Origin of the sequence: Kribbella qitaiheensis (genome assembly GCF_014217565.1) — a bacterium.
Taxonomy (GTDB): Bacteria; Actinomycetota; Actinomycetes; order Propionibacteriales; family Kribbellaceae; genus Kribbella; species Kribbella qitaiheensis_A.
Map to the genome: position 1 here is coordinate 6851090 of NZ_CP043661.1, position 461373 is coordinate 7312462.

General features: G+C 67.6%; 413 protein-coding genes, 3 tRNA genes, 1 other RNA gene, 13 pseudogenes and 2 riboswitches (2 of these 432 only partly in view). Of the genes and pseudogenes, 250 read left to right on the plus strand and 180 right to left on the minus strand.

The window, feature by feature from the left end; translation table 11 throughout:
- Positions 1-444, minus strand: the 5' portion of a protein-coding gene (locus F1D05_RS32590; protein ID WP_185444181.1) for a winged helix-turn-helix domain-containing protein. 168 nt of this gene lie to the left of the window's left edge; the window shows 444 of its 612 coding nt (coding positions 1-444); the start codon lies at positions 442-444; the stop codon falls past the left edge of the window.
- Between the two features lie 114 nt (positions 445-558).
- Here F1D05_RS32590 and F1D05_RS32595 point away from each other — a divergent pair, with 114 nt between their 5' ends.
- Positions 559-1164, plus strand: coding sequence for a dihydrofolate reductase family protein (locus F1D05_RS32595; protein ID WP_281388998.1), 606 nt, complete (start codon positions 559-561; stop codon positions 1162-1164).
- Here F1D05_RS32595 and F1D05_RS32600 read toward each other — a convergent pair.
- Positions 1153-3630 (minus strand): DUF6185 family protein, encoded by a 2478-nt coding sequence (locus F1D05_RS32600; RefSeq protein ID WP_185444183.1) that lies wholly within the window; start codon positions 3628-3630, stop codon positions 1153-1155. The genes F1D05_RS32595 and F1D05_RS32600 overlap by 12 nt on opposite strands.
- Before the next feature lie 158 nt (positions 3631-3788).
- Here F1D05_RS32600 and F1D05_RS32605 point away from each other — a divergent pair, with 158 nt between their 5' ends.
- The 4 genes and pseudogenes from F1D05_RS32605 to F1D05_RS32620 all read left to right on the plus strand — a co-directional run bounded on the left by F1D05_RS32605 (position 3789) and on the right by F1D05_RS32620 (position 9424).
- The gene (locus tag F1D05_RS32605) at positions 3789-5021 is read left to right on the plus strand and encodes a deoxyguanosinetriphosphate triphosphohydrolase (RefSeq protein WP_185444184.1); all 1233 of its coding nucleotides are present in this window, start codon (positions 3789-3791) and stop codon (positions 5019-5021) included.
- A 162-nt stretch (positions 5022-5183) separates the two neighbouring features.
- Positions 5184-6422 (plus strand): NAD(P)/FAD-dependent oxidoreductase, encoded by a 1239-nt coding sequence (locus F1D05_RS32610; protein ID WP_185444185.1) that lies wholly within the window; start codon positions 5184-5186, stop codon positions 6420-6422.
- Positions 6423-6514: 92 nt separating this feature from the next.
- Positions 6515-8423 (plus strand): annotated as a pseudogene (dnaG, locus tag F1D05_RS43280) (DNA primase).
- 119 nt (positions 8424-8542) lie between these two features.
- Positions 8543-9424 (plus strand): sigma-70 family RNA polymerase sigma factor, encoded by an 882-nt coding sequence (locus F1D05_RS32620; protein ID WP_185444186.1) that lies wholly within the window; start codon positions 8543-8545, stop codon positions 9422-9424.
- A gap of 87 nt (positions 9425-9511) precedes the next feature.
- Here F1D05_RS32620 and F1D05_RS41375 read toward each other — a convergent pair.
- Positions 9512-9682, minus strand: a pseudogene (locus tag F1D05_RS41375) (LuxR C-terminal-related transcriptional regulator); the annotation flags it as partial.
- 50 nt (positions 9683-9732) lie between these two features.
- Positions 9733-10344, minus strand: a complete 612-nt coding sequence (locus F1D05_RS32630; RefSeq protein ID WP_185444187.1) for a sensor histidine kinase — start codon at positions 10342-10344, stop codon at positions 9733-9735.
- 337 nt (positions 10345-10681) lie between these two features.
- Here F1D05_RS32630 and F1D05_RS41380 point away from each other — a divergent pair.
- Positions 10682-10987 (plus strand): annotated as a pseudogene (locus F1D05_RS41380) (RHS repeat-associated core domain-containing protein); the annotation flags it as partial.
- 1 nt (position 10988) lies between these two features.
- Here the strand turns inward: F1D05_RS41380 and F1D05_RS32640 are convergent.
- Positions 10989-12187 (minus strand): IS3 family transposase gene (locus F1D05_RS32640; protein WP_185449045.1). Its coding sequence is split into 2 segments (ribosomal slippage): positions 10989-11923 and positions 11923-12187, totalling 1200 coding nucleotides; the frame shifts between segments, so codons are not numbered across the junction.
- A 106-nt stretch (positions 12188-12293) separates the two neighbouring features.
- Between F1D05_RS32640 and F1D05_RS32645 the strand changes: the two genes are divergently transcribed.
- The 6 genes from F1D05_RS32645 to F1D05_RS32670 all read left to right on the plus strand — a co-directional run bounded on the left by F1D05_RS32645 (position 12294) and on the right by F1D05_RS32670 (position 16092).
- Complete coding sequence (locus F1D05_RS32645) at positions 12294-12599, plus strand: hypothetical protein (protein WP_185444188.1); 306 nt, start codon at positions 12294-12296, stop codon at positions 12597-12599.
- Positions 12600-13076: 477 nt separating this feature from the next.
- Positions 13077-13427, plus strand: a complete 351-nt coding sequence (locus F1D05_RS32650) for a hypothetical protein (protein ID WP_185444189.1) — start codon at positions 13077-13079, stop codon at positions 13425-13427.
- A gap of 52 nt (positions 13428-13479) precedes the next feature.
- Positions 13480-13992 carry a hypothetical protein gene (locus F1D05_RS32655; RefSeq protein WP_185444190.1) on the plus strand — a complete coding sequence of 171 codons (513 nt, stop codon included), beginning with the start codon at positions 13480-13482 and terminating at the stop codon, positions 13990-13992.
- Positions 13993-14150: 158 nt separating this feature from the next.
- Positions 14151-15239 (plus strand): RHS repeat-associated core domain-containing protein, encoded by a 1089-nt coding sequence (locus tag F1D05_RS41385; RefSeq protein ID WP_246486158.1) that lies wholly within the window; start codon positions 14151-14153, stop codon positions 15237-15239.
- Positions 15240-15243: 4 nt separating this feature from the next.
- Positions 15244-15735 (plus strand): hypothetical protein, encoded by a 492-nt coding sequence (locus F1D05_RS32665; protein ID WP_185444191.1) that lies wholly within the window; start codon positions 15244-15246, stop codon positions 15733-15735.
- Between the two features lie 27 nt (positions 15736-15762).
- Entirely contained in the window at positions 15763-16092 is a 330-nt protein-coding gene (locus F1D05_RS32670; RefSeq protein ID WP_185444192.1) for a DUF7674 family protein, read from the plus strand.
- A 702-nt stretch (positions 16093-16794) separates the two neighbouring features.
- Here the strand turns inward: F1D05_RS32670 and F1D05_RS32675 are convergent.
- Positions 16795-17993, minus strand: a protein-coding gene (locus F1D05_RS32675; RefSeq protein WP_185449045.1) for an IS3 family transposase whose coding sequence is annotated in 2 segments (ribosomal slippage) — positions 16795-17729 and positions 17729-17993 — 1200 coding nt in all. Because the reading frame shifts where the segments join, the coding sequence is not laid out codon by codon here.
- Positions 17994-18066: 73 nt separating this feature from the next.
- On the opposite strand from F1D05_RS32675, the gene F1D05_RS32680 reads away from it, so the two are divergent.
- The 4 genes from F1D05_RS32680 (at position 18067) to F1D05_RS32695 (ending at position 20161) form a co-directional block, all read left to right on the plus strand.
- A complete protein-coding gene (locus F1D05_RS32680) occupies positions 18067-18378 on the plus strand; it encodes a hypothetical protein (protein ID WP_185444193.1) in 312 nt (103 codons plus the stop codon).
- Between the two features lie 92 nt (positions 18379-18470).
- Positions 18471-18647, plus strand: a complete 177-nt coding sequence (locus tag F1D05_RS32685) for a hypothetical protein (RefSeq protein WP_185444194.1) — start codon at positions 18471-18473, stop codon at positions 18645-18647.
- Between the two features lie 96 nt (positions 18648-18743).
- Positions 18744-19688: a hypothetical protein gene (locus F1D05_RS32690; protein ID WP_185444195.1), complete on the plus strand. Its 945-nt coding sequence runs from the start codon at positions 18744-18746 to the stop codon at positions 19686-19688.
- Positions 19685-20161: a YcxB family protein gene (locus F1D05_RS32695; protein ID WP_185444196.1), complete on the plus strand. Its 477-nt coding sequence runs from the start codon at positions 19685-19687 to the stop codon at positions 20159-20161. The genes F1D05_RS32690 and F1D05_RS32695 overlap by 4 nt, the downstream gene beginning before the upstream one ends.
- Positions 20162-20300: 139 nt before the next feature.
- Here F1D05_RS32695 and F1D05_RS32700 read toward each other — a convergent pair whose 3' ends face one another.
- Positions 20301-20867: a hypothetical protein gene (locus F1D05_RS32700; protein ID WP_185444197.1), complete on the minus strand. Its 567-nt coding sequence runs from the start codon at positions 20865-20867 to the stop codon at positions 20301-20303.
- 221 nt (positions 20868-21088) lie between these two features.
- Between F1D05_RS32700 and F1D05_RS32705 the strand changes: the two genes are divergently transcribed.
- Positions 21089-21451 carry a hypothetical protein gene (locus tag F1D05_RS32705; protein WP_206685923.1) on the plus strand — a complete coding sequence of 121 codons (363 nt, stop codon included), beginning with the start codon at positions 21089-21091 and terminating at the stop codon, positions 21449-21451.
- Positions 21452-21463: 12 nt separating this feature from the next.
- Here F1D05_RS32705 and F1D05_RS32710 read toward each other — a convergent pair whose 3' ends face one another.
- A complete protein-coding gene (locus tag F1D05_RS32710; protein ID WP_185444198.1) occupies positions 21464-21814 on the minus strand; it encodes a DMT family transporter in 351 nt (116 codons plus the stop codon).
- Positions 21811-22134: a DMT family transporter gene (locus tag F1D05_RS32715; protein ID WP_185444199.1), complete on the minus strand. Its 324-nt coding sequence runs from the start codon at positions 22132-22134 to the stop codon at positions 21811-21813. Before F1D05_RS32715 ends, F1D05_RS32710 begins: the two co-directional genes overlap by 4 nt.
- Positions 22135-22246: 112 nt before the next feature.
- On the opposite strand from F1D05_RS32715, the gene F1D05_RS32720 reads away from it, so the two are divergent.
- Positions 22247-22606, plus strand: a complete 360-nt coding sequence (locus F1D05_RS32720) for a MerR family transcriptional regulator (protein WP_185444200.1) — start codon at positions 22247-22249, stop codon at positions 22604-22606.
- 38 nt (positions 22607-22644) lie between these two features.
- Here the strand turns inward: F1D05_RS32720 and F1D05_RS39215 are convergent, their stop codons facing one another.
- Positions 22645-22911, minus strand: coding sequence for a MarR family winged helix-turn-helix transcriptional regulator (locus F1D05_RS39215; RefSeq protein WP_206685924.1), 267 nt, complete (start codon positions 22909-22911; stop codon positions 22645-22647).
- Between F1D05_RS39215 and F1D05_RS39220 the strand changes: the two genes are divergently transcribed.
- The gene (locus F1D05_RS39220) at positions 22904-23161 is read left to right on the plus strand and encodes a hypothetical protein (RefSeq protein WP_206685925.1); all 258 of its coding nucleotides are present in this window, start codon (positions 22904-22906) and stop codon (positions 23159-23161) included. The genes F1D05_RS39215 and F1D05_RS39220 overlap by 8 nt on opposite strands.
- A 49-nt stretch (positions 23162-23210) precedes the next feature.
- Positions 23211-24077 carry an NAD(P)H-binding protein gene (locus F1D05_RS32730; RefSeq protein WP_185444201.1) on the plus strand — a complete coding sequence of 289 codons (867 nt, stop codon included), beginning with the start codon at positions 23211-23213 and terminating at the stop codon, positions 24075-24077.
- Between the two features lie 70 nt (positions 24078-24147).
- Here the strand turns inward: F1D05_RS32730 and F1D05_RS32735 are convergent.
- Positions 24148-24224, minus strand: a tRNA-Ile gene (locus F1D05_RS32735).
- 140 nt (positions 24225-24364) lie between these two features.
- Here F1D05_RS32735 and F1D05_RS32740 point away from each other — a divergent pair.
- Positions 24365-24505 (plus strand): hypothetical protein, encoded by a 141-nt coding sequence (locus tag F1D05_RS32740; protein ID WP_185444202.1) that lies wholly within the window; start codon positions 24365-24367, stop codon positions 24503-24505.
- 148 nt (positions 24506-24653) lie between these two features.
- On the opposite strand, the gene F1D05_RS32745 is transcribed toward F1D05_RS32740, so the two are convergent.
- Positions 24654-24726 (minus strand) — tRNA-Asn (locus F1D05_RS32745).
- A 197-nt stretch (positions 24727-24923) separates the two neighbouring features.
- Between F1D05_RS32745 and F1D05_RS32750 the strand changes: the two genes are divergently transcribed.
- Together F1D05_RS32750 and F1D05_RS32755 are read left to right on the plus strand one after the other, a co-directional pair.
- Positions 24924-25325, plus strand: a complete 402-nt coding sequence (locus tag F1D05_RS32750; protein ID WP_185444203.1) for a hypothetical protein — start codon at positions 24924-24926, stop codon at positions 25323-25325.
- A 191-nt stretch (positions 25326-25516) separates the two neighbouring features.
- Positions 25517-25768, plus strand: coding sequence for a hypothetical protein (locus F1D05_RS32755; protein WP_185444204.1), 252 nt, complete (start codon positions 25517-25519; stop codon positions 25766-25768).
- Positions 25769-25808: 40 nt separating this feature from the next.
- Here the strand turns inward: F1D05_RS32755 and F1D05_RS32760 are convergent, their stop codons facing one another.
- On the minus strand, positions 25809-26600 hold the full coding sequence (locus F1D05_RS32760) for a maleylpyruvate isomerase family mycothiol-dependent enzyme (RefSeq protein ID WP_185444205.1): 792 nt from the start codon (positions 26598-26600) through the stop codon (positions 25809-25811).
- Positions 26601-26619: 19 nt separating this feature from the next.
- Entirely contained in the window at positions 26620-27504 is an 885-nt protein-coding gene (locus F1D05_RS32765; protein WP_185444206.1) for an MBL fold metallo-hydrolase, read from the minus strand.
- Between the two features lie 83 nt (positions 27505-27587).
- Between F1D05_RS32765 and F1D05_RS32770 the strand changes: the two genes are divergently transcribed.
- Positions 27588-28439 carry a LysR family transcriptional regulator gene (locus F1D05_RS32770; protein WP_185444207.1) on the plus strand — a complete coding sequence of 284 codons (852 nt, stop codon included), beginning with the start codon at positions 27588-27590 and terminating at the stop codon, positions 28437-28439.
- A 2-nt stretch (positions 28440-28441) separates the two neighbouring features.
- Here F1D05_RS32770 and F1D05_RS32775 read toward each other — a convergent pair whose 3' ends face one another.
- Both F1D05_RS32775 and F1D05_RS32780 read right to left on the minus strand, forming a co-directional pair.
- Positions 28442-29866, minus strand: coding sequence for a M1 family metallopeptidase (locus F1D05_RS32775; protein ID WP_206685926.1), 1425 nt, complete (start codon positions 29864-29866; stop codon positions 28442-28444).
- Positions 29867-30116: 250 nt separating this feature from the next.
- Positions 30117-30728, minus strand: a complete 612-nt coding sequence (locus F1D05_RS32780) for a TetR/AcrR family transcriptional regulator (protein WP_185444208.1) — start codon at positions 30726-30728, stop codon at positions 30117-30119.
- Between the two features lie 72 nt (positions 30729-30800).
- Here F1D05_RS32780 and F1D05_RS32785 point away from each other — a divergent pair, with 72 nt between their 5' ends.
- The 4 genes from F1D05_RS32785 to F1D05_RS32800 are packed head-to-tail and all read left to right on the plus strand — an operon-like array spanning position 30801 to position 34073.
- Positions 30801-31043 carry a hypothetical protein gene (locus tag F1D05_RS32785; RefSeq protein ID WP_185444209.1) on the plus strand — a complete coding sequence of 81 codons (243 nt, stop codon included), beginning with the start codon at positions 30801-30803 and terminating at the stop codon, positions 31041-31043.
- 1 nt (position 31044) lies between these two features.
- Positions 31045-31992 (plus strand): aldo/keto reductase, encoded by a 948-nt coding sequence (locus F1D05_RS32790; RefSeq protein ID WP_185444210.1) that lies wholly within the window; start codon positions 31045-31047, stop codon positions 31990-31992.
- A gap of 10 nt (positions 31993-32002) precedes the next feature.
- Positions 32003-32869, plus strand: coding sequence for an exodeoxyribonuclease III (locus F1D05_RS32795; RefSeq protein WP_185444211.1), 867 nt, complete (start codon positions 32003-32005; stop codon positions 32867-32869).
- A 34-nt stretch (positions 32870-32903) separates the two neighbouring features.
- Complete coding sequence (locus F1D05_RS32800; RefSeq protein ID WP_185444212.1) at positions 32904-34073, plus strand: hypothetical protein; 1170 nt, start codon at positions 32904-32906, stop codon at positions 34071-34073.
- On the opposite strand, the gene F1D05_RS32805 is transcribed toward F1D05_RS32800, so the two are convergent.
- Positions 34070-34579: a mycothiol transferase gene (locus tag F1D05_RS32805; protein ID WP_185449680.1), complete on the minus strand. Its 510-nt coding sequence runs from the start codon at positions 34577-34579 to the stop codon at positions 34070-34072. The genes F1D05_RS32800 and F1D05_RS32805 overlap by 4 nt on opposite strands.
- A gap of 123 nt (positions 34580-34702) precedes the next feature.
- Here F1D05_RS32805 and F1D05_RS32810 point away from each other — a divergent pair, with 123 nt between their 5' ends.
- Together F1D05_RS32810 and F1D05_RS32815 are read left to right on the plus strand one after the other, a co-directional pair.
- Positions 34703-35725: an aldo/keto reductase gene (locus F1D05_RS32810; RefSeq protein WP_185444213.1), complete on the plus strand. Its 1023-nt coding sequence runs from the start codon at positions 34703-34705 to the stop codon at positions 35723-35725.
- A 148-nt stretch (positions 35726-35873) separates the two neighbouring features.
- The gene (locus F1D05_RS32815) at positions 35874-37400 is read left to right on the plus strand and encodes a phospholipase C (RefSeq protein WP_185444214.1); all 1527 of its coding nucleotides are present in this window, start codon (positions 35874-35876) and stop codon (positions 37398-37400) included.
- A 50-nt stretch (positions 37401-37450) separates the two neighbouring features.
- Here F1D05_RS32815 and F1D05_RS32820 read toward each other — a convergent pair whose 3' ends face one another.
- Positions 37451-38155 carry a M50 family metallopeptidase gene (locus F1D05_RS32820; protein WP_185444215.1) on the minus strand — a complete coding sequence of 235 codons (705 nt, stop codon included), beginning with the start codon at positions 38153-38155 and terminating at the stop codon, positions 37451-37453.
- Between the two features lie 243 nt (positions 38156-38398).
- Between F1D05_RS32820 and F1D05_RS32825 the strand changes: the two genes are divergently transcribed.
- The 3 genes from F1D05_RS32825 (at position 38399) to F1D05_RS32835 (ending at position 40919) form a co-directional block, all read left to right on the plus strand.
- Positions 38399-38998: an AAA family ATPase gene (locus F1D05_RS32825; RefSeq protein WP_185444216.1), complete on the plus strand. Its 600-nt coding sequence runs from the start codon at positions 38399-38401 to the stop codon at positions 38996-38998.
- 86 nt (positions 38999-39084) lie between these two features.
- Entirely contained in the window at positions 39085-40083 is a 999-nt protein-coding gene (locus F1D05_RS32830; RefSeq protein WP_246486159.1) for a phosphotransferase family protein, read from the plus strand.
- A gap of 113 nt (positions 40084-40196) precedes the next feature.
- Complete coding sequence (locus tag F1D05_RS32835; RefSeq protein ID WP_185444217.1) at positions 40197-40919, plus strand: spermidine synthase; 723 nt, start codon at positions 40197-40199, stop codon at positions 40917-40919.
- A gap of 20 nt (positions 40920-40939) precedes the next feature.
- Here the strand turns inward: F1D05_RS32835 and F1D05_RS32840 are convergent, their stop codons facing one another.
- Complete coding sequence (locus tag F1D05_RS32840) at positions 40940-42112, minus strand: hypothetical protein (protein ID WP_185444218.1); 1173 nt, start codon at positions 42110-42112, stop codon at positions 40940-40942.
- Positions 42113-42248: 136 nt separating this feature from the next.
- Here F1D05_RS32840 and F1D05_RS32845 point away from each other — a divergent pair, with 136 nt between their 5' ends.
- From F1D05_RS32845 to F1D05_RS32855, 3 genes are all read left to right on the plus strand, one after another.
- Entirely contained in the window at positions 42249-44228 is a 1980-nt protein-coding gene (locus F1D05_RS32845) for a S41 family peptidase (RefSeq protein ID WP_185444219.1), read from the plus strand.
- Between the two features lie 53 nt (positions 44229-44281).
- Positions 44282-45208: a neutral zinc metallopeptidase gene (locus tag F1D05_RS32850; protein ID WP_185444220.1), complete on the plus strand. Its 927-nt coding sequence runs from the start codon at positions 44282-44284 to the stop codon at positions 45206-45208.
- A 395-nt stretch (positions 45209-45603) separates the two neighbouring features.
- Positions 45604-46413, plus strand: a complete 810-nt coding sequence (locus F1D05_RS32855; protein ID WP_246486160.1) for a phosphatase PAP2 family protein — start codon at positions 45604-45606, stop codon at positions 46411-46413.
- On the opposite strand, the gene F1D05_RS32860 is transcribed toward F1D05_RS32855, so the two are convergent.
- From F1D05_RS32860 to F1D05_RS32870, 4 genes are all read right to left on the minus strand, one after another.
- On the minus strand, positions 46356-48596 hold the full coding sequence (locus F1D05_RS32860) for a bifunctional SulP family inorganic anion transporter/carbonic anhydrase (RefSeq protein ID WP_281388822.1): 2241 nt from the start codon (positions 48594-48596) through the stop codon (positions 46356-46358). The two genes, F1D05_RS32855 and F1D05_RS32860, sit on opposite strands and share 58 nt — an antisense overlap.
- Before the next feature lie 705 nt (positions 48597-49301).
- The gene (locus tag F1D05_RS39225; protein ID WP_206685927.1) at positions 49302-49553 is read right to left on the minus strand and encodes a nuclear transport factor 2 family protein; all 252 of its coding nucleotides are present in this window, start codon (positions 49551-49553) and stop codon (positions 49302-49304) included.
- Between the two features lie 15 nt (positions 49554-49568).
- Positions 49569-49706, minus strand: a complete 138-nt coding sequence (locus tag F1D05_RS39230) for a nuclear transport factor 2 family protein (RefSeq protein WP_206685928.1) — start codon at positions 49704-49706, stop codon at positions 49569-49571.
- Positions 49703-50629, minus strand: coding sequence for a zinc-binding dehydrogenase (locus tag F1D05_RS32870; protein WP_185444223.1), 927 nt, complete (start codon positions 50627-50629; stop codon positions 49703-49705). The genes F1D05_RS39230 and F1D05_RS32870 overlap by 4 nt, the downstream gene beginning before the upstream one ends.
- Before the next feature lie 89 nt (positions 50630-50718).
- Here F1D05_RS32870 and F1D05_RS32875 point away from each other — a divergent pair, with 89 nt between their 5' ends.
- The gene (locus tag F1D05_RS32875; RefSeq protein WP_185444224.1) at positions 50719-51105 is read left to right on the plus strand and encodes a winged helix-turn-helix transcriptional regulator; all 387 of its coding nucleotides are present in this window, start codon (positions 50719-50721) and stop codon (positions 51103-51105) included.
- 18 nt (positions 51106-51123) lie between these two features.
- Complete coding sequence (locus F1D05_RS32880) at positions 51124-51897, plus strand: SDR family NAD(P)-dependent oxidoreductase (RefSeq protein ID WP_185444225.1); 774 nt, start codon at positions 51124-51126, stop codon at positions 51895-51897.
- 4 nt (positions 51898-51901) lie between these two features.
- Here the strand turns inward: F1D05_RS32880 and F1D05_RS32885 are convergent, their stop codons facing one another.
- Positions 51902-52630, minus strand: a complete 729-nt coding sequence (locus tag F1D05_RS32885) for a DUF427 domain-containing protein (RefSeq protein WP_185444226.1) — start codon at positions 52628-52630, stop codon at positions 51902-51904.
- A gap of 221 nt (positions 52631-52851) precedes the next feature.
- Complete coding sequence (locus tag F1D05_RS41395; protein WP_246486162.1) at positions 52852-53562, minus strand: hypothetical protein; 711 nt, start codon at positions 53560-53562, stop codon at positions 52852-52854.
- Positions 53563-53647: 85 nt separating this feature from the next.
- On the opposite strand from F1D05_RS41395, the gene F1D05_RS41400 reads away from it, so the two are divergent.
- Together F1D05_RS41400 and F1D05_RS39470 are read left to right on the plus strand one after the other, a co-directional pair.
- Positions 53648-54382: a lysyl oxidase family protein gene (locus tag F1D05_RS41400; protein WP_246486163.1), complete on the plus strand. Its 735-nt coding sequence runs from the start codon at positions 53648-53650 to the stop codon at positions 54380-54382.
- 127 nt (positions 54383-54509) lie between these two features.
- Positions 54510-55805 (plus strand): helix-turn-helix domain-containing protein, encoded by a 1296-nt coding sequence (locus tag F1D05_RS39470; RefSeq protein ID WP_219732975.1) that lies wholly within the window; start codon positions 54510-54512, stop codon positions 55803-55805.
- Here the strand turns inward: F1D05_RS39470 and F1D05_RS32905 are convergent.
- Positions 55799-57322 carry an MFS transporter gene (locus F1D05_RS32905; RefSeq protein WP_185444228.1) on the minus strand — a complete coding sequence of 508 codons (1524 nt, stop codon included), beginning with the start codon at positions 57320-57322 and terminating at the stop codon, positions 55799-55801. The genes F1D05_RS39470 and F1D05_RS32905 overlap by 7 nt on opposite strands.
- 146 nt (positions 57323-57468) lie before the next feature.
- Between F1D05_RS32905 and F1D05_RS32910 the strand changes: the two genes are divergently transcribed.
- Positions 57469-58344, plus strand: coding sequence for a LysR substrate-binding domain-containing protein (locus tag F1D05_RS32910; RefSeq protein ID WP_428994977.1), 876 nt, complete (start codon positions 57469-57471; stop codon positions 58342-58344).
- Positions 58345-58426: 82 nt separating this feature from the next.
- On the opposite strand, the gene F1D05_RS32915 is transcribed toward F1D05_RS32910, so the two are convergent.
- Positions 58427-59263 carry a UbiA family prenyltransferase gene (locus tag F1D05_RS32915; RefSeq protein ID WP_246486164.1) on the minus strand — a complete coding sequence of 279 codons (837 nt, stop codon included), beginning with the start codon at positions 59261-59263 and terminating at the stop codon, positions 58427-58429.
- An 18-nt stretch (positions 59264-59281) separates the two neighbouring features.
- On the opposite strand from F1D05_RS32915, the gene F1D05_RS32920 reads away from it, so the two are divergent.
- The 3 genes from F1D05_RS32920 to F1D05_RS32930 are packed head-to-tail and all read left to right on the plus strand — an operon-like array spanning position 59282 to position 61868.
- Positions 59282-60328 carry a type III polyketide synthase gene (locus F1D05_RS32920; protein WP_185444229.1) on the plus strand — a complete coding sequence of 349 codons (1047 nt, stop codon included), beginning with the start codon at positions 59282-59284 and terminating at the stop codon, positions 60326-60328.
- Entirely contained in the window at positions 60328-60855 is a 528-nt protein-coding gene (locus F1D05_RS32925; protein WP_185444230.1) for an isoprenylcysteine carboxyl methyltransferase family protein, read from the plus strand. The genes F1D05_RS32920 and F1D05_RS32925 overlap by 1 nt, the downstream gene beginning before the upstream one ends.
- Positions 60852-61868 (plus strand): NAD(P)/FAD-dependent oxidoreductase, encoded by a 1017-nt coding sequence (locus tag F1D05_RS32930; RefSeq protein WP_185444231.1) that lies wholly within the window; start codon positions 60852-60854, stop codon positions 61866-61868. The genes F1D05_RS32925 and F1D05_RS32930 overlap by 4 nt, the downstream gene beginning before the upstream one ends.
- Positions 61869-62185: 317 nt before the next feature.
- Here the strand turns inward: F1D05_RS32930 and F1D05_RS32935 are convergent, their stop codons facing one another.
- Entirely contained in the window at positions 62186-63733 is a 1548-nt protein-coding gene (locus F1D05_RS32935; protein ID WP_185444232.1) for a PucR family transcriptional regulator, read from the minus strand.
- A gap of 90 nt (positions 63734-63823) precedes the next feature.
- Between F1D05_RS32935 and F1D05_RS32940 the strand changes: the two genes are divergently transcribed.
- On the plus strand, positions 63824-65092 hold the full coding sequence (locus F1D05_RS32940; RefSeq protein ID WP_185444233.1) for an NAD(P)/FAD-dependent oxidoreductase: 1269 nt from the start codon (positions 63824-63826) through the stop codon (positions 65090-65092).
- Positions 65093-65375: 283 nt separating this feature from the next.
- On the opposite strand, the gene trxA is transcribed toward F1D05_RS32940, so the two are convergent.
- Entirely contained in the window at positions 65376-65765 is a 390-nt protein-coding gene (gene trxA, locus F1D05_RS32945; protein WP_185444234.1) for a thioredoxin, read from the minus strand.
- Between the two features lie 226 nt (positions 65766-65991).
- Between trxA and F1D05_RS32950 the strand changes: the two are divergent.
- Positions 65992-67191 (plus strand): annotated as a pseudogene (locus F1D05_RS32950) (IS3 family transposase).
- A 39-nt stretch (positions 67192-67230) separates the two neighbouring features.
- Here the strand turns inward: F1D05_RS32950 and F1D05_RS32955 are convergent.
- Positions 67231-68058: an aldo/keto reductase gene (locus F1D05_RS32955; protein WP_185444235.1), complete on the minus strand. Its 828-nt coding sequence runs from the start codon at positions 68056-68058 to the stop codon at positions 67231-67233.
- Positions 68059-68837: 779 nt separating this feature from the next.
- Between F1D05_RS32955 and F1D05_RS32960 the strand changes: the two genes are divergently transcribed.
- The 8 genes from F1D05_RS32960 to F1D05_RS32995 all read left to right on the plus strand — a co-directional run bounded on the left by F1D05_RS32960 (position 68838) and on the right by F1D05_RS32995 (position 78940).
- On the plus strand, positions 68838-69752 hold the full coding sequence (locus F1D05_RS32960; protein ID WP_185444236.1) for a conjugal transfer protein: 915 nt from the start codon (positions 68838-68840) through the stop codon (positions 69750-69752).
- A gap of 28 nt (positions 69753-69780) precedes the next feature.
- Positions 69781-70065 carry a hypothetical protein gene (locus tag F1D05_RS32965; RefSeq protein WP_246486165.1) on the plus strand — a complete coding sequence of 95 codons (285 nt, stop codon included), beginning with the start codon at positions 69781-69783 and terminating at the stop codon, positions 70063-70065.
- Positions 70065-70625, plus strand: a complete 561-nt coding sequence (locus F1D05_RS32970; RefSeq protein WP_185444238.1) for a hypothetical protein — start codon at positions 70065-70067, stop codon at positions 70623-70625. Before F1D05_RS32965 ends, F1D05_RS32970 begins: the two co-directional genes overlap by 1 nt.
- Positions 70625-73765 (plus strand): ATP-binding protein, encoded by a 3141-nt coding sequence (locus tag F1D05_RS32975; RefSeq protein WP_185444239.1) that lies wholly within the window; start codon positions 70625-70627, stop codon positions 73763-73765. The genes F1D05_RS32970 and F1D05_RS32975 overlap by 1 nt, the downstream gene beginning before the upstream one ends.
- On the plus strand, positions 73762-75759 hold the full coding sequence (locus F1D05_RS32980; protein ID WP_185444240.1) for a hypothetical protein: 1998 nt from the start codon (positions 73762-73764) through the stop codon (positions 75757-75759). The genes F1D05_RS32975 and F1D05_RS32980 overlap by 4 nt, the downstream gene beginning before the upstream one ends.
- Positions 75760-75765: 6 nt before the next feature.
- A complete protein-coding gene (locus F1D05_RS32985; RefSeq protein WP_185444241.1) occupies positions 75766-76701 on the plus strand; it encodes a hypothetical protein in 936 nt (311 codons plus the stop codon).
- A gap of 19 nt (positions 76702-76720) precedes the next feature.
- Positions 76721-77857, plus strand: coding sequence for a hypothetical protein (locus F1D05_RS32990; protein ID WP_185444242.1), 1137 nt, complete (start codon positions 76721-76723; stop codon positions 77855-77857).
- A 255-nt stretch (positions 77858-78112) separates the two neighbouring features.
- Positions 78113-78940, plus strand: coding sequence for a M48 family metalloprotease (locus F1D05_RS32995; RefSeq protein WP_185444243.1), 828 nt, complete (start codon positions 78113-78115; stop codon positions 78938-78940).
- An 81-nt stretch (positions 78941-79021) separates the two neighbouring features.
- On the opposite strand, the gene F1D05_RS33000 is transcribed toward F1D05_RS32995, so the two are convergent.
- Complete coding sequence (locus F1D05_RS33000) at positions 79022-80116, minus strand: winged helix DNA-binding domain-containing protein (protein WP_185444244.1); 1095 nt, start codon at positions 80114-80116, stop codon at positions 79022-79024.
- Positions 80117-80144: 28 nt separating this feature from the next.
- Entirely contained in the window at positions 80145-81461 is a 1317-nt protein-coding gene (locus F1D05_RS33005) for a winged helix DNA-binding domain-containing protein (RefSeq protein WP_206685929.1), read from the minus strand.
- A gap of 241 nt (positions 81462-81702) precedes the next feature.
- On the opposite strand from F1D05_RS33005, the gene F1D05_RS33010 reads away from it, so the two are divergent.
- The 9 genes from F1D05_RS33010 to F1D05_RS33045 all read left to right on the plus strand — a co-directional run bounded on the left by F1D05_RS33010 (position 81703) and on the right by F1D05_RS33045 (position 91860).
- On the plus strand, positions 81703-82803 hold the full coding sequence (locus F1D05_RS33010; protein ID WP_206685930.1) for a hypothetical protein: 1101 nt from the start codon (positions 81703-81705) through the stop codon (positions 82801-82803).
- Entirely contained in the window at positions 82772-83194 is a 423-nt protein-coding gene (locus tag F1D05_RS39235; protein WP_206685931.1) for a M4 family metallopeptidase, read from the plus strand. Before F1D05_RS33010 ends, F1D05_RS39235 begins: the two co-directional genes overlap by 32 nt.
- Positions 83195-83235: 41 nt before the next feature.
- Positions 83236-84147, plus strand: coding sequence for an oxidoreductase (locus tag F1D05_RS33015; RefSeq protein ID WP_185444245.1), 912 nt, complete (start codon positions 83236-83238; stop codon positions 84145-84147).
- Positions 84148-84231: 84 nt separating this feature from the next.
- The gene (locus F1D05_RS33020) at positions 84232-85815 is read left to right on the plus strand and encodes an alpha/beta fold hydrolase (RefSeq protein WP_185444246.1); all 1584 of its coding nucleotides are present in this window, start codon (positions 84232-84234) and stop codon (positions 85813-85815) included.
- Between the two features lie 87 nt (positions 85816-85902).
- On the plus strand, positions 85903-87009 hold the full coding sequence (locus F1D05_RS33025; protein ID WP_206685932.1) for a lactonase family protein: 1107 nt from the start codon (positions 85903-85905) through the stop codon (positions 87007-87009).
- 200 nt (positions 87010-87209) lie between these two features.
- Positions 87210-89702, plus strand: coding sequence for a LamG-like jellyroll fold domain-containing protein (locus F1D05_RS33030; RefSeq protein ID WP_185444248.1), 2493 nt, complete (start codon positions 87210-87212; stop codon positions 89700-89702).
- Between the two features lie 90 nt (positions 89703-89792).
- Complete coding sequence (locus tag F1D05_RS33035; RefSeq protein WP_185444249.1) at positions 89793-90458, plus strand: TolB family protein; 666 nt, start codon at positions 89793-89795, stop codon at positions 90456-90458.
- 134 nt (positions 90459-90592) lie between these two features.
- Positions 90593-91504 carry an aldo/keto reductase gene (locus F1D05_RS33040; RefSeq protein WP_185444250.1) on the plus strand — a complete coding sequence of 304 codons (912 nt, stop codon included), beginning with the start codon at positions 90593-90595 and terminating at the stop codon, positions 91502-91504.
- Positions 91505-91513: 9 nt separating this feature from the next.
- Positions 91514-91580: riboswitch (guanidine-III (ykkC-III) riboswitch) on the plus strand.
- 19 nt (positions 91581-91599) lie between these two features.
- Positions 91600-91860, plus strand: a complete 261-nt coding sequence (locus F1D05_RS33045) for a CBU_0592 family membrane protein (RefSeq protein WP_185444251.1) — start codon at positions 91600-91602, stop codon at positions 91858-91860.
- Positions 91861-91873: 13 nt separating this feature from the next.
- Here the strand turns inward: F1D05_RS33045 and F1D05_RS33050 are convergent, their stop codons facing one another.
- Entirely contained in the window at positions 91874-92758 is an 885-nt protein-coding gene (locus F1D05_RS33050) for a hypothetical protein (RefSeq protein ID WP_185444252.1), read from the minus strand.
- 233 nt (positions 92759-92991) lie between these two features.
- On the opposite strand from F1D05_RS33050, the gene F1D05_RS33055 reads away from it, so the two are divergent.
- The 3 genes from F1D05_RS33055 to F1D05_RS33065 all read left to right on the plus strand — a co-directional run bounded on the left by F1D05_RS33055 (position 92992) and on the right by F1D05_RS33065 (position 95969).
- Positions 92992-94026, plus strand: a complete 1035-nt coding sequence (locus F1D05_RS33055; protein WP_185444253.1) for an AAA family ATPase — start codon at positions 92992-92994, stop codon at positions 94024-94026.
- Positions 94027-94055: 29 nt separating this feature from the next.
- On the plus strand, positions 94056-95015 hold the full coding sequence (locus F1D05_RS33060) for a DUF58 domain-containing protein (RefSeq protein ID WP_185444254.1): 960 nt from the start codon (positions 94056-94058) through the stop codon (positions 95013-95015).
- Between the two features lie 174 nt (positions 95016-95189).
- A complete protein-coding gene (locus F1D05_RS33065) occupies positions 95190-95969 on the plus strand; it encodes a VWA domain-containing protein (RefSeq protein WP_246486166.1) in 780 nt (259 codons plus the stop codon).
- A gap of 34 nt (positions 95970-96003) precedes the next feature.
- Here the strand turns inward: F1D05_RS33065 and F1D05_RS33070 are convergent, their stop codons facing one another.
- Entirely contained in the window at positions 96004-96888 is an 885-nt protein-coding gene (locus F1D05_RS33070; protein ID WP_185444255.1) for a haloalkane dehalogenase, read from the minus strand.
- Between the two features lie 225 nt (positions 96889-97113).
- Here F1D05_RS33070 and F1D05_RS33075 point away from each other — a divergent pair, with 225 nt between their 5' ends.
- Positions 97114-97611: a DUF3145 domain-containing protein gene (locus F1D05_RS33075; protein WP_185444256.1), complete on the plus strand. Its 498-nt coding sequence runs from the start codon at positions 97114-97116 to the stop codon at positions 97609-97611.
- 353 nt (positions 97612-97964) lie between these two features.
- Here the strand turns inward: F1D05_RS33075 and F1D05_RS33080 are convergent, their stop codons facing one another.
- The 7 genes and pseudogenes from F1D05_RS33080 to F1D05_RS33110 all read right to left on the minus strand — a co-directional run bounded on the left by F1D05_RS33080 (position 97965) and on the right by F1D05_RS33110 (position 105670).
- Positions 97965-98834: a hypothetical protein gene (locus F1D05_RS33080; RefSeq protein ID WP_185444257.1), complete on the minus strand. Its 870-nt coding sequence runs from the start codon at positions 98832-98834 to the stop codon at positions 97965-97967.
- Between the two features lie 128 nt (positions 98835-98962).
- The gene (locus F1D05_RS33085) at positions 98963-100387 is read right to left on the minus strand and encodes an acyl-CoA carboxylase subunit beta (protein WP_185444258.1); all 1425 of its coding nucleotides are present in this window, start codon (positions 100385-100387) and stop codon (positions 98963-98965) included.
- 88 nt (positions 100388-100475) lie between these two features.
- A pseudogene (locus F1D05_RS33090) lies at positions 100476-101712 on the minus strand (beta-ketoacyl-[acyl-carrier-protein] synthase family protein).
- A 154-nt stretch (positions 101713-101866) separates the two neighbouring features.
- On the minus strand, positions 101867-102115 hold the full coding sequence (locus tag F1D05_RS33095) for an acyl carrier protein (protein ID WP_077017127.1): 249 nt from the start codon (positions 102113-102115) through the stop codon (positions 101867-101869).
- A gap of 74 nt (positions 102116-102189) precedes the next feature.
- Complete coding sequence (locus F1D05_RS33100) at positions 102190-103188, minus strand: beta-ketoacyl-ACP synthase III (RefSeq protein ID WP_185444259.1); 999 nt, start codon at positions 103186-103188, stop codon at positions 102190-102192.
- A gap of 1 nt (position 103189) precedes the next feature.
- Positions 103190-104380, minus strand: coding sequence for an acyltransferase domain-containing protein (locus F1D05_RS33105; protein ID WP_185444260.1), 1191 nt, complete (start codon positions 104378-104380; stop codon positions 103190-103192).
- Positions 104381-104458: 78 nt separating this feature from the next.
- On the minus strand, positions 104459-105670 hold the full coding sequence (locus F1D05_RS33110) for a PucR family transcriptional regulator (RefSeq protein WP_246486167.1): 1212 nt from the start codon (positions 105668-105670) through the stop codon (positions 104459-104461).
- Positions 105671-106017: 347 nt separating this feature from the next.
- Between F1D05_RS33110 and F1D05_RS33115 the strand changes: the two genes are divergently transcribed.
- The 6 genes from F1D05_RS33115 to F1D05_RS33140 all read left to right on the plus strand — a co-directional run bounded on the left by F1D05_RS33115 (position 106018) and on the right by F1D05_RS33140 (position 110558).
- Complete coding sequence (locus F1D05_RS33115) at positions 106018-107061, plus strand: PHP domain-containing protein (protein ID WP_185444261.1); 1044 nt, start codon at positions 106018-106020, stop codon at positions 107059-107061.
- Between the two features lie 159 nt (positions 107062-107220).
- Positions 107221-107559 (plus strand): ArsR/SmtB family transcription factor, encoded by a 339-nt coding sequence (locus F1D05_RS33120; protein ID WP_185444262.1) that lies wholly within the window; start codon positions 107221-107223, stop codon positions 107557-107559.
- The gene (locus F1D05_RS33125; RefSeq protein WP_185444263.1) at positions 107556-108398 is read left to right on the plus strand and encodes a VOC family protein; all 843 of its coding nucleotides are present in this window, start codon (positions 107556-107558) and stop codon (positions 108396-108398) included. Before F1D05_RS33120 ends, F1D05_RS33125 begins: the two co-directional genes overlap by 4 nt.
- A 93-nt stretch (positions 108399-108491) precedes the next feature.
- Complete coding sequence (locus F1D05_RS33130; RefSeq protein WP_185444264.1) at positions 108492-108962, plus strand: nuclear transport factor 2 family protein; 471 nt, start codon at positions 108492-108494, stop codon at positions 108960-108962.
- The gene (locus F1D05_RS33135) at positions 108959-109513 is read left to right on the plus strand and encodes a YceI family protein (RefSeq protein ID WP_185444265.1); all 555 of its coding nucleotides are present in this window, start codon (positions 108959-108961) and stop codon (positions 109511-109513) included. The genes F1D05_RS33130 and F1D05_RS33135 overlap by 4 nt, the downstream gene beginning before the upstream one ends.
- A 34-nt stretch (positions 109514-109547) precedes the next feature.
- The gene (locus F1D05_RS33140; RefSeq protein ID WP_185444266.1) at positions 109548-110558 is read left to right on the plus strand and encodes a pirin family protein; all 1011 of its coding nucleotides are present in this window, start codon (positions 109548-109550) and stop codon (positions 110556-110558) included.
- A gap of 9 nt (positions 110559-110567) precedes the next feature.
- Here F1D05_RS33140 and F1D05_RS33145 read toward each other — a convergent pair whose 3' ends face one another.
- The 5 genes and pseudogenes from F1D05_RS33145 to aceE form a co-directional block, all read right to left on the minus strand.
- Positions 110568-111110 carry a hypothetical protein gene (locus tag F1D05_RS33145; RefSeq protein WP_246486168.1) on the minus strand — a complete coding sequence of 181 codons (543 nt, stop codon included), beginning with the start codon at positions 111108-111110 and terminating at the stop codon, positions 110568-110570.
- A gap of 73 nt (positions 111111-111183) precedes the next feature.
- Positions 111184-112656 carry a peptide MFS transporter gene (locus F1D05_RS33150; RefSeq protein WP_246486169.1) on the minus strand — a complete coding sequence of 491 codons (1473 nt, stop codon included), beginning with the start codon at positions 112654-112656 and terminating at the stop codon, positions 111184-111186.
- 84 nt (positions 112657-112740) lie between these two features.
- The gene (locus F1D05_RS33155; protein WP_185444267.1) at positions 112741-114360 is read right to left on the minus strand and encodes a helix-turn-helix transcriptional regulator; all 1620 of its coding nucleotides are present in this window, start codon (positions 114358-114360) and stop codon (positions 112741-112743) included.
- Between the two features lie 39 nt (positions 114361-114399).
- Positions 114400-115500: a flavin-containing monooxygenase gene (locus F1D05_RS33160; protein ID WP_185444268.1), complete on the minus strand. Its 1101-nt coding sequence runs from the start codon at positions 115498-115500 to the stop codon at positions 114400-114402.
- Positions 115501-115646: 146 nt separating this feature from the next.
- Positions 115647-118378 (minus strand): annotated as a pseudogene (gene aceE, locus F1D05_RS33165) (pyruvate dehydrogenase (acetyl-transferring), homodimeric type).
- Positions 118379-118676: 298 nt separating this feature from the next.
- On the opposite strand from aceE, the gene F1D05_RS33170 reads away from it, so the two are divergent.
- From F1D05_RS33170 to F1D05_RS33195, 6 genes and pseudogenes are all read left to right on the plus strand, one after another.
- Positions 118677-119123: a DUF3052 domain-containing protein gene (locus F1D05_RS33170; protein WP_185444269.1), complete on the plus strand. Its 447-nt coding sequence runs from the start codon at positions 118677-118679 to the stop codon at positions 119121-119123.
- A gap of 7 nt (positions 119124-119130) precedes the next feature.
- Entirely contained in the window at positions 119131-119607 is a 477-nt protein-coding gene (locus F1D05_RS33175; RefSeq protein WP_185444270.1) for a peroxiredoxin, read from the plus strand.
- 33 nt (positions 119608-119640) lie between these two features.
- Positions 119641-119712 (plus strand) — tRNA-Val (locus F1D05_RS33180).
- A gap of 440 nt (positions 119713-120152) precedes the next feature.
- Positions 120153-121154 (plus strand): annotated as a pseudogene (locus tag F1D05_RS43285) (AMP-binding protein); the annotation flags it as partial.
- Positions 121155-121194: 40 nt separating this feature from the next.
- Positions 121195-128406: a type I polyketide synthase gene (locus tag F1D05_RS33190; protein ID WP_185444271.1), complete on the plus strand. Its 7212-nt coding sequence runs from the start codon at positions 121195-121197 to the stop codon at positions 128404-128406.
- Positions 128407-128518: 112 nt separating this feature from the next.
- Positions 128519-131704, plus strand: a complete 3186-nt coding sequence (locus F1D05_RS33195; RefSeq protein WP_185444272.1) for a non-ribosomal peptide synthetase — start codon at positions 128519-128521, stop codon at positions 131702-131704.
- Positions 131705-131808: 104 nt separating this feature from the next.
- On the opposite strand, the gene F1D05_RS33200 is transcribed toward F1D05_RS33195, so the two are convergent.
- From F1D05_RS33200 to F1D05_RS41410, 5 genes are all read right to left on the minus strand, one after another.
- A complete protein-coding gene (locus F1D05_RS33200; RefSeq protein ID WP_185444273.1) occupies positions 131809-132357 on the minus strand; it encodes a hypothetical protein in 549 nt (182 codons plus the stop codon).
- Between the two features lie 344 nt (positions 132358-132701).
- Positions 132702-133718, minus strand: a complete 1017-nt coding sequence (locus tag F1D05_RS33205) for an ROK family protein (RefSeq protein ID WP_246486170.1) — start codon at positions 133716-133718, stop codon at positions 132702-132704.
- A gap of 10 nt (positions 133719-133728) precedes the next feature.
- Positions 133729-134358, minus strand: coding sequence for a DUF7158 domain-containing protein (locus F1D05_RS33210; RefSeq protein WP_246486171.1), 630 nt, complete (start codon positions 134356-134358; stop codon positions 133729-133731).
- Positions 134355-137693 (minus strand): NEW3 domain-containing protein, encoded by a 3339-nt coding sequence (locus tag F1D05_RS33215; protein ID WP_246486172.1) that lies wholly within the window; start codon positions 137691-137693, stop codon positions 134355-134357. Before F1D05_RS33215 ends, F1D05_RS33210 begins: the two co-directional genes overlap by 4 nt.
- A gap of 22 nt (positions 137694-137715) precedes the next feature.
- Positions 137716-138732 (minus strand): hypothetical protein, encoded by a 1017-nt coding sequence (locus F1D05_RS41410; protein ID WP_246486173.1) that lies wholly within the window; start codon positions 138730-138732, stop codon positions 137716-137718.
- Positions 138733-139002: 270 nt separating this feature from the next.
- Here F1D05_RS41410 and nagZ point away from each other — a divergent pair, with 270 nt between their 5' ends.
- Positions 139003-140493 (plus strand): beta-N-acetylhexosaminidase, encoded by a 1491-nt coding sequence (nagZ, locus tag F1D05_RS33220; RefSeq protein WP_185444274.1) that lies wholly within the window; start codon positions 139003-139005, stop codon positions 140491-140493.
- A gap of 517 nt (positions 140494-141010) precedes the next feature.
- Here nagZ and F1D05_RS33225 read toward each other — a convergent pair.
- Positions 141011-142204, minus strand: coding sequence for an ROK family protein (locus F1D05_RS33225; RefSeq protein ID WP_185444275.1), 1194 nt, complete (start codon positions 142202-142204; stop codon positions 141011-141013).
- A 124-nt stretch (positions 142205-142328) separates the two neighbouring features.
- On the opposite strand from F1D05_RS33225, the gene F1D05_RS41415 reads away from it, so the two are divergent.
- The 6 genes from F1D05_RS41415 to F1D05_RS33260 all read left to right on the plus strand — a co-directional run bounded on the left by F1D05_RS41415 (position 142329) and on the right by F1D05_RS33260 (position 149768).
- Positions 142329-144392: an alpha-amylase family glycosyl hydrolase gene (locus F1D05_RS41415; protein ID WP_428994978.1), complete on the plus strand. Its 2064-nt coding sequence runs from the start codon at positions 142329-142331 to the stop codon at positions 144390-144392.
- Positions 144393-144497: 105 nt separating this feature from the next.
- Positions 144498-145322 carry a Nif3-like dinuclear metal center hexameric protein gene (locus F1D05_RS33240; RefSeq protein ID WP_185444276.1) on the plus strand — a complete coding sequence of 275 codons (825 nt, stop codon included), beginning with the start codon at positions 144498-144500 and terminating at the stop codon, positions 145320-145322.
- A 93-nt stretch (positions 145323-145415) separates the two neighbouring features.
- Positions 145416-146129, plus strand: coding sequence for a zinc ribbon domain-containing protein (locus F1D05_RS33245; RefSeq protein WP_206685933.1), 714 nt, complete (start codon positions 145416-145418; stop codon positions 146127-146129).
- On the plus strand, positions 146126-147301 hold the full coding sequence (locus F1D05_RS33250) for a bifunctional RNase H/acid phosphatase (protein ID WP_185444277.1): 1176 nt from the start codon (positions 146126-146128) through the stop codon (positions 147299-147301). The genes F1D05_RS33245 and F1D05_RS33250 overlap by 4 nt, the downstream gene beginning before the upstream one ends.
- A gap of 52 nt (positions 147302-147353) precedes the next feature.
- Positions 147354-148790 (plus strand): RNB domain-containing ribonuclease, encoded by a 1437-nt coding sequence (locus F1D05_RS33255; RefSeq protein WP_185444278.1) that lies wholly within the window; start codon positions 147354-147356, stop codon positions 148788-148790.
- Between the two features lie 48 nt (positions 148791-148838).
- Entirely contained in the window at positions 148839-149768 is a 930-nt protein-coding gene (locus F1D05_RS33260; protein ID WP_185444279.1) for a 1-aminocyclopropane-1-carboxylate deaminase/D-cysteine desulfhydrase, read from the plus strand.
- On the opposite strand, the gene F1D05_RS33265 is transcribed toward F1D05_RS33260, so the two are convergent.
- Entirely contained in the window at positions 149765-150535 is a 771-nt protein-coding gene (locus F1D05_RS33265) for a DUF899 domain-containing protein (RefSeq protein ID WP_185444280.1), read from the minus strand. The genes F1D05_RS33260 and F1D05_RS33265 overlap by 4 nt on opposite strands.
- An 83-nt stretch (positions 150536-150618) precedes the next feature.
- Positions 150619-151101 carry a GNAT family N-acetyltransferase gene (locus F1D05_RS33270; protein WP_185444281.1) on the minus strand — a complete coding sequence of 161 codons (483 nt, stop codon included), beginning with the start codon at positions 151099-151101 and terminating at the stop codon, positions 150619-150621.
- Positions 151102-151154: 53 nt separating this feature from the next.
- Between F1D05_RS33270 and F1D05_RS33275 the strand changes: the two genes are divergently transcribed.
- Complete coding sequence (locus tag F1D05_RS33275) at positions 151155-151727, plus strand: TetR/AcrR family transcriptional regulator (protein ID WP_185444282.1); 573 nt, start codon at positions 151155-151157, stop codon at positions 151725-151727.
- 30 nt (positions 151728-151757) lie between these two features.
- Here F1D05_RS33275 and rnpB read toward each other — a convergent pair.
- Both rnpB and F1D05_RS33285 read right to left on the minus strand, forming a co-directional pair.
- Positions 151758-152182, minus strand: an RNA gene (gene rnpB, locus F1D05_RS33280) — RNase P RNA component class A.
- Between the two features lie 7 nt (positions 152183-152189).
- Complete coding sequence (locus F1D05_RS33285; protein ID WP_185444283.1) at positions 152190-152558, minus strand: DUF952 domain-containing protein; 369 nt, start codon at positions 152556-152558, stop codon at positions 152190-152192.
- Between the two features lie 214 nt (positions 152559-152772).
- Between F1D05_RS33285 and F1D05_RS33290 the strand changes: the two genes are divergently transcribed.
- From F1D05_RS33290 to F1D05_RS33300, 3 genes are read left to right on the plus strand one after another with little or no spacing between them, the layout of a single operon-like run.
- Positions 152773-154461: a fascin domain-containing protein gene (locus F1D05_RS33290; RefSeq protein WP_185444284.1), complete on the plus strand. Its 1689-nt coding sequence runs from the start codon at positions 152773-152775 to the stop codon at positions 154459-154461.
- Positions 154462-154475: 14 nt separating this feature from the next.
- Entirely contained in the window at positions 154476-157301 is a 2826-nt protein-coding gene (locus F1D05_RS33295) for a carbohydrate-binding protein (RefSeq protein ID WP_185444285.1), read from the plus strand.
- Between the two features lie 14 nt (positions 157302-157315).
- Positions 157316-158461 (plus strand): ThuA domain-containing protein, encoded by a 1146-nt coding sequence (locus F1D05_RS33300; RefSeq protein WP_206685934.1) that lies wholly within the window; start codon positions 157316-157318, stop codon positions 158459-158461.
- 174 nt (positions 158462-158635) lie between these two features.
- Here the strand turns inward: F1D05_RS33300 and F1D05_RS33305 are convergent, their stop codons facing one another.
- Together F1D05_RS33305 and F1D05_RS39240 are read right to left on the minus strand one after the other, a co-directional pair.
- On the minus strand, positions 158636-159172 hold the full coding sequence (locus F1D05_RS33305; RefSeq protein ID WP_185444286.1) for a mobile mystery protein B: 537 nt from the start codon (positions 159170-159172) through the stop codon (positions 158636-158638).
- Positions 159173-159330: 158 nt separating this feature from the next.
- Complete coding sequence (locus tag F1D05_RS39240) at positions 159331-159867, minus strand: hypothetical protein (protein WP_206685935.1); 537 nt, start codon at positions 159865-159867, stop codon at positions 159331-159333.
- Positions 159868-160257: 390 nt separating this feature from the next.
- On the opposite strand from F1D05_RS39240, the gene F1D05_RS33315 reads away from it, so the two are divergent.
- Together F1D05_RS33315 and F1D05_RS33320 are read left to right on the plus strand one after the other, a co-directional pair.
- Positions 160258-161505, plus strand: coding sequence for a S10 family peptidase (locus tag F1D05_RS33315; protein ID WP_246486174.1), 1248 nt, complete (start codon positions 160258-160260; stop codon positions 161503-161505).
- Entirely contained in the window at positions 161502-162272 is a 771-nt protein-coding gene (locus F1D05_RS33320) for an aminoglycoside adenylyltransferase domain-containing protein (protein WP_185444288.1), read from the plus strand. Before F1D05_RS33315 ends, F1D05_RS33320 begins: the two co-directional genes overlap by 4 nt.
- A gap of 39 nt (positions 162273-162311) precedes the next feature.
- Here F1D05_RS33320 and F1D05_RS33325 read toward each other — a convergent pair whose 3' ends face one another.
- Both F1D05_RS33325 and map read right to left on the minus strand, forming a co-directional pair.
- Positions 162312-162746 carry a GNAT family N-acetyltransferase gene (locus tag F1D05_RS33325; protein WP_185444289.1) on the minus strand — a complete coding sequence of 145 codons (435 nt, stop codon included), beginning with the start codon at positions 162744-162746 and terminating at the stop codon, positions 162312-162314.
- Positions 162743-163591 carry a type I methionyl aminopeptidase gene (map, locus tag F1D05_RS33330; protein WP_185444290.1) on the minus strand — a complete coding sequence of 283 codons (849 nt, stop codon included), beginning with the start codon at positions 163589-163591 and terminating at the stop codon, positions 162743-162745. The genes F1D05_RS33325 and map overlap by 4 nt, the downstream gene beginning before the upstream one ends.
- A 55-nt stretch (positions 163592-163646) precedes the next feature.
- Between map and F1D05_RS33335 the strand changes: the two genes are divergently transcribed.
- Positions 163647-163835: a hypothetical protein gene (locus tag F1D05_RS33335; RefSeq protein ID WP_185444291.1), complete on the plus strand. Its 189-nt coding sequence runs from the start codon at positions 163647-163649 to the stop codon at positions 163833-163835.
- A gap of 74 nt (positions 163836-163909) precedes the next feature.
- Here F1D05_RS33335 and F1D05_RS33340 read toward each other — a convergent pair whose 3' ends face one another.
- Positions 163910-164515, minus strand: a complete 606-nt coding sequence (locus tag F1D05_RS33340) for a histone H1-like repetitive region-containing protein (protein WP_185444292.1) — start codon at positions 164513-164515, stop codon at positions 163910-163912.
- Between the two features lie 317 nt (positions 164516-164832).
- Between F1D05_RS33340 and F1D05_RS33345 the strand changes: the two genes are divergently transcribed.
- Complete coding sequence (locus F1D05_RS33345; protein WP_185444293.1) at positions 164833-165570, plus strand: helical backbone metal receptor; 738 nt, start codon at positions 164833-164835, stop codon at positions 165568-165570.
- A 63-nt stretch (positions 165571-165633) separates the two neighbouring features.
- Positions 165634-165810 (plus strand): hypothetical protein, encoded by a 177-nt coding sequence (locus tag F1D05_RS33350; protein WP_185444294.1) that lies wholly within the window; start codon positions 165634-165636, stop codon positions 165808-165810.
- Positions 165811-165819: 9 nt separating this feature from the next.
- On the opposite strand, the gene F1D05_RS33355 is transcribed toward F1D05_RS33350, so the two are convergent.
- The gene (locus F1D05_RS33355) at positions 165820-166317 is read right to left on the minus strand and encodes an NUDIX hydrolase (RefSeq protein WP_185444295.1); all 498 of its coding nucleotides are present in this window, start codon (positions 166315-166317) and stop codon (positions 165820-165822) included.
- Between the two features lie 87 nt (positions 166318-166404).
- Between F1D05_RS33355 and F1D05_RS33360 the strand changes: the two genes are divergently transcribed.
- Positions 166405-167307 carry an aldo/keto reductase gene (locus F1D05_RS33360; RefSeq protein WP_185444296.1) on the plus strand — a complete coding sequence of 301 codons (903 nt, stop codon included), beginning with the start codon at positions 166405-166407 and terminating at the stop codon, positions 167305-167307.
- 519 nt (positions 167308-167826) lie between these two features.
- On the opposite strand, the gene panB is transcribed toward F1D05_RS33360, so the two are convergent.
- Positions 167827-170031, minus strand: coding sequence for a 3-methyl-2-oxobutanoate hydroxymethyltransferase (panB, locus tag F1D05_RS43290; RefSeq protein WP_428994979.1), 2205 nt, complete (start codon positions 170029-170031; stop codon positions 167827-167829).
- Between the two features lie 152 nt (positions 170032-170183).
- The gene (locus F1D05_RS33370; RefSeq protein ID WP_185444297.1) at positions 170184-171956 is read right to left on the minus strand and encodes an NAD+ synthase; all 1773 of its coding nucleotides are present in this window, start codon (positions 171954-171956) and stop codon (positions 170184-170186) included.
- A 192-nt stretch (positions 171957-172148) separates the two neighbouring features.
- Here F1D05_RS33370 and F1D05_RS33375 point away from each other — a divergent pair, with 192 nt between their 5' ends.
- From F1D05_RS33375 to F1D05_RS33385, 4 genes are all read left to right on the plus strand, one after another.
- Positions 172149-172766 carry a ferric reductase-like transmembrane domain-containing protein gene (locus F1D05_RS33375; RefSeq protein ID WP_206685936.1) on the plus strand — a complete coding sequence of 206 codons (618 nt, stop codon included), beginning with the start codon at positions 172149-172151 and terminating at the stop codon, positions 172764-172766.
- A gap of 78 nt (positions 172767-172844) precedes the next feature.
- Positions 172845-172967 (plus strand): hypothetical protein, encoded by a 123-nt coding sequence (locus F1D05_RS42370; protein WP_281388831.1) that lies wholly within the window; start codon positions 172845-172847, stop codon positions 172965-172967.
- A gap of 64 nt (positions 172968-173031) precedes the next feature.
- Entirely contained in the window at positions 173032-173742 is a 711-nt protein-coding gene (locus F1D05_RS42375; RefSeq protein WP_281388832.1) for an ABC transporter permease, read from the plus strand.
- 54 nt (positions 173743-173796) lie between these two features.
- The gene (locus F1D05_RS33385) at positions 173797-174030 is read left to right on the plus strand and encodes a hypothetical protein (protein WP_185444299.1); all 234 of its coding nucleotides are present in this window, start codon (positions 173797-173799) and stop codon (positions 174028-174030) included.
- A gap of 174 nt (positions 174031-174204) precedes the next feature.
- Here F1D05_RS33385 and F1D05_RS33390 read toward each other — a convergent pair whose 3' ends face one another.
- A complete protein-coding gene (locus F1D05_RS33390) occupies positions 174205-175248 on the minus strand; it encodes a hypothetical protein (RefSeq protein ID WP_185444300.1) in 1044 nt (347 codons plus the stop codon).
- 125 nt (positions 175249-175373) lie between these two features.
- Here F1D05_RS33390 and F1D05_RS41430 point away from each other — a divergent pair, with 125 nt between their 5' ends.
- Positions 175374-175535, plus strand: a complete 162-nt coding sequence (locus F1D05_RS41430; RefSeq protein ID WP_246486175.1) for a hypothetical protein — start codon at positions 175374-175376, stop codon at positions 175533-175535.
- A gap of 4 nt (positions 175536-175539) precedes the next feature.
- A complete protein-coding gene (locus F1D05_RS33395; RefSeq protein WP_246486176.1) occupies positions 175540-176532 on the plus strand; it encodes a DUF418 domain-containing protein in 993 nt (330 codons plus the stop codon).
- A gap of 6 nt (positions 176533-176538) precedes the next feature.
- Here F1D05_RS33395 and F1D05_RS33400 read toward each other — a convergent pair whose 3' ends face one another.
- Positions 176539-176901 carry a nuclear transport factor 2 family protein gene (locus tag F1D05_RS33400; protein WP_185444301.1) on the minus strand — a complete coding sequence of 121 codons (363 nt, stop codon included), beginning with the start codon at positions 176899-176901 and terminating at the stop codon, positions 176539-176541.
- Positions 176902-177020: 119 nt separating this feature from the next.
- Here F1D05_RS33400 and F1D05_RS33405 point away from each other — a divergent pair, with 119 nt between their 5' ends.
- Both F1D05_RS33405 and F1D05_RS33410 read left to right on the plus strand, forming a co-directional pair.
- Complete coding sequence (locus tag F1D05_RS33405) at positions 177021-177494, plus strand: hypothetical protein (RefSeq protein ID WP_246486177.1); 474 nt, start codon at positions 177021-177023, stop codon at positions 177492-177494.
- The gene (locus tag F1D05_RS33410) at positions 177491-178432 is read left to right on the plus strand and encodes an HTTM domain-containing protein (RefSeq protein ID WP_185444303.1); all 942 of its coding nucleotides are present in this window, start codon (positions 177491-177493) and stop codon (positions 178430-178432) included. The genes F1D05_RS33405 and F1D05_RS33410 overlap by 4 nt, the downstream gene beginning before the upstream one ends.
- On the opposite strand, the gene F1D05_RS33415 is transcribed toward F1D05_RS33410, so the two are convergent.
- Entirely contained in the window at positions 178358-178762 is a 405-nt protein-coding gene (locus F1D05_RS33415; protein ID WP_185444304.1) for a hypothetical protein, read from the minus strand. The genes F1D05_RS33410 and F1D05_RS33415 overlap by 75 nt on opposite strands.
- Before the next feature lie 56 nt (positions 178763-178818).
- Positions 178819-179274: a thiol-disulfide oxidoreductase DCC family protein gene (locus tag F1D05_RS33420; RefSeq protein WP_185444305.1), complete on the minus strand. Its 456-nt coding sequence runs from the start codon at positions 179272-179274 to the stop codon at positions 178819-178821.
- 130 nt (positions 179275-179404) lie between these two features.
- Here F1D05_RS33420 and glnA (F1D05_RS33425) point away from each other — a divergent pair, with 130 nt between their 5' ends.
- Entirely contained in the window at positions 179405-180745 is a 1341-nt protein-coding gene (gene glnA / locus F1D05_RS33425; RefSeq protein ID WP_185444306.1) for a type I glutamate--ammonia ligase, read from the plus strand.
- 129 nt (positions 180746-180874) lie between these two features.
- On the opposite strand, the gene F1D05_RS33430 is transcribed toward glnA (F1D05_RS33425), so the two are convergent.
- Positions 180875-181360 (minus strand): hypothetical protein, encoded by a 486-nt coding sequence (locus F1D05_RS33430; protein ID WP_185444307.1) that lies wholly within the window; start codon positions 181358-181360, stop codon positions 180875-180877.
- Between the two features lie 350 nt (positions 181361-181710).
- Here F1D05_RS33430 and F1D05_RS33435 point away from each other — a divergent pair, with 350 nt between their 5' ends.
- The 5 genes from F1D05_RS33435 to trmB all read left to right on the plus strand — a co-directional run bounded on the left by F1D05_RS33435 (position 181711) and on the right by trmB (position 187131).
- Positions 181711-181983: a transcriptional regulator gene (locus F1D05_RS33435; protein WP_206685937.1), complete on the plus strand. Its 273-nt coding sequence runs from the start codon at positions 181711-181713 to the stop codon at positions 181981-181983.
- 10 nt (positions 181984-181993) lie between these two features.
- Positions 181994-184978 (plus strand): bifunctional [glutamine synthetase] adenylyltransferase/[glutamine synthetase]-adenylyl-L-tyrosine phosphorylase, encoded by a 2985-nt coding sequence (locus F1D05_RS33440; RefSeq protein ID WP_206685938.1) that lies wholly within the window; start codon positions 181994-181996, stop codon positions 184976-184978.
- Positions 184979-185003: 25 nt separating this feature from the next.
- On the plus strand, positions 185004-185567 hold the full coding sequence (locus tag F1D05_RS33445; RefSeq protein ID WP_185444309.1) for a DUF3592 domain-containing protein: 564 nt from the start codon (positions 185004-185006) through the stop codon (positions 185565-185567).
- A gap of 134 nt (positions 185568-185701) precedes the next feature.
- On the plus strand, positions 185702-186382 hold the full coding sequence (locus F1D05_RS33450) for a peptidoglycan-binding domain-containing protein (RefSeq protein ID WP_185444310.1): 681 nt from the start codon (positions 185702-185704) through the stop codon (positions 186380-186382).
- Between the two features lie 53 nt (positions 186383-186435).
- Positions 186436-187131, plus strand: a complete 696-nt coding sequence (gene trmB, locus F1D05_RS33455; protein ID WP_206685939.1) for a tRNA (guanosine(46)-N7)-methyltransferase TrmB — start codon at positions 186436-186438, stop codon at positions 187129-187131.
- Here trmB and F1D05_RS33460 read toward each other — a convergent pair.
- From F1D05_RS33460 to F1D05_RS33480, 6 genes and pseudogenes are all read right to left on the minus strand, one after another.
- A complete protein-coding gene (locus tag F1D05_RS33460; protein ID WP_185444311.1) occupies positions 187128-189770 on the minus strand; it encodes a family 78 glycoside hydrolase catalytic domain in 2643 nt (880 codons plus the stop codon). The two genes, trmB and F1D05_RS33460, sit on opposite strands and share 4 nt — an antisense overlap.
- A 94-nt stretch (positions 189771-189864) precedes the next feature.
- Positions 189865-190035 (minus strand): hypothetical protein, encoded by a 171-nt coding sequence (locus F1D05_RS41435; RefSeq protein ID WP_246486178.1) that lies wholly within the window; start codon positions 190033-190035, stop codon positions 189865-189867.
- A gap of 133 nt (positions 190036-190168) precedes the next feature.
- Positions 190169-190609: pseudogene (locus F1D05_RS43295) on the minus strand (SDR family NAD(P)-dependent oxidoreductase); the annotation flags it as partial.
- 2 nt (positions 190610-190611) lie between these two features.
- Complete coding sequence (locus F1D05_RS33470) at positions 190612-191832, minus strand: SAM-dependent methyltransferase (RefSeq protein ID WP_185444312.1); 1221 nt, start codon at positions 191830-191832, stop codon at positions 190612-190614.
- Positions 191832-192551, minus strand: coding sequence for a DUF1365 domain-containing protein (locus F1D05_RS33475; RefSeq protein WP_246486180.1), 720 nt, complete (start codon positions 192549-192551; stop codon positions 191832-191834). The genes F1D05_RS33470 and F1D05_RS33475 overlap by 1 nt, the downstream gene beginning before the upstream one ends.
- An 8-nt stretch (positions 192552-192559) precedes the next feature.
- On the minus strand, positions 192560-193825 hold the full coding sequence (locus F1D05_RS33480) for an NAD(P)/FAD-dependent oxidoreductase (RefSeq protein ID WP_185444314.1): 1266 nt from the start codon (positions 193823-193825) through the stop codon (positions 192560-192562).
- Between the two features lie 187 nt (positions 193826-194012).
- Here F1D05_RS33480 and F1D05_RS33485 point away from each other — a divergent pair, with 187 nt between their 5' ends.
- From F1D05_RS33485 to F1D05_RS33500, 4 genes are all read left to right on the plus strand, one after another.
- Entirely contained in the window at positions 194013-194459 is a 447-nt protein-coding gene (locus F1D05_RS33485; protein ID WP_185444315.1) for a PLD nuclease N-terminal domain-containing protein, read from the plus strand.
- A 416-nt stretch (positions 194460-194875) separates the two neighbouring features.
- Entirely contained in the window at positions 194876-195952 is a 1077-nt protein-coding gene (locus F1D05_RS33490) for an ABC transporter substrate-binding protein (protein ID WP_185444316.1), read from the plus strand.
- A gap of 199 nt (positions 195953-196151) precedes the next feature.
- On the plus strand, positions 196152-196958 hold the full coding sequence (locus F1D05_RS33495; protein WP_185444317.1) for an ABC transporter ATP-binding protein: 807 nt from the start codon (positions 196152-196154) through the stop codon (positions 196956-196958).
- Positions 196945-197847 carry an ABC transporter permease gene (locus F1D05_RS33500; protein ID WP_185444318.1) on the plus strand — a complete coding sequence of 301 codons (903 nt, stop codon included), beginning with the start codon at positions 196945-196947 and terminating at the stop codon, positions 197845-197847. The genes F1D05_RS33495 and F1D05_RS33500 overlap by 14 nt, the downstream gene beginning before the upstream one ends.
- Before the next feature lie 284 nt (positions 197848-198131).
- Here F1D05_RS33500 and F1D05_RS33505 read toward each other — a convergent pair whose 3' ends face one another.
- Positions 198132-198425, minus strand: a complete 294-nt coding sequence (locus tag F1D05_RS33505; protein ID WP_012920258.1) for a WhiB family transcriptional regulator — start codon at positions 198423-198425, stop codon at positions 198132-198134.
- Positions 198426-198578: 153 nt separating this feature from the next.
- Here F1D05_RS33505 and F1D05_RS33510 point away from each other — a divergent pair, with 153 nt between their 5' ends.
- The 3 genes from F1D05_RS33510 (at position 198579) to crcB (ending at position 200537) form a co-directional block, all read left to right on the plus strand.
- Positions 198579-199538 carry a MerR family transcriptional regulator gene (locus tag F1D05_RS33510; protein WP_185444319.1) on the plus strand — a complete coding sequence of 320 codons (960 nt, stop codon included), beginning with the start codon at positions 198579-198581 and terminating at the stop codon, positions 199536-199538.
- A 157-nt stretch (positions 199539-199695) separates the two neighbouring features.
- Positions 199696-200172, plus strand: a complete 477-nt coding sequence (locus F1D05_RS33515; protein ID WP_206685941.1) for a FluC/FEX family fluoride channel — start codon at positions 199696-199698, stop codon at positions 200170-200172.
- Positions 200169-200537, plus strand: a complete 369-nt coding sequence (gene crcB / locus F1D05_RS33520; protein ID WP_185444320.1) for a fluoride efflux transporter CrcB — start codon at positions 200169-200171, stop codon at positions 200535-200537. The genes F1D05_RS33515 and crcB overlap by 4 nt, the downstream gene beginning before the upstream one ends.
- 44 nt (positions 200538-200581) lie before the next feature.
- Here the strand turns inward: crcB and F1D05_RS33525 are convergent, their stop codons facing one another.
- The gene (locus F1D05_RS33525; RefSeq protein WP_246486181.1) at positions 200582-201238 is read right to left on the minus strand and encodes a histidine phosphatase family protein; all 657 of its coding nucleotides are present in this window, start codon (positions 201236-201238) and stop codon (positions 200582-200584) included.
- 105 nt (positions 201239-201343) lie between these two features.
- Positions 201344-201736 (minus strand): hypothetical protein, encoded by a 393-nt coding sequence (locus F1D05_RS33530; protein ID WP_185444321.1) that lies wholly within the window; start codon positions 201734-201736, stop codon positions 201344-201346.
- Between the two features lie 371 nt (positions 201737-202107).
- Here F1D05_RS33530 and F1D05_RS33535 point away from each other — a divergent pair, with 371 nt between their 5' ends.
- Together F1D05_RS33535 and F1D05_RS33540 are read left to right on the plus strand one after the other, a co-directional pair.
- On the plus strand, positions 202108-202629 hold the full coding sequence (locus F1D05_RS33535; RefSeq protein ID WP_281388833.1) for a 3-deoxy-7-phosphoheptulonate synthase: 522 nt from the start codon (positions 202108-202110) through the stop codon (positions 202627-202629).
- Entirely contained in the window at positions 202617-202808 is a 192-nt protein-coding gene (locus F1D05_RS33540; protein WP_185444322.1) for a hypothetical protein, read from the plus strand. The genes F1D05_RS33535 and F1D05_RS33540 overlap by 13 nt, the downstream gene beginning before the upstream one ends.
- 556 nt (positions 202809-203364) lie before the next feature.
- Here F1D05_RS33540 and cutA read toward each other — a convergent pair.
- Both cutA and F1D05_RS33550 read right to left on the minus strand, forming a co-directional pair.
- Entirely contained in the window at positions 203365-203688 is a 324-nt protein-coding gene (gene cutA / locus F1D05_RS33545; RefSeq protein WP_185444323.1) for a divalent-cation tolerance protein CutA, read from the minus strand.
- Positions 203675-204394, minus strand: coding sequence for a helix-turn-helix transcriptional regulator (locus F1D05_RS33550; protein WP_185444324.1), 720 nt, complete (start codon positions 204392-204394; stop codon positions 203675-203677). The genes cutA and F1D05_RS33550 overlap by 14 nt, the downstream gene beginning before the upstream one ends.
- A gap of 132 nt (positions 204395-204526) precedes the next feature.
- Between F1D05_RS33550 and F1D05_RS33555 the strand changes: the two genes are divergently transcribed.
- The 21 genes from F1D05_RS33555 (at position 204527) to F1D05_RS33650 (ending at position 217285) form a co-directional block, all read left to right on the plus strand.
- Positions 204527-204745: a hypothetical protein gene (locus F1D05_RS33555; RefSeq protein ID WP_185444325.1), complete on the plus strand. Its 219-nt coding sequence runs from the start codon at positions 204527-204529 to the stop codon at positions 204743-204745.
- A 27-nt stretch (positions 204746-204772) separates the two neighbouring features.
- Positions 204773-205108 carry a hypothetical protein gene (locus tag F1D05_RS33560; protein WP_185444326.1) on the plus strand — a complete coding sequence of 112 codons (336 nt, stop codon included), beginning with the start codon at positions 204773-204775 and terminating at the stop codon, positions 205106-205108.
- Positions 205109-205194: 86 nt separating this feature from the next.
- Positions 205195-205389, plus strand: a complete 195-nt coding sequence (locus F1D05_RS33565) for a hypothetical protein (RefSeq protein WP_185444327.1) — start codon at positions 205195-205197, stop codon at positions 205387-205389.
- Complete coding sequence (locus tag F1D05_RS33570; RefSeq protein WP_185444328.1) at positions 205386-205751, plus strand: hypothetical protein; 366 nt, start codon at positions 205386-205388, stop codon at positions 205749-205751. The genes F1D05_RS33565 and F1D05_RS33570 overlap by 4 nt, the downstream gene beginning before the upstream one ends.
- Positions 205748-206212 (plus strand): hypothetical protein, encoded by a 465-nt coding sequence (locus tag F1D05_RS33575; RefSeq protein ID WP_185444329.1) that lies wholly within the window; start codon positions 205748-205750, stop codon positions 206210-206212. The genes F1D05_RS33570 and F1D05_RS33575 overlap by 4 nt, the downstream gene beginning before the upstream one ends.
- A 30-nt stretch (positions 206213-206242) precedes the next feature.
- The gene (locus tag F1D05_RS33580) at positions 206243-206425 is read left to right on the plus strand and encodes a hypothetical protein (protein ID WP_185444330.1); all 183 of its coding nucleotides are present in this window, start codon (positions 206243-206245) and stop codon (positions 206423-206425) included.
- Between the two features lie 43 nt (positions 206426-206468).
- Positions 206469-206708 carry a hypothetical protein gene (locus tag F1D05_RS33585; RefSeq protein WP_185444331.1) on the plus strand — a complete coding sequence of 80 codons (240 nt, stop codon included), beginning with the start codon at positions 206469-206471 and terminating at the stop codon, positions 206706-206708.
- Positions 206708-207232 carry a Pycsar system effector family protein gene (locus F1D05_RS33590; protein ID WP_185444332.1) on the plus strand — a complete coding sequence of 175 codons (525 nt, stop codon included), beginning with the start codon at positions 206708-206710 and terminating at the stop codon, positions 207230-207232. The genes F1D05_RS33585 and F1D05_RS33590 overlap by 1 nt, the downstream gene beginning before the upstream one ends.
- Positions 207229-207603, plus strand: coding sequence for a hypothetical protein (locus F1D05_RS33595; RefSeq protein WP_185444333.1), 375 nt, complete (start codon positions 207229-207231; stop codon positions 207601-207603). Before F1D05_RS33590 ends, F1D05_RS33595 begins: the two co-directional genes overlap by 4 nt.
- The gene (locus F1D05_RS41445) at positions 207600-208574 is read left to right on the plus strand and encodes a hypothetical protein (RefSeq protein ID WP_246486182.1); all 975 of its coding nucleotides are present in this window, start codon (positions 207600-207602) and stop codon (positions 208572-208574) included. The genes F1D05_RS33595 and F1D05_RS41445 overlap by 4 nt, the downstream gene beginning before the upstream one ends.
- Positions 208574-210889: a cell division protein FtsK gene (locus tag F1D05_RS33605; protein WP_185444334.1), complete on the plus strand. Its 2316-nt coding sequence runs from the start codon at positions 208574-208576 to the stop codon at positions 210887-210889. The genes F1D05_RS41445 and F1D05_RS33605 overlap by 1 nt, the downstream gene beginning before the upstream one ends.
- A 283-nt stretch (positions 210890-211172) precedes the next feature.
- Positions 211173-212234: a hypothetical protein gene (locus F1D05_RS33610; RefSeq protein WP_185444335.1), complete on the plus strand. Its 1062-nt coding sequence runs from the start codon at positions 211173-211175 to the stop codon at positions 212232-212234.
- Positions 212234-212539 carry a hypothetical protein gene (locus tag F1D05_RS33615; protein ID WP_206685943.1) on the plus strand — a complete coding sequence of 102 codons (306 nt, stop codon included), beginning with the start codon at positions 212234-212236 and terminating at the stop codon, positions 212537-212539. The genes F1D05_RS33610 and F1D05_RS33615 overlap by 1 nt, the downstream gene beginning before the upstream one ends.
- Before the next feature lie 29 nt (positions 212540-212568).
- On the plus strand, positions 212569-212733 hold the full coding sequence (locus F1D05_RS33620) for a hypothetical protein (protein ID WP_185444336.1): 165 nt from the start codon (positions 212569-212571) through the stop codon (positions 212731-212733).
- Positions 212730-213047, plus strand: a complete 318-nt coding sequence (locus F1D05_RS33625) for a hypothetical protein (protein WP_185444337.1) — start codon at positions 212730-212732, stop codon at positions 213045-213047. The genes F1D05_RS33620 and F1D05_RS33625 overlap by 4 nt, the downstream gene beginning before the upstream one ends.
- 5 nt (positions 213048-213052) lie before the next feature.
- On the plus strand, positions 213053-213553 hold the full coding sequence (locus tag F1D05_RS33630; protein ID WP_185444338.1) for a single-stranded DNA-binding protein: 501 nt from the start codon (positions 213053-213055) through the stop codon (positions 213551-213553).
- A 98-nt stretch (positions 213554-213651) separates the two neighbouring features.
- The gene (locus F1D05_RS33635; protein ID WP_206685944.1) at positions 213652-214551 is read left to right on the plus strand and encodes a bifunctional DNA primase/polymerase; all 900 of its coding nucleotides are present in this window, start codon (positions 213652-213654) and stop codon (positions 214549-214551) included.
- Positions 214551-215339: a DUF7221 family queuine tRNA-ribosyltransferase-like protein gene (locus F1D05_RS33640; RefSeq protein ID WP_185444339.1), complete on the plus strand. Its 789-nt coding sequence runs from the start codon at positions 214551-214553 to the stop codon at positions 215337-215339. The genes F1D05_RS33635 and F1D05_RS33640 overlap by 1 nt, the downstream gene beginning before the upstream one ends.
- On the plus strand, positions 215339-215758 hold the full coding sequence (locus tag F1D05_RS39245) for a hypothetical protein (protein ID WP_206685945.1): 420 nt from the start codon (positions 215339-215341) through the stop codon (positions 215756-215758). The genes F1D05_RS33640 and F1D05_RS39245 overlap by 1 nt, the downstream gene beginning before the upstream one ends.
- The gene (locus tag F1D05_RS39250) at positions 215736-216263 is read left to right on the plus strand and encodes a hypothetical protein (RefSeq protein ID WP_206685946.1); all 528 of its coding nucleotides are present in this window, start codon (positions 215736-215738) and stop codon (positions 216261-216263) included. Before F1D05_RS39245 ends, F1D05_RS39250 begins: the two co-directional genes overlap by 23 nt.
- Positions 216260-217285: an AAA family ATPase gene (locus F1D05_RS33650; RefSeq protein ID WP_206685947.1), complete on the plus strand. Its 1026-nt coding sequence runs from the start codon at positions 216260-216262 to the stop codon at positions 217283-217285. Before F1D05_RS39250 ends, F1D05_RS33650 begins: the two co-directional genes overlap by 4 nt.
- Positions 217286-217668: 383 nt before the next feature.
- Here the strand turns inward: F1D05_RS33650 and F1D05_RS33655 are convergent, their stop codons facing one another.
- Positions 217669-219111 carry a recombinase family protein gene (locus F1D05_RS33655; RefSeq protein ID WP_185444341.1) on the minus strand — a complete coding sequence of 481 codons (1443 nt, stop codon included), beginning with the start codon at positions 219109-219111 and terminating at the stop codon, positions 217669-217671.
- Between F1D05_RS33655 and F1D05_RS33660 the strand changes: the two genes are divergently transcribed.
- Together F1D05_RS33660 and F1D05_RS33665 are read left to right on the plus strand one after the other, a co-directional pair.
- Positions 219085-219747, plus strand: a complete 663-nt coding sequence (locus F1D05_RS33660) for a 3-deoxy-7-phosphoheptulonate synthase (protein ID WP_246486183.1) — start codon at positions 219085-219087, stop codon at positions 219745-219747. The genes F1D05_RS33655 and F1D05_RS33660 overlap by 27 nt on opposite strands.
- A 113-nt stretch (positions 219748-219860) precedes the next feature.
- Positions 219861-221936, plus strand: a complete 2076-nt coding sequence (locus tag F1D05_RS33665; RefSeq protein WP_185444342.1) for a phosphocholine-specific phospholipase C — start codon at positions 219861-219863, stop codon at positions 221934-221936.
- Between the two features lie 80 nt (positions 221937-222016).
- On the opposite strand, the gene F1D05_RS33670 is transcribed toward F1D05_RS33665, so the two are convergent.
- The gene (locus F1D05_RS33670) at positions 222017-223027 is read right to left on the minus strand and encodes a LacI family DNA-binding transcriptional regulator (protein ID WP_185444343.1); all 1011 of its coding nucleotides are present in this window, start codon (positions 223025-223027) and stop codon (positions 222017-222019) included.
- A gap of 162 nt (positions 223028-223189) precedes the next feature.
- Between F1D05_RS33670 and F1D05_RS33675 the strand changes: the two genes are divergently transcribed.
- The 5 genes from F1D05_RS33675 (at position 223190) to F1D05_RS33695 (ending at position 228801) form a co-directional block, all read left to right on the plus strand.
- Complete coding sequence (locus F1D05_RS33675; RefSeq protein ID WP_219732976.1) at positions 223190-224218, plus strand: substrate-binding domain-containing protein; 1029 nt, start codon at positions 223190-223192, stop codon at positions 224216-224218.
- A 4-nt stretch (positions 224219-224222) separates the two neighbouring features.
- On the plus strand, positions 224223-225206 hold the full coding sequence (locus F1D05_RS33680; protein ID WP_185444344.1) for an ABC transporter permease: 984 nt from the start codon (positions 224223-224225) through the stop codon (positions 225204-225206).
- On the plus strand, positions 225203-226054 hold the full coding sequence (locus F1D05_RS33685) for an ATP-binding cassette domain-containing protein (RefSeq protein WP_185444345.1): 852 nt from the start codon (positions 225203-225205) through the stop codon (positions 226052-226054). The genes F1D05_RS33680 and F1D05_RS33685 overlap by 4 nt, the downstream gene beginning before the upstream one ends.
- 112 nt (positions 226055-226166) lie before the next feature.
- Positions 226167-228077, plus strand: coding sequence for a glycoside hydrolase family 32 protein (locus F1D05_RS33690; protein WP_185444346.1), 1911 nt, complete (start codon positions 226167-226169; stop codon positions 228075-228077).
- A gap of 100 nt (positions 228078-228177) precedes the next feature.
- The gene (locus F1D05_RS33695; protein WP_185444347.1) at positions 228178-228801 is read left to right on the plus strand and encodes a hypothetical protein; all 624 of its coding nucleotides are present in this window, start codon (positions 228178-228180) and stop codon (positions 228799-228801) included.
- Positions 228802-228884: 83 nt separating this feature from the next.
- Here the strand turns inward: F1D05_RS33695 and ybaK are convergent, their stop codons facing one another.
- Entirely contained in the window at positions 228885-229376 is a 492-nt protein-coding gene (gene ybaK, locus F1D05_RS33700; protein ID WP_185444348.1) for a Cys-tRNA(Pro) deacylase, read from the minus strand.
- A 21-nt stretch (positions 229377-229397) separates the two neighbouring features.
- Positions 229398-230075: a helix-turn-helix transcriptional regulator gene (locus tag F1D05_RS33705; protein ID WP_185444349.1), complete on the minus strand. Its 678-nt coding sequence runs from the start codon at positions 230073-230075 to the stop codon at positions 229398-229400.
- 104 nt (positions 230076-230179) lie between these two features.
- Here F1D05_RS33705 and folE point away from each other — a divergent pair, with 104 nt between their 5' ends.
- Positions 230180-230827, plus strand: coding sequence for a GTP cyclohydrolase I FolE (gene folE, locus F1D05_RS33710; protein ID WP_185444350.1), 648 nt, complete (start codon positions 230180-230182; stop codon positions 230825-230827).
- A 76-nt stretch (positions 230828-230903) separates the two neighbouring features.
- Here folE and F1D05_RS33715 read toward each other — a convergent pair whose 3' ends face one another.
- The gene (locus F1D05_RS33715; RefSeq protein ID WP_185444351.1) at positions 230904-231224 is read right to left on the minus strand and encodes a hypothetical protein; all 321 of its coding nucleotides are present in this window, start codon (positions 231222-231224) and stop codon (positions 230904-230906) included.
- 441 nt (positions 231225-231665) lie between these two features.
- Positions 231666-233621: a glycosyl hydrolase family 8 gene (locus F1D05_RS33720; RefSeq protein ID WP_185444352.1), complete on the minus strand. Its 1956-nt coding sequence runs from the start codon at positions 233619-233621 to the stop codon at positions 231666-231668.
- Between the two features lie 197 nt (positions 233622-233818).
- On the opposite strand from F1D05_RS33720, the gene F1D05_RS33725 reads away from it, so the two are divergent.
- From F1D05_RS33725 to F1D05_RS33740, 4 genes are all read left to right on the plus strand, one after another.
- Positions 233819-235339 (plus strand): 3' terminal RNA ribose 2'-O-methyltransferase Hen1, encoded by a 1521-nt coding sequence (locus tag F1D05_RS33725; protein WP_246486184.1) that lies wholly within the window; start codon positions 233819-233821, stop codon positions 235337-235339.
- Positions 235339-237936 (plus strand): polynucleotide kinase-phosphatase, encoded by a 2598-nt coding sequence (locus F1D05_RS33730; protein WP_428994980.1) that lies wholly within the window; start codon positions 235339-235341, stop codon positions 237934-237936. The genes F1D05_RS33725 and F1D05_RS33730 overlap by 1 nt, the downstream gene beginning before the upstream one ends.
- 113 nt (positions 237937-238049) lie before the next feature.
- On the plus strand, positions 238050-239336 hold the full coding sequence (locus tag F1D05_RS33735) for an alpha/beta fold hydrolase (RefSeq protein WP_185444354.1): 1287 nt from the start codon (positions 238050-238052) through the stop codon (positions 239334-239336).
- A gap of 128 nt (positions 239337-239464) precedes the next feature.
- Positions 239465-240205, plus strand: coding sequence for a GntR family transcriptional regulator (locus F1D05_RS33740; RefSeq protein WP_185444355.1), 741 nt, complete (start codon positions 239465-239467; stop codon positions 240203-240205).
- 102 nt (positions 240206-240307) lie between these two features.
- On the opposite strand, the gene F1D05_RS33745 is transcribed toward F1D05_RS33740, so the two are convergent.
- The 4 genes from F1D05_RS33745 to F1D05_RS33760 form a co-directional block, all read right to left on the minus strand.
- On the minus strand, positions 240308-240886 hold the full coding sequence (locus F1D05_RS33745; protein ID WP_185444356.1) for a TetR/AcrR family transcriptional regulator: 579 nt from the start codon (positions 240884-240886) through the stop codon (positions 240308-240310).
- Positions 240887-240894: 8 nt separating this feature from the next.
- Positions 240895-241734, minus strand: a complete 840-nt coding sequence (locus F1D05_RS33750; protein ID WP_185444357.1) for an oxidoreductase — start codon at positions 241732-241734, stop codon at positions 240895-240897.
- The gene (locus F1D05_RS33755) at positions 241734-242597 is read right to left on the minus strand and encodes an aldo/keto reductase (protein WP_185444358.1); all 864 of its coding nucleotides are present in this window, start codon (positions 242595-242597) and stop codon (positions 241734-241736) included. Before F1D05_RS33755 ends, F1D05_RS33750 begins: the two co-directional genes overlap by 1 nt.
- Before the next feature lie 97 nt (positions 242598-242694).
- Positions 242695-243288 (minus strand): TetR/AcrR family transcriptional regulator, encoded by a 594-nt coding sequence (locus F1D05_RS33760; RefSeq protein WP_185444359.1) that lies wholly within the window; start codon positions 243286-243288, stop codon positions 242695-242697.
- Between the two features lie 85 nt (positions 243289-243373).
- Here F1D05_RS33760 and F1D05_RS33765 point away from each other — a divergent pair, with 85 nt between their 5' ends.
- Entirely contained in the window at positions 243374-243823 is a 450-nt protein-coding gene (locus F1D05_RS33765; protein ID WP_185444360.1) for an ester cyclase, read from the plus strand.
- 7 nt (positions 243824-243830) lie between these two features.
- Here F1D05_RS33765 and F1D05_RS33770 read toward each other — a convergent pair whose 3' ends face one another.
- Entirely contained in the window at positions 243831-244811 is a 981-nt protein-coding gene (locus F1D05_RS33770) for a carbohydrate kinase family protein (RefSeq protein WP_185444361.1), read from the minus strand.
- 95 nt (positions 244812-244906) lie between these two features.
- On the opposite strand from F1D05_RS33770, the gene F1D05_RS33775 reads away from it, so the two are divergent.
- From F1D05_RS33775 to F1D05_RS33795, 6 genes and pseudogenes are all read left to right on the plus strand, one after another.
- The gene (locus tag F1D05_RS33775) at positions 244907-245548 is read left to right on the plus strand and encodes an O-methyltransferase (protein WP_185444362.1); all 642 of its coding nucleotides are present in this window, start codon (positions 244907-244909) and stop codon (positions 245546-245548) included.
- Positions 245545-246186: an ABC transporter ATP-binding protein gene (locus F1D05_RS33780; RefSeq protein ID WP_185444363.1), complete on the plus strand. Its 642-nt coding sequence runs from the start codon at positions 245545-245547 to the stop codon at positions 246184-246186. Before F1D05_RS33775 ends, F1D05_RS33780 begins: the two co-directional genes overlap by 4 nt.
- A 161-nt stretch (positions 246187-246347) precedes the next feature.
- Positions 246348-247259: pseudogene (locus tag F1D05_RS42380) on the plus strand (DUF6297 family protein); the annotation flags it as partial.
- A gap of 103 nt (positions 247260-247362) precedes the next feature.
- The gene (locus F1D05_RS42385; RefSeq protein WP_281388999.1) at positions 247363-247776 is read left to right on the plus strand and encodes a DUF6297 family protein; all 414 of its coding nucleotides are present in this window, start codon (positions 247363-247365) and stop codon (positions 247774-247776) included.
- Between the two features lie 71 nt (positions 247777-247847).
- Positions 247848-248189 (plus strand): PadR family transcriptional regulator, encoded by a 342-nt coding sequence (locus tag F1D05_RS33790; RefSeq protein ID WP_185444364.1) that lies wholly within the window; start codon positions 247848-247850, stop codon positions 248187-248189.
- Complete coding sequence (locus F1D05_RS33795) at positions 248186-248740, plus strand: HAAS signaling domain-containing protein (protein ID WP_185444365.1); 555 nt, start codon at positions 248186-248188, stop codon at positions 248738-248740. Before F1D05_RS33790 ends, F1D05_RS33795 begins: the two co-directional genes overlap by 4 nt.
- Positions 248741-248775: 35 nt before the next feature.
- On the opposite strand, the gene F1D05_RS33800 is transcribed toward F1D05_RS33795, so the two are convergent.
- Complete coding sequence (locus F1D05_RS33800; RefSeq protein WP_185444366.1) at positions 248776-249084, minus strand: pyrophosphatase; 309 nt, start codon at positions 249082-249084, stop codon at positions 248776-248778.
- Between the two features lie 163 nt (positions 249085-249247).
- Here F1D05_RS33800 and F1D05_RS39255 point away from each other — a divergent pair, with 163 nt between their 5' ends.
- Positions 249248-250279 (plus strand): STAS-like domain-containing protein, encoded by a 1032-nt coding sequence (locus F1D05_RS39255; RefSeq protein ID WP_206685948.1) that lies wholly within the window; start codon positions 249248-249250, stop codon positions 250277-250279.
- Between the two features lie 258 nt (positions 250280-250537).
- Here F1D05_RS39255 and F1D05_RS33810 read toward each other — a convergent pair whose 3' ends face one another.
- Positions 250538-251788, minus strand: a complete 1251-nt coding sequence (locus F1D05_RS33810) for a hypothetical protein (protein ID WP_206685949.1) — start codon at positions 251786-251788, stop codon at positions 250538-250540.
- A gap of 55 nt (positions 251789-251843) precedes the next feature.
- Positions 251844-252710, minus strand: a complete 867-nt coding sequence (locus tag F1D05_RS33815) for a LacI family DNA-binding transcriptional regulator (protein ID WP_246486185.1) — start codon at positions 252708-252710, stop codon at positions 251844-251846.
- Positions 252711-253062: 352 nt separating this feature from the next.
- Here F1D05_RS33815 and F1D05_RS33820 point away from each other — a divergent pair, with 352 nt between their 5' ends.
- The 4 genes from F1D05_RS33820 to F1D05_RS33835 are packed head-to-tail and all read left to right on the plus strand — an operon-like array spanning position 253063 to position 258125.
- Complete coding sequence (locus F1D05_RS33820; RefSeq protein ID WP_206685950.1) at positions 253063-254991, plus strand: glycoside hydrolase family 127 protein; 1929 nt, start codon at positions 253063-253065, stop codon at positions 254989-254991.
- Between the two features lie 41 nt (positions 254992-255032).
- Complete coding sequence (locus F1D05_RS33825) at positions 255033-256304, plus strand: ABC transporter substrate-binding protein (RefSeq protein WP_185444367.1); 1272 nt, start codon at positions 255033-255035, stop codon at positions 256302-256304.
- 13 nt (positions 256305-256317) lie between these two features.
- Complete coding sequence (locus tag F1D05_RS33830; RefSeq protein ID WP_206685951.1) at positions 256318-257271, plus strand: carbohydrate ABC transporter permease; 954 nt, start codon at positions 256318-256320, stop codon at positions 257269-257271.
- Entirely contained in the window at positions 257268-258125 is an 858-nt protein-coding gene (locus F1D05_RS33835; protein WP_185444368.1) for a carbohydrate ABC transporter permease, read from the plus strand. The genes F1D05_RS33830 and F1D05_RS33835 overlap by 4 nt, the downstream gene beginning before the upstream one ends.
- 41 nt (positions 258126-258166) lie before the next feature.
- Here F1D05_RS33835 and araA read toward each other — a convergent pair whose 3' ends face one another.
- The 11 genes from araA to F1D05_RS33890 form a co-directional block, all read right to left on the minus strand.
- Positions 258167-259672, minus strand: coding sequence for an L-arabinose isomerase (araA, locus tag F1D05_RS33840; RefSeq protein WP_185444369.1), 1506 nt, complete (start codon positions 259670-259672; stop codon positions 258167-258169).
- Positions 259673-259686: 14 nt separating this feature from the next.
- On the minus strand, positions 259687-260352 hold the full coding sequence (locus tag F1D05_RS33845) for an L-ribulose-5-phosphate 4-epimerase (protein ID WP_185444370.1): 666 nt from the start codon (positions 260350-260352) through the stop codon (positions 259687-259689).
- The gene (araB, locus tag F1D05_RS33850; RefSeq protein ID WP_185444371.1) at positions 260349-262073 is read right to left on the minus strand and encodes a ribulokinase; all 1725 of its coding nucleotides are present in this window, start codon (positions 262071-262073) and stop codon (positions 260349-260351) included. The genes F1D05_RS33845 and araB overlap by 4 nt, the downstream gene beginning before the upstream one ends.
- Before the next feature lie 43 nt (positions 262074-262116).
- On the minus strand, positions 262117-263133 hold the full coding sequence (locus tag F1D05_RS33855; protein WP_185444372.1) for a LacI family DNA-binding transcriptional regulator: 1017 nt from the start codon (positions 263131-263133) through the stop codon (positions 262117-262119).
- Between the two features lie 75 nt (positions 263134-263208).
- The gene (locus tag F1D05_RS39260) at positions 263209-263733 is read right to left on the minus strand and encodes a hypothetical protein (protein WP_206685952.1); all 525 of its coding nucleotides are present in this window, start codon (positions 263731-263733) and stop codon (positions 263209-263211) included.
- Complete coding sequence (locus F1D05_RS33865) at positions 263730-265253, minus strand: alpha-N-arabinofuranosidase (protein ID WP_185444373.1); 1524 nt, start codon at positions 265251-265253, stop codon at positions 263730-263732. The genes F1D05_RS39260 and F1D05_RS33865 overlap by 4 nt, the downstream gene beginning before the upstream one ends.
- Before the next feature lie 10 nt (positions 265254-265263).
- Positions 265264-266514, minus strand: coding sequence for an ROK family transcriptional regulator (locus tag F1D05_RS33870; RefSeq protein ID WP_185444374.1), 1251 nt, complete (start codon positions 266512-266514; stop codon positions 265264-265266).
- The gene (locus F1D05_RS33875) at positions 266489-269080 is read right to left on the minus strand and encodes a beta-galactosidase (RefSeq protein ID WP_185444375.1); all 2592 of its coding nucleotides are present in this window, start codon (positions 269078-269080) and stop codon (positions 266489-266491) included. Before F1D05_RS33875 ends, F1D05_RS33870 begins: the two co-directional genes overlap by 26 nt.
- A complete protein-coding gene (locus F1D05_RS33880; protein ID WP_185444376.1) occupies positions 269077-269982 on the minus strand; it encodes a carbohydrate ABC transporter permease in 906 nt (301 codons plus the stop codon). Before F1D05_RS33880 ends, F1D05_RS33875 begins: the two co-directional genes overlap by 4 nt.
- Positions 269982-270869 (minus strand): carbohydrate ABC transporter permease, encoded by an 888-nt coding sequence (locus F1D05_RS33885; protein ID WP_185444377.1) that lies wholly within the window; start codon positions 270867-270869, stop codon positions 269982-269984. Before F1D05_RS33885 ends, F1D05_RS33880 begins: the two co-directional genes overlap by 1 nt.
- Before the next feature lie 6 nt (positions 270870-270875).
- A complete protein-coding gene (locus tag F1D05_RS33890) occupies positions 270876-272177 on the minus strand; it encodes an ABC transporter substrate-binding protein (protein WP_185444378.1) in 1302 nt (433 codons plus the stop codon).
- A 262-nt stretch (positions 272178-272439) separates the two neighbouring features.
- Between F1D05_RS33890 and F1D05_RS33895 the strand changes: the two genes are divergently transcribed.
- The 4 genes from F1D05_RS33895 to yjfF all read left to right on the plus strand — a co-directional run bounded on the left by F1D05_RS33895 (position 272440) and on the right by yjfF (position 277084).
- The gene (locus tag F1D05_RS33895; protein ID WP_185444379.1) at positions 272440-273414 is read left to right on the plus strand and encodes an ABC transporter substrate-binding protein; all 975 of its coding nucleotides are present in this window, start codon (positions 272440-272442) and stop codon (positions 273412-273414) included.
- Between the two features lie 70 nt (positions 273415-273484).
- A complete protein-coding gene (locus tag F1D05_RS33900) occupies positions 273485-275062 on the plus strand; it encodes a sugar ABC transporter ATP-binding protein (protein ID WP_185444380.1) in 1578 nt (525 codons plus the stop codon).
- Entirely contained in the window at positions 275055-276077 is a 1023-nt protein-coding gene (locus tag F1D05_RS33905; protein ID WP_185444381.1) for an ABC transporter permease, read from the plus strand. The genes F1D05_RS33900 and F1D05_RS33905 overlap by 8 nt, the downstream gene beginning before the upstream one ends.
- Complete coding sequence (gene yjfF, locus F1D05_RS33910) at positions 276074-277084, plus strand: galactofuranose ABC transporter, permease protein YjfF (protein ID WP_185444382.1); 1011 nt, start codon at positions 276074-276076, stop codon at positions 277082-277084. Before F1D05_RS33905 ends, yjfF begins: the two co-directional genes overlap by 4 nt.
- Here yjfF and F1D05_RS33915 read toward each other — a convergent pair whose 3' ends face one another.
- A complete protein-coding gene (locus F1D05_RS33915) occupies positions 277085-278125 on the minus strand; it encodes a LacI family DNA-binding transcriptional regulator (protein WP_219732977.1) in 1041 nt (346 codons plus the stop codon).
- A gap of 93 nt (positions 278126-278218) precedes the next feature.
- Here F1D05_RS33915 and F1D05_RS33920 point away from each other — a divergent pair, with 93 nt between their 5' ends.
- Positions 278219-278977, plus strand: a complete 759-nt coding sequence (locus tag F1D05_RS33920; protein WP_185444383.1) for a DinB family protein — start codon at positions 278219-278221, stop codon at positions 278975-278977.
- On the opposite strand, the gene F1D05_RS33925 is transcribed toward F1D05_RS33920, so the two are convergent.
- The gene (locus F1D05_RS33925; protein ID WP_185444384.1) at positions 278978-279895 is read right to left on the minus strand and encodes a peptidoglycan recognition protein family protein; all 918 of its coding nucleotides are present in this window, start codon (positions 279893-279895) and stop codon (positions 278978-278980) included. It lies immediately after the preceding gene.
- Between the two features lie 534 nt (positions 279896-280429).
- The gene (gene glnA, locus F1D05_RS33930; RefSeq protein ID WP_185444385.1) at positions 280430-281854 is read right to left on the minus strand and encodes a type I glutamate--ammonia ligase; all 1425 of its coding nucleotides are present in this window, start codon (positions 281852-281854) and stop codon (positions 280430-280432) included.
- 189 nt (positions 281855-282043) lie between these two features.
- On the opposite strand from glnA (F1D05_RS33930), the gene F1D05_RS33935 reads away from it, so the two are divergent.
- On the plus strand, positions 282044-282508 hold the full coding sequence (locus tag F1D05_RS33935; RefSeq protein ID WP_185444386.1) for an RDD family protein: 465 nt from the start codon (positions 282044-282046) through the stop codon (positions 282506-282508).
- 200 nt (positions 282509-282708) lie between these two features.
- A complete protein-coding gene (locus tag F1D05_RS33940; protein WP_185444387.1) occupies positions 282709-283317 on the plus strand; it encodes an AAA family ATPase in 609 nt (202 codons plus the stop codon).
- On the opposite strand, the gene F1D05_RS39265 is transcribed toward F1D05_RS33940, so the two are convergent.
- The 6 genes and pseudogenes from F1D05_RS39265 to lipA form a co-directional block, all read right to left on the minus strand.
- Positions 283314-283820, minus strand: a complete 507-nt coding sequence (locus tag F1D05_RS39265) for an aminopeptidase (protein WP_206685953.1) — start codon at positions 283818-283820, stop codon at positions 283314-283316. The two genes, F1D05_RS33940 and F1D05_RS39265, sit on opposite strands and share 4 nt — an antisense overlap.
- A gap of 46 nt (positions 283821-283866) precedes the next feature.
- A pseudogene (locus F1D05_RS43300) lies at positions 283867-284520 on the minus strand (aminopeptidase); the annotation flags it as partial.
- A gap of 48 nt (positions 284521-284568) precedes the next feature.
- Complete coding sequence (locus F1D05_RS33950) at positions 284569-285348, minus strand: DUF899 domain-containing protein (protein ID WP_185444388.1); 780 nt, start codon at positions 285346-285348, stop codon at positions 284569-284571.
- Positions 285349-285432: 84 nt separating this feature from the next.
- Positions 285433-286710, minus strand: a complete 1278-nt coding sequence (locus tag F1D05_RS33955; protein WP_185444389.1) for an SAM-dependent methyltransferase — start codon at positions 286708-286710, stop codon at positions 285433-285435.
- A 205-nt stretch (positions 286711-286915) separates the two neighbouring features.
- Positions 286916-287611 carry a DUF4191 domain-containing protein gene (locus F1D05_RS33960; protein ID WP_185444390.1) on the minus strand — a complete coding sequence of 232 codons (696 nt, stop codon included), beginning with the start codon at positions 287609-287611 and terminating at the stop codon, positions 286916-286918.
- Between the two features lie 19 nt (positions 287612-287630).
- Entirely contained in the window at positions 287631-288575 is a 945-nt protein-coding gene (gene lipA / locus F1D05_RS33965; protein WP_185444391.1) for a lipoyl synthase, read from the minus strand.
- Between the two features lie 73 nt (positions 288576-288648).
- Here lipA and F1D05_RS33970 point away from each other — a divergent pair, with 73 nt between their 5' ends.
- The 6 genes from F1D05_RS33970 to F1D05_RS33990 all read left to right on the plus strand — a co-directional run bounded on the left by F1D05_RS33970 (position 288649) and on the right by F1D05_RS33990 (position 294191).
- The gene (locus tag F1D05_RS33970; RefSeq protein ID WP_185444392.1) at positions 288649-290085 is read left to right on the plus strand and encodes a sensor histidine kinase; all 1437 of its coding nucleotides are present in this window, start codon (positions 288649-288651) and stop codon (positions 290083-290085) included.
- Entirely contained in the window at positions 290082-290759 is a 678-nt protein-coding gene (locus tag F1D05_RS33975) for a response regulator (protein WP_185444393.1), read from the plus strand. The genes F1D05_RS33970 and F1D05_RS33975 overlap by 4 nt, the downstream gene beginning before the upstream one ends.
- A 104-nt stretch (positions 290760-290863) precedes the next feature.
- On the plus strand, positions 290864-290986 hold the full coding sequence (locus F1D05_RS42390; RefSeq protein WP_281388837.1) for a hypothetical protein: 123 nt from the start codon (positions 290864-290866) through the stop codon (positions 290984-290986).
- 80 nt (positions 290987-291066) lie between these two features.
- Positions 291067-291948: an ABC transporter ATP-binding protein gene (locus tag F1D05_RS33980; RefSeq protein WP_206685954.1), complete on the plus strand. Its 882-nt coding sequence runs from the start codon at positions 291067-291069 to the stop codon at positions 291946-291948.
- Entirely contained in the window at positions 291945-293117 is a 1173-nt protein-coding gene (locus F1D05_RS33985; protein WP_185444395.1) for an ABC transporter permease, read from the plus strand. The genes F1D05_RS33980 and F1D05_RS33985 overlap by 4 nt, the downstream gene beginning before the upstream one ends.
- A gap of 108 nt (positions 293118-293225) precedes the next feature.
- A complete protein-coding gene (locus F1D05_RS33990; RefSeq protein WP_185444396.1) occupies positions 293226-294191 on the plus strand; it encodes a LysR family transcriptional regulator in 966 nt (321 codons plus the stop codon).
- 84 nt (positions 294192-294275) lie between these two features.
- Here F1D05_RS33990 and F1D05_RS33995 read toward each other — a convergent pair whose 3' ends face one another.
- Both F1D05_RS33995 and lipB read right to left on the minus strand, forming a co-directional pair.
- Positions 294276-295949 carry a hypothetical protein gene (locus F1D05_RS33995; RefSeq protein WP_185444397.1) on the minus strand — a complete coding sequence of 558 codons (1674 nt, stop codon included), beginning with the start codon at positions 295947-295949 and terminating at the stop codon, positions 294276-294278.
- A 304-nt stretch (positions 295950-296253) separates the two neighbouring features.
- Complete coding sequence (gene lipB / locus F1D05_RS34000; RefSeq protein WP_185444398.1) at positions 296254-296985, minus strand: lipoyl(octanoyl) transferase LipB; 732 nt, start codon at positions 296983-296985, stop codon at positions 296254-296256.
- Between the two features lie 281 nt (positions 296986-297266).
- Here lipB and F1D05_RS34005 point away from each other — a divergent pair, with 281 nt between their 5' ends.
- Complete coding sequence (locus F1D05_RS34005; RefSeq protein ID WP_185444399.1) at positions 297267-299264, plus strand: serine/threonine-protein kinase; 1998 nt, start codon at positions 297267-297269, stop codon at positions 299262-299264.
- 220 nt (positions 299265-299484) lie between these two features.
- Here the strand turns inward: F1D05_RS34005 and F1D05_RS34010 are convergent, their stop codons facing one another.
- The 3 genes and pseudogenes from F1D05_RS34010 to F1D05_RS34020 form a co-directional block, all read right to left on the minus strand.
- Positions 299485-300381: a TIGR01777 family oxidoreductase gene (locus F1D05_RS34010; protein ID WP_185444400.1), complete on the minus strand. Its 897-nt coding sequence runs from the start codon at positions 300379-300381 to the stop codon at positions 299485-299487.
- A 284-nt stretch (positions 300382-300665) separates the two neighbouring features.
- Positions 300666-302748, minus strand: a pseudogene (sucB, locus tag F1D05_RS34015) (2-oxoglutarate dehydrogenase, E2 component, dihydrolipoamide succinyltransferase).
- Positions 302749-302820: 72 nt separating this feature from the next.
- Entirely contained in the window at positions 302821-304245 is a 1425-nt protein-coding gene (locus tag F1D05_RS34020; RefSeq protein ID WP_428994981.1) for a dihydrolipoyl dehydrogenase, read from the minus strand.
- A gap of 191 nt (positions 304246-304436) precedes the next feature.
- Here F1D05_RS34020 and F1D05_RS34025 point away from each other — a divergent pair, with 191 nt between their 5' ends.
- The gene (locus F1D05_RS34025) at positions 304437-304751 is read left to right on the plus strand and encodes a hypothetical protein (protein ID WP_185444401.1); all 315 of its coding nucleotides are present in this window, start codon (positions 304437-304439) and stop codon (positions 304749-304751) included.
- Between the two features lie 193 nt (positions 304752-304944).
- Here the strand turns inward: F1D05_RS34025 and F1D05_RS34030 are convergent, their stop codons facing one another.
- On the minus strand, positions 304945-306438 hold the full coding sequence (locus tag F1D05_RS34030; protein WP_185444402.1) for a leucyl aminopeptidase: 1494 nt from the start codon (positions 306436-306438) through the stop codon (positions 304945-304947).
- 175 nt (positions 306439-306613) lie between these two features.
- Between F1D05_RS34030 and gcvT the strand changes: the two genes are divergently transcribed.
- From gcvT to F1D05_RS34070, 8 genes are all read left to right on the plus strand, one after another.
- Complete coding sequence (gene gcvT, locus F1D05_RS34035; protein ID WP_185444403.1) at positions 306614-307720, plus strand: glycine cleavage system aminomethyltransferase GcvT; 1107 nt, start codon at positions 306614-306616, stop codon at positions 307718-307720.
- Positions 307721-308243: 523 nt separating this feature from the next.
- The gene (locus tag F1D05_RS34040) at positions 308244-309542 is read left to right on the plus strand and encodes an AfsR/SARP family transcriptional regulator (RefSeq protein WP_185444404.1); all 1299 of its coding nucleotides are present in this window, start codon (positions 308244-308246) and stop codon (positions 309540-309542) included.
- Between the two features lie 392 nt (positions 309543-309934).
- Positions 309935-310942 carry an ABC transporter permease gene (locus tag F1D05_RS34045; protein WP_185444405.1) on the plus strand — a complete coding sequence of 336 codons (1008 nt, stop codon included), beginning with the start codon at positions 309935-309937 and terminating at the stop codon, positions 310940-310942.
- A 41-nt stretch (positions 310943-310983) separates the two neighbouring features.
- Positions 310984-312744 carry an ABC transporter substrate-binding protein gene (locus F1D05_RS34050; protein WP_185444406.1) on the plus strand — a complete coding sequence of 587 codons (1761 nt, stop codon included), beginning with the start codon at positions 310984-310986 and terminating at the stop codon, positions 312742-312744.
- A gap of 93 nt (positions 312745-312837) precedes the next feature.
- Positions 312838-313830 carry an ABC transporter permease gene (locus tag F1D05_RS34055; RefSeq protein WP_185444407.1) on the plus strand — a complete coding sequence of 331 codons (993 nt, stop codon included), beginning with the start codon at positions 312838-312840 and terminating at the stop codon, positions 313828-313830.
- Positions 313831-313889: 59 nt separating this feature from the next.
- The gene (locus tag F1D05_RS34060; RefSeq protein ID WP_246486188.1) at positions 313890-315014 is read left to right on the plus strand and encodes an ABC transporter ATP-binding protein; all 1125 of its coding nucleotides are present in this window, start codon (positions 313890-313892) and stop codon (positions 315012-315014) included.
- Positions 315015-315022: 8 nt separating this feature from the next.
- Positions 315023-316084: an ABC transporter ATP-binding protein gene (locus F1D05_RS34065; RefSeq protein WP_185444408.1), complete on the plus strand. Its 1062-nt coding sequence runs from the start codon at positions 315023-315025 to the stop codon at positions 316082-316084.
- A 122-nt stretch (positions 316085-316206) separates the two neighbouring features.
- Positions 316207-319092: an AfsR/SARP family transcriptional regulator gene (locus F1D05_RS34070; protein ID WP_185444409.1), complete on the plus strand. Its 2886-nt coding sequence runs from the start codon at positions 316207-316209 to the stop codon at positions 319090-319092.
- Positions 319093-319315: 223 nt separating this feature from the next.
- Here F1D05_RS34070 and F1D05_RS34075 read toward each other — a convergent pair whose 3' ends face one another.
- The 13 genes from F1D05_RS34075 to F1D05_RS34135 form a co-directional block, all read right to left on the minus strand.
- Complete coding sequence (locus tag F1D05_RS34075) at positions 319316-320611, minus strand: sugar ABC transporter permease (RefSeq protein ID WP_206685955.1); 1296 nt, start codon at positions 320609-320611, stop codon at positions 319316-319318.
- Positions 320608-321423 (minus strand): ATP-binding cassette domain-containing protein, encoded by an 816-nt coding sequence (locus tag F1D05_RS34080; protein ID WP_185444410.1) that lies wholly within the window; start codon positions 321421-321423, stop codon positions 320608-320610. The genes F1D05_RS34075 and F1D05_RS34080 overlap by 4 nt, the downstream gene beginning before the upstream one ends.
- A gap of 76 nt (positions 321424-321499) precedes the next feature.
- Positions 321500-322573 carry an ABC transporter substrate-binding protein gene (locus F1D05_RS34085; RefSeq protein ID WP_185444411.1) on the minus strand — a complete coding sequence of 358 codons (1074 nt, stop codon included), beginning with the start codon at positions 322571-322573 and terminating at the stop codon, positions 321500-321502.
- A gap of 103 nt (positions 322574-322676) precedes the next feature.
- The gene (locus F1D05_RS34090) at positions 322677-323867 is read right to left on the minus strand and encodes an ROK family transcriptional regulator (RefSeq protein WP_185444412.1); all 1191 of its coding nucleotides are present in this window, start codon (positions 323865-323867) and stop codon (positions 322677-322679) included.
- A gap of 204 nt (positions 323868-324071) precedes the next feature.
- The gene (locus F1D05_RS34095) at positions 324072-324848 is read right to left on the minus strand and encodes an adenosylcobinamide-GDP ribazoletransferase (protein WP_185444413.1); all 777 of its coding nucleotides are present in this window, start codon (positions 324846-324848) and stop codon (positions 324072-324074) included.
- Positions 324849-324906: 58 nt separating this feature from the next.
- Positions 324907-325611 (minus strand): bifunctional adenosylcobinamide kinase/adenosylcobinamide-phosphate guanylyltransferase, encoded by a 705-nt coding sequence (locus F1D05_RS34100; RefSeq protein ID WP_185444414.1) that lies wholly within the window; start codon positions 325609-325611, stop codon positions 324907-324909.
- Entirely contained in the window at positions 325604-326416 is an 813-nt protein-coding gene (locus F1D05_RS34105) for an ECF transporter S component (RefSeq protein WP_185444415.1), read from the minus strand. Before F1D05_RS34105 ends, F1D05_RS34100 begins: the two co-directional genes overlap by 8 nt.
- On the minus strand, positions 326413-328023 hold the full coding sequence (locus F1D05_RS34110; RefSeq protein ID WP_185444416.1) for an ABC transporter ATP-binding protein: 1611 nt from the start codon (positions 328021-328023) through the stop codon (positions 326413-326415). The genes F1D05_RS34105 and F1D05_RS34110 overlap by 4 nt, the downstream gene beginning before the upstream one ends.
- Positions 328020-329117, minus strand: coding sequence for a CbiQ family ECF transporter T component (locus F1D05_RS34115; RefSeq protein ID WP_185444417.1), 1098 nt, complete (start codon positions 329115-329117; stop codon positions 328020-328022). Before F1D05_RS34115 ends, F1D05_RS34110 begins: the two co-directional genes overlap by 4 nt.
- Before the next feature lies 1 nt (position 329118).
- On the minus strand, positions 329119-329856 hold the full coding sequence (locus F1D05_RS34120; protein WP_185444418.1) for an SCO2322 family protein: 738 nt from the start codon (positions 329854-329856) through the stop codon (positions 329119-329121).
- Positions 329857-329861: 5 nt separating this feature from the next.
- Positions 329862-330071 carry a hypothetical protein gene (locus F1D05_RS34125; RefSeq protein WP_185444419.1) on the minus strand — a complete coding sequence of 70 codons (210 nt, stop codon included), beginning with the start codon at positions 330069-330071 and terminating at the stop codon, positions 329862-329864.
- A complete protein-coding gene (locus tag F1D05_RS34130; RefSeq protein WP_185444420.1) occupies positions 330068-331081 on the minus strand; it encodes an aldo/keto reductase family protein in 1014 nt (337 codons plus the stop codon). The genes F1D05_RS34125 and F1D05_RS34130 overlap by 4 nt, the downstream gene beginning before the upstream one ends.
- Positions 331082-331855: 774 nt before the next feature.
- On the minus strand, positions 331856-332443 hold the full coding sequence (locus tag F1D05_RS34135; protein WP_185444421.1) for a DUF3043 domain-containing protein: 588 nt from the start codon (positions 332441-332443) through the stop codon (positions 331856-331858).
- A 188-nt stretch (positions 332444-332631) separates the two neighbouring features.
- On the opposite strand from F1D05_RS34135, the gene F1D05_RS34140 reads away from it, so the two are divergent.
- The 11 genes from F1D05_RS34140 (at position 332632) to F1D05_RS34185 (ending at position 343344) form a co-directional block, all read left to right on the plus strand.
- Entirely contained in the window at positions 332632-333441 is an 810-nt protein-coding gene (locus F1D05_RS34140; RefSeq protein WP_185444422.1) for a PspA/IM30 family protein, read from the plus strand.
- Positions 333438-333713, plus strand: coding sequence for a PspA-associated protein PspAA (gene pspAA / locus F1D05_RS34145; protein WP_185444423.1), 276 nt, complete (start codon positions 333438-333440; stop codon positions 333711-333713). The genes F1D05_RS34140 and pspAA overlap by 4 nt, the downstream gene beginning before the upstream one ends.
- Positions 333714-333962: 249 nt before the next feature.
- Entirely contained in the window at positions 333963-334757 is a 795-nt protein-coding gene (locus tag F1D05_RS41475) for a hypothetical protein (RefSeq protein WP_246486190.1), read from the plus strand.
- Positions 334669-335478, plus strand: coding sequence for an exopolysaccharide biosynthesis polyprenyl glycosylphosphotransferase (locus F1D05_RS41480; protein ID WP_246486191.1), 810 nt, complete (start codon positions 334669-334671; stop codon positions 335476-335478). Before F1D05_RS41475 ends, F1D05_RS41480 begins: the two co-directional genes overlap by 89 nt.
- A 75-nt stretch (positions 335479-335553) precedes the next feature.
- A complete protein-coding gene (locus F1D05_RS34155; RefSeq protein WP_185444424.1) occupies positions 335554-336333 on the plus strand; it encodes a 3'(2'),5'-bisphosphate nucleotidase CysQ in 780 nt (259 codons plus the stop codon).
- A complete protein-coding gene (gene cysD / locus F1D05_RS34160) occupies positions 336330-337235 on the plus strand; it encodes a sulfate adenylyltransferase subunit CysD (protein ID WP_185444425.1) in 906 nt (301 codons plus the stop codon). Before F1D05_RS34155 ends, cysD begins: the two co-directional genes overlap by 4 nt.
- A gap of 8 nt (positions 337236-337243) precedes the next feature.
- Positions 337244-338488, plus strand: coding sequence for a sulfate adenylyltransferase subunit CysN (gene cysN / locus F1D05_RS34165; RefSeq protein WP_206686431.1), 1245 nt, complete (start codon positions 337244-337246; stop codon positions 338486-338488).
- Positions 338485-338958 carry a PssD/Cps14F family polysaccharide biosynthesis glycosyltransferase gene (pssD, locus tag F1D05_RS34170; RefSeq protein ID WP_246486192.1) on the plus strand — a complete coding sequence of 158 codons (474 nt, stop codon included), beginning with the start codon at positions 338485-338487 and terminating at the stop codon, positions 338956-338958. Before cysN ends, pssD begins: the two co-directional genes overlap by 4 nt.
- A complete protein-coding gene (locus F1D05_RS34175; protein WP_185444426.1) occupies positions 338955-339500 on the plus strand; it encodes a glycosyltransferase in 546 nt (181 codons plus the stop codon). Before pssD ends, F1D05_RS34175 begins: the two co-directional genes overlap by 4 nt.
- A 388-nt stretch (positions 339501-339888) precedes the next feature.
- Positions 339889-340058: riboswitch (cyclic di-AMP (ydaO/yuaA leader) on the plus strand.
- Between the two features lie 5 nt (positions 340059-340063).
- Entirely contained in the window at positions 340064-341857 is a 1794-nt protein-coding gene (locus F1D05_RS34180; RefSeq protein WP_185444427.1) for a DUF7594 domain-containing protein, read from the plus strand.
- Positions 341858-342153: 296 nt separating this feature from the next.
- Positions 342154-343344, plus strand: coding sequence for a hypothetical protein (locus tag F1D05_RS34185; protein ID WP_185444428.1), 1191 nt, complete (start codon positions 342154-342156; stop codon positions 343342-343344).
- 106 nt (positions 343345-343450) lie between these two features.
- On the opposite strand, the gene F1D05_RS34190 is transcribed toward F1D05_RS34185, so the two are convergent.
- The 9 genes from F1D05_RS34190 to F1D05_RS34230 are packed head-to-tail and all read right to left on the minus strand — an operon-like array spanning position 343451 to position 354178.
- Positions 343451-344794: an RCC1 domain-containing protein gene (locus F1D05_RS34190; RefSeq protein WP_185444429.1), complete on the minus strand. Its 1344-nt coding sequence runs from the start codon at positions 344792-344794 to the stop codon at positions 343451-343453.
- Positions 344791-346392 (minus strand): lipopolysaccharide biosynthesis protein, encoded by a 1602-nt coding sequence (locus F1D05_RS34195; protein WP_185444430.1) that lies wholly within the window; start codon positions 346390-346392, stop codon positions 344791-344793. The genes F1D05_RS34190 and F1D05_RS34195 overlap by 4 nt, the downstream gene beginning before the upstream one ends.
- Positions 346392-348071, minus strand: coding sequence for a hypothetical protein (locus tag F1D05_RS34200; protein WP_185444431.1), 1680 nt, complete (start codon positions 348069-348071; stop codon positions 346392-346394). The genes F1D05_RS34195 and F1D05_RS34200 overlap by 1 nt, the downstream gene beginning before the upstream one ends.
- A gap of 13 nt (positions 348072-348084) precedes the next feature.
- Positions 348085-348351: a hypothetical protein gene (locus tag F1D05_RS34205; protein ID WP_185444432.1), complete on the minus strand. Its 267-nt coding sequence runs from the start codon at positions 348349-348351 to the stop codon at positions 348085-348087.
- A complete protein-coding gene (locus F1D05_RS34210; RefSeq protein WP_185444433.1) occupies positions 348348-349301 on the minus strand; it encodes a glycosyltransferase family 2 protein in 954 nt (317 codons plus the stop codon). Before F1D05_RS34210 ends, F1D05_RS34205 begins: the two co-directional genes overlap by 4 nt.
- Complete coding sequence (locus F1D05_RS34215; protein ID WP_185444434.1) at positions 349301-350611, minus strand: hypothetical protein; 1311 nt, start codon at positions 350609-350611, stop codon at positions 349301-349303. The genes F1D05_RS34210 and F1D05_RS34215 overlap by 1 nt, the downstream gene beginning before the upstream one ends.
- Positions 350608-351522 (minus strand): sulfotransferase family protein, encoded by a 915-nt coding sequence (locus tag F1D05_RS34220; RefSeq protein ID WP_185444435.1) that lies wholly within the window; start codon positions 351520-351522, stop codon positions 350608-350610. The genes F1D05_RS34215 and F1D05_RS34220 overlap by 4 nt, the downstream gene beginning before the upstream one ends.
- Positions 351519-352748 (minus strand): hypothetical protein, encoded by a 1230-nt coding sequence (locus F1D05_RS34225; RefSeq protein ID WP_185444436.1) that lies wholly within the window; start codon positions 352746-352748, stop codon positions 351519-351521. Before F1D05_RS34225 ends, F1D05_RS34220 begins: the two co-directional genes overlap by 4 nt.
- Complete coding sequence (locus F1D05_RS34230; protein WP_185444437.1) at positions 352745-354178, minus strand: hypothetical protein; 1434 nt, start codon at positions 354176-354178, stop codon at positions 352745-352747. Before F1D05_RS34230 ends, F1D05_RS34225 begins: the two co-directional genes overlap by 4 nt.
- Before the next feature lie 388 nt (positions 354179-354566).
- Between F1D05_RS34230 and F1D05_RS34235 the strand changes: the two genes are divergently transcribed.
- The 5 genes from F1D05_RS34235 to F1D05_RS34255 all read left to right on the plus strand — a co-directional run bounded on the left by F1D05_RS34235 (position 354567) and on the right by F1D05_RS34255 (position 368726).
- On the plus strand, positions 354567-357923 hold the full coding sequence (locus F1D05_RS34235; RefSeq protein WP_185444438.1) for a PKD domain-containing protein: 3357 nt from the start codon (positions 354567-354569) through the stop codon (positions 357921-357923).
- 367 nt (positions 357924-358290) lie between these two features.
- On the plus strand, positions 358291-361878 hold the full coding sequence (locus tag F1D05_RS34240) for a PKD domain-containing protein (RefSeq protein ID WP_246486193.1): 3588 nt from the start codon (positions 358291-358293) through the stop codon (positions 361876-361878).
- A 194-nt stretch (positions 361879-362072) separates the two neighbouring features.
- Positions 362073-364892: a PKD domain-containing protein gene (locus F1D05_RS34245; protein ID WP_246486194.1), complete on the plus strand. Its 2820-nt coding sequence runs from the start codon at positions 362073-362075 to the stop codon at positions 364890-364892.
- A gap of 145 nt (positions 364893-365037) precedes the next feature.
- Positions 365038-367857 carry a PKD domain-containing protein gene (locus F1D05_RS34250; protein ID WP_185444440.1) on the plus strand — a complete coding sequence of 940 codons (2820 nt, stop codon included), beginning with the start codon at positions 365038-365040 and terminating at the stop codon, positions 367855-367857.
- A gap of 50 nt (positions 367858-367907) precedes the next feature.
- Positions 367908-368726, plus strand: a complete 819-nt coding sequence (locus tag F1D05_RS34255; protein WP_185444441.1) for a hypothetical protein — start codon at positions 367908-367910, stop codon at positions 368724-368726.
- Positions 368727-368730: 4 nt separating this feature from the next.
- Here the strand turns inward: F1D05_RS34255 and F1D05_RS34260 are convergent, their stop codons facing one another.
- From F1D05_RS34260 to cysC, 3 genes are read right to left on the minus strand one after another with little or no spacing between them, the layout of a single operon-like run.
- Positions 368731-369819, minus strand: coding sequence for a CDP-glycerol glycerophosphotransferase family protein (locus tag F1D05_RS34260; protein ID WP_185444442.1), 1089 nt, complete (start codon positions 369817-369819; stop codon positions 368731-368733).
- Positions 369819-370808, minus strand: a complete 990-nt coding sequence (locus F1D05_RS34265; protein WP_185444443.1) for a sulfite exporter TauE/SafE family protein — start codon at positions 370806-370808, stop codon at positions 369819-369821. The genes F1D05_RS34260 and F1D05_RS34265 overlap by 1 nt, the downstream gene beginning before the upstream one ends.
- 2 nt (positions 370809-370810) lie before the next feature.
- Positions 370811-371908 (minus strand): adenylyl-sulfate kinase, encoded by a 1098-nt coding sequence (gene cysC, locus F1D05_RS34270; RefSeq protein ID WP_246486195.1) that lies wholly within the window; start codon positions 371906-371908, stop codon positions 370811-370813.
- A gap of 1286 nt (positions 371909-373194) precedes the next feature.
- On the opposite strand from cysC, the gene F1D05_RS34275 reads away from it, so the two are divergent.
- A complete protein-coding gene (locus tag F1D05_RS34275) occupies positions 373195-373566 on the plus strand; it encodes a histidine phosphatase family protein (RefSeq protein WP_246486196.1) in 372 nt (123 codons plus the stop codon).
- Between the two features lie 149 nt (positions 373567-373715).
- Here F1D05_RS34275 and uxaC read toward each other — a convergent pair whose 3' ends face one another.
- Entirely contained in the window at positions 373716-375128 is a 1413-nt protein-coding gene (gene uxaC, locus F1D05_RS34280) for a glucuronate isomerase (RefSeq protein WP_185444444.1), read from the minus strand.
- Positions 375129-375353: 225 nt separating this feature from the next.
- Between uxaC and F1D05_RS34285 the strand changes: the two genes are divergently transcribed.
- From F1D05_RS34285 to F1D05_RS34335, 10 genes are all read left to right on the plus strand, one after another.
- Positions 375354-376355: a LacI family DNA-binding transcriptional regulator gene (locus F1D05_RS34285; protein ID WP_185444445.1), complete on the plus strand. Its 1002-nt coding sequence runs from the start codon at positions 375354-375356 to the stop codon at positions 376353-376355.
- A 19-nt stretch (positions 376356-376374) separates the two neighbouring features.
- Complete coding sequence (locus tag F1D05_RS34290; protein WP_185444446.1) at positions 376375-377580, plus strand: ABC transporter substrate-binding protein; 1206 nt, start codon at positions 376375-376377, stop codon at positions 377578-377580.
- On the plus strand, positions 377577-378713 hold the full coding sequence (locus tag F1D05_RS34295; RefSeq protein WP_185444447.1) for an ABC transporter ATP-binding protein: 1137 nt from the start codon (positions 377577-377579) through the stop codon (positions 378711-378713). Before F1D05_RS34290 ends, F1D05_RS34295 begins: the two co-directional genes overlap by 4 nt.
- Before the next feature lie 68 nt (positions 378714-378781).
- On the plus strand, positions 378782-379621 hold the full coding sequence (locus tag F1D05_RS34300) for an ABC transporter permease (protein WP_206685956.1): 840 nt from the start codon (positions 378782-378784) through the stop codon (positions 379619-379621).
- Positions 379618-380523: an ABC transporter permease gene (locus F1D05_RS34305; RefSeq protein WP_185444449.1), complete on the plus strand. Its 906-nt coding sequence runs from the start codon at positions 379618-379620 to the stop codon at positions 380521-380523. The genes F1D05_RS34300 and F1D05_RS34305 overlap by 4 nt, the downstream gene beginning before the upstream one ends.
- The gene (gene manD / locus F1D05_RS34310; protein ID WP_185444450.1) at positions 380520-381734 is read left to right on the plus strand and encodes a D-mannonate dehydratase ManD; all 1215 of its coding nucleotides are present in this window, start codon (positions 380520-380522) and stop codon (positions 381732-381734) included. Before F1D05_RS34305 ends, manD begins: the two co-directional genes overlap by 4 nt.
- Complete coding sequence (locus F1D05_RS34315) at positions 381728-382723, plus strand: sugar kinase (protein WP_185444451.1); 996 nt, start codon at positions 381728-381730, stop codon at positions 382721-382723. Before manD ends, F1D05_RS34315 begins: the two co-directional genes overlap by 7 nt.
- 134 nt (positions 382724-382857) lie before the next feature.
- A complete protein-coding gene (locus tag F1D05_RS41485) occupies positions 382858-384435 on the plus strand; it encodes a mannitol dehydrogenase family protein (RefSeq protein WP_246486197.1) in 1578 nt (525 codons plus the stop codon).
- A 171-nt stretch (positions 384436-384606) separates the two neighbouring features.
- Complete coding sequence (locus F1D05_RS34330) at positions 384607-386190, plus strand: right-handed parallel beta-helix repeat-containing protein (RefSeq protein ID WP_185444452.1); 1584 nt, start codon at positions 384607-384609, stop codon at positions 386188-386190.
- A 610-nt stretch (positions 386191-386800) separates the two neighbouring features.
- A complete protein-coding gene (locus F1D05_RS34335) occupies positions 386801-387841 on the plus strand; it encodes a glycosyltransferase (protein WP_246486198.1) in 1041 nt (346 codons plus the stop codon).
- Between the two features lie 113 nt (positions 387842-387954).
- Here F1D05_RS34335 and nadA read toward each other — a convergent pair whose 3' ends face one another.
- Entirely contained in the window at positions 387955-389136 is a 1182-nt protein-coding gene (nadA, locus tag F1D05_RS34340; RefSeq protein WP_219732978.1) for a quinolinate synthase NadA, read from the minus strand.
- Between the two features lie 131 nt (positions 389137-389267).
- Here nadA and F1D05_RS34345 point away from each other — a divergent pair, with 131 nt between their 5' ends.
- A complete protein-coding gene (locus F1D05_RS34345) occupies positions 389268-390491 on the plus strand; it encodes an NAD(P)/FAD-dependent oxidoreductase (RefSeq protein WP_185444454.1) in 1224 nt (407 codons plus the stop codon).
- Here F1D05_RS34345 and F1D05_RS34350 read toward each other — a convergent pair.
- Entirely contained in the window at positions 390475-390963 is a 489-nt protein-coding gene (locus tag F1D05_RS34350) for an NUDIX domain-containing protein (RefSeq protein WP_246486199.1), read from the minus strand. The two genes, F1D05_RS34345 and F1D05_RS34350, sit on opposite strands and share 17 nt — an antisense overlap.
- 170 nt (positions 390964-391133) lie before the next feature.
- Between F1D05_RS34350 and F1D05_RS34355 the strand changes: the two are divergent.
- Both F1D05_RS34355 and F1D05_RS34360 read left to right on the plus strand, forming a co-directional pair.
- Positions 391134-392229 (plus strand): annotated as a pseudogene (locus F1D05_RS34355) (glycerate kinase family protein).
- 156 nt (positions 392230-392385) lie between these two features.
- Positions 392386-392754 (plus strand): HesB/IscA family protein, encoded by a 369-nt coding sequence (locus F1D05_RS34360; protein ID WP_185444455.1) that lies wholly within the window; start codon positions 392386-392388, stop codon positions 392752-392754.
- A gap of 109 nt (positions 392755-392863) precedes the next feature.
- Here the strand turns inward: F1D05_RS34360 and F1D05_RS34365 are convergent, their stop codons facing one another.
- On the minus strand, positions 392864-394324 hold the full coding sequence (locus F1D05_RS34365) for an MFS transporter (RefSeq protein ID WP_185444456.1): 1461 nt from the start codon (positions 394322-394324) through the stop codon (positions 392864-392866).
- 97 nt (positions 394325-394421) lie between these two features.
- On the opposite strand from F1D05_RS34365, the gene F1D05_RS34370 reads away from it, so the two are divergent.
- Entirely contained in the window at positions 394422-395132 is a 711-nt protein-coding gene (locus F1D05_RS34370) for a TetR/AcrR family transcriptional regulator (RefSeq protein WP_185444457.1), read from the plus strand.
- A 48-nt stretch (positions 395133-395180) separates the two neighbouring features.
- Here the strand turns inward: F1D05_RS34370 and F1D05_RS34375 are convergent, their stop codons facing one another.
- On the minus strand, positions 395181-395990 hold the full coding sequence (locus tag F1D05_RS34375) for a MerR family transcriptional regulator (RefSeq protein ID WP_185444458.1): 810 nt from the start codon (positions 395988-395990) through the stop codon (positions 395181-395183).
- A 12-nt stretch (positions 395991-396002) separates the two neighbouring features.
- Positions 396003-397331 (minus strand): amidase family protein, encoded by a 1329-nt coding sequence (locus tag F1D05_RS34380; protein WP_185444459.1) that lies wholly within the window; start codon positions 397329-397331, stop codon positions 396003-396005.
- 152 nt (positions 397332-397483) lie between these two features.
- Here F1D05_RS34380 and F1D05_RS34385 point away from each other — a divergent pair, with 152 nt between their 5' ends.
- Both F1D05_RS34385 and F1D05_RS34390 read left to right on the plus strand, forming a co-directional pair.
- Entirely contained in the window at positions 397484-398080 is a 597-nt protein-coding gene (locus tag F1D05_RS34385; RefSeq protein WP_185444460.1) for a TetR/AcrR family transcriptional regulator, read from the plus strand.
- A gap of 12 nt (positions 398081-398092) precedes the next feature.
- The gene (locus F1D05_RS34390; protein ID WP_185444461.1) at positions 398093-398527 is read left to right on the plus strand and encodes a VOC family protein; all 435 of its coding nucleotides are present in this window, start codon (positions 398093-398095) and stop codon (positions 398525-398527) included.
- Between the two features lie 748 nt (positions 398528-399275).
- On the opposite strand, the gene F1D05_RS34395 is transcribed toward F1D05_RS34390, so the two are convergent.
- The 4 genes from F1D05_RS34395 to F1D05_RS34410 all read right to left on the minus strand — a co-directional run bounded on the left by F1D05_RS34395 (position 399276) and on the right by F1D05_RS34410 (position 401872).
- Entirely contained in the window at positions 399276-399863 is a 588-nt protein-coding gene (locus F1D05_RS34395) for a GNAT family N-acetyltransferase (RefSeq protein WP_185444462.1), read from the minus strand.
- A 30-nt stretch (positions 399864-399893) separates the two neighbouring features.
- On the minus strand, positions 399894-400286 hold the full coding sequence (locus F1D05_RS34400) for a hypothetical protein (protein WP_185444463.1): 393 nt from the start codon (positions 400284-400286) through the stop codon (positions 399894-399896).
- 74 nt (positions 400287-400360) lie between these two features.
- Positions 400361-400627 carry an FCD domain-containing protein gene (locus F1D05_RS34405; RefSeq protein WP_219732979.1) on the minus strand — a complete coding sequence of 89 codons (267 nt, stop codon included), beginning with the start codon at positions 400625-400627 and terminating at the stop codon, positions 400361-400363.
- A gap of 66 nt (positions 400628-400693) precedes the next feature.
- A complete protein-coding gene (locus tag F1D05_RS34410) occupies positions 400694-401872 on the minus strand; it encodes a M20 family metallopeptidase (RefSeq protein WP_185444464.1) in 1179 nt (392 codons plus the stop codon).
- Between the two features lie 320 nt (positions 401873-402192).
- On the opposite strand from F1D05_RS34410, the gene F1D05_RS34415 reads away from it, so the two are divergent.
- Positions 402193-402996 (plus strand): D-2-hydroxyacid dehydrogenase, encoded by an 804-nt coding sequence (locus tag F1D05_RS34415; protein WP_246486200.1) that lies wholly within the window; start codon positions 402193-402195, stop codon positions 402994-402996.
- Between the two features lie 206 nt (positions 402997-403202).
- Here F1D05_RS34415 and F1D05_RS34420 read toward each other — a convergent pair whose 3' ends face one another.
- Positions 403203-404141 (minus strand): NAD-dependent epimerase/dehydratase family protein, encoded by a 939-nt coding sequence (locus F1D05_RS34420; RefSeq protein ID WP_185444465.1) that lies wholly within the window; start codon positions 404139-404141, stop codon positions 403203-403205.
- 136 nt (positions 404142-404277) lie between these two features.
- Between F1D05_RS34420 and F1D05_RS34425 the strand changes: the two genes are divergently transcribed.
- Positions 404278-404859: a TetR/AcrR family transcriptional regulator gene (locus F1D05_RS34425; protein ID WP_185444466.1), complete on the plus strand. Its 582-nt coding sequence runs from the start codon at positions 404278-404280 to the stop codon at positions 404857-404859.
- 91 nt (positions 404860-404950) lie between these two features.
- Positions 404951-405982, plus strand: coding sequence for a medium chain dehydrogenase/reductase family protein (locus F1D05_RS34430; protein ID WP_185444467.1), 1032 nt, complete (start codon positions 404951-404953; stop codon positions 405980-405982).
- Between the two features lie 12 nt (positions 405983-405994).
- Here the strand turns inward: F1D05_RS34430 and F1D05_RS34435 are convergent, their stop codons facing one another.
- Positions 405995-407386 (minus strand): serine hydrolase domain-containing protein, encoded by a 1392-nt coding sequence (locus F1D05_RS34435; RefSeq protein WP_185444468.1) that lies wholly within the window; start codon positions 407384-407386, stop codon positions 405995-405997.
- Positions 407387-407421: 35 nt separating this feature from the next.
- Between F1D05_RS34435 and F1D05_RS34440 the strand changes: the two genes are divergently transcribed.
- Positions 407422-408306 carry a diacylglycerol/lipid kinase family protein gene (locus tag F1D05_RS34440; RefSeq protein ID WP_246486201.1) on the plus strand — a complete coding sequence of 295 codons (885 nt, stop codon included), beginning with the start codon at positions 407422-407424 and terminating at the stop codon, positions 408304-408306.
- Here F1D05_RS34440 and pulA read toward each other — a convergent pair.
- The 4 genes from pulA to F1D05_RS34460 all read right to left on the minus strand — a co-directional run bounded on the left by pulA (position 408303) and on the right by F1D05_RS34460 (position 416283).
- Entirely contained in the window at positions 408303-414035 is a 5733-nt protein-coding gene (pulA, locus tag F1D05_RS34445) for a pullulanase-type alpha-1,6-glucosidase (protein ID WP_185444470.1), read from the minus strand. The genes F1D05_RS34440 and pulA overlap by 4 nt on opposite strands.
- A 120-nt stretch (positions 414036-414155) precedes the next feature.
- The gene (locus tag F1D05_RS34450) at positions 414156-414893 is read right to left on the minus strand and encodes an SIR2 family NAD-dependent protein deacylase (RefSeq protein ID WP_185444471.1); all 738 of its coding nucleotides are present in this window, start codon (positions 414891-414893) and stop codon (positions 414156-414158) included.
- A gap of 59 nt (positions 414894-414952) precedes the next feature.
- Positions 414953-415159, minus strand: a complete 207-nt coding sequence (locus tag F1D05_RS34455; protein WP_185444472.1) for a sulfurtransferase TusA family protein — start codon at positions 415157-415159, stop codon at positions 414953-414955.
- Positions 415156-416283 carry a cysteine desulfurase family protein gene (locus F1D05_RS34460; RefSeq protein ID WP_185444473.1) on the minus strand — a complete coding sequence of 376 codons (1128 nt, stop codon included), beginning with the start codon at positions 416281-416283 and terminating at the stop codon, positions 415156-415158. The genes F1D05_RS34455 and F1D05_RS34460 overlap by 4 nt, the downstream gene beginning before the upstream one ends.
- 175 nt (positions 416284-416458) lie before the next feature.
- On the opposite strand from F1D05_RS34460, the gene ctaC reads away from it, so the two are divergent.
- From ctaC to F1D05_RS34490, 6 genes are all read left to right on the plus strand, one after another.
- Positions 416459-417358 carry an aa3-type cytochrome oxidase subunit II gene (ctaC, locus tag F1D05_RS34465; RefSeq protein WP_185444474.1) on the plus strand — a complete coding sequence of 300 codons (900 nt, stop codon included), beginning with the start codon at positions 416459-416461 and terminating at the stop codon, positions 417356-417358.
- Positions 417359-417384: 26 nt separating this feature from the next.
- Positions 417385-419133, plus strand: coding sequence for an aa3-type cytochrome oxidase subunit I (gene ctaD / locus F1D05_RS34470; protein ID WP_206686433.1), 1749 nt, complete (start codon positions 417385-417387; stop codon positions 419131-419133).
- Positions 419130-419525, plus strand: coding sequence for a cytochrome c oxidase subunit 4 (locus F1D05_RS34475; protein WP_185444476.1), 396 nt, complete (start codon positions 419130-419132; stop codon positions 419523-419525). Before ctaD ends, F1D05_RS34475 begins: the two co-directional genes overlap by 4 nt.
- Before the next feature lie 184 nt (positions 419526-419709).
- On the plus strand, positions 419710-420954 hold the full coding sequence (locus F1D05_RS34480; protein ID WP_246486202.1) for a L,D-transpeptidase: 1245 nt from the start codon (positions 419710-419712) through the stop codon (positions 420952-420954).
- 107 nt (positions 420955-421061) lie between these two features.
- Positions 421062-421301 (plus strand): hypothetical protein, encoded by a 240-nt coding sequence (locus F1D05_RS34485; protein WP_206685957.1) that lies wholly within the window; start codon positions 421062-421064, stop codon positions 421299-421301.
- Between the two features lie 11 nt (positions 421302-421312).
- Positions 421313-421864: a TIGR03086 family metal-binding protein gene (locus F1D05_RS34490; protein WP_185444477.1), complete on the plus strand. Its 552-nt coding sequence runs from the start codon at positions 421313-421315 to the stop codon at positions 421862-421864.
- 482 nt (positions 421865-422346) lie between these two features.
- Here F1D05_RS34490 and qcrB read toward each other — a convergent pair whose 3' ends face one another.
- The 4 genes from qcrB to ctaE are packed head-to-tail and all read right to left on the minus strand — an operon-like array spanning position 422347 to position 426660.
- Positions 422347-424038 carry a cytochrome bc1 complex cytochrome b subunit gene (qcrB, locus tag F1D05_RS34495; RefSeq protein WP_185444478.1) on the minus strand — a complete coding sequence of 564 codons (1692 nt, stop codon included), beginning with the start codon at positions 424036-424038 and terminating at the stop codon, positions 422347-422349.
- Complete coding sequence (gene qcrA / locus F1D05_RS34500; RefSeq protein ID WP_246486940.1) at positions 424035-425057, minus strand: cytochrome bc1 complex Rieske iron-sulfur subunit; 1023 nt, start codon at positions 425055-425057, stop codon at positions 424035-424037. The genes qcrB and qcrA overlap by 4 nt, the downstream gene beginning before the upstream one ends.
- A gap of 26 nt (positions 425058-425083) precedes the next feature.
- Positions 425084-425950, minus strand: coding sequence for a cytochrome bc1 complex diheme cytochrome c subunit (gene qcrC, locus F1D05_RS34505; protein ID WP_185444480.1), 867 nt, complete (start codon positions 425948-425950; stop codon positions 425084-425086).
- Positions 425947-426660, minus strand: coding sequence for an aa3-type cytochrome oxidase subunit III (ctaE, locus tag F1D05_RS34510; protein ID WP_185444481.1), 714 nt, complete (start codon positions 426658-426660; stop codon positions 425947-425949). The genes qcrC and ctaE overlap by 4 nt, the downstream gene beginning before the upstream one ends.
- A 31-nt stretch (positions 426661-426691) precedes the next feature.
- Between ctaE and F1D05_RS34515 the strand changes: the two genes are divergently transcribed.
- From F1D05_RS34515 to trpD, 3 genes are read left to right on the plus strand one after another with little or no spacing between them, the layout of a single operon-like run.
- Entirely contained in the window at positions 426692-427609 is a 918-nt protein-coding gene (locus tag F1D05_RS34515; protein WP_185444482.1) for a cytochrome c oxidase assembly protein, read from the plus strand.
- 58 nt (positions 427610-427667) lie between these two features.
- Positions 427668-428084, plus strand: coding sequence for a response regulator transcription factor (locus F1D05_RS34520; RefSeq protein ID WP_185444483.1), 417 nt, complete (start codon positions 427668-427670; stop codon positions 428082-428084).
- Between the two features lie 11 nt (positions 428085-428095).
- Positions 428096-429154: an anthranilate phosphoribosyltransferase gene (gene trpD, locus F1D05_RS34525; protein WP_185444484.1), complete on the plus strand. Its 1059-nt coding sequence runs from the start codon at positions 428096-428098 to the stop codon at positions 429152-429154.
- Positions 429155-429256: 102 nt separating this feature from the next.
- Here trpD and F1D05_RS34530 read toward each other — a convergent pair whose 3' ends face one another.
- On the minus strand, positions 429257-429841 hold the full coding sequence (locus tag F1D05_RS34530) for a hypothetical protein (RefSeq protein ID WP_246486204.1): 585 nt from the start codon (positions 429839-429841) through the stop codon (positions 429257-429259).
- Between the two features lie 342 nt (positions 429842-430183).
- On the opposite strand from F1D05_RS34530, the gene F1D05_RS34535 reads away from it, so the two are divergent.
- Together F1D05_RS34535 and F1D05_RS34540 are read left to right on the plus strand one after the other, a co-directional pair.
- Entirely contained in the window at positions 430184-430492 is a 309-nt protein-coding gene (locus tag F1D05_RS34535; protein WP_185444486.1) for a hypothetical protein, read from the plus strand.
- A 117-nt stretch (positions 430493-430609) separates the two neighbouring features.
- Positions 430610-430960 (plus strand): hypothetical protein, encoded by a 351-nt coding sequence (locus F1D05_RS34540; RefSeq protein ID WP_185444487.1) that lies wholly within the window; start codon positions 430610-430612, stop codon positions 430958-430960.
- Between the two features lie 283 nt (positions 430961-431243).
- Here F1D05_RS34540 and F1D05_RS34545 read toward each other — a convergent pair whose 3' ends face one another.
- Genes F1D05_RS34545 through F1D05_RS34560 form a run of 4 tightly spaced genes read right to left on the minus strand, consistent with a single transcriptional unit; the run spans position 431244 to position 436432 of the window.
- The gene (locus F1D05_RS34545; protein ID WP_185444488.1) at positions 431244-433931 is read right to left on the minus strand and encodes a hypothetical protein; all 2688 of its coding nucleotides are present in this window, start codon (positions 433929-433931) and stop codon (positions 431244-431246) included.
- Entirely contained in the window at positions 433924-434280 is a 357-nt protein-coding gene (locus F1D05_RS34550; protein ID WP_185444489.1) for a DUF2510 domain-containing protein, read from the minus strand. Before F1D05_RS34550 ends, F1D05_RS34545 begins: the two co-directional genes overlap by 8 nt.
- 51 nt (positions 434281-434331) lie before the next feature.
- On the minus strand, positions 434332-434619 hold the full coding sequence (locus F1D05_RS34555) for an Lrp/AsnC family transcriptional regulator (RefSeq protein ID WP_185444490.1): 288 nt from the start codon (positions 434617-434619) through the stop codon (positions 434332-434334).
- A 58-nt stretch (positions 434620-434677) separates the two neighbouring features.
- On the minus strand, positions 434678-436432 hold the full coding sequence (locus F1D05_RS34560) for a DEDD exonuclease domain-containing protein (protein ID WP_428995044.1): 1755 nt from the start codon (positions 436430-436432) through the stop codon (positions 434678-434680).
- A 225-nt stretch (positions 436433-436657) separates the two neighbouring features.
- Between F1D05_RS34560 and F1D05_RS43305 the strand changes: the two genes are divergently transcribed.
- From F1D05_RS43305 to F1D05_RS34595, 6 genes are all read left to right on the plus strand, one after another.
- On the plus strand, positions 436658-438331 hold the full coding sequence (locus F1D05_RS43305; protein WP_428994982.1) for an NYN domain-containing protein: 1674 nt from the start codon (positions 436658-436660) through the stop codon (positions 438329-438331).
- A 390-nt stretch (positions 438332-438721) separates the two neighbouring features.
- Positions 438722-439780, plus strand: coding sequence for a C40 family peptidase (locus tag F1D05_RS34575; RefSeq protein ID WP_185444493.1), 1059 nt, complete (start codon positions 438722-438724; stop codon positions 439778-439780).
- 154 nt (positions 439781-439934) lie between these two features.
- Positions 439935-441512 (plus strand): hypothetical protein, encoded by a 1578-nt coding sequence (locus F1D05_RS34580; RefSeq protein WP_246486207.1) that lies wholly within the window; start codon positions 439935-439937, stop codon positions 441510-441512.
- Positions 441505-442779 carry a M48 family metallopeptidase gene (locus tag F1D05_RS34585; protein ID WP_246486208.1) on the plus strand — a complete coding sequence of 425 codons (1275 nt, stop codon included), beginning with the start codon at positions 441505-441507 and terminating at the stop codon, positions 442777-442779. The genes F1D05_RS34580 and F1D05_RS34585 overlap by 8 nt, the downstream gene beginning before the upstream one ends.
- The gene (locus F1D05_RS34590; protein ID WP_185444495.1) at positions 442776-443894 is read left to right on the plus strand and encodes a glycosyltransferase family 4 protein; all 1119 of its coding nucleotides are present in this window, start codon (positions 442776-442778) and stop codon (positions 443892-443894) included. Before F1D05_RS34585 ends, F1D05_RS34590 begins: the two co-directional genes overlap by 4 nt.
- A 213-nt stretch (positions 443895-444107) precedes the next feature.
- Complete coding sequence (locus tag F1D05_RS34595; protein ID WP_185444496.1) at positions 444108-445262, plus strand: alanine--tRNA ligase-related protein; 1155 nt, start codon at positions 444108-444110, stop codon at positions 445260-445262.
- A 25-nt stretch (positions 445263-445287) separates the two neighbouring features.
- Here the strand turns inward: F1D05_RS34595 and F1D05_RS34600 are convergent, their stop codons facing one another.
- Positions 445288-446709, minus strand: a complete 1422-nt coding sequence (locus tag F1D05_RS34600; protein ID WP_206686435.1) for a carboxylesterase/lipase family protein — start codon at positions 446707-446709, stop codon at positions 445288-445290.
- A gap of 97 nt (positions 446710-446806) precedes the next feature.
- Entirely contained in the window at positions 446807-447805 is a 999-nt protein-coding gene (locus tag F1D05_RS34605) for an EamA family transporter (RefSeq protein ID WP_185444497.1), read from the minus strand.
- A 147-nt stretch (positions 447806-447952) separates the two neighbouring features.
- Here F1D05_RS34605 and F1D05_RS34610 point away from each other — a divergent pair, with 147 nt between their 5' ends.
- Together F1D05_RS34610 and F1D05_RS34615 are read left to right on the plus strand one after the other, a co-directional pair.
- Positions 447953-448384 carry a MarR family winged helix-turn-helix transcriptional regulator gene (locus tag F1D05_RS34610; RefSeq protein ID WP_185444498.1) on the plus strand — a complete coding sequence of 144 codons (432 nt, stop codon included), beginning with the start codon at positions 447953-447955 and terminating at the stop codon, positions 448382-448384.
- A complete protein-coding gene (locus F1D05_RS34615; RefSeq protein WP_206685959.1) occupies positions 448377-448769 on the plus strand; it encodes a hypothetical protein in 393 nt (130 codons plus the stop codon). Before F1D05_RS34610 ends, F1D05_RS34615 begins: the two co-directional genes overlap by 8 nt.
- Here the strand turns inward: F1D05_RS34615 and F1D05_RS34620 are convergent.
- Positions 448766-449437 (minus strand): hypothetical protein, encoded by a 672-nt coding sequence (locus tag F1D05_RS34620; protein WP_206685960.1) that lies wholly within the window; start codon positions 449435-449437, stop codon positions 448766-448768. The two genes, F1D05_RS34615 and F1D05_RS34620, sit on opposite strands and share 4 nt — an antisense overlap.
- A 40-nt stretch (positions 449438-449477) precedes the next feature.
- Positions 449478-450383: an ArsR/SmtB family transcription factor gene (locus F1D05_RS34625; protein WP_343066657.1), complete on the minus strand. Its 906-nt coding sequence runs from the start codon at positions 450381-450383 to the stop codon at positions 449478-449480.
- 139 nt (positions 450384-450522) lie between these two features.
- Here F1D05_RS34625 and F1D05_RS34630 point away from each other — a divergent pair, with 139 nt between their 5' ends.
- Positions 450523-451749 carry an MFS transporter gene (locus F1D05_RS34630; protein ID WP_185444500.1) on the plus strand — a complete coding sequence of 409 codons (1227 nt, stop codon included), beginning with the start codon at positions 450523-450525 and terminating at the stop codon, positions 451747-451749.
- A 78-nt stretch (positions 451750-451827) separates the two neighbouring features.
- On the opposite strand, the gene F1D05_RS34635 is transcribed toward F1D05_RS34630, so the two are convergent.
- Positions 451828-452565, minus strand: coding sequence for an SDR family NAD(P)-dependent oxidoreductase (locus F1D05_RS34635; protein WP_185444501.1), 738 nt, complete (start codon positions 452563-452565; stop codon positions 451828-451830).
- Between the two features lie 70 nt (positions 452566-452635).
- On the opposite strand from F1D05_RS34635, the gene F1D05_RS34640 reads away from it, so the two are divergent.
- Entirely contained in the window at positions 452636-453568 is a 933-nt protein-coding gene (locus F1D05_RS34640) for a LysR family transcriptional regulator (protein ID WP_185444502.1), read from the plus strand.
- Positions 453569-453623: 55 nt separating this feature from the next.
- On the plus strand, positions 453624-454049 hold the full coding sequence (locus F1D05_RS34645) for a hypothetical protein (RefSeq protein WP_185444503.1): 426 nt from the start codon (positions 453624-453626) through the stop codon (positions 454047-454049).
- A 194-nt stretch (positions 454050-454243) separates the two neighbouring features.
- On the opposite strand, the gene F1D05_RS34650 is transcribed toward F1D05_RS34645, so the two are convergent.
- Positions 454244-455512 (minus strand): protein NO VEIN domain-containing protein, encoded by a 1269-nt coding sequence (locus tag F1D05_RS34650; RefSeq protein ID WP_185444504.1) that lies wholly within the window; start codon positions 455510-455512, stop codon positions 454244-454246.
- 67 nt (positions 455513-455579) lie between these two features.
- Positions 455580-456740 (minus strand): helix-turn-helix domain-containing protein, encoded by a 1161-nt coding sequence (locus F1D05_RS34655; RefSeq protein ID WP_185444505.1) that lies wholly within the window; start codon positions 456738-456740, stop codon positions 455580-455582.
- A gap of 99 nt (positions 456741-456839) precedes the next feature.
- Between F1D05_RS34655 and F1D05_RS42395 the strand changes: the two genes are divergently transcribed.
- Positions 456840-456968, plus strand: coding sequence for a hypothetical protein (locus tag F1D05_RS42395; RefSeq protein WP_281388842.1), 129 nt, complete (start codon positions 456840-456842; stop codon positions 456966-456968).
- A 1-nt stretch (position 456969) separates the two neighbouring features.
- Here F1D05_RS42395 and F1D05_RS34660 read toward each other — a convergent pair whose 3' ends face one another.
- A complete protein-coding gene (locus F1D05_RS34660) occupies positions 456970-457398 on the minus strand; it encodes a nuclear transport factor 2 family protein (RefSeq protein WP_185444506.1) in 429 nt (142 codons plus the stop codon).
- A gap of 178 nt (positions 457399-457576) precedes the next feature.
- On the opposite strand from F1D05_RS34660, the gene F1D05_RS34665 reads away from it, so the two are divergent.
- On the plus strand, positions 457577-458644 hold the full coding sequence (locus F1D05_RS34665) for an RNA polymerase subunit sigma-70 (protein WP_185444507.1): 1068 nt from the start codon (positions 457577-457579) through the stop codon (positions 458642-458644).
- A 99-nt stretch (positions 458645-458743) separates the two neighbouring features.
- Here the strand turns inward: F1D05_RS34665 and F1D05_RS34670 are convergent, their stop codons facing one another.
- Positions 458744-459166, minus strand: coding sequence for a VOC family protein (locus F1D05_RS34670; protein WP_185444508.1), 423 nt, complete (start codon positions 459164-459166; stop codon positions 458744-458746).
- Positions 459167-459366: 200 nt separating this feature from the next.
- Here F1D05_RS34670 and F1D05_RS34675 point away from each other — a divergent pair, with 200 nt between their 5' ends.
- Together F1D05_RS34675 and F1D05_RS34680 are read left to right on the plus strand one after the other, a co-directional pair.
- Entirely contained in the window at positions 459367-459747 is a 381-nt protein-coding gene (locus F1D05_RS34675) for a YciI family protein (RefSeq protein WP_185444509.1), read from the plus strand.
- 9 nt (positions 459748-459756) lie between these two features.
- Positions 459757-460338, plus strand: a complete 582-nt coding sequence (locus F1D05_RS34680; protein ID WP_185444510.1) for a dihydrofolate reductase family protein — start codon at positions 459757-459759, stop codon at positions 460336-460338.
- Positions 460339-460479: 141 nt separating this feature from the next.
- Here F1D05_RS34680 and F1D05_RS42650 read toward each other — a convergent pair.
- A pseudogene (locus F1D05_RS42650) lies at positions 460480-461373 on the minus strand (AAA family ATPase); its annotated part runs 1179 nt beyond the window's last position; the annotation flags it as partial.

Below are 461373 nucleotides of genomic sequence, written 5' to 3' on the forward strand. Positions count from 1 at the left end.
GGCGCGGAGCTGGGTCTTGGTCAGCCGGAGATCCCGCCAGTCGGAGATCTCGGACGCGTGCTGCCATTCGCCATCCCAGTCCTCGTCGACGAAGTTCTGCACGCGATCGAAGTACAGCTGGACGAGTTGGCGCAGGTAGAGCTGCAGTGAGCCCTTCGTCTCCGGATCATCGACGAAGTCGGCCTGGTTCAGGATCGTCTGCCTGGGCACGGCCCGCCACCAGCGCTCCCGTTTGGTCCCGCGCTCGACGTCCTCCTCGATGTATCCGTGCTCGGCGAGCAGCCGCAGGTGCCAACTGATCGTGCCGGTGCTCTCACCCAGCCGGGACGAAAGCGTGGTGGAAGTCGCCGGCCCGTCGAGCTGCAGGACCTCCAGGATCGTCATCCGCAACGGATGCGCCAGTCCACGCAGGCTGCGGGCGTCGATGCGCCTCGGTTGCTCCATGGGCTCTAAGGTAACTTGCAGAGAAATCTCTGCAAAGGGTTCTTGGTAAATATTTCTGTCGGTGGGCTTCTCTAGCGTTCTCGGCATGAGGTGGTTGTGGCGGTGAGGCCACATGTGGTGGCTCAGGTGGCTGTGTCGGTGGACGGCGTGACGAGTGGTTTCGCCGTCGATCAGGCACGGTTCTACGCGTTGGCGACGCTGTGGCAGGAGGACGTGACGCTGATCGGTGCCGACACGATCCTGGCGGAGGAGCACAGTCTGCGAGCCACCCAACAACGCGCCGTACGAGCGGCCGGGCCATTGCTCGCGGTCGTTGACAGCAGGGCCCGCGTCCGCGAGTGGGAGTCATTGCGCGGCCTCGGTCACTGGTCCGACGTACTCGCCTTGTACGCCGACCAGACCCCCGCGCGCCCCCTCGACAGCGTGACCCCAGAGCTCGTCACCGGCTACGACCGCGTCGATCTCACCGAGGCTTTGGACCTCCTCGGTTCGCAGTACGACGCGAAGGTCGTCCGCGTCGACAGCACCGGCCGCCTACTGACAGCACTACTCGAGCTCGACCTGATCGACGAGCTCGCGCTGCTGATGCATCCGGTGGTCGTCGGCAACGGGCAGCGTTGGGATCCGGCCGAGCACTACCGCCTTTCCCTCGCCAACGCCGAGGAGTTCGAGGGGGGCGTCCTCTGGCTCCGCTACTGCATCTCCGGCCTAGTTGAGTAAAGCCCCGAGGCCGGCGAGTACCTGCTCGGCGAGTTCGCTGGGAGCGCCGCTCCGGACCTGGTCGATCAGACCGATGAGGGCAAGCACCAGCGGACCGGCGTACGCGACGCGTTGCCGGACGGTCTGGATCCGGTACAGGTCGATCAGCCGCCGCCAGGATCCGCCGGCCGCCGTCATTGTCATCAGGTCGTACGCGAGCCCGAGCGCGATCAAGAAGACGAAGGTCTGCAGGGCGACGTAAAGCCAGGGACCGTTCGACGGGATGCCGAGCCAGCGAGCCGTGAGGTCGGCAAGCGCCGCCCCGACCGACCAGGCGAGGCCGATCGCTGCACCCTTGCCCGCGCCCGTCCTGGTCGGGAGCCGGCGGTAGATCGCGCCGAACGCGAACGCGAGACCGATCCAGCGGCCGAACTCACCGAGGATGTCGACGATCAGATAGAGCACGCCGTTGTAGGGCAGGCGGGACGGCAACGTCTGGAGTGCGTTCCAGACGTAGAAGCCGACCGGGATCGTGGACAGCAAGGCTCCGATCCACGCCGCAGTCCTCGCGTTCCTGAGCCAGCTCCCCGTTGGGCCCCGCGCGAACAACTGTTTCGCGACGTCGTCGGGATAGAACTGATGGTGTTCGGCCGCTGCCGCTTCCCAGGCGGACAGACTCGCGTCACCTTTGCTCACTTTCGTATCGACGGCAAGCAAGGCGGTTCGCGAACGCTCCGCGGCCAGGGCCCGGACCAGACGGTCGCGAGGTGACGGCGGATCCGCGGCGATCGGCTCCAGCTCTGGTCCGCGGACCAGAGCTGCCAAGGTCAGCCAGCTCAGCAACCAGACCGGGAGGCTGACTCCGGTCCACAGCAGCGTGGGAGGCGGCGCCACGATCGCGATCAAAAGGGTCAAGGCCAGTGCCTGGGCGCCGGTGATGGTCGACGGGTACGACGAGGCGACAGCCAGCCGTGTCGCGTACAGACCGAGGACCAGCAGGACGCCCGCTGACAGGACCACCCAGCCGATGTTGTTGCTCGACACGTCGGCCACGATGTCGGCGATGACCCTCGCGCGGGCGGAGGCCGCGGCGGAATCGGCGTCGGCGGCCCGCAACTGCCTGACGAGTTGATGAAGCTGACGTCCGCTGATGTCGCCGACGCTCAACGCGCTGCCGAGGATCAACGCGAACAGTGCGCCCTTGATCAAGGTCGCGCGGATCGACGGAATGCGACGGCCGAACCAGCTCGGCAGCCCGGCGACCGAGCCGGTCGGCAGTAGGTGGGTGATCGGCTGGAGCCTGGTCCCGAAGGCGATCACGCCGGCCGTCGCCGACAGCAGCAGGCCGGACGCGACGATCTCCGGGTAGATGCCGGTCGAGTTCGCGACTACTCCCGCACCGGCCGTCGCCAGGCCCATGATCGACGTGCCGATGAGGAGAGCGCGCCATCTGTCGGCGGCGAGGATCGTCACGGCCGTCCAGCTGATGGCGGTCAGGGCGCCGTTCGCGGCCCACGGTGAGACGACGTCTGTGGCCAGGCCGATCAGCAGCGCCGCGAAGGCCAGCGTCAGCCGGATCCCGTTCATCGCCTGGCCGAACCGTCGCAGTACGAGGACCGTGACGAGCAGCGCGAACAAGGCCGAGGATCCGGCCAGGAGGGTCGGCCAGTTGACCCGGAAGCGCACGGAGCCCAGTGAGATGTCGCCCAGGTCATCTGTCCGCGGCGCCTGGAAGGTGGTTCTCATGGCAAAGGGCAACGGAATCTCGACCGTGATGCTGGTCGTGGCCGGATTGTCGAGCTGCCACTGATAGCTCGTCTGCCTCTTGTCCGCGTCGGGTTGCACGGAGGTCGGCCGCGGCACGGCTGTCACGGTGGACCCGTCCTGCTGAGCGGCATCGGCGATCACCACCTCGATCGAAGTCGGGGTCGGCTTGCAGGCCAGCCTGCCGATTGCCGAACGGCACAAGGCGATGTCGAGATGGAGTACTCCCGCCTCCCGGAAGGCGACGATTGCCGGCGCGATGCGGCGGTAGACGTCCGGCGACGGCTGAGCGGGCCAGGCGCCCAACTGGATCCGGGTATCGGCATAGGACACCTGAAGCTTCCCCGCGTCGGCATCCTGGCGGTATTGCCCGACCGCGAGCTGAGGTGGTCCGAGCGTCGTGAACTGCGGGTAGTCGGGGTATTCCGCGGTCGAGCCATTGGTGAACACGCACAGCGGCACGGAATCAGGATTGGTGCGGTGCCATTGCGTTCCTGCCTCTGACAACGCGGCCGAAGCGGAGGCACGGACCTCCACCTGCTGTCCTAGCCCTTGGCCCACCGTCAGCTGTGCGGTGAGCTTGTCCACCTTGCCTGACGGCGGGCAATCGGACACCAACTGGTGAAGGCCTTCGCTGTACTGCTTCTCGTCGACCCATCCGACCGCAAGACCGATGACGATGCCGGCCAGCATGGCGGCCGCGACGATGCGTCCGACCTTCATCCGCGCGTGAACTGACTGGCCATTCGGTCCCCCCGAGTAGCGCTGCGTTTCCCCTTACGTGCTGTATCGGTGGACGCGGCCCGGTGTTACGGCCAGTGACGGTTGCGCCTTGTCAGGGGGCCGGAAAGTGTCGGTGGTGGGAGCTACTGTGAGTCGTGATGAGGAAGCAGCACGAGGGTTACGACGAGTATGACGCGGAGCGCTGGGTCGCGGAGCCGGTCAAACGGCCGGGCCGTACTGCGTTCGCCCGCGATCGCGCTCGGGTGCTTCACGGCGCCGCGTTGCGACGGCTCGCGGCGAAGACGCAAGTGGCGACGGCCGGAAGTGACGACTTCGTCCGGAACCGGCTGACCCATAGTCTCGAGGTCGCCCAGATCGGCCGCGAACTGGCGAGCACGCTCGGCTGCGATCCGGACATCGTCGACGCGGCTTGTCTGGCCCACGACCTCGGCCACCCGCCGTACGGGCACAACGGTGAGCGGGCGCTGGACCAGTTGGCCGAGGGGATCGGCGGGTTCGAGGGGAACGCGCAGACCTTGCGATTGCTGACCCGGCTGGAGTCCAAGACGTTCGATTCGGACGGCCGCAGCGTCGGGCTCAACCTGACCCGGGCGACGCTGGACGCCTCGACGAAGTATCCGTGGCTGCGCCGCGAGGGGGAGCGGAAGTTCGGTGTGTACGACGACGACGCCGAGGTGTTCGAGTGGTTGCGGCAAGGCGTCGAGGTGGGGGACCGGCGCTGCCTGGAGGCGCAGGTGATGGACTTCGCCGACGACGTGGCGTATTCGGTGCACGACGTCGAGGACGGCATCGTGGCGCACCACATCGACCTCGGCCAGGTGACCGCCGAGCGCGCGCCGTACTGGGAGACGGTCCGGCGGACCTATTTGCCTGAGGCAACGGATGCGCAGCTGGACGAGGGCTGGCGACGGTTGACCTCGCTGCCGTACTGGCCGAGTGCCCAGTTCGACGACAGCCGGCGTGCTCTTGGTGGGCTGAAGGATCTGACCAGCCAGCTGATCGGCCGGTTCTGTACCGCGGCGGAGCAGGCGACCCATGCGCGGTTCGGCCGGTCGCGGCTGGTCCGGTACGACGCCGACCTGGTGGTCCCGGACGGGATCCGGACCGAGATCGCGCTGCTCAAGGGCATCGGAATGTTCCACGTGCTCGAGTCGCCCGAACGCCAGCACCGCCGCGCCGTCCAGCGCGAGCTCCTCACCGAGCTGGTCGAAGCGCTCTCCAAGACAGCACCACAGCACCTGGATGCCGCCTTCGCAGCCGACTTCGCCGAGGCTCCCGACGACAACGCCCGCCTCCGCGTCATCATCGACCAGGTAGCCTCCCTGACCGACCCCTCCGCCGCCGCCTGGCACGAGCGACTGACCAGCTAGCGCCAGGTGTCGCCCTGCTCCAAGAAGCTTGCGAACCACCACGCCTTCCTTCCCTGAAGCAGGTGTCGGACTGCTCGTAGAAGCTTGCGAACCCCCACGCCTTCCTTCCCCGAAGCAGGTGTCGCCCTGCTCGTAGAAGCTTGAAGGCTTAATGTCTTGTGCATGAGCACTGAAGAGCGGGTTGTGATTGTCGGAGCGAGCCTCGCGGGAGCGTCAGCGGCCGAGGCGCTGCGGACCGAGGGCTGGACTGGCGGGATCGTCCTGATCGGCAGCGAGAGCGAACTGCCCTACGAGCGACCACCGCTGTCGAAGGACGTGCTGCTCGGCAAGAAGGAGACAGAGTCCGCCCAGCTCCACGACCAGCAGTGGTACGACGACAACAACATCGAGCTGCGCCTCGGGACCACCGTGACCGCGATCGACACGGCCGCGAAGACCGTGACCGCGGGCGACGAACAGCTCTCGTACGACAAGCTCCTGATCGCCACCGGCAGCCGCGTCCGCAAGCTCGACGTATCCGGCGGCGACCTGCCCGGCATCCACTACCTGCGGACCGCCTCCGAGTCCCAGGCACTGACCGACGCGTACGCCTCGAAGCCGCGCGTGGTGGTCGTCGGAGCCGGCTGGATCGGGCTGGAAGCGGCATCAGCCGCACGTGAGCGGGGCAGCGAGGTGACCGTGGTCGAGCCGCAGTCCACCGCGCTGGCCCAGGTGATGGGTGAGACGGTCGGTGCGATCTACGCCGACCTGCACCGGCAGCACGGCGTGGACCTGCGCTTCGGCACCGGTGTCGACGGGTTCGAGGGGACCGACAAGGTCACCGGCGTCCGTACGTCGACCGGCGACGTCATCCCGGCGGACCTGGTGGTCGTCGGAGTCGGCGTCCAGCCGAACACCGAACTGGCCGAGGCCGCCGGCATCAAGGTGGCGTCGCGCGAGGATGGCTCCGGCATCGTCACCGGGCCGAACCTGCAGACCTCCGCAGCCGACGTGTTCGCCGCCGGCGACGTGGTCCGCTGGGACCACCCGCTGCTCGGCCACTCGGTGCGCGTCGAGCACTGGTCGAATGCGAAGGACAGCGGCAAGACAGCCGCGAAGGCGATCCTCGGGCAGGACGCCTCGCACGACGCGATCCCGTACTTCTTCACCGACCAGTACGACCTCGGCATGGAGTACGCGGGCGACGTGCCGCGCGGTACGTCGAACCACGTCGTCCTCCGTGGCGACCCGGCGTCGGGGGCCTACCTGGCGTTCTGGCTGGCCGACGACAACCACGTACTCGCGGGCATGCACGTCAACACGTGGGGTGCGATCGACGGAGTACAGGACCTGATCCGCTCCGGCCGGACGGTGGATCCCGACCGCCTCGCGGACGACTCCGTGGACCTCGCAGAAGTCTGATCAGCTGGTTTCGCCGGGCTGCGGACGCGGCCCGGCGCCGCCTGTCGGCCACCGAGGTCTCACTCGCTTCGGCTGGACCGTAGACTCACCGCGTGGCAGGCCGGATCAAGGAAGAGGACATCGCGCTGGTGCGCGAGCGTGCTCGGATCGACGAAGTGGTCGGCTCGTACGTCACCTTGAAGAACGCCGGCGGTGGTTCGCTGAAGGGGCTCTGCCCGTTCCACGACGAGAAGTCGCCGTCGTTCAACGTCACCCCGGCCCGCGGCTTCTTCTACTGCTTCGGCTGCCAAGAGGGCGGCGACGTGATCGACTTCATCCAGAAGATCGATCAGATCACCTTCCACGAGGCGGTCGAGACGCTGGCCGCCAAGGTCGGCATCCAGCTGCGGTACGACGAGTCGGGCGCGCCGATCCAGCGGTCCCAGTCGAACCAGCGCCCGCGGCTCGTCGAGGCGCACAAGGTCGCCGCGGAGTACTACGCGGAGCAGCTCTTCGGCGCCCCCGAGGCGATGCAGGGGCGCCAATTCCTGGACAAGCGCGGCTTCGACCGTGACGCGGCGACCCAGTTCGGGGTCGGGTTCTCGCCGCGCGGCGGTGAATCGCTGGTGGCGCATCTGCGCGGCCGCGGGTTCACCAACGCCGAGCTGGTCGCGTCGGGGCTGTGCTCGGACGGTCAGCGCGGGCTGTACGACCGGTTCCGCGGCCGGCTGATGTGGCCGATCCGGGATGCGAGCGCGGACGTGATCGGGTTCGGCGCCCGGCGGATCTTCGACGACGACAAGATCGAGGCGAAGTACCTGAACACCGCCGAGACCCCGATCTACAAGAAGTCGAGGGTCCTGTACGGCGTTGATCTGGCTCGCCGCGAGATCGCCAAAGGCAAGCAGGGCCGTGGTCGTCGAGGGGTACACCGACGTGATGGCCTGTCACCTGTCCGGCGTGCAGACTGCCGTCGCGACCTGCGGGACGTCGTTCGGCGACGACCACGCGCGGGTGCTCCGGCAGCTGCTGCTGGACCACGACCAGTTCCGCGGCGAGGTGATCTTCACCTTCGACGGTGACGAGGCCGGGCAGCGGGCTGCGTTGAAGGCGTTCAGCGGGGACCAGGCTTTTGCTTCGCAGACGTATGTGGCCGTGGAACCGGACGGGCTCGACCCGTGCGATCTGCGGCTGCAGAAGGGCGACGCCGCAGTCCGGGAGCTGATCGGGCGACGGGTGCCGCTGTACCGGTTCGTGCTGTCGAACGTGCTGTCGAAATACGACCTGGACCGGATGGATACGCGGGTCGATGCGCTGCGGGACGCAGCGCGGCTGGTGGTGAGCATCCGGGACCGGTCGAAGGTGGACGCGTTCACCCGGGAGCTCGCCGGGCATCTGGGGATGGAGGTTGACCAGGTGCGGTCCGAGGTGCATCGCGCCGCGTCGCGACCTGCTCCGGCTCCTACCGCTGGGCCTGCTGATCGTGGTCCGGTGACCGTGACGAGTGCGGCGCCGCCGCCTCCTCGGGTGGATCTGCCGTCGCCGCGGGATCAGCGGTTCGTGATGGAGTGGGACCTGCTGAAGATCGCGATGCAGCACCCCGCGCTGGTCGGTGCGGCTTTCGACGAGCTGGACGATCAGGACTTCACGCACCCGTGGCTGGCCGCGGTCCGGACCGGGATGGCCAAGGTCGGTGGTCCGGTGATGGCGGCGCCGGGGGAGGCATGGGTGGTCGCGGTCCGCGAGGCGATGGGCAACGATCCGGCGGCGGCTGTCGTCAGCGCTCTCGCGGTCGACCCGATCCGCCTCGATCGCGAGCCGGACGAGTCCTACGCGCGGGCTCACCTCGCGCGGTTGCAGGAGTTGACCTGCCTGCGCCGGATCGCGGATCTCAAGTCCAAGTTGCAGCGGACCAACCCGATCGACCGGGCCGACGACTACAACCGGATGTTCGGCGAACTGATCGCCTTGGAGCGCTACCGGACCGACCTCCGGGCCCAGGCGATCTCCGGGGCACTCTAGTTATCCACAACTAGCGGTTACCTCGCGGTCACTTACGGTGGTTTATCCACCGGTTCGGAATCCGCCCTCTTCGACGGCTGATTTCGCGGCACTATCCCTTCTGAGAGAGGGGATCACCGATGGCCGAACTCGATTGCGAACCCGCCGATGTCAGCGCGCTCGTCGCGTACCTGCGTGACATCGGGCAGCACGAACTACTCACCCTGGAGGAGGTCAAAGATCTTTCGTACTGGATCGAGGCCGGGCTGATCGCGGCCGACCGGATCGCCGTCGCGGCGCCGGCCGACCGGGCGGACCTGCTGGTGGTGGCCGAGCTGGGCAAGCAGGCGAGGCGCCGGATGATCGAGGGTAACCTCCGCCTGGTCGTCTCCCTCGCCAAGCGGTACGCCGGTAAGGGCGTCTCGCTGCTGGACCTGATCCAGGAGGGGAACCTCGGCCTGATGCGCGCGGTCGAGCGCTTCGACCACCAACGCGGCCACCGCTTCTCGACGTACGCGATCTGGTGGATCCGGCAGGCGATCGGCCGCGCGGTCTCGGACCGGTCCCGGCTGATCCGGATGCCGGCGCAGGCCTACACCGACGCGACCCGGGTGGCGGCCGTCCATCGCGACCTGACCCAGCGGCTGGGCCGGGAGCCGACCGATCCCGAAGTGGCGGCGGGTGCCTGCCTGACGATGGCCCGGGTGGAGCGCGCGAAGGCCTGGAAGATCCGGCCCGAGTCCCTCGATGTCGAAGAGTCGGACCAGGAGCTCGACGACGAGACGCTCGTCCTGCAGGCCGCGCTCCGGCGCGATCTCAACCACCAACTCGACTTCCTCGACGACATCGGCCGAGCGATCCTCCGCCTCCGCTACGGCCTCACCGGCCGCCCACCGACGACCCTCGAAGAAACCGCCGACCACCTCGGCCTCACCCCCGAGCAGATCCAGACCCTCGAACGCGAAGCCCTCCGAGCCCTCCGCCGCCGCTGCCGAACAGCCCTCCGCGACTATGCCGCCTGATGAGCGATGCCGGCTTGATGGGCTACGGCTGCCCTGGAGGGCGGCCAGGACGGCGAGGACCCGGCGGTGGTCGTCCTGGGCGCCGTGCAGGCCGAGCTTGCTGAAGATGTTCGCGATGTGGCTTTCGACCGTCTTGAGGCTGACCGTCAGCCGGGTCGCGATCGCGGAGTTGGAGCGGCCCTCGGCCGTCAGTGCGAGTACGTCGCGCTCCCGTTCGGTCAACGCCGCAAGGGGATCAGTGGCCGAATCCGCGCGCATCAGATGCCGGACGATCTCGGGGTCCAGCGCGGTCCCGCCGGCCGCGATGACTACGCGCACGGGAGCACCGCCTCGACCCGGGTCCCGCCACCAGGCTGGTCACCGGCCGAGAGCGCGCCACCGAGGGCGGCGATCCGGTCGGCAAGGCCCTGGAGTCCGCGTCCCTGCGGATCGACTCCGCCTACGCCTGCGTCGAGTACGGCGACGTGCACCTCGGACGGGCCTGCCGAGACCCGGATCGCCACCTCGTCGACGCAGGCGTGCTTGACAACGTTCGAGACTGCCTCGGCGATGACGAACCAGGCGGCGCTCTCGACCGATGCCGGGAACCGTCGGTCGACCACGTCGAGCTTCATTCGTACCGGGATCCGGCTGGCCAACTCGTCGGTTGCGGCCCGGAGTCCACCTCCGGCCAGGGCAGCTGGTTGCAGACCGCTCGCGAGGTCGCGGAGCTCCTGCACGGTCAGGGCGAGATCTGTGATCGCCTGGTCGACCTCGGCACGCAGCACGGTGTCGCCGCCGTTGACGCGGGCGGACCGGAGTTGGAGGGCGATCGCGAGGAGCCGCTGCTGGGCTCCGTCGTGGAGGTCGCGCTCCATCCTGCGGTGCTCCTCCAGATGCGCGCCGGCCAGCCGCGCCCGCGACTCGGTGATCTGCTCCACCTGCCGGGCGAGTTCTGCCCGCAGACCAAGGTTGTCGATCTCCTACCTCGGTCTGTCAGGCGAGGTCTCTCCGAAGAAGTGGCCGGCCAGCTCACGGCGTCGTACCAGTACTCCCCGTGGGGATCCCGCCTCTCGCAGGTCAAGTTCAAGACCGACGGCACCTCCGAGGACTCCTACTACGGCTACAACCCCCACAGCGACATAGAAACCCTCACCTCCGACGCCGGCGACACCCGCTCGACGTACGGCTACACCGCGTACGGCAAGAACGACGACGACCGCTTCACCGGCGTCGACAAGCCCAAGGCCCAGACCCCCGGGCCAGGAGCCGTACAACGTCTACCGCTTCAACGCGAAGCGCTGGGACCAGTCGTCGCAGTCCTACGACATGGGCTTCCGCGACTACTCACCCGGCCTGAACCGCTTCCTCACCCGCGACGCCTACTCGGGCGCCCTGGCCGACCTCAACCTCCCCACCGACCCCTGGAACGCCAACCGCTACGCCTTCGCCGGCGGCAACCCGATCAGCCGGGTAGAGGTCGACGGCCACTACGCCATCGACGACGAGGGCAACCGGGTTCCGACCTTCAGCGCCCACGATGTGAGGTGCCACGCGCTTTCCGGACAGCTTTTTGATGGCTGATTCAGGCGGCGGATTGTGTTTCCAGGTAGTCGTCGTGGGCTTGCTGTGGGGTCCGGTAGCCGAGCCCTGAGTGACGGCGTTTAGTATTGTAGCGCAATTCGATGTAGCGGGCGATATCGCGGCGTGCATGGTCGCGGGTCGGGTACTCGGTTCGGTGGGTACGCTCGTTCTTGAGAGCGCCGAAGAACGATTCGGCCATCGCATTGTCGTAACAGATACCGGTCCGCCCGACTGATTGGCGAAGATTATTGTTCTTCAAAGTCGCGGCGAACTGGGCGGAAGTGTAGTTGCTGCCCCGGTCGGAGTGAAAGATTGCGCCGTCGACAAGATCGTGATTCCGCACCGCCATGTCGATCGCGGCTTCGATCAGCGGGGTTTTGTAATTGTCGTCCATGGCCCACCCGATCACAGCTTTGGTGTGGCAATCGAGCACGGTCGCCAGATAAAGCCACCCTTCCCAGGTCGAGACATAGGTAATGTCTCCGACCATCTTGTGCCCCGGAGCATCAGCGGTGAAGTCCCGATCTACCAGATCCGGGATCGGGCCGGCCTGGCCATCCTGCTCGGTCAGACAGTGCCGCCACGGCCGCGGCTGGCACGGCTCCAAACCCAACTCACGCATGAGCTTGCGCACCAACTCCAGCCCACAGGTCACACCCCAGGCCACCAGGTCGGCATGCACCCGCCGGTACCCGTAGGTCTCGTCGGACTCTTCGAACGACTTGACGATGATCAGCTTGAGTTCGCCTTGGCGGCGCGCAGTCGCCGACATCGGACGGCTCCGCCAATCATTGAAACTGGACCGTTTCACCTCGAGCCACCGGCACATCTTCACAATCGACGGCGCATTTCCGTTCTCTCGGGTCAACCTGTTGGCATACTCCGCATCGATGAACTCGAACTTTTCGCTCAACGATGATCCTTGGCAAAGTATGCTGCGGCTTTTTTTAGGAACTCGTTTTCCATCCGGAGTTCTCGCGTCTCCCGCTCCAGCTCGCGGAGCCGCGCACGCTCGTCCATGCTCAATGCCGGTTCCTCGCCGGCATGGTCTCGCTTAAAGGCGCTCACCCAGTTACTGAGGGTTCCCGGGTTGATGCCGAGCTCTCTCGCGACCTGAGTGACAGAACGTGAAGTCTCAATCACCGACTTCACAGCTTCCTCCCGATACTCAGGAGTGAAATTCTTCTTCGGACGCGGCAACATCTTCCCTTTCCGGACAGCTCAATCTTAGTTGAGCCGCTGTCCGGAAGGTTCGTGGCACCTCAATGCCGCGATCATCGCCAGCGTCGAGCCCGCTGAGAAGTGGATGAAAACGAACGACTTCGAGGGTGAGGTGACCATCGACGTAGGTGAGGGCGGAAGGACACGGAACAAGGTCGTGGGAGGCAAGAAGGACGGATCTGGGGCAGATGGAGTGGCGGACATGATCATCTGGGGCAGAGGCAAGGACGCCGGCATCATCTACGTGTACGAAGTGAAGCCGGCAAACGAGTACGGGTATACCGGCGTTGCTCAACTTCAGCGATACGTGGACCAACTGGGCGAAAATGCATCCGGAAGCAGTTGTGCGTCGAGGGGAAGATCTCGCGGCGGCACCCTTCGTATCGCGTGAGGGGTCTGGCCGAGTCTGGTCCGGAAAGCAGAAGACCAACGGCACGGAGAGAAGCGATCTCGGCGGCATGCGGTGGTACGGGACGTCGACTCCCAAGGTCCCTGTCCGCTCTACGACCGAGCCAGACGACGACCAGGTTCAGCAGGGAAACGAAGCGCGCGGTTGGCAACTCAAACCGGCGCCAGACATCACCGCGGAGATCGACGCCTTCACTGGGTTCGTAGCTCTCAGTGCAGTGTGTGCAGTTGCGCCGGTGCCTGCATGCGCGGCCTTTTGACAAACAGGGATCGATTCTGACGCTGGTTCCTTGGGGAAGTAGGGTGGTCCGCCGTGGAGCGGAGGCTGTCCGGTACTGAGAGGTTGGGCCTTCGGCCGACGGGATCGTCCGAAGGCGGGCAGAGCGCTTTGCTGAACATGTTTGGTGGACAAGGGGGCCTGATGGGTATCGCGGTTCGTGTCGGATGGTAGGGAGGTTCTGTGACCACCGTCGGGGGTGAGCGTGTGGGCAGTGGGGTTCCGGAGGCGTTCGTTCAGGTTCTGGTGACGGCTCGGGCCGACGATGAGGCGATGTTGCGGTTGCTGGCCGGTTGGTGGCTGGAGGAGTCGCGGTCGAGGTTGAGTGGTCCGTTGTGGAGGCGGCGGGAGGCGGGGGACAGTAGCGTCGAGGCTGTGGTGGGGCGGATCGGAGTGCCGTCGCTTGGGCGGGGCGAGTGGTCGGTGGCCCATACCGAGGATCGTTTCGAGTTACTGAGAGCGTCGTTGGGGGAGTGGAGGGGCGATGCCTTCTGGCGCGTGATGGGTGACCCCAAAGGCTTCGAGGGCCGGTGACGCGGCGATGGTTCATCTGAGTGTTACCGCCGAGCCTGACTCCCGTCCGTGGGTGATGTTCACGGTTGGTGCGACGTACCGGGCGCTGCGTGAGGGCGTGGTACCGGCCGTCTCTCAGCGGGTACTGACCGAGTTCGTGGCCGATTTCGCCGAGTTCGCGAGCGCGACCTTCGCCAATGTCGCCACCGACAACGACAGTGGAAGAACGGCTCTGGAGACGTTCCTGCCGCGGCAGCGCGGGGTCGGTATGGCGGAGAGTCCGGTCCGCGTGCGTGGTTATTCGTGGTTCACGGTCATTCCACCAGAGGCGGTTCGCCAGTTGGGCGGCGTTCCGGGACTGGAGGCGTCGGGGGCCTTTGCCGAGGTCCGGCTGTTGCGTTACGGCGGCGTGATGCTTCGTGCGACAGAGTTGCTGGAGCAGTACGACGATGAAGCGATGGGGCGGGTGTTCCACGTCTTGGCGCCGGTGTTGCCCCCGGGGCGCCCGCGGAAGCTGCCGTCGTACGGCAGCCAGACCTTGACCAGGCTGGTCTACGAGGACGGCGCTGATCGTTCCCGTGAGTAGTTGTCCTGCGTATTTGTGGCCGAACGGGTTGTTGCCGCTACGAATTCACCAACCGGGGTCGGTTTCCGCTCGAAGGCGATTCGGTCCGTTGGATCCTCCATGTTTCCAGGTGGGGGAAGCCGACGGCGACGAGCTGACCGCGAAGCCAGCCGAGCAGCGTGTCGGCCAGGGGGTACGTCGGAGGACTCGTACTACGGCTAAATCCCCAATCCGACGTCGAGACCCTCACCTCGGAAGGTGGCGACAGCCGCTCGACGTACGGCTACACCGCGTACGGCAAGAACGACGAGGACCGCTTCACCGGCGTCGACAAGCCCAAGGCCCAGACCCCCGGCCAGGAGCCGTACAACGTCTACCGCTTCAACGCGAAGCGCTGGGACCAGTCGTCGCAGTCCTACGACATGGGCTTCCGCGACTACTCACCCGGCCTGAACCGCTTCCTCACCCGCGACTCCTACAACGGTGCCCTCGCCGACCTCAACCTGGGCACCGACCCGTGGACCAGCAACCGGTACGCCTTCGCCGGCGGCAACCCCATCACCGGCGTAGAAATAGACGGCCACTACGCCATCGACGAATACGGCAACCGCGTCCCGACCCAGCCCTCATCGGCGGCTCAGACGCAGCCACCGCCAATCCTGCCCGGTACCTCCGACGGGCCGGGCACGAGGAAGGATTTGGATCGTCCCTATGCGAGTGAGGGCGTGCCGTGGTGGGAGAAGTTGCCCGGCGTCGCGTCGAAGGATCTTGGTGAACAGTCAAAGGCTGTCGCTGTCGCTGCCCAGTTCCGCGGACTCGACCAGGCATCGGCGATGCTTACTCACTGGTTGGGCCACACTGGCGATCCGTTTGAGTTCGACGTCGACCAGATGCTGAAGGAGATGCCGAAGTTCAGTAAGGAGGTTCAGTTCGAGCTGGGTAAGCTCAAGAGAAAGGGAAAGGGGAGCTTCGATTCCGGGTGGAAGTTGACGGATACCGGGAACGAGGATCCTGATTGGTATTTCGCGGTCAACAACTTCCAGTATCGAGTGACTGGCAGAAATGGGTCGGACGGGAAATCGCAGTACTGGCTGCAGGTGTACAAACGGTACAACTTCGGAACCGAGGAGGAGGGCCGGAACGACGTGCTGTTCCCCAACAAGGACTTCACGCTGACGCGCGTCCACCAGCCGGACTGGGCTCACCTGCATACGGTCGGCCTGGCGAGGGACTATGATGCGACGGGTTCTGGTTTCTTCAGTGAGTGAGGGCATGACAAGCGGTGTTCCTACCCCCGCGCAGCGGGCAGTTCGGTGGCTGTTGTCGCTGCTGATGGGCGTCTCTCTCTTCGCCTGCTCGTCGAAGGAGTCGCCCAATCCAGATCCCAGGGCGTACGCCGGGGCGGATTCAGAAGTCACGTTGGAGAAGGCGTTGGGCGACCACGGGCTGAAGGTGCCCGAGGAGGCGGCGGAGGTGCACTTCGGTGCGTTCAGTGGTCGTGAGTACAGCTTTCAGTTGAGTTTCGACGTCGCCTGCTCCTCGGTGCAGGGATTCCTGACTGCCAGTGGTTTCACGGCGCCGCTCCGGCCGGGTGTTGTTCCCTCCCTGGTGTATTCAGCTGGTCTCAGCCGGGGCTGGGACGTCGAACGGTTCGGTGGTCCTCGAGGTATTGAGGAAGACGTTCGTGGTGTTCTGCACCGGAGCGTCTTGGCCGTCGATCTCGCCACCCCGAACTGTCGCGTTTTCGTCGCATCCTTCAAATAGGTGCGGTCGCGGGATTTGTCAAAGCCGATGATCACGTTCGCTCAACTGCCGTCGCTGCTGGTCGAGTGGTTCCAGTCTGCGGAGGAGCCGGTTCGTACACTGATTCGAGAGCGACCGGGCGAAGGTGCCGTGCTGACCTTCGGAATTGTCTCGGAATGCTTTTGGTGGGGTATCTTCGAACCAGCGCTTCGTGTGCATGACGTAGACGTGATAGTGCGGTGCCTGCGGGTCGCCGAACGCCTCCTCGATGAAGGCGATCAGGTAATCCAGGATGCATTAGTGGTAAGGGTCCTGGATTACCTGTCCGATCCGTCCTGGCAAGAAGTTGTCCGCCTATATTCCGGCCCCAAAGCGTGAAGAATCCTCACTGACCCATCGCCGGGATTCTGACAACGCTCGGCAAGTGGTTCAAACGCGGAGGCGAAGCCGCCGAAGGGCTCAAGGCTCTTCCGCCCGGCCGTGGCAGCTCGGTCGTCAACAATGCCCTCGAGCCGCATGAGATTGCCCAGGCGAGCCGGATCGTAGAGTTCCGCGGCGGCGAGTTCGTAGGAAAGACGGCCAAGAGCTTCCCCGGCATAGACGGGTACCTCAACGGTGTACCTGCGAGTCTCAAGGCATACTCCGGCTCCAAACCTGCAGGCGTGCTGAGGCACGCGTCCAGTGCGGAGAGTTCAGCCAAGAAGGCGGGGTACTCAGGCGTCGAGCTGTTTGTCGATGCGCCTGGTGTCTCGATGAAGGATCTGATCGACTTCGGTATGAAGGGCCCACTTTCGCAGATCCCGTCGCAGGGGACGATCAGTTCGATCTACGTTCGAACCGGGGATGGCTGGGTTCTATTTCCTGGGTAAGTGCCAGGTTGGCAGCTGGGGGGCTGTGTCCAGATCGATAGGGTGGCGCGTCATCGCTGTGGCGAGGTCAGGTGAGCTTCGGAAGTAAGGACGATGTGGATGGCAGTAGAGGTCGAGGTGTTTTGTCAGCGGCAGCCGGATCCGCTGCTCGTCTGCCGGCTCGCCGGTTTGAGGTGCCACGCGCTTTCCGGACAGCTTTTTGATGGCTGATTCAGGCGGCGGATTGTGTTTCCAGGTAGTCGTCGTGGGCTTGCTGTGGGGTCCGGTAGCCGAGCCCTGAGTGACGGCGTTTAGTATTGTAGCGCAATTCGATGTAGCGGGCGATATCGCGGCGTGCATGGTCGCGGGTCGGGTACTCGGTTCGGTGGGTACGCTCGTTCTTGAGAGCGCCGAAGAACGATTCGGCCATCGCATTGTCGTAACAGATACCGGTCCGCCCGACTGATTGGCGAAGATTATTGTTCTTCAAAGTCGCGGCGAACTGGGCGGAAGTGTAGTTGCTGCCCCGGTCGGAGTGAAAGATTGCGCCGTCGACAAGATCGTGATTCCGCACCGCCATGTCGATCGCGGCTTCGATCAGCGGGGTTTTGTAATTGTCGTCCATGGCCCACCCGATCACAGCTTTGGTGTGGCAATCGAGCACGGTCGCCAGATAAAGCCACCCTTCCCAGGTCGAGACATAGGTAATGTCTCCGACCATCTTGTGCCCCGGAGCATCAGCGGTGAAGTCCCGATCTACCAGATCCGGGATCGGGCCGGCCTGGCCATCCTGCTCGGTCAGACAGTGCCGCCACGGCCGCGGCTGGCACGGCTCCAAACCCAACTCACGCATGAGCTTGCGCACCAACTCCAGCCCACAGGTCACACCCCAGGCCACCAGGTCGGCATGCACCCGCCGGTACCCGTAGGTCTCGTCGGACTCTTCGAACGACTTGACGATGATCAGCTTGAGTTCGCCTTGGCGGCGCGCAGTCGCCGACATCGGACGGCTCCGCCAATCATTGAAACTGGACCGTTTCACCTCGAGCCACCGGCACATCTTCACAATCGACGGCGCATTTCCGTTCTCTCGGGTCAACCTGTTGGCATACTCCGCATCGATGAACTCGAACTTTTCGCTCAACGATGATCCTTGGCAAAGTATGCTGCGGCTTTTTTTAGGAACTCGTTTTCCATCCGGAGTTCTCGCGTCTCCCGCTCCAGCTCGCGGAGCCGCGCACGCTCGTCCATGCTCAATGCCGGTTCCTCGCCGGCATGGTCTCGCTTAAAGGCGCTCACCCAGTTACTGAGGGTTCCCGGGTTGATGCCGAGCTCTCTCGCGACCTGAGTGACAGAACGTGAAGTCTCAATCACCGACTTCACAGCTTCCTCCCGATACTCAGGAGTGAAATTCTTCTTCGGACGCGGCAACATCTTCCCTTTCCGGACAGCTCAATCTTAGTTGAGCCGCTGTCCGGAAGGTTCGTGGCACCTCAGTTGGGTCATGCGGACAGTTTTGGATGTTGAGCAGGTCGATGCCGTCCTGGCTGAAGATGACGATCACGTCTGGTTGGCACGGTGGGGAACCTCCGCATCAGCGCAGGTGGTCGAACTTCCTCCGGGCACCCACGAGTTCGCCGATCGATGGTCACTTAGCTTCGCACCCGGCGAACGCGGCGTCGACTTGAGCAAGCTCTTCGCTGTAGTGCTGGCAGACGCCGCAGCAGTTCTCTGCGATGGCTTCCTTCTAGACGAAATCGGCCTCGTAGGCGGTGGGCAGAGAACTGCGGGCGACCTGATAAAGGTGCTGCTGTGACGTCCGCCGAGCAACGAGTCGACCGCGTTGGCGATTCTCAAAGGAACGGCTGGTGCGTCCTTGCCCGTCGAGAGTGAAGGCGAAAGAGATGGATGAGTGCGGACTACGCCTCGAAGTCCAGCCGGGACGAGGCGCACCGCCCTGCTACAGAGACCGATGCCCTGGCGGAGCAGGTCAACGAGTCCGACGGCGACGGCAACCTGATTAGTACGACGGATGCCGACGGCAACAAGATGCTGGTCACTGGACGAGCATCGATGGAGGCGTGATCACGTTAGGTGTGATTGCATCTACGGCCCGGGCCCGGCCCGGCTTTCGGCTGATGGGATGCTCCAATCGGTTCTGTTCGGTCGAGAGGAGGCGCGGTGCGCGGCAGGCAACTGAGGGTTGAGCTGGACTGTCGTGTTCCGGAGACGGCCGCCGAGTTTGCGGAGCTGGCGCAGGGGTGGCTGGAGGGGGCGCTCCGGCGGTTGGGGGCGCCGCTGATGGCGGACCTGGAGAACGCCGGTCCGTTGCCGTCGGAGGGTCTGCGGGATCGCAGTGGGCTGGTTCCGTTCGGTGAGCCGGGGTCGGTGTGGATGTCGTTGGTGACGGCCGCAGCCGGTGCTGGTGGCGCTCGATCGTCGATCGCGGCGTGGTCTGCGCAGAACTGGGACAGGTTCGTCGACCGCTTGCAGAAGGTGCCCGTGGAGGCGAGCGCGAAACTCAGCGTGTTGGGCGCCGAGGGCTACCCTGATGTGCCCTTTTTGAACGTTTCGGTCGAGCGCCACCCCGAGCAGAGGGACTGGGTGGTGCTGAGCTGCGATGGCTCGACAAGTCGTGAGGCCTCTCCTGCCGAGGCTCGGGCCATCCGGCGTGTTTGGGCTGACTTCCTGCGCGAGCAGGCGGAGCTGACTGTGGCAGGGTTCGGCTACCTCAGTGACGAGGCGGACTACGAAGGCCCCAGGACCGCACTGGAAGGTGCTTTGGGCCTCTTTCCGGAGGAGACACTCGGTCTGCTCGACACCCAACTGAGGGGATATTCCTGGATCACGGTGGTATCGCCCGGTGTGGCGGATGCCCTCGGGGGCGCTGAGGCGATTACGAAGACGCAGGCGTTCGACGAGGTTGCCGTACTGAGGTCCGGAGCTCTGTGGCTCGAGGCGGCGCCGGACCTCGCCGAGTACGACATGGGGCGGCAGCACCGCGTGTTCGAGGCCCTCGCCAAGGTCCTGCCCCGAGGTCTCCCGGGGCGCGATCGGCGAGCGCGGAATCGCCGGCTCGTGTACGAGAACGCCGCCGAGGTGGCGGGTGGGACGGAGAGCGGATGAGCGCGCAGGCACCGTCGGTCGAGGTTGCGTGGGAGGGAGGTTTCCGGGCGAGCACTGAAGTGTTTCTGGCCTGGCTCGGGTGGCGAGCGTGGATAGTTCGAGTGGTCGGCCTGTTGCTGGCGATCTGGGTTGTCGGTACGGCGGGCGGCGCCGGGCCGATGATCGTCGGCCTCATCGAAGGCCTGGTGTTGCTTTCCGTGCCGGAGTGGACCGCGGCGATCAGTTGGTGGATGTCTCGCCGTCTCGGCCGCCGGTTCGTGAGCCTGATCGCTGCCACCGGGATTGCAAGGCGTACCGAGGTGACCAGCTGGTTCTACTCATGGGAGAGCTTTTCGCGGGCCTGCCGCACCCGCAGGTACTGGATCCTCGGAGCCGGCCGCACCCTGATCGTGTTGCCCGTCTCGGAGTTCTCGCCTGAGGACGAGGTGCGCTTCCGCACCTACCTCGCCGCCGGAGGACTGCTGCGACAATGATCGAACCGCCGACTCGCCAGGCGTTCCGGGCTACTGAGATGCGAGACCTGAGGTCCCCCTCCGAACATACCGCGGCAGTGCCTTTAGTCGAATATATGTTCGATGCTCTTGGGTCCCCGGTTTACGCGGCGGCGCGGGGTCATCGTTCGGCGATGTAGCTGGTCCAGTCTGTCTTGGTTTGGCGGGCCCAGTTGATGGCGGTGGTGACGTGGATGTCGAGCAGGTCGGCGAGGACGGCCGCGGGGAGTTGCGCCTGCACCTCGTCGTACGTCAACGGCCGCCGACCCGGACTGCCCTCGTAGTCACTGGAATGGGTGACGGTGTTCCACTCGTGCAGGATCTGCGCCGGCGCCTCACCGAACAACTCCACACACCGCGCCGGCCGCCCGTACCGGGCATCGGTGACGTAGCCACCGAACAGCCGCAACCCGTTCTGGTAGTTCCGGCCTGTCGACACCGCGAACCCCCGGCCCTGCTCACGCCGCCGTGCCCGATGCCAGTCCATGAACGCCTCGACATCCTCCGCACGCCACCGCCTCGGGTACTCGCCGGTGAACTCGGCGAACCGCCGCAGCAACATCAACCGAGGCTTGATCGTGCCGTCAACATTCGGGAACCGGGTCCGCTGCTGCCGCGCCCAGCCCTCCAGCATCGCCTCGAACACCGCCGCAGCCGGATCCAGGTGCACAACCCCATCAGCCAGCACAGATGCGCCGCACCCGGCAGGTCCACCTTCACCCATGATGCATTCAACGCAACATCGTTGAATCAGTTACGGGCGACCTGATCAGCAGCCCGAGAACATCACCTGGACACCGGCCGTCGTCATCTCCGGTAACACGTTCCGTAGCGTCCCGACCCGCGGGCGTACTGGTCACCACTCGCAAGCCGGTCCTTGTCATCGGCAACCACTTCGACTCGATGTCGATGGCAAGCATCTACATCTCCTCCGATGCCTACCAGTGGTACGAGTCGGGCCCGGTCACCGACGTCACGATCCGTGGCAACCACTTCACCAGACCGACCACCCCGGTCATCTTCGTCGAACCGACTAATCAGGCAGTCGACCTGGAGAACCCCGTCCACCGCGACATCTCGGTCACCGAGAACACCTTCGACATCAACGACATCACGCTCATCAACGCCAAGAGCGTCAAGGGCCTCCGCTTCACCGCCAACACAATCCGCCGCCTCGAGAGCCCGGCCCACCCGAAGTACACCTCTCCGCTCTACACCTTCACCGCCTGCACGGACGTCCAGACCTCCGGCAACGAGCTGAACACCGAGTAAGCCGCCTCTCGCCTACTCACTGCGCGCTCCCTCCGACCTGTCAGACAGCTTGAGCCAGACAACACCGGAGATGATGACCGCAAGCCAGAGGCCTTTAATCGGCGTGAGGCTCTCGCTGAAGAAAACCGGCCCGAGCAGCGCGGCCCCGACCGCCCCGATTCCGGCCCAGACCGCGTAACCGATCCCAAGATCGATAGTGCGAAGGGCAACGCTGAGAGCCAACAGCGTCAGCAGGAAGAACACGACAGCAACAACCGACCACGAGAACACACGGAAGCCTCTACTGCCTCCAACGGACAGCGCATAACCAACCTCGAAGCCTCCCGCAAGCAGAAGCACCAGCCACCCGCGCGCCCGGCTCATCCCGCCGCTCCGCTCAGCTGAAGTCCAGCAACCCCAACGATGATGACGGCAATGCCAAGCAACTTGCGCCACCCAAGCCGCTGCCCGAAGAGAACAACGCCGAGGCCAGTGATCCCGACGCCGGCCACAGAGGTCCAAATGGCATACCCAACGCCAACGTCAAAGGTCAGCAGCGCCAAACTAAGAAAATAGGTCGCCACCCCACCGCTCAACAGTGTGGCCGCGGTCCAGCCAGGTCGCCTGAAGCCCCCAGCCTTACTGGCAGAGACAGCAACCGCAATCTCAAAAACAACAGCGACGCCAAGGTAAAGCCAGTGCATTGCAGTACCCTCTCGTTGTCCTAACGGGCCTTTCGTACGGCCTCCATGGTGAAACTTCACACCGGCGTCAACTGCAAGTACGGGCCCAGCGGACAGCCCCTCAGGAGGCCTCATGCGCATCGGTGAGCTAGCGGACGCCAGCGGCGTCAGCACCCGTTCCCTCCGGTACTACGAGGAGCAGGGACTCATCCGCGCCGAGCGCACCCCCGCCGGCTGGCGCGATTTCGAAAGCTCCACGGTCGAGCGGGTCATCATGATCCAGCACCTCTTCGCCGCAGGCCTCTCCAGCGCCACCATCAACGACCTACTCCCATGCCTCGAAGCCCCACCCGAGGAACGCACAGGCGTCCTAGAACAGCTACTAGCCGAACACGTCACCCGCCTCGAACTAAAACGACGCGAGATAGACCGCGAACTCGACACCCTGCAGTCCCTCCGCAGGGAAACCGCCCTACCCGCGAAGACTCCGTGATCAACTGGCCGCCGGGAGTTGATCCCACGGCTCAAGGATCAGGAGAGCCCTGGCCGCTGCTCGTCGACGGGCTCGTAGAGCAGGCCGATGGCTGATCGGTGGATCTTCGCCAGGGCACGCAGGAGATGTCGGCGTTCGGTATCGGTCAGATCTGCGGTGACCTCGTCCTCGATCCGGCGTCGCTCGATCTCGATCGGCTGCTGTAGCGCGCGTCCCGCCGCAGTGAGCCAGAGCCGGACCAGGCGGTTGTCGTGGTCGTCGCCGCGCCGGACGAGTAGGCCTGCGTCGGCCAGCCCGGTGGCCACTTTGGTGACGGGCCGGTGTGGTGACGTTGACCGCGGCGGCGATCTTCCCGGGCGTCTGGCCGTCCTGTTCCCAAAGCGCAGCAAGCAGATGGTCCTGGCCGAGGCGCAGTCCGTGGCGTCGCACGGCCGCATCGGCGACAGCGCGAAGGGCTTTGGTCGTTTTGCTGTGAAGATCGAGGAACTCGGGCACGACGGTCTCCGGGATGGTTTCGAATGGAGGTCGGTTGACCCCAGGTCGTTTACCGGTTAACGTTCCCGAACGGGAATCATTAACCGGTAAACGACCTTACGGAGTTGTGATGCTACTGCTCACCGGTGCCACCGGAAATGTCGGGCGTGAGCTCAGCCGCGAGCTCGACGCGAGCGACGTCACCTTTCGCGTACTTGTGCGCGATCTCGGTCGCGCCGCTACGCTGCCCGCGCGGGCCGAGCGCGTTGTCGGCGACCTGGCCGATCCGGCCACGTTGCGGCCTGCGTTCGAAGGCGTGACCCGGCTGTTCCTCCTCGTGCCCGGCATCGGCCTCGATCACACCAGCAACGCACTCGCGGCCGCCGTGGCCGCCGGGGTGCGGCACATTGTGCTGCTGTCGTCGTTCAACGTTCTCGGCGACCCAATTCCCGCGATGGGCCGCTGGCACCACGAGCGCGAGAAGATGATCCGGGCCTCCGGGATCCCCGCCACGATGTTGCGGCCCGGCGGCTACATGACCAATGCAGTGGAATGGCTAGCCACCATCCGCGAGGACGGATTCGTCCTCGATCCCACAGGTCCGGGCCGGTACGCGCCGATCGACCCGGCGGACATCGGCGCAGTCGCCGCGCGCGTCCTCACCGAGGACGGCCACGAGCACGCGGAGTACGTCCTGACCGGTGACGAGGTGTTCACCGTCGCAGAACAGGTCGCCGTACTGGCCAAGGCCATCGGCCGCGACATCGAAGTCCGGGAGGTCGCGACCCCCGCCGAGGTGATCCGCTCCCGCTATCCCGGCGGCGCACCACCGGCCCTCGCAGCAGCACTCCTCGACGCCCTCACCCGAGCCCGCGCCGACACCATCGGTCTCCGCACCAACACCGTCGAGCACCTATTGCGCCGTCGCCCAACCACCTTCGAAAGCTGGTGCATCCGCAACGCTTCGACGTTCCGGCACCACGAACTCATGGCATGAGTGATGGCACGGACGAGGTCATGTCTGGCTTGCTGCCCGGGGTAACCGGCCTCCGACCTGGGAGTTCTTGTGGTGGGGCGGGTGGGACTCGAACCCACGACCCAAGGATTATGAGTCCTCTGCTCTAACCGGCTGAGCTACCGCCCCGGGCGACAGGTGGTGATGATGTCGCTGGGTGATCGTATCGGGTCCCGGGCTGAAACCAGGGGACGGTCAGGGTGATGACTGAGCTGTGGGTGGCTGTTGTAAGCGATGATGGGGGCCAGGGCTCAGCGAAGGAGTGTTCGATGTTCTGGTTCATCTTGTTGGTGCTCGTCGTGGGCGCCGTCGCGGCGTACCGGTTCCGGGTGCCGTTGATCGCCAAGCTGACGGGTCAGCCGCAGCACCGGATCCAGCGGGCGATCGATCGCCGCAAGGAGGGCAAGTAGCAACCGGGGCGACGCCGGCAGTGCGTGGTTGAGGCACGTCGTCGGGTTGCGCAGGTCTTGAGCTTCCGGCAGGAGACGGTGCGCGGGCGTCGTACGGAATAGCAGAAGGCCGGCTCCCGTGGTGGAGTCGGCCTCTGGATGTTTGTTGCTCCCGCGACTGGACTCGAACCAGTAACCTGCCGGTTAACAGCCGGCTGCTCTGCCAATTGAGCTACGCGGGATCGGTGTGTTTCTTGCCCCCCGATCCCTGAGGACCGGATTAGGTTAGCAGGCCGGGGGCGAACTACAAAAATGGGATTCCGGCCGTCTCGAATCGGGGCCGGGACCGCTTCCGCGTCAGACGCCGAACTCGTCCCGTACGGCGGCCAGCGCGGCCTCGGCATGGTCGATCAGCCCGGGCTGGCTGGGCTCCAATCCCTTGTCCAGAACGAAGTTCCACGAGATGGCGGCGTTGGTGTCGGCGGGGTTGCGGCGGCCGACGATGCGGACCCCCTTCTTGCCCGTCAGCGGGACGTGCCGCTGGATGACGACGCTGGCGTCGACCCGTTCGCGGAGCAGTTGGCCGAAGCGGGCCCGGGTCGTCGACGGGGAGATCGGTCGCGCGCAGCGGCGTACCGAACGCGGTGGTCTCGTAGACGTGCAGGATCGACTCGTCGGAGTTCCAGGCGGCGCGCTCGATGTGTTCCCAGCCGACGCGCCGTACGGCGGTGGTGGCCTCCGTCGGCAGGTAGACGGCGGCGCGGGTCCCGGCGACCCAGTGACCGGTGGTCAGCTGGACGGCCGCCAGGATCTCTTCCTTGCCGCTGGTGGTGTGGCGTGAGGCGATCAGGACCGCTTCGGTGAGGTCGGCGGGCCAGGAGGAACGGCGAAGTCTGAGCACGTCCCCATGGTGTCAGCCGGGCGAAATGCATCCCCAAGAGGCCCGTGACGTGACCAATCTACTAGCCGAAACGTTGTCTGGTTGTGAACAAACACGGGGATAACACTCAACCTGCCCACGCTGACCCTGGCGTGGCCGCGGCCGCGCTGGTCGTCTTCGCGCATCGCCACGAAGTGATCCACCTGATCTACTCGGCGGTCGACGAGGCAGACGCCGTACGCCGGATCGCCGACCTGCTGCAGATCAGTGAAGCCACGGTCGGCCTCGTCCTCGCCAAGCCGCTGGGCTGGATGCTGCCGCAGAGTCGTGCTGACCTGGAACTGGCGAGTGCGCGCCCGTCGGCACCCGAAAAGCAGGTGGCGGCGGACGCTAGTACGGCCTGATGCCCGTGCCGGTAGCGCGAAGAGCTACGGGCACGGGCCGTCAGTAGCCCGCGAAGACGTGCCGGAGGGTGTCGAGGCTCGCTGCTCCCGTGCTCTCGACGCCATCAGGCGTGTACTGCGGCGCAAGCCGGCCGGAGACGAGTCGCAGCCAGGCTTCGGCGGGCACCGTGAGAGTCCCATCGGGGCTGCTGGCCGGGTCGAAGGAGATGCTGACCGGGTCGTTCAGGTGAAGCGTCAGCTGCTTGGCCGGATCGGTCAGGGTGACCTGAATCACGGAGTATTCGCCGTTGAGCGCGGCCGGCTTGCTGATCCAACTGAGGTTCCCGAGTGCGCTCTCCAGCAGTTCGGGCACTGCTTGCCCGTCGAGGGTGGCCTTGTCGTCCAGCCCGCTGCGGACATCCCACGCGTGCAACGTGAACTCGTTGAGCCGCAGCCGCGCGACGGTTGCCACCTCCGCCGGCTCGGGTAGCCAGGAAAGCTGGATCCCCAGCTCGTCCCGCTGGGTGGAGTCCAAAGACTCGTACAGGGCGGTCAGCGACTCGTTCTTCTCAAGGAATCCGTCAGCGCGCTCGCGGCCGGACGCCGCGTTCCAGCGGTCCCAGACGGACTGGTTGAAGTCGCCGTCGGGGGCAGGTGTCCCGTCCAGCGCCGCGCGTACGGTCGCAGTCATGATCTCCGCGCCGCTCCCGAGGTGACTGAGCACCTGCGAGATGTCCCACTCGGTCGCGCCCGACGGCCCGGCCAGGTCGGTGTCGCTGAACTTCTCCACCAGTTCAGCGAGTCCGTCATGCCCGTTCCGCAAAGCGGTGATGACTGTGTCGGCGTTGCTCAATTCGTCCTCCAGAAAGTGGTCACGCGGCATGCTCTGTGCACAAGCAACCAACCCCCTTCTCGATCCATTCCTGCCCGTCCCATTGCGGATACCGCGCGAGCATCACAGCCCGTACTTCGGCGGCGATCGTCTCCTCGCCGACGCCCGAATCACGCCGTACCCAGGTCTCGTCGCGCAGTAACCGCAGATAGTCCCGTACGTCGGCCAAACGCTCCGGCCCACCCACCTCGCCATGGCCGGGCACCACGATCCGCGGCTTCTCCGCCATCAGCCGCTCCATCACCGCCAGCCAGCGGGTACCCGACACATCGGTGTCGTGCGGTGGGAACCACGGGAAGATCGAGAACTGCCCTGCCTCGACGAGATCGCCGGTGAACATCACCCCGTCGCCAGGCACGGTGATGACCTGATCGCCCTTGCTATGAGCGCGGCCGGTCGCTCGCAACTCCACGACCCGGCCGCCGAGATCGAGGTCGTACCGAGTGTCGTAAACAAGATCCGGAGCGGCAGGCTGGACACCCTCGAGCCGCCGGGCCACCACTTCGTCGAGGCCCTTGAACATCTCGAGATAGCCAGGCCCTTTGGCGGCCAGATCCTCGGCCTGGGCTCGATTGACCAGGAAGGTCGCGGCGCCGGCGAACACCTGCGCACCGAACGCGTGCTCGGGATGGAAATGCGTCGTGGTCAGGTAGAGCCGCCGGCCCCGGGCGAACTCCGTCGCGAAAGCCAGCACCTTCTCCGCGTTGGTCAACCCGAGACCGGTGTCGATCACGAGCACCGACTCCGTGCCGCCGATCACCCCGATGTTGGGCACCAGCGGCAGCCGCCGATCCGGTATCACCACCAAGTCCCGGGCCAGTTCCTGCGCACCGCTGGGCTGTACTTCGGGTTCGGGCATCGTCATGCCGTCAGTCCATCCTGCAGAGTCGAGGACCGTCCAACACCGATTCCGCAGCTCCGATACCGAGCGGGTATCGTGCGACAGCGATGGACCTACGCCTGTTGCGCTACTTCGTGGCCGTAGCCGAAGAGCTCCACTTCGGCCGTGCCGCAGCGCGGTTGCACATGACCCAGCCGCCGCTGAGCAGAGCCATCAAGCAACTGGAAACCGATCTCGGCGCCCTGTTGCTGGTGCGATCTCCTGCCGGAGTGAGCCTCACTGCCGCAGGCAAGGCCCTGTACGACGAGGCGCGCACCCTGCTCGAGCAGGCCGACCAGGCGCGCGACCGAGTGACAGCAGTAGCCGGAGCAGCCGCGGTCACGATCGGGACCCTTGGCGACAGCGTCGAGCAGGCCGGTATCGAGTTCGCGGCCGCCTTCCGCGAACGCCATCCCGCAGTCAAGTTCCACATTCGCGAGGCAGACTTCACCGACCCCACCACGGGATTGCGGGCCGGCCTCGTGGACTTCGCCATCACCCGCGCCCCGTTCGACGACGACGGCATCACCACCCTCGTACTGCGCTCCGACCCGATCGGCGTCATCCTTCGCGCCGACGACCCGCTCGCGCAGTACGAGGCCTTGCGACTGACCGACCTGGCCGACCGCACCTGGTGTCAGCTCCCCGAAGGTACAGACGCGAGGTGGCGGGCGTACTGGAACGGAGGCTCGGAGCGCGACGGGTCTGTCGTACGAACCGTCCACGAGTGCCTACAAGCAATCATCTGGAACGGCAGCATCGGGCTTGCACCGGTCACGCACGCTCTGCCCGAAGGAGTCGCCGCGGTACCGCTGCTCGACATGCCCCCGAGCCACCTGGTCGCGGCCTGGAACAGCGACAGCCCGAGCCCGCTGATCCGCTCCTTCGCCCAAACCGCCGCCACCCTCTACAAAGGCTGAGGTCAGAGCGTCGGCTTGCCCGGCTGGTAGACCCAGGTCTGGAAGAACGCGCCGAGGTCGCGGTGGGTCAGTCGCTCGACGAAGCGGATGAAGGTCTGCGTCGAGACATTGCCGTGCCGGTACGTCGTCGGCCACTGCTTGAGCACCTGGAAGAAGGCGCGGTCGCCGATCTTCATACGCAGCGCCTGCAACGTCATCGCACCGCGGGAGTAGACCAGGTCGTCGAAGATCTGATCCCGTCCGGGGTCGGCCACCTTGCCGGTCCAGTCCTTCTCGTCGGCGTAGGCCTCCGCGAAGCTCTGTTTCACCGGGATGCCGTTGAACTTCTCCTGGTAGAGCCACTCCGAGTAGGTGGCGAAGCCTTCGTTGAGCCAGATATCCGACCAGTGCACCGGAGTGAGGCTGTCGCCGAACCACTGGTGGCCGAGTTCGTGGGCGAGCAGGTCACCGTCGACCTTGCTGGTGCGCTGGTCGTACACCGGTCGGCTCTGTGACTCCAGGGCGTAGTGGACGCCGAGGTCGGCGAGGATGCCGCCGGTCGAGTCGAACGGGTAGCGCCCGTACAACGACGACTCCCACTGGACGATCTGCGCCGTGGTCTTGTTGAAGACCTTGCCCTGACCGGCCTTGATATCGATCGACTTGCCGATGGCCGTGATGTTCGGGAGGCCGTCGGCCGTCACACCGCGGGTGAGGTTGTAGTTCCCGATCGCGATCATGGCCAGCTCGCTGGCCAGCGGCTTGTTCATGTGCCAGCGGAAGGTGGTCTGGTCACCATGCTTGGTGGTGGGCCCGGGTTCACCGTTGGCCAGCACGGTGAGTCCGGTTGGCACGGTGATGGTCTGGCTGTACGTCGCCTTGTCGTTGGTGGTGTCGTTCACCGGGTAGTAGGTCGCGGCGCCGATGGGCTGGTTGAGTGCGACCGCGCCGTCCTTGGTGGCGACCCAGCCGGAAAGGCCCAGTGCCGGGTCGTCGATCTTCTGCGGGACGCCTGCGTAGGTCACCGAGACGAGGAACGTGCTTCCCCGCCACAGGCCGTGCGGCGGGGTGATCACCAACTCCTGCGCACCGCTGCGGGTGAAGGACGCGGCCCGCCCGTTGACCGAGAGCTTGCTGATCTTCAGCGGTCCCTGGAAGTCCAGGTCGAAGCGGGAGAGATTCTGGGTGGCCTTGGCGAGGATCGTCGTGGTCGCGTTGATCGCCTTGGTCTTGGGGTTGAACGCGAGCCTGATGTCGTAGTGGCTGACGTCGTAGCCACCATTGCCCATGTCGGGGAAGTAAGGATCTCCGGCACCTGATGCACCGGGGGAAAACTGCGACGCTCGCCCTGGCGCGGCCTGCGCCGGCAGGTTCGTCGTGGCCACCAATCCCAGGGCCAATGCGCAGCTGATCAACAGGTAACCGCGGCGACGGGCGGCACGTCCCATTACTCCTCCTTGGCATTCCTCAACGACTGGCACGATCAGGCGATCCTAGTGCCCCGTGTCGGAAGTTCCGTTGCGCTACCGGCGCCCAGGCACGCACCTCACGGCAGCGGCGAAACGGCCACGATGCCAGAGCATCGAGGCCGCTCCGCCGCACCGCGATGCACGCACCTGACCACCGCTATCGCTAACGGAACTTCCGACACGGGGCCACTAGGGGACCGGGGGTAGGTCGGCGGCGAGCGTGATCTTCTCAGGCAAAGTGGGCCAGGCGGGCGAGGGTCGCGCGGACCCGGACGAGGTGATCCGCGGCGACGGCGGCAGGGTCCTCGCCGGCCAGGACCCGTTCGACCGAAGTGAGATGGACGGTCCTGTACGCCGCGACCGTCAGCGCCGCGGTGAGTCTCGGCTCGGGGACATCCGTCGCCTCCATCGCGGGCGTCATCGCCTGTTCGAGATGCTCCAGCCGCTCCCGGGCCCGTGACTGCAACGGCCGGGACGCCGCGACGAGCCGCCAGAACGGAGCGAACTCAGCCCGGATCGCCGACAGCGGATGCCCCTGCTCGGCGAGCGAGATCATCAGGTCGCTCACGGCAGTAACCGCCGAACTGCCGGCCGGACGGTCGGTGATCGCGCCGACCACCAGCGCCTCGGCCTCGGGATAGCGGTCGAAGACCAGGTCTTCTTTGCGGGGGAAGTGGGCGAACACTGTCGGCCGGGCCACGTCCGCCGCCTCGGCGACCTCGGAGACGGAGACCTCGTCGAAACCGCGCTCGAGGAACAGGGCGATCGCGACATCCGAGAGCCTGGTCCGGAGCTCGGTCTTCTTCCGCTCCCGCCGACCGTGCTGTGGTTGCTCGTTCACCGGCTCAGCATAGAGAACTCATACTCGGATAAAAAATATACTGAGTATGACTTGAGTGCTAGCCTGCTGATCATGCTTGCCACTGGGGTGAACTACGACACCGGGCTGTCGTGGCGCGGCGGTATCGGCTGGACGATCGTCGACCGGTTGGTGGACCCGCCGGCGATCAAGGGGGAGTTCGAGCGCGGCGAGGAGGCACTAGTGACCTATCTGAAGGAGCTGGTCGAGGATTTCGACCGGATCGAGCTGGCGGCGGCGTTGTGGTTCAGCTTCGCCGGGCTGGCGGAACTCAACGCGACCCAGATGGAGAACTGAGATGGAGTACAGCAGGCTCGGCGCGACCGGACTGCGGATCTCGCGGATCTGCCTGGGGATGATGAGTTTCGGCACTGGTGGTGCCCGGGAGTGGCACCTCGGTGAGGAGGCGGCCGAGCCGATCGTCCGGCAGGCGGTCGAGGCCGGAGTGACCTTCTTCGACACCGCCGATGCGTATTCCAAGGGTACTGGCGAGGAGCTCGCAGGCCGGATGCTGCGTAAGTTCTTCGCCCGTCGTGAGGACTATGTGCTGGCCACGAAGGTCTACTACCCGACCGGGCCCGGGCCGAACGATCGGGGCCTGTCTCGCAAGCACGTCCTTGACGCGATCGATGCGTCGCTTCGCCGGCTCGGCACGGAGTACGTCGATCTCTACCAGATCCATCGTTGGGACGACGAGACGCCGATCGAGGAGACGATGGAGGCGCTGGCGGACGTCGTACGGGCTGGTAAGGCTCGGTATCTCGGGGCGTCGAGCATGTGTGCCTGGCAGTTCGCGAAGGCGCAGCGGGTCGCCGCGGTTCCCTTCGTGTCGATGCAGAACCACTACAACCTGGTCTACCGCGAGGAGGAGCGCGAGATGATCCCGCTCTGCGTCGACCAGGGCGTCGGCGTGATCCCCTACAGCCCGCTTGCTCGCGGGTTGCTGGCGCGAGAAGCCGGTACTACGGCTCGCTCGGGCACCGATCCGGTCGCAGACGACATGTACGACGCGGGTGATCTCGAAGTCGTCGAAGCGGTCCGTGAGGTCGCGAAAGAGCGTGGCGTCGCGCCGGCCCAGATCGCCCTGGCTTGGCTGCTCGGTGCGGACGGGGTGAACGCGCCGATCGTCGGAGCCACCAAGATCCGCCACGTCGAGGATGCCGTCGCCGCGGTCGGGCTCACCCTCACGTCCGATGAACGGGCCCGCCTCGAAGCGCCGTACCGGCCGCACCGGGTGATCGCCTAACGTAGGGCAGGTGCGAGTAGCTACCTGGAACGTGAACTCAGTCAAGCAACGCATGCCTCGGCTGCTGGAGTGGCTCGACGAGAGACAGCCCGACGTGGTGTGTCTGCAGGAAACCAAGCTGGCCGATGATGCGTTCAGGAGCCTGCTGGACGCGGAGTTGACCGATCGCGGTTACGAGACGGCCCTGTACGGCGAAGTGCAGTGGAACGGCGTAGCGCTGCTCTCGAAGGTCGGCCTGGAGGATGTCGTCACCGGCATCGCAGGCGCGCCAGGCTTCCCGAATCCCGAGGCCCGCGCCGTCGCCGCGACCTGCGGCGGGATCCGGATCCATTCGCTGTACGTGCCGAACGGGCGAACGCCTGACTCGGATCACTACCAGTACAAACTCGCCTGGCTCGCCGCACTCAAGGACGTCGTCGCGGCTGGACCTGCCGAGGCGATCGTCTGCGGCGACATGAACATCGCGCCGGCCGATGCGGACGTGTTCGATCCGGCGGCGTACGTCGGGTCGACGCACGTCACCGTGCCGGAGCGGCAGGCGCTGACCGACTTGATGTCGACCGGGCTGCACGACGTCGTACGGGATCGCTGGCCGAACGAGCGCGTCTTCAGCTACTGGGACTACCGGGCCGGCATGTTCCATCAGGACCTCGGGATGCGGATCGACCTCATGCTGGCCTCGGATCCGGTGGCCGATCGGGTCAAGGCCGCGTGGGTGGATCGCAAGGCCCGCAAGGGCACCGGTCCGAGCGACCACGCGCCGGTGATCGTCGACCTGGACACCGCACCGGACGGCGACATCGGGCCGGTCGTGCCGCCGCCCTCGGCTCCGCGAGGCGGGCGCAAGCGCACGACGAAACTTCCGCAGAATCGTTGAGCTGTTAACCCTCCTGTGAGCACATACTGACGGGATGCCGAACCGAGTCCGCCGCGGGGCACTAGCCGCAGTAGCGCTGTTGACAGCGACCCTGATCGTCAGCGCCTGCAACAACTCCGACCCGACAACCGATGGTCTTCGTCAGGGTGACCCGGTCGCCTGGACGAAGGTCGGGCTTCCGGCCGGCGAGGAGCCGGTCACGCTGACGCCGAAGGGCGAAGAGCTGCTGATCGGGTTGCGGCACCGGGGTGCGAAAGTCGTTCCTGGCTTGACGATCCAATCCGCCGACGGCAAGTTGACGCCGATCCCGCTGAAGCCGAGCAGTGCGTATGCCTTCGAGGCGATCTGGCAGTCGGTGGCGATCGAGGGGACCACGATCCTCGGGCTGGCCGGCGCCGCCGGCGGCGCCCACTCGAACACTCGCTACACCGTCTGGACCGGCTCGACCGCGGGGCTGGTGGAGAAGCCGCAGGAGTTCAACACCTTCGGCGGTCAGACGGCCGGCAGTGTGATCGGCGCGGCGTTGACGCCGGCTGGTGGTGCGCTGCTCGGCACGTGGGGGAGCGAGGTCTCCGGGCTCGACGCGGCGGTCTGGTTGCCGCAGGGCGAGAAGTGGATCCGGCAGAAAGTCGCCGGTACTGCGTTGCAGAGCACGGCCAACCTCCTGGTCGGTCCCAGCTCCAGTGCTGTCTCGGGCAGTGGCATTGTCTTTGCTGGTTCGCAGGTGAAGCTCGGTCCGAACCTGGTCGAGCAGCATGCCGTCCTGTGGCGTTCGATCCAGCTGAACCAGGGCTGGTCGCGGTTCGAGCTACCTGACGCGGGCAACCGCAGCGAGGCTCGCACCATCAGCTGTACTGCGACCGTGTGCCTCGCCTCCGGGTACGTCGACGGCAAGCTCGCGATCTGGAAGGTCGAGGGCGATAAGGCCTCGCGGTACCAGGGCGTGCCGCAGTTCGCCGTCGGCGACAAGGACCAGGTGCCGTCGGCCGTCGAGTCGGACGGCAAGCTGATCCAGGTCGCCGCTGACGGTGGCAAGGTGAAGGTGCTGACCGGCGACGGCAGCCAGTGGACCGTCCGCGACGCGACCGGCCCAAGCGGTCAGGTCACGCAGACCGTCCAGGTCGGCAGCGCGCTCTACCTATTGTCGGGCCCTGTCGGCGGTCCGCTGACCTTGTGGAAGACAGACCTCACCGCTCTGCACTAGTTGCCGTCAGCAAGCAGTCCTTGGATGTAGGCGGCCTGGCCGGCGTGTTGCAGGTCGTCCGAGATGACACTGATTAGGCGTACGCCGAGGGTGACCGGCGGGTCCCAGCGCTTGTCGACGACACGGTCGAGGTCCTCGTCGGTCAGGGTCTTCAGGTACTCGAGCGATCTGGCGTGCACGGCGTCGTAGTACCCGGCGAGCTGGTCGGCCGATAGCTGCACTGTGGCGACCTGCTCCGCGGAATGCCCGTAACCGGTGTCGGAGGCGTCGAACGGCAGCCCGAGCCGGTCGTGCCAGCCGTCGGCCGTGTGCACCTGCTCATAGCCGCCGGCGTCGGCGAGGTGGTCGTCCTGGATCCGGGTCAGGTGCCAGACCAGCCAGGCGATCGAGTTACCGGTGCCCTCGGGCCGGGTGCTGAGAGTCTTGTCGTCCAGCCCGTCGACCACGTCGTGCACGACCTCCTGGATCCGGCCGTACGAATCGAGCAGCAGTTCGCTGGTGTTCACGTTTTTCCCCTTCGTCACGCGGTCGTCAGCCACGGTAGCGCGCGCTTCGGACAGTTCCCCGTACCCCGCGGGTGGGGGTTTAAGCTCGCAGTTGGCTCATATGTCCTGACCAAGGAGCAAGCTGTGGAATACCGCACTCTGGGCAACAGCGGCACCGTCGTGTCGACGTACGCACTCGGCACGATGACGTTCGGCAACGAGACCGACGAGGCGGGCGCGCATGAGCAGCTCGACCGGTACGTCGAGGTCGGCGGCACGCTGATCGATACGGCCGACGTCTACACCGCCGGTGCCTCCGAGGAGATCGTCGGCCACTGGCTGGCGAAGAGCTCCGCTCGCGACAACGTAGTACTGGCGACCAAGGGCCGGTTCTCGACCGGCGACGGACCGAACGACCTCGGTACTTCGCGTCGCCACCTGCGGCGTGCTCTCGACGCGTCCCTGACCCGGCTCGGTGTCGACCATGTCGACCTCTACCAACTGCACGCGTGGGACCCGATCACGCCGTTGCAGGAGACGCTCAGCTTCCTCGAGGACGCGATCCGGGACGGCAAGATCGCGTACGGCGGGTTGTCGAACTTCACCGGCTGGCAACTGCAGAAGGCCTGCGACCTGATCGACCGGCATGGTTGGTCGCCGCTGGTGACCCTGCAACCGCAGTACAACCTGCTGGTTCGCGAGATCGAGTGGGAGATCGTGCCGGCCTCGCTCGAGAACAAGCTCGGGCTGCTGCCGTGGTCGCCGCTGGGCGGTGGCTGGCTGACCGGCAAGTACTCGTTCGACGAGGAGCCGACGGGTGCGACCCGGCTCGGCGAGGACCCGAACCGTGGTGTCGAGTCGTGGCATCGGCGCAGCAAGAACCAGCGCGTTCGCGATGTCGTCGAGGCGGTCCGGACGATCGCCGAGGCACGTGGGATCTCGATGGCGCAGATCGCTCTCGCCTGGCTGGTGGACCGGCCGGCGATCACGTCGGTCATCCTCGGCGCGCGGACCATGACGCAGCTCGACGACAACCTCGCCGCGGCCGACCTGCACCTCACCGACGACGAGCGCACGACGTTGGACGAAGCAAGCGACCCGGGCGCCGCAGACTACCCGTACGGCGGCCCCGGCGTCGCTCAACGCGACCGCGCAATCGAGGGCTAGCCGAACAGCTTCGGCGGAGGACGGCGTACGGGCTAGGTCCTCGCCTGGCCACGCTGCCGGTGCTAGTTTCCGAAGACCGGCCAGGACCACCGAACGGAACGCCAGGTCGCTTCGGGCGCCGGCCAGTCAGCTTTCGAAGGAGCATGTCGTGTCTGTCAGGAGTACTCGCCGGATCCCGCTCGTAGCGGCGCTAGGTTCACTTGTTCTGCTGGGTGCCGCGGTGCCCGCGGTCGCGCTCGGCCATGACCGGAGCGCGCCGACGGCGACACCGATCAAGCATCTGGTCGTCATCTTCCAGGAGAACATTTCGTTCGATCACTACTTCGCTACCTACCCGACCGCGGCCAACCCGGCAGGGGAGCCGCGCTTCACCGCGGCACCCGGTACGCCGAGTGTGAACGGGCTCGACGCACCGCTGCTCGCTCCGAACAATCCCAACTCTGTCCAGCCGTTCCGGCTCGGCCGTGACCAGGCGCAGACCTGCGACCAGGACCACAGCTATACGAACGAGCAGAAGGCCGTGAACTCGGGCCTGATGGACAAGGTCGTCGAGACGGTCGGCCGCGGCGCCGGCACCTGCGCGGACTACGGGCACGGCATGGGCCTGGTGATGGGGTACTACGACGGCAACACGGTCACGGGCCTGTGGAACTACGCCCAGCGGTTCGCGATGAGCGACAACTCTTACGGCACGGTCTACGGCCCGTCGACGCCGGGCGCGATCAACCTGGTCAGCGGTCAGACGCACGGGTTCAGCACCGACGGCGACGCAGTACCGGCTGCCAGCGGCACCATGATCGGCGACCCGCAGCCGGCCGGGGACAAGTGCGACACCCGGGACAGCTCCGCGTCGGTGGACACCAAGAACAAGAACATCGGTGACCTGCTGAACGCGAAGGGCGTCAGCTGGGGCTGGTTCCAGGGCGGCTTCGCCGACTGCGCCGCCAGCCACGCCGACCTCGGTGGAGTGACGAGCAAGGACTACATCCCGCACCACGAGCCGTTCCAGTACTACGCGAGCACGGCCAACCCGCAGCACCTCCGCCCGGCCTCGGTCAAAGAGGTCGGCCACAACGGCCCGGCGAACCACCAGTACGACCTGACCGACTTCTGGGCCTCGGTGAACCACGGCAGGATGCCGGCGGTCAGCTACCTGAAGGCAGCCGCGTACCAGGACGGTCACGCCGGCTACTCGACGCCGCTCGACGAGCAGCGCTTCGTGGTCGACACCATCAACAAACTGCAGAAGTCCAAGGACTGGAAGAACACCGCCGTCGTCATCGCCTACGACGACAGCGACGGCTGGTACGACCACCAGGTCGGCCCGATCGTGAACCAGTCGAACGACCCGGCCCATGACGGCCTGACCGACGGCAAGACTTGCGGCACCAACCCGGCCCGGATCGCCGGCGGGTACCAGGACCGCTGCGGCTACGGCCCCCGGTTGCCCCTGCTCGTCGTTTCGCAGTACGCGAAGCAGAACTACGTCGACCACGCGACCACCGACCAGACCTCGGTGCTGCGATTCGTGGAAGACAACTGGAACACCGGCCGGATCGGCAACTACTCGTTCGACGAGAAGGCCGGCAGTCTGAACAACCTGTTCGACTTCGGGCACCGCTCCCACAACGCTCTCCAGCTGGACCCGGCGACGGGTCAGCCGACGAGGCACTGACCTTCGTACTCCGGTGGCGTCGGCGATGATCCGATGCCGCCGGGGCGAGGTCAGGAAGGGAGCAGGCCGGACCAGACGACGCCGAGCGCCAGACACGCGAGCGTGACAAGGCCGAACAGTCCCACCCACATCAATGCCGGTACGCCGGTCAGCCGCCGCAACTGATCCGCGTCGGAACTCCGCCCACCGCCGCCTCGCCGCGAGTGCTGCAACTCGAGCACCGCCCGGGGCGCCGAGAGCAGCAGGAACCACGTCAGCAGATGGGCGAACGCGGACTGCACATCCGTCGAACCCCACCAGGACACCGCGAACACCAAGGCGCCGAAGGCAACCACCGACCAGAGCCCGAACAGATTCCGGATCTGCAGCAGCAGGATCACCAGTGCGAGCAAGAGTCCCCACAGCAACGCAACGGCGTACCCGCGACTCAACACGAACGCGGCCGCCAGCCCGAACAACGCAGGTCCGGGGTACCCCGCGAGCAGGACCGCGATCATCCCCGGCCCGGTCGGCCGCCCACGCGACACGGTCACACCCGACGTATCCGAATGCAGCCGGATCCCGGCAAGCTTCCGCCCGACCAGCAGCGCGATCAGCCCATGCGCCCCCTCATGCGCGATAGTCACCACCTGCCGCGTCTGCCGCCATACGGGACGCCAAGCGATCAGCAACAACGCCACCACACCAGTAGCGATAACGACCTGCACCGAAACCTCAGGCTGCGCCGTGGTGATGTTGTCCCAAACCTCACTCATCACCCCATCCTTACAGGCCCCCCGTTCACTTCCCGCCCCGCCTGCCTTCGTGACCGGTGGGTCGCCGTACGGCGAGAGTTGGGTGACCGTTGTGCTCGGCCCCGTCGCCGAGCGCCGCCGTGACGTCAATCGAGAACGCGGTCCGGCCGGTGCCCGCGTGCTGAGTGCCTGCCGGCCAGCTCTCCGGGCCGGATGCGGAACTTGGTTGCACGAGAGACCGGGTGCCTGGGACTGTTGCCGACCATGAGGCTGCTTCTGATCATTGGACCCCCGGCTGTCGGCAAGATGACGGTGGGCCGGGAGATCGCCGCGCAGAGTGACTTCAGGTTGTTCCACAATCACCACACCATTGAGCCGCTGGCTGAGGTCTTCGGCTACGGCACCGCGCCGTTCAACGTCTTGAACCTCGAGTTCCGTCGGCGAGTGATAGAGGAAGCCGCACGCAACAGGGTGGATCTGATCTTCACCTTGGTCTGGGACCTGCGGGACCCAGCTGATACCGCCTACGTCGAACAGCTCGTCGCGCCGTTCGATGAGTCCGGTGGTGAGGTATGCGTACTCGAGCTGACCGCTGACCTTGAAACGCGCCTGGTGCGGAACCGGGGTGAAACCCGGCTGGCTGCCAAGCCGAGCAAGCAGAATGTGGAATGGTCTGATGGCAACGTCCGCAGTATGGAAGCCCATCAATTGACTACGGATCCGACCGGATCTACGCCGACTCCGGCCGACGGATTTCTCACCCGGCATCGGCATCTTCGCCTCGACACCCGAAATCTGACCGCCGCCGAGGTCGCCCCGATCGCACTTGACTGGCTTGGCCAAGAAGCAGACGAACTCGGGTAGCCGACGGCTGTTACCGGACGCTCCGCGTATTGAGGGCCGCGCAAATGGTGTGGTGCGAGATTTGGTACGTGTGCGACGGTCGGTACGTGCGCGACCAATCAACACCGTTCGTCGACGAGCCGGCTGCCGATCCGGCGCTGCTGAGGACGCTGGCGGCCGCTGGTCTGCCGGCAACCGGGCGTTTCCTTCCAAAGGCCGGCTGGGTCAGCCGCGTGTGGGTCGGCGACGAATACGTCGTACGCCTGAGCAACGGGCAGTTCCGCGACTCGTTTCGCCACGAGGCTTCAGTCGCCAACCTGCTCGCCGGCAGCGAGGTCCCACACGCCCGGCACCTCGCCCACGGCGACGGCCCGGACGGGCCGTGGTGTGTCACCGAACGCGTGCCCGGCCGGACCCTGTACGAGGCATGGCCGGCGGCGGACTCGCACACGCGCCAAGCAATGATCGAAAGCCTCGGCTTTGCGTTGCGCGCGCTTCACCGCGTTCCTGTCACGGCCGGCCTGCTGCCGCCCTGGCTGGCCGACGCGCTCGCCGGCAAGCCGTGGCCTGCGTTCCACCCACCCGTAGTGAGTGCGGCGCTCCAGCAGGTCGAGGCTGCCCGGCGACTGCCCGGTCATGACTCGCGCCTGCTCGCGGACGTCGCCGATTGGATCCAGGAGCGGCTGGCGTTGTTCGCCGCCGGCGAACCCGTCCTCGTCCATGGTGATTTACATGGATCCAACGTGATGGTCGACCAAGGACGCGTCACCGGTCTTATCGACTTCGCGGAGGCGTTGGCTCAGCCGGCGGATGTCGAGCTCGATACCATCCTGCGCTGGTGCGCGAAGGCGCGCGAGTACCCACCCACACCCGACGAACAAGGGCTCGACGAGACCACACTCACAGAGGTCCCCGGATGGCTGCACGGCGCGTATCCGGAGCTGTTCGAGCGCGAGCAGCTGCGCGAGCGGTTGCTCTTCTATGACATGTACGTGGAGCTCGCGCTCTGCGCGCACCACCCCCAGCCTGACATACGCCAAGCGGCGCAGGACCGCATCGTTCGCCTACTTTCCGGCCATAACCATCTAGATGGACTCGTCTGGTAGGTCGTCGTCGGAGGCCGCGGTACTTTTCAGCGGGCCGATTGGCGCCGCGGGGCTGCTCGGGAGAGAGTGTGTCTCGTGGAAAAGCTGGTGGCGATGGTGGCGGAGTTTCGGCTGTGAACGCGCGATTCGAGGAACTCGACTGGCAGCAGACACAGATGGGCGAGATCAGCCTGCGGCGGCGGCACGACCTGACGCTGGATGCGGAGGTCTACGAGGTCAAGCTCGGCGACGAATTCCTGATGTCGAGCTTCTTCACGGTTGCCGAGGTGGAGTTGGCGCGGCTGGGACTTGCCGCGGTGTCAGGTGCCGGTCTCGATGTCGTCGTGGGTGGCCTCGGGCTGGGGTACACGGCCCGGGCGGTCCTGCAGGACGCTCGCGTTGGCTCGCTGATTGTCGTGGAGGCCCTCGACGCGGTCATCGGCTGGCATCAGCGGGCGTTGCTTCCGTTGGCCACTGAGATCACCGGAGATCCTCGTAGCCGACTGGTGCAAGGTGACTTCTTCGCCCTGGCCGGCGCCGACCAAGGGTTCGATCGTGATCAGCCGGGCCGGCTCTTCCACGCCGTACTGCTCGACGTCGATCACACGCCACGCCACGTCCTTCACCCCAGCCACGCCGCCTTCTACACCCCAGACGGTTTGCGCCGGCTCGCCGCTCACCTGCGTCCCGGCGGCGTCTTCGCCTTGTGGTCGAACGACCCGCCCGACGCGGTGTTCGGCGAGGTTCTGTCCGAAGTCTTCGACAGCCAGGTCGCGCACGTGGTCACGTTCCCCAACCCGCTGCAGGACCACGAGGCCACCAACACCGTCTACGTGGCCCGCCGCGCCCCGGCGTAAAACCACCGGCATACAAAGCATCAGCTCCAGGGGATGTGGACGGTTACGCGTTCTCGGAGTTGTTCGCTGAGGAGCCATAGTTCGTTGGTGGCGGGCCAGTAGGAGAGGTTTTCGGTGTTCTTCGGGGCCTTGGTCCAGGAGGTGGTGGAGGTGCCTCCGACGCCTCGGTGGAGGCAGCTCGGGTAGTCGACGCCGTCGCCGATGTTGTCGGCGTACTCCGGGCAGACCCCCGTGATCACGAACTTGCCGTCGTACGAGACTGCGCCCTGCATTCCCCAGACGGGGGAGTCGAACGCCTCAACAGCTTGAACGACCCCACCCGCCGAGCGAGGAAGACCAAGCGACTCGTCCAAAGGCCAGCGGACGATTCGGCCGCCGCCTCGCTCCGTGTGCTCGGCCGCGACAAAGGACCCGGCTCCGGAGTGGTCGATCGCGAGGCTGGCGAAGCAGGGCTTGGTGCCGGTCGTGTTGGCGCATCCACCACCTGCGTACCAGTAGGCGCCGATCTGCGGCAGTGCAAACGCGTGCCAGAGCGCGTGATATTTGCCGTCGGCACCCAATCCGACCTCGCCGGTGGAGGTGTCGGTCCGCCAGATGTGGGAGAGGTCGAAGACCCGGAGTACCGAACCGCCGGTCGCGACCACGAGCTTGTTGCCGGACCAGAACATGCCGTGCCCGTGTCCGGCGATCGCGGCGAAGTTGCCGTTGGAGGTGGGCTCGACCAGCAGGACATGGCGGTACTTGTACGTCGTGAGGTCGAGGAACGAAACCCGGATCGCCGTGTCGTTGGCGTTGTGCCAAGTCGCCGCGACGACCCGACGCGCGCCACCAAGAGGCTGCGCGTCGCCCGAGCCGGTGACGCCCTGCGGGATCCAGACGTTCTCGTCGTCGTCCTCGCCGTCCTGCCAGCAGAACCCCTTCGGGTTGAGCGATGCAGTCAGGTACGTCGAGTGGCAGAGGTTGCGGCCGGTCCGGTTGGAAGCGGCCAGTACTTCGGTGACGCCGACCGGCGCCAGCCCGGGTTTCTGTTCCAAGGCGGCGATCCGGCCGGCGTACGTCGCGAACGTATCGCCCGAGACCAGTTGGAATCCCGACGCGTCAATGCGTGGGAAGGACGCAGCAGCGTGCGCCGTCGGTACTTGGCAGAGGCCGATCAGCAGCGCGGCCGTCAACAACAAACATCTGATCCGCATGGGGTCGATGGTTGTTCACCACCGAAGGGTTGGCCACCAGGACAACGGCGTGCCGAGCCGTTGACATCGCCTTGACCGCGACGGACGGTAGGGGGATCAGCGGCCCAGGGGTGAGGCTGCTTCTTTTGGGGGAGTCATGCCAGGAACACGCAAAACTGTCGCTAAACCAGTCGCCAAGAAGACAACAGCCAGAGCGAAGAAGGCCGCCACCCGGCTGGATGTCGAGCAAGCCGCAACCGTTCCGTTGCCGCAGTTCCTCGCCTCGGCCGGGACACTGACGCTCGGCCAGCGGAAGCTGCTCGTCGACCAGGCGCTGTTGCTGCTCGAGCAGAACTACGTCCATCTGCCGGAGAAGGTCGCGATGCACGCGGTGAATCCGCTGCAGCGCCTGCGCGTCATGCGAGCAAGGATGGAGCGCCAGACCGCGGAGACGATGGAGGCCGAGTGGATCTTCCACCGGGAGATGTCGAGCATCTTCCATTCGGTCCGCGACCTGCACACCAACTACCTGCTGCCGTCGCCGTTCGCGGGCAAGATCGCCTACCTGCCGTTCATGATCGAGAAGTGCTACGACACGACCGGCGAGCACTACCTCATCACCAGCATCGTCACCGGCTACAGCGCCCCACAGTTCGGCTCGGGCGTGGAGGTGACGCACTGGAACGGTACGCCGATCGCGCGCGCCGTAGCGCTGAACGGAGCCCAGTTCGCCGGCAGCAACGACGCCGCGAACCTGGCCCGCGGCCTCGAATCGCTGACGCTCCGCCCACTGGTGATCCAGTCGCCGCCGGACGAGGACTGGGTCACCTTGACCTATGTCGGCCTCGACGGTTCCGCCCAGGAGCTCCGTGAGCAATGGAAGGTGACGACCAACCTGCCGCCGATGACCGACCTGAACGCGATCACTCCGGCCTCGGCCGCGATGGGTCTCGACCTGGACTCGGACGAGAAGGCGCGGGCCAAGAAGTCGCTCTACGTTCGCGCGGTGGTCTCGCTCGAACAAGGTCAGACCTCCGCCGAGCTCACCAATCCGGTCGCGGTCGGCGGTGCCGACCTGGCGACCACGATGCCGGGCGTCTTCCGCGCCCGCGAAGTGGTCACCGCACACGGCACCTTCGGCCACCTGCGCATCTTCACCTTCAGCGTCACCGACCCGGTCGCGTTCCGGAACGAGTTCGTCCGGCTGACGTCCGTACTGCCGCAGAGCGGGCTGATCGTGGACGTCCGTGACAACGGCGGCGGGCACATCTTCGCCAGCGAGTTCACCCTCCAGACGATGACGCCGCGCCACATCTCACCGGAGCCGGTACAGTTCATCAGTACGCCGCTCAACCTGCGGCTGTGCCGGCGGCACAAGGACAACCCGGCCGGGATCGACCTCGGCCCGTGGTTCGACTCGCTCGACCTCGCCACCGAGACCGGGGCCACGTTCTCCGCCGCGAAACCGATCACGCCCGAGGACGGCGCGAACGACATCGGCCAGACGTACTACGGTCCGGTCGTCCTCGTCACCGACGCGCGGGTCTACTCCGCGACCGACATCTTCGCGGCCGGATTCGCCGATCACCAGATCGGCAAGATCCTCGGCGTCGACGACAATACCGGCGCGGGCGGTGCGAACGTGTGGACGCACGGCCTGCTCGCCACCTTGCTCAACGAGCCGCCGCCGGCCGACCCCACCTCGCCGTACGTCGCGCTCCCGAACGGGGCGAACATGCGGGTCGCGATCCGCCGGACGCTGCGGGTCGGTGAGCTGTCCGGTACGCCGGTCGAGGACCTCGGCGTACGGCCTGACGCCACCCACAAGATGACCCGGGCGGACCTGCTCGAAGGCAACAAGGACCTGCTCGACGCCGCCGGTGCGTTACTCGCGGCGATGCCGATCCGGAGCCTCGGAGTGACGACGTCACTCGCCGGTACGACGCTCACGGTCGAGCTGGACGTGGACGCCATCGATCGGGTCGATCTGTATCTGAACGACCGCCCGATCAGCTCGGAGGACCTGGGAGCAGCCCCGGTCGGTATCGACATCCTGGACGTCACCGCGGGCCAGCTACTCCGCGCCGACGGCTACTTCGAAGGTGCCCTCGTCGCCTCAAGACGCGTAACCGTCTGACCCCGACGACTACCTCGGCGCCGGCCGGCGATCAAGCACGCTAGTGTCTGCCCGTGAATCCGACACGGGGGCGGAAGCTGATCGTCGGCGGCGCGGCCTTGCTTGCCTTTGGCATCATCGCGACCGCCGCCGTCCGGTGGGACCGGCGCGATGTCGGACCGAGCGCGGCGAACGACCCGGCAGCAGCAGCGGCGTCGGCGGTCGCGAAGGCACGAGACGCACTGCCCAGTACTACGCCGTCGCCCGCTGAGCCGGCGACCGACGACGTCACCTCGGCTCCGCCGCAGCCCCCGGAACTCGCGAACAACCCCATCTACCGGGTTGGCAATTTGCCCGCCTCCCATTGCGCGCAACCCGAGCAGGAACCAACTTCGCTAGCCACCGTGCGAACCTTCTACACCGAGCTTCTCGGCTGCCTGAACAAGGCGTGGGCGCCCGCGATCCGCAAGGCCGGCTTCAAGTTCCAGCCACCCAAGCTGGTGGTGGTGAAGGGCAGATCACCGTCGTCTCCCTGTGACGTCGACGACGGGGACGCCTATTACTGCGGCGACACGATCTATGTCGACGCGACCGCGGACCTCGATGGCTGGACTTACGATCAAGGCAGGACGCTGGCCTACATGACCTTCCTGCTGGGGCACGAGTACGGGCATCATGTCCAGGCGCTGACGGGGATCCTCGCGGCGGAGTACAAGTGGGAACTACCTCTCAGCGGTGTCGATCTCGCCCTGCAAGGGAGTCGCCGGGTCGAACTCCAGGCCGACTGCCTGAGTGGAGTCCATCTCGGTGCGGTCCAGGACTCCTACCTGGTGGTGGATGAGGACTTGGAAGCCTGGCAGGCGATCGTCCGCAGTTTCGAGGACCCAGAGCGCGACCACGGCAACACCGAGAACGCGGGCAACTGGAGCATCGCGGGCTTCGACGCTGCCGACCCCAAGGCCTGCAACACCTTCACGGCCGCGCCGCCACTCGTCTCCTGACTCAGCGATCCTGACCGCCCTTCCCCTGACCGCCCTTCCCCTGACCGCCCTTCCCCTGACCGCCCTGCCCCTGGTCGAACTGCGTCTTCTGACGCGCCGCCTGATCGGGCAAAAGTGTGACTCTGTTCATATCATTCGCAATTATCACGATGTCGCGATAATTTGGAATAGTGCTTAGTGCGCAGGATCACAAGCCAAACCGAATGAGCGTTCTTGATTTCCGTCACACCTAGGCGTGACAGTGGAAACTCCAAAAGAACGAGCATTCGGTTTCTTCGAGGGGGTTGGGGATGACGCAGGTTCTCCAGAGGCCTGAGGCGCTGGAGGTGCCGCCCCGGGGGCGGCGTCACCTTCGGTCGAGGCGATCAAGGCGAACCTGCCCGAGCGTTGCGTTGGTGCCGTGCCCGCCCGATGCACCGCACGCGAAGGTTAGGCGGATCGCTCGCGAAGTACTTCTGCTGGCTGTCCTGTTCGGTGCCTACAACCTCGGTCGCTACCTCTCGATCGGTCACGCCGGCGAAGCGTTGGCGCACGCCCATACGCTGATCAACCTGCAGACGCAACTCGGTCTCCCGAGCGAGGCCTCCCTCCAGCACGCCGCCCTGAAACTTCCCGACCTGGCCCAGCTCGCCAACCGGTACTACGCGTACGTCCACTTTCCGTTGACCGCGATCGTGCTGCTGTGGTTGATGATCCGCCGACCGGCGCAGTACTCGAAGGCGCGGTGGGCGTTGGCGTCGCTGACCGGCCTGGCGCTGATCGGGCACCTCGTCTTCCCGTTGGCGCCACCGCGGATGATGCCGGGCTGGGTCGACACCGGCGTCCTGCTCGGCCAGTCCGTCTACGGACCGAATGCCGAGAGCGGCATCGCCAACCAGTTCGCCGCGATGCCGAGTCTGCATGTCGGCTGGGCACTGATGGTGGCCGTCTTCATGATCCGCGCCACCCGGTCCCGCTGGCGCTGGTGGTGGATCGGCCATCCGGTGCTCACCTTCACCGTGGTCGTGGTGACGGCGAACCACTACTGGTCGGACGGCCTGATAGCGATCGCGTTGGCCGTGCCGCTGTTGATCATCTTCCGGAGCGGACGGGTACGCCGGGACAGCGCACCCGCCCTGCTCAGAACGGACGGTCAGCAGTCAATCGGTCAGCAGTCCGCCGGGGTGCCGGTGGTGGCCAGCTCCTCGTCGGCGCGGACCAGGTAGGGCTCGCGTTCGAGCACCAGCCGGGCCGCGGCCGCGCCGATGTCGAACCAGAGTCCGACCAGCTCCAGCCGGCCTTCCTTCCCGGCCTGTTGAACGCAGTCGAAACTGCGCAGGTTCTCCAGTTGCACCGCCACGTTGGTGACGGACAACTTGTCCGCGGGCGAGAGTTTGACTCCGGTCACCGGGTCGATGATGTCCGGCACCACCGCGGACCGGCGGACGGAGGCTTCCAGGTGGCGAAGCCAGTTCTTCAGCGCGGAACCCTCGCCCGGTTGCTCGGCATCGAGCGCGGCATTGGTGGCGCCGCAGTGCGAGTGGCCGCAGACCACGATCGACGCGACGCCGAGCACCTCGACGGCGTACTCGATCGTCGCCGCGACCGACGCGCTGTTCGACCCGTACGGCGGAACGAGGTTGCCCACGTTCCGGACGCAGAACTGATCGCCTGGTCCGGTGGTGGTGATCATGTTCGGCACGATCCGCGAATCGGCGCAGGTGATGAACAGCTGGGTCGGGCGTTGGCCGTCCGCCGCGAGCTTCGCCATCATCGGCCGGATCGAGTCGGCCGACGCCTCGAACTCACGGATGCCGTCCAGCATCGAGATCCGTTGATCCGGCTCGAGCACCACCTGACTGTGCTGCCACGGGTGCAACCAGCGCGGCCGCGCCGAGTCGCTCTGCAGCGCTGCCCGGAACGCGGCCCGGTTGAGCTCGACCGAACCACCGCGGGCGAGGTGCCCCCGTCGCCAGTCCTCGATCGCCTCGTACGCCGCGTGGTCCAGGTGGTCGGCCTGGAGGTCGATCCGGACCGGAGTGCCGACCGGGATCGTGCGCAACGTGCGAATCAGGGACGCCACTCCGAGGAAGACCAGCGTGCCGCGGATCTGCACGGTCCACATGCCGTCCTGCTCGGTCGCGGTGACGGTAGCCCTGGCCAATCGGTAGAGCACGCGAGCGAGTGCGAGCGCCAGTCCGGCGAGCACCCCCTCGGCCAGACCGAGGACGGCCACCCCGGCAGCAGTGACGACGTACACGAGTAGCTCGTCGTGGCGTCTCAGCGTGCGGATGTGAGCCAGCTGGACGAGCCGCAGGCCGGTGACCAGCAGCACGCCGGCCAGCGCCGCCATCGGAATGAGCTCCAGCATCGCACCGGCCGCCAGCACGAACACCGCGATCCAGAAGCCGTGCAGGATCGCCGACGCCCGGGTGTGCGCCCCGGCCGCGACGTTCGTCGAACTGCGGACGATGACCCCGGTCACCGGCATCCCACCGAGGGCGCCGGAGACCGCGTTGGCCACGCCCTGGCCGACCAGCTCGCGATCGAGGTTGCTGCGTTTGCCGCGGTGGAGCTTGTCCACGGCAACAGCCGACAGTAACGACTCAACGCTCGCGACGAGAGCGACGGTCAGTACTGCGGTGGCGATCTCCAACGCGCCGCCCTTCGGCAGTACGGGGAAGACCAGCTCCTTCAGTGGCGCGTTCGGCAGGTCGACACGGGTGACGTCGACCATGAACACCGCGGCCAGTGCGGTGACCGTGACCACCGCGACCAATGGCGCTGGAATGATCCTTGCCTTAGGCAACTTCGGCCAGACCAGCAGGATCAGCACGGTCACCACGCCGACCAGCACCGAGCCGGGGCGATGAGTCATCAGCTGCTCAGGAAGCCCGGCCACGTTGGCGATCAGAGAACTCTGCGCACGGCCGCCGAGCACGACGTGCAACTGCTGGACGGCGATGGTGACGCCGATGCCCGCGAGCATGCCGTGGACCACGGCGGGGGACAGGGAGAGTGCGAGCCGGCCGATCCGGGTGACACCGAGCAGGATCTGCACGACACCGGCAGCGCAGGTGATGGCCGCGGTGGCGGCCCAGCCGAACTGGGCGACCAGTCCGGCGACGACAACGGTGAGGCCGGCGGCAGGACCGCTGACCTGCAAGGGGGATCCGCCGAGTGCGCCGGCGACGATCCCACCTACGACGGCCGCTACCAGCCCGGCGATCAGCGGGGCCCCGGAGGCGGCTGCGATCCCTAATGAGAGCGGGACCGCGATCAGGAAGACCACCAGAGAGGCTGGTAGGTCATGACGGAGGATGACGCTCCACGAGACGCGCTCGGGCGGCTGCCCGGGCGTGACAGGTGCAGCGGGCGGGGAATGTGAGGGAGATTCGGAAGTAGTCATGGTCGGCACGGGTCCTCCGGCGTCGGTGCTAACGGCATCTGAACGTCGAAACAAAGAGTGTCGATCTAGTCACTCATAGTACTGGCCCGATCAAGACCGCACGACTGCCAATTCCAACTCGTTGCCTACCGCCCCTTGATGGTTGCCCGATCCACCCGGTGCCCCGGGCCGGAAGTTCCGTTGCGTTACCGCCACTGCAGGCACGCCCCCTGACCACCGCTATCGCCAACGGAACTTCCGATCCGTGTCATTGGTGTCCTGTTTCTGAAGTTCGCTGGATAAGTTGGTCTCGGGTGTTTTGTCCTGTGCCGCATTGGCGGTAGCGGCTTCGGCTGCGTGGCAGTAGTCCTTCGCCCGCCGGGATCGGGTGGGAGTTCGTTCGCCGTCGGGGCACCGGGGTCTGGTGGGGTTGGTCAAGTGCGCGGAGTGTGATTGGGCGGGTCGGCTGGCTCCGAGGCTGTGTGTGTCTGGGATGCTCGCTGTTGCCTGCGGTGTGGGCGTCTTTGTGCATCGGCTGAGTGTTCCGGGCCGATCGCGTGCTCAGGGCGTGCACAAGGGCGCGGAACGCCCGCACTTGGGGCGTCGGGGTTGGCTGCCATCGGTGCGGCCTCAGACACCTTCCGGGGAGCGGGGGGCCGGGGAAGGCCTCGTCCCCCGCGCCCGGCATGGTGTCAGACTTATCCAGCGAACTTCAGAAGCAGGACATTAGCTGAACAGCACCCGGCGGGCGTGGTCGGTGTCGAGGTATTCGCGGACGGCGACGATCAGGCCGTCGCGAACGGTGAAAACGCCCCCGCATCGGTTGTCATAAGCCGCACCGGACCGGGCTGTCGCCTGCGCGGTCCACTCCGCGAACACGCGATCGCCGTCGGCCAGGATGCTGGTCAGTTGAATGACAACCGGCTTGTCAGCCGCGAAGAGGCTGCCCGCGGCTGCGCCGAGAAAGTCGTTGATCACAGTGTCGCGCCCGCGCTAGGTGCCGGACAGCGGTAGCTCTCCCGGATACGTCCATTCGACCTCGGCGGAGAAGCTGGCTTCGATGGTTGGCAGGTCGCCCGCCGCCACCGCCTCGACGTACCGGGTCACCACGGTTCTCGGGTCGTTCGTCATCTGTTCTGGTCCTTTCCGATGGTCAGTACTGCGTTTCCGCGGATCCGGCGACCGCGAAGGTCGCCGAGGACCGCATCGGTCCTGGACCAGTCCTCGACCCTGCCGAGCTCCGGGTGCAGCCGGCCGGTCGCGACGAGCCGCACGAGCGTCCCCAGGTCAGGTCCGTCCGCTGCCTCGGAGTCGTAGTGGAAGTGCCGGATCGTGGCCGCCTCCGGACCGGCGAAGTAGTCGAAGAAGTCGATCCGGGGCGCCTCCCGACTTGCCTGACCGAACCAGATCAACGCCCCGCGGGGTCGTAGCTTGGCGAGTGCGATCGGCAGGCTGCTCCCTCCGACCGACTCCAGCACGAGATCGAACGGCCCACGCGCGTCAGCCACGTCGTACGCGAGAGCCTCGGCGCCGAGCTCCAGGAGTCGGGCCCCGCGTTCGGGTGACGAGACCACCGCCGTGACCTCTGCTCCGGCCGCGGCGGCGAGTTCCGTCAAGTAGTGGCCGACGCCGCCGGATGCACCGGTCAACAGGATCCGCCGGCCGATGACACTGCCGGCAGTCCGGAGGAGCCGGAGCGCGGTCAGCCCAGCCAGTGGCAGCGCGGCGGCTTGCTCAATCGGAACCGCATCAGGCAGTACGGCGACCTGCTGCGTCCGTACTGCGGCGCGTTCGGCCCAGCCCGAGTGCGGAAGATGCGCGACCACTCGCGTTCCGACGGCCGGTCCCGAACCGTCCGCGGCAGACCGGATCACCTGGCCCGCGATGTCCTTGCCCGGCCGCCACCCGGGGCGGTCGGTCTCCAGCTGGAAGGTTTCGCCCCGGTTGACGGAGAAAGCGGCGACCTCGATCGTCAGCTCCTCCGGAGAGGGCTCGACCTCCGCCACCTCGACGACCTCGACCCTGCTGGACCCCACCGGCACCACTGCCCGCACCGGACTCCTCCTTCATTAGACTCGGCAACGAAGCTACGGGCGCGGCAACGGCCGTGGAAGACGGCACTTTCTACTGCTAAAGGCACCAAATGGATACCGACCAGGTCAGCGGCAAGTGGGACGCCACCAAGGGCGCCTGTCCGACCCGTCAGGTCCTCGGCCGGATCGGCGACACCTGGACGATGCTGGTGATCAGCACCCTGGAGGCGCAGGGCACGCTGCGCTCCGGGCAGTTGAAGTCGGCCATCGAAGGCATCACCCAGAAGATGCTCACCCAGTCGCTGCGGCACCTCGAACGCGATGGCGTCGTCCGGCGTGACGTAGTTCCTACTGTGCCGGTCACCGTCACCTATACGCTGACGCCGCTGGGTCTGAGCCTGGGCCTGGCCGTCGCCACGATGCGCACCTGGGCCTACCAGCACATGGACGAGATCGTTGCTGCCCGCAACGAGTACGACGAAGCGCGCGAGACCTGACCCCGGAGGAACACCCCAGTGGATCTGCAACTGTCCGGCCGTACTGCCGTTGTCACCGGGGCTAGTAAGGGGATCGGGCTGGCGTGTGCCGAAGCCCTTGCCCGGGAAGGTGCTGACGTGATCGCCATCTCGCGGGATCCGGAGAATCTCGCGAAGGCGCAGGAGGAGCTGGCTGCCAAGGGCCTGACGATTCGGGTCGAGGCGGTCGACCTGACCGATGCCGACGCGACCAAGGCGCTGTTCGGGCAGATCGGGCCGGTCAGCGTCCTGATCAATTGCGCGGGCGCGGCTCGCCGTACGCCGGTGGACGAGCTGAGCAGCGAGACGCTGCATGCGGCGATGGAAGCGAAGTACTTCACCTACATGCACTCGACCGAAGCCGTGATCCGCAAGATGGCCGAGCAGGGTCACGGCTCGATCGTGAACGTGGTCGGCCAGGGCGGCCGCCAGGCGAACGAGCTGCACATCGGCGGCGGCGCGGCGAACGCGGCGCTGATGCTCGCCTCCGTCGGTTACGCGAAGGCGTACGCCGGACGCGGGGTCAGGGTGAACGTGATCAACCCCGGCATGACCCTCACCGGACGGGTGGACGAAGGCCTGGAGGCGGCAGTTCGCGCAACCGGTCGTCCGAAGGAAGAACTGCTCGCCGAGATGGTGCAGAACATCCCGATGGGTCGCGGAGGCGAGCCGGCCGAGGTGGCGTCCGTCGCGGTCTTCCTCTCCTCGCCGCGCGCGAGCTACGTCACCGGCTCCATCATCACCATGGACGGTGGGGTCACCTCAGCTATCTGAGCTTTCAGTCCGAGAACGGCGTCCGGGGCCGCGGTACCGGTTCGCCGTCGATGGTGAAGTCGACGCGCTCGTTGTAGAACGCGATCAGGCCGGCGATGGGCAGCAGCGGCGCGGTCGGGAAGTCATAGGACCAGGCGAGGTCGGGATGCGGGCCGACCGACCAGTACCCCGTGGTGCGGCCCTTGTACGGGCAGGCGGTCTCGGTGTCGCTCGGCGTGAGGTGCTCGAAGTTCACGGCGAGCCGGGGGAAGTAGTAGCGCGGCGGCAACCCGGTCTCGAACACGATCACCGTCGAGGCCGACTCGGCCAGCACCTTGCCGTCCCGCTCCACCTTGACCGACCGCGACGACCGGATCGCGTCGCAGCGGCTGTACGGGTTGCGGGGATGGACGAAGACCTCTTCCTCCTCCTCGAACCAGCTGTCCATCGCGGCCCAGTCGAACCGCACCAGCCCGGCCGCCACGCCGTCGTCGTACACGCGGGCCTGCCCGTTCCCAGCCGTATGCACCCTGGCTTTGCCGCGGTCGTGGTCCTCGGTCTCGCCCGTATCGACCAGTACGCCGTCCGCCACGTCCGCCAGCGGCACGTAGTACTGGGGGTACGGCGGGAACTCCCACAGGTACTTCGCGTCGAGTGTGTCCACGACGACCCGGCCGCCCAGCTTCGCGCGGATCCGCCGCGGCACCGGCTCGACGTGGTCGACAGGCGCAATGGCTCTCGGGTATCCGCTCATCTCCCCACCCTAGACACGCAACGTCCGAAGAACCGAGGGCCAGGACCCTCGGTTCTTCGGACGTAAGGAACTTGCCGCGGTAACTCTCCGTGGCGCTGTGATCCAACTGCGACACAACTGACATCAACATAGCGACCACCTGGTGCCGTCTTACCCCGTGTAAGTGAGGCGTGACCCGGGAGGCGGGTCCGCCCGTATGGGAGGGGTAGACCATCAACACTTCAAGGAAGTTCGGCCGTACCGCGATCGCCTTCGCCGGCGCCGCGGCTCTGGTGGCAGCAGCCGCCGGTGCCGCCGGTGCCGCGATGTCCGGTCCGGACAAGGCCGCCGCCGCGGCGGATCCGGCACTGAAACTGGTTGCCGGAAGCAATGATGTGACGCTGGACCGGATCCCGGACTACGGCGTGGTACTGGACTTCGGGACGCATCTGGTCGCCGGCCCGCGGGCGATCGAGGTCCGCGCCACCCGGAAGTCCTACGGCGACCCGATCGTCGGCAAGCAGATCGTCGACGGTTACCCGGTCGCGCTGCCGAAGGGAGCCGTCACCGACTGGGCGGGACTCGGCAAGTTCCTGCACGTCACGCTGACCGATTCGACCGGCAAGAAGGTGCTCGACCGCGACCAGGCCTTCTGCCTGAACGGGGAAGGGTCCCGGACCCGCCCGGACGCGCCGGACACCTCGCCGTACCCGTCGGAGTGTGGTGCGAACCCGTTCACGCTCGGCGCGGTCTGGGGCCTGCAGGCCGGCTGGTCGTCGAACACCTACAACTACTACCAGGACCAGAATCCGGCGGACCTGCCGGTCGGCAAGTACACCGCCAAGATCAGCATCAACAAGCAGTACCGCGACTACTTCAAGATCCCGGCGGCCGGGTCGGGCGTCACGCTGAACGTCACGATCCAGGACCAGCAGGGCTGCGACCCGGGTCACGGCGTCGCGGACGGCTGCAAGTCAAAGTCCTTCAAGGCGGCGGCGGTCAAGGCGGCCGTTGCGAAGAGCAAGGCGCCGACCCCGAATGCCAAGCGGCCGACGGGTAAGGCGAGCACGCCGAAGGGCCCGAAGCCGGACCTGCGCCCGCTGCCGGCCCTGGCAGATCACGGTCGGCCCGGGGGAGGAGGGCCCCAGCGCGCAGCGCGACTACCTGTCGTTCGCCGCGGCCGTCTGGAACGCCGGTCCGTCCAAGCTGGTGCTGGACGGTTTCCGTCAGCAGGGCAAGGACCTGATGGACGCCTACCAGTACTTCTACGACGCCAACGGCAAGCAGGTCGGCTACCAGAACACCGGCACCATGGAGTGGGACGCTCGCGAAGGCCACAGTCACTGGCACTTCACCGACTTCGCCCGCTACAGCCTGGTGTCGAGCAACCAGACCGAGATCGTCCGCAGCCAGAAGGAAGCCTTCTGCCTGGCCGCGACCGACTCGATCGACTACACGGTCAAGGGTGCGGAGTGGCACCCGCAGAACACCGATCTGCACACCGCGTGCGGCAACCACGGATCGCTGTCGGTCCGCGAGGTGCTCGATGTCGGATCCGGTGACACCTACACCCAGACCCTCCCGGGTCAGTCGTTCGACGTCACCGACCTGAAGAACGGCACGTACTACGTCCAGGTGACCGCGAATCCGGAGAACCGCCTGTTCGAGTCCAACACCAAGAACAACGTGTCGCTGCGCAAGGTCATCCTTGGCGGCACCCTGCATCACCGTACGGTCCAGGTCCCGCCGGTCCAGCTGGTCGACGCTCCCTGATCCAGTGCTCGCGCCCCGGACCGCTCCAGGGGCGCGAGCGCTGCACTCTCGTCGGCAGGCGCCTGGGGGGCTTGCCGACGAGTATCGTCTTCTTGACAATAAAAGTTGTCGGTGAGAGGGTCGGGCCGTGGACGACCTGGCGGTAATCGACGACCCGACCGTGGCGGGGGTGTCGCTGGATCCTGTCCGGGCGCGATTGCTGGCGGAGTTGGTGGAGCCTGGATCGGCGACGACCTTGGCGGCCAAGCTGTCGCTGCCGAGGCAGAAGCTGAACTACCACCTGCGGGCCCTGGAGAAGCACGGGCTGGTCGAATTGGTGGAGGAACGCCGCAAGGGCAACTGCACCGAACGGGTGCTGCAGGCGAGCGCCTCGGCGTACGTGATTTCTCCGGGTGTGCTCGCGGGAGTGCAGCCGGACCCGGCCGTGTCGCCGGACGGATTGTCGGCGCGTTGGCTGCTGGCGCTCGCGGCGCGGACGTTGCGCGAGGTGGGAGAGTTGCTGGTCGGCGCGCGCAAGGCGCGGCGCAAGCTCGCGACCTTCGCGGTCGACGGTGAGATCCGCTTCGCCTCCGCGGCTGATCGGGCCGCTTTCGCCGAGGAGTTGTCGGCCTCAGTGCGCGGCCTGGTCGCCAAGTACCACGACGAGACCGCGCCGGCCCGGGCGCAGCCACCGGCTGTTGGTCGCCGTCCACCCGAAGCCGTCCCGGCCTACTTCCTCTGGAGAACAGCGATGACCGACGAACACAAGATCGAGATAGAGATCCCGCTGGACGCGACCCCGGACGAAGTCTGGGACGCGATCACCACCCGCGAGGGGATGACCGCCTGGTTCTTCCCGATGGAGGTGGCGCCGGACGAGAACGGCGTATCACCCGGCGGGCAGATGACCAACTGGGAGCCGGGCCATGGCTACACCGTCGTCGCCGGCGAGAACACCTTCGAGTACCTGATCGAGGCGCGCGACGGCGGTTCCGCCGTACTGCGCTTCAGTCAGACCGGCTTCACCGCTGACGACTGGGAAGCGGAGTACGAGGCGACGGCTCGCGGGTGGGGACTGTACTTCCACACTCTCGCGCTCTATCTGTCCGCCTTCAAGAACGAGCCGGCGACGTACGTCGTTGCTGAAGGCCCCGAATCGTCGAAGACCGCCGAAGCGTGGCAGCAACTGTTGTCGGTGCTTGGTGCGTCGGCTGTCGGCGACAAGGTGGAGATCACCGTCCCCGGTCTCGACCCGATCATCGGCGAGGTCGACTACCTGGGGCCCAGCCATCTCGGGATCCACGCGGACCGGGCGCTGCTGCGGTTCCACGACCGGAGCCTGCTCGGCATTCCTGTTGCCATCGGCCACCATTACTACGGCGACCAGGACGCCGACCGCCTGCACAAGGGATGGACGTCCTGGCTCGCCGCTCAATATCAGTGATGCAGGGGTTTACGCCTCGAACGCCGGGGGCGCGGCGCCGGGTTGCCGCCGCGATGGTGCCTGCGGCCGAGCGGGAACGGCCGGTCGATCCGGGGCGCCGCGGGGCGGGCCAGCCGCACAGGGGTCTGCTCCAACCCGAGGACCGGCGGCTGTAGCCACGGCGAACGGGCCGAGCGGACGATCACGAGCCGGAACCGGCCGGCCCGGGCGAGCTTGATACCGATCGCGACCGTCGCGACCGCTGGGATCAGACCGGCCAGCAGCAGCCCGACCCGGGCACCCCAGTGCTCGGCGATCCAGCCGACGAGCGGACCACCGATCGCGCCGCCGCCGATGAAGACCAGGTTGTAGATCCCGGCGACCCGGCCCCGAAGACCGTCCGGCGTGGTCAGCTGCACCATCGACTGGGCCGCGGTCAGGAACATCAGGGTGGCCATACCCAGCGCGCAGAGCAGCGGCAGGAAGGTCCACAACGACGGCTGGATCGCGGCCACCATCTCGGTGACGGCCAGGATCGAGGCGATCCCGACCAGGTTGCGCAGCCGGGTCGGCCTGATCCGCCGGGCCGACAGCAACGCCCCGGCCAGGGATCCGACCGCGACGACAGAGTTCAGTAGGCCGTACCCGGTGGCTCCGGTCTGGAAGACGACCTTGGCGAACGCGGTCAGCGTCACCGGCAGGCTGATGGTGAACATCCCGAAGAGGCCGACCAGGGCCACGGCCCAGCGCACCGCCGGCTCATGGAAGGCGTAGCGGACGCCGTCACGCAGGCCGTCCCGGATCCGGACGCCCTGGCTCGCCTTGCGGGCCGCGTTCAGGCCGGGCATCTCGTGCTCGCGCATCATCAGCAGCGCGGAGATCGAGCCGAAGAAGGTCACCGCGTTCAGCGCGAACGCCCAGCCGGTGCCGACGGCGCCGATCATCGCGCCACCCAGCGCCGGGCCGATCAGGCCGCCGAGCTGGAAGGTGGACGACACCATGCTGATCGCGTTCCGGAGCCGCTGCTTGCCGACCAGTTCGGTGACGAACGACTGCCGGGTCGGATTGTCGACCGCGGTGGCCAGGCCGAGGACGAGCGCGAGTGAGTAGACCTGCCAGACGTGGACGTCGCCGGTCAGGGCGAGGACGGCCAGGACGCCGGCCAGCGTGCCCATCGTCGACTGGGTGACCAGCAGGATCCTGCGCTTGGGGAAGCGGTCGGCGATCACCCCGCCGTACAGGCCGAGCAGGAGGGTGGGGAGGAACTGGAGCGCCGTGGTGATCCCGACGGCGGTCGGGCTGCCGGTCAGCGTCAGCACCAGCCAGTCCTGGGCGATTCGCTGGACCCAGCCGCCGGTCGAGCTGACGAAGAGGCCGCTGACCAGGAGGCGGAAGTTGCGGACCTGTAGAGCGCTGAAGGTGTCACGGAACCCGGGTCGCCGCTGGGCCGCGGGGAGTTCACCGGGAGTTGGTTGCGTACTGCGGTGGGTGTGGAAATCGGGAACGGGGTGGACAGAACCGGTGGCCCGGGTGGTCAAGAGTCATCCCTACGAAGTGGGCTGTCAGGGGAGGTCCTTTCCATCCTCAACGTTGGAGAGCTGGTTCCGACAGCGAATTACTCCTATTAGTCTTATTGCGTACCGCAATGAAAGAGTCGTCGGTGGCTCAGGAAAGGATGGCTCCCGTGGCCTATGATCCGGATCAGTTGCGCACCTTCCTCGCGGTCGCCCAGTCGCTCAGCTTCACCCAGGCGGCCGAGCGGCTCGGGATCCGCCAGCCGACGGTCAGCCAGCACGTCCGCAAGCTGGAGACGGCGGTCGGGCGGCCGCTGTTCGTCCGCGACACCCGGACGGTGACGCTCACCGCGGACGGCGAGGCGATGGCCGGGTTCGCCCGGACGATCCTGGCCGCGCACGAGGAAGCGGTCGGGTACTTCACCGGATCGGAGCTGCGTGGGCGGCTGAGATTCGGGGTCACCGACGACCTGGCGCTGACGCCGCTGCCGCGGATCCTGCGCGACTTCCGTCAGCTGTATCCACGGATCGACCTGGAGCTGACCGTCGCCCAGAGCCCGAACCTGCTCCGCCGGGTCGAGTCCGGTCACCTGGACCTGGCCTATGTGAAGCACCCCGTGGGCGGCGGGTCGGACCCGAACGGCAGGCTCGTCCGCCGCGACCCGCTGGTCTGGGCGGGCATCTCGGGCACGCGGATCGCACCCGACGGACCCGTCCCGCTCGTGGCGTACCAGGCGCCCAGCCTCAGCCGGTCCCTCGGCGTACAGACTCTTGAGCAGGCCGGCCGCTCGTGCCGGATCACCTGCATCGTGCGCGGCGTCAACGGCGTACTGGCCGCGGTGCGGGCCGGGCTCGGGATCGCCATCTTCGCCCGCAGCCTGATGCCGGTCGACCTGGTCGAGCCGCCCCCGAGCGCTGGGCTGCCCGAGCTGCCGTCGATCGACCTGGTGCTGATCACGAACCCGCGAGCGGCCAAGGAGCCGGCCGAGGCACTGACCGCCGCCATCCTCGGCAGCAACGCGCCGCTGAAGCCCCAGCCCAGCTAGGACGTGTCTCCAAACCCTGTGCGTGCTGCGCGGCACTCGGGACGGCACCTGCTCGCGACTGCACAGGGTTTGGAGACACGCCCTAGTTCGTCAGCGCGTCGCCGCGGATGACCAGGGTGACGATGGCGACGGCCGCTATCGCGAGGGTGAGCAGGAACGGCGCGTTCTTCCAGACCACGTTCAGCACCAGCAGCCCTGCGTTGACTGTCAGGGTGATCCAGCCGATCGCGCCGACAGGCCCGTCCGGGGCGATCACCAGCAGCGCCGTGGCGACCGCGAGGGGGAGTGGGGCCAGCAGCCGGGCGAGTTCGCCGAGTCGTTGCGGCCAGCCTCGAACGCCGGTGGCGAGATCGTCCGCGAGATCCGGTACGACGTTTGCCAGGTGGGCACCGACGCCGAGGAGTGCACCGGCGGCCGAGGCCCACCAGGGGGCCCAGGCATCGGTCGTACCGAGGGTGACGAAGGACGGCAGCAGGCCGAACGCGACGGCGTACGGGAACCAGGAGATCCGGGTGGATTTCAATTTGAGGTTGTATGCCCAGGCGGCTGCCACGGCGACGAGATGGGCGAGTCCGGCGAGCAGGCCGCTGGCCAGTGAGAGCGGGACGCAGACGATCACCATCAGGACCGCGCCGATGCCGACTGTCCGGCGACTCACCAGTCCGAGGACGATCGGTTTGTCCTTTCGGTCCACACTGGTGTCGCGGGTTGCGTCAATCGCGTCATTGCTCCAGCCGATCGAGAGGTGGCCGGTGAGGATTGCTGCGGCGACAAGGAAGCAGCCGGTGGCGTTGCGGCCGGCTGACCAGGCGACCAGGGTGATCAGGGTGGTCACGGCAACGGTCGGGCCCGGATGGGACGCCATCCCTAGACCCTTGATGGTGCGGGCGAGGCTGGTCGCCGATGCGGGGCTGGTCACCGAAGCAACGATGCCACGATGACGCGGATCGCCGCGGTAAAGGCCGCGTTGCCGCCGAACCGATATGAGCAGCACGAGCTCACCGATGCTTTCGCCGAGATCTGCCTGCCCGATGGCAAGGGGCATGCGCTGCTGCGTCGGCTGCACCAGAACGCCGGTGTGTCCCATCGGCATCTGGCGCTGCCGCTCGAGCAGTACGCCGTACTGAAGGACTTCGGCGCGGCCAACGATGCCTGGATCTCGGCGGCGGTCGAGCTGGGCACAGAGGCAGTCTCCGGAGCACTGGCGGCGGCGGGGTTGTCGGTTGCCGATGTCGACGTGCTGATGTTCACCACGGTCACCGGGGTGGCGGCGCCGTCGATCGACGCGCGGGTGGCGATGCGGCTCGGCATGCGGGAGGACGTGAAGCGGCTGCCCTTGTTCGGCCTCGGTTGTGTCGGGGGAGCGGCGGGGATAGCGCGGCTGCACGACTACTTGAAGGCCTGGCCGACGCACGTCGCAGTACTGCTGTCGGTCGAGCTGTGTTCGTTGACCTTGCAGCGCGACGACTCGTCGTTGCCCAACCTCGTTGGTGGCGCGCTGTTCGGCGACGGTGCGGCCGCGGTGGTGTTGACCGGTTCGGATCACGCCGCTGCCAACGGCCCATCGGTGGTGTCGACGCGGAGCCGGCTGTATCCGGACTCCGAGCGGGTGATGGGCTGGGATGTCGGCGCGGGTGGGTTCCGGATCGTGCTTGGCGCGGACGTGCCCGAGGTCGTTCGTCAGTACCTCGGAGGGGACGTTGTGTCGTTCCTTGCCGACCACGGGTTGACCGTGCCCGAGATCGGCACCTGGGTGTCTCATCCCGGTGGGCCGAAGGTCTTGGAAGCGGTGTCGGAGACGCTCGGGTTGCGACCTGGCGCGCTGGATCTGACCTGGAAGTCGTTGGACGCCGTTGGCAACTTGTCGTCATCTTCGGTGCTGCACGTGCTCGGTGACACCTTGCGCCTGGATCCTTCGGGGATGGGTGTACTGCTGGCGATGGGCCCTGGTTTCTGTTCCGAGCTCGTACTGCTGGAGTGGTGATGTCAACGTCGTTGTGGTGGTACGTCGTACTCATCGTGGTCGTCGGTCTGGAACGCGTGGCCGAGTTGGTGGTTTCGCTGCGCAACGCCCGGTGGAGTTTCGAGCGAGGTGGGGTCGAGACCGGCAAGGGGCACTACCCGTTCATGGTCGTGCTGCACACGGGGTTCCTGGCTGGCTGTCTGGTCGAGGCGATCGTCGCGGACCGGCCGTTCGTACCGGCGCTGGGGTGGACGATGCTCGCGGTGGTGTTGCTGGCGCAGGGCTTGCGTTGGTGGTGCATCACGGTGCTCGGGGCGCAGTGGAACACGCGGGTGATCGTCGTACCGGGGGCGTCGTTGGTTGCTGCTGGCCCCTATCGGTGGCTCCGGCATCCGAACTATGTCGCAGTGGTGGCTGAGGGGATCGCGTTGCCGCTCGTGCATACGGCGTGGATCACCGCGGTGCTGTTCCTGTTGCTGAACATTCCGCTGCTGACAGTGCGGATCCGCGCCGAAGAGGCCGCGTTGGACACCGCTCTGACGAAGTGATCGACCTCCTCGTCGCCGGTGCCGGTCCGGCTGGTGCGGCGGCCGCGATCCGGGCTGCGCTTGCTGGGCTTTCGGTTGTGGTGGTCGAGCCGCGGTCAGGCCCGATCGACAAGGCTTGCGGCGAGGGCGTCGCGCACAGCGCGGTGGAGTACTTGTCGCGGCTTGGAGTAGAGGTGGAAGGCCGGCCTTTCCACGGCATTCGCTACCTGGACTCGTCGCATTCTGTCGACGCGCGGTTCCGGGCCGGTCCAGGGCTCGGCGTACGGCGTACCGCGTTGCAGCAGGCGTTGTCGGACCGGCTGGGCGAGTTGGGCGTGCCGGTGGTCGCCGGCCGGGTCGGGGCTATCGTGCAGAACGGCTCGTCGGTGACGGCCGCTGGTTTTACAGCTCGGTATCTGGCGGCGGCCGATGGGTTGCACTCGCCGATCCGTCGTCAGCTCGGCCAAGGGATCGACCGATCAGGCGAGGTGCGGCGCGGGTTGCGGAGACATTTCTCGACAGCGCCGTGGACAGAGCTTGTCGAGGTCTACTGGTCGCCGCTCGGCGAGGCCTATGTGACCCCCGTGGCCGACGACCTGGTCGGTGTTGCCGTCCTGACCTCGGCTCGCGGTTCGTTCGACTCTCATCTGGAGGCGTTTCCGGCGCTGAAGCGTCGTTTGAAAGGTGCCGAGCCGGCTTCCGAGGTGATGGGCGCCGGCCCGTTGCGCCAGCGAGTACGTGCTCGAGTCGTTGGCCGCGTGATGCTGGTCGGCGACGCTGCCGGATATGTCGACGCGTTGACGGGGGAGGGGATCGCGGTCGCGTTGCGTACCTCTGCCGAACTGGTCCGTTGTGTGCTGGCGGACCGGCCGGAGGATTACGAAGCAGCCTGGCGCCGGGTTTCCAGGGAGGCCCGTTTTCTCACCGCATCGTTGCTGTGGGCCCGCAACAGGTCGTTGCTCGCTCCCCGCATCGTGCCGGCGGCGGCTGCGTTACCTCCGGTCTTCGGCGCGATCGTCAATCGGCTGGCCTAGGTTTCGGCCGGCTCGGCTGGTGGATTTCGCCCGGGGCCGGTGAAAACGCGCGGGCCCGGCGATCGCTCAGACAATCGCCGGGCCACGCGGTGCCCGAGCATCCTGGTGAAAAGCTCGGGCGGTCGTCCCAGCATCCTGGTGAAAAGCTGGGACGGTTTGCCCCAGCATCCTGGTGAAAAGCTGGGGCAAGTTCTCGGGGTGATCGAGTAGCTTTGCGAGCGACCCGGCCTCCCTTATGACCTCTACAATTCCAGCCGGATGTTGCCCAACCATTGCCGGAATGTGAAGCCTTGTTACTCAGGGCTGTGGTGTAGGTCTCAGTGCTCGGTGCGGACGGCGGCGATCTGGAGCTGAAGGGCGAGGCGTTCGCGCGGATCCGAAAGGTCCAGAGTGGCGATCTCGCCGATGCGCTTCATCCGGTGCCGCAGGGTGTTCACGTGCAGATGGAGCAGCTTGGCGGCCTGCTGTGGCTGACCCAGGTAGTTCAGCCACGCCTGCAGGGTGTCCACGAAATCCGTGTCGTGCTCGATGTCGTGCCGCAGCAAGGTGGCCAGCGGACCGTCCAGCTTGGTCGTGTCCAACGAGGTGACCGCCCGGTGCACTGTCAGGAGATGCCAGGCCTCATCGACACGCAAAGCCGGCCCGGGAGCGGCTCCCCGGTGTACGAGGCCTAGTAGCTCAACCGCCTCGGCCCGGGAGCTCGGCAAGTCTGCGGGGCCTCGTGCGGGTCCGCCTGCGGCGGCCGTAGTACCAGGGGCGTCTTTTGCCAGGTCGACTACGAGTTTGCGTAGCCAGCGCCACGACCCCGGGCCGTCTGCGTCTGTGACCACCGCTAGCACGGTGCCGTCGAGGTCTGCGAGCTGCGGCTCACTCCAGCCGTGCCTGCGACCTGTCGACTCCCAGAGGTCCAGCTGCTGCGGTACGTCGTACCCGGCGGGGGAGCCGAGCGCTACGACCCGCCACGGCGGGGACGGGAGCCGTACGTCGACTGTGGTGTCCGGCGAGAACTGCCGCAGGACAGTGCGCAGTCGGTCGATCGCACTGCGCCGGGCGACGTCTGCCTGAGCGCGGAGCCGCAGGAGGTGTAGTGCGAGGACAGAGGCGGCGTTGCTCAGCTCTGTGGTCACCTCGGCGCTTACAGGCCCATCCACGACCGCCCAGATGGACCCCAGCCACTCACCGCCCGCCCGGACCGGTACTACGAGTCGCGGACGAATGCCGTTAGGCCCGTCCGGGACCAGGAACGGCTCGCTCGACTTGGCCAGCCGCCGGAAGATCCCCCGGGCCCGGAAGTGCGCGATCACCTCGGCAGGGACTCGACGGCCGACGATCGTGGAGACCCGGGTGGGGTCGGTGAGGTCCTGGCCGGAGGAGTAGGCCAGCACGCGGCTCTGGTTGTCCTCGATGGTCACCGGTGCATCCACGATGGCTGCGGCGGCGTCTGCCAGGGCGAAGAGCTCCTGGTGTACTCCGGCGTCGCCGGCGACGGGGGAGTCGGGCGCTGCTGCCCTGTCGATCACACCACGCAGGAGCCACACCACGTGCGCCCAGGTGACGCTCGGCTGGAGTGCGACGAGTGTGAGGAGCCACCGCTCGGCCGTAGCGACGACTGCGGGGTCCCGGGCGAGGGCGGCCCGCAGTACGACGCCTGACGCGTTGCCGGCGGCACAGCGCTCCAGTAACTCGACAGCATCCTCGGAATCGCGCAGGCCGAGTCCGAGGACCAGGTCGCCGGGCTGTCCGGTCGCAGCCTCTTGCGGGTCGGCCAGGAACACATCTCGAACCTCGCCGTCGCCGTGGCCGATGACGACCACCTCGAACAGGGCTGGTCCGACCGCGACGACCAGGTCAGGCGCAGTGATCATGAGGTTATTGTGCGCTCAGCACCGTCATTTGATCCATTAGTGGTGTGATCGCACCATGACAGCGCCTCGGCGCGGCCGCACCATCGATACATGGTCGCTGCTGGTTCTTCCGCACACATCGTTCCCGACCGGGTCGCCATCGTCGGCGCCGGCATGGTCGGCCTCGCCACCGCCTGGTTCCTCCAGGAGCGTGGCGTCGAGGTCACCGTGCTCGATCGCCAGGGTGTCGCCGCCGGCGCATCCTGGGGCAACGCCGGCTGGTTGACCCCCGGCCTGGCCACCCCGCTGCCGGAGCCGGCCGTCCTCAAGTACGGCGTCCGCGCGGTGCTGAGCCCCTCCTCGCCGGTCTATGTACCGCCGACCGCGAGCCCCCGGCTGCTGTCGTTCCTGACGCGCTTCGCTCGCAACAGCACCGCCGGACGCTGGAAGACCGCGATGGAGTCGCTGGTCCCGATCAACCGCCAGGCTCTCGGCGCGTTCGACATCCTGGGCAAGGCCGGCGTCGAGGCCGAGACGTACGAGGCGAAGTCCTTCCTCGCCGCTTACCGCACCGAGGCCGAGCGGGCCGTCCTGCTGGACGAGATCGAGCACATCCACGCGGCTGGTCAGGGCATCGAGTTCGAGGCGATCACGGGTGACGACGCCCGCGAGATCGAGCCGTCCCTGTCCGACGAGATCGGCGCGGCCATCCGGCTGCACGGCCAGCGCTTCATCAACCCGGGCGAGTACGTCCAGATGCTGGCCGACTCGGTCGTCGCCCGCGGCGGCAAGATCGTCACCGACGCGAACGTCTCGGACATTGTCGACGAGATCCGCGGCGTCCGGGTTGTCACCGCGGACGGGGCCAGCCAGGCCTACGACGCGGTCGTGATGGCAACCGGCGCCTGGTTCGGCGACCTGGCCCGGCGCTTCGGCGTACGGACCGTCGTCCAGGCAGGACGCGGCTACAGCTTCAGCGTCCCGATCGCGCACGTACCGGCCGGTCCGGTCTACTTCCCGGCGCAGCGGATCGCCTGCACGCCGCTCGGTGACCGCCTTCGCGTCGCCGGGATGATGGAGTTCCGCAAGCCCGACGCCAAGCTCGACCCGCGCCGGATCGACGCGATCGTCGACGCCGCCCGGCCGCTGCTGCGCGACGCCGACCTGGACGCCCGCACCTTCGAGTGGGTCGGCCCGCGTCCCTGCACCCCGGACGGCCTGCCGCTGATCGGCGCCACCTCATCGCCGCGAGTCTTCGCCGCCGGCGGCCACGGCATGTGGGGCATCACCCTGGGCCCGATCACCGGCCAGCTGCTCGCCGAAACCATCACCACCGGCACCCGTCCGGCCGAACTGGCTCCGTTCAACCCCCTCCGCTGACCGAACCCCCGGCCGGCTGGCTGCTGACAACCCCCTGTCCCAGCCGGCCGGGTTCAGAACGACCCGCCTCGTACGGCGGGGTAGCCGCACCGGGCCGCGGGGGCCTGATGCGGCGAGAGCGTGGCTCCCCGGACCTGCCCGTCCCTGCGCGGCGCGAAGATCCCGGGAGTCACGCTCTCGAGCAAGTCCCCCCGAACAGCCCAGCAGGGCAGTTGCACACGATGCGCATGTGCGGCTGCCCTGCTGTATTAATTCGGCTATTTGTTTGGTTCAGCCAGATGTTTCAGTGCGTGTGGGGCTCGGTGCCGTGTTCGGCCTCGTGGGCCGCGATCTGGGCGCGGACCTCTTCCATGTCGACCGCCCGGAGCTGACCGATCAGGTCCTCCAGCGCCGCGGCGGGCAGCGCGCCCGGCTGGGAGTACAGGACGACACCGTCACGTACGGCCATCAGCGTCGGGATCGAGCTGATCTGGAACGCCTGGGCCAGTTCTACCTGCGCCTCGGTGTCCACCTTGCCGAAGGTGATGTCCTCATGCGTCTCGGACGACTTCTCGAACACCGGTCCGAACATCTTGCACGGACCACACCACTCTGCCCAGAAATCGACCAGAACGAGCCCGTCGGAACCGACGACCTTGTCGAAGTTCTCCTGGGACAGCTCGACCGTTGCCACTACAACCTCCGCAAGTTAGACGACTACCCCATCACAACAGCACAACCCCAGCCGGTGTTCCCGGGCTGTCCCATCACCCGCCGAGCCCGGCGGAGTACAGGTGGGTTCTACCAGGGCATCGTGACGAACGGGGAGGTGTAGTCCTGGACCTCTTCGAGGATTGAGGTGCCACGAACCTTCCGGACAGCGGCTCAACTAAGATTGAGCTGTCCGGAAAGGGAAGATGTTGCCGCGTCCGAAGAAGAATTTCACTCCTGAGTATCGGGAGGAAGCTGTGAAGTCGGTGATTGAGACTTCACGTTCTGTCACTCAGGTCGCGAGAGAGCTCGGCATCAACCCGGGAACCCTCAGTAACTGGGTGAGCGCCTTTAAGCGAGACCATGCCGGCGAGGAACCGGCATTGAGCATGGACGAGCGTGCGCGGCTCCGCGAGCTGGAGCGGGAGACGCGAGAACTCCGGATGGAAAACGAGTTCCTAAAAAAAGCCGCAGCATACTTTGCCAAGGATCATCGTTGAGCGAAAAGTTCGAGTTCATCGATGCGGAGTATGCCAACAGGTTGACCCGAGAGAACGGAAATGCGCCGTCGATTGTGAAGATGTGCCGGTGGCTCGAGGTGAAACGGTCCAGTTTCAATGATTGGCGGAGCCGTCCGATGTCGGCGACTGCGCGCCGCCAAGGCGAACTCAAGCTGATCATCGTCAAGTCGTTCGAAGAGTCCGACGAGACCTACGGGTACCGGCGGGTGCATGCCGACCTGGTGGCCTGGGGTGTGACCTGTGGGCTGGAGTTGGTGCGCAAGCTCATGCGTGAGTTGGGTTTGGAGCCGTGCCAGCCGCGGCCGTGGCGGCACTGTCTGACCGAGCAGGATGGCCAGGGCCGGCCCGATCCCGGATCTGGTAGATCGGGACTTCACCGCTGATGCTCCGGGGCACAAGATGGTCGGAGACATTACCTATGTCTCGACCTGGGAAGGGTGGCTTTATCTGGCGACCGTGCTCGATTGCCACACCAAAGCTGTGATCGGGTGGGCCATGGACGACAATTACAAAACCCCGCTGATCGAAGCCGCGATCGACATGGCGGTGCGGAATCACGATCTTGTCGACGGCGCAATCTTTCACTCCGACCGGGGCAGCAACTACACTTCCGCCCAGTTCGCCGCGACTTTGAAGAACAATAATCTTCGCCAATCAGTCGGGCGGACCGGTATCTGTTACGACAATGCGATGGCCGAATCGTTCTTCGGCGCTCTCAAGAACGAGCGTACCCACCGAACCGAGTACCCGACCCGCGACCATGCACGCCGCGATATCGCCCGCTACATCGAATTGCGCTACAATACTAAACGCCGTCACTCAGGGCTCGGCTACCGGACCCCACAGCAAGCCCACGACGACTACCTGGAAACACAATCCGCCGCCTGAATCAGCCATCAAAAAGCTGTCCGGAAAGCGCGTGGCACCTCAGATCGCGCCGGCCGCTTCCGGGGTCAGCTCGGTGCGTTCCTGCTCGGCGGTGATCATCTGCTGGAGCAGCCGGGTCTCGCCGGCCGTGGCCAGCCCGGTGATCTCCGGGTGCCCGTTCAGCAGCCAGGCCGTGGCCGCCGAGATGTAGCGCTGTTCGTCGAACGGCCGGTACCAGGTGTCGTACGACTTCTCCTCGCCGTCCTGCCAGTTCCGCCGGGCGATCATCTTGATCGTCATCAGCGCCGCGTCCGATGCCCGGACGGCTTCCACCAACGCCGCGTAGTCGTCGGCGTACTGCGGATCGGTCGACAACCGGTAGTTCAGTGGCGTCAGCACGCTGTCGAAATCGAACCGCCGGAGACCCTCACGATGGACCGACGGCGCCGCCGCGGTGTGCCCGGTGATGCCGATCGCGCGCACCAGGCCCTCTTCCTTGGCCCGGATCGCTGCTTCGAGCGAACCGCCCTTGCCGGTGACCAGGTCCAGGTTCTCCAGATCGCAGACCGCGTGCATCTGGATCAGGTCGACGTGGTCGGTCTGCAGCCGCTCCAGCGACCGGTTGATCTCGGCCCACGCCTCGTCGTACGTGCGCCGCCCTGTCTTGGTGGCCAGGAAGATCCGGTCCCTCATCTCGCCCATTCGCGGCCCGAGCCGCAACTCGGCATCGCCGTAATCGGCGGCCACGTCGAAATGGTTGATACCGGCATCGAGTGCCAGCTGGATCGAGGCGTCGGCCACGTCCTGGTCGACCCCGCCGAGCGCCGCCGCGCCGTAAATCAGTACCGAACTCTGGTGTTCCAGCCGCCCGAGGCGCCGAGTCTCCATGCCAGTCCTTCCAAAAGGTCGTGTGATCGTTCAAAACCTTAGTACTTTGACCCCTCGCCACGGGAGGGTTTCTCAGCGGCTGGTCGGCGAATTCGGTTACTATGAGTGATCACTAGGTACGGTCCGCTTACCATGTTGTTCGCACGGATTTTCCAGGCTGTCGGATCCGTGTGGCAGGGTGTGCGCTGCCTGATCGAGCAAGAGCGGGCATGGGAGAGGAGCTATGGCGACGGTACCGAAGATGTCACGCTTCGAACGGAAGTGTGCATCTGCCCGCAAGTGGGGTAACAGTATGGCTGCGGGGAGCGATGGAGCATCCGGATCCTGGTCTCAGGACTCCCGGAGGACAGTTGCTTGCCGTATTCTCCCGGCTACTGTCCGCGTAACTGCTGTCTGAGGGGCGGGTAGCGATGAGTTGGTGGCGAACCGCGCTGAATCTGCCGCCAAAAGGTGAGCACTGGGCAGACCAGCGACGGACGAAACAGGGACGGACCAAGAAGGCGGGCAAAAAGACACACCCGCAGAACACCGCACCGGAGTGGTGGGCCCACCCCGATGGACCGGTGTCACCCACGCCTCGGCAAGCACAGGGCGTAGCGGCGCAGTACAGCGCGCCGCCGCCTGATTCCGGCGGCGTGATGGCGCCTCCTCGCCGACCCCAGCAGCCGCCGGCAGATCGCGGTGCCGCGGCCGCACCCAATCACGCACCGCCGCATCAGGGCCCGCGCCCGCCCGAGCGGCTACGGCAGAAGTCGCCGCACGGAGCACACGCGGCCCCGGTGCCCCTGCGAGCCCCCCTCGAGCCGAACCAGACGCCCTGGTCGACCGAGACCGAGTCATCGTTCTCGACCTGGGCACGACGCTTCTTCCGCGGCCTGGTGGTCGCGGTTCTGCTGCTCGCCGCGATCTCCGGCGTACGGTCCTGGATCCGGCCGGACAACGCCCCCTCGACCGTGGTCAGCGGCCAGGCCGGCTTTCCCGCCGACGAGGCCCGCGCGATCGCGACGCGGTACGCGGTCTCCTATCTGAACTGGGACGAGACGAATCCGGACGCCCGTCCTTCGCAGCTCAGCCTCGATCTGGCGGCCGGACTCGACGCCCGGTCCGGCTGGAACGGCCGCGGCAAGCAGACCGCCAACGCGGCGTACTCGGGTGAGGTCAAGGTCGATCCCGGCGGCGTCGCGGCAGTTGTGGACGTCCGGGTGCAGGTGCGCCCGTTCACCCTCAGCGGCCGGACCTGGGTCGGCGGCCCGTACAGCTGGCGCCGCGTCTCGGTGCCGGTCGCCCGTACGGCGTCCCGAGTGGTCGTCAGCGGCGCGCCTACCTTCGTCCCGGACGACCGGGCCGCGCTGCCGGACAACATGCCGGACGCGGCCGCGCCGGACGACGACCTGACGGCGGCAACTTTGAAGGACGCTGAGGCGTTCTTCAGCGCGTACGCCGAATCGGACACCAAGGTGTCCGCGGTGACCGCGCCCGGCGCGACCATCCGCAGCCTGGGCGGTGCGGTGAAGCTGGATCAGTTGAAGGACTGGCAGGTCTATACCGGAAACGACGACGAGCGCAAGGCCACGGCCGCCGTCACCTGGGACGGTACTGGGGACACCACCCTCGACCAGACCTACACGCTCACGTTGCGGCGGACCGTCGCCGCCGACGGAGCACAAAGATGGCAAGTGGCTGCCGTCGGATGACCACCGCTACAAGGGAGATGCCGCAATGATGACTCACCAACTGGCCGCGAGCGTGGTGGAGTTCGTCGTGCCGCTCGCCGACCCCAACGTCCCGACAGGCGCGGATTTCAAGGACTGGGTCCTGGTCATCGCGGGGAACATCTTCATCGCCATCCTCGTCCTGCGCGCCATCGGCCACTACTTCAAGCGCGAGTGGGGCGAGCTGTTCGGCCACATCGCCGCGGGAGTCCTGGTCGGCGGGTTGATCTATGCCAACAACCAGACGATCAACGTGCTCAAGGGCTTCTGGGGATTGCTGTCCGGAGGTAATTGATGCGCGTCGGCCGGACCCTGACCCACCACTTCGAGATCGAGACCCGGCAGTACGACCTGCTCGGTATCGACCTGGGAGAAGGCGCCCGTCGCCGGATGATCATCTTCGGCGCGGTGATCATCCTCGTCTGGATCGCCTTGCTCGTCCCCTTCATCGGGGTACCGAAGAAGCCCACCGTCAGCCTGTACGTCGTACCGCCGTTCGTGATCACCGCGTTCGGCTGGCGGGCAGGTAAGCACCACGAACGCCGCCGTCGCGTGACCGAGTGGGCGCTCGCCGTCCGCTACGCGTTGCGCGCCCACCGCCCGATCATCGGACTGGGCGCGCGGGCCGCCGACAAGACGGAGTACCTGCCCTGGCGTGAGCGGATCGCGACCCAGAAGGTGGCCAACCTGGCCCGGGCCAGGGTGACACCGGAATGGGAACGCGAGGTCGTGGTGGACATCGATCCACAGGTCCGCGCGGGAGCGGACATCACGGTGAGCCAGCGTGCTCGCCTGCTGGGGGCGGACCACGTCCAGAAGGTCAGCCGCAGGACATCGTCGGGGAAGAGGCACTGATGAATATCGCTGACAAGTTCCTGAACCTGGTCGGTATCGGCCGGGACCGTGGCCTGCCACCGCCCCGGCTGGTGGCCATCGCAGACGGCCTGCTGGTGACCGAGCGGAACGCCGAGGCGTGGTTCCTGATCTCGGTCGCGAACACCGACCTGGCCACCGAGGCCGAGCAGGACGCCGCCCTGGACGCCGCGGTGAGCGCGGCCGCGACCATCCTCGGCGACCGGCTCAGCCACCTGAAGGTGGTCTGGGGCCGCTCGACCGGGCAGGACTACCTCGACAGCATGGCCGGCCACTACCGGCTCGGCGACCACGAGGGCTGGGCGCAGACCCGGGCCGACCGGATCGACGAGATGCGGATGCCCGAGCGGTACGTCGCGCTCGGCGTCCACCTCAGCGACCGCGACCCGCGAGCCACAGCGCAGGTCCGTGGCTCGATCAGCGACGCGCTCGGTACGACGTCCTGGCGGGTCAGCGCCCGCGAGCTGGCGCACCTGGACGAACGGGTTCGCAAGCTCGGCCGTCAGCTCGGCTCCACGGTCTGGCGCGCGCACACCGCACCCGCCGAGGTGATCTCCTGGCTGATCAGCCGCGAGATGCATCGTGGCGCCGTCGCCGCTCCGCGCCGTGGCCTGATCACCGGCGCCTCGCTGGCCCGGCTGACGTCCGGACGGGTCGTGCCGTACACCGACCACCTGCGCATCTACGACACCCGCGGCCAGATCGCGGCGTACACGTCCGTGCTCGCGATGACCGACTTCCCCGAGGAGCTGGAGACCCCAGGCGCCGGGGAATGGCTGCGGACGCTGAGCGAGATCAAGGCGATCGACGACGACGGCGACGAGATCGACGTGACCGTCGAAGCTTCCGTCCGGTTCCGCGTGCTGACCAAGAAGACCGCGCGGCACCTGGTCGACGAGACCCGCAAGAGCGCCAAGGAGCAGCGCCGCTCCGCCGCGAAGGGTACGGCTGAGGAGACGGCCGACGAGATCGTCGAGACCGAGCGGATCATGCGCGAGGTCAAGCGCGACATCAGCCGTTCCGGCCTGACGCTGGTCGAGGACCACCCGCGACTGCTCGTCAGTGCGGACACCCGTGAAGACCTCGAGACGTACGTCGACGCCGTTGTCGCCCACTACGCCGATCGCGGTATCACCGTGGCGGCCGGCGCTGACGAGCAGCGGGACCTTTGGCTGGAATCGCTGCCAGGAGACCAGCTCCGGGTGCCGGACCTGGGCCACGTCCGCGAGTCGACCGCGTTCTTCGGATCGTGGTTCTGGGGCGGTGCCTCGATCGGTGACGCCACCGGTCCGTCGATCGGCTATCTGACCGGCTCCACGCCTGGCCTGGTGCGCTTCGACGCCGCCGCCGGCTCGGCACTCGGCGACGCGACCACGACTTTGTTCCTCGGCCGCTCGGGTCGAGGCAAGACCACCGCCGCGATGATAGGTGGCCTCGACTCGGCCTTTTCCGGAGCTTGGGTTCCGCTGCTGGACCTCAAGGGCGACGCGGCTGGTGTTTCCGCCGTGGCCGCGGAGTACGGCGTACCGACTGCTGTCATCGAGATCACGGCCCAGTTCTCCGGCGCCGCGGACCTCCTTCGTGTGCTGCCGGTCGACGATGCCTTGCTGCAGGCGCCTTCGCAGTTGATGCTCCTGCTTCCGCCACACCTGCGTGGTGCTGCCGAAGCGCCCGTGATGGCGGCGACCCGCGCCGAGATCCAGTCCCCGGATCCGTCGTCGTGGGGCGTCATCCAACGGCTCTGCGCCTCGGAATCCGAGACCACGCGCACCGTCGGCTTCGCGCTTCGCGACCTGGTCGAGACCGGCCTCGGCTCGGTCGTCGCCGGCCCACCGTCCGGCCTCTCGTCGCTGACCACCAACCCGGGCCTCTGGGTCGTCCAGATGCCAGGCCTCACCCTGCCCTCGCCCGAATCGGCGCCGGAATCCTGGTCCCCGATCGAACGCGTCGGCATGGCTTGCCTCCGCGGCTGCCTGGCCTGGATGGTCCGTACGACGGGTCGCCGCGAATTCCGTGGCCGGTCCAAGGTCGTCATCGTGCCCGAGGTCCACCTGCTCACGAAGACCCCCGACGGCGCTTCGTTCCTCGACTACATCGCCCGTGTCGGCCGTGCCCTCGGCGCCTCGCTCGTCCTGGACACCCAGGACCCGGCGTCGATCCTGAAGCTGCCCGGCCTGGTCGAGCAGATCACCACCCTGTTCGCGTTCAGCCTCCGCTCCCGCGAACAGGTCGACTCCCTGCTAGAGCTCCTCGGGCGCCCACAGACCGCGCCGTACCAAACTCTCGTCCGCGGCATCAACACCGCCGCCAACGGCAAGAGCATCCGCCACGGCCACTGCATCATGCGCGACCGCTGGGACGAAGTAGCCACCGTCCAGATCGACATCCCCAGCCAGCGGGTAGCCGACCTGCTCCGCACCACCCCCGAGTCCGAACACGCCAACGAAGCCACCGTCCCCGTCCTCCCGCCGTACGAAGAGCCAGACCCGTTCGCGGACGACGAAGACGAACTGGACGACGCCCTGGAACCAGCCGCCCAGGCCCACGCCCAAGCAGCCGCCCACACCCAAACCCCGCTCCCTCCCGCAGAACCACCCCACGAGCCCGCCACCCCGGCCCCCGCCACAACCGCCTCAGCCACCCCGGGCCCAGCGACAGCGCCCCCAGCAACCGCGGACCCACCGACCGCGGACCCGCGGACCGCGACCCCAGCGACCGCGGACCCGCGAGCCGCGACTGCGGCCCTCGCCACCCCGCCGCCCGCCGCCACGCCACCCCAAGCTTCTACCCACCCTGCTGACGCCGCGCCACCCGCAGCCCGCGCAACCCACCCCGCGTCCTCGGCCCACCAGCCACCTGCCGGACCACCGCAACCGCAGGTACCCGCCGACGCGCAACCATCACCCGTGAACCAGCAGAACGGCTCGGCCCCCTCCCCGGCGGCCTCCAACGGCCACGACCACACTCACTCCGGCCGCTACGACGAGCCCATCGGCCCCGACGACGTCTACGACCAAGAAGCCGACGAAGCCGCCTACAACGAAGCCATGTACCCCGCCACCCCCGAAGACGACCCCCACCCACCCCGCAACGGCTCCCCGAGGAAGGAGCACGTCGCATGAGGCCACCGCGCAGACTCCGTACTGCGCTGACGACCCTGGCTGTCAGCACGATCCTCTTCTGCCAAACAGCCCTGGCCGCCGACCCCAACACCGGCCCCACCAACCCCACCGGCTTCGCCGACCTCCTCCCCACCCCAGACCTAACCCACGGCGACACCCGAACCCTCTTCGAACAATTCAGCCCCATGGTCTACGGGCTCGATTTCGACACGAGCATTCGGGATCCGCTGCAGGCAGTGTTCAACGGGTATGCGCATCTGGTGATGATGTACATCGTTGCCATCACTAGGGGCGCGATCTCGGTCGGCTGGTGGCTCTTCTCCTTCACAGACGTCAAGCCGCTGACGGATGCGACCGCTACCACCATCGGTGCGACCAGCACCCAGTTGGTTGGGTGGCTACTACCCTCTGCGCTCGCATTCGGTGCAATCGCGGCATATGCGCAACGGCGGAGCAGTGGAAGTGCGCTCGGACAGTTGGTGTGGGTAATGGTCGCGGGCGTGCTGAGCATCAGCTTCGCGCTCGCTCCGGCGACCTGGCTCAAGGGAGTAGACGGCGCCCGGCAACTGGGGGCCGGAGCGGTGATGAGTGCCTCGTCCGACGCGATGGGGCCAACCATGCAAAGCCCGATCGCCTGGCCGGAGCCAGGATTCAGTGGCAACTCGCGCGATAACTTGCTGAGGAAATCCGCAGACGCGAGTTGGCGCGGATTCGCTGTCACGCCGTGGTGCATTGCTGAATTCGGGTCGCTTGCGGCCTGCCAGCGATACGGCAAGGGGATGCTGGAGGCAGGTACAGATTCCGACGCCCGAAATAAGTACATCGACTCGGTCGTGACTCCCGCGGAAGGTGGCGGCGACGCGGCGACCGTGAAATGGACCAAGGGGGACAACGCCTTTGGTCGCGTCGGAGTCGTCATGCTGGCAGCCATTGCTGCCACGCTGTTCGCCTTCCTGAACATCGCGTTGGCGTTTACCGCATTGATGGCGTTCGTGGGATGTCTGCTGTTGCTCGTCGTCGGTGTATTTTTCGCCTGCCTTTGGATCATTCCGGGTCGGCCTCGACAATGGGGATTGAACTGGTTCGAGGCGCTCATCGGCTTGGTCCTACAGTCATTCCTGGCGATGCTTGTGTTCGGTACGGCTCTCACCCTGGTCACGGCGGTCTTCAGTTTGAGCGGCAGCCTCGGATGGTTGCCGGTCAGTGGTCTGGCGATCGCCGTCCTGATCGCGGGATTCAGGCTGCGCCGCCTCTTGGACAACCTGACCTCGATGATGAGGCCCGGTGCGGGCAGCATGATGCTCGGCGGACTTGCTCGTCGGGGAGCTACCGGTGCGGTCCGGCGACTGCTGGGCGCGTTGGGCAGCCGCGGAGCGGCCCCCGCGCTGACGGAACGGAATCGGGACCGCAATACCTCCAGCGAAGCTGGAACACAGCGAGTTTCGTCGGTTCGGGTCTACAGGCAGGCACCTGCAGCGGGCGCTCTAGCTCGTGCGGGCGCTGGTAGTAGTCCTTACGAACTGACTGCTGGACCCGATCGGCGGAAGGCCGACGGTGGCACGGGGACAGTTGGTGGAGCGGCTGCTGGGCAGGGCGCTGCGGGAGGTTCGGGGCGCGGGACCAGCACGAGTCCGACGCGATCGACCTCAGCGCTGAACCTTGCCCGGGCAAGGGGGCAGTCGAGAACTGAAGGTCGCCGGACGATCTCGGTGTCGGCTGCTAGCGCGGCGCCGGCGACCGCCTCCAGTGGTGGCTCGGCGAAGGCAGGATCGGCCGAGGCGAAGGGCCGCCACTCCCGACGTCCGCAACCAAGTACTGGCGGCGACGTTCGGTACGAGCCGCGGATCAGCGCGCCCTCGGCAAGCCTGCGGGAGGGGCCGCCGAAGGCTCCGAGGATCCGGCGTCGGTCGCCTGGTCAGCAGCAGCGTCGCTTCCGTGAGTACTCCGCGTTCACGAAAGACGGCGTGACCGTCCACGTACCTACGCGCAGGTGATTGACGATGCCACGCAAGCGGCGCGATACACCTGATCGTCGGGAGGGATCGAGCAACAGTGCTGGGGACCGGGCCGGCAAGCGTGAGGGATCCGCCGACTACGACCAGTCGTCAGATCGCCCGCAGCCTCAAGCGCCCGACGGTTGGCGATCGTTGATGCGCTCCGACTACGAGTACCCGGACGATCTCGACGAGCTTGACGGGCGTAGTCGCCGCCGGGCCAAGAAGAACTGGCGACGTGATGACCATGCCCAGCGGATGGACTGGCTTCGAAACCAGCGCCAGGCTGAGCCGACGAGCCCGATAGTCGTCGTGGTGGTCGTGGTCCTGCTGGCGATCGTGATCCTCGGGCTTGGTGGAGGCTTGCCGCGGATCCTCGGCGGCGACGACTCATCGGACAAGAAGCCGGTGGGTCTCCTGACTCCTGGCCAGTCTGTGGTGCTCCCAACAGCGCCTACTTCGAGTGAATCTTCCACCGACCTCCCGGTCGGCGGTCCGTCGACGGTTCTGACGACACCACCGCCGCAGACGAACCGACCCGGCGCCGGCGTAACTGCCAAAGCGTCGGAGGTGGTCGGCGCTTGGGCACGCGAGTTCTACACCCGTGATCCGGCCGCCGAGACCTATGCGGCGTTGGTTGCCAAGTGTGCGAAGTACATGACGCCTGAGGTTGCCGCGAGCTTCAGCTCGGCCGGTGACCCTACCTATGAGGCGCTCAAGAACGACGGTGGCAAGTCGACGGTGCTCGCGGCGCCTGTCAGCTCTCCGATGCCGGACGCCGCGCCGGTGGATACGCCGACCAGGATCACCCGCTTCGTCAAGGTCACCATCAACGTCACCGGCAAGGGTGCCCAGCGATTCGACGTTCCTCTTCTCGTCACGGTGATCGGTCAGAACGACCAATGGCTGATCAGCGACGTATCGGGCGGGACCGGCCCATGATCGCCACGCGGGAGGTTTGATGTTCGACGAGCGCGATCTCGGCAGGGCGGTCACCTTTGCGAGCAGAGGCATCTTGCTCAAGGTGGGAGGCGTGCTTGCGCTGGTGGGTGTTGTGAGCCTGCTGATGCTTGCTCCCTTCGGGGGCGGGACCACGTCACAGGCAGCCTGCTCGCCGCTGGCGCCAGGTCAGGCAGGCGATCCGCGGGCAAACGGTCCGTTGCGTGGCATTCAGGTCGGCTTCGCGAAGATCATCGATGAAGTGGCCGTTCGTCGAGGTCTGCCCGGTCAAGCGACCTTGGTGGCGCTGATGACGGCACTTCAGGAATCACAGCTGATGAATCTGACCTACGGCGACAGGGACTCGGTCGGCCTGTTCCAGCAGCGGCCGACGGCCGGCTGGGGCACGGTGACGGAGCTCCTCGACCCTCGATACTCGACCAATGCCTTCTTCGGGGGAGCTGAAGCACCGGACCCGCCTGGGTTGGTCGACATCGACGGGTGGCCTTCGATGTCGTACAACGATGCTGCTCAGGCCGTCCAGGTTTCAGGACATCCGGACTATTACGCCAAGCACGAACAAGATGCCAGAGACATTGCGGCAGCAGCGGGAATCGACCTGAACCGATCAGGGGATCCGTACGCCGGCCGGGCCGGTACTTCGCCAGCGAACGAAGGCAACGAGAACTTCGCCGAGGACAATGATTGTGGGCAGGGACTGGTAGCAGGCAAACCGGTGAACGGTGTCTGGCCCGCACAGGACGCGACTGTGACAGATCCGTCTGGCACAGGCGGCTTGGTCACTCCACGAACTGCTGCCTGGGTGGCGCAGGCCAGGCAGGCACTCGGAACGCTCAGCCTGAGCTGCTGGGACGCGCACGTTTGGAACCCCACGAGTGATCACCCCAAGGGGCGGGCTTGTGACGTGATGGTCGGAGCCGACGCGCGGAAATCTCCGACCGCCAAGGCAAAGGGCGACCAGATCGCCAACTGGGCTGTCCAGACGGCTGGGCAAACAGGCATTCACTACGTGATCTGGTACGGGAAGATCTGGTCTGCGCGCCGCGGTACCTGGATTCCGTACAACGGAGGCGGCGTCTACAACCCCACCGACGCGACCGGCGGACACTTCGACCACGTCCATGTCTCGCTGTGGTGACGAGGGTCGTAGTTTGTTCCATGGTGATCCCCCGCCCGAGGAAGCGAGCGTGCAATGACCGGCCCGCATGATCCGAACGATCAGAACGGCCCGACGGGCCAAGGCCCCTGGCAACCAACCGAACCCCCGTACTTCGGTGGCCCAAGCCCGCTCCCGCCGCCACCACCCCGAGCCCAGTTGCCGCCCAGCGGTGGAACACAGCCGACGGCTCGCGGACGGGTCGAGATCTCCGCTGCGACAGCACTCCTCTCGGCTGTGCCGTGGTTCTTCTGGAGTTTCGTGGTCGTCTCGTGGTTGGCAGGGATTGTCGGCTTCGGGTGGGGCTGGATCCTCGTCGCCCTGTGGGTTCTGTCCGGTGCCGTGGTCTTCCTTCGGTCGGTCGAGGATCTGGTCGCCCGGTATTTGTTCAGACTGCGGAAGCCAACTTTGGTAGAGCAGCAGAGGCTTGTTCCCGTCTGGCAGCAGGCGTCTGTACGCGCTGGTGTCGATACTGCCAAGTACTTTCTATGGATTCAGGAGTCAGACGAGGTCAATGCGAGTCCGACTCCTGGTCACACCGTCGCTGTCACCAGGTGGGCTCTGTACACGTTGCCTGGCTCGCACCTGGAGGCAGTCATCGCGCACGAGTTGAGCCACCATCTAGGCGGTCGAACTTGGTTGAGTCTGCTCAGCTTCTGGTATTCGATCCCAGCGCGGTGCGCCTTGATCGCGGTGCGGGCGATCGTGCGGCTGATGAGGGCGGTTCCGGCCGTCGGATGTGCCATTGGCGGCTTCCTCCTGATCGCGTACCTCGGCATCCTCCTCGCGGTGCTGACCTTCGGCAAAAGCATCACGTTCCCGCTTCTGTTCTTGACTCCGTTCGTCGCTCCGCCGATTCTTGCCTGGCTGAGTCGGCGAGAGGTCAAGCAGGCGGACCGGCGGGCGGCGGTCATGGGGTATGGCGCGACGTTGGTGCAGGTGTTCTATGGATGGCAGATGCAGCATCAGCAGACGTTGGGGCGGGGCGGCAGTCGGCGGTCGCAGTTGATGTCGAGCACGCCGTCAGTGGTGGAGCGCGTTCAGGCGCTGGAGGGCAGCGGCTAGCGCACCTCGGCCGATGCGATGAAGCTTTTCCGATAGTGATTGGTGAGCAGCTCGATTCCTTTGGAGTCGGGCTGTTCTGCGTTAGTTAGGGGTGGTGAGGAATTCGAGGGTGGGGGTGGTGGTGGGGGAGAGGAAGGTGAGGAGGGCGTGGGCTTCTGTTTCTATTTGGGGGTGGGTGGAGTAGGGGATTGGGGTTATGGGGGTGATGGTGAGGTGGGATTTGGTGATGGTGTAGGTGGCGGTGGGGTGGCCGTTTTGGAGGAGGGTGGGCTTGATGATTCCGTTTTTGGTGAAGATGTGGGGGCGGGCGGAGTCGGGGAGGATTCGGGTTCGGTTGGTGTGGGAGAGGTAGAGGTTGTCGAAGGCGGGGAGGAAACGGATGGGGGCGGGGGTGTCCGGGTCGGGGAGGGTGATGGTGGGGAGGTCGTAGAGGGGGCGGGTGGAGTCCTCTTGGTGGTAGGTGCGGAGTTTGGGGCCTAGGCGGTCGAAGATTTCTGTGAGGTGGGTCAGGCCGGACCATTGCTGCATGTCTAGAGGGGTGGCGGGGCCGTAGGCGGCTAGGTAGCGGAGGACCAGGGTCTCGAGGGTGTGTGGGGTGAGGGGGCGGTTCAGCCAGGACTCGAGGGTGGTGATGATGGGGTTGCCGCCTTTGCCCCAGAGGCCTCGGGGTGGGACCTGTACGCCGGCGATTAGGTCGCGGGCTGCGCGGGAGAGGGTGGCTGGGTCGTGGCTGGGGAACTCCTGGGCGAGGGACGTGCCTAGGGAGGCAGCGTCGAGGGGTGAGGTTGAGAGCAGGCGGTGGGCGGTTGCGGCCAGGGCGTCGAGATCGAGGGTGGCTCGGAGCGGGGCGAGGGTTTGGTTCGAGGCCAGTAGCCGCTGGTGCATGTCGCGCAGGAGGGGATAGATGCCTAGGGCATCGGATGCGGTGACCAGGTGGATGGTGCCACGCATCAGGCCGAGGCGGACGACCGATCGGTCGGTCATCAGGTCGACGAGTTCGGCCGGGGTGAAATTGGTGAGGCGGGTCCAGAGGCCGGTGTAGGGGGCGAGGGGGGCCTGGGACTGCATGCCGGTGAGGTGTTCGATCGCTTCCAGGGCGGTTGCGGGGTGGCGTTCGAGGAGCCACTGGCGGTCGAGGGTGGCGCGGTTCAGCGCGCGCCGGGAAAGAGTTGTCACGCTACGAACCTTCCGGTGAGCGGGTGGGTCATCCGAGGAATCTGATCTCGGCGGCGGAGCTCGCAGAAGCGGCGGTGGGCGAAGAGGTGGCGGAGGGCGAAGAAGCGGCGGTGGGCGAGGAGGCGGCGGTGGGCGAAGGCGCGGCGGTGGGTGAAGGCGCGGCGGAGGGCGAAGAGGTGGCGGTGGCCGAAGAAGCAGCGGAGGGCGACGAGGCGGAGGCCGCGGAGGAGCCGGAGGCTGAGGGTGCGGCCGAGCCAGGGGTCGAGGTCGAGCTCGAGGGTGCGGCGAACGACAGTAGGCCGGTGGCTTCGGTTGTGATGGAGGCTCGGGCTTGGGCGGTTAGTTTGGCGAGGGGTTCGATCTCCAGTACGGCGGGCTTCCTGCCGCGCTTGAGGAGTTTCCACATTGCGGTGACGCGACCGTCCCAGAGGACCGAGCCGCGGGTGAGCACCTCGGAGATCTGGAGGCGTTCGCGTTGGGCGTCGGCGATCCAGCGGTTCCGGTCGGCGTGGCCCAGCAGGAGGTTGTCGTACTCCGGGAGGAAGCGGGTGGGGACGGAGAGGTCCTCGGGTGGGAGTTCGATCGTGGGGAGGTCGAAGAGTTCCCGGCCGGTGGATGCGTCCGTGTAGGTGCGGAGGTCCAGGCGTTCGAAAACCTCGGCTAGACGGGTGAGGCCGGACCAGGACTGGGCGTCGGCGACCGAGGCGGGCCCGAAGGCTGCGAGGTAACGCAGTACGAGCTGGTCGATGGAAGGCGAGGGGTTCGGGGGAGAGCCCAGCCAGAGGGAGGCGGTGGACATCGTGGGGTTGCCGCCCTTGCCCCAGACGCCCCGGGGCGGGATCTGGACGGTGGGGAGCAGGCAGCGTACGGCGTGTGCGAGGGACGGGGCGTCGCGATCGGGCCAGAGCGGCTGGAGGTGTTCGCGGAGCTCGGATGCCGTCGCGGGTGAGGTCGCCATCCTGGCTGTGCCGGCGGCCAGCACGGCGTCCAGGTCGAGGCCTTCCAGGCGTTTGCGGCCGTAGGTCTGGTTCGCGAAGACCTCTCGCTCGAGGCGGGGTTGCACGAGCGGCCGGATCGCCAGGAAGTCGCGGCTCGAAATCAGGTGGATCGTTGCCCTCATCATCGAACCGCGGACGGCCTGCCGATCTTCGAGCAGCCCTGCCAGTTCGGACGGTTCGAAGGAGACCAGGCGCGACCACAAGCCGACGTACGGCGAGAGGGGGATCTGGGCCTGCATGCCGACCAGGTGCTCGATCGCCTCCAACGCGGAAGCGCTACGGCGCTCGATCAACCATTGCCGCTCCAGGGTGGCGCGGTTCAGGGCTCGCAGACTCAACTTCGACATGCCTGATCCTCTCCTACGGTCGGGACCAACCTTAGGAAGAGATCAGGCCAGTTCCTGTCCTCCACTCGTGGCGGAACTGGGCCGACGACACCATCGAAGACCAGCCGCGAAAACTAGATGTTTTCCCTTGCCCCGCCGCAATGACGCCAGGTTTTGCTTCCCAGCGGGGTGTTCGGCGAACTAGGGTCGCGACGGATCGTAGTCGTACCACCACGGTCGTCCACCTTGGGAGGGAATGAGTATGACGAAGCACGTGCGCCGCCGCCAGGCGGTCGCGGCCATCACTGCCTCAGCGGCGGTACTGGCACTCGGGATGTCCTTCACCAGCGCAGCGGGGGCGGCGCCGGCGAAGGCCACCAGCACCAACGCGGTACCGGGCAACCTGAAGCTGATCAAGACCAAGACGTCGTTGCTCGGCAAGCACTACTGGTACCAGCAGACCTTCAAGGGCCTGCCGGTCATCAACGGGTACTACGCCCAGCATGTCGACAAGTCGGGCAAGGTCACCCAGGTCTCCGACGGCCGCGACGCCGTACCGGACTCGCTGGACGTGTCTGCGAAGGTGCCTGCGGCAACGGCGACCTCGTCGGCCAACACGGTCGTGACAGCCCGCGCCGCCCGGAACCGGATCGCCGCGCCGAACAAGAGCGGTACGCCGACGCCGACCGCGTCGCAGGGCGCAGCCCAGCTCGCCGTCATCGGCGGCACGAACGCCCGGCTGGTCTGGAACGTCACGTCGCGCTCGAGCGAGGGCGTCAGCCGTTCGCTGGTCGACGCCAAGTCCGGCACCGTCGTGGACTCGAAGGTGATCAGCGACAACGTCGACGGCAAGGGCTCGGTCTTCGACCCGAACCCGGTCGTCACGCTGAAGAACGAGAACCTGACCGACCAGAACGACCAGAACCAGGACGCGTTGTTCCTGGCGCAGAAGAACGTCATCCTGCGCAACCTCGACGGCTCCGGCAAGCTCAACGGCCCCTACGTCAACATCAAGGAAGCCAAGGGTGGCCTCGCGTCGAGCAAGACCAACACGTTCGTCTTCCAGCGGCACAGTGACAAGTTCGAGCAGGTAGAGGCGTACTACCAGGTCAACCAGACCCAGGAGTACATCCACTCGCTCGGCTTCACCGACGTCAACAACGAGTCGCAGGACTTCTCCATCAACACCTTCACCGGGGACAACTCGTTCTACGACCCGTCGACGGACATGATCACGATGGGCGAGGGTGGCGTCGACGACGCCGAGGACGCCGAGGTGATCTGGCACGAGTACGGTCACGCGATCCAGGACGACGTCGTTCCGGGCTTCGGTGAGTCGGAGCAGGGCCGGCGCGATCGGTGAGGGCTTCGGTGACTACTGGGCGGTCCAGCAGTCCATGCCGGTCAGCAAGAACTACGACATCCCGTGCGTGATGGACTGGGACGCCACGTCGTACACCGACGGCCCGAAGCACTGCCTGCGGCGTACCGACACCGGCAAGACCACCGACGACATCGACGGTGAGGTGCACGACGACGGTGAGATCTGGTCGAACGCGCTCTGGGACATCCAGAAGTCGCTCGGCCGGACCAAGGCCAACAAGGTGATCCTGCAGGGCACGTTCTTCTACGCGCCGGACACCTCGTTCGCCGACGCTGCCCGGGTGACCGTGCAGTCCGCTCGCCTGCTCTACGGCAAGGCGGCCGCCGACCAGGTGACCGCCGCCTTCAAGGCGCGCAAGATCCTGTCGTAGCTAAATGCCGAGGCTCATGCGCCCACGACTACTGTGGGCGCATGAGCTGGAGCACTGCGGATATCCCTGACCTGACCGGACGTCGCGCCCTCGTCACCGGCGCGACCAGCGGACTCGGCTACGAGACCGCGCTCGAACTGCTGAAGCACGGCGCCGAGGTGATCCTCGCCGCGCGCAACCCGGAGAAGTCCGCGAGAGCAGCCGACAGCCTCGCGGCCGCCTCCGGTCGCCCCAGACCCGAAGTGCTCGATCTCGACCTCTCGGATCTGCACAGCGTCGCGAAAGCCGCCACCAATCTGACCGAGCCGCTCGACCTGCTGGTGAACAACGCGGGCGTGATGGCGCCGCCGTACCGGCAGACCGTCGATGGGTTCGAGCTGCAGATCGGCACCAACCATCTCGGGCATTTCGCTCTCACCGCGCGCCTGCTGCCGCTCCTTCTGCGGGCCGAGCAACCGCGCGTGGTGACGCTGAGCTCGTTCATGCACAAGACCGTTCGGGGCATCAGCCAGGCCGACTTCAGGGCCGAGAGCAGCTACCGGAAATGGGACGCGTACAGCAAGTCCAAGCTCGCCAACCTGCTCTTCATGCTCGAGCTGGACCGGCGCGCCCGGGCCGCCGGCTCGAACCTGCTGAGCGCGGGAGCACACCCGGGCTTCGCTTCCACCAACCTGCAGGCCGCCGGTGCCTCACTCGGCGGCGCCACCCTTGAATCGCGGCTGGTCGGGTTCGGCACGAAGCTCGTCGCCCAGTCCGCCGCGGCCGGCGCGATGCCGAGCCTGTACGCCGCGACGCTGCCCGACCTCCGACCCGGTTCGTACGTCGGGCCGTCCTTCTTCGAGTACCGCGGCGCGCCGAAGCTCGTCAGCCCGACCAGGACTGCCCAGGACGCCGAGCTGGCGAAACGCCTCTGGTCCTGGTCGGTCGAGGCGACCAAGGTCGACGCGTTCTGACGCAAAGTGCCGAGCTAGTGACACAGCGGTAACTTCGTGGTTACTCTTCGGTAAAACCGCCCAGTAACCAGTCGGAGGTCACCGATGCGCAGACTCGTGATCGCCCTTGCCCTCATCGTCGCGAGCGTCGGTCTCGCCCCGGTCCAGGCCGGAGCCGCGCCAGGATTCAGTACGGCGTACCAGCGCATCCCCGGCGACGGTGGGACGGAGCTCGGGGCCGTTGTGCTCACCCCGACCGGCCAGGGCGGCGGGCCGTTCCCGCTGGTGGTGATGCCGTCGAGCTGGGGCGTGCCGAACCTCGAGTACGTCGGTCAGGGCAGCAAGCTCGCGACGGCCGGCTTCCAGGTCATCTCGTACAGCAGCCGCGGCTTCTGGGACTCGGCGGGCGGGATCGACATCGCGGGTCCGCCGACCGTCGCCGATGTCAGCGACGTGATCGACTGGGCCGGTGAGCACACCCCCGCGGACACTTCGCGGGTCGCGGCGGTCGGCATCTCGTACGGCGCCGGCATCTCGCTACTCGCATCGGCGCAGGATCCCCGGATCAAGGCGGTCGGCGCGATGAGCGGCTGGGCGGACCTGCTCGCGTCGCTGAATCCCAACGATACGGTCAATCTGCAGTCGGTTGCCGCACTCCTTGCTCTGGGCAACATCACTGGCCGGCCGGGTCCGGAGATGCAGTCGTTGCAGACCAAGTTCGTCAGCGGTGACTTCGACGGTGCGATCGCGGAGGCCGAGGCGATCGGTCCGGTGCGGTCCGCCGCCACCATGGTCGACCGGATCAACGCCAACCATCCGGCCGTGTTCCTCGCGAACGCCTTCGAGGACTCGATCTTCCCGCCCACGCAGTACACGGACTTCTTCACGCGGCTGACCGGGCCGAAGCGGCTGCTGTTCGCGCACGGCGATCACGCGACGCCTGAGGTGACCGGCGCGATCGGGCTGCCGAACGAGGTCTGGGACGAGCTCGCGCCTTGGCTGCGGCATTTTCTGACCGGCGCGGACAACGGCGCCGACCAGGAAGCGCCTGTCCAGCTGAAGTCACAGCGAGGCGTCTGGCGCGCCTACGCCAACTGGGCAGCGGTCGGAACACCGCGTACGTCGTACCTGTCGAACCCGGCCGGATTATCGAGGACAGGCGGGCTCCAGGGGAGTGCCGCCACGGGTTGGTCGAATGGCATCGGCGTGGGCGTTCCCACCGTGGCAGACAGCGGCGTCGCGATCTTGTCGGGGGCGTTGCAGGGCTTGCTCTCGATCCCGACGGGTGTCGCAATACCCTTGGTGGACAGGAGTTTCGCGGGCGTCTGGTCAGGGCCCACCTACAGCTCGAACGCAGTGGTGAACGGTTCGCCGCGATTGCACGTGACGGTGACGCCGAGCAACAAGGACACTTCGCTGTTCACCTACCTGTACGACGTGAACGCACTCGGGCTCGGATCGCTCATCTCGCACAAGCCGTTCACGTTGCGCGGGGCGACACCGGGCACGGCGCGCTCGCTCGATCTGCGGCTGGAGGCGACCAGTTGGGAGGTGCCGGCCGGGCATCACCTGGTGCTGGTGGTCGACACCGTCGATCCGCGGTACCTCGGCCGGAGTTCGCTCGGCACCACGCTGCGGTTCAGCTCACCCACGGGCGATCCCGCCTGGCTGAGCGTTCCAGTTGCGTAATTTGCAACCTGCATTGTCTCTCTTGCCACATTGCTCCAGGTGGGCCACCCTGTGTGGTCGGACCGTCACACACCTCGGAGGATGTTCATGGGTACGAGTCGCCGTCGTTTCCTCGGACTCGCCGCGGCTGCCGTCGGCAGTGCCGCAGTGGGGATCACGCCAGCCGCAGCCAGTTGCCGGGCCGGCGGCACGCTGTACCTCGGCACCTACACGTCGTCGAGCGGCGGCGGTACCGGCATCGGGCTCGCGACGTACGACGGAACCACGGGCGCGATCACCTCGACCGGCGCGCTGACCGGCGTACAGGATCCGTCCTTCCTGGTGATGGCGTCGTCCGGACGTTTCCTGTACGCCGTCAACGAGCAGGACAGCGGAGGCGTCACCGCGGTCGCCGTCGACGCGCCCGGCCGGTTGCGGGTGCTGAATCGCCGGCCCAACGGCGGTTCCGGGCCGTGCCACCTCGCGCTGGTTGCCAATGGCAAGTACTTGCTGAGCGCGAACTACGGCTCGGGTGACGTCGCAGTACACCCGGTACGCACCGATGGCAGCCTCGGTGCGCGGACGGATCTGGTGAAGCACGTCGGCGTGAGCCCGCACGCCCATCAGGTGGTGCAGGACCCGACGGGCAAGTACATCCTGGCCGTCGACCTCGGCACCGACTCGATCTACACGTCCACCCTGTCGGCCGCGGGCAAGCTCACCCAGAAGTCGCAGGCCAAGGTCGCGACCGGCGCCGGTCCGCGCCACCTCGCGTTTCACCCCAACGACAACTATGCGTACGTCGCCAACGAGGTGAACAGCACCATCACGGTCCTCCGGTACGACGGAACGACCGGCAAGGTGATGCCGGGGGCGAGTCAGGCGACGGTGCCGAGTGGAAGTCCGACGAACTATCCCGGCGAGGTGATCGTGTCGCCCGACGGCCGCTTCGTCTATCTCACCAATCGCGGCCACAACAGCATCGCGGTCTTCGCCGTCGAGTCGGCCGGCGCGTCTCTCCGTCGGGTGGCGACCCCGTCGTGCGGCGGCAACTGGCCCCGCCACTGCACGCTCGACCCCACCGGCACGCTGCTGTTCGTCTCCAACCAGAACTCGAACAACGTCACCAGCTTCCAGGTCGACACGGCGACCGGAGCTCTCAGCCCCGCCTCCGACTTCACCGCCCCCCTCCCGGTCTGCGTGCTCCCCGCCTAGACCCGGTGCCCGAACATCCCGCTCCCGACCGGAGCGGGATGTTCGTTTTTGGGTGAGCTCTTGTGTTTTTGTGTGCGGCGGGTTTGGATGGCGGGCGTGTCCGGTTGATCACGCTTGGTCATGACAGCGTTGTAACGGACTTACCTTTCTCCGCCCATGGAAGGTCTCCGCCCATGAAGAAGAACCGCAGGACTGGATCGATGCGACGAAGGCTGGCGGCCGTCGCGGCCGCCGGGCTGCTCGCCGCCAGCGCGCTCGCGGCCGGCAACTCCAGCGCGGCGCCACCCGGCGCCGGAGTGCAGGCCGCAGGTTGGCATGTCGGTACGCCGCCGCTGAGCACGCCGTGGACCGCTCAGGTGTCGCCGAGCAATGCGCTGCCGGAGTACCCACGCCCGCAGCTCACCAGGTCGCAGTGGCAGAACCTCAACGGACTGTGGGAGTTCGGGCCCGCGGCGACCGGTGAGGCGCCGCCGATCGGGAAGTCGCTGGCCGAGCAGGTGCTGGTGCCGTACCCGATCGAGTCGGCGCTGTCCGGTGTGCAACGGCACGAGGACCGGATGTGGTACCGCCGGACCTTCACCGTTCCGAGCAACTGGAAGGGTCAGCGCCTGCTGCTGCACTTCGGCGCGGTCGACTACGACGCCAAGGTCTGGGTGAACGGGCGCCAGGTCGCCACCCACCGCGGCGGGTACGACGGCTTCGACGTGGACGTGACGAACGTTCTGCACAGGTCCGGTCCGCAGGAGTTGATCGTCTGGGCCGAGGACCTCACCGACGAGACGTTCCAGCCGATCGGGAAGCAGCGGGAGGTCGCGGACCACGGGATCTTCTACCAAGGCAGCTCCGGCATCTGGCGGACCGTCTGGATGGAACCCGTCGCCAAGTCCTCGATCGATCGGCTCCAGTTCACGCCGGACCTGACCACCAACTCGCTCCGGATCACCGCCGACACCAGCGGACCGGCCGGCCTGGACGTCGAGGCCACGGCGTACGACGGGCACCGGCTGGTCGGAACCGTTCGCGGCAAGGCCGACGCCGAACTGAAGCTGCCGATCAAGAACCCGAAGCTCTGGTCGCCCGACAGCCCGTTCCTCTACGACCTCAAGGTCAAACTGATCGACAGCGGCAAGACCGTCGACCAGGTCGGCTCGTACGCCGGGATGCGGTCCGTTGGCAAGGTAGAGGGTGCCGACGGCAAGCTCCGGCTCGCGCTGAACGGCAAGATCCTGTTCAACCTTTCGACGCTGGACCAGGGTTTCTGGCCGGACGGGCTGAACACCGCACCGACGGATGCGGCCCTGAAGTTCGACCTCGAGCAGCACAAGGCACTCGGGTTCAACACCGTGCGCAAGCACATCAAGGTGGAGCCGGATCGCTGGTACTACCACGCCGACAAGCTCGGCCTGATGGTCTGGCAGGACATGCCGGCCAGCAAGACGGATGCGATTCCCGAGCCCTGGCGGGCCCAGTTCAAGGCCGAACTGCACGAGCTGATCGAGGAGCACAAGAGCTTCACCTCGATCACCACCTGGGTGCCGTTCAACGAGGGCTGGGGCGAGTGGGATCTGGCCGAGACCGGCCGGATCGCCGACAGCGTCAAGGCCCAGGACCCGTCGCGCCTCGTCAACGCGCACAGCGGGATGAACTGCTGCAACTCCAAGGGTGACTCGGGTCGCGGCGACATCATCGACCACCACGCGTACCTCGGCCCGGCGACGTCGAGTCCGTCGGGGGACCGGGTCGCGGTGGACGGCGAGCACGGTGGATTCGGGCTGAAGACCCCGGACCACATGTGGTTCGGCGACGGTTTCGCGTACGAGATGACACCGGACAAGGCGACACTCACCCGCCGGTACGTCGAGAACCAGCGCGACGTACTGCGGTCGGCCAACTCCTGTGGGATCAGCGGTTCCGTCTACACCCAGATCACCGACGTCGAGGGGGAGCTGAACGGCTTCTTCACCTATGACCGGCAGATCCCGAAGATGGACTTCGCCCAGGTCCGGGCGATCAACAAGTCGATCATCAGCGGCGCCGACGGCACCGGCACCTCCGGCCCGACCCCGCCACCCGGTACGCCGGGCGTGGACGGCATCCACTTCTATCCGCTCGACGGAACCGGAGAAGATGCCGTCGGCAACAATGACGCCACCCTGATCGGCGGCGCGACCTTCGGCCCGGGCAAGAACGGGCAGGCCCTGGTGGTGAACGGATCCGGGCAGTTCGCGGACACCGGCGCGCAGCTCCTCGACACCTCCGGGAACTACACGGCGACGGCGTGGGTCAAGCTGAACAAGGCCGACGGTTCGTTCCAGACCGTGGTCAGCCAGGACGGCGATCGCGACAGCGCGTTCTTCCTGCAGTACTCCGGTGCGGACCAGCGGTTCGCGATGAGCTTCCCCGGCCAACGGGCGCTGGCGCCGACCAAGCCGAATCCGGACCAGTGGTACCACCTGGCCGGCGTACGGGATGCCGCCAAGGGTGAGCTGAAGCTGTACGTCGACGGCGACCTGGTGTCGACCAAGTCGGCCTGCAGCCTGGACGCGACCTCGACCGGTAACACGGTGATCGGGCGGGGCAAGTTCGGCGGGAATCCGGTCGACTACCTGGACGGCAGCGCGGACCAGGTTCACTTGTTCGATCGCGCACTCTCCGACACGGAGGTGAAGGCCCTGTACGACTCGGGTCGCTGACGCAGTACAAGCGCCGGACCAGTTGCAGCTTGTTGCAACTGGTCCGGCCTTGTCCATACCGGATGTGCTCCGTAGCCTGCGCGAGAAGGCGTGGGGGGACCACGCGAGCTGGTATTCCGTGGGGGAGACAGAGCTGAAGCTCGGGAGAAGATTGGCCGTTGCGCCGGCTGCGGGGGTGGCCGGTGTGACGATGATGACGACGGTGCCGGCGGGGGCCGCGACGACCGTCCTGCCGAAGAACGGGAAACCGCTCCGACGGGCACCCAGGTCGATGCCCCGGCCTGGTCGCCGGACGGCAGCCGGATCGCCTTCAGTACCGGGAATGCGATCAAGCTGGTCCATCCGGACGGCACCAACCTGCGGACCCTGACGTCCAGCCCGGTCGGGGTCATCAACAACTACCCGGACTGGTCGCCGGACTCGCAGAAGATCGCCTTCATCACCAACCGGTACCGCGGTGCCCAGCACAGCGAGCTTGTCACGTTGCCGCGCAGTGGCGCCGGTGAGCCGTTCCGGGTGAGCTACAAGGCTTATCCGCAAGGCATCTTCTACGTCGGCGTTGCCTGGTCGCCGGACGGGAAGAAGATCGCCGCGCTGCAGTTCAACCGTAACGCGCTGCCGGATCCGGAGGACAGCGACGAACGGTTCAAGGTCCGTGGTTACCTGCCGGACGGCAGCTACAGCTACTCCTTGAGCGGTCCGCTCGCCGGCGACGACGGGCCCGAAGGCCTCGACTGGGCCCCGAAGGTGTCCTGACCGAAGCCGAACAATGAGCTGATGCAGGGGTGGAGCCGGGGCGGGTTCCATCCCTGCATCGTCGGTTCGAGATGCGAGGTCGTCGCACAACCCTGATCCTGGTAAGTGACACGGGATCAGCAGGGGAGGCGCCGATGACCGCACCAAGCCATGCGCCTCCCGGTCGCGTCACGCGGAAGTTCCGGCCGCCGCGGTTCGGACTGGGCGGATCGCCGATCGGCAATCTGCCCGCGCCGGACGGGGATGCCCGGGCCACCAGCACGATCGACGCCGCCTACGGCGCCGGGATCCGGTTCTTCGACACCTCCCCGGCGTACGGGCTGGGCGTGTCCGAACGGCGCTTCGGTACTGCGCTCGCCCGGCACCCGCGCGGCGAATACCTCGTCTCGACCAAGGTTGGTGGAATCGTTACCGGCCGGGGGCTGCGAGTGGACTTCTCCGCCGCCGGGATCAGGCAGTCGCTCACCGAGAGTCTGGAGCGGCTTCGACTGGACTCGATCGACATCGCCTTCATCCAGGACCCGGGGGAGGACTGGCAACAGGCGATCGACGAGGCCTATCCGGTGCTGCACGAGCTTCGCCGCCAAGGCGTTCTGCACGCGATCGGCGCGGCCATGGACGACTGGCAACAGCTGGACCGTTTCGTCCGCGCCACCGAGGTCGACACCGTCCTGCTGGCCGGGCAGTATTCGCTGCTCGACCAATCCGCCCTCCCGCTGCTCGATCGCTGCAAGGCGCGCGAGGTGGCAGCGATCGTGTCCGGCGTACTGACGCCGGAAGTGCTGCAGATCGACCGCTCCAAGAGCGCGAACGTGGCTGTCGCCAACGTCCGGGCCCGCCGGATCGCGGCCGTCTGCGAGGCGTACGGCGTATCGCTGCCGCAGGTCGCGCTCGCCTTCCCGAGCCGGCATCCCGCCGTCACCTCGGTGCTGATCGGTGCCGCGAGCCCGGCCGAGATCCGCGCCGACGCGGCTCTCGTCCGGCAGCCCGTACCGGCCTCGCTCTGGGCCGACCAGGAACTCCGGAAGCTACTCACCGTCAGCTAAACTACGCAGAGGTACCCGCGCTCGCGGGCCCCCGGACGAGATGGCGCCGTACCCGGCCCGGCAAAGACGACGCCCGCCCCTGGAGGGGCAGGGTCATGCATGTCGTGGACCTTCTCGAAATCGCCGGCGCGATCGCGATCCTGGTGGCCTTCGCCGCATCTCAGGCCGGCCGGTTGGGATCGCACAGTCGCACCTATCTGACCCTCAACCTGCTCGGCTCCGCCGTGCTCGCCGCGATCGCGGGAGTGCAGAGTTCCTGGGGATTCCTGCTGCTGGAGGGCAGTTGGGCCGTGGTCAGCCTGATCGGCCTGCTTCGCGTGATGCTGGCACGGCCGGCCGCACCAGCAGAGGGCTAGAACCGGCAGACGGCTAGAACCGGTCGCCGGGGGCCGGAGTGCTGCTGCCGCCGGGGCTTCCGGTGGGGATCGGGACGGACGGGCTGCCCGGGCTGACCGGGCTTCCCGGCGAAGTCGGGCTGGTGGTCGGCGAACCGGTTCCCGGCGGTGGCGTGGTCGGAGTCACCGTCACGGTGGTCGGCGCCGGAGCAGTCGGGATCACCGGACCCGGGTCGATCTCAGGTGCGTTCCTGAACAGCAGCCAGGCGATGAACATCGCGAGCGCCATGATGATGGCCATCGTCAGCAACGCCAGTCCGAGCGCGAGTCGCGACGCGGGCCGCAGTACGGCGGGCCAGGGCAACGGCCAGATCCGGAACAGACCCGGTCGGCGACGGTTCTCCCAGTGGTGCCGGAAGTCCGGGCCGCGGAACCGGCCGAGCTGCGGGACCCGGTCCATCAGTACGGCGGACAGCACTTCCTCGCCGCGGCGCTCCGCGATCAGGCGCTCGTCCGTCGCGGAGCTGGAGCCGTCGTCCTCGCGGATCGGGCCGAGCGCCACCCAGAGCGCCAGATCGTCGTCGTCGGTGTCGTTGTGCGCGAGCACCGCTTCCTCGGGCAGTTCGTCGACCGCGGTCACGAACCGGTCCCGCGCGGCGGCGTCGTCGGCGGAGCCCTCGGTCATCATCGCGACCACCGCGGACCGGCCGGTCTCGTCGCTGGCCGCATACAGGTAGCCGGCCGCGTTCGCGCCCAGCCTGGTGCGCAACCAGAAGTCCCCGACCCGGGGCGGATCCTCGGGCAGCAGCGGCAGGCCGTCCGGGAGTACCCGCGCCGGAACGCCGGACGGCGGCCCGGCCGGGGGACCTGATGGTGGTCCAGCCGGCGGCGCGTCGGGTCGGGAGTCGGTCGCGGTCATCGGCTCAATCCTTCCAGACGGTTGGTAGCACCTGACCGGGGTGGTGGGGTGGGTCAGCATATGCACTGTCGCGTAGCCCGCCCGGTACGGCGTGCGGGGTTGCGGATTTGGGTGGGTGGGGAGGATGGGGAGAGGTTCGGGCGGGGCGCGGTCGTGCGCGGACCCGGCGATCTGATGGAATGGCGGCAGTTCGCGAGCAAACAAGGTCCGCGTTGGACCCCGGAAGGACAGGCATGACCGAAACCACTGTGCCCGCTGGGTCAGTCGCCCAGCAGTCCCACTTGGTGAGCGAGGCCATCAACGAGGTCAAACGCGTCATCGTGGGCCAGGAGCACATGGTCGAGACGCTGATGGTCTCCCTGCTGGCCAAGGGTCATTGCCTGCTCGAGGGGGTGCCGGGTGTCGCCAAGACGCTCGCCGTACGGACCTTCGCATCGGTGGTCGGCGGCTCGTTCGCCCGGATCCAGTTCACTCCTGACCTGGTGCCCTCCGACATCGTCGGCACCCGGATCTACCGGCAGACCCGCGAAGCGTTCGACATCGAGCTCGGCCCGACCTTCGTGAACTTCGTCCTTGCCGACGAGGTCAACCGGGCGCCGGCCAAGGTGCAGTCGGCGATGCTGGAGCTGATGGCCGAGCGGCAGGTGTCGATCGGCGGCCAGACCTTCCCGATGCCGAAGCCCTTCATCGTGATCGCGACCCAGAACCCGATCGAGTCCGAGGGCGTCTACCCGCTGCCCGAGGCGCAGCGGGACCGGTTCCTGGTCAAGATCGATGTGCCGCACCCGCGCGGGCACGAGGAGTTCGAGATCCTCCGCCGGATGAGCGTCGACCCGCCGCAGGCGCGGCAGGTGCTCAAGCCCGAGACGATCATGGAGCTGCAGCGCTCGGCCGAGCAGGTCTTCGTGCACAACCTCGTCGCTGAGTACGCCGTACGCCTGGTGATGGCGACCCGTACGCCGTCCGACTTCCACCTGCCCGACCTGGAGCCGATCATCGAGCTCGGGGTCAGCCCGCGAGCCACACTTGGTCTGGTCTCGGCCGGCCGGGCCCTCGCGCTGATCCACGGGCGCGACTACCTGCTGCCGAGTGACGTCCAGACCGTCGCGCTCGACGTGATGGGGCACCGGATGGGCCTGACCTTCGACGCGGTCGCGGACAACATCGACCCGCGGGCCGTGATCGAGCGGATTCTGGCCACCGTGCCGCCGCCGCAGCCGGTCTGGCGCGACGGCAACGACGGCAACGGCCGGCCCGAGTTCGTCTAGTGGCCAACCGACCGGACCCGCGGGTTGCGATGACGATCTCGCAGCTCGCTCCCGAGCGTGCGTTGCGGCGGCTCGAGCTGACAGTCGTCCGGCGGCTCGAGGGCTACCTGCACGGCGAACACCTCGGCCTGCTGCCCGGTCCGGGTACCGAACTGGCCGAGGCCCGCGAGTACCAGGTCGGCGACGACGTCCGCCGGATGGACTGGGCCGTCACCGCCCGTACCACGGTCCCGCACGTCCGCGACCTGATCGCGGACCGCGAGCTGGAGACGTGGGCGCTGGTGGACCTGTCAGCGTCGATGGACTTCGGCACCTCCCAGCTGGAGAAGCGTGAGCTCGCGGTCGCCGCGGTCGCGACGGTCGGGTTCCTGACCCATCGGCTCGGTGACCGGTTCGGCGGGCTGATGCTGCGCGACTCCTCGCTGCGGCGCTGGCCGGCGCGGTCCGGACGGCTCGCGCTCTACGGTCTGCTCCGGGCGTTGCTCGCCGAGCAGGACAACGGTGAGGTCCAGGCCCGCAGCGATCTCGCCGGAGCGCTGGACTCGATGGCCCGGACGCAACGCAAACGCGGCCTCCGGGTGATCGTGTCGGACTTCCTGACCCCGGAGGACGGCGAGGTCGACAGCCGGATGGAGCCGTCCTGGGAGCGGGCGATGCGCAAGCTGACCGCCCAGCACCAGGTGCTCGCGGTGGAGATCATCGATCCGCGCGAGCTGGAACTGCCGAACATCGGTGTCGTCATGATCGGCGACCCCGAGACCGGCGCGATCCGGGAGATCGACACCCGCAAGAAGCGGGTCCGGGATCAGTACGCCGCGGCCGCGCTCGCGCAGCGGGAACGAACCAGGATCGCACTGCGTAGGGTAGGTGCTGGGCATCTCGTTCTGCGGACCGACCGGGACTGGGTCGCCGACACCGTGCGGTTCGTGCTCGCCTACCGGCGAATGGCGCCGCGCCTCCATCAACCGCCGAAGGGAGTGGCTCGCTGATGGAGTTCCTGTCTCCGGCCAGATTGTGGTTCCTGCTGTTCATCCCGCTCGTCGTCGCGGGGTACATCTTCCTGCAGCACCGACGAGCGCAGTACGCGCTGCGTTTCACCAACATCGCGTTGCTGGACAGGGTCGCGCCGCGCCGGCCCGCAGTGGCGCCGGCATCTGGCCGTCGTGCTCGCGTTGCTGGCGACCGCTTCGTGCATCCTGGCCTTTGCTCAGCCGAAGGCCGAGGTGAAGGTGCCGCGCGAGCGGGCGACCATCGTGGTCGCGATCGACGTGTCGCTGTCGATGATGGCGACCGACGTCGACCCGAACCGGCTCGAGGCGGCGAAGAAGTCGGCCAAGAACTTCGTCAACGCGCTGCCGGCCAAGTTCAACGTCGCGCTCGTCAACTTCGCTGGTACGGCGTCGATCATCGTGCCGCCGACGACCGACCGGGCGACCGTGATGCGATCCATCGACGGGCTCGAGTTGGCCGAGTCGACGGCTACCGGTGAGGGCATCTTCACTTCGTTGCAGGCGCTGACCCAGGTCCCGCCGGACCCGGAACACCCGAACGACCCGGCGCCCGCTCGGATCGTGATGCTGTCGGACGGGAAGCGCACGGTGGGTCGGACGGCGCAGGAAGGCGCGCAGGCGGCGAAGGCGAAGAACACGCCCGTCTACACGATCACCTTCGGCACCGACTCGGGCTTCATCGAGATGGACGGCATCCGCCAGCGCGTCCCCCCGGACCGCGCCGAGCTCCGCAGCGTCGCCGAAATCAGCGGCGGCGAGGCTTACACCGCCGAGTCGGCAGGCGAGCTCGAAGACGTCTACAAAGACATCGGCTCCTCCGTCGGCTACGACAAGGTGGACAAAGAAGTAACCTCCCGCTTCGCAGGCATCGCGATGCTCTTCACCCTCGCAGCCGCCGGTGCCTGCATAGCCCTCGCCTCGCGCTTCCCCTGAGCCCTTACGTCCGAAGAGGCGTGGGTCCTGCCCCTCACCTCTTCGGACGTAACGGCCTCTGGTGGCGGAGGTGGTGTCGGTCGGCCCAGGAGGAGATGGCGGCGGCGATCTCCTTGGGGCGGTCTTCCGCCGCATGGTGTCCGGCCTCGCCGCAGGCGACGATCTCCAACGAGGCGATGGAGGCCGCGCACCACTTGGTGACCTCCTCGGTGATCAGCAAGGTCGGCGAGCCCTCGAACGTCATCAGCAGCTTCGGGACGTCGGAGCTGGTGGCGAGCCAGCGGTCGTAGCTCTCGATCCTGGCGACCAGTTCGGCCGGTTCGCCACCGAGCGGCAGTTGGCGCGCCCAGGCGAGTAGCGGCCGGCGACTGTCCCGGTCCGGGTACGGCGCGAGGAAGACAGCGAGGTCCTCGTCGCTCACCGCGTTCAGAACTCCGGCGCCGGTGAACGCCATCCGGACCAGTGTGTCCTCCTCGAGCAGCCGCGTCTCGCCCGCAGGGCTGAGCACCATTTCGGACCGTTCTCGCGCCTGCGGCGACAGCTCCTCCCACGCGAGTGGCTTGACGATGGTCTCCAGGAACGCGACCCCGAGCACCCGGTCCGGATGCCGGGCCGCCCAGTCGAAGGCGAGCGCGCCACCCCAGTCGTGGCCCACCAGGACGACCTGGTCGAGTCCCAGCGCGTCGAACCACGCATCGAGGTATCGCGCGTGGTCGGCGAACGTGTAGGCGAGCTCAGGCTTGCCGGACCGGCCCATCCCGATCAGGTCAGGGGCCAGCAAGCGGCCGGCACCGAGCCCGGGGATCACGCCGCGCCAGACGTGTGATGACGCCGGGTTCCCATGCAGCAGGACGATCGGCGTACCGCTGCCGGATTCTTCGTAGTACAGGGTCGAGTCGAGAACGTCGAGAGTAGGCATGTGAGGAATCCTCGAACCTCAGGTTCACTTCAAGTCAAGGGGCCTGAACGCCGGTGATTGCGGACCGGGGAGTGTCGGATTGCGACACGATGGTGATGTGGTTGACACGGCGAGGTTGCTGGTGTTGCAGGGGTGGGTGGTGCAAGATGTACCTGCTGTCGCCGGACTTTCGAGTCCGTGTTCGAGAACGCTGGGGAAGGCGCCCCTCGAACACAGGAGGTCCCGGTGGCGACAACTCGTGGCGTGCTTTACGTCCACACGGTGCCGTCAGCGTTGTGCCCTCATGTCGAGTGGGCAGCGGGCGGCATACTCGGTGTGCCCGTGAAACTTGACTGGACACCGCAGCCCGCGGCTCAGGGGAGCTACCGGGCCGAGCTGTCGTGGCAGGCTGAGGCCGGTACTGCGGCCAAGCTCGCGTCTGCGCTGCGCGGTTGGCAGAAGCTGCGGTTCGAGGTGACCGAGGAGCCGAGCAACGGGGTCGAGGGCGAGCGGTATTCGTTCACCCCGACGCTGGGTGTCTTCCACGCGACCACTGGCGTACACGGCGACATCATGGTCCCGGAGGAGCGGCTGAAGGCCGCGATGCTGAAGGCCGCGAGTGGTGAGGCCGACCTGACCGAGGAGGTCGAGCGTTTGCTCGGCAGGCCTTGGGATGACGAGCTCGAACCCTTCCGCTACGCCGGCGACGGAGCTCCGGTCCGCTGGCTCCATCAGGTCGTCTGACAGTTTCCTGAGAACTTCAGAAGAAAGCTTCCAAGGGGCAGATTTTTACGAACTTTTGAACGATGCTATGGGTCAGACGTTGAGCCAGGGCGGGAAAACAAAGCCGTGGCCGCTGTGGCCACCGGGTGTCGGGACACCCCCGGTTGTCGTACAACAGCGGCCGCACCACGTAGAAGGGCGCGGACCTCACGGTCCGCGCCCTTTCTCCTTCCCTGCAAAGGAAACGTGCTCTGCGGGGAAGGTGGAAACCACCCGCGGTCGTCAGCAGATCACGCGCCACCACCGCACAGGTGCCCGCCACATCCCCTGCGCCAAGCGTCGTCCTCGCTGAAGTGCGTCCGGTCGGGCTGCTGCTACTGGCCGTAGGACTTGGCGGTCCAGCCCAGGGAGCCGAGTGAGCCGCCCTTGATGTCGGTGCCGAGCCGGTCGGACTGGTTCGCGTCGAAGTACACCGACGCTGCTCCGGCCGAGGTGATGCCGAGCAGCGGGCGGCCGTTCGGGTGCGACTGGCAGTAGCCCGTGCTGAGGCTGCTGAACCCGCTCCAGCCGGTCGACTGCAGCACTGTCGAACCGATCGTCGACGGGTTGGCCAGGTTGATCCGCCACTCCTTCAGCTCACCGTTGGTCTTGGTGCCGACCAGTACGTCGACCGCAGCGCTACCGGTTCCTTCGGTGCGCTCGAAGGTCAGCGTCTTGACCGTGTCCCAGCTGGTGGAGCGCAGCGTCACCGGTGCCGACAGGACCCACTCGCCGTTCACGAAGCTCACCGAGTAGCGGTAGAGCGAGGTGCCGGCCACGCGGTACAGGTAGGTCCCGTTCGCGAGGATCCGGGTGCCACCGAAGCCGGCGGTGATCCGGATGGCCGTGTTCTTGGTCATCTTCCAAACGCCGTTGGTCCGCTCGCCCCGCCGCTCGACGTCGTACAGGTAGCCGTCGGTCGGATGCGCGGCGAGCTCACTGCTGATGAACAGGTCGACGTCACCGGCACCGCCGAGCTGCTGCCAGGCTGACGGCACCCAGGTGAGCTTGTCGCCCGGGTACGACGTGATGCTGGTCTTGCGGGCGTCGTAGCCGTAGGCGAGCCGCTGACCATCGGAGCGGTAGGCGGTGGTGTAGGTACCGCAGTCAGCCGGTACGTCGGCGATCGCAGCGCTGGCCGGCAGTGCGGTCAGGGCAGAGCCGATCGCGGCCAGGGCGAGCGCCGCGACGAATGGTTTGCGCATAGGTGGTTGTTCCTCCGTGAGGTGAAAGGCAGCCCCTTGTCGACGCACGTGAAGGCGCCGGCGGTTCCCTCGGGAACCGCCGGCGCCTCAAGCAATGACGACGATTCCCTCGGGAACCGCCGTGACGACTACAGCGGGATGTTGCCGTGCTGGCCGCGGACTCGGCCGCCGGATTCGGCGGTGGCGATGGCGGCGGCGAGGGCTGACCGGGTCACGCTCGGCTCGACGACCTCGTCGACGACGCCGATCTGGCGGGCCCGCTCGATCCCACCGGCGATCTTCTCGTGCTCGGCGGCGAGCTCGGCCTCGACCTGCGGGCGGAGCTCGATCGCGACGTCAGCCAGTTTGCGGCGGTGCAGGATCCGGATCGCGGCGACCGCGCCCATCACGGCTACCTCGGCCCGCGGCCACGCGAACACCCGGGTAGCTCCCAGCGACCGCGCGTTCATCGCGATATAGGCGCCGCCGTACGTCTTCCGGGTCACCAGCGTCACCCGCGGCACCACCGACTCGGCAAAAGCGTGCAGCAGCTTGGCGCCACGCCGTACGACGCCGTCCCACTCCTGACCGACACCCGGCAGATACCCCGGCACGTCGACGAGCACGACCATCGGCACGCCGAACGCGTCGCACATCCGCACGAAACGGGACGCCTTCTCGGCCGACAGCGCGTCCAGGCAGCCGCCCAGCCGGAGCGGGTTGTTCGCGATCACGCCGACGGTCCGGCCGCCGAGCCGGCCGAGAGTCGTGACGATGTTCGGCGCCCACCGCTGGTGCAGCTCGACGCCGGACTCCTCGTCGAGCACCCCGCCGACCAGCGGATGGACGTCGTACGCGCGTTTCGCCGACTCCGGCAGCAACCCGGACAGGTCGGTGTCCGGTACGTCGGGGGAGACGTCGCCCTGGTTCGCGAACAGATCGGCCAACTGCCGGGCCTTCTCGATCGCGGCCGCTTCGGAGTCGGTGGTGATGTGGACGACGCCGGACCGCCGGCCGTGCGGCTCGGGGCCGCCGAGACGCAGCATGTCGACGTCCTCACCGGTGACCGAGCGGACCACGTCCGGACCGGTCACGAAGATGCGTCCCTCCGGCCCGAGGATGACGATGTCGGTCAGCGCCGGACCGTACGCCGCGCCGCCGGCCGCCGGGCCGAGCACGACCGAGATCTGCGGGATCTTGCCCGAGGCCTGGGTCATCTCGAAGAAGATCTTGCCGACCGCGTGCAGCGACAGCACGCCCTCGGCCAGCCGAGCGCCGCCGGAGTGCCACAGACCGATGATCGGCAGCTCCTCCTGACGGGCGACCTGGTACGCCTTGACCACGACCTCGCAGCCCTGGTCGCCCATCGCCCCGCCCATCACGGTCGCGTCGGAGCAGAAGGCGATCACGGGCGCGCCACTGATCGTGCCGCGGACGGCGAGCATGCCGGACAGGTCGTCCGGGGTGATCAGCTCGAGCGTGCCGGGGTCGAGCAGGGCGGTGAGCCTGGTGACCGGATTGCGGGGGTCCTGCTCGCGCGGCAGCTTCGCCGGCTTGACGGGTGCAGTGGTCATGGCGGTTCTCCCAGCTCGGACGGACTTACGGCATCAAGCGACCTCGGACGACCTAGTCAGATTTGCTACGTCGGACTGACTTGCTACGTCAGACCGACTTGAAGGCCAGCGCGACGTTGTGTCCGCCGAAGCCGAACGAGTTGTTCAGCGCCGCGATGTCGCCGTCGGCGAGCTTGCGCGGCTCGGTCGCGACATCGAGCTGTACGCCGTCGTCCAGCTTGTCGAGGTTGATCGTGGGCGGCACCACCCGGTGGTACAGCGCGAGCACGGTGGCGATCGACTCGACCGCTCCGGCCGCGCCGAGCAGGTGGCCGATCATCGACTTCGGCGCGGTGGCGACCGCGTGGTCGGTGGCACTGCCGAGCGCCTTGCGGATCGCGACCGCCTCGGCCACGTCGCCGGGCCGGCGTCGAGGTGGCGTGCGCGTTGATGTGCACGATGTCGCCGGTGGCCAGGTCGCCTTCGCGCAGGGCCAGCTTCATCGCGCGCTCGGCGCCGGAGCCGGTCGGGTCGGGCTGCACGATGTCGTGGCCGTCGGCGGTGATGCCGGCGCCGGCGAACTCGGCGTAGATCTTGGCGCCGCGGGCGACCGCGTGGTCGTAGCTCTCCAGCACCAGTACGCCGGCGCCCTCGCCGAGCAGGAAGCCGTCGCGGTCCACGTCCCACGGACGGGAGGCGCGCTCGGGGTCGTCGTTGCGCTTGCTGAGCGCCATCATCTGGCCGAAGGCGGCCAGCGGCAGCGCGGTGATCGAACCCTCGGCGCCACCGGCGACGACGATGTCGGCGCGGCCGAGCCGGATCTGGTCCGCGGCCAGCGAGATGGCCTCGTTGCTGGAGGCGCAGGCCGAGACGGGAGTCTGGACGCCTGCCAGCGCGCCGAGCTCGAGGCCGACGTTCGCGGCGGCCGAGTTCGGCATCAGCATCGGGATCGCCAGCGGCGAGACGCGGCGGGGACCCTTCTGCAGCAGGTCGTAGTTGTTCAGCGTGGTGAGCAGGCCGCCGATGCCGGTGGCGATGGCGACACCGAGTCGGGTCTTGTCCAGCTCGACGTCGGCCAGGCCGGAGTGGGCCCAGGCCTCGCGAGCGGCGACCACGGCGAACTGCGCGTTGCGGTCCAGCCGGCGGGCCTTGACGCGCTCGATCACCTCGGTCGGCTCGACGGCGGCCGGCGCGGCGATCTTCACCGGCAGCTCTTCGACCCAGTCGGCGGTCAGCAGCTTCGCGCCGGACTTGCCGGCCAGCAGCGCCTCCCAGGTACTGGTGACGTCGCCCCCGACCGGGGTCGACGCTCCGAGCCCGGTGATGACGACTCGGGTCTTCGACATGGTTACCTCATCCTTCGGCGTGAGAGCTGTGGGTCGAGCGAGTTGGCCACGCGTACGGCGTACCGGCCGGTGGAGGGCGCCGGGAGCGGTGGCTCACCGGACCACATGGCCCGGTGAGCAGCACAACTGCCAGCACAGATCGAATGGGACTCGATCAGCCGTTCTGGGCGCGCTCGATGAACGCGACGGCGTCACCGACGGTCTTCAGGTTCTTGACCTCGTCGTCGGGGATCTTCACGCTGAACTTCTCCTCGGCGGCCACGACGACCTCGACCATGGAGAGCGAGTCGACGTCGAGGTCGTCGGTGAAGGACTTGTCCAGCTGGACGTCCTCAACCGGGATGCCCGCGATCTCGTTGACGATCTCGGCGAGGTTGGAACGGATCTCTTCGGTGCTGGCCATCTTGGTGTTTTCCCTTTCGGAATGAGCTTTGACAATCGCCGGGCCGGCCACCTGAGCCGTCCCGGACATCTTTGTTAGGGGAGCCGGATCACCTGGGCGGCGTAGACCAGGCCCGCGCCGAAGCCGATGATCAGGGCGAGGTCGCCACTGTTGGCTTCCCCCTCCTCGCGCATGGTCGCGATCGCCAGCGGGATCGAAGCGGCGGACGTGTTGCCCTGCCGCTGGATGTCGCGGGCGACCTTGACCGTCTCGGGCAGCTTCAGCGTCCGGCGCATCGCGTCGGTGATCCGCATGTTCGCCTGGTGCGGGATGAACAGGTCGAGGTCCTCGGCCTTCACACCGGCCACGTCGAGTGCCTGCTGTGCCGCCTTGGCCATCTCGAACGAGGCCCACCGGAAGACCGGGTTGCCGTCCATCGTCAGGTGCGGCCACTGGTAGCTGCCGGCCGCCTCCGCCCAGGACTCCTTCTGGCTGATCACCTGGTGCTGGGTGCCGTCGGAACCCCAGACGACCGGGCCGATGCCCGCCTCGTCCGAAGGACCGACAACGGCAGCGCCGGCGCCGTCGGCGAAGATGAACGCCGTACCGCGGTCGGTCCGGTCGGTGATGTCGCTGAGCCGCTCGACACCGATCACCAGCACGTACTTCGCGCTGCCGCCGCGGACGAGGTCGTTGGCCATCGCGATGCCGTAGCAGAACCCGGCACAGGCAGCCGACAGGTCGAAGGCGGCGGCCGTCGGTGCGCCGACCGCGACAGCGAGCTGGGTCGCGATCGCCGGGGTCTGGTAGAGGTGCGTGACGGTCGCGACGACGACGCAGCCGATCTGGGCCGGGTCGATCCCCGACTCGGCCAGCGCGGCCTTGGCGGCGTGCGTCGACATCATCAGGATGGTCTCGTCCGGGTCGGCCCAGCGGCGTTCCTTGATCCCGGAACGGGTCTGGATCCACTCGTCGCTGGAGTCGATCTGCTCGAGGATCTCCGCGTTCGGGACCACCCGGCGCGGCCGGTACGAGCCGAGGCCGAGGATCGCGGCGTGGTTGGTACCGACGGATTCGTTGATCTGGCCGGGCATGTCAGTTCCCCGCGCTCGGGTGCAGCCGGACCAGCGGCTGGCCGGGGGCGACCGGGTCGCCCTCTTCCACCAGCCACTCGACCACGATGCCGCCGTGTGGGGAGCGAACCTCCAGCTCGTCACGCAGGCTCAACACCCTCGCCACCACCTCTCCGGCCGCGACGACATCGCCCGGCTCGCGTTGCGTCTGACCCTCGCGGGTGAACGTGCCCTTCATCGGCGCGACCAGCAGCCGCCAGGTCGGCGACGCGTCGATCTCGGAAGGGCTGCCGTGCTTGTCGACGAACGCGCGGGCGTCGTCCAGTTGGTCCGGCGTCTTCAGGGCGAACGTCTCGACGCCCTTCAGGGCGCGCTTGGCGATCCCGGTCAGGGTGCCGGCCGGCGGCATCTCCAGGATGCCGGTGACCTGCAGGTCGGCCATCGTCTGCATGCACAGGTCCCAGCGGACCGGCGAGTTGACCTGCTGGACGAGGCGGCGCAGTACGTCCTGGCCGTCGTGCACGATCTGGCCGTCGCGGTTCGAGATCAGCCGCGAGCGGGGGTCGTGGGTGGTGATCGAGCGGGCGTAGCCGGCCAGCGTGTCGACGGCCGGCTCCATGTGCCGGGTGTGGAACGCGCCGGCCACCGAGAGCGGGATCAGCCGGCTCTTCGCGGGCGGGTCCGCCTGGAAGGCCGCGAGCTCCTCGACAGTGCCGGCCGCGACGATCTGGCCGGGACCGTTGTCGTTGGCAGCGGTCAGGCCGTGCTCGGCGATCTTCGCCAGCACCTCGTCGCGGTCGCCACCGAGCACCGCGGTCATCGAAGTCGCGGTCTGCGCGGCCGCGGCGGCCATCGCCTTGCCGCGCTCGCGGACCAGCACCATCGCCTGCTCGGCGCTGATCACGCCGGCGCCGACCGCGGCCGCGATCTCACCGACGCTGTGGCCGGTGACGGCGCCCATCTGGGCGTGCGCGTCGGACGGGTGCGGGAAGACAGCCAGGGCGGCCAGCATGCTCGACGCGACCAGCAGCGGCTGCGCGATCGCGGTGTCGCGGATGGTGTCCGCGTCGGCCTTGGTGCCGTAGTGGGCGAGGTCGAGCCCGGCGACCGCGGACAGCCAGTGCAGCCGGTTCTCGAAGGCGGGATCCTCGAGCCATGGCTCGAGGAAACCTGGGGACTGAGCGCCCTGTCCGGGCGCGACGATGACGAGCACGTGACAACTCTCCCTGAGCCGAGGTGTTTCCGGGCCGCAATGTGGCACGAATTCTACCGGGCCGACTTTGTAGGAATCCTATAAAACGGACGCACCGGGCTCGGGGTTGAGCAGGCGACCAAGGGTCAGTGCGACACGCAACGTGAAACTGTCGCGGGGATTGCTGGGCGAGTAGCCAGTGATCTCGCCCACACGTTTGAGTCTGTACCGGACGGTATTGGGGTGGATGAACATCGCCCGGGCCGTTCCTTCGATCGAGCCGCCCGAATCGAGGTACGTCGAAACGGTGTCCAGCAGTACTCCGTCGCCCATTGTGAGCGGGCCGTAGACGTCGGTGGCCAGTTGACGCCGGGCATGGCCGTCGCCGGACAGTGAGCGTTCGGGCAGCAGTTCGTCGGCATGGACAGGTCGTGGCGCACCGGGCCAGGCCGGTGCCGCCCGGAGTCCGGCAACGGCCGCGCGGGCCGAGGTGACGGCTGCCATCAGGTCGGGAACCAGTGGTCCGACCACGATCGGACCGGGCCCGAAGAACTCGGCCAGCGTTTGTACAGTCTCGACAGGTTTGCTCGTACCACCGAGTACTATCACCAGCCGGTCGCCCTGCATCGCGCACAGAGCGTCAGCGCCGGCTTCGCGAGCAGCATGCCGTACTGCGTCCGCCACGTTGGTGCTGCCCGGCTCGTTCGAGGGGGCCCGTCCGACGACCACGGCGACCTCGCCGGAGCCTGCGGTACCGGCGCCCGCAGTACCGGAACCGGTCCAGCCGAGGGCGGATGCGCGGGAGCGAACTGACTCGTCGGCTTCGCCGCGGATCACCGAGTCGACGACCAGGGCTTCCAGCCGCGCGTCCCAGGCGCCGCGCAGCTCGGCAGCCTGTGCATACACGGTCGCGGCGGCGAATGCGACCTCACGGGCGTACCGGTTCATCGCCTCGTGGACGAAGGGGATGTCGTCGGCGGGCAGCAGGTCGCCGATGGTGTTCTCGATCATCTCGATCGTGGTCCGGACCAGGTCGACGGTCTGGTGCAGCGAGATCACCCGGGTGAACTCGCGCGGCGCGGAGCCGAACATCCGGGTCGGCATCGAGGAGTGCGCGTCGGGGTCGCGGAACCAGTCGACGAACGCGGTGATCCCGGACTGGGCGACCAGCCCGATCCAGGACCGGTCCTGGGCCGAGAGCTTCCCGAACCACGGCAGCTTCTCGTCCATCGCCGCGGTCGCAGCCGTCGCGAGGGCGCCGGTCGCGTTCTGCAACCGTTCCGCCCGCGCTCTGTGCCCTTTCGCCGCCACCCTCCGACACTAGCCCCAGCCCGCCATACAACTTCTGCATCGGCCCCTCCGCCCCGACTTTGTGCACCAGTTGAGTGAATTCCGTGCTGGGAACGCTCAACTGGTGCACAAAGGCGAGGTAGGGGTGGACGGGCGGCGCAATCCACCGCGCTTTGTGCACCAGTTGAGTGGATTCCGTGCTCCGGGCGCTCAACTGGTGCACAAAGGCGAGGTAGGGGTGGACGGGCGGCGCAATCCACCGCGCTTTGTGCACCAGTTGAGTGGATTCCGTGCTCCGGGCGCTCAACTGGTGCACAAAGTCGGAGTGGATCAGGCGGATGGGCCGGTGTGGGCGCGATGATGGGGTGATGAGCGACAAGGCGGGTGTGGCTGAGGCGGTCGAGGCGCTGCGGGCGATCGGGTACTACCTGGAGCGGGACCGGCAGCCGACGCACCGGGTGAAGGCCTATCGGCGGGCCGCGGACACGATCGAGGGGCTGCCGGCCGCCGAAGTACGGGCTCGGCGGCGCGCCGGGACGCTGACCGAGCTGGCGGGGATCGGGCCGAAGACCGAGGCCGTGATCCTGGAGGCGATGGACGGCGCCACCCCGTCGTACCTGGTGAAGCTGGAACAGGCCGCGGGTTCGCTGACGGAAGCCGGTACTGCGATGCGCGCTGCGCTGCAGGCCGATCTGCATCTGCACTCCGAGTGGTCCGACGGCGGCAGCCCGATCGAGGAGATGGCGCGGACGGCGGCGCGGCTCGGGCACAAGTACATGGCGTTGACCGATCACTCGCCGCGGCTGACGATCGCCAACGGGCTGTCGCGGGAGCGGCGGCTGCAGCAGATCGAGGTGGTCGCCGAGCTGAACAAGAAGCTGGCGGGTGAGCTTGACGGGTTCACCATTTTGAACGGGATCGAGGTCGACATCCTCGACGACGGGTCGCTCGACTGCGACACCGAGATCCTGGCCCGGCTCGACATCGTGGTCGCCAGCGTGCACTCGAAGCTGCGGATGGCGGCCGAGCCGATGACCGAGCGGATGGTGCGCGCGATCGCGAACCCGCACGTCGACGTACTCGGTCACTGCACCGGCCGCCTCGTCACCGGCGGCCGCGGCACCCGGCCGGAGTCGCAGTTCGACGCCGAGGTGGTCTTCGAGGCTTGCCGGCAGTTCGGCACGGCGGTGGAGATCAACTCCCGCCCAGAGCGCCTGGACCCGCCGAAACGCCTGCTGTCGTTGGCAGTCGAGACCGGTTGCGTCTTCTCCATCGACACCGATGCGCACGCGCCCGGCCAGCTGGACTGGCAGGTCTACGGCTGCGAACGCGCCGAAGAGTGCGGTGTCACCCCAGACCGCGTCATCAACACCTGGAACTCCGACAAACTCCAGGAATGGGCAAGCGCTTAAAGCCCACCCACTTCGCGCTTTCCTTCGTCGGTGCTCGCCACGGCGGTACGCGACGACCCGGTGTACCTGGCGTACCGGCGAGCGGCTGGACCCGGCGGACCTCCCGATGGATTCGCTGATGGATTGATAATAGTTAACGAACGGTGTAACTATTGAGGCATGGTGAACGATCAGGTTGATCGGTTTTTTGAGGTGTTGGCGGATCCGACCCGGCGGCAGGTTGTGCGGTTGTTGGGGGAGGGGCCGCAGCGGGCCGGTCAACTGGCTGTTGCGGCTGGGGTGTCCTCGCCGGCTATGAGTCGGCATCTGCGGATTTTGCTGGTGGCGGGGCTGGTGGCTGATGAGCGGGTAGTGGAGGACGCCCGGGTGCGGGTGTTCAGGTTGCGGCCTGAGCCTGTGGTCGCCGTGCAGGCCTGGCTTGATCAGGTGCAGGCGCATTGGCAGGAGCAGTTGGGGGCGTTCAAGAGGCATGTCGAGCAGACTGGGGAGTCATCGTGACGAAGCAATCCGCATCCGCGTCCGTCGAGGTCGCGACCTATCCGGAGACCGCGTTCCGGATTTTTACCGACGATATCGATCTGTGGTGGGTTCGCGGGCCGATCAACTTTTTTGATTCTGCGCGGGCGGTGGGGATGAAGATCGAGCCGGGGGTGGGTGGGCGGATCCTGGAGGTCTATCAGCCCGGTACCGACACGGCCGTCGAGGACGTTCTGGTGTTGGGCAAGGTCACCGTGTGGGAGCCCGGCTCGCGGTTCGCGTATCGCAGCGAGGTGGACGACACCACGACGCAGATCGACTTCGAGAAGCTGGATGGCGGCACCAAGGTGACCGTCGAACAGACCTTGATCCAGGGTGGCGAGAGCGCCTTCTACTTCTGGCCGAACGTCATTCCGTGGTTCGTGTCCTGGACTGCGCGACGCGACACCGCGCCGGGTACGCCGCGCGAGCTCGATCGGTTGAGTATCGCCTTGTACTACGAGGATCCGGCCGCGGCCGCGCGCTGGTTGCACACTGTCTTCGGGCTGGAGTCCTGGGACCGGATCCCGGCCGAAGGTGAGCAGCCGGACTGGCTCGAGCTGCACGTCGGCCGGCGGGCGATCCTGCTCTTCAAGCTCGAGGGGCAGGCGTCCGGCGAGGGGCAGGCGTCCGGCGTACGGCGGCTCGATCACGGGATCTGGGTGTACGTCGACGATCTCGACGCGCACTTCGCCCGGAGTTCGGCGTACGGGGCCAAGATCGTCTCGGAGATCCACCAGCACGGCTACCGCCGGTACGAGGCCGACGACCTCGAAGGACATCGCTGGACCTTCGCCCAGGCGCGCCCCACGATGACCTGAACCCAGGCGACAACCGGAGGGCGCATCACATTCGGCCGCGCTGTCTCGTCGGATCGCTGGAACGAGGACCATCCAGCGAAGGGGATACCAACCATGACCGACTTTCAGGCCATCGCCGACCGGTTCGAGATCGAGGCGCTGCGCGGTGAGTTCACCGATGCGCGGATGATGGACGACTACGACCGGCTGGTGTCGCTGTTCACGCCGGACGGTGGGCTGCGGATTCCTGATGCCGGGGTGAGGTTCGACAGCCGGGAGGAGATCCGCGCCGGGACCGCGCGGCTGCGGGATCTGTGGGAGTTCTTCCTGCAGACCACGCACCCGGGCGTGATCCAGGTCGACGGCGACACCGCTGTCGGCCGCGCCTACCTCCAGGAGTCCGGACGTCTCGGCGACGGGAGGTCCCACTCGAACTACGGCGTCTACCACGACACCTACCGCCGTACCCCCGACGGCTGGCGATTCACCCTGCGCGTGTACGAGATCAAGTACTACGACCACAGTCCGTTGACGGGCTCGACGTCCTACTCGGGTATCGCGGTTCCCGCTGGGAGCGACGGATGACGATCACGACCAAGCTCGGCGAGTTGACCGGCGACTACGTCCTCGACACCGCGAACACCCGGATCGGCTTCGTGATCCGGCAGGTGCTGGTGATGAAGGTGCGCGGCCGGTACGACGAGTTCGAGGGCAGCGCGCACCTGGACGGCGACGACCCGTCGAAGTCCAGCGTGCGGCTCACGATCCAGGCGAAGAGCATCCAGACCCGCAACAAGCGGCGCGACGAGCACCTCGGCAGCGCGTATCTGGACGCGGCCAACCACCCGACCATCACCTTCACCTCGACCAGGGTCGAGCAGGTCGACCAGACCAACTTCAAGGTCACCGGTGACCTGACCGTCCGGGGCGCGACCAAGCCGGTGACCGTCGCCTTCGAGTTGACCGCTGCCGGAGACGACCCGTCGGGCGGGTTCCGGGTCGGCTTCGAAGGAAAGTCGACCATCAATCGCAACGACTGGGGTGTCAGCTGGAACGCCGTCGCGGAGGGCGGCGGAGCACTGGTCGGCGAGCAGGTCACCCTCGACTTCAGCATCGTCGCGATCCGCCGGTCCTGATCGATCCGGCGGGGGCGAAGTACATACTCGAGGTATGAGTGACCTGGAGAAGGATCCGGCCGAGGTCGTCTGCCCGGTGGGTGGGGTGGACGGGCCGGTGGAGGAGTTGCTGGAGGCCCGGCAGGTGGTGCTGGGCCGGACGACGAAGGTCCGCCGGTTGTTGCCGAACAAGAACCGGCGGATGGTCGGCGCCTGGTGCTTCGTGGACCACTACGGGCCGGACGACCTGACCGCCCGGGTCGACCCGTACGACGTACCGGGTGATCGCGGGATGCTCGTGCCGCCGCATCCGCACACCAGTCTGCAGACCGTGAGCTGGTTGTTCGAGGGCGAGATCGAGCACCGCGACAGCGTCGGCTCGCACGCGATGGTCCGGCCGGGCGAGCTCAACATCATGACCGCGGGCAACGGGATCGCGCACTCGGAGGTTTCGTTGCCGACGGCACCGTCAACCTTGCACGGCGCGCAGCTCTGGGTCGCACTGCCCGACTCCGTACGGACGACCGTCGCCCCCGCGTTCAATGCGTACGCCGAACTGCCGACGCTGGTACTCGACGGCGCCGAGGCGACGGTGATGCTCGGGACGGTCGGCGGAGTCACCTCGCCCGCGCCGGCGTACACGCCTCTCGTCGGCGCCGACCTCCGCATCGAGCCCGGCCGGACCGTCACCCTGCCGCTGACGTCCGCCTTCGAGTACGCCGTACTGGTGGTGGACGGGGCGCTCCAAATCGGCGACCTGTCGCCCGGATTCGGTGAGATGGCCTACCTCGGGACGGGACGCCCGGAGGTTGAACTCGTGGCCGGCGCGGACGGCACCCGTTGCCTGCTGCTCGGCGGCGAGCCGTTCGAGGAGGAGCTGGTGATGTGGTGGAACTTCATCGGCCGCACCCACGAGGATATTGTTGCCGCTCGCAACGACTGGTTGGCGTCGATCGAGGCCGCCGGCAACGAACGCTTCCCGACGGTCCCCGGGTATGACGGCCCACCGTTGCCCGCACCTGTACTCCCCGGCACGAGACTGAAGCCGCGCCCGCGCTCGCGCTGACCCTGCCGATCACCGCACGCTAAGAGGCGACGGCTCCAAATGGTCGGTGTTGTGGACCCGCCGACGGCGGTAGTAGGCCCAGGTGAGGACGAGGAGTGCTGGTCCCCAGAGGTTGAGCGGGGCGTAGCAGGTGATCATCAATGCCGCCGCGGCGTCGCTGGAGAAGGGGATGAACTGCCCGGTGAAGGCGCCGCGGAACCCGTAGGTCCAGATCGCGATCAAGGCGAAGCTGCCCAGCGTTGCCGGGATGATCGCGGCGTACGGCGCGACGCGTCGGCCGCCGATCAAGGGGATCCAGCGCGGGACCACCTCGCCCCACCGCTTGACCATCCCGAAGGCGGTTAGCGCTACGGCTTCGGAGAACAGCGTCAGGCAGACGACGTAGAGGTTCTCTCCGAAGCCATGCAGATGCATAGGCCGGCCGGCGTCGTCCAGCGTGCCCATCGACGATCCGGTGACCAACCCGAGGCGCCACAGCCCGGACGGCAGGGTGAGGAACGGAATGACGTGGGCCAGCCGGTAGGCCCAGCGCGGTACGGGATGCTCTGTCATGACTCCGAGCATTCCGCGCCGGACCGGGCGCGACCTCACTCCGCAGGGTGAACGGAGTCCCTCGAAAGTGTGGTCAGTCCTCGCTGGTGTCGGCGTGGTGGCGGATCCAGGGGGCCAGGAAGTAGAGGGCGATGGCGAAGGCGATCGTCACGACGGCGAGCCAGCCGAAGTACGCCGTGTCCGAAGCGCCTTCGGTGGCCTGGACGAGTTGGGCGGTGATCGCCTGGCCGGCCGACGGGGCGAGGAACCACAGCGCCATCATCTGGCTGGCGAAAGCCTTCGGCGCGAGCATCGTGGTCGCGGCCAGGCCGACGGGGGACAGGAACAGTTCGCCGAGGGTCTGGATGACGTAGACGAGGACCAGCCAGAACGGCGAGGCCAGGTTCGTCCCGGCGACCGACGAGGCGAGCGCCATCACCGCGAAGGAGATGCCGGCCAGCAGCAGTCCGGTGGCGAACTTCTGGCCGATGCTCGGGCCGCGATCGCCGAGCCTGATCCAGATCACCGCGAACACCGGCGCCAGCACGATGATGCTGAACGGGTTGACCGACTGGAAGAACTCCGGCGAGATCGAGATGCCGACCAGGTTCAGGTCGGTCCGGTCCGCGGCGAACGTGGTCAGCGTCGTGGCCGCCTGCTCGAACAGCATGAAGAACAGCATCGCGGCGATGAAGAGCGGGATGTACGCCCGGACCCGGCGGCGTTCGACCGGGGTCACCAGCGGGCTGCGGAGCAGCATGGTGAAGTAGGCGATCGGCGCCAGGAAGCACAGGTACGAGATCGCGTCCACGACCGGCTTCGGGCCGAGCCCGCCGGACTTCCAGGCGGACAAGGCGAAGACGACGATCAGCAGCGCGGCGACCGCGCCGGCGATCTTCAGCATCGTCGGCCGGTCCTCGGCGGTGAGCGGGTTCGGCGGCGTCTCACCGCGGCCGCGCAGGGTGCGCCGGCCGAGCACGTAGGCGACCAGGGCGAGTGTCATCCCGACCGCGGCCGCCGCGAACGCGACGTGGAAGCCGAATTCGCGGCGCAGGAAGCCGACCACGAACGGCGCCGAGAACGAGCCGATGTTGATGCCCATGTAGAAGATCGAGAACGCGGAGTCGCGCCGGCTGTCGCTCTTCTCGTACAGGTTGCCGACCATCGTCGACACGTTCGGCTTCAGCAGTCCGGTGCCGAGGGCAACCAGTGCGATCCCGGCGTACGCCATCCCCTCGACCGGGAGGGCCAGGCAGATGTGGCCGGTGACGATCACGCCACCGCCGTACAGGACGGTACGCCGGGCGCCGATCACCCGGTCGGCGAGCCAGCCGCCGAGCACCGAGAGCAGGTAGACCGACGCGCCGTAGATAGAGACCACGGCCTGCCCGAGCGACTCGCCGAGGCCCAGCCCGTGCGCCTTGTCGGTCAGGTAGAGCAGCAGGATCGCGCGCATCCCGTAGTAGCTGAACCGCTCCCACAATTCGGTGGTGAACAGCGTCATCAACCCACGCGGATGCCCGAAGAAGGTCTTCTCCTCGACCGCTGCCTGTTGCGTTCCGGACACGCTCGACTACTCTCCGTTCATCGACGACAACCTTCACGACCGTAGTTGGTTGAAATCGCCAAGCACCAGTCGGGGGGTGTCGTCCTAGAGGAGGTCGTGTTCGCGGGCGTACGCGGCCGCCGCCGTGCGGGACGGTACGCCGAGCTTGGTGAAGATGTTGGACAGATGCCGGGCCACGGTCTTCTCGCTGAGCACGAGTTGCTGCGCGATCACGTTGTTGCTGTTGCCGGCCGCAACCAACCGCAGTACCTCGAGCTCGCGCTGGGTGAGCCCGCCGAGCGCGGTCCGGCCCAGCAGTTTCTCGGCCTCCTGGCGGCAGGCCACCGCGCCCAGTTCGCTGAAGGTCCGCAGCGCGGAGGTGAGCTCGGCGGTGGCCGAGTCCTCGTCGCCGAGCTCCCGGAACGCTCTCCCGACGAGGATCATGGCCCGCGCCACCTCGTACGGCGCCTGCAGGCCGCTCCACAACTGTTTCGCCTGCCTGGCGTGGGGCAGTGCGCGACGGGCGTCACCGGATGCGAGCGCCGCGAGCCCGCCGCAGTACGCGGCCATCGCCCGTAGGCCGCCGCACCCGAAGGCTTCCGCGATCTTCGTCAGCTCGGTTGCCGCCGTTTCGGCTTCGTCGAGGCTGTCGGTGGCGACGAGGATCTCGACCGCCGCGGGGAGCAGGCGGGACCGCTGCACGGGGCCGCCGGTCTCGGCGAGCAGCCGCCGGACGGTGGCGCCGGCCGCCGGGAGACGACCGCGGGCGAGCCACAGCAGGGCCAGACCGGGCTGGGGTTCGTAGCCGTAGCCCGAGGCCTGGCCGTAGCGGTTCTCGGCCTGCGAATAGGCGCCGCGGACCCGCAGTACGTCGCCGGACTCACTCATCGCGAACCCGGCTGCGGCCTGGGCACCCGAGGCGGCGTAGCGGCGGCAAGCGCCTTCGTACTCCTCCAGTGCCTCCCCGAACGCGCCACGGAGGCGGAGGATCTGGCCGCGGTGAACAGCGCATTGCCCGGTGAAAGGCACCAGCGCCGGCTGGCTGTCGCACCAGCGGGTCAACGCGGTCGTCCAGGCGGAAGCGCGGCCGAAGTCCAGCACCTCCTGGCAGGCCTCGATCATCGCGCAGTAGACGTTGCCCGCGAAGATGGGCGACAGCTCGCCGGCGGCGACTCCGACCATCGCCTCGTCCAGCAGCGCGAGTCCCTCCGGTACCTGACCGGCGTACATCAGCGTCCTGCCCTCGCAGACCAGGCCCTGGGCGATCAGGTCGGGTTCCCCGAACCGGCGGCCGATGCCGGTGATCTCGGTCGCGACTCGCACCGCGCCCGCGAACTCCTGCCGGTCGAGGCAGCGAAAGAAGTCGTGGATCAGCAGGTAGCCGCGTTCCACCACATCCGCGGGCTGGTCCGCCAGCAGCCGCTGGGCCCGGGCCGCCCAGCCGGCGGCCACCGCCGCCTCGCCGCGGACGTTGAGGACCAGGCCGAGCCAGAAGGCGAAGCGGACCGCTCCGAGGGTGTCGCCACCCTCGACGGAGACCTGATAGCCGCGCTGGAGCGCCCTGACACTGACGTCGTCATCGCCGGCCAGGTACGCCGCGGTCGCCAGCTTCAGCAGGTCTTCCGGGCCTAGGTCGGCCACTACCGACAGCTGGTCGTAGACGGTTGCCCAGTCGCGCCGTTCGAAGGCCTTGCGCGCCCGCTCCAGGTCGTCGACGATGCCCATCGCGTATCCCCTCCTATCGAGGATACGCGCGGGTGAGCATCACGCGGCGGCGGCAGTTCGGACCGCGCCGGAGCGGGTGGCGATCTGCTTGGCGACGTACTCCGCGTCGCGGCCGGCTCCCGCCACCACCATCGAGCTGAAGGCGAACTGGAAGCACAGGCCGCAGAAGTACAGGCCTGGTGCGGCGGCGGCGACCCCACGCATCTCCTCCGGCCAGCCGTCCGGGCCGATCACCGGGACCTTGATCCAGTCGAACACCTGGCGGAAACCGGTGGACCAGACGACGTTGGCGACATCGAGCACGCGGCCGTCGTCGAGCATCGGCCGACCGTCCTTGACGCCGGCCACCCGGTCGTGGACCCGCTCGACCCCCCGCGCGATCAGGTCCTCCCGCTTCACCCGGAGCATCGGACCGCCGTGGTAGCGGATCTCCCGCATCTCCTTGCGCCCCATCGGCGTCCGCCGGGTGAGCAGGTGCTTGCCGACGAAGATGAAGACCGGGAAGAACAGCCGGGCGCCCTTCTTCTCCAGCCGGACCGGGATCTGACCCGGGTCCCGGCCACAGAGCACCGTCGGGTGGGTGATGGCGACCTCGTACGCGATGTCGGTGCCCGAGTGCGAGCCGCCGACCACGAGGACCGGTCCGTCCTTGAGCTGTCCGGGCCGGCGGTACTCGCTGGAGTGGAGCTGCCGGATCGCGGGGTCGAGATCCACGGCGTACTCCGGCAGGTACGGCGTACGACCGAAGGTGCCGGTCGCGACAACGACGTTCTTCGCCAGGATCTGGTGGTCGCCGATGATGACGGCGTACCCGCCGTTCGCCGCTTCGAGCCGGTCCACCCGGGTGCTGGTCCGCACCGGCAGGTCGAACTTTGCGGCGTAGGACTCCAGATAATCAGCGACCTCGTCCTTGGTGGGATACGACCAGCGCTCACCTGGGAACGGCAGCCCCGGCAGCCCGTCGTACTTCTTCGGCGTATAAAGCCGCAGCGTGTCCCACTGCGCCCGCCAGTTGTCTCCCAGCCGGGCATTGCCCTCCAGAATGACGAACTCCCTGCCAAGCTCGCGCAGGTGGTATCCGGTCGCCAACCCGGCTTGACCGGCCCCGATAATGACAGTCTCAACGCTCTCGGTAATCATGCCTCTGACGTTAGGAAGAGAGTGCCTTTCCTCGCGTCGGACAGAATGCCCAACTTCAGCCGGGCTCGACATGGGTGATTTGTCGTAGGCACGCAGAAAAGCCGCTCACCCCCGGTGCGGGGGATGAGCGGCTCCTCAGTGGTACGTCAGGCGCCGGCGCCTTCCTGCTTTACGCCGGCGACCGCGGTGGGGTCGTCGATGCGGTACTTGCGGGCAGCCTCGGCGGCTACCTCGCGCTTGACGTCACCGCGCTTGGCCAGGATCTGCAGTGTGGCGACGACGATCGACTCGGCGTCCACGTGGAAGTGGCGGCGGGCGGCGGCCCGGGTGTCGGCCAGGCCCCAGCCGTCGGTTCCGAGCGACGTGTAGTCGTTCGGCACCCAGCGGGAGATCTGGTCCTGCACCGCGCGCATGAAGTCGCTGACCGCGACGACCGGGCCCTTGGTGTCCTTCAGTTGCTGGGTGATGAACGGCACCCGCTCGTCCTCGTCCGGGTGCAGCAGGTTGTGCTCCTCCGCGGCGATCGCCTCGCGGCGCAGCTCGTTCCAGGACGTGACCGACCAGATGTCGGCCGCCACCGAGTACTCCTCGGCGAGGATCTGCTGGGCCTTGCGGACCCACGGCAGCGCCACGCCGGACCCGAGCAACTGCACCCGCGGTACGTCGTCGCCCTTGGCTGTCTCGTACTCGTTGAAGCGGTACATGCCTTTCAGCAGGGCCGCCACGTCGAGGTTCTCCGGCTCGGCCGGCTGCGCGACCGGCTCGTTGTAGACCGTCAGGTAGAAGAACACGTCCTCACCGAACGGCTTCGACTCGTCCAGCCCGTAGCCGTACATCCGGCGCAGACCGTCCTTGACGATGTGCGCGACCTCGTAGGCGAAGCCGGGGTCGTAGTGCACCGCGGCCGGGTTCGACGAGGCGAGCAGCGGCGAGTGTCCGTCGGCGTGCTGCAGACCCTCACCGGTCAGGGTGGTCCGGCCGGCGGTGGCGCCGATCAGGAAGCCCCGGCCGAGCTGGTCGCCGAGCGCCCAGAGCTGGTCGCCGGTGCGCTGGAACCCGAACATCGAATAGAAGATGTAGAACGGGATCATCGGCTCGCCGTGCGTCGCGTACGCCGTACCGGGCCCGCGATCATCGAGCCCATCGCGCCGGCCTCGCTGATGCCCTCGTGCAGCAGTTGGCCCTTCTCGGACTCCTTGTACGACAGCAGCAGGTTGCGGTCGACCGCCTCGTAGGTCTGCCCGTGCGGCGAGTAGATCTTCGCCGTCGGGAACATCGAGTCCATCCCGAAGGTGCGGTACTCGTCGGGGGCGATCGGCACGATCCGGTGCCCGATCTCCGGGTCCTTCATCAGGTCGCGGAAGAGCCGGACGAGCGCCATCGTGGTCGCCACCGGCGTCTTTTCGTTGCCCTTGCTGAGCGGCTTGTAGACGGCGTCACCAGGCAGTTTCAGCGTCTTCGGCCGGACTCGGCGCTGCGGCAGGAACCCGCCGAGCTGCTGACGCCGCTCCATCATGTACTGGTGCTCCGGCGAGTCGGTGCCGGGGTGGTAGTACGGCGGGTTGTAGGCGTCCTCGAGGTCCTTGTCCTCGATCGGCAGGTAGAGCCGGTCGCGGAAGGTCTTCAGGTCGTCCGAGGTGAGCTTCTTCATCTGGTGGGTCGCGTTGCGGCCCTCCAGCGCCTCGATGGTCCAGCCCTTGACCGTCTGGGCCAGGATGACGGTCGGCTGCCCGACGTGCTCCTTGGCGCTCTTGAAGGCCGCGTAGACCTTGCGGTAGTCGTGACCGCCGCGGGGCAGCTTGCGCAGGTCCTCGTCGGACAGGTTGCGAACCATCGCCTGCAGCCGCTGGTCACCGCCGAAGAAGTTGTTCCGGATGTACTCGCCGGACTCGACGGAGTAGGTCTGGAACTGGCCGTCCGGGGTGGTGTTCATCTTGTTGACCAGCGCGCCGTCGTGGTCCTGGGCCAGCAGCGAGTCCCACTCGCGGCCCCAGACCACCTTGATGACGTTCCAGCCGGCGCCGCGGAAGAACGCCTCGAGCTCCTGGATCACCTTGCCGTTGCCGCGGACCGGGCCGTCCAGCTGCTGCAGGTTGCAGTTGACCACGAAGGTCAGGTTGTCGAGCTCCTCGCGGGCGGCCAGGCCGATCGCGCCGAGCGACTCCGGCTCGCCCATCTCGCCGTCACCGAGGAAGGTCCAGACGTGCTGGTCGCTGGTGTCCTTGATGCCGCGGTTGTGCAGGTACCGGTTGAAGCGCGCCTGGTAGATCGAGTCCAGCGCGGCCAGACCCATCGAGACCGTCGGGTACTCCCAGAAGTCCGGCATCAGCCGGGGGTGCGGGTACGACGACAGGCCCTGGTGCGGACCGCGGGAGACCTCCTGGCGGAACCCGTCCAGCTGGTCGGCGGTGAGCCGGCCCTCGAGGAAGGCCCGGGCGTACATGCCGGGGGAGGCATGGCCCTGGATGAAGATCTGGTCGCCGCCGCCCGGGTGGTCCTTGCCGCGGAAGAAGTGGTTGAAGCCGACCTCGTACAGGCTGGCCGCCGACTGGTAGGTGGCGATGTGACCGCCGACCTCGAGCCCCTTGCGGTTGGCCTTGCTGACCATCACCGCGGCGTTCCACCGGATGAAGGCCCGGATCCGCCGCTCGATGTGCTCGTCACCGGGGAACCAGGGCTCGCGCTCGGGCGGGATCGAGTTGATGTAGTCGGTGCTCGGCAGCGCGGGTACCCCGACCTGTCGCTCCCGGGCCCGTTCGATCAGCTTGAGCATCAGGTAGCGCGCGCGCACCTTGCCGCGCTCGTCCAGCACCGCGTCGAGCGATTCGACCCACTCACGAGTTTCGTCGGGGTCGATGTCAGGGAGCTGGGTAGGCATCCCCTCGGTGATGATGGCTGGTGGTTCGTGTCCGGAAGCCACGGTGTCCTGCCGTTCTCTCTAGGTCGGTCCTCCCGGCAATCCTGTCACCTGTTCGGAATGCGTTCTACTTTGCATCCACAACGATGCACTTTCCGGCCGCCCGCGACGGTTCGGAGCGGACACGCACGGTCCGCGCCACGCGGATACCGGACACGTCACGGGACCCTCGTGCATACTTGCGCGACGCGGTAGGCCACGATGGACTACTGCTACTAACGCCTACCCCCGGGCCTGCGGGGACGACGGAGGAGGACACGTGAGCGCGACCGCGGACCACGCGGACGGCAAGAGCGGCGAGCCGAACATGGCCGCCCGGCTCGGCCTGGAGACCGGTTGGGTCGTCCAGGAGCTCGGCTACGACGACGACTGCGACGACGCCTTCAGGGACGCCGTCCAGGAACTGACCGGCGAGCAGTTCGTCGGCGAGGAGACGGACGAGGTCGTCGACGCCGTGCTGCTCTGGTTCCGGGAGGACGACGGCGACTTGGTGGACGCATTCTTCGACGTGCTGACCGACCTGAAGGCGGGCGGTGTGGTGTGGCTGATGACCCCCAAGGTCGGCCGCGAGGGCTACGTCGACGCCGCCGATATCGCCGAGGCTGCACCGACCGCAGGACTGTCCACGACCAGCAGCCTGAGTCCGACCGAGGACTGGTCGGCCACGAAGCTGATGATGCCGAAGTCGCCACGGGTCAAGAAGTGATCCGCCGGTGACCGCTGCCGTCCCCTCGGTCGGCAGTCAGGCACCGGACTTCGTCGCCCGCACACAGCACGGCGAGTCCCTCCGGCTCTCGGATTTCCGGGGCCGGCGGGACGTCGTCCTGCTGTTCTACCCGTATGCCTTCAGCGGGGTGTGCACGAGCGAGCTGACGGCTCTCCGCGATCGGCCCGACCTGGCGGCCGCCGCGGAGATCCTGGCTGTCTCCTGCGACCCGATGTTCAGCCTGCGGGCGTACGCCGACTCGGCCGGGATCGAATTCAGCCTGCTGAGCGATTTCTGGCCGCATGGGGCGATCGCCTCGCAGTACGGGGTGTTCGACGCGGAGCGGGGCTGTGCGGCCCGCGGCTCGTTCGTGATCGACCAGGCCGGGGTGATCCGCTGGTCGGTCGTCACGGGCTTCACCGAGGCCCGTGATCCGGGCGACTACGCGAGGGCCTTGGCGGAACTTCGGCCGAGTCTCGGATAGACTCCTCGCTCGGTTCGGCACGCAGTACCTTCAGGGCGCTTAGCTCAGCGGTAGAGCGCTTCCCTTACAAGGAAGATGTCGGGGGTTCGATCCCCTCAGCGCCCACACGTCCTGACCATCTCCGCACCTTCTCCGGTGCGTCGAGACCGTACTGCGGAACGTTGGGCCGCGGACGTATCGCGAGCCGCCGACGCTCGTTGACCTGGGTAGCGGCCGGCTGGTTGATTCTTAACCTTCGGCTGCTGGAACTGACTCTGCCAGGCCGGTCTTCGGCTGGTAGGGTTCACGGCTGTCGGTCGGACGATGACGCACCGGGTAGGCACGGTCTCGTACTCGCCTCGGTCGACGGTTTTACGGGGCCTGTTCTGTCGGTGAGAGCTAGCGAGACGGGTATGCCCTGAGCCCGGCTCCGTCCAGTTGGGGAGGCGCGTGTCCGTGGGTCGCCGACTGGCTGGCGCCTCCGCCATGGAGCCTTTGAGGCCTTCGGTGTCGGCATGGTGAGGAACGGGGCGGATCGGCCGGCGATCAGTACCGGGCCGGCGCTGATGATCCCTGCCGGGTATCCGCGGGATCTGCCGAGCGCGCTGCTGCGCGCGGCCCGCGACTTCGACACCTCCGGCGTGGTCGAGATCGGCCCGGACGGCCGCGAGACCCGGCTCGACTTCCCGACCCTGCTCGAGCTCGCAGCCCGGATCCTGGCCGGGCTGCGCGCGCACGGCGTACGGGCTGGTGACCCGGCGGTCGTCCACTGCACTGAGCCGGTCGGGTTCTTCGCCGCGTTCTGGGCCTGCACGCTCGGTGGCATCCGGCCGTTGCTGATGGCGCCCGCGGCTGAGGGCGACCGGACCGAGGAGGGTCGCGAGCGGCTCCGCAAAGTGACCGACCTGCTCGGCTGGACCGTGCTGATCGGCCGGCCTTCGGACCTGCCCGACGACCTCGGCCTGCCTGTTCTCGATCCGGACGCGTTGGCGGGGCATGAGCCGACCTCGGAGTTCCATCGGCCGGCTGCCGACGATGTCGCAGTACTGATGCTGTCGTCGGGCAGCAGCACCGGGACGCCGAAGATCATCCAGTTGACGCATCGCGGGCTGGTCGAGTTCGCGGCCGGTACGCCGGCGATGCTGCCGGTCCGGCCGGGCCAGACCACGCTCAACTGGCTGCCGCTCGACCACAGCGGCGCGTTCCTGCTCTACCACCTGCTGCCGGTGTTCGCGGGCTGCACGAACATCCACGTCGCCACCGACTGGGTGCTCGCGAACCCGCTCCGCTGGCTCGACCTGATGGACGCCCACCGGGTCAACCACTCGTGGTCGCCGAACTTCGGGTACCGGCTGGTCACCGCCGCGATCGCCGGTGAGCCCGATCGGCACTGGGACCTGTCCGCGCTGCGGAGCCTGGTGAGTGGCGGCGAGCAGATCACTGTGCCGGTGGTGAGCGAGTTCCTCCGCCTGACCAACCGCTTCGGCGTCGTACCGGAGACCTTCGTCGCGGCGTGGGGGATGACCGAGACCGTCACCGGCATCACCTTCGCGCGGGCCTGGGCTGACGCCGAACGTGCACCGGGTCCGGATCCCACCGACCGGCGTCGTGGAATGGGTCGACCAGCGGACCACAGCCGGCAAGGTGGCCGTCGCCCGTCCCGGGAAGTCGCGAGTCGAGGCCCCCGGCGTACTGAGCCTGGTTTCAGTCGGTACTCCGGCGCCTGGCGCCACCGTCCGGATCGTGGGCCCCAACGGCGCCGTCCTCCCGGAAGGCCGGATCGGCCAACTCCAGATCGCCTCCGCCCGCGTCACCCCCGGCTATCTTGGCAACCCCGACGCCGACCGCGCCGCCTTCCCGGCCGGCAACTGGCCTGCCCGCAAGTGGCTCGCAACCGGCGACCAGGCCTTCATCACCGGCGGCCAGGTAGTCATCACCGGCCGAGACAGCGAACGCATCATCCTCAACGGCCAGAACTACTACGCCCACGACATCGAAACCGTCGCCGCCACAGTCCCCGGCGCCGAGCCCGGCCTGGTAGCAGCCTGCGGCCTATCCGACCCCACCACCGGCACAGACCGCCTACTAATCTTCTTCGCCGCCCCCGAACCTCCCGCTCACGCCGGCCAGCCCGCGCCGCACGCCCACGTCACTCCGGGCGCCCCGGCCAGCCAATTCGCTCCAGGCGGTCCGCCCGCTCGCGGCGGCCCAGCCGCCCAGCTCACCCCGCCCGGCCCGCCTTCTCCTGCCGCGGAGGTCGCCGACGCGATCCGAGCGATCCTGCACGACCGCCTCGGTCTGACGGCGCAAGTGATCGGCGTACCGCGCCGCCACTTCCCGACCACCCCCGGCGGCAAGATCCTCCGCCCCCTCCTAAAACAACGCTTCGTCGACGGCAGCCTGAACGCCCCGACCTCCCCGTACGGCGAACCACTCCGCGCCAACACCCGGTACGACGCCCCCTCGCCCCGCACCGACTTCGACGACGACGCCGACCGAACCACCGAACTCCCCGTCGTCCGCCTAGCCTGGCGCCGCACCCTCGCCGACTCCATCCCCACACCCCCTTCACGCCCCACCCTCGGCGCCAACCGCCTCCCCCCAACACCGCCCACCGAACACCCCGCCAAGCCACCCGCAGACTCCGCCGAGGCATCCGCAGACCTCGCCGAGCCCGCCCCGGCAGCCGAACCCGCGGACGACCCGGCCCTGCTGGCCGAGCCGGCTGCCGACCGATCCGCAGACCTCGCCGCCCCCGCGCCTACAGCCGAGGCCGCACACCACCGCGCGCAGCCCGCCAATGCCGCCGACCCAGCCGCGGCCCCAGACGACCGCGCGCAGCGCACCAAGTCGGCCGACCCCGCGTCTACCGCCGCCGCAGACCGCGACGCGCAGCCCGCCGGGCTGTCTGCTGACCTTGCCGGACCAGTGCCTGCCGCCGACGTCGCCGACGACCGCACCGACTCGGTCGAGTCGTCCAACGACCTCGCCGCTGTCACCGCAGCCCGATCCGCCGAGCTTGCCGGGCCTGTGCCTGCCGCCGACGTCGCGGATGACCGCACCGAGCCCGCCAACTCCGTCGAGTCGTCCGCAGACCTCGCCGAGCGTGCGCCCACGGCCGATGCTGCGGACCACCCTGCCCAACCCGCCGAGGACCAGTCCACCGTCGTCGCCCCCGCCGAGCCCGCTGCCGACTTTGCCGAGCAGCGTGCCGATTCTGCCGAGCAGCTGGCCGATTCCGCCGAGGCATCCGCAGACCTCGCGGACGACCGCACCAAGTCCGCCGACTCCGCGGACTCGTCCACAGACCTCGCCGAGCGCGCGCCCACGGCCGATGCTGCGGATCACCCAGCCCAGCCCACCGACTCCGGCGAGGAACAACTCGCTCAGTCCGCTGAGTTCTCTGCCGCTCCCACCGACCCGGCGCCCGCCGAAGCTTCGGCTGGACCGGCGGAGCACCCAGCGCAGCTTGATGAGCCCGCCGAAGCGCTTGAGGACCAGACCGAGCAATCCGCCGAAGCAGCGTCCGACGAGCCAGCCGAAAAGGAGTCGGCCTCCACAGATCATGCTGAGGTCGCCGAGGAGCCGACGGAAGACGGGAAGGCTGACGGTGCTGAGCGGGCAGCCGAGGCGACCGCGCCGGAGACGCCTGAAGAAGCCGGCCAGCAGACGGGCGAGCCTGACGCCGCCGCTGACGAGCCCAGTGAGGTAGTCGAGGAGAAGTCGGCGTCCACGGATCAGGCTGAAGCCGCCGAAGAGCCGACGGCCGGTGCCCCCAGGCAGCCCGAGGATGCCTCGGCGCAGACCGGGGAACCGCTCGGGCAGAGCGAGGCCGTCGAGAAGACGGTCGAGGCGATCGCGCCGGAGACGCCCGAGGAAGCCGGGCAACAGGCGGGCGAGCCCGACCCTGCCGCTGACGAGCCCAGCGAGGTAGTCGAGGAGTCGGCGTCCACGGATCGGGCTGAAGCCGTCGTGGAGCCGACTGACGACGCCCCCGGTCAGACCGAGATATCGGTCGGGCAGACCGAGGTGGTCGAACAGACGGTCGAGGCGATCGCCCCGGAGAAGCCTGAGGAAGCCGGCCAGCGTAAGGGCGAGCCTGACGCCGCCGCTGACGAGCCCAGTGAGATAGTCGAGGAGAAGTCGGCGTCCACGGATCAGGCTGAGGCGGTCGAGGGGCCGACGGACGGCGCTCCCGGGCAGACCGGGGACGCCTCGGTGCAGACCGGGGAGCCGGTCGGGCAGATCGAGGTTGTTGAGCAGGCGATTGCGCCGGAGACGCCTGAGGAAGCCGGGCAGCAGGCGGGCGAGCCTGATGGTGCCGCTGACGAGCCGGCCGAGGTAGTCGAGGTGGAGTCGGCGTCCACGGATCGGGCTGAGGCCGTCGAAGAGTCGCCGGAAGGCGCGGTCGGGCAGACCGACGATGCCTCGGTGCGGACCGGGGAGCCGGTCGGGCAGACCGATGGTGTTGAGCAGGCCGTTGAGGCGATTGCGCCGGAGACCGCCGAGGAAGCCGGGCAGCAGGCGGGCGAGTCTGACGCTTCCGCCGAGGGGCCTGCCGAGGTAGCTGAGGAGGAGTCGGTCTCCACGGCTCAGGTCGAGGCGGTCGGGGAGCCGGCGGACGGCACTTCTGGGCAGACTGAGGACGCCCCGGCGCAGGCCGGGGGACCACTCGGTCAGACCGAAGGTGTTGAGCGGGCAGTCGAGGCCATCGCGCCGGAGACGTCTGAGGAGGCTGGGCAGCCTGCCGAGGTCGAGCGGGTGGCGGAGGGTGCACCGGCCGAGTCGGACTCGACCGAGGACGAGCATTCGGAGACTCAAGGGTCCGAAGCGCTCGTGTCTGGGGCCGCGCGGCTAGCTGGAGCTGAGACGACCGCGGCTGGTCCCGCTCAGGTTGCCGGGGTACCGGCTGCTGGCCTGGTGCACACCACCGACGAGGAGTCGGCGTCCGCGGAAGCCGCCGAAGCAGGGGGAGCGGGGAAGGCTGATCCTGCGGATGACGAGCTCGAGACCGCGCGGGCGGTAGAGGTTGCGGACGCAGCTGGGGTCTCCGAAGGTGCCGAGCTGGCGGAAGGTGACGAGACCGTCGAGTCGGCAAAGGCGGGCGAGGCCGGCGGGCAGGTAGTTGCTGGGAGTGTCGAGGCGGCGGAGGGTGACGAGTCCGTCGAGTCGGCGGAGGCGGGCGAGGCCGACGGGCAGGTAGTTGCTGAGAGCATCGAATCGGCGGAAGCTGTCGAGAGCATCGAATCGGCGGAAGCTGTCGAGATTGTCGGGTCGGCGGATGGGGCTGACTTTGTCGAGCCTGAGGCCGGGGGACTGGTTGGGGCCGCGGGGGGCACTGCCTCTGCTGAGGTCGCGGAGACGGGCGAAGGTCGTGGGCAGGTCCACGGAGCTGAGTCTGGCGATGTTGCCGACGCGGCGGAGGTTGTCGAGCCCGCTCGAGGGGTCGCGGCCATGGCGTCCGTTGAGGGTGTTGGGGCGGGGGCGACCCCCGAAGGGGTTGGCGCCGAAGGTGTCGAGGGTGCGGCGCGTGCCGAGGGCGCGGTGCATACCGAGGGTGTCGTTGGTTCGGCTGCGGCGGGTGCTGGTGGGGGGTGGCTGGCGCGGGTTGTTGGGGCGTTCAGGGGGGTGTTGGGGGACGAGGTTGATGAGCGGACCGGGTTGTATGAGTTGGGGGTTGACTCGGTTGCGATGGTTCGGGTGCATACCCGGTTGCAGGAAGTGCTGGGGCTGGAGTTTCCGCGGGCGGTGATGTTCGAGCAGGAGTCGATTCTTGCTTTGAGCAACTTCCTTGAGGAGCGTGCCGAGGAGTTCCGGAGTACGGCGGCTGCGCATTCGAGCGAGCAGGCCGCGCCCGCGCGGAGTCAAAGTAAGCGGGGCCAAGGGAAGGCTGGGAAGAAGCAAGCGGTTGAGCCGATTGCGATTATCGGGTTGGCGGCGAGGCTTCCTGGCGCGGATACCCTCGAGCAGTTCTGGGACAACCTTGCGGGTGGCGTGGAGAGCCTGCGGAGGTTCACCACCGACGAGGTCGCCGGGGCGAAGGATGCCTTTGGCAATGAAGAGCTGGTGGCGGTGAGCGGTGCGCTGGACGACGTGGAGTCGTTCGACGCGGAGTTCTTCGGGCTGAGCGATCGCGAGGCCGAGTTGACCGACCCGGCCCAGCGGATCTTCCTCGAGGTCTGCCAGCACGCCCTCGAACACGGCGGCCATGCAGGTGCGGCCGGCCGGATCGGCATCTTCGCCGGGTCCGGCATGAACCTCTACACCCAGCAGAACCAGCCACCCGACTTCCTCGCGACGCGGGTCGCATACCGCCTCGGTCTGACCGGCCCGGCGATCGGAGTACAAGCTGCCTGGTCGTCATCCCTGGTAGCGATTCACCTTGCCTGCCAGGCGTTGCGCTCCGGCGATGCGGACCTCGCGCTCGCCGGAGCGGCCGCCGTACATGTGCCGCAGGCAACGGGTTATCACGCCAGCCCGGAGTCGATCCTGTCGCCGACCGGCCACATCCGCGTGTTCGACGCGGCGGCAGACGGCACGGTCGGCGGTAATGGCGTCGCGGCCGTGCTGCTGAAGCGACTCGACCAGGCGGTGACGGACGGCGACACCGTGTACGCGGTGATTCGTGGATCCGCGGTCAGCAATGAGAGCGACCAGGCCGAGCTGGTCGAGCACGCACTCGAGAAAGCCGGCGTACCGGCCGAGTCGATCAGCTACATCGAGGCGAACGCGACCGGCACCGCCGTCGAGGACGCTCGCGAGTTCCGCGCGCTGGCATCCGTACTGCGCAAGCACACCGACAAGGTCGGCTTCTGCACGATCGGCTCGGTCAAGCCCAACATCGGCCATCTCGACAGCGCCGCGGGCATGGCCGGCCTGATCAAGACCGTACTGATGCTGCAGCACCGGACCCTCGTGCCGACCATCAACCACACGTTGGCCGACCCGGAACTCCCGATGGCCAACAGCCCGTTCGTGATCGGCACCACCACGCGCGACTGGGAAGCCGGTACGCCGTTGCGCGCCGGCGTGAGTGCGCTCGATGCGGGTGGCACCAGCGCGCATGTGATCCTCGAAGAAGCGCCTCGGCAGGTCCGCCGCGGCGACGACGGCCCGGTGGTGTTGCCGTTGTCGGCACCCGATCCGGAAGCGCTGACCGAACTCGTCGACCTGTTCCGCATCGATCTGGAGACAGGCACCGGCCACCGCCTCATCGACCTCGCCAGTACGGCGGCGCTCGGTCGCCCGGCACACCGCCAGCGTTTGGCCGTGGCGGGTTCCTCGGAAGCTGAGCTGGCCGAGGCACTCAGTACTGCGCAGGCTGCCGCCGTGCCGCGCGGTGGACCCGGCCCGCTCGGGTTCGCCTTCACCGGGCAGGGTGCTGCCCGTCGCGGGATGGCAGCGGGACTTGCTGCGCGATTCCCGGTCTTCCGGTCGGTGCTGGATGAGTGCGACAAGGTGTACGCCGAGGAGTTCGGCGGCAGCCTGCTGGAGCTCTTGCTGACTCACGCTAGTACGTCGGAAGGCGTGTGGCCGACCGAGACCGCTCAACCCGCGCTGTTCGCCTTTGAGGTCGCGCTTGCCCGGCTTTGGCAGTCGTTCGGCGTACAGCCTGCTCTTGTGGTCGGCCACAGTGTCGGTGAGTACGCCGCACTGTGCGTGGCGGGTGCGCTGTCGCTGGCTGACGGCGTACGGCTGACTGCGAAGCGCGGCGAACTCATGCAGCGCGGCACTGTGCCGGGCGCGATGGTGGCGGTCCGGGCGGACGCTGATCGCGTGCGGGAGCTGGCACAGACGCCGGGTGTGGAGATTGCTGCCGGCAACGGACCGCAGTCGTTCGTGCTGACTGGTACCGAGGTGATCGTCGGGCAGCTCGCCGAGCAGCTGGACCGGCTTGAGGTCTCCTGGCAGCGGCTGGATGTCGACCGGGCGTTCCACAGCTCGCTGGTCGATCCGATCCTGGCCGACTTCGCCGAGGTGGTCGCGCAGATCTCGCTGCGGCCGCTGCGGATGCCGATGGTGTCGAGCTGGTCCGGTGAACTGCTGGAGAGCGGTATTGCGCTCGACAGCGACTACCTGGTCGGCCAGTTGCGCCAGCCGGTGTTGTTCGGCGACGCGGTCGAGGCGTTGACCGCGGCCGGATGCCGCCGGTTCCTGGAGCTCGGGCCGGACGCGGTACTCAGCCCGGCGGGTCGCCGGATCGCACCGAACAGCACCTGGATCCCGGCGCAACGTCTCGGCCAGGACCCGGTTCTGGCGACGATGAACGGCCTCGCGGAACTGTACGAACAGGGCACCGAGATCACCTGGTCGAAGGTCTACCCGAACGCCGGCCGCGTGCCGCTGCCGCTCTACCCGTTCCGCCGCGTCCACCACCCGGTCGACACCACAATCACCACGCCGGCCCGCGGCGGTTGTCGCAACCGCGCCCGCGGAACCGGCCGCGTCCGCAGCTGCGGTCGCATCAGCAGACGCCGGTACTACGGCGCGCCCGGTGATGCGAGCCGAAGGCGGCGAAGCGCGCCTCCGCCCGGCACTCAAGCGGATCCCGCTCGACCCGCCGACGTCCAACGGCATCACCCACAAACCCACCGAAGCTCCCGAAGACGCCGAACACTCGCCATTCGCCCTGCCAGCAGAAAACACCCATCCGATCCAGGTCGTAGAACTGAAGTCGGCGCCCCGCCCACCAGCGCCGGACACGTCCGCGGCGGGCGACGCGGCTGCAACCGCCGAGGCGGACAGCGGGGAGGCTTCACGCGAGCGCCGCGAGGCGTCGGACGGCGCTGTCGCGCTCGAGACGGCCGGCGAGGCAGCTGAAGGTGCTGGTGCGAGCGCGACGGCGGGCGTGCACGTTGAGGCTGCTGAAGGTGCTGGTGCGAGCGCGACGGCGCGCGTGCCCGGCGAGGATGAGGCAGTTGAACGTGTTGGTGTGAGCGGGATCGCGCGCGTGCTCGGCGCGGATGAGGCAGCTGCGGCCGTCGGGGACGCGGCGCAAGCGGGTTCTGTTGCTGGGGTGGATGGAGCGCAGGCGAGTTCTGCCGCGGGGGTGGCGGAGCGGTATCGGGATTCGCTGGCGGTGGTGCTGGATCTGACGGGGGAGCAGCTGGGGCTGGATCCGTACGACGTGACGGTGGATCACACGTTTGCCGAGTTGGGGGCGGATTCGCTGTCGATGTTGCGGGTGGTCGAGGAGGTTGGACAGCGGTTCGGCGTCGAGTTGGCCGTGAGTGAACTGTTCGACGAGTTGGACACACCGCACAAGCTGGCCTCGGCCGTTGCCTCGCGCAACCTTCCTGAGGGTGAGATCGATCCGTTCGACCTGCTGGCGCCCGCGGATTCTCCGGACCAGGCTGAGGCTTCGTATCGGGCGGCGGTGGCGGAATCCGTTGTGGTGAAGGACTCCCGGACGGCGCTGGCTGTGCTGGGGTCGGGGCTCGCGGAGCTCGCCGCGAAGGTCAGCGCGGCCGCGGCCGCGACCAGCGAGGCTGATCTGCCGGGTTCCGGAATGGCCGCGTTGATGTCGCAGCAACTGCGGGTTGCCGGTCAGTTGGTCGACGGCGTCACGAAGCTGATGCACGAACAGCTTGCCCTGCTCAACGAAACCACCCAGCCCAGTCCCAGCCAGACCACCGCAGCCGAGTCAACAACCGCCGGAAGGCAGGCGTCGGCGAAGGGTGCGGCGACGGAGAAGGATGCGGAGGCCGAAGCGGCTCGGGATGGGGCGGCGGAGGCCGAAGCGGCTCGGGGCGCAGCGGAGAAGGACTCTGCGGCAAAGAAGGCTGAAGCAGCTCGCAGCGCGGCCCGGGATTCGGCGGCGAAAGCAGAAGCGGCGCGGGATGCGGCGGAAGCTGAGGCGGCCAGGGGTGCTGCGAAGGCCAAGCAGGCTGCGGATCTGAAGTTCTGGCACGGAGTACTGGCTGGCGTGCAGCCCCTCGTACTACCCAGTGACAGGCCTCGGCCGGCTGCCAGCGCCGATGTCGCGACGGTAGAACTCGGCCTCGACGCGTCCCTCGGCGACGCGATCTTCGCGTTCAGCCGCGACCGCCGCGTCAGCCCGTTGATGACGATGCTCGCGGCCGTCGGCACCGTACTCGGCCGGTTCGCGGCCCAGGACGACATCACCATCGGCACCGCAGCACTTCGTGGCGCCGGCGCTCAGGAGTCTCGCGCGCTTCCGCTCCGCATGGACCTCTCCGGCGAACCGGATCTCGGCGACCTGGCCCAGCGGGTCCGCGAGATCACGATCGCCGCCTTCGATCACGCGACCGCCGACCTCGCAGTACTCGAGCAGGACCCGCTGTTTCAGGTCCTCGTCGAGTTCGAGCCCGGCGACGACGACCTGGCACCCGAGCTCGACCTGCGCCTCCGCCTCGCTCACCACGCCGGCGGCATCCGCTGTACTGCGGACTACCGGTCCGGCCTGTTCGACCAGGCAACCATCGAGCGCCTCCTGCACTACCTGGAAGCCGTACTCCGGCGCGCGATCACCGAGCCCCGGTTGAGCCTGCCCGAGCTGATGCTTCCGATCGAGCCCGATCGCAAGCTCCTCGCCGAGTTCGAAGGCGAGCCACCACCCGCCGAACCGTTCGGGCGGCTACGCCGGAACGCCGTCGTCGCCGGCGAACTCAGCGGCCTGCACACGCTCTTCGAGCAGCAGGTCGCCAGAACGCCGGACGCGATCGCCGTGATCCAGGGTGACCGGGAGCTCACGTACGCCGAATTGAACCGCCGATCGAACGCGGTCGCCTGGCAACTGGTTGACCTAGGCATCAAACCGGGTCAGCTGGTCGCAGTACGGGTTGCTCGTGGCGCTGAGTTGGTGGTCGCGGTACTCGCCGTGCTGAAGTCCGGTGCGGCCTACCTGCCGCTGGACCCCGGCGTACCGGAGTCGCGGTGGTCGTTCATGATCAACGACTCGGGCGCGGTGGCGCTGGTCGGTGACGATGCGGCGCTGGCCGATCGCCTCGGGTTGCGCCTGGTGCCGGTCGCTGCAGGCGACGCGGATCTGCGGGCGAAGCAGGCGCCGCCGGTGCGGGCCGCAGCCGATGACGTCGCTTACTGCATCTACACGTCGGGTTCGACCGGTAACCCGAAGGGCGTCGCGGTTCCGCATCGCGGCCCGGTCAACCTGGTCCGGCAGTATCTGCGGACTCGGCGATCGCTGCGCACGTTGCAGTGGACGTCGTTCGGCTTCGACGTTCACGTGCAGGAGTTGTTCACCGCGCTCGCGTCCGGCGCGGCGCTGGTGGTGATCGGCGAGGACGACCGGTACGACCCCGACGAGGTCGTCGCCGCGCTCACGAAGTACGAGGTCGAGCGGTTGTTCATGACCTTCACCCCGTTGACCGCGCTGCTGGCGACCATGCCGGAGATGCCGAAGCTGCCCGCGCTGCGGGAGATCGTCGCGGGTGGCGAGGCAATGGTGCTGACGCATGGAATCAAGGACTTCCTGGCGGCGCACCCGGAGTGCTTGCTCTACAACGAGTACGGGCCGACAGAGGCGTCGGTGGTGACCACGATCCACCAGGTCGACCCGGCCGAGGACAGGCCTTCGATCGGGCGACCCATCGACGGCGTCGTGGTCCGGTTGCTCGACGAGGCGCTTCGCGCGGTTCCGGTCGGCGCGATCGGTGAGATCCATCTGGGTGGCGCGGCCGTTGCTCAGGGCTACCTTGGCCGGCCGGACGAGACCGAGGCGGCGTTCGTCAACGACCCGGCGCATCCGGGCGGCCGGCTCTATCGCAGTCGCGACCTGGGGCGCTGGCGGGCCGACGGCACGCTGGACTACCTCGGCCGGGTCGACGACCAGGTGAAGATCCGTGGTCACCGAGTGGAGCCGGGCGAGACCGAATACGTGCTCGCCGACCTTGCCGGCGTGGTGGATGCCGTCGTGGTGGCCAACACGGACCCGGCCGGAGACACGTGCCTGATCGGGTACGTCGTACTCGAGGACGATGACCCCGCGGTACTGGCGCGGTTACTGCTCGAACTGACCAAGGAACTGCCGATCTACCTGGTCCCGGCCGACCTGATCCCGATCGAGGATCTCCCGCTGGACGCCAGCGGCAAGCTCGACCGAGCCCGGCTACCCGAGCCGGAGTGGCTCAAAGACTGAGCCACAGACGGCGGTTCTGCACCGTGGACGGGGGTGTTTCGCCCGGTGACGGCCCTCCCGCAGCCACCGGCCCACCGTCCGCGGTGCAGAACCCGCGACGATCCTCATCCCTCCCGAGGATCGATCGCACTCCCGGCCCGTCGGCGGAGCAGCGCGAAGGCGCTGATCACGCAGATGAGCAGGGAATAACAGGCCCAGACGGGTCCGACGTTGCCGAGCTCAGGTCCGTTCCCCAACGACCCGAGCGCGACGACGACGGTGACCACGGCAAGCGCGATCAATGGGCCCGTCCAGCCCAGCACGCCCATCCGCAGCGGTTCCTCGATCTCGGCCGAATCGTCCGAGATCGGTGCAGCGGAGATGGCACGGCCCCGGAGGGCCTCGTGCAGGGCCGCGACGCCGCACGAGGCGGCGACGTTCAATAGCAGCAGGCGGCCGGCAACGTCCTCGATCGCCGCTCCGCCCGGTCCGACGGTGCCGTAGATGACGGCGTACGCGTCGACCGGAACGGTTGCGGCGGCGGCGACGGCGACCACCAGCTGGAAGAAACGAGGCCGGCGCACAGCGGCGCGCAAACGGCCGTGACCGGACGTCGTCAGGATCACGAGTCCGGTGAAGAAGAGCGCGAAGATCAGAAGTACCACAACGTCCATCTGGACCTGTCCCTACGGTCGCGCGTTGCACCTGACAACACTGGTGGACGTGCACACTTCAACCACTTTGTCCGCGTAGGTGGCGGAGAGTCGCCTCTCCGCCACCCACACGTACGGTCAATCCCTGGCATGCAGGACCCCCCCTGATTGCCCCTGGATGACGTGCCCCCACCCCATCCATCCGTAGCATCGCGTAGAGAGGGCCGATCGTTACAGACTTTTCGCAATTGAGTAAAAACTGCACAAAATTGCTCGGGAGACCCCTTTCCGCACGATACATATGTGTGCGAGGAGTCGCTCACCGTGTCGTCACGGTGACGTTGGCGCCAACTGCTGTCGAACGGCTACCCGGTGGCATCCACCGTGGATTGTTGCCCCAATCTGGGAACGTTGCCGGAATCTGGAACCGAACGGACTCGAATGTCGGATTGTCCGGCAGAGCCCGGATCGAGCGCGTCCCAGCCGAGCCGGGCGGCGCCGATCAGGCCGGCGTTGTCGAGTTGGGCCGGTTCGACGGTCAGATCGGCGACGAACGGCAGCTGCGCGAGCCGCTTCACCCAGCGCTGGACCGGGTCGAAAAGGACGGGTCCGGCCTTCGCCACCCCGCCACCGATCACCACCGTGGTCAGGTCGACAGTGACGGCGGTCGCGACGATGCCCGCGGCAAGTGCCTGCGCCCCGTCGTCGAAGATCGCCAGCGCGATCTCGTTGCCCGCGGCCGCGTCGGCGGACAGTACTGCCGCGTCGACGTCCTCGTGGGTCCGCCAGCCGCGCCGCTTGGCCCGGGCCACCATCCGGGGCCCGCTGGCGTACGTCTCGACGCAGCCGTACGACCCGCACGCACACGCTTCGCCATCGAGATCCACCACCATGTGACCAAGGTGTGCCGCGTTGCCCGACTGACCGAGCAGCGGCTTCCCGTCGAGCACCAGACCCGCACCGACGCCGGTGGAGACCACGATGCCGAGCAGACTGTCGACACTGCGCCCGGCGCCGGTCCAGAACTCGCCCAGCGCGAAGCAGTGCCCGTCGACCCCGAGCCGGACCGGTACGTCGCCGGCCAGGTCCCGGACCCGGTCCACCAACGGAAAGTTCCGCCAGCCGGTGATGTTCACCGGCGAGACCAATCCGTGCTCCTGGTCGAGCGGTCCGGCGGATCCGATCCCCACCGCCGCCGGCCTCGCGTCGCCACGGACCCGATCGATCAGCTCACCGAGCGCCGCGAACACCTGGTCGGCGTCCCCGGCCGGGGTCGCGATCCGGTCCTTGCGGAGGATCCGGCCATCGTCGGAAACGATCGCGGCGGCCATCTTGGTGCCGCCGATGTCGATGCCGAGTACGGTCAATGCGTCGTCGCTCATGGTCCCCCCGTCAGTGCCGGTGCAGATTGTCAGGTTGCGAGCTGTCGCCCGGGTGCTCGAGGCCGTGCACCAACCGGACCCGTTCGTGGGTGGCCGCGTTGAGCCAGCGCGCGAACGACTCCAGCCGGGCACTGTCCAGCAACTCTGCGTGCCAATGGGCGACCGCGACGTCGGGGTCGTCCGGTGGCTCTTCGCCGAGGACGTCTGCCGCGTACTCCAGCTGAGCGCGGGGGATCCGCACGTCCTGGCTGACCAGCGCGGCCAACCGGCGTACGGGCTCTGAAGCGGTGAGGGCGGCAGCGGTGATGGACCCGACGGCGATCGCGGTGGACACGTCCAAGGGCCTGGCCGGCGCCGCCGGTACTACGGCCTCGCGGCGAGCCAGCTCGTCGATGCAGAGTTGCTCAGTGAGGACGACCTGGGCGACCCAGCGGGCCAGTTGGCGGCCCTCCCGGCTGTCCGGCCGCGGGAGCACGCAGGCGACGTCACTGGCGCGGAGGGTCGCCAGGCGTTCGTCGAGCAGCGCGCGCGGTACGGGCCTGTCGTTCAGATACCCCATTACCTCTGCAGGTGCGTGCTCCAGGTGGATGTGGCTGTGGCTGTGATCATCGCCATGGCCGTGCTGCAAAGTGGCCGTCACGAGATCTCCAGCCGCACGGTCGGTGCGTACTGCGCTCGTCCGAACCACATCACCTTCGGCAGCACCCAGGCGTGCGCCGGCGTGGCATCAGCTGGCGCCACGACCGGAACTGAGACCACCACGGACGACTTGGCCGGTACTACGACCGCGTGCACCGGCTCGGGCAGCCAGGGCCAGGTCCCGTACGGCGAGGCGAGCTGTAGCTCGGCCCGAATCTCCGACTTGGTGTTGTTCGTGAAGGTCAGGTCCAGCGATTCCGTGGTGCCGGGCGTCAACCGGAGGTCCGGGGTCGAAGGCGTCACAGTCAGACCGGTTGGCCGTCCCGGTTCGCCCTCGACGGCGCCGGATCCGTGCTCCGGCAGCTGGGAGGGTGGCAGCGCGAACCCGATCGTGGCCGTCAGCTCGGGGCTGTCGCCGACGAACACTGTGACGACGTCCTCAACAGCCTGTACTCCGGCGCCGCCGGCCAGCTCGTCCGTTTGAGTGACGACGCGAGCCGATACGAAGTACTGGCCTGGCTCGCAGTCGGCGATCGGGGTGACGTTGATGTTGTGGCGAGTGTAGCCGCCGGGCTCCAGCTGGATCCGCCGGTCCGGCTGGTCCGAGGTCCACCCCGGTGGGAGGTCGAGGGTGAGGGTGCCCTCGGCAACGGAATCGACATACTGGTTGGCGATCACCAACGACATCTCGAAGCTCTTGCCGCCGGTTCGAGCGATGGTGGGGGAGACCGAGAGGCTGACGGGGAGGAAGCCCATCTGGGCCGGGCCGCGGTTGTGCAGCCAGTAGCGCGAGTACGACGGCTGGGCGATCTCGGCGGGCTGGCCGAGAATCGTGGGCTCGGCCGGTACGTCGGTGGCGAGGTCGAGGACGAAGGTGTCGACCGCGGATCCGGCCAGGTCCACGATGAAGTTGCCGTCAGCAACCTCTATCGGAGCGCCGCGGTGTTCGAGTAGGTCCGCGTGGCAGGCGGCGGTGATCGGAACGGCGGAGGTGACTGTGGCGGTGGCGCCCAGGCCGGTGGCCTCGATCAGGCGGATGGTGACGCCTTCGCGTGGGTCGGATGCCGTACCGGAGCCGTGGGCGATCGGGTTTCCGGCCGGCTTCAGGGTCGATACCAGGACGTCTCGCTCAGGCTTGACTTGCAGCAAGGAATGAGCGTGCGGAAGTAGGCCGTCGTGGGTGGTGGTGGTTGCTGCGAGCAACGGAGAGGAGAATTCCTGGCCGCGTGACGGGAGCTTCTGGGCACGCCAGTCGCCGTCGCCTGCTGTCAGCGCGTAGCGGAATTCGTGCGTCCAGTGCTGCAGCTGGAACGAGGATCCGTCGGGTGTCGATCGCCGCGGTGGGTCGATCCAAATCCCTGCCGGCCAGCCGCTGCAGGACCGCAGCAGCGATGCGTGAAGGGCGCCGGTCGCGTCAACCGCAAAGCCAGGCAGGCCGTAGGTCAGCAAGGCAACCGTCGCGTCGACGAACTCCTCGATCACTCCGTCGCCCTGCACGACCGCGGTGATCCGAGCCTCGCCCAACTCCGCGATAGCCCGCTCCACAGCAGCGGCGTCCGGCAGCACCAGCGCCGAAATCGCCCGCACATCTCGCACATCCGCATTCGGCTTCCACACCACAGCAAGCGCCGTCTCCGCCGGCACAAAGACCGCCGCAGCTCCAGCGCCTTCGGTGCCGCTCGCTCCCGCGTCAGTGAGCCTGCTCGCCCCCGCCCCCGCCCCCGCCGCAGCCCCGGCGCCTATGGCGCCGCTCGCGCTCAGCAGGGAGTCGGTGAGGGGGTTGGTGCCCACCAGGATGCGGAGGTCGGGGAGGTTGGAGTCGACCTTGAGGCTGCCGTAGCGGGAGCCGCTGGCGAGGGAGGTGGTGGCTGTTACGCCGACCCGGGCGAGGGCTACTACCAGGTCGCGGACGTCGGAAGGCTGGGTGTCGTCCGGTACGACGATCTCGGCGACGGCCACCGGGCGAGTACCGATCTTGTTGCCTTCGGCATCGACTAGGGAGATCTGTGCAGTGGAGCCGAGGGCGAACCACGTGTTCGCCGGATTGTCCAGCGTCCAAGGGGCTTGCTCGCTGTCCACGTCGATCAATCCGAAGCCGCGACCGACGACCGCACCGGCCACCTCGCTCAACGGCAACGCGCCCGGCACATCCGCGGGGAACTTCACCCGCACCAGCCGGTCCGACTGCGCGTGGTCGAGGATCCTGGTGGTGAACTCGATCCGGTCGAGCCCGGCGTACGCGGTGATCACGGACTCGTACGCGATCCCGTCCACCTCGCCGCGGCTCACAACCCGGCTGCCCAGCGGCCCGGTCTGGGTGAGCACCTTCGCGGGCGCCTCGGAGGAGCCGACAACCGGTCCGGACGGAGTGAGGTGCCACGGCCCTTCACCGAACCGCGGGTGGTCCGGGTACTCCTCGTAGACGCGGAGCTCGTTGCCGAGGCCCTTCAGCACCTGGCGCCCGGACCGCTTGTCGAGGATCGAGCTGACCGCGCCACCACGCGAAGGGTCGACGGTCAGCTGGAAGAACTCGTTCTCGACCGAGTCGGCCGATTCGGCCGGCCCCCACGACCCCGCAGTACCGGAGGTCAGTTGGTAGGTCCGCCAGCCCAGCGAGGGCACGTCCTCGGCGAGGAAGGTCAGCTTCCCGCCCTCCACCACCGATGGCACCTCGACGCCATCCGCCGTCAAAGCCCTTACGTCCGAAGAGGCGAGGGGCACGCCCCCCGGTACTTCGGACGTAAGCGAAACGGAAACGAGGTCGGTGCGGGTGAAGGACAGCGTGTTGGTGACGACCACGACGTCCGAGCCGAAGGCGCTCGTGTCGATCCGCGCGGCGAAGGCTTCCAGCGAAGCCGACCGGGCCGCGTCCGAGAGATCGTGCGCCTCACGCCAGCCGGTCAGGAGGTCGATGTAGACCTGATCCGACTCAGAGCCGGTGATGGCGTCGTGGTGGGCGCCGTACGCGAGCTGTCGCCACACCTTGTCCAGCGAGGCCTCTGCGAACCGCCCGAGGCCCAGTAGGTCGGCGTACGTGCCCAGCTTCTCGGCATCGACAGCAGCGACCTCAGCAGCACGCTGGGCCTGCTTGGTGTCGATGTAGGAGACGTCCTTGCCGGTGTAGATCGGGTTCATGTCCCGCGACTGCGGCGACGGCTTCCGGCCGGTCTCGTCCAGCTCCGTCCGCACCCGGTCCATGAAGTGCTTGGTCGTACCGCACACGAACTTCGGCCACGCGTAGCGGTCCGCCCAGTCGTGGTGCAGTGCGGTGATCCAGGTGCTAGGCGGCGAGTAGTCGTCACCGACGGGCAGTAGCACGTTCTTGGTCGCCGCCACCGTCTTGAGCCTCGCGAACAGCTCATACGCCTGCTCGCCGGCCCGCCTCCACGCTGGGCGCCTTCTGCAGCTCCCACCCGGAGCCGTAGTGGTCCGGCATGTAGTGGGTGAGTACGCCGTCCCCACTGGGGCTGATCCACTCGAACTCGCTGTGGAACTGCATCACCGCGGCAGTGCCGACCCTGGGCTCGCTCCAAGCCTGCCGCAGCGGACCCCACTGGTGGAACGGGCCTCGTGCCCAGGCGCTGCCCGTCAGCCCGGCCTTGGCGAGATACCCGGGGAACTGCGGGTCGTGCCCGAACACGTCGAGCTGCCACGCGTTCTGCGGGTCACCGCCGAGGATGTCCCGCTGGTAGCCCACGCCGTAGACGATGTTGCGGATGGTCGTCTCCGCGCCGGTCAGGTTCGTGTTCGGCTCGTTGTAGGTGCCGCCGATGATCTCCACGCGACCCTCGGCGATCAGGCGTCGCAGTACGGACCTGTACTCGGGGAAGGTGTCGAAGTACGGCTTTAGATAGTCCAGCTCGGCCAGCACGAAGCAGTACGCCGGGTCGCGCAGCGCGAGCTTCAGGTGCGCGTCGACGAGGCTGAAGGCGTTGTGCGTGTACACGGGTCGGGTGGTGCCGTCCGCGCCGAGCAGGTCCCAGCCAGTCGTGTACGCCGCCTGCGTGTTCCACCAGACCGGGTCGTAGTGGAAGTGGGACACCATCACCATCGTCCAGCCCGGCTCGGCGATCACCAGCTGACCGCTGTCGGCCGCCAGCTCCCGCCCGTCTGCCAGCACCTTCACAGTGGCGCCGACAGACACCCCGTACTGCGAACGCAAGGCGGAGGCGACCTCGAGGGGCACCTCCAACACGGCCGGGCCGTCGCCCGCCACGACCTCCGCAGTACCGGAGACGTCGTCGCCCGCGACCTGCACGGTGAACGCGCCATCGGCGGATGAGCGGTCGAGCTCGATCCGCAGGATCTGGCGCGGGTCGTCCTCGGGGCCGACGAAGAGCTCGGGCGAGGACACACGGGTGATCTGCAAAGTCACGGTGAAGGAGCTCCGTCGAGAGCGGCGGTCAGGTCGGGAGACAACGTTATCCGTAACTGGCCTATTCGGCGAGGGCTAGCTGACGCTAATCACCGATGAACGCGCAGGTGAGCGCTCCGGATATGCCTTGACAAACGCTGACAACGATAGCCTCGAAGCGGCTCACCAAGCCCGATTTCTGGCTGTCCGTGACGGGGTGGTCCGGCCCTCGCCGCCGCTGCGATGGACGTCGGGTGGCGGCGGCGGGGGCGGGCGGGAGAGGGTGTGGGGATGAGCGAACAGCTGAAGACCTCACCCGCCCTGCCGCCCCAGTCGGTGGCTCGTGACGCTGCCGGCGCGCTGATCGTGGGGTTCAACGGGACGACTGCCCCTGACGACCTTCGCCGTGCCGTCGCGGCCGGGCTCGGGGCCGTCATCCTGTTCACCCGCAACGTCGTCGACGCCGACCAGGTCGCCGCGCTGACTGCCGCGCTGCGCTCGGAGCGCTCCGATCTGCTGATCGCCATCGACCACGAGGGTGGCGAGTTCAGCCACCTCGCTCCCGCGAACCCCTGGCCGCTGGCCTCGCCGCGGTCGCTCGGTGAACTCGACGACCTCGATCTGACCCGCTCCTCGGCCCGCGACGCGGCGGCCACCCTCGCCTCCCTCGGCATCGACCTGATGCTCGCGCCGTCGGTCGACGTGAACAGCAACCCGGCCAACCCGGTGATCTCGACGCGCTCCTTCGGTACGACGGCAGCGGTCGTCTCCCGGCACGGCGTGGCGTTCCTGGCGGGTGTCCGCGAGGCCGGGATCGCCGGCTGCCCGAAGCACTTCCCGGGTCACGGCGACGTCGCCGTCGACTCGCACCTCGCGCTGCCGCGGGTGGATCGGTCGATCGAGCAGGTGACCGCGGTCGAGCTGGCGCCGTTCAAGGCCACTATCGACGCCGGCGCCGATGTGATCATGAGCGCCCACATCGTCTTCTCGGCGTACGACGACCAGCCGGCCACGCTGTCCCGCCGGATCCTGCACGGCCTGCTCCGCGAGGAACTCGGCTTCACCGGCGTGATCACCACCGACGCCCTGGAGATGCAGGCGATCACCGCGACCCGGTCGATCGAGGACGCCACCATCGCGTCGGTCCGGGCCGGCGCGGACCTGGCGATGATCGCGATCGGCGAAGCGGATCCGCAGGCGCTGACCGCCCACCTGGTCGATGCCGTCAGCAACGGAACCCTCGACGCCGCCCGCCTCGCGGACGCGGCCGGCCGAGTCCGTTCCCTTGCCGCTTCGCTGGCGACCCGCAAGCGCGGTGCCGGCCTCGACGGCGCACCCATCCGCGAGGTCGCCGCCCGGACGGTCGCTCGCCAGGAGATCCCCGCGCTAGGCGGTTCGCCGTACGTTGTAGACCTGGCGCAGGGCCTGCACCCGGCCTGGAACCCCTACTTCAGCGGCCTCCCCGAGGTCTTCGCCCGAATCGCTCCCGACTCGGACGGAGTAGTTCTCCGCGGCGAGGACGAGGCAGCCCTGGCGGCAGCCCAGAACGCCGCCATCGGCCGCCCCCTCGTGGTCGCCCTCCAGGACGCAGTCCGCACCCCGTGGATGCGCGCCGCCCTCGACCACCTCCTCCAATGCCACGAAGGCGACGTCTTCGTTCTCTGCACCGGCATCCCCGAAGACCGCGCCATAGTCCCAGCCGCAGTCCCCGCAGCCGTAACCTACGGCCGCAACTTGGTGGTCCTGGAACAGGTAGCCAAGTCCCTCACCCGCCAGCCCTGACCCGCCCCACCCCAGCGGTCGCCCCCTCCTCCCGGGCCCTACCCCACCCCTGTTGGGGTTAGCCCACTCCCGTGGGGGTTAGCCCACCCCTGTTGGGGTTAGCCCATTGCTATGCCGATGGGGTAACCCCAATAGCAGGCGGGAACCGCCGTCTCCGTGTCGGGCGGGGTGCTGTTGGAGTTATCACACTCCTGTTGGGGTTAGCCCACTCCTATGGGGGTTAGCCCATTGCTATGCCGATGGGGTAACCCCAACAGCAGGCGGGAACCGCCGTTTCCGTGTCGGGCGGGGTGCTGTTGGAGTTATCACACTCCTGTTGGGGTTAGCCCACTCCCATGGGGGTTAGCCCATTGCTATGCCGATGGGGTAACCCCCATAGGAGGGGGGAACCCCACCGTTTCCGTGTCGGGCGGGGTGCTGTTGGGCCCTGGGAACCAGGTACTGCAGGCCCTTGCTGACCCACACAGAATTCTCGTGGCAGGGGGAGGGAGGGGGAGGCGGAGTGGGGCGGCGTACGTCAGCGGCGGGCTTTGAGTTGCAGGTCGAGGGCGTGGGTTTCTACGTAGTTGAGGGCGTGGCGTACTGCGCCTACGCCGACGATGGCGTCGCCCAGGGACGAGGTGGTGACCCGGGGTGGGGTGGTGGTGAAGGTGGAGAGCTCGGCTTCGATCTGGGGGAGGAGGGAGTTTGCGGCGGGGGCGACGGCGCCGCCGATGACTACCAGGGCGGGGTTGAAGATGATGCCGAGGGTGGCGACGACGCGGGCGGTTCGGGTGGCGACGTCGTGAAGGATGCCTAGGGCAACTTTGTCACCAGTGGCGGCCGCTTGGAAGACGAGTTCGGCGGTGATCGGTCCGGGCAGGTCCCGCAGGCAGGTCTGAACGGAGAGGTCGGCAACTGCGGAAGTGCCTTGTTCGCGGGCGATGCGGGCGATGCCGTGGGTGTCGCCGACGCCTTCGACGAGCTTGAGGTAGACCATCTCGCCGGCGCCGCCGCGACTGCCGTGCAAGAGTCGCCCGGAGTCCATCAGCCCGGAGCCGAAACGTTCGCCGGCCAGCAGTACGACGAGGTCGTCGACCCCGCGGCCCTCGCCTCGCCAGTGTTCACCGAGCGTGGCCAGATTCGCGTCGTTCTCGAGCAACACCGGCCAGCCGTGCAAGGAAGTCAGCCGGCTGGTCAGCCCGGTATCGAACTGCCGCCAGAACTCGTCGTCGACCAGGATATTGCCGTCGCGGTCCACCGGCGCCGCGACGCCGACGCCGGCCGCCAGTACTTCGGCGTCGGTGACCCCCGCAATCGAGAGAGCTTCTACGACAGCCTCGTGCACATGCGAAGTCCGCTCGGCCGGCGAGGTAGAGGACTGGAACGAGCGCCCGGCCTTCGCCACCGTCTCCCCGCGCAGATCCGCCAGCAGCACCGTCGTCTTCGCCGCGCCCACATCGATGCCCAGCACATAGCCAGCCTGGCTGTTGAACTCGAACCGCCGTGACGGCCGGCCTACCACGCTGTCGTCGCGGCCGGGGTCCAACTCGACCACCCAGCCCATCGCGATCAGGTCGTTGCAGACGGCATGCACCGTCGCGCGGGTCAGTCCGGTGGCCTCGATCAGGCCTGTTCCTGTCATCACGCCAGCGCTGGACAAGACGCCGAGCAGCTTGCCGGCGTTCACCCTGCGCAGCAGCGGCGGCGTGGCCGCCGACGTCTTCGTCATATTCCCCCTTGACCTCCTTGCAACTGCCCGCGCACAATACTGCAGAATCTAAATTTAGAGTCTATATAAATTATCCGGCAAAGCCACCGTCACCTGCCGGAAACATCGACCGAGTGAGGCGCTCTTGACCAGAACAGAACAGGTGATCCCCGCACGCGACTCGAAGGACCCCGACTGGTGGCGGCAGGCCGTCGTCTACCAGATCTACCCCCGCAGCTTCGCCGACTCGAACGCTGACGGCGTGGGGGACCTGCGGGGCATCATCAGCCGGGTTCCGTACCTGACCGAGCTGGGCATCGACGCCGTCTGGCTCAGCCCGTTCTACCCGTCCGCGCTGGCCGACGGCGGGTACGACGTCGACGACTACCGCGACGTCGACCCGCGTCTGGGCACCCTCACCGACTTCGACGAACTGGTCCAGGCGCTGCACGGCGCCGGCATCAAGCTCATCGTGGACATCGTCCCGAACCACACCTCGAACCTGCACAAGTGGTTCCAGGAGGCACTGGCCGCGCCGAAGGGCTCACCCGCCCGCGACCGCTACATCTTCCGCGACGGCAAAACGCCCGACAGCGAAGCCTCCGACGGCACCGAAGCCCAAGGCACCGAAGCCCAAGGCACCGAAGCCCAAGGCACCGAAGCCCAAGGCACCGAAGCCCAAGGCACCGAAGCCCAAGGCACCGAAGCCCAAGGCACCGAAGCCCAAGGCACCGAAGCCCAAGGCACCGAAGCCCAAGGCACCGAAGCCCAAGGCACCGAAGCCCAAGGCACCGAAGCCCAAGGCACCGAAGCCCAAGGCACCGAAGCCCAAGGCACCGAAGCCCAAGGCACCGAAGCCCAAGGCACCGAAGCTCAAGGCACCGAAGCTCAAGGCACCGAAGCTCAAGGCACCGAAGCTCAAGGCACCGAAGCTCAAGGCACCGAAGCTCAAGGCACCGAAGCTCAAGGCACCGAAGCTCAAGGCACCGGCGCCGAAGGAACCGAGCCACCCTCCGACTGGGACTCCGTGTTCGGCGGTTCCGCCTGGGCCCAAGCACCCGACGGCCAGTGGTACCTGCACATGTTCGCCGCCGAGCAGCCAGACCTGAACTGGGACAACCCAGAGGTCCGCGACGACTTCCTGACCACCTTGCGCTTCTGGTCCGACCGAGGAGTCGACGGCTTCCGCGTTGATGTCGCCCACGCCCTCATCAAGGACCTGAGCGAGCCGCTGCCCTCCAAGACCACGCTGCCCAGGCAGTCCGAGTCCAACGGCCTCCACCCGCTCTGGGATCGCGAAGGCGTCCACGAGATCTACACCGAGTGGCGCAAGGTCCTCAACGAGTACGACCCGCCCCGGTCGGCCGTAGCGGAAGCCTTCGTCCCGGCCGCCCGGCGAGCGCGGTACGCAAGCGCGGACGGCCTCGGCCAGGCGTTCAACTTCGACCTCCTCCAGGCGGACTGGGACTACGACCGCTTTCGTCAGGTGATCAAGGAGAACCTCGCTCTCGCCGAGGACAACGGTTCCTCGAGCACCTGGGTCTTCTCCAACCACGACGTCGTCCGCCACGCGACGCGGTACGGGCTGCCGATGGATCCGGAAGGCGCCTGGCAGGACGGCAAGGCGTGGCTGTTGAGCAACGGCACCGAGCCGACCGTCGACGTCGTACAGGGCTTGCGGCGCGCGCGGGCCGCGGTGCTGCTGATGCTGGCGCTGCCCGGTTCGGCGTACCTCTATCAAGGCGAAGAGCTCGGCCTGCAGGAGGTCGGCGAGCTGCCGGCGGCAAGCCTGCAGGACCCGGCGTACTTCCGGTCGAAGGGCGCCGAGAAGGGTCGCGACGGCTGCCGCGTACCACTGCCGTGGACGATCGGCGGGCTGTCGTTCGGCTTCGGTGCAGGCGGCTCACACCTGCTCCAGCCGACGTGGTTCGGCCAGTACTCCGTGGAGGCGCAGGACGGTGACGCCGGTTCGACGCTGAGCCTCTACCGCAAGGCCCTCGCCGTACGCCGGGGCCTGCAGACCGGCGAGGGGCTCGAGTGGGTGGACGGAGTCGAGTGGGGTCTGCACTTCAAGCGCCCCGGCGGCTGGCAGTCGGTCACCAACTTCGGCGCCGCCCCGATCGAGCTCCCCGACGGCGCGGTCGTCCTGTCCAGCGGCCCGCTCGAAGGCGCCAAACTCCCCTCCGACACCACCGCCTGGCTCATCTAGCAGCACGCGACCGGCCGCCCGACCAGAGCGGCCGATCCCGTACGACGTGGCGCGAGCGGCTGCCCCCTGCGGCCGTCTCGCGCCTCTACGCGGCAGGATGGGGCCGTGGAACCGACGCTTGGTGATGTGCTGGCCGTCCTGGACGAGTTGTACGACCCCGCCTGGGCGGAGAGCTGGGACGCGGTGGGTCTGGTGACCGGCGATCCCGCCCAGCCGGTGCGCAAGGTCTTGTTCGCGGTCGACCCGATGCGCGTCGTCATCGACGAGGCGATCGCGGGCGACTTCGACCTGCTTGTCACCCACCACCCCTTGCTACTCAAAGGAGTGAACAGCGTCGCGGCGATCACGCCCAAGGGCACCGTGATTCACGACCTGATCAAGAGCGAAACCGCCCTGCACGTCTGCCACACCAACGCGGACAACGCGAACCCAGGCGTGAGCGACGCCCTCGCCAACAAGCTCGGCCTGCAAGACACCAGGCCGTTGAAACCGCTCCCGCAGGACCCGACCGGCAACCTCGGCGGCGGACGCATCGGCGTACTGGCGGAGCCGGTGACGCTCGAGGAGTTCGCCGCGAGAGTGGCCGCCAACCTGCCGCGGACGCAGCACGGCGTACGGGTGTCTGGTGACCCGCAGCGGCGGATCGAGACCGTCGCGGTCGTCGGGGGAGCGGGCGATACCGAGTTCGAGCGGGTCCGCGCCGCCGGCGTCGACGCGTACGTCACGGCCGACCTGCGGCACCACCCGGCGACCGAGGCACGCGCGTACGACGAGGGCCCGGCGCTGGTCGACGTCGCCCACTGGGCGAGTGAGTGGCCGTGGCTCGAAGACGCCGCACGACTCCTGACTGCGAGGTTGGCAACCGGGGGCAGTACCGTGGACACTCACATCTCGACGCTCTGCACCGACGCCTGGACTTCGCGGCTCTGACGGTGCCAGTGTTCCGCTGCGGGACACGAGAGCTGACAACTGAACTGATCTAAGGAGCCGACCCTGAACGCCGAGCCCGCCGTCCAACGCCGGTTGCTGGACCTGCAGGATCTCGATCTGCAGCTGGATCAGGTCGCGCACAAGCGCAAATCGCTGCCCGAGCACCAGGCCCTGGCCGAGCTGGCGGCGGAGAAGTCCGTGGTCGATCGCGAACTCGTCACCGCCGACACCGAGGTCAGCGACCTGCGGCGCGAGCAGAAGAAGGCCGACAGCGATGTCGACCAGGTCCGCCAGCGCAAGGCCCGCAACCAGCAGAAACTCGACTCCGGTCAGATCAGCTCGCCGCGCGATCTGGAGAACCTGCAGCACGAGATCGGTTCGCTCGATCGCCGGATCTCCAATCTGGAGGACGCCGAGCTCGAGGTGATGGAGCGGCTGGAGGCGGCCGAGGTGGTGCAGACCGACCTGCAGGCCCGCGCCGACGCCTTCGCCGGCCGGCAGACCGAGCTGGAGAGCATCCGCGACGGCGCGCTGAAGGAGCTCGACGAGCAGCGCACGGCCTTCGCCGACAAGCGCGCCACCGTCGCCGCGGAGCTTCCCACCGACCTGATCACGACGTACCAGAAGCTGCGCGAGCGCAATGGCGGGATCGGTGCCGCGCCGCTGGTCGGCAAGCGCTGCATGGGCTGCCGGATGGAGCTGGCGCCGTCCGACCTGAGCGCGATCAAGGTCGCCGCGCCCGACGCCGTACTGCGCTGTGAGGAGTGCGGCCGCATCCTCGTCCGTACTGCGGAGAGCAAGGTATGAGCTCTACACATTCTGACCCCACCCCACCACCCCGGTCAGGTCACCATGTCATCGTCGAGGCCGACGGTGGATCTCGGGGCAACCCGGGACCGGCCTCGTACGGCGCGTTGGTGCGCGATCCGGCGACCGGTGAGGTGATCGCCCAGGCCGGCGTGACGATCGGCGTGGCGACCAACAACGTCGCGGAGTACAGCGGACTGATCGCCGGGCTCGAACTGGCCGCCGAGTACGCGCCGAACGCCTCGATCGAGGTGCGGATGGACTCCAAGCTGGTGATCGAGCAGATGGCCGGGCGCTGGAAGATCAAGCACCCGGACATGAAGCCGCTGGCGATGAAGGCCCAGTCGCTGGCGCCGTTCGGGACCGAGTGGACCTGGGTGCCGCGCGCCCAGAACTCCGCCGCGGACGCGCTCGCGAACATGGCGCTCGACGGTAAGCCGGTCCCGCTCCGCCCTGGCGCGGCGGCTCCCTCAGCCGCCGGGAAGACAGGCGCCGTACCGACCGAGGCGACCGATCAGCAGAAGGCGATGCGGGGCTGGGGCGCGCAGGCCGAGCCGCCGACCCAACTGATCTTCCTGCGGCACGGCGAGACCCCGCACACCGTGGACAAGCGGTTCTCGGGCTCCGGTGGCGCCGACCCGGCATTGAGTGAGACCGGCGTTGCTCAGGCGCAGGCGGCCGCGCAGTACCTGTCGATGATCGGTGGCGTCGACGCGGTGATCTCGTCGCCGATGCTCCGCACGCGGCAGACGGCCGGGACCGTTGCCGACGCGCTCGGGCTCGACGTGGTGGTGAACGACGCGTGGGTCGAGTGCTCGTTCGGCGACTGGGACGGGTTCACCTTCGCCGAGGTGCAGGAGAAGTGGCCGGAGGCGCTCAACGCGTGGATGGAGTCGACGTCGGTCGCGCCGCCCGGTGGCGAGTCGTTCGACGCCTGCGCCCGGCGAGCCAGGTCCGCGCGGGACTCGGTGCTGTCGGCGTACCCGGGCAAGACGGTCGTCGTCGTCACCCACGTGACGCCCATCAAGCTGATGGTTCGCGGCGTCCTGCAGGCCCCGATGACGTCGCTGTTCCGGATGGAACTGCGGCCCGCGACCATCACCGAGATCCACTGGTACGCCGACGGCTTGGCCTCACTTAAGAGCTTCAACATCCAGCCCGCACTAGTCTGACCTCTACAACCCGCCACAACGGGGTGGTGGGCGGAGTGGACGGAGTGGTCGGGTGCCGTTGCAAAAGGTTCATTTCGCGGAGGAAGTCCCGGAGGTCTTCCGGGCGTCGTTGTCGGCGATCCGGCGCGAACTCGACGTACCGGCAGAGTTTCCGGCCGAGGTGGTGCAGGCGGCGCTGACCGCCGCCAAGAACCCCCGGCTGCCCGAGCTGGACCGGACCGAGATCGAGTTCGTCACGATCGATCCGCCGGACTCGATGGACCTCGACCAGGCGCTGCACATCGAGCGCGACGGCGACGGGTACACGGTGCACTACGCGATCGCGGACGTCGCGGCGTTCGTCCAGCCCGGCGACCCGATCGACGTGGAGGCCCGTAAGCGGGGCGAGACCCTCTACGCGCCGGACAAGCGCACCTCGCTGCACCCGCCGGAGCTTTCCGAAGGTGCGGCGTCGTTGCTGCCCGACCAGGTCCGGCCGGCGCTGCTGTGGACGATCCAGGTCGACGCCTCGGGCGAAGGCACGGACGTGAACTGCAAACGCGCGCTGGTGAAGTCGCGCGCCAAGCTGAACTACGCCGGCGTACAGCAGGACCTGGATGCCGGTACGGCGTCGGAGTCGCTGCAGTTGCTGCGCGAGGTCGGCAAGCTCCGCGAGCAGCGCGAACTCGAACGCGGCGGCGTCAACCTGCCGATCCCGGACCAGGAGGTTGTCACCGGCAACGGCGAATGGACCCTGGAGTTCCGCGCGCCGCTGCCGGTGGAGGGCTGGAACGCGCAGATCTCGCTGCTCACCGGGATGGGCGCCGCGCACCTGATGATGTACGGCGAGATCGGGATCCTGCGGACGTTGCCGGAGTCCCACGACGACCTTCGCCGCAAACTGGAGAACACCGCGAAGGCGCTCGGGATCGGCTGGCCTGTCGGTACGTCGTACGCCCAGTTCATCCACGGCCTGGATCCGAAGGTGCCCGCCCACGCGGCGATGCTCGCTGCCTGCACGGTGCTCTTCCGCGGCGCCGGGTACACGTCGTTCTCGGGTGGAGTGCCGGAGCAGCCGGAGCACGCGGCGATGAAGTCGGAGTACGCGCACGTCACCGCGCCGCTGCGCCGGCTGGTGGATCGCTGGACCGGCGAGATCTGCGTGGCGCTGTGCGCGGACACTCCGGTGCCCGACTGGGTCCGCGAGTCGATGGACGAGATCCCGAAGATCATGGACGAATGCGATCGCAAGGCCCACGCCTACGAACGCGCGATCGTGTCGATGGTCGAGGCCGGGCTGGTCGCCGAACAGGTCGGGTCCGAGTTCGACGGTGTGATCACCGACATCGACGACCGCGAGGAGACCCGGGGCATCGTCGCGCTGACCACGATCGCGATCGAAGGCCGGGTCACTGGCAAGACCGCACTGCCACTCGGCCAACCGGTCCGCGTCAAGCTGATCAAGGCCGACATCACCGTCGGCACAATCGCCTTCGAACTACTCGGCTGAACAGTTGGTTCGCAACCGACTGGAGGATCGTCGTGCCATGCTGTCGGCGTGTCTTCGGCGATCGGGCTTAGGGTGCCGTCGCCGGTGGTCGAGCTGGCGGACGAGCGGCTGGCGGCGGGTGGGGTTCGCGTGCTGCTGAAGCGGGACGATCTGATTCATCCGGAACTGCCGGGCAACAAGTGGCGGAAGTTGAAGTACAACCTTGTCGCGGCTCGCGAGCAGGGACACGACACCCTGCTGACCTTCGGTGGTGCGTACTCCAACCACCTCCGGGCGACCGCGGCTGCCGGTCACTACGGATCATTCCGCACCATCGGGGTGGTCCGCGGCGAACAGCACCTCCCACTGAATCCCTCCCTCTCGTACGCCGAGGCGCGCGGGATGCAGCTGAGCTACCTTGACCGAACCACCTACCGATCCAAGGCATCCGCTGAGGTCATCGAGACCCTTCACCAGGAGTTCGGGGACTTCTACCTCCTGCCCGAAGGCGGCAGCAACCGGGAGGCGGTCATCGGCTGCGCGGAGCTTCCCGCCGAGCTCGAAGACCACTTCGACGTGCTCTTCTGCGCGGTAGGTACCGGCGGCACCCTCGCCGGCATCGCGGCTGGTCTGTCACCCGGTCAGCGAGCCATCGGCATCCCTGTCATCAAGGGTGGCGAGTATCTCGAGCAGGAGATCACCAACCTCCAAACCCTCGCGTTCGGTAGCCGCCGAGGCAACTGGACTCTCAACCATGCCCACCACTTCGGCGGCTACGCGAAACGCACCCCAACCCTCGACCACTTCATCACCGACTTCGAGACCCGCCACCACCTCCGCCTGGACTGGGTCTACGTCGCGAAGATGATGCACGCCCTCTACACCCAAGCAGCACAAGGAGCTTTCGCCCCCGGTACGACGATCGTTGCCGTGATCACCGGCTCCGACGAGCTCCCGACCTCTGAGAACGAACCCAACGCCCCATCACCAAAGGCTTAGTGGCAGTGCTCTTCGGTTTCCCGGTGGGTGATGCTGGGGTCGCCGGCTGGGGCGCCCAGACCGGTGGTGCGGCCTGAAGGTTGTTCCCAAGGTTCCTGGCGGCCAAGGGCGGTGAGGTCTATGACGTTTCCGCTGAAGCCCAGGGAGTCACAGCCGCGCCCGTACGTGGAGTAGGTGTGGTGGACGGCGTCGTCGGTGCGGAGGAAGCAGCTCATGCCGTGGAGGTCGAACGGTTGCTCGGTCTGGCTGAACTCACTTCCGGAGAGTTGGTCCCACTCGCGCTTCGTCCGATAGTTGTACTCGAAGGGCACCACGGAGTCGTCGAGGGTGACGCCGAAGTCGTAGTTGAAGGTCGTGCCGGCCGACGAGTACCACGGGAACGTCCAGCCCATCCGCTGCTTGAAGGCGGCGATCTTCTCGTACGGCGCGCGCGAGATCGCGGCGAAAGTGGTGGCCCGGTCGGTGAGCCCGTTCAGATGGCCGATGTCGTCGGCGAACCCGGAGCAGTTCGGGCAGCCCGCGTCCCACTCGGGCTGGAACATGAAGTGGTACACGACCAGCTGCAGCCGGCCCTGGAAGAGGTCTACCAGCCGGATCGAGCCGTCCGGGCCGGTGAACACGTAGTCCTGCTCGACCTGCACCATCGGCAGCCGACGGCGGTTCGCGTTCAGCTCGTCCCGCCGCTTGGTGAATTCCTTCTCCTCCTGCAGGAACTTCTTCCGCGCGACGAGCCACTCCGAGCGCGAGACGACCTCAGGCAGTTCCATTCTTTCTCCTGCTCACCGGCACCCGACGCGGGTGCGTTCACAGGCAACGTCGTAACCGGCCGAGGCGCCTCGACATCGCAGTACTAGGTCAGCTCGACCTCGTACGTCTGGCTGAGCAGGCCCTCGCCGAACAACTCATGCGGCTCCTGCGCTGTCAGCGTGAATCCGCGGGCCAGGTAGATGTTGCGTGCGGCGATCAGCGGATCGTTCGTCCACAGCACCATTCGCTTGTAGCCGGCCGCTCGCGCGAAGTCGAGGCAGGTGTCGACCAACCTGCCGCCGAGACCATGCCCACGGGCGGACGGATGCAGGAGCAGCAGCCGCAGCTTGGCCGTCGCCGCATCCGGGCCACGAACGCAGAAGATCGAGCCGAGCCGTTCGTCATCCTGTTCGGCGATCCAGGCGGCCTCGAGGTCCGGGTCGTACGTCGTGGCGAAGTCGGCCACGATCCGCGCGACCAGCCCCTCGTAGTCCAGCCCCCAGCCGTACTCCGCGGCGTACAGCTCGCCATGCGCCTGCAGCACCCAGCCGAGATCGCCCGGCCGGCCAAGTCTTCTGATCTGCATCTGCCACCACCCACTCTACTGACACGACTGTTTCAGTGAGTGATACTAACCCCATGGCCGCGCCGAAACCAGCCCCCTCCGCCCGGGAGACCGAGCTCCTCGAACTCGCCTACCAGTACTCCCTCACGCACGGCCTCGCCGACCTCTCGCTCCGCCCGCTGGCGACCGCGATCGGCTCCAGCCCCCGCGTCCTGCTGTTTCTCTTCGACAGCAAGGACGGCCTGATCCGCGCACTACTCGCCCGGACCCGCACCGATGAACTCGAACTCCTGCGCGAGATCAACAGCCGGTACGGCGATGCGCCCGGTCTCGAGGTGATCGCCAGGGAGCTCTGGACGTGGCTGGCCGCAAAGGAGCGACGGCCGCTGATGACCTTGTGGGTGGAGGCGTACGGGCGCTCCCTGGTCGCGCCGGAGGGGCCGTGGGCCGACTACGCCCGGTCGACGGTGGACGACTGGCTCGAGTTGCTCGCGACGGCGCAACGCAAGCGCGAGCGGGCAAGCCGCCGCGGCGAGGCGCGGCGTACCGGCGTACTGGCCATCTTGCGAGGAGCGTTGCTGGATCTCCTCGCCACCGGAAACAAGGACCGCACCACCGCGGCCGTCGAGGCCTACCTGGCCGACTAGCGCTGTCGGGCGGACTGTCGCGGAGTTGGGTGAACGGGCCGGTCTTTAAGCCGGATTCTGTGGTCGGCGATCATCTATCTACGGTGTCCGTTGCCGGGCACCTCTAGCGGCCTACCCGCGAGCTCGGGCGGGCAGCCCTCGAACGCTCGCGCAGGTGGCGGTTGCCCGTCACCCTTCTTGGCCTTGCTCCACGTGGGGTTTACCTAGCCTCCCCAGTCACCTGGGGAGCTGGTGGTCTCTTACACCACCGTTTCACCCTCACCCGCACTCCGATGAACCACGGGGTCCATCGAAGCCGCTGGCGGTCTGTTCTCTGTGGCACTGTCCCGCGGGTTACCCCGGGTGGGCGTTACCCACCACGCTGCCCTGTGAAGTCCGGACTTTCCTCGGCGGCCATCGGGTGACCGCGAAACCGCGGCACTACCGATGAACGACGCGATCGCCCGACCGACCCGTTCGGACTCAGGATAAGGCCTCGGCCGGTACTTCGGGCCAACGGCCGTCCGCACCTCGTTCGTAGGACCGGACGTCGACGACCGCGTCGAGGTTGAGTGGGCCGTACAGGTGCGGGAACGACATCCCGATCGCGTCCAGGTCCTCGTCGCAGAGTGCCGAGACGAGTCGCCGGGTCTCGATCACCAGCAGCCGCAGCGGCTCGGTCACGTCGGCGTAGAAGGAGTTGGCGACCATCGCGACCTGCTCGGCGTGGGAGCAGTGGATGAAGGTGGCTTCGTCGTCCAGCGACTGGCCGCGGGTGGACCACCGATAGCTGCCCGCCTGCTGGGCGGCTTCCCATTGGTCTGCGAACGCGAGGTGAAAGATCGTCGGCATGCGCAGAAGATTATCGGCGCCGGCCCCGATCCGCCCGCAACCTCGCGGAGCGCAAGAAGGCACCCCGCAGCCCGCAAAAAATACGCAAAGACTTCGGTTGGTTGCCCAACGAAGTCTTGACGTGACGCACAGAGACGGGAAAGATCCGATCTCTACCTGTGGTCCTCTCCGCCCCCAGGCCATAGGTCCCGCCCTAGCGCTCAGGTGAGATCCGATGAACCCCCTCCTGCGCTCGCCCCTGCCCAAAATCATGCTGAGCCTGGCTGTGCTGGCCTCGTTGCTGGCGACCGGTGGACCTCCCGCCGTCGCGGCGCCCGGCACCACCGCCTGGCAGAGCGGCACCTTCGTCGTCGACACCCCCAACCTCATCCGCCGCTCCGACGTCGTCCTGCAAAGACCCAATCCGGCTCCGGCCGAGTCGCTCCCGCTGGGCAACAGCGCCCTCGGCGCGGCCGTCTGGTCCGCCGGCGGCTTCACCGCCCAACTCAATCGCACCGACACCTTCCCCGACCGCAAAACCCTCGGCCAGGTGGTGATCCCCGGCCTGTCCCGGCTCACCTCCGCGGCAGACATCAGCGGGACCCTCGACCTGTACGACGGGATGCTGCGGCAATCCGGCGGCGGTATGACGCTGACCGCCTTCGTCCGGGCCGACACCCGGCAACTGGTCGTCGACGTCACCGGCGCGGATCCCAACAGCACCCAGACCGCCCAGGTGAAACTCTGGAGCGGCCGTTCCTCCCAAGCACGGGCATCCGGGTCCACCGCCGCACCAGCCGAGACCTGGGTCGACAACTCCGGTGCCGGCGCGTCCGGCCGGACCTTCGGATCGCTCGCCGGACTGACAGCCGGCGGTCGCAACGTCGTCGCCTCCGCACCGAACAACCTCACCGGCCAAGTCACCTTCCAGCCCAACGCCGATAGCTCGTTCCGGGTCGTCGTCGCGGCGCCGACCTGGACCGGCGGTGACTCGATCGCCACTACCAACTCGGTTCTGAACGGCGCGGCGACCCGCCCGCAGAAAGAAGTACGGGATGGGCATTTGCAGTGGTGGCACAACTACTGGGCCTCGGCTGGCCTGATCAAGATCAGCTCGGCCGACGGCACCGGCGACTACGTCGAGAACCTGCGCACGATCTTCCTTTACGCGAGCGCGGCCCAGAGCCGCGGCGTCCTGCCTGGATCGCAAGCGGGCGTCGCGGATCTGTTCACGTTCTCGCAGGACAAGCGGGACTGGCATCCGTCCGGCTACTGGTTCTGGAACCTGCGAATGCAGGTGGCGGCCAATCTGTCCGGGGGGCTGCCGAGCCTCAACGACCCGATGTTCCGCCTCTACCAGGACAACCTCGACGCGATCGCGTCCTGGACCAGCGGGCATATGCCCGGCCGGCAGGGTCTGTGCGTCCCCGAGCCCATGCGGTTCAACGGCAACGGCACCTACAACGGCGGAACCGGCAACTCGTCGTGTGATTCGGCCAGCTCCCCGAGCTACAACGCGCTCACGGTGACCACGGGCGCCGAGATCGGGCTCTGGGTCTGGGAGCACTACCGGATGACCGACGACCAGGCCTTGTCCGGTACGCCGGCAGCCGCGGCCCGGCGGTACGACAGGGCGGCCATCGGCCTGCCCAAGCAAACCTCCGGGACGGGCACAGTCAGCCTTCGTGCCCACGCCAACGGCAAGTACGTCACCGCCGGCATCGGTACACCGCTGATCGCCGACAGCACCACGATCAGTACGGCGCAGCAGTTCGAGCTGGCCGACCTCGGCGGCGGCAACGTGTCGCTGAAGGCCAAGGCCAACAACCTGTTCGTCGCGGCCGACAACGCCGGCGCGGCTGCCCTGATCGCCAACCGGGCGGCGATCGGCCCCTGGGAACAATTCGATCTGATCACCAACTGAAGGAGTGTGGCGCCATGACCAGAAAAGGTGTTCGGCGGATCTCCTTGCTGATCACAGCCGTTCTGACGGCCGCGCTGGGTCTCAGCGCACCAGCGACGACCGCTCAAGCAGGTTCCACCATCCCACCCGGCGACTATCAGCAGGTCTCGCTCGCCAGCGGCAGCAACGAGCTGGGCGAAGCGATGTCGCTGGCCGTGCTGCCGAACAGGTCGGTCGTGCACACGGCCCGCGACGGTTCGGTCCGGATCACCGACGCGGCCGGTACGACCAGCCTCGCGGGCAAACTCAACGTCTACGCGCATGACGAGGAAGGCCTCCAAGGCGTCGCGGTCGATCCGAACTTCAGCTCGAACCGCTTCATCTACCTCTACTTCTCACCAAGACTGAGTACTCCGGACGGTGACGCGCCGACCGACGGTACGCAGGCCGACTGGGATGCCTGGAAGGGTGAACTCCACCTGTCCAGGTTCATCCTGAAGACCGACAACACGCTCGACCTGGCCAGCGAGAAGATCGTGCTGCGGGTGGCGAACGATCGCGGCCAGTGCTGTCACGTCGGCGGCGATCTCGACTTCGATGCTGCCGGCAACCTTTACCTGACCACCGGTGACGACAGCAACCCGTTCCAGTCCGACAGCTTCACGCCGATCGACGAGCGGACCAGCCGCAACCCACAGTTCGACGCGCAACGCAGCGCGGGCAACACGAACGACCTGCGCGGCAAGCTGCTCCGGATCCACCCGCAACCGGACGGCACCTACACGATTCCGGCGGGCAACCTGTTCCCGGCCGGGACCGCGCAAACCCGCCCGGAGATCTACGCGATGGGCTTCCGCAACCCGTTCCGGATGAGCGTCGACAAGCTGACCGGCATCGTCTACCTGGGCGACTACGGACCGGACTCCGGCGTCACTGATCCGAACCGCGGGCCGAACGGCCAGGTCGAGTTCGACCGGATCACCGCGCCGGGCAACTTCGGCTGGCCGTACTGCACCGGCACGAACACCAGCAACGAGACCTACAACGACTACCAGTTCCCGAGCGGCCCGTCGGGTGCCAAGTTCGACTGTGCGGGCGGGGTCACGAACAACTCTTTCCGCAACACCGGTCAGACCAAGCTGGCGGCCGCGAAACCGGCCTGGATCCGGTACGGCGGCGACGCCGGTACTCCGCCCGAGTTCGGCGCCGGCGGCTCCGAATCGCCGATGGGCGGCCCGGTCTACCGCTACGACGCCAACCTCAACTCCGCGGTGAAGTTCCCGGCCTCGCTGGACGGCCGGTTCTTCGCCGGCGAGTACGGCCGCAAGTGGATCAAGGCGATCGAGGTGACCGGCAGCGGTACGCCGGGCGACATCGGCGCGTTCCCCTGGACCGGCACGCAGGTGATGGACATGGCCTTCGGTCCGGACGGTGCCTTGTACGTGCTCGACTACGGCACCGGCTCGAACAACCAGGCGCTGTGGCGGATCGAGTACCTGGGCAGCCAGAACCGCAACCCGATCGCCAAGGCGAGCGGGAATCCCACCTCCGGCGGACGGCCGCTGACCGTGACGTTCTCCTCCGCGGGCAGCTCGGATCCCGAGGGCGGCGCGCTGACCTATCGGTGGACCTTCGGTGACGGAGGCACCTCCACCCAGGCCAACCCGACCTACACCTTCAACACTGCGGGCAACTACACGGCGACATTGACGGTGACAGACCCGACCGGATTGACGGGCTCGGCGAACGTGCAGGTCAGCGTCGGCAACACGGCGCCGACGGTGAACCTGCAGACGCCTGGCGACGGTGCGTTGTTCTCCTTCGGCGACACCGTGCCCTTCCAGGTGACCGTCACCGATCCGGAGGACGGCACGATCGACTGTTCGCGGGTGAAGGTGACCTACCTGCTCGGACACGACGATCACCAGCACCAGATCACCTCGAAGACCGGCTGCAGCGGCTCCATCGCAGTACCGGTGGACGGTGAGCACGATCAGTCGGCCAACGTGTTCGGCGTGTTCGACGCGTCGTACACCGACAACGGCGGTCTCACCTCGCACAGCATCCACAAGCTGCAGCCGCGTCATCGCCAGGCCGAGCACTTCACGGCGCAGTCCGGCATCCAGCTGGCCGATCACGGCACCGCCGAGGGAGGCCGGACGGTTGGCTTCGTGGACAACACCGACTGGATCTCGTTCCAGCCTTACACGGTGAGCAACGCCACCTCCTTCACGGCACGGGTCTCCTCGGCCGGTGCCGGCGGGACGATTGAAGTACGGGCCGGTTCACCGTCCGGTGCGCTGATGGCGACCGTCGCGGTGGCACCGACGGGGAGCTGGGACACCTTCACCAGCGTCTCGGCGAACCTCAGCAACAAGCCGGCCGGTACGACGAGCCTGGTGCTGGTGTTCAAGGGGGCCACTGGCAACGGAAATCTCTTCGACCTCGACGCGTTCACCCTGGCCACGACGGCATCGGGTGGGTCGACCACCGAGGGTGAGGCGTTCACCTCGCAGTCCGGCGTACAGGTCGCTGCGCACGCCGGTGCGAGTGGCGGGCAGACGCTCGGCTACATCGAGAACGGCGACTGGGCCGGGTACGCCGGGGTCGCCACGGCCGGGATGCACGGGTTCAGCGCCCGGATTTCCTCGGCCGGATCCGGCGGCACTCTCCAGGTGCGCGCTGGGTCGGCGACGGGCACTGTGCTCGGGTCGGTCGCCGTGCCGGTGACAGGCGGCTGGGAAACGTTCCAGACCGTCTCCACCACCTTGAACGCAGCGGCCAGTGGGCCGTTGTTCCTGACCTTCACCGGCGGCGCCGGAAACCTGTTCGACGTCGACAACTTCACCGTCACTCCGTGAATAGGACAAATGCCATGACTACTTTTACTCGTCGTGAAACGCTGCTGTCAGGGGCATTGCTGGTCGCCGGGGGAATGGTCGGCTGGCAGGCCACACCGGCCTCGGCAGCCAAGGCCGCGGCGTACCAGGTGCTGGTCTTCAGCAAGACGGCCGGGTTCCGGCACGACTCCATCCCAGCCGGCATCCAGGCGATCCGCGAACTCGGCGCCGCCAACGGATTCACCGTCACCGCTACCGAGGACAGTGCGGTCTTCACCACGTCCCAGCTGGCCGCCTACAAGGCCGTGGTGTTCCTCAGCACCACCGGCGACATCCTGAACGATCCGCAGCAGGTGGCGTTCGAGTCGTACATCAATGGCGGTGGTGGATACGTCGGAGTCCACGCCGCCGCCGACACGGAGTACGGATGGCCGTACTACGGGCAGTTGGTCGGCGCGTGGTTCAACAGCCACCCGGCGATCCAGCAGGTGACCGCCAGGGTGGAGGACCGCACGCATCAGTCGACCGCGCATCTCGGTGCGACCTGGGTACGCACGGACGAGCTGTACAACTACTCGACCAACCCGCGGCCGAACGTGCATGTGCTGATCAACCTCGACGAGTCCACCTACAGCGGCGGCAACATGGGCGATCACCCGATCGCCTGGTACCACTCGCAGGGCTCCGGGCGGTCGTTCTACACCGGCTTCGGGCACACCATCGAGTCGTACTCCGATCAGGCGTTCCGGCAGCACCTGCTCGGCGGCATCCTGTACGCCGCTGGTGCCGGATCTGTGCCGCCGGTGACCCAGATCGAGGGAGAGGCGTTCACGTCGCAGTTCGGCGTACAGGTTGCTGGGCACGGCTCGGCGAGTGGCGGTAAGACGCTCGGGTACATCGACAACGGTGACTGGGCCGGCTACTCGCAGGTGAGTACGGCCGGGGCCACCCGCTTCAGCGCGCGGATCTCGTCGGGCGGCGCGGGTGGCACGATCCGGATCCGCTCGGGCTCGGCGACCGGGCCGGTGCTTGGGACGGTCGCAGTACCGGTGACTGGCGGCTGGGAGAACTTCCAGACCGTCTCGACCACCCTCACCGCATCGGGCAGCGGCCCGCTGTTCCTCACCTTCAGCGGCGGTTCGGGATCCCTGTTCGACATCGACACCTTCTCGCTGAGCTAACCGCCTGCCGCGCTCGTCACCTGTGGACAACACAGGTGACGAGCGCGTACCCCACCCAGACTCGCGTTCTGGCGGATGCGTTGTGCCCACCCGAGACTGTTCGGAGGTGGTCTTGCCGATCAGATCCGATGCTCGGACGTGCGCGTCGCCCGGCCAGGCTCACGAACCGGCGTCTCAGGTCCAGGTGTCGTCGGCTTGGGGATCTACGGCGAACTTCATGAGTGCTCCGATGCCGTTGGGGTTCTTGTCGAGCCGCCGCAGTGAATTGAGGTAGGCCGCCCGCTGTTGCTCGAGGGCTACTCCCAGGTGTCCTCCCCAGGAGAAGCAGTCCTCGTCCAGGCCGAGGGCGAGTTCCTCGGCGAGGATGCGTGCGTGGCGTCCGTTGCCGTTCTGGAACGGGTGGATCTGGACCGTTCGGTGGTGCAGTCGCAGAACCACCTCTGCGGGGCTGAAGGTCTGGTTGTCGACCCAGTACGTGGCGTCGCCCAATGCGGCTGGCCAGTCTTCGCGGATTCGGTACGGGTCGATACCGATGCTGAGCTCACGGGTGCGAATGCGCCCGGCCCACTCCCACACCTGGTCGAACATCCGTCGATGGATGTCGCATTGCACAGGAAGGGATGGCAGGTCGGGCACATCGAGTGCCTCGTCCCGGATCCAGAACCGGGCATCGCCGATGTTGCTGCTTTCGACGTCGTTCAGCTCAGACATCGATTCGATGCCTCGAGAGGTGCCAGGAGGTACTGCTTGTCCTCCTCCTCAACCGGAGTGGCTCCGTACGGCTGGTTGAGGGGGTCGAACACACTCACAGCTCGCACACCTTCATGATCGTTGGCTCCACTGCAGCAGACACACGTCCTGCTGCACTGTCAAAGGGTCCGGAGCAGCCGTTCAGTAGCCTCATTCACAGCGCGCTCAGCAGCTGCGTTGCTCACAATTTGCGCCTCAAGGGCCATGTGCCGGTTGACGCGGCCGACCATTCGCTCAGCCGTCTGACGAGCGATCTGGTGAGTCTCCTCGTCGCTCAAGACGCCGCGCCGATGCGCGTCGCGTACCTTCGCCCACGGTGATTGGGGTCGCTTGTCCGGGTTCACATAGGTCAACTTGGTCTCGGCTAGTTGCGCTACCAGATCTTGTGACGAGATATCGTCGAGCAGTCTGCGGTGCATCAGTTCGTCGACGGTGACCGCCAACGAACGTGGATGAGTCACAACATCTGCCAGCCAACGCGAGATCTGAGCCTGTGAGGTCCCCAATGCCTCAGCGACAGCGTCTTGGCTGCAGCCGGACTTCACCTGTGCGACCGCGAACCTGCGTTGGTCCAGCTCGGCGAGTTCGCGGCGCGCTCGGATGCGCGCCGCCTCGTGCGCGGCTCGCGCGCTCAGAACTGATTTACGAAGGGGCATCAGGCGACCTTTCTCATTCAGATTGAATGATAACGGGCGTCGTCAACCATGCCTACGCATCCGCCGGAAACACGAGTCTGGGTGAGTGCGACGCTTCCGTCGGATTGTGGTTTGGGTGGGGAGGTGCAGTTGGTAGGTTTTCGGCCATGGCTACCCCTGAGCAGACTCCGGAGAGCACGGAGAGCAAGTCCGCCGGCACGGCGAAGCTGACGCCGGTGGACGACCTGGTGACCACGCGGCACGAGCTGCCGATCGGCGACGAGACGCTGAAGTACACGGCGACCACCGGCCGGGTCGTGCTGCGTCAGGAGGTGGTCACCGACGGCAAGTTCGACGGGCACGTGCCGAAGGCAGAGGTGTTCCTCACGGCGTACACGCTCGACGACGCGGATGCTTCGCAACGGCCCGGTCACGTTCGCGTTCAACGGCGGACCGGGGTCGTCGAGCATCTGGCTGCACCTGGGGCTGCTCGGGCCGCGCCGGGTGGTCTCCGGCGACGTCGGCGAACTCGCGCCCCCGCCGTACGGGCTGGAGGACAACACCGAGACACTGCTGCGGCACAGCGACCTGGTCTTCATCGACCCGGTGTCGACGGGGTACTCGCGTGCGGCCGAGGGCGAGAAGCCGGGGGAGTACCACGGGTTCACCCGCGACCTGGAGTCCGTCGGTGAGGTGATCCGGCTGTGGACGTCGCGGAACGGGCGCTGGATGTCGCCGAAGTTCCTGGCCGGCGAGTCCTACGGTACGACGCGCGCTGCCGGGCTGGTCGCGCATCTGCAGGACCGGTACGGGATGTACCTGAACGGCGTGATGATGATCTCCGCGGTGCTGGAGTTCGCGACGCTCGATTTCACGCCGGGCAACGACCTGCCGTTCACGTTGTTCCTGCCGTCGTACGCCGCGGCCGCGCACTATCACGGGCTGATCCCGGATCGGGAGCTGTCCGAGGTGCTCGCCGATGCCGAGCGGTACGCCGCCGGCCGGTACCCGAATGCGCTTGCTCAGGGCAACCGTCTTCCGGACGACTACCGAGCCGAGGTGATCGCCCGCCTGGCGGCGCTGACCGGGCTTTCGGAGGACTACATCGACCGGGTGAATCTGCGGGTCGAGCACACCCGGTTCTTTGCCGAACTGCTGCGCTCGCGTCGGCAGGTGGTGGGGCGGCTGGACAGCAGGTTCACCGGCTGGGACGTCGACTCCGCCGCCGAGGTGTCGAACGACGACCCGTCGATGCGGGCGATCATGGGTGCCTACACGGCCGCGCTGAACCACTATGTGCGGGCGGAGCTCGAGTACCACAACGACCTCCCGTACGAGATCTTCAGCAGTGACGCGGCGAAGGACTGGTCCTTCAAGGAGTTCGAGAACAACCACGTCACGGTGGCCGACAAACTGGCCGAGGCGATGCGGGCGAACCCGTATCTGAAGGTGCACATCGCGTCCGGGCACTACGACTGCGCGACGCCGTACTTCGCCACCGAGCACACCATCGCCCGGCTGCAGATTCCGGCGGTACTTCGGGACAACATCGAACTTCGCTACTACCCGGCGGGTCACATGATGTATGTCAACGAGGAATCCCGGCTGCAGCAGTCGGAGGACCTCGCCGCCTTCATCCGGGGAGCCTCCAACCGGTGAGTCTGCCCGACGACGTCGCCGCTACCACCTCGCAGTACCTGGACCTGATCGACAAGGCACTCCCTGGCCGGGTCGTCGGTCTCTACCTGACCGGCTCGATCCCACTCGACGACTACCGCCCCGGACGCAGCGACATCGATGGCGTAGTAGTGCTCGCGGAGCCGCTGAAGGACCTCGACCCGGCGCGTGAGGTCCATGCGCAACTGCCGCAGGAGCCGGCCTTCGACGTCACCTACCTAACCGCCGCGGAGCTCGCTTCACCGCCGGACGCAAGCAAGCCGGTCGTCTTCACCTTGGACGGCGCCTTCAACGAGGCCCGGAACGGCGGCCCGGTCAGCCCGGTCCTCTGGTCAGAACTGGCACGCCAGTCGCTGGCTGTTCGTAGTACGCCGGACTTGGTCGTGCACGACGACCACCAGGCCCTGGTCGACTTCACCCGCGCCAACCTCACGTCGTACTGGACCCCGACCATTGACCAACTGGACACGGCGACCGCCAATCGCCCGGACGACGCGGCAATGCCGGACTGGGCCCTACCCTGGGTCGTCCTCGGCGTACCGCGCCTCCACGCACTACTTGCCACCGGCAACATAGTCTCCAAGACCGCCGCCGGCGAGCACGCCCTCGAAGCCTTCCCCGAATGGACCAGCCTCATCACCCGCTGCCTGCGCCACCGCGCCGGCCACCCGATGGATTTCACCGCCGTCGACGCCAAAGCCGCCGTCCTCTACGGCCGCAAAATAATCACCAACGCCCTGGCCCTCTAGTGCCCCGCCCATCACCGAGCGCACACCCGCGCGGCGGCTCTACGAGTCGGTGGGGTTCCAGCCGGGGTAGATGCGGTAGCCGGTGAAGGTGTGGTGGGGGAGGGAGGCGTAAAAGGCTTCTGCGGTGTCTGTGACCAGGTCTATGCGTTGGGCGCCGGTGAGGGGCATCGCGTATTCGAGTAAGGCTCGGGCGATGCCTTTGCGGCGGCGGTCGGCGTGTACCGCCAGCTCCGAGAGGTGGGCCTGGATGTGGCCGTCGCTTTGGAGGTAGGCGAAGGCGATGACGTCGCCTGTCTCGTCGAGTGCGACGACGCTGGTGACGCCGGGAGCAGTCAGTACTGCGTGGGCGCGCTCGTGGTCGGCGGGGAAGCTCGGCCAGCCCTCGGCTTCGCACAACACGACGATGCCGGGCAGATGCCCGCGTTCGTACTGCGCGAAGGTGGCGGCAGCGTTCAGCGCGGGCTCTGTGCTCACGGCAGGGTGAGGACTTCGGCGCCCGAGTCTGTGACGACGAGGGTGTGCTCGAACTGGGCGGTCCGCGACTTGTCCTTGGTCGTCGCGGTCCAGCCGTCGTCCCACAGGTCGTAGTCGTGGCTGCCCAGCGTCAGCATCGGCTCGATCGTGAAGGTCATCCCCGTCTCGATCACGTCGTCGAAGCGCTCGTCGTCGTAGTGCGGGATGATCAGCCCGGAGTGGAACGAGGTGGCGATCCCGTGGCCGGTGAAGTCCCGGACCACGCCGTACCCGAAGCGCTTCGCGTACGCCTCGATCACGCGGCCGATGATGCTCACCTGACGACCGGGCCTGACCGCCTTGATCGCGCGGTTCAAAGATTCCTTGGTGCGCTCGACCAGCAGCCGGCTCTCCTCGTCGACGTCGCCGACCAGGAAGGTCGCGTTCGTGTCGCCGTGGACGCCGTCCAGGAACGCGGTGATGTCGACGTTGACGATGTCGCCGTCCTCGAGCGGGCGATCGTCCGGGATGCCGTGGCAGATCACCTCGTTCACCGAGGTGCACAGCGACTTCGGGTAGTTGCGATAGCCAAGCGTCGACGGATACGCGCCACGCTCGACCAGGTACTCGTGGCCGACCGCGTCGAGCTCGTCGGTGGTGACACCGGGCTTGGCGGCCAGACCGACCGCCTGCAACGCCTGCGCTGCGAGTTTGCCGGCGACCCGCATCTTCTCGATCAGCTCGGGCTCGGTCACGTACGAACCTTCGTACGGCGTCGGCGTGGGCTTGTCGACGTACTCCGGCCGGGGAATGGACGCGGGTACCGGACGGCGAGGCGAGATGATGCCAGGAGTGAGAAGCGACATGGTGGAATCATTCTAGAGAGCGTTGCCAAGGCGATCGGAAGGGTGGTCATCCGTAATGTCCGACGATCACAGCAATGAGTGGTACTACAACGTCAAGACCGGCCAGGTCGAGCCTTACGAGGGCGACAAGGCGTCGGAGCGACTCGGGCCTTACGGCTCACCGGAAGAAGCGGCCCGGGCGCTGGAGAAGGTCCAGGAACGCAACGAGTCCTGGGACAGCGACCCGAAATGGAACGACGACTGACTCGAGTTTCAGCAATGCCTGAGGGGCACCACCGGATCCCGGTGGTGCCCCTCAGGCATGAGCTACTGGCTCGATCAGGCCTTCTTCGCGGCGACCTTGCGGGCCGGTGCCTTCCGGGCCATCGTCGCGCGCTTGGCCACGACCTTCTTGGCCGGCGCCTTCTTCGCAGCTACCCGGCGAGCGGGAGCCTTCTTGGCGACGGTCTTCTTGGCCGGCGCCTTCTTGGCTGCCACCTTGCGAGCAGGAGCCTTCTTCGCCGGTGCCTTCTTGGCCACGGTCTTCTTGGCCGGTGCCTTCTTGGCGGTCACCTTCTTGGCAGCGACCTTCTTGGCCGGTGCCTTCTTCGCGACGGTCTTCTTCGCGGTGACCTTCTTGGCGGCGACCTTCTTCGCGGGTGCCTTCTTCGCGACGGTCTTCTTCGCCGGCGCCTTCTTGGCCACGGTCTTCTTGGCCGGAGCCTTCTTCGCGGTCACCTTCTTGGCGGCGACCTTCTTGGCCGGAGCCTTTTTGGCCGGTGCCTTCTTCGCCGCAGTCACCTTCTTCGCCGTTGTCGTCTTCTTCGCTGCGGTGACCTTGCGCGCGGTGGTCGTCGCGGCGCTGGCCTTCTTAGCGACAGTCTTCTTGGCGGGAGAAGCCTTTTTGGCTGTCGCCTTCCCTGCGGCTGCCTTCTTGGCTGGCACTTCTGCCTCCTTGGTGCGGCTGAGGAAAACCACGGTGGATTCCTCGTCGTCATGATGATGACAACACTTGGTGCCTACGTAAAGCACCTGAATCGACTGCACCTTAAGGCGTCCCGTTGTGCAATCCGGGCGAATTGAGCGAAAATCCTTGTAGAGAAGGGCTTTCACCAACCGTCGAGCATGCCGGACGGCGGGAAAGATTTGTTGGCGACACGCGCGCAAAGTTGCCGTCGTTCGGCCGATTCGGTGTGCTTCGACGCGAGTGTTGTCATCGGCAACCTCTGTCGAACGAGCAACGGAAGAGAGGTTCGGAGCACATGCGGGACGACCTTGGAGCGGTTGTCGCGATGCCGTCGCGAGTACGTCGCGTGGTCAGCATCGTGCCGTCGTTGACGGAAGCGATCGCGGCAACACATCGCGAGCTGCTGGTCGGTGCGACGGACTGGTGCACGCATCCGCAGGACCTCGACGTGACGCGCGTTCGCGGTACGAAGAACCCCGACGTCGCACTGATTCGCGAGCTCGCGCCGGACGTCGTGATCGCGAACGAGGAAGAGAATCGGCGGCCCGATCTCGACGCATTGCGCGCGGCCGGAATCGCGGTCTGGGTGACCGCGCCGACGACGCTCACCGAATCACTCGCGTCACTGCGCCGCATGCTGTCGGCAATCACCGGCGACGTCCCGCAATGGCTCGACGATGCGGAGACGAGTTGGAGTACGCCGTACGCCGGGCCGCGTCGGCGCGCGATCGTTCCGATCTGGCGGCGGCCGTGGATGGCATTGGGACGGGACACGTTTGCGGGCGACGTACTGGCACATCTGGGTATCGACAACGTGCTGGCGGAATCACCCGGGCGCTATCCCAAGTTCGAGCTCGCCGCGTTGCCGGAGTACGACATCGTTGTTTTGCCGGACGAGCCGTATGCGTTCTCGGTGAATGACGGACCGGAGGCCTTTGAGCGGCCGGCCAAATGCGTCTCGGGTCGGCATCTCACCTGGTACGGGCCGTCGCTGGTCGAGGCCCGCGCGGTGCTCACCGAACAGCTGCAGTGACGTGCGACACGAAGACTGCGTCGTCAGGTAGACGGTTAGGTTTGCCTCACCTACACTCGCCACGTGGCGTCCAAGACCGCGAAGAAGAAGTGCTGCAAGGACAAACCGAGGTGCAAGAAGTGCCCGGTGGTCCTGAAGCGACTGGCTGATGCCGGCTGCGCGGAGCGGCTGGACCGCGTCCACTACAAGGTGGACAAGAAGGTCCCGAAGAAGGTCCTGAAGGAAGCCCGCTCGCGCTGAGCCCGGCCGTCAGGAAGCCTTCCGCAACTCGATCGCGTTGACGGCTTGCCGGAGCAGTCCGGGGATGGTGATGTGCGCGGCCTGACCGGTCGCCTCCAGCTCGTCCGGATGCCACCAGCCGTGGTCGCTGATCGTCTCCAGCTCGAGCTCCTCCTGGTTGGCGAAGCTCACCTCGACCGCTTCCACGCCAACGGCGAAGAAGGTCTGGTGCTGGATGATCGGGCACCCGCCCCATTCGTACTCGATCGTGTTCGTCGCGACCGGCTCGCCCAGCGAATCGGCGGGCAGCACGAGAGCGACCTCTTCGCGCAACTCGCGACTCGCGGCCTGGGCCGCCGTCTCGCCGGCTTCGACGCCGCCGCCGATGGTGAACCAATACGGACGGCTCGGAATCAGCGGGTCCCACCCGTGCAGCAGTAGGACCTTCCCGTCCGGTCGGACAGGAAGGACTCGGGCCGTCGTACGCCGGACGACGGTGCCGGGCGGAGGCAGGCGGGAATGGGTCACACCTCAAAACGGTAAGCGACGAAGGCGCCGCGAAGAGTCGCCGTACGGCGCGTCTCGTCCTTTGGATCTGGGTGAGACGATCGGAGCATGACTGCACGGATCGGCCTGGGACTGGCCGCGCTCGGACGGCCGGGCTACATCAATCTCGGCCACGACCAGGACCTGCCGCCGGGCCGTGAGGTCGAGGACCTGCGCCGTCGCACGCACGAGTTGCTCGACCAGGCCTGGCAGGCCGGCTTGCGGTACTTCGACGCGGCCCGCTCGTACGGTCTCGCCGAGGCGTTCCTGGGGGAGTGGCTGACCCCTGAGCGCCGTAGCCAGCTCACTATCGGATCGAAGTGGGGCTACACGTACGTCGCGGATTGGCGCGACGACGCGACGACGCACGAGGTGAAGGACCACTCGCTGCAGACCTTCGAACGCCAATGGCCCGAGACGCTCGCGGCGTTGGGTGGACGGCCGGACTTCTACCTGGTCCACAGCCTCACTTCGGACAGCCCCGCGTTGTCGGACCCGAAGCTCCTCGATCGCCTCGCCGAGCTCGCCGCCGACGGCGTACGAATCGGCCTGTCGACCAGCGGCCCGCACCAAGCGGCAACCCTGCGCGAGGCCTTGAAACTCGGCGGGCCGTTCACGGCCGTCCAGTCAACGTGGAACGTCCTGGAAACCTCAGCCGGTACTGCGCTCGCCGAGGCCCACGAAGCCGGTTGGTTCGTCGTCGTCAAGGAAGCCGTCGCCAACGGCCGCCTCACCTCCCACGCAGGCGAGACGCCCTTCAACACCTTCGCCGCCAAACACGGCGTCTCCCCGGACTCCCTCGCCATCAGCACCGCCGCCGCCCAACCCTGGGCAGACGTGGTACTCAGCGGTGCGACCACCACCGAGCAACTCGAGAGCAACCTCGCACACGCGACGGCAGGCCCTTTGACCGAGTTCGCGCAGAAGCCCTACGAGTACTGGTCAGAACGCTCAGCCCTGCCCTGGATCTAGTGCCCCGTGTCGGCGCCTTCTTGCTAGAGTCCTGCTTCTGAAGTTCGTTGCTTAAGTTGGTCTCGGGTGTTTTGTCCTGTGCCGCGTTGGCGGTAGCGGCTTCGGCTGCGTGGCAGTAGTCCTTCGCCTGCCGGGATCGGGTGGGAGTTCGTTCGCCGTCGGGGCACCGGGGTCTGGTGGGGTTGGTCAAGTGCGCGGAGTGTGATTGGGCGGGTCGGCTGGCTCCGAGGCTGTGTGTGTCTGGGATGCTCGCTGTTGCCTGCGGTGTGGGCGTCTTTGTGCATCGGCTGAGTGTTCCGGGCCGATCGCGTGCTCAGGGCGTGCACAAGGGCGCGGAACGCCCGCGTCGGTTGCCGGCCTCTGTGCATCCGCTGAGCGTTTTCCGCGGGCGGAATACTCAGCCGGTGCACAAAGACGCCCGCACTGGGGCGTCGGGGTTGGCTGCCATCGGTGCGGCCTCAGACACCTTCCGGGGAGCGGGGGGCCGGGGGCCGGGGGAAGGCCTCGTCCCCCGCGCCACTAGAAGGTGTGTTCGTCGGCGGGGAAGGCGCCGTTGGCTACTTCGGCTGCGTAGGTGGTGGCGGCTGTGGTGAGGATGCTGCGGAGGTCGGCGTACTGCTTCACGAAGCGGGGCATCGGGCCTGACCGGAGACCGGCCATGTCCTGCCAGACCAGCACCTGGGCGTCGGTGTCGCGGCCTGCGCCGATGCCGATCGTCGGTACGGAGATCCGCTTGGTGATCTCCGCGGCGACATCGCCGGGCACCATCTCGAGTACGACCGAGAACGCGCCGGCTTCGGCAAGTGCAACCGCGTCGTCAATCAGCCCGGCTGCTTGGTCGCCGCGCCCCTGGACGCGATAGCCGCCGATGCTGTGCTCGCTCTGCGGAGTGAAGCCGATGTGCGCCATCACCGGGATGCCGGCCTGCGTCAGCTTCTCGACAGCCGGTACGACGGTCCGCCCGCCTTCGAGCTTCACCGCGTGCACGCCTGCCTCCTTCATGAAGCGGACAGCGGTGTGGAACGCCTGCTCCGGCGAACCCTGGTAAGAACCGAACGGCAGGTCGGCCACGACCAAGGCACGCTGCACGGCATTGGCGACCGCACGGGCCAACGGGATCAACTCGTCGACCGTGACTCGCAGCGTGGTGTCGTAGCCGTAGACGTTGTTCGCGGCGGAGTCGCCGACCAGCAGCACCGGGATACCCGACTCGTCGAAGATCTCGGCCGTGTACTGGTCGTACGCCGTGAGCATGGCCCACTTCTCGCCGCGGTTCTTCATGTCGCGCAGATGGTGGATCCGGTAGCGGCGAGGACGGTTACCGGCGTCGCCCGGAGTACTTGGCGTGGACGGGGGCGTCGCAGTACCGGCTGATTCGGCCGGCGCCGCGCTTGCGGTCGGCTGCGCGCGGCGAGCGCCTCGGTGCGACGCGGCCGGCTCGGCCTGGACCTGACTCGGTGCGTCCTGCTGCACGTCGGCGCGACGTCGTGCGCCGACCGGCCTACCGCCAGTGCTCTGCTGCGGAGCCTGCTGGGCCTGACTTTGCTGACCCTGTGCCTGCTGGCCCTGCTGTGCCTGCTGGCCCTGCCGGTCCTGAGCTTGCTGGTTCGGCGGCGCGCTCGGGCCCGGCTGGTTCTGGCCTGGAGACGGGTTACGGGTCGACGAACTTGCCGCCGAGCTGATCGGCGAGCTGCTCTCGTACTCCGCCGACGGATCGGACGGGTAGCCGTTGGAAGCGTTCGGCGTCTGACCCGTGCTCGGCGCCTGCCCGCTCCACCCGGTCGGCGCGCTCGACGCGGCCGGAGTCGGCGGAGTAGCCGGTGTAGGTGCGCTCGGAGTCGGCCTGGTCGGCGTTTGGCCGTTGGCCGACGGCTGGCTCTGTGAGAGGCCATTGGATGGCGCAGTCGGCGACTGTGACGGCGACTGGGGCTTCGGTGCCGGGCCGTGCGGCTGGTTCCAGCCGTTGCTGCTGGCGTTGTGCGGAGTCACACCGTTGCTGGACTGCTGCTGCGGCGGTCGCGGCGGCACTGCCTGACCGGGAGCCGGGTTGGAACCGTTGGCGCCAGGAGTGTTGGCGCCCGGAGGACTGGACGCGGCACCGTTGGGACTGGGCGCGCTCGGTCGCGGCGTAGGCGGTGCGGCCGGCTGCGGCGGATGACCGCTGCTTCCGTTGCGGCTCGGTGCGAACGGGCTCTGCTGCGGCGGCGCCGGCGGAGGTCCCTGCTGCGGCGACGGCGGCTGCTGCTGTTGCGGCCGGAAAGACGTGGGTTCCTGGTACGGCGTACGCGGCGCGAACGGGGACTCGTCGTGCCGGTCGGAGCTGGACTCGCTGTACGAGTCGCCGTACGAGCGCGACGGCTCGGCGGGGTACTGCAGCTCGCTGGGCGGCTGCGGAGACTGCTGCTGGCTTGGGTAACCGGTGCGCTCGGGCGCGGCCGGCGGCGGACCAGGCAGGAACGGCGGCTTCGGTACGTACGGCTGCTGCGGCACCGGGCCGCGCTCGTACGACCGGGGGGCGTTCGGCAGCGAGGGCGCAGGGTCGAGCCCGTCGAGCGCGGTCGAACGATCGCGCCAACCGTCGCCGGATCGCTCCGGCTCCGGATAGCTGTACTCCGAGCGGTGGTGCTCCTCGGTTGTCCGGTTCTTCGGTCCGGTCCCGTACGGCGCCGGCAGCTCGTCATCGGCGTCGCCGTTGGTACCGGCCGACATGAAGTTGTCAACCATGGGGTCATCGTCCCACCGTTGCGGTGCGTGAGCGCCACCGCCTGTCGGTGAGGGATGCCTCACATCGCCATCGTCGTCGTCCTCGGGCAGGCTGAGGCCGCCCGTCCGGGGGAACGAGTCGTCGGGGTAAGGGCGGTGACGCCACGATCCAGTCAGCTTTCCGTCGCCTTCCTCGCATCCTCACGCCACGCGTTCGTGATCGGGAGCCGGCGGTCCCGACCGAACGCCTTGTGGGTGATCTTCGGACCCGGAGGATACTGCCGCCGCTTGTACTCCGCTTTGTCGACCAGCTGGATCACCCTGCTGACGACCTCCGGGTCGAACCCGGCGGCGACCAGTTCGGCGCTGCCGCGGTCCTGCTCGACATAGTCGTCGAGGATGTCGTCCAGCAGGTCGTACGGCGGGAGCGAGTCGCTGTCCAGCTGCCCTGGGGACAACTCCGCGGACGGCGGCTTCGCGATCGAGTTCTCCGGGATCGGCGGCTGCTTGCCGCGCTCCTTGGCATCGGCGTTCCGCCACTTCGCCAGCCGCCAGACCACCGTCTTCGGCACGTCCTTCAGTGGCGCGTACCCGCCGACAGCGTCGCCGTAGATGGTCGAGTAGCCGACGGACAGCTCCGACTTGTTGCCACAGGCAAGTACCAGGTGGCCGTCCGCGTTCGACAGGCCCATCCAGACAACAGCCCGGACCCGGGCTTGCAGGTTCTCCTCGGCCAGCCCGGTCAGTCCGAGCGTTTCCAGGAACGGCTGCACCATCGGCTGGATCGGCACCACCCGGTAGTTCAGCCCGGTCCGCGCGGCGAGCTCGGCCGCGTCGTCGCGGGAATGGTCGCTGGAGTACACGCTCGGGTTGGAGATGCCGAACACGTGCTCGGCCCCGATCGCGTCACAGGCGATCGCCGCGACCAGCGACGAGTCGATCCCACCCGAGAGTCCGAGCAGCACCGACTTGAATCCGTTCTTGCGGACGTAGTCGCGCAATCCGGTCACGATCGCGCCGTACATCTCGGCCTCGTCCGACAAGCGCGGCGCCATCGCGGCCGCGATCGGTTCGTAGGCCGGCAGCGGGTCCTCGTGGAGCACGGTGTGCATGATCCGGATGCCCTCGTGCTCGCCCCCCGGCGTACCGGTCGGTGCCGGGAGGTCCAGGTCGACCACCATGCTGCCCTGCTCGAACTGCGGCGCCCGCGCGAACACCTTGCCCTCGGCATCGGCGATCAGTGAGTCCCCGTCGAACACCAGCTCATCCTGGCCGCCGACGAGATTCACATAGGCCAGCGCGCAGCCGGCCTCACGCGCCCGCCGGGTCACGAGTTCACCGCGGACGTCGTCCTTGTTGGCCTCGTACGGCGAACTGTTCACGACCAGCAGCAATCCGGCTCCGGCGGCGCGAGTGGCCGCCACCGGGCCACCGTCCTGCCAGAGGTCCTCGCAGATGACCAGTGCGACGTCGACGCCGTGGATGCGGATGACCTGGAGCGTGTCGCCCGGGACGAAGTGGCGGAACTCGTCGAAGACGCCGTAGTTGGGCAGGTGGTGCTTGACCGCGGACGTGACGACCTGGCCGCCATGGATGACAGCGGCCGAGTTCGTGGGTGATCCCTTGGGCCGGCCGAGCCGGTCGACGCCCATCGCCGTACCGGTGGCTCGGTCGAGATACCCGACCACCACAACGACCTCGCCGAGTCCTTCGGCGGCGAGCCGCTCGGCGAGGGTGTGGGTCTTGGCCTGCGAAGCGTCGACGAAGGACCCGCGCAGGGCGAGGTCCTCGACCGGATATCCGGTCAGCACGAGCTCGGGAAAGGCCACGACGTGGGCACCCCGCTCGACGGCGTTGCGGGTCCAGGTCAGGACCTTCTCGATGTTCCCGTCGACGTCACCGACCGTGACATTGAGCTGAGCAAGAGCAACCCGAAGCTGAGGCACCCCCGAACCCTACTGCCAACCGGGCCCGGCTCCTACGTACCTGGCCGGAGAGCCTCTTTAGTTGCTAATAGCAACGGAGTTTGTAAAGTCGGCGCAAGGGTCGACGTCCTAACGAAACAAGGCATTCCGGATCGCCGTCCGGTGGGCACAGGTTCCAGTCGCGCCCCCCTGACGGATGCGATGGGAACCGACATGATCCGCCGTAGACCTGTCACCACCCATGCGCACGGACCGGCTGCACGGATCGGCTGGTTCCTGCTCTATCTCGAAGCGCTCCTGGTGCCGCTCGCACTCACCTGGCTGTCACTCGGCCCGCCGGAGCTGGGGGTCGGGGAGGCGGTCGCGCTGAGCCTGGGGCTGGTTGCCTTCTCGGCTCTGGTGGTCGCGGTGATCCTGCCGGCCAGGGTCTCGCCGCTGATCGCGGCGTTCGGTATCGAGACGATCCTCAGGATCCATCGGAGCATCGCCAAGGCAGCCGTGGTGCTCGAGGTTTTGCACCTGCTCGCCGTGCTGATCGAGGATCGCCGCCAGCTCGCCATTTTCGATCTGGTGCATACGACCTGGGCCGCGCGGGCGGCGACCTGCTCGACGCTGGCGCTGATCCTGTTAGTCGTACTGGCGATCACCGGACCACGCCGCCAGCCGCGGTACGAGGGGTGGCGGCTGGTCCACATCGCGTTGGCCGGGATCGTGCTGGTGACCGCCTGGCTGCACGTGTGGTGGTTGCGGCACCTGATGTCGAAGCCGTTGCTGGGCAGCTGGTTCTTCGCGACTGGGCTGTTGCTCGGCGGAGCTGAGTCAGGCCGATGACGCATGCGTACATGTGGAACGATGTCGTGGCGGCTGGGGGTCGCTGGATCAGTCGGCCGGGAGATGTAGGAGCTAACCATGGTGCATTTCGTCGGTCGCCGCTTGGTGAGCGCCATCAGCGTCATCCTGGTCACGATGGTCGCGACCTTCGCGTTGTTCTTCATCGCTCCGACCGATCCGGGCCGGGGCGATCTGTGGTGAGCGCGACTGCACCTAACAGCGCTACAACGAGATCAAGGCGAACCTGCACCTGGATCAGCCGAAGGTGCAGCAGTTCGCGGAGTACGTGGCAGGCATCTTCGTCGGCCGCGACTTCGTGACGTCCGGGTTCACCCAGCATTGCCCGGCGCCGTGCCTCGGCCTCTCCTTCAAGAACGACCGGCCGGTGTACGAGCTGCTCTCGACGAGGCTGCCGGTGACGGTGTCGCTGGTGGCGGGGTACGGCGTACTGGTTCTGACCATCGGCGTCTCGGTCGGGGCGATGGCGGCGAAACGCCGCGGTACCGCGGGGGACCGGTTCCTGATGAGCGGCACGCTCGTGGTCAGCTCGGTCCCGTTCTACATCGTCGGCCTGATGGTCGCGCTCTACCTGACCATCCTCTATCCGGTCCTGCCGCGCGGAGGCTGGACGCCACCGTCGGAGAACCTCGCGAAGTGGTTCGGCGGACTCATCACCCCGTGGCTGGTACTCGGCATCTACAGCTGCACGGACTACGCCCGCTACTCCCGCGGTTCGATGGTCGAGACGCTGGGTGAAGACTTCGTCCGTACGGCGCGCGCCAAGGGCCTGTCGGACCGGATGGTCACCTACGAACACGCGCTCCGGGCCGGCCTGATCCCGGTCGTCACCATCTTCGGCCTCGACATCGCCGGCAGCCTGTCAGGCGCGATCTTCACCGAGAAGATCTTCGACCTCCCCGGCCTCGGCAACCTGGTCGTCGACAGCCTGATAGACCCCCGAGTCCGCCTCTCCTAGCTAGCCTTTGGTTCGCGCGACCAGGATTTCGGCAACGGTCTTCCAGCCGAGCGAGTGGTAGAGGTCCGACCCTCCCGCGAGGCCGCCAACAACCCGTTCGTCGCGCCGGCTCTCCGTGCTTCGCTGACCAACGCCGACATCACCGCGCCGGCCAGACCCTTGCTTCTGCGCTCAGACTCGGTCCAGATCATGTCCGCGACCGCATCATTGCCGTCAACAATCATCTGCCCGGTAGCCGCCACCTTGTGGCCGGCGTGGATCTCCACCGCGATGACCCACTCGCGCTGAACTACCTCAACCCCGTACGGCGCGGGCGCCCGAAGTACCGGCTGTCTATCCAGGAAACGTTCATCAACCACTCGGTACGCCGGTACTCCAACCCCTCCGCCTCGATCCGCGGACGCAGGGCGGCGGGAGGCGGCTGGGCAGAGGTGGGGTGCCAGGGAGCTGGGGAGGGGGTGGTCAGGCGGCGGCTCGTTGGAGGCGGGGTTCTGCTTGGGCTCGTAGTTCGGTTAGGGCGATGGGTGGGTGGTTCCAGAGGAGTTCGGCGCGGGCGTTGTGGAGGGCGGGCCAGAGGCTGGCCGCCCAGGCGATCTCAAGTTCGGGTGGGGTGAAGGGGCGATTGCGTGCTTCCTGGTAGGCGGTGAGGAAAGCCTCGGAGCTGGTGAGTGGGGCGAGGGTGGGGGTTTCGGTGCTGGCGAAGCATCCTGCGGCAGCGCCGGCTAGGGCCGACTCCGGGAGGAAGGCCATGCTGTCCCAATCGTGGATGGTGTGTGGCTCGTTGCCTTGCCAGCGGAGGTTCTGGGCTTCCCAGTCTGCGTGGCCGAGGACGTGCGGCATCGAGGTGGAAGCGAGCAGGCGCTTGCGTGTTCGGGCGGCGATGGCGAGCAGGTCCGGGGGTAGTGAGTCTGCGCCTGGGCGGTGGTCGTGGCGGGGGTTCGGCGGCCAGTGGCCGGGGCCGTCGTGGTCCCAGTGCACCCACTCGGGGTTGGGCAGCGGGGGAGGGAGGCGTAGGCCGTTGGTGATCGCGCTGACGGCGGCGTACAGCCGCGCCGAACGCTCGGCGGCGGCCACGCCGGTATCGCGCTCGATCTCGCCGCCAGGCCGCCACTCCTCAGCGTGCACCACGAGATCGTTCGCCGCAGGGTCGTTCGCCGTGAGGTCGTGCAGCGTGAGGCCGTGCACGGCGAGGCCGTGCAACGCGAGGTCGTCCACGGCGACGTCGCGCGCCGCCAGGCCGTGGACTGTGGTTGCGCCTGTGAGGGGGCGGGCGCACGGTAGGCCGGCTTCGGCGACTGTGCGTTGGACGGCTAGGCAGGTTGCTACTCGGCCGCTGGGGTCCGGGCGGGTCTTGATCACGACCTCGCGGCCGTCGTCCAGCCTTAGTGCCTTGACGTCGCTCATTGCTGCGGCGGCCAGGAGTTGCTCGGCCGGTAGCGCCCCGAGCTCTCGTTTGCACCAGGTCAGTAGCCAAGGCTCGATGGCCGGGGTGTCTTCGGTCGACATGGCTGCCCTTTCCTAGGCGGTAGACCATGGCCTATCACAGCCCGAGCCGGTGGGTCATACCTTCGTTGCGGGGTTGGGTACTTTTGCTGATATCGGGCGGTGGGTGGGGCCGATTGACTAGCGGGGTGACTAGTTCAGGTGGGCCTACAGGATTGAGTGCGCGGGCGTTGGCGCCGGATCTGGCGCGTGGGTTCATGTTGCTCGCGATCGCGTTGGCGAACTCGCATTACTTCCTGCAAGGCACCTCCATTCGCGGCGGGGTTCCCGGTCGGTGGGTCGACGGTTGACCGGGTGGTCGCCGGTGGCATCGCGACGCTGGTCGATGGGCGGGCGTTTCCGATGTTCGGAGTGTTGTTCGGGTACGGCGTTGCGCGGATCGCGGCGCGGCAGTGTGAGCAAGGGGTCAGCCGGCGGTCGGTGCGGTGGTTGCTTTGGCGGCGGAGTCTCGTCCTGGTGGTGCTCGGGTTCCTGGACGCGATGTTGTTCTACATCGGCGACATCCTCGGCGCGTACGGCGTACTGCTGTTCGTCGGCGTCTGGGTGCTCCGCTGGAAGGATCGCTGGATCCTCCTCGCCGCCCTCTTCCTCGTCATCCTCACCGCCTTGCCGAACGCAGGCTCGATGGCGATCAGCGCGGACCCGCCGGACATCTCCATGCTCCCGCCGAACTTCCTCGACGGCCTGCAAGCGAGACTCCCGGTCCAGCCGGTGATCGCGTTGCCGGGCCTGATCGGCTTCGCCTGCCCGTTCCTCGTCGGCATCTGGGCCGGCCGTCGGCGCGTTCTCGAGCGGCCCGAGCAGTACAAGGGTCTCCTCGGAGCGACCGCCGCGATCGGCATCGGCGCCGGGATCGTCGGAGCACTCCCGGTCTCGCTGTGGATTGCCGAAGTCACTCACAAGCCGCAGGCGGACCTCTTCGGCCCACTACACGACGCCACCGGAACTCTCGGCGGTTTCGGGTACGCCGCGCTGATCGCGTTGATCGCCATCAAGCTCAAGAACCACCCCGGAAGGATCACGCTCGCGATCGCCGCGGTCGGCCAGCGATCCCTCACCTGCTACCTGACCCAGTCGGTGGTCTGGACCGTTGCCTTCACCCCCTACCTGGCAGGTCTCGCCGACAACCTCTCGGTCACAGCCGCCGCACTCCTCGCGACAGCAACCTGGCTGCTAACGGTCTTGCCGGCCGACCAGTTGCGCCGCGCCGAGTACCAAGGCCCGTTCGAGATCCTCATCCGCCGGATCACCTACAACCGCCCGGTCGAAGCCGTCACCGTCAAATAGCCGAACTCACTTCACCGCGGAGGAATCAACCTCGACCGTGTACGACGTGACCTTCGTCAGCGCCCCCTGGGTGAATTCGAAGATGTCGCAGCTGGAGACGAACGTGCTCTTCCACTTGGTGTCCACATAACGAGCGATCGCGTCGATAGCGACCACCTCGGGACCGGCCGCCGTCTTGAAGCGGAGGAACTGCGTCGTCGTACGGGCCAGTTCCTTCAGTGAGCCCTCGCAGGCCGACACCACCTGGTCGCGGCCTTCGAGCTTGGCGACGCCGACCAGGATCCATTGGATGTCCGGATGGAAGAAGTCGTAGACCTCCCGGAACCGGTGCGTCGAGAACGCCTCCGCGACCTCTTGGATCGTCGCCATCGAGTCTCCCTTTCGGTGTACGTCCGCCGATATTCTCATCACCACGCGTCAACGTCGCGACACCGGGCCCAGCCCGGCGATGTCGGCTGGTGATACCGCCTTGGTGTGTAATGACCGGCGTGAAGGTTAGCGGCGACCGTACGGGGGACGTGCGGCTGGGCAAGGTCGGCAAGGGCGTTCGGGTGCTGGTGGCGCTGGCCGGTATCGGGTTGCTGATCAACGGCTCGGTCCGGGAAAGTGACGATCTGTGGCCGTTCGGCCCGATGTCGCAGTACGCGATGACCGTGCCGGACGACGCCTCGATCACCTACACCCGGGTCAGCGCGCAGACGGACGCCGGTACGACGGTCGACGTGCCGCTCAACATCGAGGGCGCCGGCGTCGCCCGGGCCGAGATCGAGGCGCGCACCGGCGAGATCGTCGCGGACCCGTCGAAGTTGCAGGCGGTCGCGGACGGCTGGGCGAAGAAGCATCCGGACAAACCGAAGTACGTGAAGCTCGAACTGATCCGCGACACCACCACGCTGGTCGAGGGCCGCGTCGACGGCCCGCCGAAGTCCGACGTACTGGCCACCTGGCAGGTGCGCCGATGAAGAGCGTGGCGCCGATGAAGACCGTCGCGAACTGGTTCACCCCGACGATCGCGCTGGCCCGGATCGCCTGGCTGCGGACGGTCCTGTACCTGTTCGTCATCCTCGACATGCACGCGTTCGCCCGCGATACGCGGCTGAAGGGCGAACACCCCGACCTGTATAAACCGCTCTTCCTGGAGCGCCTCTGCCACCTGCCGACGCCGTCCGTCGCGAACACCACAGTCCTGTACTACGTACTCATCGCCGCCTGCCTTATCGGCGCCACGAACCGTTTCCCGCGCATCGCCGGCTGGGTGGCAGCGCCCGCTTTCACCTGGTGGATGCTGATCGGGATGAGCGACGGCAAGGTCGATCACGACCACCTCGCACTCGTCGTCGCGCTCTGGGTGCTCCCGACCATCGCGCCGAACAAGGCCCGCGGCGGTAACCCGTACGCCGACCAGACCAGGTCAGAGGCGGCCGGCTGGGCGATCCGGTGTATCCAGATCGCGGTGGTCTGTACGTACTTCCTCTCGGCGATCGCCAAGCTCCGCAGTGCCGGCTGGGCGCTGACCTGGCCGGGCAGCGCCGTTCTGACCTGGGCGATCGTGCGTCGCCCGCACCCGGTCGGGGAATGGCTGCTGCATCACCCGTGGATGCTGCACGTGATGCAGTGGGTCGGGATCATCGGCGAGTTCCTGTCGCCGGCGGTGCTTTGGCTGAAGGGTCGCCGGCAGTTGCTCGCGGCCTTGTTCTTCCTCGGCTTCCACACCGCGAACACGGCGATCCTGCTGATCCACTTCCTGCCGACGGTCGTCTGCTGGCTCGCGTTCGCCCCGCTGGAGCGGATCGCGCCGTGGTGGCAGAGCCGGCGGGAGAAGGCCTCAGCTGGCGACGCCGGAGAGGCCGAAGACGAGGCCGAAGATCGCGGGCAGGCCAAGGAGCAGGCCGGCGCGTAGCCGGAACCGGCGCCCGCCCGGGCCGGGGGTCCGTACGACGCGGGACAGCACCGCGCCGGCGTACCCGAAGATGAGGGCCGCGAGCAGGATCCGCATCGTCGGCAGGGCCCGGTTCTCGTGGGTCAGGCCGAGCGTGACCAGGCCGGGGCAGCAGAACGCGAACATGCCGAACCCGAGCTCCGGGATCGGCAGCCAGCGACGGCCGAGGACGTCGAGTTCGGCCGGTCGGCGGTCCTGGACCGAGCGGACGAAGCGCGCCGTGCTGAGCAGCAGGTCGCTGGCGCAGAGCACGCCGGCGACGATCAGGGCGGCTTGGAAGATCGTCTGCACGGGAGAAACTTAGGCCCTCAGGGTCGCAAGCAGGTGACGAATCCGGCATGTCTCGGTCACGACCGCTGACCGAGACGTGAATTACAGGCGTCAGAACGGGGCTCCGGCCGACCCTCCGGCGCGGGCTGAGGCGGCCGTTGCGCCTGGGGGAGGGCGCAGGCCGGGGTTCCGCCCGGCATCCGGTCGCGGTTGTTCGCGATCAGCCGGTAGACGCCCGCGGCGACCCAGCGGACCGGCGGCAGCGTGATCAGCGTGCCCGCGACCCGCCAGAGCCCGCCGGAGTCGATCAGCCAGTGCGCGAACGCCTGCGCTCCACCGTGAATCCGACCCGCGGCGTCCACCCAGAGCACCTCGTACTGCGCCCGCTCCGCGGTGGTCCCGTACGCCGTCAGGTCGGTGAACTGCCACGGCTCCACCGGTGCGCGCGAGGCGAGCTTCCGCTCCAGCCACCGGGCGCTCGTAGTACAGAATGCGCAGTCTCCGTCGAAGATCAGGATCGGTGTGTCGGGCACACCGCCACGGTACGCCGGGGCTCCGTTCACGGGTTGTCCGCACCAGCACGTAACGTCTGCTTAACAAGGCCGGGGCACACTGTGTGAGGTCTCGACAACAAGTGTTCGAACCAGAGAGGTGGACTCGCCGATGGACAAGCAGCAGGAGTTCGTGCTGCGCGCGCTCGAGGAGCGCGACGTACGGTTCGTCCGGCTCTGGTTCACCGATGTGCTCGGGTTCCTCAAGTCGGTGGCGGTGGCGCCGGCCGAGCTCGAGGGCGCCTTCGCCGAGGGGATCGGGTTCGACGGCTCCGCGATCGAGGGGTTCGCCCGGGTGACCGAGGCGGACATGCTGGCCAAGCCGGACCCGTCGACGTTCCAGATCCTGCCCTGGCGGGGCGAGACGATGGGCACCGCGCGGATGTTCTGCGACATCAACATGCCGGACGGGTCCGCGTCGTTCGCCGACCCGCGGCACGTGCTGAAGCGGACCCTGTCGAAGGCGGCCGACCTCGGCTTCACCTTCTACACCCACCCCGAGATCGAGTTCTACCTGTTCAAGTCGCTGACCGGCGCCCCGGGCACGTACCCGGAGCCGGTCGACTCGTCCGGGTACTTCGACCACACCCCGCAGGGCATCGGCAACGACTTCCGCCGCGAGGCGATCACGATGCTCGAATCGATGGGGATCTCGGTCGAGTTCAGCCACCACGAGGGCGGGCCGGGTCAGCAGGAGATCGACCTGCGGTACGCCGACGCGCTGTCGACCGCGGACAACATCATGACGTTCCGGGTGGTCGTGAAGGAGGTCGCGCTGTCGCAGGGCATCTACGCGTCCTTCATGCCGAAGCCGCTGAGCGAGCACCCCGGCTCGGGCATGCACACGCACATGTCGCTGTTCGAGGGCGACCGGAACGCGTTTTTCGAGGGCGGCGCGCAATACCAGCTGTCCAAGACCGGGCGCGCTTTCATCGCCGGGCTGTTGCACCACGCGGGCGAGATCACCGCGGTGACGAACCAGTGGGTCAACTCGTACAAGCGGCTCGCCGTCGGTGACGAGGCCCCGTCGTTCATCTCGTGGGGGCACAACAACCGGTCCGCGCTGGTCCGGGTGCCGATGTACAAACCGCACAAGGGGCAGTCCTCGCGGATCGAGTTCCGCTCGCTGGACTCGGCGGCGAACCCGTACCTCGCGTTCGCGCTGATGCTGGCGGCCGGGCTGAAGGGCATCGAGGAGGGGTACGAGCTGCCCCGCGAGGCCGAGGACGACGTCTGGTCGCTGACGCCGCGCGAGCGCAAGGCGCTGGGCATCAAGCCGCTGCCGAGCAGCCTGGCCGAAGCGATCCAGGCGATGGAGGAGAGCGAGCTGGTCGCCGAGACCCTCGGCGAGCACGTCTTCGACTTCTTCCTGCGGAACAAGCGCGCCGAGTGGCAGGACTACCGCCGCCAGGTCACCCCCTTCGAACTGAACAAACTGTTGCCCGTGCTCTGACCGCGGTCCGCGCCCCCTGTTCTTCCTTGCTGAGTTTATCGAGGAACCGGGTTTCGGACGCGAAGTTATCCACAAGTGCAAGACCCTTGCGTCCGGGGCTTGGTCTGGCTCCGGACGCAAGGGGAGTTTTTAGCTGGCGTCGGCGTGGTCTGGTGTGGACCAGCGGGCTGCAGCGGTGGAGTGGCGGTAGGGCGGTGTGATTGCGTCGGGCAGCGGGTTGATTGTGGTTAGGCCCGTGAGGTGGAGGTCAACGGCCGGCTCTACGATCGCCGTTCCGTCTGGTGCGAGTGCGTGCACCTCTTCCACGGTGAGCAGCCCGACCGGGCGTACCCCTTCGGTGATCACCACGATTCCTCCCGGCACCACCTGCTGGGCGCGGTAGCCCTTGGCAGGCACCAGGATGCCCTCGGCCGGCGTCCGCCAGGCGCCCGGCGCGAATCGACGTAGCGCGATCCCCGCCTGACCGTCCTCGGGCGATCGCGGCGGCAGATAAGCCGTTGCTGTGTAGTCGTAATCGTAATCCGGCTCGGGCGGCCCGGACACTCGCCCACCCTGCTGGGGCGTCAACCAGACCACCGTGCCCCGGACAGAGAGCGACCCCGTCATCATGACCATAGCCAGCCATCATGCCGACTACAGCCCGAATATGCCAGGCGACTCCGTGTGTTGACCGCAATCCAGCCGTGATCCCCCCGCGCGCCCCCCGAGATCTCTCGGCCGCCCAGCACCGCGTTGATACTCTGTCGTGCAGAGTCCCTCACTATCGAGGGGTGCTGAAACACCCGCTTGCGTCCGAACAAGCGAGGGGTCTGCCCCTCACCCCTTCGGACGCCATGGATCCGCTCGTCCTTGCCGCCGTCAGCACGCCACAGGAGACCATCGGATGAGTGAACACCCGATCCACCGGCTCGACGACGATGTCCACCAGCGGGTCCGGCTCGGCATCCTGACCGTGCTGGCCCGGCGTGGCCAGGGCCGACTTCGGGCATCTGAAGAGCACCCTCGGGGTCACCGACGGCAACCTCGGCAAACACCTGGAGTCGCTCGCGGCGGTCGGCTACGTCCAGGTCGACAAGGTGATCGACGGTCGCCGGCCGCGGACCTGGGTCACGATTACCCGATCGGGCCGGACCGCGCTGCGCCGGGAGGTGCAGGCCTTGCAGGATCTGCTCGCGACACTCGCGACATCTGACGGCGACCAGCCGGTGGGTCGGGAGTCCACCGAGCGGAGTGGATAGCCTGGCCGGTGTGGCGGAGGTTCGGAGGGTCTCGGGTGAGGGACGGCTGGCGCGGGCCGGGTTCGCGGATCCGCAGCGGGCCGGGCGGCTGCTGGACCAACTCGACGGGTTGGACGCGCACAGCCCGATGGGCAGTGAACAGGTCGTCACCTCGCTGTCCGAGTCGGCTGATCCCGATCTCGCGCTGACCGGGCTGCTCGGGATGGCCGAGGCGCTCGACCAGAACGGGCACGACCTCGGCGCGTTCGCGCGGACCTTGGAGATGGACGCCGACTTCCGGCGCCGGCTGACCGTGGTACTGGGTGCCAGTGAGGCGCTCGGGCGGCATCTGGGCGTGCATCCACGCCATTGGTACGACCTGGCCGACCCCGCGCTGGCGGCGGCCCGGCCTACGCCCGACGATGTCGCGGCCTGCCTGGCGACGGCCGTCGAGGCGGAGAATCCGGTCGACGCGCTGCGGGTCGAGTACAGACGGCTGTTGCTGAGGTTGGCGGCCCGGGACCTCGCGGAGGGACTGCTGGTCGACGAAGTCGCCGCAGTACTGGCTGATCTGGCCGGGGGAGCGTTGGAGACGGCGCTGCAAATCGCTCGCAATGACTACTTCAAGGCGCATCCGGGCGCGGCCGACTGCCGGCTGGCGATCATTGCCATGGGCAAGTGTGGTGGCCGGGAGCTCAACTACGTCAGCGATGTGGACGTTCTCTTCGCCGCCGAGCCGCTGGAGGGTGAGCCGGAGTCGGCCGCTTTGAAGACGGCGACCCAGCTGGCTTCGGCGACGATGCGAATCTGCTCGGCTCACACCGCCGAGGGCACGCTCTGGCCCGTCGATGCCAACCTCCGCCCCGAGGGGAAGTCCGGTCCGCTGGTGCGGACGGTCGACAGCCACCTCGCGTACTACGGGCGCTGGGCGAAGACCTGGGAGTTCCAGGCGTTGCTCAAGGCCCGCCCGGTCGCCGGGGATGCTGAGCTCGGCCGTAGCTATGCGGAGAGGATGGGTGAGCTCGTCTGGTCGGCCGCGGATCGGGACGGGTTCGTCGACGACGTCCAAGCGATGCGGCGCCGGGTGGTCGATCACATCCCGGCGGCCGACGCGGATCGGCAGCTCAAGCTGGGGCCTGGTGGGCTGCGGGACGTCGAGTTCGCAGTACAGCTTCTGCAGCTTGTGCACGGGCGCAGTGACGAAAAGGTGCGTAGTGGGACCACCCTGATCGCGCTGGAGCAGCTCACCACCTCGGGGTATGTCGGGCGGACCGACGGCGCGGTGCTCGCAGATGCCTACCGGTTCCTGCGGTCGATGGAGCACCGGATCCAGCTGTACCGGTTGCGGCGTACGCATCAGGTTCCTGATGACGACGACGATCTGCGCCGGCTCGGGCGGTCGTTGGGGTTCACCAAGAATCCGATCACGGACCTGACCGCCGCCTGGAAGAAGCACGGCCTCGAAGTACGGCGACTGCACGAGAAGCTGTTCTATCGCCCGCTGCTTTCCGCCGTGGCGCGGATCCCGGGCGGCGAGGTGCGGCTGACTCCGGAGGCGGCGAAGCAGCGGCTGACCGCGCTCGGATACGACGATCCGGCGTCTGCGCTGCGGCACATCGAGGCGCTGTCCGAGGGGGTGTCGCGGCGTTCGTCGATCCAGCGTGCGCTGCTGCCGGCGATGCTCGGCTGGTTCGCCGAGTCGCCTGATCCCGATGCCGGTCTGCTCGCGTTCCGGACGATCTCCGATGCGCTCGGCTCGACACCTTGGTACCTGCGCCAGCTTCGGGACGAAGGCGCGTCGGCAGAGCGACTCGCGCACTTGCTGGCGAGCGGCCGGTACGCCGTGGATCTGCTGCAGCGCGCCCCGGAAGCGACGGCGATGCTCGCCGATGAGCGTGAATTGACGCCGCGGACACCCGAGTCGCTGCAGACCGAGATGTCCGCGGCCGGGCGTCGCAAGGACGAAGCCGTGGCGGCGGTAGCGGCGATCCGCGCGGTGCGGCGGCGCGAGCTGTTCCGCGTCGCGGCGGCCGATCTGTCCTCGCTGGTCGATGTCGAGATCGTTGGCGAGGCACTGACCACGATCTCGGCCGCGACCTTGACCTCGGCGCTCGAGGTCGCGCGGCGGACGATCGCGAAGGGGGCCGAGGAGCCGACCCGGATGGCGATCGTCGCGATGGGCCGGTTCGGTGGGCACGAACTCAGCTACGGCAGCGACGCGGACGTGATGTTCGTCCACGATCCATTGCCGGGGGCAACCGAGAAGGCGGCGACGGACTTCGCGACCCAGGTAGCGACCGAGTTGCGCCGGCTGCTCGCCTTGCCGGGAGCGGATCCGGCGGTCGCGGTCGATGCGGATCTGCGGCCGGAGGGTCGGCAAGGTCCGCTGGTACGCACGCTCGCGTCGTACCAGTCGTACTACGCGCGCTGGTCGGCCGTGTGGGAGGCGCAGGCGCTGCTCCGGGCGGACCCGATGTGTGGCGATGCTTCGCTTTGCGAGGCGTTCCGTGCGCTGATCGATCCGTTGCGCTATCCGCCGGACGGGATCCGGGAACGCGACGTACAGGAGATTCGCCGGATCAAGGCGCGGGTGGATGCCGAGCGGTTGCCGCGCGGTGCGGATCCGACGACGCATACGAAGCTCGGCCGGGGCGGCCTGGCGGACATCGAGTGGACCGTGCAACTGCTGCAGATGCGGGAGGCGCATCGCGTTCCCGCCTTGCGCACGACGCGGACTCTCGGTGCGTTGCGAGCGGCTGTCGCCGCGGAACTGGTCGAGTCGCGCGACGCCGAAGTACTGGCAGCGGCCTGGCGGATGGCGACCCGGATCCGCAACGCGATCATGCTCGTCCGCGCCCGTCCCAGCGACTCGGTGCCCACCAACCCCCGCGACCTCGCCGCGGTGGCTCAGATCTGCGGCTACCCACCCGGCGAAACCTCCCGCTTCTCCGACCACTACCTCCGCACCACCCGCCGCGCCCGCAACACCGTCGACCACCTCTTCTGGGACGACTGACCGTCTCCGTGCGCGATCATGGAGCATGACGCGCGGAGTCGACTATCCGGGCCGAGGCCCGACCTGGCTGGGTGTGCCCGCGTTGGTCGCGGTGCTCGTCGGCGCACTGATCCTGATCGAGGTGCTGACCCGGCAGGGCCTCAGCCGCGACCTGCTGCGGTCCGGCATCGAGACGACAGCCGATTCGGTCCAGCTCGTGGTCTATCCGGGCAAGGGCGACCCGCTGGTCGAGGACATCTCCGTGAAGTTCCGTACTGCGGACGGCGCGGTGGTGCGGGCGAAGCTGCAGAGGAACGAGGACGATCCACAGGGAATGTCCGAAGGCGAACAGGCGCCGGCCGCCGGCACCCGCTACGCGATGCCGCTTGAGCTCCTCTATCGCCCGTCTGACCCGTCGATCGTCCTTGCCTCGGTCGACGCCCGCGAGTGGTCAGCCGACCGCGAGACCCCACGTATCGGCACCGCTGTCCTCGCGGGTGGGCTGGCTGGAGTTCTCCTGGCCGCGATCCTGCTGACCCGCGGCGCGCGGAAACGTGGGCTGGCCTGGTGGCGCTGGTACTCCGAGGCCCCGAGGCATGCCGCCTCCTGACAGACGCTGATGGTGGAGATCCACCGCCGGACGGCGGTGGTGGTTAGCCAGTGCCTTAAGGGTTTCTGAAGGTGGCGGCGGACGCTGGGTTGTGGGTTGCTCAGGGGGAGTGGCCCCGACCCAGGGGGAACGACATGAGGACAGCAGTGAAGGCAGCGGAGTGGGCGAAGGGCAAGAAGGGGGCGATGGGCTGGCGGCGGAAGTGTCTGGTGTTCGTCCGGTCGGCCTGGGACCTGCCGGCGCAGGACGGATCGGCGCAACTGGAGTGGGACTCGGTTCCGGTGATCGACCGGCACTCCGACAAGCGGCCGCCGATCGGGGCACCATGCTTCTGGCACGGTCCGTCGGCCGAGGGGCACGTGGCGATCGTGGTCGAGTACCGCAGCGACGTGCCGTACATCGCCAGTAACGACATCGTGAAGCCGGACCGGATCGACCTGGTCCCGTTGTCGCGGATCACCGAGGACTGGAGCCACGCGAAGTGGCTCGGCTGGACCACGGTGCTGCAGGGCCGGGACCTGCCGCTCGGCTCGGACAACGACCATCGAGTGGGGTTCCGGCAGAACCGGACGGTCTTCTCGTCGAAGATGCACCTCGGGCAGATGGACTCCGACAGCGTCTTCAATCTGCAGCTCGCACTGATCCGGCATGGTCTCGGAATCGGCGCCGGCAGTCCGACCGGCAACTACCTCAACGGCACCTTGGGCGCGGTCAAGAAGTTCCAGCTGGCGCAGGGCTGGAGCGGCACAGGGGCCGACGGCCTGGCCGGCAAGCAGACCGTCAAACGCCTCGGCCTCACCTGGATCGTCGACTGACCACCCTGCCCGCCGCCTGATCCGCCGAATCCGCCGACCTTTAGGATTGTCCGGTGGAGACGGTGGATCAGGTTCGGCAGGCGGGGGTGTTCAGCCATGTCCGGCGCAGTGTCCGGATGACGGCCGGGCAGGAACGCGTCTGGCGCACCAACTGGGACGGGCTCGGCCGGCGGCTGGAGGAGATCGAAGGTCAGGTCGACCTCGCCGGGTGGTTCGGACGGCAGGCCCCGACCGTGCTGGAGATCGGCACGGGCATGGGTGACGCCACCGCCCAGCTCGCGCTCGCCAGTCCCGAGGTGAACCACCTCGCGGCCGAGGTGTATCCGGCCGGTCTCGGCCAGTTGATGTTGTGGATGGAGAAGTACGAAGTCGAGAACGTCCGGCTGCTCAAGGGCGACGCGCTCGACTTCCTCCGCGACCATCTCCCGGCGGAGTCGCTGGACGGCGTACGGATCTATTTCCCCGACCCCTGGCCCAAGAAGCGGCACCACAAGCGCCGCCTCGTCACGGCGCCGTTCGTCCGGTTGGTCGCATCGCGGCTCGCCCCCGGTGGAACGTTGCATCTGGCAACGGACTGGGAGCACTACGCGGATCGCATGCTGGAGATCTGTACCGCGGAACCGCTGCTCACCAACCAGTACGCCGACTGGGCACCTCGTCCGGAATGGCGCCCGGTCACCAAGTTCGAGGCCCGGGCCCAGACGGACGGCCGCCAGATCCGCGACCTCCTCTTCGCCAAGAACGCTTAAGAGGTGCGGCTCGTGAAGGACCAGTGTCCCGAGCCGACCGTGTAGATCGAGTAGCCGTCCTGGTGGTCCGCCTCCCCGGCGTATGGAGCCGGTACCGCGGTGACGTCTGTCCCGGCCGCCGACGGCACGTGAACTGTTGCCGTAGACCCCACCGGCACCTGTACTTCGAGGTGGAAGACCCGCCCGGTACGACGCCACGAAACCGAAACCCGACCGCGTACCGTGTCCGTCCGCAGCGAGGCAGAATCCACCTGCGCCCGTCCGTCCGGCCGAACCAGGATCCGCTCCCAGCCGTTCGCGACGTTTCGCAGCCCGGCGACGTTCTCCAGCAACCACTGGGCAACAGTTCCCTGGAAGTAGTGGTTGCGCGACCTCGTGTCCGCCTCCCACATCTCCCACATCGTGTCGGCACCCTCGTCGAACCAATATCCCCAGCTCGGATACGTCCGCTGCAACGCGATCTTCGCCGCCACGTCACCGTGCCCGTACGCCGTCAGCACTGGCAGCAGCACTCCGACACCGAGGCAGCCGGTGTTCAGGTGAAACCCACGCGCCTCGATATCGGTGACCAGACTCGCCACCACCCGGTCCACCTGATCCGCCGGCACCAGCCCGAAGGCCAGCGGCAACGCGTTCGAGGTCTGCCGGTAGTCGGGATCCTTCTCCGTCCTGTACAGCCCGGCCGACCGATCCAGGAACTCCCGGTTGAGCCCGTCGGCCAACTCGACCGCCGCCTTCCGCAACCGATCCGCGTCGTCGGTCCGGCCGAGGAGCTCGCCGATCTCTGCGGCCGAGAGGAGCGCGCGATGCAGGTACGCCGTACCGGTGAGCCGGCGATCCTCCGGCGGAGGTCCGTCGGGGTAGCCCGGCGGGATCCAGTCCCCGAGGACGCTCAGCGACAGCCCGTCGACCACGCGGGCCAGCTCCCAGTCGAGATAGCGCAGTACCGGCTCCCAATGCTCCGCGAGCACCCGCTCATCGCCGTACCAGCGGTGCATCTCGCGCAGCAGGAACGGGTAGACCGTGGACCACTCGGTCGCGGGGGAGAGCTCCTCGAAACCCCAGCCGCCGCTCGGCACGATCACCGGCAGCTGCCCGTCGTCGTGCTGGCTGTCGCGGAGGTCGCCGAGCCACTTGGTGAAGAACCGGGCCACGTCGAGTTGCCCGGCCATCGTCGGTGCGCCGACCTGCGCGTCGCCGGTCCAGCCGTTCTTCTCGAAGGCCGGTGTGTCGGTCGGGATCCCGTGCAGGTTGTTCAGCACGGTCCGCCGCATCGCCTGCTCGATCTGCTCGTACAGCGGCACACTCGCGGCGAAGCGGCTGGCCGACCGAACGTCGGAATGTGCCTCGCGCAAGGTCAATTCGGCCGCAGCACCCTCTACTTGCACGTAGCGGAAGCCCTTGTACGAGAAGCGCGGTTCCCACTCCTCGACACCGTTGCCGGCAGCAACGTATTCGTCCAGCTGGAACCGATCGCCCTCGACGTGCTGGTTGACCGCGGACACGAGTCCGTCCGGCAGCAGCGTCTCGCCGTACAGCAAGCTGATCTTGGTACCAGCGGGCGCTGTGACCCGAAGCCTTGCCCAGCCGGCCGTGGTCCGGCCGAAGTCGACGACCTGTACGACGCCGTCGCGTGGCGTGCTGACCTCGACCGGTGCGACCTCTTCGACCACGCGAATCGGTTCGTGCTCCTGTGCGCGGAGCTTCCCGCGAGGAGCATCCAGTACTACGGCCGCGGACCAAGCCGAGTCGTCGAACCCGGGCGCGTCCCATCCCGGCAATGCGAGTCGCGCGTCGTAGGTCTCCCCGGCGTACAGAGAGTCGGAGACGGTCGGGCCGGCAGTCGCCCGCCACGAGTCGTCGGAGTGGAGCTCGGTCTCGGTGCCATCGGTATGCGTGATCACCAGGCGGGCCAGCAACCTGGGATCGCCGGTCCAGGGTGCTTGGTGCCAGCGCCACACGTTCGGCGTCGTCATCCCGTAGAACCCGCGGCCCAGCTCTGCGCCGACGACGTTGTCCCCGGTCTGCAGAAGGTCGGTGACGTCGTGCGTCACGTACAGCACAGTGTCGTCGTAGTCGGTGAACCCTGGATCGAGCACGGCGTCGCTGATGCGCTGCCCGTTCAACCGCAGCTCGGCGTACGCGAGCCCGCTGGCATACAACCGAGCGCGCTCCACTGGGCGATCAACAGCGAACGTCCGACGAAGCAGGGGAGCCGCCTCGGTCCCGGCGCCGATCCACTGCGCCTCGCCGAACCCCTCGTCCAGCAGGCCGGTCTCGAACCAACTCGGCTTGCTCCACTGCCCGGTGCGACCCAGCCCGTCCCACAGACGCACCGCCCAGTGGTGCCGGGTCCGCGGCGCGAGCGCAGGCCCGTCGTACGCGATCCGGAACGCGTTGGAAGCCACCTGCCCGGAGTCCCACACATCACCGGTCCCGGCAGCCGCCAGCTCCGCCGACGAGGCCACGACCACCTGGTACGCCGATTGCGTCGCGCCGAATCCCGGCGCGGTGGCGATCCACGCGAGCCGCGGCCGGGCGATGTCCGTGCCCAGCGGCCGCTCGGCGTACTCGACCGTCAGCCTGGTCACCGCCAGCGGTCCACCGGAGATCCAGCCGTCGTCGGTCGGTTCGGCCATCAGGCAGGCTCCTCAGCAGAAGTCGGCAGAATCCCGCAGGACCGTACGTACCCCAGCCCGCAGATGACAACACCCACGTCCGGATTCGGACAGATCAGGACTTCGCGCCTCGCGTCAGAGCCAAGGCCCAGAGCCGGTCCGGGACCAGCTTGGCCGCCTTCATCAGCAAGGACATCTGCCAGGGGAACACGATTCGCGCCGACTGCTTCTCCATCCCGTCCGCGATCGCCCGGCCCGCTTCCTCGGCGGAGACGATGAACGGCATCGGGAACGTGTTCGTCGAGGTCATCTCGGTCTCGACGAACCCCGGGCAGACGGTCAGTACGTCGATCCCGTCCGGGGCCGAGCCGGACCCGGAGCGCCTCGAGCAGATTGATCTGCGCGGCCTTGGTGGCGCCGTACGCCTCCGAACCGGGCAGGCCGCGATACCCCGCGACCGAGGAGATTCCGACGATCATCCCGGCACCGCGCTTGCGCAGGTAGGGGATCAGGGCGCCGAGGCAGTTCGCGAAGCCACCGAGGTTCACGTCCAGGTGCCGGTGGAACGACTCGACGTCGAACTCGTCGCCCATCTGCTGCCAGTAGCCGGCGCTCAGTACGACGATGTCGAGCCCGCCGAGCGCCTCGACCACTTGATCCAGCGCGGGCTGGACCTGCCCGGCGTCGGTGATGTCGAGCGGCGCGACCGCCATCCGGTCACCGGCGACGGCGCGCAGAGCGTCCGCTCGGCGAGCGGAGATCGCCACCGCCGCGCCCCGACCGACGAGCTCGGAGGCGAGCGCCGCGCCGATCCCCGTTGATGCCCCGATGATCCAGACTCTCCGCCCGGCGAAATCCATGGTCAGCTCCTGATCAGGGCCAGTTGAGAGACGCCGAGGTAGCCGGCCCGGAAGCCTGCCTCGGAGTAAGCCAGATAGAACTCCCACATCCGCCGGAAGACGGCGTCGAAGCCAAGGTTCGCCACCACCGGGGTCTCGGCGACGAAGCGCTCGCGCCACAACCGCAGGGTGTGTGCATAGTCGGCTCCCAGGTCCCGCCGCTGCTCGACCACCAGGCCGCCGGCGGTCGAGGCGATCTGCTCGATCGCGGTCAGCGACGGGATCAGGCCGCCCGGGAAGATGTACTTGTGGATCCAGCCCTGCGCATGCCGGGTCGCGAGCAGGCGGTCGTGCGGCATGGTGATCGACTGCAGACCGAATCTTCCGCCCGGTGCCAGCAGGCGGTCGATCGTCGCGAAGTACGTCGGCCAGTACTGCTCGCCGACCGCCTCGATCATCTCGACGCTGACCACCGCGTCGTACTGACCCTCGACATCGCGGTAGTCGCACAACTCGACGTTTGCGTTGACGCCGGCTTCGGCGATGCGCTTGCAGGCCAGGTCGCGCTGCTCGGCGGACAGCGTGACCGAGGTGACCGTGGCACCCCGCTGCGCCGCCTGGATCGCGAGCTGTCCCCAGCCGGTCCCGATCTCGAGCACCCGAGATCCGGTCCGTACTCCGGCGAAGTCGAGGATGCCGTCGACCTTCCGGACCTGCGCTGCGGCCAGGTCGTCGAACTCGCTCGGCGCATTGTCGAACCAGGCCGACGAGTAGCTCATGGTCGGGTCGAGGAACGCGGCGAACAGGTCATTGGACAGGTCGTAGTGTCGGGCGATGTTCGCTCGCGCGCCGGTCCGGTCGTTGTGTTCGGCCAGCCGCGGCTCGATCAGCTTCCGGAAGCGTTGCAGCACAGGCGGGACCAGGTCGGTCAGCTGGCTCGCGAAGACGGTCAGCAGGTCGGCGAGATCGGTACCGCGACCGGCTCGCCAGTCGCCGGCCATGAACGCCTCGCCGAAGCCGATCTTGAGATCCGCGCCGATCCGGTGGAAGAACCCGTCGGAGACGATCTCCAGCACCGGGCCGCCCGCACCGAGCCGGGTTCCGTCCGGCAGTATCACGGTCACCGGTAGGTCGCGGACAGCCCGACGGAGGATTCCGCGCGCGGCCGTGGCCCGCAGCGGGCTGTTCGGCGTACGGGCGATCGCCGGCCAGCGGTCGGTCTCGACGAGTTGCAGTGTGCTCATCAGACTCCCTTCGAAGGAACGTGCGGCCGGCGCGGAACGACTGGCAGACGACGCAACCAGAGCCGAATGCCGTGCACTCGGATCAGTGCCCAGACCTGGTACGTCACGAACGGCGTCCGCAGGGCCGCGGCAACAACCGCCGCCGTCCGGGCTACCCGAGGGCGCCCACTGAATGAGGCGGAGAAAACCCGGTGGTCGTCCTGCACCAGAGTGATGGCGACGGAGGCTTGCTCTGAGTCCAGTCGCAGCAGTACGTCGTACCGTCCGTTCACTGTGAAGAACGGGGAGACGTAGAACTCCTTGCCGAGCGAGAACCGCCCGGTGTCGTCCGGTCGCGCTAGCTGCGCGTGCCGCTCGCCGTACGTGTTGTGGATCTCCAGTACTACGCACCGCAGCTCACCGGTCGACTTGAGGCACCAGAAGACGCTGAGCGGATCGAAGACGTAGCCGAGGCTGCGTGCGTTCGCCAGCATCACCACTCGGTCGTCTGGCTCAAGCGCTACGCCCTGCTCCGCGGTGAAGGCAGCAACGTTCTCGCGCAACGTGCGGTCCGGTGAACCCAGGTGGTCGGAGGGGGAGAAGGACGCCAGCACGCCGTGTCGCGGCAAGTCGTCGATGTCCACGAGCCACTGGTACGTGCGATAGGCGAACCGGTGTCGCAGCGGAACCCGCCTGGTGTGGCTGACCCGGCCCGGTACCACCGCCGGCAGCAGAGGCACTTCTAGCTTCACCATGAGCTGCCAAGCCTTGCTGCGGCTTCCACACCCGAACGGCACCCGTCCTCGTGGAACCCCCAACCCAGGTGTGCTCCCGCGAAGGCGAGACGCGGCCCACCGGCGTCCCGTAGTACAGGCGCTGCTCCTACCGACTCGGGCGTGAACACCGGGTGCGCGTAGTTCATCTGCCGTACTGCGGTGGCCGGGTCGACCCAGCCGTCGGGGTTGAGCGTCACCAGGTGCTCGTCGGGCGACTCCAGCCCTTGTAGGCGGTTCATCCAGTAGCTGACGAGGACCTGCGGCTCATCCGACTGGCAGCCGCGCATCCGGTAGTTCCAGGACGCGCGCGCTCGGGCGGAGTCGGGCAGCACAGACGTGTCCGTGTGCAACCAGGTCGGGTTCGCGGAGTACCGGAAGGCGCCGAGCAGCGACTTCTCTTCGGGAGTCGCGTCGCTGAGCAGGTCGAGCGCCGTGTCTGCGTGCGTCGCTATGACGACACTGTCGAACTCAGTGGTCTTGTCGTCGGCCGTGGTCACCTCTACCGCGTCGTCGTGCCGCAGTACCGAGCGGATCGGCGTCGAGGTGCGCACTGTGCCGACCTGGGTGACCACGGCGTCGACGTACGACCGTGAGCCGCCGGTGACGGTTCGCCAGCGTGGCGACCCTCCGACGGTGAGCATCCCGTGGTGCTCGAGGAAGCGGAACAGATAGCGGGCGGGGTAGAGCGCGGCGTCCGAGGAGCCGGCGGACCACACGCACGACACCAGTGGTACGGCGAAGTGCCAGACGAAGTACGGCGAGAACTTGCGATCGCGAAGGAACTCGCCCCAGGTCAGCTGGTCGTCACCGGAGGCGAGGACGCCGCGGGCCTCGCGATGGAAGCGCGGCACCTCCGCGAGCATCCGCAGGAACCGGGGATCGAGGGTCCGCCGCCACTGGCTGAACAGCGCACCGGCTCCGCGACCACCGGCGTACTCGAGCCCGCAGCCGTCGCAGTGGACGCTCATGCTCATCTCGGTCGGCTGCGTGGCGATCCCCAGCTCGGCGAACAGCCTGAGCAGGTTCGGGTAGGTGCGCTCGTTGTGGACGATGAAGCCGGTGTCGATCCGCAGGGCGGTGCCGGCCGAGTCGGTCACATCGTGGGTGTGGGCATGGCCGCCGGGACGGTCGTCGGCTTCGAAGAGCGTGACGTCGCTGGTCCGGCTCAGGACATAGGCCGCCGTCAGGCCGGCGATGCCGGACCCGAGGACCGCGACGGCTCGGCGTTGACCGTTCATTGTCAAAGCCTTGCCGGTGCATAAGTTTGGAACAATTTATCCATCGCCCATCTGCTGGTTCCGCCGGCGCGCCGGGGTGAAGGTCCGGCGCGGTCGGTCGTTGTTCGGAGCCGACGGGCGACCTGATCGGTGCGACCTGCGGAGTGGTCCGGGCGCACGGCGTGCGCGGGAGCCGTACTGTGGTGGTGTGGCTCGTTATCTGCCTTTCCTGATCAGCTTGTTCCTGACCATCTACGCTCTGTTCTCCTGCATTCAGACGCGGGACGAAGACGTGCCTTACCTGCCGAAGCTGGTCTGGATCCTGCTGATCGTGTTCGTCCCGTTCGCCGGCCCGATCGTCTGGCTGCTGATGGCCCGGTACTACGTGCCCCAGCAACCCGCGAAGGCCGGCCCCGCGCCCAAGCGCCCCACCGGCCGGCCCTTGGCTCCGGACGACGACCCGGACTTCCTGGCCACCCTCGAGCCCTTCCGCGACCCCCGCTTGTCCAACCACCCAGCCACAGACGACAAGCCAGAACACCCGGACACCCCGGCAGCAGCGGCCGAGCCCGACCCCGAGCCCGACCCGATCAAGCCCGCGGACTCCGAAACCCCAGCCGACGACGCCAAACCAGAAGACGGCCCCCGCGGCTAGTCACACCACCGCCCGCCCGAGCACACCTCCGCCGCGTCCACGCGGCCGCCCCGCCCCGCGTCCCGGGCGCGCCTCGGCCATCTCAGCCCGCAGCTTGCGAGCCTGCACTCCCCGCCTTCCCTTCTCGGATCCCGTCCGCCCGCAGGGCGGGCGGGATCCGTTATTCGGACAGCTCGATCAGCATTTCCGTGGCTCTTCGGTGACAGCGCGCTGATTGACGTCCATAAACAGCATCCTGGATCTCAACATGTGGATACCAATCAGACCTAAGGCTATTGAGTTGGTTCAATTTCTGTTGTTTACTCAAGGTCGAGAGCGGTAGCCCAGGGGGGACCTCGGCCCAATCTCTTCCGATCGCACAGACGGGGCGGGCCGGTCATACGGCGCGTCTCGTTGAGACCGAAGGATCCGCCGAAATGAAGCACATCATTCGTACTCCGCGCGCCGTCGCGGCCGCCACTGTCGCCGTCGCACTCCTGCTCGCGGCCGGCTGCTCGCGGGCCGACGAGAAGTCCGGCAGCGACGCGGCACCGGTTGCCGACAAGGGGGCGGCCACCGAGCTGAGGCTCGGATACTTCCCGAACGTGACCCACGCACCGGCCCTGATCGGCCTCGGCGAGGGACTGTTCACCAAGGAGCTCGGCAGCACGAAGCTGGTGCCGACCAAGTTCAACGCCGGCCCGGAAGCGGTCACCGCACTGCTCGGCGGCTCGCTCGACGCCTCGTTCATCGGCTCGGGCCCGGCGATCAACGCCTTCGCCAAGTCGAAGGGTGAGGCGGTCCGGCTGATCGCCGGTACCACGTCCGGCGGCGCGCAGTTCGTGGTCAAGTCGACGATCACCAAGCCCGAGGACCTGGCCGGCAAGACGATCGCGACGCCGCAGCTCGGCAACACCCAGGACGTCTCGCTGAAGAAGTGGCTGGCGGAGAAGAACCTGACCGGCAAGGTCAAGGTCACCAACCTCGAGAACGCGGCCACTCTGGACGCCTTCAAGAAGGGCGACGTCGACGGCGCCTGGCTGCCGGAGCCGTGGTCGTCCCGGCTGATCCTCGACGCCGGCGCCAAGGTGCTGGTGGACGAGGCCGACCTGTGGCCGGGCGGCAAGTTCCCGACCACGGTGCTGATCGTCCGGACCCAGTTCCTGCAGGAGCACCCGGCCACGGTGAAGGCGCTGCTGGCCGGCCTGGTCGCTTCGATCGACGCCGCGACCGCTGACAAGGCGACCGCGGAGAAGACGGTCAACAAGCAACTGCTCGACCTGACCGGCAAGTCGCTCAAGCAGCCGGTGATCGACCGCGCGTTCAGCAAGATCGAGCTCACCGCCGACCCGGTCGCGGCCCAGTTCCCGCAGCTGGCCAAGGATCAGGTCACCGCCGCCATCGCCAAACAGGCCCCGGCCGTGGCCGGCTTCGCCAACCTGACGCTGCTGAACGAAGTACTCAAGGCCGCGGGTAAGCCCGAGATCGACGCAGCCGGCCTGGACAAGAAGTGAGTGCCCTGCGCCGGACGTTCTTTGGTGCTTCCGGCGCCCAGGCACGTACCTCGCGGCACTGGCGAAGCGTCCACGATGCTCCGCATCGAGAACGCTCCGCCAGCACCGCGATGCACGCACCTGAACACCGCAATCACTCAAACAACGTCCGGCGCAGGGCACTAAGAACCCCGAAGCCATCGAGAGGCAGGCGAAACTGATGACCGCGACAGTCGAGGCGCAACGGGTTCGTACCGAAGCTCAGCAAGCCGTCAGATTCGACGGTGTCGGCAAGGTGTTCGGCAACGGCAAGCAGGCCGTGGTCGCCCTGGACCAGGTGCACCTGCAGGTCGAGGTCGGCGAGTTCGTCTGCCTTCTCGGGGCCTCCGGATGTGGCAAGACCACCCTGCTCAATCTGGTCGCCGGGTTGGACAAGGCGTCGGCCGGGACGATCGACATCAGCTCGTCCCGGCCCGCCGTAGTGTTCCAGGAGCCGGCTCTGATGCCCTGGCTCACCGCGGCCGGGAACGTCGAACTGCCGCTCCGGATGGCCGGGGTCGGACGCGCGGAGCGTCGTCGCAAGGCGTCGGCGCTGCTCGAGTTGGTCCGCCTCGGGGGACTGGGCGACAAGCGGCCGCACGAGTTGTCCGGCGGCATGAGGCAGCGCGTGGCACTGGCCCGCGCGTTGGCCTCGACGGCAGACCACACCTCCAACGGTGACGCGCACAAGCCGTCGCTGCTGCTGATGGACGAGCCGTTCTCCGCCCTGGACGCGATCACCCGCGACGTACTCCAGTCCGAGTTGCTGCGGATCTGGGAAGCCACTCGTACGGCGATCCTGTTCGTCACCCATGACGTTCGGGAAGCCGTGCGGCTAGGGCAGCGGGTAGTACTGCTCTCTTCCCGGCCCGGTCGGGTGGTCCGCGAGTGGGCCGTTGACGGTCTCAGTGGTGCGTCGGAGAGTTCGACGGTCGACGAGATCAACGCCGAACTGCGAAGGGTGATCAGCAGTCATGCCGCAGCCTGATCTCGAGGACCGCGTCGAACGGGCCGACACCGAATCCGTCGGCGCGGGCCTGGATGCTCTGGACACCCCGCTGTCCGATCGTGCGACCGGCCCTGCTGCTGTCGCCAAGCGGATCGCCGCCCGCGCGCTGCCGCCGATCATCGCGGTCGCGCTGATGATCGGCGTCTGGCAGGCGCTCTGGGCGGCGGCCTTCTGGCCTGAGTTCAAACTGCCGGCGCCCTCGGCGGTCTGGGCCAACATCTGGGAGCTGGTCACCACCGGCGACATCGTGGACCTGTTCTGGGTCTCGGTGCACCGGGCCGTGATCGGCTTCGCCATCTCGCTGGTGATCGCGGTGCCGCTCGGCCTGGCGATCGCGAACCTCAAGGTGGTCCGGCGCGGTATCGGTCCGCTCGTGTCCGGCCTGCAGAGCCTGCCGTCGGTGGCCTGGGTGCCGGCGGCGATCCTCTGGTTCGGCCTGAACGACCGCGCCATCTACTGGGTCGTCCTGCTCGGCGCCGTACCGTCGATCGCGAACGGCCTCGTGTCGGGTCTCGACCAGGTCCCGCCGATCCTGCCGCGGGTCGGCAAAGCGCTGGGCGCTTCACGTCTCGGCGGCATCAGGTACATCTTGTTGCCTGCGGCCCTGCCGGGCTTCCTGGGCGGCCTGAAGCAGGGCTGGGCCTTCTCCTGGCGCTCGCTGATGGCAGCCGAACTGATTGCCACCTCGCCCGACCTGGGGGAGGGACTGGGCCAGTACCTGCACAACGGCATGTCGCTGTCGGACATCAGCCTGGTCTTCGCCGGCATCATCTTGATCTTCGTAGTAGGCGTCGGCATCGAACTACTGGTCTTCCGCCCGCTGGAGAACTCCGTACTCCGCTCCCGCGGCCTGACCCGCTCAGCCTGACCCGAAGGCCCCACCCCGCACGGCCCGGCGCCCCCCCGCCGGGCCGTTGCCATGCCCAACGAGCACGCGCCTGAACCAGGCGCCGACCCGGCAGATCCAAAGCGCGTCAGATACCCAACGCTCTACCTGGCATCGATTCCACCAACCGCCGGATCAACCCTCAGGAATTTCAAGGGTTTGATTTCCAGCTGGTAAGCGGGTGCCCGGGTCCGGCGGCTCTGGCCGAGCAGGCGGACCCGGGAAGGTCTAGTGGGGCACCGAAGTGCCGCTTCCCGCGCCGGCCGTCAGGCGGACTTCCTGTGTTCGGCAAGTACCACGTTGTCCCGCTCGGATTCCGTGGTTCCACCCCAGACGCCGTACGGCTCTCCGACGGAGAGAGCGTGCTGGCGGCACTCGGGCTGGACTGGGCAGGTACCGCAGAGCGACTTGGCCACCATCTCGCGAGCGCGTTTACGAACGCCACGCTCCGATTCGGGGGAGAAGAACAGCTCTGGGTTGACGTCGCGGCACGCGGCCTGCGACTGCCAGTCCCACAGATCCATGAGCGGGCGGGGTAGGCGAGGCATCCCTCTCGACATGGCAACCTCCTTGACTCACCGTGAGCGCGGACGGGCGCTCGGTGAAAACTATGCTCAACTCATGCGTAGTTCAACCCTTGTTATCTCGAAACCCGGTCGAGTTGTTATCGGCCCGAGGCGTTTCCTGCCTGGCGAGGGCCCCGGGCGGGCAAGATGAACGATGTGCCGACCGATTCCGAAACCCTCACCGTCAGCGCCGTCGCGCGCCGGCTCGGGATTGCCGCCCCGACCCTGCGAAGCTGGGAGCGGCGGTACGGATTGAGCCCGAGCGCACGCTCGGCGGGCGGTCATCGCCGCTACAGTCCGCAGGATCTGGCCCGGTTCCACGCGATGCTCAAACTGGTCAACTCGGGCGTTCCGACCGCCGAGGCCGCGTCGACGGTTCGTGACCGGATCTATACCGCCCGCTCACCGAATGTGACATCCGCCACTTCCGATGCCGAGGGCACCCCGGCCCAGGATCACGCCGTACGGCGTGCGCCCCGGAACCGGCCCCGGTCGGCCGATCCGGCCGATCTGTTCCAGCTCGCGAACGCCATGGACGGCGAACGGCTGACCCACGAAATCGCCCGCAGCCTCGATCGGTCCGGTGCGGTCGAGGCCTGGACCAGCCGGCTGGTCCCGCTGCTGGTGGGGGTCGGGGACCAATGGGAGCGGACCGGCGAGTGCGTAGAGGTCGAGCACCTCGCGACCGAGGCGGTCGTGAGCGGCCTGAGGTATCACACCCGTCGCGCGGTCGAGCGCCACAAGCCGGACGAGACCGGGCGCCCCGTAGTACTGGCGTGTCTCGAGCTGGAGGATCACGCGCTGCCTCTGCTCGCCGTCGCGGCGGCGCTGGCGGAGCGAGGCGTGCGTGTGCAGACGCTCGGTGCGGCGACGCCGATCAACTCCCTGTCAGCCGCCGTACGCCGAATCCGCCCGGCCGCGGTCTTCATCTGGTCCAGCGCCCCCCGAACCGCAGACGTCGAGTCCCTCCAGAGTCTCGCCCGCACCCGCCCGTCGTACTCCCTGGTCGTAGGCGGCCCCGGCTGGCAAGCCCTAGGCCGCCCCGACGGCTGGGTAGGCTCCCTCGCCGACGCCGTAGAAGCCCTGGTAACCGCTGCCCACCGCTAACCAAGCTGAGGGCGGGTGGGCTGGGTATGCTGTGGGGGTTGTGACCGGCGGTGGGGCTCGCCGGACCGAACCGTCGCCTGATCGGTGGCCAACAGTCCCTACCTGTCGACCCTGCGGCCTGCCGTGGGGCCATTTTTCGGGTAGGAGGTAGGTCCAAGTGCGCTTAGATCCAGCTCCGGGTGAACCGGTCGACTCTGATGTCGATCTGCGGTTCGCGCGGTCTGCTCGTCCGCCGGCTCGCGATGTCGCCGTGTTGGGCGTCGTCGCCGCGGGCGGGGCGATCGGCGCTGCTGCCCGCTATCTGGTCGGGCTGGCCTGGCCTACCGCGTCGGGGGGCTTTCCGTGGGCGACCTTGGGTATCAACGTGGTTGGCTGCGCGTTGATCGGGGTCTTGATGGTGCTGGTTGCTGACGTGTGGACGCACCAGCGGTTGCTGCGCCCGTTCGTCGGAACCGGGATGCTGGGCGGGTTCACCACGTTCTCCACCTACGCCGTGGACATCCAGCAGTTGTTCGCCGGTAGGCACGCGGGCACCGGGTTGCTGTACTTGGCCGGTACTGCGATCGGCGCGCTGGTCGCGGTCTGGGCTGCGGCGAGCACGACTCGACGGCTCGTCAGTCGGAGGCGGCGATGAACCTCCTGCTGGTGATTGTGGGCGCGGCTATCGGTGCGCCGCTGCGATACCTGACCGACCGTGCGGTGCAGAGTCGTCACGACTCGGTGTTCCCGTGGGGGACCATCACCGTCAACGTCGTCGGCTGTGTCGTGCTGGGCATCGTCGGCGGTGCGGCCAGTACTGCGAGCGTCCCGCACGAGGTGCAGCTGCTCGTCGGGACCGGATTCTGCGGCGCCCTGACCACCTACTCGACCTTCTCGTACGAGACGCTGCGCCTGATCGAGCAGGACGCGAAGTTCTTCGCCGCCGCGAACGTCGTCACCAGCATCGTCGCCGGACTCGGCGGCGCCTTCCTCGGCGTCGCGATCGCCCAGGCGCTCTAGCCCCGCCCAGAGCCGTCGAGGCGCTCTGGCCTTGACCAGAGCCGTCAGGCGTCGTCGGCTGGGTCGTAGCGGTAGTACTCGTGGGTGCCGTGGGGAGTGTTCGGTACGCCGGTGAGGGCTTCGATGACCATCGCGTGCGTGATCACCAGGAGCGGGCCGTCCGTACTCGCGGTGTGCCGGGCCAGTACGGCACGAGCCCGCTCACGGACCCTGGACAGCGGCTCCCACGGCCGCGGAACGCCTTCCGGCCATTCCCCGCCGTACGCGTCGAACTCGGCCCTGGCAGCCCGTACGTCGGCTGTGCCGCGCCAGGAGCCCGTGCTGTCCGGCAACCAGTCGCGCAGGTCGTAGTCGACCCGTACGCCGAGCGCCAGGCGGTGGCCGATGATCGCGGCGCTCTGCAGGGCCCGGGTGAAGGGCGAACTGACCAGGTACGTCGCGCCGATTCCGCTGAGCAGGTCCGCCAGGGCCTCGGCCTGCTTCGTGCCGTCGGAGCTGAGTGGTGCGGTGTCCGCGGCCATACCGGGCCAGCCCCGGCTGTCGACGGGTGTGTAGTCCGGCTCACCGTGCCGGACCAGGTAGATCTGTGTCACGAGCCCAGTTCTACCTGACAAACCAGCCAGCCGCTGGTCGGTCAGTGGTGTCGTCCAGTACGGGTCGAGGGTGGGCAGCAAGCGCGGCCGGTCGGCAGTGAGGTCCATGGCGGTGGCTCCCGTGCGGTTGTGGAACGGCGGTTGGTAGCTAGCTCTCGGCGGACGGGCCGAGGTGCGGGTCGGGCGGGTTGGGTCGGTGTGAGCGGGTACGGGTCAGCGGAGGTGGCGGGCGGCGGCCCAGCCGCGGGGGTGCTGGGTGGGGAGGCCCGACGGGTCGGCGACGCCGGTCGGCGGGCGAACGTTGTGGGAGGCACCGAACAGGTGGTCGAGGTCGGTGTCGGGCGTCGGCAGTTGCTCGTCGCGGCGCTCACGACTTAACTCCGCTGGTGGGTCGGGCTCCAGCCAGCGGACCTCGGTCGCGCCCTGGTGGCCGTGGACGGCGAGGACGGAATCAAGATCCGGCCAGACGGCTGTCGCGGGGTTGTTGCCCCGCCAGCGCAATGCCACCGAGCCGTCGGTGAACACACAGCCCTCGGCCACCACACCGGTCCCGGACACACCGCTGAGGTCGTGGTACCTGACGAGTTCGAACGTCCGCGGCCTCACTGCAAACCCCTTAGAACCTCAACATGGTCGTTGCGACCCTCAACGACGAATGGGTGGCCGCAGTTACACCGAGGTGGCGGATGGCGAGGTTAGGGAAGGCGGGATGGGGAGGTGGCCGCAGTTACACCGGGGGTGATGAAGGTCAGGCTGGGGAGGGTGGGAGTGGGTGATATCGTCTGCTGGGTGAAGCGTTGTTATTGGCGGTTTTTTGAGTGGCCGGCTGTGGTGCCGGGCGACTCAGCCGATTGCTGACGCCTGACCAAGTACCAGAGCCGGCTCGAGGCAAGGACATTCGTCCTTGCCTTTTCTCATTCGCAGCCGGCGCTGTCCACGGGAACGACCGCGGGATATCCGGCGGAAAGGTTCCCCAGATGAACACCCTCCCTCAGCAGGCGACCGGCGCGGTCGTGGACAGAAGGATCGAGAAGACCGTCCCGCTGATCACGCCATTGGCCCTGCACGACGAGCTGCCGATGACCGACCAGCTGGCCGAGGCCGTGGTCGCCGGCCGGCAGGCCGTCACCGACGTGCTGAACGGCACCGACGACCGCCTGCTCGTTGTCGTCGGCCCCTGTTCGGTGCACGACGCCAAGGCAGCGCTCGAGTACGCCGAACGACTCAAGCCCATCGCCGAGCGACTCTCCGACGGTCTGCTCGTCGTGATGCGCGTGTACTTCGAGAAGCCGCGCTCCACCCTCGGCTGGAAGGGCCTGATCAACGATCCCGACCTCGACGGCTCCGGCGACGTGAACAAGGGCCTGAGGACCGCTCGCGCCCTGCTGCTCGAAGTACTGGCCAAGGGTCTCCCGGTCGGTTGTGAGTTCCTCGACCCGATCACTCCGCAGTACATCGCGGACACGGTCTCTTCTTCAAGGGAGCGGTGGGCGGCGTGACGCGAAGTGATGCGGTGATGATCCGGCTGGAGGCCGCGAAGCTCACGGGGCAGTCGATCCTTGCAGCTGAGCACGAGGCTCTCTACCTATGGCGCAAGGACCTGGAGGAACGCCGCGAGGTTGTTGTGTTCGATCCGGTAAAAGGCTTCTCACGACGCTCAGTCCCGGAGAATCGCTAGCTGAAATCTCCCTATGTTCCAGCCCTCAGTCGGCCGGGTGCCGATGGCTGGAACATAGAGCGATTTGGCTAGGGCCGGGTCCGTGATGATGGCGGCGATCCCGAGCCAGGCCCAGGCCCAGTGCCAGGACTGGTCGGTGGTGAGGGTGCATTTGGAGTCCGCCGGGACAGCCGGGACAGGTGTTGCTGGGAGGTGTCCCGGCTCCGGGCATACAAAACCGCAGGTCACAGCGCTGCCGGGACAGCAGGGACAGCCGGGACACCTTCCGAGTACGACAGGCGCTCTCCGCCCGCATAGAAGCCTGTCAGCTAGCTCCTGTGGATAACCGCCGTTTGGCCAGCGCGACTCGTGCCAGACTTGTAGTCAGATCCGATGAGGTCACCCTCGCGGATCCTGGCCAAGCCTGAAGGCGTGGGAGGGAGCGGCCTCGGAAGGCTGCCGGGTCGCCAGGTTTGAGGCCATTGAGAAGGTCGAGAATTTCCCCAAACAAAGGCCGGCCCCCGTTCGATTCAGGCGAACGGGGGCCGGCCTTTTGAGTTGAAGGATGGCGCGGGTATTAGCGGGTCTGTTCGGTGATCCAGCTGAGGTAGGCGTCTGATCCATCGGTGATTGGAAGGAAAATCAGTTCGGGCACCTCGCCGCTGTGATGCTCATCCAGCCAGTTGACCAGGTCATCGCGCTTGTCTGTTGCGGTCTTAATCCACAACTGCCACTCGGGTTCGGTCCAGACCTTCTCTTGCCACCGGTATACGGCTGTTATCGGCGAGGAGATTTGGACGCAGGCGGCCAAGCGAGCATCGACTAGGCCTTGAGCAAGCTTGCTCGCCTCTTCTGCCGTGGGTGTCGTCGTGAGTGCAACCACATGATCAGTTGGCGTCATCGCTAAGTCCTTCGGTCGGGGGAACCATCCGCAATGCGGTAGCTCCCACTGTCTTCTTCAGTTGTGCGATTTGTGCACGGGCCTCGTCCTCGCTCCGTGCTAGAACGCCCCAGCCGGACACCACATTCCCGTCGTGGCTGAGGCCAGTCCACATTCCCAAGGCGTTAATGCCGTGGTTGTGCAGGACGAAGTAGAGCGTTCCCTTGGAATTGACCGCGCCGTCTTCGGCCGCGTACCAGCCTAATAGAACCTTGTTATCCCAAAGGCGCATTTCGCCGCGCCAGTTATATCCACCCTCGTCTAGGGTGACGCTGCCCCGGGAATTTGTTTTGACGTGAATTAGATCGCCTTGTTGCGTCAGCATCACGGTCTGCGAGGTGATTACTTCTTGGCCATGCTGGCTCGTTTGCCAGGCCATCCACCATTCGCCGGACAGAGAAATTCGGTGCAGAAGAGTGGCTCCGGCCAGTTCGGTAACTGACACTTTTAGCGCTTCGGCGATTGCAACACCAACCAGCAACAGCGGCTGCTGCTCGCCCGCTTCGTAGCGGCGGATCTGCCGGATGCCGACGCCGACCTTCTCTGCTAGCTCGGCTTGCGACATCCGGAGCTCAGTGCGTCGCTTTCGGATCAGCTCTCCGGTGCGGGAGATCTCAGGTGCGCCTCGTACGTCAGGTGCGTCAGGGGATTCAGGGGTGTCGTCCATAGCCCCCAGTCTTGCGGACCAACTAGTCCTTGACAAGCGGACGCACAAGACCTCATAGTCTGTGACTAATTAGTCCGGTGGAGGTCTTACTAGACCTCTTCTCCGTACATCGATGACTGGGGTGAGCAGACGATGGAGTTGGCGATCTTCGGCTTGGTGCTGTTGGGCGCGCTGGGTGTGATGTGTTGGAAGAAGTGGGCGGCGGTGTTCGTCACGGTGTTGGGCGTGATGCTCGGGACCACGATTGCGAGTAGCGGCGGGATGCTGCATCAGCCGTCGCAGGACTTCACGAACTGGGTGCGGGCCGGTATCGGCACCCTCGGTCACAAGACGTTCGGTGGCCGGTCGTGACGGCCCCGGGTGCTGTGGGGCCGGGTGATGGACGCGCTGTACGCCGCGTCGGACGCCTCGCACCGGGCGCGGGGCTGGGAGGTCCGCAGGGGCACGTTCGGTGGTCGCCGGTACAGGCCGGACGTGGCCGCGTGGCTGGAGTCGCAGCGCCGGTTGGAGCGGTTCGGCTCGACGCCCGGCCCGGTCCTGGTGGTCCGCGACGAGGCTGCCGACGTGTTCGACGCGATGCGGTGGACACAGGACGACCTGACGCCGGTACTGCGGGCGGCGATTGAGCTGGGCCGCCGGGCGGACATCGTGCCTGCGTCCTGGGCCACCCTGCCGGCGGACCGTGTGATCTGTGACGGGCAGGAGGCCGCGTGATGGCCGGGTTGCGGATTGACCGGCCGTGCCGGGTACGGCGGGCCGTGGCGGGCTGCTGGGAGTGGACTTGTTTGTGCTCGCCCGCGGTGTGGCCGTGTACGAGCCGGGAGGCGACGTTCGCCGCCGCGATGGAGGCGGCCGACTCGCACCTGACCGACGCTCATGGCGTCTCGGAGCCGGTGGCGCTGGCGGTCGTGATCGATCTGGCCGCGTACCGCACCACGACCCTGGCCGCGCTGGTGGTTGCCGGTGCCCCGCGCGTCGGCGGTGAGGCGGCATGACCGGCAGGGCGTCGAGCGGTTTCGACCCGTTCCGGCCGCCGATGGTCGGTGCCGAGACGTGGCAGTCCGCGATAACGCTGGCGGGTTGGCGGTGTGAGTGCACCGGGCAGTGCGGCAAGGGTCATGTGAAGACCGAGGGGCGCTGCGGGACCGAGCACGGTTCCCTGCACCCGCTGGCCGTGGTCGCCGCTGACCCGGTCCTGTCCCTGCACGCTGTCGTCACCGGCGCCGAACTGGTCGCGCTGTGCGCGGGGTGCCAGGCCGGTGCGAAGCGGGCCGCGTTCAAGGCCGCCGAACGGGCCGCCATCGCCCGCACCGACCAACTCGACTTGTTCGACCTGACCGGAGGCGATGCCGCGTGAACACCCCGAATCTGACCTTGACCCTGATCGGTGCGGTGCCGGTCGTGACGGTGCCGGTGCGCGACGACGAGGCGACCAAGGCTGTTGTGCGCCACGAGCTCGGGTCGCTGGACGACTTCGACCTGCCGGCCCCGGTCCTGACCCGGTGCCAGGCCAGGGCTGAGCGGGCGCTGCACGCCGCGATCCGGACCGAGTACGACGACGGCGTGACCGTGCCGTGCCTGACCGATCCGGCGACCTGGGACGCCGACCAGAACCCGACCGATTTCCAGATCACGACCGCCGCGCGGTTGTGCCGGACCGCCTGCCCCGTGTTCGACCGGTGCGCCGCGTTCGTGGCGACCGAGCCGCCGGTGTGCGGAATCGTTGCCGGGCGCTTCATCCCGCACCCCATCGACATGGTCGAGCACCGCGCCGCGAGCCACGCCCGCAAGGACCAGGTCGCCGCCCGCGCGGCCTGACTTCACAACTCATCGAAGGAGAAACACGTCATGGCGAAAGACAAGTCCGCAACTGGCAAGTGGCGCAAGGACGTTGACGAGTTCATCGCCGGCGCCTACGCGAAGGCGAACAAGCCCGGCGCCAAGTTCACCAAGGCCGACGTGAAGGCGCTGCACGCGCGATTCCACCAGAGCATCGACAACGTCGAGTCCGCGACCAAACACAAGCGCTAGAACCCGCACTTGCCCGACTGCCTTGTCTGACTGGAGACCGCTGATGAACCGCAAGCGCTACAACACCACCGCACCGCGTGACCTGGTGCTGCGCGTTGCCGAGGGCACCGACCGCCGATGCGAGGCGTGCGCGGTGCGCCGGACCCGGCGGCGGATGGACGTGGCCGGCGTGGTGTTCGCGATTTGTGAGTCCTGCGCCCCGGTGCCGGTGATGGCGATTCTCCCGGCCCGCGACGGCGCCAACCAGACCTGTGATCGTACCGACTTCAAGGACGCTGCCTGATGACGCATCCCTTCCCCGCCAAGCCCAAGCTGATTACCAAGACCAGCCCGCTCGATCTGGCGTGGCGGGCACACGACGCCGCCGCCGCGTCGATCGGCAAGGCAGACACGAAGGCCGGATTCGTTGCCACGCTGGACACCGCGGTCCTGGCCGGAGTGCTGGCAATCGCCGACAAGTCCTCCTCGCCCAAGGCATTTCAAGTGTTGACGGGCTTGGGTGCTGGGTGTCTCGTGCTCGCGGTCCTATTCGCTGTGACCGTGGTGTTGCCGATCCTGCGGGTTCGGCAGACTCGGCGGCACGCGGCCGGGAACTGGCTGTACTTCGGTGCCGTGCGCCACCACAGCGCCACTGAGTTGGCCGACCGGCTGACCGGTGAGGACCCGCTGCGCGGGGTGTGTGCGCAGACCGTGACATTAGCCCGGCTGGCCTGGCTTAAGCACCGCCTGTTGCAGGCGTCGCTGCTGGCCACTGTCGCTGGAATCGCCCTGTTTCTGACTGCCCTGATCGCTGGAGGTACCCGGTGAACGACGAAAAGCTTGTCCAGTACGCCGATGACGCCTATGAGGCGATCCGTGCCCTCAACCACGGCACCTTCCGCGCGCTCCCGGCGCCGCTGGCTTACAGCGTGCTCGGCAATCTCCAGGCGATGGGGTTCGGCCTGGCCCAGTTGACCGGGCAGTTGTCCGGTGGGCTGACGGAGTCGCTGACCGCCTACGACGTGTACGACAACAACCGGGACCCGAAAGTGAGTGTCGCGATGGCTGCCGAAGCGCTGCGACTGGCCGCCGCCTCCGCGCAAGGTACGGCCGAACTGCTCGCCGCCGCGCAGTTGGCGATCAACGCGCAGGGCTACAACGTCCCCGACACCGACACCGACCAGGAGGACCAGGGATGAGCACGGGACTGGTTGCCGCTGGCAACGCGAGGACCGCGCGGGTGGACAAGCTGCGCGAGTCGGCGGCGAGCGCGTCGCAGGTGCGGGCGCTGTCCACGCACCCCGACGTGGTGGCGCTGCGGGTGGAGTCGGTCCGTACGCAGGTGGACCGGTGCATGTGGGTGGGGATCGTGCTGGGTCTGGCGTTCACGATGGTCAACGTTCAGGCGTTCGCCGCTCAGGGCGGGGTGCTGTGGTCGCTGCCTTGGTTCGCCGCGTGGCTGCTGGACCCGATGGTGTCGCTGGTGTTGATCGCGGTCTTGCGGGCCGAGCAGGTCACTGCCCGGTACCAGGTCAGCGACCACACCCGTTGGATCAGCCGCACGAAGCGGTTCGCGTTCGCCGCGACCTATGCGATGAACACTTGGTCGTCGTTCCTGCACAGGGATGTTGCGGGGATGGTGTTGCACTCGGTGCCGCCGTTGCTGGTGTTCTGCGCTGCCGAAACTGCCCCGGTGCTACGCGACCGGCTGACAGAAGCGGTGCTGCGCGCCGAGCGGACCGCCGCCGAAGCCAACCCGGCCGCACCGTCACTCACCGAGCCGGCCACAGCACCCGCCCCGACCCCGGTACTCGAGTCCGAGCACGCGGGCGACGCCGCACCCGACACGACCGCACCGGCCCGGAAGCGGACCGCCCGCAAGGCGCCCGCCCGCCCGGCAGGCAAGCGCAGCGGTAAGGCCACCGGCAAGGACAAGGCACGCGCGCACTGGGATGCCGAAATCGTGGCTGGCCGTGAGCCGTCCGGCGGGGAGCTGGCCCGGGTGGCAGGTGTTGACCCGTCGCTGGGCCGGCGCTGGCTGCGCGACTGGAAGACCGAGATCCCGACCGACCAGGACGCTACCGGCATCACGGCGGCCGCGACCACCGAAACCCCGCAGACCGACAGCACGGACGACCTGAGCCGCGAGATGGAAGAGGAGGCCGCCTGATGCGTTTCATCGGCCGCAAGACCAACGACGAGAACGACGACCGCGACGACGTGCAGGACGTGCCGGGTGAGCAGATGGGCGAGGTGGTCCCGCTGCACCGCGACACCGCCCCGATTCAGGACACGAACGACGACGAGGCCGGTGAGCAGACCGGGCCGCGTGTGCAGGACGTGATTGCGCGGGAGATCCCGGCGGGGGAGTCGGCGCCACCGGCTGACTTCGAGGTGGTGGACGGCGACGAGGATGCGGACGAGGTCGCTCCGGTGGTGATGCGGGTAGATCCGTTGCCGGGGTCGGTTCCGGGTCTGTTTCCGTGGGACCGTACCGACGAGCGTCGCGCGCCGATCCCGTTGTGGGTCAGCGATGCCGCGACCCGTAGGGCCGCGATCACCTGGGCGGGCGAGATGGCCAAGCACAAGGCGAAGTTCCACGCGGTGCGCACGCCGCTGTATGCCGCACGGGTGGCGGTGCGGGTACCGCGCGGCGGTGTCCGGGTGCTGCGTGACTACACCCGCTGGGTGAGCGACGCCGAGACCCGGCCGCTGCGTAACGAGGCGGTCCGCAAGGCTGACGCGGTCGAGCACATGAAGCTGGCGCAGAAGACCGCCGAGCGGCAGAAGGCGCGGCTGGCGATCTCGGGTGCACTGTCGGTCCCGGTCCTGGCGGGACTGGCTGTGGTGGTGTTCGCCGCTCCGGTCCCGGTCGCGGTCCTGCTCGCGATCGGTGCTGTGTCCTGGCTCGGGGTCCGGGGCGGGACCGAGGACAAGCCGTTGATCGGTCGCGCCGTCGTGACCGGGAAGGTCCCGGAACTGACCTCCGACATGATCATCCGGGCGCTGGGGTCGCTGAACAACTCGCTGCTCAACGCTGCGGTCAAGTCCGGTCGCGGGGTCACCTTCCCTAACCCGATCCACCGTGACGGGCCGGGCTGGCGGGCCGACATCGATCTGCCGTACGGCGTGACCGCGAACGACATCATGGACAAGCGCAAGGCGCTCGCATCCGCGCTGCGCCGGCCGCTGGGCTGTGTGTGGCCCGAGCCGGACGCCGACCAGCACGAGGGCCGCCTGATCTTGTGGGTGGGCGACAAGGACATGGCCAAGTCGCCCGCGACGCCGTGGCCGCTGGCCAAGGCGGGCAAGGTCAGCCTGTTCGAGCGGTTCGCGTTCGCGACCGACCAGCGCGGCCGGATGGTCACGCTGCTGCTGATGTTCGAGAACATGCTGATCGGCGCGATGCCCCGGTTCGGTAAGACGTTCGCGCTGCGGGTGGTCCTGCTGGCTGCCGCGCTGGACCCGACCGTTGAGATGTACGTCTACGAGCTCAAGGGCACCGGCGACCTGGACAGCCTGGAGCAGGTCGCGCACCGGTTCCACTCCGGTCCCGGTGACGATCCCGCCTTGAACGCGACGATGGCGGGACTGCGCGAGGTGTATGCGGAACTGGAGACCCGCGCGCACGCGATCAAGCGGCTCCCGGTGGACCTGCGCAAGGAGAACAAGGTCACGCCCGAGATCGCGGCGAAGCGGTCCCTGGGGCTGTACCCGGTCCTGGTCGCGATCGATGAGTGCCAGGAGTTGTTCTCCGACAAGACCCACGGTGCCGAGGCGGAGGATCTGTGCCTGGGGATCATCAAGCGCGGTCCCGCTCTGGGGATCATGTTGGTGCTGGCCACCCAGCGCCCCGACAGCGACTCGCTGCCCACCGGGGTATCGGCCAATGCCGGGATCCGGCTGTGCCTGAAGGTGATGGGCCAGACCGAGAACGACATGGTGCTGGGCACGTCCAGCTACAAGAACGGGCTGCGCGCGACCGAGTTCACCATCAAGGACAAGGGCATCGGCATCCTCAAGGGTCACGCCGACGCCCACCAGACCGTGCGGTCCTACTACATCGATGGCCCCGCTGCGGAGCAGATCGTCAAGCGGGCAAGGGCTTTGCGTGAGACCGCCGGGACGATCACCGGCCACGCGGCAGGCGAGGCCACCGCGGTCAACACCGGCCCGCGGTTCTCGCTGCTGGACGACATCACCGCCGTGATGGCGCCGGGGGAGGACAAGGTCCACTCCGAAACGATCTGCGACCGGCTCGAAGACCTGCGCCCCGACTTCTACAAGGGCTGGGACGCCACCGGCCTGGCCAACGCGCTCAAGCCGCTGGGTCTCAAGACCGACCAGGTTTGGGCCACCGGCACCAACGGCAAGCCCGCCAACCGGCGCGGCATCACCCGCACCGACCTCGACAAGGCCCGTGCCGCCAACACCAAGACGAACACGAAGCGTGACGGCGGCGAGGGAGGTGAGGTGACCGCCTGACCCCGGCGAAACCTCCACAACTTCATCTCGCGGCTAGCGCCGCACCGGCCCTAGCGGGGTCAGGAAATCCCGGAGATTCCTAGCACCTGGCCCCGCTAGACCTAGCACCACCGCTAGCAACCACAACCAGACCGTGACCTGCGAAGACACCAGGTCTAACGGGTCAGCCGACTCATGCCGAAAACGCCCGGAACAGGCCCTAGGAGCGCCCTTGACCCCCCGCACAGCCGCTAGTGCTAACTCGACCCCGCAAACCCCCGCAGACAGCCACAGGAGCCCGCTCATGCGCACCCTCGCCACCACCCTCAAGACTCTCCTTAACCGCCGCGCTGCTCACTGTCCGCAGTCGAGTGTCGGGATCGGGCTGCGGCTGCGGTCGCTGCCGAGTCCTCAGCCGCTGCGCAGCATCACCGCCGTTCCGCTGGGGATCGATGAGACCGGGCAGCCGCTCGACGTGCCGCGCGGCATGTCGGTGCTGATCGCCGGTGACCCCCGCACCCGCGTCACGACCGCGCTGCGCACTCTCGCCCTGGGTTACGCCCGGTTTCCCGGCACCCGGTTGCACGTCTACGAGGCCGACCTGCTCGGTGATCTGTCGGCCCTGCGTGGCCTGGCGCACCGCTACATCGACACCACCCACGGCAGCTTCACCATCCCTGCCGCGACCGACGATCTCAACCACCTGGCCGACCTGATCGAGCGGCGCGCTCAGCACCTGGCCGACCTGAACGCCGACCTGTTCGCCGCCGAAGAGTTTGTCCGCCGCGTCACCGGCAAACCGGTCCCTCGGCTGACCAGCTTGGACGACATGCGCGCCGTCGAGGAACGTGTCTGGGCCGCCACCGGCATCCACCCCGACCGCATCGACCCCGAGACCGCAGACCTGCACCCGCACGTCGTAGTCATCGGTCACGCGATCCGCTGGGCGCTAAGCGACCGCGACGCCGAAGCGTTCACCACCGCCCTGACCCGCGTCACCGACCAGGGCGCCGGCCTGGGCGTGACCGTGCTGCTGGGCACCGATTCGTCCTACCTGTCCTACTTCCCCGCCGATCTGGCCCCGGCGTTTCGCTATCGGATCTCGACCGGCCTGACCAAGCCCGTCCACGCCGACCAGGTGCTCGGTGCACTGGCTCGACAGTCCGGGATCGACACCACCCCCGACCGGCTACGCCGCCCCGGCCAGGGCTGGATCGCCGACCTGACCAGCGAACCGGTCTACCAGCCCTTCCAGGTCTACGACGCCAACCCGCACGCCTTCCGCGCCGACTGCCTGCGCCTGACTCGCTCCCGCGCCCGCTCAGGCTGGCTGACCGGCGACGCCGCCACCCGGAGCGGCAAGTGATGACGGCCGTCCCGGTCCTCGTGCCGGAACTCACGTCGGGGGCGGTGTCGCTGGTCGCGCTGATCACCGCAGGCGGCACGTTCTTGCTGATCGTGGTCGGCGCCGCGATCAGCGGCCTGTACCTGCTCGTGTGCCGGATCTGGCCGTTCCGAGCCTGCAAACGCTGCAAGGGACTCGGCAGGCTGCACGCCCCGAGCGGCAAAGCCTGGCGCGACTGCCCCCGCTGCAAAGGCACCGGACGCAAACTCCGCATCGGCCGGCGCCTGTGGAACCACGCCGAACGCGCCAAACGCAACGCCATCTGACACCAACCCAGCAAGGAGAAGCCACCCTCATGGCCACGAAGACACCCAAGAAGAAGCTCACCCCGCGCGAGGAGTACAACGCCGCTCTGGAAGACCTGAACCGCTACTCCGACAACAACGAAACCACCGCCGCACTCAAGGCCCGTCAGCGGTTCGAGAACGCCGACCGCCGCGTCCGGTGGTGGCACCGATGATCTACCCCGGCACCCGCACCGCCTACGCCGGTCACCGGCCGGTGTTGCTGATGGCAGAGGTGCACCAGGCACGATCAGCCGCCCACGACAAACACGGCGACAACAGCATCGAGGCTCTCGCCGCCGACTCCCCGCGCTGGCTACCTGTCCTGGTCGAGGAAGTCGGCGAGATCGCCAACACCCTCACCTACGACGGACCCGGCGACAACACCCGCGCCGAACTCATCGATGCCATCGCCGTACTCACGGCCTGGCTCGACGCCATCGACACCGCCCGCAAGCCCCGCACCCTCGCAACGACCGGAAGGAACTGATTGTCATGAGCAACGAAACGGTGATCACCATCGTGGGCAACCTGACCGATGACCCCGAACTGCGCTTCACCACCTCCGGTGCCGCCTTTGCCCGGTTCTCGATCGCCTCGACCCCGCGCCGCTTCGACAAGGCATCGGGGGAGTACGTGGACGGCGACACTCTCTTCCTGCGGGCCACCGCCTGGCGTCAGGTCGCAGAGAACGCCGCCGAATCCCTCCAGCGCGGCATGCGGGTCATCGCGACCGGGCGCCTGCGCCAATCGACCTGGGAGACGACCGAAGGTGACAAGCGGTCGTCGATCGACCTGGAAGTTGACGAGATCGGCCCGTCGCTGACGTTCGCCACCGCCAAGGTCACCAAGGCCGCCCGCGCGAACAAGACCAGCGGCAACCCCGCCGACCCGTTCACCAACGCCGGACGCGAACCGGCCACCGCAGGTGCCGGTCTTGGCGCTGGGGGCCGCGACCCGTGGACCTCGCAGGGCATGGACGAACCGCCCTTCTAGCCCACCCCTCTGAGCCCGGTGGCCGGGCCGAGTCACGTCCCGTCCCGGCCACCGGAGACCAACCGCCGACCGTAGCTGACCCCGACCTTGGAGGAATCGTGATCCCTAACCTGCGTACAGCGCTCGACGCGGCCCGGCGCGGCTGGCCGGTGTTTCCACTGCGCCCCGGCTCGAAGGTGCCCGCGATGCCCGAATGGGAGACCAACGCCACGACCGACACCGACCGGATCGCCGGCTACTGGTTGCGCCACCGCGCCCACGGCGTCGCGATCGCCTGCGGACCGGCCCGCCTGGTGGTTGTCGACCTGGACCAGCCCAAGCCCGGCAAGGCGACCCCTGCCGAGTGGGACCGGCCCGGCATCACCGATGGGTGCGACGTGTTCGCCGACCTGTGCGCGACCGCTGGGCAGCCGTTCCCGACCGGCACCTACTCTGTCCAGACCGGCCGGGGCGGGTTCCATCTGTACTTCACCACCCCGGCTGGGGTGGAGCTCCGCAACACCGGCGGTGGGCGCGGCCGGGGACTTGGGTGGCTGGTCGATACCCGCGCGGCCGGCGGCTACGTCGTCGCGGCCGGATCGGTTGTCGAGGGCAACCGCTACGACCTGGTCCACGATGTGCCCGCGGCGCCATTGCCGACCTGGCTGGCCGAACGCCTCACCGCCCCGCTGGTGGCACCGGCTCCGGTGCTGCCGGTGCAGTTGCGTACCGCGCGCCGTTCGGCTTACCTCGACCGGGCCGTGACCGACGAGTGCCGCCACGTCGTCACCGCCGCATCAGAAGCGCACAACGCCGCCCTGTTCATGGCCGCGCAGAACCTGGGCCGCCTGGTCGCCGGAGGCGCCCTGCCCGAAGCCGACGTGTACGCCGCACTGCTCGACGCCGAACGGCGCCTCGCCGCGACCTGCACCGAGCCACACACCGAAACCCAAGCCCACAAGACGATCACGTCCGGCCTGCGCGCCGGTGCGAAGCGCCCCCGGAAGGTAGCTGCCTGATGGGCGTGGAATTCTTCCTCGGCACGCACGAACCGGGCTGGCTGAACTGGTCACCGGTACCGCTGTTCGTGTCCGACCGGCGGCTGCGCCGCTACCGGCGCCTGCCTCGCGCGGCCACTCGTTGGGCGCTGGACTCGGGCGGCTTCACCGAACTCGACACCCACGGCAACTGGGACCACGGGCCGACCCCCGTCGCCTATGTGGCCGCGGTCCGCCGCTACCGCGATGAGATCGGGCAGTTGGCATGGGCCGCCCCGCAAGACTGGATGTGCGAACCGTGGGTCACCACCAAAACCGGATTGACGATCGCCGAGCACCAACGTCGCACCGTGGGCAACTACCTGACCCTCCGAGCGCTGGCACCTGACCTGCCGTTCGTGCCCGTCGTGCAGGGCTGGCAGGTGCGCGACTACCTGACCTGCGTGGAGATGTACGCCGCCGCCGGCGTTGACCTCACCACCGCGCAGGTGGTTGGACTGGGGTCGGTCTGCCGGCGCCAAGCCACCAGCGAAGCCGCCGACATCGTGGATGCCCTGCACTCAGTCGGAGTCGGCAGACTCCACGGATTCGGCATCAAAATCCTCGGGCTTCGTCGCTACGGCCAACGCCTCGCCTCAGCCGACTCCATGGCCTGGTCCATCGCCGCCCGCTACGAACTCCCACTGCCCGGATGCACCCACGCCAGTTGTGCGAACTGCGCCCGGTACGCGCTCGCTTGGCGTGCCAACGTCGTCGCCTCCATCCCCACCCACGAGCCCCTATCCCTCTTCGATCGAGAGGCCGCCTGATGGCCACCGCTCCCGCACTGACTGCCCTGTCGCTGGGGGCTGGAGTGCAGTCCACCGCACTGCTGCTGCTCGCCGCCGAAGGAGTGTTGCCGCGCCCGGACGTGGCGATCTTTGCCGACACCGGATGGGAGCCGGCCGCGGTCTACGCGCAACTCGACCGGCTCGCCGCCATCGCCAAGGCGGCCGGAATCGAGCTCCACCGCGTCAGCAAAGGCAACCTGCGCGACGACGCCACCGACCCCGCCCACCGCTACGCCTCCGTGCCGTACTTCATCCGCAACCCCGACGGCACCAACGGCATCGGGCCGGCGCCAATGCACGAGCGAATACAAGCTCGCGCCGATTACCCGCAAGGTCCGCGAACTGCTCGGAGCCACCCCACCGCAGTTTCGGCGTGTGCCAGCCGGGCGAGTGTGTGAGCAGTGGATCGGGTTCTCCACCGACGAGATCGGCCGCGTATCCGACCGCCAAAAGGTCCGGTACCTGACGAACCGATATCCACTGCTGGAATTGGGGATGTCGCGCAAAGACTGCCAGCGATGGCTGGCCGGCCGCGGCTGGGGCGACACGGTCAAGTCAGCCTGTATCGGCTGCCCGTTCCACGGCAACCGAGCCTGGCGAGACCTGCGCGACAACCAGCCCAACGAATGGGCCGACGCCGTCGCGTTCGACGCAGCGATCCGACACGGAGGAGCCCGCGGCTCCGGCCTGCGCGGCACCGCCTACCTGCACGCCTCCCGGGTGCCACTCGACCAGGCACCGATCGACCGAATCACCCGCACTGAACGCAAAGACGACCAGGTGGACCTGTTCGACGTACTCGCCGAACAAGGCGACCCGGACGGATGCAGCCCCTACGGCTGCCGCTCCGGCACCCCCGGCTCGCTGCCCACCGAATCGACCTCGTGGAGGGAATCGGCGTGACCGCCAACCCGCTCGATCCCGGCACCTACGGCGATCCCTACGGCGATCAGCTGGGCAGCAACGTTCGACCGCTGCACCCGTTCGCCGACGCCTGGACCGCCGACCGGCTCGTGCACCACGACTTCCCCGAACCGAACTGGGCCATCGCTAGCCTGGTGCCGGAGGGACTCTCGGTGCTCGCGGGGGCGCCGAAGGTCGGCAAGTCGTGGCTCGCGCTCGGCTGGGCGGTTGCTGTAGCGGGTGGATACCGGGCACTGGGATCGATCGACTGCGCGGCCGGCCCGGTGCTCTACCTGGCACTGGAGGACAACCCGCGCCGCCTGCAAGGCCGCATCCTCAAGGTGCTCGACGGTGCTGCAGCCCCCGGCGGTCTATACCTGCCCACCGCGTGCCTCAACCTGCCCGCCGGGGGAGCCGACATGATCCGCGCCTGGCTCGACGCCCACCCCGGCGCGCGGATGGTCGTCATCGACGTGTTCGCCAAGGTGCGAGGCCAGGCCGCCGGATCGAACGCCTACACCGACGACTACCGCGCCGCCGGAATTGCCAAGGCCATCGCCGACGAATACGGCATCGCCGTCGTACTCGTGCACCACACCCGCAAGATGGCCGCCGACGACTTCCTGGAGGAACTGTCCGGAACCAACGGCATCGCAGGCGCCGCCGACACCATCCACGTCCTGTCCAGGTCACGCCACGAGGCCGACGCCGTACTCAAGACCACCGGCCGCGACGTGGAAGAAGCCGAACGCGCACTCAAGTTTGACCAGCCCACCGGCACCTGGTCACTGCTCGACGGACCCGCCCTCGACCACACCCTGTCCGACACCAGCGCCGTCATCCTGCGCTACGTCCGAGCCCACCAGGGCGCCACCCCTAAGGAGATCGCCGACACCACTGGCATCGCCTACGAGAACACCAAACGCACCTGCTCACGGATGGAGAAACGGGGCCACCTGGTCCGCGTCGGTGACGGCCAGTACGCCGCACCGCCCGACGCCGGGACAGGTGGCCTGCCGTGACCTGTCCCGGCTGTCCCGGCTGTCCCGGCAACCCTCTGACCTGCGCATTTACCCCGATCGAGCCGGGACACCCCCGCCAAGACACCTGTCCCGGCTGTCCCGGCAAACCCCCGAACCGACCACCCAGACGCACGGAGGCATGACCCCGATGACTACCCCGATCGAGATTGGCACACGGCTCAAGGTGGATGTCTTGGAGCTGGCGCGACGACGCCGCGCGGAGAACCCACGACCGGCACTTACGAAGGAGCAGGAGTGCGAGCTTCGTTCCCTCTTCGGTGTCCTACAAGTGCCTAGCGAGGCATTGCGCGAAGCTGCGTAGCAACTAAGAACCCCCCAGGCTCTGGAGTTCGGTCCGGAGCCTGGGGGTTTTCCGCGTGTACTCATGCGACCTTGTCGGCGATAACAACCTGTTCATCGATTGGCGTGCTCAGCTTGGATCCCCGCTTCCCGCCTGTCGGCGCCAGCTCAATATCAAACAGGAGGTCCAGGATCGCCCGCTGTCGAGCAAGCGGAAGGGCGACCCACTGAGCCTTGACCAGCTTGGTTCCAACCGCCAGATCAGCAAGGAGGGACAGGCCAGGGGCGCGCCGAAGGATCGACTCCAGCTCTGCTATGCGCGCTAGCACCTCGGCAGTTCCGGCAACCACTTGATCCTCCGTCATGGCGTTCAGCGCGAATAGGCGGGCCATTGACTTCAGTTTGGCGTCCAGTTCAGCATGCTCCCGCTTGGCCTCGTCCAGCTCGTGATCGTCGGAGGGTAGGAGCAGGCTCAGAACCTCTTGGCTCTCGAGCAGGGCGATCGCAGTCGCATGTGCGAATTCGTCCGCCGCTTGTCGCAGCGTGGATACGTGCCCGCTCGCACCACAGGCATAAGTCTTGATGCCACGGTCGGAGCCGGCGCGCACCGGATCTCCGCACGTGGCGCACAGCGCCAGGCTGGATAACAACGTCGTCGGCTTCGGTCCCTTGCTCTTGCCGTTGGCTAGACGATCAAGGAATAGCTTGATTTCCAGATGCTCGTCGCGGGTGAAGACCGCAGGCCAGTCGCCGTTCGCTACCTCGACTCCGTGGTATGCACGAATGCCAGCGTAGACAGGATTTGACAGGACACGCGTGACACCGCCCGTCGTCCAGCCCGCCTTGGTCGGCGTCTTCCGCTTGGTGCTTGCGGCATGACCAGACTGAAAGCCGAGCTGATCCCAACGCCGTGCGACTTCGGCGCGAGACATGCCAGCGAGCACATCCTTCCGTGCCTGCACGAGCGCCTCAACCTCGGCCGGGATCAGTTCCATGTCTGCGGTGTAGGCGAAGCGCCTGACCCCTGCGGTCCAGGCGGCGCCTGCGTTGGCACGCTGCTCGTTCGCCAGTCGCTGTCGGGCGGCCTTGCGCTGCACCTCGGCGCGAGCGACGGCGGCCAGAATCCGGGCGACCATCTGCCCTACGTCAGTCGTCAGATCGATGTCACCGGTGACCGTAGCGACGCCAACGTCGTGTTGCTCGCTGAGGAGAATCAACTCCTCCAGCTCCAGCATCGAACGGGTGATCCGGTCCAGATGCCAGGCAACAATCACGTCCACCTGGCCTAGCCCGACCATCTTCAGCACGCGCTGCCAGGCTGGGCGCTCCTTGCCTGAGTAGGCCGATATCGAGATGTCCTCCTCGATGACCACTACGTCCCAGCCGCGAAGATCGCACAGTGCCCGGCACTTTTCGATCTGGCGCCTGGTCTTTAGACCCTCGTCCGTATCGTCACGAGAGATGCGGGCGTAGATGACTGCCCGTCTGCGCGCCGGGGCTTGAGCCTTCGTGAGTCTGGCTGTCATGCGCTCAATCGTACCCTTAAACGTGATACCGACGACACTGTCGGCTGGGGTGCCATCGGTGCGCGGACCGTCGAGAGCCAGGTGCACCGCCAGCTCTCGTCCGGCCTGTCGATGCCGATCGGCATGAAGAACCGCCCCGACGGCAGCATCGGCACGGCGGTCGACGCGATCAAGGCCGCGGCGGTCCCGCATGTCTTCACCGGTATCGACCACGACGGCGCGCCCGCGATCCTGCACACCCGCGGCAACCCCGACTGCCACCTCGTACTCCGCGGCTCCGACGCCGGCCCGAACTACGACGCCGACTCCGTCGCCGGCGCCCAGGAACTCCTCCACAAGGCCGGCCTCCCCGAGCGCGTCGTCATCGACGCGAGCCACGGGAACAGCCGCAAGGACCACCGCCGTCAGCCCGGGGTCGCGGCGGAGATCGGCGCGCAGGTTGCGAACGGCAACCAGGCGATCGTCGGCGTGATGCTCGAGTCCTTCCTGGTGGAGGGTCGGCAAGAGCTCGACCCGACCCGCGAGCTCACCTACGGCCAGTCGATCACCGACGCCTGCATGGGCTGGGACACCACCGAAGCCGTTCTCACCCAACTGCGCGACGCGGCGCTGACGCGCAGATCCGGGAAGGCGTGAGGGAAAGGCGCGAGCGCCGCCGTGGCCCGCCGTAGTACGGGGGCGTGAACTTCAGGCGAATCAACGCTCGCAACCATCCCGCCGGTGCCGGACAGTGAATTAGCGTCCGTCGCATGACTGAGATTTCCCGCCGTCTGGTCCTTGGTTCAGCTGCCGGTGGGGCAGTGCTGTCGCTGCTCCCACCGTCGCTGCACACCGCGATGGCGCAGCCGATGAGACCAGGTGGCCTGCGGGCCGTCGAGCACGTGATCGTCCTGATGCAGGAGAACCGCTCGTTCGATCACTATTACGGCACGCTGCGCGGCGTCCGTGGGTACGGCGACCGCCAGCCGCTCCGCCTTCGCGACGGCAAGCCGGTCTTCCACCAGCCGGTCACCGGCGGCGGCGAGGTGCTGCCGTTCTCGATCCGCGAGGCCGCCGCCGACGCGGGCCGGAACGCGGACGACATCCAGTACCTCGGCGCGCTCGCGCACGGCTTCGGCGACGCCACCCAGGCCTGGGGCAACGGCTGGAACGACGACTGGGTGCAGGCCAAGACGGCGGCGACGATGACCCACTACGACCGTCGCGACATCCCGATGCAGTACGAGCTCGCCGAGACCTTCACGATCCTCGACGCCTACCACTGCTCGGTGAACGGCTCCACCAACCCGAACCGCAACTACCTGTGGTCCGGTACGACGGGCTTCGAACCCGGTACTACGCAGCGCGCGGTCACCAACGCGGCGTACGACTACAACCACAAGGGCTACGACTGGACGGCGTACCCGGAACGGCTGGAAGCGGCCGGGGTGTCCTGGCAGATCTACCAGGAGTGGGACAACTTCACCGACAACGCGGTCGAGTACTTCAAGACCTTCAAGGAACTCGGCCACCGCATCCTGAGCACCGTTCCGGGCGGCTACCGAACCACCGAGGAGTTCTACGACAACCTGTTCGCCAAGACTCCGGCCGAGCAGACGGAAGCTCTCAAGCAGCTCGAAGCAGCGGTCAAGCTGCAGCCAGCCATGGACCAGAAGCTCTTCTACAAAGCGATGCACCGCAGTGAACCCGAGTCGCTCGTGCCGCGCATCCGCGCGGACATCAAGGCCGGCAAGCTGCCCCAGGTCAGCTGGCTTGTCCCGTCGGCGGTCGACTCCGAACACCCCGGAGCATCGACACCGGTCGCCAGCGCGAACCTCGTCTACGACCTGCTCGACGCGATCGCCTCGGATCCTGAGACCTGGTCCAAGACCGTGCTGCTGATCAACTTCGACGAGAACGACGGGTACTTCGACCACGTCCCACCGCCGGTCGCGCCGCGCCCTGCCTCGGGCGAGGGCGACGACTGGTACGCCGGACGCCCGATCGGCCTCGGCCCGCGGGTCCCGATGACGATCGTGTCGCCGTGGACCGTCGGCGGGCACGTGAACTCGCAGGTCGCCGACCACACCTCGGTGATCCAGTTCCTCGAGCGCTGGACCGGCGTGAAGGAGCCGAACATCAGCTCCTGGCGCCGGACCGCCTGCGGCGACCTGGTCTCGGCCTTCGACTTCAGCAAGCGCTATCGCCAGCCGACCGTCGACGCACCCGGCCCGGTGCCGACGCCGATCGACCGCTGGAAACCGACTCCTCCCGCTACCCAGGCGTTGCCGGCGCAAGAGCCCGGACGCCGTCCGGCCCGCGCTCTGCCTTACCAGCCGACCGTTTCGGGCTTTGTTGCCAACGGCAAGTTGAAGCTGCGGCTGGGCAACAAAGCGGACGAGGCCGCGCACTTCGCCATCTATCCCTACGGCGGAGAACTGCCCGCGCCGACCCATCTCGACGTCCGTGGCCAGCTGTTCTCCGACATCCCCGTGAGTGGTCCGTACGAGCTCTCCGTCCAAGGCCCGAACCGGTTCTGGGTCGAGCTGGCCGGGTCCGTCGAAGGTATCGCGGCCGGACTCGACGTACGGATCAGCAGCGACGGCAGCTCGCTGCGCGTCGAGCTCGAGAACACCGGCACCAAGCCGCTGAGCGTGAAGCTCAAGGCCCGCGGGTACGGCGGCCGCACGATCAATCAGGATGTTCGCGGCCGTCAGACCCGGACGCTCAATTGGCCCACTGACCAGGGCTGGTACGACCTCGAGGTCACCACGATCGAGGACACGACGTACCGGCGTCGCCTCACCGGCCACCTGGAAACCGGCCGCCCCAGCACCACCGGTTGACACCCCAAAGCGCCTGCTTCCAGAGCGCTTGCGTCCGAAGAGCCGAGGGCCCTGCCCCACAGTTCTTCGGACGTAAGCGGTCAGGCGCGAGGGGAGCAGCCGCAGGACTCGCGGTGCATGAGCTCGGCGGGTAGGCGGACGGTCTGCGGTGGGGCGCTGGGGTCGGTCATGCGGCGGAGCAGGAGTTGTACCGCGCGGGCTCCGATCGCGGTGGACGGCTGAGCGACTGTAGTGAGGCCTGGGCTGAAGAGGTCGGCCCAGGCGAAGTCGTCGAAGGCGGTCACCGCGAGATCGCGCGGCACCCGGACCCCGGCGGCACGGAAGGCGGCGAGGGCGCCGATCGTCATGTTGTTGTTGGCCGCGAACACCGCGGTCGGCGGCTCAGGATGCTCGAGGAGCGCGAGTGCCGCCTTCCGGCCGCCTTCGCTGGTCGAGGCGCCGTCCTTTACCAACGACAGATCGACCGGCAGTTCGGCGCGCTGGTGAGCCAGCCGGTAGCCGCGCAGCCGCTCGGTGCTCGTGGACAGGTCGGGGATCCCCGCGACCATGCCGATCCGGGTGTGGCCGAGCGAGATCAGGTGATCGACGATGGCCGCGGTCGCCGCCTCGTTCTCGACGCCGACCTGGTCGACCCGCAGACCGGGATCAATCCGGTCGACGATCACATAAGGCACCGGGTGATCCCGCAGCAGCGGCAGGGTCAAATCCTTCCAGCCCGCGGCCGGGGCGATCACCAGGCCCTCGATGTGATGGGCCAGCAGGTTGGCGACGGCCGCTGACTCATGCCGCGCGTCGTCGCGGGTGTCGACGATGATCAGGTTCAGTCCGGCCCGGGTCGCCTCGCCGTCGATGCCCTGGATCAGCTCGACCCAGTACGGGTTCGACGCGGCCGTCAGCGCCAGCCCGATCGTCTGATGCGACCCGGCCGCCAATGAGCGCGCGATCGGATGGTGCCGGTAGCCGAGCAACCGCATCGCGCGGTTGACCTTGGCCCGCGTGGCCGGCGCGACCAGGCGGGTCCCGTTCACGACGTGTGAGACCGTGCTCACCGACACACCGGCGGTACGGGCGACTTCGGTCATCGTGACCATCCGTTGAATGGTCGTCGCCGAGAGTGCGTTGCGCAAGGCTTTGCGCAAAGGCTGCGGACGGCTCCGGGCCGGGCCTAACTTCGCTCAAACGAGCGGACCTCTTCCGCCCGAACCCCCGCCCGGGTTCCCGTCCCGGGTGCCCCGACCCCGGAGGGCAGATCCGTGGCACCGAAGTCCCTGCAGACGCCGATCGCGAGAAGACTGGCCATCGGCGTACTGACCCTGTGCCTGGCCACCACCACCGCCTGCACCAAGACGAAGTCGGGCAGCGACGATGCCGGCGACAAGAGCGGCCCGGTCAAGATCGGCCTGGTCACCAAGACCGACACCAATCCGTACTTCGTCAAGCTGCGCGAGTCGGCGAAGGCCGCCGCGGAGGCCAAGGGTGCCACCGTGATCGCCGTCGCCGGCAAGTTCGACGGCGACAACGAGGGCCAGGTCGCCGCGATCGAGAACCTGGTCCAGCAGGGCGTGAAGGGCATCCTGATCACGCCCAGCAACTCGACCGGGATCCTCGGTGCGCTCAAACAGGCCAAGGAGAAGGGCATCCTGGTGATCGCCCTCGATACAGAGACCGATCCGAAGGACGCCGTCGACGCCACCTACGCGACGAACAACACGACCGCGGGCGAACTCGAGGGCAAGTACGTCAAGGCGACACTCGGCCAGACCGCTCCGAGGCTGTTGATGATGGACGGTTCGCCGGGAGGCACCGTTGACGAGCAGCGTCACCGCGGCTTCCTGCAGGGAATGGGCCTGAAGGACGGTGACCCGGCGATCCTCGGAGCCGCGCCGACCAACGGTGATCAGAACAAGGCCCAGTCGGCGATGGAAAACCTGCTCCAGCGCGACTCGAGCGTCAACGCCGTCTACACGCTCAACGAGCCGGCCGCCCGTGGTGCGGTGGCGGCGCTGACCGCGAAGGGCCTGGCGGGCAAGGTGGCCGTCGGCTCGATCGACGGCGGTTGCCAGGGTGTCGCCGATGTGAAGGCAGGCAAGTACCTCGCCACGGTGATGCAGTTCCCGAGGAAGATGGCCGAGCAGGGTATCGACGCTGTGGTTGCCTTTAGCAAGGACGGCACCAAGCCGAACGGCTTCCAGGACACCGGCGCGCAGTTGATCACCGACAAGCCGCTGCCAGGGCTGGACAGCAAGGACACCACCTGGGGCGCCCAGAACTGCTGGGGCTGACGGGATGTCCGCGGAATCGGGTCAGCTGAGAGGCCGTACGGCTGAAGCCTTCTTGCACAATCCCGCGCTTGGTCCATTGGGCGCGCTGGTGGTCGCAGTCATCGTCTTCGGCGCGACCACGAGTACTTTCCTCACCGTCGACAACCTGTCCCTCGTAGTACAGCAATCCCTGGTCGTTGGAACGCTCGCGCTCGGCCAGACCCTGATCGTGCTGACCGGCGGGATCGACCTGGCCAACGCGGCCATCATGGTGCTCGGCACGATGCTCTTCGCTCGGCTGGTGACCGAGGGAAGCGCTCCCGTGCTGGCTCTCATGGCGGGCTTCGTGATCTGCGCCCTTCTCGGCGGAGTCTCGGGTGGCCTGGTGACCTGGCTGAATCTGCCACCGTTCATCGTCACGCTCGGCATGCTGACCGTAGTACTGGCTGTCGGGCGGCTCTATTCGCAAGGCAGCTCGTGGCCGGTGACCGACTCGATGCTCAATGCGCTGGGCGAGGGCGGCTACCTGTTCGGTCAGATCAAGGTGACCCACGGGATGACGCTGGCCGTAGTGATGTTCGCGATCACCTGGTATGCCCTGACGAAGACCGGGTGGGGTCGCCATGTGTATGCCCTAGGCAACGATCCCGAGGCGGCCCGGCTGACCGGTATCCACGTCGGCCGGACCCGGTTCAGCGTCTACCTGATCGCCGGCGTGATCTACGCTTTCGCGGCCTGGCAGGCACTCGGCCGGATCCCGAACGCGGACCCGAACGCCTTCCAGACCGGCAACCTGGACAGCATCACCGCCGTCGTGATCGGCGGCACCAGCCTCTTCGGCGGCCGGGGCAGCGTCGGCGGCACGGTGGTCGGCGCGCTCATCGTCGCCGTACTGCGCAGCGGTCTGACCCAGGCCGGCATCGACAGCCTCTACCAGGACGTGGCAACCGGCGTGCTGGTGATCGCAGCCGTCGCCTTCGATCAACTGGCACGCAGGAGGTCCCGATGACGACACCAGCACTGCAGGCCAGAGGACTCGTCAAGCGCTACGGACGAGTGACCGCGATCGACGACGCCGACTTCGACCTGTACGCCGGGGAGGTGCTCGCCGTCGTCGGCGACAACGGTGCCGGCAAGTCCAGTCTGATCAAAGCGCTGTCGGGTGCCTTGATCCCGGATGACGGCCAGATCCTCCTCGACGGTCAGGAGACCCGGTTCCACTCGCCACTGGAAGCCAGGAAGGCGGGGATCGAGACCGTCCACCAGACGCTGGCTCTGGCACCGGCGATGGACATCGCAACCAACCTCTTCCTCGGCCGTGAACTTCGCCGGCCCGGACCGGTCGGGTCGGTGTTCCGGCTGCTGGACCGCGCAGCGATGCGCCGCCAGGCCCAGGAGCAACTGGATGCCCTAGGCATCGAGACCGTCCAGCACATCGGGCAGATCGTGGAGACCTTGTCCGGTGGGCAGCGCCAGGCGGTCGCGGTCGCCCGGGCGGCCATGTTCGGCAGCCGGATGGTGATCATGGACGAGCCGACGGCCGCCCTGGGAGTCAAGGAGTCGCGGCTGGTGCTCGACCTGATCCGGCGGATCCGGGATCGCGGTCTGCCGGTGGTGCTGATCAGCCATGACATGCCGCAGGTGTTCGAGCTGGCCGACCGGATCCACGTCCATCGGCTGGGTCGCCGGGCGGCCGTAGTACGACCCTCTGACGCTTCGATGAGTCAGGTCGTCTCGCTGATGACCGGCGCTCTGCAGATCGGCGACGACGGCGCCCCACCCGACGTCAGTCAAGTGTCCCTTGCCGGGAGTTCTTCGGCGCTTGCGGTGCCCAGACACGCACCTCGCAGCCCTTGAGAAGCATCCACGATGCTCCGCATCGAGGACGCTTCTCAAGCGCCGCGATGCACGCACCTGGACACCGCGATCACTCGAACAACTCCCGGCAAGGGACACTGGTGGTCGCACGATGATCGTCAAATCGGTAATGCTGGCTTTGACTCTTGTGGGGGTGCTCGGCGTGCAGGGCTCGACAGGGGACTGCCCGGAATTTCCCTACCAGCCGACGAACTACCAGGAGGACAACCGCGGTCAGTTCCACTTCAGCTCGCGCGGCGGCTGGATGAACGACGTGAACGCGCCGCTGTACTACCGCGGCGTCTATCACCTCTACTACCAGCACAACCCGCACGGGCTGGCCTGGGACACCATGCACTGGGGACACCCGACGAGCACCGATCTCGTGCACTGGCGGCAGAAGCCGATCGCGCTCGAACCAGGCGTGCATCCCGGCGACCTGTGGTCCGGTGGCGGGGTCGTTGACACCGGCAACGTGACCGGGCTGAAGACGGGCGACGACGATCCGATCGTGGTGTACTCCGGGACCGACGGCGTCACCGTCTTCTACAGCCTCGACGGCGGCAACACCTTCAAGTCGTTCGACAACGGCCGCAAGGTGGTCAAGCCGCCCGCGAAGACCAGCCGCGATCCGAAGGTGTTCTGGGATCCGGACTCGAGGCGCTGGGGCATGGTGGTCTGGTCTGACCAGGACGGCAACGGCGTCGACTTCTACACCTCGACGAATCTGCTCGACTGGTCGTTCGCCTCGCGCTATCAGGGCGACTGGCTCTTCGAGTGCCCCGACATGGTGCGGATGCCACTCGACGGTGCCTCGCACTGGGTGCTCAGCGCGGGTAGTGGCGAGTACGTGGTCGGCGACTTCGACGGTACGACGTTCAAGACGTCCTGGCCGACGCCGCAGAAGATCAACCAGATCGACACGTACGCCGGTAGCGACTACTACGCCGCGCTCACCTTCGCGAACCTGCCGGCCAATCGGGTCGTCTCGATGGCCTGGCAGGGTGGAAACCACGGCTCGACCTGGACTGGCAACGCATCGTTCCCGGTCGAGGAGCGGCTGAAGTCGACGCCGTCCGGTCCACGGGTCCTGAGTACGCCGGTGCCGGAGATCGCCTCGTTGCGCACCAGCACCCAGAGCTGGAAGAACCTGACGCTCGACAGCGCAGCGGCTCGGCGGTTGCTGGCCGGGGTCACGGCCGACACCTACGAACTCGATGCTGTGGTCGACGTACGGCAGGCGAAGCAGTTCGGCTTCCGGCTGCATACGAGTCCGGACGGCTGGTTCGACAAGGACGTCGTGTACGACGCCTCGAACGGCTTGCTGGACGGAGCCGTGATGCCCGCGCACGACGGCAAGGTGAAGCTCAGACTCCTGGTGGATCGTGGTCAGCTGGACGTCTTCGGGAACGACGGCGAGGTCTACCAGAGTCACAATGTGAACTTCGACAGCCTGCCCGGCGGGGACGGCGTCGAATTGTTCGTCGACGGGCGGATCCAATTGGAGTCGCTGCGGCTCCATGAGCTGGGCTCGATCTGGAAGAACCGGTCCGAGTCGACGCTCAGTACGAACATCGCCGGTCTCTGGTATCCGGCTTCCGGCACCTGGTCGGATGTTGCTGGCGGCAAGCAAGGTGAGTCGTCCGGCGACGCTTTCTATCTCAGCAAGGCGTCTGGTGCCGACTTCACCTACGAAGGCGACGTGAAGCTGGCGAGTGGCACGGCTGCGGCGCTCACGTTCCGCGCGAACAAGGATGCCAGTAAGCACTACACGGTCAACCTCGACGCTGACGCCGGCGTGGTGAAACTCTGGCGGCCCGGTCGGGACATCGCCACCTCACCGTTGACCGTCGAACGCGGGCGGACCTATCACTTCAAGGTGGTTGCTCAGGGACCAAGTCTGAAGGTGTCGCTGGACGGGAAGCAGGCGATCGACGCCACCGACACGGAGCAGTCTGCGGGCCAGTTCGGGGTCAATGTCTTCCGCGGTACGGGCGTATTCCAGAACCTCAGGATCAGCTGATCCATCGGCCGGGGGAGTCCGGTCACCTCGACGGGGGAGGTGGCCGGGCAACGGGATTGCGAGAGTCGAGGGACACGCAAACCCGTTGAGGAGCAGGGATATGAGAGTTCGAAGCAAGCGGATGGTGCCGGCTGTCGCTGCCGTCGGAGCAGTATTGCTGACGATCGCGGCGGCCGCACCTTCCGGTGCTACCGCGGCGTCACACCGGACCGAAGGGCATGTCACCGGTGACGCCTGGGTGAGTTTCTCGGTCGACCCGGGGAATCCGCTGCGCCGGTTCATCTTCGACGTGCACGGCAACCCGTACAAGATCGTCGACGGCAAGGTGTACTTCGGGGCCGCGCACGGGACTGTGAGGTTCGACCACCCGACCCCGGACGGCCACGGTGGGACCACGCACAACTGGGGGAGCATCGAGGTCGACTACCTGATGACCGCCGGTCCGGTGGCGGTGATCTCCGGCAAGAGCAACGGCGACCTCGGCACCCCGAAGGGCAAGCGCCTGTCGCTCACCGTGTACGACGATCCACGCGGCGATCGGTACGACCGGCTCGGGTTCTCGTGGGGCGTCATCGACTCGACCTGCGTGCCGATGGGACTCGGGCCGGCGCCGTTCACGACGTACAAGTCCGGCCCCGGCTACAAGGTTCGGGCCGCCGAGCTCCCGGTAGTACCGGAGGGCACCACTCCGCCCGACCTGGGTGATCCCTGCCCACCGGAGTAGATCGAATCAGCGGACGATCGGCGCGATGCCGGCTGGTGTGATCGAACTCGGTGGGCGGCCGAGCAGGCTGCTGTTCGTGCTGGTCAGCGGGCGATGGGCGCGGTGCGAGCGCTGGTGATCGTGACGAGGTCGGCGGGGCTGAGGCCGATGTCGAGACCGCGGCGGCCGCCGGAGACGTAGACGGTGTCCTGCTCGGAAGCGGAGCTGTCGACCACGGTCGGCAGGCTCCGCTTCTGTCCGATCGGGCTGATCCCGCCGATCACATAGCCCGTACTGCGCTCAGCCGCCGCCGGGTCGGCCATCGTGGCCTTCTTGCCGTTCAGGGCGGCGGCCACGGCCTTGAGATCGAGCTGCTTGTCGACCGGGACGACGCCGACCGCGAGTTTCCCGTCGACCTCGACGAGCAAGGTCTTGAACACGTGCGCCGTCGCGAGCCCCAGGGCCTCGGCGGCTTCCAGACCGTACGACTTGGCCGCTGGATCGTGGTCGTACGAATGCGTTGTGAACGGCAGGCCTGCCTTGCTCAACGCCACGGTTGCCGGAGTGCCTTGCCCGGTCTGCTTGCTTTTCGCCACTGCGACAGCGTAGTTCTTCGCCTACTCGTCCAAGGCCCTCTGGTTGATGCGGACGCAGCAGTGTCCGGGGCTGGGGGAGAGGATCGCTTCGCGGTCGGTGTCGCCCAGGCCGTCGAGGAGGCCTGTCAGCAGGTGCTGATTCATCCCGCAGACCAACTGCTGGTGCTCGTTGGCGAGCAGATGGAAGGGGCAGTTCCCCAGCAGGATGTCCGGGCCGTCCTCCCGTGGCTCGAAACCCTGCTTCTCCAGGACCTGGATGACGTCGCGGGTCCCACGGGCTGTCTCACCGAGACTCTTGCCGTAGCGGGTGGCGTGCCGGGCCAGGGCTCGGGTCGGCGGCTCGCCGGTGGACTCGGCATCTTCCAGCGCCGCGGCGAGCAGCAGCCCGGCGACGTCGTACGTGCGCCCGGGGAGTGAGATCTCTACCTCCAGCTCGGACCGGCGATATAGCTTGGCCGGACGGCCGGCGCCTGGACCGCACCGGCCGGAGCGGCGCTCGTACACGACGCTGAGCAGGCCTTCGGCGGCCAGCTTGTCGAGGTGGAAGGCGGCGGTGGTCCGGGGGATGGCGAGGGCGGCGGCGGCCTCGTCCTTGCTGACGGGCGCGGGACTGCGGACGACGAGCTCGTACAGCTGCCGCCTGGTCGGCTCCTCCAGCGCGGCGATCGCCTGGACGTTCGCGAGGTGGGATGGGTCCACCGAGGTATTGTATCGACAACTTTCGTTGACTGAATAGATGGTTGAGTTCTAAAGTAGATGGCTCAGCTCTGAGCTGGACACTATCGACGCTGTGAGGAGCGCAGATGACGACGATCCGGTCGGAGGTAGAGCCGTTCACCGCGGACGAGGTGGTGCCGGACGCGGGGATGCCGTTGCACGTCGTCGCGGGGCGGCCGGAGATCGACCTCCCGGCAGCGGAGCGTGCGGTGGCGGATCTGTTGAAGGCGCTCGGGCGTGATCCGCACAGCGTGCACCTGGCCGATACGCCGCGCCGGGTCGCTCATGCGTACGCGGAGATGCTGACGCCGCGTGAGTTCGAGCTGACCACGTTCCCGAACGACGAGGGGTACGACGAGCTGGTGCTGGCGCGGAACATCCCGGTCCAGTCGTTCTGCGAACACCACATGCTGCCGTTCCAAGGTGTCGCGCACGTCGGCTATCTGCCGGGCGACCGGATCCTCGGGCTGTCGAAGCTGGCACGCGTCGTCGAGCTGTTCGCGCGTGATCTTCAGGTGCAGGAGCGGCTGACCAAGCAGGTCGCCGACTGGCTGCAGGACCAACTCGCCCCGAAGGGCGTCGGTGTCGTCATCGAGGCCGAGCATCTCTGCATGTCACTGCGCGGAGTCCGGGCCGCGGGCGCTCTGACGGTCACCTCGTCACTCCACGGCATGCTCCGCGAAAACCCGAGCTCACGCCAGGAGTTCTTCGCCCTGACAGGCATCAACTCCTGAACAGCATCAACTGCTGACCGGGCGTCCGGAGTACGCCTGCGTGCCGCCGGCGGGCGGCCCGTAGTAAGGGTGTGGGTCAGGCTGTGGCCACCACTGGTGGGTGGTGGGTGTGGCGGCCGGTGGCGAGGATGTGTGCGACCTCGCCGGGGAGGAGGTCCGTGCCGGGGACGGTCTCCATCTCCGAGACGTCCAGCCAGCGCACCACGGTGGCGCCGCAGTGGCCGTGGACGGCGAGGATGGAGTCGAGGTCCGGCCAGACTGCTGTGGAGGGATTCTGGCCGTGCCAGCGGAGGGCGACCGATCCGTCGGTGAAGACGCATCCTTCGGCGACCGTTCCGGTGCCGGAGACTCCGCTGACGTCCTCGTACCGGACGAGTTCGAAGGTCTGGGGTCTCACCGGCGGACCCCATCGATGCTGGTGATGAGCACAGTGGTCCTGGTGGTGGGTGCTACGTGACGCTGGTCGGCCCTGCTGGGGCCTGAGGGAGATGCCATGATCCTTTCCCCGTGTCGGCGCGGTCGGATACCTCGCCACAAACCGGGGACCGGTACGGACTGTCAGCGGGGAAGGACGGTCTGTAGCGACTCATATGCTGCAAATCAAGCTAGAACCAAAACCCCGGACACGCCAGAGCTGTCCCCGCGTGTCTCAACCTTCGACCGCACATTGCTCGTCAGCCGAAAAGCCAACCCAGCAACGTTTCCGGGCTTTCCGGAGGGGAACCCACCCAGCTCATGACAAACTCGAGGTCGCGAATCAGGCGTGGAGCCCGGTGGTGCGGTGGGTCCGCCCGTGGTCCCGCGCGGCCGGGGGCCGGCCGCGCGGGGATCGGAGGGGTTAGGGGACCCAGTGGTTGTGGGTGGCGGTGATCATGACCTGGAGCTGGATGCTGGCGGCGTAGTAGCTGCTGGTGTCGACCGGGGTGGTCAGCATCTTGTTCCAGATGGCGTCGAGCCAGGCCTGGCTGCCGGAGTCGGTCATCGCCGTGACGGCGAAGGGCGCGAAGAAGGCGGCGTCGCTGCTGGCGTCGATCGCCGTTCCGTTCAGCTTGTAGCCGGTGGCGATGTTGCTCGCGTTGCCGCCGGTCTTGGACTTGATCCAGGTGTTGAGCTTGCGGGCCGAGGCCAGCGAGGCGCTGTCGCCACTGGTGACCGCGTCGGCGCCGATCCGCCACGGGTCGCGGCAGGCGTTCCACCAGTACGCGCCGTCGTTCGGGTCCTCCAGAACCTGACCGGTGGCCGGCTTCGGGGTGGAGTTGGTGTTGATCACGAAGTCGGGCAGCAGGCCGGTTGCCGATGCGTAGTTCGCCTGCAGCGAGGTGGTCACGCTCTGGTGCTTGGCGCGAATGGTGTCCCAGACGGAGTTGCCGGTGGCCGCCTTGAAGGCGCGGAAGTGGTCGACCATCCAGTCCGACGTACGCGACATGTTGTAGGTGGCGTCACCGGAGGTGCTCCAGTCGCCGAACGTGAGCAGGTTGGTGTTCGGGTTGACCTCGCTCGCCTTGATCGCGTTGATGTGCTTGATCGCGAGCTGCTTGTAGTTGTAGGTGCCGGCGCTTCCCCATTGCTTGTCGGCCAGCAGCAGGCCGTAGGCGACGTCCATGTCGCCGTCGGTCGCGCTGTCTGAGCCGTTCACGCTCTTGCAGGAGGTGTCCTGCTCGGCAGCCAGCAGGCCGGCGTTGTTCACCGAGGGGTGGGCCAGCATGTACTTGACCAGGCCGTCGAAGATCGTCTTGGCGGCGGAGTCGGCCCCGGCCATGGTCGCGGTGATGACCATGCCGTAGCCCTGGGCCTCGGCGACGTACGGGTGGTCGGCGTCGGGCGAGATGATCTGGTACCAGCCGTTGCCGCAGCTCTGCTTGACGAAAGCCGACTTCCACTGCTGGTAGTAGTCCACGACCTTCTGGTCGAGCGTCGCCTGGCTGCCCGACGGCGTCAGCATCCCGGCCGCGTAGGGGAACTGGTGACTACCGAAAGGAACGGCCGGTCCGCCACCGCCGCCACCGGCTTGGGTGGTCGCAGTGACCGTGTTGCTCGCTCCGGACACGTTGCCGGCGGCGTCGCGTGCCTTGACCGTGTACGTGTAGCTGGTCGATGCCGTTCGGCCGGTGTCGGTGTAGGTGGTGCCGGTGCCACTTGTGGTGGCAATCTCCGTGCCGTTGCGGGAGACGACGTAACCGGTGACGCCGACGTTGTCCGTGGAGGCGTTCCACCCCAGCGATACGGAGCTCGAGGTGGTTCCGGTAGCCGCGAGGCTGCCCGGCGTACTCGGCGGCGTGGTGTCGCCCGTGCCGCCGCCGGTCGTGCCGTAGACCTCCAGGTCAAAGAGCGAGTAGCCGTACGACGTACCGCGGGCGGTGCCGTAGACGCGAACGTAGCGGCCGCTGCCCGACAGGGTCAGGTCGTCGATCGCGCCGTTGCCGGTCGTGGTCGAGAAGACGTCGGACCAGGCCGATCCGTCCGGCGAGGTCTGGATCTTGTAAGTCTTTCCGTAGGCGGCTTCCCAGTTGAGCTTGACGCGCGAGATGCTCGCGGTGGCGCCGAGGTCGACCCGGATCCACTCGGGATCGTGGCCTTCAACGCTGGCCCACCGAGTGGCAGAGTTGCCGTCCAGAGCCTTGGCGGCCTCGAAGCCAGTGCCCTCGACGGACGATGCTGTGGCGGGCTTCCCCTGGGACAGCAGCGTGTCGGCGGTCACGGCGGCCGGCGAAGCCGATGGGGCCAGAATGGGTTGTGCGATCAGGGCTGCGGTGACGACCGCGGCAGCGGTCAGCCCTCGAAGTAGATACGACATCAGCGGTGTCCTCCGGGCGGTGGGGCGGGGAAAGGCGCTGCAGCTGCCTTGACCATTAGGAAACTTTCCTAACGATTAGCTGAAGGTAAATGCCCGGTTGAAGTAGCACAAGACCTCGGCGCAGATCGTTCCCGGCCGGGCCGGCGGTAAATGAGGCGGCCGGTGAGCGGGCGGCGTGATCGAATGCGGAAGTGTTCGTGACTATCGGTACCACCTCGACCGGCCTTGGCGCTCCTGCGACCGACCTCGGATTCTTGTTGCACAAGAACCCGGCGCGACCGCAGTCGTTGGAGGTCGCCGGCGGCACGGCGCACGTGTTCTACCCGGAAGCCACCGAGGAACGCTGCACCATCGCGGTCCTGCTAGAGGTCGATCCGATCGCTCTGGTGCGCTCCGGCAAGGGGCGCCCGGCCGTGGGGTTCACGCTCGGGCAGTACGTGAACGATCGCCCGTACGCCGCGTCCAGCCTGCTCGCCGTCGCGGTCGGCAAACTCTTCCGTACTGCGATGATCGGCCGCTGCGATGCTCGTCCTGAGCTCACAGCCCGGCCGATCACGCTGGACATCCGGGTGCCGGCTCTTCCATGCCGCGGCGGTGCGGCGATGGCCGAGCGGCTTTTCGGCCCGCTTGGCTGGTCGGTCGATGCACGGCCAGTCCCGCTCGATCCTGAGATCCCGTCCTGGGGCGATTCCCGGTACGTCGATCTGCGGCTGCACGGCGAACTCCGGCTCGCGGACGCGCTGCACCACCTCTACGTGCTGCTGCCGGTGCTCGACGACGCGAAGCACTACTGGGTCGGCTCGGACGAGGTGGACAAGCTCGTCCGTGCGGGTGACGGCTGGCTCGGCACGCACCCGGACCGCGAGCTGATCTCCAACCGCTACCTGGCCCACCGCAAACGCCTCACCGACTCGGCGCTCGAAGCCCTCGACCGCCTGATCGAGGTAGACGGCGAAGAAGTCGAGAGCGCGCAGGATGAGCCTTTCGCCGAGGTCGGCGACGACTCGCCCGCCGGACCGGCGCAGGGCGAAGGCGGGGCCAAGGCGGTCGACGCATCGTCGCCGGAGCCGGCTGCCGAGGTGGAGAAGCCGGTGTCGTTGGCGGTTCAGCGGCGTACCGCGGTGGTCGAGCTGCTGCGGGAGCTCGGGGCCCGGCGAGTGGCGGATCTGGGGTGCGGCGAGGGTGTGTTGGTGGCCCAGCTGCTGAAGGATTCGTCGTTCAGCGAGGTGGTGGCGACCGACGTTTCCGCGCGGGCGCTGACGTACGCCGAGCGGCGGCTGCACGTGGACGAGATGTCCGACCGGAAGCGCGAGCGGCTGCGGCTGTTCCAGTCCTCTGTCACGTACGCCGACGCGCGGCTGACCGGTCTCGATGCCGCCGTGCTGATGGAGGTGATCGAGCACGTCGACCCGCCACGGCTGCCCGCTCTCGCCTACGCGGTGTTCGGCTCTGCCCGGCCCGGCAATGTCGTGGTCACCACGCCGAACTCCGAGCACAACGTGCGCTTCGAAACGCTGCCTGCGGGCGCTTTCCGGCATCCGGACCACCGGTTCGAGTGGACCCGGGCGGAGTTCCGCGAGTGGGCCGACTCGGTCTGCCGCAGCTACGGCTACGAGGTCTCCTTCCGCCCGGTCGGGCCGGACGACCCCGAAGTAGGCCCACCAACCCAGCTGGCCCTGTTCCGCCGTACCGGTTCTGAGCTGAAGGAGGCGATCTGATGGAGCGCATCACTATCCCCGCGCTGAGCCTCGTCGTCCTGGTCGGGGTGAGCGGGTCGGGCAAGTCATCATTTGCGCGGAAGCACTTCCTCGGCACCGAGGTGATCTCGAGCGACTTCTGCCGCGGACTGGTCTCGGACGACGAGAACGACCAGGCCGCCAGCAAGGACGCGTTCGAGGTGCTGCACTTCATCGCGGCCAAGCGGCTCGCCGCCGGTCGGCTGACGGTGATCGACGCGACGAACGTGCAACCAGAGGCACGGAAGCAGTTGGTCGCGCTGGCCCGCGAGTACGACGTACTGCCGGTCGCCATCGTGCTCGACGTACCCGAGCGGGTGGCGGTCGACCGGAACGCACTTCGACCGGACCGGCAGTTCGGCGCGCATGTGGTGCAGCGGCAGCGGCAGCAACTTCGCCGGGGGCTGCGGAGCCTGAAGCGGGAGGGCTTCCGGAACGTGCAGGTCCTCGGCAGTGTCGAGGAGATCGACGCTGTGACGATCGACCGGACCCGGCTGTTCAACGACCTCACCGACCAGACCGGTCCGTTCGACATCATCGGCGACATCCACGGCTGCCGAGCCGAACTGGAGCAACTCCTCACCACCCTCGGTTACACCCTCACCCGCGACCCCGAGGGCCGCGCGGTCGATGCCACCTATGCCGGACGCACGGGGGTGGGGACGGAGCCCGCCGGACGGCGGGTGGTGTTTGTCGGGGATCTGGTGGATCGGGGGCCGGATACGCCGGGGGTGTTGCGGCTGGTGATGGGGATGGTTGCTTCCAGCAACGCTTACTGCGTACCGGGGAACCATGAGGACAAGCTGCTGCGCGCGCTTCGCGGGAAGAAGGTGAAGGTCAGTCACGGGCTGGCGGAGTCACTTGAGCAGCTGGCCGCCGAGCCGGAGGAGTTCCGCGCCGCGGTCGAGACCTTCATCGATGGGCTGATCTCGCACTACGTCTTCGACCGCGGCAATCTCGTCGTGTCGCACGCCGGACTGGTCGAGCGGATGCACGGTCGTACCTCTGGCCGAGTTCGTGCGTTCTGCCTGTACGGCGAGACGACGGGGGAGACCGACGAGTACGGCCTGCCGATGCGCTACCCGTGGGCGAACGACTACCGCGGTCGCGCGATGGTCGTCTATGGGCACACCCCGACGCCGGTGCCCGAGTGGATCAACAACACCATCTGCCTGGACACGGGCTGCGTCTTCGGCGGTTCACTGACCGCGCTGCGCTACCCCGATCGCGAACTCGTCTCGGTCGATGCCTTCGAGCAGTACTATGAGCCCGCGAAGCCGTTGCAGGTGGCAACCGCTCCCGGTCGCGCGCCCGACGTACTCGACATCACCGACGTCACCGGTCGCCGGGTGATCGAGACCGCGACGCACGGCCGGCTGAGCATCCGGGCGGAGCAGGCCGGTTCAGCGCTCGAGGTGATGAGCCGGTTCGCGATCGACCCGCGGTTCCTGCTCTACCTGCCGCCGACGATGAGCCCGGTCGCGACCTCGCCGATCCCCGGTGTGCTGGAGCACCCCACGCAGGCGTTCGAGGCTTACAAGTCGGACGGCGTGACCGAGCTGGTGTGCGAGGAGAAGCACATGGGCTCGCGGGCCGTCGTACTGGTGACGCGTGATGACGACGTCGCCGAGAAGCGGTTCGGGCTGGCCGGGCGCGGCGCGGTCCATACCCGCACCGGTCGTTCGTTCTTCGACACCGCGCTGACCGACGAGCTCCTGCTCCGTCTACGAGCGGTCGCCGAAGCTGCAGGACTCTTCGAGGAACTCGACACCTCGTGGCTGCTCCTCGACGCCGAGCTTCTCCCGTGGAGCGCCAAAGCCATCGAACTCCTGAAGAACCAGTACGCCGCGGTCGGCGCGGCAGCTCGTACTGCGTTGCCTGCGGCCACGGCCGGGCTCGAATCGGCTGTGGCAGCAGGGCTCGACGTCGGTGACCTGCTTGCGCGGACCCAACAGCGCACGGCCAACGCGGACCTGTTCAGCGCGGCCTATCGCCGGTACTGCTGGCCGACCGAGGGGCTCGACGGCGTACGGATCGCGCCGTTCCAGGTGCTCGCTTCCGAAGGAGCGACGTACGAGGAGAAGCCACACGCCTGGCACCTCTCGATCGCGGACCGCCTCGTCGCGGCCGGTCCGACGCTGATCACGCCGACCCGGCGACTGTTCGTCGACCTGGACTCGTGGGACGCGGGGACCGCCTGGTGGGAAGAACTCACCGCTGCCGGCGGCGAAGGCATGGTCGTCAAACCGGCCGCGAACCTGATCCGGACGAAGAAGGGCCTCGCCCAACCAGGCCTGAAGGTCCGAGGCCAGGAGTACCTGCGGATCATCTACGGCCCGGACTACACCGAGCCGGCGAACTTCGACCGCCTCCGCCAACCGAAACCTCGGCCACAAACGCTCAATGGCCCTCCGCGAATACGCCCTCGGCCTGGAGTCCCTGGAACGGGCCGCCCGCGGCGAACCGCTGTGGCGCATCCACGAATGCGTCTTCTCAGTTTTGGCCCTGGAGTCCGAACCAGTAGACCCGCGCCTCTAGACCGGATTCGTCAGACTAATTTCGCCGATGCCTGGCGGTAGCGGCGTTATGGTCTTAAGGTCAGTGCAATGTCACACAGCACTAAGCTCCGATGAGTCCTGCTGCTGCGATTGCAACGGGAGAGCAAGCACGAGCAGGAACGGAAGGCGAGCGTATGACGACCTACACGATCCCTGGCATGCACGTCCGCGACCATGAGGTCCAGGTCCCGCTGGACTGGTCCGACCCGGGGAACCCGGAGCAGCTCACCGTGTTCGCGCGGGAGCTCGCCGACCCGATCCGCAAGGACGACGACCTCCCGTATCTGGTGTTCCTTCAGGGCGGACCCGGCGGCAAGTCCCCCCGGCCGACCGAGCCGAACGGCTGGATCGGGCAGGCCTTGAAGACCTACCGCGTGATTCTGCTCGACCAGCGCGGCACCGGTCGCAGTACGCCGGTCGACGGGCGGCGGATGAACTCCTTCGCCACCGCTGAGGGAGCCGCGGACTATCTGGCGCACTTCCGTGCCGACTCGATCGTGGCCGACGCCGAGCATTTGCGGAAGACGGTGTTCGGTGGGCGGAAGTGGTCGACGCTTGGGCAGAGCTTCGGCGGGTTCATCACCTTGACGTATCTGTCGCAGGCTGCTGAAGGTTTGACGGCCTGTTACGTCACGGGCGGCCTGGCTTCGGTGGAGCCGGATGCGGAGGAGGTCTATCGACGTACCTATCCACGGGTCGAGGCCAAGAATCGCGAGTTCTACCGGCGGTACCCGCACAACGAGCAGCGCGTCGCGGCGATCGCCGACCGGCTCGCGGCGGGCGACGTACGGCTGCCGGACGGCGACCTGCTGACGGTACGACGGTTGCAGTCGCTCGGGATCGACTTCGGGATGAAGCCCGGGTACGAGCGGATGCACTGGCTGATCGACGAGGCGTTCTGCGGCGACGAGTTGTCCGAGACGTTTCTCACTCAGGTGATGGTGCGGTCGTCGTACAGCGATGGGCCGTTGTTCGCCGCGCTGCAGGAAAGCTGTTACGGATCGGGTGAGGGCGCCTCTGGTTGGGCTGCTGAGCGGGAAAGGTCGGCGCGGCCGCAGTTCGCGGAGACGGCCCGGCCGTTGCTGTTCACCGGCGAGATGATGTATCCGTGGATGTTCGAGGAGATCCGGGTTCTGCGACCGTTCCGTGCGGCGGTTGAACTGCTGGCCGCGCGTCCGCGGTGGAGTCGCCTGTACGACCTGGACCGGCTGGCGGCGAACGAGGTCCCGGTGGCGGCGGCGGTGTACTTCGACGACATGTACGTCGACTCCGGCTTGCAGTTGGAGACCGCCGCGCGGGTCGGCAACTTGCAGGCTTGGGTCACCAACGAGTTCGAACACGACGGCATCGCCTCGGACCGGGTATTCGCCCACCTGACCGAACTGGTCCGCTCGATCGGCGGGGGAGTTCGCGCCGGCTGACCGGGGTGGCTCGGCCGGTTGGCGGTGCAGTTCGCGTCGGCTGACCGGCAGTGCGTTGGCGCGTTCGCGATGGGGGTGGACCACAATGTGGGCGGGGTGGACGACAGTGCAGCGAGGGAGGTGACTGGATGCCGGCGAATTCGACCGGTGTGCAGCCGAGTGTGCGGCCGTTGATCCAACGCGAGAGCCTGCGCGACAGCGTGGCGAACGCGCTGCGCGCTGCGGTGATCTCCGGCGAGCTGGAACCGGGCCAGGTGTACTCCGCACCGATGCTCGGCGCGCGGTTCGGTGTCTCCGCGACCCCGGTCCGTGAAGCGATGCTCGACCTGGTCCGCGAGGGCTTGGTCATCTCGCTACGGAACAAGGGTTTCCGCGTCACCGAGATGTCCGACGAGGACCTCGACGACCTCGCCGCGCTCCGGCAGTTGATCGAGCCACCGACGATCCGCGACGTCGTACCGGTGATCCCGGCGGACGACTTCCCCCGCCTGCGCGCGCTGGCGGAGGACATCGTGGTCGCGGCCGAAGCCGGCAATCTGATCGACTACATCGAGGCCGACCGCGTCTTCCACGTCACGCTCCTCGCCTACAGCGGCAACCGCCGCCTGGTCGACGTCGTCTCAGACCTCCGCTCCCAAACCCGCCTCCTGGGCCTGACCCCCCTGGTAGAGAGCGGCCGCCTGGTCCAATCCGCGGCCGAACACCACGAACTGATGGATCTCGTCGAGTCCCGCGACGCCGAAGGCGCCGAACAACTGATGCGCCGCCACATAGGCCACGTCCGAGGCCTCTGGGCCCGCTCGCCATCCCCCAACCACCCGAGCCGCCCCAGTAGCCGGCCCGCCCCAGTAGCCGGCCCACCCCAGTAGCCGGCCCACCCCAGTAGCCGGCCCACCCCAGCCCACCGGCAGCTCAACCCACCACAACCACCCGCCGACGTCTCAAGGCAGCGGACGGATCCGTCCGTCAGCTCAGGGTTCTAGCAGGCCGTGGAGGGCGGCTGTGGTTATGGCGTCGGCTTCGTGTTCGGTGAGGGGGGCGTGGCCGGTCAGGAGGCGGAAGATCAGGGGGCCGAAGAGGAGGTCGGTGGCGGTCCCGGCTGAGATGGCCGGGTTGACCTCGCCGCGGCGGAGGGCTCGTTCCCAGAGTTCGGCGACGTTCGCGCGCCGGGTGTCCAGGAAGAACTCCCGGAAGTACGGCGCGGCCGCCTCGTCGGTGACGCTTGCCGCCAGCAACTGGGCGAACACCTTGCCGTTCGGTCCCGAGTAGAACCTGCTCACTCGGCGGACCTGCTCGGTGAGGTCGTCGATCACGTTGCCTTCGTTCGGCAGCGGAATCGAGTCCGCCATCCGCCGGCCGAACGCCTCGGCCGCGATCGCGGTACGGCACGGCCAGTGCTTGTAGATCGTCGCTTTGCTCACCCCGGAGCGGGCGCTGATCGCATCGACCGTCGCTGCCCCGAGGCCACCCTCGTCCAGCAGCTCCTTGGTTGCACACAGCACCGAATCCTTGGCCCGCAAGCTCCGCGGATGCGACGACTGCTCAAACATCGGCGTACTCAGACATTGTCGTGATCCGTCGACAGCTCGTCGTGATCCGTGGACAGCGAGACCTTGCGCCACCGGTCGAGCTCGGTGCGGACCAGATCGAGCTTCGCCTCGACCCGCGCGACCGCGTCGGCACCCAGCTGGATCCGCAGTGGTGGATCCGAGAGTTCCGCCAGATCGACGATCGCCCGCGCGGCCTTGATCGGATCACCCGGTTGAGCATGGTTCCACTCGGCCAACGAGCCTCGCATCGCGCCCACGGTCTCAGCGTAGTCAGCGAGCTGACCTGCCTGGTGAAGGCTCGACTCATCGAGGAAGTCGGTCCGGAACAATCCCGGCTCGACGATCGTGACATCGATGCCGAGCGGCTTCAGCTCGCCGTGAAGCGCCTCGGACAATCCCTCGACCGCGAACTTCGTGGCGGCATAGACACCCCAGCCCGGCGTCCCGATGAAGCCGCCGACCGAACTGAGCTGGATCAACCGTCCACTCCGCTGCTCGCGCAGTACGGGAAGCACGGCGCGCTGGACGTTCAGGACGCCGAACACGTTGGTGTCGAAGATCGCCCGCGCGGCCGAGTCGGAAGCCTCCTCGACCGCACCGAGCAACCCACGTCCAGCGTTGTTAACGACCACGTCGATCCGGCCGAACTCCCGCACGGCAGCCTCGACCGCCGCGTGCGCTTGGTCCTCATCGGTCACATCGAGAGCGAGCGGAAGCAACCGCTCGGTCCGCTCGATCTCCCCGGGCCGTCGCGCGGCGGCGACAACCTGGTTGCCGCGGGCAAGCGCTTCCGCCACGATCCCGGCGCCGAAGCCCCGGGACGCGCCGGTGACGAACCAGACGCTCATCAGCCGACCGCCGCCGTGAGCTCGGCGAACTCGTCGTCGGTCAGCTCGACCTTGGCCGCGTTGATGTTGTCCTCGACGTGCGCGACCGAGGAGGTGCCAGGAATCGGCAGCAACACGGGCGACCGCTTGAGCAACCAGGCCAGGGCCAGCTGCGAGGGCGTGGCGTCGTGGTTCTGGGCGATCTTGGCGAGCGGGCCGCCGTCCTTGGCCAGCTCGCCGGTGGCCAGTGGGAACCAGGGGATGAAGCCGAGACCGCTTTTCTCGGCGTACTCCAGCAGGTCTTCGTCGTCGCGCTGGCTGACGTTGTAGAGGTTCTGGACCGAGACGATCGTGGCGGTCTTGCCCGCCTCCTCGACCTGCTCGATGCCGACCTGGGACAGACCGATGTGCCGGATCTTGCCTTCCTGCTGGAGCTTCGCCAGCTCGCCGACCTGGTCGGCGATCGGGACCTCCGAGTCGACCCGGTGCAACTGGAGCAGGTCGATCCGCTCCAGGCCCAGGTGCCGGAGGCTGAGCTCCACCTGCTGGCGCAGGTACGCCGGGCGGCCGATCGGCTCCCAGCCGTTGGGACCCGTCCGGGCGAAGCCTGCCTTGGTGGCGATGACCAGCTCGTCGGCGTACGGGTGGAGGGCCTTCTTCAGCAGCAGGTCCGCGGTGAAGGGGCCGTAGGCGTCCGCGGTGTCGATGAAGTTCACGCCGAGCTCAACCGCACGCCGTAGTACGCGGACTGCCTCGTCTGGATCGCGTGGGTCACCCCAGACGCCGTCGCCGGTGAGCTGCATGGTCCCGTACCCCAGCCGGCGGACGGTGAGGTCTCCGCCGATGGTGAACTCGCCGGACGCCGCTGCGACTGCTTCGGTCATTTCCATCTCCTAAGTGAACTGAACGTACAGTTCACTTTAGCGCCTCGCGACGACCAGGCAAATCCTTCCCGAAACCCCGGGATCAAAGGGGTTTCGGTCAGAGCAGTTGGCGCTCGAGCGACTCGGCGACCCACTGCTCGAACTCCGCGGGCGTCCAGCCGGACTCGTCCACCAGTTCCTGGTAGACGCCAGGAGCGGCGAGCGCCCGATAGACGGCCTGCGCCTGCTTGAGCGGAACCCTCAGCTCAGCTTCGAGTGACGCGATGATCGCGTCCATCACCTGGTTGCGGCCGGCCAGCTTCGACCGGAGCAGGGCCCGGGTCTCCGCGCTCTCGTCGGTGGCGGCCTCGAAGATCAGTACGACGTCGAAGCCGGCCGAGTAGAGGTTGCTCAGCCAGTTCGCGGCGCCGCGCAGCCGGGCGGCCGGTACGGGCATCGCCAACACCTCGCCGGACAGCTCGATGGCCCGGGCTTCCTTGAGCCAGAGATCGCAGATCAGCGACAGGATCTCCCGCTTGGTGCCGAACGCCGAATAGACGGTCCGGGTCGCCACCCCGGCCTGCTTCGCGATCGCGTCGATGCTCGTCGCGCCGTACCCGTCGGCAGCGAACAGTTGCCGGGCGGCCTGGGCGATCCGGATCTTGGTCGCTTCGGCCTGCTCCTGGCGATAGGTCTTGACAGCGTCGGCCATGTGAGCACACTATCAATGCGTTCACTGCAGTACTACTGCAACGAATGCACAGATAGTGCATCGAGATTATCAGGGGGGATGTCTGATGTCAGCGTTCAAGGCTCTGCCGCAGCAGTCGGAGGCGTTCGTAGTGCTCGAAAGGATCCTGCAGGAAGGGTTCGGTACCGGGAACGACGCGATCGTCGACGAGGTGTGCGCGCCGGACCTGATCGAGCACCAGTTCGGTCTGGCGGGCGTCGGCGCGGTGGCGATCGCGCAGGTCAAGAAGGCGATCCGGGAGGTGCACGCGATGATGCCGGACGTCGTCTACACGGTCGAGGACTCGGTGATCCAGGGCGACACGGTCTGGGTGCGCGGCCGGGCCCGGGGGACCGCGACCGGGGCATTCTTCGGGCCGCCGAGCGGGGCGAAGATCGACATCCCGCTGTTCGAGCAGGCCCGCGTCGTGGACGGCCTACTGGTCGAGCACTGGGGCTGCCCGGACCGCTTCGCGTTGCTTGCCCAGACGGGCGTGCTGGGCCGCCTGAGCAACTAGAGAGGGACTAGCCGAGTTTGAGGGTGGTGGCGGTGGTGGTGGCTGCTTCTTCGCCGTACGCCGAGGCGAGGCGGGCCAGGAAGCTCGGGTGGTCCAGCGTGTACTCCTGGGTGCCGACGGTCTCGAGCACCGTCGTCGCCAGCGTGCAGCCGACCTGGGCGGCCGCTTCGTGGTCGAGGCCGGCGGCGCGGCCGGTCAGGTAGCCGGCGCGGAAGGCGTCGCCGCCACCGGTCGGGTCGACCAGACCGGGGGTCGGCACGGCCGGGATCTTCGCGATGATGCCGTCCGAGTTCTCGATCACGACGCCGTCGCCGCCATGGGTGGTGACCCGGACGCCGACCTTGGCGAGGATCTCGTCGTGGCTCCAGCCGGTCTTCTGCACCATCAGGCCGGACTCGTACTCGTTGCTGAACAGGTAGGCCGCGCCCTCGATCAGCTCGCGGATCTGCTCGCCGTCCATCCGGGCCAGCTGCTGCGACGGGTCGGCGGCGATGTCGATGCCGTTCGCCTTCGCCAGCGCGGTGTGCTTGAGCATGCCGTCCGGGTCGTCCGCGCCGATCAGGACCAGGTCGATGCCGCCGGTCGCGGTGTGGATCGCGCCGAGGTCGATCTCGCGGGACTCCGCCATCGCGCCGGTGTAGAACGACGCGATCTGGTTCGCGTCGAGGTCCGTAGTACAGGTGAAGCGGGCGGTGTGCACGTTGTCGCAGATGCGGACGTGGGACACGTCGACACCGGCCTCGCTCAGTGCTGCGCCGTAGTCGGTGAAGTCCGCGCCGACCGAGCCGATCAGCAGCGACCGCTGGCCGAGCTGGGCCATCCCGTAGCAGATGTTCGCGCCGACGCCGCCGCGGTGGACGACCAGCTCGTCGACCAGGAACGACAGCGACACCTTGTGCATCTGCTCTTCGAGGAACTGGTCCTTGAAGCGTCCAGGGAACGTCATCAGGATGTCGGTCGCGATCGATCCGGCGACGGCGATCTGCATGCTGGGCTCTCCTTGGAGGGGTGGGTGTCGAGCAGTAGGGCAACCCGTAGAGACTACAGGCGACCGAACCACGACGAAGAGGACGGCGGGATTCGATGGGCAGTCAGGTACAGGTGACCGATGAGCTGCACGACTACATGGTCGCGCACGGGATGCCGCTGGACGAGATCGCGACCGAACTTGTCACCGAGACACAGGCTCTCGGCGGCGTCTCGGAGATGTTGACGACGGCCGACCAGGCCGCCCTGCTGACCACTCTGACCCGGCTGGTGTCCGCCCGCCGCGCGGTGGAGATCGGCACCTTCACCGGTTTCTCCGCGCTCGCGATCGCGCGCGGACTGCCGGCCGACGGGCAGCTGATCTGCCTCGACGTGAGCGACGAATGGACCTCGATCGGCCGCCGCTACTGGGAGCGGGCCGGGGTCGCGGAGAAGATCGAGCTGCGGATCGGTGACGCCCACGAGTCGGCCGGTCAGCTCGACGGCGAGTTCGACCTCGCCTTCGTGGACGCCGACAAGCCCGCGTACATCGAGTACTTCGAGCACCTGGTGCCGCGGATCCGGACGAACGGACTGCTGCTGTTCGACAACACGCTGGCCGGCGGCCGGGTGGTCGGGCAGCACGAGCAGGACCCGGTCGACCGCAAGGAGTTCAACGCGCACATCGCCAAGGACGACCGCGTCGACGTGGTCATGCTCGGCATCGGCGACGGGCTGACCCTGGTCCGCAAGCGATGAGCAAGGCCGCGCCACGGCTCGCCGTCCAGGGCCTCAGGCACCTGTACGCCGACCGCCCGGTGATCGAGGACCTCACGTTCACCCTCGCGGCCGGCCGGGCGATCGCCCTGGTCGGTCCGAACGGGGCCGGCAAGACCACGGTGCTCAAGTGCATCGTCGGTTCGGCCGAGCCGGCGGCCGGCAAGATCCTGCTGGACGGGTTGCCGATCGACGAGCGCGCCGAAGCGGTACGCCGCGACGTCGCCTCGTTGCTCGACGACCTCGACTTCTTCCCTGACCTCAGTGCGGCCGAGCACCTGGACCTGCTGGCCCGGGCGCACGGCAACCCTGAGCCAGAGGACCTGGTCGACACCTTGCTCGACGACGTCGGCCTGCTCGCGGCAGCGGACCAGCTGCCGGGATCGCTGTCGTCGGGCCAGCGTCGGCGCCTCGCACTGGCGACGGCACTCGTCCGGCCGCGCAAGCTGCTCGTGCTGGACGAGCCGGAGCAGCGGCTGGACGCCGCCGGTGTCGAGTGGCTGGCGATGCGGCTGAAGGAAGAGAAGAAGGCGGGTACTTCGATCCTGTTCGCAAGTCACGACAAGACACTGGTGGACGCCGTCGCGGACGAAACCGTCGCGCTCACCCCGCTGCCATGACCACGGCGGACGGGCCGGTCGTCTTCGATCAGGCGGACTTCGGTGCGATCCCGAGCTCCAAGGAGTTGCGCCGCTGGATGCGGAAGGTCCGCCGGGGCAAGGCGGATCGCACGGTCTGGCAGCAGCTCGAGGACATCTACGTAGTGGTCTTCGCGCTCGCCATGCTCGGTGCCACCGGCGGCAATGTCCTGCTGAAGCTCAACGACAAATCAGCAGCCTGTACTACGGGGTCGTGCTCCTGGTTGCTCGACACGGTGCCGTGGATCCTCGTGCCGCTGCTGGTCTCGACGCTGCTGCGCGTGCTGCTCAGCGTCGGCCCCGTATCGGCATCCAGGGCGACCGGGTTCTGGTTGCTGGCCACGCCTGTGGACCGTGCGTCGCTACTGCGCCCGTCGTACCGGCTGGTGATGGTGGTGTCGGCCGTGGTCGGTGCTGTCGCCGCTCTGGTTGGGTTCACGCTGTTCGGCGCGGGCTGGTCGGCTGTCGGCGAGGCTGCTGTGCTGACGACCGTGCTGTTGATCTGCACGGCTTGTGTGACGGTATGGGCGCAGCAGACGCCCAAGCGCTCACGCTGGGCGCTGCGAGTGGCCGATGGGTTGTTGGTGCTCGCTGCCATCCCTGCGATCGTGCTGGCGCTGCGTGCCGGACGAGATCAGCAAAGTGTCGGCTACCGCGTCCTTGGGCTCTCCACTCTCGAGGGGTCTCATGCGGCGAGCCCCTACAGCTACAGCTTCTACGACGCGAAGCAGCCGTTCATGAATGCTGACCAGATCAGGCTGTTGGTGATCGGAGTAGTCGCACTGGTTGTGGCCGTTGCACTGGTGGTGATCACTGCCCAGTCGCTCAACAGATTGAGTCGTATCAGCGTGGTCGCCGGGGGAGAACTGCTGGCCGGGATGGCCGGTGCTGCGATCACCATGGACGTCAGCCTGCTGGCGGACGTCGTCGCTGGACGTCACTGGCGGATGGTGGGCCGGGTGCGGTCGCGCCGCGGCCGTAGCTCGATGACGCAGGCGATCGTCCATCGTGAGTTCCTCCGGATCCTCCGCTGGCCCCGGCGGCTGATCGTGGGCTTCGGGTTGCTGGTGGTTCCGTACGCCGTGGCAGGGACCGGGTACGACGTGCTCGTGCCGATCGCTGCAGGGCCTGGCCGGCTTCGGTGCCGTGCGGCCGCTGATGGACGGGCTGCGCTCCGTCTGTCGGTCCACTGGTCTCGTCCGGGCGCTAGGGATGGACCTCCGCGAGCTGCGGGTCGCGATGTCCGTAGTACCGGGGCTCTTCGTGCTGGTGTGGGTGTTGCTGGCCTACCCGGCGATCGGAGATGCCTCCGCGGCCTTCGCGATCGGGGTCGGCGTACTGACCGGCGTTGTGCGGCAAGCTTCCGCGCGACCCCCGTCGTACAGCGGGCCGCTGGTCGCTTCGCCGATGGGCGCGATCCCGCCGGGCCTGTTCTCGCAGCCGATCCGTGGGTTCGACCTGCTGATCCTCTGCCTGGCACCCGTCCTGCTCGGGCTCAGCCCGAAGTGGGCGCTGATCATCCCGTCGTTCATCATCGCCATCATGTTCGCCGTCCGCCCCAAGCAGGCCTGACACCACCACCCTCGCCACCGGCGGGGATTGGTGTTTTGCGGTTGTAGGTCTAGACAGGTACCTTGTGTTGCATGGTATCGGAGAAGGTCTTCACCCAGTTGCGGCGGGGGACGCTGGAGTTCTGCGTGCTCGCGTTGTTGCAGGGGGAGGAGCGCTACGGTTTCGAGTTGGTCAAGGCGCTCGGCGAGGTGGATGGGCTGGTCACCACGGAGGGCACGATCTACCCGTTGCTGGCGCGGCTGCGACGGGAAGGCCTGGTGGAGACGACCTGGCGCGAGTCCGAGTCGGGGCCGCCGCGGCGCTACTACCAGAGCACTGTTGAGGGACGTCAGGCGCTTGCCGCGTTCACTGCGGACTGGGAGCGGTTCCGCAACTCGGTCGACACCGTACTGGGGCGAGGGAGACAGGGATGACGAACGTGCAGAACGACGCGGACCGGCTCATCGACGCCTATCTGGAGTATCTGACGAATGCGGCCGAGCCGTTGCCGGCGAACCGGCGTACGGAGCTCGTCGAGGAAGTCACCGCGCACATCAACGAGTCGCGCGCGGCCGGGGTCTCCACCGAGGCCGAGGTCCGCACGATGCTGGCCAGGCTGGGCGATCCGGACGAGATCGTGGCCTCGGCCACCGATGGGTTGGTGCTGGTCGATCGCTACCAGCCGCGCAACCGCGGGCGCGAGGTGGTGGCGCTGCTGCTGTTGCTGTTCGGCGGGTTCGTGCTCTTCGGTTGGTTCATCGGGGTGTACCTGCTCTGGACCACGGATCGCTGGAACGTCAAGGAGAAACTCCTCGCCACCCTGGTCTGGCCCCTCGGCGTCGCCGGCTCGATCGCGCTCCTGCGCATCGAGGTGAGCATGCCCACTTGGCTCGAGATCGTGGTCGGCGCCGTCATCTGGCTCGCCCCACTCGCGGTGGTCGGCGTACTCCTCAAGAACGCCCAACCAGGCCGCGCCACCGCCTGACCTCTCGTGCGAAGCGGGTCGGCGTACCCGGGGGGTCAGGTGGTCTCGTGGGAGAGCCACTTGCGTTGGATCTCGTGTTCTACGTCGACGTCGAAATGCCGCGCGAGCAGGAGCAGTTGGCAGATCACGTCGGCGAACTCGAGTTGGAAGGCGTCGCGGATCTCGTCGGCCGACTTGCCCTTCGTCCGCGCCCGGCCGGTCACCTGCAGGTAGGCCTGGGTCAACTCACCGACCTCTTCCTGCAGCTTCAGCAGGAACCAGTCGCTGTCCCGCTCGAAGCCCAGATACTCGCCGTACCGTGCCGACAACTTCTCCAACCGCCCGGACAGCTCTTCGATCTCCACCGCCCAACCCAACCACGCCACACCGACAGTCGCAGCAACCAAATAATCACCAGTCGGTTGGAGATTTTGAGCCTTCAAGACTCATAAATCCCCAATCGACTGGAGATTTCGGCCGAGATGCGCTCCAATATCTACAGGAGAGTGGAGTTTTGAGAGGAAAGTCGTGAGCGACCTGAAGTCGATCAAGAGTGTGGCCGCAGAGCTTGGGCTGTCGGTCAGTCGTATCCGGCAGTTGACTGACGAGGGCGTTTTCACGGCGGAACGAACCGATGGCGGACATCGACGCTACGACGTCGAGGCGACTCGATCAGCGTGGTTGCGTTATCGACTCAGCCGTGCCGGCTTGCCGCTGGACAACGCACAGGCCAACACCCCGGCCGGACCGCCGTTGTTCGAGCGCGAGTTCGAGTTGGACGGCTTGGCCGAGGATCGCGTGTGGGCAATCGTCAAGCCTGCACTTGACCTGCCCACGGGTGGACCTGCCGAGCAGATTCTGAGCTACTCCTTCACGGAGATGCTCAACAACGCCATTGACCACTCCGGTGGGCGCTATGTCGAGGTAGCTGCCTTCGCGACAGATGCCGGATTGCAGATCATCATCCAGGATGACGGCAGTGGCGCCTTCGCGCATCTGGCGGATGGGCTTGGGCTGCCAGATCATTTCACCGCCATCCAAGAGTTGACGAAGGGCAAGCGCACCACCGCGCCCGACCGTCATACCGGGGAGGGGATCTTCTTCACATCCAAGGCGGTGGATCTCTTCAAGCTAGCTGCGAACGGCATCGATTGGACAGTCGACAACCTGCGGAACGACCAAGCGGTTGGAATGTCGGAGGTCGCCCAGGGAACTCGTGTACAGCTTGAGTTGGATCCGGCAACGGATCGCGATCTTGCCAACCTCTTTCGGGAGTTCACCATCGACTACGAGTTCAGTCGGAGCCGGCCGGTGGTGAAGTTGTTCGAGTTCGGGCTGTCTTTCGTGAGCCGTAGTGAAGCCAAGCGACTACTCGCCGGTATGGAGGTTTTCAGTGAGGTTGACGTTGATTTCACCGGCGTCGAGAGCGTAGGTCAGGCATTCGTGGATGAGATGCTTCGGGTGTGGCCGAAGCTTCATCCCGACACGGTGATCATCCCGACCGGTATGAACAGCGCGGTGGAGTTCATGGTTCAGCGAGGGCTGGGGCCACGGGCATGAGCTGACCGTCGCCTGTGGGCACCCTCAACGCCCTGCGGACCCTGACAGCCGCAGGGCGTTGGGGAGAAGGGCTCGGCCGAGGGGCAGAGTCTCGGCCGAGACCTTGACCAGTTCGCCGTTAGTGCCCCGAGTCCGAAGTTCTTTGACGTGGGCGGCGCCCAGGCACGCACCTCGCGGCACTTGAGAATCATCCACGATGCTTCGCATCGAGGATGATTCTCAAGCACCCCGATGCACGCACCTGAACACCGCCGACTGTCAAACAACTTCGAACTCGGGGCACTGGGGGTAGTTCACCCACTGGGCGACGTTGGTGGCCGAGTCGGACGGACCGCCGGTGTTGTTGATGACGTGCGAGATCGTGCCCTCGCCGCCGAGCGACACGGTCACCATGCTGTGGAACTTCACGCCCGGCTTGTTCGGTACCTCGAACGCGCGATCCGCCACGATGCTCGGATCGTCGTTGAAGACGCAGTAGCTGCCCAGCCCCCACGCCTCGTGCGTGGTGACCGAATCAGCGACCTTGTACGCCGCGTAGCCACGGGTCGATCCGTTCATCCAGGCTGCCTGGTTCGGCGGGTCGTACGGCATCTCGTTCTGGTAGAAGTACGTCCTCCCCCCGTTGCCGTTCCAGATCGTCTGGTACTTCTGGTAGTGCTCCACGAACAGCCCGTACGCCGTAATGTCGTTGCCGTTGACAACGAGTCCGGTAGCGGCCGTGTTCGAGGTCCAGCCGACCCCGAAGCTGTGATCGCCACGCCACAGCCAGGTGTGGTCGATGATCACGTTGTTGCTGTTGATCCGCAGCGTCTCGGTCGCCTTCCCGACGGCGGCGCCACCGATCCGGAAGTAGACGTCGCTCAACGAGGTCGGGTTCGCCGAGTGGTTGGCCGACGATCCGGTCGGGCCGAGCTCCATCAGTAGCGGCGAATTGGTCGGCGCCGCGTCGATCAGCAGCCCGGCGATCTTCACGCCGTCGACGTCAGCGACGGTGATCGACGGGGTCCCGCTGGTCGGCATCAGAGTCGCCAGCCCGAGGCCCAGCACGACGGTGTCGGCCCGGTTGATCCGCAGCGTGTCGCTGAGCCGGTAGACGCCCGGCGTGAACAGCAGGTCCTTGCCGGCGGCAAGTTGTGCGTTGATCGTCGCAGCGGTGGCACCCGGCTTGACGATGTAGAACTGGCTGATCGGCAGCGACTGGCCGGCTGGTTTGCCGCCCACCCAGCCGGGACCGGCCGAGTTGCTCTTCAGGGCCGGGACGAAGACCTGGTAGTTGCCGGCGGCATCGACGTACAGGTAGAGCTTCTCCCGGACCACCGGGGTCTGCGCGACCTTCGTGTACGGCGGGTTAGGGAAGGTGCCGGCCGGTGCGTTCTGAGCGCCGACGAAGACCATGTTCCAGTTCTGCCCCGTCCAGCTGCCCCAGTTGGTGTTCCGGGAGATCCACTGCTGCTGGCTGCCGGAGCGGATCTGCCCGTCGACCACGGTGTCGGCCAAAGAGTCAGACAAAGTGGCCGAGGTTTCGGAACCGGTTCCGGTACTACGCCGCCGCCGCGGCGCGGGCTCAGGATTCGCGCACAACCAGGTGACCGGGGACGACGTGGACTCCCGGTTGAGCGTGCCCGTTGATGGCGTCGAGCAGGAGCTCTGCGGAGCGGCGGCCGATCTCCTCCAAGCCCAGATCGACCGTCGTCAACGGAGGACGGGCGGCCTCGGCGACGAGCCCCCAGTTGTCCACACCGACGACGCCAACCTGGGCAGGAAGGGCGACTCCGGCTTCGCGCAGTCCGTCGGTCACGCCGCGGGCAACCACATCGCTGCCGCAGAAGACACCGTCGACGTCTTCGTTCGTACGCAGGAGTTGCGCCACCGCGAATCGTCCCCAGGCTTCGGTCCAGCTGCCGAAGTACGGATCGCCCGCAGGCTCCAATCCGTGCGCGGCGAGTGCCTCGGCCATTCCAGCGGCGCGTTCGCGGGCGGAAGAGTGTGACTGCGGGCCGGTGATGTGGGCGATGCGCCGGCGGCCGGTCTTGACCAGGTGCTCCACCGCGAGGTGCGCGGCACCGCGCTCGTCGCTGACAACGCTGCAGTCGTGCGGGTCGCTGCTGGGCGCGAAGGCGTAGACCACGGGAACGGGCAGGTCGTCGCCGAGCGGACGGCGCGGATCGGTGCGGCGGCCCGCGACGATGATGCCGTCGACCCTTCGTTCGAGCAGTTTGCCCAGATGGTGCTGCTCACGGATGGGGTCGTCGCGGCCGTCACACAGGAACGCGATCATCTCGCCCGCGGCCAGCGAGTCCTCGGCGCCACGCATCACCGGGATGCCGAAGCGGCCGTAGCTGTCGGTGGTGATGACGCCGACGGTGAAGGTACGCCCGGCCAGCAGGGTCCGGGCGACGTTGCCCGGGGTGAAGCCCAGTTCGTCGGCCACCGCGCGCACCCGGGCGCGAGTCTCGTCGCGGAGCCGGCCCGCTGCCGTTGAGGGCCTTCGATACCGTGCCGACGGAGACGCCTGCCTTGGCGGCCACGTCGGCGATGCCGACCCGGCGCGCACTGATGCTTTCGTCGGTCATGGTCACCGTTCCTGCTCTGTTGCGGACCGCCCCGGACCGGTCCGGAACCCGTATGGGAAACAATTTTCCCACACGGTACACCGGGATCTCACCGCAATGCGACCTGTCTACGGTCTTGACCAAGAGTCTATCGGAGCTCTAGGTTGACGACTGGGAAACAATTTTCCCACTATCCCACCCCCTTTTGACGGTTGCTCCGAGAGGCGGCATGTGAACGCTCACATTCAGGCTGCGCCCACCCGCACCCACACCCACACCCCTGGTCCGGCCGCGCCGCGCAAGCACCCTCAGCTCGCCCCGTTGCCGTTGAGCGCAGTCCAGCTGGATCCCGCGTCGTTGCTGGGCGGGCGGCAGGAGCTCAACGCGGCGGCCACCATTCCGCACTGCGTGGACAACATCGAGCGCACCGGCGTCATCGCGAACTTCCGTCGCCTCGCCGAAGCCGGCGCGAAGGCAGATGCGGATCAAGCGAAGGGTGCCTTCCAAGGACCCTGGTTCGCCGATTCCGATCTGTACAAGACCCTCGAAGCGATCGGCTGGGAGGTTGGTCGCTCCGGCACCGGCCAGTGGGCTGAGCTGCTCTCCGACCTGGCCACCCTGCTCGAACAGGTGCAGGCGGCGGACGGCTACCTCAACACCTACGTGCAAGGACTGCCGGACGAGGAGCCGTTCAGCCACCCCGAATACACCCACGAGCTCTACTGCGCGGGCCACCTCATGCAGGCTGCCGTTGCGCTGCACCGCGGTGGCGGCGACGAGCGCTTTCTCGCGATCGCCCGGCGGGTCGCCGACCTGGTCGTGCGCTCGTTCGGCGATGACGGCCGGCCGATCATCGATGGGCATCCCGAGGTGGAGACCGCGCTGATCGAGCTCTATCGGGAGACGGGGGAGGAGTCCTACCTCCACGCAGCCGAGCTCCAGGTCGAGCGGCGCGGACACCGCACCCTTGCTGCCGGACGCTTCGGATCGCAGTACTACCAGGACCACGAACCGGTGCGTGAGGCAACGGAGGCTATCGGGCACTCGGTTCGGCAGCTCTACCTTGCGGCCGGCGTCACGGACCTCTACCTGGAGAACGGCGACCAGACGCTGCTGGAGGCGATGGAACAGCTGTGGGACAGCGCCTTCGGCACCAAGCTGTACCTCACCGGAGGGCACGGCTCCCGCCATCGGGACGAGGCGTACGGAGATCCGTACGAGCTGCCGCCGGACCGCGCCTACGCCGAGACCTGCGCGTCGATCGCTGCCCTGCAATGGTGCTGGCGGATGCTCCTGGCCACCGGACAGGCCCGGTACGCCGAGGAGATGGAGCGCGCCCTGCTCAATGCCATCGCGGCGTCGACAACGCATACCGGCACTGCCTTCTTCTACTCCAACCCACTGCAGTTGCGGACCGGCCACGACGGCTCCGGCGAGGATGCGCCGAGCGAACGCCTGCCCTGGTACGACTGCGCGTGCTGCCCGCCGAACCTTGCCAGGCTGTACGCATCCCTGCATGGCTACACGGCGACGTCGGACGCGGCCGGGCTCCAGCTGCATCTCCTTGCCGCAGGCAAGTTCACTGCTGCCACCCTGATCGCCGTCGTCGAGACCGGCTACCCATGGGACGGCGACGTACTGGTCACGGTCAGCGGTCAGGGCGAGCTGGCGATCCGCGTACCGGCGTGGGCCGCGGGCGCCACCGTCGCAGTGACTTCGGGACAGGTGATTGCCGAACCCACACCGGGCGAGTACCTGCGGGTCTCGTGCGACGACGGTGCCACGGTTCGTCTCACGCTGCCGATGGCTCCGCGCTTGGTGCGCGCCGACGATCGCGTCGATGCGGTGCGCGGGTGCGTGGCGATCGAACGCGGACCGCTCGTGTACTGCGTCGAGCAAGCGGACCTACCCGAAGGCATCGTGGTCGAGCAGCTACGCCTGGATCCCTCGGTAGGCATCGTCGAGGAGCCAGGCGAGGACGGCATCGCGCCGGTCCGGCTCCGGCTGTCCGCCTTGGCCATCCCGCTCGAGACGTCCCTGTACCAGCCGTACGACCCGGCCTCGGCGACCGGAACCCCGGTCACCGTCACAGCAATTCCGTACCACGCCTGGGCCAACCGGGGACCCGGTGCCATGCGGGTCTGGCTCCCTCTTGCCTGAGAATCTCGCTCGCGGTGACGCGGGCAGAAAGTGAAGTCACCATGAGAACTCCGAGGATCGCAGCAGTAGTTGCCGCACTCGCGCTCGTCGCCGCGGGATGCGGTAGCGGGGGAGAGCAGAAGTCGGCCGCGACGGACAAGCCGACCGGTACGGCGACCCTGTGGGTGCGCGACAGCGCGAAGGGCTTCATCAACCTTCTCGCCGAGCAGTACAACAAGACCCACGAGGGCAAGGTGCAGGTCACCGTCGTACCGTCGGCGAACTTCGTCCAGAAGTTCGGTACGGCGGCCGCTTCGGGATCGGGCCCCGACATCGCTTCCATCGATCTGGTGTACCTGCCGTACTTCGCCTCCAAGGGCGTGCTCGACGACCTCACCCCCGTCCTGGACTCGCTCAGCTGGAAGGACGGGCTCAGCCCGGCGCACAAGAAGCTGGCCGTCTACGAAGGCAAGACCTACGCCCTGCCGTTCACCGCCGAGGCGTCGGTCACCTTCTACAACAAGGATCTCTTCAAGAAGGCGGGTCTCGACCCGGCCAAGCCACCGACCACGTACGCCGAGATGCTGTCCGCCGCCCGGGCGATCCGGAAGCTCGGCAACGACTACTACGGCTTCACGATGGCCGGCCAGTGCGGCGGCTGCAACATCTTCGAGTTCGCCCCGCACGTCTGGGCGAGCGGCGGGAAGGTGCTCTCCGACGACGGCAAGGCCGCTGCCTTCGACAGCCCGGAGGTGACCGACGCGCTCAGCTTCTACCGCCAGCTCTGGACCGAGGGACTGATGCCGCCGTCGGCGAAGACGGACAACGGCTCTGTGCAGCCGGCGTCCTTCCAGAGCGGGAAGGTCGGCATGGCCAACCTCGGCGCCTTCTTCGTGCAGACGCTGGTGGCGGACAAGAAGATCGACTTCGGGGCCACACCCATCGTCGGTAAGGACAAAGGCACGGCCTCGTTCGCCGGCGGTGACGAGATCGCTGTCACCAAGGGCGCGAAGAACAAGGCCGTGGCGTACGATTTCGTCAAGTGGGCCACCAGCGAGGAGGCCCAGACCATCTTGGCCAAGAACGCCATCGTCCCGGTCCGGACGGACCTCATCGACAAGATCTACGCGCCGCTCGACCCGCGCTACAAGGTCCTCGGCGACGCGATGGCGATCGGGCAGACGCCGTACAGCGTGGTCGAGAACGCGATCATCAACGACAACAACGGCCCGTGGTCGAAGCTGATCAACGAGGCGGTGTTCGGCAGCGGCGACGTCAAGGCGGCCCAGACCGCGGCGCAGACGGCGGCCCAGCAGATCATCGACAAGGGCTGAGCGCGGAGGCCTCATGACCAAGACCATCAGCCCACCCCTGGCGCCGAGCCGGCCGGTCGCCAGGCCGGCCGGGCCCCATCGGCCCTGGCTCTCCACCAGGCGACGTCGCCAGTTGATGGGCATGGCGATGGTGTCGCCGGCCCTGGTGGTCGTCACGGTGTTCTTTCTCGTACCGCTCGTGATGACGTTCTGGATGTCGCTGCACGATTGGCCGTTGCTCGGTGAGCACAGCTTCACCGGCCTGGCGAACTATCGCAGGGCGATTCACGACACCGATTGGCTGCACGCGATCCGCTTCACCTTGACCTACACGGTGCTCATCACGCCGATCCTGCTGTTCGCCGGTCTGGCGGTCGCGTTCCTCGTCCATCGCGGCGGCCGAGCGGCGCGGGTCTTCCAGTCGATCTTCTTCCTACCGGTCGTGATCGGGTTCGCCGCCGGGGCCTTCCTCTGGCTGTACCTCGCGCAGCCCGGCCTCGGTCCACTGTCGGATCTGGCCGCCCGGTTCGGACTCGGCAGCCGGGACACGAACTGGTTCGCCACCGCCACCAGCGGCCTGCTGGTGGTGACGGCGATGGTCGTGTGGAAGGTCACCGGCATGCAGATGCTGCTTCTGCTGTCCGGCATGCAAGCCATCCCGGGGGAGTTGACCGAGGCGGCCCGGATCGACGGCGCCAGCCGCTGGAAAGCCTTCCTGCACGTCACTTTGCCGCTGCTGCGCCCGACGCTGGCCTTGGTGCTGGTGTTCTCCGTGGCTGGTTCCCTGCTGGCGTTCGACCAGTTCTACATCATGACCGCAGGTGGGCCGTCGAACGGCACGATCACCGCCGTCTACCAGATCTACCGCACCTCGTTCATCAACTTCGACCTCGGCTACGGCGCCGCGCTGTCGGCCATCCTGATGGTGGCGCTGGCGGCGGTCAGCGCCGTACAGATGCTGCTCCTGCGGAATTCGGACCACTCATGAAAACAATGCTCGCCGACGTTCGCAGAACGCTGCCCCGCGCTGCCTGGTGGATCGCGTGCGTATGCGTCTGTGTCCTCGTCCTGTATCCGCTGGCGATCATGGTCTCGCAGTCGCTGAAGAAGCCCAGCGAGGCGACGGAGAATCCGCCGACGCTCTACCCGCACGGAATCTCACTGGAGAACTACCGTGCGCTCGGCAGCACGGGACAGTTCGGCATCTGGCAGCACGTCACCAACAGCTTGGTGGTGGCCGCGGGCACCACCCTGCTGACGATGCTGCTCGCGACCCTGGCCGGCTACGGCTTCGCGAAGCTGCGATTCCGGGGGAGCGGGGTGCTCTTCTTCATCATCCTGGCGACTTTCATGATCCCGTTCCAGGCGATCATCACGCCGCTGTTCTCGATCCTGCACGGGATGGGGCTGAGCGACACCCTGCTGGGCCTGACGCTCGTCTACACGACGTTCCAGTTGCCGTTCGGGATCTTCCTGATGCGCAACAGCTTCGCGTCGGTGCCGGCCAGTATCGAGGAGGCCGCCCTCGTCGACGGGTGCGGTCTCTTCAGCGCCATGACCCGGGTGCAGTTGCCTGTCGCGATCCCGGGCCTGATCAGCACCGCCCTGTTCACGTTCTTCGCTTCCTGGAACGAGTTCTTCGCGGCCCTGATCCTGGTCACCGACGAGTCCAAGTTCACCCTGCCGGTAACGCTGACCGTCCTCGCCTCAAACCAGCTGGGCACCCTGAACTGGGGCCTGATGCAGGCCGGCGTAGCCGTCACCGCAATCCCCTGCATCGTGCTGTACCTACTCCTTCAGCGCTACTACGTAGCCGGCCTGGTCGCCGGCGCCGTCAAGTAGCCACCGCGGCGGCCGGGTCATCGGCCGCCGCGGCGAGAATTTCAGAGGCCGAGGGCCAGGCGGTAGTAGGCCTGGTTCCAGCGGATCTCCTTCTGGAGTTGGCGTACGTCGGTATCGCTGTCGATCATCAGGAGCTCGGTCTTGAGCATGGTCGCCAGGTCGTGGAGCTCCTCGGTGCCGACCGCGGTGGAGAGGACCGTGTGGTGCGGGGCGCCGGCGGTGAGCCAGGATTCGGCCGAGGTGCGGAAGTCGGGGCGGGGCTTCCAGACGGCGCGGGCGACGGGCAGCCGGGGGAGTGGATGGGCGGGCGGAACGAGGTCGATCTCGTTGCCGATCAGCCGGAACCGGTCACCGAGGTCGGCCATCCCGATCACCACGCCAGGACCGGGGGCGGCGTCGAAGACCATCCGGACCGGGTCCTCGCGGCCGCCGATGCCGAGTGGATGGATCTCGACCGTCGGGACGCCGGCCGCGATGCTCGGGCAGACCTCGAGCATGTGCGCGCCGAGGATCAGCTCCTCGCCCGGTACCAGGTTGTAGGTGTAGTCCTCCATGAACGACGTACCGCCCGGCCGGCCGGCGCCGATGACCTTCAGCGTGCGCAGCAGGACCGAGGTCTTCCAGTCGCCCTCACCGCCGAAGCCATAGCCGTCGGCCATCAGGCGCTGGACAGCCAGCCCGGGCAGTTGGCGGAGTCCGCCCAGATCTTCGAAGTTCGTGGTGAAGGCGGTGAAGTCGCCGGCATCGAGGAAGGCTCGGAGCCCCGCCTCCAGCCGGGCGGCATACCGCAGCGAGTCGTGCCGGTCGCCGTCGGGACGAAGTTCGGCTGCCAGCCGGTAGGTGTCGTCGTACTCCTTGACGAGGTCGTCGACCTCGCCGTCCGGTACGGCATCGACCGAGGCGGCGAGGTCATTGACCGAGTAGGTGTTGACCGAGACCCCGAAGCGGCGTTGAGCCTCCACCTTGTCGCCTTCGGTGACAGCCACGTCGCGCATGTTGTCGCCGAAGCGAGCCAGCTTCATCGAGCGCAAGGCTGCCAGTCCGGTGGCGGCCCTTGCCCAGCCGCCGATCCGCGTGCTGACCGCCGGGTCGCTGACATGACCCGCGACGGTGGTCCGCGGGATACCGAGGCGCGTCTGGATGTAACCGAACTCGCGGTCGCCGTGGGCGGCCTGGTTCAGGTTCATGAAATCCATGTCGATCTCGGCCCACGGAAGGGCCACGTTCGCCTGCGTGTGCAGGTGCAGCAATGGCAGCTGGAGAGCTTCCAGTCCGGCGATCCACATCTTGGCCGGCGAGAAGGTGTGCATCCAGGCGATCACACCGACGCAGTCCTCGGCCAGGTTTGCCTTCAGCAAGGTGTGCTTGATGGCGTCGGCGTCGGTGACGACGGGAAACCACACCACCTCCGCGGCCAGGTGGCCCGATTCGTTCAGCGCGGCGACGATGTGCTGGGACTGCGCGGCGACCTGGTTGAGGGTGTCGAGTCCGTACAGGCCCTGGCTTCCGGTGAGGAACCAGAGCTGGGGTCGGCGAAGGGCTTTCATGATGGCTCCAGGGGTCAGCGCTGACCGTAAACGGTCTGGTAGCGGTGGTAGAGACGGTCGATGTGGTCCGGATCGATAGGGGTGAGCGGGCCGCCGGACCGGGCCAGGTGGACGGTGCGGGCGACGTCCTCGCACATCACCGCGGCCTTGACGGCGGCCTTGGGATCCGCGCCGACGGTGAACACGCCGTGGTTGCGCATCAGGACCGCGGGGGAGCGGGACCCGGCCAGGGTGGCGACGATGCCCTGGCCGATCGAGTCGTCGCCGATCAGGGCGAACGGCCCGACCGGGATCTCACCGCCGAACTCGTCGGCCATCGCGGTCAGGACGCAGGGGATCGGTTCGTTGCGGGCGGCCCAGGCCGTCGCGTACGGCGAATGGGTGTGCACGACGCCGCCGACCTCGGGCCTGGCCCGGTAGACGTAGGCGTGCGCGGCGGTGTCGCTGGACGGCGCCAGGTCTCCGTCGACCAGATTGCCGTCCAGATCGCAGACCACGATCGACTCGGGCGTGAGGTCGTCGTACGAGATCCCGCTCGGTTTGATGACGAAGAGGCCTTCGCCCGGCACCCGGCCGGAGATGTTCCCCGCGGTCCAGGCGACGAGTCCGTACCTGACCAGTTCGGTGTGCAGTGCGTGCACCTGGCGGCGCAGGTCGGTGACAGCTGCTGACGGGCTCACCCGATCACCTCGTTCTTGAGTTTGTGAAGACGGTGCAGTACGCCGCTGCCGCCGTGCGCCTCGCCGGCGAACCAGTCGTGGAGCTCGCGGTACTCGGCGTAGAGCTGGTCGTAACGGTCGGCGCGATCGGAATCGGGCCGGTAGGCGGACTCGGTCCGGCGCCCCATCGCGGCGGCGGCCGTCGGCACGTCGGGATAGTTGCCAGCAGCAACGGCTGCGTGGATGGCCGAGCCGAGAGCCGGGCCCTGGCCGGACGCGACGACCGAGATCGGGCGGCGAAGGACGTCCGAGTAGATCTGCATCAACAGACGGTTCTGCAGTAGCCCGCCCGCGACGATGAACTCCTCGACGGAGACGCCGGTCTCCTCGAAAGCCTCGACGATGCGGCGGGTGCCGAACGCGGTGGCTTCGATCAGCGCACGGTAGGTGTCCTCGGGCCGCGTCGCGAGGGTCTGTCCGACGATCACGGCGGAGAGATCGTGATCGACCAGGATGGACCGGTTGCCGTTGTGCCAGTCGAGTGCGACCAGGCCATGCGCCCCGACCGCCTGCGCGGCCGCGAGTTCTTCCAGGTAGGCATGCACGGAGACGCCTTGGCGTTCGGCCTCCGCGACGTACGCCGGGGGCACGCAGGTGTCCACGAACCAGCCGAAGATGTCGCCTACCGCTGACTGCCCCGCCTCGTAGCCCCAGAGCCCATCGATGATGCCGCCCTCGACCACACCACACATGCCGGGGACTTCCGCGAGCTGATCCGACGACATGACATGACAGGTGGACGTACCCATGATCGCCACCAGTTGCCCAGGGCGAGTGGCGTCGGCGGCCGCGGCCGTCACGTGGGCATCGACATTGCCGGCGGACACGTGGATACCGGCAGGTAGTCCGGTCCACTCGGCGGCCTGCGAGGTGAGCCGTCCTGCCGAGGCGCCCAACGGAAGCAGGTCGCCCGCAAGTTTGTCGGTGAAGTCGGCGAAGGCAGGATCGAGTGCGGTCAGGTACTCACGGGAGGGATAGCCGTGCTCTGTCCGGATGCCCTTGTAGCCGGCCGTGCAGACATTCCGCGATTCGATGCCGGTCAACTGCCAGACGATCCAGTCCGCGGCTTCGATCCACCGCTCCGTCCGCGCATAGATCTCCGGATCCTCCTGCAGCAGTTGGAGGCCTTTGGCGAACTCCCACTCGGAGGAGATCTTGCCGCCGTACCGTCCGAGCCACGGCTCGTTCCGGGTCTTGGCGAGCTCGTTGATGAGGTCCGCGTGCGGCTGGGCGGCGTGATGTTTCCAGAGCTTCGGCCAGCTGTGCGGCCGGTCGGCGAGATCGTCCAGCCGGCACAGCGGCGTACCGTCGGCGAGCGTCGGCAGGACAGTGCAGGCGGTGAAGTCCGTACCGATGCCGATGACCTCGGCCGGGTCGACGCCGGAGACGGCGAGCGCCTTGGGGACAGCGCGGCGGAGTACCTCGATCCAGTCCGCCGGCGACTGCAGGGCCCAGCTCGGCCCCAACCGGACGCCTGATCCGGGCAGGACGGTCTCGATCACGCCCTCGGCATACTCGTGCACCGCGCTACCGAGTTCTTCGCCGTCGGACACCCGGACGACGACGGCCCGTCCGGACAGGGTGCCGAAGTCGATGCCGACGGCAAACTTCTGGGCCGGTTCGGGAGTGCCGCTCCCCGCGGCCTTTCCGTCGTCCCCTCGACTGCTGCTGTTAGCGTTCACAATCTACTCCACACTGCGTTCGTGACGGTCAGGGTCATTGGTCTCAGTTGCCGGGCGGCGAAGCTGTGCTGGCGCGCTGGACCAGCCTCGCCGGGACGACCACGCGTCGTCGCCGGGCCGGCGGATCCCCTTCGAGCTGCTCGAGCAGCAACTCGATGCTGTGCCGGCCGACCAGGGTGAAGTCCTGTCGCACCGTTGTCAGCGGCGGACTGAAGAACTCGGCCTCCGGTACGTCGTCGAAGCCGACCACGCTGACCTGGCCGGGAACGCGCAGGCCTCGTTCGGCCAACGACCGCAGCAGGCCGAGCGCCATCTGGTCGTTCGCCACGAAGACGGCGGTCGCGTCGGCCGGCAGGCGCAGCCCGGCCTCATATCCCGACCGCGGGCTCCAGTCTCCGGTCACCGCGGCCGGCACCGGCCGGCCGGCCGCCTCGAGGGTCTCCCGCCAGCCCTTCAGGCGTCCTTCCGCCTCGAGCCAGTCGTCCGGGCCCGCGATGTGCCAGACGGTCTCGTGACCGAGCTCCAGCAGATGCCGTACTGCGAGCCGCGCGCCGCCGACCTGGTCCACGCAGACGACCGGTACCTTCCGCGCCCGGCCACCTTCGACGGCGACGGCGGGGATGTCGTCCGGAACGCTGGACAGCGCTCGGGCCGCCTGCCGCTGCGGAGCCACCACGACGATCCCGTCGATCCCTTGGCCGGCGAGATGGTGAATCGCTTCCTCGACGCTGTCCCGGGTGATCGCCTTCAGGCTGACGATGCTGACGAAGTAGCCCGCATCCCGGGCGGCTTGCTCGATGCCGTGCACCGTACTGGCCGGGCCGAACAGGGTGGTGTCGAAGCTGACCACGCCCAGGACCCGCGAGTGCCGGGTGACCAGGGCCCGAGCCGACAGGTTGCGGCGGTAGCCGAGCTGGTCGATCGCCTCCAGGATCCTGTCCCTGGTGCTCGGGCGGACGTTCGGCAGGTTGTTGAGCACGCGGGAGACCGTCTGGTGCGAGACCCCGGCAACGCGCGCCACATCGGCCATCACCGGCGGACGCGACGTGCTCGTACTCATTGATCCGTGCTCCTTGCCTGCTGGTCGTACCGGATAACTGTGAACGCTAACACTCCGGTGGCGAAATCTCACGGATCAGCTGACAGTTGCTGGATCCAGACGGAGGAGGAGGGAGCCGTGCGGGTCGAGTTCGAGGCTCAGATCGGGCTCCGTAGCGGGCAGCGTCTCGCCGGTCCACAGGTCCGTCAGGACGTCCGACGGGGTCGCCCCGATCGAACGAAGCGGAACCGCCGCCCGATGCGGCTCGTCACCGAGCCAGAAGACGGCTGCGTAGCCCCGCATCATGTGTACGCCGAACCGCAGACCCAGCCCGTGGACCTCGGCGGCCAGTGGCGCGAAGCCCTTCCCGCCGGCGGCGGACGGGAACCGGTTGAGAGCCGGCAGCAGTTGGCCGTGGTCGTCGAGCACCAGCTCGGGATCGTCGTTGTAGCCGTGCGCCCGGGCCGCCGCTTCGTACCAGAGGATGTCGATCACGACGGTGTCCCAGCCGTAGGGGAGCAGCCGCTCGGCCATGAACCGGGCGTTCGCGAGCACCTCCTCCTCCGTCACGGTGGATCCGTAACAGTCCCAGCTGTTCCAGCCCATCGGTGGTGTACTCACAGGTCCACCTCGACTGTGGCGAAGGAGTGCGGCGGAAGGGTCAATCGGAGCCCCCGCGGGTCCTCGACGACGGTTGTCAGGGCGACCGGGGCGACAACCTGTGGGTCGGCGACCGTGTTGTGAGCCTGAAGCTTCGGTGCCGTCAGCAACCGCCCGCTGTGGCCCCGAACAGTGGCCCCGCGCAGATCCAGTACTACGTCGGCAGACGCGGCGGGATCGAGATTGGTGACCGATACCAGCGCCTTGTCGCCCTTCACGCTCGCCGATACCGACAGCAGCTCCAACTGCTTGCCGTCGAGCTCGTACGGCGCCGGCCGGTCGACCAGATGCACCGGCACGGACGTGGCGTCGTGATGGCCCTTGTTCATCTCGAAGACGTGGTACGTCGGCGTGAGCACGAGGGCGCCGGTCTCGTCGGTCAGCAGCATCGCCTGCAGGACGTTCACCGTCTGCGCGATGTTCGCCATCACCAGCCGCTCGGCGTGCCGGTGGAAGACGTCGAAGTGCAGACTTGCCACCAACGCGTCGCGCAGGGCGTTCTGCTGGTACAGAAAACCCGGGTTCGTGTCCGGCTCGACGTCCCACCAGGTGCCCCACTCGTCGAGGACCAGACCGATCTTGCGCTGCGGGTCGTACGCGTCCATCACGGTTGAATGCCCGGTGAGCACCCGGTCGATGTCCTGGGCCTTGATCATGGTCCGGTAGTAGTCGTCGACCTCGAACTTCGTCGCGCTGCCCTTGTGCAGCCAGGTTCCGGGCACGGTGTAGTAGTGGACCGAGATCGCCTGGAAGATGTCGCGCGGGTGGCCGCCACCGAGAGTGTTGACTGCCTTCATCAGCGCTTCGGTCCAGGCGAGGTCGTCGTCGGACGCGCCGGCGGCGATCCGGTAGAGCTTGTTCCCGTCGTGATCGCGGCAGAAGGTCGCGTACCTGCGAGCCAGCTCGACGTACCCCTCGGCGGTCAGGTTGCCACCGCATCCCCAGGCCTCGTTGCCGACTCCCCAGAACGGCACCTTCCAGGGAGCGTCTCGCCCGTTGGCCTTGCGGAGCCGGACCATCGGGCTGTCGCCGTCCCGGGTGAGGTACTCGACCCAGTCGCTCATCTCCTGGACGGTCCCGCTGCCGACGTTGCCGTTCACGTACGGGTCGGCACCGAGCAGTTCGCACAGGGCCATGAACTCGTGGGTGCCGAAGTGGTTGTTCTCCTCGACGTTGCCCCAGTTGGTGTTGATCATCCCGGGCCGGTCGGCCCGCGGCCCGATGCCGTTCATCCAGTGGTACTCGTCGGCGAAGCAGCCGCCGGGCCAGCGCAGGTTGGGAATGTTCAGGGCACGCAGCGCCTCGACCACATCGAGGCGGATACCGCCCTGGTTCGGTAGGCCGGACGACTCGCCGACGTAGAAGCCGTCGTACACACAACGACCGAGGTGTTCGGCGAAGTGCCCGTAGAGGTGCCGGCTGATGATCGGGCCGGGAACGTCGAGGTCGATCACGACCCGCGCGGTTGATGCGGTGGACAAGAGTTGTCTCCTAAGACTGTGGGCGCGTCCGGCGGCGGGCGATCGGCGTACTGGCCGGACTGGCCAGGCCGAGCCGGCCGAGGAAGTGCTCCAGGGCGAAGGCCGCCATGCCGAGGGCGACAGGGTTGCCGGGCACGCGGGAGGCCTCGACGGTGAGGCCCGGCAGGGAACCCGGCAGTACGTGGTCCGGCAGTTCGGCGCGAACGGCTGGAATGAGCCACTCGGCCAAAGCGGTCGAGGTCCAGCCGGTGAGGGTGATGTACGGGATGTCGAGCAGCGTGACGAGGTCGCCGAGAGCGGCTGCCAGGTAGTGCGACGTACGGGCCGCGAGCTCGGCCAGGACGGGATCGCCGGCACCCAGACCGGTGGCCACTGCCTCGACGAATCCGCGCTGCAGTGACTGGCGCAGCGCCGGGTGCGTGGGGTCGATCTCCGCGAGCGAGGTCTCGATGCCGTGGACTCCGAGGTACGCCTCGACGCAGCCACGGCGGCCGCAGCGACACTGCCTGCCGTCCAGTTGGAGCAGGGTGTGGCCCCACTCGCCGGCGTTGTTGTTCGCGCCGCGGATCAGAGCTCCGTCGATGGCGATCCCCGCGCCGACGCCGGTGCCGAGGTTGACCACGGCCATGCTGTCGGCGACGCGGCCGACCCCGAACCACATCTCCGACAACGTGACCGCCTTGAGCGGGTTGTCGACGTACACGGGGATCCGCAGGCCCTGCGCGAGCAGCTCCTCGATCTTGACGTCGTGCCAGTCCCAGTTCGGGGCGAAGACGGAGACACCGGCGTCCGGGCTGACCTGGCCCGGCATGCTCACCCCGATGCCGAGGATGCGATCGGCTTCGCTCGCGCCGGTCCCGACGGCGGCCTCGACCGCGCGGACGATGCCGTCCACGACGTACGCCGGGTTGTTCTCGTGCTCGTCCAGCGTCACCTCGCCGTGGCTGATCGGGGTGAGCGAGATGTCGAAGACGGTGGCCGCCACGTACGTCTCGGCGACGTCGACACCGACGATGCGGCCGCGGTCGGGGTCGATCGCCAGCCGTTCGTACGGGCGCCCGACGGTTCTGCGTTCCATCGCGGCGATCCGCAACACGCCCTCGGAGAGGAACTCGGTGACCAGGGTGGCCACGGTCGCCGTGCTGAGCCTGGTGTGCCGGGCGATCTCCTGCCGGGTGGAGGGACCCAGCTCGAAGAGCGCGCGGAGAACCTCGAACCGGCTCTCGTTGCGAAGGTCACGAGACGTCTGCCGCGGCACCATTTTCCCCTCCGGTCGTCGATGGGAGCAGCCGTAGCGTACGAAGTTCCGGATCGCCCGCGCCCGCGACGCCCCGGACCAGCAGGGTCAGTCCGGTCCAGCCCGCCGGCACCCACAAGACGTCCGGGTCGCCGCCCGAGAACCTCGGCCGGTCACCGATCCAGATCCGGCCAAGGCACTCGCCGGAGGCCCAGCCGGTCACCCGTAGCTGCGAACCGGCGAGCCGGAGCAGGAGACCGTCATGGTCAGCCGGTAGGTCGATGCCGAGCCAGGCCTCCTGACCCGGCTCGAGAGTCAGCGGCAGCTCGACTTCGGTGCTCGCGGCCTCCCGCGAGGCGAAGGCGGTCAGCAGCTCGTCCTCCTGGACGCTGCACGTCCAGTCGGTCACTGGGTGGAGCCTGAGTAATTCCGCGTGCAACTGGCCACCGCTCGGATTGTGCGGCAGCGTGACAGAGACCTCGATAGTGCCCGCGGGCAACAGCACCCAGGGGTTCTCCCGATGAAGGACGGTCGGCTCGCCGTCCACGGTCAGGCTGATCGGCTGGTCGACCCCGCTGAAGTGAAGGGCTGACGTCGCCCGCAGTTCGAGGCGGCGCGAGTAGGTGATCGGCACGCCGACGCGGGTGCTGCTCCAGCCGCCGAGTGACCGGATCGGTGCCGGCTCACCTGACCAATGGCCGCCGACCAGCCACGAAGCATCGAGGTCCTGAACACTCCGCACCGTCCACAGCGTCCCCAGACCCCGGAGCGCGCCGAGGCGAAGGGCAGGCAGCCGGGCGTCATCGAAGTTGGCGTGGCCCCAGATCTCGACCGTTGCCTCGATGCCACAGCGTCCTCCCGCAGCGCGTACGTCGATTCGCCGGGTCGCCCCGAAGTTGGCGACGGTCGGCTGAACGCGACCGGCGATCGACAGGTCCACGATGTCGGAAGCGCCGACCAGCAGGAGTTCGTCGGTACCCGTCAGCTCCACCGTCGCAGAGTAGGTCCCACGACCCCGGTAGACGCCGAGTGATTCCAGGGACGGCGGGAGTTCGTGGGTGCCGGCCGGCTTCTCCGGGGCAGCGCTTGACCGCTGTCGGACTACTCGCAGCTCGGTCGACGGACCGGGGAACGACTTGACCGGCAGGTCATCCAGTTCGACCGTGCCGTCCCGGCGTACGGCACCGAGTCGGGCAGCGTCCGTCGGTGTCAGTACGACGAGCTCGATACCGTCGATGACCCTCCGCTCAGCCCGCCCGGCCGTTGCCGGGATCTCGACCTGCGTCTGCCCCAGCACGACAGTCACCGGGACAGTGGAGGAGAACACCAGTACGCCGTTGCTCGCCGCGACCAGATCTGCCGAGGCTAGCGTCAAAGTCGTGTCCGGCAAGGGCAGCTCGACCAGCATGAGCGGGCAGGAGCCGGCCGCGACCGCCACGGAGACGCCACCGACGACCGCACGGCCCGGCGTCCGCCCGAGGTTCGGTACGGCGATCAGCTGTCCGCCGCCGTGCAGATCCAGGGCCGACAACGACGAACAGGTAGGGAAGTCGGCGTCCACCTCGACCCGCGGCACCCCCGAGGTGGCGAGAGCCAGCTGCGATCCCAGGGCGGCGACCACGCGGGCGAGCAGCTTCGCTTCGTCGTACTCCGGCCTGGTTTCCCCGGTCGGCGACACATAGCCGCCGAAGTCGTAGTCGTGACTCATGAAGTTGCCCGGATCACCCCAGTTCCCGGTGGACGGGCTGTAGCCGAAGTTCCACCCGGATGCCTGCAAATAGGGCGCGATCAACGAGGCGCCACTCGCCAGCAGCCGCCGCAACGTCCGGTGCCGCCGGTTGGTCTCGGTGATCAGCAACGGAAGCCCGCGATCGGCGAGCAGCGCGGCATAGCGCCGTACCTCTTCCTCGATGTACGGCGAATCGTCGTCGGGGTAGAAGTTGCACGCGGCAACGATGCCCGGTACGTCGCCGGTGGCGCCCGCGATGTCGCCCTGCCCGGCGCAGGCGATCAACGGCACCGTGATTCCGTGACTGATCGCCTGGTCGCGCAGGGCGGTGAGGTAGCCCGTCCTGTCTTCGCAGTCGAAGAAGTCCAGCTCGTTCTCCAGCTGCACCATCACGACCGGGCCGGCCGGATGCTGGCGCTCGGCCACGATCGGCAGGATCTGGTCGAACCAGGCCGCCACCTGGGCGAGGTACCGCGGCTCGTTCTGGCGGACCCGGAGCTCGGGATCGAGACCCAGCCAGGCCGGTAGGGCGCCGCCGTCCCACTCCGAGCAGATGTACGGCCCCGGCCGGGCGATGACGGACAAGCCGGTCTCATGGGCGAGATCCAGGAAGGCCGCGACGTCACGGCGCCCGTCGAACGACCACCGGCCGGGCGCGACCTCGTGGAAGTTCCACGGCAGGTAGACGTCGACGCAGGTGTAGCCCGAGTCGCGAACCTGCTCCAGGCGAGCCCGCCACTGCTCCCGCGGAAGGCGGAAGTAGAACAGGGACGCGCAGAGCATTAGTTCCGGCCGGCCGTCGATCCGGATGCCCTGGGCATCGAACTCGATGCCGGCGTCGACGATGGTGGATGAACTCACTTGACCCCCGCACTGCCGCCGCTGATGTCCATCTCGTACAGGTACCTCTGACCCAAGTAGTAGACCAGGATCATCGGCAGCGTGAGCAGGATCGAACCGACCATCACCAGGTTCCACGGTGGAGCCTGGAGCGCCTGCGATGTACTGGTGATGTACTGCACGCCCAGCGCCAGCGGCATCTTCGACTCGTCGTTCAGGTAGATCAGCGGGCCCATGAAGTCACCCCAGGTCGCCGTCAGGGTGAAGATGCCGATCGCAATCAGCACCGGGCTGAGCATCGGCAACATGATCCGGCGGTAGATGCCGAAGAAGCCGAGCCCGTCGACCATCGCCGCCTCGTCGATCTCGCTCGGCAGCCGGGACACGAACTGCCGGACCAGGAAGACGTTGAAGGCGTTGGAGAAGAAGTTCGGCACGATCAGCGGCAGGTAGGTGTTCACCCAGCCGAGCTCCTTGAACAGGATGAACTGCGGGATCATCGTGATCTGGGCCGGGATCATCATGGTCGCGATGACGATGATGAACAGCGCGTTCTTGCCCGGCGCGCGCAGCCGGGCGAACGCGTAGCCGACCAGGCCGCTGGACAGCACCTGGCCGGCCACGGCGCCGGCCGAGATGATCACCGAGTTGAGCAGGAACCGCTGCATCGGCAGATCGGTGCTGAACACCCGGGTGAAGTTCTCCCAGTGGAACTCGCGCGGGATGATCGTGAAAGTGTTCGCGTTCACGGTCTGGTCGCTGGACAGCGCGATCGACACGACGAACACCAGCGGCACACAGAGCACCGCCGACACGATGATCAGCGTCGCGTAGCTGAACGGCGTCGACCGCTTGGCCCCGACGCTCCGTTCGGTACTGCGTACGCGCCGCGCGGTCGCGGTCGTGGGGATAGCGGTGGCCATCACTTCACCTCGGTTTCGTAGAACACCCAGCGCCGGGCGGAGCGGAAGGCGACCAGCGTGAACACCAGGATCACGGCGAACAGCAGCCAGGAGATCGCCGACGCGTAACCCAGGTGGTAGAAGGAGAACGCCTCGTCGAACAGCAGCGGCACCATCGTCTGGCTCGCGTTGTCCGGGCCGCCCTTGGTCAAGATGTAGACCTGGGAGAACACCTGGAACGCGCCGATCAGGCCCATCACCAGGTTGAAGAAGATGATCGGGGTCAGCTGCGGGATGGTGATGCTCCAGAACTGCCGGACCGGACCGGCGCCGTCCACCTCGGCAGCCTCGTACAGCTCGCGGGGGATACCTTTCATTGCCGCGAGCAACAGAACGGTCGCGGCCCCGGCGCCCCAGACCGACAGCAGGACCAGGGCGGGTTTCACCCAGATCGAGTCCAGCAACCACGACGGCCCGGGGATGCCGAACACCCCCAGCAGGTCGTTCAGCGGGCCCGACGGCGCGAGCACCATCTTGAAGATCATCGCCGTCGCGACCAGCGGCACCAGCGTCGGCAGGTAGATCAGCGTCCGGAACAGCTTGCGCAGACGGATGCCCTTGTTCAGCAGGTTCGCCAGCCACAGCCCGATCACCAGGCCGAGCGGGACCGAGACGGCCGCGTAGTAGAAGGTGTTCCACAACGCCTTCCAGAAGACGGGATCTTCGGTCAGGGCCTGGACGTAGTTGTCCAGACCGACCCACTTGGGCGCGGTGAAGGAGTCCCAGTCGGTGAGTGAGATCCCGATCGACGCGATCATCGGGCCGAGCAGGAACACGACGAACCCGATGATCCACGGCGACGCGAACAGGTAGAACCACAACGCCTCCCGGCGCCGGAGCCTCGACATCGCCGGCTACCCCGCGGGCTTGACGATGGACTCGAGCCGCTGCTGGATCGCGGTCAGCGAGGTACGGGCGTCCTTCTTGCCGAGCCAGAAGTCGGCGAGGCCGTCGTCGAACGCCTTCTGCATCTCGTTCCAGGCCGGGATGAACGGCGCCCGGTAGACGAAGGAGCTCGATTCGGCGAACACGTCCATGTTCACCGGCTTGGTCATCCAGCTGGGCTTGAGGAAGGCCGGGCTCTTCTGCACCTCGAGGTTGGCCGGCACGTCCTGTCCGGTCGCGATGATCTGCTGTTGCGCCTCGGGAGAGGTGAGGAAGTCGATGGCCTTGAACGCCGCCTCGGGGTTCTTCGCCGTCCGGGAGATGGCCAGGCCGCTGCCGAACGCGGTCACCGCCTGCTCCTTGCCCTTCCACAGCGGTGCGATGTCCCAGTCGATCTTGCTCTTGGTCAGGCCGCCGATTCCCCAGAATCCGGTCGTGTTGACCGCGACCTTGCCGTTGGCGAACGCCTGGTCGCCGCCGACGTCGGCACCCATGTCGGCGAACTGCTTCTTGGTCGGGACGACACCGTGCTTGAAGACCAGGTCACCGGTCCACTGCAGCGCCTCGATCACCTCGTCGCTGGCAACCACGGGCTTGCCGGCGTCGTCGATGATCTTGCCGCCGTTCTGGTAGACGAAGCTCCACCACTGCGCCCACCAGCCGCCACCGGCGTAGCCCCACTGCTTGCCGGGGACGCTGAGTTCCTTGAACGCGGAAAGCGTGTCGTCCCAGGTCCAGTCCGCGGTCGGAGCCTTGATGCCCTTGGCATCGAAAAGAGTCTTGTTGTAGAACACGATCATCGCGCCGGACCGGTCCGGGATCGCGTAGAGCTTGTCCTGGTAGGAGTAGATGTTCGCGATCGAGCCGAACCGCTGGTCCAGCTGCAGCCCGGCCTTCTTGGCCAGGTCGTCCAGCGGCAGGATCTGGTTCTTGCTGGAGTAGACGTTGACGTTCTCCGCCACCTGCATGATGTCCGGGCCCTTGCCGCCCGCGATCATCGTCTGCACCTTCTGGGCGTAGCCGTCGTTGGGGATCAGCTGGAGCTTGACCTTCAGCTCCGGGAACTTCTTGACCAGCAGGTCGATCCGCTTCTGGTACGCCGTCTTGTCGGCGTCCCCGCCCCACACCGCCATCACCAGGTCGGCGGCGCTGTCGGCGTTACCCGATGCTTTGTCGCTGTCCGAGCCGCACGCGGTGAGGGTGATGATGCCCGCGGCGACTCCCATCCCGAGAAAGCCCCGACGCGTGAGCCGCGTCCTGTCGATCGCCATCGCGTTCCTCCTTGCCTCACGAACCAGCCGAAGGACGGTCCGGAGGGCCGCACGGGGTTCGAATGTGGGTTAAGTTAACCCTCAGAATAAAGCGCGGCAAGACCTCGGCACCCCCGAATCCGAACCGTGACCGGTAATGGCACGTCTCTTCGGCGCAAAATCGTGAACGCTAACAATCCGGCCTCGAAGGGGTTGACGGACGAAAAGTTAGCGCTAACATTCAGCCAACGATCACACTGGAGGCAGTGCTGTGGTGAAGAAAATGATGGCGGTTGCGACGAGCCTGGTGCTCGCCGGCAGCCTGGCGGCGTGCGGTGACGACAAGGCGAAACCGAGCGCGGCGAACGACAGCATCACGATGGGCTTCGCGCAGGTCGGCGCCGAGAGCGGCTGGCGGACGGCGAACACGAAGTCGGTCCAGGAGAGTGCGAAGACGGCGGGGATCGAGCTCAAGTTCTCCGATGCCCAGCAGAAGCAGGAGAACCAGATCAAGTCGATCAGGTCCTTCATCCAGCAGAAGGTGGACATCATCTCCTTCTCACCCGTGGTCGAGACGGGCTGGGACACGGTGCTGATGGAGGCCAAGCGGGCCAACATCCCGGTCATCCTGACCGACCGCGCGGTCGACTCGAAGGACACCTCGCTCTACAAGACCTTCCTCGGCTCCGACTTCGTGGTCGAGGGTAAGAAGGCCGGCGAATGGCTGGTGAAGCAGGGCGACGCCGCCGACGTGAACAAGGACGGCGCCGTCAAGGTCGTCGAGTTGCAGGGGACGACGGGCGCGGCCCCGGCGATCGACCGCAAGGAGGGCTTCGAGGCCGCCATGAAGGCCAACCCGAAGATCGCGATCGCCGCTTCCCAGACCGGCGACTTCACCCGCGACGGTGGCAAGAAGGTGATGGAGTCGTTCCTGAAGTCGCAGAAGAACATCGACGTGGTGTTCGCGCACAACGACGACATGGGGCTGGGAGCGATCGAGGCGATCGAGGCGGCCGGCCTCAAGCCCGGTAAGGACATCCAGATCATCACCATCGACGCGGTGAAGGACGGGATGACCGCGCTGGCGGACGGGAAGATCAACTACATCGTCGAGTGCAACCCGCTGCTCGGCCCACAACTGATGGACCTGGCGAAGAAGGTCGTCGCCGGCGAGGCGGTTCCGGAGCGGGTGCTGACCGAGGAGACGGTCTTCGACCAGACGGCGGCCAAGGCGGCCCTGGCCGCGCGGCAGTACTGAGCTAGTCCGCCCGGTGCCGGGCAGGCCGCCCCGATGGCCTGCCCGGCACCCTTCGCCGAAGGAATCTGGAATGACCCAACTGGCAACGCCGCTCCCGGCACCGGAACTCGGCACGCCGGTGGTCGAGATGCGCGGTATCCGCATCGCCTTCCCAGGCGTCAAAGCGCTGCAGGGAGTCGACTTCCGGCTGCTGCCCGGCGAAGTACATGCGCTGATGGGTGAGAACGGCGCCGGCAAGTCGACCCTGATCAAAGCCCTCACGGGCGTCTACGCGATCGACGACGGCACCGTGTCGGTCGCGGGGAGAGAGCAGCAGTTCGCCTCACCGGCCGACTCACAGGCAGCCGGCATCAGCACCGTTTACCAAGAGGTCAATCTGTGCCCGAACCTGACGGTCGCGGAGAACATGCTCCTCGGCCGGGAGCCGCACCGGTTCGGCCGGATCGACGTCAAGGCGATGAACGCCCGGGCCGGGTCGATCCTGGACCGGCTCGGCCTGTCGATCGACCCGGGCTCGGGACTGGGCGAGCACCCGATCGCGATCCAGCAACTGGTCGCCATCGGCCGCGCGCTCGACATCGAGGCACGGGTGCTCATCCTCGACGAACCCACCTCCAGCCTGGACGCCGACGAGGTGACGAGGCTGTTCACGGTCATCGGCACGCTGCGCGACCAGGGGGTGGCGATTCTCTTCGTCTCGCACTTCCTGGACCAGGTCTTCGAGATCTCCGACCGGATGACCGTGCTGCGGAACGGAAAGCTGGTGGGGGAGTACCGGACGGACGGCATCACCCAGCTCGAACTCGTCGAGGCCATGATCGGCCGCGAGCTGGAGAAGCTGGACCGGCTCGAGCATCACGGCACGGCAGCCGCACCGGCCGAGGGCCGCGTCCCGCTGCTGCAGGTGCTTGGCCTGAGCCGGAAAGGCAGCCTGCAGGCCGTCGACCTCGAGATCTACGACGGCGAGGTGATCGGGATCGCCGGTCTGCTCGGATCGGGGCGCACGGAGCTCGCCCGGCTGCTCTTCGGCGCGGACACCGCGGACGCCGGCACGATCGACGTACGAGGCACCCGGCACCGATTCCGTACTCCGCGCAACGCCATCGGCGCGAAGATCGCGTTCTCGAGCGAGGACCGGCGCGCGGAAGGTGTGATCGAGGATCTGACCATCGCCGACAACATGCTGCTGACGCTGCAGGCCGCCCGGGGCTGGCTGCGGCCGGTTCCGCCCCGGACCCGCGAACGGCTGGTGGCGGAGTACATCGAGGCCCTGGACATCAGGCCGCCCGAGCCCGGCGCCCTGATGCGGAACCTGTCCGGTGGCAACCAGCAGAAGGTGTTGCTGGCCCGTTGGTTGATCACCCAGCCCGCGCTCCTGATCCTCGACGAGCCGACGCGCGGAATCGATATCGGGGCCAAGACTCAGATCCAGCAACTGGTGGCGAAGCTGGCCGCCGACGGTATGTCGGTCGTCTTCATCTCCACCGAACTCGAGGAAGTCCTCCGCCTCAGTGACCGCGTCCTGGTGATGCGGGACCGTACCAAGATCGCGGACCGGGTCAACGACGAGAGCGTCACCGTGGCCGAGATCCTCGCGACCATCGCCGCCGGTGCTGCCGCTACCGAGGAAGGGAACCCCGATGCGTGAACTCGTGCGGCGACCGCTGTTCTGGCCGACGCTCGCGCTGCTGTTGCTGATCACCCTCAATACCGTGGTGACCCCGTCGTTCCTGTCGGTGCGGATCCAGGACGGTCATCTGTACGGCAGCCTGATCGACATCCTTCGCAACGGTGCGCCGGTGCTGCTGGTGGCGCTGGGGATGACGCTGGTGATCGCCACTCGCGGAATCGATCTGTCGGTCGGTGCGGTGGCCGCGATCTCCGGCGCCGTCGCCTGCGTGTACATCGCGGGCTCCGATCGGCCGGCGGCCGCTTCGACGGCGCTCGTCGCGATCGCGATCGCAGTGGTCTGCGGTCTGCTGCTCGGGTTGTGGAACGGGTTCCTGGTCTCGGTGATCGGGATCCAGCCGATCATCGCCACCCTCGTCCTGATGACCGCCGGCCGGGGGCTCGCGATGCTGATCACCGACGGCCAGATCACGACCGTGGTCAACCCGGCGTTCAAGGTCCTCGGGGCGGGATTCGTCGCGACCCTGCCGGTGGCGATCCTGATCGCTCTCGCGGTCTTCGCCGTCACTGCCGTACTGGCCCGGCGGACGGCGCTCGGGATGCTGATCGAATCGGTCGGTATCAACCCGGAGGCCAGCAGGCTGGCCGGGATCCACGCTCGCACGATCACGTGGACCGTCTATGTGTTCGGTGCGTTCTGCGCCGGCGTCGCCGGACTCATGATCGCCTCGAACACGAGCGCGGCCGACGCGAACAACGCCGGTCTGTGGATCGAGCTGGACGCGATCCTGGCTGTCGTGATCGGCGGTACGTCGCTGGCCGGCGGGAAGTTCTCGCTGCTCGGCACCCTGATCGGCGCGATGTTCATCCAAACGCTGGCCACCACCATCCCGACCATCGGGATTCCGGCCGAAGCGAACTATCTCTTCAAGGCGATCGTGGTGATCGCGGTGTGTCTTCTGCAGTCCCCGAAGGCACGCGCGGCGCTGCGCAGCCGACGTCCCGTCCGCACCGTGAAGGCTGATGCAGCATGAGTAGCTCCAGTTCGGCAGTCGCATCGACCACTTGGCCCGATCGCCTCCGTGGCTACAGTCCGCCGCGGCGCTACCTCCCGGTCATCGCGACCGCCGCTCTACTGATCGGCATGTTCGGTGCCGGATCCCTGCGCTACCAGGGTTTCGCGGATCCGCAGGTCGTTCTGAACCTGTTCGTGGACAACGCGTTCCTGCTGGTGCTGGGCGTCGGAATGACCTTCGTGATCCTGACCGGCGGTATCGATCTGAGTGTCGGGTCTGTCGTCGCGCTGTCCACGATGATCGCGGCATCGACCCTGGAGGCGGGCTGGCCCGCGGTGGCCGCCGTCATCGCCGTGCTCGTGTCCGGGACGGTGCTCGGGACGTTGATGGGTCTGGTGATCCATTACTTCGATGTGCAGCCGTTCATCGCGTCCTTGGCGGTGATGTTTCTGGCTCGCGGGCTTTGCTATCTGATCAGTGTCGAGTCGATACCGATCCGGGACGCGAGCTTCACGTCCTTCGCCCAGGGGTCGGTACCGCTGCCGGGCGGCTATCGCGTCACGCCCAGCGTCCTGGTGGCCGTGGTGGTGTTCGCGGTCGGAGCGTGGATCCTGCACATGACCCGGTTCGGCCGGACCGTCTATGCCGTCGGCGGCAGCGAGAGCTCCGCGCATCTGATGGGCTTGCGGGTCGCGCTCATCAAGGTCGGGGTCTACACGATCAGCGGTCTGTGCTCGGCACTGGCCGGACTGTTGTTCGCCCTCTACACGCTGTCGGGGTACAGCCTGCACGCCGTCGGGATGGAGCTCGATGCGATAGCGGCGGTCGTCATCGGCGGGACGCTGCTGACCGGTGGCCGCGGCATGGTGGTGGGGACGATGTTCGGCGTACTGCTGCTCGGCACCATCCAGACGTTCATCTCCTTCGACGGCACGTTGAGCTCCTGGTGGACGAAGATCTCGATCGGTGCGCTGCTGCTGATCTTCGTCGTGATCCAGCGTCTGCTGACCAGACGGCAGGCTTGATCAGTTCGGAAGCGTGCTCTGCCGAACGATCAACTCGGCGGCGATCTGCTCACCGGTGGGCAGCCCGGTGCCGCTCATCTGCGCGGACAGCAGGGCGAAGGTGCGGCGGCCGACCTCGGTGAAATCCTGCCGTACGGTCGTCAGTGGGGGATTGAAGAACTCTGCTTCCGGGATGTCGTCGAACCCGACGATGTGGACGTCGGCCGGGACGGTGATACCGGCCTCGGTGAAGGCCCGCAGCAGACCGAGGGCCATCTGGTCGTTGGCGACGAACACGGCGCCGAGATCGGGTTCCTTGGCCAACGCCAGCCCGGCCTCGTACCCCGATCGCGGACTCCAGTCGCCGCGGATCAGGCGAGGTACCTGTGCGCCGTTGGCTTCGAGGGTCTCCCGCCAGCCGCGCTCTCGTTCGGCCGCTTCGAGCCAGTCGGCCGGGCCGGCCACATGCCAGACCGTGGCGTGACCGAGCGACAGCAGATGCTCGGTCGCGAGCCGGGCGCCGTCGTACTGGTTGACCGAGACGGCCGGAACCGGCGGGGCCGCGCCACCGACCGCGACCAGCGGGATGTCCTGCGGTGCGAACTGCAGGGCCTCGGCCGTCGCGACGTGCGGGGCGATGACGACGATGCCTTCGACCCCTTGACGCTGAAGTGTCTCGACGGCTTCGGCGATGGCCCTCCGCTCGGGCCGGCCCACGCTCGCGACGGTGATCGCGAAGCCGGCTTCGCGGGCCGCGCACTCGATGCCGTAGAGCGTGCTGGCCGGTCCGTAGAGGGTGGAGTCCATCGTCACGACCCCGAGGGTGCCCGTGCGCCCGGTGACGAGGGCCCTGGCGGCCGTGTTGGGCCGATACCCCAGGCTGTCGATCGCGGCCCGGACCCGGGCGCGGGTGGCCGGCCGGACGAGTTCGCTGTCGTTGATCACCCTGGACACCGTCATATGGGAGACGCCCGCCAGCGCCGCGACGTCGGTCAGGCTCGGATGACGTCGAGACGACGTCGCAGCGTCAGGCACCCGCTCGGTGTTCGAACCGTTGGACACGTCCACACCTCCTGTCGTCTCGTCGAGCAGGATTCTGCCATCCGGCGAAAGGATGCCTCGCGAGCGGTGGCCGGGCGTGACAAAGTGTCGGCCATGGCAGCCTTCAGCGAGTCGGACGATGGACAGGGAGCCGAGCTCCTCGATGTGAACCTCAGCGGGGCCCGGTTGATCCGGGCCGACCTGTCCGGCGTCGTGATGCGCGGGGCCGAGGTGGCGGATGCGGACATCGACGCGCCGTGGCTCTTGTCCGGGGACAACTCGCTGCGGATCAACGGCGTCGACGTGGTCCCGTTCGTCGATGCCGAACTCGATCGCCGGTTTCCCGGCCGGGCGGGCAGACGCGCCGGAGATCCCGACGGGCTGCGGGCGAACTGGGCCGCGCTCGAAAGCACCTGGGCGACCTTGGTCGATCGCGCCGCGGCGATGCCGGCCGGCACGGTCGACGTCTCGGTGGGCGGCGAGTGGTCGTTCGCGCAGACGCTGCGCCACCTGGTGATGGCCACCGACACGTGGTTGCGCCGGGCGATCCTGGGGATCGAGCAACCGTTCCATCCGCATGGCCAACCGAACGTGGAGCACGAGACCGACGGCAACGACATGACGGTCTTCGCCGCCGACCCGCCGTCGTACGCCGAAGTGCTCGACGCACGCGCGGACCGCGTCGCGATGGTGCGGGACTTCCTTGCCACTGTCAGGCCTGAGGAGCTGGCCGTGGAGCGGAAGAATCCCTGGGCGCCGCAGTACCCGGAAACCACCCTGTCGTGTCTGCACACGATTCTTGAAGAGGAGTGGGAGCACCTTCGCTACGCGGTTCGCGACCTCAACCAGCTCGAGGCGGACGCGGCCGGCTGATCAGCTGCCGCCGGGGCCGTTCGGATCGTTCGGATCGACCGGCGCCGACGGATCGACCGGGTCGGACGGGTCAGCGGGATCCGACGGGTCGGCGGGGTCGTTCGGGTCGACCGGCGGGACCGGGTCCGGGTCCAGGGCCGCGCCGGGGAGGGCTTTCATGATGGCTTCGAAGCGGCGGACGTAATCGCTGTAGCGGCCTGCCTCCGCGTTGATCAGGCCCTGCACGCGGCCCGCCAGATCGGCGTACCGCTGGGTCTCCGCGGCCTCGAACCTCCTCAGCTCGGCCATTACCTCGTCTGCGTTCGCCATGTCATCTCCAGGTCCGGCCTTCAGTACTGCGGCCAGGTCGGTACGGAACTTGTTCATCGGGCAGTGGCCCGGGTCGTCCTTGCGGCGGGTGTGTTCCCGGTGCCCGATCACGGACAGCGCGGACCACCCGTAGAAGTCGCAGATCGCGGCTGCGTGCAACAGCGCAGTACGGTAACCGGCGGCCGTCATCGAGCGCGCGCCGTCGTACCGGATCTCGTTGCCGTAGTAGTAGTCGTTGCCGTCCAGGTTGTCCGCACCGGGGCGCAGTTCGCCGGCGTACCCGTTGTAGTTCTCGGCCATCACGTGGTTCAGCGTCGTCAGCGAGCCCTTGCCCGCGTGGTTCGCCCGGCCGATGGCTCCCAGGTGCAGGTCGCCGTCCATGTCGGTCGACACGTTGCACAGCGGTCCCGGGATGCCTTCCTCAGGGCGGCCGCGGACGAAGAGGAAATTCAGATAGTCGTCGGTCTGCGAGTTGCTTCCGGTGTGGTGGATGACGATCCCGCGCGCATCCTTGATCCCGCCGGGCCGGCCGCGAGTCCGCCAGCCCGGATACTCGCGCACCTTGACTTCCCACTTCCGCAACGCGGCGAGCATTTGATCAGCCGACATCGGCCTGGCCAAGACAACTCCTCACATCGATGATCCCAGCCATCCCCAGCGACGCGGAGTGGGCGGCTCCATACTCTCGGTAGTTGCCACATATGACCGTGACTTAAACCTCCCGCCCGCGAGAACCTACCGATCCCCCCGCCCCAAGTCGAGGGATCTGGCCGTTCCCGGCTGACCCCGGCACTGGCGCCCCCTCTTCGGCACACCGACCAGGACGTCTGGGACCGCTTTGCTTTCCAGGGCGGGGGGCGTCGCTAACTGGAAAATTTCTCTGCGCATATCCAAGAATGTTTCCAGCTAGCGGAGCCCCGATCAGCCAGGGGTGTCCCGAGCGACAGGTAATAGTCCCCCGAAATGCCCCTGGTACTGCTGGGCTGAGCGTGGCGCCCGGGTCAGCGGGCGACCATTACCTGTCGCTCGGGACACCCACTCCAAATGAGGGCGAGACCGGCCGCTGGGAACGACAAACCGCCCGTCACCTGTTTCGCAGGTCACGGGCGGTTGCGCGCAAATCAGGTCAGAGACCCGCGCCGATCACACGTCGTAGTACAGCTCGAACTCGTGCGGGTGGGGGCGGAGCTGGATCGGGGCGATCTCGTTCTCGCGCTTGAAATCGATCCAGGTCTCGATCAGGTCCGCGGTGAACACGTCGCCCTCGAGGAGGAAGTCGTGGTCGGCCTCGAGCGAGTCGATCACGGCCGGCAGCGAGGTCGGCACCTGGGCGACCGAGGAGTGCTCCTCCGGCGGCAGCTCGTACAGGTCCTTGTCGATCGGGTCCGCGGGCTCGATCTTGTTGCGGATACCGTCCAGGCCGGCCAGCAGCTGGGCCGCGAAGGCCAGGTACGGGTTGGAGGACGGGTCGGGGCAGCGGAACTCGATCCGCTTGGCCTTCGGGTTCGAACCGGTGATCGGGATCCGGATGCAGGCCGACCGGTTGCGCTGCGAGTAGACCAGGTTCACCGGCGCCTCGAAGCCCGGCACCAGACGGTGGTAGGAGTTCACGGTCGGGTTGGTGAAGGCCAGCAGCGACGGGGCGTGCTTCAGGATGCCGCCGATGTACCAGCGGGCCATGTCGGACAGGCCGCCGTACCCGGACTCGTCGTAGAACAGCGGGTTGCCGTCGCTCCACAGCGACTGGTGGCAGTGCATGCCCGAGCCGTTGTCGCCGAAGATCGGCTTCGGCATGAAGGTCGCGGTCTTGCCGGCGTCCCAGGCGGTGTTCTTGACGATGTACTTGAACTTCATCAAGTCGTCCGCCGCGGTCAGCAGCGTGTCGAAGCGGTAGTTGATCTCCGCCTGGCCCGCCGTACCGACCTCGTGGTGGGCGCGCTCGACGATCAGCCCGCTGGTCTCGAGGTGCTTGGTGATGTCGTTGCGCAGGTCGGCGAAGTGGTCGACCGGCGGCGCGGGGAAGTAACCGCCCTTGTAGCGGACCTTGTAGCCACGGTTACCACCCTCTTCGACCCGGCCGGTGTTCCAGGCGCCGGCGACGGAGTCGATGTGGTAGTAGCTCTCGTTCTGCTTCGTCTCGAACCGTACGTCGTCGAAGACGTAGAACTCGGCCTCGGGCGCGAAGAAGGCGGTGTCGGCGATGCCGGTCGACTTCAGGTACTCCTGCGCCTTACGGGCGATGTTGCGCGGGTCGCGGCTGTACGCCTCGCCGGTCAGCGGGTCGTGCACGAAGAAGTTGACGATCAGCGTCTTGTCCGCGCGGAACGGGTCCAGGTACGCGGTGGTCGGGTCGGGCAGCAGGGACATGTCCGACTCGTGGATCTGCTGGAAGCCCCGGATCGACGAACCGTCGAACTGGAGACCGTCCTCGAAGACCTCGGGACCGAAGGATCCGACCGGGACGGTGAAGTGCTGCATGGTGCCCGGCAGGTCACAGAACCGGACATCGATGAATACGACGCCCTCGTCCTTGACGTAGGCGAGCAGCTCCTCAGCGCTGGAAAACATACATACTCCTCGGGGTGGCTCAGAGATTGTTCTGAACGTAGGCCCTGCCGATTACTCGGCCGTGACCCCAATGTTTCGCGGATGTTACGCCCAGCGTGGTCCGCGCTGACCAACTGGCGGCGGCCACGGGGTGGTGAGATCCCCGGCCACACGATTCATGTCCTCCTGGCGGACACTAGGCTTGACATCATGGCATCATCTGCGGAATCCGGGGCAGGACCCACCGAGGAGTTCCGATATGCGGGCAGCCGGCTCGGGTTGCCCGAGGACGGACCGGGCTCGGTAGCCGGCTGGGGACGCAGAGTGGCCGCCCTGTTCGTCGACTGGCTGATCGCGGGCCTGATCGCGTCGGCCGTGACCGGCAAACCGATGTGGGCCGGGGGCAACGACTACAACACCGCCCAGCTGATCGCGTTCTTCGCCATGTCGGCGATCCTGAGCGGTCTCGGCGGCGCCACCATCGGTCACCGGCTGCTCGGTCTGCGGGTCGTTCGCACCCAACCGGGCGGGACGGGGTACGCCGCGCAGGTCGGCCTGCTGGGCGGTGCGATCCGGGCATTCCTGCTCTGCCTGATCATCCCCGCGGTCGTCTACGACCGAGACCGCCGAGGCCTCCACGACAAGGCCGCCAACACAGTCGTCGTACGCCGGTGACTACGCGTCACCGTCCGGGAACGACCATTCGTTGGTAGATTTCTGGGCATGTGTGCTTGTGCGTCCGTGACTCGTCCCCGCCGTTTTGCTGACGGCGCTGGGACAGTCGGTCATTAGATTCCACAGTTCCGCGCCGCCGGCTTCCTGCCGGGCGGCCGTTTCGCGTTGCCTGGCCCCTGCCATCCCTCAGGAGCCTCCGCATGTACCCACACAAGCACTCCGGGCCGACCGATCCTGCGATCGTCTACTTGATCGTCGGCCTTCCCGGCGCGGGGAAGACGACTCACGCGAAGGAGCTGGAGATCAGCGCGTCGGCCCTGCGGCTGACGCCGGACGAGTGGCAGATCGCGCTGTTCGGCGATCAGAACCCGCCGGACAAGCGTGACCTGGTCGAAGGCAAGTTGATTCAGCTCGGCATGCGGGCCGCCGAGCTGGGCACCAATGTCGTCTTCGACTTCGGGTTCTGGGGCAAGGACGAACGATCGGCGCTCCGCTGGATCGCCGCCACCGTCGGCGCGCGCAGCCAAGTCGTCTATCTCCCGATAGACCACGACGAGCAACGCAAGCGGGTCACCAACCGACTCGCGACCACACCCGACCAAACGTGGCACATGAGCGACCTCGAGCTTGAGCAGTGGCGAGCTCAGTTCCAAGCCCCGGACGACGAGGAACTGCTGGGCTCCCAGATCCCACCCGTCCCGCCAGACCACCCGGCCTGGTCGAACTGGGCCTCCCAACGCTGGCCATCCTTACCCGACCAGTACACCCCAACCGCCACGCACTCGCGACACCTACACGAACAGGGTTAGGAGAGGACCCATTCGTCGTTTTCCAGCAGCGGGATTTTGCCGGTGGGGGTGGTGGCGGTGACGGTCAGGCCGTCGCCGCCTACTACGACGTCGGTGTGGACGTTGGCGGAGTTGAGGCCGGCGGCGTACTGCTCGTCGGGGCTGAGCTCCAGTCCGCCTTCGATTGCGAAGGGGAAGCTTTGGCCCCAGGCGACGTGGCAGCCGGCGTTCTCGTCGAAGAGGGTGTTGTGGAAGACGGTGTTGGCCTGTGCGATCCGGGAATCGCGATCGACCAGTGCCACTTCGCCGAGACTGCGGGCGTTCTCGTCGCTGTCGAGTTGAGCGCGTGCCACCTCGGCGCCGACGTCGGCTGAGACGTCCGTGATCCGACCGCCTTCGAGGGTGAGCCGCAAACCCTCGACGAGTTGCCCTGCGATGACGACCGGCTTGGTCACCCGCAGTACGCCGTCCGCGCGGCGGCGATCCGGGCTGGTGAAGACCTCTTCGGTCGGGATGTTCGGCATGTAGGTGATGCCGGCCCGGATCGATGACCGACCCGCCAGTCCAGCGGCAGTTGGGAATCAGGCCGACCGTGAAGTCGGTGCCGTCGCCGGAGTACGTGAGTTCGCTGACCTGCAAGGCATCCAGCGCCTTCGCGCGCGCCGCCAACGTCGCCGCCCGCTCGCGCCACTGCTCCACCGGATCGGCTTCGTCCAGCCGCATCGCTTTGCCGACGGCGGTCCAGAGCCGCTCGACATCCGGTTCGCCGTAGACCTGACTCGCCCAGCCGGCGTTGGGTGCCGCGACGACGGTCCACCGACACTCACCGGTCATCGCCGCCCGCTGCCTGGCCGTCATCTCGCCCCTGCGGACAGCGGTCAGCTTCGTGGGGTCGATGCCGGCGAAGATCGAAGCATCCGGAGTACCGACCAGTCCGATCGTCGCGATGCCCTGCTCGATCCACTCGTTCGTGCGCTGCAGGGCCCACGGCCGGTCTTCGGTCAGCGTCTCGATCGTGGCGTGCGCGAGTTCGGACCGCCGGATCGGCCCGTCGGTCCAGGCGACCTCCACCCAGCCGGCGCCGGCGACGTACGCCTGCTCGACCACGGCGCGGGCGATCTCCAGCTGAGCGATGTCGGCGCTGATCACCACACCCTGCCCCGGCTGGACGTTCACCCCCACCCGGACGACCAGATCCGCGAACCTGACAAGTCGGTCGTTCATGCATCCACCTCACGAGATGTCGACGTCACGACGAACACTGCCAGACAGTCAGCTCTCGTACTGGTCCGGGACGCGCATGTTGGGTCCGCCGACCTGCAGGCCGAGTGGCTCGGCGCGTCCCTTCGGCTCCTCCCATGCCTCTTGCCGGCCGAGCGCTGTGAGGTCGAGGTAGTGGTAGCCGTTGTGGAATTCCTCGATGCCACGCCCGTACGTCGAGTAGGTGTGGAACACCTCGTCGCCGACGCGGAGGAAGGCGCTGATGCCCGGCAGCTCCTCGCCGTTCATGTCGTCCGTCCACGGCCCGCCGGTCCACGGCGTACCGGCGTCGGCGAGCTCGGCCTGGTCGCGGAAGTGGAGCAGCACCGGCATGATCCGGTCGTCGAGAGTCGCGTGGTAATCGTAGTTGAAGGCGGTCCCGTACGACGAGTACCAGGGGAACGTCCAGCCCATCCGATCCCGGTACGCCGCCAGCTTCTCGTACGGCGCTCGCGAGACGGCGACGAGCGTGGTGTTGCGGACGTGGAGCTGCCGGAGCCGGCCGATCCCGTCGGCGGCGGAGGAGCAACTCGGGCAACCCTCGTCCCACTCCGGCGCGAACATGAAGTGATGCATCACCAGCTGCGGCCGCCCGTCGAAGAGGTCCAGCAGGCTGACCTTCCCGTCCGGACCGTCGAACTCGTACGGCCTGTCGACCCGGACCATCGGCAGCCGCCGCCGCTCCGCGTTCAACGCGTCGCGAGCGCGGGTCACCTCTTTCTCCTTCGCCAGCAACTCCTTGCGCGCCGCGAACCACTCCTCCCGCGACACAACCTCAGGCAGCTCACCCATCTCTGTCACCCACGTTCAGCGTCATCGGTCGCACGCTACCCGCTGGTGGGCGGCAGCGCAGGCCGTTTTCGGCTGCTGGAAGACCTAGCGCTTGGTGAGGAGGAGTTGGACGTCGTCGAGGTAGCCCGAGCGGAAGCCCGCCTCGGAGTAGGCGAGGTAGAACTCCCACATCCGGCGGAAGGTCGGGTCGAAGCCGAGGGCCTCGATGGTGGGCCATTGCTCGATGAAGCGGTTGCGCCAGATCCGGAGCGTGCGGGCGTAGTCGGGGCCGAGATGGCGGAGCACCTGGGCCCGCAGGCCGGTGTGCTGGGCGGTGACTTCCTGGATCGCGTGCACCGAGGGGAGCAGGCCGCCGGGGAAGATGTACTTCTGGACCCAGGTGAAGGTGTTGCGGGTGGCAAGCATCCGGTCGTGCGGCATCACGATCGCCTGGACCACGCCGACGCCACCCGGTGCCAGCCGGCGTTCGATCGCGTCGAAGTAGACCGGCCAGTACCTCTCGCCGACCGCTTCGATCATCTCGACGCTGAGGACCGCGTCGAACTCGCCGATCTGGTCGCGGTAGTCGCGCAGCGCGACCTGGACCCGGTCGCTGACACCCGCGTCGGCGATCCGCCGCTGCGCCAGCAATGCCTGCTGCGACGCGATCGTGATCGCCGTGACCCACGCACCACGCTGCGCGGCGCGGATCGCGAGACTCGCCCAGCCGCAGCCGATGTCGAGCACCCGGGAGCCGGCGTGGACACCGGCCGCGTCCAGGATCGAGTCGAGTTTGCGGAGCTGCGCGGGCGAGAGTTCGTCGTACGACGCCGAGCCGAGATCGTCGGCGGCGTTCGGTCCGAAGTACGCCGCGGAGTACGTCAGGGTGGGATCGAGGAACTCCGAGAACATCGCGTTGCTGAGGTCGTAGTGGCGGCTGACGTTCTCCCGCGCACCGGGCCGGTCGTTCTCCTGCTCACCGGGCTGGGACCGGGTCACCAGCCAGCGCAGCGACTGCGCCCATTTCGGCAGTAGTTGCCGAGACTCGTCATCGCTGAACCGCTCGGCGAACGGAACCAGCAGGTCGGCCAGGTCCGTGCCGGGCTCCGGATCCCAGTCGCCGGCCAGGTAGGCCTCGCCGAAGCCGGAGCCGGCGTCCTGACCGAGCCGGTCCAGGAAGGCGGCGCTACGGTGCACCCGCATCGCCGGGCCGCCCAGCCCGTACGGCTTGTTGTCCAGGCGGATGGTGGCCGGCAGGTCCTTGGCGATCATCCGGATCGCGGCCAGCGCGCCGACCCGGCGTACCGGGTTCGACCTTGGCCGGACCAACGTCGGCCAGGTCTCGGCCACCGGCTGATGTACCGCCGGCATCAGATCCGTCATCTCCGCCCCTCGCCCCTCGAGCTGTCCTGGCCGCACTCTATGGCCGATTGGCCGTCGCGCGGCGCGACACCAGGTACAGAAGTCCTCACGTCTAGAGAACGCCGCTGGAACCGATCGGTTACCGCTCCGCGTACCCCGGGGCGAAGAGCTGAAGTAAATCCGGCCCCGTCGATTGGATCGGCGGGGCCGGAGTCATGCTTTCGGGTCAGCGGCCCTTCATGGCCTGACGGGCGCCCTTGAGGCTGGTCGGGACCGGGCCCTTCGGCATCGGCACCTGCGGGCGGACCGCGTCGAGCGCCTTCAGCCGCTGCAGCAGGTCGGTGATCTCCGACGGCTGCAGTGCGGCCGGGAGCTTCATCACGTGCTTGGTGAGCTTGCGGATGTCGATCTCGCCCTCGCCCTTGCCGGCGACGAGCTGTATCACCGGCGCGCCACCCGCGACCCGGTTGTGCTTCTTGCCCTCGGCCGACAGGAGGTTCTTCACCCGGCTCGGCTGGCCCTCGCCGACCAGGATGATGCCCGGCCGGCCGACGACCCGGTGCACGATGTCCGCGTTCTTGGTGACCGCGACGGCCGGGGTGACGTTCCAGCCGCGGCGCAGCGTCTGCAGCGCGGAGGCGGCGGCACCGGCCTGGCCCTCGATCTGGCTGTACGCCGCCTTCTCGACCCGGCGGCCGAAGATGATCGTGGCGCCCAGCAGCCCGAGCGCGACGCCGAGCGGGAGGAGCACCAGCAGGTGCCCGGTGAGCACTCCGACGACGGCGAAGATCGCGACCACGCCGAGGAAGATCCCGGCGAGGATCAGGCCGATCCGCGGGTCCGACTTCTTGGTCAGCTGATAAGCCGACCGGATCTGCTTGAGCCGGCTGGTCTTCTCGGCAGGTGCGTCGTTCTTGGCCATCTCTACCTTTGTCCGTGAGTTATGCGTCTTGGGTCGCAGAGGTCATCCGCGACTCCACAGCCTGACGGTACAGCCGACCGGCCCGGTACGACGAACGCACGAGCGGTCCGGACATGACTCCGGCGAAGCCGATCTCCTCGGCCTCCTCCAACATCTCGACGAACTCCTCGGGCCGGACCCAGCGCTCGACCGGGTGGTGCCGGACCGACGGCCGCAGGTACTGCGTGATGGTGATGATCTCGCAACCGGCCTCGTGCAGGTCGGTCAGCGCCTGGCTGACCTCCTCGCGGGTCTCGCCCATCCCGAGGATCAGGTTGGACTTGGTGACGAGTCCGTAGTCGCGCGCCTGGGTGATGACGTCCAGCGAGCGCTCGTAGCGGAAGCCGGGCCGGATCCGGCGGAAGATCCGCGGCACCGTCTCGATGTTGTGCGCGAACACCTCGGGGCGGGACGAGAACACCTCGGCCAGCTGCGCCGGTACGGCGTTGAAGTCGGGCGCGAGCATCTCGACGCCGGTACCAGGGTTCAGGGCGTGGATCTGGCGGATCGTCTCGGCGTACAGCCAGGCGCCGCCGTCTTCCAGGTCGTCGCGGGCGACACCGGTGACGGTGGCGTAGCGCAGGCCCATCTTGACGACCGACTCGGCCACCCGGCGCGGCTCGTCGCGGTCCAGCGCCTCGGGCTTGCCGGTGTCGATCTGGCAGAAGTCACAGCGCCGCGTGCACTGGTCACCGCCGATCAGGAAGGTCGCCTCGCGGTCTTCCCAGCACTCGAAGATGTTCGGGCAGCCGGCCTCTTGGCACACCGTGTGCAGTTCCTCGTCCTTCACGAGTTTCTGCAGCTTCTGGTACTCCGGGCCCATCTTGGCGCGCGTCTTGATCCACTCGGGTTTGCGCTCGATCGGGGTCTCCGCGTTGCGCAGTTCGAGCCTGAGTAGCTTCCGTCCTTCTGGGGCGATCGTCACGCCCACCAGAGTACGCGGCGCGCGACAGGAGCCAATCACCGGACAGGAGCTGTCACCCGTACGCTGGTGAACCATGTCCACCTCCCCTCCGGCCGCTTCGCAGCCGGCCGCCACGACCGGTAGCGCGGCTGTTTCCCAGCCCGGCACCCCGCCGGCGACCGGCGTACCGGTGACCGAGTGGTCGCGGCCAGGGCCGGCCAAGCGTGAGCAGCATCACGATCTGCTGCTCGGCCTCGGGATGGCGGTGGCGGGGATGATCGGCACCGAACTGGCCCGCGGCTCGTCCCCGGGACCGGTCGATCTCGGGATGGGCGCTGTCGAGGCCTATGTGCTCAGTGCCGCCGTCGCGTTGCCGCTGTGCTTCCGGCGCCGGTTCCCGCTGACCGTGCTGCTCGCCGTGTCGGTGCTGTTCTTCACCACCGGCGAGCGGGTGCCGTGGGCTTTCGGAGGCAACCTGGTCACCCAGGCCTCCCAGTTCATGGCTCTGTACGCCGCCTCGGCGTGGGCGAAGGACCGGCGCCGGATGAAGCTGACCATGGTGGTGGTCTTCGTCGGGATGTTCTGCTGGCTGATCTACGGCTTTGTCCAGGCCCTGCACCACGACACGATCAAGGGCGCGAAGCAGGGCCTGCTGTCGCCGTACGTGTCCTACGTACTGCTGGCTATCGCGCTCAACGTGCTCTATTTCTTCGGCGCCTACTTCTGGGGCCGTACTGCGTGGGGCACTGCCCGCCAGCGCCACGAGCTCGAGCAGCAGGCGAGTGTCCTGGCCGCCCAGCAGGCGGTGAACGCGCGGCGGGCCGTGATCGACGAGCGGCTGCGGATCTCCCGCGAGCTGCACGATGTGGTTGCCCACCACATCAGCAGCATCGGCGTACAGGCCGGTGGCGCTCGCCGGGTGATGGAGAAGGATCCGGACGCCGCGAAGAACGCCCTGGCCGTGATCGAGAACTCCAGCCGTACGGCGGTCAACGAGATGCGCCAACTGCTCGGCATGCTCCGCGCGGCCGATCCGGATCTCGACGACGAGATCGGTACGCCGAGTGCGAAGGAGCCGCAGGCAGGCGCGGACCGGCTGCCCGCGCTGGTCGCCGTGGTCGGGGGAGAGGGGCTCGAGGTCGGGTTCCACCAGATCGGCCGGCCGATCAAGCTGCCGGAGACGATCTCGGTGTCGGTCTACCGGATCGCGCAGGAGGCGCTCACGAACGTACGCCGGCACTCGACGGCTCGGAGCGCGCACGTCACCTTGCGGTACATCGGCGACTCCGCGGTCGAGGTCGAGGTGATCGACGACGGCCGGCCGAAGCATGCCCCGGTTGGGAGCCGGCTTGGTCACGTCGGCATCCGTGAGCGGGTCGGCCTGCTCGGTGGTGAGAGCGAGATCGGTCCTCGCCCGGTCGGCGGCTTCCGGGTCCGCGCCCGGATCCCGTTGCAGGCGGCGCCGGGACATCAGGTCGCCGACGCGGCCCCCGCAGTACAGGCAGCGCCCGAAGTCGAGGAGAACGCATGAGTGAGACGCCCCCGATGCGGGTGCTGCTGGTCGACGATCAGGATCTGGTCCGGGCCGGGTTCCGGATGATCCTGTCGGTGGAGCCCGATATCGAGGTGGTCGGTGAGGCGGCCGACGGCCAGGCCGCGGTCGAGCTCGCCGAGAAGCTGCGGCCGGACGTCGTCCTGATGGACGTCCAGATGCCCGGCCTCGACGGGATCGCCGCCACCCAACGGATCGTGGCCGCCGATGCCGGGAAGGTGATCATCCTGACGACGTTCGACCGGGACGACTACCTGTTCGAGTCGCTCGGCGCCGGGGCGAGTGGGTTCCTGCTGAAGAACACGGCGCCCGAGGATCTGGTCGAGGCGATCCAGGTGGTCCATTCGGGGCACGCGCTGCTCGCGCCGGAGGTGACCCGGCGGGTGATCAAGCGGTTCACCGGCGGGGGCGAGCGCGTCTATCGGCCGGATCTCGTGGCGGCGCTGACCGATCGGGAGCGCGAGGTGCTCGGCCTGATCGCGCGCGGTCTGACCAATACCGAGATCGCGACCTCCCTGTTCGTCGGCGAGGCGACGGTCAAGACCCACGTCTCCCGGGTGCTGCTGAAGCTGGGGCTGCGCGACCGCGTCCAGGCCGTCGTCTTCGCGTACGAGTGCGGCCTGGTCGTTCCCGGCGACGAACACACCTCCTGACCCCCCTCCGACCGCTTACGTCCGAACAACCGAGGGTCAGGACCCACTGTCCTTCGGACGTAACACCCCCATACTTCGAGCCGAACCCGCTTACGTCCGAACAATTGAGGGTCAGGACCCACGTCTCTTCGGACGTAACGGCGGTGCTGCGCGTACTGCGGTCCTCCCTGCGGATGACCTCGCGGGTCACACTGCGGACCGACGTGTCCGACGATCTCGATGACTAGCGTGGGAGTCACTTCCGAACGGGAGTGCCGGGCTTGCGCGTCCGGCGGGAAGCGGCAGCTGTAGAGGAACGGTGAACGGGATGCTGAGCGTGGCTGGGCTGACCCGGCGGTTCGGTGATCACCTCGCGCTGGACGACGTCAGCTTCGACGTGGTGCCGGGCCGGATGACCGGGTTCGTCGGCGCGAACGGGGCCGGCAAGACGACGACGATGCGGATCATTCTCGGAGTGCTGGCCGCGACGGCCGGCCAGGTCTGCTGGAACGGTTCGCCGTTGACCGCGCAGGTGCGCCGCGACTTCGGCTACATGCCGGAGGAGCGCGGGCTCTATCCGAAGATGAAGATCCGGGACCAGTTGGTGTTCTTCGGTCGCCTGCACGGGTTCGACCCGGTCCGGGCGGGGGAGCGGACCGACAAGATCCTCGACCGGCTGGGCCTGACCGAACGCGCCGGCGACGTCCTGGAGACGCTCTCGCTGGGCAACCAGCAGCGCGTCCAGATCGCCGCCGCGCTGGTCCACGAGCCGATCGCGCTGGTCCTCGACGAGCCGTTCAGCGGGCTGGACCCGCTCGCCGTCGACGCGATGGTGGACCTGCTCCGCGAAGAAGTGACCCCCGAGGTGCCGGTGCTGTTCTCCAGTCACCAACTGGAGCTTGTCGAGCGACTCTGCGACGACCTGGTGGTGCTGTCGCGTGGCAAGGTCGTTGCCGCGGGCCCCGTTGCCGAACTCGCGGCCGGCCCGACCACGACGTACCGGCTGGTCGTCGACGGCGACGCGGGCTGGCTGCGCGACGTACGCGGGATCAAGGTGCGCGACGTGGCCGGTGCGACGGCGTTGTTCGACGTGGAGGAAAGGGGCCAGGAGCAACAGATCTTGGCTGAGGCGATGAGCCGTGGCCACGTACTGGAGTTCGCGCCCGAGCGAGTGGCGTTGAGCGATGTCTTCCGGGAGGCGACCCGATGAGCAACGAGACCATGACGCGGCCCTGGCAGTTGGTGGCTCATCGCGAGGTCAGCACCAAGCTGCGGGACAAGACCTTTCTCGGGTCGACCGGGTTCCTGCTGATCCTCGTACTGGCTGCCGTGCTCATTCCCGCGTTGATCGCGGGCAGGAGCGGGCCCGACAAGATCGCAGTACTGGACGATGCCGGGGCGAAGGTCGTGCAGACGGCCGACGCGATCAAGGGCGGCAGCAGCTACGAAGCCACCCGTACGACGGACCTCGCCGCGGCTGAGCAGCTCGTCACTGATGGCGATGTGAAGGCGGCGCTCCTGCCGGGCGGCAACGGCTTCGTTGTGGTGGGCAAGGAGAAGGTCGACACCGACCTGCAGAGCAACCTGCGCGAGGCGGTCGCCAACCTCGGCATGGAGCAGAACGCCGCCAAGGTGGGGCTGACGCCGGAACAACTGCACGCGAACACCCAGTTGCGGGAGAAGCTGCTGGATCCTGGTCCGCTGCCCGGGGTCGTGGCCGACTTCGTCAGCATCGGGCTCGCGCTTATCTTCTACGTGACCGCGCTGGGCTTCGGCATGCAGATCGCGCAGAGCGTCGTCCAGGAGAAGGAGAGCAGGGTGGTCGAGATCCTGGCCGCCGCGATCCCGATCCGGGCGCTGCTGTGGGGCAAGGTGATCGGTAACACCGTGCTCGCGCTCATCCAGATCGTGGTGATCGGGGCCGCTTCGCTGGTCGGGCTGCTGGCGACCGGACAGGCCGACATCCTCAAGGTGGTCGCGCCGGTCGCGGGCTGGTTCGTGATCTTCTTCGTCCTCGGGTTCGTCGCCCTGGCGGGACTCTGGGCGGTGGCCGGCTCACTGGCCACGCGGCAGGAGGACCTCAGCTCGACCACCATGCCCGGTCAGATGATCTTGATGATCCCGTTCTTCTTCTCGGCCTTCGCCGGTGGCGGCGCCAAGGAAGTGGCGTCGTTCGTCCCGATCGCGTCGTCGATGTCGATGCCCGGCCGGATGCTGACCGGGAACGTACCGGTCTGGCAGCCGCTGCTGGCCATCGTGATCCTGCTCCTCTCGACCGTCCTGATCGTCCGGCTCGGGGCCCGGGTGTACGAGCGGACGCTGCTCAAAACGGGCCGCCGTCTTGGTTACCGTGAGGCGCTGGCACTCAAGGCGACCTGATCTATCGTGATTCCGGCGCGAACGTTACAGAAAGTTTGCTGGCTGTGATGAAACCGCAATACGCGACAACTGTGTCCTGAGCGCGCAACTCGACTACGGTCACAACGCATGAACGTCGAGCTGCGCCACCTGCGGGTGGTGGTCCTGGTGGCAGAAGCGGGGTCCGTCGGACGGGCCGCCCGCTGGCTCAAGGTCAGCCAGCCGAGCCTTACCGCACAGCTGAAACGAATCGAGTCAGCGTTCGGTGGCGAGCTCTTCGAGCGTTCCCGCACCGGTGTCACACCGACACCGCTCGGCCGGTACGCCGTGGATCGCGCCCGCGCCATCCTGGTCGATGTCGATCACCTGTCGGCGACTGTTTCGGCGATGACAGCGGTGGAGTCCAGCGCCGTGCGACTCGGTGGATTCCCGACCGCGCCGATGTCCGGGATCGCCAGCCGGCTGCGGGATCACGGCGAGATCGAGCAGGTCAGCATCGAGGTCGAGTGGGCTACCAGCGTGCTGCTCCAGCAGTTGGAGAGCGGTCGGCTGGACTTCGCCTTGTTGCGTGAGTTCCCCGGCTTCGAGCTGCGGCTCCCCACGGGCGTCGAGGCCTGCACGATCGTGGAGTCCGAGACGGCGTACGTGGTGATGGCGGCGGATCATCCGAAGGCCTTGGCGACCCGGCATCGCAAGGAGATCGACCTTTCCGACCTGGCCGACGAGGAATGGATCGGCGAACCGCCGGACGACAGTGGCTTCCACGTGCTGTTCCGAACTGCGTGTGAGCAGGCCGGGTTCATGCCGCGGGTCGAGCATCACTCGGTTGATACGTCGGTGCTGATGGGGTTCGTCACCAGTGGGCAAGGGGTCGCGCTGATCTCGCCTACGTCGTACCGGATGTTGTCGAGCGATGTGACAACGCGGCCGTTGGCCGGCAATCCGATCCACCGCCGGCTGATGCTGGCGTGGAGTACGGAGTCGCCGCGGGCGCAGATGGCAGGGGATGTCTGCCAGATGGCGATCCACGCGTACGACGAAGCTTTCGCCGAGCACGCCCGCTGGGGACAACACCAACGCATGCACGTCGCCTGACCGCACTTCGTTCAGCGCGGTCAGGCGACGTTTGGTTGATCAGCCGGCTTGTTTAGCCCGGCCTGTTCGGTCGGACGGCTTGGGTCAGGTGCCGGCGGGGCGGAACTGCCCGGGGAGGTCCATCACCCGGGGCGCCTGCGGAAGCGTCTCGTCGGAGAGCATCGGATTCTCGAACGCCCCGAAGTGGTGCTCACCGGTCGCGTCGTCGTCCATCCGCTCCCGGTACTGCTGCCCAACCACCTCAGCCCGTACGTCGGGCACAGGCTCGGCGTTGGTGAACGGCGCCGCCGCGGCCTGCGCAGTACCTTCAGGCGGTCGCGATCCGGCCCCGGCGTTGGAAGACGCCGCCGGAGTCGACGTGCCGTTCTGAGCCGGACCAGTCGGCTGCACCGCAGTCGCACCACCAGGCTGAGCAGGTGCAGCAGGCGTCACAGCAGTCGCGTCATCCGGCGTTTCGCCGCTAGGCCGAACCGGTGCGGCCGGCATCACGGCAGTTGCGTCAGCAGGTGCTTCTTCGCTGGGCTTAGCCGGTGCGGCTGGCGCCACGGCAGTTGCTTCGGCGGGTGCTTCTTCGCTGGGCTTAGCCGGTGTGGCAGGCGCCACGGCGGTTGCTTCAGCAGGCTTTTCGGCGCTGGGCTCGACCGGGCTGACGACCGTCGCTTCCTCTGCGGGAGCAGGGGTGGCGGGCGCCGCAGTACCGGCGTCGGGCACGGTCGGCGCTGATGCGGTCGGCGCCGGAGCGGCCGGCGCTGCCGGGGTTACCGGCTCCGCCGTAGTACGGGCCTCTGATGCTGCGGGGGTTGATGCTGCCGGGGTTGCCGGCTCCGCCGTAGTACCGGCGGTGGGCGTTGCGGCCGGGGCCGTCGGGGTGAGTTTGGTTTCGTCGTCGGCGAGGTCGTCGCCCTGGGCAACGGGTTCCTGCGCTTGGGCGACTGATTCCTCTTGTGCGGCAGGCTTCTCGGCCTGCGCGGTCTCCTCGTCCGCGGCCTGCACGGGGGAGTCGTCCTCGGTCGACGCGGTCGGGACCAGCACAGTCTGATCGCCATCGGTCGGGACCAGCCGGGTCTCGTCGGTGTCAGGCCGCTCGTCCTCGTCGGCGTACGCCTCGGCCTCCGCACCCGCTGTGGGGAACATGGCGGTGTGCTCGTCGGCCTGGTTCCGTGGCTGCACCGGCTCCGGCTCGTCGTCGAACAGGTCGTCGTAGCTCGAGTTCCCGTAACCAGCGAAGCGGTTGTCCGGCTGGTAGTCGCCGCCGGCAACCGGATACGGAGCCTGGGCCTGGTACGGCCCGGCGACCTCAGCGGCCTGCTGCGCCTGCGCCAGCTCCTGCTCGCGCTGCGCCCGCTCCGCCTCGGCCCGCTCCCGGCGACGCCGCTGCACGGACCGCACGATCAGCTGGATGCCGTACACCAACGAGATGACAGCGAGGATCGGCACGACGCCGTTCAGCGTGTACTGCTTGATGCCCTCGATCATCCCCGACGTCACGCCGGGCACGTCGTTGAGGAAGTTCGTCATCCGGTTGGGGATCCAGTGCACCGTGTAGATCATCACGCCGAACACCAGCGCCGCACCGAGCGCCGCGGCGCCCGAGAAGTACGACACGACGGCCCAGAAGATCAGCGCTCCGATGCCATAGGCAAGCGCCATCCCCTTCGCATTCAGCTCGATCCCGCCGTCGGCGGCCAGTACCCCGAACACGGCCGGACCGACCAGCGCAACTACGACACCTAAGAGGAAGCCAAAGAATTTGGACACATCACCACCGTAGCGACGTTTCCCCGCTACACAGCGACGACACTTCGCGAACCTTCGCCCCCACAGGTCACGCTCCGTCTCCACCCACCCCCGCATTGCCGCCACGCAACACGCACATGACAATCACCCACCGTATCCACGACCACCCATCGCCCGAACGACAACAGCCGCCCCACCACCCCACCGCGAAGCCTGCCCGCGAAAGCCCCTCCCCACCGGCAACCCACGGGCTTCGCCGATGGCATCGCCTGCACATCCAGGCGTTCGCCGTCGTAGGCAACCTTCCGGCGTACGGAGTGTTCGCTTAGGACACCGGGGCGGCGGTGAGGCCGTAGGTGATGCCGGTCGAGACCGCGGGCTCGGTGTGCTCCAGGTCGGGGGTGCGTTCGTACGGGTCCCAGGCGAGCACCTCGGTCAGGTGGCGTTCAACCGAGTCGAGCACCTCGGCGATGGCGACCTGGCGGCCCAGCTCCTTGGTGAGAGTGGTGACGTCGGCATCCGAGATCCCGCACGGCACGATCCGATCGAACCAGCTGAGGTCGTTGTCGCAGTTCAGCGCGAACCCATGCATGGTGACGCTTTGCGCGACCCGGATCCCGATCGCCGCGATCTTGCGCTCACGCCCACAGTCGTCCGCCGGGACCCAGACCCCACTGCGTCCCTTCACCCGACCGGTCTTCACACCCAGATCGGCGCACACGGCAATGAGAGCTTCCTCGAGCCGCCGGACGTAATCCACGACGTACACATGGGAAGCAAGTTTGACGATCGGGTAGCCGACCAGTTGCCCCGGCCCATGCCAGGTGATCTTGCCGCCGCGATCCACGTCGACAACCGGCGTACCGTCCAGCGGTCGCTCCTGCGGCTCCGTGCGCTTGCCCGCCGTATACACCGGCGGATGCTCGAGCAGGATGACAGTGTCCGATCCGCTGCCCTCGGCAACTGCCGCGTGCAGGCGGCGTTGCTCCGCCCACGCCTGCTCGTACTCAACCGCGTCGGTGCCGAACCCAGCCCTCACATACTTGATCTCACGCACGCCTTCGAGTGTATGTCGACGCGCCCGCCGCCGTTCACCGCCATCCACAGGCGACGGATTCGCGCGTCCCGCCTCGGCTTCTGCCCCGCCCAGCAGCCCTGCACCGGGCCGCGGCTCCTGGCCGACGACTCCGCGGTGTACTCCGCACTGAACGGCCGGCCCCACCCGGCCGCCCTGCACCAGCCGCGGACCGGCGGTCATGGAATTCGCGAGGCCTTGTTCGAGGCCTCCTTGTGGATAACTTCCGTGGGCCCGGCGGCAATCCGGGCATCCTCTCTGACATGGCACTCGAAGACATCGCCGGCTACAGCTTGCGCCGCGACCTCGGGTCCGGCGCGACCGGCACCGTCTGGCTGCTCCGAGACCTCGGTTCCGGCCGGCACGCCGTGCTCAAACGCATCCCGGCAGCCAAGGTCCCGGCCGTCGAGCAGTTCCGCCAGGACCTCGCCCTGACCCGCTCCCTCGACAACCCGCATATCGCCCGCCTACTAGACGTACGCCAAACCGACCGCGACTGGCTCCTCTTCAGCCAGTACGTCCCAGCCGGCTCCCTAGCGAGCCTCCTGGAACGCCGCGAACCACTCTCCACAGGAGAACTGGTCACCCTGCTCAGCCCCCTCGCGCAAGCCCTAGCTGTGATCCATCACGCCGGCCTAACCCACGGCAACCTCACCCCCGCCAACGTGATGCTCGACGCCGAAGGCCGCCCAGTCCTCACCGACGTAGGCCTCCGCACCCTCACCCACCCATCCGCAACCCCTCAGTCCGACCTCGACTCGCTCGCCCAAATCGCCCTCACCGCCGGCGCCAACCCCCGCATCTTCACCCCCACGATCTTCACCGCCCCCGCCCACCAAGTCGCCACCCGCATCCTCCACCTCGCCCAACCCACCCCAATAACCTCCCTCGCCAACCCACCAGATGGACCTGGTGCTGCTAACGGTTCGCCGCCGGCCGGTTCGAACTCGGGTTCGGTGTCAGGCGGTTCAGACGACCCCGATGGCAGGACCGGAACCAGCGCGACCGCAGGCGGCGCAGATCCCGGCGCGGGTGTCCTGAACGGCAACGGCCAAGGACCCCGACGCAAGCCTCCAAAGGACGGCTCATCGCAACACGCCCGCGAGCCATTCAGCCCCACCCCCACTGACGCGGCTACCGACCCCGCGACCACCACGGTTACATCCGGTGGTGCGGACAGCTCCCCAAAGCCACCAACAGAGGGGAGCACCCGCGGCACCCGCCGACGACAGCCAACCACGGTCGGTCGTCTACCCAAGGCACGAACCGGAGGCCGCCGCGGCCTAGCCAACGATGAACTGACAGGCGGTGACGCCGGCGGACGCCAACGACTCAAGTCACTCGACGGCCAACGTCATAGCGCGGAGAAGGTGACAACCGGGGTCCGAAGTGTGGGAACTGGAAGCGATCAACCACCGGGTCTGGCGTTCGGGTCGGCTGACCTTGGCAGTGAGGCCGGTGGGGGTGATCAATCGCCTGGAGTGGTGTATGCGACGGGAGCTGTTGCTGGCGGCCCCTATCCGAACTCGCGTCGCACACCAGGTGGACCACGGCGTCGGGGTGGAGCGCGAGGGACGAGGAGCAGACGGACTCGGCGGGGTCTTCGTCTGCGGTTGAGAGAGGCGATTGGCGGACGAGCCCCGGCGTACGGCGTACTGGCCGCGGCGGGTGCGGCCGCATTAGTAGTCCTGCTGCTCGGATTGATCACCGTCGGCGTACTGGGCGGAGGAGCCAGCACCGCAGCATCCACAGGATCTGCCGAGGCCCCGACGACGGACGCGTCGCAGAGTCCACCGCCTTCAAGCGCCGTCACACCGACGACCTCAAGTGCTCCAGCGCTTCCGTCGGCGGCAGTCTCGACCGCACCAGGAGCAGACTGGCCAACCCCCTGGCTGGACGTACTCAGAGCGCTCGACAGACAACGGTCCTCGGCATTCAATAGCGGCTCGGATACCGGCCTCGATTCGGTCTACGTCCGAGGAAGCGTGCCCTGGAAGGCGGACAAGAGTTTGCTCGCGACCTACCGGACCCAGCACCTACGAATCGAGAACCTGACGATAGAAATCCGAAGCCTCCTCATCGAGAGCGAGGAAACAGACCGCGCCGTCCTCCAGGTCGTCGACCGCCTCACCTCAGGCGCCGCCGTCGACCAGGCAGGCCGAAGAACAACCTTCCCACCCGGCAAACCAACCTCCCGCCGAATCACCCTCCAAACAACAACCCCCGGCACCTGGCGAATAACCCAAATCACCACCCTCTGACCAACCCAGCCGACGAGCCGTGCTGTGTCGGACCGAGCGTTGCTGATCCCAGCCGTACCGGGCTGGGCCGGACGGGGCCGAGTCGTACGGAGCTGAGCCGAGCCGGGCCGGGGCCGGGCCGGGTAAGTCGGCCCGAGCCCGAGCCCGAGCCCGAGCCCGAGCCGGGTAAGACGGGGTGAGCTGGCTAGGCCGAGCCTGCCTTGCCGAGCTGGGTTGGGGGTTAGGCGGGGTTCGTGAGGCTGGCGGTTAGGGCTTGGGGGGCGGTGGGGTGGGTGAAGGTGAAGTTGGCGGTGAGGAGCTTGGTGGGGAGGGCGCGTTTGCTGCCGATCAGTTCCCAGCCGAATTCGCCGAGCAGGGTGGTGAGGACGAAGGACGGGACTGGGAAGAGGGCTGGGCGGTGCAAGGTCTTGGCCAGGGCGGTGGTGAAGTCCTGGTTCGTTACTGGGGTTGGGAGGGCTATGTTCACCGGGCCGCTGAGCTCGTCGTGTTCGGCGACGAAGCGGACTGCGCGGAGCCAGTCGGTCAGGGAGACCACTGGGAAGTACTGGTTGCCTGAGCCGAGGCGGCCGCCGAAACCGAGCCGGAAGGGCAGCGACAGAAGGCGGAAGGCGGGGGCATCGCGGGCGATGACGACTCCGGTGCGGAGGGATGCGACCCGGCAGCCTGCGGCTCGGGCGGGGTCGGCGGCGCCTTCCCAGAGGCGGACTACGTCGGCGAGGAAGCCTTCGCCGAGTTCGGAGTCTTCGGTCAGGGTGCGGTCGCCGCAGTCCTTGCCGTAGCCACCGATCCCGCTCTGCGTGATGAACACCGGTCGGCGATCGAGCGTTGCGGCCGCGGCGGCGAGAGTTGCCGTCGTACTGACGCGACTCTCGCGGATGGTCTTGCGGTACGTCGGGGTCCAGGGCCGGCCGATGTTCGCGCCGGCGAGGTTCACCAGAACGTCGGCGTCGACGAGTGCCGCGGGATCGAGTTGACCGGCGGCGGGGTCCCAGCGGACCTCGTCGGGTTGGCTCGGCGTACGCCGTACCAGCCGGATCACCTCGTGGCCGTCGGCAACCAGGTCGCGGGTGAGTGCCTTGCCCAGGAAGCCGGACGAACCGGCCAGTACGTACTTCATCCGATCAACGGCCCCTCGGTCGCGGGTGGAGAACTCGGACTGGCGGCGATCCGGAGCGGCCAGCGAAACCCATCGAACCAGTACCCACGAACTCCGATAAGACCGCCCCGACGAAGTCAGGTGATGAAGCGGTCCTCACCGCACCCGGCTGCTGCTCGGAGGAGGCCGGCGGCGTCGCGCACGGAGCCTGCCGGCTCCTGGAGAGCCTCACCGGGAAGGTCAATGGGGCCGGCCGCGGTGTGCGGTCGGCCCCATCGGGGTGGTTCGGGTGGTGCTACCCGAGATCAGACGTCGAACTGGGCTTCTTCGAGGCGCTGCTTGACTGCGGTCAGGTAGCGGGCCGCGTCGGCGCCGTCCACCAGACGGTGGTCGTAGGTCAGCGCCAGGTAGACCATCTGCCGGATCGCGATCGTCTCACCCAGTTGCGGGTGGGTGATCACGACGGGACGCTTGACGACCGCGCCGGTACCGAGCATGCCGACCTGCGGCTGGTTCAGGATCGGCGTGTCGAACAGGGCGCCGCGGCTGCCGGTGTTCGTGATGGTGAAGGTGCCGCCCGCCATCTCGTCCGGCAGCACCTTGTTGATGCGGACCCGGTTGGCCAGGTCGGCGATCTTCTTCGCCAGGCCGGCGATGTTCAGGTCACCGGCGTTGTGCACGACCGGGACCATCAGGCCCTTCTCGGCGTCGACGGCGATGCCCAGGTGCTCGGCAGCGTGGTAGGTGACCTCGCCGGCCTCGTCGTTGATCGACGCGTTCAGCTTCGGGTACTGCTTCAGCGCGTCCACCGCGGCGAGCGCGAAGAACGGCAGGAAGGACAGCTTGACGCCCTCGCGGGCCTCGAACTCGGCCTTCTTCGCGTTCCGGAGCTTGGAGATCTCGGTGACGTCGACCTCGACCACGGTGGTCAGCTGCGCCGAGACGTGCAGCGAGTTGACCATGTGGCTGGCGATGGCCTTGCGGATCCGGCTCATCTTCTCGGTCGTACCGCGCAGCGGGCTGATCACCGGGGCCGAAGCCGCGGCGGGCCGGAGCGGAAGAAGCGGCAGCCGGGGCAGGTGCGGCGGCAGCAGCCTTCTTGGCCTCGGCGGCAGCGATCACGTCCTGCTTGCGGATGCGGCCGCCGACGCCGGTGCCGGATACGGAGCCCAGGTCGACGCCGTGCTCGCTAGCCAGCTTGCGGACGAGCGGGGTGACGTAGTTGGGGCCGTCGGAGGAGGAGCCGTTGGAAGACGCCGGTACTGCGGGCGCCGGGGCCGCGGCAGGTGCTGCCGCGCGTGCAGGCGCTGCCGCAGGTGCCTGGGCGGGGGCGCTTTGCGCGACGGGAGCCTGGGCGGCCGGCTGAGCGGCGGGGGCTTGGGGTGCCGGGACCTGAGCCGGTGCTGCCTGCGGGGCCGGGGCTTGGGGTGCCGGGACCTGAGCCGCGGGGGCCTGAGCAGCTGGTGCCTCGGCGGGGGCTGCCTGGGGGGCGGGGGCCGATTCGGCCGGGGCCACGGGGGCTGCGGAGGTCGCCGGGGCGGCGTCGCCGGAGCCTACGATCGCTAGTTCGGCGCCTACCTCGACGGTTTCGTCTTCGGCGACCTTGATTTCGAGGAGCTTGCCGGCGACGGGGGACGGGATCTCGGTGTCTACCTTGTCGGTGGAGACTTCGAGGAGGGGTTCGTCTACTGCTACGTCGTCGCCTACCTGCTTGAGCCAGCGGGTGACGGTGCCTTCGGTGACGCTCTCGCCTAGGGCGGGCAGGGTTACCGACGTACCGGAGCCACCTGAGGAGGCCTGCTCTGGGGCCGGGGAGGCCGCGGGGGCTGGGGCCGCTTCGGCCGGAGGCCTATTAGACGAAGTGTCCGCCGAAGAGGGTTGTTGTGCGGCCTGCGCCTGCGGCGCGGCCTCGGCGGCGGGGGCAGCCTCGGCCGGGGCGGCGGACGCGGAGCCGGCCTGAGCCGAGCTGGCGGACGCGGAGTTTACCTGGGCCGGGGCAGCGGGCGCGGAGTCGGCCTGAGGCGAGCCGGTCGATTCGGCGTCTGCCTGGGCGGCGTCTGCCTGAGCGGAGTCTGCCGGGGCGGCGTCTGCCTGGGCTGGGGCCGCTGAGGCGGAGTCGCCGGAGCCGGAGTCCGAGCCGGCGGATTCGCCGGCGTCGCCGATGACGGCCAGTTCGGCGCCGACCTCTACGGTTTCGTCCTCGGCGGCCTTGATCTCGAGCAAGGTACCGGCGACGGGGGAGGGGATCTCGGTGTCGACCTTGTCGGTCGAGACCTCCAGCAGGGGCTCGTCAACGGCAACCGTGTCACCGACCTGCTTGAGCCAGCGGGTGACGGTTCCTTCGGTGACGCTCTCCCCGAGGGCCGGCAGGGATACAGAGGTCGGCATGACGGTCGTTGCTCCTTCGTCTGATCGGTCGAGTGTCAGCCTACGGTGCCACCGGAACCGGCGGGATCCGGGTCACAACGACCCCGCCTGTCCCAGCACCGGCAAACTTACTCGTGGAAGTGCAAAGGCTTTCCGGCCAGCGCGAGGTGCGCCTCGCCGAGTGCCTCGTTCTGGGTCGGGTGGGCGTGCACCAGCGGCGCGACGTCGGCCGGGAACGCCTCCCAGTTGTAGATCAGCTGCGCCTCGCCGATCAGTTCGCCGACCCGGGAGCCGACCATGTGCAGGCCGACCACGGCGCCGTCCTTGGCCCGGACCAGCTTCACGAAGCCCTGGGTCTTCAGGATCTGGCTCTTGCCGTTGCCGCCGAGGTTGTAGTTCAGGATCTCGACCTCGCCGTACTTCGCTTTCGCCTGCTCCTCGGTCAGCCCGACGGAGGCGACCTCGGGCTCGGAGTAGGTGACGCGGGGGATGCCGGGCCTCGTCGATCGGGGCCGGGTTCAGCCCGGCGATGTGCTCGGCGACGAAGATGCCCTGCTGGAAGCCGCGGTGGGCGAGTTGCAGGCCGGGGACGATGTCGCCGACGGCGTACACGCCGGGCACGCTGGTCTGCAGGTGCTCGTCGACGGTGACGAAGCCACGGTCGAGCGCGACCCCGACCTCGTCGTACCCGAGTCCGGAGGTGTTCGGGCCGCGGCCGACTGCGACCAGGAGCAGTTCGGCCTCGATCACCTCGCCACCGGCGACGGTGACGCGGACCCCGTTGTCGTGGGTGTCGACCGACTCGAACGACGTACCGGTCTTGAAGTTGATCTTGCGCTTGCGGAACGCCCGCTCCAGCGTCTTGCTGCAGTCGGCGTCCTCGGCCGGTACCAGCCGGGGGAGTGCCTCGATGATCGTCACCTTGGTGCCGAACGAGGTCCACGCGCTGGCGAACTCGACGCCGATCACGCCGCCGCCGAGCACGACCGCGGACTCCGGCACCCGGTCGAGCGTCAGGGCGTGCTCGCTGGCGATCACCCGGTTGCCGTCGATCTCCAGCCCCGGCAGCGATCGCGAGTAGGAGCCGGACGCGATGATGACGTTCTTACCGGTGTACGTCGTGCCGTTGACCGCGACCGTCGTCGGGGACGTGAGCCGTCCCTCGCCCTCGATCACGGTGATGCCACGAGACTTGATCTGTCCCTGCAGGCCCTTGAAGAGCCGGTCGACGACGCCGTCCTTGTACTTGTTCACGCCACCCATGTCGACGCCCTCGAGGGTCGTCCGTACGCCGAACTGCTCACCCTCGCGGGCCGAATCGGCGACCTCGGCCGCGTGCAGCAGCGCCTTGGTCGGGATGCAGCCGCGGTGCAGACAGGTACCGCCGAGCTTGTCCTTCTCGACCAGGCCCACGGACATCCCCAGTACTGCGGCCCGCAGTGCGGCGGCGTACCCGCCACTGCCTCCGCCGAGGATCAGCAGGTCGTAGGTCGTGGTGCTGTCTGCCGCGTTCGTCACAGGTTCCTCCGTGGGCTACTGAGTCGGCGGGCGGCCCCGGATCGCGGGGTTCCGGCCCGGCGTCATCTTGTCATCGCGGCCGCTTACTGTCGCTTCCGGGCCCGTACTGCGGACGCCGTCGCCCACAGCAGGCCAGCAGGACGGGCGGCTCGAAAGACTGTGTACTTGCGGGTATAGGGGACACTTACTCCATGAGTTGGTTTCGCCGGAACAGGCCGGGCACGATGCGTAAGTCGGACAACCCCGACCAGGCGCACCTGCGGGAGTTCGCCCAGACCCGCCAGGGTGTCGAAGGTTTTGTCGAGCCGAAGACGGCGGTGACCGACTACACGCTGCTCCTGGTCGCCATCGACGGTGAGTGGACCCGTCGGCGCGTCCCGTCGGTCGCGTGGGCGCACAACTTCGCCAACAAGCTGGGCATTCCGTCGTACGACGCGGCCGTGGTCGGCTACCCGCCGCGGATGCGTGAGTACAACGCCCGCCAGAAGAAGAACGGCCTCGCCTAGAGCCAGCTGCCGACGCCCGGTTGGTCCGGGTGACGAGCGGCGAACGGGGCAGGGGCGGTTGGCGATCACCCAGCCAGGCAGTGGTCCCATCGCGCGCAGAGCAAAGTCAGTGCGCCGGCGGGATCGAGCGCGCCGAATCCTCAACCCCGCCCGCTGCCGGCCCACTGCCTGGCTGGAAGCCCGCACCTGGTGATCAGCTGGCGGACGCGGCCAGTTCGACCAGGGTGCGGACCGCGTAGCCGGTGCCGCCGGAGTGGGTGTAGCCGGACGGGCCGCCGTCGTTGAAGGCGGGACCGGCCACGTCGAGGTGCACCCAGTCGATGCCATCGGCAACGAAATCACCGAGGAAGGCGGCCGCCGCGAGCGCGCCGCCCCACGGCTCGCCGGTGATGTTCGCCAGGTCGGCGACCTTCGAGTGGGAGCGGAGCTTGTCAAGCATCTCCGACGGGATCGGCAGCGGCCACATCGCCTCACCGGCGGCGACCGCGGCGTCGACGACCCGGTCCCGGGCGGTGTCGGTGTTGGCGAACGCGCCGGCCACCTTGGTGCCCAGGGCAACGACACAGGCGCCGGTCAGGGTGGCCACGTCGACGATCAGGTCGGGGGCGTCCTCGGACGCCCGGACCAGCGCGTCACCGAGCACCAGCCGGCCCTCGGCGTCGGTGTTCAGCACCTCGACCGTCTTACCGCCGTACATGGTCAGGACGTCGGACGGCCGGGCGGCCGAGCCGGACGGCATGTTCTCCGCCATCGCGGCGTAGGCGGTCACCTGGACCGGTAGGCCGAGCCGCGCGATCGCGAGGATGGCGGCGATCACGGCCGCCGCGCCGGCCATGTCGGACTTCATGCTGATCATGCCGCTCGCGGTCTTCAGCGACAGGCCGCCGGAGTCGAAGGTGATGCCCTTACCGACGAAGGCCAGGTGCGTCACCGGCTTCTTCGGGGTGTAGGTCAGCCGGACCAGCCGGGGCGGGTTGGTCGATCCCTGGCCGACGCCGAGGATGCCGCCGTAGCCGCCCTTGGCCAGTGCCTTCTCGTCCAGTACCTCGACCTTGACGCCGTGTTCCTTGCCCAGCTTGACCGCGTGTGCCGCGAACTCGGCCGGGTGCAGGTCGGACGGGGGCATGTTCACCCAGTCGCGGACCTGGTGGACGGCGTCGGCGACGATCTCGGCCCGCTCGAGCGCGGCCTTGGCGTCGCGGTTGCGGGCCAGGTCAGTCAGCACGATCACGTTGCCGGGGGCATCGTCGCTGGCCTCGGACTTGTAGGCGTTGAACGAGTAGCGGCCCATCAATGCGCCCTCGGCCACGGCGCGGACGCACTCGGCGTCGGGCGTCGGCAGGGCGAACGCGACGGACTGCGCGGTCTTGGCCGCGCGGATGCCGACACCGGCCGCGGTGCGCAGGTCCTCGGTCTTGAGAGCGCCGTCCGGGGCCGTGCCGAGACCGACGGCGATCAGCATTGCCGACTTGCCGGGCTTCGGGCCGGGCACCTTGGTGACCTCACCGGTCTTGCCGGTGGCGCCGAGCCCGGACAGCACCTCCACCAGCTTCCCGCCGTACGCGGCGTTCAGCGACTCGGTACCGGCGGGCAGGGCGACGCCGCCGTCGAGCTTGACCACGCCGATGACCAGGACGTCGGTCTTGACGCCGGCTGCATCGGACTTGCTCAAAGTGATGGTGCTCACGAAATCCTCAGTCCTCCTTGACCGGGTGGCAGGTCGCCGGTCGTGACGGTACGTGCTTGCTGCCCCCGCATGCTACGCGTCGGCGGCATCCGGATGCGCGCGGATGGGGCCGGGGAGGTGGCACGGAGATGCGGGCCACACTGTTGCGCCATCGGTTTCCGGTAAGTTCCGCTGCATGACCGAGTCTCCCGTCCTGAAGAAGTCCCCGTTGCACGAGCGGCACGTCGCGCTCGGAGCCAAGTTCGCCGAGTTCGGTGGCTGGGAGATGCCGCTGGAGTATGGCGGGGTCGTTGCCGAGCACACCGCGGTACGGACCTCCGTCGGCGTGTTCGACGTGAGCCACCTGGGCAAGGCGACCGTGAAGGGAGCCGGCGCCGCGGCGTACGTGAACTCCTGCCTGACCAACGACCTGGGCAAGATCACACCGGGCCAGGCGCAGTACACGCTGTGCTGCACGGACACCGGCGGCGTGGTCGACGACCTGATCGCGTACTTGCACGCCGACGACGACGTGTTCCTGATCCCGAACGCCGCGAACACGGCCGAGGTCGTCCGTTTGCTGCAGGCCCAGGCGCCTGAGGGCGTGGTGGTGACGAACACCCACGACGACTACGCGATCCTCGCCGTTCAGGGCCACGACAGTGATGAGGTCGTCGCGGCGATCGGCCTGCCTACCGGCCACGACTACATGTCCTTCGCAGTCGCCGACTACTCCGGTACGCCGGTAGTCGTGTGCCGCACCGGTTACACCGGTGAGCGCGGCTACGAGCTGGTGGTGCCGAACGAGGCGGCAGTGGCTGTGTTCGACGCGCTGATGGCGGCGGGGGAGCAGTACGGCATCGTCCCGGCCGGGCTGGGCGCTCGCGACACCCTGCGGACCGAGATGGGCTACCCGTTGCACGGACAGGACATCTCTCCCGACATCACGCCCGTCCAGGCCCGGTCCGGCTGGGCCGTCGGCTGGAAGAAGGAGCACTTCTGGGGCGACGAGGCCCTGCGCACGGAGAAGGCGGCCGGGCCGGCCAAGATCCTCCGCGGGCTGCGCGCCGTCGGCCGTGGCATCCCGCGGCCGCACATGACGGTCGCGGACTCGAGCGGTGCCGCGCTGGGCGAGGTCACCTCCGGCACGTTCTCGCCGACGCTCAAGAAGGGCATCGCACTCGCTCTCCTCGACGCGAGCGTCAAGGAGGGCGACGAGGTGGCAGTGGACATCCGAGGCCGCCAGGAGCCCTTCGAGGTCGTCAAGCCCCCGTTCGTGACAGTCAACGTCCGCGAGAGCTGACACCGGGGCCGGCGACGGAACCTCCGTCGCCGCCCCGGAAACTCGCTCCGGCTCCGCTGGAAAGAGCCACAGCCGGCTGCTGGTGAGAGCGAGTCAGGTTGCTGCACCAAGCATCGAACAGCTGTGTTACCGCGCACTTACCAGGCGTGAAGCTTGCTGCGGAAGGTGATGGTCGGCAGGCGGGACCGCGCAGGGCGCTAGCCGCTCCAGGTCGCGGCGGCGTGCCCGCAGCCGCGACCGCCCGACGGCAGCCAGTGGGCGCGACGGCACTTTGTCGCGCAACCGCGGTGCCGCGCCGCGGCAATGGGCGCTTGGTGAGCTGAGCGCGCTGTTGCACCAGCCACGGCCCGGGACCGCTCCGGCGGCATCGGTGGGCAGCAGACCGCCCATCAGGACCATGGAAGCGGCGAACAGTCTCCAGGAAAGGTGCGGCGCGGACATCGTTCCTCCGATTGGGACGGCGAAGCCGCAGCATGTGGGAGAGCTGTTACCCGGCGCCTACCACCGGGCTACGCTGACAGCCGTGAAACGGGTCGAGTACCGGTTGCTGGGACCCGTCCAACTGCTGGTCGGTGGCGAGCAGGTCGAGTTGAAGCGCACGCAGGAGCGGTTGCTGCTGGCGATCCTGCTGCTCGAACCGGGCAAGTCCGTGCCGTCCGAGCGGTTGATCGAGCTGCTGTGGCCGGAGGAGAGGCCGGGGAACCCCAGGCGGGCCCTGCAGGTCTATGCCTCACGGTTGAAAGGTCTCCTGGCCGAGGCCGACCCAGAGACGCGGCTGGTGAGCAGCTCGGAGGGATACGCCGTCCAGGGGCCTGCCGGGCGCACTGACGTCGAGACCTTCGCCGCGCTGGTCCAGCAGGCGAAGTCGACGCACGAGCCAGAACAGCGCCGTAAGGTCCTCGTCGACGCGCTGGCGCTCTGGCGAGGCCCTGCTCTTGCAGACGTGGCATCGGAGCCCGTACGCCGACGCCTGTCGGCCGGCCTCGACGAATCCCGCTGGGCGGCGCAGGAGCTCCGTCTGGCGACCGAGCTCGAGCTAGGACGGCATCAGGAGCTACTGCCCGAGCTGGCTGACCTCAGTGCGGCTCTGCCCTTGCAGGAGACCGTGGCGGCGGCGTACATGCTTGCTCTGTACAGGTCCGGGCGGCAGACGGACTCGCTGGCTGTCTACACAAAGCTGGTACGCCGCCTTGCCGACGAACTGGGCACGAAAGTGGGTGCGGAGGTCCGCGAGCTCCAGATGTCGATCCTGCGCCAGGACGCCGCCCTGGATCTGACGCTGAAGGATCAGACCCCGCACGAGCTACCCGCGGGCACCGACCTACTTGTAGTGCGGGACGCAGTACTGAAGGAGCTGGTCGCTGAGCTGAGCCGTAGCCGACCGGACGGCGTGCCGGCTGTCGTCTGTCTGTATGGGGATGCGGTCGACAAGTCCGCTGTGGCGATCCAGCTCGCTCACCGGCTGGCAGGGGACTACAGGGACGGGCAGTTGTTCGCCCGTCTTCAAGATCCGTCAGGCGATGCCGTGCCGCCGCGGGTCGTGCTCGGGCAGCTACTGCCCTCTCTGGGCGTCGGCGAGGCGGACGTGCCGGACTCGGTCGAGGAGCGGGCGAGCGTACTGCGCAGCCGGCTGGCCGGGAAGTCGGTGCTTCTCGTCCTCGACGAGGTCGTGGATGCCGGGCAGTTGCGACCGCTGTTGCCGGCCGACGGACGGTGTGCCGTGATCGTCGCCTCACGGCAGCCGATGCTCGGTCTGGAGGACGCGGTTCATCGCGAGATCCGGGCAGTGTCCGGCGGGCCCCGATCAGGCCAGGAAAGTTGAAGCCGAAACGGGCTTGATCCTGCTTTCGAGACGTACCGGAGCCGATTTACCCGATGGTCCCCGCTCTGACACCCAGCGTGACAATCTGGCACAAAATGGCCACTGACGGCGCTGTGCCGACGCGTTTCGCGAAGGATTGATTGCTCACCGTGACCATCGGAGACAAATGTTCCGGTCCGGTACCCGTTCCGGTAACGATTTGTGCACTGGTGCCGGGCACCGCTGGTTTGGTGTCACAGTGTCAGGCAGGCTAGCGCGCGGTTGAGGGGGAATCGCCGTGTCAAAGGGTTTTGACGCACGGCCCTCTCTGAAGAGCAAATGGCTCGGCACGATCTACAGACCGCTGCCGGATCAACCACCTGAATCTGGCTGACAGAGCTGACGGAGCGCGAATGAGTATTGGGTCACCTGACTCGACCGTAGGCGTCGAGGAACACCCGGCGTCGGCTGAGCCGGTGCGTTCGGCGTCGGTCGCGCATGGCAAGTCTCCGACCCGGATCGCGATGGACCGGCTTCGCAAGGACAAGCTGGCGATGGTGTGCGTGTGCATCATTTTGTTCTTCATCTTGATCGCGGTGTTCGCGCCGTTGCTGTCCAAGCTGGAGGGGCAGGCTTACAACGCGTTCAACACCGATCTGGTTGACGAGTTCGGTTTCCCGACGATCGGCGTCAACGGGCAGCACTGGCTGAGTGTGGAGCCGAAGACCGGCCGGGACAATTTCGCCCGCTGGGTCTACGGTGCGCGGCCTTCGTTGATCGTCGCGTTCACGGCGACTCTGTTCGGCACGGTGGTCGGTGTGGTTGCGGGTCTGTTGGCCGGTTTCCTCGGTGGCTGGACCGACCGGTTCATTTCCTGGATCATCGACTTCGTCCTGAGCCTGCCTTACCTGCTCTTCGCGATCGCTTTGGTGCCGATCGTGGAGTCGATGCGTGGTGGGTCGTTCAATCTGACCCCGGAGGAGCAGGCCTCGACCCGGTTCTACGTTCTGATCTTCGTGCTCTCGTTCTTCGGCTGGGCGGGTCTGGCCCGGATCATCCGCGGTGAGGTTCTCTCGCTGCGGGAACGGGAGTTCGTCCTTGCGGCCAAGGCGATCGGTGTTCCCACCCGGCAGGTTCTGTTCAAGGAATTGTTGCCGAACCTGGTGGCTCCGATCGTCATCTCGGCTTCGCTCTCGCTGCCGGCTTATGTGACGGCGGAAGCAGGTCTGTCCTTCCTCGGTGTCGGTCTGGTCGAACCGATCCCGTCCTGGGGCCAGACCATCGCGGTTGCCACGAACTGGTTCAAGGCTGACCCCTTGTTCCTGTGGCTCCCGGTGGTTGGCATCACCGCACTGGTGCTGGCGATGGCCCTGCTCGGCGACGCGGTCCGCGACGCCTTCGACCCCAAGACTCGCCGGTAGTACGGCGAATGCCCCAGCGGCAGAAAAGGAGAAACACGACAATGCAGTGGAAACGGATCACCGCGGTGGCGGCCACGGTCATGCTGGCCGCAGTTGCCTGCGGCAGCCCGTCGTCGAGCAACAACTCCGGGAGCAACGGCGGTGCCGACTCGGGCACCACCCAGGAGAAGGCGACCGACCCGACTGCCAAGGGGCCGGCGAAAGAGCTTGATGGCGCCAAGAAGGGCGGCACCGTCACGATTCTCTCCGACGTCACGCCGGACACATTCGACCCGACGAACACGTACTACGTCGACGGTAACCAGATCGAGAAGCTGTTCTACCGGACGCTGACGCAGTACCAGCTGGACGAGAAGACCGGCAAGCCGGTTCTGGTGCCGGACCTCGCCGAGGACCTGGGCACGAAGTCGGCCGACGGTCTGACCTGGACCTTCAAGCTGAAGAAGGGCATCAAGTACAGCGACGGTACGCCGGTGCTGGCCGCGGATTACGCGTACGCGATCAAGCGCTCCTTCGCGCACGACCTGTACGACTCGGGACCGACGTACCAGATCCAGTTCTTCAAGGACGGTGACAAGTACAAGGGCCCGTACGCGGCCGGTGGCGCCGACTACACCGGCGTCGAGACGCCGGACGAGAACACCCTGGTCATCAAGTTGGCGAAGAAGTTCGACGACCTTCCGTTCTACGCGGCGTTCCCGATGTTCACGCCGATCCCGAAGGCCAAGGACACCCAGAAGAACTACGAGCAGAAGCCGCTGGCGACCGGACCGTACATGGTCCAGTCCTACAACGCCGGCACCTCGCTCAACCTGGTGAAGAACCCGAACTGGGACCCGAACACCGACCCGGTCCGGCACCAGTACGTCGACGGCTTCAACTTCAAGTTCAGCCAGGACACCATCAAGTCCCAGCGTCAGGTGCTGGCCAGCTCCGGTCCGGATGCCAGCGCGCTGAGCTACAGCAACCTGGACACCAGCCTGCTGCCCGAGGTCAAGGACCCCGCTCAGCTGGTTTCGGGTGACTCCCCGTGCACCATCACGCTCCCGATGGACACCCGGAAGATCCCGATGGAGATCCGCAAGCTGGTTGCCGCGGCATACCCGTACGACTCGTATCGCAAGGTTGCCGGTAAGAACTCGAAGACCGACCCGCCGGCCAGCACCATCCTGCCGAAGGCCGTTCCTGGCTTCGAGAAGTTCGAGCTGCCGGGTCTGAACGGAACCGGTAAGGGCGCCGAGGACCCCGCGGTCGCCGCGGACGTCAAGGCGAAGCTGAAGGCGGCCGGCAAGGAGAACTTCGAGCTCAGCCAGTACTACTCGATCGACGACAAGATCTCGACGCAGGTCTTCCAGCTGCGCAAGCAGGTCTACGAGGCGGCCGGGTTCAAGTACAAGGGTATCGGTGTTCCGAAGGCCAAGATCCGCACCTACACCGGTGACCAGAACGCTCCGGTCAACCTGGGCAAGACCCCGGCCGGCTGGTGCTCCGACTGGCCGAGCGGCACCAGCTGGTTCCCGGTGCTGTTCAAGTCCGACGCGATTGCCCTGGGCAACAGCATCGGTCAGCTGCAGGACCCGAAGCTGGACGCCGACATCGACCGCGTCACCGCGCTCGACCCGAACGCTCAGCTGAAGGAATGGAGCAAGGTCGACAAGAACATCCTGGAGAACTACCTCCCGGCACTGCCGTTGTACTACAGCGCCTCGAACTTCCCGATCGGGAAGAACCTCGGCCACGTGATCAACGACGTGACGCAGGGTATGCCTGAGTTCACCTCGATCTACCTTAAGCAGCCCTGACCGAACGCCTGAGTACTACGTTCGGCTCTGAATGAAGGGGTGGTGACCGGACCACGGTCCGGTCACCACCCTCATCGGTGAGGAGAAAGCCCCGTGCTCTATTTCGTGGCGCGCCGCCTGGTCAGCGCGCTGAGTGTCGTGCTGGTCACGCTGATCGCGACCTTCACGTTGTTCTTCGTCGCTCCGTCGGATCCGGCGGCGGCGATCTGTGGCGACCGCAACTGCACCCAGCAGCGGTACAACGAGATCAAGCGCAACCTGCACCTGGACCGCCCGAAGATCCAGCAGTTCGCGGAGTACACCGCGGGCATCTTTGCCGGCCGAACCTTCGAGACGTCCGGTGCGAAGCAGGAATGCCCGGCGCCGTGCCTCGGCTTCTCGTTCAAGAACGACCGGCCGGTGTTCGAGACTCTGAAGACCCGGCTACCGGTCACCGTCTCACTGGTGTTCGGGTACGCGATCCTGGTCCTCACCATCGGTGTCTTCGTCGGCTCGATGGCGGCGAAGAGACGTGGGACCGTGGGTGACCGGGCGCTGATGACCAGCACCTTGGTCCTCAGTTCGATCCCGTACTACATCGTTGCCCTGATGATCTCGCTCTACCTCACCATTCTCTATCCGATCCTGCCGCGCAGTGGGTACACACCGCTGACGGAGAATCCCGGCAAGTGGGTGGCGGGGCTTCTCACCCCGTGGCTCGTGCTCGGGGTCTACAACTGCACGCAGTACGCCCGGTTCTCCCGCGGCTCGATGGTCGAGACGCTGAGCGAGGACTTCATCCGGACTGCGCGGGCCAAGGGCCTGTCGGACCGGGTGGTCACCTACAAGCACGCGCTGCGCTCCGGTCTGATCCCGGTCATCACGATCTTCGGCCTGGACATCGCCGGCAGTCTGGCCGGCGCCATCTTCACCGAGAAGATCTTCGACCTTCCCGGGCTCGGTAACCTGGTCATCGACAGCCTGAACAACTACGACCTGCCGGTGATCATGGGCACGGTCCTGGTGGCCTCGGTCTTCCTGGTCATGATGAACTTCATCGTCGACATCGCCTACAGCCTGATCGACCCGCGGGTGAGGCTCGCGTGACGACACCTGGCAACGAGGGACGGAAGGCCGTCCAAGATCGAAAGGATGGCCAGGAGACGATGGTGGGCACCGTACCCAGCGAGGGCGAGGTAGCGCCGGACAAGCGCAACCCGTCGATCGCGACCCGCGAGCGGCGGGCGGCATCGCTGACGCCGAGCGGTGAGACGCCGTACCTGGTGGTCGACGATTTGACGGTGAAGTTCCCGACCGCGGATGGTCTGGTCAGTGCGGTGAACGGTTTGAGTTATGCCGTTCCGTTGGGCCGGACGTTGGCGATCGTGGGTGAGTCCGGTTCGGGTAAGTCGGTGTCGAGTATGGCTGTGATGGGTCTGCACGACCGTAAGCGGACCCAGATCAGCGGGTCGATCCAGCTGGGTGGCGACGAGATCGTCGGCCTGTCGGAGAACGAGTTGATGAAGATTCGTGGCGACGCGGTCGCGATGGTCTTCCAGGATCCGCAGTCGTCGCTGCATCCGCTCTATTCGGTCGGTAATCAGATCACTGAGGCTTACCGGGTGCACAACAAGGTGTCCAAGGATGTCGCGAAGAAGCGCGCGCTGGAGATGCTGGACCTGGTCGGTATCCCGAACCCGATCCGCCGGTACAAGCAGTATCCGCACGAGTTCTCCGGTGGTATGCGGCAGCGCGCGATGATCGCGATGGGTCTGGTCAATGATCCGAAGTTGGTGATCGCCGACGAGCCGACGACCGCGCTGGATGTCACTGTGCAGGCGCAGATCCTGGATCTGCTGAACAACTTGCAGAAGGAGTTCGGTTCGGCGATCGTGTTGATCACGCACGATCTGGGTGTGGTGGCCGAGATGGCCGATGACGTGCTGGTGATGTATGCCGGTCGTTGTGTGGAGTACGGCACGGCCGCTGACGTGCTGGCCACGCCGCGGATGCCGTACACGTGGGGTCTGCTGGAGTCGATCCCGACCGTGTCGGCGGCCAGTGAGCGGTTGCGCCCGATCAAGGGTCTGCCGCCGAGTCTGTTGGCGCTGCCTGGCGGTTGTTCCTTCAACCCGCGGTGTCCTTACGTGGACAGGGTGAAGGGCGAGCGGTGCACCACCGACCTGCCGGAGCTGTTGCCGGTCGATGGCGCTGGCGCACACACTTCCCGTTGCCACCTGCACGACAAGGCCTCGATCTACGAGGCCGAGGTCGCACCGAGACTGGGCTGAGGAGACAGATGAGCAAGACAGTGCGCCCCGTGGACTCGATCCCCGGCGGCTCGGTGGCCCCGTTGCTGCAGGTCCGTGACCTGACGATGCATTTCCCGATCAAGGAGGCGGCCGGTCTCGGCCGGGCCAGGAAGGTCGTCCAGGCCGTCGACGGGGTCAGTTTCGATCTGCGGCCCGGTGAGAGCCTTGGTCTGGTCGGTGAGTCCGGTTGTGGCAAGTCGACGACGGGCCGGATGATCACCCGGCTGCTGAGGCCGACCGCGGGAGAGATCATCTTCAAGGGCACCGACATCGCGCAGATGAAGGAGAAGGATCTGCGGCCGTTCCGCCGTCAGCTCCAGATCGTCTTCCAGGACCCGTACAGCTCGCTGAATCCGCGGCAGACCGTGTCGAACATCATCAGTACGCCGTTGCGCGTGCACAACCTGGTGAAGCGCGGCAAGGAACTGGAGCGGGTTCAGGAACTGCTGGAGCGGGTCGGTCTGAACCCCGAACACCACAACCGGTACCCGAACGAGTTCTCCGGTGGTCAGCGTCAGCGGATCGGGATCGCCCGGGCGCTGGCGGTGGAGCCGGAAGTGATCATCGCCGACGAGCCGGTCTCGGCGCTGGACGTGTCGATCCAGGCGCAGGTGATGAACCTGTTGGAGGACCTGCGCCGCGATCTGGGCATCGCGTTCGTGTTCATCGCGCACGACCTGGGCGTGGTTCGGCACTTCTGTGACCGGGTCGCGGTGATGTACCTGGGTAAGATCGTCGAGCAGGGAGAGCGGGAGCAGATCTACGGCGCTCCGCAGCACCCGTACACCCAGGCGCTGTTGTCGGCCGCACCCGACCTCGGCACGATCCGCGGCATCCCGCCGAAGGAACGGATCCGGCTGGTCGGCGACGTGCCGTCCCCGATCGACCCGCCCAGCGGTTGCCGGTTCCGGACCCGCTGCTGGAAGGCCGAGGACATCTGCGCCACCCAGGAGCCGCCGCTGATGCGCCAGGCCAAGTCCGGCGAGGGCCACTCCGCCGCCTGCCACTTCGCCGAACCGAAGGTCGACCTGACCGCGGCAACGGCCTGACCCCCCTTCGAGAGCCGCCCCGACCGATCCGGTCCGGGCGGCTCTCGCACGTTCGGGGCCCTCCGCTCGACACCTGTGGACAGTCGTCGCCGGCTGTCTGCCGGAATGGCTAGGGTGCGGGCATGGAGTTTCGTTTGCTGGGGGCGGTCGAAGTCCTGGACCGGGATGAGCCGGTGCCGTTGCCGCGGCGGCAGGAGCGGCTGGTGCTGGCGGCTTTGTTGCTGAGGGCGAATGAAGTCGTGCCGGTGGACGAGCTGGTGGATCTGTTGTGGCCGGAGGATCCGTCGGCGCAGGCGCGAAGTGCCTTGCAGGTCTATGTTTCGCGGTTGCGCAAGGCCGGGGTGCGGATCGAAGGGAGTCGTGCCGGGTACGCCGTACAGGTCGAGGCCGATGCGGTGGATCTGGGGCGGTTCAGGGAGTCGGTGGCTCGGGCTCGGGCCGTGCAGGATCCTGTCCTGCGGTCCGCCGGGCTCGCCGAGGCGCTTGGGTTGTGGCAGGGGAAACCGCTCGCGGAGGTGGCGTCGGAGCCGGTCCGGGTGCGGTTGACAGCCGGGATCGAGGAGGAACGCAGGACGGCGCTGGAAGACCGGATCGAGGCCGATCTCGCAGCGGGCAGGCAGAACCAGTTGGTGCCTGAGCTTCAGCGGTTGGTCGCGGCGGATCCGTTGCGCGAGCGGCTCGTGATCGCCTGGATGACCGCGCTTCATCGAGCCGGGCACAAACAGAGGGCACTGGCCGCGTACGCCGAACTGGCGGAGCGGCTGGCCGACGAGTACGGCGTGGATCCCGCGCCGGCGTTGCGACGGCTACACCTGGCGATCCTGCGAGACGACCCGTCCGCGATGGGGCCGGCCAAGCCATCGGCGCAGGGGACGACGCCGCGAGAGCTACCGGTCGACATCTCGCTGTTGGTGGGTCGGGACGAGCTGCTGGCGGCCGGCGTACGGGTGTTGACCGACGGAGCGCGCGAGCGGGTGGCAACCATCTGTCTTTGGGGTGCCGCTGGTGTCGGGAAGTCGGCCGCGGCGACGCGGATCGGGCATCTGGTGGCGGACGCGTTCCCGGACGGCCAACTGTTCGCACGGTTGCAGGACGTCGGGGGAGCGGCCGTGTCGGCCAGGACGCTGCTCGGCCGGATGCTGCGGTCGGTGGGGGTGGCAGCGGGAGCAGTGCCGGATTCACTCGAGGACCGGGTCGGGTTGTTCCGGGAGAAGACTGCCGGGTCGGCGCTGCTCGTAGTACTGGATGACGCGCTCGATGCCGAGACGGTGGACCAGCTTCTTCCGTCCGGACCGAGGTGTGCCGCGGTCGTCACGTCCCGCAAATCCCTGCCGGGGTTGAAGAGGGCGGTTCACACGCAGGTGCTGCCGCTCGATTCGACGACCGGCAACGACCTGCTGGCCAAGCTGATCGGCCGATCGCTGCGGGACCGGGCGGCGATCGAAAGCGTGGCGACCGCGTGCGCGGGTCTGCCGCTGGCGCTGAGGATCATCGGTTCGCGCCTTGCTTTGTCCGGCGACGACGCGCTGCCTGCGGTGGTGGGTGCGCTCGCGGACGAGGGGGCCCGGCTGGACTCGATGGTGGCCGGCGACCTCGCGGTACGGACCAGTCTGGATCGCAGCCTCAGCCTGGCGGAGCCGCGGACCCGGCAACTGCTCGCACGACTGTCCTTGGTCGGCGTGACCGAATTCCCGGTCTGGGTCGCGGCACCTCTGCTCGACACGGACGAGTTGGCCGGCGAGGTCGCCTTCGATCAGCTCGTGGACCTCGGCCTGGTCGAACTCGCCGGACTGGAACCGTTCCGGCGCTACAAGATGCACGCGCTGGTCCGCTCGTACGCCGCCGAACAGCTCCCTCTGACAGGGGATTCGAGCCAGCCATGGCGTCGCTATCTTCAAGCGGTGCACCGGCTGACGGCTTTGGCCAACTTCGGCATCAACCACGGCTGGACGGCCGCGGCGCATCTCCGGACGCCCGCGGCACCGGTGCTGCCGGATGCCGAGGCGGCGGTCGGGGCCGACCCGATCGGATGGTTCGACGCCACCTGGTCGCTGATCGATTCCGCGGCCCGGTCCGCACTCGGCGTCGGTACCGGCAGCGGCGAACCTGAACTCGCCGGCACAATCGGCCTGCTGCTGATCGGCTATTTCGGCCTCCGCGAGCTGCGCGGGCCACGCAACGACCTGCTGGCGACCATTGCGGAGGTCCTCGCGGAGACCGGTCCGCTCGAGCTCTCGGTCCGGATCGAGCTGGCCGGCTACACCTATCGTGCCGGCACTCCCGAAGTCCGCAGGAGTGAGGGCGAGCGCCTGCGCGAGCTCGCCGGGCAGACCGGCTCGCTCGACCTGCAGGCCCGCGCCGAACTGCAGCTCGCCGCTGCCTCGTTGCAGCTGGCCGACTATGACCGCGGCCGTGAGCACGGTCTCGCTGCGCTGGCCCTGAGCGAGCGGCCGGACGGGCCGACGCACCTGCGGTTCTTCGCGCTGCGGGATCTGACCCATCTCGCCGCGGAGCTGAAGGATTACGAGGCGGCCATTCGCTGGGGTGAGCAGGCCATCGGGCTTGCGCCGCCGGACAGCAACGTCCAGGGCGAGGCCCGGCTGCTGATCGGTGAGATTCACGCCGAGCTCGCACAGTACGACGACGCCGATGCGCAGCTGACGAAGGCGGTGGAGACTTTTCGCCTGCTGTCCCATGAGCACAACGAGGCGCGGGCCACCTGTTTGCTGGCGACGATCGCGGCGAAGCACGGCAGGGTCGACGAGGCCTGGGAGTTACTCGCCCGGCCCAAGGCCCTGCTGGCCACCGGTAGCTCCAACAGGTATCTGCTGCTCAGGATCCGGCTGGCCGAGGCCGACATCGCGATGACGGCCGGAGAGTACGAACAGGGCCGCCGGATCCGGCTCGACCTGCTGGTGGAGATCGTTGCCTCCGGCGACAAATCGGTGGAACAGTACATCCGCGAACTGATCGCCAACGACCCCCGCGACCCGGCGAACCAGCATTAGCGAGGGCTGCTCCGCCAGGGTGAGCCGGTTCCGGTCGCCGAGCTGGTCGATCTGGTCTGGCCGAAGGAGCCGCCGAGCGACGCGAGAGGTTTTGTAATCACGGTAGGACAAGAGAACGGACCGTCGCTCCGGGCGGGGAGCGACGGTCCGCGTATGAGGGTGTTGCGGTTGGAGCGGCGGGCCCCCGCCGATGCAGGGGTCTGACGAGGGCCCACCGAGTCGGTTACGCCCTGCCGTGCGCCTGACGGCTGCGACGGCTGAGGGAGTCGATCGTGACGGCGATCAGCAGCACGCCGGCGGTCACCATGTAGCGAACGCTGGAGTCCAGGCTGAGCAGTGCGAGGCCGTTGGAGATCGACATGATCACCAGCGCGCCGAGCAGTGCGGAGTACGCCGATCCGCGGCCGCCGAAGAGGCTGGTGCCACCGATGACGGCAGCGGCGATCGCGTTCAGGTTGGTGTCGGCGCCACCGCTGCTCTGGTTCACCGCGATCAGCCGGGCTGCGGCCAGGATGCCGCCGACGGCGGCGAAGGTGGAGCAGGCCGCGAAGACCGACAGGTAGATGAACCGGACGTTGATACCGGCGCGCCGGGCCGCCTCGACGTTGCCGCCGACCGCGACCACCGAGCGACCCCAGCGGGTCCGCCGGATCATGAAGTCGGTGGCCAGCACCAGGACCACGAAGAACAGGAACATCGACGAGACGCCGCGGTCACCGTTCAGCACCAGGACCGGGATCAGCAGCACCAGGGCGAGCGCCCCGGCCTTGATCGCGATCATCGTGGTGGGCGCCGCGGACAGCCCCGCCGTCACGCGGGCGCCTCGGTTGCGCAGCCGGCTGAAGGCGTACGCCGCGACGACCACCACGATCAGCCCGTACGCGATCGCGGGCGACAGGAAGCTCTGGGTGGCGAACTTGACGATGCCGGAGTCGAACGGGATGTTCAGCGTGCCTTCCTTGCCCAGCACCAGCAACTGCAGGCCGAGGAAGCCGAGCAGACCGGCCAGCGTGATGACGAAGCTGGGCACCCCGAACCGGGTGTACAACGCGCCGTAGAACAAGCCGATCACCAGGCCGAGCACCGCGGCGGCGAGCAGCGAGAGCACCAACGGCCAGCCCTTGTTCACGAACGTCACGCCGAGGACCGCGGCGGCCAGGCCGCTGACGGAACCGACGGACAGGTCGATCTCACCCAGCAGCAGGACCAGAACGATGCCCAGGGCAATGACCCCGACCGAGGTGGTCTGCAGGGTCAGGTTGACCAGGTTGCGGCTGGACAGGAAGGAGCTGTTGGCGATCTGGAAGACGGCCCAGATGATGATCAGCCCGACCACCACCGGGACCGAGCCCAGGTCGCCGGAACGGAGCCGGGACGTGAAGGCCGAGATCGCGCCGCTGACGCCGTGGCTGGCGATCAGGCGCTCGTCCTGCAGATCGGCGGGCAGCGAGGCCGCGTCCTGCGCTTCCGGCACGGTGTCCTGCACGGGTGCCGTCGATCCGTCGACCGGGGTGGTCATGATGCGGAACCTTCCTGCCGGGTCCGGCGCGCCGCGCGCTCGGAGACTGCGTTGTCCGTGGCACCGGTGATCGCGGCGATGATGTCCTGGGTCTTGGTCTCGCTGACCGTGAAGACCCCGTTGTTACGACCGAGCCGCAGTACCGCGACCCGGTCCGCGACCGCCATCACGTCGGCCATGTTGTGGCTGATCAGGATGACCGCGAGACCACGCTCGCGGAGTCGCTCGACCAGGTTGAGTACCTCGGCGGTCTGAGCTACGCCGAGTGCCGCGGTCGGCTCGTCGAGCATCACGACCTTGGGCTGGCCGAGCAGGCTGCGGGCGATCGCGACCGTCTGCCGCTGACCGCCCGACAGGCTGGCCACCGGGATCCGGACGCTCGGGATCTTGGCGGACAGCTGGCGGAGCAGCTCCCAGGAGGAGCGCTCCATCTCGACCTCGTCGAGCACGTTGCCCCTGCGCAGCTCGCGTCCGAGGTACAGGTTCGCGACCACGTCCAGGTTGTCGCACAGGGCCAGGTCCTGGAAGACGGTGGCGATTCCGAGCTGCTGGGCCTCGGCCGGGCTGCCTACTCTCACCTCCACCCCGTCGAACACCATCGTGCCGTCGTCAGCGGTATAGACACCGGCGATGGTCTTCACCAGCGTCGACTTGCCGGCGCCGTTGTCGCCGACGAGCGCGAGTACCTCACCGGCCCGGACATCGAGCTCGATGTTCTTCAGCGCCTGGACGGCACCGAACCGCTTCGAGACGCCACGCAGCGACAGCACCGTGCCGGTGCTCACTGGTGCGGGGGTGGGAGTGACAGTCATTGATCAGCCTCCTGAGGCTTACGAACACACACGTGTCCGGTGTGCCCCGGGACGAAGGGCACACCGGAACGGGGGATTACTTCAGGCCGGCCGCGGTGCAGGCTGCCTGGAACGACGCGGTGCAGATGTCGGTGACCTTGTAGATCCCGTCCTTCACCACAGTGTCGTTGATGTTGGCCTTGGTGACGGCGATCGGGTCGAGAATCGTCGCCGGGACGCCCTTGAAGTCGCTGGTCGAGTCGGCCTTGCCACCACTGGCGAGCGCGACGGCGGCCTTGGCGGCGGCCTCGGCCTGCGGCTTGACGGCCTTATAGATGGTCATCGCCTGGTCGCCGGAGACGATCCGCTGGATCGCGGCGAGCTCGGAGTCCTGACCGGTGACCGGCGGCAGCGGCTTCACGCCACCACCCTTGAGGGCCGCGATGGCGCCACCGGCGGTGCCGTCGTTGGCGGCGTAGACGCCGACGAGGCCGTTCTTGATCGCGCTCAGCTGGCCTTCCATCCAGGCCTGGGCCTTGTCCGGGCTCCAGTCCGGGGTGTCGAACTCAGCCGCGATCTTGTAGCCGCTGGCGTCGAGCACGCTGTGCGCGCCCTTCTTGAAGTCGGCCGCGTTCGGGTCGGTCGGCGAGCCGTTGATGACGGCCAGGTTGCCGGCGGTCTTGCCGGCCGCCTTCAGGGTGTCGAGCAGGGTCTGCGCCTGCAGCTTGCCGACCGTCTCGTTGTCGAACGAGACGTAGTAGTTCGCGCCGTCGATGAAGCGGTCGTAGGCGATGACCGGGACGTTCTGCGCCTTCGCGGCGGCGACGACCGCGGCGGCGGCCTTGCCGTCGACCGGGTCGAGGACGAGCACCTTGGCGCCCTGGGTCAGCGCGGCCTCAGCCTGCGTCTGCTGCTTCGCGGCGTCCTGGTCGGCGTTGCTGTAGATCAGCTCGCAGTCGGCACAGTCGGTCTTGAGGGCCGCGGTGAACAGCGGCCGGTCGAGGCTCTCGTACCGGGTGGTCTTCGACTCGGGGAGCAGCAGCGCGATCTTGTTGCCGGACTTGCCACCGGCGGAGTCGGACTTGTCGTCCGACCCACAAGCGGCCAACGAGAGGGCAACGGCGGTGACGGCGATGCCGAGGCCGAGCAGACGGGTTGGTGAGACGGACATAGTGCAACTCCTTGACGTGAGGGCCCGAGTAGGCCTGAGCAGAGTCAAGGGCAGAACCAGCCTTGACGTCAAGGCTTGAATTCAAGAAATAGACATATCGTTGTTACACGGCTGTCTCGGCAGGCCTGGCGGCTCGTGCATGGCTGAGGACGGATGCCAACTCAATGGCACCGAGCACATCCGCTTCGTCACCGAGTTCGGCCCGCCGTAACTCCACCGTCGCGGCCGCGCTCGGGATCGCGCACCGGTCCAGCGCCTCCCGGAGCGGGTCCAGGATCAGGTCCCCGGCCTCGGCCATCTTGCCGCCGACCACGATCACCTCGGGGTTGAACAGGTTCACCAGGCCGGCCACGGCGACCCCGACCCGGCGGCCCGCGTCCTCGATCACCCGGCGGCAGCCGAGATCGCCGGCCAGCGCCCGGGTGACGACATCGCGGAGGCGGAGCGCGCCGTGCGACGCCGCGAGGCTGCTGAGCAAGGCGCGAGAGCCGACGAAGGTGTCCAGGCAGCCGCGGTTCCCGCACCGGCAGATCGGGCCGTTCTCGTCGATCGTGAGGTGCCCGATCTCGCCCGCCGTACCGGCCGAGCCGCGGAACACTTCACCGCCGAGCACGATGCCCGCGCCCACGCCGTACGAGAACTTCAGGTAACAGCCGTGCTGGACGCCGCGGAGCGCGCCGGCCCTCAGCTCGCCCAGTGCGGCCAGGTTCGCGGTGTTGTCGAGGACGACGGGGGCGCGGAGGTGACCGGCCATCGCCGCGGCGACGTTGACGCCGCGCCAGCCCGGCAGGACGGTGTCGGAACCGGCCTCGCCGCTGACGGAGTCGACCGGCGTGGGTAGGCCGAAGCCGATCGCGCCGATGTCCTCGACGCTCGCGCCGACCGTCTCGGCCAGGTCGGCGAGCAGCCGGGCGGCGCGCTCCATCCCGTCGTCGGCGACGTGGTCGGCCTGCAGCGGCATCAGTTGCTGGGCAAGGATCTCGCGGCTCTCGGAGGCGATCGCGACCCGGACGTCACGTTCGCCGAACGCGACCCCGGCCAGCAGTCCGCCGCCCGAAGCCAGCGATACCAGTACTGCGCGGCGCCCGTTGCGGATGCTGCGGGACAGGCCCACCAGGCCGGCGTGATCGAGCTCCTTGACCATGTTCGACACGGTCGCGGCGGACAGTCCGGACGCGGCGGCGATCTCGACCTGCGTCAACGGCCCGTGCTGCCGGACAACCCCCAGGACGCGCTCGCGGTTGGCTTCGCGAAGCGAAGCCTGCGAGCCAGGCGCTGGACGAGTTGCATTCATTACATAAAGATAACGGATCGCGGCGCTTTCGCAGCCTCTGGATTTTTCCCCACCCGGAAAGTGATCGCCATGTGTCCTCGTCATTACGCGTAGTCCTGTCCGCCTCAATCCCCGCGAGGACACTAATGCACCCACCGGTCAAGGACACCACTTTTGCGTCCGAACGGCCGTGGGGCAGGACCCTCGGTTGTTCGGACGCAAGCTTCAGTTGACGAGGGCCAGGGTGAGGAGGGCCGCTGGTAGGGCCAATTCGACCGCTGCACCGAGGACGTCGCCGGTGATGCCGCCGAAGGCCGTGCGGGCCCGACGGACCGCTAGCAGGCCGACGACGACGGCGAAAAGGACGGCCAGTGCCGCGCCGATCCGCTCCGAGTTGCCGGTGGTGGTGAACCAGGCGAGACCCACGGCGGCGACAGCTGCGACGGCCGTGGCGACGGCAGCAGCGATCGTGGGGACGGTGCCCGCGACCATGGCGCCGAGACCGTCCGGTCGGGCCGAGGGGACGATCGGACGGCAGGACCAGGGCAGAGTGAGGCGGCTGGCGACGGTGGCGATGAGGATCGCCTGCCAACCGAAGCCGGCCTGCACGCAGGCGGTGAGGGCGGCGACATCGATCAACAGGACGGCGATGATCGAGACGACACCGAAGGGGCCGATGTCGCTCTGCTTCATGATCCGGAGCATCGTCTCGCGGTCCCGCCGGCTGCCGAGCCCGTCCGCGGTGTCGGCGAGTCCGTCCAGATGCAGCGCGCCGGACAAGGCGGTCAGCACGAGCACACCTAGTACGGCGGCCAGGAGGGGTGCGCTTGGCTGCAGTGCGTGGACGCCGGCGACGACACCGGCCGCGATGCCGCCGAGCACCAGCCCGACCGCCGGTGCGAGCACCATCGCTTGACCAGCCACGGCCCGGTCGACCTTGCCCGGCATGGGCGCAGGGAGCACGGACAAAGTGCCGAGTGCGAGCTTGGCGCCGTCCCTCATGTCGCGACGCCCGTCATGTCGCGCCGCGCCGCCCTGGCGTCGGTTCGGTGGTGGCTGCTCACAGCGGGACGGTCCGTCCGGCGACGCACCAGAGGACGGAGTCGGATCGGCGGGCGACGGTTGCGTTCACCCGGCCCATCAGGTCTCGGTAGAGTCGCGTGCCGGCATCGGCGGGCACGACGCCGGAGCCGATTTCATTGCTGACGGCAACCACTAGCCGCGGGGTTCGTGACCAGGCATCGGCGAGTTGCTCGATCCGGGTCTCCACCTCGGATACGCGGCCGTGGTCCGCCCACACCTCGCACTTGTCCATCACCCTGGCGAGCCAAAGGGTCAGGCAGTCGATCAGTAGCGGCGGCCCGGCCGACTCCAGCAAGGGGACGAGGTCGATGGTCTCTGCCAGACCCCAGCTTGCCGGCCGTCGGGAACGATGCTTGGCGATCCGGTCGGCCCATTCCGGGTCGTTCGCACCATCGCCGCCGGTTGCCACGTACACGGCATCCGGGTAGTCGCCGAGGAGTCGCTCGGCTTCGGTGGACTTCCCCGATCGAGCACCGCCCAGCACCAGGGTTAGCCTGCTCGGCTGGGCTGGGGTGGTCCATGACAGGCGCTCGCCATCCGGCGTACGGACGTCGTAGCGGAGACCGTCCGGCGTACGGGTTGTCGACACCTCGTAGCCATCAACCGCGACGACGCCGTCGCTGCCTAGCCGCAGTACGCCGTCGATGATCGCGCCGTCGGGCCCAGTGACCAGCTCAGCCATCGGTGCGGCTCCCGTCTTCGAACACGACCGGTACGTCGAACGCTGCCTTGCGGGCGGTTCGCCGGAACGCATTGAGGATCGGCCGCCCGAGGAGCAGGACCAGTACTGCGCACAGCACGCCGCGGGGGATGTCCCAGCCCAGCGACGTCGCCACCACGAACAGGAAGTACCGGTGCAGGTTCTCCGCGAGGGAGTCTGCAGGGACGAACGAGAAGTCGCTGCCGAAGGTCGCGTAGGGCCAGAACCACAGGTTCATCACCAGGCCGTAGAGCACGCCCATGACCATCGAGTACGCGGCCAGCAGCAAGAGCTCCAGCCGCCCACCGAGGCGAGGCAGTAGCCCGGCCAGGCAACCCACCCACGCGCACGCGAACATCTGGAACGGCATCCAGGGCCCGACCCCGCCACTGATCAACGCACCGGCCAGCAGCGACACCGCGCCCAGTACGAATCCGAAGCCGGCACCGAATGCACGTCCGGCCAGGATCAGTAGGAAGAATCCGGGCTCGAGCCCCGCAGTACCAGGGCCGAGTGCACGCAGCGCTGCGCCGACCGCAGCGAGCATGCCGAGCAGGGAGATCACCTTGGCGTCGATCCCCGACTCGGCGAGCTCGGCCAGTACTACGGCGACCAGTAGCGGCAGGAGCAGCACGAACAGCCAGGGGGCGTCAGTGGTGTGCCCGATGGCCGATGCGCCGGCCTGTGAGCTCTGCCAGAGCAGGGGCCAGCCGAACGCCAGTAGGCCGATCACCGAGGCCAGCACGAGGGTCGCAGTACTGCGGGGCTTGAGGCGGACCAGTCTCATGAGGCACGGTCCAAGGCGCTCGCTACCTCGCCGACCGTGAGGAAGGGGAGCGGGGCAAGGATCTTCGCCACCTGCGGCGCGAAGGCGGGGGAGCCCGCTATGACGGTCGCGGTCTCGCCGTCGCTCACCAGTTCGCCATCGGCCAGTACGAGGACGCGGGTGGCCACCTCGGCGACCATCTCGACGTCGTGGGTCGACAGGACTACCGCATGCCCGGCTGCCGCGAGCTCCCGGAGGATTGCGACCAGGCGGCGTTTGGCGCCGTAGTCCAGGCCGCGGGTCGGTTCGTCCAGCAACAGCAGTGGGGGAGCGCCACAGAGCACGACCGCGAGTGCGAGGCAGAGCCGCTGTCCTTCGGACAGGTCACGGGGATGCAGCTGGCCGTCGATGTCCGGAGCAAGGCGGTTCAGCACGGCCTGACAGCTCCCGGCGGGTACCCGGAAGTCGGCGTCGGCTCCTGCGCACTCGTCGTCCACGGTCGCGGCGTACAGGAGGTCGGCGGGCTCCTGCGGCACGAGCCCCACTGCCTTGACCAACTGCTTAGGGCGCGTACGCCGTGGGTCGGCGCCGGCCGCCGTCGCAGTACCGGAGCGTGGTGTGATCAGGCCGACCAGCGCATTGAGCAGGGTGGACTTGCCGGCGCCGTTGCGACCCATCAGGGCGACTACCTCGCCCGCGTTGATGGTCAGGGAGACGCCACGCAACGCAGTGACAGTGCCGTAGGCAACGACCAGGTCGTTGCACTTGGCAAGCTCGCGGCCGTCGACCGGTGCCGGGCGCAGGGGAGCGAGGTCGGCTAGCTGGCCTCTGAGCGCCACTGCTGCGCGCCTGGCGTCGCGGACCGAGAGCGGTAGCGGTGACCAGCCTGCAAGGCGGCCTAGCTCGACTACAGGCGGCGCGACCGGCGCTGTCACCATCAGGTCGACCGGGAGGCCAGTGGACACGGCAGTAGAGCCGCCTGGCACTTCGATCACCCTGTCGGCGTACTGGATGACCCGCTCGAGCCGGTGCTCAGCCATCACCACAGTGACACCAAGGTCGTGCACCAGGCGCTGCAGCGCGGCCAGCACCTCTTCGGCTGCCTGCGGGTCCAGCGCTGACGTCGGCTCATCCAGCACCAGTACTGCGGGGTGCGAGGTGAGGGCAGCGCCGATCGCGGTCCGCTGCCGTTGACCGCCCGACAGCGAGGTCAGAGCACGATCGCGGACGTCGGCCAGCCCGAGCAGGTCGAGGGTCTCCTCGACCCTGCGCCGCATCACGTCCGGGGCGATGCCGAGAGACTCCATGCTGTAGGCAAGCTCGTCCTCGACCGTGTCGGTGACGAACCCGGACAGCGGGTCCTGGCCGACGATGCCGACCACATCGGCCAGGTCGCGCGGCCGGTACTCGCGGGTGTCCCGGCCGTTCACCAGCACCCGGCCGGCCAGGGTGCCGCCGGTGAAGTGCGGCACGAGACCGTTGATGGTCCGGAGCAGGGTGGACTTGCCGGACCCGGTGCGGCCGATCACCAGGGCCAGTTCGCCTTCCGGAACGGTGAAGCTCACGTCGTTGATGGCGGGCTCCTTCGCGCCGGCGTACGTCACGGTGACCCGATCGAACTCGATCACGCGGGCACCAACTTGGCCCGCCGGGTCAGCGGCGGTGCGGCTAGTGCAGGGGCGAGTCCGATCAGCAGCCCGACCACCGGGACTGCAGGTACGGGCGGGACCACCAGTGGGCCGGCCAGGACGAGGCCGTTCACTCCACGGGCGGCGGCAACGATCATGGTGGCGGCGGAAGCGGCTCCTGCTGCGGTGACGAGCCACTCGGGAAGCGCCCAGGGATCAGGGCGGTAGCGGGTCCGGGTCACTCGGCGACGGCCGATGGCCATGGCGCCGACAGCCAGCAGCAAACCGATCACCAGGGCAGTCATGGCTACAGGGAACGCCATTGCGTCTGTGAGCAGGGAGTAGACGCCTAGTGCGATGCCGAGCAGGCCTAGTAGCACCGAGCCTCCGGTGATCCTGCGCTGGCGACGCGGCACGTGTGCGGTCCGGCCGTAGCCACGGGAGTCCATCGCCGCGGCCAATTCGACCGACCTGTCGAGAGCGCCTTCCAGCACGGGCATCGCCGTAGTACGGAAGGAGCCTCTGGTCCGGCCGCGGAGTCGCCGTGCGCCGCGGATCCGTCTGGCGTCGGTGACTAGTTGCGGAGCGAAGGTCAGTGCGACCACGCAGGCCACGCCCATCTCGTAGAGGGCCCCGGGCAACGACTTGAGCAACCTCCGCGGGCTGGCCAGCGCATTGGCCGCGCCGATGCAGCAGAGCATCACCGCGAGCTGGCCCCCGTCGTACAGGGCAGTGAGTAGGGCTTCGGCGGTCACCTCGCCGCCGAGCTTCACGCCGTTTGCCCACTCAGGGAGGGGTATCTGCGGCAAGGTGAAGAGCACGGTGTTGCCCTGCGAGCGGGTCGACAGGAGCGCCTGCAGGACTACCCGCAGGCCGATGACGACCAGGCCTAACTTGAGGAACGCGACATAACTGTTGGCCCAGGGCGCGTCGCTGCGGCGTGCAGCGACGACGAAGCCGGCTACGGCGAGGATCAGGACCAGCAGGACGGGGTTGCGTGTCCTGCTGGCCGCTACTGCCATGCCTAGAGCCCATAGCCACCAAGCCCCCGGGTGCAGGGCCCGGGGGAGTGTCAGGTGGTGGACTGCGCGCAACCTACTGGCCTGCGTGCTGACTGCGGCGACGACGGCTCAGGAGGAAGCCACCACCGGCCAGCAGGAGCACCAGGACCACGAAGCCCGCTATACCGCCCCAGGGCGCACCGCTGTTGTCGTCCTGTTTGGTCGGTGTCGCGACAGGCGAGTTGGCCTGGGGGGTCGCGGTCGGGATGAGCGAGGAACCGACCGGGGCCTCGATCTGCAGCTGGACCGGAGCGTCGGTGGCAGGCACCTGGATGTTGTTCACCGGCTGGCCGCAGGTTGTCTCCGGGTAGCCATCGATGCCGCAGGTCAGGCCCTTCTCGATCCGGACCGGTCCTACCGCGGCGAGGATCTTCGCGCCGGTCGCGGTCGGGGCCGCGACGACACAGGTTCCGTTCGCGGTCGGCGGAGCCTGGCCGGTCGCCGAGTCGGCCGGAGTACCGGGATCGATCACCAGCGCGACCCGCTTCTTACCGGCTTCGACCGGCGTCGTTCCGCAGATGGCCTGGAAGTCGCCGGCAGCGCGGGGCACGCGAGGCTTGGCGCCGCCGACGGCGTACCGCCAGCCCTCGACGGAACCGTCCGCGGGAACGATGCCGTCCGACCCCTTCTGCGCGAAGGCCCATTGACCGCCGGTCCACTGGTAGTAGCCCCAGAAGCGGTAGCCGTTCTCAGCCTGCGCGGTGGTCGTCAGGGTGCCGGCCAGCGCCAGGCCGACCAGCAAGCTCAGTAGCAGGCGTGCAGTCTTCTTCACCCGCCCTACTCCTGGGCAGCGAGGCTCATCGGGCCGTAGACCTCACGCCCGTCCTCGAGCAGGTAGACCTGCCCCACGCCCTTGTCGGCCAGCTCGCGCCAGATCTCGCCGAGCCAGCTCTCCGCGTCGCCCTGAGCCGAGAAGTCGGCCCCGGACAACTCACCCGGATCGGCCGGCGCACCGTCGGCGGTCTCGAACCGCCACGTCCAGCTCATCGGCCCGGCCTGGTCTGCGGGGAGTTCTGTGCGGTCTTCGCCGGGTCCCGCTCGATGACACTGCCGAGCGCCTCGTCGATCTGCTTCAACTGGCCCTCCTCGAGTTTCACTCCGGCGGCCTTCACGTTCTCGGTGACCTGCTCCGGCCGGGACGCGCCGATGATGGCCGACGACACGTTCGGGTTCTGCAGCACCCAGGTGATCGCGAGCTGGGCCAGCGACAGGCCGGCCTCCTCCGCGATCGGCTTCAGCTGCTGCACCCGGGTCAGCACGTCATCGTTGAGGTACCGGGTGATCATGTTCGCGCCACCCTTCTCGTCGGTCGCCCGCGACCCCTCCGGCGGCTGCTGTCCCGGCAGGTACTTCCCGGTCAGTACGCCCTGAGCGATCGGCGAGAACACGACCTGCCCGATGCCGAGCTCCTCGGAGGCCGGCACGACCTCGGCCTCGATCACGCGCCAGAGCATGCTGTACTGCGGCTGGTTCGACACCAGCGGGATCCGCAACTCGCGAGCGAGCCGGTGCCCTTCCTGGAGCTGCTCGGCGGTCCACTCCGACGTACCGATGTACAGCGCCTTGCCCTGCCGGACCACGTCGGCGAAGGCCTCCATGGTCTCTTCCAGCGGCGTCTCCGTGTCGTACCGGTGTGCCTGGTAGACGTCGACGTAGTCCGTCTTCAGCCGCTTCAGCGACGCGTTGATCGACTCGTGGATGTGCTTGCGGGACAGCCCCGTGTCGTTCGGTCCACCCGGCCCGGTCGGCCAGTACACCTTGGTGAGGATCTCCACCGACTCCCGGCGTACGCCCTCGAGCGCCTCACCGAGAACGCTCTCCGCCTTGGTGTTGGCATAGGTGTCAGCGGTGTCGAACGTGGTGATCCCGGCCTCCAGGGCCGCCTTCACACAAGCCTTGGCCTGCTCGTTCTCCACCTGCGACCCGTGCGTCAGCCAGTTCCCGTACGAGATCTCACTGACCTTCAACCCACTGTTCCCGAGATACCGAAAGTCCATGCCCTGACCCTACTTGCCCCACCCCCCACCCCGTACGCCGAACCCGCTCAGCGCCCCTCACTGCCTGCGCGCCGCTCACTGCCTGCGCGCCGCTCCTGCCTCGCGACGCACCTGTCCCGAAGCCGCCCGATCGCCAGCCAGGCAGTGCAGCTCGAAGTCCTTGCCGCCGACGGCGAGTCGAGCGTCACCGCAGCCGGGCTGAACTCGACCCGCCCGACCACTGCCTGGTTGGGTGACCGCCTTCGCCCGCACCCACCCGAACGGCGCAGCCGAACTTCGTCGTACCGGCGGGGCCGGTCCCGCGCCCAAGGCCCCGCCCCCAGGTCAGCCCGCTGTGGTCGACCCCCTCTCCGAGGGGTTCGCCCACTCCTGTAGGGGTTACCCCACTGCTAGAGCAATGGGCTAACCCCCACAGGAATGGGTTGACCCCCGCGGGAATGGGTTGACCCCATGGGAGTGGGCGAACCCTCACGGGAATGGGGTAACCCTCACGGGAATGGGTTGACCCCATGGGAGTGGGCGAACCCTCACGGGAATGGGGTAACCCTCACGGGAATGGGTTGACCCCATGGGAGTGGGTTGACCCCATGGGAGTGGGTTGACCCCACGGGAATGGGTTGACCCCCACGGGAGTGGGCGAACCCCCACGGGAGTGGGCGAACCCTCACGGGAGTGGGCGAACCCCCACGGGAGTGGGCGAACCCTCACGGGAGTGGGCGAACCCCCACGGGAGTGGGCGAACCCTCACGGGGATGGGGTGACTGCACTGGAGTACTAGACCGGCTTCTCCCCGCGAGCGACCATCGGCTTCGGGAGGCGCCAGCGGCGCATCTGCATCGTGCGGCGGACGGCGTAGAAGCCGATGCCCTTGGCCGAGTCGTCGGGGAACTTGCGGGTGACGGCTCGCTTGACGCCGCCGGTCAGCAGGAACCAGTCGCCGGCGATCGCGACGATCATCACCAGGAACAGGATGTTGACCAGGCCGGGCAGCCAGACGAAGGCCTGGGCGAAGACGACACCGAGCAGGGAGATGACCAGCAGCACCGGCAGGGCGAACTCCATCACCGACCAGCGGGCGTCGACGTAGTCGCGGGCGAACCGGCGGACGGGGCCCTTGTCGGCGGCGGGGAGGTAGCGGTCGTCGCCGGTCTTCATCGCTTCCTGCATCTTGCCGCGCTCGATCCGGACCTTCTCGCGCCGGTACGCCGAGGCCTCCTTGCGGTTACGCGGCTTCTTCAGCGCCTGCTTGCGGGCCGCCTCGGCGTCCTTGCGGGTCGGGGTAGGCCGGCCCTTACCCCCGACCTTGCCGGGGGCGCTGGCCGGAGTTTGTGTAGATGTCTCAGACTTGGTACGTCGGAACACGGGGACTGAACCTCATTCGGGACTGGCTGGCTGGCTCAACCGGGCGGCTCGCCCGACTCGGGGTGGTCCCCGGACCTGACCACCACTTTATCGGGGCCGGTCCTGATGGTGTGGTGACCCATCGGGACATAGGGTGGTTGACACGCACGCCGGGTCCACTCTCCGGCACAGAAGGGGTACGGATATCGATGAGCATCTTCAGGCGGGTGTCGACGATCTTCAAGGCCAAGGCCAATTCGGCTTTGGACAAGGCTGAGGATCCTCGCGAAACCCTTGACTACTCGTACCAGAAACAGCTCGAACTGCTGCAGAAGGTACGCCGGGGTGTAGCCGACGTCGCCACCAGCCGCAAGCGGGTCGAACTCCAGGCCTCGCAGCTGCAGTCGCAGTCGCAGAAGCTCCAGGACCAGGCCCAGAAGGCGCTCTCGATGGGCCGTGAGGACCTGGCCCGCGAAGCCCTGACCCGCAAGTCCGGGCTGCAGGGCCAGATCGACGACCTGACCGCCCAGCACGCCCAGTTGCAGGGTGAGGAGGAGAAGCTCACCCTCGCCTCGCAGCGGTTGCAGGCGAAGGTGGAGTCGTTCCGGACCCGCAAGGAGACGATCAAGGCGACCTACACGGCCGCCGAGGCGCAGACCCGGATCAACGAGGCCTTCTCCGGCATCTCCGAGGAGATGAGCGACGTCGGCCTGGCGGTCCAGCGGGCCGAGGACAAGACCCAGCAGATGCAGGCCCGGGCGGGCGCGATCGACGAGCTGCTCGCCTCCGGCGCGCTCGACGACGCCAGCGGCAGCAGCAAGGACAGCATCACGCTCGAGCTGGAGCGGATGTCGTCCGGCTCCGATGTGGAGAACGAGCTGGCCGCGATGAAGGCGCAGCTCGGCGGCAGCGCGGCACCGAAGGAAATCGCCCAGGACGCGCCCGGCGCGACGCAGCCTGTGCAGCAGCCCAGTCAGCAAGCAGAGCCGGTTCGGCCGCAGGACGGAGACGCACGATGATCGTCCGGATCATGGGCGAAGGTCAGTACAAGCTGGCCGACGACAAGCTCGACCAGTTGAACCTGGTCGACACCGACCTCGAGAAGGCCGTTTCGGCCAACGACGAGGCCGGCTTCAAGACCGCTTTCGGTGCGCTGCTGGACTTCGTCCGGGCCGGCGAGCGGGTGCCGGACACCGAGCTGCACGACTCGGACGCGATCCTGCCGCCGAGCGACAGCACCTTCGCCGAGATGCGTGAGCTGATCAGCGGTGACGGCCTGATCGCGGGCTGACATCGAGGTCTCGGCGGACTGGGCGGCCGGGACACGCAGCGTGATGGGTCGACCCGCCAGAGTCGGCCCATCAGCTGTTAAGAGGTTGTTCACAGCCTGTCGGAGTTGTTGCTGTCGGAAGCCCGTCCCACGTAGTACCCTCAGGTAAATTGCTGCCGACGGGGTGGCGAACATGCGGCAAATCGGACCCGGGGGAAGCGGGGCCCGATTCTCACCGGGGGGTGACTGAGGGTGACGGATAATGCCGTCATGGGGGAGAACATGTCGGAGGTGGGTCCCATCGAGCCGACCGCTGCGGACGTGCTCGATCGGCGTCGGCCGGTCTGGGTCGTTCCGGACACGGTGCCTGCCATCGTGCCGCGTTCCGCATGGGTGACGGAGCCGCCCTGGGTCGCCGTCTATCGCTGGGCCGCGATCGGTGGCGACCTGCTCGCCGCGGTGATCGGAGCCTCGATCGCGTTGCTGACCAGATTCGGTTACACCGTCGGCGCCGGCTATCTGATCTTCGGAAGTCTGCTGCCGCTGGCCTGGGTGGCCGCGGTCGCGCTGTCCCGGGGCTATGAGTCCCGGTCCTTCGGCGCGGGTGCGGACGAGTTCCGTTCCATCCTTCGTTCGGGCGTCGGCCTGACCGCGGTCGTGGCGATCGCGTCGTACGCGACGAAGAGCGAGATCGCCCGTGGCTTCGTGGTGCTGGCGATCCCGGCGACGGTGATGCTTGCCCTGCTGCTGCGGTACTTCCTGCGTCGCGACCTGAGCCGGCACCGTTATCGCGGTCGCTGCATGCGCCGTGTGCTTGTCGTCGGGCGCAATGGTGAAGCGGCGACGTTGAGCGAGCGGCTGGAGGAGCGTCCGGCCGACGGGTTCCGGGTGGTCGCGGTCTGCCGTCCGCGGGGAGACGCCCGCCTGGGCACTTCGCCGGCCCGACGCGCTGGACGAGGCCGACATCATGGCCGCGGTGAACCGGCATTCGGTCGACGTGGTCGCGGTCGCGTCCGATCCCGATCTGGCCGGCCAGTCGCTGCGGCGGTTGTCCTGGGCCCTTGAGCAGCACGGCGTCGAGCTGATCGTCTCGCCGGGCATCATCGAGGTCGCCGGGCCGCGGATCTCGGTCCGGCCGGTCGCCGGGCTGTCACTGCTGCACCTGGAGCGGCCGTCGGCGAGTGCGGGTCCGCATCTGCTGAAGAGCATCTTCGACCGGGTCGCGGCACTGATCCTGATCACCATCGCGTTGCCGCTGCTGGCGGCCATCGCGCTCTCGGTGAAGCTGAGCAGCCGTGGACCGGCGTTGTTCAAGCAGCCGCGGGTCGGCCGGGGCAACGAGATGTTCACGATGCTGAAGTTCCGCACGATGGTCCTCAACGCCGAAGCCAGGCAGGCCGAGCTGGAGGAGCAGAGCGACGGGAACACGATCCTGTTCAAGCTCCGGGACGACCCTCGGGTCACCAAGATCGGCGCGTACCTGCGGCGCTACTCGCTGGACGAGCTGCCGCAGCTGATCAACGTACTGCGGGGCGAGATGTCGCTGGTGGGACCGCGACCTCCGCTCGAGCAGGAAGTGGCGATGTACGCCGCCGACGACACCCGCCGGATGCTCGTCAAGCCCGGGCTGACCGGTCTGTGGCAGGTCAGCGGCCGGAGCGACCTTTCCTGGGACGACTCGGTGCTGCTCGACCTGAGGTATGTGGACAACTGGTCGATGACGCTGGATCTGCTGATCCTGTGGAAGACCGTTCGAGCTGTGGTGAAGGGCTCCGGCGCCTACTAGGGCGCTCGGAGCAGGGGGACGCCCGTCCGGTGAAGTCTGCCGGACCGGCACTGTGGAATGACGAAGGGGGATCGAATGGCGACCAGGGAAGACGGCGAACTGGCCGTAGAACTAGCCGCCGCCGCAGGGGAGCTACTGCTCGAGCTGCGCGCGACCGCGCTGTCGGGTCGGGAGCTGGGTGCCCGCGGTGATGAACTCGCGAACGACCTGCTGATCGGAGGGCTGGCCGAGCGCCGCCCGGACGACGCGGTACTGAGCGAGGAGTCCGCGGACACCACCGCGCGACTGTCGGCCGACCGGGTCTGGATCATCGACCCGCTGGACGGCACCAGGGAGTACGGCGAAGACGATCGGTCCGACTGGGCTGTCCACGTCGCGCTCTGGGAGAACGGCGAGCTGGCGGCCGGTGCAGTCGCGCTGCCGGCCCAGCAGATCGTCCACGACACGAACGATCCGAGGCTGCTGCCGCCTCGACCGGACGGTCCACTACGGATCGCCGTCAGCCGTAGCCGCCCGCCGGCCCTGGTCGAGTACCTGGCGACCGAGCTCGGCGCGGAGCTGGTCCCGATGGGCTCGGCCGGCGTCAAGGCCACCGCCGTACTGCGGGGTGAGGTCGACGCCTATGTCCACGCCGGCGGCCAGTACGAGTGGGATTCCGCGGCGCCGGTCGTCGTCGCCCAGGCAGCCGGATTGTTCTGCAGCCGGATCGACGGTTCGCCGCTGCGCTACAACCAGCCGAGCCCGAAGGTGCCGGACCTGCTGGTATGTCGCCCGGAGATCTCTGCCAAGCTGCTGGCTGCCATTGCCAGCCAGCCAGAGAACCAGGAAGCAGCCGCGGAAGTGAGAGTCGCGTGAGCCGGAACTACCAGTTGACCCAACTGGAAACCCTGGAGTCCGAAGCGATCTACATCTTCCGCGAGGTGGCCGCCGAGTTCGAGCGACCGGTGCTGCTGTTCTCCGGCGGCAAGGACTCGATCGTGATGCTCCGGCTCGCGCAGAAGGCGTTCCACCCGGCCCGGATCCCGTTCTCGGTGATGCACGTCGACACCGGGCACAACTTCCCCGAGGTGCTGGAGTTCCGCGACCGCCGGGTCGCCGAGGCCGGCGTACAGCTCGTCGTGGCCAGCGTCCAGGAAGCCCTGGACCGCGGCCTCGTCCAGGCCCCGCCGGACGGCACCCGGAACAGGATCCAGACGCCGGTCCTGCTGGAGGCGCTGGAGAAGCATCAGTTCACCGCGGTCTTCGGCGGCGCCCGCCGGGACGAGGACAAGGCCCGGGCCAAGGAGCGGGTCTACTCGTTCCGCGACGAGTTCGGCCAGTGGGACCCGAAGAACCAGCGGCCCGAGCTGTGGAACCTGTACAACGGCCGGATCCATCTGGGCGAAAGCATCCGGGTGTTCCCGCTGTCGAACTGGACCGAGCTGGACATCTGGCAGTACATCGAGCAGGAAAAGCTCGACCTGCCGTCGATCTACTACGCGCACGAGCGGACCGTCTTCGACCGCAACGGAATGTTGTTCGCGGCCAATGAATTCTGCCCGCCGAAGCCCGGCGAGGAGACCTTCACCGCGATGGTCCGGTATCGCACGGTCGGCGACGCGTCGCTGACGGCCGCGGTCCTGTCGGACGCCGACACCGTCGCGAAGGTCATCGACGAGGTGGCCAGCACCAGGATCACCGAGCGCGGCGCGACCCGTGGCGACGACAAGTTCAGCGAAGCCGCGATGGAAGACCGCAAGCGGGAAGGGTATTTCTGACCGTGGACATCCTCAGACTGGCCACGGCCGGATCCGTCGACGACGGCAAGAGCACCCTGATCGGGCGGCTCCTCTACGACACCAAGTCGGTCTTCACCGACCAGATCGAGTCGGTCGAGCGGGCCAGCCGCGAGCGCGGTGACGACTACGTGAACCTGGCTCTGCTGACCGACGGACTGCGGGCCGAACGGGAGCAGGGCATCACGATCGACGTGGCCTACCGGTACTTCGCGACGCCGCGGCGCAAGTTCATCGTCGCGGACACCCCGGGCCACATCCAGTACACCCGCAACATGGTGACCGGTGCGTCGACCGCCGACCTCGCGCTGATCCTGGTCGACGCACGGAAAGGCCTGCTGGAGCAGAGCCGCCGGCACGCCTTCCTGGCAACCCTGCTGCATGTCCCGCACCTGGTGCTGTGCGTGAACAAGATGGACCTGGTCGACTACTCCGAAGAGGTCTTCGAGGAGATCCGCGCCGAGTTCACCCAGTTCGCCGCCAAGCTGGATGTCGGCGACCTCACCATCATCCCGGTGTCCGCACTGGCCGGCGACAACATCGTCCACCGCTCGACCACCATGAGCTGGTACGAGGGGCCGAGCCTGCTGCACCACCTGGAGAACGTGCACGTGGCCAGCGACCGGAACCTGATCGACGTCCGGTTCCCGGTGCAGTACGTGATCCGCCCGCAGTCCGACCAGTACCGCGACTACCGCGGGTACGCCGGTCAGGTGGCCGGTGGCGTCCTGAAGCCCGGCGACGAGGTGATGGTGCTGCCGTCCGGTTTCACCACGACGATCCGCTCGATCGAGACGGCCGACGGCCCGATCGACGAGGCGTTCCCGTCGATGTCGGTGACGATCCGGCTGACCGACGAGATCGACATCTCCCGGGGTGACATGATCTGCCGGGTGAACAACGCTCCGTCGGTCACCCAGGACATCGACGCGATGATCTGCTGGATGGACGACGTCCCGCTGCGGCCGGGCCAGAAGCTCGCGATCAAGCACACCACCCGGTCGGCCCGCGCGATGGTCAAGGACCTGCAGTACCGGCTGGACATCAACTCGCTGCACCGTGACATAGCGGCCGATCACCTGGGCCTGAACGACATCGGCCGGGTCCGGCTGCGGACCACCCAGCCGCTGCTCTGCGACGAGTACAAGCGGAACCGCTCGACCGGTGGCTTCGTGCTGATCGACGAGGCGACCAACCGCACCGTCGGGGCCGGCATGGTGAACGAGGCCCGGTGAGCACGAGCGAGCCCGCGACGATCCGGGTGCTGATGGTCTGTTCCAGCGGCGGTCACCTGGCCCAGCTGATGACGCTGAGGCCGTGGTGGTCGCAGCGGGACACAGCCTGGGTGACGTTCCCGACCGAGGACGGCCGATCGCTGCTGGCGGGGGAGCGGACGTACTTCGCGTACTACCCGACCACCCGCAACATCAAGAACCTGATCCGCAACACGCTGCTCGCGGTCCGGGTGATGCTCAAGGAGCGCCCCGACGTGGTCGTCACCACCGGCGCGGGCGTCGCCTTGCCGTTCTTCGTACTGGCCAGGCTGGGCCGGATCCCGACCGTCTACATCGAGGTCTTCGACCGGATCGACCACGCCACCCTGACCGCCAAGCTGTGCCGCCCGTTCACCACCCGGATGCTGGTCCAGTGGGACGAACAGAAGGACCTGTACGCCGGGTCGACCGTGGTCGGGAGGCTGCTGTGAGCGAGCTGGACGTGCTGGTCATCCTCGGCACCGACCACCACCACTTCGATCGCCTGGTGGGCTGGCTGGACGACTTCCTCGAGCAGCCCGGCAACGAGTCCCTGCGGGCTCTCGTGCAGCTCGGGGACACCGCTCCGCCACACCGGGCCGAAGGCATCGGCATCGTCGCGTACGACGAACTGCAGCGCCTGATGCGGCGGGCGACGGCCGTCGTCACGCACGGCGGTCCGGCCACGATGCTGGAGGTTCGCAAGCAGGGCCGCAAGCCGTTGGTCGTGCCCCGGGACCCCGCGCTGGGCGAGCACGTGGACCAGCACCAGCAGGAGTTCTCCCGCCGGATGGGCAAGCTCGGCCTGATCACCCTCTGCGAGGAGCGTGGGGCCTTCCTGGACACGTTGGCGGCCATTCTGAAGGACCCGGACGCCCATGCGGTGTCCGGGCAGGAGAACGAGCGTGACAGAGCGCAAGTGACCGCCGCGGTCGCGGCGACCGGGAGCATCATCGACCGGCTGGCGACCGGTCATCGTCGCAAAAAGCGCTGAATCATTCGTTTGAACTGCCTGCAAAACAATCGTTTCAGCTTCGGAAATGAGCCGGAAAGCGGTTCCGGAATTTATCCGGCCGGCCCCGGCCGATGGGCTTCCTGAGTAAAGAGTTCGTTTAAATCTCAGCCCAGATTCAGATCGAATCAATGCGATGAGTGTCCGGATACCCGGACTTCTTCTACGTTACGTAACGATTCAGCTTGTTATCTAGCTGTAATACTACTCTCCGTAGTTTCGTCACGGAACGTGCAGGTTAAGCCGCTGCGGGTGCCCTTGAGCACTCCCCGGAGTTCTGCATAAGCTCACCGCGCCTGGCCGGGCTGGGGATGGTCAGGTCCCACCAAATCGCCGACTCGCAACGCCGAGCTCCGCCCTCCGGGTCGACGATCACCTACCACCCAGCAATAGAGGGCGGAAGTGGGGGACCCACAGGTTCCCGGGCCGAACGGACGTCAAACGTCCGGGCAGGCTCTTGGGGCGAAGCCGCGAAAGCGACCGGGTAATACTTCCGACCCGAGCCCGACAGCTAACCTCACAGGCGTGCAGGAAGGACAGCCCCCATGCGGGATGAAATCTCCCGTAGGTATGCACGACATCGTGCTGCCGTTCCCTCCGACGTACTGAACGAACCGGTCGCAAAAGCGGGCCGGCGGACACTGATCCCGATCGTCGCGGCGATCGCGATCCTGTTAGGTACCACCGGGCTGGGCGTCGCGGCGCTCAACAAGCCCACCAAGCTCCCTGCGCCTGTCGCCGTCTCGGCCGCGGCCGACGCTTACGTCTCCAGCAAGTCCAGCACCCAGCGTCATGGCTGGTCCTCCCGGCTGGTGGCGAAGAAGAACGAGGCATCGATCCTGGTGCGCTACACGGTTCCCCCGGTGGCAGCAGGGATCGACCGCCAGGCGACGCTGGTCCTGCACCGGCTGACGCAAGGCACGCCGGGCAAGATCACGGTCTCCACCGGCTCCGCCGGCTGGGCCGAGAACGTCACCTACGCGACCGCGCCGACGGCAGCCGGTACGCCGATCGCGACCGTGGCGGACGACGGCAAGTCGGCCGAGCTGCGGATCGACGTGTCGTCGGCGGTGACCGATGCCGGCGTACTGAACCTGGCCCTCACCCAGCCGGACGGCGCCAACTACGCCGTCTTCGGCGCCCGTGAGTCAGGCCGCAACGAGTCGAAGCTGGAGATCAGTTACGTCCGCCAGGGTGACGGCCCGACGCCGTCCATGCCCACCTCGGCGCCGACGAAGCCGAATCCGACCACTCCGACGACGGGTCCGACCTCGGTTCCGACGAAGCCGACCACGGCTCCGACGAAGCCGACCACGCCGACCCAGCCGCCGACGTCCACCCCGACGTCGACCCCGACGTCGACGCCGACCTCGACGCCCACCGCAGGTCCGGGTTGCTCGGTCTCCGCGCTACTGGTGCCGTCGTGTGGCGCCTGGTTCGGTGCCGCCGCGAACCCGCTGGGCAGCGAGTCGTGGGACACCGCACTGCCGGCGTTCGAGTCCACCGTCGGCCGGACGGTCGACATCGCCCACTACTACAACTCGAGCCCGAAGGTCTTCCCGAGCGCGGACATGATCAAGCGGGCCCGGGAGCCAGGCAAGAAGCGGATGCTGCTGCTGAACTGGAAGCCCGAAATGGGCCGTACCTGGGCCCAGGTGGCGGCCGGTGACCCGGCGGTGGACGCGGCGATCGATGCCGAGGCCAAGTACCTGAAGTCGACCTTCCCGGAGAAGTTCTTCCTCGGAATCCACCACGAGCCGGAGGACGACGTGAAGCCGGCCGCCGGATCGGGGATGACGGCCAAGGACTACAAGGCGATGTACCGGCACGTGGCGCTGCGGCTGAAGGCCGGCGGCGTGACGAACGCGGTGTTCGTGATGAACTACATGGGAACGCCGCACTGGGGCTCGCAGTCCTGGTTCGCCGATCTCTACCCCGGTGACGACGTCGTCGACTGGATCGCGGAGGACCCGTACATCTTCGGGACCTCCAAGGACTGGTGGACCGACTTCGCCAGCGCGGTCGACCGCAAGGACACCTACACCTACCCGAACTGGCCGGGCTTCTACACGTGGGCGACCACGAAGCACCCGGGCAAGCCGATCATGCTGGGTGAGTGGGGTATCAACGAGCAGACGACCTTCGGCAAGACGAAGGCCGACATCCTCAACACGGTCGACGAAGGCCTGGCCAAGCGGCCGGCGATCAAGGCGCTGGTGTACTGGAACGAGACGAAGTTCGACCCGGTCGGTGAGACCAGGCTGGACTCGTCGAGTACGGCCAGGTCCACCGCCCAGCAGGTACTGGACAGCGGTCCGCTGGCCCGCAGGCTGAACTAGCCCTCCCCAGGGGTGGCCAGGCCTTGCCTGGCCCTCCAACCGCCCTCCCCGGGGTGCCAGGGTCCGCCCTGGCACCCCACCCGAAGCCCCCGGGCCTCCAGAAGGCCTGGGAACCGGGACTGGCCCAACCCCCGAGGGGCCAGTCGCCCGGGGAGGCGTCTGAGCCCATCCCCCATGGGTTCAGACGCCGCGCAGTACCAGGTCCCGCGGGGTGCATCCGCCCCCACTCACCCCGCGGGACACTGGGGGCGCCCTCAATCACCCTTTTCCGGGGCTCTTGGCAGTAACATGCAGTGATGAAAGAGCCGAGCAGGGGGCGAGGCTGGAACCGGTGGTTCATGACCGCGGCGGTGTCTACCGGCGCGATCGCTGTCGGTCTGGTGAGCTGTGCACTGGTTTCCGACCACGATGGCCAATCCGGTGGCGGCACCGTGGTCCCTACGACGAGCCCGCCGGGCACTCCACCCGGTACGCCGGGAACGCCCGGCACCCCGGGAACACCTGAGACCCCCGGTACGCCGACTCCGACGCCCGGTTGCGGTGTCACCGAGCTGCTGGTGCCGAAGTGCGGAGTCTGGTTCGGCGCGGCCGCGAACCCGATCGGTAGCGAGACCTGGGACGAGGCACTGCCCGACTTCGAGAACGTGATCGGGCAGCCGGTCGACATCGCCCACTACTACAACTCCAGCCCGTCGCTGTTCCCGTCCTCCAACATGATCAAGCGCGCCCGCGAGCCCGGTAAGAAGCGGATGCTGATGCTCAACTGGAAGCCGGAGATGGGCCGGACCTGGGCCGAGGTGGCGGCCGGCGACAAGGTCGTCGACGCGGCGATCGATGCCGAGGCCACCTACCTCAAGACGACCTTCCCGGAGAAGTTCTTCCTGGTGATCCACCACGAGCCCGAGGAAGAGGTCCAGCCGAAGGCCGGTTCCGGGATGACCGCCAAGGACTTCAGCGCGATGTACCGGCACGTGGCCGAGCGGATGCGCGCGAACGGCGTGACGAACGCGATCTACGTGATGAACTACATCGGCACGCCGCACTGGGGCTCGCAGCCCTGGTTCGAGGACCTGTACCCCGGTGACGACGTGGTGGACTGGATCGCCGAGGATCCCTACATCTTCGGAAACAACCCGGTTTGGGGCAGCGGCCTCGGCCGCGCTGTGAACCGCACCGCCGGCGACTTCCCGAAGTGGCCCGGCTTCTACACCTGGGCGACCAAGAAGCACCCGGACAAGCCGATCATGCTCGGCGAGTGGGGTGTCGACCGGAAACTGGGCGAGACCAAGCGGAGCGCCATCTTCGGAGCCATCCCGGCCCAGCTGAAGCCGTACCCGCAGCTCAAGGCGCTGGTCTACTGGAACGAGACCGAGTTCGGCACCGTCGGCGAGACCCTGCTCGGGCCCGACGACCCGTCGGTCAAGATCCTCAGCAAGGTCATCGACGAGCTGCCACTCAAGCCACCGGACGTCCCCAAGCAGAAGTAGGGCTAGTGCCCCGAGTCCGAAGTTCTTTGACGTGGACCGGCGCCCAAGCACCCCGATGCACGCACCTGAACACCGCCCACTGTCAAACAACTTCGAACTCGGGGCACTAGCGCAGCGCGATCAGCAGGTGCCGTCGGCCCGCGCCGATGGCGGTGACCCAGCTTGGCGGCGGTACGCCGTTCTCGACCGTGACCGGTCCGGGCTTGCTCCGGTCGGTCCGGTCGCTGGTGGCCAGCTGGCCGCGTCCGTTGGCCCCCCACGTCATCATCGTGCCGTCCGTCAGCACCGCGACGCTGTACCCCTCACCGGCCACGACATGCTGCACACCAACGAGTTTCGGGTCCTTGCCGCGACCGCGGACCTGGGTGGCGTACGCACGCGTCTTCAGCGTGCCGTCCCCGAGCTGACCACCGTTGTTGCGGCCCCAGCCCACCACCGTGCCGTCCTTGAGCAACGCCAGCGTGTGCTTCTCCGCCGTCGAGATCTCGATCGCGCCTGTCAACGGCCGCCCCGGCGCCATCAGCACCTCGCGGGCGAAGTTCCGGGCGGTGGCGGTCCCGTCGCCCAGCTGGTTGACCTCGTTCCGTCCCCACGCGACGACGTGCCCGTTCCCCAACAGGGCAACGGCATGCTGCCCGCCGATCGCGACCGCCCGTACGCCGGTCAGCGGCGCCCGGCCGGCCCCGGTGACAACTACCGGCAGCTTGGCAACCGCAGGAGCCGAGGAGCCGAGCTGGCCGTAGGTGTTGTCACCCCAGCCCAGCACGGTGCCTTGATCGGTGAGCGCAAGCTCGCTGCCGCCGTCCACCGAGATGGCCCGTACGCCGGTCAGCGGCCCTGATGCGGTCGGGTTCAGCACGACGCTGGGCGTCAGCGGATCCGGAGTGATGTCGGCGTTGCCACGCTGGCCGGAATTGTCCCGGCCCCAGACGACCACGGTGCCATCCTTGCGCAGGGCAACGGACGTGTTGGAGTCGGCGGCGATGTCGGTGACGCCGGTCAACTGGCCGGGCGCACCGTCCGGGGCACGCACGTACGCCGGTTGGGCCGTCGCCGCGCGACTGCCGTTGCCGAGTTGCCCGTCGTCGTTGGCTCCCCAGGACAGCACCCGGCCGTCATGGCGTAGTGCGAGCGAGTGTTGCTCGCCGGCCGCAAGGTGCACGATTCCGACCAGGTTCTGCCCCGCCGAGTCCACGACCGGACCGAAGCTCGTCCGGATCCCGGTCGGTGCCGAGCGGCCCAGCTGGCTGGCGTCCGAGAAGCCGGTCGACAGCACCAGGCCACCCGTGTTCGCCGGGCCGGCCGCACTGGGTGCGGCCAACGGCTCCGCCTGCGCACAGCCCGACATCCCGACCACGGCCAAGGCCAGTAGGGCGACCGCGGACCGCACCCCGCCGGAGCGGTGAAGGATCGCAGCGGTGGGGAACGGCGAGGAAGAGCTAGAGGTCATGACGTCTCTACCGGCTTCGCTTCTGCGGCCGGTAGGGTGCCGGCCAGGTCGGGGGTACGACGGCGCCGCAGCATCGCGGTGAATGCCGTCAGCGCGAGTTGGTCGCGCAATTTGTACAGCGCCCCGAGGTAGGCGACGGCCCCGAGTGCCAGCACCAGGACAAGCAGCCCCTCGGACGGGTCGCCGGCGAGTTGGAGCAGTTGAGCGGGTACGGCGAAGCAGACCAGTGCCAGCCCGCCGACGTACACCGACAGCCGGCTGAACGGCAGCCAGTGCAGGTTGCTGATCACCTGGATCATGCCGAGCACGTTCCGCACCACGATCGCGGCCGCCCACGCGGTGGCCGCGCCGATGATGCCGATCTTCGGGATCAGCAACAGGTTCAGGCCCAGGTTGACGCCGAGCGCGACCAGGCTGTTGACCAGGCTGAGCCCGCTCCGCCCGGCCATCAGCAGGATCAGGTCCACCGGTCCACCGGCCGCGGCCAGCAGCGCGGCGATCGCCAATACCACGACGACGCCATGGCCGCTGCTGTACGTCGAACCGCCGAACAGGTGCAGCAGCATCGGCGCAAGAGCCAAGCAGGCAAGGAAGAACGGCCAGGTGAGCGACATCGTCCAGGCAGTGATGGTCTGGAAGACCCGCTTGGTCTCCTTGTGGTCACCAGAGGAGAGCAGTGCGCTCGTGTGCGGCGCGGCTACCTGCTGGATCGCCTGCGTACCGAGCTGCCCGAGCACGAACAGCCGGGTCGCGACCGTGTAGACAGCGGCCTCGGCAGGGGAGCGGAACGCCGCGATGAGCACGATGTCCGCCCGCTGCAGGATGCTCTGGCTGATCCGCGAGATCACCCGTGGCCAGGTGTAGACGGCGTACTCGCGCCAGAGCGCCTTCCGGGTCGACGCCACCTGCCCGAGGCCCCGGCGGGCGATCAGGCGGTGCTCGATCTTCACGAACCAGGCGACCGCGACAACGGCGCCGACGAAGTACGGGCCGGCCCACGCGATGGTGAGTCCACCGAGACCCGCGTTGGCGGCGACAGCGACAAGGATGCAACCGACCTGCAGCAGCGCGCGGCCGACCTTGTCGACCAGCACGGTCGGCCTGATCGTGGCGAGCCCGCGGGTAGCCGACAGAGCCGTGTTCATCACCGCTGCCAGCGGGATACAGACAGCCAGTACTACGACCGCCTGCTTGGCGCCGGCATCAGCGTCACCGAGAACCATGTCGGCGACCTGGTCGCGCAGCAGGATCAGTACAGCTCCCACCACGGTGCCGCCGGCCAGTGAGACCAGGGCGGCCAGCCGGACCGTCGTTCGCGCGTCGGCCAGCCGGTCCTCGACCAGGAAGTGCGGAAGGAACTTCGACAACGACACGTCGGAGCCGAGCTCGGCGACCGCCGCGACGATGAGGAACACCGAGGTCAGCGCGAACAGCCCACCGGCGACGGTCGCCTCGGTGGACCGGGTGACGACCCAGGTCAGCAGCAGGGTGAGGATCGCACCGCCGGCGGTGCCGACCAGGTTGGCCGAACCGCCGCGGGCGATCTTCGTCAGGCTGGCCGGAGGTGCGTCAGTCGTTTCGGACAGCGGAACGGCCACTACATCATTCTCCGCGACGGCGCGAAGTCGGTCTCGTCACCGTCGTCCGTGTCATCGTCGACCTCGGCGAACCAAGGTGTCGGCGCCGGCGTGGCCGGTACGTCGGCCGAGTCGGCGGGCAGCGGCTTCGGACCGATCGGCGTGGTGCTGGTCAGATGACCGTTCGTCGCCGAGCCGTGGGTGGGTCCGTTGCTCGAAGAACCGTTCACGGCCGCGCGCTTGGCCGAACCGTTCAGCGGTGCGTCGATCTTCGGGATCTCCTCGGTCCGCGCGTCCACCGCGGCCACAGCTCGCCTGGCCTTCGGCGCCGGCACCAGTCCTTCCGGAGTTCGGGCGACCGGGACGGCCGCCGGAGTCGCCGCGGGTGCGGCCGGAACAGCCTCCGGAGCAGCGACGGGAAGGTCGGCGACGCTCTCGTCGGCGACGTTCTGGTCGACCACGTTCTCGTCGTGCTTCGTGCGGTGCAGCAGGCCGTGCTTCTCCGGGGCGTCGAGCACGATGCCGGCCAGCTTGGCACCGCCACGCGTGACCGCGTCGGCCGCGTGCTGGAGCTCCGTCGTCGTGGTGTGCCCGAGGCTGACCAGGATCACCACGTCGGTGCACAGGTCAGCCAGCGTCAGGGTCTCCGGCGCCGAAGCAAGCGGCCCGGCCACCAGCAGCCAGCGGCAGCCCGGGATCAGCATGTCGAGGAAGCCCCGCATCTGCGGCGATGCCAGCTTGTCGACCGATCCCGTGTGCTGGACACCGGCCGGGACGAACCGCAGGCCGGGCTGGTACTCCTTGGCCACCTCGTAGGGCTGAGCACCGTCGGACAGCACCTCGGCCAGGCCCTTGAGCTTGGTCGTCTGGGTCGCCTCGGTGAGCTCGCCGTCAGTGTCCACCAGCGTGACGCTCTGGTCCGCGCGGGCCAGAGCGGCCGCCAGAACCAGGGGAGTGGTGGTGTGCGACTCGACTGCGCTCGCCGGGACGAGCAGCACCGCGCCGCCGTCCGGGCTGGTCACACCCAGCACGCTGCGGAGCAGCCGCGAGCCGTCGGGCAGCTCGGCATTCACATCGGACAACAGAGCGGCCGGGCGGGCGACCGACGTCGTGATGACCGTGCTCAGCACCGGGTAGCCCAGTGCCTTCACATCGTCGGCAGTGCGCAGCTTGCGGTCGTTCAGCGAACGCCAGACGGCGAACACGAGACCGAGCAGCAGGCCGAGTCCGGCACCGGCGGCCGGCAGGATCCAGCCCGGCAGTCCGGCGGCACTGCCCGGCACCGTCGCCGGCGACAGCACCTGACCAGGGTCGCCCTGGAACAGCCGGAGGTCGCTGATCTGGCTCTCCAGCTTGGAGGCCTCGGCGGTCGCCGCGTCCACCCGCTGCTGGGCAAGCGCACGGGCGGGCGACCCGGCGGCGGTCTTGCCGAGCGCGGTGACGTTGCGCGTGAGCACCGACTGGTTCGCAGTACGGGCGTTGGTCAGGTTGTTGATCTTGGCCTGCACCCACTGGGCCGCACGCCGTTCGCGGGCGACTAGGTAGGCGTTGGCGAAGGCGTTCGCACCGTTGCGCGCAGTCACCGGGGTGATGTCGCTGTAGGCGACCTCGAGGACCTGGGAGTTCGGCGGGTTGGTCACGGCGAGCTGCTCGACCAGCGCGGCGACCGAGGAGTTGCTGCGCAGCGACGCCTTGGCCAACTGGGCGACGGCGTCAGAGCTGACCAGCTGAGCCTCGGTGCCGAGGTTCGCGAGGTTCTGGCCGCGGGTGCCGGGCGCGTACGGGTTGCCGTCGGCCCGGCTCGACCAGCACGGTCGCCGTCGCGGTGTAGGTGGCCGGCTGCTGGGCCGAGGCGAGGTAGCCCAGACCGGTGCCGATCACCAGCAGCAGCGCGACGATCGGCAGTCGCCGAGCCACACCTACCCAGCTGAACCGGCTGGCCAGCGCTTGCTGGCTCGTCTCTTCCATCGTGCTACTCATATTCCCCGCCCTCTCGCGTTCGCCCATTGCAGAACTCTGTTCGCCGGCACGACCCCAGATGCGATCGCCAGCGCGAGATATCCGCGCTTCTCACCAGGTGCCAGACGGAGAGCTCGCAGAGCCCACCGCGATGAATCCGAGCGGCGGTGCAACGCTGCATACGCCACCGCTTTCTGACCGTAGATCCGGGCCAGTCCCCGTGGGCTTTCCCTGATCACAGCATGTTTGTCGACCATATAGTCCAACGCTTCGATGATGACGGCCCAGCGCGCGGTGTAGAAGGAGCCCGGGTGCCAGAGCACCTCGACCAGAGGCTTGCTCACCACTGCCACCTTCTCCGCGGCCAGTGCCCGCAGCATCCAGTCGTAATCCTCGGCGTACCCACCGGGAAGTTCTTCGTCGACCCAGCCGATCCGGTCGAACGCAGCCCGCGATACCAGCACGGTGGACGGATGCGCTTCCATCACCCGGCGACGGGCCAGCTCTGCCACCGTCACGTCGGCCGGGCTGGGCACCCGCACGTGCCGCTGGTCGCCGATGGTGATCTCGATTCCGCAGACCGACAGGCCAGCGTCGGTCGCGGTCAGCATCGCCACCTGGGTGCTCAGCTTCTCCGGCTTCCAGCTGTCGTCGTCGTCGCAGAACGCGAGCAGCTCACCGCTGGAGCCGGTCACCCCGCTGTTGCGGCCGCCGGGCAGACCCGGTGCTCGCGTGTTGCTGATCACCTTCAGCGTCCGCTGGCCGGCCTGGCCGGTCAGCGGAAGATCCGCCTCCAGGCCGGTCTCGGGCTCGCTCTGGTCGTAGACGACGACCATCTCCACCGCGCCCGGGTAGTCCTGGGCGGCGATCGAGGCGAGTGCCTTTCGGAGCAGCTCCGGCCGGTTCCGTGTCGCGACCACGACGCTGACCGTCGGTACCGCGGTGCCGGTCGGCACGGGGGGTGTACTCATCAGGTGCTCCTTCTCAGCACTGCGGGCATGAACCGGCCGTCCGGAACGGCGAACCGGGTCAGCAGGACAACTCCTTGGACGGTCGCGCCGACTTCGGCGGCGCGGTGCACGGCATTGATCAACGCTCGCTGCCGGGTGCGCGGGGTGACGATCAGTACGACGTTCCCGGTCAGGGCGGCGAGCACCGAGCCCGGCTCGCTGGTGACGCCCTCGCCGGTCACGAGCACCGTGCTCGCGTGGTGCGGATCGAGTGCCGGGATCGTGTCGGCGGGCAGGACGGACCGGTCCACCACCCGGGACTCCCGGCCGTGTGAGCGCAGGGCCGCCGACAGCTGATCCGCGGCGGACCTCTCGGCCTCGCCCGGCTCGCGGTCGGGTGGCGCGACCATCACCGCGCCGGCGCCGATCCCCAGTACGCCGACGGTGATCGGGTCCCAGGTGTGGACCCGGATACCGGGCGGCCCGAACCAGTGCTTCGGCAGCGTCACCACAGACCGGCCCGGAACCAGCCGGGACACGTCCGAGGCGCGGCCGAGCCGGGTCGAACGGATGTAGGCGACCAGCAGACCGGCAAGCCCGCCCAGCACCAGTCCGTCGACCGGCGGGACGAACGGGTTGATCTGCCGGGCCTTGGTGGTGCCACCGATCCGGAGCACCTGTCCGGGGTAGGCGCTGGTCGTGCGGACCTGCCGGGACTCGGTCTGCCGAGCCGCGATCTGCTGTGCGATCGCCAGCCGGCTGGCCTTCTGCTCGGCGATCTTGCCGGCGTTGGACTTGCCCTTGATGACGGTGTCGTCCAGCTTGGCGTTCAGCGTGGCGATCTGCTGGCCGATCAACTCGACCCGGTTGTCCCGGCGGGCCTCCAGGTCGGTGCGGCGCAACTGCAGATAGGTCTCGGTCATCGTGGCCGCGCCCTTCTGGGCGGCGACCTTGTCGGTGGAGTTGTAGGTGACCTTGAGGACCTTGGTGGTCGGTACCGCCGCCAGGTGCAAGTGGGCCCGGATGTTCTGCTCGCCGGTGGCTTTCCGGGTCGCGTCCAGCACCGGTTCGGAGACCAGCCGGGATGCCTCGGTGTCGATGGTGAACCACTTCGCGCCCACCTCGCCCTTGCGGGCCAGATAGAGCGGAACGTCCGAGACCAGCACGGACGAGGTGGAGGAGTAGACCTTCGGCGTACGGATCGTCCAGGCCACACCGATCGTCGCGCCGACCAGCGCGCAGACGCCGACGGCCACCAGCCCCCTGCGAATCGCACGCAGGTAGGCGGACAGCTCGATGGCGTCGACGCGCGCCGGACGGCCGGGCTTCACCGGCGCCAGCTCGGCGGCTGACCGAGGAGCTCGGTCAGCTCGGTGTCGGAGGTCTCGAACCCGGCCAGCAGCCGCTCCCGCAGGGCAGCCGGCATCGGCTTGCTCGGCCGCGCGTTCGCCTGCTCGACCTTCGCCGGATTGTGCACCGGCAGGCCGAGCCACTCCTGCAGCTTGGCGAACTGCTCGACCGGCTGGTCGAAGAACCGGTTCGCGTCGATCACGAAGACCTGCTCCGGCGACAGCGCCTGCTGCAGCCGGACGATCTGCCCGGCGTACTGGCCACGCCCGATGTAGGCGTGGTGGCGGTGATGGAAGCTCTGGTACGACGGGTCGGCGTGCATCCGCTCGACCTCGCCCGCGAGTCGCTCGTTCTCCAGCGCCAGCGCGGTCTCGAAGTCCTCGGTCTCGAAGCCACGGGCCAGCTCGTGCTTGTACGCCGAGAAGGCGCGCTCGACCGGGTCGCGGACCAGCGTCACCACCTTCACGTCGGGCAGGTGCTTGGCGATCCGGTCGGCCGCGAGCGGGTGGAACATGTAGTACCCGCTGCTGTCGAAGGTCATCGGCTTGCCGACCTTCCTGGTCCGCGCGGCGGCGACCGGGGAGACCGGGAAGTGCCCGTGGTACCAGGACCAGGGGTTGTCGTAGCCGACGTCGAAGTACCCGATTCCCTTGTGGAACAGGGGTCGCACGATGGCGGGGTGCTCGACCAGGAGCCGGTAGAGCGTCGTCGTACCGCAGCGCTGAGCGCCGGCGACGATGAAGTCCGGCAGCATCCGCACACCCGCCGTGGCCCGTCCGACGGCCCTGGTGGCCTTGCGGATCGCGTCCTGCGTTCCGTCGGGCAACACGTCCCGGGTAGAACGCAGTACTGCGGTGCGCTTTGCGGCCAGGCCGGTCTTGGCGGTGCTCATCGGGTGGCTCCCTTCGGAGTCGGCGCGGACAGCCGCCGACTGTGCGTGGTCAATGCCTCGAGCACGGTCTCGGTAGTGGGCCGGATGACCTCGCCCTGGTCGCCTTGACTGCCGACCAGGTACCGCGCGGTGATGGACGCCAGGTAGAGCACGCCAAGCAGTTCCTGCGCGGGCGGTGGGCAGGCCGGGTGGTGCATGAACGGACTGGCCAGAGCGGTGTCGATCACCTCGGCCGAGAAGCCGGCCGCCCGCGTACTGGTGTGCAGCACGTAGTGGATCCGGTCCAGCCCAGCCGGTACGCCGGTGGCGAACCGTTCCCAGTCCCACAGTTGCAGCCGGCCCCGGCGCATCCCGAGGTTCCACGGCGCGAAGTCTCCGTGCCAGGCGGTGAGCCGGACCTGGTCATCGCCGTGACTCTGACCGACGCGATCCAGAGCTTCCTTGTACGCCGTACGCAGCCGTGCGTCGTCGACCTGATCGGCGATGTCGATCAGCTCCTGCCAGTACGCCGACTGGCCGAGTCCAGCCGAACCCTCGTCGAACCGGTCGTACAGCTCGTCGAGCGCAGCCAGCGGCGGCTGCAGCAGGGGTCCACCGGCAGGGCGGACAGCAGTGTCGAGTGCGGAGATGACCAGCAACTCCAGGCCTTGCCAGTTGCCGAGGTGGAGCAGCGCGGGGAGCTCCAGCAGGCGCCAGTCCTGCTTGGCCAGCTCGGCCAGTGCGGCGCCCTCCTGCTGGACGAGGCCCGCGGTCAGCTCGGAGTCGCCTACTTTCACGTAGGCGATACAGCGGCCGCTGCGGTCGAATGCTTGCAGGATCGGCTTCTGGTTGGCCCGCAGTGAACCGACACCCAGGCCGACCACCACCTCGGTGCCGAGCACCTCGGACAGGTGCTGCTCGATCGAGGTCTCACCACCCGGGCGCGGCGTCATCCGGATCCGGTCGGCCAGCAACCCTTCGGCACCGGCCCGCAGGGCCAAGGAGCCGACCAGCCGGACAGCGCGCTCCTTGCTGGACAAAGCGCGGCTGAAGCGGCGTAGCCCGCTCGCGGCCGCGGCGGGACGGCCCGCGGGCACGAGCAGCCGCGGCGAAGCCATCGACGGAACGAAGATCAACTCCCGGGCCGCTCTGTCCCGGCGGCGGTTCCGCAGCAGGGCGACGTCGTGGCCCGGCCAGAGCCGGGCCACCGTCCGCACGAGGCGGTCGACGTTCTGGTCCGCGCTCATCGGGCCGTCACCTCCACTCGCGTCTCCTTGACCGGCGTTTCCTTCACCGTCGTCAGCCGAGCGGCCTGGCGGTCGCGGTCGGCGCGCCACATCAGGGCAAGCGCGATCATCAAGGTGAACAGTGGTGCGCCCAACGTGTCGTAGACGAAGATCTCGATCAGGAAAAAGATGATCAGGGCCACTCCGATCATCGCGACCGGATCGCGGCTGCGGACATGCCGCGCGAACCGGATGACGAAGAAGGCCAGGAACACTATGGTGCCAAGGAACCCCTGGGCGAAAATCACCAGCCACAAGTGTCCCTGGGTGCCGAACGGCGGCACGGCGCAGGCCGGGCAGCCGAGGGTGGCGCCACCGGCGATCGAGCCGAAACTACCTTCCACGTCACGGGTATTGCCGAATCCGATCAGCGGCGAACCCTTCACCGTCGACTCGATCGTCTTGACCGCCAGCTCGCCGCGGCGCTCGTTGCTGTGCTGGTGGGCGAACCGCTCGCTGACCATGGTCGGCAGCGGCGACAGCAGTGCCCCGACCACCATCAGCACCCCGACCGGCGCCAGCCAGGCGACGGCGTTGAAGCCGCGGAGGCGGATCACCTGCACGACGGCGTACAACATGCCGATCACCAGGACGCCCCACAGGCCCCGGTTCAGCGAGTAGACGACCGGGATCGCGGCGACCACGAGGATCAGCGGGGCCGCGATCTTGCGCCAGCCGGCGTCGCGGCCGAACCAGGAGTACAGGAAGAACGGCAGATAGAAGGAGAGGTTGGATCCCCACGAGTTCGCGTACGAGAACGGCGCCCGCGGCCGGGGCTGCGCGAACCCGAGCACGCTCTGGATGTCGGCCGTGGCCGGGTGGATCAACGCGTGCACGAAGCGGTTGGTGGCCGCCGAATGCGGCAGCACCAGCTCCAGGAACGACTTGAACTCCAGATGCGGGGCGACCACACCGAGCAGGCCGCCGAACGCGGTGATAACGAACATGTAGGCCAGCAGCCGGACCACCTTGGCGGTGGGCAGATCGGCCTGGCTGGTATTGCCGACGTACAACAAGACGATCGTGACCGTGAGGTACCAGATCAGCCGGAAGCTGTACGTCAGCAGGGTGTTGCCGAGCGGACTCAGGTTGCTGAACGGCGCGTCGGTGGTGAGCATGGTGCCGCTGACCAGGACCACGGCCAGGAACCCGATCCACCAGCCGAAGCCGCGCGGCGCGATCACCGTCCGCCCTCTGATCAGTGACCAGGCCATCGGGATCGCGGCCAGGAAGAAGGCGAACTCGGTCAGCCCGAGCACCCACCACAGCGGAAAGCCCAGGAACAGCACGGACAGCGGCCAGCCCGCCGACCAGCGTCGGCGCCGGCGCGGCCCCGCGGCCGCGGTGACGCTGACGGCGTCGGTGCCCGCGGCGACGTTCGGTGACGACAACTGAATTCCCCCACCCGATATCTGAGCCAACGTTCCGCCCCCCGGCACACTGGCTCCCCCACGGAGAGGATAGGCGCAGGGCGAGCAGATCGCCAATGAGCGGTGACCATTTCGGCACCTGTCTGTGACGAGCAGGTGTCCAGGAGCTGGCCGGGAGGCGAGAAACGGCCGATTTTCGTCACTGAGTGTGACATTTTGGTGTCCTGAAGTTCTTTGTAACGCTATTTCACGCCGTCGGCAAGCGATTTGTGGATGAACTGATGCAGGAAAACGCTTCGAGGGTGTTTACTGTCCGACCAAGGGGACCTGGCCTACCACTGGTACGCCGGGCAACGGTGTGCCCGACACGGCCTTCTGCGTGCCGGCCCGGGCAAGGGGAGGAAACACTGTGCGTAAGTCTGTTGTCTGTCTGCTCGTAGCTCTGGTCACAGGGCTGGCGGGCTTCGTGGTCTTCCTGGCGCCGTCGGCCGATGCCGTCCACGTCAGCCAGGACCGCCTGGTCAGCGACGATCCGGCCAACTGGACGCCCAACGTGCTGGACGGATCGGTCAAGTCGATCCAGCAGTTCGGCGACCGGATCATGATCGGTGGAGATTTCTCCCAGATCCAGTCCAAGGACGGGACGACCACCTACACCAGGCACAACCTGGCCGCGTTCAACGCGACCACCGGTCTGATCGACGAGACCTTCGTGCCCGACCCGGACGGTGAGGTCTCGACGATCATCCCGGCCGAGGACGGGGTGAACGCCTACGTCGCTGGATACTTCAACAACATCTCCGGTGGCGGTTCGGCCAGCCTGGCCAAGATCAACATCCTGACCGGTGCCCGGGTCGGCGGCTTCAAGGCGCCGAAGCTGAACGGCCGGATCAAGGACCTGCGGCTGACGAACGGGCGGCTCTGGATCGCAGGCCTGTTCACCACCGTGGCCACCATTCCGCAGACCGGACTGGCGACCGTCAATCCGACCACGGGTGCCTACGACCCGTACATGACGCTACAGATCGCCGGCGTGCACCACGGCGGCATCACCACCGTGATGAAGATCGACGTCACGCCGGACGGCAGCGAGCTCGTTGCCATCGGCAACTTCGACACCATCTCCGGGGTCAAGCACCACCAGGCGTTCATGCTGAACCTGACCGGTGCCACGGCAGCCGTCGAGAACTGGCAGACGAACTTCTACAACACCGCCTGCTCGAGCAGCTTCGAGACCTACATGCGTGACCTCGACATCGCGCCGGACGGCTCGTACTTCGTCATCTCCACCACCGGCGCGTACGGCGGCTCGATGATCGCCTGTGACTCGACCGCGCGGTGGAACATCGACTCCCGTGGCTCCGCGCTGACGGCCAAGTGGATCGACAACACCGGCGGCGACACGACGTACGCGGTCGCCATCACCGGCACGGTGGTCTACACCGGCGGCCACGCCCGCTGGCAGAACAACCCCTTCGCGGCGGACAACCCCGGCCAGGGGGCGGTCTCCCGGCCCGGTATCGCGGCGCTCGACCCGATCAACGGCCTGCCGCTGTCGTGGAACCCGACCAGGGACCGCGGTGTCGGCGTCTTCGACCTGCTGCCGACCCCGGCCGGACTGTGGGTCGGTTCGGACACCGACCGGATCGGCGCCTCGGAGTACCACGCCCGGATCGCGTTCTTCCCGCTCACGGGTGGCGGCACGATCCCGCTGGGTAACACGCCGACCCTGCCGAACAACCTGTTCGTCGCCGGTCGCCGGGGCGGGAACATTCTCCTCCCGACCTACGACAACACGATCAGCAAGTCGTCGTACAACGGCACCACCGCATCACCGCTCACCTCGGTGCCCGCCGGTGGCATCACCTGGAGCAACAACCGGGGCGCGTTCATGCTCAACGGCCAGCTGTACGCCGGCTGGTCCAACGGAACGTTCGACCGGCGCACCTTCGACGGCACCACCTTCGGGGCACCGACCGCGGTGAACACCGGTGACCTGCTCACCAACATGTCCACCTGGCACAGCAGTGAACAGCCGAACATCACCGGGATGTTCTTCAACTCGGGGCGGATCTACTTCACCCGGTCCGGTCAGTCGAACCTGTACTACCGGTACTTCACCCCGGAGAGCGACGTGGTCGGCGCGAACGTCTTCACCGCGACCGGCAACGTCACCGGTATCACCTGGTCGACCGTCACCGGCATGTTCCTGGCCGGCAACCAGCTGTACTGGGCCCAGTCCGGTGACAGCACGCTGCGGCGGATGACCTTCAACCCCGCGACCGGTGCACCAGTGGCCGGCACAGCAGTCACGCTGAACACGGGCGGCATCGACTGGCGCTCCCGGACGCTGTTCCTCTACCAGGACCCGACCGGTCAAGGCCCGAACCAGTTGCCGACGGCCCAGGCCGCGGTCAACTGCACCGATCTGGACTGCACCTACTCCTCGGCCGGTTCGTCCGACCCGGACGGCACCATCGCGTCGTACGCGTGGACCTTCGGTGACGGCGGCACCAGTACGGACGCCAACCCGTCGCACCACTACGCGGCAGCGGGCACGTACTCGGTCGGTCTGACCGTGACCGACAACCGTGGCGGCACCAACACCAAGACGGTGAGCAAGGTGGTCACGCACGTGAACACGTTGCCGGTGGCCACCTTCGGGGAGTCCTGCAACAGCCTGACGTGTTCGTTCGACGGATCCGCGTCGAGCGACGCCGACGGCCCGATCGCCGGTTACGCCTGGAACTTCGGGGACAGCTCGACCGGCAGCGGCGCGACGACTTCACACACGTACGCCGCCAGCGGGACCTACACGGCCAGCCTCACGGTGACCGACGGCGACGGTGGCACCAACACCACCTCGCACCAGGTCACGGTGACCCGGATCAACCAGGGCCCGACGGCGAGCTTCACCACGAACTGCACCGATCTCGGCTGCAGCGTGGACGGCTCGGGGTCCAACGACCCGGACGGCACGCTGACCGGGTACGCGTGGGACTTCGGTGACTCCACTACCGGCAGCGGGGTGACGACATCGCACACCTACGCGGCAGCGGGGACGTACACCATCGGCCTGACGGTGACGGACAACGACGGCGCGACGGCATCGACCACCAAGTCGGTCGCGGTGGTCGACCCGGCCAAGTCGGTGGACTTCGTCGGAGCCAGCCGGGTCAACGGCAACGCGGCAGCCTTCACCAACACGGTGCCGGCAGCCGTCACAGCAGGGGACACGCTGCTGCTGTTCTTCAGCGACAACGACCCGCTTCCGACCGTCAACGGTCCGGCGGGCTGGACGCAGGTCGAGACGGTGGGCTCCACCAACCAGAACGGCCGGCTGTGGCGGAAGACCGCGACGGCAACCGATGCGGGGACCGCGGTCGCGGTGACCACCTCAGCAGCCACGAAGGCGGATGCCACCCTGCTCGCGTACCGCGGTGCGGCTTCGATCTCCAACTCCGCGACCGGCAGCGAGACGCTCACCCAGGCGGCGCACACCACGCCGACGCTCACCACGGCCACTGTCGGTGGCCGCCTGGTCAGCTACTGGGCGGAGAAGTCGTCGCTCACCACTACGCTGTCCACGCCGGCCGGGACGACCTCCCGGGCGACCAGCACGGGGGCCGGCTCCGGCCGGATCACCGCACTGGCAGTGGACAGCAACAGCCCGGTCGTCCCGGGCACCGTCGGCGGGCTCACCTCGACCGCGGACTCGACGTCTTCCAAGGCGTTGATGTTCACGGTGGTGCTCGCGCCGAACTGACCCCCCACCCCGCAGTACCGGACAGCCGTCGACCCCTCACCGGTCGGCGGCTGTCCGGCCGTACGGCCGCGGCAGGACCGGAGTCTTTTCCACGCGGATGCGAATTCCCGGCCGAATGTTATTCACCCGGCGCGGTTGTTATCGGATTGCCAGGCTTTTGTCACTTCGGGTGAGCGCCGAATTGCCCTTCGCCGTGCGAGCCGGATCCTTCACAAAAGAAAGCCGATTCATTTCGCTTTGAAGTGCTGACGTACGTCCCCGGCAGGTGTTAACTCTCCGTGTAAGGGGGGCCGCCACCGGATCTCGGTGCCGGCATCAGGGGTAAGTGGGCCCGTCCACGCTCGTGGCCGGGCCGGGGGAGGAATTCGTGCGAAGAAGTGTCTGTTCCGTCATGCTCGCGATCGCCTTGGCGGTCACTGCCTGGAACGTTGAGGTGCAAGCGAGCCAGGCCGTCCACCTCAGCCAGGACCGGGTCGTCAGTGCCGATCCGGCGAACTTCACGCCCAATGTGCTGGACGGTTCGGTGGAGTCGATCCAGCAGGTCGGCACCACGATCCTGATCGGTGGCAACTTCCACCAGATCCAGGCATCGACCGGGGGGCCGGTGCTGACCAGGAACAACCTGGCCGCGTTCGACGCGACCACCGGGGCGATCAGCACCACGTTCGTGCCGAACCCCGACGGCGAGGTGACCACGATCATCCCGTCCGGTGACGGCTCGACGGTCTACATCGGCGGCTACTTCAACAACGTCAGCGGTGCCGGCTCACCGAGCACCGCGCGGATCAACGTCAGCACCGGCGCGCGGATCACCGCGTTCAAGCCGCCGAAGCTGGACGGCCGGATCAAGGACATGCGCCTGGTCGGCAACCGGCTCTGGCTGGCCGGCTACTTCACCACGGTGGAGGACCAGCCACAGGTCGCACTCGCCACCGTCAACGCGGCCACCGGTGCCTTCGACCCGTTCATGGGGTTGGCGATCGCCGGCGTCCACAACGGCGGCGTCACCACGGTGATGAAGATGGACGTCACCCCGGACGGCAGCGAACTCGTTGCGATCGGCAACTTCAACGACGTCGAAGGCGTCCAGCACCACCAGGCGCTCATGCTGAACCTCACCGGCACGAGCGCGGCGGTGGAGAACTGGCAGACGAACTTCTACAACACCGGCTGCTCTGGCGCCTTCCAGACCTACATGCGCGACCTGGACATCTCGCCGGACGGTTCGTACTTCGTCATCTCGACCACCGGCGCGTACGGCGGGGCCAACGTGGCTTGCGACTCCACCTCCCGCTGGGAGACCAGCGCTCGCGGCAGCAACCTGTCGTACCGGTGGGTCGACAACACGGGCGGTGACACCACGTACGCCGTGGCCGCCACCGGCACCGCCGTCTACGTAGGCGGCCACCAACGCTGGCAGAACAACCCGTTCGCGGGCGACAGCCCCGGCCCGGGTGCCGTTTCCCGGCAGGGGATCGCGGCGCTCGACCCGGCGAACGGACTGCCGTTCTCCTGGAACCCGACGCGTGAGCGGGGCGTCGGCGTCTTCGACCTGTACTCGACCTCGACCGGCCTCTGGGTCGGCTCGGACACCGAGCACCTGGGCGCGAACTTCGAGTACCACCCGCGGATCGCGTTCTTCCCGATCGCCGGCGGCACCGTGGTGAAGCCGAACAACACACCCTGGCTGCCGAACAACGTCTACCAGGCCGGTCCTCGCGGCCCGGCTGCCAGCCCGAGCATCCTCTACCGGGTCAACGCGGCCGGTGACTCGATCGGCGCCACCGACGGCGGCTCCGACTGGGCGGTCGACACCAACGACTCGCCGGACTCACATCATGGCGCGGGCAGCAACACCGCCGGCTACAGCCCGGTCCCGAACGTCAGCGCCAGTGTCCCGGCATCCACTCCAAGGGCGGTCTTCGACAGCGAGCGATGGGGTGCGCAGACCTGGAGCTTCCCGGTTCCGAACGGCGTACCGCTGCAGGTCCGGCTGTACTTCGCGAACCGCTACTCCGGCACCTCGTCGGTCGGCCAGCGCGTCTTCGACGTGTCGCTCGAGGGCGCCACGGTGCTCGACAACTACGACATCGTCGCCGACGCCGGTGACCAGACCGGCACGATGAAGTCATTCGACCTCACCAGCGACGGCACGGTGAACCTCAGCCTGAGCAACGTGGTGGAGAACCCGCTGATCAACGGCATCGAGATCGTCCGCACCGACCTGACCGACACCGGTGCCGCCGATGCGGTCACCAAGACGGCGTACGACGGGACGACCTTCGGCGCGCACGCGTCGACACCCAACGGCGGGATCGGCTGGCGCGACAACCGGGGCGCCTTCATGCTCAACGGCGTCCTGTACGCCGGTTCGTCGAACGGCAGCTTCACCCGCCGGACGTACGACGGCACCACCTTCGGTGCGGCGACGACGATCAACACCGCCGACGCGCTGGTCCCGATGGCCGACTGGCACAGCGAGGTGAGCCAGATCAGCGGGATGTTCTTCGACGCGGGCAGGCTCTACTACACGCTGGCCGGCCAGTCGAACCTGTACTACCGGTACTTCACCCCGGAGAGCGGAGTAGTCGGCTCCTACCGGTTCACCGCGACCAGCAACGTGGCCGGCGTCGATTTCTCCAAGGTGAACGGAATGTTCATCACGTCCTCGTCGATCTACTGGGCGAGTTCGGTGGACGGCAACCTGCGGCGCTCCGACTGGTCGTCCGCGATCGGTGCACCGACCGGTTCGTCGACCACGGTGTCCACCGACGACTGGCGGGCGCACACGCTGTTCCTGTACCAGTCCACCAACGGCACCCCGCCGAACCAGTCGCCGACCGCGCAGGTGGGAGTCACCTGCAACGACCTCAACTGCACGTACTCCTCGGCGGGCTCGACGGATCCGGACGGCACCATCACGTCGTACGCGTGGAACTTCGGTGACGGGGGCACGGACACCGGCGCGAGCCCGGCACACCGCTATCCGGCGGCCGGGACGTACACGGTGACGTTGACCGTGACGGACAACGACGGCGGCACCGGTCAGGCGACGCAGCCGGTCTCGGTGACCCACGTCAACGCGACACCGACAGCGTCGTTCACCGTCTCGTGCGGCGGCCTGACCTGTTCGGTGGACGCATCGGGATCGAGTGATCCTGACGGCCCGCTCGCTTCCTACGCATGGACGTTCGGTGACGGCGGTACGGCGACCGGCGTGACGGCGTCGCACACCTATGCCGGCACTGGCACCTTCACTGTCGGCCTCACGGTCAACGACGGCAACGGTGGCACCGACAGCACCACTCGATCGGCGACGGCGAACTCGGATCCCGTGACCTTCAAGGGCTCCGACAACCTGAACGCGAACGTGTCACAGTTCACGGTGACCGTTCCATCCGCGGTGTCCGCCGGTGATCTGCTGTTGCTCTTGTTCACCGACAACGACCCGGTGCCGACGGTGACCGGGCCGGCCGGCTGGACCTTGGTCCAGACCGCGTCGTCGACGAACCAGAACGGCCGGGTCTGGCGCAGGACGGCGACGGCTGCCGACGCCGGCAGCCTGGTCCGGGTGAACACGTCGGCGGTCACCAAGGCCGACACCACCCTGCTGGCGTACTCGGGAATCTCCGGTACGACGCCGGTAGCGGCCTCCGCGGCCGGTAGCGAGACGGTCACCCGGGCGGCACACACGACGCCGACCGTGGCGTCGTCGGTGTCGGGTGCCCGGCTGGTCAGCTACTGGGGCGAGAAGTCGTCCGCGACGACGGCGATGGTGCCGCCGGCCGGGATGACGACCCGGGCGTCCTCGAGTGGTTCCGGCTCCGGCCGGATCACGTCGCTCACCGGGGACAGCGGACCGCTGGCCGCCGGCACTCTCGGCGGACTGACCGCCACCGCCGACTCCACGTCGGCGAAGGCACTGATGTTCAGCATCGTGGTCGCACCAAGCTGATCACGAATTTCGGGGGGAGCAGTCACGCGCTGCTCCCCCTGTAACAAATACGGGGATTTCCCGATATATCAACGTCGGGGTTAATGACAATGGGTGACGCATGGTAGTTGGCTGGTCCTGGGGAGCCGTAAACCATCTATTGTTTCCAGGGGTGTTCGGCGCACATTCCGTGCGACGGACCGGGGGAGGATCTTGTGCGTAGCCGTGTAGTTTCTGTCGTGCTCGCGATCGCCGTGGCGGTCATGGCCTGGGTGATTCCGGTCCAGGCAAGTCAGGCTGTCCATGTTCCGCAGGACCGGGTGGTGAGCGACGACCCGGCCAACTTCACACCGAACGTCCTGAACGGCTCGGTGAAGGCGATCCTCCAGGTCGGCAACATGATCCTGATCGGTGGCGACTTCACCCAGATCCAGGCCTCCACCGGCGGAACCGTGCTGACCCGGAACAACCTGGCCGCCTTCGACGCGACCACCGGGGCGATCAGCACCACCTTCGTGCCGAACCCGGACGGTTTGGTCACCACGATCATCCCGTCGACCGACAGCACCACGGTCTACATCGGCGGTTACTTCAACAACGTCAGTGGCGCCAGTTCGCCCAGTACGGCGCGGATCAACGCCACCACCGGAGCGCTGGACACCACTTTCAAGGCGCCCAAGCTGAACGGCCGGATCAAGGACATGCGCCTGGTCGGCAACCGGCTCTGGCTGGCCGGCTACTTCACCACCGTGCAGAGCCAGCCGCAGGTCGCGCTGGCCACGGTGAACGCGACGACCGGCGCCTACGACCCGTTCATGACGCTGGCGATCGCCGGCCTGCACAACGGCGGCGTGACGACCGTGATCAAGATGGACGTCGCCCCGGACGGCGGTCACTTGGTGGCCATCGGCAACTTCGACACGATCCAGGGCGTCCAGCATCACCAGGTCTTCATGCTGAACCTCACCGGCGCCACCGCGACGGTAGAGAACTGGCAGACGAACTTCTACAACACCGCGTGCTCACGGTCCTTCGAGACCTACATGCGGGACCTGGACTTCTCGCCGGACGGCTCGTACTTCGTCCTCTCGACCACCGGTGCCTACGGCGGCGCGGGTACGGCGTGTGACTCGACCGCGCGCTTCAACACCGATGCCAGAGGCACCAACCTCGGCTACTACTGGCTCGACAACACCGGCGGTGACACCACGTACGCGGTGGCGATCACCGGTACGGCCGTCTATGTCGGCGGCCACCAACGCTGGCAGAACAACCCGTTCGCGGGCGACAGCCCCGGCCAGGGAGCGGTCTCCCGGCAGGGCATCGCGGCACTCGACCCGGCGAACGGGCTGCCCTTCTCCTGGAACCCGACCAGGGAACGCGGCGTGGGCGTCTTCGATCTGTTCCCGACCTCGGCCGGTCTGTGGGTCGGCTCGGACACCGAGCACCTCGGGGCCAACTTCGAGTACCACCCGCGGATCGCGTTCTTCCCGCTCGCGGGCGGCACCGTGATCGCGCCGAACCTGACGCCCACCTTGCCGAGCGACATCTACCTGGCTGGACCACGCAACCCCGCGTCCGACCTGATCAACCGCACGCCGTACGACGGCACGACCTTCGGCGCCAGAACCGCGGTCGGTGCGGGCGGGATCCTCTGGGGGAACAACCGGGGCGCCTTCATGCTCAACGGCTTCCTGTACGCCGGTTGGTCCGACGGCAGCTTCAACCGGCGCAGCTACAACGGCAGCGCCTTCGGGGCCGCGGCGGCGATGAACACCGGTGACCTGATCGTCAACATGAGCACCTGGCACAGCGAGGTCACACAGATCACCGGCCTGTTCTTCGATGCCGGCCGGATCTACTACACCCTCGCGGGCCAGACGAGCTTGTTCTACCGGTACTTCACGCCGTCGAGTGGTGTCGTCGGCGCGGCGCGGTTCACCGCGACCGGCAACGTCGCGGGCATCACCTGGTCGCAGATGAACGGCATGTTCGTCAGCGGCGGCTCGATCTACTGGGCGAGCTCGGCCGGCGGCGGTCTGCGGCGAGCAGGCTGGTCCAGTGCGACCGGCGTACCGACAGGGACCTCTGTCGTCGTGTCCACCGACGAGTGGCGCGCGCGGTCGCTGTTCCTGTTCCAGGGCGACGGAGCACCGGCGAACCAGCCGCCGGTGGCGCGACTCGGCGCGACCTGCAGCAACCTGAGCTGCAGCTTCTCGTCCGCGGGCTCGACGGACCCGGACGGCACGATCACGTCGTACGCATGGACCTTCGGTGACGGTGGCACCGCCAACGTCCCGAGCCCAAGCCACGTGTACGCCGCGGCCGGCACCTACCCGGTCACGCTGACCGTGACGGACAACGACGGGGCGCCGGGTCAGACGTCGCAGAACGTCACGGTGAGCCAGACGGCTGGGGCCGTGACCTTCGTGGGCTCCAACGGAGTGAACACGAACGCGACCCAGTTCCCGGTGACAGTGCCAGCCGGTGTAGCCGCCGGTGACCTGCTACTGCTCTTCTTCTCCGACAACGATCCGGTGCCGACAGTGACCGGACCGGCCGGCTGGACCCAGGTTCAGACCATCGCCTCGAGCGGGCAGAGCGGCCGGGTCTGGCGCAAACTCGCGACCGCTGCCGACGCCGGGACGCAGGCTCTGGTGGCGACCTCCACACTCACGAAGGCCAACGCCACTCTGGTGGCCTACCGTGGGACCAACGGCACGGTGTCTGCGTCCGCGGCCGGCAGCGAGACCGTCCTGCAGGCAACCCACACCACGCCGACCGTGACAGCGACGGTGGACGGTTCGCGCCTGATCAGCTACTGGGGTGAGAAGTCCTCCGCGACGACAACGCTGGCCCCACCGGCCGGAATGGCGGTGCGGGTCTCCACGACCGGTACCGGGTCCGGCCGGATCACCTCGCTCACCGGGGACAGCGGACCGCTGGCCCCGGGCACAGTGGGCGGTCTGACCGCGACGGCGGACTCCAGCTCGGCCAAGGTGATGATGTTCAGCGTTGTGGTCGCCCCTGCCTAACCGGTCGGTGGTGACAGCGGGGTAACGGTGGGCCGGTGCTCTTCCCGTGGAGCATGGTTCCGGTCCACCATGTAAACAAAGCGGATCGGGTGGGGGGAAGCGCCACAGGCGCTCCATCGGGCCGCGTAGCCAGGGGGTTCTCCGTATGGCGTCACGCCGTTCGTTGTTGCTGTTGTCCGCGGTCCTGCTCGCATTGCTGGGCTCGCTGCTGACCATTGAGCTGGGCCGGCCGGCCGACGCCGTTCAGTTGCCCAAAGCCACCATCGTCAGCGACGACCCGGTCGACTGGACCCCGCACGCGCTCGATGGTGAGGTGCACGCGCTGATCCAGATCGGCAACCGGGTGATCGTCGGCGGCACCTTCACGATCATCCGCTCGTCGACCAGCACCACGCAGATCAGCCGGCGCAGCATCTTCGCCTACAACGCCACCACCGGCGCGCTCGACAACACCTTTCTGCCGACGCTGAACGGTGCGGTGGAGACCCTGCTGCCAAGTGCGGACGGGCAGTCCGTGTACGTCGGCGGCAGCTTCAGCACGGTGAACGGGACCAGCCGGGCCCGGCTGGCCAGGATCAACCTCGCCGACGGCGTACTGGACAACACCTTCCGGCCGTCGGTGAACGGCTCGGTCTACGACCTGAAGACGTCCGGCGACCGGATCTTCATCGGTGGCACCTTCAGCCAGGTCGGTGGCGTGAGCCACACCCTGATGGCCACGGTGAACCCGGTCACCGGTGCGGTGGACCCGTACGTCACTATTCTCTTCGGCTCGCCTGTACGCGGCGGCGCCCTGCAGGTGGACAAGTTCGACATCACCCCGGACGGCACCAAGCTCATCGCGATCGGCAACTTCTCGGTGGTCGGCGGACAGTCCCGGACCCAGATCGTGATGCTGGATCTCAACGCCGCCTCGGCCGCTGTCCGGAACTGGTCGACGCCACGCTTCGAGCCGGACTGCTCGCCGCAGTTCCTGACCTACGTGCACGACGTCGACATCTCGCCGGACGGTGCGTACTTCGTCGTGGTCACCACCGGCGGCACCCCGCCGAACAAGCTCTGCGACTCGGCCTCCCGTTGGGAGACCGCACCGACAGGGTCCAACCAGCAGCCGACCTGGATCGACTACACCGGTGGCGACACCCTCTGGAGCGTCAGTGTCACCGGGGTCGCCGTGTACGTCGGCGGTCACCAGCGCTGGCTGAACAACACCGGCGGAAGCAACGCCGCAGCTCCGGGTGCCGTGTCCCGCGAAGGCCTGGCCGCGCTGGATCCGCTGAACGGTCTGCCCTACTCCTGGAACCCGACCAGGACCCGCGGTGTCGGCGTCTTCGACCTCACCTCGGTGCCCGGCGGCATGCTGATGGGCAGTGACACCGACCGGGTCGGACAGAACTACGAGTTCCACGGCCGGATCGCGCTGTTCCCGAACTCCTCGCTGGTACCGCCGCCTGGCTACAGCGGTCAGCTGCCCGGCTCCGTCTACCGGCTGGGCGCCACCACGACGGTCCGCCAGTACGACGGGACGACGGCCGGCGACGCAAGCACGCTCAACACCGGTACTGCGAGCTTCGCCAACTCCCGAGGCGCCGTGATGATCGACGGCTTCCTCTACACCGGCAACTCCGACGGCACGTTCACCCGCCGGTCGTACAACGGCACCACCTTCGGTTCCGCCGGCACGGTGAACCTGCGGGGGCTGACGGCGTTCGGCACCGACCTGCGCAACATCACCGGGATGTTCTTCAGCAACGGCCGGTTGTTCTACACCGTGGCCGGTCAGTCGTCGCTGTTCTACCGCTACTTCACGCCGGAGAGCCAGATCGTCGGCGCCTCCCGGTTCGTGGCCAGCGGCAACATCACCGGCATCAACTGGTCCCAGGTCTCCGGCATGTTCCTGTCCGGCAACCAGCTTTACTGGGGCACCAGCGCCGACGGCAACCTGCACCGCGTCAACTTCGCCAGCAACGTCCCGGTCGCCGGTACTGCGGTGGTGACAAGTGGTCCCGGGATCGACGGCCAGGACTGGCGTTCACAGGGCACGTTCCTGTTCGCCGGAACCGGTCCGGTGCCGAACATCCGCCCGTCGGCCTCCTGGAACGCCGGCTGCGATCTGCTCGTCTGCAGCTTCGACGGCAGCGCCTCCAGCGACCCGGACGGCAACCTCACGTCGTACGAGTGGGACTTCGGCGACGGGAAGACGGCCACCGGGCCGACGGCATCGCACACCTACGCGGCCGGCGGGACCTACACGGTGAAGCTGACCGTCACCGATGACGACGGCGCCACCGGGACGGACAGCCGGCCGCAGGTCGTGTCGAGCGTGGCCAACCCGATCGAGTTCGTCGGGGCCAACTCGTCCAACCAGAACGCGCAGACCCACACGGTGACGGTGCCGCCGTCCACCAGCGCCGGTGACGGGCTCCTGCTGTTCTTCACCCAGAACACGACCGCGGCCTTGACAGGTCCGACCGGTGTCACCGGCTGGAACCTGGTCCGGACGCTCAACGGGTCCGGGTACGTCACCCGGGTCTGGCAGAAGGTCGCGGTCGCGGGAGACGCCGGTAAGGACGTCTCGGTGAACCTCTCGGCGTACAGCAAGGCCGGTATGACGGTGGCTGCGTACTCCGGGACGAGCCCGACCAACCCGGTCGGCGCGTTCGAGTCCGCGAACGAGACGGTGACCAGGGCCGGCCACACCACGCCGCTGGTCAACAACCCGATCGCAGGCGCCTGGCGCGTCTCGTACTGGGCGGACAAGTCGTCCTCGACGACCTCCTGGACGGCACCGGCGGGGGAGCAGGTCCGCAGTACCTCGTTCGGACTCCCGAGCGGGTACATCTCGACCCTGCTCACCGACCGGGGTGCCGCCGTACCGACCGGCTTGCAGGGTGGGCTGACGGCAACCGCAAACAGCTCTAGTCCGACGGCGACGATGTGGACACTTCTGCTGAGCCCGCGATGAACCGCGAATCCTCTAGGCCGGGGCACTACGCTTCCGCCAGGAGGTGGCGGATGCCGGGCAGGATGACCAAGTGGGTTGTTGTCGGTGCGACGCTGGTCGCACTGGCGGCGACGCCGTCGTGCGGGGAAGCGGCGGGAGTGGAGCCGGTCGGCTCGGTGACGGCCACTACGCCGGCGCCGGACCCGCAACTGTTGCTCACGTTCGACGATCAGGAGCCGGGGGCGGCCACGGGCCGCGAGATCCAGGGCGAGGGGTCGGCGACCGCGGAGGTATCGCTCCTCGGCCTGAACAAGCAGAAGGCGACCTTCGTGAAGGGCCGCCAGGGTGGTATCGCGCTCCGCACACCGCCGTACTCGGGTGAGACCGGCGGCTCGTTCAGCGCGCTGCGGATCGAGCCGGAGGAGTGGCTGTCGCCGAGGCTGTCCGACTTCACTTTCGGCGCCGACGTCAAACTGGACGCGCTGTCCAACGGCAGCGCGATCGACAACGGCGACAACGTGATGCAGCGCGGCCTGTACGCCGACGCCGCGCAGTACAAGATCCAGGTCGACAAGCACCACGCGTCCTGCGTCGTCCGTGGTGCCGACGGCGCGGTCGTGGTGAAGTCGAAGGTGCTGCTCAACCCGTCGAAGTGGTACCGGCTGACCTGTCACCGGACCGACAAGACCGTCAAGCTGACGGTTCAGGACCTCGACTCGAACCAGCAGCCGGACGCGATCGAGAAGACCGGCCCGATCGGCTCGCTGGACATGATCGGCTCGGAGCCGCTCGCCATCGGCGCCAAGATCGGCGACGACGGCGAGATCATCGGCTCGTCCACCGACCAGTTCAACGGCCTGCTCGACAACATCAGCTACGAGCGCGCTTGACGCCTTACTTGAAGACGGCCTCGATCAAGCGGTCTGCGGCGTGGCCGTCGTCGAGGTGGCAGTACTTGTCGCGGAAGGCGTCGTACGCCCCGGCGTACGACGTCCGCAGCGACTCCTCGTCGTTCAGAACCGCGGTCAGCTCGGCTGTCGTCGTCACGAGCGGGCCGGGTGCCTCTGTCTCCAGGTCGAAGTAGAAGCCGCGGAGCTGGTCGCGGTAGTCGGCCAGGTCGTAGGTGTAGAAGACCATCGGCCGGCCGGTGACGGCGAAGTCGAACATCGTCGACGAGTAGTCGGTGATCATCAGGTCCGCGGCCAGGTACAGCGCCTGGATGTCCGGGTGCCCGCTCACGTCCAGGACCCGGGGGTGGCGCGGCACCGGTGACGAGGCCGCGACCAGGTGATGGAAGCGGAACAGCAGCACGGTGTCGTCCGGGGTGCTGGCGAGCACCTGCTCGACCTCCGCAGCCAACGGGTTCGCCTTTGCGGTCCTGCTCAGCGGGGCTCCGGTCAGTGCGTCGTCGCGCCAGGTGGGGGTGTAGAGCACCGCCCGGGTGTCGGGGGAGAGCCCTAGCTCGGCGCGGGTCTTGTCGCGCAGCTCGGTGGCGCCCGGCCCCGACAGCGAGTCGTTGCGGGGATAGCCGATCTCGAGCACCGACCCGTCGTACCGGAAGGCCTGCGAGAGCTTGCCGGTCGAGAAGTGGTTCGGCGAGACCAGGTGGTCCCAGCGCTTCACGTCCTTGGCCAGGCGGCGCGCGTACAGATCGGCGCCGTCGTACTGCGCGTCCGGTACGTCGAAGCCGACCCGCTTGAGCGGCGTACCGTGCCACAGTTGCACGTATGTCGTCCTGCTGGTCTTCAGCGGGTAGCGCGGCATCATGTCGTTGCTGAGGAAGTACCGCGCGGTGGCGATCCGGGCGAAGTACGCCGGGGTGTTGCGGACGACCCGGCCGACGTCGTCGGGAAGCTCTACTTCATCGCCGGAGACGACCCAGATCCGGCGCAGGTCGGGCCGTAGTACGCCGAGCCGCTCGGAGACCGCGCGCGGACTGTCGGAGTACTTGCCCCGCCAACTCTCGAAAACCACCGTGCTCATCAGGGCTGAACCTTCTGTTCGAGTTGGTCGGGGGAGCTTTTGCCCTCGTCTTCGCCCGCGTCTGTGTCTGTGTCGCCGGTTTTGTCGGCTCTGGCCAGCATCGGGAAGCCGTGGCGGCGGCGGACGAGCATCCACAGCGGCGGAGCGATCAGGGCGGCGCCGACCAGGGTCAGGGCCGTCGTGGCGTTCGGAACGCCCAGCAGCTTGAGGGCTGAGGCCAGCAGGACGAAGGCGAGGACACGGCGGATCAGGCCACCTGGCGCTCGGGACGAGACTCGTGCGCCCAACCAGACGCCGGGAACGCAGCCGATCAGCATCGCCAACGTCAGGTTCAGCTGGAATTCGCCGAAGAGCAGATGTCCGAGCGCGGCCGAGGCCACCAGCGGCACCGCCTGGAGCAGGTCGGTGCCGACCAGCTCGCTCGCCTTGAGGCCGGGGTAGAGCGCCATCAACGCGATGATGATCAGCGAACCCGAACCGACCGAGGTCAGTCCCACCACCAGACCACCGACGACGCCGACGGCGATGGTCGGGATCGGGCGGGCCGTGATCCGCGGCCGGCCCTGCGGGAGCGGCGGTAGCAGACCATCGCGTTTGCGGGCCCGCTCGACAAGCCGGATGTAGGCCCGGACGGACAGGCCGGTCGCGGCGATCAACAGCGCGACACCGAGGGCGCGCTGGATGATGGTCTGTACTTGCTCGCCGTCACCTAGCGCCCTGGCTATCAGTACGCCGCCGAAAGCCGCGGGGATCGAGCCGATGCACAACCAGCCGACGAGTTTGAGGTGGACCGTGCCGCGTTTGAGGTGAACTGCGGCGCCGACCGGCTTCATCACCGCGCTGGCGACCAGGTCACTGGAGACAGCAGCGAGTGGCGGTACGCCGAAGAACAGCACGAGCACCGGCGTCATCAGAGCGCCACCGCCCATACCGGTCAGGCCGACCACGATCCCTATCCCGAAGGCCGCGGCCGCAAGACCCCAATCCACGGTCAGCCTCCCGGCTGCGGATCGGTCGGTGTGGTCCGGGTCGGAAGCCAGCCGCCGGCCGCGAGGAACTCGGTGATGACGGCGAGCGATTCCTCGAACGAGACCCCGGTGGTGTCCACCCGGAGATCGGCGTCCAGCGGCTCGTCGTACGGGTCGCTGATCCCGGTGAACTGGGTGACCACGCCGGCTCTGGCCTTCTTGTACAGGCCTTTGACATCCCGGCGCTCGCACTCCTCGAGCGGCGTCGCGACGTGAACGAGCACGAGATCGCCAACAGCCTCGACCATCGCCCGTACGGCGGCGCGCGAATCGGCGTACGGCGCGATCGGCGCACAAACCGCGATCCCGCCATGCCGCGCGACCTCAGCCGCCACGAACCCGATCCGGCGCACGTTCAGATCCCGCCCGGCCCGATCGAATCCGAGCCCCGACGACAACATCCGCCGCACGATGTCACCGTCCAGCAACGTCACCGTCCGATCCACATGCCCGGTCAGATACTCCGCCAGCCCCTTCGCCAGCGTCGACTTCCCCGACCCCGACAACCCGGTGAAGAACACCACCACCCCACGCTCCCGCCGAGGCGGTCGCCACCGACTGAGCACCGGCATCACCTTGGCCAGCAACACATCCCCACTACCAGCCATCTCCTTGGTTGCCCCCCGCAACCTCCCCAACCCCTCAACCCAAACCAAATCCCCACCCACCGACCCCGCACGCTCCGCGCCGGCGTGCTCCGCGCCTCGCGCCCCACCGTGCTCCGCGCCTCGCGCCCCACCGTGCTCCGCGCCTCGCGCCCCACCGTGCTCCGCACCCGAACGCTCCGCACCCGAACGCTCCGCACCCGCGTGCTCCGCGCCTCGCGCCCCACTCCGCGCAAGCTCGCCATCGACGATGGTCTCGGCCGCCGAGCGAGGTCGCCAGAGGTGCGTCCCTTCAAGCCCAGCAGCGATCGCCTCGGCCAACATCTCGTCAACCTCAGCCCCACGCCAACTAACCGGCAACGGCAGCACCGTGAACTCCTCCGGCGCGACCAGCTCCAGACACTGCCTCAAAACCGCCGCAGGCACCCCGTCCGGACTCGTCCCGACCTCAGGCACAACAAGCACAACCTCATCCGCCCCAAACCCCCGCACACCCTCAACATCAACCTCAGTCAACGGCCGCGCCGGACACAACACAACCCGCCCCCGCCCCCGCCCACCCCGCCCAGGCCGCGCGCCTCCATCCCGCTCAGCCACCGCAGCACCACCCTGCTCAGACAGCGGGCCACCGTTTCGCTCAGACCGTGCGGCATCGTGCCGCTCAAGCAGAGCGGCATCGCCCCGCTCAGGCAGCGGGCCACCGTGGCGCTCAGCCACCGCGGCACCGTGCCTCGCATGCAGCGCCGCACCCGGCTCCCCAACCCCCGACAGCAGCCCCTCAATCCACCCCGCCACCGCAGCACCAACAGCACCCGCACCACCGGCGCCATCAGCACCCGCGCTATCAGCACCCGCGCCACGGACGCCATCGTCTCCAGCGATCAGCGGGGGAGACGTCGGCTCGGTCAGCGGGGGAGACGTCAGCTCGGTCAGCAGCGCGACCGGCGTGGACTCACAGTCGCCAACCACAACCTCGCCTACCGCCAGCGCCCTACTGATCTCATCCGCGCTCGCCGGAACCCGCACCCGCCCCTCGCGAGGAGGCTCACCCGCAGTGACATCCCCCAGCACCGCGAACGGCAACCGCACCCCGAGCAACGCCAGCCGCACGTCCGCAACAGTCCGATCGCAGGGACAAAGCACCGGCGACCCGGCTCGTGGTTCCCCAACCGCGCGCCATTGCATACGCGTAACTTCCTCCAGCACACCAGCCCCCCAGCTGTGATCACCCGCAACCCACGCAGGCACCCCGTCAACTTTCCCCCGGTGACTCACGGTCACCCACGCCTAGTCTCCCCCATTCCAACCCCAGACGCCACCACCACCCCGACCCGCAGCCCCGCCCACACCGCACGTTGCCCTCACCCCCTCACCACCACCGCCCCGCAGCCACCCCCGTCGTACTCACAGCCCGCTCAAGCACCGACACCGACGAACTGGCCTTCTACCGGTGCTGGGCTCCGACCCCGACATCCCTCGCCGCACTGATCAAGGTCGCCGGGAGGAGGTGGAGCATCGAGGACTCGTTCCAATCCGGAAAGGGTCTGACTGGGCTCGATGAACACCAGGTCCGCCGCGGCCCGAGCAGCCCGACCTGCCCGAAGACACCGACCTCATCCCACTGACCCGCAACGAGATCGCGCACCTGGCCGCCATCGCCCCGCTCGCGAGGCTGTACGCGCCAGGACACCACCACCGCTGGCGCGGTGCTGGCGACGACGCCACCAGCACCGCGCCAAACAATGCCACCCCAAGCCTGGCTAGCCGAGCGCCGCATCCCACTCCCGGAATTCGGCGATCGACTCAGCCACCACGACGGACCCGCCGGTGCGGAGACACGACTGGCATTGGTCGAACGCCTCTACCCGGCTCTCGACGACATCCTCAGTCGACCAGTCGCGAACCAGATAGTGGTGTCCCACGGATCCGCATCGAGCTATCTGATCGCTGCCTGGATCGGCATGCCGATGACGTCGACGGACCGGGGCTTCTTCCCCCTGACCGCAGGCGGTATCACCACCCTCTTCCGCAACGACACCCACTTCAGCCACCAGGTCGTGTCGCTGAACGAGACCCAGCACCTGCAGGGCCTCGAAGAGCCACCGCTGGTGTGATCGTCGGCCCGGCCATCAGGACCAGGTCGGTCAGGATCGCGTCGCAGCATCCCGCCGGTATTGCCGTCAGCCGGTGCTGCTCGAGCGAACCCACGCACGCAGGCTGGCCTGGTTAGCGTCGGCCTGTGCCTGTCGGGCCGATCCAACGGTTAAGCCCGCCGGGCGTAGGTGGTGGCGGCCAAGTTGTAGGCGAGGTCTTGGGCCACCTGGAAGGCGTCGTCTTCGTCGAGGCGGTGTTCGACCACAAGCTTGGCGAGGTACCCGGCGTCTATGCGGCGTGCCAGGTCGTGGCGCGCCGGGATCGACAGGAACGCGCGCGTGTCGTCCACGAAGCCGGACGTGTTGTAGAAGCCGGCCGTCTCGGTGACCAGTTCGCGGAAGCGGCGCATCCCGTCAGGACTGTCCAGGAACCACCAAGGTGCGCCCAGCCGAAGGCTCGGGTACACACCGGCCAGCGGCGCGAGTTCTCGTGAGTACACAGTCTCGTCGACGGTGAACAGCACCATCCGGAACCCGTCGGCATGCCCGAAGCGCTCCAGTAACGGTCGCAGCGAACGGGTGAACTCCGTCGCGACCGGAATGTCGTGCCCTTGATCCGACCCGTACGTCGCCTGGATGGCCGGGTCGTGATCCCGCAGCACGCCGGGGTGTAGCTGCATCACCAACCCGTCCTCGGCGGACATCGCGGCCATCTGGAACAACATGTGCCCCGCGAACACGGCCGCGTCCGCAGCAGACACCTCGCCCCGCAAGGCCGCCGAATAAATCCTCGCCGCTTCGCCGTTCTCCAGCGGTGTCGCCGCCGCACTCAGATGTCCATGATCCGTGGCCAGGGCACCCGCCGCGACGAAGACCTGCCGCCGCTGCCGGAGCGCCTCCAGGTAACCCTCGTACGACGAGGTGTCGGCGCCGGCCACCTCGCCGAGTTGGCGGGCGAGATCGCTCCAGCCGGCCCGGTCCAGGTGGACCAGCGCGTCGGGACGGAAGGTCGGGATCACCCGGCCCGGCAGATCGGCTGCGATCTTCGCGTGCTGGGCAAGGTCGTCGGTGGCCGCGTCGGTGGTCGAGATGACCTCGATGTTGAACCTGTCGAGCAACGCGCGCGGCCGGAACTCGGGCTCCTTCAGCCGGGCGGAGATCTCGTCGTACAGCTCGTCGGCAGCTTCGGCGGAGGGCGCCACCGTCAGCCCGAGCACCTCGGCGAACTCGTGCTCCAGCCAGTAGCGGCTGGGGGTGCCGAGGAACAGTTGCCAGTGGGAGCAGAACTCCCGCCAGATCTCGCGCGGCTCGGCTGTCCTGGTCCCGTCGGCACGGGGGAGGCCAAGCCGGTCCGGTGATACGCCCTGGGAGACGAGCATCCGGGTCACGTAGTGGTCCGGCACGACCAGCAGGTCGGCCGGGTTGCCGAAGGCCTCGTCGGCAGCGAACAGGCCGGCGTCCACATGCCCGTGAAGGCAGAGCAGTGGCAGCGAGCGGGTGGAGTCGTGGATCCGCCGGGCCACCTCCCGCGCCTCGCCTGCGGGCAGCGCACGGTCCGGGTGGGGCTGCAGGGCCTTCGGCATGAGTCCTCCGTCAGGTATCGGCTGCAACAGCTGCTGCAAAGGATTGCAGTCGTCCAAGCCTCGCACAAGTCCCGCAAATAAGGGAAATCAGCGGCTGTCCACAGACTGTGGAGCGAACACTTGACACAACACTGCAACCGATTGCAGACTCGCTCCCACGGCGCCGCTGACAGCGTCCGTGACAGATCCGGCAGTGATTGGCCCGGCAGTGATAGGGAGGTGCCCATGCCTGCAACGATTCGTGATGTCGCCCGTCTGGCCGGCGTCTCTCCGTCGACCGTGTCCCGTGCTCTTTCGATGCCCGGCGTGGTCAACCCCACCACCCGCGCCCGGGTGATGGCCGCCGCCGACAGCCTCGGCTACGCGCCGAACAAGGCGGCCCGCGGTCTGATCACCGGCCGGACCGGCAACATCGGTCTGGTCGTGCCGGATCTCGCCAACCCGTTCTTCCCCAGCGTGGTCAAGGGCGTCCAGGCGCGCGCCGGCGAGTCCGACGTCGCGGTCTTCCTGGCCGACTCCGACGAGGACGCGACGGCGGAGATCGGGCTGGTCCGGGCGCTGGCAAAGCAGGTCGACGGGATGATCCTGTGCTCGCCCCGATCGTCGGACCAAGAGCTGATCGGGCTCGCCCAGGAAACCAACGTCGTCCTGATCAACCGGCTGGTCGAAGGTGTGCCGGCGGTGACCTTCGACAACGAGGAAGGCATGCGGCTGGCGATCGACCACCTGGTCGCGCTCGGCCACCGCAGGATCGCCTGGGTCGGCGGCCCGAAGGCCTCCTGGTCCAGCAAACACCGCATCATCGGCCTGTACTCCGCGGCGCACGACCACGGCGTGGAACTGGTCCCGGTGGGTTCGTTCCAGCCCACGTACGACGGAGGTATGGCGGCCGCTGACCAGGCGGTCGCCACCCGCGCGACCGCCGTGGTCGCCTACAACGACCTGGTTGCGATCGGGCTGCTGTCCCGGCTGCATGCACGGGGAATCTCGGTGCCCGACGACCTCAGTGTGGTCGGCATCGACGACATCGCCATGTCCCGGATGGCCCATCCCGCCCTGACCACCGTGCGGTTGCCGAAGCAGAAGGCCGGCCGGCTCGCGGTCGAGTTGTTGCTCGGTCTGCTGGACGACCCCGATCCCGGGTCGATCAGCCTCCGCGGCACTCTGCACGGCGAACTGATGGTGCGGGAATCGACCGGCGTGGCACCCGACCCAGCACGACCCTGAATCAGAGGAGAAATGTCCGATGCGTCCCTTCCGGATGATTGCCGCCGTCAGCACGCTCGCCGTGCTGGCAGCCTGTGGAGCTCCGAACACCGGCAAACCGTCGGCCGACAGTACCGGTGACGTACCGGACAAGCCGGCCAAGGCGGTCACGCTGAACATCCTGGACGTGGCCGGCAACCTCCAGCTGACCCAGGGAATGATCGACGAGTTCGTCAAACAGCATTCGGACGTGATCTCCAAGGTCACCTACTCGAAGTCCCCGGCACCCGAGCTGTCCGGCAAGATCAAGGCCCAGCAGAACGCGAACCGGGTCGACATCGACCTGGTGCTGACCGGGACAGACGGTTTGTCGGCCGGACAGCAGCAAGGGCTCTGGAACGACCTGCTGCCGAAGTACGCGGATCGCCTGCCCGGGATGAAGGACTACCTGGCCCCGGCGCAGAAAATGCAGGAGCTCGCCGGCAACAGTGGCGTGACTGTCACGTACTACCCGTCGGGCCCGCTGCTGGAGTACCTGCCGGCCAAGGTGTCGCAGCCACCGACGACGGCGGAGGAGCTGCTCGCCTACGCGAAGGCCAACAAGGGCAAGGTCATGTACGCGCGGCCGGCGAACTCGGGGCCTGGCCGGACCTTCCTGATGGGCCTGCCGTATGTGCTCGGTGACAAGGACCCCAAGGACCCGGTCAACGGCTGGGACAAGACGTGGGCGTATCTCAAGGAGCTCAACAAGTACGTCGACTACTACCCGTCCGGCACCGCGGACACGATGAAGGCGCTCGCGAACGGCTCGTCGAACATCATCGTCAGCACCACCGGCTGGGACATCAACCCGCGAGTGCTCGGTACGGTGCCGAAGGAAGTCGCGATCACCACGTTGAAGGGCTTCCACTGGGTCACCGACGCTCACTACGCCGTTGTGCCGAAGGGCGTCTCCACCGACAAGCAGGCCGCGATCCTGCAGCTGCTGCAGTTCATGCTCACCCCGGAACAGCAGGCCAAGGCCTACGACAAGGGCTACTTCTACCCGGGTCCCGCGATCAAGGGCGTCGAGCTGAGCCAGGCGCCGCAGGAGAGTCAGGACGCGATCAAGGACTACGGCCGGCCGGAGTACGACAAGCTGATCGCGGACAACCCGACCGAGGTGCCACTGGACGCCAAGAGCCTGGTCGCCGCCTTCGACAAGTGGGATCGCGAGGTCGGCGGTAGCAAGGTGAAGAAGTCGTGAGCGGATTCAACGAACTCCGGCTGACCGGGGTGGGTCGCAGGTTCGGTACTGCGGACGCTCTGGCCGACCTGGATCTGACCATCCGGCGGGGCGAGTTCATCGCCCTGCTCGGGCCGTCCGGCTGCGGCAAGTCGACCGCGCTGAACTGCCTTGCCGGGCTCTTGCCGCTGACCGCGGGAAGCATCTGGCAGGACGACCAGCGGATCGACACGCTGCCCCCGGAGAAGCGTGGCTTCGGCATGGTGTTCCAGAACTATGCGCTCTTCCCGCACCTGACCGTCCGCGACAACATCGCCTTCGGGCTGCGGATGCGCCGGTTGCCGAAGGACGAGGTGCGCCGACGCACCGAGGCGGCGATCGAGATGGTCCGGCTGGCCGACCACGCGAGCAAGCTTCCGGGCCAGCTCTCGGGCGGTCAGCAACAGCGGGTGGCAATCGCTCGTGCCACCGTGCTCGAGCCGTCGCTGGTGCTGATGGACGAACCGCTGAGCAACCTGGACGCGAAGCTCCGGCTGGAGATGCGGACCGAGATCAGGCGGTTGCACCAGTCGCTCGGCCTCACCACCGTCTACGTCACGCACGACCAGGAAGAGGCGCTCAGCATGGCCGACCGCCTGGTTGTGATGCGGCTCGGCAGGGTGCAGCAGATCGGGACGCCCGAGGAGGTCCACACCAAACCGGCCACCTGGCATGTCGCGGACTTCATGGGCTATCGCAACCTGCTGCCGCTGACGGTGAGCCGGGTGGACGGCGACGCGGTCGTCGTGCCCCTCGGCGGCACCACCGTCGAAGGAGTCGCTCAACGTCCGGCCTCCGCCACCAGCGGTGGGGAGATCCTCAGCGTCGGGGACGAGGCGATCGCGGCGGTGCGCCCTGAGGACGTGCGGCTCGGGAACGACGACGTCACCGGGCTGCGAGGCCGCGTGGAGGTCGTCGAGTACCAGGGCCGCGAGCTGGCCGCCGAGGTCACGCTTCCCGATGGCGTCCGGTTGCACACTCGCACCGACCGCAAGGTCGAGCCGGGCGAGCACGTGTCGATCACGATCACGCCTGGACGGCTCCTGGTGTACCCGTCCGACGGATCAGCCGACCTGCCGGCCACCGAACTCGCCACAGCAGGTCTAGCGGTATGACAGGCCCCGGCACCATAAGCAGAAGCGCGGCGGGGTTGGATTGGCGGCATCGGCTGGCCGAGCGTGGCGTGGATCGACGACTGTGGTTGTTGCTACCAGCAACGGTGTTTGTGCTGGTGCTGTTCATTTACCCGTTCGTCTACGGGCTCAGCCTGTCGTTCCAGCCGATGAACGGTGGTGGCGTGTTCGCCAACTACCAGAAGTTCTTCAGCGACGCCTACCAGCGCGACACGATCGTCACCACTCTCAGGATCGCGTTGCCGGCGGCACTGCTGAACGTGCTGGCGGCTGTCCCGATCGCGTTCCGGATGCGGGGCAGGTTCCGCGGCAAGCGGCTGATGACGACGGTGCTGGTCATCCCGATCACCCTCGGCACGGTCCTCACCGCCCAGGGCCTGCTCAACTTCCTCGGCCCGACCGGCTGGTTCAACCGGGTTCTGATGGGCATCGGCCTGGCCGATGATCCGATCCGGTTGACGAACAACTACTGGGGCGTGTTCTTCTCGCTCATCATCACCGGCTTTCCGTTCGCGTTCCTGCTGGTGCTGTCCTACCTGAGCGGCATCGACCCGACTCTCGAGCGAGCGGCTGCCACCCTCGGTGCCTCCCGTTCACAGCGGTTCCGCCGGATCACGCTGCCGCTCCTCGCCCCAGGACTGGCGACCACCTTCCTGCTGACGTTCGTGCTGGCCTTCTCGGTCTTCCCGTCGGCCGTTCTGGTCGGCAACCCGGCCGGTTCCACCCGGGTGATCTCGCTCGCCGCCTACCAGGCCGCCTACGAGCAGTACGACTACGCCTACGCCTCGGCGATCGCCATGATCATGGGAGCGGTCGAGCTCGTCGTCGTCGCGGTAGTGCTGGTCTGGCGGTCGCGGCTCTACACCGGATCCACCGGAGGCAAAGGATGAGCGCCAATACGTCGAGCGCCGCAGTGCGCACGGGCAGGCCGGCCGGCGGCCCACCTGCAGCTACAGGAGTACGCCGGGTTCTGCGGGCGACCCCGACTGCCTGGGTGATCTGGGCCGTGGTTTTGTTCTTCTTCGTCAATCTGGCCGGTGTGGTCGGGTCGGTGCTGGTCAGCTCGTTCGGCCGGCGCTGGTTCGACACCTGGCTGCCGACGGGATTCACCACCCAGTGGTACGGCGAGGCCTGGCACGAGTTCGGTCTGCTGCACGTGATCACGGTGACGCTGATCGCGTCGGCGCTCGTGGTGGTCCTGTCGGTGCTGGTCGGTGCGCCCGCCGCCTACGTGCTGGCCAGACAGAACTTCCCCGGCAAGCGGCTGGTGTACCTCACCTTCCTGCTGCCGATCCTGATGCCGCCGATCACCTACGGGATCCCGCTGGCCACGGTGCTCTACAAGTTCGGCTTCGCCGGGCACCTGTCCGGCGTCGTCCTGGCGAACCTGGTCCCGTCGGTGCCGTTCGTGATCCTGACGATGACACCATTCATCGAGCAGGTGGATCCGCGGATCGAGAGTGCCGCCCGAATGCTCGGTGCCGGTACCAGAGCGGTGTTCCTCAAGATCCTGGCGCCGCTACTGGTTCCGGGTCTGCTCGCCTCCGCGATCCTCGTCCTGGTTCGCACGGTCGGCATGTTCGAACTCACCTTCCTGACAGCTGGACCCGACTCCCAGACACTTGTCGTGGCGCTGTACTACTCGATGTCCGCCGCGGGAATCCGGGCGCAGCAGTCGGTCGACGCGATGGCCGTGATCTACACGTCGATGATGCTGGTGCTGCTAGTCGTAGCACTCCGGTTCGTCAACCCGACCCAGCTGGTCGCACGGGTCAAGGAGGAACCTGAATGAGGATCACCTCCGCGAAGGTCGTCGTCACCAGTCCGGGGCGCAACTTCGTCACCCTCAAGATCGAGACCGACGAAGGCGTGTACGGGATCGGCGACGCGACCCTGAACGGTCGCGAGCTCGCCGTCGCCGCCTACCTGACCGAGCACGTCGTGCCGCTCTTGATCGGGCGCGACCCGGCCCGGATCGAGGACACCTGGCAGTACCTGTACCAAGGTGCGTACTGGCGGCGCGGACCGGTCACGATGTCGGCGATCGCTGCAGTGGACACGGCTCTGTGGGACATCAAGGGCAAGGTCGCCGGCCTCCCTGTCTACCAGTTGCTCGGTGGGCGCAGTCGCGACGGCGTCACCGTCTACGGGCACGCGAGCGCCGAGACGACCGAGGGGCTGCTGAAGGAAGTCGACCGTTTCGTTGCTCTCGGCTACAAGGCCGTTCGGATCCAGACCGGTGTGCCTGGCCTGCCCTCGACGTACGGCGTGGGTCATGCCGGTACGACCTACGAGCCCGCCAATGCCGAGTTGGCGTTGCCGGAGGAGAACACCTGGTCCACCGAGAAGTACCTGGCGCACGTCCCGTCGGTGTTCGCGCGGGTGCGTGAGGAGTTCGGGCCGACTCTGAGGCTACTGCATGACGTCCATCACCGATTGACTCCGATCGAGGCCGGCCGGCTGGGCAAATCGCTCGAGCCGTACACGCCGTACTGGATCGAGGATCCGGTCCGCGCGGAGTTGCAGGAAGGGTTCCGGTTGATCCGGCAGCACACCACGACGCCGATCGCGGTCGGCGAGGTGTTCAACAGCATCTGGGACTGCCAGCAACTGATCCAGGAGCAGTTGATCGACTTCATCCGTACGACGGTGGTGCACGCCGGTGGGATCACGCATCTGCGCCGGATCTTCGACCTGGCCGCGCTGCACCACGTTCGCAGCGGCTCGCACGGCGCGACCGATCTGTCGCCGGTCTGTCTCTCGGCTGCTCTGCAACTTGACATCTCGATCCCGAACTTCGGCCTGCAGGAGTACATGCCGCACTCGGCCGAGACTGACGCCGTCTTCCCGCACGGATACACCTTCGACAACGGCTACCTGCAGCCGAGTGACGAGCCAGGGCTCGGCGTGGACCTCGACGAAGAAGCCGCTGCCGAGTATCCCTACCGCCCGGCCTACCTGCCGGTGAACCGCTTGGAGGATGGAACGGTGCACTCATGGTGAGCGCGGCGGCAGCGCCGGACGTGGTGGTGATCGGGGAGATCCTGGTCGAGCTGAGTTCCAGAGAGCCACTCGACGCAGGTGTCGCACTCACGTTGAACTTCTCCGGTGACGCGCTCAACGCGGCGGCCGCGTCCGCGGCGGCGGGAGCCCACACGGCGCTGCTTGCCCGGGTGCCTGATGACGAACTCGGCGACCGGCTGCTCGAGCGAGTGATTGCTCTGGGCATCGACACGACGCAGGTGATGCGGGTGAAGGGCCAGCACGGTCTGTATTTGCAACACGCGGATCCGTCCGGGGCCCGCGAGTTCACCTATGTCCGCCGGGGGAGTGCCGGATCGGGGCTCGGCCCAGGCGACGTTCCGCTGGAGTTGGTGGCGAAGGCTGGGGCGGTGCTCGCGAGCGGGATCGCCTGCGCCATCTCGCCGCTCTCAGCCAAGGCGATCCGGGTGGCGGCGGCAACCGCGAGATGTTTCGTGTACGACCCGAACTGGCGCCCTCGGCTGGTGGACGCCAACGGAGCAGCCGATCACCTGCGTGCCCTCGCGCCCTCGACGAGGCTGGTCACGCCGGCCTGGCCTCGGGAAGCGCAGTTGGTGAGCGACTCCCAAGATCCAGTCGCTGTCTGTACCGCGCTCAGGGAGCTCGGGGTGCAGGCGGTCGCGCTGACTCGCGGAGTCGAAGGAGTCCTGCTGGACGATGCTGGGAACCTCGTCGAGATCCCCGCGATCCCGGCGCCTGCGGTGGTGGACCAGACAGGCGCAGGCGATTCCTTCGCCGGCACAGTCACCGCGCGCCTCGCGCTCGGCGACTCCTTGATCGAGGCAGTCCGCCTCGGCGTCGCAGCAGCCTCGCTGTCCGTCAGCGGCCTCGGCGGCACCGGCCACGTGGCAACACTCGAAGAGTCACGGGCCCACGCGGCCCCAGCGCACGTGGCAACACTCGAAGAGTCACGGGCCCACGCGGCCCCAGCGCACGTGGCAACACCTTGAAGAGTCACGGGCCCACGCGGCCCCAGCGCACGTGGCAACACCTTGAAGAGTCACGGGCCCACGCGGCCCCAGCGCACGTGGCAACACCTTGAAGAATCACAGGCCCACGCGGCCCCAGCGGTGGAGGTATGCGGGTGAGTGAGCGGTTGAGTTTGCGGAGTGTGCCGGTGGGGTCTGCGCCGGGGGTGGATCCACGGGAGTTGACCATCGGGATCGTGCACCTCGGGCTCGGGGCGTTCCATCGCGCGCATCAGGCGGTGTTCACCGAACGAGCCGCGACGATCAGCGGCGAGACCCGGTGGGGGATCAGTGGCGTCAGCCAGCGGTCCGCCGCGGTGCGTGAGCAGCTCGCACCGCAGGACGGCCTGTACTCCGTGCTCACACGTGGGCTCGACGCCCCCTCCATCCAGGTGATCGGGAGCATTCGTGAAGTCCTGACGGCACCCGAAGACCCGGCCGCCGTGGTGGCGCGGATCGCCGATCCCGCGGTTGCGGTGGTGACGTTGACCGTTACCGAGAAGGGGTACCGAGCTGTCACGGGAGGCGGGCTCGATCTGACGGACCCCGAGATCCAGGCCGATCTTGCGGGCAGACCGCCGAGGACTGTTGTCGGGCAGCTGGCCGCGGGGCTGGTTCGACGCGCGGAGAGTGGCGCCGGCCCGTTGACGATCCTGTCCTGCGACAACCTGGTTGCCAACGGCCCCTTCCTGCGCCGCCTGATGCAGGACTACACAGCCGCCCTCGCAGCAGGCCCTGCCGCCGGGGGCGGCTCGTCCGCCGGGACGGGGTCTGCCGCCGGAACGAGGTCTGCCGCCGGAACGGGGTCTGCCGACGGGGCGGGGTCGGCCGGGCGAGTAGGAGAGGACATCGGTGGTCGGGGGAGTAGGGCGAGTGAGTTGCTTGCGGAGCAGTTGGAGCTGACTCGGTTTCCGGCGAGCATGGTGGATCGGATCGTTCCGGCAACCACTGACGCCGACCGGGACGATGCCGCACGACTGCTTGGCGTGCGGGATGAGGCGCTTGCTGTCGCGGAGCCGTTCCTTCAATGGGTGATCGAGGACGACTTCGCCGGTGCGCGGCCAGCTTGGGAGCAGGCGGGGGCGGTGCTCACCGATGACGTCGCGCCCTGGGAGCAGGCAAAGCTACGGATGCTGAACGCGACCCACTCGATGCTCGCCTACCTGGGCGGCCTGCGCGGGTACGAGACGATCGCCGAGGCGGTCCGCGATGCGGAGCTCGCCGAGCTTGCGGGCGAGTTGATGACGCACGACGTGGTGCCCACCTTGTCCCCGCCCGAGGGGCTCGACCTCACGGCGTACGGGACGAGTGTGCTGGAGCGATTCGCGAATCCCGCGTTGAAGCATCGGACCGCGCAGGTCGCGATGGACGGTTCGGTCAAACTCCCGGTCCGGCTGCTCGGGACCGTGCGCGATCGCCTGGAGGCCGGAGCCGAGCCGCGGTTCGCTTCGCTCGCGGTCGCGGGCTGGATGGTCTATGTCGCCACCGGCAAGGATGCCAACGGGCGTGAGCTCGCGCTCGACGATCCGCAGGCTCCTCGACTACGGGATGCGGTTGCGCAAGCTGATCCGGGACCAGCCGGTCTGGTCGACGCGATGCTGGCTGTCGAGACGGTGTTCGACGGAGAACTTGCCGCGGACAAGGTCTTCCGGTCGTTGCTGGTCGAGGGAGTGACGAGCCTGCAGAGCCGCTGACGGATTTGCACCTTCCTGCAACGACAAGCCCTGTGCGTCCGGCCAGTACCCGACCTAGCCTCGGGTCTACGAGGCCGGTCCGGGGACCCGGCCACCATGCCAAACGGTCAGGTCGCTGACCGCGGTGTCAGGGCCGGACTTCCGGCCGTGGAGTCAAGCAGGGGACTATTCATGCAGGTCCGAAAGCAGCGGCGTCTGCTGGCGTTCGCGATCTCGACCGCGCTCGCCTTGCCGGTCGCAGCCGCCGTCACCGCGACGACCGCACAAGCAGTCGACTGCGTCGGCGTCTCGATCCCGCTCACTGGAAACATCCAGACGACCATCAACGCGAACCCGGCCGGTACGACGTACTGCCTCGCGGCCGGCGTCTACAAGCTGTCGAGCCCGATCAGTCTCAAGACCGGCGACACGTTGTGGGGAGTTGGGCCGTCCCCGACCACCGGGACGATGCTTTCCGGCGCCCAGGTGATGACCGGCTGGGTCGCTTCCGGCTCCAACTGGTACGTCAACGGCGTGCTGCCGCCGGACTATGGATCGAACACGACCGGGATCCAGTGCGAGGACAACGTCCTGAACCAGTGCTGGCGCAAGGAAGACATCTTCCGTGGCAGCAGCACCCAGCTCGTCCGGGTCGGCAGCATCGCCGATCTCGCGCCCGGCAAGTTCTATGCCGACTACGCGGCGAACCGTGTTTACGTTCGCGACAACCCGACGACCACGACCATGCAGATCAGCAGGGCGTCGAGCGCGATCGCTTCCGGTACTACGACCGACGTGACCGTTCGCGGTCTGGGCGTTCGGTACTTCGCCAACCAGAGCCAGTCCGGCGCGGTGCAGCTCGGGACGCGGTGGAACGTGTTCAGCGTCTCGATCGCCTACAACCACGCGGCCGGGTTCAAGTTCGAGCAGGGTGACGGCGCATCGCTGTCTGCCTCGGGCGTCTCGTACAACGGCCAGCTCGGCGGTGCGGTCTACCGGGCGACGAACTTCAGCGTCACGGATGTCGAGGTGCATCACAACAACCCGCAGGCGAACTACCAGGTGTACGACTGGGAGTCCGGCGGGATCAAGGTGAGCACGCATTCGACCGGTGTGCTCGACACGGTCACCACCCACGACAACCTCGGGGTGGGCCTGTGGGCGGACAGCTACGCGGGCAGCAGTGCTACGACCAGTGGGCTGGAGATGCGCGACTCGGCGATCACCAACAACTCCGCGGACGGGATCCGGTTCGAGATCAGCTCGAACGGCTATATCCACGGCAGCACCATCACAGGCAACGGTTGCGACCTGCTCGGCCGCCGCGGTGCCGGCGTGGGCGGACTGTTCGACGGTGCGGGCATCGACGTGAACACCGCCAACACCGTTGAGATCACCGGGAACACGGTGTCGGGGAACTTCAACGCGATCGGCGGACAGCACCGCAAGGACCGCACCCTGGAAGACAACGTGACTCCGATCTACCTCACCGGGCTGAACGTGCACGACAACACGGTGACGAGCACCCGCTGCGCCAACGGCTACGGGCTCGGTCTGACCGGCGTGGTGACGAACGACAAGGCGGGGCATCCGCAGACCTACACCACGGACAACAACAGGTTCGTCAGCAACGACTACAAGATCCCGGCGGCTGACGGCGGGTTGACCGCGGTCCGCTACTCGTGGGCCGGCAGCAACTCGCACAAGTGGGCGACGTGGACCAGCCCGACCGGCGACAACCAGGACGCGGGCGGGACGGCGGTCGCCATCCCCTGACGGCCAACGACCCGCTCCTACGAACGCCGTGCCGCTCCTCTGCGGTGCGGCGTTCGCCTTTCCGGGTACGGCGTCGCCCCGTTCTGGGTACGGCGTCGCCCCGTTCTGGGTACGGCGTCGCCCCGTTCTGGGTACGGCGTCGCCCCGTTCTGGGTACGGCGTCGCCCCGTTCTGGGTACGGCGTCGCCCCGTTCTGGGTACGGCGTCGCCCCGTTCGGGATACGGCGTTCGACCGCTTTGTGCGGCGTTCGCCTGCTGAAGCGGCAACGATGCCAGGTGAGGGCGGAGGTTGTGATCGGTGTGTAGTTGTCCTGGCACACCTAGTGACGACCCGCCGACGGAACGGTTGTCGTCCTAGGCAAGGAGTGTCGACCTGTCCTACCCTCGAAGTTCGACGTCCGTTCAAGTTTCGGCCGGCGGGGGACGACCTGGGGGGTCAGGTATGAGGGGTTCCAGTGTGACGACGATCGGTTCTCTCGCCGGGTTCACCGGGCCGGCGATCGGATGAAGATCCTGATCAGCGCCATCAGGTGCAGCCCGGGCGATCGCCGCGAGGCGGGAGCGACGTGGGCCTGGTGCAAGGCGGCCCGCGCGCGATCACGAGGTCTGGTTGGTCACCCGAGGCGATTCGGCGGAGCTGATCCGTAAGGAATTGACGGCTCGGCCGGTGGCCGGGCTGACCGTGGTACCGCTGGATCTGCCGTGGCGGCGTGACTATTGGTGGTCGGACTCACTCTGGTTCCGGCACGCGGCTCGCAGAGTCCAGCGTTTGCATGACGAGCATGACTTCGCGGTGATTCATCACCTGACGGTCGGCGCGCGGGGCGTTCCTTCCAGTACTGCGACGAAGGGCCCGGTCCGGATGATCTGGGGGCCGGTCAGTTTGCCGACCCCGATTCCGTTGAGCCTGACGCATTGGCTGGGGGCGGGTGGTCTGACCGCTGAGCTCGGTCGTCGGTTCGGTGCGGGCGTGACCCGGCGGATCTTCGGCCGGCGGGCTGCCAGGCAAGCCGATCTGGTGGTTGCCCAAGACAACGATGTGGCGTCCAGGATCGATCGCCGGGTGGTTGTCGAGCCGGTCGCGGCGATCCGGCCAGTGACGGGTGGCGGCGGACCAGGCGACGGATTCGGGGCCGTGGGCACCAGTACTGCGGTGTTCGCCGGCCGGCTGGTTCCGGACAAGGGGCTGTTGCTCGCGATCAATGCGCTCGCCCGTCCGACCGCGTCGAGGTGGGAGCTGCGAGTGATGGGGGACGGGCCGGACTGGCGACGAGCTGAGCGCCTGGCCGAGAATCTCGGCGTACGGGATCGGATTGAGTTCAGGGGCGATGTACCGCGGGCGCAGGTGTTGTCGTCGTTGCTGCGAGCCGATGCGTTGCTGGCGCCGTGGTTGCGGGCGCCTGCGGCGTGGACGATCGCGGAGGCTCTAGCGCGTGGATGCCCGGTGGTCTGCCTGGATCGCGGCGCACCGGCCGCGCTGGTCGGCCCGGGCGAAGGCGCTGTCGTCCCCTGGCGAGGCGACGTCGTCGGCGCTCTAGCCGATGCCCTAGGCAACATCACGAGCCGGATCGAGCCGGTCACCCGCTGGGCACCGGACCGCCTCCCAGCCATCCTGGCGGACTGGTACTCCACCCAACCAGCCAGAAGCTAGCCCGGAGCCAGCCGAGCCGCCAGAAGCTAGCCGAGCCGCCCGGAGCCGGCCGCGCCGGTCGAAGTTAGCTCCGGCCGGCGCGGAGCCAGCCGAAGCCCGCCAGAAGTCAGAGGTCAGTCGCGGGCTGAGCGGCCGGGGAGGGCGAGCATGCGGTCCAGGGCGATCTTGGCGTACTTCTCGGTGTCGGGGTCGACCTTGATCGGATTCACCACCGTGCCGGCGACCAGGTTCTCCAGGACCCAGACGAAGTGCGGGAGATCGATCCGGTTCATCGTCGCGCAGTAGCAGACCGTCTTGTCCAGGAAGAGGATGTTCTTGTCGGTGTGCAGTTTCGCCATCCGCTGCACCAGGTTCAGCTCGGTGCCGACGGCCCACGTCGTACCGGGCTCGGCTTCGTCGAGGGTCTTGATGATGTACTCCGTCGAGCCGACCAGATCGGCCTTGGTGACGACCTCGTGCTGGCACTCGGGGTGCACGATCACCTTGACCTCGGGCACCCGCGCGCGGACGTCGTCGACCGACGCCGCCGTGAACCGGCCGTGCACCGAGCAGTGCCCGCGCCACAGGATCATCTTCGCCGCGGCCAGCTGCTCGCGAGTCAGCCCACCGCCCGGCTTGTGCGGGTCGTAGACCACACACTCGTCCAGGCTGATGCCCATCTTCAGTACGGCGGTGTTGCGGCCGAGGTGCTGGTCGGGAAGGAAGAGCACCTTCTCGCCCTGCTGGAAGGCCCAGTCGAGCGCGACGTCGGCGTTGCTCGAAGTACAGACCGCTCCGCCGTTGCGGCCGCAGAACGCCTTGATGTCGGCGCTCGAGTTCATATAGGTGACGGGCACGGTCACATCGGCGATGCCGGCGTCGGCGAGCGCGTCCCAGGCCGCCTCGACCTGCTGGATCCGGGCCATGTCGGCCATCGAGCAGCCGGCGGCGAGGTCGGGCAGGATGACCGTCTGGTTCGCGTTGGTGAGGATGTCCGCGGACTCGGCCATGAAGTGCACACCGCAGAACACGATGTACGGCGCGTCGGGCCGGGCCGCCGCGTCGCGGGCCAGCTTGAACGAGTCACCCGTGACATCGGCGAACTGGATCACCTCGTCGCGCTGGTAGTGGTGACCGAGCACGAACACCTGGTCACCGAGCGCGGCCTTGGCCTTCAGCGCACGCTCGACCAGATTGGGGTCGGAAGCGGGCGGAAGCGCACCCGGGCACTCGACTCCGCGCTCCGAGTGGGGGTCTGTGTCGCGGCCCAGGAACAGCAAGGGAAGGGACTTCGAACCAGTTGCGATGGTCGTCACGTCAACCATCGTGCCACGCCTGAGGCCCCGGACCGCGTGGTGCACGTCACTGCCCAGAATGCGAAATTACCGCCGCTTCTCCCACTCGCTTCCGCAGGACCGAACCCGACCCTTCGTGCAAGCATCGACAGATGACTGACGTGGTGGTCGTCGGAGCCGGACTGGCAGGGCTCAACTGCGCCGTCGCGCTGGAGGCGAAGGGGCTGTCGGTGACGGTCCTGGAGGCCTCGGACGCGGTCGGCGGACGGGTGCGAACGGACCTGGTCGACGGATTCCGCTGCGATCGCGGATTCCAGCTCCTCAACCCGGGTTATCCGGCCGTCCAGCGGTACGTCGACGTCGCCGCACTCGACCTCCAGCCTTTTGCCGCCGGAGTCGCGGTCGCCGGACACGGCCGTACCGCGGTGGTCGCCGACCCCAGACGCAACCCGGAGCTGATCGGCCGCTCGCTGCTGAGCGGCTACGTCCGTCCGGCCGAGCTCGCCAGACTCGCGGCCTGGGCCCGTCCCGGACTAGGTTCGGTACGCCGTCTGCTCGACCGACCCGACGAATCCCTGGCTGACTCGCTCGATGCGGCCGGCGTCAACGGCCGCCTCCGTACGGAGATCCTCGAACCCTTCCTCGCCGGCGTACTGGCTTCCAATGACGGCTCGACCTCCGCCGCTTTCGTCCGCCTCCTGCTCCGTGCCTTCCTCCTCGGTACGCCGAGCCTCCCGGCCGCCGGGATGACCGCGTTGCCGGAGCAACTCGCAGCCCGCCTGCACGAACCGGTACGACTGGGAGTGCCCGCGATCTCGGTCGGTGCCGGACCATCGGTCCAGACGTCGGACCTCAAGCTGGAAGCCAGAGCCGTGGTGGTCGCCACCGATCCGGCGGCGGAACTCGTGCCGTTGAGGAGACCGCGGATGAAGGGCCTCAGTACCTATTGGTTCGCCACAGACGAGGCACCGCGATCCGACAAGCTGCTGGTCGTCGCCGGCAACCAGGACGGCCCGATCGTGAACACGACGGTCATCTCGAACGCGGCACCGACGTACGCGCCGCCCGGACGGCATCTGGTGCAAGCCACGACGCTCTGGCCAACGGATGCGGTCGAGAGCGAAGTACGGATCCAGCTGAGCCGTCTATATGGCCAGTCAGCAGGCGCCTGGGATCTGGTCGTGAGGCACGACATACCGGCAGCACTGCCTGAGCAGCCGGCCCCACTGGCCGCACGCCAACCTGTAGACCTAGGCAACGGCCTGTTCGTGGCCGGCGACCACCGCGACACAGCCTCGATCCAGGGCGCCCTGGTCTCAGGCCGCCGGGCTGCCAACGCAGTGGCACGCCACCTTGGACTTACCGCGGCTCGTTGAAGTACGGCCGATCTGTTCCAAAGGCGGTCGGAAGCAGCGGCACGTGGTTCGCGATCAGGGTGAGCTCAGCGGCCTCCGCAGCGGTGAACCAGCCGACCTCGGTGACCTCGCCCGACAGGCCCGCCGTGCCTTCGACCTGTTCGCCGCGAAACAGAATCCCGACGATCTGAGCCCGATTGCCATCCGGATACGCCACGACCACGTCCGGATTCGAGTACACGCCAAGCAACTCTGTCGCCCGTACGACAAGGCCCGTCTCCTCAAGCACCTCTCGCTCAGCGGTCTCGGCGGGCCGCTCGCCCGCATCCATCCCGCCACCCGGTAGGCACCATTCCCCGTTGTCGCTACGTCTCGTCAGCAACAGCCGATCACCGTCCAGTACGGCGGCGGTCGCTCCGACCCGAAGGACCGCAGTCGCCCCGATCCGCTCGCCGTACTCGTGCGTCGTTTGCCTAGGTGCTGAGTCGGTCACGCGCCCGATAATGCCTCTCGGGGCCGAGGCGATCCACCTGACCGCGGAGTTCTTCCTGTACGGCGAGCGCCTCGGCTGCGGTAGTCGGCCAGTCCACCAGCGCACCGTATCTGTCCGCGAGGTGGTTGGCGCGCGGCGAGGCGCCGGGGGAGTGGGGGAGGATGGGTGCCATGCGTGTGCTGATTGCTCCGGACAAGTTCGCTGGGACGTTGACTGCTGTCGAGGCCGCGGCCGCGATCGAGGAAGGATGGCGCCGGCGGGACCCGGAAGCCGAGGTGCTCACCGCACCGATGGCCGACGGCGGCCCCGGCTTCATAGACGTGCTCTCCGCCGTGGTCGACGGCACACTCCTGTCCGTCACCGTGCACGGACCGCTCGGCGACGAGGTCCCGGCGACCGTCCTGGTCGCGGGCGAGACGGCGTACGTCGAGACCGCGCAGGCGTGCGGGTTGCACCTGGTCGAGCCGAAGGAGCGGCGACCGGAAGACGGTACGACGTACGGCGTAGGCCAGCTGATCGCGGCGGCCATCGACGCCGGAGCGAAGCGGATCATCCTCGGCCTCGGCGGCTCGGGGACGAACGACGCGGGAGCGGGCCTGCTCGCGGCGCTCGGGGCCACGGCGGCCCGGCGGAGATCTCGCCAAGGGCGCGGCCGGGCTGGCCGAGTTGAGCGGCGTGGATCTGGAGCCGGCGCGGACCCGGACCGCCGGGATCGAGTTCGTGGCGGCGAGCGACGTGGAGAACCCGATGCTCGGGCTGCGCGGCGCGACCAACATCTTCGGCACCCAGAAGGGCATCGCCGACGAGCGGAAGCCGGCGGTGGACGGCTGGCTGACCAAGTTCGCCGAGCTGGCCGACCGCAAGACCGCCGACGCGAAAGGCGCTGGGGCCGCGGGCGGTCTTGGCTACGCACTGTTACTGCTCGGTGCCGAGCGGGTGTCCGGGATCGACCTGGTCGCGGAGCTGACCGGGCTGCGGGAGAAGGCGAGCCGCGTGGACCTGGTGATCTCGGGAGAGGGAGCGTTCGACTTCCAGTCCAGGGACGGCAAAGTGATCGCAGGAGTGGCGAAGGTGGCCAACGAGGCGATGCGGCCGTGCGTAGTACTGGCAGGCAAGGTGCAGATCGGCGCGCGGGAGATGCGCACGATGGGCGTCGAGTCGGCGTACTCGCTGGTCGACGCGGTCGGCGAGGAGCGCGCGTTCGCCGATCCGCACGGGTCACTGGCCGCCGTGGCGGAGCGGGTCGCCAAGACCTGGGCCCGCTGAGTCCACGCAGGCGACGGGTAGTTGATCCTGCGAACTGGTGTGCGACCATGGGAATGGTTCCGGGACGGCGGTTGTTGGCCCGGAAGACGGCGGAACTTCCGCGCGCGGCGCGCTGCCCAAAGCAGCCGGGCGCTCAAGAGATGACTGGAGTCAGGAATGACTGAAGCGCAGACCGAGCAGGCTGCTGATGTGACCACGGCCAGCGGCATCCTGCTGAGCGACGGTGCGGCGGCCAAGGTGAAGGCGCTGCTGGACCAGGAAGGTCGCGACGATCTCGCCCTGCGGGTCGCCGTGCAGCCGGGCGGTTGCTCCGGCCTGCGGTACCAGCTGTTCTTCGACGAGCGTCAGCTCGACGGGGACGTGGTGACCGACTTCGGCGGCGTCAGCGTGGTGACGGACCGGATGAGCGCTCCGTACCTCAAGGGCGCCTCGATCGACTTCGTGGACACGATCGAGAAGCAGGGCTTCACGATCGACAACCCGAACGCGACCGGCTCCTGCGCCTGCGGCGACTCGTTCAACTGAGCCTGTAAAGGAAGCCCCGCTCACCATCGGGTGAGCGGGGCTTCTGCCTGTCCGGAACAACTTTCAAATGCTTGCTTGTGGCTGGTGAACCAGGGTTCCGGACCGACTGTCAGTGCGTCGGAGCGTCTTCGCGGGCCCGCTTCGGGAGGGCGAAGGTGACCAGCAGGCTGACCACGAAGAGGCCGACGGCGACCAGCGTGCTGGTCTTGGTGGCGCCGAGGAACTGGTGCGCCGGGATCAGCTGGAAGAAGACCGTACCGATCACGGCGACGCCGATCGCACCGCCGAACTGCTGCATCGCGGTCAGTACGCCGGAAGCCGAGCCCGCGGCCTTGTCGTCGATCGAAGCCAGGATGATGTCGAACAGCGGCGCGAAGACCATGCCTGCCCCGATGCCCATCGCCAGCGTGGCCGGCACCAGGTTCCAGACCGTCGTCAGATCGCCGTAGTGGCGCAGGGTGAACCAGACACCGGCCGTCGCGAGCGTCATCACCACGATGCCGAGCTGCAGTGCCTTCCGGCCGAACCGCGGCGCGAGCAGGCCGGCCGACAGCGGAGCGCCGATCGCGATCCCCAGTGAGAACGGCACCATCGCGAAGCCGGCCCGCAGCGGGCTGTAGTGCAGACCGAGCTGGGTGAACAGGTTGAAGACCAGCATGAAGCCGGACATCGCCAGGAAGAACGTGGTGATCACGCCGAGCCCCGCGACGTACCCGCGGCTACGGAACAGCGACGGGTCGATGACCGGGTTGCCGGACCGGCGCTCACGCCGGCCGAACAGCGCGAAGACGGGCACGGACGAGATCATCATCGCGATCGACCAGGCCGGCCAGTCCAGTTCGCGACCCTGCACCAGCGGGTAGATCAGCAGACCGCTGGCCAGGCTGACCAGGAACACGCCGGCCGCGTCGAGCCGGGAGGCGCCGGGCGTCTTCAGTTCGGGCATGAACCTGAGGGCGCCGATCACGGCCAGGATGCCGAGCGGCACGTTGATGAAGAAGATCATCCGCCAGCCGGTGTCGAACAGGTTCGCGCGGATCAGCAGCCCGGCGACGACCGGACCGGCGACCGCGGACAGGCCCATCACCGGCCCGAACATGCCGAACGCCTTTCCGGTCTCCTCGGCTGGGAAGACCGCTTTCAGGATCGCGAAGCCTTGCGGGATCATCACCGCGCCGAGCAGGCCCTGGGCCACCCGGCTGCCGATCAGCATCTCGGGGGAGGTGGCGAATCCGCACAGCGCCGAGGCGATGGTGAAACCGACCGCGCCGATCAGGAACAGCCGGCGCCGGCCGACCAGGTCGCCGAGGCGCCCGAAGGTGATCAGGCCGATCGCGAACGCCAGCGTGTAGCCGGCCAGCATCCACTGCAGCGCGGATTCGGAGCCACCGAGCTCGGCCCGGATCGAGGGGGCGGCGATGTTGACGATGGTCGCGTCGACCAGGTCCATGATCTCGGCGAGCAGCACGGTGCCGAGCACGACCCAGCGCCACCTGTACGCCGTACCGGTGGCTGGGGTGGATCGGTCGGGTGCGGGGTCTTGGGGGCGGTCGGTGGTGACGATGCTCATCGGTGGCTCCTACGAGTCGAACGGTGTTCGTTAACGAACACTGTTCTACGCTCGTACGGTGTTCCTGTCAAGTACGGTGTTCGCTACAGTGGGCGGTATGAACCAGTCGCCGTGGCAGCCGATCAGCCCCGAGAAGCCCGCCCGTCCCGTCCGTACGCCGCTCAACCGCGAGCGCATCGTCGACGCCGCGATGCGGGTCCTGCTCGACCAGGGCTACGAGGCGGTCTCGATGCGGAAGGTCGCCCAGGCGCTGGACACCGGCCCGGCCTCGCTCTACGCGCACGTGGCGAACAAGAGGGAACTCGACCAGTTGATGGTCGACCGGGCCGCGGAGGGGATCGTGGTGCCGGCCGCCGACCCGGCCAAGTGGCAGGAGCAACTCAAGGACGGCATGCGTTCGATGCTGAAAGTGATGCGCGCCTACCCCGGGGTGGCCCGGGCGGCCATCGGTCAGGTGCCGTTGGGGGAGCGCGCGATGGCCAGTACCGAAGCCATGCTCGCGATCCTCAAGGCGGGCCGGGTGCCGGATCAGGCGGCGGCCTGGGCGATCGACATGCTCTCGCTCTACGTGACCGCGGTCGCGTTCGAGGAGAGTGTCCAGGGCGCGTCGGGATGGACGCTGGAGGATGTCGAGGGCTTCATCGCCGGCCTCCGGACCTACTTCGAGGGTCTTCCGGTGGACCGGTTCCCGCTGACGGTCGCCCTGGCCGGTGCGCTGGTGGCGGGGTCCGGGGGTGACGAGCGCTTCGAGTTCGGGCTCGAGGTCATCGTCGGCGGGCTGGCCGCCATGGTTCCCGCGGACCAGTAGGTCCTGAGTGCTTGCTGTGCAGCGCGACGCTGCCCGTGGTGCGGCCCGCTAAGGCATGAGTGGTTCCTGCAATTCGGTGACCCAACCTGCGGAGTCATCAGGGCAGTCGAGGTAGAGCTCACGGGCCGGCCCATTGGAGCGATGACCGTTGTCGTCGACCCAGCGGGCCAACGCCTGCCATGCCGGTAAAACGTCATCGATGCGGCCACGATGCACCAGCGTCGCAGCCCGGACGGCCGGTGTGTCCAGCACGGTGAGCCCGTTCAGCTCCCCGTCGTAGGAGACAACAGCCGGTACTGCGGCGTGCAGCGCCACCTGGTCGCCCGACGTCTCGTAGAAGCAGGTCAGCCGGCCGGACGGTATGACGCCTGTTGCCTCGGGCAACCGTTGGCCGAGTTCGGCGCAGAGGGGCTGGATCACCGGGCCGATCTGCTCGGGCCTGAAATCGTCGGCGATCCCCGCCAGCGCGACGTACCGAGTGGCTGGCAGGTCCTTCACGACCGCAGCCGGTACTTCGTCGCCCAGCTCGATGCTGTGCAAGCGCGATTCGACCTGGGTGAGTCTTGCGGTGCCCTCGGCGACCTCGGTCTCGAGCTCTGCCCGGCGCAGCGCGAGCATCGCCCGTACTTCGACCAGGCTGATCTCGTCGGCGAGCATCGTGCGGACCTGTTCGAGCGTGAACCCCAGATGCTTGAGCGCGACCACGCGGTTCAGGTCCGCGAGCTGGGCGGCCTCGTAACTGCGATAGCCCGTGGCCTCGTCGACGTGGGCGGGCCGGAGCAGCCCGATGGCGTCGTAGTGGCGCAGCATCCGTACCGACACCCGGCCGTGCCGGGCGAAGTCCCCGATCGCGAACATGCTGTCACCTTCCTATGGGTGGAGTGAATCAGCAACGAGGTCCGCGAAGGTGATCGCCGTGTCGTCTTCGTGGAACGCGCTGATCACCTGAGCCCCGACAGGTAGGCCGCTGGACCTGATCGGCATGCTCACCGCAGGCAGTCCGGTCAGGGATGCGTGCGAGATCCAGAAGACCTGCGCGTCGTACGGCCGTCCGTCGATCGTGCGTTCGTCGAACGGGCGGTCGTCATGCGGGAAGGCCGTCGTGAAGCTGGTCGGGCAGAGGAAGACGTCGATGTCCGCGAAGTACGCCTGCCAGGTCGCTCGCGCCGCCATCCGCCGATGCTCCTGCTGGAGGATCTCGGCCAGGCTCGCGAAGTCGGTGCCCTCGCCGTGCAGAGCGAAGAACAGTCCGACCTGGAACCCGAAGTCCTCTGCTTGAGCACTCGGATCGACGCCGTCCGGCCAACCCTCGACGAGCTTCACGCCTTGATTTGCGAGCGCGTCCAGGTGATCCGACAACGCTTCGCCGACCTCGTCGGTGACCGGTGCGTCCGGGTGGTCGAGCACGTACCCAACCCGGTAGTCGGCGAGTCTGCGGTGTCGCGGCGGTTCCAATCGCCAGCACATCGCCTTGCCGACCGGTCCGCCGGTGACCTGCAGCGCGGTCCGGAGATCCGCGGCGGATCGAGCAAGTGGGCCGACGTTCGAGATGGAAGGGAATTCGGTGGCGGGCAGGGTCGGCCCAGGTGGCTGGAAACCATCCAGCGGTACCAGGCCGGCTGTCGGTTTCAGGCCGTAGACGCCGCAGTACGCCGCGGGAAGGCGGATCGAGCCGACCAGGTCGGAGCCGTACTCGAGATAGGTCAGTCCCGATGCCAGCGCCGCCGCGCTGCCGCCGCTGGAGCCGCCCGGCGTACGGCTCACGTCGTACGGGTTGTTCGTGCGGCCGTAGATCGCGTTGCTCGTCTGGCCGAAGTCGCCGAGCATCGTGTGCACATTGCTCTTGCCGACGATGATCGCTCCGGCCCCGGCCAGTCGGTCGGCGAGCGTCGCGGAGGTGTCGGGTACGTAGTCCGCGAAGGCCGGATCACCCCAGGTCGTGTGCAGCCCGGCGACGTTGATCGCGTCTTTGATGGTCATTGGTACGCCGTGCAGCGGCCCGAGGTCGGCGCCTGATGCGACCGCTTCGTCAGCGGCTGTCGCAGCCTTCAGTGCGTACTCCGGGCGGGTCTCGACCACCGCGTTGATGCTCGTGGCGGCGGCGATCCGGGCCAGCAGTTCTTCGGTGAGTTCACGGGACGAGGCCTGGCCGGCGCTGATCGCGGCGGCTGCCTGCTGGGCGGTACGGAATTCATTCATGGCGCCAGCAGTACGGTCTGACACCGTGTCAGGGTCAAGCCCGTTGCCAATCGGAGATTACCCGAGCGCCGGACCAACTGGAGGCGCCTTCGGTGATTTCGACAGACTGATGGTATTGACAAGATTTGTACGGCGTGCAAATAATACTGACTATGTTAAAGGGGGAAGGGAACTGGCGCGAGGCGCGGCGGGCGAGTGCCCGGGCGGCCGTGTTGGTGGCGGCCTGGGAACTGGTGCGGGCGGACGGACCGGCCGCGCTGTCGATGCGGGAACTGGCTCGCAGGGCCGGCATCACCACGCCGACCGTCTATGCGTACTTCGAGTCGAAGAACGCGATCTTCGACGCGATGTTCGCGGAGGCCGCGCAGAGTTTCGTCGAGCTGAAAGCCGCGGTGCCGACCACCGACGATCCGCGGCAGGACCTGCTCGCCGAAGCTCGGGCATTTGTGGAGTTCTGCGTGTCCGACGCGCCTCGGTACCAGCTTCTGTTCCAGCGTTCCGTGCCGGGCTTCACGCCCTCGCCGGAGTCCTATGAGCTCGCAGTGAGTGCCCTGGAGGTCACTCGCGGGCTCCTCGCACGCAATGGCGTGCACGATCCGCGACACCTCGACATCTGGACCGCCGTCACGGTCGGCCTGGTCGACCAGCAGGTCTCCAACGACCCTGATGGCGACCGGTGGAGCCGGCTCGTCGACGACGTGACCCAGATGTTCCTCGATCGCTACGCGACCGGGGGAGTCAGTTCCTGAAGGGGGCACCTCATGTCCGGCGTTACCCAGGCAACACTCCACCATCTCGCCCTGACCGTGACCGATCTGGATGCCAGCGTCCGGTGGTACGGCGAGGTCTTCGACGTCCACCCGATCATGGATGTCCCACACCAGGGCGGCGTCGGCCGGATCCTCGCCAACGCCGACTATCGCCTGATGATCGCGTTGCACCGCCACGAGACCAACGACGGCGGGCTCTGCGCCGAGACGACGACCGGGCTCGACCATGCGGGCTTCACCGTCGGCAGTCGCGCCGATCTCGAGCAGTGGCAGGACCATCTGGAGGCTCACGGTGTGGTGCGCGCTGACCACGCCGACAAGCCGCTGACCCAGTCGCCGATCGCGGACGAGCCGTACGCCTCGGTCCTGGTCTTCCGCGACCAGGACAACATCCAGCTCGAACTCTTCTCGCCCGTCCAGCACTAGCGCCGTCCTGCCTCTTGCCTGGTAGGGACTGCTTGGTAGATGTCGACAATCGGCAGATATCGAGGCAGTGCATACCGGGCCGGAGAGTTCCGATGCCGAAGGTCAGGACCTCGGCGGGGGCGAAGGCGAACACGTCGGCGGGGGCTGAGGGGGAACCGGCGTTGAGTCGCTGGTTGCGGACGCGTGCAAGGTGGCGCTTCCGTGCTGACTGAAGGAGCGGTTGCCTCTGGCAACGGATACTTCTATCCGTCGACAAATGCTGACAGGCATACCGCGCGTTGATGTCGGACCAGGAGATCTTCGGCCCGGTCGCGCCGCTCACCCCCTCCTCAGGCTAGTGCCTCGTCAAGCAACGTTGGGGGTGGTACTCGCCGCCGCTGGGTTCTGCTCGCGTCTTGGCGATCGCGCGGATCGCCGGTGCGGTGGGTGGCGGGACGGTGATGGGTGTAGCTGGGCCGGGCGGGTGGCGGGACCTGGGACAGGATGTCGGGGGCTCGGACAAGCTATTTGGTGTCCCAGGTCGCGGCGGTGTGTCCCAGCCCCCGGCAGCACGTCCCGGGTTCGGGCGGGGCTGCGACTATGTGCACCAGATCTGTGATCCCGCGGCCGGAATCTGCTCAGCCGGTGCACAAAGTCGCGATCCGGATGGCTGGCCGCGGGTGAGGAGTCGGTGCTGAGGCGGCTGGGCGGTGCATTGGTCCAGCCGGGCTGACCACCGATTCCGACCTCAACGTTTCTTGTCGCGGCACTAGCTCTTGTGGTCGGTAGCGATGAGGCCGTGGAGGTGCCAGTCGTGCCAGCCGTCGGCGTGTTTGATCGCTTGGCGGAGGGTGCCTTCGAGGTGGTAGTTGGTGCGTTCCGCGACGCGGCAGGAGGCTGTGTTGGCTGTAGAGTGGTTGATGTTCAGCCGGTGGAACCCAATCTGCCCGAAAGCCCAAGCGGACAAGGCCTTTACGGATCTTGCGGCGAGGGCTTGGCCTCGGGCTGCTGGGGTCATCCAGTACGACAAACCGGCGGATGCCTCGGTCAGCGAAATCGCGCGTAGTCCGATCTGGCCGAGTGGCTGATCGTTGCCGTCGACGACTGCCCAGCTCGCTGACGTTTCCTCATCCCATCGCGCCGCCCATTGCCCGGTCCACTCGACCGCCTCATCGAGAGAGTCGAGCCGCCGCACATGCCACCGCTGGATATCAGGACAACCAAACGCGGACTGCACCATAGGCGCGTCGCTCTCCCGCCAGGGCCGCAGTACGAGCCCGTCCTCACTCGCGATCCGGGGCTGTTCGAGCTCCCGTAACGTCCCACGCCGCAAGACCGGCTCAACAAGCAGAGGCATGGTCCAGATGTTAGTGCCCCGGGGGAGGGGCTACCCGTCGGAGACTAACCGGCCTCCACGGGTGGGTGGAGCCGAAAGCCACCAGTCCAAGCTCGCCTTGCTTTCTTCCAGTAGATCGATCTTCGCCACTGCGTGCTCAATGACCTGTTGCGGGAGCCGGAGATCGTGGTCGATGACGTAGTGCGCCAAGCCCTCGGGCCACTGATAGACGCCATCGGTGAATTCGAGCGCACCGTTCGGCTGGCCGCACAGTCGGCAAGGGGAGAGCCCCATAAACGACATGATCATGGTCCCGCTGCAAAGGTAGGCCCAGACGACGTGCCTCTCGTCCTCGTTCCACGACTCGTCTACCAAGTCCTTGGGATCCGGATACTCCGGATGCATTTCGTTGCGCCAATACCCGATCAATCGCCGCGATTCCATTGACACAGTCTGACCCGGCCGCTCCGACGACCAGACGTCACCAAGGCCGGCATAGAAGCCGGCCCTCGTCACGGCTAGCCGCGACGAAGGAGCTGCGTGGGGGCCTTTCCCCCGCAGTACAGGGGCTTGGTGGGGTCGCCGGAGTGGATGGCGTTGGCCAGGGCGCGGGCGTGGATGCACATCCGGGTTTCGGTGATGAAGGTCTGGTGCGTGCGGGACAGGCGCGGGCTGCCGGCCAGGGCGACCAGGCGTTCGTGGAACGCGATGTCGACCTCGCCGCGGTGGACCCGTCGACGGTCGTGCTCGCCGATGGCTTCAGTTGCCGTACGCAAATCAGCCATGGCTCCGACCGCAACCCCCTGCACGTCGCCCAATTGCTCGCAGCCGCACGACCCAAAGACTGACGATCAGGCGAGCAGTCGAAGCGCGGTGAGTGCGTAGGTGCGGGCGGCGACCAGGAGTTCGGCGACGGCGACGGACTCGTCGGGGCGGTGGGCCTGGTCGGTCACCGAACCGGGGCCCAGGACAACCACCGGTACGCCGAGGTCGCGCGCGATGAAGCCGCCGTCGCAGGCCGCGGTCCAACCGCCCAGCGGAAGGCCCGGGCCACCCGCGTCGCCAAGGGACGCATCGGTCACCTTCACCAGCTCGGCCGATGGAGCTGTCTCGAAAGCAGGCATCTCCATCGGCATCTCGAGCTCGAAGGTCAACCCGCGCTCGCCAAGCCCGAGCCCCTCGACGCGGCTCCGCAACTCAGCGAGTACGACGTCAGGCGACTCGCCAGGGAGCAACCTGCGGTCCGCGACCACCACGCACTCGGCCGGGACGATCGAGCCACCGGTGCCACCGTCGATCTGCCCGACGCTCCAGGTCGCCGGCCCGAGCAGAGGATGCGGCGAGGCGGCCAACGACTTGTGCAGGCGTTCGATCTCGGCGACCACCGCGGCCGCGCCGTAGATCGCGTTGGCGCCACCGTCCGGATTGCCGGCGTGGCTGGCCCGGCCGTGGATCGCGACCCGCAGGTACGAGTCGCCGCGGGCGCCGATGATGGTCTGCAGGTCCGTCGGCTCGGCGGTGATGCACCCCAGGAACGCGCGATCGACCGATTCGACGTACGAGCGGATGCCCTTGCCGGTCTCCTCCTCGTCCACGAGGGCGGCGAGCTCGACCGGGCCGCTCAGCTCAACGCCGCGCAGGGCAGCCATCGCAACGAGTGCCGCGGCCACCCCGCCCTTCATGTCCGACGCGCCGCGCCCGTAGATCCGGCCGTCGACGAGCTCGCCGCCGAAGGGATCCTTGGTCCAGCCGGCACCGATCGGTACGACGTCCGTGTGCCCGAGGAGCAGGAGTCCAGGACCGTCGCCGCCGGCCAGTGCGACCGACAAATTGTCCCGGCCCGGCTCGACCCGGGAGGCGGTCATGTCGAGGCCGAGCTCGATCGCGGCGGCGCTCAGAGCGGCCACCGTCGCGGCCTCGTCGCCGGGCGGGTTCTGACCAGTTGCCCGGAGCAACGACTGCGTAGTACGGACCAGCAGGTCCTCGTCGATCCGGTCGAGTACGGCCTGTTCGGTGCCGGAAAGACTCACTGAGTTCCCTTCGCGAGGAGATCGACTGCGCGCCGTAGCCGGGTGACTCCCCTCGTGGATCCGGTCCGGTCCGGGGAGGTCAGTGTGACGGCGGTCGTGGTTGTTGACGATCCTACGGCCGAGTTTCTAGCCTCGAAGCGTGCCTCAGCCCTCGGAGCGTCCTGTCGTGGCGGTGCTCTGCGAGCGGGCGACGGACCGGCCGCCCGGCCTCTACGGACTCGCGGTGGACTTCCGGTACTGCGCTGCCGACGGCCTCGCCGACGCTGTCCGGGGTGCTCAAGGCCTGATGCTGTGGGACTTCTTCTCGACGGCGATCCGCGATGTCTGGTCCGAAGCCGACGCGCTCGAGTGGATCCACGTCACCGCGGGCCGGGGTCGACACCCTGTTGTTCGACGAACTGCGCGACTCGCCCGTCGTGGTCACCAATGCGCAGGGAGTCTTCGACCGGCCGATCGCGGAGTACGTGCTCGGCGCCGTGATCGCGCAGGCCAAGGACAGCCGGCGTAGCTTCGAGCTTCAGCAGGACCACGTCTGGCGGCACCGCGAGACGAGGAGCATCCTCGATGCTCGCGCGCTGGTGGTCGGCACGGGCGCGATCGGCCGTGCGGTGGCCCGGCTGCTCCGCGCCGCCGGGCTCTCGGTCCGCGGCGTCGGCAGGGTCGCGCGCCAGGACGATCCCGACTTCGGTGATGTGATCGCCAGCTCTTCATTGGCCAGTGAAGTCGGCTGGTGCGATCACCTGATCCTCGCCGCACCTCTGACGACCGCGACCCGCGGCCTGGTGAACGCCGACGTGCTCGCGGCGATGAAGCCCGGTGCTCATCTAGTAAATATTGCCCGCGGCCCCCTTGTGGACGAGGCGGCGCTCCTGGCCGCTTTGCTGGACGGCAAGCTCACGGCCACTCTCGACGTCTTCGACACCGAACCGCTGCCTGCGGATCACGCATTGTGGACGGCGACGAACGTGACGATCACTGCGCACATGTCGGGTGACGTCATCGGCTGGCGGGAGACGCTGGGCGCGCAGTACGCCGCTAATGTCCGCCGCTGGCTCGCGGGTGAACCACTGCTCAACGTGGTGGACAAGCAGCTCGGCGACATCCCTGGAGGAATGGCCATGTGACTGAGGTGGATCCCGGGCTCGCGGATTCGCTGGAAGCGTTCAACGTGTTGTGGTTCTCGGGCGCCGCGGCATGCGGACGCGCTCGTACTGCGGGTCGGCCAGACGTGTCAGGCCGCGACGACTGGCGTCTCCGTCGACCTTCGTGGGGAGCGCGACAGGCAGGTTCATCACCGTCACGCGGCACAGGTGCGGGGGCCATCACCTAGCTACAGGCCTTCGCGGAAGCCCGTGCGCCAGCTGGAGTAGCCGGGTTCCCAGTCGAAGGTGTGCTTGGCGAGGGAGTTGTCGGCGCCGCGGATCTCGGTGAAGGCCCCGACTCCGACGTCGCCGACCGCGAGCCGCGCCAGCCAGACCGGCAGGTGGCGGGGCGGCTTGGCGCCGAGGATCCGGGCGAACTCGGGCAGCCAGACCGACGCGGCGGCAGGGTCGTCGTCGGCGATCTGGTAGATGCCGGTCGCAGTACCTTCGATCGCCTTCACGGTGGCGTCGGCCGCGTCGTCGTAGTGGATGAACGACCAGACCCCGGCTCCGTTGCCGACCATCGGGAGCTTGCGCCGGCGGATCATCTCCACCATCGAGCCGCCGGCGCCGATGTCGCCGGTCGGGCCGTAGAAGCTGGCATACCGCAGTACGACGCCTTCGATGCCTTCCACGCTGGTGACGCGCGACTCCAGGTAGCGCAGGGCGGCCATCGTCTGCTGGGCCGCCGCGACCGGGGTCTCCTCGAGCGGTGTGTCCTCGGTCTTCGTCGCGGAACCACCGTGCTGGAGGTTCCAGCCGGCGTACCCCTGGAACACCACCCGCCGTACGCCGGTCGCCTGGGCCGCGGCGAGCAGGTAGTCCGTGCCCTTGGTGCGCAGCTCGTTCGTCGTCGCGAAGCTCTGGTCGAACTTCTTGAAGTTGATGCCGCCCCTGAGTGCGGTCATCTGGTGGACCACCACCTCGGGCTCGGTCGAAGTGACGGCGGCCTTGACCGCCTCGGCGTCGAGCCCGTTCGCGATCACCACCCCCGCCCCGTGCGCCCGGACCGCGGCCGCACTCGACTCCGACCGGATCAACCCGGTCACCTCATGCCCGGCGGCCACCAGTTTCGGCACCAGTGACTGCCCGAGCCCGCCCGTCGCACCCGCAACCAGAATCTTCATCTCTCTCGTCCTCCATCTCGGTGTCTACGACCCAGGGACACGTCGATCGGCGGCTTTGTGACTGTGACCCGCATCACTGAGGATCGCAAGGCAGCTCAGTTGACAGCGGTGCACTTGTGACTGTTCAATCAGTTACATGTCACCCCGAACCAGTCGCCCAACCGCTTCCCGGTCCAACGCCGAGGATCAGCGGGCGAACATCGTCGCCAAAGCGGTGGCTGCCTTCGCCCGGGCCGGCTATCACGCGACACCGGTCGCGGAGGTCGCCAAGGCAGCCGGGGTGTCGCCGGCGTACGTGTTCAGCCTCTTCGCCGGCAAGGTCGGACTCTTCGCCGCGACGGTCGACCGCTGCTATGAGCAGGTCGCGGACACGCTGGTCGCCGGGGGAGAGGCGGCAGGCCCGTTCGCCAAGCCGGACGAGGTGCTCGCCGCGATGACCGCCGCGTACGTCGAGCTGATCCGCGACCGGGATCTGATCATGTTGCAGGTGCACGCTCAGAGTGCCTGCGACGTGCCCGAGATCCGGGCGGCCGTGCATCGCGGTGTCGCGCGGGTGGTGCGTGCCGTCTCGACCGTCTCCCGGGCGGACTCGGCCGCGGTCCAGCAGTTCCTGGCCTACGGGCAGTTGTGCCATCTGATCGTCCAGGCCGACCTGGGAGCCGTCGACGAGGACTGGGCCCACGTCGTCAGCGACGGCATCAGCCACCACCCGGGATAAGTAAGCCTTCCAGTGGCGCCGTCACGCCGACGGCGCCTTTTTTCGGATCAAGACGTGACTGATCAGTCAGTCACAAGAGCGAGGAGAAATCATGAACGCAGTCCAGGCCACAAGAGTTGTTCTGCCCGGGTTGGTCGAGCCGGACGGGCTGCTGATCGAGACCGCTGAGGTCGCCGCGCCTCAGCCCGGGCAGCTACTGGTAGCAGTGGAGGCGACCGGCATCTCGTACGCCGAGCAGGCGATGCGCAGAGGCCGGTACTTCGGTCAGCCGGCGTTCCCGTTCGTTCCTGGCTACGACCTGGTCGGCACTGTACTGCGGGCCGGCGCCGCGGATGACGCCTCGCTGGTTGGGCAACGGGTCGCGACCATGACGAAGACGGGCGGCTGGGCCTCCCATGTCCTGGTCGAGGCGCGCGACAGCATCGTCGTACCGGCCGAGCTCGACCCGGCCGAGGCCGAAACAGTCGTCGTCAACGGAGTGACGGCGTGGCAGATGCTGCATCGGTCCGCCCGGGTCCGGGCAGGTCAGACGATCCTGCTGCACGGGGCGAGCGGTGGAGTGGGCGGAATCCTCATCCAGCTGGCGCAGCGGGCGGGAGTCCGGGTGATCGGTGGTGCGTCACCGCGACACCATGACGCGCTCAGGACGATCGGTGTCGAGCCGGTCGACTACAACGACCCGAACCTCGCCGACCGCGTGCGGGAGTTGGCGCCGGGTGGAGTGGACGCGGTGTTCGACAACGTCGGTGGTCCGATGACGCGAGTGTCGTTCGGGCTGCTCGCGCCAGGCGGCACCTTGGTGGGCTACGCGATCATCGCCGGCGTGAGCGGCTCCGGTGGGCTGGTGCTGCCCTTCGCGAAGGCGCTCGGTCAGGTGCTGCTGTACAACCTGCTTCCGAACGGGCGGCGCGCCACCTTCTACGACCTCTGGGCCGGGCACAAGCTGCGCCCGGCCCGTTTCCGCAAACACCTCGAGGAGGACCTCGGGGCGGTGTTCGAACTGCTGGCGGACGGCACGCTGAAGGCCAACGTCGCCGCCCGCTTCCCGCTGGACGAAGCGGCCGCCGCGCTTGCGCTGGCGGAGTCCCATACCGTTTCCGGCAAGATCATCCTGTTGCCTTGAGCGACAGTGTGGTCAGGTGGAGCGCAGGGTGTAGGTCGCGGGGCCGAAGCCGACGTTGTTGAGGCCGTCGATCACCAACGCGTCGTCGTCCGTGCGGCAGGTCATCGTCACCGCGAACGGCGTCTCCAGGTAGCGGAAAGTCGCCACGAACGCGTCGCCGTCGGCGTACGCGCTGGTCACCATCCGCGCCGGCGGATCGGTCAGCTCGTCGGTCGACTCACGCCAGTCGCCGGGTGCGCAGACGATGTCCTGGGACTTCTCGACGGCGGTCTCCCACAGCCCGGCCGTGGTCGAGAAAGTGAACGTTCCGGTGCCGTCCGCGTCGAGCCGGGCCGAGACCAACATCGCCTGGTTTGGCTCGAAGCGGTAGGTCCGGCCGTTGCCGGTCGGCACAGCACCCTTCGGCGGCAAGATCTGCAATCGCGTCGGTCGCTGTGTCCCGTCACCGGTGGCCCCTTCGAAGACCGGCAGGAGGTGCTCCCAGACGATGTCCAAGGTGGCCTGCATGTCGGCGGAGGCGCTGGTGATGACCAGGGTCGCGTCCTGTTCGGGGAAGACCAGGCAGTACTGACCGAACGCTCCGTCCGCGCGATACGCCCCGTGCCGCGCTCGCCAGAACTGCAGGCCGTAGCCCCGCTTCCAGTCCGGGTTGTCCTGGTTGTCGTTCGGCACCTGCTTGCTGGTGGCCGCGTCGACCCACTCGGCCGGGATCAACTGCTTCCCGTCCCATTCGCCGCGCTGCAGCAGCAACTGCCCGAACTTCGCCAGTGACTCGGTGTTGAGATTCAGCCCCCAGCCGCCGGTCGTGATCCCCTCCCGCGACGAGTCCCAGGTCGCCTCGGTCGCGCCGAGTGGCTCGAACAGCCGCGGCCGGAGATAGTCCAGCAGTGTCTCGCCGGTCACCTTCTGCAGGATCGCCGACAGCAGGTAGGTCGCGCCGCTGTTGTAGACGAACAGCGTCCCAGGCTCGACCTCGACCTCGAGCCCGAGGAAGATCCCGACCATCCGGCGGTCCCGGGTCAGCCGCTCGACGGTGTCCTCCGAATGCCCGGTGGTCATCGTCAGCAGATGCCGGACCTTCATCGCGGCCAGGTTGTCGCTGATCTTCTCCGGCAACTCGTCGGAGCCGAAGAACGAGATCACCTGGTCGTCCAGCGAGAGCTGCCCGGCCCCGATGAGCAGCCCGATCGCCATCGAGGTGAAGCTCTTCGACACCGAGAACAGCATGTGCCGATCGGTCAGCCGGTACGGCGCCCACTCTTCTGCCAGCACTATCTGCCCGTGCCGAACCAGGACCATTGTCTGGATCTCCTGCTCCGAGGCATCCAGCGCGGCGACGAACGAGTCCAGCGCGTCGGCTGACAGACTCTGTGCTTCTGGCGTACTCCGTGGAAGGCTGCTCATTCCTCAGACGTTATCTCCCGGGACGGACAACTCTCTTGCGAGCCGCTGTAATCCTCAATCCGGTCAAAGTGCCGGAAGACTTCCAATCGATCGTCGACGTGGCACTCACCAAACACGACTTCACGAACACCCTCTGGCTGGAGACCGCCGAAGACGATCCGGGCATCTCGATGGCCAAGCGGGCGATCGAGGAGACGGTCGACCTGGTCGTGGTCGCCGGCGGGGACGGTACGGTCCGGGTGGTCTGCGCCGAGCTGGCCGGTACTGCGATCCCGATCGCGGTGCTCCCCGTCGGGACCGGCAACCTGCTCGCGCGCAACCTGGACATCTCGCTGGATCTGGAGATCGCGCTCGTCGAGGTACTGGGTGGAACCGAGCGCCGCATCGACAGCGTTCAGGTCGAGGGCGACGAGCTCGGGACCGACCGCTTCGTGGTGATGGCAGGCCTCGGCCTCGACGCCGCGATCATCGCGGACGCCCCCGACGAGCTGAAGAAACGCGTCGGCTGGGCGGCGTACATCGTCTCGACCCTGAAGAACCTCAACCACCCGTTCGTCACCGTCGAGATCACCATCGACGACCGTCGGCCCTTCACCCGCCGCGCCCGCACCGCTGTCATCGGCAACGTCGGCACCCTGCAGGCGAACATCCCGCTCCTCCCGGATGCCCGCCCCGACGACGACCTGATCGACCTGGTCGTCCTCGCCCCCCGCCGCCTGACTCACTGGCCCCGCTTGGTGCTGAGCCTGGTCGCGAAATCCGTCCAGGAGGGCCGCCACATCGAACGCTTCACCGGCCGGACCATCCGGCTCCGTACTCCGACCCCGGTCCGCCGCCAACTTGACGGCGACGAGATCCCCGAAGGCACCACCCTTACCGCTTCGGTAGACCCCGCCGCCCTCGTCGTCCGCGTCCCCTAGTGCTGGAGTAGTACTGCGACGGTGCGGGCGGGGACTGTCGCTGTTCCGGTGGATGAAGCCCACGTGGTTTGTTTGACGATCGGGTCGGAGCCGCTCGCCTGTACGGGGGAGAGGGTGAGCGGTTGCCCGGCGAGCGCCGTGATCTGTTGGGTGACGGGTGAGCTGGTCGTGTTGAAGACGATGAGGGCACCCTTGAGTGACGGGTCGACGTTGGAGCCGATGGTGTCGTCGATGCGCAGGGTGACCACGCCGGGCTTGGCCGACGGTGTGCCGCTGAGGGGGAAGGTGACCTTCTGGTTGATGAGGGTCGCCGAGCCCAGACGGAACAAGGGCGTCGAGAAGCGGAGCTTCAGGAGGTCGGCGGCGGCAGCGGACGCCGTGGCGACGTCAGCGGCCGACGGCTTCAGGGCCGGGTTGGCCAGCAGCGGCTTCATGAAAGGCCACTTGGCTTCGTTGTCCGCCTTGAGGGGCAGGCCGTGGCCGAAGCCGTTGTCGGCGCCGGTCCAGTCGAGGGGGTTGAACCAGTCACCGGAGTTGTAGGAGTTGCGGTCGAGGGACTTGCTGCGGAGCAGGTCCGCGCCGGCGTGCCAGAAGGACGGCGTCTGGGCAAGTGCGGTCGTTGCCAGGGACAGCGTGTTCATCCGGACCCGGTCGGCCATCGGCAAGGAAGCGGGCAGCTTGTAGGTGAGCGAGTCCCACAAAGTTTCGTTGTCGTGGGCATCGACGTAGCTGATCACCTCGTCCGGCTGATCGGCGTACCCGGCGGGGGAGCCGTTGTAGTCGACCCCATCACCCCGTACGACGGCGCCGCCGTCCGCCGAGTTGAACGTGAACGAGCGAAGGTTGCCCGCGAGTCCGAGCTGGACCAGGTCGGTGTCGTGAGCGAGCCGCTTGGCCTGCTCGGCGGGAGTTCCGTTGATCGCGGCGCCATTCGGGTCGCTGGCTGCGCCGGAGCCGAAGCCCTGGACCCGCGGGTCGTCGTCGAACGGACCGCCACCGCGAACCGCGTCGCGCATCCGGTCCGAGAACGTCCCGATCCCGGTGCCGCCGAGGTTGCCCTGCGTGGCCTGGACGAAGAGCGCGTTGTTCGCGACCTCACCGAAGTTCCAGCCCTCGCCGTACAGGTAGATCTTCTTGCCGTCCACGCCGTCGTGGGCCAGTGTCAGCTTGTCCAGAGCGGAACGCACCTTGAGCATGTTCGCCTTGCTGTGGTGCCCCATCAGGTCGTACCGGAACCCGTCGACGCGATAGTTCTTCGCCGACGAGACGGTCGAGTCGACCATGATCTTCTCGGCCATCGTGTGCTCGGTGGCGACGTTGCTGCAGCAGGTCGAGTTCTCGACCCCGCCGACAGCGTTCAGCCGCTGGTAGTAGCCGGGGACAACCTTGTCGAGAATCGAAGTCGGCGCCTGACCATTGGCAGGGGTGTGGTTGTAGACCTGATCCAGTACTACGCGCAGACCCGACTTGTGCAGCCCGCCGACCATCGTGCGGAACTCCGCCACGCGAGCCAGCCCATCCCGCGCGGCCGCTGTCGCATAGGAGCCCTCCGGCGCGAGCCAGTGGTACGGGTCGTATCCCCAGTTGAAGCCGTCGGTCGCGGCGACCGCACCCACACAAGCCTGCTGCTCCTCAGAATCCGGTGCATAAGACTTGAGATCACACGCGGGATCCGAGTGAGCGCTCTCCGGGATGCTCGCGATGTCGAAGGTCGGCAGCAGGTGCACCGTGTTCAGCCCGGCCGCGGCCATCGCTCGCAGGTGCTTCGTGCCGTTGCCCTCGTCCGCGAAGGCGAGATAGGTCCCGCGGTGCGCGGCCGGCACGGTCGAGTCGCTGATCGAGAAGTCCCGCACATGCAGCTCGTAGATCGTCGAGTCCACACCGCGAGCGAGCTTCGGCGACGGAGTACCGGCCCAGAGAGCGGGCTTCCCGGCTGAGCTGTCGAGATCCACCGCGACGGAGTACGTCGAGTCGGTGGTGAGCGCAACGGAGTACGGATCGGTGACGACGTTCGTCTCCACCTTGCCGGTGCTCGGCGCGAAGACCGTCACCTCGAAACGGTAGAGAGCGTTTGCCCATGACCTCCTGCCTTCCACGGACCAGGAGCCGTCCGAGTTGGCCTTCATGGCGACGTGCGAAGAGCCGACGAGCAGTACGACGTTCTGCGCGGTCGGCGCCCACAGCGTGAACCGCGGCACCCCACCACGCCAGGTCACGCCGTACGAGCGCCCTGCGGCCGAGCCATACACGTCGTCCAGCACACCAGGGATCTGTACGCCGGTCGCATCCAGCAATCGCCCGGAATCGTCGTACTGCGCCAAGCCGAGCTGCCCCTTCAGCATCTTCCCGGCATCAGCATGATCCAACCGAAGCGCCGTGTAACCGGCCAGCCGGGGGAACTTCGCCAGCACAGCAGCCGGAAGCCCCGCCGGATCCACGCGGAGCCCGGCCGACGTACCACCGATGTCGTCCGCGTCCACAGCCAGCGAACCCGTCAGCGACGAATGCAGGCGCCAGCGAGACCGCTCGGGATGAGCCACAGCCGGTACTGCGACCAGGTCGCGCCCGACCCAGTACGCCTTGGCCTGCTTGAGGTCGGGCTGTGCACCCGGCTTGGCCGTGGTCACCGTCAGCACGTGTGACGCCAGCACGTACGAGAAGGTGACGACCAGCCCGTCGCCCGGAACCGTGATCGGGATGTTGGCGCCGTCCTTGACGCCGCCCGCTCCGTAGTTCTCGTCGAAGGACAGGTTGTGCGCGACCTTCGCCTCATAGCTGCCCGCTCCGATCTCCGTCGTCGACCAGGTGTAGGTACCGTCCCCATCCTGGTCGGTCAGCCAGGGCCGCATGCAGTCCGGTGTCCAGTCGGCGGGACAACCCAGCTCGGACTGGAACGAGCCCGGCAGGGTGATGATCGGCCCCTCCGCGTTGGAGGTGGCGAAGTGCCTGCCGTGCTCGTAGTAGAACGTCACCGGCGTAGCAGGAGCCGTGTAGGAGATGTTGGCGCCGTTCAAGGCACCGCCGGCGCCGTAGTTCTCGTCCCACGACTTGTTGATCGCTGCCTTGTAGGCGTGCTCTCCAGCGGGGAGCGTGTAGGTGCCCTTCCACACCTTGTCCTTCGGGTCCAGGGTGAGCTGCGCCTGGTCGCAGTCCGGTGACCAGTCAGCAGGGCAACCCATCTCGCTGTTGTGGTCGCCGGGCACGCTGACGTTGGCCGGCTGGGTGACCGGGCCGGTGCCACCGCCTCCACCAGGCGTGGGAGCGTCGCCGACGATGCCGTAGGAGCCCGACACGGAGTAGTTGCCCGAGGCATCCCGCAGTACGGCGCGGTACTCGAGCAGGGTCCCCTTCGGCAGCCCGCTGACGTCGTGGAACACGCGATACGGCGCGTTGTCGTCCGACCCGAGTCGCTGCCACGCCGTAGTACCGACTGGGCGGTAGCCGAACGTCACAGTCACCGGCGTGTTCTCCGGCACGGCTGCGGCGATCTCCGCACGGCCGCCAAGAGAGGCGCCCGGCTCCGGCAAGCTCATGTAGACCGCAGGCGCCTTGGCACGATGCGGCAGGGTCGTAGTGGCCCGGTAGACCGTCACTGACAGCGGGCCCTGAGTGAGGAGCACACGTCCCTCACGGTCGGTCTTGAGCTGACCGCCGCCGCCGTAGATCGGCTTTAACCGGCTGTCCTTCATGTACGTCGGAACGGTCGCCGACTTGGCAGTGGTCCCGTTGTTGGAGACGACCAGGTACTCGGTGCGGTCAGCCCCGAACCGGCTGAACGCGTAGAGCCCGGAAGTGTTCGACGAGTACCGGTGCACCTGGGTGCCGTCGGCCAGCGCCGGGTACTGCGCGCGCAGCTTGGCCAACCCGGCGATGTGCTTGTACATCGGCGCATTGACGTCGAACCGGTCCTTGCTGCCGATCGTCGTCGTCCCACTGCCGTCGACAACCTCGTCGTCGACGTAGTCGGTGGTCTTGGTCGCGAAGATGTCCTGCCGCGCGTCCTTGTCACCGCCAGGGCCGGTGAAGCCCTGCTCGTCGCCGTAGTAGATCACCGGCTGCCCGCGGGTCAGGTACATCAGCGAGTGCGCCAGCTTGTCGCGGGCAAGCAACTCCTGGCCGTTCGCCCCGCTCTGCTTGATGAAGGTCCCGACGCGGCCCATGTCGTGGTTCCCGAGGAACGTCGGTAGCTGGTAGGCGTTCGAATCCGCGTCGGTGTAGTAGTCGTCGTTCGCGTAGAGGTCGCGCAACTGGGTGCTCGGTTTGCCCTCGGCGTACTGGACCGCGTTCTGCTGGAAACCGAAGTCGAGCGTGGCCTGCAGCGCGCCCTGGGTCGTGTAGGTCGACATGAACTTCGGGTCGGCGTCGTAGACCTCACCGAACATGAAGAAGTTCTTGGTGCCCTTCGCCTTCGCGGCGGCCAGGATCCGCGGCGAGAACTTCTGCCAGAACTCGATGTTCACGTGCTTGACGGTGTCGATCCGGAACCCGTCGATGCCGAGCTCGGCCCAGGTCTTGTACACGTCGATCATGCCGTCGCGGACCTTCGGCTGCTCGGTGAACAGGTCGTCCAGCCCGACGAAGTCGCCGTACTCCGCGGACTCACCGGCGAAGGTCGAGTCACCGCGGTTGTGATAGAGCGTCGGGTCGTTCAGCCAGGCCGGCACCTTGACGGTCTCGTCGGCCGGCGTCTTGAAGATCGGCACGTTCGGGAACGAGGTGTCGCGGTCCAGCGGCGGGAAGGTGTCGCCGCCCGCGTAGGTCTTGTCGTCGAAGACGTTGCCGTCGGCATCCTTGTACGGGCTGGTGGACTTCGGGATGTAGCCGTACTGGCCGGACTGGTAGGCGATCACGTCCGCGGTGTGGTTGGTGATGATGTCGAAGAAGACCTTCATCCCCTTGCCGTGCGCCAGCGTGATCAGCTTCTGCATGTCCGCGTTCGTGCCCAGGTGCGGATCGATCTGGGTGAAGTCGGTGATCCAGTAGCCGTGGTACCCGGCGCTCACGTTCGCGCCCTCGCCCTGCACCGGCCGGTTCTTGAACGACGGCGTCAGCCAGATGCTCGTCGTACCGAGTGACTTGATGTAGTCGAGCTTCTGCATCACGCCGGTCAGATCGCCACCGTGGTAGAAGCCCTTGTCGGTCGGGTCGAGACCGGTAGTGAGCCGGTCGCCGGTGAGGCCGCCCGCGTCGTTCGACTTGTTCCCGTTGGCGAACCGGTCCGCCATCAGGAAGTAGAACCGCTCCTTGGTGAGGTCCTTGCGCAGGCTGGGGCTCGCGAGCGCTTTGTCTGCCGCGGTCAACCCACCGGCCAGATCGACAGGCTTCACCGTCACCAGGTGGGTGGTGTCGTCGTAGCTGAACTGAACCTTGGCCGGGCCCTCGAGCCGCAGCGGGATGTTCGCGCCGTTGAGGGTGCCGCCCGCGCCGTAGTTCTCGTCCCAGCCGCCGTTGACGGTGACCTTGTACTCGTACGCTCCGGCGGGCACGTCGAACACCCGCCCGTACTGCGTACTTGTGGTCCCCTGGGTGAGCTCGCTCGCCGCACAGGACGGCTGCCAGTCGGCAGGACAGCCCAGCTCGCTCTGCAACGACCCCGCCACGGTGATCACCCGCTCGGCGACGACCTGGGCAGGCGCAGCAGGCGCAGCGGTCGCAGTACCGAGGCCGAGCACGACCATGGCAGCCGCGGTCACCCCCGCGGTCATCCGTCGCATGACAGACCTACTCATCACGGGACCCCTCCCAAAAGGCAGCACAAACTGCTCGGACGCTAACCCGGGCCTCGGCCTCGCGGAAGGCCTCAAAGGTCGCGGTCAGGTGACGAGCGGCGGCCGGGAGAGCGGGATCGGTCAGCTGATCAGGGCGGGGAGGGCGATCTCGATGGGGTCCGGGACGAGCGCGGTGGCTTCCTCGTCGTACGGCGTGGGGTCGGCGTTGAGGATCAGCAGTGGGATGCCGGCGGTGAGTGCGATGTCGCAGAGGCCGGCGGCTGGGTAGACCTGGAGGGAGGTGCCGATCGCGAGGAAGAGGTCTGCCGAGCGGGTGGCGGCGACCGCGGCGTCGAGGACGGTCTGGTCGAGCGATTGGCCGAAGGAGACGGTCGCCGACTTCAGGATGCCGCCGCAGACCTCGCAAGCCGGGTCTTCCTCGCCGGCTTCGAGGCGGCGGAGGACGTCGGCCATCGGGATGCGGCGGCCGCAGCTCAGGCAGTCGACGGACCGGACGGTTCCGTGCAGCTCGTGGACCAGGCCTGGTGACGAGCCGGCCTTCTGGTGGAGTCCGTCGACGTTCTGGGTGGTCAGGCCGGTGAGCCTGCCTTGGCGTTCGAGGTCGACGAGGGCGAGGTGGCCGGCGTTCGGCTCGGCGGTCCACGCGGGCGCCGCGAGGCGGAACTTCCACGCCTCGACCCGGACCGCCCGCGAGACGACGTACGAGTCGATGTCGAACATCGCCTGCGCCTCGGGGTTCTTCGTCCAGACGCCCTGCGGACCGCGGAAGTCGGGGATGCCAGAGGCGGTGGAGATGCCCGCACCGGTCAGTACTGCGATCCGCTCGGCCTTCGACACCAGTTCCTCGGCAGTGGTCACACCTGAGAACGTACTGCCTTCCACTCCGGCCCCAGCACGGCCGTGATGACGTCGTTGAACTAGCTCAGCCGGCGTACGACGTACTGCTCGTCGGTGGCGGAGACGAGTTCCTGGGAGCGCATCCGGCACCAGGCGGGGATGTCGATGGCGGCAGCCGGGTCGTCGGCGAGCACTGTGATCGTGTCGCCGACCTCCACCCCCGGGAGCGCCTGGGCGAGCTTGATCACGGGGAGTGGGCAGAGCATGCCGCGGCAGTCGAGCGTCACATCCCCACCTCCGCCCTGATCCGCCGTACGAGCCCAGGGAGCACCGTCGCGAAGCGGTCGACCTCATCATGCGTGCTGGTCCGCCCCAGCGACACCCGGATGTTGCCGTGCGTGAGCACGCCCATCGCGGCGAGTACGTGAGACGGGCGCAGCGTGCTCGACGTACAGGCTGATCCACTGGAGACAGCGAAGCCTTCGGCATCCAGTGCCGTCACGAGCGCCTCGCCGTCGACGTACAAGCAGGAGAACGTCAGCACGTGGGGGAGTCGATCGTCAGGGTCGCCGACCACCTCCACGTCGGAGATGTCAGCCGCTACCCGCTGCCGCAGTTCGTCGATCCAGGCGCGGTGCTGCTTGTCGAGCTCGTCTGCCTCGGTCAACCGCGCCTGCAGGGCAGCAGCCGCAGCCAGGATCGCTGGGACGTCGGGATGCCCAGGGGAGAGGCCGTCCTCGCGTTCGTCCACAGGCCACGTCGGTGCGAGCCGCGTACCTTTCCGTACTGCGAGCAGCCCCACCCCGGCCGGCCCGCCCCACTTGTGAGCACTGCCTGTCAACGCCGACCAACCAGCCGGTACTACGTCGTGCCCGAGCGAGGCAGCGCCGTCCACGAACAAAGGCACACCGGCCTTGGCGCAGACCTCAGCAGCCCAGCCAATGGGCTGCCGCGTCCCCACCTCGTGGTTGGCCGACTGCAACGCGGCTACTGCGACCCCTGGCTTGCTCACCTCGGCCTCGAACGCGTCCCGGTCGATCCGGCCGAGCTGATCCACGCCCACCTCCACCGCAGTACCGGCAGCAGCCGCAGCATGCAGTACTGCGGAATGCTCGACGGCCGCGTGCACCACGGTGGGCCCGATCCGGCGCCGGGCGGCCGCCACAGCGGCCAGGCCGGAGTGGATCGCGGCCGTGCCAGAGGTGGTCAGATAGAGCTCGTCAGGGCGTACTCCGACACTCTCCGCGAGCACCGCCCGGGCGTTGTCCAGCAGCAGTCTGGCGGTCCGTCCCTCATGGTGCAGCCGGGCGGGATCCGCCCAGCCGGAATCCACCGCCGACAGCAACATCTCCCGGGCCGCGGGATGGAGTGGTTCGGATGACGCGGCATCTAAATAGGCACGCTGGATCACAGGGGAAACGCTAGAGCATGTCTGCCCCTCCTCCAGTGCGGCGAGACGCCCACCGAGTGCCGCGCAGCACGGAGCGGATGGGCAGACATGCTCTAGCCCTACCTATGCGCAGAAGCGTCGGAGGTGTCCAGTAGTGTTCTGTCGTCAGTCTCACCTGGGAAGGGAAAGGCGCCCCGTGGGTTCGAACGGCACGCCCGGAGTCGAGCGCGCAGCTGGTCTGGAGAAGACCGCGGCCGCCGCACGTCCGGCGAAGCGACGCTTGCTGGTTCCGGCGGCGGTAGTGGTGGGCACCTTGGTGCTGACCGGCTGCTCGTCGCAGACCAACGAGCAGTGGAAGCGACTCGGTTTGCCCGAGGGCGCTTCGGACCGGACCGAGGCGATGAAGAGCCTCTGGATCGGCGCCTGGATCGCGGCTCTCGTCATCGGCGTGATGGTGTGGGGCCTGATCCTCTATGCGGTCGTCCGCTACCGCAAGCGCAACGAAGACGCACCGCGGCAGACGCGCTACAACCTGCCGCTGGAGGTGCTGTACACGCTGGCCCCGTTCGCCATCATCGGCGTGCTCTTCTTCTACACCGTCGAGCACGGCAACAAGATCACCGAGATGTCGGACCACCCGTCGCACACGATCAACGTGGTCGGCCAGCAGTGGCAGTGGACCTTCAACTACAAGGACACCGTGGACGGGCAGGAGGGCGTCTGGGAGACCGGCACGCTCGACAAGCCGGCCGAGCTGTGGCTGCCGCAAGGTGAGTCGGTGCACTTCGACCTGACCTCCCCGGACGTCATCCACTCCTTCTGGGTGCCCTCGTTCTACTTCAAGCTGGACGTCATCCCGGGCCGCACCAACAAGCTCGAGCTGACCCCGACCAAGACCGGCACCTTCGCGGGTAAGTGCGCGGAGCTGTGCGGCCTCTACCACAGCCGGATGGTGTTCACCGTCAAGGTGGTCACGCCCGACGAGTACAAGGCGCACCTGGAGGACCTCGCTCGCCGGGGCCAGACCGGCGCCGCGACCGGTGGCCAGGACGCGACCACCATTCCCGGGACCGGGAAGCAGGAGGGCGGGAAGTGACTGACTTCGCCGAGCGCACAGGCGGTATCGCGGCCACCGCGGTACTGCCGAGGCGGCGCAGCAAGGGCAAGATCGCGGTCAAGTGGCTCACCACCACCGACCACAAGCTGATCGGCCACCTGTACCTGATCACCTCCTTCGTCTTCTTCCTGATCGCCGGCGTGATGGCGCTGCTGATCCGGGCCGAGCTGGCCAAGCCGGGTCTGCAGATCGTGAACGAAGAGGTCTACAACCAGCTCTTCACGATGCACGGCACGATCATGCTGCTGCTGTTCGCGACGCCGCTGTTCGTCGGCTTCGCGAACGTGATCATGCCGGTCCAGATCGGCGCCCCCGACGTCGCGTTCCCGCGGCTCAACATGTTCAGCTTCTGGCTGTTCCTGTTCGGCGGCCTGATCACGCTGTCCGGGTTCTTCACCCCGGGCGGCGCGGCCGACTTCGGCTGGTTCGCCTACGCCCCGCTGTCGAACGCGGTCCGTTCGCCGGGCATCGGCGGTGACCTGTGGATCATGGGTCTGTGGATGGCCGGTCTGGGCACGATCCTGGGTGCGGTCAACTTCGTTACCACCGTGATCACCATGCGCGCCCCCGGGATGACGATGTTCCGGATGCCGATCTTCACCTGGAACATCCTGGTGACGTCGATCCTGGTCCTGATCGCCTTCCCGATCCTGGCCGGCGCGCTGCTGATGCTGGAGGCGGATCGAGCCTTGGGGGCTCACGTCTTCGACGCCGCCAACGGCGGCCCAATTCTCTGGCAACACCTGTTCTGGTTCTTCGGCCATCCCGAGGTCTACATCATCGCGCTGCCGTTCTTCGGCATCATCACCGAGATCCTGCCGGTGTTCAGCCGCAAGCCGGTCTTCGGCTACATCGGCCTGGTCGGCGCGACGCTGTGGATCGCGATCCTGTCGGTGGCGGTGTGGGCGCACCACATGTTTGTCACCGGCGCGGTGAACCTGCCGTTCTTCTCCTTCATGACGTTCTTGATCGCGGTCCCGACCGGGGTGAAGTTCTTCAACTGGATCGGCACGATGTGGGGCGGCTCGCTGTCGTTCGACACCCCGATGCTGTGGTCGATCGGCTTCCTCACGACGTTCCTGTTCGGCGGCCTGACCGGCGTCATCCTGGCCTCGCCCGCGCTGGACTACCAGCTGTCCGACTCGTACTTCGTGGTCGCGCACTTCCACTACGTCGTCTTCGGCACGGTGGTGTTCGCGATGTTCGCGGGCTTCTACTTCTGGTGGCCCAAGATGACCGGCCGGATGCTCGACGAGAAGCTCGGCAAGCTGCACTTCTGGCTGCTGTTCATCGGCTTCCACACCACCTTCCTGGTCCAGCACTGGCTGGGCGTCGAGGGCATGCCGCGCCGCTACGCGTCGTACGGCGCCAACGAGGGTTTCACCACGCTGAACGAGGTGTCCAGCGTCGGTGCCTTCATCCTGGGCCTGTCGATGCTGCCGTTCTTCTACAACGTCTACAAGTCGCGGAAGGCGCCGCTGGTCGGCGTCGACGACCCGTGGGGCTGGGGCCGATCGCTGGAGTGGGCGACCAGTTCCCCGCCGCCGCGGCACAACTTCGTCAGCCTGCCCCGGATCCGGTCCGAGAGCCCCGCTTTCGACCTGCACCACCCGGAGATCGCGATGGCGGAGTACGGCGACAGCGGAGCGCCCCGGGACAACCTGCTGGACGCCGGCGAGGATCAGGGCCGGGTAGAGAATCTTGAACGCAACATCAACGCCGGTACCGGCGTGGACGGGGAGGACAAGGTATGAAGGCTGAGGCCTGGGTCTTCGGCATCCTGACGGTGTTCGTCCTCATCGTCACGCCGATCTACTGGCTCATGTCGGAGGACCCGACCGGCACCACCGCCTTGGTGATGACGTTCTTCCTCTCCCTGCTGGTGGCGTTCTACCTCAGCGTGACCGGGCGCCGGATGGACGCCCGGCCGGAGGACCGCAAGGAAGCCGAGATCGTGGAAGGCGCCGGCGAGCTCGGCTTCTTCCCGCCGTACTCGTGGTGGCCGCTGTGGTGCGCCGGCACGCTGGCGGTGGTCGTCCTCGGTGTCGTGTTCGGCTGGTGGCTGTTCATCGTCGGCTGCGGCATCGGCATCGTCACCCTGTCCGGCTTCATCTTCGAGTACTACCGCGGTGACCACGCTCACTGAGCGTGCGGCCGGGTGATGATCTACCTGGCAATTTCGTAAAAAACCGAACCAAACCGTTCTGCCAACCGTCACCAGTACTGCGGGCCGTGGGGCCCTGCCGTGCTGGTGACGTCGCAGTGCGTGGGTATGACCATCGGGCAAGCTACCCTTGGCCGGCGGGAAATCGTTCACAGGGGAGTTCAGGGTGTTCAGTAGTACGGTGCGGAAACACGGCCTGGCCGTGACGGGGATTTGCGCGATGCTGCTGGTCGGCACCGCTTGCAGTGACACGAAGGCAGACTCGCCGCCTGCCGGCGGCTCGCAGAGCAGCTCCACGCCGGGCGGGTCGACCACTCCCGGTGACGACAGCAGCAAACCGGCTGAGGACCCCGCCGCTGCGAACATCCAGATCATCCCGGCCAAGGGTGCGTCCGCAGTACGGCCGGACAAGCCAGTGACGGTGGCCACCACGGCCGGCACCATTCAGGACGTCACCCTGAAGGACGACGACGGCGACAAGGTGACCGGCACCTTCAACACCGAGAAGTCGCAGTGGACCTCTGCCGGTGGTCTGAAGCCGGGCGCGAAGTACACCGTCTCCGGAACGGCCCAGGGCACCGACGGCAAGAGCGTCGAGATCAACTCGACCTTCTCGACGCTGTCCGCGGGCACCAGCCTGAAGGCCTCCGTCTCCCCGCTGAACGGCGAGACGGTCGGCGTCGCGATGCCGATCCAGATCTTCTGGAACCACGCGGTCACCGACAAGGCCGCCGTCGAGAAGCAGCTCGAGGTCACCACCTCGGTCCCGGTCGAGGGCACCTGGCACTGGATGAACAGCAAGCAGGTGAACTACCGGCCGAAGGAGTACTGGCCGGCCGGGACCACGGTCACCGTCAACGTGAACACCCAGGGCGTCAACGCCGGTGGCAACATCTGGGGCTCGACGAGCCGCAAGATCAGCTTCACCATCGGCAAGTCGGTCGTCTCCCACGTGGACGTCCAGAAGCACGTGATGACGGTGACGATCGGCGGCAAGCTCGTCCGGACGGTCCCGATCACGGCCGGCAAGGACGGGTTCACCACCCGCTCCGGCGTGAAGGTCATCATGGAGAAGTACCGGACGAAGCGGATGGACGCGGCCACGATCGGCATCAAGCCGGGTGACCCGAACTACTACAACATCAGCGACGTCCAGTGGGCCCAGCGAGTCACCAGCTCCGGCGAGTTCGTCCACGGCGCGCCGTGGTCGTCCGGCAGCCAGGGCACCGCCAACGTCAGCCACGGCTGCGTCGGCATGAGCCTCAAGGACGCCCAGTGGTACTTCGGCCAGACCTTGCGCGGCGACCCCATCGTCGTCACCGGCACCCCTCGCAAGATGGAGACCGGTAACGGCTGGACCGACTGGAACCAGTCCTACACCTCCTACAAGACGGGCTCCGCGCTCGCCTGACAGCTGCTGAAACGGCCCCCATGCCACCTGTAAGGGTGCGTGGGGGCCGTTCCTATGTACGTACTCCTCAGCCTGGGTTAGTTGACCAGGACGATCTTGCCGCGGGCGTGACGGAGGCCGGCTCGCTGCGCGACGATCTCGTGCTGGAGGACGTCAGCCTGGTGCTGATCGCGAACGAGGGGATCAGGGCGGAGTCGCCGGAGATGCGGGTCGCGGCTGCCCGCCGATTCGCCGCGTTGATCCTCCAGTCGTTCCGGGCGAATCCGGCTGCGCGCCCTCTGCCGCCCGCAGTACGGCTGCCGCTCTCTCTGAGCGAACTGCCGACCCTGCCCCAGGAGCGCCGGTAGTCTCCGACGTCGTGGATATCTTCGAGACAGCCACTGCTGAATTCGAGCGGATCGTCGCCGCCCTACCGTCGGACTCCTGGGGCAACGCCACGCCCTGCGACGTCACGGTCCGCGAGGTTGTAGGCCACGTCGCAGGCGGCAACCTCTTCGCCGTACGGCTACTGGCAGGCGCCTCCGCAGCCGACGCCGTCGCGGGCCTGGACGACCCACTCGGCGACAACCCGCTCTCCGCCGTACAGGCTTCCGGTGCGGACCAACTAGCCGCCTTCGCAGCCGCAGACAAGACTCTCCCGCTCCACCACCCCAGCGGCGACATCTCCTACGACACCTTCGTCCGCTTCCGCCTAGGCGAGCTGGTCGTCCACGCCTGGGACCTGACCATCGGCGCACACCTCGACCCCACCCTCGACAACTCCGTGGTCGACGCTCTCTGGACGATGGTCGAGCCCCACCTCGGCGACATGCAAAAAATGAACGCCTTCGGCGACGGCCCCAGCGGCACCCTCCCACCCAAGGCATCCCCCCAATCCCGCCTGCTAGACGCCTTCGGCCGCCGCCCCTAACCCACGCCCGCCCCACATACTCCGATCACGTGGCGGGGGACAACTGGTACTCCGCTCACGCGGCGGAGCGGACACCTGGCGTACTCCGGCAGGGCGTATACCGCGCGTGCTCCACTCACCCGGGCCCGGGCGTGCATCGCCGCGTACTCCGCTTACGCGGCTGGGCATGCACCCGGCGTCCTACGCTCACGCAGCCCCGCACCCCACCCCTGAGCACCGGGGCGCCCACTGCGCCTTCATCTGAGCGGCGACGGGGAAAGCCTCGCCGCCTGCGGGTATGGATCGCCCTTGTGCACCGGCTGAGTGTCCCAAGCCGATCGCATGCTCAAGTCGTGCACAAAGGCGCGGAACGGCAGCCTCGGTGGCGGCCCTACTCACCCGCTCAGCTGTCATCATGCACATGGCCGGCCTGGGGGATCTCCCCGCAGTACAAGAAAAGACCCCGGCTGAAGAGTTCAGCCGGGGTCTTTCTGGTTGCTATTTCAGTGCTTGGTTACCTCGTGGGTGGCCGACTCGGTGTCGAGCTCGACTGTTCCCGTGACGCCTTCGACAGCTTTGTCGTGGGCCTCGTGGTGGCCGTGGGCGTGAGCCTCCGCGATCTCTTCGGCCGTCGGCTTCTGGACCGCGTCGGCGAAGTAGAACTTGGAGAGCTGAGCGCGGACCTTGTTGAGTGCGCGCTTCGGTGCCCGTACGCCGTTGTCGTCCGTCTCCGGCCCGATGTCGAGCGGCAACGCCCGGTCGCGAGCGGTGAGCTCGTACGCCTCGTACTTCGAGATCGGGGTGTGCTTCTCGTAGTACTCGCCGTCCGGGGTGCGGACGATGATGCCGGACTCGAGACCGTGCAGGAGCCGGTCGTTGTCGGAACGCTGCAGCGAGATCGCGACCCGCCGGGTCACCCAGAAGGCGAGCACGGGTCCGAGGAAGATCGCGAATCGCAGGAACCAGGTCACGTGGTTCAGCGAGACGTTGAAGTGGGTCGCGAGCAGGTCGTTACCGCCACCGATCCACAGCAGCGCGTAGAACATGACGAACGCGGCGCCGATACCGGTCCGGGTCGGCATGTTGCGCGGCCGGTCCAGCAGGTGGTGTTCGCGCTTGTCGCCGGTGATCCACTGCTCGATGAACGGATACAGGGCCACCACGGTGACGAACGCGGGCGGGATGATCAGCGCCGGTATCAGCAGGTTCCAGCTGAGCGTGACGCCCCAGAAATGGGACTCGAATCCCGGCATCAGGCGCACGGAGCCCTCCAGCCAGCCCATGTACCAGTCGGGCTGGGAACCCGCGGTGACCTCGGCCGGGTTGTACGGACCGTAGAGCCAGACCGGGTTGATCTGGAGCAGCGCACCCATCAGGGCGGTGACGCCGAAGACGACGAAGAAGAAGCCGCCGGCCTTGGCCATGTACACCGGCATCAACGGGTAGCCGACGACGTTCTTCTCGGTCCGGCCGGGACCGGGGTACTGCGTGTGCTTGTGATACACGACCAGGAAGAGGTGTGCGGTCACCATCGCCAGGATCAGACCCGGGATCAGCAGCACGTGCACGGTGAAGAACCGGGAGACGAACTCGTCGCCGGGGAACTCGCCGCCGAAGATGAAGAAGGTCAGGTAGCTGCCGATGATCGGCGACGCCTGGATCATGCCCTGGGTGATGCGCAGACCGGTTCCGGAGAGCAGGTCGTCGGGGAGGCCGTAGCCGATGAAGCCCTCGATGATGCCGAGGAACAGCATCCCGAAGCCGATCACCCAGTTCAGCTCACGCGGCTTGCGGAACGCGCCGGTGAAGAAGATGCGGAGCAGATGGACCATCATCGAGGCGACGAACAGCACGGCCGCCCAGTGGTGGATCTGCCGCATCAGCAGACCGCCGCGGACATCGAACGAGATGTCCAGCGTGGAGGCGTAGGCCTCCGACATGTGCAGGCCCTTGAGCAGGCTGTACGAGCCCTGGTACTCGACCTCGCCCATCGACGGCTTGAACCAGAAGGTCAGGAAGATGCCGGTCAGGATCAGGATGATGAAGCTGTAGAGCGCGATCTCGCCGAGCATGAACGACCAGTGGTCGGGGAAGACCTTGCGCAGGTTCTTCTTCCCGAGCTTGCCGATGCCGAGACGGTCGTCCGCCCACTTGACCGGTGGGGGGAAGTCTTTCGTCGTTGACACTGTTGTCACCCTCGTTCCCAGAAGCTCGGGCCGACCGGCTCGGTGAAGCCGCTCTGTGCGACCAGATAGCCCTCTGCGTCCACTGCCAACGGTAGCTGAGGCAGCGGGCGGGCGGCAGGGCCGAAGACGACTTTCGCTCCGTCGGCCAGGTCGAAGGTCGACTGGTGGCACGGGCAGAGCACGTGGTGGGTCTGCTGCTCGTACAGCGAGATCGGGCAACCGACGTGGGTGCAGATCTTGGAGTAGCAGAGGATCCCGTCGATGCCCCAGTTCTCCCGGCCCGCGGGGGCCTGGATCTTGTCCGGGGCGATCCGTACGACGATCACCGAGGCCTTCGCCTTGGCGTTCTGGTACTCGACCGCGCTCTCCTCCTGCATCGGAGCAAGGTTCGCGGGTGCGGCGTTGACCAGCTGGCCGACGACCAGGTCGGACGGCTTGATCGGGCGCAGGGTGACGTCGTTGACGACGCGGATGCCCTTGGCCCAGATCGTGTTGTAGAGGCTCCGGCCGGGCAGCGGACCGAGGTCGCGCAGCAGCACGATGGCCGGCAGCCCGAGCAGGCCCATCGCGCCGATCAGCGACCGGCGGATCAGCTTGCGGCGGGTGAAGCCGGACTCGGCGACACCCTGCTGGAAGCCCTCGATGATGTCGGCCTTCTGAGCCGGCGAGGAGAACGCGTCGTGGCGGTCCTCGGCGATCTCGGTGTCGACCATCAGCTTCTTGGCCCACTGGATCGCGCCGGCGCCGATCAGGAACAGTCCCAGCCCGAGGCACAGGCCGATGACCAGGTTGTTCGCGTTGCCGGTCAGCGGCCCGAACTCCAGCACCGAGTCACGCGGGATCGCGAAGTACGCGACGCAGGAACCCAGCGCGAGCAGTCCGGCCAGCGCGAACATCGTCGCGACCTGGCGCTCCACCCGGTCGGCGGCTTGCGGATCGATATCGGTGATGCGGAGCTCGTGCGGCTCGATCCCCGGGTCCGGGATCGGCTCGGCGACCACTTCGTCGTGACCCTCGTGCCCGCTCACAGCGGGGAGGTTCGGGTTCTCGTCGGTCACTCTGCCTTCACTCCCTTGGCCTTGACGCCCTTGGCGCCGATCCAGACCGCTACCGCGACCAGCAGACCGATCCCGACCAGCCAGCCCCACAGACCCTCCGAGACCGGGCCGAGCCGGCCGAGGCCGAAGCCACCGGGGTCCTTCTGGTTCTGCAACGCGTTCAGGTACGCGATGACGTCACGCTTGTCCTGGGCCTGCAGCACCTGGTCGGAGAAGACCGGCATCTGCTGCGGGCCGGTCAGCATCGCTTCGTAGATGTGCTTGGGGTCGACGTTCATCAGCGACGGGGCGTACTTGCCGCCCGGCAGGGCGCCACCGCGGCCGGCGAAGTTGTGGCACGCCGTGCAGTTGGTCCGGAACAGCTCGCCACCGCGGGTGATCTGCTCGTCGGTCGCCTTGCTGATGTCGTACGACTCCTCGGCCGGTACTGCCGGGCCGGGGGCCAGCGACGCGACGTACGCCGCCAGGGCCTCGATCTCCTTGGCCGTGTACGACGGCGTCTTGCGCGGGATCTGCGCGCCTGGCTGCATCGCCGGCATCCGGCCGGTGCCGACCTGGAAGTCGACCGCGGCCGCGCCGACGCCGATCAGGGACGGGCCGGCCATCTTGCCTTCGCCGTTGCCGCCGCCTTCGGCGTTCAGGCCGTGGCAGCTCGCACAGCCGACCGCGAAGAGCTTCTTGCCCTCTTCGATCTGCTGGGACTGGGCCGAGTTGTCCGCCACCGCGTTGTCAGGGGCGAACGCGGCGTACGCGGAGCCCACCGCCAGGAGGCCGAACAGGAGCACGACGAGGCCGGCTGACCGGTGCCGTCGTCGCGCGGAGAGGAAGCGCGCCGGTGACAAGGAAAGTCTCTTCTCACTCATTTGAGCAGGTAGATGGTCGCGAACAGGGCGATCCAGACCACATCGACGAAGTGCCAGTAGTACGACACGACGATCGCGGAGACGGCCTGTTCGTGGGTGAACTTACGAGCCATGTACGTCCTGGCGAGGACGAACACGAAAGCGATGAGACCGCCGGTCACGTGCAGACCGTGGAACCCGGTGGTCAGGAAGAAGACCGATCCGTACGCCGACGACGAGATCGTCACGCCCTCGTGGATCAGCGTGGCGTACTCCGTCACCTGGCCGGCGATGAAGACCGCGCCCATCAGATAGGTGAGGCTGAACCACTCACGCATACCCCAGCCGCGGATGTTCGCCAGGGCGCCGGTTCGGCCGACCTTGCCGTGCTCGGCGGCGAAGACGCCGGCCTGGCAGGTGAAGGACGACGCGACGAGGATGAACGTGTTCACCGAGGCGAACGGCACGTTCAGCAGCTCCGTCGACACGTGCCACAGGGACTCGGTCCCCGCTGCCGCGGCGGCGGTCGTCACCGACCGGATCGTGAAGTACGCCGCGAACAAGGCGGCAAAGAACATCAGTTCGCTCGAGAGCCAGACGATCGTGCCGACACTGACCATGCTGGGACGGTCATGGTGTCCGTGTTCACGGGACGCTGGGAGCGCGGTTGCAGTGGCCACGGCGTCATTATGTCGGTCCAGGTATCCGACAGCACGCCCACCCCCATGCATGTCGGCGACTTCTGCTTCTTACTGTGGAAGCGTGCTTCCCCTCCACGCCGGACCAGGCGATCAGATCGCACCGTTCAAGGCGTCCAGTCTGCTGACGGCCTGGACCTTCGAGCCGGTGTTACTGGCAGTGATCATCGTCGCCGGCGGCCTCTACCTGTACGGCGTACGGCGCCTTCACGCGCGGGGTGACAAGTGGCCCGTGAGCCGCACTTTCGCCTTCGTGGGACTGGGTCTCGGCAGCGCGGTGATCGCTACCCAGTCCGCTCTGGGCACCTACGACACGGTCCTGATCAGCGTACATATGGCGCAGCACATGATCCTGTCGATGCTGACCCCGTTGGCCATGGCGCTCGGCGCACCGGTGACGCTTGCCCTGCGCACCCTTCCGCAGCAGCCCCGCAAATGGTTGCTCTCCGTGTTGCATTCCCGGCTCGCGAAGGTGCTCTGCTTCCCGCTGATCGGCTTCACGCTGTTCGTTCTGAGCCCCTGGGCGCTCTACTTCAGCGGCTGGTACGACGCGACGCTGCGCTCGACCGCCCTGCACGACCTGCTGCACGTCCACTTCATTGTGGTCGGATCGTTGTTTTTCTGGCCGCTGCTGGGCCTCGATCCGGTCCCCGGCCGGGTGATCTACCCGTTCCGGTTGATGCTCACGTTCCTGACGCTGCCGTTCCATGCCTTCCTCGGCATCACGATCATGTCCGCGAACAAGCTGATCGCGGAGGACTGGTACACCAGCTTCGGCCGTTCCTGGCCGCCGTCACCGCTGCGTGACCAGTACATCGCAGGCGGTCTCCTCTGGGGGTCCGGCGACATCGTCGGAATCCTCTTCTTCGCCGTCCTGTTCGTCCAGTGGGTGAAGCAGTCGCAGCGCGAAGCCAGGCGCGAGGACCGGCGGCTGGACCGGTTGGAGGAGCAGGCGCGCAGAGCCGAGCGGGGTCCCCGGTAGCATTCGCCGTGTTGGTTTCAAGTCCACTCGTCACAGACACACAGCTTGGGATGAATCGATGAGCTCAGAGGGTCCGCTGAAGGTGCTGGTCTACAGCGACGACCGTACGACGCGGGAGTCGGTCCGGCTGGCGCTGGGCAAGCGGCCCGCGGCCGATCTGCCGGAGGTCGAGTACTTCGAGTGCGCCACCGAGCCGGCCGTGATCAAGGCCATGGACGCCGGCGGCATCGACCTGGCGATCCTGGACGGCGAGGCCGTGCCCGCCGGTGGGCTCGGGATCGCGCGGCAACTGAAGGACGAGATCTTCCAGTGCCCGCCGGTGCTGGCGATCATCGGCCGCCCGCAGGACGCCTGGCTGGCGACCTGGTCGCGCGCCGAGGCGGCCGTGTCACACCCGATCGACCCGATCCGGCTGGCCGAGGCTGCGGCGGAGCTGCTTCGGACGCGGGTCTCCAAGCTCCCCGCGACAACCTGATCTCGCCGGCGATGACTGCCGGTACTACGGCGCGCGGGTTCACCTGGCCGCAGGTGCTCAACCCGCTGCTGCGCCATGAAGACCTCGACGCGTCGGCGACGGCGTGGGCGATGGAGCAGATCCTGTCCGGCGCGGCCTCCCCGGCGCAGCTGGCCGGGTTCGTGATCGCGCTGCGCTCCAAGGGCGAGACCGTGATCGAGGTCGAAGGCCTGGTCGCGACCATGCGCGACTTCGCCACCCGCATCGACGTACCGGGCCGGACGCTGGATGTTGTCGGTACCGGTGGTGACCAAGCCCACACGGTCAATATCTCTACGATGTCCGCGATCGTTGCGGCCGGCGCTGGGGCGAAGGTGCTCAAGCACGGCAACCGGGCCGCCTCCTCGAAGTGCGGCGCGGCCGACGTGCTGGAAGAGCTGGGCATCCCGCTGGATCTGACCGCCTCACAGGTGGCCGCGGTGGGGGAGGTGGCCGGAATCACCTTCTGCTTCGCGCCCGCGTTCCATCCCGCGTTGCGGTATGCCGCAGTACCGCGTCGTGAGCTGGGTGTGCCGACTACGTTCAACTTCCTTGGGCCGTTGGCGAATCCGGGCAATCCGTCGGCGCAGGCTGTCGGGGTCGGGGACAGCCGGATCGCTGGGCTGATGGCCGGCGTACTGGCTCGCCGCGGGATCGACGCGTTGGTGTTCCACGGCGACGACGGGCTGGACGAGCTGACCACGATGACGACGTCGCAGGTGTGGACGGTCGGACGTGGTGTCGCGGAAGGGCCCGAGACCCTGGATCCGCGGGAGTTGGGGATCGTGCCGGTTCCGGCGGAGGCGTTGCGGGGTGGGGATGCGACGTACAACGCGAAGGTGGTCCGGTCGCTGCTCGACGGTGAGCGCGGGGCGGTGCGCGACGTAGTACTGCTCAATGCCGGTGCCGCGTTGGCCGCGCACGATGCGAGCACGGGCCCGTTGGTCGAGCGGATTCGCGCTGGGATGGATCGGGCGGTGGAGGCGATCGACTCCGGTGCGGCGAGGGCGTTGCTGGACCGCTGGATCGCTGCCTGCGCTGAGGTTCGCTGAGCTTTTCTGAGTTTGGAGAACAGCCGCCGGCATTGGTTCTTGGAACAACAGCCGCCCCGCTCCGGGGATTCGGAGCGGGCGGCTTGTTCTGTCTGTGCGGGGTCAGCCGCCGATCTTGATCTGGGAGACCTTGGTCCGCCAGACCGGCAACCACTGCGGGGCCGACCCGGCGAAGTCGCCGATCGACACCGCCGCCGTACCGTCGCCGCGGTCGATCACCGCGATCATGATGACGGAGTACGTCTCCTTCAGCTTCGGCTTCTTCACCGGGATCCGGCCGGTGATCTCGAAGCCGGCGTGCCCGTTGACGGTGATCGGTCGCCGGGTGACGGCGTACGGCGCGGGCGCCTTTTTCTGCCCGTCCGAGTACAGCCTGTTGAGAGCCATGCCGCCGGCTGACGCAGCCGCGTCCTTCAGGCCGGCCGGAGTGTTCTTGAACGGGATCGACGCCGGAAGCTGACCGAACGACACGTAGTTGCCCCAACTGCTCTTGCCGTCGTACTTGTCGTGCACGGTCAGCCAGATGGCGGCACCGCCGTACAACCCGGTCTGCTCGTAGTAGTCGCCCCAGACCGAACTCATCAACGGCATCGTGTCGTTGTTGGAGGCAACAAGATTGGTCCCGACCACCTTGCCCTCCGGCGGCCGAGTGGTCGTCGGACTGGCCGACGGATTCACCGTCTTCATCGGCCCCGATTTCGCCGACGGCAAGGCAACAGGCGCAACAGCGTCCGCCTTACTCCAAATCCAATTAGCGCTCAGCGCGGTGGTCAGCAACGCAACCACCACCAACACCACAGCCCCTACCAATCGAGGCGTCCTAGTGGGATTGCCCCCATCGCCCCTCACTCGCCGTGGCCCCACCACCCCATACGGCTCCTGCCCCAGGTCCCCTCCCGGCGGCCCACCACCTTGCTGCTGCGCGTGCCCGTACTGCGAAGGACCACCTTGCTGCTGCCCTTGCCCGTACTGGGAGGCGCCACCCTGCTGCGCTTGCGTATATGGCGACGGCACCCCAGCTTGCTGCCCTTGCCCGTACTCCGACGGCCCACCACCCTGCGCCGGACCGTACGGAGGCCGCACAGCGCCCTGCCGCCCCGGCTCCCCACCTTGCGGCCCAGGCCCGTACTGCACCCGTCCGTCGCCTTGCGGTCCCTGCCCATACGGCGGCTGCCCACCGCCTTGCTGTCCAGTCCGGTACGGCGGTTCTCCACCGCCTTGCTGTCCAGCCCGGTACGGCGGTTGTCCGCCGCCTTGCCTGGGTCCCTGCGGCGGCTGTTGATGGCGCGGAAGCGATTGGCCAGGCAGGTCCTGCGGCTGACCAGGGAACGCCTGTGACTGCTGCCCTTCGACCGGCGGCACCGGTCGATCCTGCACCGGTCGACGCTGCACCGGCCGACGCTGCACCGGCCGATCCTGTCCGAGCCGTGGTTGCCCAGCTTGTTGCTGTCCGGGATGCGTCTGCCCGAGCGGCGGCTGCTGCCCGGAGTACGGCTGCGCGGCCGGCGGTTGACCCGAGTACGGCTGCGCGGCCGGCGGTTGACCGGAGTGCTGCTGCTCGGTCGTCGGCCGTCCAACGGTTGGCTGCTGTCCGGCGTGCTGCTGCCCGGTTCCTGGCTGACCCGGGTACGGCTGGTCTGCGTGCTGCCGTGCTGCGGTGGGCGGCTGCACCGGCGTACCAGTTGCTTGCCAGCCTTCCACGCCCGGCCCGTCCACCTGCGAACTTCGCGGGGGAGGCGGCGGCGCAGGCGCCCGCGACTGCCCAAGCAACGGATCCCTCGACAGCGCATCCGACTGCGGACCTAACGAGAGCGCATCCGACCCCGGACCTGGCGGCAGCGCGTCCGACCCCGGCCCTGGCGACAGCGCAGCCGGCCCCGGGCTTGGCGACAGCGTGTCCGGCTGCGGACCGGATGACAGCGGGCCCAGCGGCGGGGCTGTGCGGCGTTGGTCGGGGGAGGGGGGTGGCTGTGTGTGGAGGTCTTGCTCCTCGGGGGTTTGGGGTGGGCCGGGGGGTGTGGCGGGGCGCGGGGGTGCGCTGTGCCGGGCCGGCGGCCGCTGGGGCGGTTGCGGGGTTTGGTCCTCGTTCTCAGCCAACGTTGATTCCCTTGTAGACCTGGCTTTCGGCCGTCCTCAGGTCCGGTCGGTTCGTGGGGATGTCGCTGATGTACGCGACTGCAGTTCCGTCACCGAGGTCGAAGACGGCGACGGTGATCGTCAACACCTTCGCGGCGACCTTCGGCGAGTTCGCCGTGACGGACTGCTGGTAGTACCAGCCGGATTTGCCCGACCGCTTGACCGCTCCGTTGCGGAGCGGCTTGAACGTCACCGGGATGTCGCCGTACATCGAACTCTGGATCTGCTGCGACAGGTCCGAGGCGGTCGCCTGCGTGTTGCCGTTGAAGATCGTCCCGGTGCCGAGGGCGCCGACGAAGATGTCCGCGTACCAGTCGTTCTTGCCGTCGAAGTTCTCCTGGAGCAGGACGTACTGCCCGCTCGAGTTGAGCAGTTGAGGTACCAGCCGCTTGCGGTCCGACCACGGCGGCCGCAGTCGCGGGAACGAGATCGCGTCGGAGGCGATCCGCGAACCCTCGTGCAGCTTGGGGTTCTTCGACTGACCAGGCTTCGTACTGCTCTGCGGATCGGTCGGCTTGCTCGTCGGTTGCGTGGGTGTCGTCGGGTTCGAGGTGTTGCTGGTCGGACCGCTCGACACAGGTGCCGTCGGGGAAGTGCTCGGGTCGGCCGTCTCGTGATCGCCACGGTCCTTCAGGATGAAGAACACTCCCGCCACGACGATGAGTACCAGCCCCACCGCCGCCGCAACCACGATCATCGTCTTGTTGCCACCACCACCTGGTCCGCCCGACCCACCAGACCCCCGCGACCCGCCGCCCCCACGCGAACCGCCGCCGCCCGATCCACCCTCCCGACCCGGCCCGCTCTGGTTGGCGTCCACGCCGACGCCCCACTGCCCAGCGCCAACCTGTCCAGCGCCGCTCAGCCCAGCGCCAACCTGTCCAGCGCCGCTCAGCCCAGCGCCAACCTGTCCAGCACCGCCCTGCCCCGCGCCGCCCTGTCCCCAAGGCGCCGGTGCAGTCTGCGTCCCACCGCCCTGCCACTGCTGTCCCGCACCCTGCAGAGCCACACCACCGCTCTGCCACGGCCCTTGAGCATCGCCCTGATCGCCACCGCCGGCCTGCCAAGCCCCCGCCCCACCCTGACCACCAGCCGCCTGCCAAGAATCCCCCTGAGCACCACCAGCACCCGCCTGGCCAGCACCCGCCTGCCACGCCCCACCTTGCACACCGCCGCCCTGAACCCCGGCGCCTTGCTCTCCACCTGCCGCCGGCCAGACTCCAGCCCCGGCCTGTACGCCGTGGTTGTCGGTTCCAGCGCCTTGTCCGCCAGCAGTCGCCTGCCACGCCCCAGCTCCGCCCTGAGCGTCACCGCCCTGAGCGTCACCGCCCTGAGCCCCGCTGCCCTGACCACCAGAAGCTGCCTGCCAACCTCCGGCCCCACCCTGCACGTCACCGCCCGCGGTGCCAGCGCCGTGGCCGCCAGCATTCGCCTGCCACGTTCCGGCTCCGCCCTGAGCGTCACCGCTCTCGGCTCCGCTGCCCTGGTCCCCAGCAGTCGCTTGCCACGTCCCGGGTCCGCCTTGTGTGCCGTGGCTGTCGGTTCCAGCGCTCTGGCCACCAGTAGCCGCAGCCCACGTTCCAGCTCCGCCTTGTACGTCGCCGCTGTCGACTCCGGCGTCTTGTCCGGCCGCAGTCGTGGGCCACGGTCCAGTTCCCGCTTGTGCGTGGCCGCTCTGGGGGTCGGCGCCTTGGTTTCCGGCAGTTGTTTGCCAGGTTCCGGATTCGCCCTGGGCGTCTGTGCTCTGGTCTTCGCCGCTTTGATCGTCGGCTTGGTCCGCGGCGGCCGTCTGCCATGGGCTCCCGGCCGCACGCCAGCCGGCGCCTTGCTGGGCGCCGTTCTGGGATGGATCGGTCTGGGATTGGGTGCCGCCCGCCTGCCAGATGCCTGACGCAGCCTGTTGCGTCTCTGCTGTCTGCCATTGGTTGCCCGCCGACTTCCACGTGGTGGGCGTCTGGTCGGGGGCAGCTGTGTCGGGTTGCGGACTGTTGTCAGTCGTTTGGGATGAGGACTCGCCCTCGGACTGATTCCAGCCGCCGGTGTTGACCTGGGTTGGTCGCTCGGTCCAGTTCGTCGGCGACCATTCCTGCGCCTGCGAATCCTGGTCGTTGCCCTTCTGCGCCCAGGAGCCGGCCACCACGCTCGACTGGGCGTCCTGACTGTCGTCACCACTCGCGGTGTCACCACCCCCAGTACCGGCACCCCCAGTACCGCTGCCACCCGTCGTCGTGCCGCTGCCTGTTTTGCCGCCGTACTCAGCGCTGCCGTCGGCTGTGCCCCAGATGCTCGCGGCTCGGTCACCGGCCTCGGTGCCTCGACCGGGCCCAGAACGGCCGACCGTCTTCGCGCTGCTTTCGCCGTCGTCCCCAGCGGGCGTACCGGTCACCGGCTCGGCCAGCTTGAGCGTCCACCGACCTTCCGCACCCTCGTCGCCTGCGCCGTCATCGCCCGCGCCCCCGGAGCCTGCCGTCGCGCCGGTAGCGGGCGTGGTCTTCGGATCGCCTTCAACCGGGGTTTGCTGGGTCCAGTGGTTGGCAGGAGCCGCGACCGGTGCGTCGACCTGCGTCCACGTGGCCTTGGCCTTCTCCGCCGCACTCACCTTCGCCGCGGCCTCATTCGCAGCAAGGCCCGCGCTATCCACACCGGAAGTCGGCGCCGCGCTGCCGGTTGCCTGATCGCCCGCCGGGGGCCCCGTCAGTCGCAGAGCCCGCAGCGCCGCCCGAGCCCGCAGCGTCGCTCGAGGCCGCTGAGGTTGCCGTCTCGTCAGAGGCGGCGACGCCGGAGGTGGTCTCAGGGGCGGTGGCCTTGGTGGCGGGTGCGTTGGTGGCGGGGTCAGCTGTGGCGGGGTCAGCTGTGGCGGGGTCAGCAGTGGCGGGATCGGCTGGGGACTCGGTGTCGGTTTTGTTGGTCCACTGTGTCCCGTTCCACCAGCGGATGGTGTTGGCCTGTCCGGTGGGGTCCGGATACCAGCCCGCGGGAGGGTTGCTCATGGGTTCACCGTAACTTCAGCTCGTGTCAATCAGGGGGCGCGGAATCGGCCCTCAGACACCGTCCTCCTGGCCCAGGCTGAAGGCTGCCTCCAGGTCGTGGGTGGAGTAGGTCCGGAACGCGATGTGGGTCTCGGTGCTCAGTACGCCGGGGACGCGGTTCACGTGGTCGGGGATCACGGTTGCGAGGTCGTCGTGGTGTGCGACCCGGATCATCGCGATCAGGTCCAGAGCACCTGTCACCGAGTACACCTCGCTGACGCCTTCGATCGCCGCCACCTGTTCTGCGACCTCGGGAATCCGTGCGACGTCGGCCTTGATGAACACGATCGCGGTGACCATGTCGTCCTCTCCTCGAAATCCAGAACAAAACCTGCCGCTGAAGCATAGTGCGGCCCATTCAGCTGACCCGGGCCGCACCGATCGGGCGCATCCGGCGACGGCGTTCGCCGGGGTGGTGGTGTTCTTCGGAGTGCGAGTTGTCGAGGCGGCTCACATGCCGGCCGGCGCCGCTGACCGGGCAGGTCCAGGTACCGTCCATCTCGACGAGCCGGACGCCGGGGGAGTCGAGCCAGCGCAGTACGAGCTCGATCTCTTCCGGTGAAGCGCTCGCCACAGGTCCGATTCCGGGCAGAACGGTCTCGGCAGACGCGCGCAGCATCTCCAGATACTTCCGTGGATCCGTCCCACGCGGGCTGATCCCGGCCGCGGCCAGCCGGCCCCGGCGGATCACATGCAACTCCCAGCCGCCATCGTCCGTCCGCCGGGCCGCGCAGATCTCCGCGCACCCCGTCAGCGAAGACATCCGCTGCATCTTGGCGCTGCTCCGCACGAAAGCACTGAGCCGATCCCGATGCATCGCGGCGTCCTCGAACCGCTCATCGGCCGACAGCACGTCGATCCGCCGATCCAGGGCCTCGACCACCGGCGCCGGATCCACGGTCAGTGCCGAACGCAGCGCCGCGACGAATTCGCCGTACGAATCTGCCGAGATCCGCCCGTCGCAAGGCGCCACGCAGCGCCCCATCTCGGCCAGCACACACGGCGAGACTTGCGGCGTCTTCGACATCCGGACCGTGCATTGGCGGATCGGGAAGGCCTCGTGCAGCGCGGCCATCGCGCGCTCGGCCGTCTTCCGCGAGCTGAACGGCCCGAGGTACCCGGCCTCGTCGTCGCGGATCTGCTTCACCATCGACAGCCGGGGGAACGGCTCGACCGTGACCTTCAACCAGTGCTGCCGCTCGGGGAACTTCGATCGCCGGTTGTAGCGCGGTTTGTGCTCCGCGATCAGCCGCAGCTCGCGGATCTCGGCCTCCAGCGACGTACCGCACTCGATCCCTCGTACGCCGGTGGCGATGCCGATCATCTCGCCGATCCGGGTGCGCGTCTCCGAGGCGGTGAAGTACGACCGGACGCGAGTACGCAGGTCCTTCGACTTGCCGACGTACAGGACCTCGCCCCGGTCGTCGGTGAAGAGGTAGACACCAGGTGCGTGCGGCAACGATTCGGCCAGATGCCGTTTCGCGCGGACCTGCGGCGCCACGCGAGCGGAGTACGTCTGCAGGTCTTCCAGTGTCTGTACGCCGAGGGAGCCGACTCGCTCGAACAAGCCGTGCAGCACGTCGACGGTCGCGCGCGCATCGGACAGGGCGCGGTGGTTCGGCGTGGTCGTTGCCCGGAACAACTTGGACAGCGTGCTGAGCTTGCAGTTGGGGGCCTCGTCGGGCGTGATCACCCGGCGGGCCAGCAGCGCGGTGTCGACCACCACGAAGTCGGGCCAGTCGTACCCGTGCGCCTGGCTGTCGTGCTTGAGGAAACCCATGTCGAACGGCGCGTTGTGGGCGACCATCACGCAGCCGCGGGCGAACTCCAGGAACGCGGGCAGCACCGAGTCGATCCGCGGTGACGAGGCAACCATCAGGTCGGTGATGCCGGTCAGCACCGCGATGAACGGCGGGATCGGCTCGGCCGGATTCACCAGTGTCTGGAACTCGCCGACCAGCTCGCCGCCCCGCACCTTGACCGCACCGATCTCGGTGATCCCCGATGCACCCGGTGCGCCACCTGTGGTCTCCAGGTCGACCACGCAGAAGGTGACATCGCGCAACGGCGTCCCGAGATCGTCGAAACTGGGTTGCACACCACGGATCGGCATGGCGTGCCCGGGCGCCGGGGCAGCGGCGTGATCCGGCGATGGACTCCTCATGGCCACGACGCTAGAAGGCCCCGCCGACAATTCCGCAGGTGACACGCACGCGAACCGACTACGCTCTAGTTATGCGTACTCAAGCGATCACCGCGAATCCGGGCCGCGGGCCCGCTCGTTGTGGTCCGCATCACTGGCTGAGCCGGCCAGCCGTTCCAGCCGGACTGCGGACCGGTGGCTGAGGCCGGCGCCGCCGCGAGCTCCGCTGCTACCACCCTGCCCGAACCGGTGCGGCAACGGGTTCTCACCCTCGCCGCCCAGGCTCTGGGGCAGCTGCCCGCGACCGACATCCCCCCACCGCTGCGGCGGTTCGCCAGCTTCGCGCCGGGCAAGCGCGCCAAGCTCTCGGCGTCGGTGCTCGGACCGATCCTGGATACCGACGATCATTTCCGTCGGCTGATCGCGTTCGAAGTACGGGGTGAGCACCCCGAGCTGGGCGACGCCGTCGCCGAAGGCATCCCGGTGCCGGCGGCCGAGCCGGTCGAGGTAGCCGCTCTCGCGTACCTGCTGCGCCCGACCGACTGGGAGCAGCGAGTCGCTGACGCCGCCCAGTTGCCGCCGGAGCAGCCGAAGGTCGACGACGAGGCGATCCACCGGCTCTCCGACCAACTCGATCAGGCCCGCACCGAGACCCGGCAGGTGCGCGAACGTTTGCGCGAGCAGGTCACCGAACTCAAGGCGGAGAACGTCACGCTCCGGCGCAAGCTGAACGAGGCACGCCAGCGGATCACCGGGTTGCAGAGCGACCTCGAGTTGCGCACCGTCGAGGCGAACACGGCCGACGAACGCGTCGACGCGGCACGTACCGAAGTCGACCGTGAGCTGCGCAAACTCCGGGCCCGCATCACCGAGCTGGAGGCCGTGGAGCACGCTGCACGCCGTACTGCGGGGCAGGAGCGCGAGCTCGCCTCGACCAGGACCCGCCTGCTGCTGGACACCCTTGTCGAGGCAGCGGGAGGACTCCGTCGCGAACTGACACTGCCGCCCGGGGGAGATCTCCGCCCAGCGGACACGGTCGCCGGCGTGGAGCCGTCCGCCGCGCCGGTCGGGCGTTCGGCGCCGGATGACGATCCCGCATTGTTCGACGAGCTCCTGGCGCTGCCGCAGGTGCATCTGATCATCGACGGGTACAACGTCACCAAGACGGCCTGGCCAAATTCACCGCTGCACTCCCAGCGGCAGCGCCTCGTCACCGCGCTCGGCGCGCTGGTGGCACAGCGGCGGATCGAGGTCACCGTCGTCTTCGACGGCGCCGAGCTCTCCGGGCCCGGTCCAGTTGAACCCACCCCGCGGCGTACGGGTCCGCTTCAGCCCCGCCGGCGTCATCGCCGACGAGGTCATCCGCCAACTCGTCCGCGCCGAACCTCCCGGCCGCCCGATCGTGGTCGTCTCCACCGACCGCGAGGTAGCCGAAACCACCGTCGCGATGGGCGCCCGGGCCTTGTCGGCGACCAGCCTGATCGCCCGCATCAACCGCGCCTAGTTCCTGTCCTGGCCGCCCGGCGTCGGGGCAGGGGGCAACGGGTTGTCCGCGGAAAGTGTCGGAAGGGCCCTCTAGCGTCCTTTTCAGCCGGGTGCAAGTCCGGGTGCTTCCCCACTTTGGAGGACGTTGTGCTGATCGACTGCGACGCATGTGCAATGCGAGGTCCTGGCTGCCGTGACTGTGTGGTCACGGTGTTGCTCGGAATGCCACCCGAACAGACTTCGCTCCGGGTCGACGACGAGGAGCTGGCCGCCCTCGAAGTACTGGCCCAGTCCGGTCTGGTCCCACCGCTCCGACTGGTGCACGCGGTCAACAGCCCGGAGCCGGCCGTACTCGACCCCCAGCCATCCGCGGACACGGCTTAGCGCTCGCCATACCGCCTCCGAACTGCCGGTCAACCGCCTGTTTTCGAGCAACAGCCATGGAGGCCGAGCTGTCCGCTGGGGTCAGTAGCGTCCGGGAAGACGGTGCTGCCAAAGGCGAAGTGACGGCCGAGATGGTCCGGACCTGCCCGCTGGAAGGGCTTTCCCGACGTTAAGTTTGGATCAAACCAGAGGGGCGAATTGCACCGGTCACGAATCGGTTACTACTGTTACCTCTCGTTGCCCCAGAAGTGCCGGTTGACCAGACCGGCCGGGCAGCGACTAGCCGAAGTGTGACCCGCGGGGTCGTTCGGGAGTTACAGCGGTAAGACTCCCAGGACCAGGCGTGGTTGACGGGGACGGCGATGAGCGCAGGAAGGGACCGACCAGGCTGTGTCCACCGGCCGCATTAACCGCACCAGGGGTATTGCCCTCGCCGCCATCACCACCACCGCTGTCGTCGCCGGCGTCCTGTTCATTCAGGGAGCCGCGGACGCGGATCCCAAGCCGACACTGGCACAGGCGAAGGCCCAGGTAGCGGACCTGCAGGAGAAGGCCGAGGTCGCCGGTGAGGCGGCCAACGAGCTCCGGGGCAAGATCACCGCCCAGCAGGCCAAGGTGAACGCGCTGCAGGCCGGGATCGCCAAGCAGCAGATCCAGGTCGATGCGGTCAAGCGGCAGATCGGGTCCCTCGCGGTCGCCGGCTACCAGACTTCCGGGATGTCGACGACGGCGCAGTTGCTGCTCTCGACGAACCCCGACCAGTTCCTCAGCCAGGCCTCCACCGCGCAGGCCTTCGCCGGTCAGCAGAACTCGGCCCTCCGCAAGTTCCAGGACGCCCAGGGCAAGCTCACCGACCTGCAGGCCAGCGAGCAGAGCGAGCTCGGTGCGCTGCAGTCCGTGAAGGCGGAGCAAGAGGGTCTGAAGAAGCAGCTCCAGGCGAACCTCGACGCCGCTGAGAAGGTGCTGGGCAAGCTGAGCGACGCCGATCGCGCCCGGATCCAGCAGGAGAACGCGGACGCGGCGAAGAAGGCCCGCGACCAGCGCCCGAGCCGCGACAAGGGCCGGATGAACGACGACCTGCCGAACGTGCCGGCCAACGGCCGCGCGGGCGTCGCCGTACAGACTGCGCTGAACCAGCTGGGCGACAGCTATTCCTGGGGTGCCGCCGGTCCGAGCCGTTTCGACTGCTCCGGTCTGACGATGTACGCCTGGGGCAAGGCCGGCGTCTCGTTGTCGCACTCTTCCTCGGCACAGTCCGGTGAAGGGCGCCGGGTGAGCCGGGCCAACCTGATGCCGGGTGACTTGGTGTTCTACGGGAGCCCGATCCACCACGTCGGGATGTACATCGGCAACGGCAAGATGGTGCACGCGCCGAACCCGAGCAAGCCGGTCCAGATCAACGACCTCGACTACATGAGCGGCTACAGCGGCGCGGTCCGCCCGGGCTGATCCGCGCCGCTGACATGATCGTCGGCTCCGGGGCAGCAGCCCCGGAGCCGAGTCATGTCACCCTCCGAGTGCTTCACTGTCCGCAGGGGCAGTTGATCCCCGGGACATTAGAGTGACTCCCCGGACCGGGGCAGGTGAGCAGCGAGGGGCCGAGGTGATCGAGGAACGAAGCGGCAGCACGCCGACCGATCCGCCGACCCCTCAACCGGGTAGGCCGCCGTCGACCAGCCGCCCGATGCCTCAGGACCGGCCGCTGCCGGGTGTTAAGCCTGTCTCGGATCAGACCACGGTTCTGATTCCGGCCCAGCACGCGGCAGGCGGCGGCCCGGCCCTGCTCGGCAATCTCAAGCTCGGAAACCTCAAGTTCGACAAGCTCAGACCCTCGAACCTCAAACTTCCGACCAGCCTCTCGCCGGTGTTGCTGAAGCGGATCGCGCTCGGCATGGCGGTCGTCGTGGTCGCCGGCGCGGGCTACCTGGGACTCCGCAACGTCGCGAACGCCCCCGCCGATCCAGGTGCCCACGGCAACAACGGCGTACCGGGTCAGAGCAAGTCCCCGGACGAGGCGTCCGAGGGGGTACGCCGTGCCGTCCAGGGCGAGGCGGTCCTGCAACGGATGGCCGACGCCGTCAAGAGCGAGAGCCGCGGCACCTTCATGAGCACGATCGACCCGCAGGCGAAAGTGTTCGACGACCAGGCGCGGACGGTCTACAACAACCTCGCCAAGTTGCCGTTGGCCACTTTCCAGCTGCGCTATGTGAGCGATGACCCGGGCGCACTCGAGCCGGACCGCACCAGTGCGCTCGGCGGCTCCGAGTCATGGCTCGCCCAGGTCGAGGTTTCCTGGCAGCTCACCGGGTACGACGCGAACCCTGCTCGCGAGACTCTTCCGGTCACCTTCGTGACGAGAGACGGTACGACGTACGCCGCGTCGTTCAGCGAGCGTTTCGTCGCCGGTCAACGGCGGCCGATCTGGGCGCTCGGCTCGATCGATGTTGCCAAGGGCACCCACAGCCTGGTGATCAGCCTCAACTCGCAGGCGAACGCGGACGACTACGCGGCGGTGAGCGACAAGGCGGTCGACTCGGTCAGCAAGGTCTGGGGCAAGAACTGGCGGCAGAAGACGGTCATCTACCTGCCGTCCAAGCAGTCCGAGATGGAGTCGCTGCTCGGTGCCCAGCCCGGCACCTACACCCAGATCGCCGCGGTCACGATGGCCGAGCTGGACATGCCGCAGGCGGGCGCGCCGGTGCGGATCGTGGCCAACCCGAAGCTGTTCGACGAGCTCGGCAAGCAAGGCCGCCGGATCGTCCTCACGCACGAGACCACCCACGTCGCCTCGACAGCGACCGCTTCGCCGGTGCCACTCTGGCTGGCCGAGGGATTCGCCGACTACGTCGCCTTCACCGCCGTGTCCGTCCAGGACGAGTCGGCGGCGAAGGAGCTGTTCAAGTCGATCCGGGCCGGCAAGGTGCCGAAGGGACTCCCGCCGCCGGAGGCGTTCACCGCCTCGTCGACCGACCTGGCGCAGTCCTACGAGTCGGGCTGGCTGGCCTGCCGGTTGATCAGCGAGCGCGAGGGACAGGCCAGGCTGGTGAAGTTCTACCGGGCCGTGCACGCGTCGAAGAGCCCGACCGGCCTGGCCGACGCCTTCCGCAGTGTGCTCGGTACGACGGAACAGGAGTTCGTCGCCGACTGGCAGAAATACCTCCGAAGGCTCGCCGGTGTCTGAACCGTCCCCTGTGTCGACCCCCGGGCTGACTGGCAAGTCCGGCAACATCGCACCCCGCCTGGCAGCGGTCCTGCTGGCTGTTGCCCTGATCGCCGTGATCGCGACGACGACTCCTTGGCATCTGATCGACCTGCCGAAACCGGACTCGGCACTCGACTTCACCGCCGCCGAGATCGCTCGGCAGAACCAGTTCCGCCACGAGTTGTTGCCGTGGTCGACCGCTTCCTGGGTGCTTTCGCTGCTGGTCCCGCTCGGCATCGGCTTCAGTCCGCTAGGCCGGCGCCTGTACGGCGCGATCAAGCTCCGCTGGTACTTCGCGGCGCCGATTCTCGTTGCTGGGTTGGGACTACTGGCCAGCGTGATCACCGTGCCGACCGACATCATGGCTGAGCGGGTGACGCGGAAGTACGGTCTGTCAACCGAGGACTGGGCTCTCTGGCTTCGCGACCGTGCGGTCAACTGGTTGCTGATGGCAATCGTGCTGATCGCGGTCGCTCTCGGCTTGTTCGCGATGGCGCGGCGCTGGCGGACCTGGTGGTGGGCATCGGCCGCGATCGCAGGCGCGGTTCTGGTTCTGGGTGTCTCCTTTGCCTATCCGGTGCTGGTGGAGCCGAGGTTCAACGACTTCACCTCGCTCGCGCCCGGCCCGCAACGAGATCAGCTTCTCGAGTTGGCAAAGCAGGACGGGGTACCGGTCAAAGATGTCCTGGTGGCGGACGCCTCCAAGCGGACCACCGCACTGAACGCCTACGTCTCGGGCTTCGGCTCGACCCGCCGGCTGGTCGTCTACGACACGCTGCTCAAGGATGCTCCACCAGCTCAGGTCCGGCTCGTCGTCGCGCACGAGCTTGGGCACGCGGCCGAGGACGACGTACTCCACGGCACCTTCATCGGTGCGTTGGGAGCAGCCTTCGCCGTCGTTCTGCTGCGCCTGTTGCTAGGGGCAAAGATGTCGGATCCGCGGCGAACAGCCTTGCTGCTGGCCATGATCGTCGCCGGCAGCACCTTGGCAGCGCCGGTGCAGAACCTGGTGAGCCGCAGGATCGAGGCCCGGGCGGACTATCACTCGCTGCGCCTGACGAACGATCCGCAGGACTTCGCCGACATGCAGCACCAGTTGTCGGTGACGAACATCTCCGGCCTGGATCCGAACCGCTGGCGCTACTGGATGTTCGCCAACCACCCGACCCCGCCGGAGCGAATCGCGATGGGCCGGGCGTGGGCGTCCGGACACGGATCGGTGGTCCCACCGCTGGTCCAGCGATGACCGTTCTCGTTGTCACCAACGACTTTCCGCCCCGCCAGGGCGGGATCGAGACCTTCGTCCGTTCATTGTGTGACGAACTCCCGGCGGACAGGCTGGTCGTCCTGGCCGCCCGGATGCCCGGCGACACGCAGTACGACGCCGAGTTGCCCTTCCCCGTCGTGCGCGACCGTACGACGATGTTGTTGCCGACGGCACGCGTCACCCGATCGGCCATCGACGTGATGCGCCGCCACAACGCCGACCGGGTGCTTTTCGGTGCGGCGGCCCCACTCGGACTGATGGGCCCAGCGCTGCGCAAGGCCGGGGCGAAGCGAATCGTCGCGATGACACACGGCCACGAGACCTGGTGGGCCGGCGTACCGGGGCCGCGACAGGCGTTGCGGCGGATCGGCGACGCGGCCGACACCGTGACCACGGTCTCGACCTGGTGCGAGCAACAGATCGCGAAGGCTCTGTCCGAGAAGGCGACCATCCGGAGGTTGACGCCCGGGGTCGACACGACGAGGTTCTACCCGGGCTGTGGGGGAGAGCAGGTGCGCAAAGGCCTCGGCCTGGAAGGCGTTCCGGTCGTCGCGTGTGTGTCGAGGCTGGTCGCGCGCAAGGGCCAGGACACGCTGATCCGTGCCTGGCCAAGAGTTCTGGCCGAGGTGCCGAACGCGGTCTTGCTCCTCGTCGGTGGTGGGCCACAACGCGAGCAGCTCACCAGGCTGGCCGAGACGATGGGCGTAGCGCACGCGGTCCGTTTCACCGGCGCGGTGCCGTGGGCCGAGATCCCGCCGTACGTCGACGCCGCGGACGTCTTCGCGATGCCGTGCCGGACCAGACGATTCGGGTTGGAGCCGGAAGCGCTCGGGATCGTGACGCTGGAGGCTGCCGCTACCGGGAAGCCGGTGTTGGTCGGCGACTCGGGTGGGGCGCCGGACACCGTGCGACACGGTGAAACCGGCTACCTGGTGGATCCGTACAACCCGGTCGCGGTCGCAGTACGGCTCGTCTCACTGCTGACCGATCCGGCGCGGGCCCGGGCGATGGGCGCGGCCGGCCGCGACTGGGTGGCCGATGAGTGGACGTGGCAACAGTCGGGAGTGACCCTCCGGGACCTGCTCGACGTGTGATGCCAACCTCATAGACAACTCATCCGGCGATATGTGTACTCTGGGCCCATGCATCAGATGTCGCGCCTCGCAGCAGCCGTACGAGCTTCATGCTCTCCGGCTGCCGCTGCCTGACTTCCAGAACCACCCAACCGGCGACCGGAAACGGTCCGCCGGTTTTGTTTTGCTCGAAACCAGGCACCTTTCCGGTCCACACCCCGCAAAGGACCTGCAATGAGCCTCGAAAAGACCTTCATCGACTTCTTCACCGACCACGGGCACGTGCCGACCACGGGCTCCTCGCTCATCACGCGCCCCGGTGACCCCGTCCTGTTCACGACCTCCGGGATGCATCCGCTGACGCCTTATCTCGAAGGCGAACCACATCCGATGGGGCGCAGACTCACCGGCGTGCAGCGATGTCTGCGAACCACGGATCTCGACGAGGTCGGGGATCGCACGCACCTGACCGTGTTCGAGATGCTCGGTTCGTGGTCACTCGGCGACTACGGCAGCGAGCAGACGCTGCGGTGGGGCTACGAGCTGCTGACCGAGGGGTACGGCATCGACCCCGGCCAGCTGTACGTGACGGTGTTCGGCGGTGACAACCAGGTCGAACTGGACCAGGAATCGCTGCGCACGTGGCAGTCGCTCGGCGTGCCGATCGAGCTGACCACCGACGACAACTGGTGGTCGAACGGCCCGACCGGTCCGTGCGGCCCGGACTCGGAGATCTTCCTCTGGACCGGCAAGGGCATGCCGACCGGTACGCCGACCACCGACGACCGCTGGGTGGAGGTCTGGAACCACGTGATGATGCGCTACCGCCGGTTCGAGGACGGTTCGCTGGAGCCGTTGCAGCAGCGCAACATCGACACCGGCCTCGGCCTGGAGCGGCTGACGATGCTGCTCGAGGGCAAGGACTCGGTGTATGAGACCTCGTTGTTCGAGCCCTGGATGCGGATCGTCCCTAGCCTGTGGGAGCTGGATCTGGAATCGCAGCGGATCGTCATCGACCACCTCCGGTCGAGCATGGTGATCGTCGGCGACGGCGTGCACCCATCGAACACCGGACGCGGCTACGTGCTGCGCCGGCTGATCCGCCGGGTGCTGACGCTGCTGTGGCGCGTCGACGACACCGGCACCCTGTCGGACCTGCCGATGGAGCTCTACAGGCACACCCTCGAGCACTTCCACCAAGGTGAGTTGCTGACGCTGGTCCGTCGCATCCTGATCGACGAGGAGATCCGGTTCAACAATCTGCTCGACCGCGGCCGCCGGATCATCAGTCACGAACGCTTCCAGAAGACGCTCGACCAGAGTGACTTCGACTACCTGCACGAGACGCACGGCCTGCCGCGCGACCTCGTGCAGTCGTTACTGCCGTAATGCCGAGCTACGGCAGCAGTACGAGCTACTGCCGTAGCAAGGCCAGTTCGTCCGCATGCGGATCTGCCAGCTGCCGGGACTCCGGGTGATCGAAGCTCATCACAGGCCTCGAGGTCGTGTCGTACTGCGACCAGCCCGGATCCCCGGTGGTGGCGAATGCCACCCAGGCCGCGTGCATCCGATCAGCCAGCTCCTGCGGCGGATTGTCGCCCTGCAAGGGAGATCCGCCGTCGGCGAGAGTGTCGAAGACGAACGGGATCTCCAGCGCGTGGCACGCACCGAGCCCCGGCAACGGCGACTGCCAGGCGAATTCGTACACGTACGCCGAGGACGCTGCCTCCGCGAGCCGAAGCGTCGGCACCGTGAAGGACGCGTCGCTCGTCACGGCCGTGTAGATCTCGCCGGGAGATTGGCCGGGCCGGTTGGCGGCGTACAAGCCCGCGATTGCCGGATCGAGGCCCGCGCGGGCAAGTAGTACCGGCAGTGCTTCCGCTGTGACAGCGGCAGCGATCCCGCTCGGGATGGTGAAGAACCGGAACTCTTCGGTCGTGGTCCCGACCATCAGCTCGACGTCGCGCCCCGCGCCGGCGTTGATGGCGTCGAGGGGTACCTCGTGAATCAGCTCGCCGTCGACCACCGGGAAGAACGGCATGATTCCGCCGCCGGCCTTGATCACGCTCGCACCGAAGCGGGCTGGATCGGGATTCTGCCGCAGGTCTGTCGACACTGCTTGCTGGGCGGCGATGAGGTCAGGAATCAGTACTGCGCCGAGCGCTTCGGGCGTTGCCTGGATGCCGAGATGCTTCGCCAGCTCGGCCGTCATCGACATCGCGTCGGTCGCCAGGGCGACGGACTCGGCCGACCCGCTCTGCATGATGGCCCGCCGGAACAAGCCCTTCGAGGACGGCAGCGACAGCAAGGTGGCGACGCTCATCCCGCCCGCCGACTGGCCGAAGATCGTGACCTGACTCGGGTCGCCGCCGAACGCCGCGATGTTCTCCTGAACCCAGGCCAGCGCGGCCAATTGGTCGAGCAGCCCGCGATTGCTGGGCGCCCCCTCGAGCACGCCGAAGCCGGCAACACCCAACCGGTAGTTGACGCTGACCAGTACGACGCCATCGCGGGCGAAGGCTGTTCCGTCGTACGCCGCGTTCGCGTTCGAGCCGTTGCGGAAGGCGCCGCCGTGGAACCAGACGAGCACCGGCAGACCCCCACCGCCGGCCGTACTGTCGCCGGGGGTCCACACGTTGAGGTTGAGGAAGTCCGGACCGTCGACGATCGGGTTGCTGAGCAACTTGTTGAACGGCGGGTCGTAGCCGGGCTGGGGAGCGGTTGCCCCGAGAGACGTCGCCTCGCGGACGCCTTCCCAAGGCGTTACTGGTTTCGGCGCGGCGTACAGGTCGGCACCTTGCGGGGCCGGCGGCGTACGGAAGACCCAGGTAGGCAGTCACTCCGTCCTTGAGCGACCCGCGAACTTGTCCACATGTGACCGCTGCGATCCGCTCCATGCGCCTATCGTGCCATCCGCCTTGCAGCGCGGTTGGTCAGAGCGTGGCGGGGTCAAGATCGGGGCTCAAGGGTTCGGGATGCAACGGTGTCGGCGCCTCGGGAGGAGCCACCTTGCCGACGGACGACTGGGCAACGAAGGCGCCTAGCAGGACGATGAGGCCGCCGATGATCTGGTTCGTCTTCAGGGTCTCGCCGAGCAGGATCCAGGCGAACAGACCGGCCGCCACCACCTCGACGTACGCGACCGCACCACCGATCGCGGCAGAGAGTCGCTGTACTGCGGCGGCGCCGGCGAGGTACGCGACCACGGTGCTGACCACGATCAGCCAGGCCGCGAACACCCATCCCGGTGCGGAGCGTTCGCCGATCGCGATCGTGTCGGTGAGGGTGTGCCACGGGACAGCCCACGGCGCCGAGATCGCCGTCAGCAGCACCGCTCCGACGACGCTGCCGGCCGCAGTCATCACCAGCGGATCCGCGACCCCGGTCAGCTTGTCGATCAGGATGAAGTACACCGCTTGGCAGGCAGCGGCCGCGAGCCCGGCGAGCAGTCCGATCAGGTCGAGCTGCGACCCGGACCAGATCTCGACCACAGTGGCGAGACCGACCAGCGCGATCGCCACTCCGAGCGCGGCAGACCGCGGTACGGCGACCTTGCGGCCGAACTTCAGCCAGCCGACGACGAGCACCGGGCCGGAGAACTCCAGCAGGATCGCCACGCCGACCGGCAAGCGGCTGGCGGCGATGAAGAACAGCGTCTGGCAGCCGGCGATCCCGGTCAGGCCGTAGAGAACCAGTTGCGGCCAGGACTTCCGGGCGGCCAGGATCCCGGCGGGGCCGCGGAAGATCAGGACCAAGGGGACGAGCAGGACGGCAGCGCCCAGGATCCGCAGCCAGGCGGCCTGTTCGGGCGAGAAGCCGGCGTTGATCAGGGCCTTCGCGAACGGTCCCGAACCACCGAAGGTCACCGCTGAGAAGAGAGCAAAACCAAGTCCGGCCGATTTGGTCCGGGCGGCGTCCGGCGTTGCTTGCATTCTCAGCTCCTCACTCCTCGTCCAGGCGGACTCTGTACATGGGTGTAACTGTTTCACACTCATTACAGGCCGTCGATAGGGATATATCAGTAGCTGGACGTCTGAGCCGTCACGGGCAGATACTACGGATCCGTATAGTACGGATCCATGAAGTCCGAATCAGAAGAAACTGGCTTACTGCTGCTGGAGTTGCAGCGAGCGACTCACGCGACGCTGCAAGAGTTGACGTCGAAGCTGGTCGACCTGGATCTGTCGGCCGCTGAGATCAACGCGCTCGGGAACTTGTCCGACGACCGGGCCCGGACCGTGTCGGAGCTCGGCGCGGCCATCGGCATCAGGCCGACCACGCTCACCGGCGTACTGGACCGGCTCGAGCGGCGTGGGCTGCTGACCCGAGGTACCCGGGCCGGTGATCGAAGGGTGGTGCTGATCGAGTTGACCGCCGATGGGCGCGAGACCGCGAGCCTCATCGCGGAGACGATCGCCGAGATCGAGCACCGCACCTTGGCGGGTCTCCCGAAGGAAGCGCTCAGCGGTTTTCGTCAGGTTCTCGCCGCGCTGGCGGGCAGTGATGAGTGACTTCGAGAGCTTGATGGCGAAGACCATGCGGACGGCTGACCGGTTCGGGCATCGGGAGCACGTGCGGTTGACCTGGTTGGCGGTTCGCCGGCATGGGGTCGAAGGCGCGGTCGAGGTGGTCAGCCAAGGCATCCAGCAGACCGCTCGGTACGCCGGTGCGCCGCAGAAGTATCACGCGACCGTGAGCAGGGCCTGGGTGGAACTGATCGGGCACCACGTGATGGAGGAACGTCTCGACGACTTCGATGCCTTCGCCGAGCGCAATCCCGCGTTGCTCGACAAGCGTCTGCTGACGCGCTTCTACCGTTCGGCGACGCTCGCGACTCCCGCAGCCCGGACCGCTTGGGTCGAGCCCGATCTCGCCCCCTTTCCCTGGCGGCGCTAGAGCACGTTGACGGCGCGGGCGGCGACGATCGCAATGGTCAGCAGCGAGATGCCGGACTGGGTGCCCATCAGCGTCTTGGTCCGGGCGGTCAGTGGCATCGTGTCGGTCGGGCTGAACGCGGTGGCCGCGGTGAACGCGACGAACAGGTAGTCGGTGAAGCCGGGCAGCCAGCCCTGCCAGCCCGGGATGTCGGCCGTCATCTGCGGGAACAGCAGGTCCGGCCGCTCTTCCTCGTGCTCGTGGTCGGGCATCCGGGCGAACGGTCCGCCGCGGTCGATCTCCCAGTACCAGACCGCGAACGCGACCACGTTCGTCACCCAGATCAGCAGTGCGGCCTTCACCAGCACCTTGCCGTCGTTGCTCTGCCCTTCGCCGAGATAGATGATCATGCCGGCCAAATAGATCGCATTAATCAGGACCACCACGCCAAGCAGTACGAGTTCGATCTTGCGCAGCCATGGCTCGTCCATCACCAGGTGGAACGGGTTCGTCCACACCAGTGGCACCAGTAGCGCGAGGCCGAGCGCAGGCAGCAGCCAGCGTGGCGCCTGCATGATGGGCGCGGGTATCGCGAATTGCAGCAACAACACCACCAGTACCGCCAGCGAAGCCGGCCACCGCCGGGTGTGTCGCTTGCTGGGTGCTGCCGCCTTCGGAACCGTGCTCACAGCAGCATTCTGTCCCGCCCGGCCTTGTCCTGGTGGGATCTCAGCCGATCGAGGCGTCGACAACCGCCTGACCGACATCTGTCCGCCGGTAATGCACCTGATGCCCGGTCCGCCTTCTGCTCACCAGCCCCGCGCCGTACAGGGCGGCAAGATGCTCCGCCACCGTCGCCAAAGCCAGTCCGTACTGCGCTGCCAAGGCGCTCGTGGTTGCCGGTGGATCCAGCGCGACCAGCAGCGTCGCGCGAGTCCGGCCGAGCAGGGTCGCCAGTGAATCCGGGGGAGCAGGCGCATCGGACCAGAGCCGGGCGGCGCCGCGGGCCGGATACACCACCGTCGGCTGGTATTCGGGCGCGGTGATCACGACGAGGTACGGCCACCCGAACACTCCTGGTACGAGCAGCAGACCTTCGCCGGTGAGTTCGCGATCCTGCTCGCGGAACTGCGAGGTGATCAGTTGATCGTTCTCCCAGCTCAACGTCGGATGCAGGTCGTCGAACAACTTCGCCAGTCCGCCCGAGGTGAGCTGCTGACCGCGATACGCGATGTCGTCTTCGAGCACACGGCTGATCATCGGCCAGTCCGGCTCGATCAGAGCATGCCAGGCAGCTTCGATCTCGACAGCAAACCCTTCGCGAGCCGCAGCCGGGTCTTCCAACATCCGATTGATCGCCGGCGCTCCCGGATTGTCCCGCCCGTCACGAGACTGAATCAGCTCGGCCCTGACTTGATGCAACGGCGTACTACGAACCCGCGCAATCTCCGTCTCGAACCTAGCCCGCGAGGCCTTAGGCGGGGGAGTGAGAAAGTCAGGTGTGTACCCGCTCCGAGGCTGCACAGCCCGCAACATCCGCAGATCGAGCCCGGCCGTCTTATCAGCCTTGGCCGCGACCCACGGCGAATACAACGGCCGGGACCGCTGCCCCCCAAGCACCCGCACCGCCGACATCGTCTCCCACACCGGCGAAACCCCGAACCGGCACCGAAGCGCATCCGCCTGACTGAACCTCAAAACCGGCACACCCACCCACTTTCGGCCACCCCCGAAACACTACCTCCGCCCAACCCTTACGCCCACGCTCACCCACATGCCCACCCCCACCCCACCTACCCCCACCCCCGCGGCCCCGGCGCGCAGTGCTGGTTATGGCGCGGTGCTGCGAGTTCCTGGGTTGCGGGCGATCTTCTTCGCGCATGCTGTGTCGATGGCCGGGACGGTTGCGGCTGAGGTTGCGCTTTCGATCTTGGTCTTCGAGCGGACCCGGTCGCCGCTGCTGTCCGCACTGGTTCTGGTGTGTTCGTTCCTGCCCTATGCGCTCGGCGGGGTAGCGCTCTCTTCGATCGCGGATCGTTTCCCCGCCAGGCGCGTCCTGGTCTGCTGCGATCTGGTCAGTGCGACGGCGATCGCCGCGATGCTCATCCCAGGAATGGCAGTCGCGACCCTGCTCGGACTGCTGCTGGTGACCGGCACCGTCGCCCCGATCTTCGCCGGCGCCCGAGCGGCCAGCCTCGCCCATCTACTCCATGCCGAGTTGTTCCCAACCGGGCGGTCATTGCTCAGGGCAATCAGCCAGCTGACCCTCCTGGCCGGCTTCGCCGTCGGCGCCATCGCGGTCGCGGCGATCGGGCCCACCTGGCTGCTCGGCCTGGACGCCGGGACCTTCGTGGCGTCAGCCGTGCTGATCGGAATCGGCACCCCATCAACACCGAGGACCGCCGCGCCAACTCGCAGTACCGTGCGGGAATCCCTTGCGGGCTTGGGATATATCTTCGGCAACAAACGACTCAGGAGATTGATCGTGCTGTCCTGGATCGTCCCGGCATTCTCATCGATGCCAGACGGACTGGCCGTCGCCTACACCGCACAGACCGGGGTCGCAGCCTCACTGGCCGGTGCGTTGTTCACCGGGTACGCCGCAGGCTCGATCCTCGGCGAGCTCGTCGCGACACGCCTCGCGCCGAGCACCCGAAGACGACTCGTGATCCCGCTGATCCTCGTCACCCAGCTGCCCGCGATCGCTTTCGTGACCGAGCCGGCAATCCCGGTGGCGGCGGTGCTGCTGGCGATCTCGGGTTGCGGATACGCGTTCAACCAGGGGATCGATCCGCTGATCCTGGTCGCCAGCGACCCGGCGTACCGGGGGAGGCTGTTTACCGTCCAAACCAGCGGACTGATGGCGATCCAGGGCGTCGGCATCGCGTTGGCCGGGCTGCTCGGCACACTCATCCGTCCCAACCTGGCGATCTGCGTCGGCGGCCTGGTGGGTACCGCGACAACCATGATCCTGGCCCGGAGAACGCTCTCGGACAGCTGACCGGCGTACTGCTCACCAGGGTCCCGCGTACTGCTCACCAGGGTCCCGCGTACTGCTCACCAGGGTCCCGCGTACTGCTCACCAGGGGATGGAGTCGTTCGCGCCGGGACCACGGGAGACGCCGGTCGGGCCATCGACCGGAAGCGTGGCCAGATAGACCGGCGCGACAGCCCCGTCGGCGACGGTGCGACTGCCTCGCGGGAACTCCGCAGCCGTGTTCAGATCGGTCGGAACCAGCCCGGGAGTGGCGGCGTTCACCTTGATGCCATCGGCCCGCAGCGCCGCCGCATACAGGACGGTCAACGCGTTGAGCGCGGCCTTGGACGAGCTGTAGGCCAGCATCTGATGGCTCGACTGCGCGGTCCCGAAATCGCTCAGCCGTGTCAGCGAACCGAGGCTGCTGGACATGTTGACGACCCGTGCGTTCGGCGACTTGCGCAGCAGCGGGATGCAGGCCGACGTCACCGTCGCGACGCCGAAAACATTGACCTCGTACGTCGTACGGAGGTGCTCGGCGGTCATGTCCACCAGGTCGACGCCCCACTCGTCGGCTATCCCAGCGTTGTTGACCAGGATGTCGAGCCGGCCGGAGTCGGCCTCGATCGACTTCACCGCGGCACCGACCGATTCGGCATCCGTCACATCCAACTGGACGAAGCGGACGTCCCCGGCGAGCTCCGCCGCGGCAGCCTCACCACGGGAGGCGTCCCGAGCGCCGATGTAGACAGTGAAGCCGTGGTCTGCGAGTTGCCGGGCGATCTCCCGGCCGATTCCTTTGTTGGCACCGGTCACCAGTGCTACTTCGTTGGTGTTCATGTCTTCAAGTTCAGCCGCCGTCGGCCCAAAAGAAAAAGACCGATCGGGTGGCCCGGCATACCCTGGAGGTATGGCGGAACCCGAGATCCGTGAACTGCGCTACTTCCGCGCGGTCGCGGAGGATCTGAACATCACCCGTGCGTCCGAGCGACTCGGCATCGCCCAGCCGCCGCTGTCGCGGGCGATGCGTGCGCTGGAGAGCCGGCTGGGTGTTGCTCTGTTCGACCGCTCCGACCCGCGCCGGATCGGCCTGACCGAGGCCGGTGAGACGTTGCTCAAGGAATCGGCCCAGGTGCTCGACGCACTAGACGCCGCAGTACGCCGTACGCAGCGCGCCGGATCGGCGACGAAGACATTGGTCGTCACCGCGAAGCCGGGAGTCGCCACCGATCTGCTCAACTATGTCGTCAACGAGCTCCGCGACGTGCCGGGCGCACCCGAGATCCGGTTCGACGTCACCGGCCTCGGTGAGCAGGTGGAGCGGATCACGGACGGCCGTGCCGACCTGGCGATCCTCGGGTCGCCGTACCTCGACAACCCTTTGGCGCAAGAGGTTCTGCTCACCGAGGGCCGGATGGCAGTGCTGCCGGTCGGTCACGAGCTGGCCGACCGCGAGGTGCTCGGGATCGACGACCTGCGCGACCTCCCGTTCGCCCACCGGCCAGGCGCATCCGTTGCCAGCCGCAACTACTGGTCGGGACAGCCGGACGGTCAGCCGGCTGGTACTCCGACCGGCCCGCTGGTGAACGACACCGCCCAGATGCTCGAAGTAATCGCTCTAGGCCAGGCAGTCGCCTTGCTCCCGGTCTCGTTCGCCCTCCGCAACGCCCGCCCCGATCTGGTCTACCGCCCAGTCCCCGACGCCGAACCCCACACGATGGTGGTCGCCTGGAAACCCGGCAACCCCTCACCATGGGTCGCCCGCTACATCGAAACCGCCAAACGCTGGAGCCAAGAGAACGCCGACGCTAGCCGCGGGAACGAACTACCACTGGAGCTGTAACGAGCGCCCGCCCCTTTCGCGCCTCCTACGTCGGCCGCCCGCCCACCCGCAGTTCATGCTCTTCAACAACCTCGGCATGATCGACACGCTCTACCCGCTGATCCTGCCCGCCTTCTTCGGCTCACCCTTCTACATCTTCCTGTTCCGCCAGTTCTTCGCCCGAATGCCGCCCGAGCTCGCGGACGCGGGCCGTCGTGGACGGCTGTGGCTGGTTCCGGATGTTCCTTCTCGTCTACCTCCCACTTGCCCGCCCCGCGGTAGTGGCAATCTCGATTCTTCTCTTCATGGGCTACTGGAACAACTTCCTCGGACCGGCCATCTACATCAACTCAGACCAATGGAAAACCTTGCCCTCGCCCTGGCCGGCTTCCAATCCGTCAACGGCACCGACACCCCGTTGCTAATGGCAACCTCCGTCCTGATCACCCTGCCCTGTCTGGCCATCTTCTTCTTCGCCCAAAACAAATCACCAACGGCATAACCTTCACCGGCGGCAGATGGCCCCCGCACAACCCCCTTTCGCATCCTTCTGTCTTGACCGATCCGCCGTCGCGCTCGTGGCACACCTGTTAGGTAGCGGATCGTCAGCTCGTGGGCCAGTTTGCTGGCGACCACGACTAGTTCAGGGCCTCAAATGTTGACCGGTGAGGACGAATTCGATGCTCAGTCGACTCGCTACTGGTTCGGCGGCGTCCATGAGTATCCGGTTGGAATCAACTCTCCACTGTCAGGGGTGAACGGCATGATCCTGAAGTTGCCTGACCTGGGGTCAACCTCACCGTTGGACAGAAACTGGATGTCGCTGAGGATGCCAAGGATGCATTGCCCGGGATGCTGACGAGCATGGTCAACCTCGCCTCGTGTTACGAGAACAGATGAGCCGGTTGACTCGGTTCCCTTTGCTTCTAGGAAGAGGACGGCAGCGTCTTTGACCGCGACTGCGTCGTACGGGTGGCCGTACCTCACGTCCTCGACTATCCAATTCTTGTCCCGGTAGTGCTTCTCCAGACGTGCTTGAGCGAGATCTTCTACCTGCTTTCTACGAAGCGGATCCAGTTGCCATCGCTGCCTCGGCGTCGTGCGGGAGTGGATCGGTCGGCCAAGGTGCTCACTCCATAGATTCTCGAGTTCCTCAGCCTGTGGACTGGCGACGACGATGCCGCTCGACTGAGGTTCCCATTCTTGGTGGGGCAGTTGGGCCTTGAGTACCTCGATGGGCAGTAAATGCTCCGGGCGAAGTAGTGTGCCCCAATCGATGAACGCATAGTTGGCTGTCTTCGATTCGTCTAGCCAGTGGTTGTCTTGAAAGACTCTGCTGTTGAACGTGCCCGAGCCGAGCAGACCCCTTTCGCCGCTGCCCTGCTGGAGCAGGAAGACTCGATCGCCGGGAACAATCGTCTTCCGGCGTAAACCTGTCGACCACGAGCCACGAACGATTCTTCCGCTGTCGGTCGATGCACATTCCCGCTCGTAGTCGGTCGGCTTGAGTTGCCAGAGGTCGGGGTTGTATGTAACGAGATATGTCGCCCTGGATTCCGGCGGCCGGACCGCTCGCTGGGCGGACGAAAGTGCGTCCGACTCGGAGGTGTCGAAGTATCCGACTGGATTCCGCCCCGACGGCGCCCTACGTCCGATCAAGCAGTCACGAGCAGGGTCGCCAGGCAGCAGGACCTGACCGATGAGTGCCTTCTTCGGCCGCTGACGACGTGGATCATCGACATCCTCAAGACCGTCGATCTCCGCGACGACTCGGATCTGGCCGTCGAAGGAGAGAGTGGCGAAACGCTGATCTAGTACGTCCGGTCCCAGTGCCCAGCGGCCGCGATTGACCCGCCACAGATCCTCGTCACTGCACAACGGGTCCCAGCCGACCCAAGTTCGATTCATCGAGTCGGTCTTTTGATCAATCTCGAAAGCATTCTTCAGTTTGAAGTTGATACCCATGCAAAGCAGTCTCGGGCAGATCTGATTCTTAGGGTGAGACACGCCGTCGGGAGCGTGCATTGCGGGTTCAGAGAGCGCGGGCTGCTTCGGTGAAGTGATGCGTCAGAGGTTCGTCGGGGTAGCGGGTTGTGAGTTCGTGGGTTAGTTCGCCGGCCACCATGACGAGGGAGGGGCGGCTCTGGCGAGTGCCGTGGAGGCCGGTGAGGCCTAGAGTTGTGGCTTCTTCGAGCCCTCCTTGGCGGGCGGCGACGATGGCGAGCGCGATGCGGCTCTCGCCGATTCGCATCGGGGAGAGTTCGGTGCCGTCGGGTGCCAGGTTGTCCTGGATGACGGCCGTTGCGTACTGGCGCGCGAGCTGGTCGTCACCGGCGAGGCGGTGTACGTCCATCGCGTAGTACTGCCATTTGGCCGGGTCGACCTTGAAATGGTTGTCCGGGCGATCCGGGTACGGCAGGCGATCGAGAATCTCGCGACCGGATTCCAGTAGAGGCTCGAGGCCCGATTGCCCGAGGCGAGCCCGCGCCTTCGCTTCCTGGGCGATGAGTTGCACGTGGACACTCGATTGCTGGGCGACAGCCTGGCCCGCTTCGGCCGAATCGATCGCGTCAAGGAGCCGACCTTGGGTAAGCGCGAACCACGCGGACATCTCGTGAGCCCAACCACTGATCTCCGCGTGCCCGGCTTCGGCGCCCAGCTGCAGCGCCGCAGTACGGGTCGACTCGGCGGCTGCCCGCAGACCCAGGTCGTACTCGACACAGCCCGCAAGCAACGCAAGCCAGCCACCCGCGGCCAGTAGCTCGGCATGCGCACACAGGCCAACTGGGCGTCGCAACAGTTCGCCGACGTGCCGCAGCCAGCCTTGTGCCTCCTCGCGGAGCTCCATCGCATCACGCCAGGAGTACTGGCAACACAACTCGACTAGCGTTGCGTGCAGGCGCTCCAACGTTGCCGGAGTCGCATCGGATGCCTGCAATCGTTGGACGAGCTCGGCAGTCTGCCAGGGCGTCCGGTCGAGCTTGGCCACCAGCTCGTCGCCGGATGCAGCGATCAGTGCGCCGTTCGCCCGCAGCGCCTCGTCGCAGAGCCGCGCAAGAGTCTCGGTCGCGGGCTTGCGGCCATTCTCCACATTTGACAGGTAGCCGCGGCTGAAGTGGGTCACCCGGCTGAGCTCGCCCAGGGACCATCCGCGATGCTCGCGGTACTCCCGCAACAACGACCCGAACGCCATACAACCTAGTGTCACCCGGCGGTTGTATCCCTGTCGCCTTTTGCCGTGGGATACAAGGCAACCGTGGTGGCCGAGTCTGTTTCAGCAGACGCTGTCGCCATGCTCAAGCTCGTGAACGAAGCAACCTGCGACGGGGTCCATCCAGACACTGGTCTGGGATGCGTCCTTGGCGAGCATCGCGGCTACCACTGCGCCGTCGACGGCGCTGAGTGGCTCGACGACGAGTGATTCAGGCCGGCGAGGCGTTCGGACGCTGAAGCCGACCACCTTGGTGGGCTATTGGTTTTGGGCGGCGGCTGCGCGGGGCCTGGGTGAAGGGGAGGCGGTCGAAGATGATTTTGAGGTGGGTGATGCGGGCGTGCTGGACGGTGAGGAGTTCGGCGCCGGGGGCGTGGGGGACTGGGGTGGTGACGGTGTCGTACATCAGGAGCGCGGTGGTTTCGTCGCCGAAGGCCGAGAGCAAGGTTGAGCTGGTGACGGTCTGGGAGAACGGCTCCATGAACGCGCGGAAGGCGGCGGCGCCGTCGAGGCGGCCGGCTGGCGTGTGGCAGATGATGTCGTCGGCGATGTAGCGCATGGCCAGGTCGAAGTCGTGGCTGGTCCAAGCCTGGTGATAGGCGAGCACGGTCTCTAGCGCCGTGGTGGTGGTCTCAGTCATCGGGTGGTCCTTTCGGTGAACGAGTGGTGACTGGATAGACACCACGTGCATCGCGAACGGAACGGTCCGCGCGAAGTTCGCAGTACGGCGGAAAGCAGTACGGCGGAGGCGGCACGGCAGGAGAGGCGATTCAGGGGAGGCAGCACGTTGGAGCCGGGGGAGCTGGCACGATGAGTGGATGACGGTGTTGGTGCGGGCGCAGGCGGGGGACGAAAACGCTTTCCGGGAGCTGACCGCGCCGTACTTCCGGGAGCTCCATCTGCATTGCTATCGCATGCTCGGTTCTGTCACGGATGCCGATGACGTGATGCAGGAGATCCTGCTCGCCGCGTGGCGCGGGTTGGACGGGTTCGCTGGGAGGTCGTCCGTACGCACGTGGCTTTACCGGATCGCGACGAATCGCTGCCTGAACGCGATTCGCGACAGCAAGCGGCGGCCGCCCGTCGAGCCTGTTCCACCTTTCGACCCGCCTGCTCCGTCGCGGCGTAGCGAGGTGACCTGGCTGCAGCCGTATCCGGATGAGTGGCTCCACCAACTCGCCGACAGCGAACCCGGGCCCGAGACCCACGCAGTACGGCGGGAGAACGTCGAGCTGGCGTTCATCGCTGCCCTGCAACGGATGCCGCCGAAGCAGGCGGCCGCTCTTCTCCTCGTCGACGTACTCGGATTCGCTACCACCGACGTCGCCGACCTGATGGACACCAGCCCAACCGCGATCAAGGGAGCGCTCCAGCGAGCCCGAGCCTCACTACGCACCAGCCAAGGCTCCAAGCCTGCCGATGCTCCATCACGCGCCAACAGCCGATCCTCAGAGGTCCCCGATGCCACCAACCGCCGAGGCTCGGAGATCCCCGATGCCGCGGCCGAACGCCAACTGGCCAGGCGATTCGCCGAAGCCTTCGTCGCTGACGACATCGATGCCATCACCAGCATGCTCACGGACGACGCCTGGCTGACCATGCCGCCGGCGCCACACGAGTACTACGGCCCTCCGGCGATCGCTGCCTTCTTGCACGCGAGCGCCGAAGCCCGTACCGGTTCGACCCTCCAGTTCGAGGAAGCCGGCGCCAACCTCCAGCCCGCATTCCACTGCTACTTCGTAGACCAGCACCACGTACGCCGGTACGCCGGCCGCCTGGTGCTGGGCATCCGCAGCGACCACATAACCCACATCACCCGCTTCCTCGGCCCAGCACCCGCAACCCGGATCACGCAGTTCCTCGGTCCCGCCGCCGAACCCAGCTAAACGGAAACTCACCTTTCCGCGGAGTTTTCCGCGGAAAGGTGAGTGCCGTGGCGAGCCGCGACGGTGACTGGAGCGCGGCGAGGAAAACGTTTTCGGTGGCTACTTGGCCTCGCGGGCTGCCTGAATCTCCAGGTAGTGGGGGTTGTGCATGATGCCGAGGACGTTGCCGAAGGGGTCGATCACGGCGGCGGTGGCGAAGTCGCTGTCGCCGTGGGCGGTGATCGGCGCGTACTCCTTGGCGCCCATCGACAGCAACTTCTCGAAGGTTCCGGCCAGGTCGTCCACGTGCCAGTGCATCACCGCGCCGCCGGCGGCGTTGGATGCGCCGGGAGGGGCGTACTTCCGGTCGATGAACCCGATCTCGTCCCCGTCGTCGCCGATCCGGAACTCCACGTACGCCGGGGCCGCGGGCGCCACCGGGAACGCGTAGTACGCCTCCTGCTCGAACAGTTCGGTGTACCAGTCACGCGCGGCGGCGAGGTCGTCGGCGTAGAAGCTGATGGTGGCAAATCCTCGGAACATCGGGTTCTCCCTGGTGTCGTTCTCCATTGCGATGAGTCCATCTTGCCGCCTAATAGTGCTCATCCAATGAGCACTTTCCACGGAAAATCCGGAAAATCACGCGGAAACTTTGGGAGGGTGTCGATTCCGGCCTGTCCCGGTCGACGCAGTGATGTGACCAGGGCCGGATCGGACTCTGGCAACGACACGAGGAGACGGAAATGCGAGTCATGGTGCTGGTGCAGACGGACCCGAAGCTCGAGGACACCTACTTCGAGGACCCACGGGCAAATTCCGACCTGGAGGCCATGGGCAGGTTCAACGACGAGCTCCTGAAGGCGGGCGTGATGCTGGCGGGCGAGGGCCTGGCGCCGAGCAGAGAAGGCAAGCGGGTCAGCTTCGGTACGGACGGGCCCAGCGTCGTCGACGGCCCGTTCGCCGAGGCGAAGGAACTCATCGGTGGTTACTGGATCTGGCAGGTCGAGTCGATGGAGGAAGCGGTCGAGTGGATCAAGCGCGGCCCCTTCCACGAAGGCACCCTCGAACTCCGCCGCGTGTATGAGGAAGCCGAGTTCGCCGACGGCTACCCGCAGCCCAAGTAGGCGACCGGTATGTCTGCCTCGGTGCTCTTCATGTCGATGTCGCTCGACGGCTTCATCGCGGGTCCGAACGACACTCCGGACAATCCAGGCGGTGACGGCTTCATGGGGCTCCACGACTGGCTCGTCGACTCGACGGGTGAGATCAGTCGACCCGCTGGGTCGGCCGGCGAGCTGTACGACCTCATCGACGCCAGCGGCGCTGTCCTCGCTGGTCGCCGTACCGTCGAGCAGGTCGACCACTGGGGCGGCAGCCATCACGGCGTACCGGTCTTCGTTCCGAGCCATCGGCCGCCAGGCCCGAGCGTGGCCAACTACCCGATGGTGACCTACGTCCAGGACGGCATTGCCTCAGCGATGGCGCAGGCCAAGGCCGCCGCCGGCTCCCGCGACGTACTGGTCCACGGCGCCTACACGGCTCAACGCGCACTGGAGGCCGGAGTACTGGACGAGCTGATCATCTCCCAGATCCCAATCCTGTTCGGTGACGGTCGCCGCCTGTTCGACGTACTGCCGTCGAGCATCGAGCTGGATGTCGTCGGCGTCACCGACACCCCCGAGGCCACCCACCTCCACTACCGCGTACGACGCTGAGCCGACCGGCGTACGGAGGGAGGTCAGCTGCCAGGGCGCTGGAGTAGGTAGTCCTCGGCGCGCATGGAGGCGGGCCGGTTTGATGTCCTCGGGGAGCAGTTCGCGCAGGTCGCGTTCGGTCAGGCTGTCCGGGTCGCGCAGAGCGAGGCGCGTGGACTGGTTGGAGATCGCCTCCTCCAGCACGTTCCGGATGAACCGGCCGTTGCCGAAGTTGTGGCCGCGCGGGGCCGGCGGGATGATCCGGCGGACGACGGCCATCACCTCGTCGGTGAGGATCATGCCCCTCTGCCGGGCCTGGAGCTCGAAGATCGCGACGAGCTGATCGGTGTCGTACTCGCTGAACGCCAGCAGCTTCGGGAACCGCGACGCCAGCCCGGTGTTCGACTCCATCAGCCGCTGGATCTCACGGTGGTAGCCGGCCATGATCACGACACACTCGTCGCGATTGTCCTCCATCATCTTCAGCAAGGTGGCCACGGCCTCATGCCCGAAGTCGCCCGGAATGTTCTCCGGCACCAAAGTGTAGGCCTCATCGACGAACAGCACCCCGCCGAGCGCCTCGCGGAACTTGGCCGCGGTCATCGGCGCGGTGGCACCGACCGCGGAACCGACCAGGTCGGACCGATCGACCTCGACCACGTGCCCCTTCTCGAGCACTCCCAGCTCCTTGTAGATCCGCCCGAGCAACCGGGCGATCGTCGTCTTCGCCGTACCAGGCTTCCCGACGAACACCATGTGCCTGGCGCGTTCCTGCGTCGGCAGACCGAACTCCTTGCGCCGCTGATTGGTCTTGATCTCGGCCACCATCCGGCGCACCGACTCCTTGATCGACTCCAACCCGACCAGAGCCTCCAACTCGGCCAGCGCCCCGACCGACGGCTCCGCGGTCGCAGACCCATCGGCCATCTGCTTCGCAATCGCAGGCTCGTCGACCGCACTCACGGAGTCAGCGGCAACTGGCTCCGGTACTACGTCGGCCGGCGACTCGCTGAGGCCGTCGACCTCCGGCTCACGTACGACGTTCACCGCCGCCCC

Excerpts from the sequence above, each read along its gene's own strand:
- F1D05_RS33640 (WP_185444339.1), top strand. The coding sequence starts at position 214,551 with ATGGGCGTGGAATTCTTCCTCGGCACGCACGAACCGGGCTGGCTGAAC.
- F1D05_RS34675 (WP_185444509.1), top strand. The coding sequence starts at position 459,367 with ATGCGAGTCATGGTGCTGGTGCAGACGGACCCGAAGCTCGAGGACACC.
- F1D05_RS33775 (WP_185444362.1), top strand. The coding sequence starts at position 244,907 with ATGGGCAGTCAGGTACAGGTGACCGATGAGCTGCACGACTACATGGTC.
- F1D05_RS33130 (WP_185444264.1), top strand. The coding sequence starts at position 108,492 with ATGACCGACTTTCAGGCCATCGCCGACCGGTTCGAGATCGAGGCGCTG.
- uxaC (WP_185444444.1), bottom strand. The coding sequence starts at position 375,128 with ATGCCGAAGGCCCTGCAGCCCCACCCGGACCGTGCGCTGCCCGCAGGC.
- F1D05_RS34540 (WP_185444487.1), top strand. The coding sequence starts at position 430,610 with ATGCGTCTGCCCGAGCGGCGGCTGCTGCCCGGAGTACGGCTGCGCGGC.
- F1D05_RS33270 (WP_185444281.1), bottom strand. The coding sequence starts at position 151,101 with ATGCAGATCAGAAGACTTGGCCGGCCGGGCGATCTCGGCTGGGTGCTG.
- panB (WP_428994979.1), bottom strand. The coding sequence starts at position 170,031 with ATGGTTGACAACTTCATGTCGGCCGGTACCAACGGCGACGCCGATGAC.
- F1D05_RS33975 (WP_185444393.1), top strand. The coding sequence starts at position 290,082 with ATGAGTGAGACGCCCCCGATGCGGGTGCTGCTGGTCGACGATCAGGAT.
- F1D05_RS33735 (WP_185444354.1), top strand. The coding sequence starts at position 238,050 with ATGACGACCTACACGATCCCTGGCATGCACGTCCGCGACCATGAGGTC.
- F1D05_RS34155 (WP_185444424.1), top strand. The coding sequence starts at position 335,554 with ATGGCGACCAGGGAAGACGGCGAACTGGCCGTAGAACTAGCCGCCGCC.
- F1D05_RS33015 (WP_185444245.1), top strand. The coding sequence starts at position 83,236 with ATGAGCTGGAGCACTGCGGATATCCCTGACCTGACCGGACGTCGCGCC.
- F1D05_RS33445 (WP_185444309.1), top strand. The coding sequence starts at position 185,004 with ATGACGCGCGGAGTCGACTATCCGGGCCGAGGCCCGACCTGGCTGGGT.
- F1D05_RS34330 (WP_185444452.1), top strand. The coding sequence starts at position 384,607 with ATGCAGGTCCGAAAGCAGCGGCGTCTGCTGGCGTTCGCGATCTCGACC.
- qcrC (WP_185444480.1), bottom strand. The coding sequence starts at position 425,950 with ATGAGTGAGAAGAGACTTTCCTTGTCACCGGCGCGCTTCCTCTCCGCG.
- F1D05_RS33095 (WP_077017127.1), bottom strand. The coding sequence starts at position 102,115 with ATGGCCAGCACCGAAGAGATCCGTTCCAACCTCGCCGAGATCGTCAAC.
- F1D05_RS33940 (WP_185444387.1), top strand. The coding sequence starts at position 282,709 with ATGTACCCACACAAGCACTCCGGGCCGACCGATCCTGCGATCGTCTAC.
- F1D05_RS34285 (WP_185444445.1), top strand. The coding sequence starts at position 375,354 with ATGCCTGCAACGATTCGTGATGTCGCCCGTCTGGCCGGCGTCTCTCCG.
- F1D05_RS34220 (WP_185444435.1), bottom strand. The coding sequence starts at position 351,522 with ATGAGCACCGCCAAGACCGGCCTGGCCGCAAAGCGCACCGCAGTACTG.
- F1D05_RS33615 (WP_206685943.1), top strand. The coding sequence starts at position 212,234 with ATGACGGCCGTCCCGGTCCTCGTGCCGGAACTCACGTCGGGGGCGGTG.
- F1D05_RS34645 (WP_185444503.1), top strand. The coding sequence starts at position 453,624 with ATGCTCTTCAACAACCTCGGCATGATCGACACGCTCTACCCGCTGATC.
- F1D05_RS34390 (WP_185444461.1), top strand. The coding sequence starts at position 398,093 with ATGTCCGGCGTTACCCAGGCAACACTCCACCATCTCGCCCTGACCGTG.
- F1D05_RS34670 (WP_185444508.1), bottom strand. The coding sequence starts at position 459,166 with ATGTTCCGAGGATTTGCCACCATCAGCTTCTACGCCGACGACCTCGCC.
- F1D05_RS33780 (WP_185444363.1), top strand. The coding sequence starts at position 245,545 with ATGAGCAAGGCCGCGCCACGGCTCGCCGTCCAGGGCCTCAGGCACCTG.
- F1D05_RS39230 (WP_206685928.1), bottom strand. The coding sequence starts at position 49,706 with ATGACGAACGACCCGAGAACCGTGGTGACCCGGTACGTCGAGGCGGTG.
- F1D05_RS33160 (WP_185444268.1), bottom strand. The coding sequence starts at position 115,500 with ATGATTACCGAGAGCGTTGAGACTGTCATTATCGGGGCCGGTCAAGCC.
- F1D05_RS33285 (WP_185444283.1), bottom strand. The coding sequence starts at position 152,558 with ATGCCGACGATCTTTCACCTCGCGTTCGCAGACCAATGGGAAGCCGCC.
- F1D05_RS34415 (WP_246486200.1), top strand. The coding sequence starts at position 402,193 with ATGTCTGGTCCGAAGCCGACGCGCTCGAGTGGATCCACGTCACCGCGG.
- F1D05_RS34420 (WP_185444465.1), bottom strand. The coding sequence starts at position 404,141 with ATGAAGATTCTGGTTGCGGGTGCGACGGGCGGGCTCGGGCAGTCACTG.
- F1D05_RS32610 (WP_185444185.1), top strand. The coding sequence starts at position 5,184 with ATGAGCACTGAAGAGCGGGTTGTGATTGTCGGAGCGAGCCTCGCGGGA.
- F1D05_RS32990 (WP_185444242.1), top strand. The coding sequence starts at position 76,721 with ATGTTCGACGAGCGCGATCTCGGCAGGGCGGTCACCTTTGCGAGCAGA.
- F1D05_RS33500 (WP_185444318.1), top strand. The coding sequence starts at position 196,945 with ATGCCGCAGCCTGATCTCGAGGACCGCGTCGAACGGGCCGACACCGAA.
- F1D05_RS33970 (WP_185444392.1), top strand. The coding sequence starts at position 288,649 with ATGTCCACCTCCCCTCCGGCCGCTTCGCAGCCGGCCGCCACGACCGGT.
- F1D05_RS34250 (WP_185444440.1), top strand. The coding sequence starts at position 365,038 with ATGGCGTCACGCCGTTCGTTGTTGCTGTTGTCCGCGGTCCTGCTCGCA.
- F1D05_RS33055 (WP_185444253.1), top strand. The coding sequence starts at position 92,992 with ATGACCGAAACCACTGTGCCCGCTGGGTCAGTCGCCCAGCAGTCCCAC.
- F1D05_RS33145 (WP_246486168.1), bottom strand. The coding sequence starts at position 111,110 with ATGACAGAGCATCCCGTACCGCGCTGGGCCTACCGGCTGGCCCACGTC.
- F1D05_RS34595 (WP_185444496.1), top strand. The coding sequence starts at position 444,108 with ATGAGCCTCGAAAAGACCTTCATCGACTTCTTCACCGACCACGGGCAC.
- F1D05_RS34190 (WP_185444429.1), bottom strand. The coding sequence starts at position 344,794 with ATGACCTCTAGCTCTTCCTCGCCGTTCCCCACCGCTGCGATCCTTCAC.
- F1D05_RS34660 (WP_185444506.1), bottom strand. The coding sequence starts at position 457,398 with ATGACTGAGACCACCACCACGGCGCTAGAGACCGTGCTCGCCTATCAC.
- F1D05_RS34225 (WP_185444436.1), bottom strand. The coding sequence starts at position 352,748 with ATGAGCGCGGACCAGAACGTCGACCGCCTCGTGCGGACGGTGGCCCGG.
- F1D05_RS32740 (WP_185444202.1), top strand. The coding sequence starts at position 24,365 with ATGTTCTGGTTCATCTTGTTGGTGCTCGTCGTGGGCGCCGTCGCGGCG.
- F1D05_RS34125 (WP_185444419.1), bottom strand. The coding sequence starts at position 330,071 with ATGAGCTGGACGTGGCGGTTCGAGACCGCCGACGGTGCGCCGGCCGAT.
- nagZ (WP_185444274.1), top strand. The coding sequence starts at position 139,003 with ATGAGCGAACAGCTGAAGACCTCACCCGCCCTGCCGCCCCAGTCGGTG.
- F1D05_RS33855 (WP_185444372.1), bottom strand. The coding sequence starts at position 263,133 with ATGAGTACGAGCACGTCGCGTCCGCCGGTGATGGCCGATGTGGCGCGC.
- F1D05_RS34085 (WP_185444411.1), bottom strand. The coding sequence starts at position 322,573 with ATGTCCGTCTCACCAACCCGTCTGCTCGGCCTCGGCATCGCCGTCACC.
- F1D05_RS34130 (WP_185444420.1), bottom strand. The coding sequence starts at position 331,081 with ATGGACTTTCGGTATCTCGGGAACAGTGGGTTGAAGGTCAGTGAGATC.
- F1D05_RS34375 (WP_185444458.1), bottom strand. The coding sequence starts at position 395,990 with ATGTTCGCGATCGGGGACTTCGCCCGGCACGGCCGGGTGTCGGTACGG.
- F1D05_RS32925 (WP_185444230.1), top strand. The coding sequence starts at position 60,328 with ATGTCAACGTCGTTGTGGTGGTACGTCGTACTCATCGTGGTCGTCGGT.
- F1D05_RS34650 (WP_185444504.1), bottom strand. The coding sequence starts at position 455,512 with ATGGGTATCAACTTCAAACTGAAGAATGCTTTCGAGATTGATCAAAAG.
- F1D05_RS33115 (WP_185444261.1), top strand. The coding sequence starts at position 106,018 with ATGAGCGACAAGGCGGGTGTGGCTGAGGCGGTCGAGGCGCTGCGGGCG.
- F1D05_RS33695 (WP_185444347.1), top strand. The coding sequence starts at position 228,178 with ATGAGAGTTCGAAGCAAGCGGATGGTGCCGGCTGTCGCTGCCGTCGGA.
- F1D05_RS33335 (WP_185444291.1), top strand. The coding sequence starts at position 163,647 with ATGTCCGACGATCACAGCAATGAGTGGTACTACAACGTCAAGACCGGC.
- F1D05_RS33360 (WP_185444296.1), top strand. The coding sequence starts at position 166,405 with ATGACTGCACGGATCGGCCTGGGACTGGCCGCGCTCGGACGGCCGGGC.
- F1D05_RS32970 (WP_185444238.1), top strand. The coding sequence starts at position 70,065 with ATGCGCGTCGGCCGGACCCTGACCCACCACTTCGAGATCGAGACCCGG.
- F1D05_RS32710 (WP_185444198.1), bottom strand. The coding sequence starts at position 21,814 with ATGAGCCGGGCGCGCGGGTGGCTGGTGCTTCTGCTTGCGGGAGGCTTC.
- F1D05_RS33880 (WP_185444376.1), bottom strand. The coding sequence starts at position 269,982 with ATGGCCACCGCTATCCCCACGACCGCGACCGCGCGGCGCGTACGCAGT.
- F1D05_RS32600 (WP_185444183.1), bottom strand. The coding sequence starts at position 3,630 with ATGAAGGTCGGACGCATCGTCGCGGCCGCCATGCTGGCCGGCATCGTC.
- F1D05_RS34315 (WP_185444451.1), top strand. The coding sequence starts at position 381,728 with ATGGTGAGCGCGGCGGCAGCGCCGGACGTGGTGGTGATCGGGGAGATC.
- F1D05_RS32720 (WP_185444200.1), top strand. The coding sequence starts at position 22,247 with ATGCGCATCGGTGAGCTAGCGGACGCCAGCGGCGTCAGCACCCGTTCC.
- F1D05_RS33935 (WP_185444386.1), top strand. The coding sequence starts at position 282,044 with ATGGCATCATCTGCGGAATCCGGGGCAGGACCCACCGAGGAGTTCCGA.
- F1D05_RS33670 (WP_185444343.1), bottom strand. The coding sequence starts at position 223,027 with ATGGTCACGATGACCGAAGTCGCCCGTACCGCCGGTGTGTCGGTGAGC.
- cutA (WP_185444323.1), bottom strand. The coding sequence starts at position 203,688 with ATGACGCCAACTGATCATGTGGTTGCACTCACGACGACACCCACGGCA.
- F1D05_RS39265 (WP_206685953.1), bottom strand. The coding sequence starts at position 283,820 with ATGCCGAACATCCCGACCGAAGAGGTCTTCACCAGCCCGGATCGCCGC.
- F1D05_RS34550 (WP_185444489.1), bottom strand. The coding sequence starts at position 434,280 with ATGAGCAACCCTCCCGCGGGCTGGTATCCGGACCCCACCGGACAGGCC.
- F1D05_RS33960 (WP_185444390.1), bottom strand. The coding sequence starts at position 287,611 with ATGGCCAAGAACGACGCACCTGCCGAGAAGACCAGCCGGCTCAAGCAG.
- F1D05_RS34365 (WP_185444456.1), bottom strand. The coding sequence starts at position 394,324 with ATGAGCATCGTCACCACCGACCGCCCCCAAGACCCCGCACCCGACCGA.
- F1D05_RS33550 (WP_185444324.1), bottom strand. The coding sequence starts at position 204,394 with ATGGACGACACCCCTGAATCCCCTGACGCACCTGACGTACGAGGCGCA.
- F1D05_RS33955 (WP_185444389.1), bottom strand. The coding sequence starts at position 286,710 with ATGACGGATCTGATGCCGGCGGTACATCAGCCGGTGGCCGAGACCTGG.
- F1D05_RS33620 (WP_185444336.1), top strand. The coding sequence starts at position 212,569 with ATGGCCACGAAGACACCCAAGAAGAAGCTCACCCCGCGCGAGGAGTAC.
- F1D05_RS33765 (WP_185444360.1), top strand. The coding sequence starts at position 243,374 with ATGTCAGCGTTCAAGGCTCTGCCGCAGCAGTCGGAGGCGTTCGTAGTG.
- F1D05_RS33985 (WP_185444395.1), top strand. The coding sequence starts at position 291,945 with ATGAGCAACGAGACCATGACGCGGCCCTGGCAGTTGGTGGCTCATCGC.
- F1D05_RS33980 (WP_206685954.1), top strand. The coding sequence starts at position 291,067 with ATGCTGAGCGTGGCTGGGCTGACCCGGCGGTTCGGTGATCACCTCGCG.
- F1D05_RS33510 (WP_185444319.1), top strand. The coding sequence starts at position 198,579 with ATGAACGATGTGCCGACCGATTCCGAAACCCTCACCGTCAGCGCCGTC.
- F1D05_RS32885 (WP_185444226.1), bottom strand. The coding sequence starts at position 52,630 with ATGAGCGGATACCCGAGAGCCATTGCGCCTGTCGACCACGTCGAGCCG.
- F1D05_RS34045 (WP_185444405.1), top strand. The coding sequence starts at position 309,935 with ATGAGTATTGGGTCACCTGACTCGACCGTAGGCGTCGAGGAACACCCG.
- F1D05_RS33555 (WP_185444325.1), top strand. The coding sequence starts at position 204,527 with ATGGAGTTGGCGATCTTCGGCTTGGTGCTGTTGGGCGCGCTGGGTGTG.
- F1D05_RS33290 (WP_185444284.1), top strand. The coding sequence starts at position 152,773 with ATGAACCCCCTCCTGCGCTCGCCCCTGCCCAAAATCATGCTGAGCCTG.
- F1D05_RS33505 (WP_012920258.1), bottom strand. The coding sequence starts at position 198,425 with ATGTCGAGAGGGATGCCTCGCCTACCCCGCCCGCTCATGGATCTGTGG.
- F1D05_RS33490 (WP_185444316.1), top strand. The coding sequence starts at position 194,876 with ATGAAGCACATCATTCGTACTCCGCGCGCCGTCGCGGCCGCCACTGTC.
- F1D05_RS32665 (WP_185444191.1), top strand. The coding sequence starts at position 15,244 with ATGACAAGCGGTGTTCCTACCCCCGCGCAGCGGGCAGTTCGGTGGCTG.
- F1D05_RS32695 (WP_185444196.1), top strand. The coding sequence starts at position 19,685 with ATGAGCGCGCAGGCACCGTCGGTCGAGGTTGCGTGGGAGGGAGGTTTC.
- F1D05_RS32920 (WP_185444229.1), top strand. The coding sequence starts at position 59,282 with ATGACGCGGATCGCCGCGGTAAAGGCCGCGTTGCCGCCGAACCGATAT.
- F1D05_RS34435 (WP_185444468.1), bottom strand. The coding sequence starts at position 407,386 with ATGAGCAGCCTTCCACGGAGTACGCCAGAAGCACAGAGTCTGTCAGCC.
- F1D05_RS34275 (WP_246486196.1), top strand. The coding sequence starts at position 373,195 with ATGCCACCCCAAGCCTGGCTAGCCGAGCGCCGCATCCCACTCCCGGAA.
- F1D05_RS41400 (WP_246486163.1), top strand. The coding sequence starts at position 53,648 with ATGCCAAGCGGCCGACGGGTAAGGCGAGCACGCCGAAGGGCCCGAAGC.
- pulA (WP_185444470.1), bottom strand. The coding sequence starts at position 414,035 with ATGAGTAGGTCTGTCATGCGACGGATGACCGCGGGGGTGACCGCGGCT.
- F1D05_RS32985 (WP_185444241.1), top strand. The coding sequence starts at position 75,766 with ATGCCACGCAAGCGGCGCGATACACCTGATCGTCGGGAGGGATCGAGC.
- F1D05_RS33580 (WP_185444330.1), top strand. The coding sequence starts at position 206,243 with ATGGCGAAAGACAAGTCCGCAACTGGCAAGTGGCGCAAGGACGTTGAC.
- F1D05_RS33830 (WP_206685951.1), top strand. The coding sequence starts at position 256,318 with ATGACCAAGACCATCAGCCCACCCCTGGCGCCGAGCCGGCCGGTCGCC.
- F1D05_RS32775 (WP_206685926.1), bottom strand. The coding sequence starts at position 29,866 with ATGGGACGTGCCGCCCGTCGCCGCGGTTACCTGTTGATCAGCTGCGCA.
- F1D05_RS33895 (WP_185444379.1), top strand. The coding sequence starts at position 272,440 with ATGATGGCGGTTGCGACGAGCCTGGTGCTCGCCGGCAGCCTGGCGGCG.
- F1D05_RS33070 (WP_185444255.1), bottom strand. The coding sequence starts at position 96,888 with ATGCCTACTCTCGACGTTCTCGACTCGACCCTGTACTACGAAGAATCC.
- F1D05_RS33590 (WP_185444332.1), top strand. The coding sequence starts at position 206,708 with ATGACGCATCCCTTCCCCGCCAAGCCCAAGCTGATTACCAAGACCAGC.
- F1D05_RS33250 (WP_185444277.1), top strand. The coding sequence starts at position 146,126 with ATGAGCTCTACACATTCTGACCCCACCCCACCACCCCGGTCAGGTCAC.
- F1D05_RS34305 (WP_185444449.1), top strand. The coding sequence starts at position 379,618 with ATGAGCGCCAATACGTCGAGCGCCGCAGTGCGCACGGGCAGGCCGGCC.
- F1D05_RS34370 (WP_185444457.1), top strand. The coding sequence starts at position 394,422 with ATGAACCAGTCGCCGTGGCAGCCGATCAGCCCCGAGAAGCCCGCCCGT.
- F1D05_RS33470 (WP_185444312.1), bottom strand. The coding sequence starts at position 191,832 with ATGAGCACACTGCAACTCGTCGAGACCGACCGCTGGCCGGCGATCGCC.
- F1D05_RS34100 (WP_185444414.1), bottom strand. The coding sequence starts at position 325,611 with ATGGCTGAGCTGGTCACTGGGCCCGACGGCGCGATCATCGACGGCGTA.
- F1D05_RS33345 (WP_185444293.1), top strand. The coding sequence starts at position 164,833 with ATGCGGGACGACCTTGGAGCGGTTGTCGCGATGCCGTCGCGAGTACGT.
- F1D05_RS33685 (WP_185444345.1), top strand. The coding sequence starts at position 225,203 with ATGACGACACCAGCACTGCAGGCCAGAGGACTCGTCAAGCGCTACGGA.
- F1D05_RS33460 (WP_185444311.1), bottom strand. The coding sequence starts at position 189,770 with ATGGCCGAACCGACCGACGACGGCTGGATCTCCGGTGGACCGCTGGCG.
- trpD (WP_185444484.1), top strand. The coding sequence starts at position 428,096 with ATGACTGCCGGTACTACGGCGCGCGGGTTCACCTGGCCGCAGGTGCTC.
- F1D05_RS32955 (WP_185444235.1), bottom strand. The coding sequence starts at position 68,058 with ATGGAGACTCGGCGCCTCGGGCGGCTGGAACACCAGAGTTCGGTACTG.
- F1D05_RS34050 (WP_185444406.1), top strand. The coding sequence starts at position 310,984 with ATGCAGTGGAAACGGATCACCGCGGTGGCGGCCACGGTCATGCTGGCC.
- F1D05_RS34090 (WP_185444412.1), bottom strand. The coding sequence starts at position 323,867 with ATGAATGCAACTCGTCCAGCGCCTGGCTCGCAGGCTTCGCTTCGCGAA.
- F1D05_RS34630 (WP_185444500.1), top strand. The coding sequence starts at position 450,523 with ATGCCCACCCCCACCCCACCTACCCCCACCCCCGCGGCCCCGGCGCGC.
- F1D05_RS33655 (WP_185444341.1), bottom strand. The coding sequence starts at position 219,111 with ATGACAGCCAGACTCACGAAGGCTCAAGCCCCGGCGCGCAGACGGGCA.
- gcvT (WP_185444403.1), top strand. The coding sequence starts at position 306,614 with ATGACCGAGTCTCCCGTCCTGAAGAAGTCCCCGTTGCACGAGCGGCAC.
- F1D05_RS33835 (WP_185444368.1), top strand. The coding sequence starts at position 257,268 with ATGAAAACAATGCTCGCCGACGTTCGCAGAACGCTGCCCCGCGCTGCC.
- F1D05_RS33205 (WP_246486170.1), bottom strand. The coding sequence starts at position 133,718 with ATGAGCGACGACGCATTGACCGTACTCGGCATCGACATCGGCGGCACC.
- F1D05_RS33795 (WP_185444365.1), top strand. The coding sequence starts at position 248,186 with ATGACGAACGTGCAGAACGACGCGGACCGGCTCATCGACGCCTATCTG.
- F1D05_RS34520 (WP_185444483.1), top strand. The coding sequence starts at position 427,668 with ATGAGCTCAGAGGGTCCGCTGAAGGTGCTGGTCTACAGCGACGACCGT.
- F1D05_RS33050 (WP_185444252.1), bottom strand. The coding sequence starts at position 92,758 with ATGACCGCGACCGACTCCCGACCCGACGCGCCGCCGGCTGGACCACCA.
- F1D05_RS34025 (WP_185444401.1), top strand. The coding sequence starts at position 304,437 with ATGAGTTGGTTTCGCCGGAACAGGCCGGGCACGATGCGTAAGTCGGAC.
- F1D05_RS34210 (WP_185444433.1), bottom strand. The coding sequence starts at position 349,301 with ATGAGTACACCCCCCGTGCCGACCGGCACCGCGGTACCGACGGTCAGC.
- F1D05_RS34615 (WP_206685959.1), top strand. The coding sequence starts at position 448,377 with ATGAGTGACTTCGAGAGCTTGATGGCGAAGACCATGCGGACGGCTGAC.
- F1D05_RS33885 (WP_185444377.1), bottom strand. The coding sequence starts at position 270,869 with ATGTCGAGGCTCCGGCGCCGGGAGGCGTTGTGGTTCTACCTGTTCGCG.
- F1D05_RS33755 (WP_185444358.1), bottom strand. The coding sequence starts at position 242,597 with ATGACCGAAGCAGTCGCAGCGGCGTCCGGCGAGTTCACCATCGGCGGA.
- F1D05_RS33100 (WP_185444259.1), bottom strand. The coding sequence starts at position 103,188 with ATGCCCGGCCAGATCAACGAATCCGTCGGTACCAACCACGCCGCGATC.
- F1D05_RS34360 (WP_185444455.1), top strand. The coding sequence starts at position 392,386 with ATGACTGAAGCGCAGACCGAGCAGGCTGCTGATGTGACCACGGCCAGC.
- F1D05_RS33630 (WP_185444338.1), top strand. The coding sequence starts at position 213,053 with ATGAGCAACGAAACGGTGATCACCATCGTGGGCAACCTGACCGATGAC.
- F1D05_RS33140 (WP_185444266.1), top strand. The coding sequence starts at position 109,548 with ATGAGTGACCTGGAGAAGGATCCGGCCGAGGTCGTCTGCCCGGTGGGT.
- F1D05_RS34655 (WP_185444505.1), bottom strand. The coding sequence starts at position 456,740 with ATGGCGTTCGGGTCGTTGTTGCGGGAGTACCGCGAGCATCGCGGATGG.
- F1D05_RS34075 (WP_206685955.1), bottom strand. The coding sequence starts at position 320,611 with ATGACCACCCCGGTCGACGGATCGACGGCACCCGTGCAGGACACCGTG.
- F1D05_RS33155 (WP_185444267.1), bottom strand. The coding sequence starts at position 114,360 with ATGGGCATCGTCGACGACCTGGAGCGGGCGCGCAAGGCCTTCGAACGG.
- F1D05_RS33745 (WP_185444356.1), bottom strand. The coding sequence starts at position 240,886 with ATGTTTGAGCAGTCGTCGCATCCGCGGAGCTTGCGGGCCAAGGATTCG.
- F1D05_RS32840 (WP_185444218.1), bottom strand. The coding sequence starts at position 42,112 with ATGCGGATCAGATGTTTGTTGTTGACGGCCGCGCTGCTGATCGGCCTC.
- F1D05_RS32940 (WP_185444233.1), top strand. The coding sequence starts at position 63,824 with ATGGTCGCTGCTGGTTCTTCCGCACACATCGTTCCCGACCGGGTCGCC.
- F1D05_RS33680 (WP_185444344.1), top strand. The coding sequence starts at position 224,223 with ATGTCCGCGGAATCGGGTCAGCTGAGAGGCCGTACGGCTGAAGCCTTC.
- F1D05_RS33920 (WP_185444383.1), top strand. The coding sequence starts at position 278,219 with ATGGCAGCCTTCAGCGAGTCGGACGATGGACAGGGAGCCGAGCTCCTC.
- F1D05_RS34590 (WP_185444495.1), top strand. The coding sequence starts at position 442,776 with ATGACCGTTCTCGTTGTCACCAACGACTTTCCGCCCCGCCAGGGCGGG.
- F1D05_RS33870 (WP_185444374.1), bottom strand. The coding sequence starts at position 266,514 with ATGGTGCCGCGGCAGACGTCTCGTGACCTTCGCAACGAGAGCCGGTTC.
- F1D05_RS32685 (WP_185444194.1), top strand. The coding sequence starts at position 18,471 with ATGAGTGCGGACTACGCCTCGAAGTCCAGCCGGGACGAGGCGCACCGC.
- F1D05_RS33275 (WP_185444282.1), top strand. The coding sequence starts at position 151,155 with ATGGCCGCGCCGAAACCAGCCCCCTCCGCCCGGGAGACCGAGCTCCTC.
- F1D05_RS32975 (WP_185444239.1), top strand. The coding sequence starts at position 70,625 with ATGAATATCGCTGACAAGTTCCTGAACCTGGTCGGTATCGGCCGGGAC.
- F1D05_RS39245 (WP_206685945.1), top strand. The coding sequence starts at position 215,339 with ATGGCCACCGCTCCCGCACTGACTGCCCTGTCGCTGGGGGCTGGAGTG.
- F1D05_RS34530 (WP_246486204.1), bottom strand. The coding sequence starts at position 429,841 with ATGAAGACGGTGAATCCGTCGGCCAGTCCGACGACCACTCGGCCGCCG.
- F1D05_RS33200 (WP_185444273.1), bottom strand. The coding sequence starts at position 132,357 with ATGGACGTTGTGGTACTTCTGATCTTCGCGCTCTTCTTCACCGGACTC.
- F1D05_RS32825 (WP_185444216.1), top strand. The coding sequence starts at position 38,399 with ATGAGGCTGCTTCTGATCATTGGACCCCCGGCTGTCGGCAAGATGACG.
- F1D05_RS42385 (WP_281388999.1), top strand. The coding sequence starts at position 247,363 with ATGGACGGGCTGCGCTCCGTCTGTCGGTCCACTGGTCTCGTCCGGGCG.
- F1D05_RS34095 (WP_185444413.1), bottom strand. The coding sequence starts at position 324,848 with ATGAGGGACGGCGCCAAGCTCGCACTCGGCACTTTGTCCGTGCTCCCT.
- F1D05_RS33375 (WP_206685936.1), top strand. The coding sequence starts at position 172,149 with ATGATCCGCCGTAGACCTGTCACCACCCATGCGCACGGACCGGCTGCA.
- F1D05_RS34290 (WP_185444446.1), top strand. The coding sequence starts at position 376,375 with ATGCGTCCCTTCCGGATGATTGCCGCCGTCAGCACGCTCGCCGTGCTG.
- F1D05_RS34640 (WP_185444502.1), top strand. The coding sequence starts at position 452,636 with ATGGCGGAACCCGAGATCCGTGAACTGCGCTACTTCCGCGCGGTCGCG.
- F1D05_RS33265 (WP_185444280.1), bottom strand. The coding sequence starts at position 150,535 with ATGGAACTGCCTGAGGTCGTCTCGCGCTCGGAGTGGCTCGTCGCGCGG.
- F1D05_RS32670 (WP_185444192.1), top strand. The coding sequence starts at position 15,763 with ATGATCACGTTCGCTCAACTGCCGTCGCTGCTGGTCGAGTGGTTCCAG.
- F1D05_RS32765 (WP_185444206.1), bottom strand. The coding sequence starts at position 27,504 with ATGACGATGCCCGAACCCGAAGTACAGCCCAGCGGTGCGCAGGAACTG.
- F1D05_RS32790 (WP_185444210.1), top strand. The coding sequence starts at position 31,045 with ATGGAGTACAGCAGGCTCGGCGCGACCGGACTGCGGATCTCGCGGATC.
- F1D05_RS34610 (WP_185444498.1), top strand. The coding sequence starts at position 447,953 with ATGAAGTCCGAATCAGAAGAAACTGGCTTACTGCTGCTGGAGTTGCAG.
- F1D05_RS33750 (WP_185444357.1), bottom strand. The coding sequence starts at position 241,734 with ATGAGCGTCTGGTTCGTCACCGGCGCGTCCCGGGGCTTCGGCGCCGGG.
- F1D05_RS34635 (WP_185444501.1), bottom strand. The coding sequence starts at position 452,565 with ATGAACACCAACGAAGTAGCACTGGTGACCGGTGCCAACAAAGGAATC.
- F1D05_RS34395 (WP_185444462.1), bottom strand. The coding sequence starts at position 399,863 with ATGCCTCTGCTTGTTGAGCCGGTCTTGCGGCGTGGGACGTTACGGGAG.
- F1D05_RS32620 (WP_185444186.1), top strand. The coding sequence starts at position 8,543 with ATGGCCGAACTCGATTGCGAACCCGCCGATGTCAGCGCGCTCGTCGCG.
- F1D05_RS33950 (WP_185444388.1), bottom strand. The coding sequence starts at position 285,348 with ATGGGTGAGCTGCCTGAGGTTGTGTCGCGGGAGGAGTGGTTCGCGGCG.
- map (WP_185444290.1), bottom strand. The coding sequence starts at position 163,591 with ATGTCGCTTCTCACTCCTGGCATCATCTCGCCTCGCCGTCCGGTACCC.
- F1D05_RS33925 (WP_185444384.1), bottom strand. The coding sequence starts at position 279,895 with ATGTCGGCTGATCAAATGCTCGCCGCGTTGCGGAAGTGGGAAGTCAAG.
- F1D05_RS33495 (WP_185444317.1), top strand. The coding sequence starts at position 196,152 with ATGACCGCGACAGTCGAGGCGCAACGGGTTCGTACCGAAGCTCAGCAA.
- pspAA (WP_185444423.1), top strand. The coding sequence starts at position 333,438 with ATGATCGTCCGGATCATGGGCGAAGGTCAGTACAAGCTGGCCGACGAC.
- F1D05_RS34080 (WP_185444410.1), bottom strand. The coding sequence starts at position 321,423 with ATGACTGTCACTCCCACCCCCGCACCAGTGAGCACCGGCACGGTGCTG.
- F1D05_RS41475 (WP_246486190.1), top strand. The coding sequence starts at position 333,963 with ATGGGGGAGAACATGTCGGAGGTGGGTCCCATCGAGCCGACCGCTGCG.
- F1D05_RS32820 (WP_185444215.1), bottom strand. The coding sequence starts at position 38,155 with ATGAGTGAGGTTTGGGACAACATCACCACGGCGCAGCCTGAGGTTTCG.
- F1D05_RS34205 (WP_185444432.1), bottom strand. The coding sequence starts at position 348,351 with ATGAGTAGCACGATGGAAGAGACGAGCCAGCAAGCGCTGGCCAGCCGG.
- F1D05_RS33770 (WP_185444361.1), bottom strand. The coding sequence starts at position 244,811 with ATGCAGATCGCCGTCGCCGGATCGATCGCGACCGACATCCTGATGACG.
- F1D05_RS32730 (WP_185444201.1), top strand. The coding sequence starts at position 23,211 with ATGCTACTGCTCACCGGTGCCACCGGAAATGTCGGGCGTGAGCTCAGC.
- F1D05_RS33060 (WP_185444254.1), top strand. The coding sequence starts at position 94,056 with ATGACGATCTCGCAGCTCGCTCCCGAGCGTGCGTTGCGGCGGCTCGAG.
- F1D05_RS33315 (WP_246486174.1), top strand. The coding sequence starts at position 160,258 with ATGCTTCGCAACGGCCCGGTCACGTTCGCGTTCAACGGCGGACCGGGG.
- folE (WP_185444350.1), top strand. The coding sequence starts at position 230,180 with ATGACGACGATCCGGTCGGAGGTAGAGCCGTTCACCGCGGACGAGGTG.
- F1D05_RS33570 (WP_185444328.1), top strand. The coding sequence starts at position 205,386 with ATGACCGGCAGGGCGTCGAGCGGTTTCGACCCGTTCCGGCCGCCGATG.
- F1D05_RS32680 (WP_185444193.1), top strand. The coding sequence starts at position 18,067 with ATGCGGACAGTTTTGGATGTTGAGCAGGTCGATGCCGTCCTGGCTGAA.
- F1D05_RS33760 (WP_185444359.1), bottom strand. The coding sequence starts at position 243,288 with ATGGCCGACGCTGTCAAGACCTATCGCCAGGAGCAGGCCGAAGCGACC.
- F1D05_RS32845 (WP_185444219.1), top strand. The coding sequence starts at position 42,249 with ATGCCAGGAACACGCAAAACTGTCGCTAAACCAGTCGCCAAGAAGACA.
- F1D05_RS33730 (WP_428994980.1), top strand. The coding sequence starts at position 235,339 with ATGGAGCGCATCACTATCCCCGCGCTGAGCCTCGTCGTCCTGGTCGGG.
- F1D05_RS34560 (WP_428995044.1), bottom strand. The coding sequence starts at position 436,432 with ATGCCGATCCGTGGTGTGCAACCCAGTTTCGACGATCTCGGGACGCCG.
- F1D05_RS42370 (WP_281388831.1), top strand. The coding sequence starts at position 172,845 with ATGGTGCATTTCGTCGGTCGCCGCTTGGTGAGCGCCATCAGCGTCATC.
- F1D05_RS34475 (WP_185444476.1), top strand. The coding sequence starts at position 419,130 with ATGAAGGCTGAGGCCTGGGTCTTCGGCATCCTGACGGTGTTCGTCCTC.
- F1D05_RS33990 (WP_185444396.1), top strand. The coding sequence starts at position 293,226 with ATGAACGTCGAGCTGCGCCACCTGCGGGTGGTGGTCCTGGTGGCAGAA.
- F1D05_RS33900 (WP_185444380.1), top strand. The coding sequence starts at position 273,485 with ATGACCCAACTGGCAACGCCGCTCCCGGCACCGGAACTCGGCACGCCG.
- F1D05_RS33720 (WP_185444352.1), bottom strand. The coding sequence starts at position 233,621 with ATGTCGTATCTACTTCGAGGGCTGACCGCTGCCGCGGTCGTCACCGCA.
- F1D05_RS33040 (WP_185444250.1), top strand. The coding sequence starts at position 90,593 with ATGACCGCACCAAGCCATGCGCCTCCCGGTCGCGTCACGCGGAAGTTC.
- F1D05_RS33610 (WP_185444335.1), top strand. The coding sequence starts at position 211,173 with ATGCGCACCCTCGCCACCACCCTCAAGACTCTCCTTAACCGCCGCGCT.
- F1D05_RS33295 (WP_185444285.1), top strand. The coding sequence starts at position 154,476 with ATGACCAGAAAAGGTGTTCGGCGGATCTCCTTGCTGATCACAGCCGTT.
- F1D05_RS32980 (WP_185444240.1), top strand. The coding sequence starts at position 73,762 with ATGAGGCCACCGCGCAGACTCCGTACTGCGCTGACGACCCTGGCTGTC.
- F1D05_RS33135 (WP_185444265.1), top strand. The coding sequence starts at position 108,959 with ATGACGATCACGACCAAGCTCGGCGAGTTGACCGGCGACTACGTCCTC.
- F1D05_RS33390 (WP_185444300.1), bottom strand. The coding sequence starts at position 175,248 with ATGTCGACCGAAGACACCCCGGCCATCGAGCCTTGGCTACTGACCTGG.
- F1D05_RS33825 (WP_185444367.1), top strand. The coding sequence starts at position 255,033 with ATGAGAACTCCGAGGATCGCAGCAGTAGTTGCCGCACTCGCGCTCGTC.
- F1D05_RS32965 (WP_246486165.1), top strand. The coding sequence starts at position 69,781 with ATGACTCACCAACTGGCCGCGAGCGTGGTGGAGTTCGTCGTGCCGCTC.
- F1D05_RS34065 (WP_185444408.1), top strand. The coding sequence starts at position 315,023 with ATGAGCAAGACAGTGCGCCCCGTGGACTCGATCCCCGGCGGCTCGGTG.
- F1D05_RS33625 (WP_185444337.1), top strand. The coding sequence starts at position 212,730 with ATGATCTACCCCGGCACCCGCACCGCCTACGCCGGTCACCGGCCGGTG.
- F1D05_RS34680 (WP_185444510.1), top strand. The coding sequence starts at position 459,757 with ATGTCTGCCTCGGTGCTCTTCATGTCGATGTCGCTCGACGGCTTCATC.
- F1D05_RS34005 (WP_185444399.1), top strand. The coding sequence starts at position 297,267 with ATGGCACTCGAAGACATCGCCGGCTACAGCTTGCGCCGCGACCTCGGG.
- F1D05_RS32875 (WP_185444224.1), top strand. The coding sequence starts at position 50,719 with ATGGATACCGACCAGGTCAGCGGCAAGTGGGACGCCACCAAGGGCGCC.
- F1D05_RS32935 (WP_185444232.1), bottom strand. The coding sequence starts at position 63,733 with ATGATCACTGCGCCTGACCTGGTCGTCGCGGTCGGACCAGCCCTGTTC.
- F1D05_RS33025 (WP_206685932.1), top strand. The coding sequence starts at position 85,903 with ATGGGTACGAGTCGCCGTCGTTTCCTCGGACTCGCCGCGGCTGCCGTC.
- F1D05_RS34185 (WP_185444428.1), top strand. The coding sequence starts at position 342,154 with ATGAAAGAGCCGAGCAGGGGGCGAGGCTGGAACCGGTGGTTCATGACC.
- F1D05_RS33740 (WP_185444355.1), top strand. The coding sequence starts at position 239,465 with ATGCCGGCGAATTCGACCGGTGTGCAGCCGAGTGTGCGGCCGTTGATC.
- F1D05_RS33410 (WP_185444303.1), top strand. The coding sequence starts at position 177,491 with ATGAAGAGCGTGGCGCCGATGAAGACCGTCGCGAACTGGTTCACCCCG.
- F1D05_RS33665 (WP_185444342.1), top strand. The coding sequence starts at position 219,861 with ATGACTGAGATTTCCCGCCGTCTGGTCCTTGGTTCAGCTGCCGGTGGG.
- F1D05_RS34625 (WP_343066657.1), bottom strand. The coding sequence starts at position 450,383 with ATGTCGGCGGTGCGGGTGCTTGGGGGGCAGCGGTCCCGGCCGTTGTAT.
- F1D05_RS33010 (WP_206685930.1), top strand. The coding sequence starts at position 81,703 with ATGACGAAGCACGTGCGCCGCCGCCAGGCGGTCGCGGCCATCACTGCC.
- F1D05_RS33085 (WP_185444258.1), bottom strand. The coding sequence starts at position 100,387 with ATGACCACTGCACCCGTCAAGCCGGCGAAGCTGCCGCGCGAGCAGGAC.
- F1D05_RS32800 (WP_185444212.1), top strand. The coding sequence starts at position 32,904 with ATGCCGAACCGAGTCCGCCGCGGGGCACTAGCCGCAGTAGCGCTGTTG.
- F1D05_RS32770 (WP_185444207.1), top strand. The coding sequence starts at position 27,588 with ATGGACCTACGCCTGTTGCGCTACTTCGTGGCCGTAGCCGAAGAGCTC.
- F1D05_RS34665 (WP_185444507.1), top strand. The coding sequence starts at position 457,577 with ATGACGGTGTTGGTGCGGGCGCAGGCGGGGGACGAAAACGCTTTCCGG.
- F1D05_RS33080 (WP_185444257.1), bottom strand. The coding sequence starts at position 98,834 with ATGCGCAAACCATTCGTCGCGGCGCTCGCCCTGGCCGCGATCGGCTCT.
- F1D05_RS33480 (WP_185444314.1), bottom strand. The coding sequence starts at position 193,825 with ATGAACGGTCAACGCCGAGCCGTCGCGGTCCTCGGGTCCGGCATCGCC.
- F1D05_RS33560 (WP_185444326.1), top strand. The coding sequence starts at position 204,773 with ATGGACGCGCTGTACGCCGCGTCGGACGCCTCGCACCGGGCGCGGGGC.
- ctaE (WP_185444481.1), bottom strand. The coding sequence starts at position 426,660 with ATGCATGGGGGTGGGCGTGCTGTCGGATACCTGGACCGACATAATGAC.
- F1D05_RS32705 (WP_206685923.1), top strand. The coding sequence starts at position 21,089 with ATGGCAAGCATCTACATCTCCTCCGATGCCTACCAGTGGTACGAGTCG.
- F1D05_RS33225 (WP_185444275.1), bottom strand. The coding sequence starts at position 142,204 with ATGACGAAGACGTCGGCGGCCACGCCGCCGCTGCTGCGCAGGGTGAAC.
- F1D05_RS34425 (WP_185444466.1), top strand. The coding sequence starts at position 404,278 with ATGTCACCCCGAACCAGTCGCCCAACCGCTTCCCGGTCCAACGCCGAG.
- F1D05_RS33690 (WP_185444346.1), top strand. The coding sequence starts at position 226,167 with ATGATCGTCAAATCGGTAATGCTGGCTTTGACTCTTGTGGGGGTGCTC.
- araA (WP_185444369.1), bottom strand. The coding sequence starts at position 259,672 with ATGAAAGCCCTTCGCCGACCCCAGCTCTGGTTCCTCACCGGAAGCCAG.
- F1D05_RS34405 (WP_219732979.1), bottom strand. The coding sequence starts at position 400,627 with ATGGCTGATTTGCGTACGGCAACTGAAGCCATCGGCGAGCACGACCGT.
- F1D05_RS33430 (WP_185444307.1), bottom strand. The coding sequence starts at position 181,360 with ATGGTCATGATGACGGGGTCGCTCTCTGTCCGGGGCACGGTGGTCTGG.
- F1D05_RS34400 (WP_185444463.1), bottom strand. The coding sequence starts at position 400,286 with ATGGAATCGCGGCGATTGATCGGGTATTGGCGCAACGAAATGCATCCG.
- F1D05_RS34070 (WP_185444409.1), top strand. The coding sequence starts at position 316,207 with ATGGAGTTTCGTTTGCTGGGGGCGGTCGAAGTCCTGGACCGGGATGAG.
- F1D05_RS34430 (WP_185444467.1), top strand. The coding sequence starts at position 404,951 with ATGAACGCAGTCCAGGCCACAAGAGTTGTTCTGCCCGGGTTGGTCGAG.
- F1D05_RS33790 (WP_185444364.1), top strand. The coding sequence starts at position 247,848 with ATGGTATCGGAGAAGGTCTTCACCCAGTTGCGGCGGGGGACGCTGGAG.
- F1D05_RS33400 (WP_185444301.1), bottom strand. The coding sequence starts at position 176,901 with ATGGCGACGATCCAAGAGGTCGCGGAGGCGTTCTCGACGCACCGGTTC.
- F1D05_RS33605 (WP_185444334.1), top strand. The coding sequence starts at position 208,574 with ATGCGTTTCATCGGCCGCAAGACCAACGACGAGAACGACGACCGCGAC.
- F1D05_RS33300 (WP_206685934.1), top strand. The coding sequence starts at position 157,316 with ATGACTACTTTTACTCGTCGTGAAACGCTGCTGTCAGGGGCATTGCTG.
- F1D05_RS33045 (WP_185444251.1), top strand. The coding sequence starts at position 91,600 with ATGCATGTCGTGGACCTTCTCGAAATCGCCGGCGCGATCGCGATCCTG.
- F1D05_RS34380 (WP_185444459.1), bottom strand. The coding sequence starts at position 397,331 with ATGAATGAATTCCGTACCGCCCAGCAGGCAGCCGCCGCGATCAGCGCC.
- F1D05_RS34255 (WP_185444441.1), top strand. The coding sequence starts at position 367,908 with ATGCCGGGCAGGATGACCAAGTGGGTTGTTGTCGGTGCGACGCTGGTC.
- F1D05_RS34105 (WP_185444415.1), bottom strand. The coding sequence starts at position 326,416 with ATGAGACTGGTCCGCCTCAAGCCCCGCAGTACTGCGACCCTCGTGCTG.
- F1D05_RS34180 (WP_185444427.1), top strand. The coding sequence starts at position 340,064 with ATGCGGGATGAAATCTCCCGTAGGTATGCACGACATCGTGCTGCCGTT.
- F1D05_RS42395 (WP_281388842.1), top strand. The coding sequence starts at position 456,840 with ATGCTCAAGCTCGTGAACGAAGCAACCTGCGACGGGGTCCATCCAGAC.
- glnA (WP_185444306.1), top strand. The coding sequence starts at position 179,405 with ATGGACAAGCAGCAGGAGTTCGTGCTGCGCGCGCTCGAGGAGCGCGAC.
- glnA (WP_185444385.1), bottom strand. The coding sequence starts at position 281,854 with ATGTTTTCCAGCGCTGAGGAGCTGCTCGCCTACGTCAAGGACGAGGGC.
- F1D05_RS33020 (WP_185444246.1), top strand. The coding sequence starts at position 84,232 with ATGCGCAGACTCGTGATCGCCCTTGCCCTCATCGTCGCGAGCGTCGGT.
- F1D05_RS33450 (WP_185444310.1), top strand. The coding sequence starts at position 185,702 with ATGAGGACAGCAGTGAAGGCAGCGGAGTGGGCGAAGGGCAAGAAGGGG.
- F1D05_RS34140 (WP_185444422.1), top strand. The coding sequence starts at position 332,632 with ATGAGCATCTTCAGGCGGGTGTCGACGATCTTCAAGGCCAAGGCCAAT.
- F1D05_RS34010 (WP_185444400.1), bottom strand. The coding sequence starts at position 300,381 with ATGAAGTACGTACTGGCCGGTTCGTCCGGCTTCCTGGGCAAGGCACTC.
- F1D05_RS34060 (WP_246486188.1), top strand. The coding sequence starts at position 313,890 with ATGGTGGGCACCGTACCCAGCGAGGGCGAGGTAGCGCCGGACAAGCGC.
- F1D05_RS32785 (WP_185444209.1), top strand. The coding sequence starts at position 30,801 with ATGCTTGCCACTGGGGTGAACTACGACACCGGGCTGTCGTGGCGCGGC.
- F1D05_RS34385 (WP_185444460.1), top strand. The coding sequence starts at position 397,484 with ATGTTAAAGGGGGAAGGGAACTGGCGCGAGGCGCGGCGGGCGAGTGCC.
- F1D05_RS34555 (WP_185444490.1), bottom strand. The coding sequence starts at position 434,619 with ATGGTCACCGCGATCGTGTTCATCAAGGCCGACGTCGCACGGATTCCC.
- F1D05_RS32860 (WP_281388822.1), bottom strand. The coding sequence starts at position 48,596 with ATGACTACTTCCGAATCTCCCTCACATTCCCCGCCCGCTGCACCTGTC.
- F1D05_RS32645 (WP_185444188.1), top strand. The coding sequence starts at position 12,294 with ATGAAAACGAACGACTTCGAGGGTGAGGTGACCATCGACGTAGGTGAG.
- F1D05_RS33120 (WP_185444262.1), top strand. The coding sequence starts at position 107,221 with ATGGTGAACGATCAGGTTGATCGGTTTTTTGAGGTGTTGGCGGATCCG.
- crcB (WP_185444320.1), top strand. The coding sequence starts at position 200,169 with ATGAACCTCCTGCTGGTGATTGTGGGCGCGGCTATCGGTGCGCCGCTG.
- manD (WP_185444450.1), top strand. The coding sequence starts at position 380,520 with ATGAGGATCACCTCCGCGAAGGTCGTCGTCACCAGTCCGGGGCGCAAC.
- F1D05_RS33905 (WP_185444381.1), top strand. The coding sequence starts at position 275,055 with ATGCGTGAACTCGTGCGGCGACCGCTGTTCTGGCCGACGCTCGCGCTG.
- F1D05_RS33305 (WP_185444286.1), bottom strand. The coding sequence starts at position 159,172 with ATGTCTGAGCTGAACGACGTCGAAAGCAGCAACATCGGCGATGCCCGG.
- yjfF (WP_185444382.1), top strand. The coding sequence starts at position 276,074 with ATGAGTAGCTCCAGTTCGGCAGTCGCATCGACCACTTGGCCCGATCGC.
- F1D05_RS32715 (WP_185444199.1), bottom strand. The coding sequence starts at position 22,134 with ATGCACTGGCTTTACCTTGGCGTCGCTGTTGTTTTTGAGATTGCGGTT.
- F1D05_RS34345 (WP_185444454.1), top strand. The coding sequence starts at position 389,268 with ATGACTGACGTGGTGGTCGTCGGAGCCGGACTGGCAGGGCTCAACTGC.
- F1D05_RS41445 (WP_246486182.1), top strand. The coding sequence starts at position 207,600 with ATGAGCACGGGACTGGTTGCCGCTGGCAACGCGAGGACCGCGCGGGTG.
- F1D05_RS33525 (WP_246486181.1), bottom strand. The coding sequence starts at position 201,238 with ATGGACCTCACTGCCGACCGGCCGCGCTTGCTGCCCACCCTCGACCCG.
- F1D05_RS34605 (WP_185444497.1), bottom strand. The coding sequence starts at position 447,805 with ATGCAAGCAACGCCGGACGCCGCCCGGACCAAATCGGCCGGACTTGGT.
- F1D05_RS33030 (WP_185444248.1), top strand. The coding sequence starts at position 87,210 with ATGCGACGAAGGCTGGCGGCCGTCGCGGCCGCCGGGCTGCTCGCCGCC.
- F1D05_RS33890 (WP_185444378.1), bottom strand. The coding sequence starts at position 272,177 with ATGGCGATCGACAGGACGCGGCTCACGCGTCGGGGCTTTCTCGGGATG.
- F1D05_RS33535 (WP_281388833.1), top strand. The coding sequence starts at position 202,108 with ATGAACACCCTCCCTCAGCAGGCGACCGGCGCGGTCGTGGACAGAAGG.
- F1D05_RS33005 (WP_206685929.1), bottom strand. The coding sequence starts at position 81,461 with ATGTCGAAGTTGAGTCTGCGAGCCCTGAACCGCGCCACCCTGGAGCGG.
- F1D05_RS39240 (WP_206685935.1), bottom strand. The coding sequence starts at position 159,867 with ATGCCCCTTCGTAAATCAGTTCTGAGCGCGCGAGCCGCGCACGAGGCG.
- F1D05_RS33585 (WP_185444331.1), top strand. The coding sequence starts at position 206,469 with ATGAACCGCAAGCGCTACAACACCACCGCACCGCGTGACCTGGTGCTG.
- F1D05_RS34260 (WP_185444442.1), bottom strand. The coding sequence starts at position 369,819 with ATGAGCACGGTGGTTTTCGAGAGTTGGCGGGGCAAGTACTCCGACAGT.
- F1D05_RS41435 (WP_246486178.1), bottom strand. The coding sequence starts at position 190,035 with ATGCCGTTCATCGTCTCCGCCGAGGAAGCGGGCCGGGCGATCGCGGAC.
- F1D05_RS32605 (WP_185444184.1), top strand. The coding sequence starts at position 3,789 with ATGAGGAAGCAGCACGAGGGTTACGACGAGTATGACGCGGAGCGCTGG.